Source organism: Brevundimonas faecalis (assembly GCF_040549405.1).
GTDB classification, from domain to species: Bacteria; Pseudomonadota; Alphaproteobacteria; order Caulobacterales; family Caulobacteraceae; genus Brevundimonas; species Brevundimonas faecalis.
On the sequence record NZ_JBEPTF010000001.1, the window covers coordinates 1274265 to 1597752 of the forward strand.

308 protein-coding genes, 5 tRNA genes and 2 pseudogenes (1 of these 315 running past the window's edge) are annotated in these 323488 nt (G+C 66.3%); 152 read left to right on the forward strand and 163 right to left on the reverse strand.

What is annotated here, in order from left to right; translation table 11 throughout:
* Nucleotides 1-703 carry the 5' portion of a Rieske 2Fe-2S domain-containing protein gene (locus ABIE19_RS06295; RefSeq protein WP_354088267.1) on the reverse strand. It extends 491 nt beyond the left edge of the window, so the window shows 703 of its 1194 coding nt (coding positions 1-703); its start codon is at nt 701-703; its stop codon lies off the left edge, out of view.
* A gap of 94 nt (nt 704-797) precedes the next feature.
* Between ABIE19_RS06295 and ABIE19_RS06300 the strand changes: the two genes are divergently transcribed.
* Nucleotides 798-1865: a nitrilase-related carbon-nitrogen hydrolase gene (locus ABIE19_RS06300; RefSeq protein ID WP_354088268.1), complete on the forward strand. Its 1068-nt coding sequence runs from the start codon at nt 798-800 to the stop codon at nt 1863-1865.
* 114 nt (nt 1866-1979) lie between these two features.
* Here ABIE19_RS06300 and ABIE19_RS06305 read toward each other — a convergent pair whose 3' ends face one another.
* Genes ABIE19_RS06305 through ABIE19_RS06330 form a run of 6 tightly spaced genes read right to left on the reverse strand, consistent with a single transcriptional unit; the run spans nt 1980 to nt 7684 of the window.
* Nucleotides 1980-2981, reverse strand: coding sequence for an ABC transporter ATP-binding protein (locus tag ABIE19_RS06305; protein ID WP_354088269.1), 1002 nt, complete (start codon nt 2979-2981; stop codon nt 1980-1982).
* Entirely contained in the window at nt 2978-3985 is a 1008-nt protein-coding gene (locus ABIE19_RS06310) for an ABC transporter ATP-binding protein (RefSeq protein ID WP_354088270.1), read from the reverse strand. Before ABIE19_RS06310 ends, ABIE19_RS06305 begins: the two co-directional genes overlap by 4 nt.
* Nucleotides 3960-4856, reverse strand: a complete 897-nt coding sequence (locus ABIE19_RS06315; RefSeq protein ID WP_354088271.1) for an ABC transporter permease — start codon at nt 4854-4856, stop codon at nt 3960-3962. Before ABIE19_RS06315 ends, ABIE19_RS06310 begins: the two co-directional genes overlap by 26 nt.
* A complete protein-coding gene (locus tag ABIE19_RS06320; protein ID WP_354088272.1) occupies nt 4853-5779 on the reverse strand; it encodes an ABC transporter permease in 927 nt (308 codons plus the stop codon). The genes ABIE19_RS06315 and ABIE19_RS06320 overlap by 4 nt, the downstream gene beginning before the upstream one ends.
* Before the next feature lie 38 nt (nt 5780-5817).
* Nucleotides 5818-6336, reverse strand: coding sequence for a flavin reductase family protein (locus ABIE19_RS06325; RefSeq protein ID WP_354088273.1), 519 nt, complete (start codon nt 6334-6336; stop codon nt 5818-5820).
* 55 nt (nt 6337-6391) lie between these two features.
* On the reverse strand, nt 6392-7684 hold the full coding sequence (locus ABIE19_RS06330; RefSeq protein ID WP_354088274.1) for an MFS transporter: 1293 nt from the start codon (nt 7682-7684) through the stop codon (nt 6392-6394).
* 69 nt (nt 7685-7753) lie between these two features.
* Here ABIE19_RS06330 and ABIE19_RS06335 point away from each other — a divergent pair, with 69 nt between their 5' ends.
* Nucleotides 7754-8698: an SMP-30/gluconolactonase/LRE family protein gene (locus ABIE19_RS06335; protein WP_354088275.1), complete on the forward strand. Its 945-nt coding sequence runs from the start codon at nt 7754-7756 to the stop codon at nt 8696-8698.
* An 18-nt stretch (nt 8699-8716) separates the two neighbouring features.
* Entirely contained in the window at nt 8717-10120 is a 1404-nt protein-coding gene (locus ABIE19_RS06340) for an FAD-dependent oxidoreductase (RefSeq protein ID WP_354088276.1), read from the forward strand.
* 73 nt (nt 10121-10193) lie between these two features.
* On the opposite strand, the gene ABIE19_RS06345 is transcribed toward ABIE19_RS06340, so the two are convergent.
* Entirely contained in the window at nt 10194-11828 is a 1635-nt protein-coding gene (locus ABIE19_RS06345) for a peptide ABC transporter substrate-binding protein (protein WP_354088277.1), read from the reverse strand.
* Nucleotides 11829-11988: 160 nt separating this feature from the next.
* Between ABIE19_RS06345 and ABIE19_RS06350 the strand changes: the two genes are divergently transcribed.
* Together ABIE19_RS06350 and ABIE19_RS06355 are read left to right on the forward strand one after the other, a co-directional pair.
* Entirely contained in the window at nt 11989-13164 is a 1176-nt protein-coding gene (locus tag ABIE19_RS06350) for an acyl-CoA dehydrogenase family protein (RefSeq protein WP_354088278.1), read from the forward strand.
* 9 nt (nt 13165-13173) lie between these two features.
* Nucleotides 13174-14175, forward strand: coding sequence for an acyl-CoA dehydrogenase family protein (locus ABIE19_RS06355; RefSeq protein ID WP_354088279.1), 1002 nt, complete (start codon nt 13174-13176; stop codon nt 14173-14175).
* 67 nt (nt 14176-14242) lie between these two features.
* On the opposite strand, the gene fdxA (ABIE19_RS06360) is transcribed toward ABIE19_RS06355, so the two are convergent.
* Nucleotides 14243-14584, reverse strand: a complete 342-nt coding sequence (gene fdxA, locus ABIE19_RS06360) for a ferredoxin FdxA (protein ID WP_354088280.1) — start codon at nt 14582-14584, stop codon at nt 14243-14245.
* Nucleotides 14585-14758: 174 nt separating this feature from the next.
* Between fdxA (ABIE19_RS06360) and ABIE19_RS06365 the strand changes: the two genes are divergently transcribed.
* The 6 genes from ABIE19_RS06365 to ABIE19_RS06390 all read left to right on the forward strand — a co-directional run bounded on the left by ABIE19_RS06365 (nt 14759) and on the right by ABIE19_RS06390 (nt 23271).
* Nucleotides 14759-15673 carry a hypothetical protein gene (locus ABIE19_RS06365; RefSeq protein WP_354088281.1) on the forward strand — a complete coding sequence of 305 codons (915 nt, stop codon included), beginning with the start codon at nt 14759-14761 and terminating at the stop codon, nt 15671-15673.
* A gap of 239 nt (nt 15674-15912) precedes the next feature.
* Complete coding sequence (locus tag ABIE19_RS06370; RefSeq protein WP_354088282.1) at nt 15913-18546, forward strand: TonB-dependent receptor; 2634 nt, start codon at nt 15913-15915, stop codon at nt 18544-18546.
* 199 nt (nt 18547-18745) lie between these two features.
* Nucleotides 18746-19447, forward strand: a complete 702-nt coding sequence (locus tag ABIE19_RS06375) for an ABC transporter ATP-binding protein (protein WP_354088283.1) — start codon at nt 18746-18748, stop codon at nt 19445-19447.
* Between the two features lie 11 nt (nt 19448-19458).
* Nucleotides 19459-20967 (forward strand): ABC transporter permease subunit, encoded by a 1509-nt coding sequence (locus ABIE19_RS06380; RefSeq protein ID WP_354088284.1) that lies wholly within the window; start codon nt 19459-19461, stop codon nt 20965-20967.
* A gap of 12 nt (nt 20968-20979) precedes the next feature.
* Nucleotides 20980-22455 carry an ABC transporter permease subunit gene (locus ABIE19_RS06385; protein WP_354088285.1) on the forward strand — a complete coding sequence of 492 codons (1476 nt, stop codon included), beginning with the start codon at nt 20980-20982 and terminating at the stop codon, nt 22453-22455.
* Between the two features lie 114 nt (nt 22456-22569).
* Entirely contained in the window at nt 22570-23271 is a 702-nt protein-coding gene (locus ABIE19_RS06390) for an SDR family oxidoreductase (protein WP_354088286.1), read from the forward strand.
* A 2-nt stretch (nt 23272-23273) separates the two neighbouring features.
* Here ABIE19_RS06390 and ABIE19_RS06395 read toward each other — a convergent pair whose 3' ends face one another.
* From ABIE19_RS06395 to ABIE19_RS06425, 7 genes are all read right to left on the reverse strand, one after another.
* Complete coding sequence (locus ABIE19_RS06395; RefSeq protein ID WP_354088287.1) at nt 23274-24794, reverse strand: ABC transporter substrate-binding protein; 1521 nt, start codon at nt 24792-24794, stop codon at nt 23274-23276.
* 10 nt (nt 24795-24804) lie between these two features.
* Complete coding sequence (locus ABIE19_RS06400) at nt 24805-25686, reverse strand: ABC transporter ATP-binding protein (RefSeq protein WP_354088288.1); 882 nt, start codon at nt 25684-25686, stop codon at nt 24805-24807.
* Nucleotides 25683-26480, reverse strand: a complete 798-nt coding sequence (locus ABIE19_RS06405; RefSeq protein ID WP_354088289.1) for an ABC transporter ATP-binding protein — start codon at nt 26478-26480, stop codon at nt 25683-25685. Before ABIE19_RS06405 ends, ABIE19_RS06400 begins: the two co-directional genes overlap by 4 nt.
* The gene (locus ABIE19_RS06410; RefSeq protein WP_354088290.1) at nt 26477-27289 is read right to left on the reverse strand and encodes an ABC transporter permease; all 813 of its coding nucleotides are present in this window, start codon (nt 27287-27289) and stop codon (nt 26477-26479) included. The genes ABIE19_RS06405 and ABIE19_RS06410 overlap by 4 nt, the downstream gene beginning before the upstream one ends.
* Nucleotides 27286-28221 carry an ABC transporter permease gene (locus ABIE19_RS06415; protein ID WP_354088291.1) on the reverse strand — a complete coding sequence of 312 codons (936 nt, stop codon included), beginning with the start codon at nt 28219-28221 and terminating at the stop codon, nt 27286-27288. Before ABIE19_RS06415 ends, ABIE19_RS06410 begins: the two co-directional genes overlap by 4 nt.
* Nucleotides 28222-28256: 35 nt before the next feature.
* Nucleotides 28257-28949 (reverse strand): isochorismatase family protein, encoded by a 693-nt coding sequence (locus ABIE19_RS06420; RefSeq protein ID WP_354088292.1) that lies wholly within the window; start codon nt 28947-28949, stop codon nt 28257-28259.
* A gap of 123 nt (nt 28950-29072) precedes the next feature.
* Complete coding sequence (locus ABIE19_RS06425) at nt 29073-29882, reverse strand: GntR family transcriptional regulator (protein WP_354088293.1); 810 nt, start codon at nt 29880-29882, stop codon at nt 29073-29075.
* A 123-nt stretch (nt 29883-30005) separates the two neighbouring features.
* Between ABIE19_RS06425 and ABIE19_RS06430 the strand changes: the two genes are divergently transcribed.
* The gene (locus ABIE19_RS06430) at nt 30006-30836 is read left to right on the forward strand and encodes a GntR family transcriptional regulator (RefSeq protein WP_354088294.1); all 831 of its coding nucleotides are present in this window, start codon (nt 30006-30008) and stop codon (nt 30834-30836) included.
* Between the two features lie 41 nt (nt 30837-30877).
* On the opposite strand, the gene ABIE19_RS06435 is transcribed toward ABIE19_RS06430, so the two are convergent.
* Nucleotides 30878-32371, reverse strand: a complete 1494-nt coding sequence (locus ABIE19_RS06435; protein ID WP_354088295.1) for an aldehyde dehydrogenase — start codon at nt 32369-32371, stop codon at nt 30878-30880.
* A gap of 220 nt (nt 32372-32591) precedes the next feature.
* On the opposite strand from ABIE19_RS06435, the gene ABIE19_RS06440 reads away from it, so the two are divergent.
* Complete coding sequence (locus ABIE19_RS06440) at nt 32592-33791, forward strand: FAD-dependent oxidoreductase (protein ID WP_354088296.1); 1200 nt, start codon at nt 32592-32594, stop codon at nt 33789-33791.
* A gap of 88 nt (nt 33792-33879) precedes the next feature.
* Here ABIE19_RS06440 and ABIE19_RS06445 read toward each other — a convergent pair whose 3' ends face one another.
* Both ABIE19_RS06445 and ABIE19_RS06450 read right to left on the reverse strand, forming a co-directional pair.
* Complete coding sequence (locus ABIE19_RS06445; protein ID WP_354088297.1) at nt 33880-34173, reverse strand: hypothetical protein; 294 nt, start codon at nt 34171-34173, stop codon at nt 33880-33882.
* Between the two features lie 34 nt (nt 34174-34207).
* A complete protein-coding gene (locus ABIE19_RS06450; protein WP_354088298.1) occupies nt 34208-35026 on the reverse strand; it encodes a maleate cis-trans isomerase family protein in 819 nt (272 codons plus the stop codon).
* A gap of 92 nt (nt 35027-35118) precedes the next feature.
* Here ABIE19_RS06450 and ABIE19_RS06455 point away from each other — a divergent pair, with 92 nt between their 5' ends.
* Complete coding sequence (locus tag ABIE19_RS06455) at nt 35119-36249, forward strand: class I SAM-dependent methyltransferase (RefSeq protein WP_354088299.1); 1131 nt, start codon at nt 35119-35121, stop codon at nt 36247-36249.
* A 147-nt stretch (nt 36250-36396) separates the two neighbouring features.
* On the opposite strand, the gene ABIE19_RS06460 is transcribed toward ABIE19_RS06455, so the two are convergent.
* Both ABIE19_RS06460 and ABIE19_RS06465 read right to left on the reverse strand, forming a co-directional pair.
* Nucleotides 36397-38553: a TonB-dependent receptor gene (locus ABIE19_RS06460; protein ID WP_354088300.1), complete on the reverse strand. Its 2157-nt coding sequence runs from the start codon at nt 38551-38553 to the stop codon at nt 36397-36399.
* Between the two features lie 153 nt (nt 38554-38706).
* On the reverse strand, nt 38707-39387 hold the full coding sequence (locus ABIE19_RS06465; protein ID WP_354088301.1) for an SDR family NAD(P)-dependent oxidoreductase: 681 nt from the start codon (nt 39385-39387) through the stop codon (nt 38707-38709).
* 157 nt (nt 39388-39544) lie between these two features.
* Here ABIE19_RS06465 and ABIE19_RS06470 point away from each other — a divergent pair, with 157 nt between their 5' ends.
* On the forward strand, nt 39545-40864 hold the full coding sequence (locus ABIE19_RS06470; RefSeq protein ID WP_354088302.1) for an Hsp70 family protein: 1320 nt from the start codon (nt 39545-39547) through the stop codon (nt 40862-40864).
* On the opposite strand, the gene ABIE19_RS06475 is transcribed toward ABIE19_RS06470, so the two are convergent.
* Both ABIE19_RS06475 and ABIE19_RS06480 read right to left on the reverse strand, forming a co-directional pair.
* On the reverse strand, nt 40861-41508 hold the full coding sequence (locus ABIE19_RS06475) for a glutathione S-transferase family protein (RefSeq protein WP_354088303.1): 648 nt from the start codon (nt 41506-41508) through the stop codon (nt 40861-40863). The genes ABIE19_RS06470 and ABIE19_RS06475 overlap by 4 nt on opposite strands.
* A 62-nt stretch (nt 41509-41570) precedes the next feature.
* Nucleotides 41571-41918 carry a hypothetical protein gene (locus ABIE19_RS06480; protein ID WP_354088304.1) on the reverse strand — a complete coding sequence of 116 codons (348 nt, stop codon included), beginning with the start codon at nt 41916-41918 and terminating at the stop codon, nt 41571-41573.
* 136 nt (nt 41919-42054) lie between these two features.
* On the opposite strand from ABIE19_RS06480, the gene ABIE19_RS06485 reads away from it, so the two are divergent.
* Nucleotides 42055-42408 carry an ArsC family reductase gene (locus tag ABIE19_RS06485; RefSeq protein ID WP_354088305.1) on the forward strand — a complete coding sequence of 118 codons (354 nt, stop codon included), beginning with the start codon at nt 42055-42057 and terminating at the stop codon, nt 42406-42408.
* Here the strand turns inward: ABIE19_RS06485 and ABIE19_RS06490 are convergent.
* Nucleotides 42405-42644 (reverse strand): DUF2188 domain-containing protein, encoded by a 240-nt coding sequence (locus ABIE19_RS06490; protein WP_354088306.1) that lies wholly within the window; start codon nt 42642-42644, stop codon nt 42405-42407. The two genes, ABIE19_RS06485 and ABIE19_RS06490, sit on opposite strands and share 4 nt — an antisense overlap.
* A 10-nt stretch (nt 42645-42654) precedes the next feature.
* Nucleotides 42655-43149: a DUF2306 domain-containing protein gene (locus tag ABIE19_RS06495; protein ID WP_354088307.1), complete on the reverse strand. Its 495-nt coding sequence runs from the start codon at nt 43147-43149 to the stop codon at nt 42655-42657.
* A 259-nt stretch (nt 43150-43408) separates the two neighbouring features.
* Here ABIE19_RS06495 and ABIE19_RS06500 point away from each other — a divergent pair, with 259 nt between their 5' ends.
* The 6 genes from ABIE19_RS06500 (at nt 43409) to der (ending at nt 48774) form a co-directional block, all read left to right on the forward strand.
* Complete coding sequence (locus tag ABIE19_RS06500; protein ID WP_354088308.1) at nt 43409-43783, forward strand: DUF6249 domain-containing protein; 375 nt, start codon at nt 43409-43411, stop codon at nt 43781-43783.
* 23 nt (nt 43784-43806) lie between these two features.
* Nucleotides 43807-44367 (forward strand): RNA polymerase sigma factor, encoded by a 561-nt coding sequence (locus tag ABIE19_RS06505; RefSeq protein ID WP_354088309.1) that lies wholly within the window; start codon nt 43807-43809, stop codon nt 44365-44367.
* Nucleotides 44357-44761, forward strand: a complete 405-nt coding sequence (locus ABIE19_RS06510) for a hypothetical protein (RefSeq protein WP_354088310.1) — start codon at nt 44357-44359, stop codon at nt 44759-44761. The genes ABIE19_RS06505 and ABIE19_RS06510 overlap by 11 nt, the downstream gene beginning before the upstream one ends.
* Nucleotides 44762-44904: 143 nt before the next feature.
* Nucleotides 44905-45675, forward strand: coding sequence for a tetratricopeptide repeat protein (locus tag ABIE19_RS06515; protein WP_354088311.1), 771 nt, complete (start codon nt 44905-44907; stop codon nt 45673-45675).
* A gap of 23 nt (nt 45676-45698) precedes the next feature.
* Entirely contained in the window at nt 45699-47120 is a 1422-nt protein-coding gene (locus ABIE19_RS06520; RefSeq protein ID WP_354088312.1) for a PQQ-like beta-propeller repeat protein, read from the forward strand.
* A gap of 31 nt (nt 47121-47151) precedes the next feature.
* Nucleotides 47152-48774, forward strand: coding sequence for a ribosome biogenesis GTPase Der (gene der / locus ABIE19_RS06525; protein ID WP_354088313.1), 1623 nt, complete (start codon nt 47152-47154; stop codon nt 48772-48774).
* 11 nt (nt 48775-48785) lie between these two features.
* Here the strand turns inward: der and ABIE19_RS06530 are convergent, their stop codons facing one another.
* From ABIE19_RS06530 to radA, 6 genes are all read right to left on the reverse strand, one after another.
* Nucleotides 48786-50141, reverse strand: coding sequence for an O-antigen ligase family protein (locus tag ABIE19_RS06530; protein ID WP_354088314.1), 1356 nt, complete (start codon nt 50139-50141; stop codon nt 48786-48788).
* A 7-nt stretch (nt 50142-50148) separates the two neighbouring features.
* Nucleotides 50149-50910, reverse strand: a complete 762-nt coding sequence (locus ABIE19_RS06535; protein WP_354088315.1) for an SDR family NAD(P)-dependent oxidoreductase — start codon at nt 50908-50910, stop codon at nt 50149-50151.
* A 38-nt stretch (nt 50911-50948) separates the two neighbouring features.
* Complete coding sequence (locus tag ABIE19_RS06540) at nt 50949-51290, reverse strand: VOC family protein (RefSeq protein ID WP_354088316.1); 342 nt, start codon at nt 51288-51290, stop codon at nt 50949-50951.
* 6 nt (nt 51291-51296) lie between these two features.
* A complete protein-coding gene (gene purF, locus ABIE19_RS06545; RefSeq protein WP_354088317.1) occupies nt 51297-52802 on the reverse strand; it encodes an amidophosphoribosyltransferase in 1506 nt (501 codons plus the stop codon).
* Nucleotides 52803-52883: 81 nt separating this feature from the next.
* Entirely contained in the window at nt 52884-53420 is a 537-nt protein-coding gene (locus ABIE19_RS06550) for a CvpA family protein (RefSeq protein WP_354088318.1), read from the reverse strand.
* Between the two features lie 34 nt (nt 53421-53454).
* Entirely contained in the window at nt 53455-54828 is a 1374-nt protein-coding gene (gene radA, locus ABIE19_RS06555; protein ID WP_354088319.1) for a DNA repair protein RadA, read from the reverse strand.
* A gap of 159 nt (nt 54829-54987) precedes the next feature.
* Here radA and ABIE19_RS06560 point away from each other — a divergent pair, with 159 nt between their 5' ends.
* On the forward strand, nt 54988-55629 hold the full coding sequence (locus ABIE19_RS06560) for a YIP1 family protein (RefSeq protein ID WP_354088320.1): 642 nt from the start codon (nt 54988-54990) through the stop codon (nt 55627-55629).
* Here ABIE19_RS06560 and alr read toward each other — a convergent pair.
* The 9 genes from alr to rpsF all read right to left on the reverse strand — a co-directional run bounded on the left by alr (nt 55622) and on the right by rpsF (nt 63931).
* Nucleotides 55622-56659 (reverse strand): alanine racemase, encoded by a 1038-nt coding sequence (gene alr, locus ABIE19_RS06565; protein WP_354088321.1) that lies wholly within the window; start codon nt 56657-56659, stop codon nt 55622-55624. The genes ABIE19_RS06560 and alr overlap by 8 nt on opposite strands.
* A 50-nt stretch (nt 56660-56709) precedes the next feature.
* Nucleotides 56710-58209: a replicative DNA helicase gene (locus ABIE19_RS06570; protein WP_354088322.1), complete on the reverse strand. Its 1500-nt coding sequence runs from the start codon at nt 58207-58209 to the stop codon at nt 56710-56712.
* A gap of 120 nt (nt 58210-58329) precedes the next feature.
* Nucleotides 58330-58734 carry a hypothetical protein gene (locus tag ABIE19_RS06575; protein WP_354088323.1) on the reverse strand — a complete coding sequence of 135 codons (405 nt, stop codon included), beginning with the start codon at nt 58732-58734 and terminating at the stop codon, nt 58330-58332.
* A gap of 49 nt (nt 58735-58783) precedes the next feature.
* On the reverse strand, nt 58784-59155 hold the full coding sequence (locus ABIE19_RS06580; protein ID WP_354088324.1) for a hypothetical protein: 372 nt from the start codon (nt 59153-59155) through the stop codon (nt 58784-58786).
* 68 nt (nt 59156-59223) lie between these two features.
* Complete coding sequence (locus ABIE19_RS06585; RefSeq protein ID WP_354088325.1) at nt 59224-59874, reverse strand: DOPA 4,5-dioxygenase family protein; 651 nt, start codon at nt 59872-59874, stop codon at nt 59224-59226.
* Nucleotides 59871-62315: a TonB-dependent receptor plug domain-containing protein gene (locus ABIE19_RS06590; RefSeq protein WP_354088326.1), complete on the reverse strand. Its 2445-nt coding sequence runs from the start codon at nt 62313-62315 to the stop codon at nt 59871-59873. The genes ABIE19_RS06585 and ABIE19_RS06590 overlap by 4 nt, the downstream gene beginning before the upstream one ends.
* Before the next feature lie 368 nt (nt 62316-62683).
* Entirely contained in the window at nt 62684-63268 is a 585-nt protein-coding gene (rplI, locus tag ABIE19_RS06595) for a 50S ribosomal protein L9 (protein ID WP_354088327.1), read from the reverse strand.
* Between the two features lies 1 nt (nt 63269).
* Entirely contained in the window at nt 63270-63548 is a 279-nt protein-coding gene (gene rpsR, locus ABIE19_RS06600) for a 30S ribosomal protein S18 (protein ID WP_354088328.1), read from the reverse strand.
* 11 nt (nt 63549-63559) lie between these two features.
* Nucleotides 63560-63931, reverse strand: coding sequence for a 30S ribosomal protein S6 (gene rpsF / locus ABIE19_RS06605; RefSeq protein ID WP_354088329.1), 372 nt, complete (start codon nt 63929-63931; stop codon nt 63560-63562).
* A gap of 268 nt (nt 63932-64199) precedes the next feature.
* On the opposite strand from rpsF, the gene ABIE19_RS06610 reads away from it, so the two are divergent.
* The 8 genes from ABIE19_RS06610 to gmk all read left to right on the forward strand — a co-directional run bounded on the left by ABIE19_RS06610 (nt 64200) and on the right by gmk (nt 72107).
* A complete protein-coding gene (locus ABIE19_RS06610) occupies nt 64200-65474 on the forward strand; it encodes an Nramp family divalent metal transporter (RefSeq protein WP_354088330.1) in 1275 nt (424 codons plus the stop codon).
* Between the two features lie 323 nt (nt 65475-65797).
* Nucleotides 65798-66754, forward strand: a complete 957-nt coding sequence (gene fabD / locus ABIE19_RS06615; RefSeq protein ID WP_354088331.1) for an ACP S-malonyltransferase — start codon at nt 65798-65800, stop codon at nt 66752-66754.
* Nucleotides 66755-66828: 74 nt separating this feature from the next.
* On the forward strand, nt 66829-67569 hold the full coding sequence (fabG, locus tag ABIE19_RS06620) for a 3-oxoacyl-[acyl-carrier-protein] reductase (RefSeq protein WP_297933777.1): 741 nt from the start codon (nt 66829-66831) through the stop codon (nt 67567-67569).
* A 182-nt stretch (nt 67570-67751) separates the two neighbouring features.
* Nucleotides 67752-67991 (forward strand): acyl carrier protein, encoded by a 240-nt coding sequence (locus ABIE19_RS06625; protein ID WP_105564338.1) that lies wholly within the window; start codon nt 67752-67754, stop codon nt 67989-67991.
* A 119-nt stretch (nt 67992-68110) separates the two neighbouring features.
* Nucleotides 68111-69391: a beta-ketoacyl-ACP synthase II gene (fabF, locus tag ABIE19_RS06630; RefSeq protein ID WP_354088332.1), complete on the forward strand. Its 1281-nt coding sequence runs from the start codon at nt 68111-68113 to the stop codon at nt 69389-69391.
* A gap of 1 nt (nt 69392) precedes the next feature.
* The gene (gene mltG / locus ABIE19_RS06635) at nt 69393-70595 is read left to right on the forward strand and encodes an endolytic transglycosylase MltG (protein WP_354088333.1); all 1203 of its coding nucleotides are present in this window, start codon (nt 69393-69395) and stop codon (nt 70593-70595) included.
* The gene (locus ABIE19_RS06640; RefSeq protein WP_354088334.1) at nt 70592-71476 is read left to right on the forward strand and encodes a YicC/YloC family endoribonuclease; all 885 of its coding nucleotides are present in this window, start codon (nt 70592-70594) and stop codon (nt 71474-71476) included. Before mltG ends, ABIE19_RS06640 begins: the two co-directional genes overlap by 4 nt.
* On the forward strand, nt 71466-72107 hold the full coding sequence (gene gmk / locus ABIE19_RS06645; protein WP_354088335.1) for a guanylate kinase: 642 nt from the start codon (nt 71466-71468) through the stop codon (nt 72105-72107). The genes ABIE19_RS06640 and gmk overlap by 11 nt, the downstream gene beginning before the upstream one ends.
* A 9-nt stretch (nt 72108-72116) precedes the next feature.
* On the opposite strand, the gene ABIE19_RS06650 is transcribed toward gmk, so the two are convergent.
* Entirely contained in the window at nt 72117-73511 is a 1395-nt protein-coding gene (locus tag ABIE19_RS06650) for a LytTR family DNA-binding domain-containing protein (RefSeq protein ID WP_354088336.1), read from the reverse strand.
* Between ABIE19_RS06650 and ABIE19_RS06655 the strand changes: the two genes are divergently transcribed.
* The gene (locus ABIE19_RS06655) at nt 73504-74793 is read left to right on the forward strand and encodes a serine hydrolase domain-containing protein (RefSeq protein ID WP_354088337.1); all 1290 of its coding nucleotides are present in this window, start codon (nt 73504-73506) and stop codon (nt 74791-74793) included. The two genes, ABIE19_RS06650 and ABIE19_RS06655, sit on opposite strands and share 8 nt — an antisense overlap.
* Before the next feature lie 4 nt (nt 74794-74797).
* Here ABIE19_RS06655 and ABIE19_RS06660 read toward each other — a convergent pair whose 3' ends face one another.
* From ABIE19_RS06660 to ABIE19_RS06690, 7 genes are all read right to left on the reverse strand, one after another.
* Nucleotides 74798-75934: a pyridoxal phosphate-dependent aminotransferase gene (locus ABIE19_RS06660; RefSeq protein WP_354088338.1), complete on the reverse strand. Its 1137-nt coding sequence runs from the start codon at nt 75932-75934 to the stop codon at nt 74798-74800.
* A gap of 9 nt (nt 75935-75943) precedes the next feature.
* Nucleotides 75944-76753 carry a 16S rRNA (adenine(1518)-N(6)/adenine(1519)-N(6))-dimethyltransferase RsmA gene (gene rsmA / locus ABIE19_RS06665; protein ID WP_354088339.1) on the reverse strand — a complete coding sequence of 270 codons (810 nt, stop codon included), beginning with the start codon at nt 76751-76753 and terminating at the stop codon, nt 75944-75946.
* A 9-nt stretch (nt 76754-76762) separates the two neighbouring features.
* A complete protein-coding gene (pdxA, locus tag ABIE19_RS06670; RefSeq protein ID WP_354088340.1) occupies nt 76763-77779 on the reverse strand; it encodes a 4-hydroxythreonine-4-phosphate dehydrogenase PdxA in 1017 nt (338 codons plus the stop codon).
* Nucleotides 77776-79134: a peptidylprolyl isomerase gene (locus ABIE19_RS06675; RefSeq protein ID WP_354088341.1), complete on the reverse strand. Its 1359-nt coding sequence runs from the start codon at nt 79132-79134 to the stop codon at nt 77776-77778. The genes pdxA and ABIE19_RS06675 overlap by 4 nt, the downstream gene beginning before the upstream one ends.
* Before the next feature lie 96 nt (nt 79135-79230).
* Nucleotides 79231-81696, reverse strand: coding sequence for an LPS-assembly protein LptD (locus ABIE19_RS06680; RefSeq protein ID WP_354088342.1), 2466 nt, complete (start codon nt 81694-81696; stop codon nt 79231-79233).
* A gap of 40 nt (nt 81697-81736) precedes the next feature.
* Complete coding sequence (lptG, locus tag ABIE19_RS06685; RefSeq protein ID WP_354088343.1) at nt 81737-82840, reverse strand: LPS export ABC transporter permease LptG; 1104 nt, start codon at nt 82838-82840, stop codon at nt 81737-81739.
* The gene (locus tag ABIE19_RS06690; protein ID WP_354088344.1) at nt 82837-83970 is read right to left on the reverse strand and encodes an LptF/LptG family permease; all 1134 of its coding nucleotides are present in this window, start codon (nt 83968-83970) and stop codon (nt 82837-82839) included. Before ABIE19_RS06690 ends, lptG begins: the two co-directional genes overlap by 4 nt.
* Before the next feature lie 157 nt (nt 83971-84127).
* Here ABIE19_RS06690 and ABIE19_RS06695 point away from each other — a divergent pair, with 157 nt between their 5' ends.
* The 4 genes from ABIE19_RS06695 (at nt 84128) to ABIE19_RS06710 (ending at nt 86735) form a co-directional block, all read left to right on the forward strand.
* Nucleotides 84128-85603 (forward strand): leucyl aminopeptidase, encoded by a 1476-nt coding sequence (locus tag ABIE19_RS06695; protein WP_354088345.1) that lies wholly within the window; start codon nt 84128-84130, stop codon nt 85601-85603.
* Between the two features lie 27 nt (nt 85604-85630).
* Nucleotides 85631-86092: a DNA polymerase III subunit chi gene (locus tag ABIE19_RS06700; protein WP_354088346.1), complete on the forward strand. Its 462-nt coding sequence runs from the start codon at nt 85631-85633 to the stop codon at nt 86090-86092.
* A gap of 116 nt (nt 86093-86208) precedes the next feature.
* Nucleotides 86209-86418, forward strand: a complete 210-nt coding sequence (locus ABIE19_RS06705) for a hypothetical protein (RefSeq protein ID WP_354088347.1) — start codon at nt 86209-86211, stop codon at nt 86416-86418.
* 20 nt (nt 86419-86438) lie between these two features.
* A complete protein-coding gene (locus tag ABIE19_RS06710; protein ID WP_354088348.1) occupies nt 86439-86735 on the forward strand; it encodes a hemolysin in 297 nt (98 codons plus the stop codon).
* 9 nt (nt 86736-86744) lie between these two features.
* Here ABIE19_RS06710 and ABIE19_RS06715 read toward each other — a convergent pair whose 3' ends face one another.
* Complete coding sequence (locus tag ABIE19_RS06715; protein ID WP_354088349.1) at nt 86745-86996, reverse strand: DUF2164 domain-containing protein; 252 nt, start codon at nt 86994-86996, stop codon at nt 86745-86747.
* Entirely contained in the window at nt 86993-88897 is a 1905-nt protein-coding gene (locus ABIE19_RS06720) for an ABC-F family ATP-binding cassette domain-containing protein (RefSeq protein ID WP_354088350.1), read from the reverse strand. Before ABIE19_RS06720 ends, ABIE19_RS06715 begins: the two co-directional genes overlap by 4 nt.
* Before the next feature lie 100 nt (nt 88898-88997).
* On the opposite strand from ABIE19_RS06720, the gene ndk reads away from it, so the two are divergent.
* Together ndk and ABIE19_RS06730 are read left to right on the forward strand one after the other, a co-directional pair.
* The gene (gene ndk / locus ABIE19_RS06725; protein ID WP_207826732.1) at nt 88998-89417 is read left to right on the forward strand and encodes a nucleoside-diphosphate kinase; all 420 of its coding nucleotides are present in this window, start codon (nt 88998-89000) and stop codon (nt 89415-89417) included.
* Nucleotides 89418-89606: 189 nt separating this feature from the next.
* Entirely contained in the window at nt 89607-89816 is a 210-nt protein-coding gene (locus tag ABIE19_RS06730; protein ID WP_354088351.1) for a YMGG-like glycine zipper-containing protein, read from the forward strand.
* Between the two features lie 76 nt (nt 89817-89892).
* Here ABIE19_RS06730 and ABIE19_RS06735 read toward each other — a convergent pair whose 3' ends face one another.
* Both ABIE19_RS06735 and purN read right to left on the reverse strand, forming a co-directional pair.
* Nucleotides 89893-91929, reverse strand: a complete 2037-nt coding sequence (locus tag ABIE19_RS06735; protein WP_354088352.1) for a M13 family metallopeptidase — start codon at nt 91927-91929, stop codon at nt 89893-89895.
* A gap of 106 nt (nt 91930-92035) precedes the next feature.
* Nucleotides 92036-92638, reverse strand: coding sequence for a phosphoribosylglycinamide formyltransferase (gene purN, locus ABIE19_RS06740; RefSeq protein ID WP_354088353.1), 603 nt, complete (start codon nt 92636-92638; stop codon nt 92036-92038).
* Between the two features lie 196 nt (nt 92639-92834).
* Here purN and ABIE19_RS06745 point away from each other — a divergent pair, with 196 nt between their 5' ends.
* The gene (locus ABIE19_RS06745; RefSeq protein WP_354088354.1) at nt 92835-94418 is read left to right on the forward strand and encodes a S10 family peptidase; all 1584 of its coding nucleotides are present in this window, start codon (nt 92835-92837) and stop codon (nt 94416-94418) included.
* A 75-nt stretch (nt 94419-94493) separates the two neighbouring features.
* On the opposite strand, the gene purM is transcribed toward ABIE19_RS06745, so the two are convergent.
* Nucleotides 94494-95531: a phosphoribosylformylglycinamidine cyclo-ligase gene (purM, locus tag ABIE19_RS06750; RefSeq protein WP_354088355.1), complete on the reverse strand. Its 1038-nt coding sequence runs from the start codon at nt 95529-95531 to the stop codon at nt 94494-94496.
* 81 nt (nt 95532-95612) lie between these two features.
* On the opposite strand from purM, the gene rnd reads away from it, so the two are divergent.
* On the forward strand, nt 95613-96764 hold the full coding sequence (gene rnd / locus ABIE19_RS06755; RefSeq protein WP_354088599.1) for a ribonuclease D: 1152 nt from the start codon (nt 95613-95615) through the stop codon (nt 96762-96764).
* A 6-nt stretch (nt 96765-96770) separates the two neighbouring features.
* Here rnd and ABIE19_RS06760 read toward each other — a convergent pair whose 3' ends face one another.
* The 3 genes from ABIE19_RS06760 to ABIE19_RS06770 are packed head-to-tail and all read right to left on the reverse strand — an operon-like array spanning nt 96771 to nt 100885.
* Nucleotides 96771-97139 (reverse strand): VOC family protein, encoded by a 369-nt coding sequence (locus tag ABIE19_RS06760; RefSeq protein ID WP_354088356.1) that lies wholly within the window; start codon nt 97137-97139, stop codon nt 96771-96773.
* A 12-nt stretch (nt 97140-97151) separates the two neighbouring features.
* On the reverse strand, nt 97152-98654 hold the full coding sequence (locus tag ABIE19_RS06765; protein WP_354088357.1) for a Ppx/GppA phosphatase family protein: 1503 nt from the start codon (nt 98652-98654) through the stop codon (nt 97152-97154).
* Entirely contained in the window at nt 98654-100885 is a 2232-nt protein-coding gene (locus ABIE19_RS06770) for an RNA degradosome polyphosphate kinase (RefSeq protein WP_354088358.1), read from the reverse strand. Before ABIE19_RS06770 ends, ABIE19_RS06765 begins: the two co-directional genes overlap by 1 nt.
* 103 nt (nt 100886-100988) lie before the next feature.
* Between ABIE19_RS06770 and ABIE19_RS06775 the strand changes: the two genes are divergently transcribed.
* Complete coding sequence (locus ABIE19_RS06775) at nt 100989-101309, forward strand: hypothetical protein (protein WP_354088359.1); 321 nt, start codon at nt 100989-100991, stop codon at nt 101307-101309.
* Here the strand turns inward: ABIE19_RS06775 and ABIE19_RS06780 are convergent.
* Nucleotides 101276-101947, reverse strand: a complete 672-nt coding sequence (locus ABIE19_RS06780; RefSeq protein ID WP_354088360.1) for a P-loop NTPase family protein — start codon at nt 101945-101947, stop codon at nt 101276-101278. The two genes, ABIE19_RS06775 and ABIE19_RS06780, sit on opposite strands and share 34 nt — an antisense overlap.
* Nucleotides 101948-102125: 178 nt before the next feature.
* Between ABIE19_RS06780 and aspS the strand changes: the two genes are divergently transcribed.
* The gene (aspS, locus tag ABIE19_RS06785; RefSeq protein WP_354088361.1) at nt 102126-103955 is read left to right on the forward strand and encodes an aspartate--tRNA ligase; all 1830 of its coding nucleotides are present in this window, start codon (nt 102126-102128) and stop codon (nt 103953-103955) included.
* Between the two features lie 68 nt (nt 103956-104023).
* Here aspS and ABIE19_RS06790 read toward each other — a convergent pair whose 3' ends face one another.
* The 3 genes from ABIE19_RS06790 to ABIE19_RS06800 form a co-directional block, all read right to left on the reverse strand.
* On the reverse strand, nt 104024-104944 hold the full coding sequence (locus ABIE19_RS06790; RefSeq protein WP_354088362.1) for a pentapeptide repeat-containing protein: 921 nt from the start codon (nt 104942-104944) through the stop codon (nt 104024-104026).
* Between the two features lie 65 nt (nt 104945-105009).
* Complete coding sequence (locus ABIE19_RS06795) at nt 105010-105513, reverse strand: pentapeptide repeat-containing protein (RefSeq protein ID WP_354088363.1); 504 nt, start codon at nt 105511-105513, stop codon at nt 105010-105012.
* A 55-nt stretch (nt 105514-105568) separates the two neighbouring features.
* Nucleotides 105569-108235 carry a TSCPD domain-containing protein gene (locus ABIE19_RS06800; RefSeq protein ID WP_354088364.1) on the reverse strand — a complete coding sequence of 889 codons (2667 nt, stop codon included), beginning with the start codon at nt 108233-108235 and terminating at the stop codon, nt 105569-105571.
* A gap of 207 nt (nt 108236-108442) precedes the next feature.
* Here ABIE19_RS06800 and ABIE19_RS06805 point away from each other — a divergent pair, with 207 nt between their 5' ends.
* The gene (locus tag ABIE19_RS06805; protein ID WP_354088365.1) at nt 108443-108835 is read left to right on the forward strand and encodes an NADH:ubiquinone oxidoreductase subunit NDUFA12; all 393 of its coding nucleotides are present in this window, start codon (nt 108443-108445) and stop codon (nt 108833-108835) included.
* Entirely contained in the window at nt 108832-109533 is a 702-nt protein-coding gene (locus ABIE19_RS06810) for a DUF2155 domain-containing protein (RefSeq protein WP_354088366.1), read from the forward strand. The genes ABIE19_RS06805 and ABIE19_RS06810 overlap by 4 nt, the downstream gene beginning before the upstream one ends.
* On the opposite strand, the gene aat is transcribed toward ABIE19_RS06810, so the two are convergent.
* Genes aat through aroQ form a run of 4 tightly spaced genes read right to left on the reverse strand, consistent with a single transcriptional unit; the run spans nt 109500 to nt 112544 of the window.
* On the reverse strand, nt 109500-110195 hold the full coding sequence (aat, locus tag ABIE19_RS06815) for a leucyl/phenylalanyl-tRNA--protein transferase (protein WP_354088367.1): 696 nt from the start codon (nt 110193-110195) through the stop codon (nt 109500-109502). The genes ABIE19_RS06810 and aat overlap by 34 nt on opposite strands.
* A gap of 6 nt (nt 110196-110201) precedes the next feature.
* A complete protein-coding gene (accC, locus tag ABIE19_RS06820) occupies nt 110202-111554 on the reverse strand; it encodes an acetyl-CoA carboxylase biotin carboxylase subunit (protein WP_354088368.1) in 1353 nt (450 codons plus the stop codon).
* A gap of 8 nt (nt 111555-111562) precedes the next feature.
* Complete coding sequence (accB, locus tag ABIE19_RS06825) at nt 111563-112054, reverse strand: acetyl-CoA carboxylase biotin carboxyl carrier protein (RefSeq protein WP_354088369.1); 492 nt, start codon at nt 112052-112054, stop codon at nt 111563-111565.
* A 22-nt stretch (nt 112055-112076) separates the two neighbouring features.
* Entirely contained in the window at nt 112077-112544 is a 468-nt protein-coding gene (aroQ, locus tag ABIE19_RS06830; RefSeq protein WP_354088370.1) for a type II 3-dehydroquinate dehydratase, read from the reverse strand.
* Between the two features lie 713 nt (nt 112545-113257).
* Here aroQ and thiS point away from each other — a divergent pair.
* The 3 genes from thiS (at nt 113258) to ABIE19_RS06845 (ending at nt 116074) form a co-directional block, all read left to right on the forward strand.
* Nucleotides 113258-113455, forward strand: coding sequence for a sulfur carrier protein ThiS (gene thiS, locus ABIE19_RS06835; protein WP_003168098.1), 198 nt, complete (start codon nt 113258-113260; stop codon nt 113453-113455).
* A 59-nt stretch (nt 113456-113514) separates the two neighbouring features.
* The gene (locus ABIE19_RS06840) at nt 113515-114303 is read left to right on the forward strand and encodes a thiazole synthase (protein ID WP_354088371.1); all 789 of its coding nucleotides are present in this window, start codon (nt 113515-113517) and stop codon (nt 114301-114303) included.
* Nucleotides 114304-114376: 73 nt separating this feature from the next.
* Nucleotides 114377-116074, forward strand: a complete 1698-nt coding sequence (locus ABIE19_RS06845; protein WP_354088372.1) for a tetratricopeptide repeat protein — start codon at nt 114377-114379, stop codon at nt 116072-116074.
* A 266-nt stretch (nt 116075-116340) separates the two neighbouring features.
* On the opposite strand, the gene ABIE19_RS06850 is transcribed toward ABIE19_RS06845, so the two are convergent.
* From ABIE19_RS06850 to ABIE19_RS06860, 3 genes are read right to left on the reverse strand one after another with little or no spacing between them, the layout of a single operon-like run.
* Complete coding sequence (locus ABIE19_RS06850) at nt 116341-117141, reverse strand: DsbA family protein (RefSeq protein WP_354088373.1); 801 nt, start codon at nt 117139-117141, stop codon at nt 116341-116343.
* 30 nt (nt 117142-117171) lie between these two features.
* Nucleotides 117172-118608: a M48 family metalloprotease gene (locus tag ABIE19_RS06855; RefSeq protein WP_354088374.1), complete on the reverse strand. Its 1437-nt coding sequence runs from the start codon at nt 118606-118608 to the stop codon at nt 117172-117174.
* Between the two features lie 54 nt (nt 118609-118662).
* On the reverse strand, nt 118663-121356 hold the full coding sequence (locus ABIE19_RS06860) for an Rne/Rng family ribonuclease (RefSeq protein WP_354088375.1): 2694 nt from the start codon (nt 121354-121356) through the stop codon (nt 118663-118665).
* A 456-nt stretch (nt 121357-121812) separates the two neighbouring features.
* Here ABIE19_RS06860 and ABIE19_RS06865 point away from each other — a divergent pair, with 456 nt between their 5' ends.
* Nucleotides 121813-123027 carry an N-acetylmuramoyl-L-alanine amidase family protein gene (locus ABIE19_RS06865; protein ID WP_354088376.1) on the forward strand — a complete coding sequence of 405 codons (1215 nt, stop codon included), beginning with the start codon at nt 121813-121815 and terminating at the stop codon, nt 123025-123027.
* A 7-nt stretch (nt 123028-123034) separates the two neighbouring features.
* Here ABIE19_RS06865 and ABIE19_RS06870 read toward each other — a convergent pair whose 3' ends face one another.
* Nucleotides 123035-123679, reverse strand: a complete 645-nt coding sequence (locus tag ABIE19_RS06870) for a uracil-DNA glycosylase (protein WP_354088377.1) — start codon at nt 123677-123679, stop codon at nt 123035-123037.
* Entirely contained in the window at nt 123676-124260 is a 585-nt protein-coding gene (locus tag ABIE19_RS06875; protein WP_354088378.1) for a LabA-like NYN domain-containing protein, read from the reverse strand. The genes ABIE19_RS06870 and ABIE19_RS06875 overlap by 4 nt, the downstream gene beginning before the upstream one ends.
* A 19-nt stretch (nt 124261-124279) precedes the next feature.
* On the opposite strand from ABIE19_RS06875, the gene folK reads away from it, so the two are divergent.
* The 11 genes from folK (at nt 124280) to ABIE19_RS06930 (ending at nt 134137) form a co-directional block, all read left to right on the forward strand.
* Entirely contained in the window at nt 124280-124843 is a 564-nt protein-coding gene (gene folK / locus ABIE19_RS06880) for a 2-amino-4-hydroxy-6-hydroxymethyldihydropteridine diphosphokinase (protein ID WP_354088379.1), read from the forward strand.
* 85 nt (nt 124844-124928) lie between these two features.
* Nucleotides 124929-125288, forward strand: a complete 360-nt coding sequence (gene rpoZ / locus ABIE19_RS06885) for a DNA-directed RNA polymerase subunit omega (protein ID WP_354088380.1) — start codon at nt 124929-124931, stop codon at nt 125286-125288.
* A 185-nt stretch (nt 125289-125473) separates the two neighbouring features.
* Complete coding sequence (locus tag ABIE19_RS06890) at nt 125474-127627, forward strand: RelA/SpoT family protein (RefSeq protein ID WP_354088600.1); 2154 nt, start codon at nt 125474-125476, stop codon at nt 127625-127627.
* A 34-nt stretch (nt 127628-127661) separates the two neighbouring features.
* Nucleotides 127662-128441 carry an LOG family protein gene (locus ABIE19_RS06895; RefSeq protein WP_354088381.1) on the forward strand — a complete coding sequence of 260 codons (780 nt, stop codon included), beginning with the start codon at nt 127662-127664 and terminating at the stop codon, nt 128439-128441.
* Between the two features lie 42 nt (nt 128442-128483).
* Nucleotides 128484-129068 carry an orotate phosphoribosyltransferase gene (gene pyrE, locus ABIE19_RS06900; protein WP_354088382.1) on the forward strand — a complete coding sequence of 195 codons (585 nt, stop codon included), beginning with the start codon at nt 128484-128486 and terminating at the stop codon, nt 129066-129068.
* Nucleotides 129069-129082: 14 nt separating this feature from the next.
* Nucleotides 129083-129841, forward strand: a complete 759-nt coding sequence (locus tag ABIE19_RS06905; protein ID WP_354088383.1) for a pyridoxine 5'-phosphate synthase — start codon at nt 129083-129085, stop codon at nt 129839-129841.
* Nucleotides 129838-130239, forward strand: coding sequence for a holo-ACP synthase (acpS, locus tag ABIE19_RS06910; protein ID WP_354088384.1), 402 nt, complete (start codon nt 129838-129840; stop codon nt 130237-130239). The genes ABIE19_RS06905 and acpS overlap by 4 nt, the downstream gene beginning before the upstream one ends.
* A 57-nt stretch (nt 130240-130296) precedes the next feature.
* On the forward strand, nt 130297-131211 hold the full coding sequence (gene lepB / locus ABIE19_RS06915; RefSeq protein ID WP_354088385.1) for a signal peptidase I: 915 nt from the start codon (nt 130297-130299) through the stop codon (nt 131209-131211).
* Nucleotides 131211-131924 (forward strand): ribonuclease III, encoded by a 714-nt coding sequence (gene rnc, locus ABIE19_RS06920; protein ID WP_354088386.1) that lies wholly within the window; start codon nt 131211-131213, stop codon nt 131922-131924. Before lepB ends, rnc begins: the two co-directional genes overlap by 1 nt.
* Nucleotides 131921-132874, forward strand: a complete 954-nt coding sequence (era, locus tag ABIE19_RS06925) for a GTPase Era (RefSeq protein WP_354088387.1) — start codon at nt 131921-131923, stop codon at nt 132872-132874. Before rnc ends, era begins: the two co-directional genes overlap by 4 nt.
* Nucleotides 132875-132895: 21 nt before the next feature.
* Entirely contained in the window at nt 132896-134137 is a 1242-nt protein-coding gene (locus ABIE19_RS06930) for a serine hydrolase domain-containing protein (RefSeq protein ID WP_354088388.1), read from the forward strand.
* Between the two features lie 47 nt (nt 134138-134184).
* On the opposite strand, the gene scpC is transcribed toward ABIE19_RS06930, so the two are convergent.
* Together scpC and ABIE19_RS06940 are read right to left on the reverse strand one after the other, a co-directional pair.
* A complete protein-coding gene (scpC, locus tag ABIE19_RS06935) occupies nt 134185-135693 on the reverse strand; it encodes a succinyl-CoA:acetate CoA-transferase ScpC (protein WP_354088389.1) in 1509 nt (502 codons plus the stop codon).
* Between the two features lie 130 nt (nt 135694-135823).
* Nucleotides 135824-137854, reverse strand: coding sequence for a lytic transglycosylase domain-containing protein (locus tag ABIE19_RS06940; RefSeq protein WP_354088390.1), 2031 nt, complete (start codon nt 137852-137854; stop codon nt 135824-135826).
* Between the two features lie 114 nt (nt 137855-137968).
* Here ABIE19_RS06940 and dapA point away from each other — a divergent pair, with 114 nt between their 5' ends.
* The 4 genes from dapA to prfB all read left to right on the forward strand — a co-directional run bounded on the left by dapA (nt 137969) and on the right by prfB (nt 143057).
* Complete coding sequence (dapA, locus tag ABIE19_RS06945; protein WP_354088391.1) at nt 137969-138853, forward strand: 4-hydroxy-tetrahydrodipicolinate synthase; 885 nt, start codon at nt 137969-137971, stop codon at nt 138851-138853.
* On the forward strand, nt 138853-139320 hold the full coding sequence (gene smpB / locus ABIE19_RS06950; protein ID WP_354088392.1) for an SsrA-binding protein SmpB: 468 nt from the start codon (nt 138853-138855) through the stop codon (nt 139318-139320). Before dapA ends, smpB begins: the two co-directional genes overlap by 1 nt.
* Nucleotides 139321-139418: 98 nt before the next feature.
* Nucleotides 139419-141809 (forward strand): penicillin-binding protein 1A, encoded by a 2391-nt coding sequence (locus ABIE19_RS06955; RefSeq protein ID WP_354088601.1) that lies wholly within the window; start codon nt 139419-139421, stop codon nt 141807-141809.
* A 128-nt stretch (nt 141810-141937) separates the two neighbouring features.
* Nucleotides 141938-143057, forward strand: a protein-coding gene (gene prfB, locus ABIE19_RS06960) for a peptide chain release factor 2 (protein WP_354088393.1) whose coding sequence is annotated in 2 segments (ribosomal slippage) — nt 141938-142006 and nt 142008-143057 — 1119 coding nt in all. Because the reading frame shifts where the segments join, the coding sequence is not laid out codon by codon here.
* A gap of 55 nt (nt 143058-143112) precedes the next feature.
* On the opposite strand, the gene ABIE19_RS06965 is transcribed toward prfB, so the two are convergent.
* The 3 genes from ABIE19_RS06965 to tyrS all read right to left on the reverse strand — a co-directional run bounded on the left by ABIE19_RS06965 (nt 143113) and on the right by tyrS (nt 145555).
* Nucleotides 143113-143682 (reverse strand): bactofilin family protein, encoded by a 570-nt coding sequence (locus ABIE19_RS06965; RefSeq protein ID WP_354088394.1) that lies wholly within the window; start codon nt 143680-143682, stop codon nt 143113-143115.
* A 135-nt stretch (nt 143683-143817) separates the two neighbouring features.
* On the reverse strand, nt 143818-144285 hold the full coding sequence (locus ABIE19_RS06970) for a peroxiredoxin (RefSeq protein ID WP_354088395.1): 468 nt from the start codon (nt 144283-144285) through the stop codon (nt 143818-143820).
* Nucleotides 144286-144298: 13 nt separating this feature from the next.
* Complete coding sequence (tyrS, locus tag ABIE19_RS06975; RefSeq protein WP_354088396.1) at nt 144299-145555, reverse strand: tyrosine--tRNA ligase; 1257 nt, start codon at nt 145553-145555, stop codon at nt 144299-144301.
* A gap of 182 nt (nt 145556-145737) precedes the next feature.
* Here tyrS and ABIE19_RS06980 point away from each other — a divergent pair, with 182 nt between their 5' ends.
* The 3 genes from ABIE19_RS06980 to ABIE19_RS06990 all read left to right on the forward strand — a co-directional run bounded on the left by ABIE19_RS06980 (nt 145738) and on the right by ABIE19_RS06990 (nt 148941).
* Entirely contained in the window at nt 145738-146880 is a 1143-nt protein-coding gene (locus tag ABIE19_RS06980; protein ID WP_354088397.1) for an anhydro-N-acetylmuramic acid kinase, read from the forward strand.
* Nucleotides 146881-147834, forward strand: coding sequence for a DMT family transporter (locus ABIE19_RS06985; RefSeq protein ID WP_354088398.1), 954 nt, complete (start codon nt 146881-146883; stop codon nt 147832-147834).
* A gap of 129 nt (nt 147835-147963) precedes the next feature.
* Nucleotides 147964-148941 carry a TerC family protein gene (locus tag ABIE19_RS06990; protein ID WP_354088399.1) on the forward strand — a complete coding sequence of 326 codons (978 nt, stop codon included), beginning with the start codon at nt 147964-147966 and terminating at the stop codon, nt 148939-148941.
* 8 nt (nt 148942-148949) lie between these two features.
* On the opposite strand, the gene ABIE19_RS06995 is transcribed toward ABIE19_RS06990, so the two are convergent.
* Nucleotides 148950-149600 carry an alpha/beta hydrolase gene (locus ABIE19_RS06995; RefSeq protein WP_331033667.1) on the reverse strand — a complete coding sequence of 217 codons (651 nt, stop codon included), beginning with the start codon at nt 149598-149600 and terminating at the stop codon, nt 148950-148952.
* 162 nt (nt 149601-149762) lie between these two features.
* Between ABIE19_RS06995 and ABIE19_RS07000 the strand changes: the two genes are divergently transcribed.
* The 12 genes from ABIE19_RS07000 (at nt 149763) to ABIE19_RS07055 (ending at nt 159499) form a co-directional block, all read left to right on the forward strand.
* On the forward strand, nt 149763-150233 hold the full coding sequence (locus ABIE19_RS07000) for an Rrf2 family transcriptional regulator (RefSeq protein ID WP_354088400.1): 471 nt from the start codon (nt 149763-149765) through the stop codon (nt 150231-150233).
* On the forward strand, nt 150230-151366 hold the full coding sequence (locus ABIE19_RS07005) for a cysteine desulfurase family protein (RefSeq protein WP_354088401.1): 1137 nt from the start codon (nt 150230-150232) through the stop codon (nt 151364-151366). The genes ABIE19_RS07000 and ABIE19_RS07005 overlap by 4 nt, the downstream gene beginning before the upstream one ends.
* 3 nt (nt 151367-151369) lie before the next feature.
* On the forward strand, nt 151370-152836 hold the full coding sequence (gene sufB / locus ABIE19_RS07010) for a Fe-S cluster assembly protein SufB (protein WP_354088402.1): 1467 nt from the start codon (nt 151370-151372) through the stop codon (nt 152834-152836).
* Complete coding sequence (locus ABIE19_RS07015; RefSeq protein ID WP_354088403.1) at nt 152833-153075, forward strand: hypothetical protein; 243 nt, start codon at nt 152833-152835, stop codon at nt 153073-153075. The genes sufB and ABIE19_RS07015 overlap by 4 nt, the downstream gene beginning before the upstream one ends.
* Complete coding sequence (gene sufC / locus ABIE19_RS07020; protein ID WP_354088404.1) at nt 153075-153824, forward strand: Fe-S cluster assembly ATPase SufC; 750 nt, start codon at nt 153075-153077, stop codon at nt 153822-153824. Before ABIE19_RS07015 ends, sufC begins: the two co-directional genes overlap by 1 nt.
* Before the next feature lie 119 nt (nt 153825-153943).
* On the forward strand, nt 153944-154975 hold the full coding sequence (gene sufD, locus ABIE19_RS07025) for a Fe-S cluster assembly protein SufD (RefSeq protein WP_354088405.1): 1032 nt from the start codon (nt 153944-153946) through the stop codon (nt 154973-154975).
* Complete coding sequence (locus ABIE19_RS07030) at nt 154954-156207, forward strand: aminotransferase class V-fold PLP-dependent enzyme (protein WP_354088406.1); 1254 nt, start codon at nt 154954-154956, stop codon at nt 156205-156207. Before sufD ends, ABIE19_RS07030 begins: the two co-directional genes overlap by 22 nt.
* A 5-nt stretch (nt 156208-156212) precedes the next feature.
* Nucleotides 156213-156614, forward strand: coding sequence for an SUF system Fe-S cluster assembly protein (locus ABIE19_RS07035; protein WP_354088407.1), 402 nt, complete (start codon nt 156213-156215; stop codon nt 156612-156614).
* Nucleotides 156615-156624: 10 nt separating this feature from the next.
* Nucleotides 156625-157023, forward strand: coding sequence for a HesB/IscA family protein (locus ABIE19_RS07040; protein WP_354088408.1), 399 nt, complete (start codon nt 156625-156627; stop codon nt 157021-157023).
* A 1-nt stretch (nt 157024) separates the two neighbouring features.
* The gene (locus ABIE19_RS07045; protein ID WP_354088409.1) at nt 157025-158014 is read left to right on the forward strand and encodes a methionine ABC transporter ATP-binding protein; all 990 of its coding nucleotides are present in this window, start codon (nt 157025-157027) and stop codon (nt 158012-158014) included.
* A complete protein-coding gene (locus ABIE19_RS07050) occupies nt 158014-158670 on the forward strand; it encodes a methionine ABC transporter permease (RefSeq protein ID WP_354088410.1) in 657 nt (218 codons plus the stop codon). Before ABIE19_RS07045 ends, ABIE19_RS07050 begins: the two co-directional genes overlap by 1 nt.
* 19 nt (nt 158671-158689) lie before the next feature.
* Nucleotides 158690-159499 carry a MetQ/NlpA family ABC transporter substrate-binding protein gene (locus ABIE19_RS07055; protein ID WP_354088411.1) on the forward strand — a complete coding sequence of 270 codons (810 nt, stop codon included), beginning with the start codon at nt 158690-158692 and terminating at the stop codon, nt 159497-159499.
* A 5-nt stretch (nt 159500-159504) separates the two neighbouring features.
* On the opposite strand, the gene ABIE19_RS07060 is transcribed toward ABIE19_RS07055, so the two are convergent.
* Both ABIE19_RS07060 and ABIE19_RS07065 read right to left on the reverse strand, forming a co-directional pair.
* The gene (locus ABIE19_RS07060) at nt 159505-159825 is read right to left on the reverse strand and encodes a YbjQ family protein (RefSeq protein WP_354088412.1); all 321 of its coding nucleotides are present in this window, start codon (nt 159823-159825) and stop codon (nt 159505-159507) included.
* A gap of 20 nt (nt 159826-159845) precedes the next feature.
* Nucleotides 159846-160373 (reverse strand): dihydrofolate reductase, encoded by a 528-nt coding sequence (locus ABIE19_RS07065; RefSeq protein ID WP_354088413.1) that lies wholly within the window; start codon nt 160371-160373, stop codon nt 159846-159848.
* A 54-nt stretch (nt 160374-160427) separates the two neighbouring features.
* On the opposite strand from ABIE19_RS07065, the gene ABIE19_RS07070 reads away from it, so the two are divergent.
* Nucleotides 160428-161024: a hypothetical protein gene (locus tag ABIE19_RS07070; protein ID WP_354088414.1), complete on the forward strand. Its 597-nt coding sequence runs from the start codon at nt 160428-160430 to the stop codon at nt 161022-161024.
* Here the strand turns inward: ABIE19_RS07070 and ABIE19_RS07075 are convergent, their stop codons facing one another.
* From ABIE19_RS07075 to ABIE19_RS07095, 5 genes are all read right to left on the reverse strand, one after another.
* Complete coding sequence (locus ABIE19_RS07075) at nt 161025-161696, reverse strand: aquaporin (protein WP_354088415.1); 672 nt, start codon at nt 161694-161696, stop codon at nt 161025-161027.
* A gap of 98 nt (nt 161697-161794) precedes the next feature.
* The gene (locus ABIE19_RS07080) at nt 161795-162103 is read right to left on the reverse strand and encodes a nucleoside triphosphate pyrophosphohydrolase family protein (RefSeq protein ID WP_354088416.1); all 309 of its coding nucleotides are present in this window, start codon (nt 162101-162103) and stop codon (nt 161795-161797) included.
* Nucleotides 162104-162108: 5 nt separating this feature from the next.
* Nucleotides 162109-162918 (reverse strand): thymidylate synthase, encoded by an 810-nt coding sequence (locus ABIE19_RS07085; protein WP_354088417.1) that lies wholly within the window; start codon nt 162916-162918, stop codon nt 162109-162111.
* Between the two features lie 124 nt (nt 162919-163042).
* Entirely contained in the window at nt 163043-163591 is a 549-nt protein-coding gene (locus ABIE19_RS07090; RefSeq protein ID WP_354088418.1) for a DUF924 family protein, read from the reverse strand.
* A gap of 73 nt (nt 163592-163664) precedes the next feature.
* A tRNA-Pro gene (locus ABIE19_RS07095) sits at nt 163665-163741 on the reverse strand.
* Nucleotides 163742-163954: 213 nt separating this feature from the next.
* Here ABIE19_RS07095 and ABIE19_RS07100 point away from each other — a divergent pair.
* The 4 genes from ABIE19_RS07100 to ABIE19_RS07115 all read left to right on the forward strand — a co-directional run bounded on the left by ABIE19_RS07100 (nt 163955) and on the right by ABIE19_RS07115 (nt 165218).
* Nucleotides 163955-164028: transfer RNA gene (locus tag ABIE19_RS07100), tRNA-Gln, on the forward strand.
* Between the two features lie 146 nt (nt 164029-164174).
* Nucleotides 164175-164375, forward strand: coding sequence for a hypothetical protein (locus ABIE19_RS07105; RefSeq protein ID WP_354088419.1), 201 nt, complete (start codon nt 164175-164177; stop codon nt 164373-164375).
* Between the two features lie 121 nt (nt 164376-164496).
* On the forward strand, nt 164497-164940 hold the full coding sequence (locus ABIE19_RS07110; protein ID WP_354088420.1) for a lysozyme inhibitor LprI family protein: 444 nt from the start codon (nt 164497-164499) through the stop codon (nt 164938-164940).
* 41 nt (nt 164941-164981) lie between these two features.
* Entirely contained in the window at nt 164982-165218 is a 237-nt protein-coding gene (locus tag ABIE19_RS07115; RefSeq protein ID WP_354088421.1) for a hypothetical protein, read from the forward strand.
* A 27-nt stretch (nt 165219-165245) separates the two neighbouring features.
* On the opposite strand, the gene ABIE19_RS07120 is transcribed toward ABIE19_RS07115, so the two are convergent.
* Genes ABIE19_RS07120 through cysG form a run of 10 tightly spaced genes read right to left on the reverse strand, consistent with a single transcriptional unit; the run spans nt 165246 to nt 175927 of the window.
* A complete protein-coding gene (locus ABIE19_RS07120; protein ID WP_354088422.1) occupies nt 165246-166637 on the reverse strand; it encodes an FAD/NAD(P)-binding protein in 1392 nt (463 codons plus the stop codon).
* Nucleotides 166634-167695, reverse strand: a complete 1062-nt coding sequence (locus ABIE19_RS07125; protein WP_354088423.1) for a sulfate/molybdate ABC transporter ATP-binding protein — start codon at nt 167693-167695, stop codon at nt 166634-166636. The genes ABIE19_RS07120 and ABIE19_RS07125 overlap by 4 nt, the downstream gene beginning before the upstream one ends.
* A gap of 1 nt (nt 167696) precedes the next feature.
* Nucleotides 167697-168560: a sulfate ABC transporter permease subunit CysW gene (gene cysW, locus ABIE19_RS07130; protein WP_354088425.1), complete on the reverse strand. Its 864-nt coding sequence runs from the start codon at nt 168558-168560 to the stop codon at nt 167697-167699.
* A complete protein-coding gene (gene cysT, locus ABIE19_RS07135) occupies nt 168557-169402 on the reverse strand; it encodes a sulfate ABC transporter permease subunit CysT (RefSeq protein ID WP_354088426.1) in 846 nt (281 codons plus the stop codon). Before cysT ends, cysW begins: the two co-directional genes overlap by 4 nt.
* Nucleotides 169399-170442 carry a sulfate ABC transporter substrate-binding protein gene (locus tag ABIE19_RS07140; RefSeq protein WP_354088428.1) on the reverse strand — a complete coding sequence of 348 codons (1044 nt, stop codon included), beginning with the start codon at nt 170440-170442 and terminating at the stop codon, nt 169399-169401. Before ABIE19_RS07140 ends, cysT begins: the two co-directional genes overlap by 4 nt.
* Nucleotides 170439-171458, reverse strand: coding sequence for a cysteine synthase A (locus ABIE19_RS07145; protein WP_354088430.1), 1020 nt, complete (start codon nt 171456-171458; stop codon nt 170439-170441). The genes ABIE19_RS07140 and ABIE19_RS07145 overlap by 4 nt, the downstream gene beginning before the upstream one ends.
* Nucleotides 171459-171512: 54 nt before the next feature.
* Nucleotides 171513-172586 (reverse strand): phosphoadenylyl-sulfate reductase, encoded by a 1074-nt coding sequence (locus tag ABIE19_RS07150; RefSeq protein ID WP_354088431.1) that lies wholly within the window; start codon nt 172584-172586, stop codon nt 171513-171515.
* Nucleotides 172573-174240 carry a nitrite/sulfite reductase gene (locus ABIE19_RS07155; protein ID WP_354088432.1) on the reverse strand — a complete coding sequence of 556 codons (1668 nt, stop codon included), beginning with the start codon at nt 174238-174240 and terminating at the stop codon, nt 172573-172575. Before ABIE19_RS07155 ends, ABIE19_RS07150 begins: the two co-directional genes overlap by 14 nt.
* Nucleotides 174240-174527 carry a DUF2849 domain-containing protein gene (locus ABIE19_RS07160; protein ID WP_354088433.1) on the reverse strand — a complete coding sequence of 96 codons (288 nt, stop codon included), beginning with the start codon at nt 174525-174527 and terminating at the stop codon, nt 174240-174242. Before ABIE19_RS07160 ends, ABIE19_RS07155 begins: the two co-directional genes overlap by 1 nt.
* A complete protein-coding gene (gene cysG, locus ABIE19_RS07165; RefSeq protein WP_354088434.1) occupies nt 174524-175927 on the reverse strand; it encodes a siroheme synthase CysG in 1404 nt (467 codons plus the stop codon). The genes ABIE19_RS07160 and cysG overlap by 4 nt, the downstream gene beginning before the upstream one ends.
* Nucleotides 175928-176056: 129 nt before the next feature.
* Between cysG and gcvA (ABIE19_RS07170) the strand changes: the two genes are divergently transcribed.
* The 5 genes from gcvA (ABIE19_RS07170) (at nt 176057) to fdxA (ABIE19_RS07190) (ending at nt 181202) form a co-directional block, all read left to right on the forward strand.
* The gene (gcvA, locus tag ABIE19_RS07170; protein WP_354088435.1) at nt 176057-176986 is read left to right on the forward strand and encodes a transcriptional regulator GcvA; all 930 of its coding nucleotides are present in this window, start codon (nt 176057-176059) and stop codon (nt 176984-176986) included.
* 133 nt (nt 176987-177119) lie between these two features.
* Nucleotides 177120-177923 carry a ferredoxin--NADP reductase gene (locus ABIE19_RS07175; RefSeq protein ID WP_435521138.1) on the forward strand — a complete coding sequence of 268 codons (804 nt, stop codon included), beginning with the start codon at nt 177120-177122 and terminating at the stop codon, nt 177921-177923.
* Between the two features lie 114 nt (nt 177924-178037).
* On the forward strand, nt 178038-178982 hold the full coding sequence (gene cysD, locus ABIE19_RS07180; RefSeq protein WP_354088437.1) for a sulfate adenylyltransferase subunit CysD: 945 nt from the start codon (nt 178038-178040) through the stop codon (nt 178980-178982).
* On the forward strand, nt 178982-180829 hold the full coding sequence (gene cysC / locus ABIE19_RS07185) for an adenylyl-sulfate kinase (protein ID WP_354088438.1): 1848 nt from the start codon (nt 178982-178984) through the stop codon (nt 180827-180829). Before cysD ends, cysC begins: the two co-directional genes overlap by 1 nt.
* 31 nt (nt 180830-180860) lie before the next feature.
* Nucleotides 180861-181202: a ferredoxin FdxA gene (fdxA, locus tag ABIE19_RS07190; protein WP_354088439.1), complete on the forward strand. Its 342-nt coding sequence runs from the start codon at nt 180861-180863 to the stop codon at nt 181200-181202.
* Between the two features lie 50 nt (nt 181203-181252).
* On the opposite strand, the gene ABIE19_RS07195 is transcribed toward fdxA (ABIE19_RS07190), so the two are convergent.
* Nucleotides 181253-181909 carry a hypothetical protein gene (locus ABIE19_RS07195; protein WP_354088440.1) on the reverse strand — a complete coding sequence of 219 codons (657 nt, stop codon included), beginning with the start codon at nt 181907-181909 and terminating at the stop codon, nt 181253-181255.
* Nucleotides 181910-182131: 222 nt separating this feature from the next.
* A complete protein-coding gene (locus tag ABIE19_RS07200; protein ID WP_354088441.1) occupies nt 182132-182857 on the reverse strand; it encodes an SDR family oxidoreductase in 726 nt (241 codons plus the stop codon).
* A 398-nt stretch (nt 182858-183255) separates the two neighbouring features.
* Here ABIE19_RS07200 and ABIE19_RS07205 point away from each other — a divergent pair, with 398 nt between their 5' ends.
* Nucleotides 183256-183432, forward strand: a complete 177-nt coding sequence (locus tag ABIE19_RS07205; protein ID WP_354088442.1) for a hypothetical protein — start codon at nt 183256-183258, stop codon at nt 183430-183432.
* Between the two features lie 264 nt (nt 183433-183696).
* Here ABIE19_RS07205 and ABIE19_RS07210 read toward each other — a convergent pair whose 3' ends face one another.
* Nucleotides 183697-185283 (reverse strand): hypothetical protein, encoded by a 1587-nt coding sequence (locus tag ABIE19_RS07210; RefSeq protein WP_354088443.1) that lies wholly within the window; start codon nt 185281-185283, stop codon nt 183697-183699.
* 37 nt (nt 185284-185320) lie between these two features.
* On the opposite strand from ABIE19_RS07210, the gene ABIE19_RS07215 reads away from it, so the two are divergent.
* The 3 genes from ABIE19_RS07215 (at nt 185321) to ABIE19_RS07225 (ending at nt 186631) form a co-directional block, all read left to right on the forward strand.
* Nucleotides 185321-185785 carry a hypothetical protein gene (locus tag ABIE19_RS07215; RefSeq protein ID WP_354088444.1) on the forward strand — a complete coding sequence of 155 codons (465 nt, stop codon included), beginning with the start codon at nt 185321-185323 and terminating at the stop codon, nt 185783-185785.
* Between the two features lie 83 nt (nt 185786-185868).
* Nucleotides 185869-186330, forward strand: a complete 462-nt coding sequence (locus ABIE19_RS07220) for a nuclear transport factor 2 family protein (protein ID WP_354088445.1) — start codon at nt 185869-185871, stop codon at nt 186328-186330.
* A gap of 142 nt (nt 186331-186472) precedes the next feature.
* The gene (locus tag ABIE19_RS07225) at nt 186473-186631 is read left to right on the forward strand and encodes a hypothetical protein (protein ID WP_354088446.1); all 159 of its coding nucleotides are present in this window, start codon (nt 186473-186475) and stop codon (nt 186629-186631) included.
* A gap of 326 nt (nt 186632-186957) precedes the next feature.
* On the opposite strand, the gene ABIE19_RS07230 is transcribed toward ABIE19_RS07225, so the two are convergent.
* Both ABIE19_RS07230 and ABIE19_RS07235 read right to left on the reverse strand, forming a co-directional pair.
* Nucleotides 186958-187047, reverse strand: a tRNA-Ser gene (locus tag ABIE19_RS07230).
* An 88-nt stretch (nt 187048-187135) separates the two neighbouring features.
* A complete protein-coding gene (locus ABIE19_RS07235; protein WP_354088447.1) occupies nt 187136-188077 on the reverse strand; it encodes a DMT family transporter in 942 nt (313 codons plus the stop codon).
* Between the two features lie 142 nt (nt 188078-188219).
* Between ABIE19_RS07235 and ABIE19_RS07240 the strand changes: the two genes are divergently transcribed.
* From ABIE19_RS07240 to ABIE19_RS07275, 8 genes are all read left to right on the forward strand, one after another.
* On the forward strand, nt 188220-189089 hold the full coding sequence (locus tag ABIE19_RS07240; RefSeq protein ID WP_354088448.1) for a septal ring lytic transglycosylase RlpA family protein: 870 nt from the start codon (nt 188220-188222) through the stop codon (nt 189087-189089).
* A gap of 37 nt (nt 189090-189126) precedes the next feature.
* Nucleotides 189127-189753: a dTMP kinase gene (gene tmk / locus ABIE19_RS07245; protein WP_354088449.1), complete on the forward strand. Its 627-nt coding sequence runs from the start codon at nt 189127-189129 to the stop codon at nt 189751-189753.
* Complete coding sequence (locus ABIE19_RS07250) at nt 189750-190730, forward strand: DNA polymerase III subunit delta' (RefSeq protein ID WP_354088451.1); 981 nt, start codon at nt 189750-189752, stop codon at nt 190728-190730. The genes tmk and ABIE19_RS07250 overlap by 4 nt, the downstream gene beginning before the upstream one ends.
* Nucleotides 190727-191512, forward strand: coding sequence for a TatD family hydrolase (locus tag ABIE19_RS07255; protein WP_354088452.1), 786 nt, complete (start codon nt 190727-190729; stop codon nt 191510-191512). Before ABIE19_RS07250 ends, ABIE19_RS07255 begins: the two co-directional genes overlap by 4 nt.
* Nucleotides 191509-192318 carry an MBL fold metallo-hydrolase gene (locus ABIE19_RS07260; RefSeq protein ID WP_354088453.1) on the forward strand — a complete coding sequence of 270 codons (810 nt, stop codon included), beginning with the start codon at nt 191509-191511 and terminating at the stop codon, nt 192316-192318. Before ABIE19_RS07255 ends, ABIE19_RS07260 begins: the two co-directional genes overlap by 4 nt.
* Before the next feature lie 143 nt (nt 192319-192461).
* Complete coding sequence (locus ABIE19_RS07265; protein WP_354088454.1) at nt 192462-193667, forward strand: saccharopine dehydrogenase family protein; 1206 nt, start codon at nt 192462-192464, stop codon at nt 193665-193667.
* A gap of 15 nt (nt 193668-193682) precedes the next feature.
* The gene (locus ABIE19_RS07270) at nt 193683-194855 is read left to right on the forward strand and encodes a carboxynorspermidine decarboxylase (RefSeq protein WP_354088455.1); all 1173 of its coding nucleotides are present in this window, start codon (nt 193683-193685) and stop codon (nt 194853-194855) included.
* Nucleotides 194856-194989: 134 nt separating this feature from the next.
* A complete protein-coding gene (locus ABIE19_RS07275) occupies nt 194990-196630 on the forward strand; it encodes a c-type cytochrome (protein WP_354088456.1) in 1641 nt (546 codons plus the stop codon).
* Between the two features lie 3 nt (nt 196631-196633).
* Here ABIE19_RS07275 and ABIE19_RS07280 read toward each other — a convergent pair whose 3' ends face one another.
* The 6 genes from ABIE19_RS07280 to rnhA all read right to left on the reverse strand — a co-directional run bounded on the left by ABIE19_RS07280 (nt 196634) and on the right by rnhA (nt 202271).
* Nucleotides 196634-197599, reverse strand: coding sequence for a nitroreductase family protein (locus tag ABIE19_RS07280; protein WP_354088457.1), 966 nt, complete (start codon nt 197597-197599; stop codon nt 196634-196636).
* Complete coding sequence (locus tag ABIE19_RS07285) at nt 197596-198720, reverse strand: GNAT family N-acetyltransferase (protein ID WP_354088458.1); 1125 nt, start codon at nt 198718-198720, stop codon at nt 197596-197598. Before ABIE19_RS07285 ends, ABIE19_RS07280 begins: the two co-directional genes overlap by 4 nt.
* Nucleotides 198717-199928, reverse strand: a complete 1212-nt coding sequence (locus ABIE19_RS07290; RefSeq protein WP_354088459.1) for a hypothetical protein — start codon at nt 199926-199928, stop codon at nt 198717-198719. Before ABIE19_RS07290 ends, ABIE19_RS07285 begins: the two co-directional genes overlap by 4 nt.
* The gene (locus ABIE19_RS07295) at nt 199925-200812 is read right to left on the reverse strand and encodes a HesA/MoeB/ThiF family protein (protein WP_354088461.1); all 888 of its coding nucleotides are present in this window, start codon (nt 200810-200812) and stop codon (nt 199925-199927) included. Before ABIE19_RS07295 ends, ABIE19_RS07290 begins: the two co-directional genes overlap by 4 nt.
* Nucleotides 200794-201726: a hypothetical protein gene (locus tag ABIE19_RS07300; protein WP_354088462.1), complete on the reverse strand. Its 933-nt coding sequence runs from the start codon at nt 201724-201726 to the stop codon at nt 200794-200796. Before ABIE19_RS07300 ends, ABIE19_RS07295 begins: the two co-directional genes overlap by 19 nt.
* Nucleotides 201727-201818: 92 nt before the next feature.
* Nucleotides 201819-202271: a ribonuclease HI gene (gene rnhA, locus ABIE19_RS07305; RefSeq protein WP_376853511.1), complete on the reverse strand. Its 453-nt coding sequence runs from the start codon at nt 202269-202271 to the stop codon at nt 201819-201821.
* 110 nt (nt 202272-202381) lie between these two features.
* Here rnhA and ABIE19_RS07310 point away from each other — a divergent pair, with 110 nt between their 5' ends.
* The 4 genes from ABIE19_RS07310 to ABIE19_RS07325 all read left to right on the forward strand — a co-directional run bounded on the left by ABIE19_RS07310 (nt 202382) and on the right by ABIE19_RS07325 (nt 207134).
* Nucleotides 202382-202594, forward strand: coding sequence for a twin-arginine translocase TatA/TatE family subunit (locus ABIE19_RS07310; protein WP_354088463.1), 213 nt, complete (start codon nt 202382-202384; stop codon nt 202592-202594).
* 25 nt (nt 202595-202619) lie between these two features.
* Nucleotides 202620-203138, forward strand: coding sequence for a Sec-independent protein translocase protein TatB (gene tatB / locus ABIE19_RS07315; RefSeq protein ID WP_354088464.1), 519 nt, complete (start codon nt 202620-202622; stop codon nt 203136-203138).
* Complete coding sequence (gene tatC / locus ABIE19_RS07320; RefSeq protein ID WP_354088465.1) at nt 203135-204007, forward strand: twin-arginine translocase subunit TatC; 873 nt, start codon at nt 203135-203137, stop codon at nt 204005-204007. The genes tatB and tatC overlap by 4 nt, the downstream gene beginning before the upstream one ends.
* Nucleotides 204008-204224: 217 nt before the next feature.
* Nucleotides 204225-207134, forward strand: a complete 2910-nt coding sequence (locus tag ABIE19_RS07325; protein WP_354088603.1) for a TonB-dependent receptor plug domain-containing protein — start codon at nt 204225-204227, stop codon at nt 207132-207134.
* Between the two features lie 116 nt (nt 207135-207250).
* Here the strand turns inward: ABIE19_RS07325 and ABIE19_RS07330 are convergent, their stop codons facing one another.
* A complete protein-coding gene (locus ABIE19_RS07330; RefSeq protein WP_354088466.1) occupies nt 207251-209575 on the reverse strand; it encodes a S9 family peptidase in 2325 nt (774 codons plus the stop codon).
* Between the two features lie 88 nt (nt 209576-209663).
* Between ABIE19_RS07330 and ABIE19_RS07335 the strand changes: the two genes are divergently transcribed.
* From ABIE19_RS07335 to ABIE19_RS07355, 5 genes are all read left to right on the forward strand, one after another.
* Entirely contained in the window at nt 209664-210686 is a 1023-nt protein-coding gene (locus tag ABIE19_RS07335; RefSeq protein ID WP_354088604.1) for an Ldh family oxidoreductase, read from the forward strand.
* 38 nt (nt 210687-210724) lie between these two features.
* On the forward strand, nt 210725-212164 hold the full coding sequence (locus tag ABIE19_RS07340) for an aldehyde dehydrogenase family protein (protein ID WP_354088467.1): 1440 nt from the start codon (nt 210725-210727) through the stop codon (nt 212162-212164).
* A 73-nt stretch (nt 212165-212237) separates the two neighbouring features.
* Complete coding sequence (locus ABIE19_RS07345; RefSeq protein WP_354088469.1) at nt 212238-213167, forward strand: dihydrodipicolinate synthase family protein; 930 nt, start codon at nt 212238-212240, stop codon at nt 213165-213167.
* Nucleotides 213168-213179: 12 nt separating this feature from the next.
* Entirely contained in the window at nt 213180-214178 is a 999-nt protein-coding gene (locus ABIE19_RS07350; RefSeq protein WP_354088470.1) for a 4-hydroxyproline epimerase, read from the forward strand.
* Nucleotides 214179-214261: 83 nt separating this feature from the next.
* Nucleotides 214262-214951, forward strand: coding sequence for a GntR family transcriptional regulator (locus ABIE19_RS07355; protein ID WP_354088471.1), 690 nt, complete (start codon nt 214262-214264; stop codon nt 214949-214951).
* Here ABIE19_RS07355 and ABIE19_RS07360 read toward each other — a convergent pair.
* Complete coding sequence (locus tag ABIE19_RS07360; protein ID WP_354088472.1) at nt 214948-216741, reverse strand: DUF885 domain-containing protein; 1794 nt, start codon at nt 216739-216741, stop codon at nt 214948-214950. The two genes, ABIE19_RS07355 and ABIE19_RS07360, sit on opposite strands and share 4 nt — an antisense overlap.
* A gap of 1 nt (nt 216742) precedes the next feature.
* Nucleotides 216743-217621: a sulfite exporter TauE/SafE family protein gene (locus ABIE19_RS07365; RefSeq protein WP_354088473.1), complete on the reverse strand. Its 879-nt coding sequence runs from the start codon at nt 217619-217621 to the stop codon at nt 216743-216745.
* A 159-nt stretch (nt 217622-217780) separates the two neighbouring features.
* Between ABIE19_RS07365 and ABIE19_RS07370 the strand changes: the two genes are divergently transcribed.
* Nucleotides 217781-218890 carry a M24 family metallopeptidase gene (locus tag ABIE19_RS07370; RefSeq protein ID WP_354088474.1) on the forward strand — a complete coding sequence of 370 codons (1110 nt, stop codon included), beginning with the start codon at nt 217781-217783 and terminating at the stop codon, nt 218888-218890.
* Nucleotides 218887-220140: an NAD(P)/FAD-dependent oxidoreductase gene (locus tag ABIE19_RS07375; protein ID WP_354088475.1), complete on the forward strand. Its 1254-nt coding sequence runs from the start codon at nt 218887-218889 to the stop codon at nt 220138-220140. Before ABIE19_RS07370 ends, ABIE19_RS07375 begins: the two co-directional genes overlap by 4 nt.
* Before the next feature lie 87 nt (nt 220141-220227).
* Here the strand turns inward: ABIE19_RS07375 and ABIE19_RS07380 are convergent, their stop codons facing one another.
* Nucleotides 220228-221127 carry a LysR family transcriptional regulator gene (locus ABIE19_RS07380; RefSeq protein WP_354088476.1) on the reverse strand — a complete coding sequence of 300 codons (900 nt, stop codon included), beginning with the start codon at nt 221125-221127 and terminating at the stop codon, nt 220228-220230.
* Nucleotides 221128-221260: 133 nt separating this feature from the next.
* On the opposite strand from ABIE19_RS07380, the gene ABIE19_RS07385 reads away from it, so the two are divergent.
* Nucleotides 221261-222034, forward strand: coding sequence for an SDR family oxidoreductase (locus ABIE19_RS07385; RefSeq protein ID WP_354088477.1), 774 nt, complete (start codon nt 221261-221263; stop codon nt 222032-222034).
* A 391-nt stretch (nt 222035-222425) separates the two neighbouring features.
* Here the strand turns inward: ABIE19_RS07385 and ABIE19_RS07390 are convergent, their stop codons facing one another.
* The 4 genes and pseudogenes from ABIE19_RS07390 to ABIE19_RS07405 all read right to left on the reverse strand — a co-directional run bounded on the left by ABIE19_RS07390 (nt 222426) and on the right by ABIE19_RS07405 (nt 224904).
* Nucleotides 222426-222980 carry a recombinase family protein gene (locus tag ABIE19_RS07390; protein WP_354088605.1) on the reverse strand — a complete coding sequence of 185 codons (555 nt, stop codon included), beginning with the start codon at nt 222978-222980 and terminating at the stop codon, nt 222426-222428.
* A gap of 301 nt (nt 222981-223281) precedes the next feature.
* Entirely contained in the window at nt 223282-223851 is a 570-nt protein-coding gene (locus ABIE19_RS07395) for a hypothetical protein (RefSeq protein WP_354088609.1), read from the reverse strand.
* A gap of 33 nt (nt 223852-223884) precedes the next feature.
* Nucleotides 223885-223968 (reverse strand): annotated as a pseudogene (locus ABIE19_RS07400) (nucleotidyltransferase domain-containing protein); the annotation flags it as partial.
* Nucleotides 223969-223986: 18 nt separating this feature from the next.
* Nucleotides 223987-224904, reverse strand: a complete 918-nt coding sequence (locus ABIE19_RS07405; protein ID WP_354088478.1) for a helix-turn-helix transcriptional regulator — start codon at nt 224902-224904, stop codon at nt 223987-223989.
* A gap of 269 nt (nt 224905-225173) precedes the next feature.
* Between ABIE19_RS07405 and ABIE19_RS07410 the strand changes: the two genes are divergently transcribed.
* The 6 genes from ABIE19_RS07410 to ABIE19_RS07435 all read left to right on the forward strand — a co-directional run bounded on the left by ABIE19_RS07410 (nt 225174) and on the right by ABIE19_RS07435 (nt 230303).
* On the forward strand, nt 225174-226094 hold the full coding sequence (locus tag ABIE19_RS07410) for an AAA family ATPase (RefSeq protein ID WP_354088480.1): 921 nt from the start codon (nt 225174-225176) through the stop codon (nt 226092-226094).
* On the forward strand, nt 226091-226567 hold the full coding sequence (locus tag ABIE19_RS07415) for a hypothetical protein (RefSeq protein ID WP_354088481.1): 477 nt from the start codon (nt 226091-226093) through the stop codon (nt 226565-226567). The genes ABIE19_RS07410 and ABIE19_RS07415 overlap by 4 nt, the downstream gene beginning before the upstream one ends.
* Nucleotides 226564-227067, forward strand: a complete 504-nt coding sequence (locus tag ABIE19_RS07420; RefSeq protein ID WP_354088482.1) for an HORMA domain containing protein — start codon at nt 226564-226566, stop codon at nt 227065-227067. The genes ABIE19_RS07415 and ABIE19_RS07420 overlap by 4 nt, the downstream gene beginning before the upstream one ends.
* Entirely contained in the window at nt 227064-227966 is a 903-nt protein-coding gene (locus ABIE19_RS07425) for a CBASS oligonucleotide cyclase (protein WP_354088483.1), read from the forward strand. The genes ABIE19_RS07420 and ABIE19_RS07425 overlap by 4 nt, the downstream gene beginning before the upstream one ends.
* A gap of 36 nt (nt 227967-228002) precedes the next feature.
* The gene (locus tag ABIE19_RS07430) at nt 228003-229517 is read left to right on the forward strand and encodes an SAVED domain-containing protein (RefSeq protein WP_354088484.1); all 1515 of its coding nucleotides are present in this window, start codon (nt 228003-228005) and stop codon (nt 229515-229517) included.
* Nucleotides 229518-229808: 291 nt separating this feature from the next.
* On the forward strand, nt 229809-230303 hold the full coding sequence (locus ABIE19_RS07435) for a hypothetical protein (RefSeq protein ID WP_354088485.1): 495 nt from the start codon (nt 229809-229811) through the stop codon (nt 230301-230303).
* Between the two features lie 95 nt (nt 230304-230398).
* Here the strand turns inward: ABIE19_RS07435 and ABIE19_RS07440 are convergent, their stop codons facing one another.
* Nucleotides 230399-231298 (reverse strand): LysR family transcriptional regulator ArgP, encoded by a 900-nt coding sequence (locus tag ABIE19_RS07440; RefSeq protein ID WP_354088486.1) that lies wholly within the window; start codon nt 231296-231298, stop codon nt 230399-230401.
* A gap of 68 nt (nt 231299-231366) precedes the next feature.
* Here ABIE19_RS07440 and ABIE19_RS07445 point away from each other — a divergent pair, with 68 nt between their 5' ends.
* From ABIE19_RS07445 to ABIE19_RS07470, 6 genes are all read left to right on the forward strand, one after another.
* Nucleotides 231367-231990, forward strand: coding sequence for a LysE/ArgO family amino acid transporter (locus ABIE19_RS07445; RefSeq protein WP_354088487.1), 624 nt, complete (start codon nt 231367-231369; stop codon nt 231988-231990).
* 26 nt (nt 231991-232016) lie between these two features.
* Nucleotides 232017-232697, forward strand: coding sequence for a B3/B4 domain-containing protein (locus tag ABIE19_RS07450; RefSeq protein ID WP_354088488.1), 681 nt, complete (start codon nt 232017-232019; stop codon nt 232695-232697).
* 89 nt (nt 232698-232786) lie between these two features.
* Nucleotides 232787-233662 carry a dihydrodipicolinate synthase family protein gene (locus ABIE19_RS07455; RefSeq protein ID WP_354088489.1) on the forward strand — a complete coding sequence of 292 codons (876 nt, stop codon included), beginning with the start codon at nt 232787-232789 and terminating at the stop codon, nt 233660-233662.
* Nucleotides 233663-233776: 114 nt separating this feature from the next.
* The gene (locus ABIE19_RS07460; RefSeq protein WP_354088490.1) at nt 233777-234451 is read left to right on the forward strand and encodes a cation efflux transmembrane domain-containing protein; all 675 of its coding nucleotides are present in this window, start codon (nt 233777-233779) and stop codon (nt 234449-234451) included.
* 41 nt (nt 234452-234492) lie between these two features.
* The gene (locus ABIE19_RS07465; RefSeq protein WP_354088491.1) at nt 234493-236478 is read left to right on the forward strand and encodes a TonB-dependent receptor plug domain-containing protein; all 1986 of its coding nucleotides are present in this window, start codon (nt 234493-234495) and stop codon (nt 236476-236478) included.
* Nucleotides 236479-236495: 17 nt separating this feature from the next.
* Nucleotides 236496-236900: a MerR family transcriptional regulator gene (locus tag ABIE19_RS07470; protein WP_354088492.1), complete on the forward strand. Its 405-nt coding sequence runs from the start codon at nt 236496-236498 to the stop codon at nt 236898-236900.
* 42 nt (nt 236901-236942) lie between these two features.
* Here ABIE19_RS07470 and ABIE19_RS07475 read toward each other — a convergent pair whose 3' ends face one another.
* The 3 genes from ABIE19_RS07475 to ABIE19_RS07485 are packed head-to-tail and all read right to left on the reverse strand — an operon-like array spanning nt 236943 to nt 242567.
* On the reverse strand, nt 236943-240332 hold the full coding sequence (locus ABIE19_RS07475; protein ID WP_354088493.1) for an error-prone DNA polymerase: 3390 nt from the start codon (nt 240330-240332) through the stop codon (nt 236943-236945).
* Nucleotides 240329-241888 carry a Y-family DNA polymerase gene (locus ABIE19_RS07480; RefSeq protein ID WP_354088494.1) on the reverse strand — a complete coding sequence of 520 codons (1560 nt, stop codon included), beginning with the start codon at nt 241886-241888 and terminating at the stop codon, nt 240329-240331. The genes ABIE19_RS07475 and ABIE19_RS07480 overlap by 4 nt, the downstream gene beginning before the upstream one ends.
* Nucleotides 241779-242567: an ImuA family protein gene (locus ABIE19_RS07485; RefSeq protein WP_354088495.1), complete on the reverse strand. Its 789-nt coding sequence runs from the start codon at nt 242565-242567 to the stop codon at nt 241779-241781. Before ABIE19_RS07485 ends, ABIE19_RS07480 begins: the two co-directional genes overlap by 110 nt.
* A 213-nt stretch (nt 242568-242780) precedes the next feature.
* Between ABIE19_RS07485 and ABIE19_RS07490 the strand changes: the two genes are divergently transcribed.
* From ABIE19_RS07490 to ABIE19_RS07510, 5 genes are all read left to right on the forward strand, one after another.
* On the forward strand, nt 242781-244424 hold the full coding sequence (locus ABIE19_RS07490; protein WP_354088496.1) for a TnsB C-terminal domain-containing protein: 1644 nt from the start codon (nt 242781-242783) through the stop codon (nt 244422-244424).
* Nucleotides 244421-245311, forward strand: coding sequence for a TniB family NTP-binding protein (locus ABIE19_RS07495; protein ID WP_354088497.1), 891 nt, complete (start codon nt 244421-244423; stop codon nt 245309-245311). The genes ABIE19_RS07490 and ABIE19_RS07495 overlap by 4 nt, the downstream gene beginning before the upstream one ends.
* Nucleotides 245311-245751 carry a TniQ family protein gene (locus ABIE19_RS07500; protein ID WP_354088498.1) on the forward strand — a complete coding sequence of 147 codons (441 nt, stop codon included), beginning with the start codon at nt 245311-245313 and terminating at the stop codon, nt 245749-245751. Before ABIE19_RS07495 ends, ABIE19_RS07500 begins: the two co-directional genes overlap by 1 nt.
* A gap of 189 nt (nt 245752-245940) precedes the next feature.
* On the forward strand, nt 245941-246378 hold the full coding sequence (locus ABIE19_RS07505; RefSeq protein WP_354088499.1) for a hypothetical protein: 438 nt from the start codon (nt 245941-245943) through the stop codon (nt 246376-246378).
* Nucleotides 246379-246452: 74 nt separating this feature from the next.
* Nucleotides 246453-246803 (forward strand): hypothetical protein, encoded by a 351-nt coding sequence (locus ABIE19_RS07510; protein WP_125900309.1) that lies wholly within the window; start codon nt 246453-246455, stop codon nt 246801-246803.
* Nucleotides 246804-246988: 185 nt separating this feature from the next.
* Here ABIE19_RS07510 and ABIE19_RS07515 read toward each other — a convergent pair whose 3' ends face one another.
* The 6 genes from ABIE19_RS07515 to ABIE19_RS07540 all read right to left on the reverse strand — a co-directional run bounded on the left by ABIE19_RS07515 (nt 246989) and on the right by ABIE19_RS07540 (nt 251336).
* A complete protein-coding gene (locus ABIE19_RS07515; protein ID WP_354088500.1) occupies nt 246989-247471 on the reverse strand; it encodes a hypothetical protein in 483 nt (160 codons plus the stop codon).
* Nucleotides 247472-248638 (reverse strand): hypothetical protein, encoded by a 1167-nt coding sequence (locus ABIE19_RS07520; protein ID WP_354088501.1) that lies wholly within the window; start codon nt 248636-248638, stop codon nt 247472-247474.
* Nucleotides 248639-248647: 9 nt separating this feature from the next.
* Nucleotides 248648-249322, reverse strand: coding sequence for a helix-turn-helix domain-containing protein (locus ABIE19_RS07525; protein WP_354088502.1), 675 nt, complete (start codon nt 249320-249322; stop codon nt 248648-248650).
* 71 nt (nt 249323-249393) lie between these two features.
* Complete coding sequence (locus tag ABIE19_RS07530) at nt 249394-249852, reverse strand: NfeD family protein (protein ID WP_354088503.1); 459 nt, start codon at nt 249850-249852, stop codon at nt 249394-249396.
* Nucleotides 249853-249855: 3 nt separating this feature from the next.
* The gene (locus tag ABIE19_RS07535) at nt 249856-250845 is read right to left on the reverse strand and encodes an SPFH domain-containing protein (protein ID WP_354088504.1); all 990 of its coding nucleotides are present in this window, start codon (nt 250843-250845) and stop codon (nt 249856-249858) included.
* Between the two features lie 83 nt (nt 250846-250928).
* Nucleotides 250929-251336, reverse strand: a complete 408-nt coding sequence (locus ABIE19_RS07540) for an NUDIX hydrolase (RefSeq protein ID WP_354088505.1) — start codon at nt 251334-251336, stop codon at nt 250929-250931.
* A gap of 77 nt (nt 251337-251413) precedes the next feature.
* Here ABIE19_RS07540 and ABIE19_RS07545 point away from each other — a divergent pair, with 77 nt between their 5' ends.
* The 4 genes from ABIE19_RS07545 to ABIE19_RS07560 all read left to right on the forward strand — a co-directional run bounded on the left by ABIE19_RS07545 (nt 251414) and on the right by ABIE19_RS07560 (nt 255634).
* Nucleotides 251414-252817 carry an FAD-binding oxidoreductase gene (locus ABIE19_RS07545; RefSeq protein ID WP_354088506.1) on the forward strand — a complete coding sequence of 468 codons (1404 nt, stop codon included), beginning with the start codon at nt 251414-251416 and terminating at the stop codon, nt 252815-252817.
* A 95-nt stretch (nt 252818-252912) separates the two neighbouring features.
* Nucleotides 252913-253686: a peroxide stress protein YaaA gene (gene yaaA, locus ABIE19_RS07550; protein WP_354088507.1), complete on the forward strand. Its 774-nt coding sequence runs from the start codon at nt 252913-252915 to the stop codon at nt 253684-253686.
* Nucleotides 253687-253751: 65 nt separating this feature from the next.
* Nucleotides 253752-254549 (forward strand): 3-hydroxybutyrate dehydrogenase, encoded by a 798-nt coding sequence (locus tag ABIE19_RS07555; RefSeq protein WP_354088508.1) that lies wholly within the window; start codon nt 253752-253754, stop codon nt 254547-254549.
* 50 nt (nt 254550-254599) lie between these two features.
* The gene (locus ABIE19_RS07560; protein ID WP_354088509.1) at nt 254600-255634 is read left to right on the forward strand and encodes a patatin-like phospholipase family protein; all 1035 of its coding nucleotides are present in this window, start codon (nt 254600-254602) and stop codon (nt 255632-255634) included.
* On the opposite strand, the gene ABIE19_RS07565 is transcribed toward ABIE19_RS07560, so the two are convergent.
* Nucleotides 255631-256554 (reverse strand): L-threonylcarbamoyladenylate synthase, encoded by a 924-nt coding sequence (locus ABIE19_RS07565; RefSeq protein WP_354088510.1) that lies wholly within the window; start codon nt 256552-256554, stop codon nt 255631-255633. The two genes, ABIE19_RS07560 and ABIE19_RS07565, sit on opposite strands and share 4 nt — an antisense overlap.
* Before the next feature lie 175 nt (nt 256555-256729).
* Between ABIE19_RS07565 and ABIE19_RS07570 the strand changes: the two genes are divergently transcribed.
* The 5 genes from ABIE19_RS07570 (at nt 256730) to ABIE19_RS07590 (ending at nt 261825) form a co-directional block, all read left to right on the forward strand.
* Nucleotides 256730-258514, forward strand: coding sequence for an acyl-CoA dehydrogenase (locus tag ABIE19_RS07570; protein WP_354088511.1), 1785 nt, complete (start codon nt 256730-256732; stop codon nt 258512-258514).
* A 38-nt stretch (nt 258515-258552) separates the two neighbouring features.
* On the forward strand, nt 258553-259341 hold the full coding sequence (locus ABIE19_RS07575; protein ID WP_354088512.1) for an energy transducer TonB: 789 nt from the start codon (nt 258553-258555) through the stop codon (nt 259339-259341).
* A 99-nt stretch (nt 259342-259440) separates the two neighbouring features.
* Nucleotides 259441-260226, forward strand: coding sequence for a TonB family protein (locus ABIE19_RS07580; protein ID WP_354088513.1), 786 nt, complete (start codon nt 259441-259443; stop codon nt 260224-260226).
* 105 nt (nt 260227-260331) lie between these two features.
* Nucleotides 260332-261093, forward strand: a complete 762-nt coding sequence (locus tag ABIE19_RS07585) for an energy transducer TonB (RefSeq protein WP_354088514.1) — start codon at nt 260332-260334, stop codon at nt 261091-261093.
* A 15-nt stretch (nt 261094-261108) separates the two neighbouring features.
* Nucleotides 261109-261825, forward strand: coding sequence for an energy transducer TonB (locus ABIE19_RS07590; protein WP_354088515.1), 717 nt, complete (start codon nt 261109-261111; stop codon nt 261823-261825).
* Here the strand turns inward: ABIE19_RS07590 and ABIE19_RS07595 are convergent.
* The gene (locus tag ABIE19_RS07595; protein WP_354088516.1) at nt 261780-262607 is read right to left on the reverse strand and encodes a trypsin-like serine peptidase; all 828 of its coding nucleotides are present in this window, start codon (nt 262605-262607) and stop codon (nt 261780-261782) included. The two genes, ABIE19_RS07590 and ABIE19_RS07595, sit on opposite strands and share 46 nt — an antisense overlap.
* A 69-nt stretch (nt 262608-262676) precedes the next feature.
* On the opposite strand from ABIE19_RS07595, the gene ABIE19_RS07600 reads away from it, so the two are divergent.
* The 3 genes from ABIE19_RS07600 to ABIE19_RS07610 all read left to right on the forward strand — a co-directional run bounded on the left by ABIE19_RS07600 (nt 262677) and on the right by ABIE19_RS07610 (nt 265614).
* The gene (locus ABIE19_RS07600; RefSeq protein ID WP_354088517.1) at nt 262677-264899 is read left to right on the forward strand and encodes a S9 family peptidase; all 2223 of its coding nucleotides are present in this window, start codon (nt 262677-262679) and stop codon (nt 264897-264899) included.
* Complete coding sequence (locus ABIE19_RS07605) at nt 264896-265438, forward strand: GNAT family N-acetyltransferase (protein ID WP_354088518.1); 543 nt, start codon at nt 264896-264898, stop codon at nt 265436-265438. The genes ABIE19_RS07600 and ABIE19_RS07605 overlap by 4 nt, the downstream gene beginning before the upstream one ends.
* Before the next feature lie 99 nt (nt 265439-265537).
* Nucleotides 265538-265614 (forward strand) — tRNA-Asp (locus tag ABIE19_RS07610).
* A 388-nt stretch (nt 265615-266002) separates the two neighbouring features.
* On the opposite strand, the gene ABIE19_RS07615 is transcribed toward ABIE19_RS07610, so the two are convergent.
* From ABIE19_RS07615 to lipA, 16 genes and pseudogenes are all read right to left on the reverse strand, one after another.
* A complete protein-coding gene (locus ABIE19_RS07615; protein ID WP_354088519.1) occupies nt 266003-269578 on the reverse strand; it encodes an ABC transporter permease/M1 family aminopeptidase in 3576 nt (1191 codons plus the stop codon).
* Nucleotides 269579-269588: 10 nt separating this feature from the next.
* Complete coding sequence (locus ABIE19_RS07620) at nt 269589-270479, reverse strand: ABC transporter ATP-binding protein (protein WP_354088520.1); 891 nt, start codon at nt 270477-270479, stop codon at nt 269589-269591.
* Nucleotides 270480-270576: 97 nt separating this feature from the next.
* Entirely contained in the window at nt 270577-271533 is a 957-nt protein-coding gene (gcvA, locus tag ABIE19_RS07625) for a transcriptional regulator GcvA (protein WP_354088521.1), read from the reverse strand.
* Nucleotides 271530-272537: a cysteine synthase A gene (locus ABIE19_RS07630; RefSeq protein ID WP_354088522.1), complete on the reverse strand. Its 1008-nt coding sequence runs from the start codon at nt 272535-272537 to the stop codon at nt 271530-271532. Before ABIE19_RS07630 ends, gcvA (ABIE19_RS07625) begins: the two co-directional genes overlap by 4 nt.
* Before the next feature lie 65 nt (nt 272538-272602).
* Nucleotides 272603-274009 carry a dihydrolipoyl dehydrogenase gene (gene lpdA, locus ABIE19_RS07635; RefSeq protein ID WP_354088523.1) on the reverse strand — a complete coding sequence of 469 codons (1407 nt, stop codon included), beginning with the start codon at nt 274007-274009 and terminating at the stop codon, nt 272603-272605.
* 2 nt (nt 274010-274011) lie between these two features.
* Nucleotides 274012-274490 (reverse strand): annotated as a pseudogene (locus tag ABIE19_RS07640) (glutathione peroxidase).
* 72 nt (nt 274491-274562) lie between these two features.
* Nucleotides 274563-275846, reverse strand: coding sequence for a pyruvate dehydrogenase complex dihydrolipoamide acetyltransferase (locus tag ABIE19_RS07645; protein ID WP_354088524.1), 1284 nt, complete (start codon nt 275844-275846; stop codon nt 274563-274565).
* Complete coding sequence (locus ABIE19_RS07650; RefSeq protein ID WP_354088525.1) at nt 275843-277183, reverse strand: pyruvate dehydrogenase complex E1 component subunit beta; 1341 nt, start codon at nt 277181-277183, stop codon at nt 275843-275845. Before ABIE19_RS07650 ends, ABIE19_RS07645 begins: the two co-directional genes overlap by 4 nt.
* A 3-nt stretch (nt 277184-277186) precedes the next feature.
* Nucleotides 277187-278218 (reverse strand): pyruvate dehydrogenase (acetyl-transferring) E1 component subunit alpha, encoded by a 1032-nt coding sequence (gene pdhA, locus ABIE19_RS07655; protein ID WP_354088526.1) that lies wholly within the window; start codon nt 278216-278218, stop codon nt 277187-277189.
* A gap of 114 nt (nt 278219-278332) precedes the next feature.
* Nucleotides 278333-278653: an FtsB family cell division protein gene (locus ABIE19_RS07660; RefSeq protein ID WP_354088606.1), complete on the reverse strand. Its 321-nt coding sequence runs from the start codon at nt 278651-278653 to the stop codon at nt 278333-278335.
* A gap of 150 nt (nt 278654-278803) precedes the next feature.
* Nucleotides 278804-280081, reverse strand: a complete 1278-nt coding sequence (gene eno / locus ABIE19_RS07665) for a phosphopyruvate hydratase (protein WP_354088527.1) — start codon at nt 280079-280081, stop codon at nt 278804-278806.
* A gap of 112 nt (nt 280082-280193) precedes the next feature.
* Entirely contained in the window at nt 280194-280799 is a 606-nt protein-coding gene (locus tag ABIE19_RS07670) for a hypothetical protein (protein WP_354088528.1), read from the reverse strand.
* A 112-nt stretch (nt 280800-280911) separates the two neighbouring features.
* A complete protein-coding gene (gene rpmF, locus ABIE19_RS07675; protein WP_327446456.1) occupies nt 280912-281094 on the reverse strand; it encodes a 50S ribosomal protein L32 in 183 nt (60 codons plus the stop codon).
* A 148-nt stretch (nt 281095-281242) separates the two neighbouring features.
* Nucleotides 281243-282364 (reverse strand): NAD(P)/FAD-dependent oxidoreductase, encoded by a 1122-nt coding sequence (locus tag ABIE19_RS07680; protein WP_354088529.1) that lies wholly within the window; start codon nt 282362-282364, stop codon nt 281243-281245.
* Between the two features lie 6 nt (nt 282365-282370).
* Nucleotides 282371-282823, reverse strand: coding sequence for a type II toxin-antitoxin system RatA family toxin (locus tag ABIE19_RS07685; protein ID WP_354088530.1), 453 nt, complete (start codon nt 282821-282823; stop codon nt 282371-282373).
* 4 nt (nt 282824-282827) lie between these two features.
* Complete coding sequence (gene lipA / locus ABIE19_RS07690; RefSeq protein ID WP_354088531.1) at nt 282828-283802, reverse strand: lipoyl synthase; 975 nt, start codon at nt 283800-283802, stop codon at nt 282828-282830.
* Nucleotides 283803-284004: 202 nt separating this feature from the next.
* Between lipA and ABIE19_RS07695 the strand changes: the two genes are divergently transcribed.
* From ABIE19_RS07695 to ABIE19_RS07705, 3 genes are all read left to right on the forward strand, one after another.
* Nucleotides 284005-285561, forward strand: coding sequence for an AMP-binding protein (locus ABIE19_RS07695; RefSeq protein ID WP_435521139.1), 1557 nt, complete (start codon nt 284005-284007; stop codon nt 285559-285561).
* An 89-nt stretch (nt 285562-285650) separates the two neighbouring features.
* Complete coding sequence (locus ABIE19_RS07700) at nt 285651-286061, forward strand: DoxX family protein (protein ID WP_354088533.1); 411 nt, start codon at nt 285651-285653, stop codon at nt 286059-286061.
* Nucleotides 286062-286117: 56 nt separating this feature from the next.
* Nucleotides 286118-286819 (forward strand): M23 family metallopeptidase, encoded by a 702-nt coding sequence (locus ABIE19_RS07705; protein WP_354088534.1) that lies wholly within the window; start codon nt 286118-286120, stop codon nt 286817-286819.
* Between the two features lie 9 nt (nt 286820-286828).
* Here ABIE19_RS07705 and ygiD read toward each other — a convergent pair whose 3' ends face one another.
* The 4 genes from ygiD to ABIE19_RS07725 are packed head-to-tail and all read right to left on the reverse strand — an operon-like array spanning nt 286829 to nt 289600.
* Nucleotides 286829-287584 carry a 4,5-DOPA-extradiol-dioxygenase gene (gene ygiD, locus ABIE19_RS07710; RefSeq protein WP_354088535.1) on the reverse strand — a complete coding sequence of 252 codons (756 nt, stop codon included), beginning with the start codon at nt 287582-287584 and terminating at the stop codon, nt 286829-286831.
* A 4-nt stretch (nt 287585-287588) separates the two neighbouring features.
* Nucleotides 287589-288191 carry an NAD(P)H:quinone oxidoreductase gene (gene wrbA, locus ABIE19_RS07715; RefSeq protein ID WP_354088536.1) on the reverse strand — a complete coding sequence of 201 codons (603 nt, stop codon included), beginning with the start codon at nt 288189-288191 and terminating at the stop codon, nt 287589-287591.
* Between the two features lie 52 nt (nt 288192-288243).
* The gene (locus ABIE19_RS07720) at nt 288244-288747 is read right to left on the reverse strand and encodes a hypothetical protein (RefSeq protein ID WP_354088537.1); all 504 of its coding nucleotides are present in this window, start codon (nt 288745-288747) and stop codon (nt 288244-288246) included.
* A complete protein-coding gene (locus ABIE19_RS07725) occupies nt 288722-289600 on the reverse strand; it encodes a M15 family metallopeptidase (protein ID WP_354088538.1) in 879 nt (292 codons plus the stop codon). The genes ABIE19_RS07720 and ABIE19_RS07725 overlap by 26 nt, the downstream gene beginning before the upstream one ends.
* A 119-nt stretch (nt 289601-289719) precedes the next feature.
* On the opposite strand from ABIE19_RS07725, the gene ABIE19_RS07730 reads away from it, so the two are divergent.
* Together ABIE19_RS07730 and mazG are read left to right on the forward strand one after the other, a co-directional pair.
* The gene (locus ABIE19_RS07730) at nt 289720-291081 is read left to right on the forward strand and encodes an MFS transporter (protein WP_354088539.1); all 1362 of its coding nucleotides are present in this window, start codon (nt 289720-289722) and stop codon (nt 291079-291081) included.
* On the forward strand, nt 291082-291870 hold the full coding sequence (mazG, locus tag ABIE19_RS07735) for a nucleoside triphosphate pyrophosphohydrolase (RefSeq protein WP_354088540.1): 789 nt from the start codon (nt 291082-291084) through the stop codon (nt 291868-291870).
* On the opposite strand, the gene ABIE19_RS07740 is transcribed toward mazG, so the two are convergent.
* From ABIE19_RS07740 to dusB, 7 genes are all read right to left on the reverse strand, one after another.
* A complete protein-coding gene (locus tag ABIE19_RS07740) occupies nt 291867-293495 on the reverse strand; it encodes a Na+/H+ antiporter (RefSeq protein ID WP_354088541.1) in 1629 nt (542 codons plus the stop codon). The two genes, mazG and ABIE19_RS07740, sit on opposite strands and share 4 nt — an antisense overlap.
* 3 nt (nt 293496-293498) lie before the next feature.
* Entirely contained in the window at nt 293499-294827 is a 1329-nt protein-coding gene (gene hflX, locus ABIE19_RS07745) for a GTPase HflX (RefSeq protein WP_354088542.1), read from the reverse strand.
* A complete protein-coding gene (hfq, locus tag ABIE19_RS07750; RefSeq protein WP_003164861.1) occupies nt 294828-295073 on the reverse strand; it encodes an RNA chaperone Hfq in 246 nt (81 codons plus the stop codon). It lies immediately after the preceding gene.
* 107 nt (nt 295074-295180) lie between these two features.
* The gene (locus ABIE19_RS07755; protein ID WP_354088543.1) at nt 295181-296041 is read right to left on the reverse strand and encodes a D-amino-acid transaminase; all 861 of its coding nucleotides are present in this window, start codon (nt 296039-296041) and stop codon (nt 295181-295183) included.
* Nucleotides 296041-297450 carry a nitrogen assimilation response regulator NtrX gene (gene ntrX, locus ABIE19_RS07760; RefSeq protein ID WP_354088544.1) on the reverse strand — a complete coding sequence of 470 codons (1410 nt, stop codon included), beginning with the start codon at nt 297448-297450 and terminating at the stop codon, nt 296041-296043. The genes ABIE19_RS07755 and ntrX overlap by 1 nt, the downstream gene beginning before the upstream one ends.
* A gap of 10 nt (nt 297451-297460) precedes the next feature.
* Nucleotides 297461-299713: a sensor histidine kinase NtrY-like gene (locus ABIE19_RS07765; protein ID WP_354088545.1), complete on the reverse strand. Its 2253-nt coding sequence runs from the start codon at nt 299711-299713 to the stop codon at nt 297461-297463.
* The gene (gene dusB / locus ABIE19_RS07770; protein WP_354088546.1) at nt 299713-300765 is read right to left on the reverse strand and encodes a tRNA dihydrouridine synthase DusB; all 1053 of its coding nucleotides are present in this window, start codon (nt 300763-300765) and stop codon (nt 299713-299715) included. Before dusB ends, ABIE19_RS07765 begins: the two co-directional genes overlap by 1 nt.
* A 65-nt stretch (nt 300766-300830) precedes the next feature.
* Between dusB and ABIE19_RS07775 the strand changes: the two genes are divergently transcribed.
* Nucleotides 300831-301976 carry a bifunctional 2-C-methyl-D-erythritol 4-phosphate cytidylyltransferase/2-C-methyl-D-erythritol 2,4-cyclodiphosphate synthase gene (locus ABIE19_RS07775; RefSeq protein ID WP_354088547.1) on the forward strand — a complete coding sequence of 382 codons (1146 nt, stop codon included), beginning with the start codon at nt 300831-300833 and terminating at the stop codon, nt 301974-301976.
* Here the strand turns inward: ABIE19_RS07775 and ABIE19_RS07780 are convergent.
* Entirely contained in the window at nt 301943-303277 is a 1335-nt protein-coding gene (locus ABIE19_RS07780; RefSeq protein WP_354088548.1) for a diguanylate cyclase domain-containing protein, read from the reverse strand. The two genes, ABIE19_RS07775 and ABIE19_RS07780, sit on opposite strands and share 34 nt — an antisense overlap.
* Nucleotides 303278-303551: 274 nt before the next feature.
* Here ABIE19_RS07780 and ABIE19_RS07785 point away from each other — a divergent pair, with 274 nt between their 5' ends.
* Nucleotides 303552-304382, forward strand: coding sequence for a YihY/virulence factor BrkB family protein (locus ABIE19_RS07785; RefSeq protein ID WP_354088549.1), 831 nt, complete (start codon nt 303552-303554; stop codon nt 304380-304382).
* Here ABIE19_RS07785 and ABIE19_RS07790 read toward each other — a convergent pair.
* Together ABIE19_RS07790 and ABIE19_RS07795 are read right to left on the reverse strand one after the other, a co-directional pair.
* Nucleotides 304348-304590 (reverse strand): sulfurtransferase TusA family protein, encoded by a 243-nt coding sequence (locus tag ABIE19_RS07790; RefSeq protein WP_354088550.1) that lies wholly within the window; start codon nt 304588-304590, stop codon nt 304348-304350. The two genes, ABIE19_RS07785 and ABIE19_RS07790, sit on opposite strands and share 35 nt — an antisense overlap.
* Entirely contained in the window at nt 304587-305081 is a 495-nt protein-coding gene (locus ABIE19_RS07795; RefSeq protein WP_354088551.1) for a CinA family protein, read from the reverse strand. Before ABIE19_RS07795 ends, ABIE19_RS07790 begins: the two co-directional genes overlap by 4 nt.
* Nucleotides 305082-305136: 55 nt before the next feature.
* On the opposite strand from ABIE19_RS07795, the gene ABIE19_RS07800 reads away from it, so the two are divergent.
* Nucleotides 305137-307413 carry a spermidine synthase gene (locus ABIE19_RS07800; RefSeq protein ID WP_354088552.1) on the forward strand — a complete coding sequence of 759 codons (2277 nt, stop codon included), beginning with the start codon at nt 305137-305139 and terminating at the stop codon, nt 307411-307413.
* On the opposite strand, the gene mfd is transcribed toward ABIE19_RS07800, so the two are convergent.
* Together mfd and ABIE19_RS07810 are read right to left on the reverse strand one after the other, a co-directional pair.
* Nucleotides 307410-310847, reverse strand: coding sequence for a transcription-repair coupling factor (gene mfd, locus ABIE19_RS07805; RefSeq protein WP_354088553.1), 3438 nt, complete (start codon nt 310845-310847; stop codon nt 307410-307412). The two genes, ABIE19_RS07800 and mfd, sit on opposite strands and share 4 nt — an antisense overlap.
* 11 nt (nt 310848-310858) lie before the next feature.
* Nucleotides 310859-311173, reverse strand: a complete 315-nt coding sequence (locus ABIE19_RS07810; RefSeq protein ID WP_354088554.1) for an FAD assembly factor SdhE — start codon at nt 311171-311173, stop codon at nt 310859-310861.
* 83 nt (nt 311174-311256) lie between these two features.
* On the opposite strand from ABIE19_RS07810, the gene recG reads away from it, so the two are divergent.
* Nucleotides 311257-313338: an ATP-dependent DNA helicase RecG gene (gene recG / locus ABIE19_RS07815; RefSeq protein ID WP_354088555.1), complete on the forward strand. Its 2082-nt coding sequence runs from the start codon at nt 311257-311259 to the stop codon at nt 313336-313338.
* Here the strand turns inward: recG and ABIE19_RS07820 are convergent.
* The 5 genes from ABIE19_RS07820 to kdsA are packed head-to-tail and all read right to left on the reverse strand — an operon-like array spanning nt 313335 to nt 318572.
* Nucleotides 313335-314120 (reverse strand): hypothetical protein, encoded by a 786-nt coding sequence (locus ABIE19_RS07820; RefSeq protein WP_354088556.1) that lies wholly within the window; start codon nt 314118-314120, stop codon nt 313335-313337. The genes recG and ABIE19_RS07820 overlap by 4 nt on opposite strands.
* Nucleotides 314121-314125: 5 nt before the next feature.
* Nucleotides 314126-315220: a DUF3089 domain-containing protein gene (locus tag ABIE19_RS07825; protein ID WP_354088557.1), complete on the reverse strand. Its 1095-nt coding sequence runs from the start codon at nt 315218-315220 to the stop codon at nt 314126-314128.
* Nucleotides 315217-316218 carry an ADP-glyceromanno-heptose 6-epimerase gene (rfaD, locus tag ABIE19_RS07830; protein ID WP_354088558.1) on the reverse strand — a complete coding sequence of 334 codons (1002 nt, stop codon included), beginning with the start codon at nt 316216-316218 and terminating at the stop codon, nt 315217-315219. The genes ABIE19_RS07825 and rfaD overlap by 4 nt, the downstream gene beginning before the upstream one ends.
* Nucleotides 316215-317675 carry a D-glycero-beta-D-manno-heptose 1-phosphate adenylyltransferase gene (gene rfaE2 / locus ABIE19_RS07835; protein WP_354088559.1) on the reverse strand — a complete coding sequence of 487 codons (1461 nt, stop codon included), beginning with the start codon at nt 317673-317675 and terminating at the stop codon, nt 316215-316217. The genes rfaD and rfaE2 overlap by 4 nt, the downstream gene beginning before the upstream one ends.
* 18 nt (nt 317676-317693) lie before the next feature.
* Nucleotides 317694-318572 (reverse strand): 3-deoxy-8-phosphooctulonate synthase, encoded by an 879-nt coding sequence (kdsA, locus tag ABIE19_RS07840; protein ID WP_354088560.1) that lies wholly within the window; start codon nt 318570-318572, stop codon nt 317694-317696.
* A 113-nt stretch (nt 318573-318685) separates the two neighbouring features.
* On the opposite strand from kdsA, the gene sseA reads away from it, so the two are divergent.
* The gene (gene sseA / locus ABIE19_RS07845) at nt 318686-319516 is read left to right on the forward strand and encodes a 3-mercaptopyruvate sulfurtransferase (RefSeq protein WP_354088561.1); all 831 of its coding nucleotides are present in this window, start codon (nt 318686-318688) and stop codon (nt 319514-319516) included.
* A gap of 2 nt (nt 319517-319518) precedes the next feature.
* Here sseA and ABIE19_RS07850 read toward each other — a convergent pair whose 3' ends face one another.
* Entirely contained in the window at nt 319519-320823 is a 1305-nt protein-coding gene (locus ABIE19_RS07850) for a dicarboxylate/amino acid:cation symporter (RefSeq protein ID WP_354088562.1), read from the reverse strand.
* Nucleotides 320824-320854: 31 nt separating this feature from the next.
* A complete protein-coding gene (locus ABIE19_RS07855) occupies nt 320855-321931 on the reverse strand; it encodes an amino acid ABC transporter substrate-binding protein (RefSeq protein ID WP_354088563.1) in 1077 nt (358 codons plus the stop codon).
* A 103-nt stretch (nt 321932-322034) separates the two neighbouring features.
* On the opposite strand from ABIE19_RS07855, the gene metC reads away from it, so the two are divergent.
* On the forward strand, nt 322035-323228 hold the full coding sequence (gene metC, locus ABIE19_RS07860; RefSeq protein ID WP_354088607.1) for a cystathionine beta-lyase: 1194 nt from the start codon (nt 322035-322037) through the stop codon (nt 323226-323228).
* Here the strand turns inward: metC and ABIE19_RS07865 are convergent.
* A tRNA-Arg gene (locus tag ABIE19_RS07865) sits at nt 323187-323263 on the reverse strand. The two genes, metC and ABIE19_RS07865, sit on opposite strands and share 42 nt — an antisense overlap.
* Nucleotides 323264-323488 lie beyond the last annotated feature (225 nt).

A 323488-nucleotide genomic window follows, 5' to 3' on the forward strand; every position in this document is an offset into this window, starting at 1 on the left:
TGATCCGGTGGCAGACGCCCAGGATGGAGAACTCCAGTTCGACCGAGGTCTTTTCGCGTTCCTCGGACAGCAGGGCGCCCAGGACGCCGGATTTCTGCGCCGCCTTGGGAGCGGGACGTTCGCGTTTTACGCGGGCGCCGAAGGCCGTGCGTTCCAGCGGGGCGTCCACCGCCTTGGGATTGATGCGGCTGCCGAAGGTGGCGTGGACGAAGGAGAGGTGGGCCGTGTCGAGGGAGTTCTCCTCGAACTTCTGCCAGTTGGCGTCGGCTTCGAAGACCATGCGCGTGGTGCGCCAGGCGTCGGTCTGATGATATTCCGGCAGCAGATCGGGCAGGGGCGGGCGCAACTCTTCCGGGAGGTCGCCCAGGAAGACCCAGACCAGGTCGTATTTTTCGGCCGTGGGATAGGAATCGATCTTGGCGCGGCGCGGGATCGGGGCGTCGTCGCCCATGGACGGAATCTTGGCGCAGGCGCCCTTGGGGTCGAACTGCCAGCCGTGGAAGGGGCAGGCGACCTTGCCGTCCACGCACTGGCCCCGCGACAGGGAGGCGCCCCGGTGGACGCAGACGTCCGACAGGCAGACCACGCCGCCGTCTTCCAGTCGATAAAGAACGAAGTCGAAGCCGAGCATGCGCACGCCCATCGGCTTTCCGACCTCGACGGCGTCGGAGGTGGCGGCGACGTACCAGTTGTTGATCAGCATGGAAAATCGACCCTAAGACATCATATTATTATGATGATATTGCATTAGGGCGCGCCCGGCAATATCAAGGTCCGGGATTTTAAGGGAGGGTTGAATGTCCGACGCAACGTCGTTCGTACGCCATGACGGCGGCTATGAGGTCGTGCCGCTGAGGCGCGACAAGGTGGCCATAGGCGTGGTGCAGACCCCTGTCCGCGCGGTGGACGCCGACAACCCCGAGCCGGGAATCAAGGAGAACCTGGCCTATCTGCTGAACGCCATCGACAAGGCGCAGCAGACCGGCGGCCGGTGCGACCTGCTGTGCTTCCACGAGTTTCCGCTGCACGGCTTCGCGCCCTGGGATCTGAAGCAGTATCTGCGGGTCTCGCGCCATCCGGACGGACCGGAGATCGCCGCCATCGGCGCCAAGGCCAAGCAGTACGGCTGCTATATCGCCCTGGGCTGCCAGATGCTGGACGACGACTGGCCCGGCCACACCATGAACACCCAGCTATTGATTGGGCCGGACGGGAACCTGATCGCGCGCCACTGGAAGCAGCGGAACATGCGCGGCATGGCGCCGGGCGGCGAACAGTTCACCACCACCATCTACGACGTCTACGACCGCTATGTGGAGATGTATGGCCTGGATCGGGTGATCCCGGTCGAGCGCACCGACATCGGCAACATCTCCATGTCCTCGGTCCAGTTCGAGCCCGAGCTGTTCCGCTGCATGGCGCTGAAGGGGGCGGAACTGATCCTGCGCACCGCCACGGGCGGGTGCGAATGGGACGATATGCGCCTGACGGCCTATCACAACGGCACCTTCGTCACGAGCGTGAACAACTCGATCGATGTGGAGCGCACCAACCCCTATTACTTCGTCGAGCAGGCGCCGAAGAACAACTGGGTCGGCCGGTCGTCCATCTTCGGTCCGCGCGGGGTCGTCCTGGCCGAGGCGGGCATCTTCGAGACCAAGCGGCGCGCCCTGATCGACATGGCGGAATATCGCAAGGCGCACCGCATCCCCGACGTGCACTTCTCGCTCTATCGTCATGTTTATGAAGACTATCGTGAGCGTCACGATCCCAATCTGTGGCTGGATCACGTGCCCAACACCAAGGCCGAGGCCGCGGCCTATCTGAAGGACAAGGTGCGCTGGACCAGCTACTGGCAGGGTTGAGGCGCGCTTGAGGCGAGGGCGCGTCCGTCCGGCGCATTCGGACGCGCGATCGCGAAAAGGCCGGTCCTTCGGGACCGGCCTTTTCCTTTTCTCGACGGCGATCCTGGAGAGGGATCAGTCCTCGGCCGGGACCGCGAAGTGACAGGCGGCGGCGTGGTCGCCGAAAGGCGTCTGGAGGATGCTGGTCTGGGGAATGCGGGCCCGACAGGGCGGCGCCTGGTCCGGGCAGCGGGTTCGGAAGACGCAGCCCGACGGCGGGTCGATGGGGCTGGCGATCTCGCCCGTCAGACGGATCGGAGGACGCGCCGCCTGCCGCGCCGGATCGGGAATCGGCACCGCGGCGATCAGGGCGCGCGTATAGGGATGGCGGGGCTGGTCGAAGAGGGTCTCGCGCGGGCCTATCTCCATGACGCGGCCCAGGTACATGACCATCACCCGCTCGCACAGGCGGCGCACCACGGACAGGTCGTGGCTGATGAAGATGACGGCCACGCCGAAGTCGCGCTTCAGTCTGCGGATCAGGTTGATGATCTGGGCCTGGGTCGAGACGTCCAGGGCGCTGACCGGTTCGTCGCAGACCACGATCCGGGGCTTCAGGATCATGGCGCGGGCGATGCTGACGCGCTGGCTCTGGCCGCCGGACAATTCGTGCGGATAGCGGTCGTAGAATTCGGGGTTCAGGCCGACATTGCGCATCATCTCCCGCACCGCCGCCTCGCGCTCGGTCGAGGTCAGTTCCGGTGAGAACAGTTCCAGAGGCTCGCCGATGATGCGGCCGACCGACATGCGCGGATTGTGGCTGGACAGGGGGTCCTGGAAGACGATCTGGATGTCGCGTCGCAGGGGGCGCATCTCGTTCGCCGACAGGCCCGCGATGTCGCGGCCCAACCACAGGACGCGACCTTCGCTCGGCTTGATCAGATTGACGATGGCGCGGCCCAGGCTGGACTTGCCGCAGCCGGACTCGCCGACGACGCCCAGGGCCTCGCCCGCGCGAACCTCGAAGGAGACGTCGTCGACGGCCTTCACCGTCTGGGTCGGTCCCCGCTGGAACATGCGCCTGGCGACCGGATAGGCGACCTTCAGGTTTTCGACGCGCAGCAGGACTTCGCTCATAGGACCGTCTCGGCGTGGCAGGCGCTGCGATGGGCCGGACCGGCGCGGGGGCGCAGCGGGGGCGCGGTTTCGGCGCAGACCGTCATGGACTGGCCGCAACGGGGCCGGAAGGCGCAGCCGGCGCCCAGGCGGGCCAGGTTCGGCGGCTGGCCGGGGATCACCGGCATGTCGACGTCCGGATCGGCGTCGATCGCCGGCACGGAGCGCAGCAGACCGGCGGTGTAGGGATGGGCCGGGCGATAGAAGAGGTCCTGCACCCCGCCTTCCTCGACCACCCGGCCGGCGTACATGACGGCGGCGCGGTCGCAGACGGAGGCGATGACGCCCAGGTCGTGGGTGATGATGATGATGGCCGTGTCCGTGTGCTTCTTCAGCCCGGCGAAGATGTTCAGGATTTCAGCCTGGACCGTCACGTCCAGGGCGGTGGTCGGCTCGTCCGCGATCAGCAGGGACGGCTTGCACAGCAGGGCCTGGGCGATCATCACGCGCTGACGCATTCCGCCCGACAGTTCGTGCGGATACTGGCCGATGCGGCGCTTGGCGTCGGGAATGCGGACCATCTCCAGCACTTCCAGAACCCGTTCGCGCGCGGCCTGGGCCGAGGCGCCCTGATGCTGCATCAGGCTTTCGCGCATCTGTTCGCCGATGCGCATGAAGGGGGTCAGGGCGCTCATCGGGTCCTGGAAGATCAGGGCCATCTCCGAGCCGCGGATCGTGTCCAGCGCCTTGCGCGGGGCGTTCAGGATCTCGCGTCCGTTCAGCCGGGCGCTGCCGGTCGCGTGGCCGTTCTGGGCCAGCAGACCCATGATGGACATGAAGGCCTGGCTTTTGCCGGAGCCGGATTCGCCGACGACGCCGAAGCACTCGCCGCGTTCGACGCGCAGGTTCAGGCCGTTGACGGCGGCGACCACGCCTTCGTCGGCGTGAAAGCGCACCGTTAGATCCTGGGTCTCCAGGACCGGCGCGCCGGAGCCCGGCTTAGCGATCTCTGGGGTCGAGGGCATCACGCAGTCCGTCACCGATGAAGTTGAAGGCAAACAGGGTCACAGTCAGGAAGAAGGCTGGGAAGATCAGCAACCAGGGCGCGCCGGCCAGTTCCGTGCTGCCCTGGGCGATCAGCAGGCCCCAACTGGTCAGCGGCTCCTGCACGCCCAGGCCCAGGAAGCTCAGATAGCTTTCGATCAGGATGTTCACCGGGATCAGCAGGGTGACGTAGACGATCACCGCCCCCGTCACATTGGGGATGATGTAGCGGGTCAGGATCTTCGAGCGCGGCAGGCCGATGGCCCAGGCGGATTCCACATACTCCTTGCGCTTCACCGACAGGGTCTGGCCCCGCACGATCCGCGCCATGGTCAGCCATTCGACGGCGCCGATGCACATGAAGACGAAGAAGATGTTCTTGGCCCGGAACACCGTGACCAGGATGACGATGAAGAACAGGGTCGGCAGGGCGTAGATGACGTCGCAGATGCGCATCATGACCGCATCGACCCGCCCCCCGAAGAAACCCGAAATCGAGCCGTAGACCACGCCGATGACGAAGGCGATGGCGGTGGCCAGCAGGCCGATCGCCAAGGATATCCGCCCGGCGTAGAAGGTGCGGACCATCAGGTCGCGGCCGTTCACGTCGGTGCCGAACCAGAAACCGCTGCTGAAGGACGGCGGGCTGAGGACATGGCTCCAGTTCACCTCGACGATGTCGTGAGGGCTGAGGGCCGGTACGAGGAAGGACAGGATCGCGATGATCGCGATGACCACGACCCCGCCCATGGCCATGCGGTTGCGCATGAAACGATCCAGCGCGCGGCGGCCCGGCGACTTGCCGGGCGGAACGGCGTCCAGGGCGGGGGCGTTGATGATCTGTTCGGTCATGACGCCTGCTCCGCGCGGGGATCCAGGAAGCGGTAGGCGATGTCGACCAGCAGGTTCATCAGGATGATCAGGGCGGCGTAGAGGATGGTGATGCCCATCACGACCGGATAGTCGCGGTTCACGGCGCCTTCGATGAAACTGCGGCCGATGCCGGGCAGGCCGAAGATCTGCTCGATGACGACCGAGCCGGTCATGACGGTGGCGATGGCCGGGCCCAGGTAACTGACGACCGGCATCAGGCCGGCGCGCAGGGTGTGGCGCCAGATGACGAGGCGTTCGGGCAGGCCCTTGGACCGCGCGGTGCGTACGTGATTGGCCCGCAGGACCTCCAGCATGCTGCCGCGTGTGATGCGGGCGACGATCCCCGCCTTGGGCAGGGCCAGGGCCGCGACGGGCAGGATCATGTGGCGGATGTCGCCGCCCTGCCAGCCCGCGATCGGCAGCCAGCCCAGGGTCAGGCCGAACAGCAGGACCATCAGGGGCGCGGTGACGAAGGTCGGCACGGCCACCCCGAACATGGTCAGGGACATGACGCCGTAGTCGACGGCGCTGTTCTTGCGCAGGGCGGCCATCAGGCCGAGCGCGATGCCAAGGCTGGTTCCGACCGCCACGGCGGACAGGCCGATCTGGGCGCTGACGGGGAAACCCTGGACGATGATTTCGGAAACCGTGCGGTCCCGGAAGACGAAGGACTGGCCCATGTCGCCTTGCAGCAGGCCGCTGAAATAGAGCCAGAACTGAACCAGGACCGGCTTGTCCAGATTATAGGCCGCCTCGAGGTTCGCCAGTTGCTGGGGATCGAGATCGGCCAGGCTGTCAAACGGGCTGCCCGGCGCCAGTTTGATGATCAGGAACGACACCACGATGATGACGAGTATGGTCGGCACGGCGATCAGCAATCGCCTCAGGATCATGGTCAGCATTTATCGGCTATCCCCCATTCCGAACCTGCTCATTCCGGTCATGCCGAAAGCTGACGGAAGCCGCCAGCGTGAAACGTCAGCGGGGCGGTCAGGGTGTTGAGGCGGGCGTGTTCGACGCGCCAGATGTAGAGGACATGATCCCCGGCCTCGACGCGGCTCCAGGGGCTGCATTCCAGATGGGCCAGGCTGCCGTCGATGATCGGCGCCCCGCGCGGACACGGACTGTGAGCCACGCCCGCGAACTTGTCGGGCAGGGGAGAGGCGAAGCGCAGCGCCAACTCGGCCTGTTCCTGGGACAGGATGCTGATGATCCCTGCCGTGGCCCGGTCGAAATGTTCCAGGCTGGGCGAGGTCTTCTTCAGGCTCCATGACACCAGGGGCGGGTCCAGGGAGACGCTGGTGAAGGAGTTGACCGTCAGGCCGCAGGGCTCGCCGTCGGGCGTCAGGATCGAGACGATCGTCACCCCCGTGGGAAAGGCGCTGCTGACGCGCCGCAGCACCAACGGCTCCACCCCTTGGGGCGGCGGGCTGTCATGGATGTGAACGGCGTGTGGCATGATTCAAACATAACACGTTATATGATTATAACAACATCTTCTCTTGGGTCGTTTCCTAGCGAGACGGGGCCTCCTGCTCCAGTTCCGGCGAGAGGCGCGAGAGGCGGAACCAGGCCCAGGCGGTCGCGCCCAGGCACAGGGCGACGCCGCCCAGAAAAGCCGCGTGCAGCCCCAGACGGGCCGCGCTCAGGCCGATCAGCAGGGCGCCCAGGTCCGGCCCGCCTCGGACCAGGATGAACCACAGGCTCATCACGCGGCCGCGCATGGCGTCGGGCGTGCTGGTCTGGACCAAGGTCTGGGCCGAGATGGAGAAGACGGCGGTGAAGGCGCCGGCGGCGGTCAGGATCAGGCAGCCGATCCAGAAGTTCGGCGTCAGGATGAAGGCCGCGACGCACAGGGCGTAGAGGAAGGCCGCCTTCAGGGTCGAGGCGGTCATGCCGTTCAACGGTCGCCCCGCTGTCCAGAGGCCGCCCAGCAGACTGCCCAGGGCCAGGCTGGAGGTCAGGGCGGCGACGGCCTCCACCCCGCGTCCATGAATGCGGCTGACCAGGGCCGGCAGGAAATCTGACACCGGACGCACCGTCAGCACCACCACGACCAGCATCAGGAACAGGGCCAGGGCGCCGGGGTGGGTGGCGACGTGGCGCCATCCGGCCTTCAGACGATTCGCGACGCCTTCTTCGGAGGCTGGGCGTGCTGCCGGGCGGGTCGCGTCCTTGGGCAGGCGCAACATCAGGATGGCGGCGGCCATCACCAGGAAGGTCAGGGCGTTGATGAGGAAGGCGGCGCCCGCATCCCAGACGACCAGTATGAGGCCCGCGACCGCCGGACCGATGAAGCGCGCCGTGTTGAAGGTCATGGAGGAGAAGGAGACCGCCGGCCCGATCAGGCCGGGTCCGACCAGTTGCGGAACCAGGGCCATGCGCGCCGGTTGTGACAGGGCGGTGATCCCCGCCAGCAACCCCTTGAACACCACTAGCAGCCCAATGTTCAGAGCCTCCATTCGGTAAAGGGCGAAGAGGGTGATGGTCAGAAGGAATGAGGCGCCCTGGGTCAGGAGGGTCAGCTTCAGCCGGTCCAGGCTGTCGGCCAGCACGCCCCCGGCCAGGCCCGCCAATATGGTCGGGATCAGGCCTGCGGCCGAGACCACGCCCAGCCACAGAGGCGACTCGGTCATGCTCCAGGCGGTCCAGCCGAAGGCGATGGCCTGAATCCAGGTGCCGATCAGGGAGACGGCGTTGCCCGCTGAATAGACCACATAGTCGCGTCGGCCCAGAAGGGCGCGCAGGGTGGCGATCCGCATGCCCGGGGCCTTGTGCGGTGCGGGGCGACGCTCATGTTCGCTCACATGCGATCTCCATTTGATATATTGTCATGATGTTCGTATGACTTGGCGATCGTCAAGAATGAGGCGGCCATGTCCAACCCCAATTCTCCATCCGCCGTCAGAGGCGCCGTCGGCGACCTGGATCTGCGTTCCGGCGACGTCGTCGTGGCCGTCAACGACACGGAGCAGCCGGTGGATTTCCGCGCCGGGCTGAAGGGCTGGGGCCGTCTGTGGCTGTGCGACGCCGATCTGAAGGCGAAGGGCGAATGGCGCACGGGGCGGCCCGGACTGGTCATCGGCCTGATGCTGGACCCGTCAGGGCGCTTCTTCGTCAGTTCGCCGCAGTTGCATGAGCTGGAATGTTTCGATGCGACGACGGCGGCCTGCGCCGTGCGTCTGCCGCCGAGCCGTCGATACGGCAATATGACGGCGGACGGCCGGGGCGGCGTCCTGATCGGCGTCCATTCCGGATACGGCGATGCGGAGGGCGTCGGCGCGACCGACGATCTGGGCGACGGCAAGCTGGTCCGCTTCGATCCGGAAACGGGCTTCGCCGAGTCCTTCGATGTCGAGACCGACGGGGGGCGGGGCGGCAAGCACTACGTCAGCAACCCGGCCTTGGCGCCGGACGGCCGGACCGTCTTCTACACTTCCGAGGCGGGACGCGTGGTCAAGCGATACGACATCGAGACCCGGCGCCAACTGGAGGATTTCCTGCGCGTGCCTGAAGGCGAGGGCGGCACATACGGCGTCGACGTGGCGCCCGACGGTCGGGTCCTGTTGGCCACGGGGACGGGCGCCTGGCTGCTGTCGCCGCAAGGAGAGACGATCCGTCGCTATGACAGCCCGATCGTCGGCGGCTGGACCCGCGCCGCCTTCTGCGTCGACCCGTCGGCCTTCTTCTTCAGCAACTTCGTCGAGGGAGTGCTGGAAAAGCGCTCGGTCGCGACCGGAGAGGTGCTGGCGGAGCTGAAGACCGGCCTGGGCGGCGCCCTGACCACAGCGGTCGAGTTCGCGCCGCGCGGCGGCGTCTGATTTCCCCTGGAGCGAACCATGTCAGAGCCGACCTATGATTTCGTCATCGTGGGCGCCGGCCCCGCCGGGCTGACCGCCGCCATCGCCGCCGCCGACCGGGGGGCGCGCGTCGCCCTGTTGGAAACGGCGGATCGGATCGGCGGCGCCCTGCTGATCAACCGGGGCCAGTTGAGCGGCGCGGGCACGCGCCTTCAGGCCGAGCGCGGGATCGTCGATACGCCCCAGGCGCACTTCGACGACGCCATGCGGCTCAGCCGCGGCACGACGGACCCCGATTTCCTGGACCTGGCCGTGCGCCTGCAGGGACCGTTCGTGGACTGGCTGATGGACAACGGCTTCGAGATGGAGGCCGACATGCCGCGCACCATCCATGGCAACGAGGCCTATTCCATCCCGCGCACCTACTGGGGGCGCGAGGAGGGGCTGTCGATCCTCAAGGTCCTGGCGCCCATGATCGAACGTCACGCGGCCGCCGGATTGATCGACGTCATGACGAAGACGGAGGCCGAGCGCCTCTTGACCGAAGACGGTCGGATCGTCGGGCTGGAGACCCGCGACGGGCGGCGCATCCTCGGTAACGCCGTGGTTCTGGCCTCGGGCGGATATGCGGCGAACGCGGGGCTCTTTTCCCGCCTGCACGACGGCTACACCCTGTGGTCCGGCGCCTATGAGCATTGCAGCGGCAAGGGGATCGAGATGGGCGAGGCGGTCGGCGGGGCCGTGATCCTGGCCGACACCTTCATGCCGAACTTCGGCGGCTTTCTGGATCACACCCTGGATCCGCCCCGCTATCGGGCGCCGGGAGGGCTGACGCCCCAGGATCGGCCGCCGTGGGAAATCATCGTCAATCGCCAGGGGCGTCGTTTCTATCGCGAAGACAACGACAGCGTCGATGAACGCACCGTGCGTCTGATGGAGCAGGACGGCTGTCAGGCCTGGGTGATCTATGACGAGGCGATCCGGGGCGCGGCGCCGACCCTTTTCACCTTCTTCCCCCACAACACCGAGCGTTTCTACGAGCCCGAGGGCTGCATCGTCCGGGCGGAGACTCTGGCGGACCTGGCCGAGGCGTGCGGGATCGCTCCTGGCGGCCTGACCGAGACGGTCGCGCGCTACAACGCCATGGTCGAGGCCGGCCGGGACGAGGATTTCGGGCGCACGCACATGCCGCGGGCCATCGAAGCCGGTCCCTTCTACGCCCTGCCGATCGTGGCCTATACGGTGCGGGGCTATGCGGGGTTGAAGGTCGATCTGGACTTCCGCGTGCTGGACGCCGACGACCGGCCGGTTCCTGGCCTCTACGCGGTGGGCGAGATCCTCGGCTCCCTGCTGTCGGGCAAGGGCAGCGTGGGCGGCATGAGCCTGGCGCCGGCCCTGGCCTTCGGTCGGCATCTGGGGGAGAGGGCGCCGTTGTCGCGCTGATCTGAGCGCAAGATGTCATGAAAAACCCCCGGCGGATCGCGCCGGGGGTTTGTCTTTTTGGCCTTTGAGGCCGTCAGGCCTTGAGCGACAGGTGACGCGACAGATACTGACCGCGGACATTGTCCACCCAGCCCTGGACGCGCGGATTCACCAGATAGTTCCGCACGTTGAAGTAGATCGGAATGACCGGGAAGTCGTTCATGACCTGCAGTTCCAGCGCCTCCAGCGCGCGCAGGCGTTGCGCGGGGTCGATGATGCGGTCGGCCTCGGCCAGGGCGCGGTCGTACTCCGGGTTGGAATAGTGGGACAGGTTCTCCGTCGCCCCCGTCTGCAACAGCATCAGGAAGCTGACCGGATCCTGGAAGGGGGCGTAATACTGATAGCGGATGGCCTGGAAGTCGCCCGAGCGGCTGTCGGCCACGACATTGGCGGCGCCGACGTTCTCCAGCGTGATCTTGGCGCCGATCTGCTCCCACATGGACTGAAGGGCGACGGCGATGCGGCGGTTCGATTCCTGGCCGCCGAACTTGTAGGTGATCTCCAGCGGCTTGGCCGCCGAATAGCCGGCCTCGGTCAGCAGGGCGCGAGCGCGGTCCAGGCGGGCGGCCATGGCTTCGGACGCCATCGGCACGGCCGGAGACTTGTAGTCCGGCATGGCGCTGGGGACGACCGTATAGGCGGGCACGCCCTCGTCCTTCATCAACTGGTTGGCGATCAGGTTGCGGTCCGTCGCCAGGGACAGGGCCTCGCGTACCCGGCGATCCTGGGTCGGCCCCTTGGTGTTGTTCAGCAGCACGTAGAAGACCCCGATGGCGGAGGAGGAGTGCAGCGACTGCGCGAACTCGCTGTTGCGCAGGGCCGCCAACTGGTCGGTCGGCACGCCGAAGACGATGTCCAGTTCGCCGCCGCGGAAGCGGGTGACGGCCGTCGCCTGACGCTCCACCGGATAGAAGACGACCTCCTCGATCTTCGCCGAGGCGGCGCCGTAGTGATTGGGGTTCTTCTTCAGCTGGATCGAGGTGTTCGGCACCCATTCCTTCAGGGTGTAGGCGCCGCTGACCACGATGTTCTGGGGCGTGGTCCAGCGCTGGCCGTGGGCTTCGATGGCGTGGCGCGGCACCACGGTGCTGGCGAAGGCGGCCATGGCGTCGGGCAGATAGCGGGTCGGCTTCTCGACCTCGATGATCACGGTGCGCGCGTCGGGCGCACGGACGCCCAGGCTCTCGATCGGCGCCGCGCCGCGCTGGATCGGCCGGAAATTCTTCAGCGAGGACAGGGTGCGCCCGCCCAGGGTCGGCGACTTGGGATCGACGCAGCGACGGAAGGAATAGACGAAGTCCTCGGCCGTCAGGGCCTTACCGTCCGACCAGCGCAGACCGTCCCGCAGGCGGAAGCTGTAGGTCAGCTGATCGTCCGAGACGGTGAAGGATTCGGCCAGGCCGGGGATCAGCTTGCCGGCCGCATCGACCGACATCAGGCCCTCGAACAGGTCATAGACCAGGGCGGCGCCCGCATTGCCCGGGACATAGTGGGGGTCGAGGGTGCGCGGCTCGTCCGAGGTGCCGCGTCGCAGGATGGGCGGGCCGCCGGCCCCCGCGCCCCCGCCGCCGCAGGAGGCCAGCAAGGGGCCCAAGGCCACGCCGCCCAGAATGACGGCCGAAGCCGTGAACAGCCGCCGACGCGGCATGGATACGCTGAAATCCGACATGACCCCTCCACTCCACTGAGTTGAACCTGACGCTAGGTGAAAACCGATTGTTCGGCAATCATCTCTTCCCATTATCATGTTGTCATGTTAATGGTACGTCTTAAGTGGCGTCGGGGGATTCCAAATGAGGGCGGACCGGCGCGGCATGTCAGGGCTCCAGATGAATTACGCTCCCATACGCAGCAGGCAAGGCGAACTGGTCGAGGCGGCGGAGTCCCTGGGGGACGTGCTGAAGGCGCGCGCCTGCGACGCGGAGCTGAATCGCCGTCTGTCGCCGGAGACGATGGCCGATCTCTTCGCAAACGGCCTGCTCGGTTATTTCGTGCCGGCGCGGTTCGGCGGCTCCGAACTGGACTGGGGCGCCCAGATCCATATCGGACGGGCCCTGGCGCATCACTGCGGCTCCACGGCCTGGATCGGCGGCGTGGTGGGCTCTCACGCCCTCTACATCGGCCGCATGGACCCCAGAGCCCAGGACGATGTCTGGGGGGCGGGCGCGAACGTCCTGGTTTCGACCGGCTCGGTCATGCGCGACGTGACTGTCGAGACCCTGGCGGGAGGATACCGGCTAAGCGGCCGCTGGAGCTTCTGCAGCGGCGTGGACCACGCCAGCTGGGCTCTGCTGCGCGCCTCGCCAAGCGGCGATCATCGCCAGTCCTACTTCCTGATACCGCGCGCCGACTTCGCCATAGAAGACGACTGGTTCGTCAGTTCCATGAGCGGCAGCGGATCCAAGAGCGTCCTGGTCAAGGACGTCTTCATCCCTGATTACCGCGTGCTGTCGATGGCCGATATGATGGCCCCGTCGCCGCCGGGCGCCCAGGCCAACGCCCATTACCTGTACAGCGGCTCCTTCCGCCCCTTCTCGGGCAGCAATCTGATGGGGCCGATCCTGGGCGGGGCGGAGGCCGTGCTGTTCGAGTTCGAGCGGATGATGGCGACGGGCGAGGGGGGGGTGGACGCCTCCGATGTCCAGTGGCAGCTGACTTATGCCGAAGCGGCGGCCGAGATCAGCGCGGCCGAACAACTGATCAACCTCATGATCCGAACCCAGACGCGTTACGGCTCGGTCGGCTTGCCCATACCCAAGGCGGAGCGCATCGCCGTGGTGCGGGACCGCACCTATGCCGCTCGGCTGTGCCTGAACGGCGCGACGCGGTTGGTGACGGGGCTCAGCGCCGACAGCGTCCTCAAGGACGCGCCGATCCAGCGCATGTTCCGCGACCTGCAGGGCATGATGCAGCAGATCGGGGTCAACTGGGACCGCAATATGATCAACTGCGCCAAGGCCTCGCTCGACATGAACACCGACATTCCCGAACTGAACGCGGACTAGGCGGCGCCGATGAACTGCACAGACATTCTTTCGCGCGCCCAGGCCCTGGCGGTCGAACTGAAGGCGCAGGCGCGCGCCACCGACGATGGCGGACTGTCCGCCGAGCAGGTCATGGCCCTGGCCGAGGCGGGCTTGCTGGAGCCCGCCGATCCGGCCGTGGTGATGGAGGTCGGCCGCGCCCTGGGTCAGGGATGCGGGGCTTCGGCCTGGCTGGCCACGGCCTTTGCGTCGGCGTCCGCGGCGGTCCAGCGCGACCCTGATCTGGCGACGATCGTGGGTGCGGGGCGAGTCACCCTGGGTGGTGTTCCAGACGAGCAGACGTTGAACTTGGTCGACGGGCAGATACGGCTCAGCGGCGTCTGGCCCAGCGTCGGCGGTCTGGATCACGCTGAGTGGATATTGCTGTCGGGGCTGAGCTGGGAGGGGGCGCCGGTCTGCGCCCTGGTCTCGGTCGGCGATGCGACGGCTTCGGCCTATCCCCATCGCGGCGGCTTGCGCGGCCTGGTCTGGCGCAGGGTGGCGTTGGCGGATGCGCCGGTGCATCTGCTGTCCGTCGGCGACGAAGGGCGGGGCGATCCCGGTCGGCAGGCCCTGTTGCTCGGCGCCCTGGTCGGCGTGGCCCACGGCGCCTACGCCGACTACGTCGGCTCGACCCGCGCCCGGATCAGCGGCGTGGGCGGTCAGGCCGTGGCCCAGTTCACCCAGGTACAGGCGCGTCTGGCGGAATCCCATGCGGAGTTGAAGGCAGCCGACGCTCTCTATGACGAGGTGCTCGGACATACGGCCGACGGCCAGGCGGATACCGCCGAATGCGATCGCGACCGCGCCTATATCGCCCGCAAGGCGGTCGAGGCCGTCAATCGTCTCCTCGGTCAGATGGGGGCCATGGGCCTGGCCGAGACCAATCCGGTCCAGCGCCGCTTCCGCGATCTCCGCGCCCTGGCCAGCACGCCGCGCCTGGACTGGACGGCCCAGGCGCCGGCCTTCGGTCGGCACGAACTGGGTCTGTGACTTCGACCTGCATGCCCCCAACCTCGCCCGACCGCTGCCTGGCAGTCGGGCTTTTTCTTGGCCGAAGTCAGGAGCCGTCGCCCGGGGCCTCGGAGAAGAAGCGATTGAACTTGTCGGCCTGTCCGCGATAGGCGTCGGAATCGGCCAGGGGGCGGCCCCGGACGTTGATATTCGGCCAGACGCGGGAATAGGCGGTGTTGACCTTCAGCCAGCGACCGTCGGCCTCGTCTTCGGACTGGGGCTTGATGGCGTCGACGGGACATTCGGGTTCGCAGACGCCGCAGTCGATGCATTCGTCCGGATTGATCACGAGGAAATTCTCGCCCTCGTAGAAACAATCGACCGGACAGACCTCGACACAGTCCATCAGCTTACACTTCACGCAGGGATCGGTGACGATATAGGTCATTGAATTCCTGTTGTCTTTTGATTGGACGGCAGGGCGATCAGGCTGGTTGGACCGCGCGTTCCGCTGGATCGCTAAAAGCGGTAGAAACATCGCAATGTTATGACATAATGACAATAAGAAATAAGCGCGCGGCGACCTGAGAAGGGGCTGTGAAAGCGAGCAAGGGAGAGCGGGATGAGTCAGGAAACGAGTCCGGATAAGCCGGTGTTCGCGGGATCCGAGGCGTTGATGCGTCTCTATCGCGCGCCCTTCATCGGTCTTTTCGCCTTTGTCGCCGTGCTGTTGGCCAATCCGGTGGCGCACAGCCTGGGGGTGGCGCTGAAGGAGCTGTTGCCGCCGGGACTCGGCGGGGCGGCGCACCTGCTGCTGGGCCTGATCGGCTTCGGCATGCTGCTGTACGGAACCCGACGAGAAGGGGAGGTGCAGGGCACGCTGCTGGGCTTCGCCGCCGGCCTTCTGATCTGGCTGGGCTGGGCTTCCTACCTGTTCGCCTTCAACCCCATGGACCTGCAGATGCCGGCGGTGGACGTCGGCGGACGTGACCGGCCGGCCATGTTGCTGTTCATCCAGGGATCGTTCGGCATCTGCGTGGCGACCCTGCTGTTCTTCGTCTTCAACAAGGACACCAAGTGCGACGCCTTCCGCTGGTTGCAGCGCAAATGCCGGCTCAGCCTGGGCAAGGCCGCGTCGGGACAGGGGCGCAACTTCTGCCGGATCACCTTCCTGGAGACCCTCTATGTCACCTGGTTCTGCTACGGCTTCTCGCTGTTCCTGGGGGATAACCGGTTCCTGGGCTATCACCACTGGGCGACCTACGGGATCATCGCCCTGCTGGCGATCTGGTCGATCTATCTGATCTGGAAACTGTCGAAGTTCAGCCGGGTCATGGCCGCCATCCGGTTCGCCATTCCGACCAAGGCCATCTTCTGGATTCCCTTCGGCGAGTTCGGTCCGCGTTGGGGTTTCTACGAGGACGTCTGGATCAATCCGCAGAAATATTCCCTGCAGATGTGGGGCGTCTTCCTGGTCTTCATGGTGCTGATCTGCGCCACGGCCTTCCTGCCCCAACGCAAGCCGAAGGCGCGTTAGACGGGCGCTGTTGCGAGCGGAAAGCTTCCGTTTGGTAAAAAATCGGTGTTGCGATACCGAAATCATGATGTCATAATAATATATCAAGTGAGTGCGTCGGGTGTTGGCGGCTGAGGGGCCGCCGATTTCCGCCCAGGAAGGCCGCGTCTTGTTGAGGGGCGAGGCGGCTGAATAAGGCGAGATCGGTGGTTGGGTCGCTGCTCCCGGGCTTCATGAGAATGAGCCAGGAGGGATGGGACGTGGCTGAATTCGATAATGGGATGCCGAGGTTGGGCCGTGACGAAAACCGGAAAGGCCGGCTGATCGCCACCACGGCCCTGACGGCAGCGACCCTGCTGGCGGTTTCGACCTTCGCTACTCCGGCGTTGGCGCAACAGGCGCGCCCTGGCGCGGATGAACCGAGCGTACTGGACGATGTGATCGTCACGGCGCGCAAACGGGAAGAGCGTCTGCAGGACGTGCCTCAGAGCATTCAGGCCTTCTCGTCTGAGCAGATCGAACGGATGAACCTGACGGACATGGACGATGTGGCGAGCCTGTCGCCGTCGATCATCTTCGACAAGTCGGCCAACCCGGAAGCCTCCACCATCGCCATTCGCGGCCTGTCGCCGACGCGCGGTCGCGGCAACGCCGCCATCCTGGTCGACGGCATCGACGTGACGGGCGCCGCCCTGGGTTCGGCCGGGGGCGGCATGCTGATCTCGACGCGCCTGCTGGACGTCGCGCGCATCGAGGTGGTGCGTGGCCCGCAGAGCGTGGAATACGGCCGCAGCGCCTTCGCGGGCGCCCTGCAGTACGTCACCAAGGATCCCAGCGCCGAGCCGGAGGCTTCGGCCGGCGTGGAACTCGGCAGCCATGGCCGTTACGACGCACGCTTCGCGATCAGCGGTCCGATCATCCCGGACGTCCTGGGCTTCCGCGCCACGGCCAATCGCTGGCACGAGGACGGCTATTATCGTGAGCGGGCCCGCGACACCCTGCTGGGTGGAGGCGAAGGCGTCGGCGTTTCCGGAAGCCTGCTGTACACGCCGACCTCCGCCCTGTCGTTCAAGGCGCGGGTCGAGTATTTCGACGACAAGTATGCGCCGGAAGCCCAGTTCCTGATCCGCTCCAACAGCGGGGTGCTGAACGAGAAGAACAATGCGGCGCTGGCGGCCGCCTATGCCGCCGGGGTCATCGGCGCGGGCGGCTACGCCATCTATGCGGGGGAAATCCCGGACGCGGGCGTCCTGGGGCGTCCGCGCCACAGCCCGGACCCGATCACGAACCAGCCCTTCCGCGGCGGCGACCGCCAGGTGTTCCGGGCCAGTCTGGTGTCGGCCTATGAAGCGGACTTCGGCCGCTTCACCTCCTGGACCGGCTACACCCACGGCGACGGTCGGAACCGCCAGGATCACGACCAAGATGCGATCCTGAGCGGCCCCGAAGGCAATCGGGTCGACATCGCGTCACGCAGCAACATCAACGACAGCACCTCGACGGTCGAGCAGTTCAGCCAGGAGCTCCGCTTCGCCTCCAGTTGGGACTTCCCCGTCCAGATGACGTTCGGCGGCCTGTACTGGAAGGAAAACGCGGACCGCATGTCGCGGGTCGTGACCCTGTCCTGCCCGGCGGCGGCGCCCTGCCCCCAGGGCGTGGCCGAGCGGATGCGGGCGGTCAATATCACCGTTGATCCGACCATTCGCGACACCGAGCACTGGTCCGTCTACGGCGGTCTGGAATGGGCCGTGTCCGACACCCTGAAGGTCAGCGCGGAGGGGCGCTTCTCGAAGGAGGAGGAGTCCGTCACGGGCAGCAACTGCGGCCTGGGCGTGAACCGCTACGGCGTGCGTTGCGGCGATCCCTATGCGCGGTCTCCGGCCGTGCCGCCGGTCTTCGGGCCGACCTCGGTGCTCAGCGACGGCGTCACCATGGCCTCTGTCTTCGCCGTGCCGGTGACGATCGAGACCAGCGACGAGTTCTTCACCCCGCGCTTCACCTTCGAATGGAAGCCGCGACGCGACGCCTTGCTCTATGTCACCGCCGCCAAGGGCGTGAAGCCGGGCGGCACCTCGACCCTGGCGGCCGGGGCCTGGATGGACTCGGATCTGGACGGCGACACCGACGAGCTATCCTACGGCAAGGAGACCCTGTGGTCCTATGAGGTCGGGGCCAAGTTGGACTGGTTCGACGGGGCGGTGCGCACCAATATCGCCGTCTTCCATCAGGACTACACCGACAAGCAGGTTGTTTCGACCAGCAGCACCCCCTCGGGCTATCCGATCGCCATCATCGAGAACGCCGGCGCCGCCATCGTGCGGGGCGTGGAGTTCGAAGGTCAGTGGGCGGTGACGTCCAACCTGCGCCTGGGCGTGGGCTATACCTATCTGGATACGGAATACACCGACTTCTACATCTACACCGACACCCGTTCGGGCATCATCAACGGCAAGATGTGCGAGCCGGCCGTGGTCGGCGGCAAGAAGCTGTGCGGCGTGGATCTGAGCGGATCGGAGCTAGAGAAAGCGCCCAAGCATTCGCTGGTCGGCTCGTTCAACTACACCGCGCCCGTGCCGGGCATGTCCGGCCTGGAATGGCTGATCGAGGGCGACGCCACCTATCAGTCCGAGCGCCTGGTCGATCAGTCGAACGACCGGATGTTGAAGGCCTACAGCCTGGCCAACATCCGCTTCGGCGTGACGGCCGACCGTTGGGATCTGATCGGCTATGTCGACAACATCTTCGACGACGACACGGTCCGTTCCGCGGACGTGAAGACGGGCGACGTCGACCGGGTTCTGTTCACGCCCCAACTGACGACCTCGACCCAGGCGGTTCTCGCGACCCTGCCGGACCCGCGTCGCTTCGGGGTTCGGTTCAACGTCAGGTTCTGAACCCCAGCCGGCCCAGGCCGGCCGACCCGACCGTCGCCGAGGCGGTCGGGTTCCACTTCCGAAAGGGCGCCCGCCCTGAAGAGGCGCCCAAGAGTTTCGGCGCGCCTGCGACGCGGATCGCGGCCGTGCGCCCGCCTTCCTGTGTGTCCGACTGAAACCAGTAAGCGTTCGACGACGTCACAATCTGAATGGAGGCCTTATGCTGGAGGCGATTGATCTCAGAAAGACCTACGGCGATTACGAGGCCCTCAAAGGTCTCAATCTCAAGGTCGATGCTGGGGAAATATACTGTCTGCTGGGCGCGAACGGCGCGGGCAAGACGACGACCATCAACCTGTTCCTGAACTTCATCGACCCGACTTCGGGCGTGGCCAAGGTCAATGGATTGGACACCTCCCAGGCCGGGCTGGAGACCAAGAAATACCTGGCCTACATCCCCGAGACGGTCATGCTGTACGGCGGCCTGACAGGGATCGAGAACCTCGACTATTTCGCGCGCCTGGGCGGCCACGACCGTTATACGCGGGCGGACTACCTGCGCTTCTTCAAGCGCGTGGGTCTGCAGGAGGCGGCGATCAACAAGCGGGTCGCGGGCTATTCCAAGGGCATGCGTCAGAAGGTCGGCATCGCCATCGCCCTGGCCAAGCAGGCCAAGGCCCTGTTGCTGGACGAACCCACGTCCGGCCTGGACCCCAAGGCCAGCAATGAGTTCTCCGAACTGCTGACTCAACTGCAATCGGAAGGCGCCGCCATCCTGATGGCCACGCACGACCTGTTCCGGGCCAAGGAGACGGGGACCCGGATCGGCATCATGCGCGAAGGCCGCCTGGTGCGTGAAATGTCGACGGACGAAGTGTCCCACGCCGACGTCGAGCGCATCTACCTCGAACACATGCACTAGGGGGACGCGCCATGACCGACACCACCATGGGCGGTGGATCACCCAGACGCGTCGGGGTGATCCGCACCATCGCCGTCAAGGAACTGCGAGAGATCTTCCGCGACGGGCGCTTCGCCTGGGCGGCGGCGATCGTGGCCGTTCTGCTGATCGCGGCCCTGACGACGGGCGCCGCGCGCTTCGCCGACTATCGCGCCATGCAGGAGGCGGCGCAGGCCCAGTCCAACGACCAGTTCTATACCCAGGGCGACAAGAACCCCCATTCGGGCGCCCACTACGGCAACTACGCCTTCAAGTCGCAGGGGCCGCTGTCCCTGTTCGACGGCGGAGTTGAAAACTATGCGGGCAGCTTCGTCTTCATGGAGGCGCACCGCCAGAACGCGGCCCTCGCGCCGCCGGCCGGCGACCTGAGCGCCATCTCGCGTTTCGGCGACCTGAACGGGGCCATGATCCTGCAGATCCTGATGCCCCTTCTGATCATCTTCCTGGGCTTCGCGGCCTTCGCCGGAGAGCGCGAGAAGGGCACGCTGCGTCAGCTGCTGAGCATCGGCGTCAGTCGCCAGGCCCTGTTGTGGGGCAAGGCCCTGGGCATAGGCGCGGCCGTCGCCCTGGTCCTTATCCCCTGCATCCTGGTCGGGGCGGTGGTCATCGCCGCCCTGCAGATCGCGCCTAGCGGCGACGCCTTCGGCGCGCGCCTGGGCCTGCTGGCCCTAGCCTATGCCGGATACGGCCTGATCTTCCTGTTCCTGACGCTGGCGGTGTCGGCCCTGGCGTCAAGTCCGCGCACGGCCCTGATCATCATGGTCGGCTTCTGGGCCTTCTGCGTCTTCCTGATGCCCAAGGCGGCGGGCGAGGTGTCCAAGGCCCTGCATCCGTCGCCTCCTCTGGGTGTCTTCCAGACCTCGATGCAGGAGACGCGCGTCAAGGGACTGGGCGGACCCCCGCCGCGCGCCCGACTTGAGATCTACCGCAAGCAACTGCTGAAGAAGTACGGCGTGGAGCGCACGGCGGACCTGCCCATCTATTGGGTTTCCACCATGATGCAGAAGCTGGAGGAGATGGATCACGAGGTCTTCGACCACTTCTACAACGGCCTGAGGGACGACTATCTGGCCCAGCGTCGGACCCAGGACACCCTGGGCGCCCTGGCCCCGGTCCTGCCGCTCAGCTCCATCTCCATGGGCCTGTCGGGCACGGATCTGAACCACCAGAACGCCTTCACCGCCGCGGCCGAAAAGCATCGCCGGATGATGGTCTTCAAGGTGAACAACTACCTCTCGGAAATGGCCGTCGGCTTCAACGCCAACCAGGCCCTGACCGGCAACGTGAGCCTGGAGACCAATGTCCTGGTCGCCAAGGAGGAGGTGTTCAAGATGGTGCCCCCCTTCCACTACGACCCGCCCAGCCTGGGCGACGTGATGCGCGAATACGGCTTCAGCTTCGGCGTCCTGATCGCCTGGCTGTTGGGATCGATCGTCGTCGCCGTGGTCGCCGTCGGGCGTCTGCGCCCGCAAACCCGCTGATCGGAGGCGCTCATGTTCAATCTGATCTTCCGTCATGAAACCCGCAGCCTGACGCGGACGCCCGCCTTCGTGTGGATTCTGGGGCTGCTCGCGGCCGCCATGATCTTCGGCGCCTGGGCCGCGGCCCAGTCCATCGCGCGCCAGGAGGCGGGGGCCCAGGCCGTCGTCGTCGCGGCGAGCAAGCAACGCGAAAAGATGCGCGGCGCCGTCGTCGCCTATGAAAAGAAGACGGCCGCCACCGGCCAGGCCTATGAGGTCGCCGCCTTCAACCACGCCGGCGGAGCCGTGCCCGCGGGCACCAACGCCGGCACCGTGGGCAGCACCCTGGTCTCGCCCGCCATCCTGCCGCCGACGGGTCTGGCCGCCTTCGCGGTGGGGCAGGGGGACATCCAGCTGTCCTACATCCCCGTCAACTCCAACAGCATCATCAGCGCCACGCGCGACGCCGAGATCGGCAATCCGGTCAACCTGAAGCGCGGTCCCTTCGACCTGTCCTTCGTGGTGATCTTCCTGCTGCCCATCTTCATCCTGGCCATCAGCTATGACATGCTGTCCAGCGAGAAGGAGCGGGGCACCCTGGCCATGGTCCTGTCGCACCCGGTGTCGCTGCGCAAGCTGATGCTCAGCAAGGTGGCGTCGCGGGCGATGATCATCCTGGCGGTGATCGTGATCGCGGGCTTCGGAGCTCTGCTGACGGTCGGCGGCGATCTGGGGCTCGCGGACACCTGGGCCCGGTTCGGCCTGTGGATGGTCGCGACCCTGCTCTACAGCCTGTTCTGGTTCGGCCTGGCCGTCCTGGTGAACGCGCTGAGCCAGAACTCGGCCACCAACGGGGTGGTGCTGGCGGGCGCCTGGCTGGTGCTGGTGGTGGTGGCGCCGACCCTGGTGTCGGTCCTGGCCACGACCGTCTACCCGGCGCCGTCGCGGTTCGAGTTCATCACGGCCTCGCGCGTAGTCCAGACCCAGGTCGAGAAGGACTACATGAAGGCGCTGGACAAGTACTTCTACGACCACGCCGAGTTCGCGCCCCAGGGCGCAGCGAGCGAGGCGGACTTCCTTGCCACCTCCCTGGCCAAGAACGCGGCCGTCGAGAAGGCCATGACGCCCCTGTTCAACCAGTTCCGCGGCCAGTTGGCCAAGCAGGACGACATGGTGGCTCAGGTCCAGTTCGTCTCGCCCGCCATCATGATGCAGCGGGTCCTGAACGACGCTTCCGGGGCCAGCGCGGCGCGCTATTCCGGCTTCATCGATCAGGTCGTGGCCTATCGCCAGGTGTGGACGGATCACTTCACCCGACGCTTCGTCGCGCAGACGCCGCTCCGTTCGGCGGACTACGCCGCCTTCCCCAGCTTCCAGTACCGGGAAGAGGCGGTCGGCGACCTGGCGGGACGGTCGGCGCCGTCCATCCTGGGCCTGCTGGCCCTGATGACGGCGGTCATGGTCGGCGCCTTCGCCGCCCTGCGCCGCTATCAGGTCGCCGCGCGCTGATCGGCCGACAAGGGGCGCGGTCCGGCCTGTTCCGCCAGGAACGGCTGGGCCGCGTCCTTTTGCATGCTAGACCAAGCTTCCGTCCGAGGATCGCGGTTCAAGAAAGGACCTTTCATGCCCCATGCCCTGATCACCGGCGCCAGCCGAGGCATCGGTCTGGCCCTGACCGAGGCGTTCGCCGAGCGTGGATGGAGCGTCACCGCGACCTGCCGCTCGCCCGACGCGGCGCAGGACCTGCGAGCCCTGGCGAAGACGCATGCGGGTCTGATCGAGATCGAGCCCCTGGACGTGTCGGATTTCGCGGCCGTCGGCGCCCTGGCGGACCGGACGGCGGGGCGTCCGATCGACACCCTGATCAATAATGCGGGGATCGCCTGGCGGGACACGCGCCTCGGCTCCCTGGACTATGAGGCCTGGCGCAGGGTCATGGACGTCAACCTGATGGCGCCGATGCGGATGGCGGAGGCCTTCGTTGAGCATGTCGCCGCCAGTGAGCATCGGAAGATCGTCTCCATCTCCAGCAGCCTCGGCTCGATCAAGGCCGCGACGAACGGCAACTACTTCTATCGGACCAGCAAGGCCGCCCTGAACATGGCGATGCGCAGCCTGGCCGGAGACCTGAAGGAAAGGGGGATCATCGTCTCCCTGTTGAGCCCAGGCTTTGTCGATACCGACTTCACGCGCGCCGCAGCCGGCGGTCCGCCGCGCATATCGGCGCGTGAAAGCGGTCAGGGTCTGGCCGACGCCGTCATCGCCCTGACGCCGGAAGATTCCGGGACGTTCAAGCGCTTCAATGGTCAGCCGATCGACTGGTGAAGCTATCGGAGCTTCATCTGCTCATAGACCGGGACACGGTGGCGGATCTTCACGTTCTCCACCCGCGGCGAATAGGCGAAGACGTCCTGATGCTCGATCAGGAAGACGGATGGGGCGGCTTCGCGATACAGGCGCGCCAGATCGCGATAGGCGGCTTCCCGCTCATGGTCGTCCATGATCACCCGCGCCTTCTTCAGCCGCTCGGTGATGGCCTGATCGCAGAAGAAGGGCGTCGGTCGCGTGCAGGAGAAGTCCTCCATGGCGCGGGTCACGTCGTAGTACTGGAAGCTGTTCCATGACAGGGCCAGGGCCTCGCCCGCCCAGGTGTTGGTCTGATACTTCATCAGGAAGTCAGGCATGGTCATGACCTGAAGCCGGGTGTTCACCCCGACGGCGCGCCAGTATTCGGCCACGGCCTGGGACATCATGTCGTCGCCGGGCGCCGCGTCGGTCAGGACCTCCATCGTCAGGTCGAAGCCCTTGGGATAGCCCGCCTCCGCCAGCAGTCGCCGCGCCTTGGCCGGGTCATAGGGATAGGGCGGGATGGACGGATCATGGCCGAAGACGCCCGTCGGCGCCGGTTGCCCGGAAGGCTTGGCGCCCTTGGGCAGCAGGGAGGCGATCGCGGTCTTGTCCACGGCATAGTTCAGGGCCTGCCGCACGCGCACGTCCTTCAGCGGGGAGGCCGGATCGCCGCCCACGTTGCGGAAGGAATAGGCCTTCACCTGCATCGACGGCGTGTAGACGACATGGAAGCGCTTCCGCTCCAGCCGCTCGGTCTCCTCCAGGTCGACCAGGGAGAAGTCCACGTCTCCCGACAGCAGGGCCTGGGTTCGGCTGGTCGCGCTGGGCAGTTCATAGAAGACCACGCCGTCGATGGACGAAGGGCGCCACGAAGCGGGGTTCCGCGCCAGGGTCAGGCGGCGAGAGCGCTGATCCCAGCCCGTCATGACGAAGGCGCCGGTGCCCACAGGCTTCTGGGCGTAGGCGTCCATGCCGATGCGGGCCACGGTCCTGGGCTCGATCATCATGACGGCGGCGAGGCGGCGCGGCAGGATGGGATCGGGCCGCTTGGTCCGCAGTTCCAGTTCATACGGCCCGACGGGACGAGCCTCAGCGATGTTGCGGGCTTCGGAGCCGATCGTGGTGCGCTGACCCTCGGGGGTGGCCAGGTAGGCGAAGACCTCGGCCGCCGCTTCCGCGTCGAACGGTCGACCGTTGGAATAACGCACGCCCTCGCGCAGCTTGAAGCGCCAGACATTGGGTTCCAGAGCGCGCCATTCGACGGCCAGGCCCGGCCCCAGTCGGCCTTCGTCGTTGATGGCGGTCAGGCCGTCGTAGATGGCGAGCCAAACCAGGGAGCCGGGGCGGCCGTTGCCCTTGAACGGATTGCCCAGGCTGGCCGGCAGGCTGCCCGCCGCGATCCGCAGGACCTGGTCGTCGGCTCGCCGGCCCTTGTCGTCGCATCCCGACAGCAGGGCGGCGCCGAGGCAGGCGATGGCGATAAGGCGACGAAGCGACATGCTGACAGTCCTAAACCGGCATCCGGGCGTCGGCCCGGATGATCTCCATCACCCCCGCCAGCACCTCGTCCGTGACGGCGCCGCCGGCTTCCAGAACGGCGCTCAGTCGCGCGTCGGCCAAGGCGGCGGCGGGGTTCAGGGCGGCGGCCAGCAGCAACTGGGTATAGGCGGTGCGCGGGTGGTACAGGACCTCGGCGGTCGGTCCCTGTTCGATGATCCTGCCGTTCTGGACGACGCAGACCTGATCGGCCATGCGGCGCACGCTGCGCATGTCATGGGACACGAAGAGCATGGCCAGGTTCAGCCGGGACTTCAGTTCCAGAAGCAGGGCCGAGATCTTGTCCTGATTGGCGAAGTCCAACGCCGAAAGGGCCTCGTCCGCGATCAGCAGCCTTGGCTCCATGGCCAGGGCGCGGGCGATGGCGACGCGCTGTTTCTGGCCGCCGGACAGGGCGGCGGGACGCAGGTCCAGCAGGCGGTGATCCAGATGGACCAGGTCCATCAGTTCCTCGACGCGCCGCCGCCGCGCGGGGCTGTCCAGCTTGCCGACGACGATCAGGGGTTCTTCCAGCACGGCGCGGATCGCATGGCGCGGATTCAGGCTGGCGCCGGGGTCCTGGAAGACCATCTGGATGCCGTGCAGCATGGCCTTCGACCGTTTGCCCAGGGCGGGCAGGCGCACGCCCTGGAAACTGATTTGGCCAGTCGCCGGCGTGGTCAGGCCGGCGACGGCGCGCACCAGGGTGGACTTGCCCGATCCGGACTCCCCCACGATGGCCATGACATGACCGGCTTCCAGATCGAAACCGGCGTCCTGAAGGACGAAGCGACGCGACGCCCCTTCGCCATAGGCCACGCCCAGGTCGCGGATCGACAGCAGGGGCGCGCTCATCTTTTGCTTCCCAGATGGGCCGAGGCCAGCAGGTCGCGGGTGAAGGCGTGAACCGGATCGTACAGTACCTGATCGACGGGGCCTTCCTCCACGATCTCTCCCTCCAGCATGACGGCGATGCGGTCGCAGACGGCGCCGGCCGCGGCGATGTCGTGGGTGATCATCAGGGCCGCCGCCTTTTCCGCCTGTCGACGCAACAGAGCCAGGATCTGCAACTGGATCGTCGGGTCCAGGGCCGTGGTCGGTTCGTCGGCCAGGATCAGGGCCGGATTGTTGATCAGGGCCAGGCCAATCATGGCGCGCTGGCGCTGGCCGCCCGACAGCATGTGCGGATAGGCGTCCACGGAGGCGTTCTCGCCCGGCAGGCGCATGGCCTTCAGGGTGCGGACGGCCAGATCGCGCGCGGCCTTCTTGTCCAGATTCTGATGACGTCGGGCGGATTCGATCAGGATCGAACCTATGGTCTTCACCGGGTTGAAGGAGGACAGGGGATCCTGGAACACCATCCCGATCCGTCCGCCGCGAACGGCGCGCCAGTCAGCCTCGGCCAGGTTGTCGATCCTGCGGCCTTCCAGATGGATTTCGCCCGCCGTGGCGCGAACGCCCGGCGGCGTCAGGCCCCCGACAGCGAAACAGGTCAGGGTCTTGCCCGATCCCGATTGCCCCACCAGGCCCAGGATTTCTCCGCGCCGCACGGTCAGGTTCAGGTTGGGGATCAGGACGCGGTTGTCGGCCATGGCTTCCAGCCGCAAGCCGCGCACGTCCAGGACGGTTTCGCCGGTTTGAACGCTCATCGGGCGGCGTCCCGCAACTGCTTGCCCAGGCTATGAGCGGAAACGATGATGATCACCATGGCGAAGGCCGGACCCAAGGTCAGCCAGGGCGCTTCCAGCATGAAGGCGCGGCCTTCGCTCAGCATGGCGCCCCAGGTCGCGGCGCCCAGCGGCGCGCCGATGCCCAGGAAGGACAGGGCGCCCTCGGCCACGATCATCTCGGCGAAGTGGAAGACCACCAGGACCGACAGGGTCGGGACCAGGGCGGGCAGGACATGGCGGGCGTAGAGGCGCACGACGCTCATGCCGGTCATCTCGGCGGCCTGGACGTACTCGCGCTGGAACAGGCTGCGCGCCTCGGCATAGACCACGCGAGAGAAGACCGGCCACGTCACCAGACCCAGGGTCAGGGTCACGGCCCAGAAGCCGCTGTCGCCGAGCAGGGCGATGACCGTCACCGCCATGACGAAGGAGGGGAAGGACTGGGTGAAGGTTGTCAGAAGCTTCAGCGCCGCGCCCAGGGCCGCGCCGCGATGCGCCGCCACCAGTCCAAAGCTCGTGCCGATGCAGAAGGCGATCAGGGTGGCGCAGAAGGCTGCGCCGACCGACCAGCGCAGACCGTTCAGCAGGCGGGCCAGGACGTCGCGGCCCAGTTCGTCCGTGCCGATCAGATGACCGTGCGACAGGGGGGCGGCCAAGCGCGCCGACAGGTCGATGGCGCGATGGTCGTATCCCGACAGCCGATCGCCGAAGATCATCACTGCCAGACAGGCTAGGCCGACCAGCAGGGGCAGGGCCAGGGCGGGCTTGAGCGGGAAGGGGCGGCTCACGACGCGGCCCTCCCGCCGACGCGAATGCGCGGATCCAGCAGGGCCTGGACGGCCTCGGTCACGGCGTTGCTGACGAAGACGCTGACCACCATGACGAAGACCACGGCCTGGACCACGTTGAAGTCGAGGTTCAGCGTGGACTGGACCAGCAGCCAGCCGATCCCGGGCCAGGCGAAGATGGTTTCGATCACCACCAGGCCGGTCAGCATGAAGGCCAGTTCGGCGCCGATCAGGGCGACGGCGCCCAGCAGGGCGTTGGGCAGGACGTGACGCCACAGGATCCAGCCGTCGCTCGCGCCCGTGGACCGCGCCGTGCGCACGAAGTCGGCCGCGAGCGCGGCATGGGTGTTGGCCTCGACCACCCGGATCAGCTTGGGCGCCAGGAAGGAGACGACCGAGACGACCGGCAGGATCCAGGTCGCCGGACCGCCGTATCCGATGGAAGGCAGCCACTCCAATCCGGCCGCGAACAGGTTGATCAGCAACAGGGCGACGACGAAACCGGGGAAGCCCTGCAGCACCGTCAGGGCGCCGCGCACGATCCGCCGCGGCGCGCCTTCCTGCTTCTGTCCCAGCCAGGCGCCGAGCGGCAGGGAGATCAGCAGGTTCACGGTGATGGCCATGGCGGCCAGGAAGAGCGTGGCGGGCAGGGAGGCCAGCACCTTTTCAAGGGCGGGCGTTCCATCGACCAGCGACTTGCCGAAATCTCCCTGAAGCAGCCGCAGCATGACCGAGCCGTACTGGACGATCAAACTCCGGTCGAAGCCGTACTCGACCCGAATGGCCTCGATCTGCTCCGGCCGCGCGCCTTCGCCCGCCAGCACGACGGCCGGATCGCCGGTCAGGCGCAGCAGGAAGAAGAGCACCGTCATCGTGGCGGCCAGGACGAAGGCGAAGTCCCTCAGGCCGCGCAGACTCTTTGAAATGAACATCAGGAGGATTGGTTGAGCGGCAGGGGAAAATCAGGTCAGCGGGCGGCGAGCCAGTCCAGCACCTCCTGGGCCGACACCACGTCGGCGTACTTCAACTGCAGGTCGGTCAGGTTGGCGTAGTGATAGCTCTCATGCTTGTCGGCCACGCATTCCTCCGCGACGATGGTGCGGAAGCCGTAGGACAGGCTGTCGACCGCCGTGGCGCGCACGCAGCCCGAGGTCGAGCCGCCGGTGACCAGCACCGTATCCACCTTGTGCCACCGCAGATAGGAATTCAGCGGGGTCTCGAAGAAGGCCGAGGGCATCCGCTTGGTGTAGATCAGGTCCGTCGTCTCATGGATCTCGCAGCGGGGGTCGAAGGCGTGGCGTTCGGAATCGTACTTGATGTTCTGAAGGCTGTCCGGCGTGTCGGTGCGCGTGCCCCAGACGCCGGCGTCGGCCGCATCGGCCTTGTAGGCCACGTGGCTCCAGATCACCGGCATGTCCTTGGCGCGGGCGGCCGCCGAAATGCGGTTGGTGAAGCCGATCTGGTCCGGATGGGTGACGTAGGCGGTCTTGGGGAAGAGGTCGGGTCGCGTATAGGCCTGCTGGAAGTCGACGTTCACGACGGCCAGTTTCTGACCGAAGCCGAAGCGCGCGCGTGCAGGATTGGCCTTCACCGCCTCGAACAACTCGCGGGCTGTCTTGTTCTCACGGATCATGGTGGGCTCGAAGGAGAGGTCGCTCACGGTCGCATCGCCTAAATGATCTATTGATAGACCAATATTGCCTATGTCCCGTCGCAGGGCGCAAGAGGCGATTGGTCTTCGGGGCGGATAGTTTCGTCCAATTCGCGTCCCTGGGGCCTCGGGCTACCCTTGCGCCTTCCAGTCCTGACTGTCGTCCCGGCGGCTGAGCAGGTGATAGCGGAAGCGCTCGGCGTGATAATGGGCGTTGATGAACTGAACGGCCGTGCCGTCGGCCTTGCGCATGATCCGCTCGATCCGCAGCAGGGGCGAACCCACGGCGACCTCCAGGGCCGCCGACACCGCCGGGACGGCGCCCACGGCCGACACCCACAGCTCCGCCTCGTGGGGCAGGGCGCCGGCCTGTTCCAGCAGCGACAGCATCGACTGCTCGGCGAAGGCGCTTTCCTCGCAATTGTCGGCTACCGCCGCCGGCAGCCAGGAGATCAGATAGGAGAAGGGGGCTCCGCCCAGACGACGCACGCGGACGATGCGTCGGACCGGATCGCCGAGCGCCAGCCCCAGAGCCCGCGCGACCTCCGCGCTTGCGGGCTCCATCCCGGTTTCCAGCAGTTCGACCTGGGTCTCGTGACCCATGGTCCGCAGGGAATCCATCATGGTCGAGAAGGAGCCGGTGATGACCGGAAGTTCGACCTGGGGCGTCACCATGGTGCCCCGACCGCGATGCCGCGTGACCAGGCCCGCGCCAGCCAATTCGTTCAGGGCGCGCTTCACGGTGATTCGCGAGGCGCCGAGTTGTTCCGCGATCTGATGTTCTCCGGGCAGGACCGATCCGGCCGGCAGGTCGCCGCGACGAATCCGCTCGGTCAGCAGCAGGCGAACCTGATGATACAGGGGGATCGGCAGGCGATCGTCCAGCAGGGCGGGCGTCAGGCCCAGGGCGTCGATCTCGGCCGGGGTCGAGGATGAAGACATCTGGATCTCTTCAGTGAAAGACGACGAAGGCGACCAGTGTGGCCAAGTCGCTGTCGTCTGATATTAGATGCAACTTGGACAATAGACCCGGCAGTCTAGGGTGTCGGCGTCAAGAGAGGAAGCTTGACCAGCAAGGCCAAGGACAAGACCAACGACGGCGAGATCGGCCGTCGCAGCCTGAAGGCGGACGGCGGCGCCAGCAGCCTGCCCGTCTATCATCAGCTCACCACCATCCTGCGGCAGCAGATCAAGGACAGCGTCTTTCCGAAAGAAAGCCTGATGCCTTCTGAAATGCAGCTGGCCGCCGCCTATGACGTTTCGCGCGTCACGGTGCGCCGCGCGCTGGAGCTTCTGGGGCGCGAGGGGTGGATCATTCGAAAACACGGGGTCGGCACCTTCGTGGCCCCGCGCTCGGCTGAGCCCGGAGCGGGCGAGGGGCGGGTTTCCGGCCTGGTCGAGAACCTGATCACCCTGGGGCTCGAGACGACGGCGCGCCTGTTGTCCTATGACGCGGATGCGGTCGCCCCGACCACGGTGGCCCAGGCGCTGGGACTTGATGCCGGCGCACGGGTCCTGCGGATCGAGCGCCTCAGGTTCTACAAGGACAAGCCGCTGTCGGTGACCCAGGTCTATCTGCCGGAAGACGTGGCGGGTCTTGTCCCCCAGGCGGCGATCGACGATCGGCCGATCATCCGTCTGCTGGAAGGCGGCGGCGTTCGCGCCCAGCGCGCCGAACAGACCATCAGCGCCATTCCGGCTGACGACGACGCGGCGCGCAAGCTGAACGTGGCCATCGGCATGCCGCTGCTGCGGCTGCGCCGGACCGTCTTCGATGCAGACGGCCGCCCGTTCGAGCATCAGGTCGGTCTCTACAACCCCGACCAGTACGAATACCACATGCTGCTGAGCCGGGATAACAGCTCGGCGCGGCCGCAGTGGCGACATATCGGCTGATATGAAGAAGGGCGGTCCGTGCGGCCGCCCTGTCCGCCCTATCAGACGCCGAACTTGCGCAGGGTCGTGTCGGCGATCGGGATAGTGGTGGTCTTTTCCTCGGTGAAGAAGGCCATGGAGGCGGCGGCGCCGTCGCGGCCCAGGCCCGAATCCTTGACTCCGCCGAAGGGCGCCCGCAGTTCGCGCACCATGGGGGTGTTGACCCACATCAGGCCGGTCCGCACGCCCTGGCTGACGCGCAGGGCCTTGTCGAGATTCTGCGTCCAGCAATAGCCGACCAGACCGAACTGGCTTTCGTTGGCCATGCGGATCGCGTCTTCCATGTCCCTGAACTTCACGAAGGCGGCGAAGGGGCCGAAGATTTCCTCCTGGCAGACCCGGTCGCTGTTGCTGGGGGCCAGGACGGCCGTCGGCTCAACGAAATAGCCGGGCCGGTCCAGGGCGTGGCCGCCGGTCAGCAGGCTGGCGCCCTGCGATTGGGCGACGCCGACATAGGACAGGATGTGCTCGCGGTGTCGGGCCGAGGCGATGGGGCCGATCTCGGTCGCATCGTCCAGCGGGTCGCCGACGCGAATCTTCTGCGCGCGTTCCACGAAGCGGCCGACGAAGTCGTCGAAGATGGAATCCTCGACCAGGATGCGCGACCCGGCCAGGCACTGCTGGCCGTTGTTGGAGAAGATGGAGATCAGGGCGCCGTCCAGCGCTCGCTCCTGGTCCGCGTCGGCGAAGATGATGTTGGCCGATTTGCCGCCCAACTCGACTGCTGCGGGCTTCAGGCGGCGGCCGGCCGTCTGCATGATCTGGCGGCCGGTCTCCGTGCCGCCGGTGAAGGCGATCAGGTCGATGTCGGGGTGTTCCGTCAGGGCCGCGCCGGTAACGCCGCCGCGTCCGTTGACCAGGTTCACCACGCCCGGCGGCGTGATGTCGTTGATCAGTTCGACCAGGCGGGCCAGCGACAGAGGGGTCTGTTCCGAAGGCTTCAGCACGCAGGTGTTGCCGAAGGCGATGGCCGAGGCGACCTTCATCGAGGCCAGGGCGAGCGGAGAATTCCAGGGCGCGATCAGGGCGGCGACTCCGACCGGGTGGCGCGTGACGAAGGTCAGATAGTCCTTGTTCTGCTGCCAGACCTGGCCCGGTTGCTGGCTGATCGCCTCGGCGAAGAAGCGGAAGTTGTAGGCGGCGCGCAGCACTTGCCGACCCAGGACGTCGCGCCGGACGATGCCGGCGTTCAGCGTCTCCAGCGTCGCCAGTTCAAGGGCGTTGGCCTCGATGGTCTCAGCGATACGATAGAGAATCGACTGGCGCGCCTCGACGGCCATGTCGCGCCAGGCCGGATCGTTGAAGGCGCGGCGGGCGGAGCGGACGGCGCGATCCACTTCCAGGGCGTCGGCTTCCTGAAGCTCGGAGATGATCCGGCCGTCGCCGGGATAGAAGGTCGGAATGCGATAGCCGCCGACCTCGCCGACAAAGGCGCCGTCGATGAAGCTCGACACCAGCTTGGGCGCCCAGTCGAAAGGCGAGGCGGGAGCGGACATGGCGATCATCCTGTGACTTGGCCCGGAAAGGCGATACAAGGGTGTTGTTTCTAAACTAATACGTGATAGCGGCGGATCGCAACCCGTTGCCCTGGTTCGATTTCAAGGGCTTTGGCATTTCATATTAGCTCGATGGCGTGACGATCAATGGATTTGCCCTCTTGCTGCGCTCATGAACAAATGTATTAGATCGGATACAAGTCGTGTGGGGGCTCCCAGAATGCAGCAACGAGATGCTCAGGTCATCATCGTCGGCGCCGGTCCGGTCGGGCTGAGCGCGGCCATGCGGCTGGAGAGTTTCGGCGTCTCGACCATCGTGCTCGAGGCGGAAAGCGAGCTGCCGGAAGATCTTCGCGCCTCCACCTTCCACCCGCCGACGCTGGATATGCTGGCCCAGTACGGCCTGGCCGAACCCCTCATCGCCCAAGGTCTGAAGTGCGAAGAGTGGCAGATTCGCCATCACGAAACCGGCGAGCGCGCCGTGTTCGACCTGCGCTATCTGCAGGGTGAAACCGATCATCCCTTCCGCCTGCAGTGCGAACAGTTCCGCCTGTGCCGGGTCCTGGCCGAACATCTGTCGAACGCCAGGCATGTGGACATCCGCATGGGGGCGACGGTCGTGGAGGTCGTCCAGGATGACGACGGCGTGACCGTGACCTTTGACGAAAAGGGCGAGCGGCGCAGCCTGCGATGCCTCTATCTGATCGGCGCGGACGGCGCTCGCAGCGCGGTCCGCACCCTTCTGGGATGGGAGCTTGAGGGCAAGACCTATCCCGAAACCACCATACTGGCGATCACCGACTTCCCGTTCGAGGATCACCTGCAGGGCTTGTCGAACGTCAACTATGTCTGGACGGACGGCGGCACCTTCTCCCTGCTGAAGCTCAAGGACTTCTGGCGCTGCAGCCTCTATCCGCGCGGCGAGGAGACCATCGAGGACGCCCTGACGCCCCAGAGCATCGAGAGCAAGTTGCAGGGGATCGTGGCGCGGGACGAGCCCTATCGGGTGCTGGAGATCCGTCCCTATCGCGTCCACATGCGCATCGCGCCCGACTATCGGAAGGGGCGGGTGGTCCTGGCCGGAGACGCGGCCCACATCAACAGTCCCTCCGGCGGCATGGGCATGAACGGCGGGGTGCATGACGCCTTCAACCTGACGGAGAAGCTCAAGGCCGTGCTCGACGGCGGCGACCTCGGTCTGCTGGACCTTTATACGCGTCAGCGCCGCCCGATCGCCGAGGCCGAGATCCTGGCCCAGTCCGACCGTAATCGCAGCCGGATGCAGGAGCGCGATCCGGAGCGTCGCAAGGTCATGATGGCCGAGATGCAGGCCATGCTGGCGGACCCCGTCCAGCACAAGGCCTATGTGATGCGCTCTTCGATGATCGACGGCCTGCGCAAGGCGGCGACCCTGACTTGAGGGATTTCGCCGGACCGCGAGGGGATTGCGGTGCGTGCGATGGGGCGACGGGCCGGGGCGATCACGTCCCGGCCCGTTTCAATTGGGCCTACTCCCCGGCCTGCTCGGCCAGATAATGGACCTCTTCCTGCAGCACGTAGAAGACGCGGTCGGTCAGGGCGGCGTGGCGGGCGCGGCGGGCGGCCTGTTGTTCGTCGGTCAGGACATGATGGTCCACCGCGCCGGGCGCCAGGACGCCGGCGTCGTTCAGCAGAGCCTCCAGCGTCGCGACCCGATCGGTCAGTCCGGCGAGCTCGGTGGTCAGGGCCGTGATGATGGCGGTCAGCCGATCATTGGCGGTGTCTTCAAAGAAGGTCGGGCGGGGCGGCTTGGGGGAGGACATGACGACTCCTTACGGGAAACGGACGGGTTTGGGATCAGGCGCCGAGCAGGCGGCTTCGCGCGGTGGGGAAACGACTCCATAGCCGCTCCCGCCAGGGGGCGTCGGCGGACAGCCAGTCGGCGATGGGCTGTTTCAGGGACGGATTCAAGGATCGGGTCAGGGACCAGGCCGTGGCCAGGTTGGACGACAGGATGGGTGTGTCGGTCTCCAGGCTGGCGACCGCCAGGGCGGCCAGGCTGGGGGCGCCCGTGCCCATGGCGATGACGGCTTCGGCCGGGGGCGTGGTCAAGGCCTGGCGCAGGCCCGTCAGCAGGGTGGTCGCGGTCTGGCCGTAGATGGGATGGACGGCCCCTTCGGCCAGGGGGGATTGCACCACGGCCGCGACCTCGAAGCCCATGTCGCGCCAGTGGCGGGCTGCGAGCTCCGTCAACTCGGCGGGATAGGGGCTGACCAGGACGATGCGTCGTGCGCCGAGCGACGCAAGCCCGTCCTTCAGGGCGTCGGCGGCGCAGACGACGGGGCAGGGGCCGGAGCGGCGCTGCAAGGACTGCGGGTGCCGGCGCGAGGGGCCCAGCAGATAGGTCGAACCCGTACAGGCGAAGCCGACGGCGTCCAGCGGCGCGTCTCCGAACGGAGCCAGCCAGTCGGGCAGGCGGGTCTCATAGGCGCGCAGCCGGTCGAGCATCCCGGCCGCCTGAACATGCATGCGGGCGGTCAACAGATTGACGTCCGGCGGCAAGAGGACCGACAGTTCGGCTTCCGCCGTCGGGTTCTCGGCCGGGGTCAGCAGGGCGACGATCCCGCCGGCGCCCAGGTCGGGCCTTTCGGCGGCGGAAGACGGCGTTGAAGGCATGATCGAAACCCCGGGCGGATGCTTTCGCATTAGAGGTATTTGATATAATACATCGCTGGGGCCCTAGGCCAGCCGAACCTGGAGAAGAGCGCATGATCATCGACCGAACGGCCACGCACGAGCTTCTGGCGCGTCCGCTGCACGACGAGGCGGCGCGCACCCAATACATCGTCCAGTTGAAGAACCGCCTGCGTCGTTTCGAGGAAGGCAACCGTATCGCCCTGGAGGCCCGCGCAGCGCCGGCCTACGCCGCCGCCACGGGCAAGTCGCCCGAAACGGTCGAGCAGATCACCGAGGCCATGGTCGGCGATCCCTTCTACCAGATTTGGAGCGCCTTCAGCCGCAGCGCCCAGGACGTGATGTGGAACTCGGTGGGCGAGACCATCCAGCGCGAACTGCCGCGCATGAAGGCCGTTGCGGCTCGGCTCGACAACGCCCCGGCGGGCGGCAGTTGCGAGACCAGCCCTGACTTCGCGGCGCCGGCCGACGCCTATGCGGGCCATATCCACGGCCAGCCCGGCGGCTATATGCGGGGCGAGGAATCGACCGAGGACTTCGTGGCGGGCGCCCTCTATGAGAGCGGCGGCAACGCCTACTCCCTGGGGGTCGGCATCGGCACGAAGGACTCCAAGTCCGCCGCCGTGATCGACTTCCTGGCGGAGCGGTATCCGGACTTCAAGCCGCGCCGCATCCTGGATCTGGCCTGCTCCTCCGGCGGGGCCACGGTCGGCTACGCCGCCTCCTTCCCCGAAGCCGAGGTCTATGGCGTCGACGTGGCGCCCGGGCTGCTGCGCTACGCCCACCTGCGCGCCGAGGCCATGGGTCTGAAGGCCCACTTCCGCCAGATGGACGCAGGCGACATGCCGTTCGAGGACGAGAGCTTCGATCTGGTCGTGTCGCACAACATGATGCACGAGGTTTCCCGCGAGTCCCTGGGACGCATCTTCAGTGAGGCGCGCCGAGTCCTGCGGCCCGGCGGCATCGTCGTTCACCAGGACGTGCCGATGAAGGGGGCGGACTTCAGCCCGTTCGAGAAGTTCATCTTCGCCTGGCAGACCAAGAACAACGACGAACCCTTCTGGGACGAGTTCCTGGCCACCCACGCGCCCTCGGTCATGCAGGAGGTCGGCTTCGCCCCGGACCAGATCCTGGAGACCACGGTGCGGATGCGCGACGGCCCCCGGGCCTGGTACGTCGTCCTGGGAGAAAAGCCTGCCGCCTAACGTTGCGTCCGTATTGAAACGCCGAAGCCCCGGTCCATCGGATCGGGGCTTCTTCCTTGGGCGCACATCGGACGAAAAGAAGCCCGCAATGCACGAAGCATTGCGGGCCTGGGGAAGTCGCCGCTCGGGGGCGGGTTCGGGGAATGTCTAGAAGTTGGCCTCGTAGGTCAGGCCGATCTGGCGGCCGCGCGGCAGGGAGCCGACGAAGCCGCGACGATTGGTCGTGAAGTCCGAGTAGCGGATGATGCCCACCGGATCGATGTTGTCGAAGATGTTGCGACCGAACAGGATCACGCGGTGCGGACCGCGCTCCCAGCCCAGCTGGAGATTGGCGGTGTCGCGTCCATCGACCCACGCCAGGTTGGCGACCTGATCGTATTTCTTCGAGCGGAAGGCGTAGGTGCCGTCGATGAAGAAGCGGTTCTCGCCGACGTTCCAGGCATAGTTGGTGCCGAGGGAGTACTGGATCTTGGGCGCGTTCGGGATGGCCTTGCCGCGCACGTCGCCGTCGCCGCCCGACAGGGTGGCGAAATCGGGATCCTTGGCGTTGGTGTATTCCGAGTCGGCGTAGGCGAAGGTGCCGCGCACGCTCCAGTCGGAGGTGATCTTGGTCTGGGCCTCGACCTCGACGCCCTTGACCTCGACCTCGCCCACATTGCGGATGAAGGAGACGGTCTCGGTCGCCGACAGATTGGCGACCTGGGTCATCTGCTGGTTGCTCCAGTCGATGTAGTAGCCGGCGACGTTCAGGCGAACGCGGCGGTCGAACAGGTCGCTCTTGAAGCCCAGTTCATAGTTCCATGCCGTCTCTTCGCCGTAGGAACGGTCCGCGGCCGCCAGGCGCACGTCGGTGTTGAAGCCGCCCGGCTTGTTCCCGCGCGCTACCAGGCCGTAGATCATCAGATCATCTGTGGCCTTGTAGGACAGGGTGAAGCGGGGATTGGTGGAGCGATAGGTCGCTTCATAGTTGAAGTGGGAATCGCCGCCCGTCAGGCGCAGCTTTTCCTCGGCCACGCGCACCTCGGCCGTGCCCGACAGCTTGTCGGTGAAGTCGAAGCCGACCAGGCCGAAGGCGGCCAGGTTCTCCGTTTCGACCGTGCCGTTGTTCTGAAGCGTACGGGACACGTAGCGATAGCGGCCGTCCCAACGATCGCTGTTGAAGTAATAGGCGCCGGCCAACCAGTGCAGGCGCTCGCTGCGCGGCGAGGCCAGCCGCAGTTCCTGGCTGAAGCCCTTGATGTTCACGCGATCATCGACGTGCAGCGAACCGCCCAACAGGCGCTGAGGCAGGAAGTCCAGATCGGCCTTACGATGCTCCTCGGAGTCATTGTAGGCGCTGATGGAGGTCAGGGTGTAGCCGTTGTGGTCGTATTCCGTGGTCAGGCTCAGCCGGCCGGTCTTGCGCTCGACCCCGCCGCCGCCGATCTCGTCCAGGTTCAGACCGATCATGTCGGGCGTGACCTTGATCGCGCCGCAGTAATATTGCGTCCGGGCGCTCAGATAGCAGTTGTTGGCCGTGGACCGCTGGATGGCCATGGGTTCATGACCGTCGTCGTTGTAGGCGTAGGAGCCGCGCAGCATGAAGCTGAGGTCCGGCGTCGGCGTGTAGAGCAGAGCCAGGGTCCCGCCCACGGTCTTTTCCTGGCCGATGGTCTTGCCGTTGCTCGGCGTGCCGGGGGCGTTGTTCCGGTACTCGCCGCCATAGGTATAGTAGTTGACCGAGGCCTGGGCCGACAGGACGTCGCGCACCAGCGGGCCGCTGAGGCCCATCAGGAAGTTGTACTCGTCATGCTCCGCCGCCGTGGCGCGGATCAGGCCTTCGACCTCGTTTGACGGTTTGCGGGTGGTGTAGCTGATGGCGCCGGAGAAGGTCTGGCGGCCGTACAGGGCCGACTGCGGCCCCTTGATCACCTCGACCTGGTTCACGAAGGCCATTTCGGTCGCGAACAGGCTGTCCGGAATATAGACGCCGTCGACGAAGGAGGCGGCGTTGGGGGAGCCGTAGACGTTGGCCTGGCCTCGGATTACGGGGCGTTCGAAGCGGCGACCCTGGTCCTTTTCGATGTTCAGGCCCGGTGCGACGGACGACAGGTCGGTCACCTCGCGAATGCCGCGCCGCTGCATTTCCTCGGCGTTCACAGCCGTGATGGCCAGGGGAACTTCCTGCAGACGTTCATTGGTCTTGCGGGCTGTGACGATGATGTCGTCGACCTGAACGGCGTCTTGCGCGAAAGCGCCGCCGGCCAGGACCGACAGGCTGGCGGCAAGGGCGGTTCCCCCCAAGACATAGGCGCGGTGTCTCATCCTAGCTCCCTCCATGCCTCCCCTAAGGCATGTATCTTTTTGAATACGAGATGATTGCGACACAAGCCGAATGGCCTGTCAACAAATGATCTATAATTGGATCAATTGTGCGCCGCGTCGTGTGGCTTTCCCGTTGCGTCTCTTGCCGGCGGACTAGACCCGCCCGCGCACGGGAACCAGGGCCCCGGTCACGGCGGATGCGGCGTCGCTGGCCAGGAACAGCATGACGGCCGCCAGTTCGGCCGGTCGAACCCAGGTCGCGGCGTCTGCGTCGGGCATGTCGGCGCGATTGGCTGGAGTGTCGATGATGGAGGGCAGGACGGCGTTGACCGTCAGGCCCGTTCCCTTGGTCTCTTCCGCCAGGGATTCCGTCAGCCGGTGTACGCTCGCCTTGGAGGCCGCATAGGCGCCCATGCCGGCGCGGGCCTGAACCGCGCCCCAGGCGCCGACGTTGACGATGCGGCCCTGCGAGACGCGGCTGAGGTGGGGCAGGGCGGCGCGGCAGGCGTTCAGCGCCGTCTCCAGGTTCATCCGATGCATCCGGTTCCACCCGTCCAGCGGCCCCTCGGTCATCTGCCAGACGAAGCCGCCGGCGATGTTCAGCAGGCCGTCGATCCGGCCGAAGCGCTCGGCCACAGCGTCCATGGCCGCCTGGGCCGCCGCCGGGTCCGTCAGGTCCACGCCGCCCAGGCCTATCCAGGCGGCGTCGTCCGGCCGCTCGACCGCGCCGAAATCGATCGCCGCGACCAGATCGCCCCGCGCCAGGGCCGCATCCGCGACGGCGCGTCCCAGGACGCCCGAAGCGCCGGTGATCACTGTGACTCTCTGGCTCATGAAACCCTCCCGTGGACCGGTCGTCAGCTACCGGCGCGGAAGTCGTCGGGTCAAGGCGTCGCGACGGTGTTCAGAGGCGGAAAATGCGCGCTTGGGCTTGACCTGAACGGGCAGGGGCCTAGGAACCCCGGCCGCCTTCTCCGTCAGGTCGCCGTTCATGTCCTCCGCCACGCCCGCCACCATCGGCATCGACTTCGGCACGACCAATACGGTGGTGTCCCTGACCCACGGCGACGGCCCCGCGACCCTGGTGCGGTTCGAGGCCGAGGGGCGCGACCTGTTCGCCTTTCGCTCGGCGCTGAGTTTCCAACTGCATGAGGCGCGCGACGGCGGCGCGCCCGAGCGCGTGATCGAGGCGGGCCCCTGGGCCATCGAGGCCTATGTCGAAGACCCGCTGGAGACCCGTTTCATCCAGTCGTTCAAGACCTTCGCCGCCAGCGCCGCCTTCACCGAAACCCGCATCGACAACCGCCGCTATTGTTTCGAGGACCTGCTATCGGCCTTCCTGCTGCGTTTGAAGCATCACGCGGACGGGGCGATGGACGCCCTGCCGCCGCGCATCATCGTGGGGCGGCCCGTCACCTTTGCAGGCGGCAATCCCAACGAGGCCCTGGCGCTGGGTCGGTATGAGGCGGCTTTCGCCCGCCTCGGATTCACCGACATCCGCTACGCCTACGAACCCGTCGGCGCGGCCTTCTTCTTTGCGCGCGAGCTGAAGCAGGACGCCAATGTCCTGGTCGCCGACTTCGGCGGCGGCACCAGCGACTTTTCCATCGTGCGGTTCGAGCGGAAGGACGGCGCGCTGAAGTCCACGCCGCTGGCCCGGTCGGGCGTGGGCGTGGCGGGCGACGCCTTCGACTATCGGATCATCGACCAGTTGGTCTCGCCGGAGCTGGGCAAGGGCAGCCTCTATCGCGCCTTCGACAATCGCCTGCCGATCCCGCAGCGTTACTACAGCGCCTTCGCCCGCTGGGACCAACTGGCCCTGCTGCGGGCGTCCAAGGACATGCGCGACATTCGCGGCCTAGCCTCGACGGCGCTGGAGCCCGAGAAGATCGAACGCCTGATCGAGGTGCTGGACGACAACCATGGCTACGCCCTCTATCGCGCCGTTTCGAATCTGAAAGAGGCCCTGTCGTGCGACGAGGAGGCGGTCTTCTCCTTCATCGCCGGATCGGTGCGGATCGAGAAGCCGGTCAAGCGCGTGGACTTCGAGGACTGGATCGCGCCTGAGCTTCAGGCCATGGAGGCCGCTGTCAACGAGGCCATGAGCCAGTCGGGTCTGGACGGGACGCAGATCGACCGCGTCTTCCTGACCGGCGGCACCTCCTTCGTTCCGGCTGTGCGCGACATCTTCATCCGCCGCTTCGGCGCTGACCGCATCGAGACCGGCGGCGAGTTCGAATCCATCGCCTCGGGCCTGGCCCTGATCGGGCGCGAGGCGGACCTGGACCTTTGGAGCCAGAAGGCGGCCTAATCCCGGTCGGGTGCGCCCAAGGGGAAATAGGTGCGGTAGGGTCGGGCCTCGTTTACCGCCCGCGCCATCGACGGCCGGGCCAGAAGCCGGGCGCGATAGGCTTTCAGCGTCTTGAAGCGCGTATCAATGGGATAGGTCCAGTCGGCGTAGAAGAGCGCGGGCGCGGCGGCGCAGTCGGCCAGGCTGAAACCGTGGTCGGTGGCCCATTCCCGCCCCGCCAGCCGTTCGTCCAGCCAGGCGTAGGTCGCTTCCAGCATCTGCTTGGCCTCAGCCACGCCATAGGGATCGCGGTCAGCCTCGGGACGGATCGCGTTGAAGACGACCTTCTGCTGCGGCGACGAGATATAGTTGTCGAACACTCGGTCCATCATCCGCACCTCGACAGCGGCGGCCGGATCTTCGGGGATCAGGCGCACGGGGCCGGGGTGATGGACGGCCAGATGCTCGATGATCGAAGTGGCCTCGAAGATCGTGCGGCCGTCGTCCTCCAGCACCGGAAACCGTTTCAGCGGCCACAAGGCCGCCAACTCGGCCATCGACGCCTCGTCCTCCAGTAGTTTGAACTCGAACGGCGTGTCGTTCTCATACAGCGCGATCAGCGCCTTCTGGCAGTAGGACGAGAAGGGGTGGGCGTAGAGCTTCATGCGTGGTTCCTTTAGGGCCTTGTTGGTTGCGTGCGGAAGTTCCAAGCGTCGGCAATGGGCGGTTAGCGGACATCAGGCACACGTCGCCCGAGCCTCCAGTCGGTAACGTCCTCCACCTCGAACACCTCGCCAGTGGCTTTCTGAACGGCGAACCAGCCCATATTCGTGCTGCCACAAAGGTCCTCGGAGCAGTGAGCGCGCAGAGCGGTGACGTAGTATCCGGCAGGGGTGTCCCCTTCGGAGATGTCGTCGCAGAACGCTACATGGCTGGGTTCAAGGCCTCTTTGTGCTGTCACCCGAGCCGTCGCGACAGCACAGGCCGCTTCAGCACTGCTGACTGCTTGTGTCGTAGTGCAACTTGCCGAAGGTAGGACGACCAAGGCGATAATGTTCGCGACGCGGATCAGCATGAGGCGAAGCCTACGCCCGGTAGGCGAGGTCCGCTATGGGTCGAAAGCGGATATTCGCTTCAACCCAGGCACCGGAATTTGACCCCTCCGCCTCCTGATGCCAGATCGCGGTCCTCAGCAAGCGAGGAAGCGCTCCATGACCATCACCCTGTACGGCATCAAGGCCTGCGACACGATGAAGAAGGCGCGCGTCTGGCTGGACGGGCAGGGCGTGGACTACGCCTTCCATGACTACAAGGTCGCGGGGGCGAACAAGGCCGATCTGGAGCGCTGGATCGCCGAGCATGGCTGGGAGACGGTGCTGAACCGCGCCGGGACCACTTTTCGCAAGCTGCCGGACGCGGACAAGGCCGACCTGAACGCCGACAAGGCCGTCGCCCTGATGCTGGCCCAACCGTCGATGATCAAGCGGCCGGTGCTGGACCTGGGCGACGGCCACACCCTGGTCGGCTTCAAGCCTGATCTCTACGCCCAGGCTTTCGGGGGTTAGTCCTCGACCTCGGTTTCCGGCCGGTCATGGCCGTCTGCGCGTTCCGTCACCCATTGGCCGTCGCCGGCCTCGTACTCGATCCAGGCGGTGGCGTCGGGCACCTTCTGTTCGCGTGAGACGGCGACCGCCGCCGCATGGGCGTCTTCGCGACGCCTGAAGGTCTCGGAGAAGCTGTCGCCCAACTTGTAGGCCCAGCCGCCGTCGTGGGGGACGATACGATAGGTGATGCGGGGCACGCTTTCTCCTTCAGACGAGAACCGCCGCCGACTGGCGACGGCGGCGGGACAAGAACTGCAGGGTGATGCCGAGAACCAGCAGGACCAGCAGGGACAGTTGGAAGCCTATGACCAATGAATCCTCGACGCCCGAGGCTATGGGGTCGCCAGCGGGCAGCCGTGTCAGGGTCTCGGTGATGCTGGGCAACAGCAGGGTGAAATAGGAAATGCTCAGCGCGATGGTCTCTATCGGCCAGCGATAGCGAGCCAGCGGTCTGATGTAACCCACGCTGGCGCCGACGGTCAGCGAGATCAGGCTTAGCGCCGCGATGGCGGCCCCTGGCGGGCTCTTGATGACGAAGACGGCAGAGATCGCGCCGACGAACATGAATGCCAGATAGGCCTTGCCCAGCCGTGTCGCGGGATTGATCCGCCCATGCATCAGCAACAGGATCAGACCTATGGGAACGGCCGGCAGGCTGCCGAGCGTATGAAACCAGGCCAGGGCGGACAGTTGGGGCAGCATGGCGAACCTCGGGGATAGGAGGAGACGAAAAGCCACTGCACGCGCGGATTTAGAGATACCGTGCCGCTAACCTTGACCCGCATGGAGCGGCTGTCGAGTCACGCTGTGGTGACGTCAGCGCTGCTCTCGGAGGCTGGATTTCGCACCTTACGAAGAGTTCATGCGCGAACCTGCATCTGTTCGGGCCTGCCGATGCCTCTTGTCGTCAGAAGGCCGCAGCGTCACGCTCGGCTCCAAGGTTCAAGAAGGGGCGAAACCCATGGAAGAGTTCATTCCCGTAGCGTTCTTCATCATGATCGGCGCGATCGTGCTCGTGCCGACCTGGCTGAAGAGCAAGGAACGCAAGGATATGCAGGCAACCCTGCGCTCGGCCATCGAGAGAGGGCAACCGCTGCCGCCGGAAGTCATCGACTCGTTGAGCAAGGACAACATCAAGCCGCCCGCATCGGCGTCACGCGATCTGCGAGTCGGCGTCATCCTGCTGTCGGTCAGCCTGGGCGTCGCGCTCTTCGGCTACATGGTCAGCTTCGCCGAGATGGACGCCTTCTATCCCATCGCCGGCAGCGCTGCGGTTCCGGGCATGATCGGCCTGGCCTTCATCGTTCTGAGTTTCTTCAACAAGAACAAGGGTTGAGGTCGGCCGCAGGGACAACCGTCATGGCCAAACCCTTACGCGACCTGCACGACGTCGAGCTCGCCGCCCTGTCGGCGGCGGGCGGTCGGCGCGAGTTCGGCGAGTTGGTGCGTCGACACGGCTCAGCCGTGCGGGGCCTGCTGCGCCGTATGGGCGCCCAGCCCGCTCTCGCCGACGACGTGGCTCAGGACGCCTTTCTACTGGCGTTCGAGAAGTGCGCGGAATTCCGGGGCGAGGGGACCTTCGCCGCCTGGATCAAGCGCATCGCCGCGCGCCTCTATCTGAGGCATCGCACTAAAAATGCGCGCTACATTTCTGAAGTTGAACAGAATGAAGACGAGGCGGCGCCTGCCGTCGACAGCGCAGTGCGCATGGATCTGGATGAAGCCTTGAAGGGGCTGACCGAGCCGGAGCGGCTCTGTGTCTCCCTTTGTCACGGAGCGGGGCTGTCGCATCAGGAAATCGCGAGCGCCATGAATTTGCCGCTCGGAACGGTGAAATCTCATGTCAAGCGTGGTCTGGATAAACTTCGGGCCCGGCTCGAATCGCCGGCGCCTCACAGGAGCGTCTCCCATGTCGGCTGACGAATTCGATCCGGCGATCGAACGCCTGTTCGCAGCGCCGCCCGCCTTCGCCGATTCGGCGGTGTTCGAGGCTCGCGTTGCGGGTCGGTTGAGCAAGGGCTCGCGATTCCGCGCGATCGCCCTGTCTTTCGCGGGCCTCGTCGGCGGCGTTATCGCCGTTCGTGAGGTGATGAGCGTCGACGTCAATCTTTTCCGGGCGCCGGGCGCGGTGGAGCAGAGCCTGGCCATGGCGAGTCTGGACGGCGGAACAGCCGTCCAATCCTTGCTGGAAAAGACGGGTCTGGCGGGTCTGGATGTGGCGGCGATGGGCGGAATCCAGGGGTTCTGGGTCGCGGCCGGGGTCATCGTGGCCCTGCTGGCGGCTGGAGCGGTGAAGCTGTCGCAACAGATCTGATCGCCGTTTTCCTGACCAACTCGCCCACTAGTGCTGGAAAAAGCTGGTTGCGGATCAACGCCTGCGTTGCGGGCGCGACCTCGACCCTCTAGGGTCGCGGCGGTTTAACGACCGGTCTTGGCTGCATTTTTGGGGCGACTTTCGTGGTTGATGTCTTCGAACAGGTCGAGGAGGAGCTTCGCTCCGACCGCTACAAGCGTTTTGCGCGCACCTGGCTGCCGGTCATCGGCGGCGTGCTGGTGGTCGCCCTGATCGCCGCCCTGTCGTGGTGGGGCTGGCAGAGCTGGCAGACCAGTCAGGCCGACAAGGCTTCGGCCGCCTATGACCGGGGGATGGAGGCGCTTCAGGCCAATAACCCGACCGGCGCCGACGCGGCCTTCGCCGAAGCGGCCAAGTCGGGCAACGGCGCCTATAAGGCCCTGGCCCTGATGCAGCAGGCCGGAATCGCCGTCACGGCGAACAAGACCCAGGATGCGGTCAAGCTGTTCGACGACGCCGCCAAGGCCGCCGGCGATCCGATCATCGCCGATGCGGCGGCGATCAAGGCCGTCTTCCTGCAGATGGACACCGCGCCCCTGGAAGAAATTCAGAAGCGCTTGGAGCCCCTGGCCAAGGACAAGCGTCCGCTGCACGCCTTTGCTCAGGAAGCCCAGGCCATGGCTCTGCTGCAACACGGCAAGAACGCCGATGCTCGGCAGATCTTCGTCCAGCTTCAACTGGGTCAGGACGTGCCTGATTCGATCCGCCAACGCGCTCAGGTCGCCGTCGGAGCCATCGATTCCGGCGCCGTCGCGGGTCTGGCCGACATCGTTCGCGCCGCCGCCGCCCTGCCGCCCGAAGCGGCGCAACCTCCGGCTCAGGCTGCGGCCCAGGCCGCCGTGCCGGTTGCGCAACCGGCCGCCGTCCAACCGTAATCGACGCTTTCAGGACCCACTCTATGAATCGCACGCTGAAAGTCGCCCTGCTTTGCGGCCTGGCCGTCACCGTCGCCTCGTGCGGCACCGTGCGGCGGGTCATGCCCTTCGGTCTCGGCGGCCAGAAGGAAGAAGTCGCCAAGGCGACCGAGGGCCAGCGCATCTCGATCCTGGAGTTCGAACAGCAGCTGGCGCCCTCGGCCGCGCTGTCGGGGCGCGATTTCTTCCTGCCGGGCCCTCAAGCCGCCACGGCCTGGACCCAGCCGGGCGGAACAGCCGAAAACGCCGTCGAACACGTCATCGCTGCGCCTGAGTTCACGGTCGGCTGGCGCCGGGACATCGGCGTCGGTTCGGGACGTACTCGCCAGGTCATGGCGCCGGTCGTCGCCGACGGCGGCAAGGTCTTCGTCCTGGACGGCGAGGCCGGCGTCACGGCCGTCGACGCCGGCTCGGGCGCCGTCCTGTGGAAGGCCAGCGTCAAGTCGGCTGAGACGGATCGCGGCTCGCGCTTCCTGGGCATCGGTTTCGGCGGAGGCGACGGCGGCGGTGGTTTCGGCGGCGGCGTAGCTGTCGGCGGGGGCAAGGTCTTCGTCTCGTCCGGCTACCGCTCGATGACGGCCCTGGACGCCGCGACCGGCGCGGTCGTCTGGCAGTCCAAGACGGATCTGCCGATCCATGGCGCCCCGACCGTATCGGGCCAGCGCGTCTACGTCGTGGACGTGGACAACCAGTTGATGGCCTTCAATGTCGCCACAGGGCAGCAGGACTGGTCCTATCGCGGCATCACCGAGCCGGCCCGCATCATGCGCGCCTCCAGCCCGGCGGTCAGCGGCGACACCGTGGTGGCGCCCTTCTCTTCGGGCGAGCTGGTGGCTCTGCGCGCCTCGAACGGCCAGCCGGTCTGGCAGGAAGTCCTGTCGCGCACCAGCCGCACCAGCGCCCTGTCGGAGATTCGCGACATCGCCGGTCGTCCCGTCGTCAGCCGTGGCTCCGTCTACGCCGTTAGCCAGTCGGGCGTCCTGCAATCGATGGATCTGCGCACCGGCCAGGCCAAGTGGTCTCTGCCGGTTGCGGGCGTGAACGCCCCCCTGCCGGTCGGCGACGTGATCTATGTCGTCTCCAAGGCCGGCGAACTGACGGTCGTCAATCGTGAGAACGGTCAGGTCTATTGGACCCGCGACCTGAACGAAGGCCGCGCCCGTCGCGAAGGCGGCTTCCTTGGGTTCGGCAAGCGCACGGTGCGTCCGACCTGGTCGGGGCCGATCCTGGCCTCCAACCGTCTGGTCCTGGTCAACTCCGACGGCGAGGCCGTGGCCTTCGACCCGAAGACCGGTCAACAGACGACCAGCGTCAAGCTGGGTTCGGCCGCCTATATCGCCCCGGCCGCCTATAACGGCGTCCTCTATGTCCTGACGGACGAGGGCAAGCTGGTCAGCATCCGCTGATCTTTTCCTGAATCTAGGTTAGAAGGCCGACATGGCTCTGAAGGTCGCCATCGTCGGCCGCCCCAATGTGGGCAAGTCGACACTGTTCAATCGCCTCGTCGGCAAGCGTCTCGCGCTGGTCGATGATCGCCCGGGCGTGACCCGCGACCGTCGCTACGCCGACGGCAATATCGGCGACATGGATCTGACGCTGATCGACACGGCCGGCTACGAAGACGTCACCGACGACAGCTTGGAAGCCCGGATGCGCGAGCAGACCGAGGCCGCGCTGGACGACGCCGAAGTGGTCATGTTCATGATGGACGCCCGCGAGGGCGTGACGTCGCTGGACCGCATCTTCGCCGACCGACTGCGCAAGGTGCAGAAGCCGATCATCCTTCTGGCCAACAAGTCCGAAAGCCGCGAGAGCGGCGGCGGCGTCGGCGAAGCTCACGCTCTGGGCTTCGGCGAGCCGGTCGCCATCTCGGCCGAGCATGGCGAGGGCATGGCCGATCTGTATCAGGCTCTGCTGGCGGCCTCGGCCGATATCTTCATCGAAGAGATCGACGAACCCGACAAGCCGATCCGCATCGCCATCATTGGTCGTCCCAATGCGGGCAAGTCGACCCTGATCAACCGGATGCTGGGCGAAGACCGCCTGCTGACCGGGCCCGAAGCCGGTATCACCCGCGACTCCATCTCGGTGGACTGGGAATACGAAGGCCGGGCGATCCGCTTCGTCGACACCGCCGGGATGCGCCGCAAGGCCCGCGTTCAGGAGAAGCTGGAGAAGCTGTCGGTCGCCGACACCATCCGCGCCATCACCTTCGCCGAGGTGGTTGTTCTGGTGATGGACAAGGACGACGCCTTCGACACTCAGGACCTGCAACTGGCCGACCTAGTCGAGCGCGAAGGCCGCGCCCTGGTCTATGTCGCCTCCAAGTGGGACCTGGAAGAAGAACCTCAGTCCAAGCTGGCCGAACTGAAGCGCCTGGCCGAAGACAAGCTGCCGCAACTGAAGGGCTCGCCCTTCGTGGCTCTGTCGTCGCACAACGGGCGCGGCGTGGACCGGTTGATGCCAGCCGTCATCAAGGCCTATGAAACCTGGTCGGTGAAGGTCAAGACCAAGGACCTGAACACCTGGCTGTCCATGGCCACCCAGAGGCACCCGCCGCCCGCCGTCAACGGCAAGCGCGTGAAGCCGAAATACATGGCCCAGACCAAGGCGCGCCCGCCGACGTTCGTTCTGATGGCCAGCCGCGCCTCGGACATGCCCGAACATTATCAGCGCTATCTGGTCAACAGCCTGCGCGAGAGCTTCGACCTGCCCGGCACGCCGATCCGGCTGACGGTCAAGTCAGGCTCGGCCAACCCCTATGCCGACGGCGGCGCCAAGTCCGGCCCCGAACGCTACAAGGGCGACGCCAAGACCGCGCCGCGCAAGGTGCTGAAGGCCGAAAAGGCCGAGGCCCTGTCCAATCTGCCCGGCAAGGCGCTGGAGCAGAAGAAGTCGGGCGCCAAACCCAAGGTCAAGGCCTTGGGCGGATTGAAGGCCAGCGCGGGCAAGAAGGCGGGGCAGAGCATCGCCGTCCAGAAGGGCGCGCGTGGCGGCGCCCGTCAGGTCTCCCGTTCCGGTCGCGTGCGCACCGGGCAGAAGCACGCCCCGAAGAAGTAGGAAGGCGCCTTCTATCGGCGGTCCCGTCGCCCTGAGGGAACGGCGGGACCTGGCGCCTGTCGCGTTGTGCGCAGAGCGGGGTTGATGCGAACCTTGTCGCCGAGCGCCAGCTTCAGGCTCACGGCGATGATGATGACCCAGCGCAACTCATGCCAGTTCATGGCGACGCTTTCAGTCAGCAAGGTGACGGAATAGCTGGTCAGCAGGGGCAGGGCCAACCAGCCGCCCGGACTGACATAGGCGGCCCAAAGGCCCTGTATCCAGGCTTGCAACAGCCACAGGGCGAACAGGATGACGCCGCCCAGGCCCAGGGAGATGTAGAGCTCCAGCCAGCCGCTGTGGGCGTTGGCCGGCGTGAAATTGGCCTGGAAGGAGACCCAGGCCTTGGGCCCTGAAAGGGCGGGGTCGTCCCAGACGGCGCCATAGCCGAAGCCGCGCCAGGGATGATCCGCCATCTGGTGCATGATGCCCGCCCAGATATTGGTGCGCCCCGTCAGGGTGGCGTCCTTGCCCAGCAGTTCGAAGAACAGGTCTGTCTGCGTCACCATGAAGACGCCGACGGCGACCACGCCGAAGACCGCCAGCCAGGTGGAGATCACAGCCCGCATCGGACCCGACTTGACCATGGCGACGAAGCCGATGGAGCCCAATGACAGGATCAACACGACCAGGGCGGTCTTCGAGGTGGACAGCACCACCAAGGCGATGGAGATGCAGGCGAGGGCGAACCACAGCTTGCGCCGTTCGGGCGACATGACGCCAGCAGCGATGAGGCAGGCCGTCGTCTGGACCATGATGTTGCCGAGGGAGTTCTTCTCCAGCCAGGGCCCGCGCCAGGCGCCGGGGAACAACTCCTGCATCCGCCCCATATCCGGCAGCAGCAGCCCCAAGAGCAGGGCCAGGACCGCCAGCGCCCCCAGTGAGCCCGCAAGTATCTCGGCCAGGCTGCGCCAGCTCCATCGTGATGCAAGAGCGACGCCCGCCAGGGTGGTGAAGATCAGCGCCGGGATGCGGCGAAGCGTCAGATCCGGAGCAATGGACCAGAAATAGGTCGCCGCCGTCAGCACCAGAAGACCGATCAGGAAGGGCGACTTCAGGACAGCCTTCACGGCCTGTCCCGGCCTCATGCAGACCAGCATCAGGGCCAGGGGGTAGGCCGGGTAGTAGAAGTTGCGGAGGAAGTCGGCGGACTTTTCTCCATAACCCGTGAGGGGAGAGCCCCAGAAGTCCGAATAGATCAGGATCAGGGCGACCGAAGCCGCCAGGGCGACGGCGTCGGCAAGGGGAACGGTCGGCGTGCGCGAAGGCTGGCGAGCGGCGCTCGTGGATGCAGTCGTTCCCGCCTCCATCGCCCCTCGCATGTTCATTGCACGATCAGACCAGGGCCTCGACCGACAGGCCTTGATTCCATTCCTTGAAGCTGACGCTCAGAGGCGGGGTCAGGTCGGCGCGCGCCAGTTCGACCATCAGCGGGCCGATCTCGGACGGGTGAGGCAGGGTTTCGGGATCTTCGCCGGGGAAGGCCTGGGCTCGCATCTGGGTGCGCATCCGGCCCGGATCGACCACGGCGACGCGGATCGGCGTGCTCTCCACCTCATCGGCCCAGCATTTGACCAAGGCTTCCGCGCCGGCCTTGGTCGCGGCGTACATGCCCCAGAAGGCGCGCGGCGCGGTCGCCACGCTGGTAGTCAGGTGGATGGCGCGTCCCGCGGTGGAGGCGCGCAGCAGCGGCTCCAACGAGCGGATCAGGCGATAGACGCCGGTGAAGTTGATCTTCTCGACCTTGGCGAACTCGCGCGGCTCGGCGTGAGCGACCGGGGTCAGGCCCGAAGGCCCCATGGTGGCGGCGGCCTGGACCCAGATGTCGAGCCTGCCGAAACGCTCGAACAGGGCGCCGCCCAGGCGATCGACGGCGCCGCCGTCCACCAGGTCGAACGGAACCAGGGTGGCGTGTTGCCCCGTGGCGGCGAAGATCGCGTCGTCCAGTTCCTCCAGTCCTCCCTGGGTGCGGGCGGTCGCCACGACGTGGGCGCCGGCCTTGGCCAGGGCCAGGGCGGCCTCGTAGCCGATGCCGCGCGAGGCGCCGACGACCAAGGCGATTCGGCCGGAAAGGGGGAGTGAAGCGTATTCGGACATAGGCCGCTGATAGCGCGGCGCGGAGCCGGGCGAAAGGCTCAGTAGCCGGTTGCGGGCTGCCACAGACCGAAGGTCACGCCCTGATCATCGCTGACCAGGACCGACAGGCCCGACGCGCTCTCGGCCGGAATGGCGGCGTGGCCGCCCAGGGCGTTCACGCGCTCGCAGGCGGCGTGGATATTCTCCACGCGGAAATAGAGGTTGCCGTAGGCCTTCTGCTCGCCGCGCACGATGCCGAAGGCGGGGTCCGACCCCGCCACGTGCAAATAAGTCGAGAGGGAGCCTGCTTCGTCGAAGGTCCAGCCGAACAGACCCGCATAGAAGACGCGGGCCTTGGCGATGTCGGGCGTGTCGATGGTGACGTAGCCGAGTCGGGTCATGCCGACTTAAGCGTTCACCAGCAGGGAAAGTTGCCCGCCCTTGGAATCGCGTCCGCCTTCCTCGATCTCACGGTCCAGCAGCCGGGTCGGATAGTCGCCGGTGAAGTAGTGGTCCGTGAACTGGGGCTGGGCCGCGTTGCGCGGTCCGGCGCCCAGGGCGTCATAGAGGCCGTCGATCGACAGGAAGCCCAGGGAGTCGACCTCCAGGATGGCGCGCATCTCGTCCATGGTGTGGGTGGCGGCCATCAACTGCGACCGTTCCGGCATGTCGATGCCGTAGAAGTCGGGGAAGAGGATCTGCGGGCTGGCTGAGCGCAGGTGCACCTCTTTGGCGCCCGCCGCGCGTACGGCGCGGACGAGCTTCAGCGAGGTGGTGCCGCGCACGATGGAATCGTCGATCAGGACGACGCGCTTGCCTTCCAGGGCGGCGCGGTTGGGGCTGTGCTTCATCCGCACGCCCTTCTGACGGGCGCCCTGGCTGGGCTGGATGAAGGTGCGGCCCAGATAGTGGCTGCGGATGATGCCCACTTCGTAGGGCAGGCCGCTTTCCTGGGCATAGCCAAGGGCCGCGGGCACGCCCGAGTCCGGCACCGGCACGATGATGTCAGCGTCGACCTGGAACTCGCGGGCCAGGCGGCGGCCCATTTCCTTGCGGACGTTATAGACGGAACGGCCGTTCACCACGCTGTCGGGGCGGGCGAAATAGACATATTCGAACAGGCAGGGGCGGGCGGCGCGGGCGGGGAAGGGCTTGATCGAGGTCAGGCCTTCCTCGTCGATGACGACGACTTCGCCGTGCTCGATGTCGCGGATGAAGGTGGCGCCGATAGTGTCCAGGGCGCAGGTCTCGGACGCCAGCACCCAGGCCTCGCCGACCTTGCCCAGCACCAGAGGTCGGATGCCCAGCGGATCGCGCGCGCCGATCATCTTGAAGCGCGTCTGGGCCACCAGGGCGTAGCCGCCTTCGATCCGCCCCAGGGCGTCGATGAAGCGCTCGACGATCTTGGCCTTACGGCTGCGGGCGATCAGGTGAAGAATGGCCTCGGAATCCGAGGTGGACTGGAAGATCGCGCCTTCCGAGACCAGCTGCGCGTGCAAGTATTTGAAATTCGTCAGGTTGCCGTTGTGGGCGATGGCGATTCCGCCCTGGTCCAGATCGGCGAACATCGGCTGGATGTTGCGCAGGAAGCTGCCGCCGGCGGTGGAGTAGCGGGTGTGGCCGACCGCGGCGCCGCCGGGCAGGCGGGTGGTCAGTTCGGCGTTGCCGAAGGCCTCGCCGACGAGGCCCTGATGGCGCTCGGTGTAGAAGCGTTCGGCGCTGACGCTGGCGATGCCGCAGGCTTCCTGGCCGCGATGCTGCAGGGCGTGCAGGCCGAGCGCGACGATGGATGAGGCCTCGTTCTCGGGCGCGCCCCAGACGCCGCAGACGCCGCATTCCAGCCGAAGCTGGTCGTCCTCCGGCTCGCGCCAGTGTTCGCGGTGAACGAGGGGGTCGGCGATATGGTGGCGCATCGTCAGGCTCCGATGACCGGGACAGGATAACTCAGGCGGCGGCGCCGCGCACGTAGTCCGCCATTGCGTCGAGGGCAAGGCTCATTGATCGGAAAACCCTTCGCGGACGGAAGAACCGACCACGGGGGTCAGGGCGTCCGCGCCCTTGCCCAGGGTCGGCAGGACGGTCTGGATGGCCTTGGCCGCGCCCTCGCTGACAGGGGCCAGGGCAGCCTGGGTCAGCCAGCGCGGGGGATTGTCGGGCATGACCCCCATCAGGATCAGATGCACGGCCCCGATCAGGGCCAGGGCGCGCACCAGGCCAAGGGCCAGGCCGAACGTCTGGTCCACCACGCCCAGGGCGTTTCCTCGCGCGCCCTTGGAAATGGCCGAGCCGATGAACCGCATGCCGAAATACAGAATCAGGAAGGTCAGGCCGACCGCCAGAACCGAACCCGCCCAGTCGGGATTGACCAGCGATCGTCCAAAGGGCGCGGTCCAGGGCAGGGTGATCAGGGCCAGCAGGCCCGCCAAGAAGAAGCTGAGCAGGGCCGTCAGTTCGCGCATGCCGCCCCGGAACCAGCCAGCGGCGCCGGAGGCCAGAAGTACAAGGATGACGAAGACGTCGTAGCCGGTCACGCGCGCTGCAATCGCTGGAGAAGAAGAGGTCGCCTCAATAGCGGTTTTGGGAGATTCGCTCGACCACCTCGGTCAGCAAGCCGGTGGCGGTGACGGTGACGTCGCCCTTCTTGACCTTGTCCTTGGCCTGAGACGGCGCCAGGGCGCGGTCGAAGCCGAGTTTCTTCGCTTCCCTCAATCGGGCCTCGGCGCGATTGACGGCGCGGATCTCGCCCGACAGGCCGATCTCGCCGAAGACGACGCAGCCCTGCGGCAAAGGCATGTCCAGGGCGGAACTGATCAGGGCGGCGGCGGCTGCCAGGTCGGCGGCGGGTTCGTTGATCCGCAGTCCCCCGGCCACGTTCAGATAGACGTCCTTGTCTCCGAAGCCGAGGCCGCAGCGCGCCTCCAGCACGGCCAGCAGCATGGCCAGGCGTCCGTTGTCCCAACCCACGACCGCGCGCCTTGGCGTGCCGTATGCGGAAGGCGCAACAAGTGCTTGAATCTCCACCAGAACGGGGCGAGATCCCTCGATGCCCGCGAAGACGGCCGCGCCCGGCGCCCGGTCCTTGCCTTCGCCGAGGAAGAGGGCGGACGGGTTGGTCACTTCGCGCAGACCAGCGTCGCCCATTTCGAAGACGCCGATCTCGTCCGTCGCCCCGAAGCGGTTCTTGCCTGCGCGCAGGATGCGGAAGGGATAGCCGCGCTCGCCCTCGAAGCTGAGGACGGCGTCGACCATGTGTTCGACCACGCGCGGCCCTGCGATCTGACCGTCCTTGGTGACATGGCCGACCAGGACGATGGCCGGGCCGCCGTCCTTGGCCAGTCGCACCAGTTCGGCGGCGCAGGCGCGGACCTGGGTGACGGAGCCGGGCCCGGCCTCGTGCGCGTCGGACCACAGGGTCTGGATGGAGTCGATGATGACGATGTCGAACTTGTCGCGCTTCAGCGTCGTCAGGATTTCGCGCAGGGCCGTGGCCGAAGCGAGAGAGACGGCGGCGTCGGCCACCCCCATACGCTTGGCCCGCGCGCGGATCTGCTCGATGGCTTCTTCGCCCGAGATATAGGCTACGCGGGCGCCGTTGCGCGCCGCCTTGGCCGTGACCTCCAGCAGCAGGGTCGACTTGCCCACGCCGGGGTCGCCGCCCAGCAGGATGGCTGAGCCGGGCACCACGCCGCCGCCGCAGACGCGGTCGAACTCGGTCACGCCGGTGACGATGCGCGGCGGTTCGGGCGTATCGGACTGCAGGGTTTCGAACTGCAGACCGCGTCCGCGCGCGGTCGAGGCGGGCTTCATCGCGCCGGGCGGCGCTGCCTTGGATTCCTCGGCCAGACAGTTCCACTCGCCGCAGGCCGAGCATTGGCCCGCCCATTTGGAATGAACCGCCCCGCAGGACTGACAGACATAGAGAAGGGTGTCGCGCGCCATGATCCTGACCTAGCAGGAATCGGCGTCTTGGCGAGGGGCGGGAAGCTTGTCTACGTCCGTTATTGACGTAGATTTAAGGCTCAGGTTGCGCTTCGCCTCATATGGTCGTCATCCTGCCGTGTTATCGCCCCGTTTCGATTCCCCCAACCGAGGCCTCTTATGACCGCTGAAAACTCCTCCGCCATCAATCCCGGCCTTGTGGCCCGGGTGAAGAACATCCTGCTCCAGCCCAAGCTGGAATGGCCGGTGATCGACGCCGAAGCCGCCACGACCCGCAGCCTGTTCGCCCGCTACGCCATGATCCTGGCGGCCATCGGGCCGCTGGCGGGCCTGATCGGCGGCCAGCTGTTCCCGATCCATATCTTCGGCACGGTCATGCGGACGCCCCTGGTCGGCGGCCTGCTGGGCGCCATCATCACCTGGGGCCTGTCGCTTCTGTCGGTCTTCGTCCTCGCGTTGATCATCGACGCCCTGGCGCCGACCTTCAACGGAACCAAGGATCAACTGAAGGCGATGAAGGTCGCCGTCTATTCCTCGACCGCGGCCTGGGTCGGCGGCGTCTTCAGCCTCTTCCCGGTCCTGGCCTGGGTCGGCGGTCTGATCGGCCTGTACGGCCTCTATCTGCTGTATCTCGGCCTGCCGAGCCTGATGAAGGCGCCGCAGGACAAGGCCCTGGGCTACACCGTCGTGGTCATCCTGGCCGCCATCGTCCTGTGGGTCGTGGTCAGCATGATCGCGGCCTCCGTGGTCGCGATGTTCGTTGCGGGCGCCGTGGGCGCGGCGTCCCTGGCCGTCAACTGACGTAGAGGCGCGGCACGCGCGGCGTGATCGAGGTCAGCATCTCGTAGCTGATGGTTCCCGCCGCCGTCGCCGCGTCGTCCACCAGGCGGTTGGCGCCGAAGATCTCGACCGTGTCGCCGGCCGCCACATCCAGGCCGGTGACGTCCACCGCCAGGACGTCCATCGAGACGCGGCCGAGGACAGGGCGAAGCTCGCCCGCCACCCAGACCTGTCCACGCGGGCTGTTGCTGCGCATGACCCCGTCGGCGTAGCCGGTCCCGCAGGTCGCGACGCGGATCGGCGCCTCGGCGCGATAGCCTTGCGAATAGCCGACCGTTTCACCGGCCGGAACGTCACGCACCTGCATGATCTGGGCGTTCAGCGTGGCCACTGGGGCGATGCGGCTGTCCGGCTTGCCTTCGGGGCCGCCGCCGTAGAGGCAGATCCCGGGTCGGGCCACGTCGAAGGCGAAGTCCGGTCCCAGGAAGCAGCCGCCCGAATTGGCGAAGGACCGCGTCACGCCGGGATAGCGGGTCACGGCCGCCGCATAGGCGTCGCGCTGGGCGCGGTTCAGCGGATTCGACGGCTCATCGGCGCAGGCGAGGTGGGTCATGACGAGTTCCAGACCCTCGAACGGCTCGGGCGCGTCCTCGACGCGGAAGCCCAGGCGGTTCATGCCGGTGTCGATCTGCAGGCCGCAGGCGCCGCCGCCCGCCGCCGTCCAGGCCTCGATCTGGCCCGGCTGGTTCAGGACGGGGCGCAGGTTCGCCGCCTTGATCATGGCCGCCGACGACCCGTGGCAGCCGTCCAGCACATAGATGACGGGCTCAGGCCCGATCGCCTCGCGCAGCAGCACGCCCTCGGCCGCCCTCGCCACGAAGAAGGTTCGCGCCCCCTCGGCCATCAGCCGCCTAGCGACGGCGGCGGCGCCCAGGCCGTAGCCGTCGGCCTTGACGACCGGGTTGACCGGCACGCCGATCAGGCCCTGAAGGGTGTGGAAATTGCGCGCAAGGGCGCTGAGATCGACAGTGAGGGAGCCGGGGAGGGACATGAAGGCCTTATGCCGCAAGTTTCGTGCGGCGCCACGGCCTTTGGGTCGAATTACTCGGGAATATCCGCATAGGCGCCGCCGTAGCGGCCGTCGTGCGCCAGGTTGCCGAAGCGGACGGTGTCGGCGTCGAAGGCCAGCTTGACGATGCCGATGGGGCCGTGACGCTGCTTGCCGATGACGACCTCGGCCTGGCCCTGCAGACGGTCCATGTCCTGCTGCCATTGCAGGTGTTCCTCAGTGCCTTCGCGCGGCTCGGCCCGACCCAGGTAGTAGCTTTCGCGATAGACGAACATGACGCAGTCGGCGTCCTGCTCGATCGAGCCGGATTCACGCAAGTCGGACAACTGGGGCCGTTTGTCCTCGCGTTGCTCCACCTGACGCGACAACTGCGACAGGGCGATGATGGGAACGTTCAGTTCCTTGGCCAGGGCCTTCAGGCCGCCGGTGATCTCGGACACTTCCTGCACCCGGTTCTTCTGGCCGCCGCCTTCGCCCACGGTCACCAGCTGCAGGTAGTCGACGATGATCAGGTCCAGGCCGTGCTCCATCCGCTTCAGACGCCGTGCGCGCGCCGCCAGCTTGGAGATGGAGATGCCGCCGGTGGCGTCGATATAGAGGGGGCTTTCGCCGATCTCGACCGCCGCGTCGCGCAGCTTGCCGAAGTCGCTGGCGTCGATCTCGCCCTTGCGCAGCTTGTCCGAAGACACGCCGGAAGCGTCGGCCAGGATACGCATGGCCAACTGCTCGGCGCTCATTTCCAGCGAGTAGAAGGCGACGACCCCGCCGTTGACCGTCTTGCGGCCCTCGGGCGTCGGCTCCCATTGATAGCCGCGGGCCACGTTGAAGGCCATGTTGGTGGCGAGCGCCGTCTTGCCCATCGACGGACGACCGGCGAGGATCAGAAGGTCGGACGGGTGCAGGCCGCCCAGCTTGCGATCCAGGTCGACCAGACCGGTGGCCAGACCCGCCAGCTTGCCCTCGCGCTGATAGGCCTCGCCCGCCATTTCGACGGCGCCGGCCAGGGCGTGGGAGAAGCTGACGAAGCCGGACGACGGCTTGCCCGTCTCGGCCAGGGAGTAGAGGGTCTGTTCCGCCTGTTCGATCTGCTCGTCGGCCGGCGTCTCGGGATTGGGCGCCTCCTTGATCATCTCCCCGCCGATGCGGATCAGGTCGCGGCGGAGAGCCAGGTCGTAGATGACGCGGGCGTAGTCGGGCGCATTGGCTGCCGGCGGCGCGCGGTCGACCAGGTCGGCGAGGTAGCGCAGGCCGCCGAATTCCTGAAACGCCGGGTCCTGTTTGAAGCGCTCCATCAGGATGGTCGGTTCGGCCAGCAGTCCCTGGCGGATATGGTCCTCGATGGCGTCGAACAGTCGCTGATGGAAGGGCTCGTACATGTGCGAGCCGCGCAGTCGGTCCGACAGGCGCTCGAACACGGCGTTGTCGAACATCAGCGAACCCAGCAGCGCCTGCTCCGCCTCCAGGTTGTGGGGCATGGACTGGACGGAGACCTGGTCGGGGCTTCCGAAGGGCATGGGAGCGAGGGCGTTCATTGGACTAGCCATAGCCGTAAGCGACGCCTGCGTCAGACGCGGGCGTCGCTCTGGTGGTGGAACATCTGTCGGCGGCTGTGGAGCGTCCCGAAAACCGCTGTCGGATCAGTGGACGGCGGATCAGTTCCGGCAGGGATAGCGCTCGGCCATCCATTCGCGAACCGCTTGGGTCACGGTGATGCGGCGGCGCGCCTCAGGCATGGTCTCGAAGCGGGCGACCAGGGCTTCCGGCGTGATGCCCGTGCCAGAGGGCGGGATGCAGTGCGCCGGTCGCCGTCCGGCCGATAGGGCCGAGGCCTGCTCGGCCTTCACCGTGCTGACCGCGCCTGTGACCTCGCGGATCAGGCGACGAGTTTCGGGGCGCAGCATGGCGGCGGCGCGGTTGCGCGGAATGTTGGAGCCCGAGGCCAGGAACTGTTGCACCGTCATGCCCGAGGACTGGGCGGCGGCGGGGGGCGGCGCACCCAGCAGAAGCAAGGCGCCGAGGCTTAAAACCAGGAGGGTAAGCGGACGAAACTGCGACATGCGGGGCTAGATGCGCCCCGCTGTCCCATGACGCAAGTCCGTGAAGGGGTCAGGCGGGGCAAGGATGTTCGGCCGCCATCCATTCCCGCACCGCCTGGGTCACGCTGATGTTGCGGCGAGCGGGCGGGATCGCGTTGAAGCGGGCCATGATCATGTCAGGCGACAGGCTGATCCTGGCGCCTTCAGGCACGCATGTGGCGGGTCGGCGGCCCGCCGCCTGGGCCGTCTTCTGCTCGTCTCCGACCGTCTTGAAGGCCGTCTTCATCTCGTTCATCAGCCGCCGCGTGTCCGACCGCAGCAGGGCGGTCGGATTACGGGGGATGCGGTTGGCGGCGGTCAGGAATTCCTGCACCGTCATGGCGCTGGCGCTTGTCGCCCAAAGGCTGGCGGCGACGGCGAGAAAGAGCGCAGCCTTCTTCATGCGGACCCCTCCGATGGAACGACCCAGCTTAGGCGGATGCACTTGCCTGAACAACGCCGACGAAGACGTCAGGTCTCCAGCGAGACAGTCGGCAGGGTGTTGGGATAGATTCTTTCGATGTCCCCGCCAGCCGCCGTCGCCGAACGGGCCATGCGGAAGGCGTTCACCGGCTGGGTGTCTCCGATCCACAAGGCGTTGATCAGATGGTCGGCGTATGGATCGTCGGTGTTGGGGTGGATCAGGATCTTCAGCCCCAGGTGGTTCAGCATCAGCCAGGGCACGACGGTCGGAACCTGCTCCGTGGCGAACCCGAAGTAGAAGGACGGCGTGGTGTGCGGTCCGCGCGGTCCCTCGTTCCAATCGCCCAGTTCGACCCGGAAACGGTCGATCACCCAGTCCCGCAGACGCGCCGCCCGATAGGCGGTGTCCTCGTTGAAGTAGATGTGGGCGTGGTAGCTGCTGATCTCCGTATAGGGCCTGGGCGCGCCGGGCAGATCCGTTCCGCGCGGCAGGGGCTGGGGCGGCCCCTTGGGGTTGGCGCCCCAGGGGCTGAGCGTGCTTTCGTCGCCCAGCTCGACAGCGGCCGCCCGGGCCGGTTGGGGCGCGACGGCGGCGGCGCTCGCCGCCGCAGCCGCCACGCCCCCGCCCAGCAGCAGGGCTCGGCGCGCAGAAGAGGGGAGGGTCTCCTCTTGCGCCGCGGCCTCCGCCGGTTCGTTCACCACTTCACCGCCAGTCGCCCGTAAACGAAGCGGCCGTTGAAGCCGTAGGGCGAGAAGTTGGAGAAGGGGAAGGCCCCCGTAGTGTTGTTCTCGCGCAGGCTCTGGCGCGGGTACTGATCCAGCAGGTTGTCCGCGCCGACAGACAGGGTCACGCGATCGGAGAAGCGGTAGCGAGCCTCGACGTCGGCCACCAGGGCGTCGCCCAGTTGCAGATCCGTCGCCTCCGACGCGCCGGCCGCCAGAACGTCGCCGTAGCCGGTCAGGCGGAAGGTTCCGCCCAGACGTTGCGCTTCCCAGTCCGTCTGGAAGACGACCTTCCACGGCGGGGAGCCTTCTTCGAAGCGATAGACGGCCTGGCGCCCGAACAGCGAGGTAGGCACGGGCAGGATTCCGCTCTGGGTGGTCGGCGTCTTGGTCACCTTGAAGTCGTTGACGTTGCCGGCCAGGGTGAAGTCCAGTCGATGGCCTGCCGCCGTTTCCGTCCTGTAGCGGGCGACCACGTCCAGGCCCGTCGTCTCGGTGTCCACGCCGTTGATGAAGAAGCGTGCGGCCGACGCCCCATAGGGCGCCAGCAGATCGAAGATGGTCCGGGCATTGGTCCCGACCGCCGCCGTATTGCTGCCGGTCAGGGTCTCGGAAAGGATGATCCGGTCGTCGACGTCGATGCGATAGGCGTCGGCCGTCAGTTCGAACGGTCCGTTCCGCACGACGAAGCCCAGCGAATAGTTGAGCGCTGTTTCCGCCTTCAGCGCCGTGCCGCCCAGAGCCAGGCCGACCTTGCTGATCGACGGATAGGTGCCGGTCTCATAGGGGATGTTGTTGATGTAGAGGACGGCCGTCTGCGTGTAATACTGCTGCTGCAGGCTGGGCGCGCGGAAGCCGGACGAGATCGCGCCCCGGACGGCGAAGTGCGGGTTGAAGTCATAGCGCGCCGCGAACTTGCCGGAGACGTTGTCGCCGAAGTCCGAATAGTTCTCATAGCGGACGGCGCCCGACAGGGTCAGGTTCTCGATGACCTCGCCTTCCAGGTCCAGGTAGACGCCGACGTTGTTGCGATCCTCGTCCACCTCGTTGCTCGGGGTGAAGCCGGTGAAGCCGCGCGAGCCCCAGGTCAGGGTGTTGCCGCCTGCGGTCAGGACAGTCCCGCGCGCGTATGAAGCGACCTCGCCCGCGCCGATCTCATAGGTTTCACGCCGGGCTTCCAGGCCAAGGGCGACGTTCAGCGGTCCGGCCCAGCCCAGGTCGTATTCGCGAGAGGCGTCGATCCCGAACACCAGTTGACCGTACTCGAGCGAGCCCGCGTCGAAGGAGGTCGGGCCGTTGAGGCCATAGGTCGGGTTCATGGTGTTCTCGACGCCGAACTCGATCCGGTTCGTGCCGTAGCCGAGGTTCACGTCCAGGTTCCAGGCGCCGAACTGTCCACGCACGCCGCCCACCGCCGTCCAGTCGGTCGTATCGGTCAGGATGTAGGGCAGGTAGCCGTTCGGATACTTGCGGCCCGAGCCGTAGTCGGGGTTCTGGGTGGCGTCGGTCGGGGTGCGATAGAAGGCGGCGGCCGAGGCGTCGCGCTGCTGATAGCCGGCCCAGCCATAGGCCTCCCAGCCGCCGCCAAGGGGCAGACCCGCATTCAGATAGACTGACAGGTCCTCGGTCTGGGCGTCGCCCTGGCCGCCGGTGATGCGGCCCAGGGCCGGATTGATGTCCGAGCGATTCGTGCGTTCGCGATCGCGGTACTCGACCGACGCGGTCAGGAAGCCTTCGGCGCCCAGGCCGAAGCCCTGCCAGGCCGCGACGGTGGTGGTGTCGCCGTCGCGGATATCGCCCTTGCGGCCGTAGAAGCCCGTGTAGTCGGTGACATAGGAGCCGTAGGTCACGGTCGCTCCGCCGCCGCTCCGGGCTTCGCGCAGGCGCAGGTTCACGACGCCGGCGATGGCGTCGGAGCCGTACTGGGCCGCGGCTCCGTCTCTCAGGACTTCGATCCGATCGACGGCGGACGACGGGATGGCGTTCAGATCCACGGCCGAGGAGCCGCGCCCGACCGAGCCGTTCAGGTTGACCAGAGCTGTCTGGTGGCGACGGACGCCGTTGACCAGAACCAGGGTCTGGTCAGGCCCCTGGCCGCGCAGCGTGGCCGGACGGATGGAATCCGTGCCGTCCGTCGCCGAAGGGCGAGGGAAGTTCAGGGCCGGAACCGTCGCCGCCAACTGGGCGGCCAGTTCGGTCGAGCCGCGTTGCTCGAGGGTTTCGGCGGTGACGACGTCGACGGGCGCGACGGTGTCCAGACGGGAACGGTTGGCGACGCGGGTTCCGGTCACGACGATGTCGTCGACGGAAGTCGCCTGGCCGGGGGCTTCCTGGGCCAGGGCCGCGCCGGCGACCAGAAGGGCGGCGCTGGAGGAGGCCAGGAACAGGGCGGAACGGGTTACGGAGGGTCGGGTCATCTCGAGAGGTCTGCTTTTCTGATTGGACGCAAGGAATCGCGCCGCGCCGTTGAGCAGCGACGGTCCATGAGCGCGTCGATAACTGTGGTCGTCAAGGTCGGCGGCGGACCGACCTGCAAGGGGTCAGCGGCAAGCCGGACATCGCGGCGGTCGGGCGACCGGGCGATGGATCTCGACATAGAAGCGCATTCGCATCGTCATCTCCCGCCCATCGAGGGAGGATGAGCTGTGGCGATATTGCGGTGCGAAAACGGCGCGGAATATCGAGATTATTTGATGGATTGATTAGAAAAGCTAACGCTTTCGACCAAGAAAAAGGGGCGCGTCCCGAAGAACGCGCCCCTTGATCGATACCGTCGTCAGACAGATCAGGCTTCGTCGCCGAAGCCTTCCTGTTGACCGGCGCCGCCTTCGATCAGCTCCTGGGCGGCCTGTTCGGCGGCCTGGCGCTCGTCGTCGAACTGGCTGCGAATGACGTCTTCGCCGCGAGCCTGACGTTCGGCTTCTTCAGCCGAGCGAGCGATGTTGATCTTGATCGTGGCCGTGACCTCGGCGTGCAGGCGAACCGGCACTTCGTGGACGCCCAGCGCCTTGATGGCGGTGTTCAGAACGACCTGCGAACGCTCGACCTTGCCGCCTTCGGCCTGAACGGCCTCGGCGACGTCGCGGGCGGCGACCGAACCGTACAGGTGACCGGTTTCACCGGCCTGACGGATCATGACGTAGGTCTGACCGTCGATCTTGTCGGCGATCTTCTGAGCCTCGGCCTTGTTCTTCTCGTTGCGGGCCTCGATGGCGACGCGGTCGAGTTCGAAAGCCTTGAGGTTGGCGGCCGTGGCGCGACGAGCCTTGTCGCGCGGCAGCAGGAAGTTACGAGCGAAGCCGTCCTTGACAGTGACGACGTCGCCGATGGCGCCGAGGTTCTCGACGCGTTCCAGCAGAACGACCTTCATCTTACTTCACCACGTACGGCAGGAGGGCCAGGTAGCGAGCGCGCTTGATGGCCTTGGCCAGTTCACGCTGCTTCTTGGCGGAAACGGCGGTGATGCGCGAAGGCACGATCTTGCCGCGTTCGGAAACGTAACGCTGCAGCAGCTTCACGTCCTTGTAGTCGATCTTCGGCGCATTGGCGCCCGAGAACGGGCAGACCTTGCGGCGACGATAGAAGGGGCGACGGCCAGCCGAGCCGGAGCCGGCCGGGGCGCCCGGGATGGGAGCGATGGTGTCGGTCATGATCCGGTTCCTTATTCCGAGGCCGCAGCTTCGTCGCCGCGGTTGCGGTCACGCTCGCGTTCGCGGCGGGCCAGCAGGGGCGACAGCTCCAGGTCCAGCTCTTCGACGCGGACGGTCAGCCAACGCAGAACGTCTTCGTTGATCGACAGCTGGCGCTCGACTTCGGCCACGGCCGCGGCCGGGGCGTCGATGGCGAGCAGGGAATAGTGAGCCTTGCGGTTCTTCTTGACCCGGTAGGTCAGGTTGCGCAGACCCCAGTACTCGATCTTGGCGACGCTGCCGCCGCCTTCTTCGATCAGAGCCTTGATGGTGTCGTTCAGCGCTTCGGCCTGTTGCGCCGAGATATCTTGGCGCGTCATGACCGTGTGCTCGTAAAGAGCCATGCGGCAGTCTCCCTTGGCGGACATCGGCGCGGGCGAACCGGGTAGTTCGTCCACGATGGCTCCTGCAGCGGCGGCCGGGTGTCTCCCGTCCCTTTGACATTCCGCAACAGGACCGAAGCCCTGGAAAGGGCGCGCCTATAAGCGAAAAGACGCGTCAGGGCAAGGGTTGAGCGCCGATCGTCAGGCGACCGGCCGGGCATGGCGGGCAGGCTTGGCGAGACGGGCGAACCGCGTCAGGCTCCTGCGGCACGCAGTCGGAGCCATCATCATGACCCAAGCCGCGACGCCGAGGAACCGTTGGTCCCTGATCGGGCCCGGCATAGTGGTGGCGGCGACGGGCGTCGGGGCGGGCGATCTGGTGGCGACTCTCATCGCCGGATCGCGTTTCGGCTACGCCCTGCTGTGGGCGGCCGTCGTGGGAACCTTGCTGAAGATCGCCCTGGCCGAGGCCGTGGGGCGCTGGACCCTGGCGAGCGAGAGGACGATCTTCGATGGCTGGTCCAGCCTGGGTCGAGGGCTGCTGCCCGGCGCGGTCGGCGGGCGGCTGAACTGGGCGGGATTGTATTTCGGCCTCTATGTCGTCGTCTGGGGCTTCGTCTACGGCGCGGCGGCCATGACGGCGACGGCCTTGCCCCTGGCGGCGCTGTTCCCGGTCCTGGACCTGAAGGCCTGGGGGATGCTGAGCGGGGTCGCCGGGCTGATCTTCGTCTGGTTCGGGGGCTATGGCCTGTTCGAGAAGGTGATGACGGCCTGCGTCGGGGTGATGTTCGTCACCGTCGTCGGTCTGGCCGTGATCGTGACGCCGGATCTTCCGGCCCTGCTGACCGGCCTGTGGCCGAGCCTGCCGCAGGGGTCGGTCTTCTATACCCTGGGTCTGATCGGCGGGGTGGGCGGCACCATCACCATGGCGGCCTATGGATACTGGCTGAACGCCAAGGGCTGGAAGGGGCCGGGCTGGATGTCGATCATGCGGTTGGACAACCGCGTGGCCTACCTGGTCACCGGGGTCTTCGTGGTGGCCATGCTGATCGTGGGCGCCGAACTGCTGCACGCGGCGGGCATCGCGCTTCAGAGCGGCGACCGGGGTCTGCTGGACCTGGATCAGGTGTTGAGGGAGCGGTTCGGCCGGCCGGTTTCCATCCTGTTCCTGGTTGGTTTCTGGGCCACCAGCTTCTCGAGCCTGCTGGGCGTCTGGCAGGGCGTCAGCCTGATGTTTGCGGACTTCACCGCCCATGTAAGGGGCAGGGCGGACGATGAGGCGGTGCGGGGCGACAGGAGCAGGGCGTTCCGGGGCTACGCCCTGTGGTTGACCTTCCCGCCCATGGCCCTGCTGTTCATCGATCGGCCGTTCGGTCTGATCGTGGCCTATGGCGTATTGGGCAGCCTGTTCATGCCCTTCCTGGCGGGGACCTTGTTGTGGTTGCTGAACAGCGACCGCGTGCCCAGGGAATGGCGCAGCCACGGCCTGTCCAACGCCTTGCTGGCGGCGGCGGCCATCCTGTTCGCCGTGCTGGCGGGCAAGGAGTTGATCGGGCTGTTCTGAGCCAGGGCCGGCGCCCGGCGATTGCACTGCAAGGCGAGAAAAACAGTGCAATTGGTGCAATGGGCGCCATCGGCGGGCTGCGATCCTTCCTTTCGAAGCGGGGGAGGAGTCCAGGAGGGCGGCGGGTCATGAGGTTATTGTCGCACAGGTTTGAGCGGACGCAGGTCGATTGATGAAAGAGTTGTTCAATCCCTGAAATTCCTTGGGATTGGCGCGTTCGGTTTTGCACAAGGTGTCGGCGTGAGAGGGCGACTTCTTGCCGTAAGGTCGGGTTTCGCCTACGCCTCGGCGCCTTGAATCAACGGACCACGGAACGTTCCTCTATGACCCTCGCGCTTCTCTTCCCCGGTCAGGGCAGCCAGAGCGTCGGCATGGGCGCAGCCCTGGCCGAGGCCTTCGCCAGCGCACGCGACGTCTTCGCCGAGGTCGACGATGCGCTGAACCAGAAGCTGTTCGACCTGATGCGCGAAGGCCCGGAAGACCAGTTGACCCTGACCGAGAACGCCCAGCCGGCCCTGATGGCCGTTTCGGCGGCGGCTGCAAGGGTGCTGAAGGTCGAATTCGGCGTGGACGTGACCAAGGCCGGCTTCGTCGCCGGTCACTCGCTGGGCGAATACTCGGCCCTGGCGGCGGTCGGGGCGATCAGCCTGTCGGACACGGCCCGCCTGCTGAAGCTGCGCGGTCAGGCCATGCAGCGCGCCGTGCCGGTGGGCAAGGGGGCGATGGCCTCGCTGATCGGCCCGAAGACCGACCTGGCCCTGGCGGAAGAAGCGGCCAAGGCCGGTTCGGAAGTCGGCGTCTGCGTCGTCGCCAACGACAACAACAACGGCAACGTCGTCATCTCGGGCGACAAGGCCGCCGTGGACCGCGCCATCGAGAAGGCCAAGGAACTGGGCGCGCGCGCCATTCCGCTGAACGTCTCGGCGCCCTTCCACTGCCCGCTGATGCAGCCCGCCGCCGATGAAATGGCCGCCGCCCTGGCGGACGCTAAGATCGTCGCACCGTCGGTCGCCGTGGTGGCCAACGTCACCGCCCGCCCGGAAACGGACGCCGAGGTCATCCGCCGCCTGCTGGTCGAGCAGGTCACGGGCCGCGTGCGCTGGCGCGAGAGCATGGAGTGGATGGCCACGGAAGGCGGCGTCACCCGCTTCGCCGAGATCGGCTCGGGCAAGGTCCTGACCGGTATGGCCAAGCGCATCGCGCCGGACGCCGAGAGCCTGGCGCTGAATACGCCGGAAGACCTGGAAGCGTTCGCGAAGGCCGTGACGAGTGGCGAGTGACGAGACGTTCGCCTCTTCGCTTTGCTTTTCCTCGCCACTCGCCACTAATCACTCGCCACTACGGAGAGACTTAAATGTTCAATCTTTCGGGAAAGATCGCCCTGGTGACCGGCGCGACCGGCGGCATCGGCGGGGCCATCGCGCGCTCGCTGCACGCCCAGGGCGCGACCGTGGTGCTGTCGGGCACGCGTGAAGCGGTTCTGGCCGATCTGGCCAAGGAACTGGGTGAGCGCGCCTTCTTCGCCGCCGCCAACCTGTCGGACGCGGAATCGGTCGACGGCCTGGTCGCGCGCGCTGAGGAAGCCGCCGGCGGTCCGCTGGACATTCTGGTCGCCAACGCCGGCATCACCAAGGACGGTCTGCTGATGCGGATGAAGGACGAGGACTTCCAGTCCGTCGTCCAGATCAACCTGGAAAGCTATTTCCGCCTGACCCGCGCGGCGGTGAAGGGCATGATGAAGCGCCGTTCGGGCCGCATCATCGGCGTGACCTCGGTGGTCGGCGTGACCGGCAATCCCGGCCAAACCAACTATTCGGCGTCCAAGGCCGGCATGATCGGCTTCTCCAAGTCGCTGGCCCAGGAAGTCGGTTCGCGCGGGATCACGGTGAACTGCATCGCGCCGGGCTTCATCGCCTCGCCGATGACCGACGTGCTGAACGACCAGCAGCGCGAGGCCATCCTGACCAAGATTCCGTCGGGCCGTCTGGGCACGGGCGACGAAATCGCCGCCGCGGCCGTCTATCTGTCGTCGGACGAAGCCGCCTATGTGACGGGCCAGACCCTGCACGTGAACGGCGGCATGGCGATGATTTAAGGCGTTGCGCGTCGCGATCACGACGCGCAACACTCTATTTCCCGCCCCGAAGGCTGTGCTAAAGGGCGGGAACGCCTCGCGGCGGTGAGTCCTTTAGAGACTTGCTTCCTCGGAGCTGCCGTGACACGGCGAACACTGAGACCCCGCCTTCACGGCGACAAACAACAGGCAGAGAGACACTCATGTCCGACACCCTCGAACGCGTCCGCAAGATCGTTATCGACCACCTGGACGCCGATCCGGACAAGGTCACGGAAAAGGCTTCCTTCATCGACGACCTGGGCGCCGACTCGCTCGACAACGTCGAACTGGTCATGGCCTTTGAAGAAGAATTCGACGTCGAGATCCCGGATGACGCCGCCGAGCACATCCAGACCGTCGGCGACGCTGTGAAGTTCATCGACGAGAAGCTGGCCGGCTGATCCGGCTGCGATTCGTCGCACTGACAGCCTGATGGCCGCCGTGACGGGCCCCTAGCGGGACCGTCCGGCGGCCATTAATGTTTTCGGCTAAGATTCTGTCCAAGCAAGGAGCGCGAACCATGCGCCGCGTCGTCATCACGGGCCTCGGCCTTGTCACTCCGCTCGGCACGGGCGTGGAACACGTCTGGAAGGGCATCGTCGAGGGTCGCTCGGGCATCGGTCCGATCACCGCCTTCGATACCGAAGGCTATGGCTGCACCATCGCAGGCGAGGTGCCGTCGGTGGACGGTCGCGGGCGCGGCGCGCCGGACCAGCCGGGCGTCTTCGATCCCGACCAGGTGATGTCGGCCAAGGACCGCAAGCGCGTCGACGACTTCATCCTGTACGCTATCGCCGCCGCCGACGAGGCTCTGGCCGACGCGAACTGGAAGCCGGAAACCGAGGACGACAAGGAAGCCACCGGCGTCATGGTCGGCTCCGGCATCGGCGGCCTCGGCCCCATCGCCGACACGGCCATCACCCTGAAGGAACAGGGCGTGCGCCGGGTCAGCCCCTTCTTCATTCCTTCGGCCCTGATCAACCTGGCCTCGGGCCAGATCTCGATCCGTCACGGCCTGAAGGGACCGAACCACTCGGTCGTCACCGCCTGCGCCACCGGCGCCCACGCCATCGGCGACGCGGCCCGCATGATCGCCCTGGGCGACGCCGAGGTCATGGTGGCGGGCGGGGCCGAAAGCTCGGTCGTGCCGATCGGCATCGCCGGCTTCCTGGCCTGCAAGGCCCTGTGCACCGCCTATAACGACACGCCCGAGAAGGCCTCGCGCCCCTATGATCGCGGCCACGCCGGCTTCATCATGGGCGAGGGCGCCGGCGTCATGGTGCTGGAAGAGTACGAACACGCCAAGGCGCGCGGCGCCAAGATCTACGCCGAGGTCGTCGGCTACGGCATGAGCGGCGACGCCTATCACATCACCGCCCCGTCGGAAGACGGCGACGGCGGTCTGCGGGCCATGAAGGCGGCGCTGAAGCGCGCGGGCCTGCAACCCTCGGACCTCGACTACGTCAACGCCCACGGCACCTCGACCATGGCCGACTGGATCGAACTGAAGGCCATCGAGCGTCTGGTCGGCGATCACGCCAAGGACGTCGCGGTCTCCTCGACCAAGTCGATGACGGGCCACCTGCTGGGCGCCGCGGGCGCCATCGAGAGCATCTTCTCCGTCCTGGCCATTCGCGACCAGATCGCGCCGCCGACCATCAACCTGGACGACCCGGAGATGGAGACGCCGATCGACCTGGTTCCGCACAAGGGCAAGTCGATGAAGATCGACGTCGCCATGTCGAACAGCTTCGGCTTCGGCGGCACCAATGCGGCCGTGATCTTCAAGAAGGTCGACTGACTTGGCCAAGGCTCCGTCCCGCACCCCCAAGGTTCGCATCCCCAAGTCGCGCGTTCCGAAAAAGGGCGGCGGCGGAGCGTCTGGATCCAGTCTCGGCGTCGGCCTGATCACCGCCGCCGGGACCCTGGGCCTGTTCCTGGTCGCGGCCCTGATCGCCCTGTGGGCTGTCTATTGGGGGCCGGGGCCCAAGGCGGCCGAGGGGGATGCGACGGTCGTCGCCCTGCCGTCCGGCGCCGGGGTTCCGGCCATCGCCGCTACCTTGAAATCATCGGGCGTGATCCGCTCGACCGACCTGTTCCGCGCCGCCGTCAGCCTGACCGGCGCCGATCGCAAGATCCGGGCGGGCGAGTACGAGGTGCCGTCGGGGGCCTCGCTGGCGACCGTGGTCGGCCTGCTGGTCGACGGCAAGGCGGTGCGCCACTACGTGACCCTGCCGGAAGGCTGGTCCAGCGCCCAGGCGGTCGACATCCTGATGAAGCAGCCGGTCCTGACCGGCGAGGTCGAGGTCCCCGCCGAAGGCAGTCTGTGGCCCGACACCTATGAGGTGTCGCGCGGAGAATCCCGCGCCTCGGTCGTCGCGCGGATGCAGCGCGCGGCCACGAGCAAGCTGGCGACCCTGTGGGCCGCCCGGTCGCCCAACACCATCGTGACCACGCCCGAAGAAGCCATGGTCCTGGCCTCCATCGTCGAGAAGGAGACTGGACTGGCCTCGGAACGGCCCCAGGTGGCCGCGGTCTTCACCAACCGTCTGCGGCTGGGGATGCGGCTGGAGAGCGACCCGACCATCGTCTACGGCGTGACCAAGGGCCGTCCGCTGGGCCGGGGCATCCGCGCCTCGGAGCTGCGCGCCCAGACGCCGTGGAACACCTATCTGATCGACGGCCTGCCGCCGACGCCCATCGCCAACCCGGGCGAGGAGGCGCTGAAGGCTGTGCTGAACCCGCCGCGTTCGGAGTACGTCTTCTTCGTCGCCGACGGCACCGGCGGCCACGTCTTCGCCCGCACCTATCCCGAACACCTGCTGAACGTGGCGCGCTGGCGCGAGATCGAGCGGCGCAAGGCGGGCCTGCCGCCCGGCCAGGTCGCCCCCGTCGCGGGGGCCGCGCCGACGCCGATGGGGGAGGGGGAGGCCGCCTCGCCGCCGCCGGTCGCCATTCCGCCGGGCGCCAAGGTCATCACCGTGCCGACGGCGACGCCGCAATGAGCGCGATCTCGGGCATGACCGGCTTCGGCCGGGCGGACGGCGGCCTGGACGGCTGGACCTGGACGGTCGAGGCGCGCTCGGTCAACGGGCGGGCGCTGGAGACGCGCTATCGCGGACCGCACGGCTTCGACAGCCTGGAGCGTCTGACCAAGGCGGCGGCCCAGGTTCGCCTGAACCGGGGCCAGGTGACGGTCGGGGTGCAGGCCAAGCGGGCCGAGGGCTCAGAGCCCGCGCCGCGCGTCAACGAGGCCGTGCTGGCGACCTATCTGCGGCTGGCCAACCAGTTGGCGGAGGAGGGGGCGACCCCGCCTTCGGCCGACGGTCTGTTGTCCCTGCGCGGCGTCATCGAGGTCGCCGAAGAGGATGAGGACGCGGAGGGCCGCGCCGCCGTGGAGGCCGCGATGGCCGTCACGGTCGAACAGGCGCTAGATGCGCTCAAGCTGTCGCGTCAGCGCGAGGGCGAGCAACTGACGCCGGTCATCCACGACTTCGTCGGGACCATCGAAGCCCTGGTCGTGCGCGCCGAACTGGAGGCCTCGGCCCAGGTGGAGGCGATCCGGGAGCGATTCACGCGTCGGATCAACGAGCTGGCGCCCGATGCGCCGGGTCTGGACGAACGCATCTTCCTGGAAGCCGCCGCTCTCGCCACCAAGGCGGACGTGCGCGAGGAACTGGATCGCCTGACCGCCCACGTCGCCTCGGCCCGCACACTGTTGCAGCAACCCCCCGCCGGACGAAAACTCGACTTCCTGATGCAGGAATTCATGCGCGAGGCGAACACCCTCTGCTCGAAATCGGCTACCACGCCGCTCACCGGAATCGGCCTCGAACTGAAGGCCGTCATCGAGCAGCTTCGAGAACAAGTTCAGAATGTCGAATAACCGTACTCCCCGCCGTGGCGTCCTGCTGATCGTGGCCAGTCCGTCGGGGGCCGGAAAGACCTCGTTGTGCCGTCGTCTGATGGCCGATCACAAGGCGCTGGAGCTGTCGGTGTCCATGACCACGCGCGGCATTCGCCCGGGCGAGGTGGACGGCCGCGACTATCACTTCGTCACCCACGAGGAGTTCCAGCGTCTGATCGACGCCGACGCCTTCCTGGAATGGGCCGACGTGCACGGCAATCGCTACGGCAGCCCGGCCGCTCCGGTCGAGCGGGCCCTGGCCGAGGGACGCGACGTCCTGTTCGACATCGACTGGCAGGGCGCCCGCGACGTGGCCGCCAAATGCCCCGGCGACGCCGCTCGGGTCTTCATCCTGCCGCCTAGCCTCGAGGAACTGCGTCGCCGTCTGGTGACGCGTTCGCAGGACGCCGAGGACGTGATCGAACGCCGCGTCGCCAACGCCAAGGGCGAGATCGAGCACTGCGACGACTTCGACTATGTCCTGGTCAACGAGGATTTCGACCGTTCCTACGCCGAACTGGCACACATCTACCACGCCGAGCGCAGCCGCCGTCACCGCAACCTGTGGGTCGACGCCTACAAGCAGGCCCTGCTGAAGGAAGTGGTCTGAACCTTCGGTTCAGATCGAGCTGAACTTCGTCCAATAGGTGCGGCCGACGGGAATGCGGCCGCCGCCCTGCATCTCCATGGTTCGGTCGGAGCGATGGACGGCGGTGACGCGCGCCGGATTGACGGCATGGCTGCGGTGGATGCGCTGAAGACAGGTCGGCGCCAGATCAATCAGGGATGACAGGTTGATCGTCGCCAGAAGCTCTCGCCCGTCTGTGAGGGTGACGAGGCTGTAGTCGTCAGCGGCGCGCGCGGACAGGATGTCGTCGGCGGCGATCAGATGCCTGGAGGTGCCGTTCGGGACGGATATGACCTTCTGCTGCAGACGCGGCGCTTCGGCGGTCTGAGAAGCGGGCTGCCTGACGGCGCGAAGACCGAGGCCGCAGAATAGAAGCAGGTAGAAGGCGTAATAGAGGTGATCCAGGAAGCCTGGCAGCCATGAGAGCGCCAGCCAGAGGATGCAGCCGACCTGAACCCCATAGAGATGTCTGGCGTCGCTTCGCGTACCCAGGGCGGCGGCGAGCCAGACGGTCGTGAGGCCGGCGCGGAAACACCAGAGGGCCTTGGCGTCCCACCAGGGCGGCGTCGCCAGGGCGACGACGAGAGCCAGGGCCAGGCCGACCGTCAGCCAGATGCGCGACGAGCGGCGGGATAGCCGTCCTATCGCCAGGCGCCCCAGCAGGAAGGCGGCGAGCGCCGTCAGACCCGCGATCGCCATGAGACGGGCCAGTTGCCATGGATAGGCGTAGGTCAGCGCCAGCTTCGAAGCTTCGACGGCGGCCTGAGCCAGAACGGCGCCGCTCATGAAGGCGAGGATCGCGGCCTGGGGACGCTGCCTGACGATCCACAGTCCGGCGGCGGCGATGAAGGCGAAGGCCAGAAGGCCGCTCAGCGCCAGAATGGGCAGGTAGTGGCTCAAGGTCCGTCGTAGAGGGTCCGCGTAGGGCTCGACGGACAGACGATGAATGGGCCGAACCACGGGCGCCCAGAGGTGATGGGCGGACAGGCGCACCTCGACGAGATTGAGGCCAGGCCGCACATGGCCTTGAGGAACGGGGATGACGGCGCTGAAGCTGCCGGGAACCTCGTGGGCCCGATCGGCGCCGACGCGGCCGTTGGCGCCGATCGGCGCGCCGTTCCAGAAGACATCGGCGCTGGCGGTGGCGACCACATGGACGGCAAGCGGCGTCACGCTGGAGGCGCCGTCGGCCCTGTAGGCGGCGCGCAGCGTCGTTGTCGGCGCATCAAGCCGCAGATTCGAGACATCGACGGGACGACACCCCCTCGTGTCGCACAGGCTCCAGGCCATCCTGTCCGGGGCTAGAGCCTGGGGGGACAGCATGGCGAGGACCTGCGGGCCGAACAGGGCGGCCAGGCCCAGGACGGCCGAGACGACAGTGATCAAGAGCGATGGAAGGCGTTCACCGACGCTCATCGTCATTCACCGAAATCCTGTTGGCGCGGTCGCGGCGTTCGCTCGAAACCGGCGCGGCGACGAAGGGGCGGACGCAGGACCGACGGTCGTCTCGCTTCGTCAGAGCCTGCATGGTCGAGTGTTAAGGACGGATCGCATGAACGACAAACCTATTTCGGGACCGAGCCGAAGGATGATGCTGTCCGCCGTGGCGGGGGCAGGGTTCGTGGGCCTGTCGTCCGGGAGTGTTCGAGCCCTAGGCCGGCATGAGGCTGTCGGGGCCGTCATCGACGGCATGGTGCGGGATCACGGATTCCAGGGCGTGGCGGCGGTGGGACGCGACGGCCGGATCGAGCATGTGCGCTCCGCAGGCCTTTGGAATATCGCGCAAAACATGCCGATGGAGCCCGACCGCCAGATGGGCGTGGCCTCGATCTCCAAACGCTTGACGGCGACGGCGGTCATGAGACTGGTTGATCAGGGCCTGCTGTTCTTGGATGAACCCATCACGCGATGGTTGCCGGATTATCGAGCCGATACAGGCTCTCGCCTGACCTTGCGCCGGCTTCTTTCCAACTGCAGCGGCCTGGCCGACGCCTTCATGCCGGCGGTGCGGGCCGCCCCCGGTTTGCTGGCCGAGCCCTGGATCAGCACGGGGGAGGCGATACGGCTGTTTGCAAGCGGCGACCTGATCTTCGAACCCGGCGCGCGTTTCGACTATGTCCTAGTGAACTGGGTCATCGTGCAGGGCGTGATCGAGGCGGCGACCGGTCGCCCCTATGCCGGGGCCATGCGAAGCCTTGTGCTTGAACCGCTTGGAATGCGGCATACGACGCCCATCAAGCCGGACGATGCAGCCTCCTATCGGACCGTCTCTCCACCGGTTGAATGGACCAATCCAAGACCCCCGTTCCTGGTCGCAGGCGGCGGTTATTACAGCACGGCCGCCGACCTGATGCGGTTCGCGCACCGGGTTTATGACACGGATTTCCTGAGCCGGATGTCGCGTGATCAGCTGACCGCTATCGAAGTTAAGTCAGACAACTATGCGTTGGGCGGCCGCATGCGAAAGGTTGCGATCCAGGGCGTTGAAGTGGAGGCCGCCTGGGACACAGGCAGCAGTTCCGGCTTCCGTTCGGTCCTGGGCCACCGCCTGGATCGGCAAGGGACCGTGGTCATCCTGAACAACACCGCCATCTCCCAGCGTGTCATGGACGGCTTCGCCGAAGCTTTGTTGAGAGCCCACGCCGCGGATCACGCCGCGGCGGCTTGAGGGGTCAGGCTGCGTTGCGTTCAGCGAAGAAGGGCTTGATGCGGGCCAGGGCGTCCTCGACCTGCGCCGTCGAGACGGCGAAGCTGAAGCGGATGAAGCGGTGGCCGTTGATCGGGTCGAAGTCGACGCCGGGCGCCGTGGCCACGCCGGTTTCGCGTAGCAGGAGCTCACAGAAGCCGATGCTGTCGTCGGTCAGGTGGCCGATGTCGGCGTAGATGTAGAAGGCGCCGTCGGGCGGGGCGATGGAGCGCAGGCCCATGGCCGGCAGGGCGTCGAGCATCAGGGTGCGGTTGGCGCGATAGACGTCGATATTGGCTTCCAGTTCCTCTTCCTCGTCCATGGCGATCAGGCCGGCGTGCTGGCTGAGCGTGGCGGGGGTCAGGAACATGTTGCCGACGCGGGCGCGGGCCTGCGGCACCTCGGCCTCGGGCAGGATCAGCCAGCCCAGACGCCAGCCCGCCATGCTCCAGTATTTGGAGAAGCTGTTGACGATCAGGGCGTTCGGCTCGAACTGCAGCATGGACGGGGTCGGGCCGGTGTAGGACAGGCCGTGGTAGATCTCGTCCGAGATGACCGAGATGTTCCGCTCGCGGCAGATCTCGGCGATGGCCTTCAGCTCGGCCTCGGGGATGATCGTGCCGGTCGGGTTGGCGGGGCTGGCGATGATGACGCCCGCAGGGGCCGGGTCCAGAGTACGCAGGGCCTCGGCGGTCAGCTGGAAGCGAACCTCGGCGCCGCAGTCGATCTCGACCGGCTCCATGTGCAAGGCCTTCAGCGTGTTGCGATAGGCGACATAGCCGGGGCGGGCGATGGCGACCTGGTCTCCGGGCTGAAAGCGCATCATTAGCGCCAGCACCAGGGCGGGCGAGGCGCCCGCCGTCATGACCACCCGCTCGGGATCGACGGTCACGCCGTAGCGGTCGTCATACAGTTTGGCGATGCGGGCGCGCAGGGCTGGGCTTTCCCAGTAACCGCCGGGCTCGCTGTCGAGGATGCGGTGGGCCTGGGCGATGGCGGCGGCCGGCGCGCCGGTCGAGGGCTGGCCGAACTCCATGTGAATGATGGAGCGGCCCTGGGCCTTCAGTTCATGGGCCAGACGGCTGACGCTGATGGCGCGGAAGGGGTCGATTTCAACAGTCATGTCAGGCGGTCACTTCAGGGCGTCGGCCAGGCGGAGGAAGCCGGCGATGTCGATGACCTCGGCGCGGGCGTCGGGTTCGATGCCGGCGGCTTCGCACAGGGCGGCGCCGCCGAGCTGTTTCAGGCTGGAGCGCAGCATCTTGCGGCGCTGGCCGAAGGCGGCGGCGGTGACGCGCTCCAGCTTCTTGAGCCGCTCGGGCGAGGGGCGCTCGGCGCGCGGGACCACATGGACGACCGCCGAGGCCACCTTGGGCGGCGGGGTGAAGGCGGCGGCAGGCAGGTGCATGACGATGCGGGCGTCAGCCACGGCCTGGGTGATGACGGCCAGACGGCCATAGGCGTCGTCGCCGGGCGCGGCCACCACGCGCTCGGCCACCTCCTTCTGGAACATCAGGGTGAGGGCGCAGGGTTGCCAGGGGCCGGTCAGCCACTTGATCAGCAGGGGGGTGCCGACGTTGTAGGGCAGGTTGGAGACCAGATGGGCGGGGCCTTCAACCAGTTCGGCCTCACGCACCTTGAGCGCATCGCCCTCGACGATGGCCAGGCGGCCGGAGCCGTCGTCCAGTTCGCTGAGCAGGGGGATGAAGCGCGGGTCCTTCTCGACCAGCACCACCTTGCCCGCGTCGCTTTCCAGGATGGCGCGGGTCAGGCCGCCGGGGCCGGGGCCGACCTCGATCACGGCGCGGCCCTCGAACGGCCCGGCGTAGCGGACGATCTTTCGCGTCACGTTCAGGTCCAGCAGGAAGTGCTGACCGAAGCTCTTCTTGGCCAGCAGGCCGTGGGCGTCGAGCGTTTCGCGAAGGGAGGGAAGGTCCGTCATACGGACGCCTTAGCGCGTGGCGCGCGCCGCCGCCATCTCTGAAGCCAGGCGTACGGCGGCGATGAAGCTGTCGGCGCGGGCGATTCCCTTGCCGGCGATGTCGAAGCCGGTGCCGTGGTCGGGCGAGGTGCGGACGATGGGCAGGCCGAGGGTGGCGTTCACCCCGCCCCAGAAGTCCAGCGTCTTGACCGGGATCAGGGCCTGATCGTGATAGAGGCAGACGGTGGCGTCGTAATGAGCTCTGGCCTCATCGTGGAACAGGGTGTCGGCAGGTAGAGGGTCGGTGATGTTCAGCCCCTCGGCGCGCAGGGCGGCGGCGGCGGGACGCAAGACCTCGATTTCCTGAAGGCCGATGGCGCCGCCTTCGCCCGCGTGGGGGTTCAGGGCGGCCATGGCGAGGCGAGGGGCGGCTATGCCGAAGTCGCGCTTCATCGATTCATGGACGACACGGGCGACGCGCATGATCCGGTCGGCCGTGACGAGCTCGGGCAGTTGGTCGATGGGGACATGGATGGTGACGAGGCAGGCGCGCAGGTCCTTGGCCGTCAGCATCATGACCGGGCCGCGCGTGCCTGAAAAAGGAGCATCGGCGGTCAGTTCGGCGATGAACTCGGTATGACCGGGGAAGCGGAAACCCGAGGCGTACATGGGCGCCTTGGCGATGGGGGCCGTTACGATCCCGCAGGCCTCGCCTGAAAGCGTCAGGTCGACCGCGCGTTCGATCCAGTCGGCTACGGCGGGGGCGTTGCGCGGGTCCGGCTGTCCGGCGATCACGGCGGCGGGCGCGGGTTGGTGCAGGACGGGGACGGCGCGGGCGAAGACGCCGGCAGCTTCCGATGGGCTGAGGATCGGCTGAACCGGCGCCCCTTGCGCCGCCATCACGTCCGCGTCGCCGACGACGGCGAAGGGAACGACGGGGGCCAGGGGGCCGGGCGACTGCGCCAGGATGGGCCATGCCTTGGCGATGATCTCCGGCCCCACGCCGGCGGGGTCGCCCATCGTGACGATGAGCGGCCTCATCGTCATTGCTGCTTGATTTCGATCAGGGCGTCGGCCCGCAGGTCGCGCAGGTAGCGGCGGCCCAGCATGGCGTAGTTCTGATTCTGAAGGCGCGACTCGACCTGCTGAGGCGAAGGCGCCTCGGGGCCGCCCAGACGACGGCCGCAGACGGCCAGCAGATGGACGCCCAGCGGACTGCGGACCACGCTGCTGACCGAACCGATCTCGGCCGAACGGGCGACCTGCTGGAACTGCGGCAGGAGGTCGGCCACGTCGCTTTCGCCCAGATCGGCGCCCAGCAGACCCTGTTCCGAACGGGCGCGTTCCAGGATGTTGTCGCAGGTCAGGCCTGCGCGGATCGATTCCAGACGACGGGTCGCGGCGGCGACATCGGCTTCCGAAGCGGTTTCAGGCAGTTCGGCCATGACCTGCTTCATCTGGACCAGGCTGGTGGCCGCGCCCGAGCGCTTGTCGCGCATGTAGAGAATGTAGACGCCGCCATCGACGGGAATGGGGTTGGACAACTGGCCGACTTCAAGAGCCTCCATCGCTGTCTGAAGCGCAGGTTGGACCGTGCCCTGGACCACCCAGCCGGCGTCGCCGCCGCGCGCGGCGGACGGCGCGGACGAGAACTGGCGGGCCACAGCCATGAAGGGCGCGCCCTGCACCATCTGCTGAACCAACTGGCGGGCGCCGTTCATGGCCTCCTGCATGCCGCCGACCCGAGCGGCTTCAAGGTAGATTTCGCCGACCAGGTACTGGGGCTTGGTCGCGGACTCGGTGACTTGGCGCACGGCCTGGTCGACCTGGGCGCGCGTGACCTTGGCGCGGTCGCGGAAGCGGCCCCCGACCAGTTCGCGCCAGCCGATTTCGGTGCGGAGGAACTCACGGAAGGGTTCGGGACGGATGCCGCCCTGCTGGAGGAAGGCCATATAGGCTTCAGGCGAGGCGCCCGCCTCACGAGCCATGCCCGCGATTTCGCGGTTCACTTCGTCGTCGCTGATCTTCAGTTGTTCGAACTTGGCGATTTCAGCGGCCTGGAGGCGTTGCTCGATAAGATCGTTCAGCGCCTGTTGCTGGATGGCGCCGATGTTCTCCTCGGTCGGCTGGACCTGGGTCATGGCGAGCAGGACCAGCATCCGTTGACGCAGATCGAAGCCGGTGATGATCCGGTCGTTGACCGTGGCGACGATGCCGTCGGACAGGCGGAACTGGGGTTGCGCAGCCGCGGCGGCGCGCGGCGCTTCTTCCGCAGCGGGGTTCAGCGTGCCGGCGGCGGGGCCTTGCTGCGCGGGCGCGGTCTGGGCCACGGACTGTCCGACACTCGTGCAGGCCATCAGCGCGGCCATTGCAACGCCGGTCGTGTAACGCATCAAACGCATCGTCAGTCCTGGTTCCCTAAAGCGGTCTCGACCCGACCCCGGCGTCGCGAAGGAACGGTCCGGGATACGGTGGGCGCGCGCCCCTGCGCGCCATGCTTACCGCATGTCGTCGCGATCATAGCCTGAACCTCCAAAAGTGGCGAGGTTAAGTCGGATATATATGCCCTCGGACGGACCGGTGGGGCGCACTTCGGTGTTGTCGCGGCGCCAGCCGATCTCGAAACGGAAGCAGTCGTCGTCGAACAGGAGGCCGACTTCCGAGCGGGTGATCACGTCCCGCTGCAGGTCCGCCACGCCGCTGACGGTGAATCCCCAGGAGCCGCGGACGAACTGCTGACCGGAAAGCTGGACGAACTCATAATTGCGGTTCAGCGGGCCTTCGAGCGGATTGGAGCGGTCGATGATGTAGCTGAGGTTGGCCAGGTTGCGGCGGCCCCAGCGGCCGTTGACCGTGGTTTCGGCGCGGCGGACGTCGCCGTTGCCGTCGATGGTCGCGTGCGCCCAGCCCTGGATGCGGTCGGACGGAGCGAAGGTCGCCTGAACCACCCAGTCCGAGGTGCGCGACGCCAGGCCCGAGGGGTCGTACAGGCGCATGGCGTCGTCGGGGACGGGGGTCAGAAACTCGTTCTGGTCGTCGGCCCGCATGCTGCGGCCGACGAAGAGGCTGGCCGAACGCTTGTCGTCCCAGCGGATGGTGGCGCGAGCCCCGGCGGTGAAGCGCAGGCCGCCTTCCATCAGATCATAGCCGGGGAAGCGGTCCATCCGGAACAGGGCGGCTTCGTCCAGTTCCAGCGTCTGGCTGTCTTCGTTCGGAAGGCGCGAATCGTATTTGGCGTCGTTCGAGATCGAGATTTGAGCCATGGGCTCCAGCACCAGATCGGCGGCGGCGCTCAGGCGACGATACAGAGGGTAGGACAGGTCGAGGCCGGCGCTGGCGCGGCCGCGTGTGACTGCGTCGTTCTCGACGCCCAGCATCGGCGGCAGATCGTCGACGGAGTAGACGTCGGCTCTCAGGTCCACGAAGGGTTCCCACCGCAAGCCGATGGGAGAGATCATGGTGCGACGCCAGTCGACTTGGCCGGTGATCCGACGGCTGTCGACGCCGGGCAGGCCGTCCGTCGGTCCCGAGGGAATCAGCCCCGGGGACAGGGTCGGGAAGCCGACATAGGCGTCGCGCGTCAGGGCCACGGCGGAACCGCGCAGACGCAGGCGGCCGCCGAGGACGGGGCCCTGCGGTTCCCATCGCGCATCGATGATGGGGGCGACCAGGGGCAGGGTGTTCTCACGTTCGAACACCTTGAACCCCGCCGCATCGCGGAAGTCGTTGTCGGCGAAGCGAGGGTCCAGGCGCAGGCTCTGGATCGAGAAGGCCGCGACCGACAGATAGGAGCGCTGAGTCTGGCGCTCGGCGTAGATCTGGCTGATTAGGCGGCGACGGTCGCCGTAGTAGAGGCCGTTGTCCTGATAGGGATTGGCCACGTCGTAGCGGTCGAACAGGGTCTTGTCCGACACTCGTTCGGCCGTGAAACCGAAGCGCCAGGGACCAGCCGGATCGAACTTTCCGTGACCCAGCAGGTAGCTGCGATGGGTGCGGTCGCCGAAGCGGACATTGCTTTCCGTATGGCCGTCGCCGTCCAGATCGAACTCGCCGAAGTTGCGGCTGTAGGTGTAGCCGCCGCGCGCAACGATGCTTCCCTCATTGAAGCGACGACGCCACTGGGCGTTCAGCAGAGGGGCGACCTTGGTGTTGAACTGGGGGCTGATCAGCCAGTCTTCGGACGGCGAGACGACGAACAGATAGGGAATTTCGACCGAGCCGCCGCGGCCCTTGTCGTAGTCGACGCGAGGCACCAGGAAGCCCGAGGCGCGGTCCACCGAAGGGTCGGGATGGGCGAAGGCGGGCAGGTAGAAGACCGGCACGCCGCCCACGCGGAAGACGACGTCGCGATAAAGGATGGCGCGAAGGTCTTCATCCTGGACCGCCTTGTCGGCGGAGATGGAGATGCTGGGTTCCTTGGGGCCGTCCACGTCGCAGATCGGGCAGGGGGTGAAGATCACCCGGTTCAGCTCGCTGACCTTTTCCGAGCGCCGCACGGCGGTGGCGGCCATCAGGCTGGCGCCGCTGGACAGACGGGTGGCCAGATCGACGGCGACGCCGGCCTTGAGGTCCGAATCGAGTTCGATGCGGCTGGCGTGGACGACCGTGCCGTCCGGCGCGGTCAGTTCGGCCTGACCCGTCGCCGTCGCAACGCCCGACTGCATGTCATATGTCACTTCGCGGGCGCGCAGGTTGTGCTGCTGGAAGCGGGCCAGGACACGGTCCTGTTCGGAGCCCTCGGCCGTGATCACCTCGCCCTGACGCTGGGCGGCGTCGGCGTCGATGTAGACGGCTTCGGGCGTCAGGCCGTCCGGCCCGGGCGTCGTCGGGGCTGTCGCGGATGCAGTCTGCGGCGGTGCGGTTTGCGCCAGAGCAGGCAAGCCGGGGACGCAGGCGATCAAGGCCGCTCCGGCCAGGAGCCGGACACGCAGGGCTCCCTCTCGGGGAATGCGGCGATCACTCATGCGGAATCCACTCATTGCCGGACGGCCGGAAACGTCCCGATTAGCCGTCTTCGGTATAGAACAGCAAGGTAAAGGCCGCGAGCGCCGTCAATACAGGGGGCAGCCAGGCGGCGAGGAAGGGCGGCACGACCTCGGCGGAGCCCATGGCCGAGGAAAACTGATTCACGAAGAAGAAGGCGAAGCCGAGCACCACGGCCGCCACCGTCATCTTGGCCAGATCGCCCAGACGCATGAGGCGCAGGGAGAAGGCCGCCGCCAGGATGGACATGGCGGCGTAGAGCAGTGGCGTGGCCAGCAACTGCTGCAGGCGCAGGCGATAGGCGGTCGAGGCGAATCCGGCGTCCTCGATGCGCTGGATCTGGTTCGGCAAGGACCAGAAGGGCGTCGACTGAGGACGGGCGAAGCGTTGGAAGGCTTCTTTGTCCGCCAGGTTGGACGGCAGGTCGAGCGTGGCGTAGCGGACCGCGCGCTGACCCGTCTGGGCGCCCGTGGCCTCGGTCAGGCGCCAGCGACCGGCGGTCAGGGTGGCCGTGGCGGCGTCGATGCGTTCCGTGAAGGCGCGGCGACCGTCGGCCGTGGTGGCGTAGATGAAGAAGCTGGCGTCCAGCAGACGGCCGCTGGCCGGATCCTGACGTCCGCCGCGAATGATCATCTGTCGCGCGGCGTCGCCTTCGCGCAGCCAGACGGCCTGTCCGGCCTCTGCGCCCGGGGCTGAGCCGGAAATCCGGCCGCGCTCGCGCTGCCACAGGCCGTCGCCCGCCGCCGCCATGGGACCGAAGACGGTGACGCTGAGCACGCCCAGGACCAGGGCCGCGCCCGCAGCGGGCAGGACGAAGCGCCAGGCCGAAACGCCCGCCGCCCGCATGGCGATCAGTTCGCTGCGTCGGTTCAGGCCGACGAAGGCGGCCAGGGTGCCGAACAGGAAGACGAAGGGCAGGAGTTGGATGATGACCGAGGGCGACTTGACCAGAACCAGGCCCAGGATGCGCCCGCCCGACAATTCCCCGGACGAGTTCAACCCGCGCGAGACCTCGACGAAGTCGATCAGCATGACCAGGGCCGAGATGACGGCCAGGGCCACGCCCAGGGCGCGAAGCTGCTGGATCAGGACATAGCGTTCGATGCGGCCGAGACGGAGCTTCATGCGAACCTCGCCTTGAGGCGTTCATAGGGCGCCCAGACGCGTCGGCGATGCGGCTTGAGCGACCGGAACAGCAGACGCAGGGCAATGAAGATCACGCCGATGGGCAGCAGGTATTGCAGGATGTTCAGGGCTCCGTTCCAGGCGCTGGCCGCGACCAGGCCGTAGCCGATCACACGAACGACCAGGAAGACGCCGGCCGCCTTGGCGATTCGCGCGCTGTAGCCGGCGCGGCTGAAGGCGCCGCCCAGGATGGCGGTCAAAGCCAGGGCCATGGCGACGACGGCGTAGAGCGGCGACGACAACCGGGAATGCCCCTCGGCCGCCAGTTCGCCGCGCGATCCCGCGATCTCCAGCAGGGCCGGCGTGGGGTTGAACAACTCGGTCAGCCACAGGTCGGAAGGCTTGAAGCGAATCCGATCGCTGGTCTTGGCGTAGGGCGACAGGTCGAACACCTGTTGGTCGAAGGAAAGCTGGTTCAGCACCTGGCGCGACGAATAGCGCTGCATGGAGCCGTTCTGCATGGTCAGCACGGGGATGCCGTCGACGCGGCCGAAGCGGGCCGTCTCGGCGTCCCAGGTCGTGACGGTCTTGCCGTTGTCCAGATAGACGAAGAGGTTCTTGAGCAGGCCGTTCTGCTCGATCTGCTGGACGTAGACGGTCAGGCCCTCCGGCCCCTGCACGAAACGGCCTTCCTCGACCAGCAGGGCGGCCAGGTCGGTCCGAATCGCAAAGGCCTGGCGTCGACCTTCGCGCTGGGCCCAGGGCTGCATGAAGACATTGGTGATCAGGCTGAGCACGGCGACGATCAGGGCGATGCGAAGCGCGGGCCGGATCAGCGACCAGCGGCTGACGCCGGCGGCGTAGGCGGCGGTCAGTTCCTGTTCGCGCTGCAGGCGCGTCAGGGCGATCAGGGCGCCGACGAACAGGCCGATGGGCAGGATGACTGCGATCAGTTGGGGCAGGGCCAGCAGGGTCAGCTTGACCATGACCCAGACGCTCTGTCCGCGTTCGACGATGACTTCGAGCTGATCCAGGCTTTGGCTCAGCAGGCCGATTCCGGCCAGGGCGGCGCAGGCCGCCACGACGGGCAGGCCGATCTGGCGGAAAAGATAGCCCTGAATCAGCTTCATGGTCGGGAAAGGCGGTGTTTCAGTTGGCGACTGAGTTGCAGGCGCGGACGATGCGGGCCATGTAATACACATCCGGACGCGACGGCGAAACTGCTGGCGCGTCCATGTCCGATTCAAGCACGACCGGGGCATGGAACCCTGGCCTGGAGTAGGTTTCATGAAAATCGAGTTCGTCGCTTCGGCAGGCGCTGCTGAAATTCTTGCCGTCCTTGCACACGAGGGCCGCGTCCTGGCCGGGACGGGCGGCGCGCTGGACGGGGCGGCTTCGGGCGCTCTGACCAAGGCCATGGCGAACAGCCGATTCACCGGCGCCGCCGGCAGCACCCTGAACGTCGCCGCTCCGGCCGGGATCGAGGCGAACGCCGTCCTGCTGGTCGGCGCAGGCGCGGCGGACAAGCTGGACGATCTGGCGATCGAAACGGCGGCGGGCGCCGCCTATCAGGCGGCCAAGCTGTCGGGCGCCGAGGTCCTGACCATCGACGCCGCCCATCTGTCGCCGGAACTGGCGGCGCGCGCCGGTTTCGCCGTGCGCCTGGCCGCCTATCGTTTCGCCAAATATCTGACCAAGCAGAAGGCCGACAAGATTCCGTCGGTGACGACGGTCCGCGTCGTCACCTCCGACGTCGCCGCCGCCCAGGCCGCCTTCGGCCCGCTGTCGGCCGTAGCCGACGCCGTCCTGTTCTCGCGCGATCTGGTCGCCGAGCCGGCGAACGTCCTCTATCCGGCCGAGTTCGCGCGCCGCGTGAAGGAACTGGAAGCCCTGGGCGCCAAGGTCGAGATCCTGGGCGAGGCCGAGATGGAGAAGCTGGGGATGAACACCCTGCTGGCCGTCGGCATGGGTTCGGAACGTGAAAGCCAGCTGGCCGTCATCCAGTGGAACGGCGGCAAGGCGGGCGAGGCTCCCATCGCCTTCGTCGGCAAGGGCGTCTGCTTCGACACCGGCGGCATCAGCCTGAAGCCGGCCGACGGCATGGAAGAGATGAAGTGGGACATGGGCGGCGCCGCCGCCGTGGCCGGTCTGATGCACGCTCTGGCGGGCCGCAAGGCCAAGGTCAACGCCGTCGGCGTACTGGGCCTGGTCGAGAACATGCCCGATGGCCGCGCCCAGCGCCCGGGCGACGTGGTCGTCTCCATGTCGGGCCAGACGGTCGAGGTGCTGAACACCGACGCCGAAGGCCGCCTCGTGCTGGCTGACGCCCTCTGGTACACGCAGGAACGCTTCAAGCCCAAGTTCATGATCGACCTGGCCACTCTGACCGGCGCCATGATCATCTCCTTGGGCCTGGAATACGCAGGCGTCTTCTCGAACAGCGACGAGGTCGCCGACAATATCGCCGCCGCCGGTCCCAAGGTGGGCGAGAAGACCTGGCGCATGCCGATCCCGGCCGAGTACGAGCGTCACATCGACAGCCCGATCGCCGATGTGAAGAACATGGGCAACGGCCGCGCCGGCGGTTCGATCACCGCCGCCCTGTTCCTGCAGCGCTTCACCAACGGCGTGCCGTGGGCCCACATCGACATCGCTCCGACCGCCTGGGTCAAGGATTCCAAGAACCCGACCGTGCCGGACGGCGCTGTGGGCTGGGGCGTGCGCCTGCTGGACCGCATGGTCGCCGACGCCTACGAAGGCTGAAACACGCCTTCGAAAGGGTAGAGCCGGGTGTCTGACGCCAAGCCGGAAATCTGGTTCTACCACCTGGAGCGGTCGACGCTGGATCAGGTGCTGCCGGGCCTGCTGGAGAAGACTCTCCAGCGGGGCTGGCGCGCCCTGGTGCGCGGCGCGGCGGCGCACCGTCTCGACGACATCGACGCGCGTCTGTGGACCTATCGCGACGAGAGCTTCCTGCCGCATGGCCGGGCGTCGGACGCCCACACGGGGCGTCAGCCCATACTTCTGAGCGAATCGGGCGACAACCTTAACGGCGCTCAGGCTCTGTTCATCATCGATGAGTCAGACCTCGGAACCGTGGAGGCGTACGAACGGTGCTTCATTATTTTCGACGGTCGGAACGAACAGGCGTTGCAGCACGCACGCGAGCGGTGGCGGACGCTGAAGGCGGCCGACGCCAACCTGGCCTATTGGCGGCAGACGGACGAAGGGCGCTGGGAAAAGGCGGCCTGATCCTGATCGGCGCGCTGGCTGCGGCCGGCTGTTCTTCCTCACCGCCCAGACCCGCCCACGCCACGGCGCCCGCCGTGGTGGAGCAGGCGCGTCAGAACCAACCCGTGGGGACCCGCATGCCCCAGACGGACGCCGACATGTGCAAGGCCGGCGAACTTCAGTGGCTGGTCGGGAAACGGAGATCGGAGATTCCCGTTCCGGTAGACGTAGTGAACCGTCGCGTCGCCTGCACCACCTGTCCCGTCACTGAAGATTATTCGCCTTACCGGTTGAATATCTTCTATAATCAACAAACCGGCCTGATCGAGCGCGTGAGCTGCGGCTAGGTCGGAAGGAGATACAAACGATGAAAATCACCCTGATGCTGGCCGTCTTCGGCGCCGCCCTGGCCCTGTCGGCCTGTGCTCCCACCCAGGAAGCAGCACCCGCGCCCGGCGGCGAGGCGACGCCCGTGGCGTGCAAGGCCAGCGACTATCAGGAATATGTCGGCCGCAACCGCTCGACCATTCCGACCGCTCCGGCAGGCCGCATCTTCCGCGTCCTGTGCAGCAGCTGCGGCGCGACCATGGACTATCGCGATAACCGCGTGAACTTCACCTATGACGACAGCACCAATCTGGTGACGCGCGTCAGCTGCGGCTGATCCGGCGCCTTAGCGTTCCAGACCGTAGAGGGCGTCGGCGACGTCCTCTACCTTCTGGCGGACCACGGTTTCGGCGTCCCGTAGACCCCGATTGTAGAACAGCCGCCCGATGTCGCGCTCGATGAACTCGACCAGCATTTCGGCCGGCAACTGCCCGACCTCCATGTCCATTTCATCGCGCAGATAGGCGCGCAGCCGATTGGCCGCGTCCTGCAGCTCTTCGCGCGTCAGGGCGGAGGCGGGTTGAGCCTTCCGGGTCATGCGACCTCCGCCAGGGCTTCCTCGGCCGCCAGCCAGTCGGCCTCGGCCTGATCCAGGTCGGCCTGGGTCTTGGCGCGGGCGCGGGTCAGACCTTCCAGTTTTTTCGGATCGCTGACGGCGGCGTTGGCCAGGTCGTCGTCAAGGCGAGCCAGATCGGCGGTCAGCTGGGCCATTTTCTCCTCGGCCTTCTTCACCGCATGACGCAGGGTCGAAGGCGAGGGGCCTTTCTTGGCGCTCTTATCGCTCGTGGCGCGGGCGCTCGCTGCCTGAGGAGCGGAGGCGGATGAGGCGGCGGCTTCCTCGTGCTTGACCTGGCTGGGCTTCATTCCGGCCTGCTTGGCGCGGTCGAGGACGAATTTGGCGTAGTCGTCCATGTCGCCGTCATAGGGCTTCACCGTGCCGTCGGCGGCGAGCCACAGGCGGTCGGCCACCAGCTCCATCAGCGAGCGGTCGTGGGTGATCAGGATGACCGCCCCCGTATATTCGTTCAGCGCGTCCAGCAGGGCGCGGCGGCTGTCGATGTCCAGGTGGTTGGTCGGTTCGTCCAGGATCAGGATGTGCGGCGCATCCATGGCCACCAGGTTCAGCAGCAGGCGGGCCCGCTCGCCGCCCGACAGGGAGCCGACGGTGGTTTCCTGTTTCTGGAAGGGCAGGCCGAACTGGGCCAGCTTGGAGCGGCGGCTGCTTTCCGAGGCCTCGGGCATGGCGCGGCGGATGATTTCCAGCGGCGTGTCCGTCGGATCCATGGCCTCGATCTGATGCTGGTGGAACCAGCCCACGCGCATCTTGCCGTCACGATGGAACTCGCCCGTCTCGATGGTCAGGGCCTTGGCGATCAGCTTGGCGAAGGTCGACTTGCCGGCGCCGTTGACGCCCAGAAGGCCGATGCGGTCGTCCAGGTCCATCCGCAGGTTCAAGTTCCGCAGGATCGGCTTGCCCTGCTCATAGCCGACATAGGCCTTCTCCAGCCGGATCAGGGGCGGGGGCAGGGGACGTTCGGGCGAGGGCAGGACGAAGGGCGCGACGCGTTCCTCAGGCGGCAGTTCGATGCGCTGCATCTTCTCCAGCCGCTTGACGCGCGACTGGGCCTGGGCGGCCTTGGAGGCCTTGGCCTTGAAGCGATCGACGAACTTCTGAAGGTGGGCGCGCTCGGCGTCCTGCTTGACCTTGTTGGCCTCCATCAGCCGCAGCTTTTCGGCGCGGGTCTTTTCGAAGGTGTCGTAGTTGCCGGTGTAGAGGTCCAGCTTGCGGTTCGACAGGTGCAGGATGTGAGTGCAGACTCCGTTCAGCAGCTCCCGGTCGTGGCTGATGATCAGGGCGGTGTAGGGGTATTTCTTGAGCCGCTGCTCCAGCCACAGGGCGCCTTCCAGATCCAGGTAGTTGGTCGGTTCGTCCAGCAGCAGCATGTCCGGCTCGGCGAACAGGGCGGCGGCCAGGGCCACCCGCATGCGCCATCCGCCCGAGAACTCGGCCATCGGGCGGTGCAGGTCTTCCTGACTGAAGCCCAGGCCGACCAGGATTTCAGAGGCGCGGGCCGGGGCGCTGTCGGCGTCGATCTCGATCAGGCGGCCCCAGATCTCGCCCATCTCTTCCGGCTCGGCGGTTTCCAGCCGGGTCAGCAGGGTGTGGCGCTCGACGTCGGCTTCCAGAATGGTGTCCAGGACGCTGACGGGGGTGGCGGGGTGTTCCTGATCCACCGAACCCACGCGGGCGTTCTTGGGCAGGGAGACCTCGTCGCCGTTGGCGGCCAGTTCGCCCAGAATCAGCTTGAACAGGGTCGACTTGCCGATGCCGTTGCGACCGACCAGACCGACCTTGGCCCCCGGCGGCAGGCTGGCGGAGGCGTCGTCGAGGAACTCGCGGCCCCAGGCGTTGTAGGTCAGGTTGGAAATCTGAAGCATGAGAAAGCGTCTACGGCCTTTTGCATGGGCGTATTGGAAAGCGGACGGGCGCTCGCTATAAGCCCGCGACCCTCAAACTCCCAAACAAGAAGTCACTCCCATGACCGAACGCACCTTCTCGATCATCAAGCCCGACGCCACCCGCCGCAACCTGACGGGCGCCATCAACGCCGTGATCGAAGGCGCCGGCCTGCGCATCGTCGGCCAACGCCGCGTCAAGCTGACGGAAGCCCAAGCCAAGAAGTTCTACGAAGTGCACGCCGAGCGTCCCTTCTACGGCGAACTGGTGTCGCAGATGATCGCCGAGCCGGTCGTCGTCCAGGTTCTGGAAGCCGAAGGCGCCGTCGCCAAGTACCGCGAAGTCATGGGCGCCACCAACCCGAACGACGCCGCCGAAGGCACCATCCGCAAGCTGTTCGCCCTGTCGATCGGCGAGAACTCGGTCCACGGTTCGGACTCGCTGGAAAACGCCGGCATCGAAATCGCCCAGTTCTTCACCGACGCCGACATCGTCGGCTAAGGACTTTTTTTGTTGGGCTGCGGTCAAAAGGCTCCGCCTTTTCGACCCGTCGCAGCCTAGCGCTCAAGTCGCGAGCAACTGCGTTGCGAGCTTAGCGCAAGCATGACGACGGCCCGTTTCCGGAACCGGAGGCGGGCCGTTTTCGTTTTCAAGGTCCTGTTTCCGATCAGCCATCGAAGGAAGACCGCCATGAAGACGATCCTCAAACTGGCTCCTGTCGTCGGCGTCGTGGGCCTGTTGGCCGCCTGCGGCACGACCACGGAACAACGGGCCGCTACAGGCGCCATCGGCGGGGCTGTCGCCGGTCAGGCGATCGGCGGCAACACCGGCGCCACCGTGGCCGGAGCCGCCATCGGCGCGGTCGCGGGCGCGGCCACCACGCCGAAGAAGCCCCACTAGGACTTCATCGCCAGGCATAAAAAAGGGCGTCGGCCGCGAAGCCGACGCCCTTTCGCTTGTCCGTCGCCAGACGCCCTTACCAGATGCGCGCGCGGCTTTCCGGGGCGATGTACTGGGCCTGACCCGGCGTGACGCCGAAGGCCGCGTACCAGGCGTCGATGTTGCGCGGCGGGGTCGAGGCGCGTGCGGCGCCCGGCGAGTGCGGGTCCGTGGTCAGTTGCTCCTTCAGCGCCGCCTCACGCGACTTCTCGCGCCAGACCTGGGCCCAGCCGAGGAAGACGCGCTGGTCGCCCGTCAGGCCGTCGATGACCGGCGCAGGACGGCCGTTCAGGCTGCGGTGATAGGCGTCCAGCGCCATCAGCAGGCCGCCCAGGTCGGCGATGTTCTCGCCCATGGTCAGCTCGCCGTTGATGTGCATGCCGGGCACGGGCTCCTGAGCGTCGTAGATGGCGCCCAGGACCTTGGCGCGTTCCTCGAAGCGGGCGGCGTCTTCCGGCGTCCACCAGTCGCGCAGGACGCCGTTGGCGTCCGACTTGCGGCCCTGGTCGTCGAAGCCGTGGGTGATCTCGTGGCCGATCACGGCGCCGATGCCGCCGTAGTTGACCGCTGGATCGGCGTTCGGATCGAAGAAGGGCGGCTGCAGGATGGCGGCCGGGAAGACGATCTCGTTGCGCGGCGGGTTGTAGTAGGCGTTCACCGTCTGGGGCGTCATGCCCCATTCCAGCGGATCGACCGGCTGGCCGATCTTGCCGCGCTTCCAGGCCCAGTCGAAGGCCGAGGCGCGTTCGACGTTGCCGTAGAGGTCGTCGGCGCGCAGGTCCAGGCCGTCATAGCTGCGCCACTTGTCCGCATAGCCGATCTTCACGCCGAACTTGGACATCTTGAGCAGGGCCTGCTCGCGCGTGGCCTCGCTCATCCAGTCGAGGTTTTTCAGGCGCTCGGTCATGGCGGCGCTGAGGTTGGCGACCAGGGCCTCCATCTGGGTCTTGGACGAGGCGGGGAAGTGCAGGCGGACGTATTCCTGGCCCAGCACCTCGCCCAACTGGCCGTCGACCAGGGCGACGCCGCGGTTCCAGCGCGGACGGTTCTCGGGCTGGCCGCGCAGGGTCTTGCCGCGGAATTCGAAGCGCGAGTTCACGAAGGCGTCGGACAGGTAGGGGCCAGCCTGATCGACGATCTGGAAGGCCTCCCACGCCTTCAGCGTGTCCAGGGAGGTGTCGGCGAAGACCTGGGCGATGCCGGGGATGGCGGTGTTTTCCATCAGGACGATGGTCGGCACATTGGCGATCTGGGCGCCTTGCAGGAAGGCGGCCCAGTCAAAGCCGGGCGCCAGGCGGGCCAGGTCGGCGGTCGCGGCCGGGTTGTAGATCTTGTCGATCTGGCGGCGCTCGACCGTGGTCCAGTGCTTTTCCGCCACCTTGGTCTCGAAGGCCAGGATGTCGGCGGCGGCCTGGGCGGGATTGGACCAGCCTGCGGCGGTCAGGGCGCGGGTCACATAGGCGACATAGGCTTCACGCTGAGGCGCGAAGTCGGCTTTCAGGTAGTAGTCGCGATCAGGCAGGCCGAGACCGCCCTGGCCCAGGTAGGCCGAGTTGAGGTCGGGGTTCTGCAGGTCTTCGAACACGTCGACGCCGAATAGGGAGCCGCCGAAACCGGCGTGGCTTTCACCCATCAGGCGGGCCATGCCGCTGTGGTTCGTCACGGCGCGAACGGCGGCCAGGTCGGCGGCCAGGGGCTGGGCGCCCAGCTGGTTGACGCGGGCCTCGTCCATGAAGCTGGCGTAGAGGGCGCCGACCTTTTGCGCATTGGCGTTGGTCGGGTTGGCGGCGCTGGCCTCGATGATGGCCTTCAACTGGCTCTGGGCGTTCTCGTACAGGACGTCGAACGGACCGAAACGGGCCTTGTCCGAAGGGATCTCGGTGTTCCGCAGATAGGTCCCGTTGGCGTAGGCGTTGAAGTCGTCGCCCGGCTTCACCGCCAGATCGCGACCGTTCAGGTCAAAGCCCCAGGGATGGATCTGCGGGGCCGAGGCGTTCTGAGCAGAGGCGGCTTGGGCGGAAAGCGTCAGGGCGAGCGCGAGGCCGGCGGCGCCCATCAGACGGGTCTTGATCATAGGGTCTTCCCATATGGATTCTGGCAGGCGGACGCGTCTGAAAGCCGGTCCGCCGGATCGCGGGGAAACTGCTCCCCCCTGCGACCGCCTGTCGCATTAAAAATCGTTAAGAATGTAATCTTCCGACAAAGTCGGACAGGGTGCGGGGGTACAGGATATGTTCCGCCGCCTTGACCCGTTCGGCCAGGACGTCAGGCGTGTCGCCCGGCAGGATCGGCACGCGGGCCTGGCCCAGGACGGGGCCTTCATCCACGCCTTCGGTGACGATGTGGACGGTGCATCCGGCCTCCGCGTCGCCGGCTTCCAGGGCGCGAGCGTGGGTGTTCAGGCCAGGATAGAGGGGCAGCAGGGACGGGTGGATGTTCAGCATCCGGCCCTCCCATTCGCGCACCAGCCAGGGAGTCAGCAGCCGCATGTAGCCGGCCAGGGCGATGACTTCGACCTCGTGTTCGACCAGCAGGGCGTCCAGGGCCCGCTCATGCGCCTCTCGATCCTTGCCGAAGGGGCGATGTTCGATGACAGCGGTCTCGACGCCTGCCGCGCGAGCCTTTTCCAGCCCGGCGGCCATGGCGATGTTGCTCACCACCAGGACGACTTCATAGGGCGAATCCGGCGACCGCCCCTCCGCGATCAGGCTGACCATATTGGTGCCCGAACCGGAGATCAGGACGGCGACGCGGGTCTTCCGGGCAGTCGGTGCGGCGGGCATGGAGGCTCTGGGACGGCGGATGAGCGAAGGCGGGAGCCATGCGGCGGTTGCGTCCGCTTGGCAAGCGGCGGCCTGCAACCGCGATAAGACCGTGAACGATTGTCGCTGGAATGTCGCGAACTCCGTTGCTTCTTCGGAGACCTTGGCGATAGCGTCCCTGCCGTCGGGGCATCCGGCTCCGGGGGGAGTAATATTCATGCGTCATCTGCTTTCCGCCGCCTGCGCCGCGGCCCTTCTGGCCGCGCCGGTCGTTTCTTCGGCTCAGGAAGCCTCGAGCGGCGGCTCGGGCCCGGTGCGGTCGGCTGCGGATCGGCTGCGTAACTCGACGGCGGAGCAGATCGAGAAGAATTGGGCCCGCGCCGTCGCTGACGAGCAGGAGGTCACGACCAGCCATTCGATCACCGCTCACGGTCGCGCCATGCGCTACAAGGCGACGGCCGGCACGCTGACGGTGCGCAATGACGCGGGCATGCCCACGGCCAGCCTCTTCTACGTGGCCTATACGCTGGACGGTCAGCCGGTCGGACAGCGGCCGGTCACCTATATGTTCAACGGCGGCCCTGGGTCGCCGACGATCTGGCTGCACATGGGCGCCTTCGGCCCGATGCGGGTCCAGACCGACCAGCCGGTGGTGGAGCGTCCGGCGCCCTTCAACCTGGCGCCCAACGACATGACCTTGTTGGACAAGACCGACCTGGTCTTCATCGACATGGTCGGCGCCGGCTATTCGCGTCCGCTGGGCGAGACCCCCGGCTCGACCTTCTGGGGCGTGGACCAGGACGCGGACACCTTCGCCCGCGCCATCATGCGCTACACGACCAAGTTCAATCGCTGGGCCAGCCCGAAATATGTTCTGGGCGAAAGCTACGGCACCCTGCGCGCCGGCGCCCTGGTGCATCAGTTGGAGGACCGGGGCATGTCGCTGAACGGCGTCGTCCTGCTGTCGTCCATCCTGAACTACGGCGTGCGCCAGCCGGGCTATCCGCAGAATTTCATCAGCCTGCTGCCGACCTATGCGGCGACGGCCTGGTATCACGGCAAGATCGCGAACAAGCCCAGCCTGGAGGCGCACGTCCAGCGCGCCCGCGAGTTCGCCATCGGTCCCTACGCGGCGGCCCTGTCGAAGGGGCACCTGATCTCGGACGCCGAGCGCACCCAGATCGCCCAGCATATGAGCGCACTGATCGGCATCTCGCCCGAGGTGATCGACCAGGCCAATCTTCGTCTGGAGCTCAGCCCCTTCCGCAAGGAGCTGTTGCGCGACCGGCGCCAGACCGTGGGTCGTCTGGACATGCGCTACACCGGTTATGACGCCGACGCCGTGGGCGGCTCGCCGGAGGAGGACCCGTCGAGCAGCGCCGTCACCGGGGCCTATTTCGGCATCTTCCGGGACTATGTGGCCAATACGCTGAACTATCGGACCGACATGGACTATCGCCAGTCGGCGCGGGGCCTGCCGGGCTTCGACTGGGACTGGCGTCACCGTCCGCCGGTCGGAGGGGCGCAGACCACGCCGAACACGGCGATCGACCTGGCCACGGCCATGCGGCGCAATCCGCATCTGAAGGTCCTGTCGCTGAACGGCTATTACGACGCCGCCACGCCCTTCTTCAGCACGGAATATGATCTGGCGCAGATGATGCTGGAGCCGCACCTGAGGGGCAACCTGACCTTCACCTACTATGAAGGCGGGCACATGATGTACACCAGCCGCCCGGCGCTGGAGCAGCTCTATACCGACATGGCGCGCTTCTACGACGGCTCGCAGAGCGGTCGCTGATCGGTTGACGCTTCAGGCATGAAAAAAGGCCCCGGTCGCGAGACCGGGGCCTTTGTCGTTTCAGGCGCTGAAAGCTCAGGCGGCTTCCAACTGGCCGCAGATGAAGGCGGTCTCGCCGGCGTTCAGCAGGGCGGCCAGGACCGGCTCGGCGTTCTCGGGCGAGACGATCAGGATGAAGCCGACGCCGCAGTTGAAGGTGCGGCGCAGTTCATGGTCGGAGACGCCGCCGACCTGACCCAGCCACTCGAAGACCGGAGGCAGGGCCCAGGCGTTCCAGTCGAACGCGGCCTGCAGGCCCTCGGCGATGCAGCGCGGCGGGTTTTCGATCAGGCCGCCGCCCGTGATGTGGGCCGCACCCTTGACCAGACCGGCCTTCATCAGGGGGAGGACCGGCTTCACATAGATGCGGGTCGGCTCCATCAGGGCCTGGGCCAGGGTGCAGTCCTTGGCGAAGGGAGCGTCGTCGCCCCAGGCCAGGCCGGATTTCTCGACCACCTTGCGGATCAGGGAATAGCCGTTGGAGTGCGGACCCGAGGAGGCCAGGCCGATGATGATGTCGCCGGCCTTCTGCTGGTCCAGATAGGGCAGGACCTGGCCGCGCTCGACCGCGCCGACCGAGAAGCCGGCCAGGTCGTAGTCGCCGCCGGAATACATGCCCGGCATTTCGGCCGTCTCGCCGCCGACCAGGGCGCTGCCCGACTGGCGGCAGCCCTCGGCGATGCCGGCGACGACGCGGCGCGCGGCGTCCACGTCCAGCTTGCCGGTCGCGTAGTAGTCCAGGAACATCAGGGGCTCGGCGCCCTGGGCCAGCAGGTCGTTGACGCACATGGCGACTAGGTCGATCCCCACGCCGTCGTGACGGCCGGTCTCGATGGCGATCTTCAGCTTGGTGCCGACGCCGTCCGTGGTGGTGACGATCAGCGGGTCCTCGAAGCCGGCGGCCTTGAGGTCGAACAGGGCGCCGAATCCGCCCAGCGAGGCCTCCGCGCCCGGGCGGCGAGTCGACTTGGCCAGGGGCTTGATCGCGTCGACCAGCATTTCCCCGGCGTCGATGTCCACGCCTGCGTCGGCGTAGGTCAGGCCGTTTTTCAGGGGCTCAGGGGTGTCGCTCATCGGTCACGGCTCGAAATCGGGGGCGAAAATATGTCGCAGCGCTCTTGCCACGACGGCGTCGCGCGGGGCTATAGCATCGGAATGACGCCAATCACCACAACTGACGCGCTGATCGAGTTCTGCGAACGCTTGGCCAAGGCCCCGTTCATCACGGTCGACACCGAATTCATGCGCGAGACGACCTACTGGCCCAAGCTGTGCCTGATCCAGGCGGCTTCCGCGACGGATGCGGCGATCATCGATCCGCTGGCGGAAGATATGGACCTCGAGCCCTTCCTCGACCTGCTGCGCGACGAATCGATCATCAAGGTCTTCCACGCCGCCCGTCAGGACGTCGAAATCTTCAACCGCCTGGGCGCCATGCCCAAGCCCATGTTCGACACCCAGGTCGCCGCCATGGCCGCCGGCTTCGGCGATCAGGTCAGCTATGAAGCCCTGGTCCGCCAGATGCTGCGTCAGGAACTGGACAAGGGCAGCCGCTTCACCGACTGGGCGCGCCGTCCGCTGTCGGATGCGCAACTGACCTATGCGCTCGGCGACGTCACCCACCTGGCCGCCCTCTATCCCAAGCTGCGCGACCGGCTGCAGAAGGAAGGCCGCCTGGACTGGGTCATGTCCGAAATGGGCGCCCTGACCGATCCGGCCCTCTATGACACCACGCCCGAGAATGCGTGGAAGCGTCTGAAGCCCAAGAAGTTCAGCGCCAAATACCTGGCCGCCTTCGTCGCCGTCGCCGTCTGGCGCGAGCGCGCGGCCCAGGAACGCGACCAGCCGCGCGGCCGTATCCTGAAGGACGAGGGCATCGACGAGATCGCGGTCCAGGCCCCGACTGACCCTGACGCCTTCAACCGCCTGCGCTCCGTACCCAAGGGTTTCGGCGGTTCGCGCCTGGGCCTGGAGCTGGCCGCTGAACTGAAGCGCGTTCTGGCCGACCCGGAAGCCCATGCGCCCAAGCTGGAGCGCCCGGCGCACAGCCAGCCGGCCCCGCCCTCGGTGGTCGAACTGCTGAAGGTGCTGCTGAAGGCCAAGAGCGACAACGCCGGCGTGGCGACCAAGCTGATCGCCAACGTCGCCGATCTGGAGAAGATCGCCATCGACGACAATGCGGACGTCGAGGCCATGAAGGGCTGGCGCCGACAGCTGTTCGGCGAGGACGCCCTGAAGCTCAAGAAGGGCGAGATCGCACTGGTGCTGAACGGTTCGCGCGTCGAAGTCGTCGAAATCGAAGGCTAGTCGGGATTAAGCCGGCGGCGACGCCGGCTCCCACAGCTCGATCGGATTGCCCTCGGGGTCATGGATGCGCGCGAAGCGTCCGATCTCCGGGGTCGCATCCCATTCCGCCTTGGTTACGACCTCGATCCCGGCCGCCTTCAGCGAGGCGATCAGGTCGTCCAGACCCTCGATCCGCAGGTTCAGCATCCAGCGACGGTCGGCGGCGAAATAGTCGCTGTCTTCCTTGAACGGGGCGAAGACGGTCGGTCCCGCCTGCTGATTCCAGACCCAGAGATTTTCCGGCGCGCCGACGCCGAGGTGGGTCAGGTACCAGTCGGCCAGGGCCTTGGCGTCCTTTGAGCGGAAGAATAAGCCGCCGATTCCGGTTACGGGCATGGGATCATTCCTCTAGATTTTCAGCGCCACTCCCATGGCTTCGGCCAGGGCCTTGGCGCGGCGCTTGGTTTGTTCGCCCAGCAGCATGTCGGCGTAGCCTTCGGCGGCCGTGATCCGCAGCGAACCCTTCTCCACTGTGGCGGCGGCGTTGGCCAGGAGCTGCGGCGAGCGGCCCGACAGGTCGCAGGCCAGGCGCATGGCCAGGCCCAGGGCGCGGGCGCGGCGTTGAGCGCGTTCCGGCAGCAGGCGCGCGACGGTGTCGGGCGCCGGCGTCCTGGCCTCGCCGCCGTATCGGGCGTTCATCGCCACGGCCATGAAGGCGCGCTCGGCATGGGTCTGGCCGGGAATGGGCGAGCGCAGGACCTGATCGAAGACCAGCTCGACACGGTGGTCGGGATGCAGTCGGGCGCCCAGGTCGGCCAGGCGGCAGACGGAGGCGGTCAGCATGGCGTCGCGCTCCTCGCCGAAGGCTTCGGGCATGGCCGAGACGACCGGCTGCAGCCAGCCGTCCAGGGCGCGGGGCAGGGCCGGATCCACGCCCTGACGGCCGCCCCAGGCGGAGCAGCCGGCCAGCAAGGGATCGACGGCCGCCATCTCGGGCGACAGGCCGGCGTAGAGCAGGCCCTCGCGCACGCCCCAGGCGGAGAAGGTCACGGACTTCAGGTTCAGGGCGTCGATCAGGCCGTCCAGCACCAGGGCGGCGTAGGGCAGGGTTTCAGCCCGGCGTTTGGACACGCCCGGCAGTTTTTCCAACGAGGCCTTGGACTGACGCGCGACCAGGCGAGACAGGTCGCGCACATCGGCGGCGTTCATCGCATACTCGTGGACGATCCGCAGCGGATGATGGGTCATGGCCATATGCATCTGGGCCAGGCTGCGCCAGGCGCCGCCGACCGCATGCAGTTCGTCGGCCGCGAAGGCCGTCGCGACCGGGGCCAGGCGCTTGGCGATCCGGCCGCGCAGCCGGTCGGCGTCGAACCCCTTGGCGTCGGCCAGGGCGAAGGGCCCCAGGGGCAGGGTCACGCCCTTGTCCAGATGCCGCTGCGAGCCGCCGTTGCTGAGCCGTGTCAGCTCCAGACTGGCGCCCCCCATGTCGGCGGCCACGCCGTGCGAGCGCGGGGCGCCGGCCAGGACGCCGAGGGCGGAATAGCGGGCTTCTTCCTCTCCGCTCAGGACGCGGACCTGAAGCCCGGTCTCGGCGGCGATGCGGGCGCAGAAGTCGGGGCCGTCCTCGGCCTCGCGCACGGCGGCGGTGGCGGCGACGATGGTCTGGTCCGGCTGGACGCCCTCGATCACGGCGGCGAAGCGGCGCAGGGCCGTCATGGCCGAGACCACGCCCGGGACCGACAGGCGTCGGGTGGCCGCCAGGTCGCGGCCCAGGCCGGCCAGGACCTTTTCATTGAACATGGTCCAGACCGCGCGACCCTCCAGCCGGTACAGCACCAGGCGCACGGAGTTGGAGCCGATGTCGATGACGGCGATCTGACGCGACGGATACTCGGCCTCGACGCCCATCAGCGGCGCTTCCGCGACTTGAGACCCGGGTAGGACAGGGCGCCCGGCAGGGTCTTCACCTTGCGGCCGCGTCCGGAGAGGCTGGGGTTGGTCATGAAGTATTTGTGCGCCGAGAAGGGTCGTTCAGGACCAGAGGGGACGACGCGGCGATAGGTTCCATCAGGTTCCAGCGTCCAGCTCTGGGCGTCGTCCTTCAGGTTGGCGACCATGATCTGATCCAGCACCTGATCATGCACCGTCGGGTTCAGGATGGGGGTCATCAACTCGACCCGGCGGTTCAGGTTGCGCGGCATCCAGTCGGCGGAGGAGATGAACAGCCTGGCCTTGTTGCTGGGCAGGTCGTGGCCGTTGGCGAAGGCGACGATGCGGCTGTGTTCCAGGAAGCGGCCGACGATCGACTTGACCCGGATATTCTCCGAAAGGCCCTGGACGCCGGGGCGCAGGCAGCAGATGCCGCGGATGACCAGTTCGATGCGCACGCCTTGCTGGCTGGCGCGGTAGAGGGCGTCGATGATTTCCGGGTCCACCAGGGCGTTCATCTTGGCCCAGATGGCGGCGGGCCTGCCCTTGGCGACGGCGGACATCTCCTTCTCGATCAGCTGGAGCAGGGTCGTCTTCATGTTCAGGGGCGAGACGACCAAGGCTTCGAGTTCGTCCGGGGCGGCGTAGCCGGTGATGTAGTTGAACACGCGCGTGGCGTCGCGTCCCAGGGCCGGATCGCAGGTGAAGAGGCTGAGGTCCGTATAGATCTTGGCCGTCGTCGGGTGATAGTTGCCGGTCCCGAAGTGGCAGTAGGTGCGCAGGGCCTCGCTCTCGCGGCGGACCACCACGCTGAGCTTGGCGTGGGTTTTCCATTCCACGAAGCCGAAGACAACATGGACGCCGGCCCGTTCCATCTGGCGCGCCCAGCGCAGGTTGGCCTCTTCGTCGAAGCGCGCCTTCAGTTCGATCAGGGCGGTGACGTTCTTGCCGTTTTCGGCCGCCTCGATCAGGGCGGCGACGATGGGGCTGTCCTTGGAGGTGCGGTACAGGGTCTGCTTGATGGCGATGACATTGGGGTCGCGCGCCGCCTGACGCAGGAACTGCACCACCACGTCGAAGCTCTCGAACGGGTGGTGGATCAGCATGTCCTTTTCACGCACGGCGGCGAAGATGTCGCCGCCGTTGTCGCGGACCCGCTCCGGATAGCGGGGCTCATAACCCTTGAACTTCAGATCGGGGTGGCCGCCGGGGATCAGTTCGGCCAGCTGCGCCAGCCCCAGCATGCCCTCGACCAGCACCACGTCCTGGGGCAGGGCGTGCAACTCGCCGATGATGAAGTCGCGCAGGTCGTCGGGCATGTCGGCCTGGATCTTGATCCGCACGACCGAGCCCATGCGGCGCTGCTTCAGCGCCTCTTCGAACTCCATGACCAGGTCCTCGGCCTCTTCCTCGATCTCGATGTCCGAGTCGCGGATCAGGCGGAACAAGCCCTTTTCCAGGATTTCGCAGCCTGGGAAGAGGTGGTCGATGAAGAGCAGCAGCAGGCTTTCCAGCGAGACATAGCGGGTGCGGCCGGGCGTCGAGCGGCCGTCGGTGGGCAGGGCCCAGAAACGGCGCACCTGGGTCGGCACCGGGACCAGGGCGTAGAGGACGCGATTGTCGCTGTTGCGCCGCAGCTTCAGCGCCAGGGAGAAGCCGAGGTTCGGCAGGAAGGGAAAGGGGTGGGCCGGGTCGATGGCCATGGGCGTCAACACGGCGAACAGCTGGTTCAGGAACTCCGGCTCCAGGCGTTCCCGCTCGGTGCGGGTGATCTTGGACCCGTCGACGACCTCGATCCCGGCGGCGGCCATTTCGCGGCGCAGAACGCGCCAGCGGCGCTGCTGTTCGGCCATCAGGCCCCCGGCGGCGGCGTTGACGCGCTCCAACTGCTCGGCCGGCGTCAGGCCGTCGGGCGAGACGACGCGAACGCGCTCGCGCACCTGACCCTTCAGGCCCGCAACCCGGGTCATGAAGAACTCGTCCAGGTTATTGGCCGAGATGGACAGGAACCGCACCCGCTCCAGCAGGGGGTGGCTTTCGTTCGCCGCCTCTTCCAGCACCCGACCGTTGAAGGCCAGCCACGACAGTTCGCGGTTGATGTAGCGTTCGGGCGAGGCCATCAGCGCCTCGGACAGCTCCAGCTGGGGGGCGCGGGACGAGGGGACTTCCTCGCCGGTGTTGTCGACGGCGATAGGCGCGATGTCAGTCATGCGGCTGTTGTCGCGCGGCCCTGTGACAGCTGCAACCGCGATGTGCGTCCCAACGGCCGATTGCCGCAGGGACCGGACGAAATCCCTGAGCTAACAGGGCCGCATGAAGATCGAGATTCGCCCTGGGGCCTGCCCATCCTGTCGTCGCCGCATCCCGGTCATGCGCGCCCTGTCCCAGCTGAAGCCCCGGCCCTTCGACTGCCGCGGGTGCGGCGAGCGCATTGTTCGGGCGTCAGGCATGGGTTGGTTGTGCGTCGGTCTGTTCGTCGTGCTGTGGACGGCCAAGACCTTTCTGGGGCTGTCGGGCGTTCCGTTCGCGGCGGCCATGGCCGTGGCGGTCCTGCTGATCCTGCTGGTTCCGATCTTCCTGACGCCGGTGGCGAAGGCGGATCAGGCCGGGGCGTCGTCGCCGTCCAGGACCTGACGGGCCAGGACGCGCGTCACCGGGCGGTGCTGGGCGTCCAGGCGGTCCACGATGCGGTCCGCCGCGTCCGCCGAACGGTCGATGCGTCGAACCAGATAGTCGATGACGTCTTCTGCGGGCGTGATGTTCCGGCTGGCGAAGGCGCGACGCAGCATGGCGGCGAAGACCAGATCGTCCGGCGCCTCGACGCCTACGGTGCGGATGGCGTTCAGGCGCGACCGCAGGTCAGGCAGGGCCGTCTCCCAGGCCGCGGGCGGATCACGCGACACCAGCAGCAGGGCGCCGCCGCCCGACTGGGTCAGGTTGATCAGGTGAAACAGGCTCTCGTCGTCCGCATCCTGGGCTCGGTCCAGCAGGACGGCGCGGCCTTCCAGTTCCAGCGGGTCGATCAGGGCGGCCTCCGCGCCGTGCAGGGCGACGGCGCCGGTGCGCTCCACCCAGGCTGCGGCCAGATGGCTCTTGCCGCAGCCGGGCGGGCCGAAGACGGCCAGAACCGCGCCAGGGGCTTCGGGCCAGGTCGCCAGGGCGGCGACGGCGGCTGCATTGGACGGCGAAACGGCAAGGTCGATCGCGCGCTGGGGCGCGTCCTGCGTCAACGGCAGGCGAAGTTGAGGATTGTCGGGCGCCGGGGCGTTCATGAGCCGGACCCTAGCCGCAGGGTTTCGATTTTGCCTCCCGTCCTGGGGCGGGATCACGGGGACAACCGTGCGAGGCCTGTGGATTCACCGCTCAGCCTTGACTTTCGGGGGCGATGATGGGCCTTTCCCCGCTCCTAATTCACGCTGTTCGCCAGCCGTTTTCAGACGAAATCCGATCATGCACGCCTATCGCTCCCATACCTGCGGCGCCCTCCGTTCGACGGATGCGGGCGCGAATGTTCGTCTGTCGGGCTGGGTTCACCGCAAGCGCGACCACGGCGGCCTGCTGTTCATCGACCTGCGCGACCACTACGGCCTGACCCAGCTGGTCCTGCACCCGGAAACCCCGGGCTTTGACGTTGTGGAGCGCCTGCGCGCCGAAAGCGTCATCCGGATCGACGGCGAAGTGGTTCTGCGCGAAGGCTCGACCATCAACGCCAACCTGCCCACCGGCGAGATCGAAGTCCGCGTCCAGTCGGTGGAAGTCCTGTCGGAAGCCGCCGAACTGCCGCTGCCGGTCTTCGGCGAGCCGGAATACCCGGAAGAGATTCGCCTGAAGAACCGCTTCCTGGACCTGCGTCGCGAGACCCTGCACAAGAACATCGTCCTGCGTTCGCGCGTGATCCAGTCGATCCGCAACCGCATGGTCGCCCAGGGCTTCCTTGAATATCAGACGCCGATCCTGACGGCCTCGTCGCCGGAAGGCGCGCGCGACTTCCTGGTGCCGTCGCGCATGCATCCGGGCAAGTTCTACGCCCTGCCGCAGGCCCCGCAGCAGTTCAAGCAACTGCTGATGGTCTCGGGCTTCGACCGCTATTTCCAGATCGCGCCCTGCTTCCGGGACGAAGACCTGCGCGCCGACCGCTCGCTGGAATTCTATCAGCTCGACGTCGAGATGAGCTTCGTCACCCAGGAAGACGTCTTCCAGGCGATCGAGCCGCTGATGCACGGCCTGTTCACCGAGTTCGGCGAGGGCAAGCCGGTGTCGCCGATCGACGGCGTGCAAACCTTCACCAACGACTTCGGTCAGACGATGGAGCACAAGGGCTTCGAGCGCCTGACGTTCGAGCAGTCGATGAAGTGGTACGGATCCGACAAGCCGGACCTGCGCAACCCGATCAAGATGCAGGACGTGTCCGAGCATTTCCGCGACGGCGGTTTCGGCCTGTTCGCCAAGATCCTGGGCGCCGACGAGAAGAACGCTGTCTGGGCCATTCCGGCCCCGACCGGCGGCTCGCGCGCCTTCTGCGACCGCATGAACTCCTGGGCGCAGGGCGAGGGCCAGCCGGGCCTTGGCTATATCTTCTGGTCGGACGATCAGCAGTCGTGGGGCGGCCCCATCGCCAAGAACCTGGGTCAGGAGCCGACCGAGGCCCTGATGACCGCCCTGGGTCTGGGCAAGGGCGACGCCGCCTTCTTCACCGCCGGTCTGCCGTCGGTCTTCGCCAAGTTCGCCGGCCTGGCCCGCACCCGCGTCGGCACGGAGCTGAAGCTGGTCGACGAAGAGCAGTTCAAGTTCTGCTGGATCGTCGACTTCCCGATGTTCGAATGGTCGGAAGAAGAGAAGAAGGTCGACTTCAGCCACAACCCCTTCTCGATGCCGCAGGGCGGTATGGAGGCCCTGGAGACCCAGGACCCGCTGACCATCCGCGCCTATCAGTACGACATCGTCTGCAACGGCTATGAGCTGTGCTCGGGCGCGATCCGGAACCACAAGGCCGAGATCATGCTGAAGGCCTTCGAGATCGCCGGCTACGACGCCTCGGTGGTCGAGGAGCAGTTCGGCGGCATGCTGAACGCCTTCCGCTACGGCGCCCCGCCGCACGGCGGTCTGGCCCCCGGCATCGACCGCATCGTCATGCTGTTGGCCAATCAGGTCGCCATCCGCGAAGTCATCGCCTTCCCGCTGAACCAGCAGGGCCAGGACCTGTTGATGAGCGCGCCGGCCGAGGCCGCCGACAAGCAACTGAAGGAACTGTCGATCCGCACGGCCCTGCCGCTCAAATAGGCGGCGAACCGACAGGTCTTGAATATGAAAAGGGGCGGTCCCGGCGGGCCGCCCCTTCTTCTTTGGTGTCAGTCGCCGGAGGCGATGACCAGATTGCGTTGCCGCGGCGGGATCGGGGGCGCAGGCGGTACGGGCGGCGCAGGCGGGGTGCGGATCACGCGAATACGGCTGCTGCTGCTTCCCGAGCAGCTATGGACGGTGAGTCCTCCTGGCAGACGGGTGGCCGAGTCGCCGCAGGCTTCCTCCACCTGATCCTGGTTCAGGCCGCGGGCGGAGGACAGATCGACACCGCGAATATCGGTGCGTCGCATGGAGGCGCCAGAGAAGTTGGCGCGGTTGAAGCTGCCGCCGGAGAGGCGCGCGCTGTCCAGCGAGGCGTTGTTGAACTTGGCGTTGTCGAACACGCCGTTGCTCAGGTTGGAGGCGTCGATCTCGGCGTTGGAGAAGTCGGCGCCGACAGCGCTGACATTGGCCAGGGTCGAGCCGAACATTTCGCTGTTGCTGAGATTGGCGCGGGTCAGGACGGCGCGATTGAAATTGGCGCCGTTCAACTCGGCCGAGGACAGGTTGGCGCTCTGGAAATTCGCACCGACCAGATTCGCGCCTGTGGCCTCGGCGCCCGTCATATTGGCGCTGGTGAAGACCGCGCTGGTGAAGTTGGCGCCGACCATTTCGACGCCGCGCATGTCGGCGCGGCTGAAGTCGGCGCCGGCGAAGTTCGAACCGATCAGCTCGGCGCCGCGCAGGGTGGCGCCGACAAGGGTGGCGTTGGTGAAGCTGGCGCCGGTGAAGGTGGCGCCCGACAGATCACGTCCTGACAACTCGCAACGGTTGCAACTGCCGCCCAGGGAAACCATGCGGGCGACGTCGCGATCCTGCATCTGGGTCGAGACCGTCACGCCTGCCAGGGCGGGCGCGGCGAGCATGATCCCGGGCAGGGCTGCGGCCAGCGGGGCCAGGCGACGGAGAAGGGCGAATGAGCGTTTCATCACCCTTACTCAATGCTCCCAATGCCCGAAAAACCCTACTTAAATCGCGGTAACGAAGGGGGCGCTCAGCAGGCCGGAATGCGCAGGCCCGAGGGCAGGGCCGTGGCGGCGTCGCCGCAGGCCTGGTTGAGTTGGCCCTGGGTCAGGCCGGTGGCGCGCGACAACTGGGCGCCCGACAGATTGGTTCCGCTCAGCTTGGCGCCGGCGAAGGCCGAACCGTCCAGATAGGCGCCGACGAAGCTGGCGTTGGTCAGGTCCGCCCCGGCGAAGTTGGAGCCGGAAAAGACGCCGCCGTAGGCTTCGACATCGCGCAGGTCGGCGCGGCTGAAGCGGGTGCGGTTCATGACGGTCAGGCTGAGGTCCGCCTGACGCAGGCGCGCGCCCGACAGGTTCAGGCCGCGCACCTCCATGCCGGAAAAGTCGCCCTGGAACAGGTTGCAGCCGGGGCAGGAGGCGCCGCCGCGCACGCGACCGATCTGGGACGCGTTCTGGGCCGCTGCGGGCAGGGCCGAGACGGCGATCAGGGCCGAGACGAGGGCGGGGGCGAGTGCCAATGCGAGACGGTTCATGCAGGATCTCCGGTCTTTGCCGGTTCAAAGCAAGAAGCGGGCCGATCCGTTCGTCTCAACCCTGCATCTGCGGTGCGGCCCCGCAGGTGTCGCAGGTCCAGCCGCCGCCCCGGTTCTGCAGGCTGAAGTCGCCGCAGGCGGGGCAGGCCACGGCCTCGGTCGCCGCAGGACCTGACGTCGGCGCGTCCGGTTTGCGACCGAAAGGCACGACCACGAGGTTGTCGGGCGCCGCGCCGCGCGCGAAGCCCTTGGAGATGAAGCGGGCCGCGGGCACCGGCTCGGCGTCGTCCGCCGCTCCGCCCAGGCCGTCCGGGTTCAGGCCCTCGGGCTCGGCGTTCGCCAGTTCGTGGCGGTCCAGATAGGAGACGCCCAGTTCGCGGAAGATGTAGTCGAGGATCGAACTGGCGGAGCGGATGGAATCATTGCCCGTGACGCGCCCGGCGGGCTCGAAGCGGGTGAAGACGAAGGCGTCGACGAACTCGTCCAGCGGCACGCCGTATTGCAGGCCGATGGAGATGGCGATGGCGAAGTTGTTCATCAGGCTGCGGAAGGCGGCGCCTTCCTTGTGCATGTCGATGAAGATCTCGCCCAGTTCGCCGTCTTCGTATTCGCCGGTGTGGATGTAGACCTTGTGCCCGCCGACAGCCGCCTTCTGGATATAGCCCTTTCGGCGGTCCGGCAGCTTGCGCCGCGTGCGGTCGCGTTCGATCACCTTCTCGATGACCCGTTCGACGGGCTTGGATTCGAGGCGGACGTCCGGTTCGGGCCGTCGTTGGAAGGGCGTTTCGGCTTCAGGCAGGTCCAGACGGAAATCAGCCGGCGGCGCGGCGCGTTTCAAGACGACAGCGCGTCGACCTTCACGTGCGGCCTGGCCCAGGATACGGGCCGCCTGCAGCGCGCCGGAGCGCCAGTCGATCATCTCCGGCGTCACGTCAGGCGCGTCGCTATAGGCCTCAAGTCCGCGACGCAGTTCGGCGTCAAGCGCGGCCGGCGCGTGCGACAACAGGCCGTGCAGAGCGGCCGGAGCGTCGTTCCAATCCGACAGGTCGGCGTGACCGAAGGCATAGGTCTGGGCGGCGGTGATCATGGCGTCGCTGAAGCCGAGGCGCGGCAGAAGCGCCGAGCCCTCTTCGACCGACAGGCCCAGGACATCGGTGACGAAGCCAGCGTCCAGTACAGGAGGGGCGAAGGCGGACGCCAGGTCGTTGACCTGGCTGAGCGCCGTCTCGACGCCCTCGAACTCCACATCCGTGAAACCCAGGTCGCGTAGGGCGGCATGATCGATATAGGGGGCGTCGACCAGGGTGCGGCGCCCGAACAGGCGGCGCTCGGCGGCTTCGACATCGCCGCCTGCGCGAGCCATGGCTCGCGTCAGGGATGGACGAAGGCGGCGCTCCATCTCGCCGTCATCCGTCTGGAACAGGTCGTGGTGAGCGAAGGGGGAGGCGCCCAGCCGCAGGTCCAACTCAGCGTCGCGCACGAAAAGGTTGATGGCGGCGTGGCGGCGACCATGGCGCGCCAGGGCCTCGGCGTCGGCCGGGGAGACGCGCTCCAGAACATCGTCGCGGACGGCGTCCCATTCAGAGCAGGGGCCGAGACGACCAGCGATTTCCATGGAGGCCGCGTTCGCCGCAGCGCCTAGACGAGATCCGACCCAGGCGGTCGAGGCGACGGGATCAGCGTCGCGAGCCACGGCCCAGTCCGTCAGGCCGACGAGGCCCAGGGCGATGGGACGGGCGGCCTTCCTGCGTCGAGCCGATGAGGCATCGGCTGAGAGGCCGCAGCCGATCTCGATCTCCAGCGCCAGGACCAGCAGGCGGGTCAGGTGGTCCAGGGCGTCTTCAAAGTCGGCCTTGGCCAGGGCCGCCAGGGCGGGCAGGCAGATGGCCGCGCGGGCTTCCAGGGCGGCGTCGGCCAGGACTTCGGCGTCGCGCGGCGAGAAGACCAGGGCCAGGTCTAGCTCCAGCCCGGTTTCGGCGGCCGTGAGCGCTTCCGGGCCGCCCGAGGCGACGGTGTCGCGACGCGCCAGGACTGGCAAGAGCGGGTGGCCGGGGCGAGCGGAAGGCGACGCTTCCGAGTTTTCGCCCTCGGCGGCGCGCAGGATGTCGGCGTCGGTCGCGCCGCAGCGGCGAGCGGCCAGGGCGGCGCGCGCCAGGGCGGGATTGGCGGCCGGATCGGCGCAGGCCTCGCGCGGTCCTTCGCAGCGATCCACGGCGTCGGCGACGCCTTTCAGCGAGTCGGCAAGGGCTTGGACAGCGCGCTCGGCGAGGCGCTCGCTGCGTCTCGCCACGGCCAGATCGGCCAGATGTTGCGCCGCGCCCGGTTCGCCCAGGTCCAGAGCCGACGCGGCGCGCACGCCGTCGGCTTGAACCTGGCCGGGCGCCGCCAGGCCCAGGATCACGGCGGCCGTCAATTCGTCGGCGAATGTCTGGGCGTCCGCAGGCCGAGAGAACAGGCCCTGGGCATGGCCCCAGGCGGCGAGACGGTGCGCCCATCTGGCGATCGAAGCGGCGGGTCCTGCGGATTCGGGGTCCGAAGCGGCGACGGCGTCGTGAGGAAGGTCCGACGGCAGGTCGTCGGCCCAGTCCAGCCAGGCCTCGACGCGGACGTCGGTCCAATCGGCGGGCGCGCTCACCGTCGCGACCGTGTCGGGCCGTTCGATCCGTCTGGGCTCCATCGCCACGGCCTCGGCGAGGGGGGCGAAACGGGGCTTGATGCGCATCAGAGGTCTCCGCGCGTGTCCTGGCGACGACAGTAACGGTGTATGTTGGAGGGGTTCAATAAATCTTGGGGGCCTGATCAGGGTTACCCCCAAGATGTTGATTGCATCCTGTGACGCTCCGTGCTGGACGCGGGCGGCTGCGGTTTCTATGATCGTCCCGCGTCGCCGGACCTCCCCGCGCGACGGGATTCGAGTAGGTTCGACGACGTGCTGAGCAAGATCTTCACCTGGTGGAACGGCGCCACGATCGGCACCCTGTTCACCGTCGGCAAACGCGGCCAACTGGTCGGCACGGACGAGTTCGGCAACCGCTATTACCAGTCGCGCGACACGGTCAGCTATGACGGCCGCAAGCGCCGTTGGGTCATCTATGACGGCTATGCCGAGGCGTCGAAGGTTCCGCCGGAATGGCAGGGCTGGCTGCGTTACACCTATGACGAGACCCCGGTCGAGAAGCCGTTGCCGCGTCGCGCCTGGGAAAAGGATCACCTGCCGAACCTGACAGGCACGCCCATGGCGTGGCGCCCGCAGGGCTCGCTGGCCAACGAGGGCAAGCGCCCGGCCGCGACCGGCGACTATCAGGCCTGGAGCCCGGAATGAACCGTAACCGCCTCCTGCTTGTCGGCGTGGCCGTGGCGGGACTGGCGGTCGCCGGCGTCGGCGTGACCGGCGCCCTGATGGACTTGCCGCAGGACGCCGTTCCGGTTCAGGACCCGGTGGGCGAGAAGCTGCGCGACACGACGCGCTCGCCCTTGCAGGCGCCCAATCCTCAGCCGACGCAACCGTCGTCTCCGTCTGGGCAGACGCCGCCGGCTCCGGCTCAACCCGCTGCGCCGAATGCAGCACCCGGCACGCCGGTCGTCGTGACGACTCCCGAGGCGGAGATCGCGGCCGTACAGGAAGACGTTCCGCCGGAAGCCGAGGCCGAGGAAGCCCCCAAGGGGCCGACCGAACCCGCGCCGGTCCCCGGCCGTCGTCAACGCCGCCCGATCGCTGTCATCCAGGCCATCGACAAGGTCACGGCCGAATCCATGCGGTTCGAGGTCGAGGTCGGCGGTCGTCCAGTCCGCTTCAACAAGACCCTGATCTTCAGCGCTCGAGCCTGCGAGGTCTCGGCTTCGGACGAACAGACCGAGGACGCCATCGCCTATCTGGAAGTCGGGGTTCAGCCGCGCGGCGTCGCCGTGCCGACCGAGGCGCGCCAGATCTTCAAGGGCTGGATGTTCGCCTCATCGCCGGGCGTCAGCGGGCTGCAACACCCGATCTACGACGCCTGGGTGGTCGGCTGTAAGGCGTAGTCCACGGCTTCTGCGCCCGTCATGGGCGCGGTCAGGACGCCTGTGTCGGGCGTCAGGCGCAAGGCGGGCTTCAGCATCCTGAGATAGGCCGCCTGGGGGGTTTCCACGGCGCCGAACTGGCTGAGATGTTCGGTCAGGAACTGGGCGTCCAGCAGGCTCCAACCGCCCTTTCTCAAGCGCGCCGCCAGATGAACCAGGGCGACCTTGGACGCATCGCGGGCCCGGTTGAACATGCTCTCGCCGAAGAAGGCGCCGCCCAGGGTTACGCCGTACAGGCCGCCGACCAGAACCTCGTCCCGCCAGCATTCCAGGCTGTGGGCGTGGCCGCGCGCGTGGAGTTCGATATAGAGACGGCGGATCGGGTCGTTGATCCAGGTGTCTTCGCGCCCTGGAGCCGAGGCGGCGCAGGCGTCGAGGACCGCAGCAAAGGCGGTGTCGACCCGAACCTGGAAAGGTTCGCCGCGCACGGTACGACGTAGGCGCGACGGAATGTGGAAGCGTTCCAGCGGAACGACGCCGCGCTGATCCGGCTCGATCAGATAGACGCGCGGATCATCGCGCGCGTCCGCCATGGGAAAGACGCCCCGGGCGTAGCAGGCCAGCAGCTCTTCCGGTCCGAAGACGCCGAAAGGGCCGCTGGCGCTGAACTCGGGTTCGTCCAAGAGGGGTTAGGCCTTGGCCTTCTGGGCTGCCGCCCACTTCTCCAGCCAGTGGATGTCGTAGTCGCCCGACAGGATGTCCGGCTCCTGCAGCAGCTTCTGGAACAGGGGGATGGTGGTGTCGATGCCGCCGATAACCATCTCGTTCAGGCTGCGCTTGAGGCGAGCCAGGGCTTCCTCGCGGTCGCGGCCGTGGACGATCAGCTTGCCGATCAGGCTGTCGTAGTAGGGCGGGATCGAATAGCCGGCGTAGATGGCGCTATCCAGGCGCACGCCCAGCCCGCCCGGGGCGTGGAAGTCCGTGATCGTGCCTGGCGACGGGGTGAAGGTTTCCGAGTTCTCGGCGTTCACCCGCACCTCGATGGCGTGGCCTTCGAAGTGGATGTCTTCCTGGGTGAAGGACAGCGGCAGGCCCGCGGCGATGCGGATCTGTTCGCGGACCAGATCGACGCCCGTGATCATCTCCGTGACCGGGTGTTCGACCTGCAGACGGGTGTTCATTTCGATGAAGAAGAACTCGCCGTCTTCCCACAGGAACTCGATGGTGCCGGCGCCCAGATAGCCGATGGCGGCGATGGCCTTGTTGACCGTCTCGCCGATCTTCTTGCGACCCTCGGCCGACAGGGCGGGCGAGGGGGCCTCTTCCAGCACCTTCTGGTGGCGACGCTGCAGCGAACAGTCGCGTTCGCCCAGGTGGACGACGTTGCCGTGGCTGTCGGCGATCACCTGGATCTCGATGTGGCGCGGCTTCTGGAGATAGCGCTCCATGTAGACGGCGCCGTTGCCGAAGGCGGCCTTGGCCTCGGTCTGGGCGGTCTGGACGGCCTCGACCAGGTCGTCTGCCGTCATGGCCACCTTCATGCCGCGACCGCCGCCGCCTGCGGCGGCCTTGACGATCAGGGGGAAGCCGATGGACTTGGACGCCTCGATGGCGGCCTCGACGGTCTCGACCTCGCCGTCAGAGCCGGGGACGACGGGGATGCCCGCGTCCTTGACCGTCTGCTTGGCGGTGATCTTGTCGCCCATGACGCGGATGTGGTCGGGCTTGGGACCGATGAAGGTCAGGCCGTGGGCCTCGATGATCTCGGCGAAGCGGGCGTTCTCCGATAGGAAGCCGTAACCCGGGTGGATCGCCTGTGCGCCGGTGATTTCCGCCGCCGCGATGATCTGCGGGATGTTCAGATAGGACTTGGCCGCCGGGGCTGGGCCGATGCAGACGCTTTCGTCGGCCAGGCGCACCCACATGGCGCCGCGGTCGGCTTCGGAGTGCACGGCGACGGTAGAGATGCCCATCTCCTTGCACGCCCGGTGGATGCGCAGGGCGATTTCGCCGCGGTTGGCGATCAGGACCTTGGTGAACATATCCGGTCTCAGGCTTCCAGCAGGACCAGGGCTTCGCCGAACTCGACCGGCTGGGCGTCGCCGACCAGGATTTCCGAGACGACGCCGTCACGCGGGGCCTGGATCGGGTTCATGGTCTTCATGGCCTCGACGATCAGCAGGGTCTGGCCCTTCTTGACCTTGTCGCCCGGCTTGACGAAGGCCGGAGCCTCCGGCGAGGGCTGCAGGTAGGCGGTGCCGACCATCGGCGACTTCACCTCTTCGCCCTTGCGGGAAACGATGGTGGCCGGGTCCGACGGCATGGCGGTCGGAACTGCGGCGACGGGCGCGGCGGCGTGAGCGACCGGGGCCGGGGCGGCGGCGTATTGGATCGGGGCGGCGGCGACGGTGACTTCGCGCTTCACCTTGATCTTCAGGTCGCCACGCTCGACCTCGATCTCGGTCAGATCGGTGTCGTTCAGAATGTCGGCCAGGCTGCGGACCAGGTCGGCGTCGATGTTCTTGTTCTTGTCGTCGGACATTGGGGGACTCTTCTTTGAAATCTTAGGACGAACGGGCCGCGGCCTCGGCGCGCTTGCGCGCCTCGCCCAGGGCGGCCTTCACGGCCAATTCGTAGCTGCGGGCGCCGAAGCCGGCGATGACGCCGGTCGCGGCCAGGGAGACATAGGAGTGATGCCGGAACGCCTCGCGCGCGGCGGGGTTCGACAGATGGCACTCGACCACGGGGATGCTGAGCGCCTTGAGCGCGTCCAGCAGGGCCACGGAGGTGTGGGTGAAGGCCGCCGGGTTGATCACAAGCGCGTCAGCCTCGGTCCGGGCCTCCTGAATCCAGTCGACCAACTGGCCTTCGTGATTCGATTGGCGGAAGACGACCCGGGCGCCCTCGGCCGCCGCTTCGCACAGGGCCTGAACGTCGGCCAGGGTCTCATGGCCATAGATGTCCGGCTCCCGAACGCCGAGAAGGTTCAGGTTGGGGCCATTCAGGACGTAGAGGATGAAGGTTTCGGGCATTCGCTCGCAAAACAGGCGCGCCGTGTCCGCGCGGAATCGAGCGGCGTTGTAGCTCAGGTGAGACGCGCCGCAAAGCGGGTGGTTGAAAAGGTTGACGTTGGGGGAGGCTGGCGCCTGCGAGCGGGCCTTTTTGGAAGTCCGTCAAGAGTGGTTAGCGGACTACCGAACTCGACGCACAGTGAACCTACCTCCGCCACCGTAAGCGATCTCACAGTCACCCATCGTCGTGATGCGATCAACCCATGTACGGGCGCATATGCTTCTGAACTCCGCCATCTGTGTAGGCGTCACGGAATACGTCTTGCCTGCCTCTATGACCTCCATCCTCTCGAAATCCTCGACGTAATGAGCTCTGGCAAGCAGTATGGATTCACCCGTCGGAACGGTTCTCCATGCTGACCATTCGGCGTGATCCTCATGGTGCCAGCGGAACTGGATGGGGGCATTCGCACGATCCACGACAGTTGTCGGCCATGCGTCGCATGCGGATAGACTCAGCCACATCGGGATCAAGATGCCCACGCGGCTGATCTTTGATGGAACCATGGCAGCCATTCTCTCACAGTGCCTTCCCCTTATCACCCACGCAACGTCCACAACGGGTCGATAGCAGGCTTAGACCGTGGATTTGATGTCCTGCGCTGGAATCCCCATTATCTAACGTCTCCGAAAGAGGCGTCGCCTCTCCACCCGCACCCTCTGGAGCGAACAGCTTGCGTATCGAAGTCAACGGTGAGGCCCGGGACACCGCCGCCACGACCATTCTGGGCCTGGTTCAGGAACTGTCGCTGGATCCGAAGAAGGTGGCGGTCGAGCGCAATCTGGAAATCGTGCCGCGCTCGCTGCACGGAGAGACGGCGCTGGCCGAGGGCGACAGGATCGAACTGGTGCAGTTCGTGGGCGGGGGCTGAGGCGATCAAATCCCGCAACGCGGCTTTCCCCGGGCGGCGGGCGGCGCTAGGTCAGGGACATGACTGACACCGCTCCCCGTATCGACAGCTGGACCGTCGCCGGCCGCACCTTCAACTCGCGCCTGATCGTGGGCACCGGCAAGTACCGGGACTACGCCCAGAACGCGGCGGCAGCCGAGGCTTCGGGCGCCGAGATCGTCACCGTGGCGGTGCGCCGGGTGAACCTGACCGATCCGAACCAGCCGGTTCTGACGGACTTCATCGATCCGAAGAAGTACACCTATCTGCCCAATACGGCGGGCTGCTTCACGGGCGAGGACGCGGTGCGGACCCTGCGTCTGGCACGCGAGGCGGGCGGCTGGACCCTGGTCAAGCTGGAGGTCCTGTCGGATCCCAAGACCCTGTTCCCGGACATGGAAGAAACCCTGCGGGCGCTGAAGCTGCTGACCGCCGAGGGCTTCGAGGTCATGGTCTATTGCACCGACGACCCGGTCTATGCGCGCAAGCTGGAGGACGCGGGCGCCGTGGCCGTCATGCCGTTGGGCGCGCCGATCGGCTCGGGCCTGGGGGTGCAGAACCCGATCAACATCCGCCTGATCATCGAGCAATCCAAGGTTCCGGTCCTGGTCGATGCGGGCGTGGGCACGGCGTCCGATGCGGCCATCGCCATGGAACTGGGCTGCGACGGGGTGCTGATGAACACCGCCATCGCCGAGGCGCGCGATCCCATCCTGATGGCCAGCGCCATGAAGCACGCGGTCATCGCCGGGCGAGAATCCTATCTGGCGGGCCGCATGAAGAAGCGTTTCTACGCCGACCCGTCGTCGCCGCTGGCGGGCCTGATCTAGGGCGCGACCTCGGGGCGGCTTGTCGGGCCGACATCGGCGGCGCACTCTCGTCTCAGTTCTGGGGAGAGGGATGATGCGTTTCGGATGGATGGCCTGCACCGCCTTGGCGGCCTGCATGATCGGGCCGATGGCGGTGGCGGATGCGACGGCGGACAAGGCCGTGCGCGATCTGCTGGATCAGCCGCAGGTCTGTGGTCCGGGCGGCTCGGCCATCGAAGACGCCCCGTCGGTGGACGGCATCGTCATGGTCGAAGGCTTCGGTACGGGCGGCTTCAAGGTCGATACGGTCAACCCCGAAGCCCAGGCCTGGTTCGACCATGGCGTGCGGCTGCGCTGGGCGTTCGAGCATACGGAATCCGTGCGGGCCTTCCGCAAGGCGCGGGCGCTGGACCCGAGCTGCGGCATGTGCGCCTGGGGCGAGGCCTGGGCCATAGGGCCCAACCTGAACGGCGGCGGTCAGGACAAGGCTTCCATCGACGCCGCCCGCCAGGCCGCCCGCGACGCGCGCCGTCTGGCCCGTGACGCGACGCCGGTGCAGCGCCAGATGATCGACGCCCTGATCCAGCGCTATTCCGGCGGGGAGAAGAGCCGTGCGGACCGTTTCGCCCGGAGGATGGACCGGATCGCGCGCCAGAACCCGGACGACGGGGCCATCGCCAATATCACCGCCGACGCCTGGCTTCTGGCCGCCGACGACTGGTGGGACGACGAGGGCAAGGCGGCCGATCCGGCTATTCCCCGCGCCATGGGCCTGCTGGAACACGCGTTGGCGAAAGACCCGGACGATCCCGGCGCGATCCACCTCTATATCCACCTGACCGAGTGGTCGGACGATCCGCACAAGGCCATCCCCTATGGCGAGCGGCTGGCCTTGCTGGCTCCGGGGGCCAGCCACCTGGTGCATATGCCCTCGCACACCTACTACCGCGTCGGGCGCTATCGCGACGCGATGGAGAGCAACGTCAACGCCGTGGCTCTGGACCGGCGCTATGACGCCCTGGCCAAGCCGCCGGGCGGGGTGCCGGTGATGCGGCTGCACGCGCACAACATCCACTTCGGCATGGGCGGCGCCCTGATGGCCGGGGGCGGCGAGGCGGGGCTGAAGCTGGCGGACTGGTTCCTGACCACCTATCCAGACATCGGCGCCCAGGACTATTGGCGGCAGATCGTCGCCAATAACGCCTACGCCGTCTACGGCCGGTTCGGCTCGCCGGAGCAGGTGGCGGCGCTGAAGGAGCCGCCGGCCACCCATCCCTTGCTGCGCATCAGTTGGCGATATGCGCGGGGCGAGGCCGCGGCGAGGGCGGGCGACGCTGCGGCTGTCCGCGCCGAGGCGGAGGCGATCAAGGCTCTGCGCGAAGCGACGCCCTTCACCGGGCCGATGGCCGAGCAGAGGGCGGTCTTCACCGAGCTGTCTCAGCGTGTCCTGGAAGGTCGGGCGGCCATGATCGAGGGCAATGCGAGCGCCGCCGTCGCCGCCTTCACCCGCGCGGCCCAGATCCAGGCCATGGACGACGAGGGCGGGGACCCTCCGATCATCTGGTATCCGACGCGGCGCAGTCTGGCGGCGGCCCTGCTGGCCGGCGGCGACGCGGCCGGGGCCAAGGCCAAGATCGAGGAACTGCTGAAGGACTGGCCCGGCGATCCCTTCAGCTATTTCGTCCTGGCCGAGGCCGAGCGGAGGCTGGGCAATGTCCAGGCGGCCGAAGCGGCGATGCGGCGGGCCGACGTGGAATGGGTAGGCGGCGAGCGGACCCTGGCGGCTGCATAGCCGCTATTGGTCCTGTTCTCATTCAGTCCGCGAAACAGGGTCTGAATCGTCTGAAACGTCCGAAATCCAGGGCGTGAACAGGAGGGCGGGGCGCAGATGAAAACAGGGTCTGAATCGTCTGAAACCGACGAGACCCGCCCCGCCGTTTGCGCCGCTTGGGCATTATAAGGCCGTGGGAGGGTCTGCTAGGTCGATTGGGCTGAATTTCTGAAAAGCCCAGAAAATTCAAATAGCCTTCTGGGACAATTAGGATGGCGAGGCGCCGGTTAGCGCTTCGCCGCCTCGATCAGGGCGCCGACTTCGCGCGGGTCGATGCCGGGGCTGGCCTTGCCGTTGATGAAGAAGGTTGGCGTGCCCTGCAGGCCCAGGGTCGCGGCCGTGGTGTGGATGTCGGCGACATGGCGCGTCATGTCCGGCGAGGCCATGGCCGCCTGGGCCTTGGCCAGGTCGACGCCGCTTTCGACCAGGATGCGGTCGATGGCTTCGCGGTCCAGGGCGCGTGCGTTCATCAGGGCGTCGTAGACGGCCAGATACTTGCCCTGCTGGTGCGCGGCCAGGGCGGCGCGAGCGGCGTACTGCGAGGTCACGTCGTCGCCCCGGTCCAGGATGGGCCAGTCCTTGAAGACGAAGCGCACCTCCGGATGGGCGGCCATCAGGGCGCGGTACTCGTGGGCCACGGCCTTGCAGCCGGGGCAGCGGAAGTCGAAGAACTCGATCACCGTCACCTTGGCGTCGGCGGGGCCGAAGCTGGGATCGCGGGCGTCGACCGCCAGCAGGGAGGGGTTGGCCTTGGCGGCGGCGTCGATCGCGGCGACCCGGTTCTGGTTCTCGTGCGCCTCGCGCGCGGCCAGGACTTCGTCCAGCACCTGGGGGTTCTGAACCAGGTAGGCGCGCACGCGCTCGCCGAAGCCGCCCGTGACATAGGGAGCGGCCGAAAGGCCCAGGGCGACGAGCGACACGGCCAGGGCCGCGCCGCCGAGCGCCTTGCCGTTCAGCCAGGAGGGCGAGGGCTTGGAGGGCGCGGGGGACGGCGTCGGGGCGGCGTCGGGGCGGGCGTCGTCGGTCATCAGGTCTGGAACTCTGTCGGAAGGCGGGTGTCAGTTGTTGGGCAGAATGACGCCGCGGTTGCTGCGCTGTTCGTTGCGGCGTTCGGCGTCGTCGATGTCGCGCTGGGTGGCGCCCGAGGCGAAGACGATGTCGGTCGCGCGGCGCCATTCGATGGAGTTGCGATCCAGCATGTCGCGGGCGCGCATGGCGAACTGGTTCGCCTGTTCCGTGCGGCCCAGGGCGAACCAGTATTCGGCGGAGGCCAGGCGAGCCTCGCCCTCCTTGCCTTGGCTGGCGTAGGCCTGGCCCAGCAGACGCCAGGCCAGGGTGTTGTCCTTCTCAAGCGCGATGGCGCGCTTCAGTTGATCGACCGCCGCGTCCAGCTTTGTCGGGTCGGCGGTTTCGATCAGGGCGTGGGCCAGGTTGATCTTCAGCAGGGGCGCGTCGGGCTTCAGCTCGACCGCGCGTTGATGGGCGGTGATGGCGTCGCCGGGGCGGCCTTCCTCGAACAGGATCTGACCCTTTAGCTCCCAGAAGTAGGGGTTCTCGGGCTGTTCGGCCAACAGGGCGTCGACGGCGGTCAGCGACTTGTCCGTCTGGCCGTCGCGGAACCAGGCGATGGTGCGCGCATAGCGGGCGGGCAGGGAGGTGTTGGATGAAGGATAGTCCCGCAGGGTCGCGTTCGGCGCCTCCATGAAGGAGCGGATCTTGGCGACCACGAGGGCGTGCTGCGCCATGCGCTCGGGACTGTCCTGGTGGTTGTAGTGGGCGGCGGCCTCGACCGGACGGCGCAGGGATTCGATGCGCTGCGACGACAGGGGGTGGCTGCGGAAATAGGGGTAGCGGCGCTGGTCGGAGAAGACTTCCTGCGCGCGGAAGTTCTCGAAGAACTCCACCATGCCCTTGCCGGACTCTCCGGCCCGTTCCAGGGCGCGGGCGCCGGTGATGTCGGCCTCGCCTTCCTGGCTCTGCATGTAGCGCAGGGCGCCGAGCGTGCCGAAATACTGGCTGGAGGCCAGCAGGGCCGCGCCCGCGTCCGGGGCGCCGGCGATCGCGGCCAGGGCGCCCAGGGCCATGGTCATGATCATCGGCTGCATGCCGGCGTTCTGGGCCCCGTCGCGCAGGGTGTGGCGGTTCTTGATGTGGCCGGCTTCGTGGGCGATCACGCCCAGGAGCTGGTTCGGGGTTTTGGTCTGAAGGATCAGGCCGGTGTTCAGGCCCATGATCCGCCCGCGCGTGGCGAAGGCGTTCAATTCCTGGTCATTGACCAGCAGGATCTCGATCTCGGACGGCTCCAGCCCCATGGCGTCCAGGACCGGCTCGGACCACTCATGGATGATGCCCTCGATCTCCGTGTCGCGGATCAGGCTCTGGGCCGAGGCCGCGTTGGCGCTCGCCAGGACCGCCGCGATCGCGACGGCCGAAACGAGGAGGCGGGATGCGGCGCGTGTTACGGCGCTTGTTGCGACACGGGGAAGCCTGGTCATGGCGTACTCCAGAGCGACAGTCTCCCCCGTGTCATCAAGTCTAATCGTGTCCGATCAACGGCGCCACCAGCCGCGCTTCGGCTTTTCGGGCGGTGCGACGATCTGGTTCGGGTCGTCGGCGATGATGGCGGCGACGTCGACTTCCGGCGCCGGTGCGACGACAGGTTCGGCGACGGCGACCGGCTCGGGCTCGACCGGAGCTTCGAGCGCCTGTTCGATAGCGGCCTCGATCTTGGCGGCGACGACGGGTTCGACATCCAGATGAGCTGGAATGGGAGCCGGTTCAGCTTCGGCTTCGACCTCGACTTCGGCGGCCGTCGCGGTCTCCGCCTCGGCAGGCGCTTCGATCACGGCCTCGGCGGCGACGTCGGAGGCGGCCTTGCGGCGCACGCGGCGGCGCTTGGGCTGCTCGGCGACGACGACCGGAGCCGAGGCGTCCTCGGCCGCATCCTCAGCGGGGATGACGGTGGCGATGGGCGTGTCCGGCGAACCGACGGGGGGCAGGCCCTCGTTGACGGCGCGATCCTCGACCTTGGCCTCGTGGGTCAGGCCGTCCTGGCCCCGATCACGGCCACGGCCCCGACCGCGACGGCGGCGCGAACGACCGCCTTCACGCTCGCCGCGCCCGCCTTCCGAACGCTCGGCGACGACATCGTCGGACGCGCGATCCTCAGAGGGGGCGGCGCGTTCAGCGCGCGGTTCCGGATTGATCGGATCGAACCAGACGTAGGGATCGTCCAGCGACGGGGTGCGGCCGCGAACCCAGGTGAAGGCGTCGCGATCGCCGTCCTCGCGCATGCGGCGACCGCCGCGACGGCCGCGACGACGGCGACGGCCGGCCTCGCTGTCGTCGTCCTCGTCTTCGGCGGCGACCGCGTCGGTCGATCCTTCGTCGGAGCCTTCCTCATCGCGGCGTCCGCCGCGACGACGGCGGCGGCGGCCACGGCCGCGGCCTTCGCCGTCATGCTGTTCGGCGCGCTCGCGCGGTTCGTCGTCGTCGTTGTCTTCACGGTCGAGGTCGGCGTCGTCCTCGTCGTCGCCTTCGATGACCTCGTCGTCCTCGTCTTCGTCCTCATGGTCGAAGGCGTTGTCGTCATAGCCGTCGTCCAACTCGGCGGCCGAGATATGGGTGACGACCGGCACGAAGTCTTCGTTGGTCGAGGTGCGCTCGATGGCGTGCTCGCCCTGGGCCAGGCTGTCGTCGATCTGGATGACGACGTTCAGGCCGCGCTGGCCGAGCAGGCGCTGCAGATAGCTGCGCTTGTGGTTCAGGATGTAGAGGGCGACGGCCGTCGAGACGCGAAGGTTCACCGACCCGGCGCCGTTCTTGCCGGCCTCGATGTCGACGGCGCGCAGGGTCATCAGGGCGGCGCTTTCGGCCGAACGGATGCGGCCCGCGCCCTGGCAGCAGGCGCAGACCTCGGTCGCGCCTTCGATCACGCCCAGGCGGCGACGCTGGCGGCTGATCTCCATCAGGCCGAAGCCCGAGATGCGGCCCATCTGGATGCGGGCGCGGTCCTTGGCCAGGGCGTCCTTCAGGGCCTTCTCAACCGCGCGGTTGTTCTTGCCCTCGTCCATGTCGATGAAGTCGATGACGATCAGGCCGGCCAAGTCGCGCAGACGCAATTGGCGGGCGGCCTCGACGGCGGCTTCCATATTGGTCTTGGTGGCCGTGGCCTCGACGTTGCGCTCCTTGGTGGAGCGGCCCGAGTTGACGTCGATGGCGACCAGGGCCTCGGTCTGGTTGATCACCAGATAACCGCCGGACTTCAGCGGCACGACCGGCTGGTGAATCTGGGTCAGGACCTCTTCGATGCCGTTTGCGGCGAACAGGGGCTTAGAGCCCTGATAGAGGTGGATCTTCTTGGCCTGCGACGGCATCAGCACGCGCATGAAGTCGCGGGCTTCCTTGAAGCCTTCCAGGCCCTCGACCTGAATGCCGTCGAAGTCCTTGTCGTACATGTCGCGGACGGCGCGACGGACCAGGTTTTCCTCTTCGTAGATCTGGGCCGGGGCGTTCGACTTCAGGGTCGTCTCGCGAATCGTCTCCCACAGGCGCAGCAGGTATTCGTAGTCGCGCTTGATCTCGGCCCGAGTGCGCTTGGCGCCGGCCGTGCGGATGATCAGGCCCATGCCCTGCGGCACCTTCAGCGCGGCGGCGGCGGACTTCAGCCGGCGACGGTCCGAGGTGTTGGTGATCTTGCGCGAAATGCCGCCGCCCTTGCCGGTGTTGGGCATCAGGACGCAGTAGCGGCCGGCCAGCGACAACCAGGTGGTCAGGGCCGCGCCCTTGGCGCCGCGTTCATCCTTGACGACCTGCACCAGCAGGATCTGGCGGCGCTTGATGACGTCCTGGATCTTGTAGCGGCGCATCAGGCGGCGCTTCAGCCGCTCCTCGTCGGCCAGACCGCCTTCGGACTCGTCGTCGCCCTCGCGGCCGAGGTCGTCGTGGTCGTCGTCGTCCGAGTGGGTCTCGGCCATGATGGCTTCACGGTCGGCCACCGGGATCTGGTAATAGTCCGGGTGGATTTCGTTGAAGGCCAGGAAGCCGTGGCGGTTGCCGCCGTACTCGACGAAGGCTGCCTGAAGGCTGGGCTCTACGCGGGTGACCTTGGCGAGGTAGATGTTGCCGCGAAGCTGGCGGCGGGCCGTGGATTCGAAGTCGAATTCCTCAACCTGACGTCCGTCCACGATGGCGACGCGGGTTTCTTCCGCGTGCGCCGCATCGATCAGCATAGTCTTTGACATGAAGGGTCTCTCTGAGGCGCGCCAGGCCGGGCCCTGCGAAGGTCTTCGCGGACAAGGGGGCGGCTCGCCGAATGAAAATGGGGGCCAGGGCGCGCGTCATCCCCTCGCGGATTGCGAGCGCGGCAGGAAACTGCCGGTCAGGAGCGCAGGCGGGTCGGCCCATTTGGTTCTGTCGGTCCTGGGTCCGAACGGGCCGGTCAAGGCCCCGCTTCGGACCCGTTCGTCGGATCGTCGGTCAGGCCGGGCGATCCTCGGAATGAGGTGAAAGCAGCGTTGCGAGGAGGGCGCGCCGAGCTCCGCATAACAGCAGCGAAGGGCGCGATCGTTCGCGAACGGATCACACAATAGGCATAACCGGCGGAAAATAAAAGAAGCGGCGTCGTTACAAGTCTTAACGAAATACTCAGCAGCTCCCGGCGATAAGCGCCTTCTGAACCAGAAGGGTGAAGTCCGACCATGTTCGGCCGGTGGCGTATCAACCTGTCCCAATGGGGCGTTCGCGAGTGGGCGATGACGGGCCTGGCCTTCATCGTCATTTGCGCCGTCGTGCTGGCGGCTGGTCGCGGCGTGGCCTTTGGAACCGACGGACAGATCACCGCCGTTCGCTTCGGCGGGGACGCCCAGCGCACCCGCGTCGTCCTGGACATGGGCAAGGCCGTCCGCGGCCAGGTCATCGAGGACGGCAAGACGGGGCGCGTGGTCGTCTCCCTGTCGGACATCGCGCCTGGACGCGGCCTAGACGGCGGCGGATCGGGCCTGGTGCGCGGCTATGAGATCAGCGGTTCGGGCGGGGCCTCGCGGGTTCGACTGGATCTGGCGCGCGGGGCCGAGATCGAGCGGCGCTTTCTCCTGCCGCCGGGCGACGGGGTTCGCCATTATCGCTATGTCATCGATCTGAAGGCCACGGGAGCGGCTGCGACTGTCGCTTCGTCGGCGCCGCCGCGTCGCGAGACGTCGCGCAACGAAAAGCCGCTGATCGTCATCGACGCCGGGCACGGCGGGCGCGATCCCGGCGCTCACGGCGTTCATGCTCAGGAAAAGGCCGTCACCCTGGCTGCGGCGCGCGATCTCAAGGCCGCATTGGAGCGGACCGGTCGTTACCGCGTCCGCCTGACGCGCGACAGCGACGTCTATGTCATTCACGGCCGCCGCGTGCAGATCGCGCGCGATGCAGGCGCGGACCTGTTCATTTCCCTGCACGCCGACGCCGGGAGCGATCCGGCCCTGCGGGGCGCCAGCGTCTACACCCTGTCGGAGCAGGGGGCGGGGCGCGCCGTGCGCGAATATACGCGCGGCGACGACTGGCAGCGGGAGCTGCGCCTGCCGGGGCGCGATCCGTCGGTCGACCGCATCCTGCTGGACATGACCCAGCGCGCCACCCAGAACCGCTCGGCCCAGTTCGCGCGCGTGCTGCTGACTCACCTGGAAGGCGACAGCCATCCGCTGCTGCGTCGCAGCCATCGCGACGCGGGCCTGGCCGTCCTGCTGGCCCCCGACGTGCCGGCGATCCTGCTGGAGATGGGCTTCATCACCAATCCGGAAGACGAACGCGTTCTGACCGACGAACGGTCGCGCCGCCGCCTGATGCGCTCGGTGGCCGAAGGGATCGACCGCTATTTCCGCGAACCGGCCGCGCCCGTCATGGTCGCGGGCGAAGTGGCCGGCGGCTGAGGCCTCTCTAGGCTTCCAGCGCCGCGCGGGCGCGGCGGAAGATGTCCTCGAACATTTCGGCGGTCAGGCGACCTGTGTTCGTGTTCAATCGCGAGCAGTGATAGCTGTTGATGATGGTGTAGCCGCCGACCTTGCCTTCCATGCCATGCCCCGGTGGGATAGCCGAGGCAGGCTTGCCCAGGGTGCGCAGGATGCTGCGGCGGGACACGTCGCCCAGGGTCACAATCACCTTCAGCCGGGGCAGGGCGGTCAGGCGGTCGATCAGGAAGGGGCGGCAGGTGTTTTCCTCATCCGTCGTCGGCTTGTTCTGCGGCGGGGCGCAGCGAACGGCGTTGGTGATCATGCAATCGACCAGGCGCAGATCGTCGTCTCCGTTGGGATCATAGTCGCCCTGGGCGAAGCCCATCTTGCGCAAGGTGGCGTAGAGCAGCCAGCCGGCGTGGTCGCCCGTGAAGGGGCGGCCGGTGCGATTGGCCCCCGTTCGCCCGGGCGCCAGGCCGGCGACGAGAAGGCGTGCGTTCGGATCGCCGAAGGATGGCGCGGGGCCGTTCCACCAGTCTGGATTCTGGCGCGCGTTCTCGGCGCGATAGGCGACGAGGCGAGGGCAGAGCGGGCAGTCGCGGGCGGGCTCGGGGTTGAGCGCGCGGCTCACGACGGGCGCTCGGTCCGTTCCAGGGTGCGGGCCAGGCCGTCCTTCATCGGGGCCTTGGGCTTGCTGAAGTGGGTCATGACGTCGTTCAGATCGATGAAGGCGTCAGCCTGACGGCGCAGTTCATCGGCGATCTGGGGCGGCTGGCTCTTGACCGTGGAGACGACGCTGACGCGGACGCCCTTGGACTGGACGGCTTGGATCAGGCGACGGAAGTCGCCGTCGCCGGAGAAGAGGTAGATCTGGTCCAGGTGCGGGGCGAGTTCGAGCATGTCGACTGCGATCTCGACATCCATATTGCCCTTGGTGCGGGTGTGGCCTTGAGCGTCGACGTAGCGCTTGACCGGCTTGGTCGTGACCGTGAAGCCGTTGTAGTCGAGCCAGTCGACCAGGGGGCGGATCGGCGAGAATTCCTCGCCCTCGACCATGGCGGTGTAATAATAGGCGCGAACGAGGCGGCCTTTCTGGCTGAACCAGTCGGACAGCTTGCGGAAGTCGAGGTCCACGTTGAGCGCGCGGGCGGCGGAGTAGAGGTTGGCGCCGTCGATGAACAGGGCGATACGGTCGCCGGAGTGATCGGTCATGGGTAATGAGCCTGCGGAAATGGCTGAAAGTATGAAGTTCCCGACCGTGATTCCCGAAGGGGATCCCGATCCGGACAATGCAGTCATCGTCGCCTTGGGTTGCAATGACAAGGGGGCATGGGCGTCTTGTGCGGAATCCCTGGAGGCCGCTCTGGCTCGGTTTCGCGCCGAGGGGATCGATGTTCTGGCGCGATCCTCCTGGTGGTCGTCCCTGGCCTGGCCCGATCCGACCGATCCGCCCTTCCTGAATGGCGTTGCGGTCGTGCGGACCGATCATGACCCCAAGGCCCTGATGCAACGCCTGGCGCGAATCGAGGATGTGTTCGGTCGCCGCCGCGGAGCGCGCAATGCTCCGCGGACCCTGGATCTGGACCTGATCGCCTATGGCCGGTTGAGTGGTGATCTGGACGGCCTGATTCTGCCGCATCCGCGCGCAGCCGAGCGGTTGTTCGTCATGGGGCCGACGGCCGAGATCATGCCGGACTGGAGGCATCCGATGGTCGGGGACACGGCTTCGACCCTTGCCGCGACCTGCTCCGTCGGGCTAGACGCACGCCCTGTCCCGGCTGCAGCGCGCCCGTAAGGTCTCAATTCCGGCCTTCGCGGCGTTGCACAATCGCGCCTAACCCTATATTTTGTGCGGTTCTCCCTGCCGCCAGAGGAAATTCATGGCCCGCGTCACTGTCGAAGATTGCATCGAGAAGGTGCCGAACCGTTTCGGTCTGGTTCTGCTGGCCGGTCACCGCGCCCGCAACATCGCTAACGGCGCGCCGCTGACCCTGGATCGCGACAACGACAAGAACCCTGTCGTCGCCCTGCGTGAACTGGCCGACGAGACGGTCATGCCGGACGATCTGCGCGAAAACATCATCACCACCCTGCAACGCGTCGACGAGCGCACCGAGGCCGAAGACGAGGCCGAAGTGGTCGCCCTGCTGGCCGAGCCGCAGCACATGAACATGGCTGAGGCCGAGCTGATCCGCGCGCTGCAAAGCGACCGCGACGGCGGTCAGGAGGAACGCTACTGACGGCTGAGCCTGTCACCGGCGTCACCATTCTCCCGGCGCGGCCCTCGGCGGACACGTCGACGGATAAAGCTGGGAATCAAAAAGACCAATCGGCGTCGTCCCCGACCGGGGCGGCGCCGAAGTCGTCTGTAGGCTCCAATTCGTCTGAAGCGTCCCCTGTGTCCGATACCAAACGCGCCCCGATCATGCGTCAGTTCGAACTGATCGAGGCGGTCAAGGCCTATGATCCCACGGCCGACGAGGCGTTGCTGAACCGCGCCTATGTCTATGCGATGAAGATGCACGGCTCGCAGTTGCGGGCCTCGGGCGATCCCTATTTCGCCCATCCGATCCAGGTCGCGGGCATCCTGACGGACTACCGACTGGACACGGCCACCATCGTCACGGCCCTGTTGCACGACGTTGTGGAGGACACCTCGGCGACGCGCGACGACATCGCCGCCATGTTCGGCGAGGAGATCGCCGTCCTGGTCGAGGGCGTGACCAAGCTGTCGCGGTTGGAGCTTCAGGCCGAGCACACGCGCCAGGCCGAGAACCTGCGCAAGTTCATCCTGGCCATTTCCAAGGACGTGCGGGTCCTGTTGGTCAAGCTGGCCGACCGTCTGCACAACATGCGCACGCTGCATTTCGTGAAGCCGGAGAAGCGCGAGCGCATCAGTCGCGAGACCCTGGAGGTCTATGCGCCCCTGGGTCGATCGATCGGTATCCACTCCATCGCCGCCGAACTGGAGGAGCTGGCGTTCGAGCACCTGAACGCCACGGCGCGCGTCGCCATCCAGCGCCGGCTGGAGGCTCTGAAGCTGGAAAACGGCAGCGCCATCGAGGCCGTCTCGCCTGAGGTCGAGCGTGTCCTGGCCGAGGCGGGAGTGCGGGCGCGGGTCAAGGGACGCGAGAAGACGCCCTATTCCATCTGGCGCAAGTTGCAGCGGAAGACGGTCGGCTTTTCCTCCCTGTCGGACATCTACGGTTTCCGCGTCATCGTCGAGAGCGAGGACGACTGCTATCGCGCCCTGGGCGTCATTCATCGGGCTTGGCCCATGGTGCCGGAGCGGTTCAAGGACTTCATCTCGACGCCCAAGTCGAACAACTATCGATCCCTGCACACCACAGTCGTCGGGCCGGGCGGCCTGCGCATCGAGATGCAGATTCGCACCGAGGTCATGGACAGGGTCGCCGAGGACGGGGTGGCGGCGCACTGGCGCTACAAGAACCAGTCCTATGGCTTCGACCGCGAGGCGATGGAGGCCGACGGCGGCCGCGACCCCCTGCTGAACCTGCGCCACCTGGTTCAGGTGATCGAACACGGGGAGGGGGGCGAGGACTGGGTCGAGCACGCCAAGCTCGAAATGTACCTGGACCAGGTCTTCGTCTTCACGCCCAAGGGGACGCTGATCACCCTGCCGCGCGGGGGGATGCCGCTGGACTTCGCCTATGCGGTCCACACCGAGGTCGGCGATACGGCTGTCGGGGTGAAGATCAACGGCGAGTTGAAGCCCATGCGCACGGCGCTTCAGAACGGGGACGTGGTCGAGATTATCCGCGGGACCAAGCGGGAGGTGCCGACCGACTGGCGCAGCCTGACGGTCACAGGGCGGGCGCGTTCGGCCATTCGCCGCCATATCCGCACCTCCGAGCGCGAGGAGTTCGTGCGTCTGGGCAAGGCGACGCTGGAGCAGACCCTGGAGCGAGCCGGAAAATCCCTGGCCGAGGTCAAGCTGACCGAGGCGCTGATGACCCTGGCCGTGCCGACGGAAGAGGACCTGTTCGACGCCGTCGGGCGGGGACGCCTGACCGCCGCCAAGGTGGCCGAGACCCTGTTCCCGGCGCTGAAGGGCCAGCTCAAGGCCGGACCGGAGCGGAAGCGGATCGGCGAGGAGTCGCCGCGTCTGTTCGTGCGCGGCAGCGGCCTGACGCCCGGGGTCAGCATTCACTTCGGCCGCTGTTGTTCGCCTGTGCCGGGCGACCGGATCGTCGGCATCCTGGAGGCGGACAAGGGCCTGACGGTGCATACGATCGACTGCCAGACCCTGGCCGATTTCGCCGACGACGATTCCGTCTGGCAGGATCTGCAATGGACGCCTCAGGCGGAACGCAGCGCGGTCGGGTCGGTCAAGATGCACGCCACGCTCAAGAACGCTCGCGGCGTGCTGGGCCAGGTGGCCTCCATCATCGGCGAGGCGGGGGGCAATATCCTGAACCTGTCGATGGCGCACCGGCAGCACGACTTCTATGACGTCGACATCGACGTGGAGGTCGAGGACGCTCGCCACGCCACCATGATCATCGCGGCTCTTCGGGCCAATCCCTACGTCGATACGGTCGATCGCGCACGAGGCTGAGCCTCGCGCCGTCGGCATGGCAGCAAAGGCCGAAATGTCTCCTGAACAACAGAAGCTCGCCAACGAGGCCCAGTTGGCTTCGCCCTCCTATCGCCTGGCCGCCTTGGACCGGGATTTCCTGCTGGGCGAGTCGATGCGCGGCGTGCGCTTCCTGATGGAGTATGAGAAGGCCGAGCAGGCGCTGAAGGCCTGGGGCGTGCGATCGACCATCGTCGTCTTCGGCAGCGCGCGCGTCGGCGCCGACGGCGGCGGACGTCACGCCTATTGGTACGAACAGGCGCGCCAGTTCGGACGCATCGCCTCTGAGCGTGGCGGAGCCTTTCGAGGCGAGCCGGGCGAGGTGCGCGACAACGTCATCGCCACCGGCGGCGGGCCGGGTATCATGCAGGCCGCCAACCAGGGCGCGCATGAGGCCGGGGCGCCGTCCATCGGCTTCAACGTCACCCTGCCGCACGAGCAGGTTCCCAATCCCTGGTCGACGCCGGAACTGACCTTCCAGTTCCACTACTTCGCCATGCGCAAGATGCATCTGGCCATGCGGGCCAACGCCCTGGTGGTCTTCCCCGGCGGCTTCGGCACCCTGGACGAGTTGTTCGAGATCCTGACACTGCGCCAGACGGACAAGGCGCCGCCGATTCCCATCGTCCTGTTCGACGAGGCCTACTGGCGATCGGTCGTCAATTTCGACGCCCTGATCGAGCACGGCATGGTCAAGGCCTCGGACATGGACCTGTTCGCCTTCGCCGACGACGCCGAAACCGTCTGGGCGAAGCTGCTGGCAGGCGGGCTGAAGCCGAACTGCGACATCAAATAGGGCGGTTGAGGGCGGCCGCCCCAGGGTCTAAGGACGGCTTTCATGAACACTGAAGACGTCCTCAACGAATTCCGCGACGCCGGCGCCCTGCGCGAAGGCCATTTCGTCCTTTCTTCCGGCCTGCACAGCCCGGTCTTCCTGCAGAAGAACCTGGTCTTCATGGACGGCGCGCGCTGCGAGCGCCTATGCAAGGCCCTGGCTGAGAAGATCACGGCCACGGTTGGCACGGTCGATGCGGCGATCTCGCCCGCCGTCGGCGGCATCATCCCCGGCTACGAGACGGCCAAGCACCTGAACGTCCGCTCCATGTACGTCGAGCGCGAAGGCGGCGAGTTCAAGTTGCGCCGCGGCTTCTCGGTCGAGCCGGGCGAGAAGATCGTCATGGTCGAGGACATCGTCACCACGGGCCTGTCCTCGCGCGAATGCATCGCCGCCATCCAGAAGGCGGGCGGCGATGTCGTGGCCGCCGCCTGCATTGTCGACCGTTCGGGCGGCAAGGTCGATGTGGGCGTGCCGCTGATCGCCCTGGCCTCGATGGAGGTGCCGGCCTATCCGGCCGACGCCCTGCCGCCGGAACTGGCCGCCCTGCCGGTCGAGGACCCAGGCAGCCGTCGGCTGTCCAAGTAGGGAGCGGGAAAGCGATGAAGCGCGAGCGGGTTCGTCTGGGCGTCAACATCGACCATGTCGCCACGGTTCGTAACGCGCGGGGCGGGTTCCATCCTGATCCGGCCCGGGCCGCCGAGGCGGCGCTGGCGGCGGGAGCGGACGGGATCACCGCCCACCTGCGCGAGGATCGGCGCCACATCACCGACGCCGACATCGACGTGTTGACGGCCCTGTGCCGTCGCGCGGGCAAGCCGCTGAACCTGGAGATGGCGGTGACGGAGGAGATGCTGGCCATCGCCCTTCGCCACCGGCCGCACGCGGCCTGTCTGGTGCCCGAGCGACGCGAGGAGGTGACGACCGAGGGCGGCCTGGCCGTCGCGGGGCATGAGGCGCGCATCGCTCCGGTGGTGAAGGCCCTCGCGGACGCCGGGATTCGCGTCAGCCTGTTCATCGAGCCCTCTGAGGATCAGGTTGAAGCCGCCGCCGCCGTGGGCGCTCAGGTGGTGGAGTTCCACACCGGCCGCTATTGCCATCTGACCGATCCCGCCGAACGCGCGGTCGAGTTCGATCGTCTGGCCGCCGCGGCGGCTCAGGCCGATATCCTGGGGCTGGAGGTCCATGCGGGCCATGGCCTGGACTACGCTACGGCCGGGGCCGTCCTGGCGATCCGGGAGATCAAGGAATTGAACATCGGCCACTTCCTGATCGGGGAAGCGGTCTTCGTCGGCCTGGACGCCGCCATCCGTCGGATGCGCGCGGCCATGGACGAGGCCGTTTCGGGAGCTGTGTCGTGATCATCGGCGTCGGCGCCGACCTGTCGGACATCCGGCGCATCCAGGCGTCGCTGGACCGCTTCGGCGACCGCTTCAAGCAGCGCGTCTTCACCGAACTGGAACGCACCCGTTCGGACCGGAAAGCCGATCCGGCCTGGAGCTACGCCAAGCGGTTCGCGGCCAAGGAGGCATGCGCCAAGGCCTTGGGCACGGGGATGCGCTCCGACGTCTACTGGCGCGACATGGGAGTGGTGAATCTGCCGTCCGGCCAGCCGACCCTGGCCCTGACGGGGCACGCCGCAGAGCACCTGGCGCGCCTGACCCCGCCGGGTCATGAGGCGCGCATCCACCTGACCCTCAGCGATGAGCACCCCTATGCTCTCGCTTTCGTGGTGATCGAAGCCTTGCCCGTGGCGTAATCAGCCTATAGGCGTCAGGCATCCAACCCCGCGTTCTGCGGGGGATTCGAGCAGACCATGAGCGACGACCTGAAGTCGAACGACGGCGCCGAAGAAGCGCCCGCGCCGCGTCCGATCTGGAGCGACGACGGGGACGCCCCTTTCGACATGGGGGACGACCCTGAAGCGCTCGACAGCGACAAGCCGATCTACGCCACGCCGCGTCCGAAGAAAGCCAAACGTGTGAAAAAAGAGAAGTCCGCGAGCAACGAAACGGTCGAGATCATCAAGACCGTCGTCTTCGCCCTGCTGATCGCCTTCGTGCTGCGGGTGCTGCTGTTCCAGCCCTTCACCATCCCGTCGGCCTCGATGGAGCCCAACCTCTATGAGGGCGACTACATCGTGGTGTCGAAGTGGTCCTACGGCTATTCGAAGCATTCGATCCCGTGGAGCCCGCCGCTGTTCGACGGCCGCGTCCTGGGCAAGGATCCGACGCGCGGCGACATCGTGGTGTTCAAGCTGCCCCGCGACGACAAGACCGACTACATCAAGCGCGTGATCGGTCTGCCGGGCGACAAGGTGCAGATGATCGCCAACAAGCTCTACATCAACGGCGCTCCGGTGAAGGACGTCGTCGTCAGCCGCGCCGAGATGGCCGACATGTTCGGCCCGCGTCCGGTGACGCAGGTGCGCGAGACCCTGCCGAACGGCAAGAGCTTCATGACCCAGGACTTCGGTCCCGGCGGCGACCTGGACGACACCCCGGTCTATGAGGTGCCGGCCGGTCACTTCTTCATGATGGGCGACAACCGCGACAACTCCATCGACAGCCGCGTCGAGATGTCGGCGGGCGTGGGCATGGTTCCGGCCGAGAACCTGGTCGGCAAGGCGGAGATCATTCTCTTCTCCTGGTCGCCGGGAGCCTCGCTGTTCAATCCCGTGAGCTGGTTCGCCAACCTGCGTCCCAGCCGGTTCTTCAAGATCCTGGACTGATGGCGAACGTGCGGGCCGAGGCCGTCGCCGCGCTCCGGCGTCGGCTCGGCCATGAGTTTTCCGACCCGTCCTTGTTGGAACGGGCCCTGACCCACGCCAGCGTAGGCGAGGGCGGGGGACAGGCCGACGGCCGCCGTCCCGCCGACAACGAACGACTGGAGTTCCTGGGCGACCGGGTGTTGGGCCTGCTGGTCGCCGACCGCCTGACGCGGGAGTTTCCCGCGGCGGATGAAGGCCAACTGTCGGCGCGTCTGCACGCCTTGGTGGACAAGGCCGCCTGCGCCCGTGTGGGCGAAAGGCTGGGAATCGGTCCGGCCCTGCGCCTCTCGGCGGGCGAGACCAAGACGGGCGGCCGCAGAAAGGCCGGAGTCATCGCCGATGCTGTCGAGGCTGTTCTGGCGGCCGTCTATCGCGACGGGGGCCTGACGGCGGCCAAGGCCATGTTCGACATCGCCTGGGCCGAGGAGTTCGCGTCGCCGCCGACGCCGGCTCTGACCAATCCCAAGTCCGCTCTGCAGGAGTGGGCGCAGGCTCAAGGGCGTCCGCTGCCGACTTACCGGGTGGTGGAACGCACCGGATCAGATCATGCTCCGACCTTCGTGGTCGAGGCGACGGTGGTCGGCTTCGACCCCGTGAAACAAACAGGACGTTCGCGTCAGGAGGCGGAGAAAGCCGCCGCCACGGCGCTGTTGAAACGAGAAGGCGTAATTTGACCGAGACCCTCAACCCCAACCAGCACGCGGGCTTCGCCGCCATCATCGGCGCGCCCAACGCCGGCAAGTCGACGCTGGTGAACCGGCTGACGGGCTCCAAGGTCTCGATCGTCACCCAGAAGGTCCAGACCACGCGCTTCCCCGTACGCGGCATCGCCATTGAGGGCGACGCCCAGATCGTTCTGGTGGACACGCCCGGCATCTTTACGCCGCGCCGCCGTCTGGACCGGGCCATGGTCGCCTCGGCCTGGGGCGGGGCGCAGGACGCCGACGTGGTGCTGCACCTGATCGACGCGCCGTCGCATATCGCCTCTGAAGGCCGTGACGGAACCGCCGCCGACCGCAAGTCGGCCGAGGACACAGAAACCATCATCGCCAACCTGAAGGCGACGGGGACCAAGGTCATCCTGGGCCTGAACAAGATCGACGGCATGCGCCGCGACACGCTTCTGGCCCTCTCGCACCGCCTGTTCGAAACCGGCGTCTATGAAGAGGTCTATATGATCTCGGCCCTCAGCGGCGACGGCGTGGACGATCTGAAGCAGCGTCTGGCGCGCTCCATGCCCGCCGGCCCGTGGCTCTATCCGGAGGACCAGTCGGCCGACGTGCCGGTGCGCGTCCTGGCCGCCGAGATCACGCGCGAGAAGGTCTATCTGCGCGTCCACGAGGAACTGCCCTATTCGGCGGCGGTCGAGACGACGGCCTTCGAGGAGAAGGCCGACGGTTCAGCCCGTATCGAGCAGACCATCTATGTCGAGCGCGAGAGCCAGCGCCCCATCGTTCTGGGCAAGGGCGGCCAGACCCTGAAATGGATCGGCCAGAAGTCGCGCGAGGAGCTGATTGAGCTGCTCGACCGTCCCGTCCACCTGTTCCTGACCGTCAAGGTCGATCCGAAATGGCAGGACAGCCGCGCCCTTTACGCCCAGTTCGGGCTGGAGTTCGACGTTTAACACCGAGCGTTCAGTAGTATCGTGTTCATCGTTCCGAAGACCGCAGGCGGTCGACCCTGGTTTCTGGGTTCGCTCGTCGCCATAGCTCTCGTATCGGCCGGCGCCGGCGCCTGGATCGTCCATGCGGTCGCGCCTGAAACCCAGGCCGCCACGGCGTTGAAGGACGATCTGCCCGAACGGCCCCCGGTCGAGGTGGTCGAGGCCTTGCCGCAGTTGAAGGCGCGGCTGGACTATCTGAACGAGAACAAGCAGTTCATGGGCGCGATCCTGGTGGCCAAGGGCGACCAGGTTCTGTTCCGTCAGGTCTACGGCAAGGCGAACTACGAGACGGGGCAGCCCCTGGCTCTGGACACGCGATTCCGCCTGGCCTCGGTGTCCAAGCAGTTCACGGCCGCCGCGGTTCTGAAGCTTCAGGACGAAGGCAGGCTGTCGGTGGATGATCCGGTGTGCAAATGGATCGAACCCTGCCCGGACGCGTGGAAGCCGATCCGCATCAGCCACCTGCTGTCGCACACCTCGGGCATACCGGACCTGATGGCCCAAGCGGAGTGGGGGCGCATCCGCATTACGCCGCGCACGCCGCAGGAACTGACCGAGACCTCGGCCCGCTATGGCCTGCAGTTCGAGCCGGGGACCAAGATCCGCTACGACAACGCGGCCTATAATCTGGCGGCGGACATCGTGGCCAAGGCCAGCGGCAAGCCGTTCGAGACCTATCTGGAAGAGGCGGTGCTGAAGCCGCTGGGGCTCAAGGATACGGGATCGGACGCCCATGCGGACGCCAAGGGCCTGGCCATGGGTTACGCCAATTTCCCCGGCGGCCTGGCGGCGCAGCCGATCGCCAACGTCAGCGTCGTCTTCGGGGCGGGCGCGCTTTATTCGACGCTGGACGACATGCTGGCCTGGAACCGCGCCCTGCACGGCGGCCAGGTGCTGAGCGAGGACGCCTACGCCCAGATGGTGGCGGATCATGCGCCGGCGGACACGCCGAAGGAGCGCGGACGGCCGCACAGGGCCTATGGCTACGGCCTCTACGTCAACAACCTGGGGCGGCAGGTGACGCCGGCCTTCGACGACAGGCAGATCTATCATACCGGCAGCTGGGCGGGTTTCCGCAACCTGGTCCTCTACCAGCCTGACGCCGATGTGACGGTCGTGGTCCTGTCCCACAACTATCACCAGCGCGACCTAGTCTTCATGCTGAGCCAGCAGGCCATGGCCGAGGCGCTGGGGCGGGAATTCCCGACGGGGCTGAACCGCTAGAACAACTGCGCTGATCTCCTCCCCACAAAGTGGGGAGGAAAGAGGGCCTAAGCCTTCATCGATCCCGTCTCGATGTATCGCTGGTGCCACGACAGGGCTTCGGTCAGGAGGTGCGGGGTCTGGAGGCCATAGGAGCCCTTCAGCGCGCGGTCATGATAGTCCTTGAGCGCGTCGCGATAGTCGGGGTGGGCGCAGTTGGCGATGATGACCTGGGCGCGCTGCTTGGGCGACAGGCCGCGCAGGTCGGCTAGACCCTGTTCCGTGACGATGACCTGAACGTCCTGGGTGATGTGGTCGACGTGGCTGGCCATGGGGACGATGGCCGAGATCTTGCCGCCCTTGGCCGTCGACGGCGTGACGAAGCAGGAGATGTAGGCGTTGCGGGCGAAGTCGCCCGAGCCGCCGATGCCGTTCTGGATGCGCGAACCCATGACGTGGGTCGAGTTGACGGCGCCGTAGATGTCGGCCTCGATCAGGCCGTTCATGGCGATGCAGCCCAGGCGGCGGATGATCTCCGGGTGATTGCTGATCTCCTGCGGACGCAGGATGATCTTGCCGCGGAACTGCTCCATGCGGCTGTTCAGGTCGGCCGCGGCCTCGGGGCTGAGCGAGAAGGCGGTGGCCGAGGCGACGGTCAGCTTGCCGCTGTCGAGCAGGTCGAGCATCCCGTCCTGCAGCACCTCCGTATAGGCGGTCAGGTTCTCGAACGGACTGTCGGCCAGGCCCGCCAGCACGGCGTTGGCGACATTGCCGACGCCTGATTGCAGCGGCAGCAGATGGGCGGGTAGACGGCCCAGCTTCACCTCGTGCTGCAGAAACTCGATCAGGTGCCCGGCGATGGCCGTGGCGTTGGCGTCGGGCGCGGCGAAGGGCAGGTTGCGGTCGGGACTGTCGGTCTCGACGATGGCGGCGATCTTGGACGGATCGACGCGGAAGACCGTCTCGCCGATTAGGTCGGTCGGCCTGGTCAGGGGGATCGGCACGCGTGCGGGCGGCAAGGCCGTGCCGTAGTAGATGTCGTGCATTCCCTCCAGCGCCGCATTTTGCCAACTGTTGACCTCCAGGATGATCCGGTCGGCGCGGTCCAGCCAGGTCTTGTTGTTGCCGATGGAGGACGAGGGGATCAGTGAGCCGTCCTCGCGGATGCCCGAGACCTCGACCACCGCCGTTTCCAGCGGGCCGAGGAAGCCCTGCCAGGCAACGGGCGCCACCTGTGACAGGTGCATGTCCAGGTATTCCATCTCGCCCTTGTTGATCTTCTCGCGGGCGATGGGGTCGGAGTTGTAGGGCAGGCGGAACTCGACGCCGTCAGCCTTGGCCAGGGCGCCGTCCAGTTCCGGGCCGGTCGAGGCGCCGGTCCAGACCTTCAGGCGGAACGGATCACCCGCCGCGTGGGCGGCTTCGATCCGGTCGGCCAGGGCCATGGGCACCACCTTGGGGTAGCCAGAGCCGGTGAAGCCGCTCATGCCTACGGTCGAGTTGGCCGGGATCAGGGCGGCGGCGTCCTGGGCGGACATGATCCTGGATTTCAGGGCGGCGTTGCGGACGCGGGACATCTTCAACCTGACGGCGGCTGCCCAGCGGCGGGCAAGGAGGAACGAGGGGCAGATAGGCCCCTCATCATTCTGATTCCAATGCGCCTTTGGTCGTAACGACGCCGCATCACGACCTTGTCAGAGGCCGCGATCAGGGCTGATAGGCGCGCGGACCGGAGTTGGGCGGCGTGCCGCGCGCCAGGTCCGCGGAGGGCGTCAGGGGCGCCGAGCCGCCGTTCAGGCGGGCGCGATAGACCTGCATGTTCTCCATGACCCGCATCATGTAGTTGCGCGTTTCGGTGAAGGGGGCGCACTCGATGAAGTCTATGGGGTCGACCTGGGCGCTGCGCGGATCGCCGCAGCGGGCTACCCATTGCGGTGGCCGCGCCGGGCCGGCGTTGTAGCCGACGGCGGCCAGTAGGGGCGAACCCCCGAAATTGTTCAGCAGTTCGCCCAGGTGATAGCTGCCCAGGCGCATGTTGGCGTCCGGGTCCCAGAGCTGTTCGGCGGAGAAGCCTATGCCCATGCGGCGCGCCACGCCCTGGCCCGTGGCGGGCAGGAGCTGCATCATGCCGCGCGCGTCGGCGTGCGAACGCGCCATGGGGTCGAAGCTGGATTCCTGACGGGTGATGGCCAGGGTGAATTCCAGCGGCGCGGCGCCCGCCGTCTGGGGCGGGGTGCGGACGGGATACATGCGTTCGGGCATGACGAAGCCGCGCTGGCTGGCGGCCCGGCCGACCATCATGGCCCCGAACTGATCGCCGTTGGCCAGCATCAGGTCGAACAACTGGCTGAGGTCGTAGGGCGAGGGCAGGGTGTCGTCGAGGTGGTAGGCGAAGACCCGCATCAGGGTCTTTTCGCCTGCCGCGCCCAGGATGCGCGTGGCGCGAACGACCTCGTTCCCCTCGAAGCGGTTGACGTCCTCGGGCGAGGGGGCGGGTTCGCCCGGCAGGGTCAGGGTCCGAATCCCGGCCTTTTCGGCGGCCAACTGGCCGTAGAAGGTCTGCCAGTGCTCGGCGCCCGCCTGATACCAGCGCAGGGCGCCGTCGCGGTCGCCGCGCGCTTCCGCGGCGCGACCCAACCAGTAGAGGGCCCGGCCCTGAGTGATCGGGGTGGCGGAACTGGTGCGCAGGACCTCGAAATGCTGGGCCGCGCGGGCCGGGTCGTTCAGCTTGGTCAGGGCGACCCAGCCGGCGAAGAACTCGGCGTCGACCTTGCGCTCTCCGGCCGGGAAGCCGTGGCCGTTCATGGCGTCATAGGCGGCGCGCGGATTTCCTTGCTGCAAGGCGTCGAGGAAGTAGTTGCGACGCTCGCTCCACAGGGTGTCCTGGCCTTCCTTGTGCGAAGGAGCGGGCGGCAGGGCGGACAGAAGGGGGAAGGCCTCGGACTGGCGTCCGGCCGAGCGCAGCAAGCGCACGCGCTCCAGCACCACGGCCGGATCGTTGACCACGGCCGGAGACAGGCCGGCGACCAGGGCGTCCGGCGAATAGGCGGTGCGCAGGGACATGACGGCGTTGGCGACGGCCTGGCGGTCCGCCGGGACCATCATGGCCATGGCGCGGGTGGCTGGGCCGTGCGGGCCGAGCAGCAGCATGTTCAGACGGGCGACATGGTCGTCGGTCGTCAGCCAGCCGCTCCAGCGGGAGGCGATGCGGGATTGTTGCGCCTCTTCGAAGGAGCGGGTGCGCCACCAGTCGCGGATCAGGTCGCGGGCCTGATCGCGGCGCCCAGACTGCTCCAGCGCTCCGGCCAGGGCGATCGCCCCTTCGGCCGTGGTCGGCGCTGATCCGTTGAAGAAGGCCAGAACCGTATCCGGCGAGGCGTTGGCCAGGTCCAGTGCGCGTTCGCCGGCCGCGCGGCGCGAATCACCTCGCGGCCAATTGGCCAGGTCGCTCTGGGCGCGGAGCAGTTCGCTGTACGAAAGTTGACGGTCGGAGGTGTCGACCAGGGCCCACTCGACCAGCTTGCGCGCCGTCGGGTCCGAAATGCGGTTCATGACGGACTGCGTGCCGGTCACGTCGCGGGCGCGGGCGGCGGCCAGGCCCTGTTGGAACAGGGCCATGTCCTGGCCGCTGAGGATGCCGTTCTGGCTGGCGGCGTAGGGCGCGGGGGCGCTGTTCAGGACATCCTGGGCTGGCGGAGTCAGAATCGCCAGGGCGGCGGCCACGGTCGTCGCGATCATCAGATGTCCGATCCTCATTCTTCTTTGGTTGCGGCCGAGCGGCGAGCAACCTACGCTCCCTGCCTCTTCAAAAGGGCGGCGCGCCGCCCGAACTCCGCGCAGGTATCTTTCCCAATGACCGCCCCCTTGTTCAAGGGCGTGATCACCGCCTTGATCACACCTCTTCGTGACGGAAACATGGACGAAGAGGCATTCCAACGCCTTCTGGAACGCCAAATCGCGGCCGGGGTTCATGGGGTCGTCCCGGTCGGGACGACGGGAGAGAGCGCCACTCTGTCCATGGACGAGCACAAGCGCGTCATCGAACAGTGCGTGACCATCGCCGCCGGCCGCGTCCGTGTGATCGCCGGCGCCGGGTCGAACGCCACGCATGAGGCGATCGAGCTGTCGGCCTTCGCCAAGCAGGTCGGCGCCGACGCGACCCTGGTGGTGACGCCCTATTACAACCGCCCGTCGCAGGACGGCATGGTCGCCCACTATGAGGCCGTCGCCGACGCCGTGCAGATTCCCATGCTGCTGTACAATGTGCCGAGCCGCTCGAGCGTCGATCTGTCGAACGAGGCGGTCGCCCGCCTGGCCGCGCACCCGAACATCGTCGGCATCAAGGACGCGACCGGCGACATGTCCCGCGTCAGCTGGATGCGCAGCCACATCGACGGACCCTTCGACTTGATCAGCGGCGACGACGCCAGTTGGCTGGGCTACGCCGCCGGCGGCGGGACGGGCGTGATCTCGGTCACGTCCAATATCGCCCCGGAAGCCATGGTCGCCATGTACGACGCGGTCGCCGCAGGGGACTTCGCCACGGCCCGGACGTGGCAGGACCGCCTGATCGATCTGCACAAGGCGCTGTTCCTGGACAACTCGCCGTCGCCGGCCAAGTACGCCCTGGCCAAGCTGGGTCTGTGCGACGAGGAGGTTCGCCTGCCGCTGTCGCCGACCCGCGACGCCGTCAAGCCGCTGATCGATCAGGCCATGGCGGAAGCCGGGGTCGCCTGATGGCTGACGCGCCCAAACAGAAGACGATCGCCGAGAACCGACGGGCGCGCTTCGACTACTTCCTCGAGGATTATATCGAGGCGGGCATCCAGTTGCTGGGGACGGAGATCAAGGCCCTGCGCGACGGGCGGGCCAATATCGCAGAAAGTTATGTCTCGCCGGAAGGGCGGGAACTGGTCCTGATCAACGCCGACATCCCGCCCTACAAGCAGGCCAATCGCTTCAACCACGAGCCGCGCCGACAACGGAAACTGCTGCTGCACCGCAAGCAGATCGACCGGATGATCGGCGCCGTGCAGCGCGACGGACGGACCATCATCCCCGTGCGCCTCTATCTGAACGAGGCGGGCAAGGCGAAGCTGGAGATCGCCCTGGCCAAGGGCAAGAAGCTCCATGACAAGCGCGAGGCTTCGGCCGAACGCGACTGGCAAAGGGACAAGGCGCGCCTGCTGCGCGACAAGGGCTGACGGTTCCGCTTTGCGCCGGGACCGACGCGCGATAAACGACGAGAAATGAGACGCGTCTTGCGGAGTTCACGGTGAAGATAGCCGAACGCTGGTTCGTGATGGCGGGCGTGGCCTTGCTGGGCGCCATCGCCGTGGCCGGGCTGGTGGTGGCGATCTACGCCGCCTGGGTCCTGCACGACATGCCGGATGCGTCGGAGCTGGCGGATTACCGCCCGGCGACGGCGACGCGCGTCTTCGCCGGCGACGGGACCCTGATCGGGGAATTCTCGGACCAGCGCCGCATCTACGTCACCTATGACCAGGTGCCGGAACAGGTAATTCACGCCTTCCTGGCGGCCGAGGACAGCCAGTTCTTCAAGCACGGCGGCATCGACGTGTCCGGCGTGGGCCGGGCCATGTTCAAGAACGTCTTCAACGTCCTGTCGGGACGGCGGCTGGAGGGCGGCTCGACCATCACCCAGCAGGTGGCGAAGAACGTCCTGTTGACCAACGAATCCAGCCTGAACCGCAAGCTTAAAGAGGCCATCCTCTCCACCCGCCTGGAAGCGACCCTGACGAAGGAACAGATTCTCGAGCTGTACCTGAACGAGATCTACCTGGGTTATCGTTCCTACGGCGTGGCTTCGGCGGCCTATAACTACTTCGGCAAGTCGCTGAACCAACTGACGCCGGACGAGGCCGCTTTCCTGGCCGCCTTGCCCAAGGGGCCGACCAACTATCATCCGAAGCGCCACCCCGAGGCGGCCAAGGGCCGTCGTGACTGGGTCCTGGGCGAGATGGCCGACAACAAGTGGCTGTCGCAGGAAGAGCTTCAGGCCGCCCTGGCGCGCCCGCTGACGACGCGCGCCGCGCCGCGCCGCGCCGAATACGCCGACGCCGACTTCTTCGTGGAGGAGGCCCGCCGTCGCGCCATCGCCCTGTTTGGCCAGGAAGAGGTCAACCGCGGCGGCTACTACATGCGCACGACCCTGGACCCCGCGCTTCAGACGGCGGCGCGCCAGGCCCTGATGAAGGGGCTGGAGAACTATGACCGCCGCCACGGCTGGCGCGGCGCCTGGGGCACGACCGATTTCGCACCGGGTTGGCAGGAAGCGGCCCTGAGGAGGGCGACCCCGCCGGAGCGTCGCACCTGGCAGGCGGCCGCCGTTGAGAGCGTCAGCGGCAATACGGTGCGGGTGCGCACGGCCAAGGACGACCGGACGGGGACCCTGCTGGCCTCCGACGCCGCCTGGGCCAACGCCAACCGGCCGCTGAAGCGCGGCGACCTTGTCTTCGTCGAGCCGCAGGGCGGGCAGTTCGCCCTGAAACAGGTTCCGGCGGTGAACGGCGCCCTGGTGGCCATCGAGCCGCAGTCGGGCCGTGTGCTGGCCATGGTGGGCGGCTATTCCTATGGCCTGTCCAGCTTCAACCGCGCGACCCAGGCGCGTCGTCAGCCGGGTTCGGCCTTTAAGCCCTTCGTCTATGCGGCGGCGCTGGAAGGCGACTTCAACCCGACCTCGATCGTGCTGGACGCGCCGATCAGCTTCCCGGGCGGACCGGGCGGACGGGCGTGGACGCCGCAGAACTACAGCCGCCAGTACTATGGGCCGCAGACCCTGAGGCGCGGTTTGGAGTTGTCGCGCAACGTCATGACCGTGCGGCTGGCCCAGGCCGTAGGCATGAAGAATGTGGTGGACTTGTCCAAGCGGATGGGCGTGGTGGACGACATGTCGCCGAACCTGGCCATGTCCCTGGGCTCGGGCGAGACGACGCCCTATCGTATCACCGCCGCCTACGCCGCCTTCGTCAACGGCGGGCGCAAGGTCGATCCCTATCTGATCGAGATGGTCCAGGACCGGAACGGCCAGACCATCCATCGGGCCGATCGTCGCCAGTGCCGTGAATGCGGTCGCGGTTTCAGCGGCCAGGAGTCGCCGCGTCTGCAGGACCGCGGAACCCAGGTCATCGATCCGATCACCGCCTATCAGATCAGCTCCATGCTGGAAGGCGTGATCCAGCGCGGCACCGGCGCCAGCGCGCGGGGTCTGGGCCGTTGGGTTGGCGGCAAGACCGGCACGACCAATGAATACCGCTCGGCCTGGTTCGTCGGCTTCTCCAGCGACATCGTGGTCGGCGTCTTCGTTGGCTTCGACGACAACCGCTCGCTGGGCGGCGGCGAGGCCGGGGCGGCGACCGCCGTGCCGATCTTCAGCGACTTCATGCAGGTGGCCCTGCGCGAACGTCCGGCCCGTCCCTTCGTCCGGCCCAAGAATGCGATCTTCCGCACGGTTAACGGGATCGAGGAAGCCTTCCGCCCCGGAACGGAGCGTCAGGTGCGCGAGGACGCGCCGCGTCCGACCCAGCCGGAAGGGCCCCAGAACTACTATGACGTGGTCCGTCGCGAGCAGGAGGCGGTCAAGGGGCCGGCCCCGTCCACGGCCGCGCCGCCGCCTGCTGCGCCGCCTCCGCCCAAGAAGGAGCCGGCTGAGGACTTGAGCGACCTGTATTGAGTCTCTAGTTAGGCCCATCGAACCGGCGCGCCTGTCCGCAGGCGCGCCGTTTTCTTCTTGCTTTCCCGATCGGTCCGCACGCGGTGCGGCCCTGCTTCTGGGAGGGCGTTGTTTCGCAGGAGTTTGCGATGAGACCGGATGTCGAGGCCATGAAGGCCGACATCGAGCAGAGCGTCGCTCTGCTCAGGAGGCGACTTTGACTGGGATGTCGCTTTAAGAAAGCTCGATGAGCTGAACGCGCGGGTCGAGGATCCGACCCTGTGGGACAACCCGGAACAGGCCCAGGCCGTCAGCCGCGACCGTTCGCGCCTGGAAGCTCAGGTCGGCGCCGTGAAGGCCATGGAGCGTGATCTCGAAGACGGGATCATGCTGGCTGAAATGGCCGACGAGGAAGGCGACGAGGCGACCCTGGAGGAAGCCCGCGAGCAGTTGAAGTCCATCAAGGACCGCGCCGCCCGCGCCGAGCTTGAAGCCCTGCTGTCCGGCGAGGCCGACGGCAACGACGCCTATCTGGAAGTGAACTCCGGCGCCGGCGGCACCGAGTCCAACGACTGGGCCGGCATGCTGTTGCGCATGTACACGCGCTGGGCCAAGGCGCACGGCTATGAGACCACGATTGAGGCCATGGAAGAGGGCGAGCAGGCGGGCGTGAAGTCGGCCACGGTCCTGATCACCGGCCCCAACGCCTATGGCTGGCTGAAGTCGGAATCGGGCGTGCACCGCCTGGTGCGCATCAGCCCCTATGACGCGGCGGCCAAGCGCCACACCAGCTTCGCCTCCATCGGGGTGTCGCCGGTCGTGGACGATACGATCGAGATCGACATCAATCCGTCCGACGTGCGGACCGACACCTATCGCGCATCGGGCGCTGGCGGTCAGCACATCAACAAGACCGACTCGGCCGTTCGTCTGACTCACGTTCCGACCAATACGGTCGTGGCTTGCCAGACGGGCCGTTCGCAGCACCAGAACCGCGAACAGGCGTGGAAGATGCTGCGCGCGCGCCTGTACGAACTGGAACTGCAGAAGCGAGAGGCTGCGGCCCAGGCCCTGGCCGACGCCAAGACCGACATCGGCTGGGGACACCAGATCCGCTCCTACGTCCTGCAGCCGTATCAGATGGTCAAGGATCTGCGCACCGAGGTCGAGACCTCGGATACGCAAGGGGTCCTGGACGGCGACCTGGACGCCTTCATGGGCGCCGCCCTGGCGGCCCGGGTCGGCGAAACCCGAGACGCCAAGAACTAAAAAAGGGCGGCCCGCCGGGGCCGCCCTTTCCAATTCCGGCTTGCGCGACGGCGCGTCAGGCGGCGGGCTTGGCCTCGGCCGGCTTGTCCGTCTTGGCTTCGGACTTCGCCGGGGCCGCGATGGCGGGCTTTTCCGGGGCTTCCAGCATGTTGGCGCCGGGCGTGTCGCGCTTGGCTTGGGTGCAGCGGCCCTGGAACCAGGCGCCCTGTTCGATCGACAACTGTTCCTGGGTGATGTCGCCCTCGACGCGCGAGGTGGCGAACAGCTTGACCTGTTTGGCGACGATGGCGCCCGAGACGCGGCCGCGCACCTCTAGGATGTCGGCGTGGACGGTGCCTTCGACCGCGCCGCCTTCGCCGATGACGACGCGGACGACGCGGATGTCGCCTTTCAGCGAGCCGTCGACCTGAAGCTCGCCGGCGCCGGAGATATTGCCTTCGTACTTCACCCCGGCCGACAGGGTCGACAGGCTGGACGAACGGGCGGCGGCCGGACGGGCCGGTTCGGGCGCCCGCGCGGCGGCGGGGGCCGGAGCCGGCGGCGCTGCCGGAGCCGGTTCCGGCGAGGGCGGAATGGCCAGACCGCCGGAGGCGTTGTTGTCGAAGGGTTTGCTCTTGTTGAACATCGATGCTCTCCGCGATCACGCCGTTTGGACGGCGCATGCCCTGTAATCAGCCCCTCATGGGATCAGTCCCCGGCGGCAGTTAGGGGCGGAGGAGGCGAAGAGGTCAAGCGAGGTGTTGCGAACCCCGCTCGACGATCAGAGGCTTTCGGCGGCCTGCAGCGCCTCTTCGGCGTGCCCCTTGACCTTGACGCTGCGCCAGGCGCGGCGAACCACGCCCGTCCCGTCGATCAGGAAGGTGGCGCGTTCGACGCCCATGTATTCGCGGCCATAGAGCTTCTTCAGAACCCAGACGCCCCAGGCCTCTGTCACGGCGCCCTCTTCATCGGAGCCCAGGATGACCTTGAGGTCGTACTTGGCCTTGAAACGGTCCAGCTTCTTCACCCCGTCGCGAGAAACGCCGATCACCACGGCGTTGGCGGCCGTGAAGCGGTCGGCCAGGGCGGAGAAATCCTGCCCCTCGGTCGTGCAGCCGGGCGTGTCGGCCTTGGGATAGAAATACAGGACGACCGTCTTGCCCTTCAGTCCGTCCAGGGTGATGCGGCCGCCGCCGTCGGTCGGCATGTCGAAGGCGGGGGCTTGGGCCCCCTCGGCGATATCCGTCATGTCACAGGTCCTTTCAGACGGGGCGCACCAACACCAGCTTCTTCTTGCCGGCGCCGAGCTTCAGCACGCCGTCGGCGTTGAGGTCGGCGTCTTCGATCAGGCGCGCGCCGTCGTTGATCACCGCATCGTTCAGGCGAAGGCCGCCGCCCTGGGCCAGGCGGCGCGCCTCGCCGTTGGAGGCGGACAGGCCGGCCTTGGTCGCCACGGCGGCGATCATGGCGCCGATCACCTCGTCACGCGGCAGTTCGACGGTGGGCAGGTCGGCGGAAAGCTGGCCCTTCTCGAAGGCGGCTTCTGCGGCGGCGCGGGCGGCCTGGGCGGCTTCGGCGCCGTGCAGCATGGCGGTCGCGGCGTCGGCCAGGGCCTTCTTGGCCTCATTGATCCCGGCGCCCTCCATAGCCTCGAACAGGGCGATCTGGTCCAGCGGCAGGTCGGTGAACAAGCGCATGAAGCGGCCGACGTCGGCGTCCTCGGCGTTGCGCCAGAACTGCCAGTAGTCATAGGGGCTGAGCTGTTCGGCGTTCAGCCAGACGGCTCCTTGCGCCGTCTTGCCCATCTTGCCGCCCGATGCCGTGGTCAGCAGCGGCGTGGTCAGGCCGAAGGCGGCTTTCTGGTCCACGCGGCGCACCAGGTCGACGCCCGAGGTGATGTTGCCCCACTGGTCCGAGCCGCCCATCTGCAGCGTCACGTTCAGCGCGCGGTTCAGTTCCAGGAAGTCCACCGACTGCATCAGCATGTAGTTGAACTCGAGGAAGGTCATCGGCTGCTCGCGCTCGAGACGCAGCTTGACCGAGTCGAAGCTCAGCATCCGGTTGACGGTGAAATGCGTGCCGAAGTCGCGCAGGAATTGGATGTAGCCGAACTGGGACAGCCAGGCGTCGTTATCGACCATGACGGCGTCGGACGGCCCGTCGCCGAAGGTCAGGAACTTCTCGAACACGGTCTTGATCGAGGCGATGTTGGCCTGGATCGTCTCGTCGGTCAGTTGCGGGCGCGAGGCGTCCTTGCCGGTTGGGTCGCCGACCTTGGTCGTGCCGCCGCCCATCAGGACGACGGGCTTGTGCCCGGCCTGCTGCAGGCGGCGCAGCATCATGATCTGGATCAGACTGCCGACGTGCAGGCTGGGGGCCGTGGCGTCGAAGCCGATGTAGGCCGTGACGATCCCGTTCGAGGCGGCGTCGTCCAGTTCCGCCGGGTGGGTCACCTGATGGATGTAGCCGCGCGATTGCAGGGTCTTGAGAAAGTCGGACTTGAAGGCTTGGTCGGTCATGGACGGCTCCGTAGCAGGGATGCCGGCGGCCGTCTTCCTTGTCGGAAGTCGCGCCGCCAGCGAAGGCGGCACGAGATCGCGGCCGCTCGCTAGCTCAGCGAACGGTAATACAGGCCGGAAATGGCGCGGGCGGCGATCATGGGCGCTAGCTACGGCGTGCGCGACGTGGCAGTCAAGCCGCCATGACGACCTCCTCCTCGACAAAGACCCTTCGCGTGCTCGGTTTCATGACCGGCACCTCGCTCGACGCCGTGGACATGGCGGTGATCGAAACCGACGGCGAGAACATCATCAGCTTCGGTCCCGCCGGCGAGATGAAACTGGACGCCGAGACGCGCGCCGTCGTCGAGGACGCCATCGAGGACGCCCTGGACTGGGAGCGCGACGAGGAAGAGCCTGAGAGTTTCGAGGACGCCAGGATGGCGGTGGCCGACGCTCATCTGGCGGCGGCGCTGGGTTTCATGGCCGTGAACGGGGTCAAGGCCGGCGAACTGGATCTGGTCGGCGTGCATGGCCAGACCGTGCTGCATGAGGCGCCGACGCCGGAATGGCCGGGCCGCACGGTGCAACTGATCGACGCCTTGAGCGTGGCCGAGGGGCTGGGCGTACGCACCGCCCATGATTTCCGCAGCGCCGACGTGGCGGCAGGCGGGCAGGGGGCGCCTTTGGCGCCGGTCTATCACGCCGCCCTGGTGAGGAAGGCGGGCCTGAGCGGGCCGGTCGCCGTTCTGAACCTGGGCGGGGTGGGAAATATCACCCTGATCCGCGCCGATGGCGGGCTGGAGGCTTTCGACACCGGCCCGGCCAACGGCATGGTCGATCTGCTGGTCCAGTCGCGCGGCAAGAAGCGGATGGACGAGGGCGGCAGGCTGGCGGCGGCGGGAACGGTCGATCAGGCCGTCTTGGCCGCCTATCTGGCTCATCCCTATTTCGCGGCGACGGGGCCGAAGTCGTTGGATCGGTTCGATTTCTCGCTGGAACCGGTGGCGAGTCTGTCGCTGGAGGACGCAGCCGCGACCCTGACGGCCTTTGCCGCCGAGGCCGTGGCCCTGGGCGTGGCGCGATGCTCCGAGAAGCCGACCAAGGTCGTGGCCTGCGGCGGCGGGCGGCACAACCCGTTCCTGTTGGCGGCGATCCGCGAGCGCACGGCCGTGCCGGTGACGACGGCCGAGGACGAGGGCTGGCGCGGCGATTCCATCGAGGCCGAGGCTTTCGCCTTCCTGGCGGCGCGCTGCCTGCTGGGCCTGCCGATCAGCTTCCCCGGCACGACCGGCGTGGCCGAGCCCATGACCGGCGGCCGGATCGTCGAGCCCGGGGCGGTCTAGATGGCGGCGTCATCGCGTTTCTGGGGCGTCGCCAGCGGCATGGCGGCGGGCGCCCTGTGGGGGCTGGTCTTCCTGGCGCCGAAGGTCGCGCCCGAGGCCTCGCCCATGATGCTGACGGCCGGGCGATACCTGGCCTATGGGCTGATCGCAGCCCTGTTGATCGCGCCGCGTTGGCGGCGGGTGGTTGCGGCCCTGGACTGGAAGGCCTGGCGGGCCTTGATCTGGCTGAGCCTGGCAGGGAACATCGTCTATTTCGTCTTCCTGGTGGTCGGCGTCCATTTCGCGGGCGTCGGGGCCTCGGCCCTGATCGTCGGCATGGTGCCGGTCGTGGTGGCCCTCTGGGGTTTGAAGGATAAGGATTCGCCGCCTCTGACGCGCGTGGCGCCGCCGATCGTGGTCGCGGCCCTGGCGGTCGGCCTGATCGGGTGGGAATCCCTGAGCCAGGGCTCCGGCGGCGAGCATGGCGGGGTACAGACCCTGATCGGCCTGGCGTGCGCCCTGGCGGCGCTGCTGTCCTGGTCGGCCTTCGCCGTTGGAAACAGTCGCTGGATGGTCCGTCTGCCGGCCGTCACGCCGCACGAATGGTCGCTGCTGACCGGCGTGGTCACGGGGGGATTGGCGCTGCTGCTGGCTGTGCCCGCGGTCCTGACCATGGGCCCGTCGTCGGGCGAAGCCTGGATGCGGTTGATCGGCGTCAGCCTGGGCGTCGCCGTCTTCGCCTCCATCATCGGCAACGCCTTCTGGAACCAGGCCAGCCGTCTGCTGCCGCTGACCATGCTGGGCCAGATGATCGTGTCCGAGACCCTGTTCGCCTTCCTCTACGGCTTCCTGTGGGAAGGGCGGGGGCCGACGGTGATCGAGGTGATCGCCATGATCCTGATGGTCGTCAGCGTGATCTGGTGCGTGCGGGCGCATCGCCCCGCCGCGCTGGCGGCGGCCGAAGGCGATCACTGAAGGCCTGCGACATCCTGGCGTCGAACATAGGCGTGGCCGGGGCGTTTCACCCGCAGCGGACCGGGCCCCTCTGGCGAGCGTGACGCCTCGCGATGTCGGACGCGACCTTCAACGGCGCGCGAGGCGGTCATGGAATGGCTTCTGCTGGACTGGATGGGCAAGCCCGCCTGGATGTGGGCGGGGTTTCTGGCGCTCGTGGTCGGCCTGCTGGCGCTGGACCTCGGTGTCTTCAACCGGCGTGATCATGAGATCGGGGTGCGGGAAAGCCTGGCGCTTTCAGCCTTCTATGTCGCCATCGCTCTGATCTTCGGGGCAGGCGTCTGGGCCTGGCTGGGGGCGGACAGCGCGATCGAATATCTGACCGCCTATGCGGTGGAGAAGAGCCTGGCGATGGACAATGTCTTCGTTATCGCCCTGATATTCGCCGCCTTCTCCATCCCGCGCCGCTATCAGCACAGGGTCCTGTTCTGGGGCGTCCTGGGCGTGATCGTGCTGAGGGCGGTCATGATCGGCGGCGGCGCGGCCCTGGTCGAGCGCTATGACTGGGTGCTCTATGTTTTCGCAGGTTTCCTGATCCTGACGGGGATCAGGATGTTCTTCGTCCGGGATGAGGAAACGGACATCGCCGACAATCGTCTGCTGCTGTGGTTGAGGCGACGGATGCGAGTCACGCCGGAACTGCACGGTCACGCCTTCGTGGTGAGGGCGGCGGGGAGGTCCGGACGTGTCCGGCTTCACGCCACGCCCCTGTTGCTGGCCCTGGTGGCGATCGAGTTCGCGGACGTGATCTTCGCCGTGGATTCCGTCCCGGCGGTCTTCGCCATCACGACGGACCCCTATGTCGTCTACACGTCCAACATCTTCGCCATATTGGGGCTCAGGGCCCTGTACTTCGCCCTGGCGGCGGTGATCCACCGCTTCGCCTATCTGAAGCAGGCCCTGGCGGTTCTGCTGGTCTTTATCGGGGGAAAGGTGTTCGCCGCGCCTCTGCTGGGGCTGGAGAAGATCCCGCCCGTCGTCTCCCTGACGGCGACGGCGGCGATCCTGGGGGCGGGAATCCTGTGGTCCTTGTGGCGGACGCGCGCGGAGGCCGGGCCTCCGCGCTGAGACGCGGATCAGGCCGGGTTTTCGGCCAGTCGCTTGTCCAGATAGGCGCCGACGCGACGCTCGACCGCGCCGATGTGGTCCTGCCAGAAGTGGCTCGCGCCTTCTTCCAGTTCGTAGTCGATGACGATGCCCTTCTGGGTGCGCAGCTTGTTGACCACGCGCTCGACCTCGACCGGCGGCACGACGGTGTCGGCCGTGCCGTGCAGGAACAGGCCCGAGGCCGGGCAGGGGGCCAGGAAGCTGAAGTCGTACATGTTCGAGGGCGGCGACACCGAGATGAAGCCGTCCGTTTCCGGCCGGCGCATCAGAAGCTGCATGCCGATGTAGGCGCCGAACTGATAGCCGGCGACCCAGGTCTGGGTGGCGGCGGGGTTGTTGGCCTGCAGCCAGTCCAGGGCCGTGGCCGCGTCGGCCAGTTCGCCGATGCCGCTGTCGAACTCGCCCTGGGACTTGCCGACGCCGCGCGAGTTGTAGCGCAGGGTGGCGAAGCCGCGCTGGACGAACAACTGGTGCAGCGTCACCGCCACCGGGTTGTTCATGTGCCCGCCCGCCTTGGGGTGAGGGTGCAGGATCAGGGCGATCGGCGCATTGGGGCGCTTGCCGGGCGAATAGCGGCCTTCGATGCGGCCCGAGGCGCCGGGAAGAATGACTTCAGGCATGGATCAGCGGAATCCTGTCTTCAACTGTCGTTTCGCGGTCGGACAATACTTGACCAATGCAGTAGGACTTTCTAAGTCGTCCCGGCGTGGCGCGCATTGTCGGCGAGGGCGCGGGTTCTACCACATGGCCCCCGAAAAGCGCGCAATTTTTGAGGGCATCCTATGCGTCTGTCGACAAAAGGACGATACGCCGTGATGGCGATGGCTGATCTGGCCCGCAACGGCGAGGATCGCGCGGTGTCCCTGGCCGAGATCGCGCTGCGTCAGGAAATCTCCCTGTCCTATCTCGAGCAGTTGTTCGCCCGTCTGCGCAAAAGCGGTCTGGTCAAGAGCGTGCGCGGCCCCGGGGGCGGCTATCGCCTGGCGCGCGGCGCGCATGAGACGGTCGTGGCTGAGATCGTCCTGGCGGTCGACGAGCCTATCCGCGCCACACGCTGCGTCGGCGCCGGCTCGCCTCGCGGCTGCATGATCAAGGGAGAGCGCTGCATCACGCACCATCTCTGGGAAGACCTGGGGCAGGAGATCCATCGCTATCTCGCCAGCGTCAGTCTGGAAGACGTGATCCACAACCGCACGGGTCAGGCGCGCATGGGGGCGACCTCGGCTGCCGCAGGTATGGAGGCGGCGGCGTGAGCGTCTATCTGGATTACAACGCCTCGGGCCTGGTTCGTCCGGAAGTTCAGGAAGTCATGGCCAAGGCCTTGGCGGATAACGGCAATCCGTCCGCCGTACACGCTGCTGGACGCCGCGCTCGCGCCCGTATCGAGACGGCGCGCGCCCAGGTGGCGGACCTGGTCGGCGCCGACCCGACAGCGATCGTCTTTTCCTCGGGCGGCACGGAATCCAACGCCCAGGCCGTTGTCAGCGCTCTGGCGGCCGGGTGCGAGCGGCTGATCGTCGGCGCGACCGAGCATCCTTGCGTGGCCGAGGCTGCGACGGCGTCGGGCGCGCCTGTAGAAGTTCTGCCGGTCGATGCGAACGGCGTGGTCGATCTGGCCTGGCTGACCGAGGCGCTGGCGCGCCCGGGCCGGGCCGTCGTGGCTATTCATCATGCCAATAATGAAAGCGGCGTGATCCAGCCGATCGCCGAGGCGGCGGCTCTGGTCCGCGCAGCGGGGGCTTGGCTGCACGTCGACGCCATCCAGTCGGCGGGTAAGATTCCGGTCGATATGCACGCGCTGGACGCGGACAGCCTGACCCTGTCGGCGCACAAGCTGGGCGGGCCGCAGGGCGTGGGCGCCCTGGTTCTTAAGGAAGGCGTCGCCGCCGTGCGCATCCTGCACGGCGCGGGACAGGAGCGCGGCCTGCGCGCCGGGACCGAGAACGTGCCGGGCATCGCCGGGTTTGGAGCCGCCGCCGATTGCGCCGCTCGCGATCTGGAGGCGGCCATGGCCCATGTCGCATGGCGCGACGCGGCGGCGGACAAGGTCCGGGCGGCGGGCGCGACCATCATCGGCGGCGATGTCGAACGCCTGCCCAACACCCTGTTCATGGCTGTCGAGGGCTGGGACAGCCCGCAGCAACTGATCACCCTGGATCTGGTCGGGGTCATGGTCTCGGCCGGCTCGGCCTGTTCGTCGGGCAAGGTCAAGCCGTCCAAGGCCATCAGCGCCATGGGGCTGGATCATCTGGCGACCGGGGGCGTGCGCGTCTCCGGCGGCTGGGGAACGACCGAGGACGACTGGAACCGGTTCGCCGAGGCCTGGGTCACGGCCTGGAACAAGCATAAGGCGCGCCTGTCAGAGCGCGTGAAGGAAGTCGCGTAAGTTATGGCTGCTGTTAAGGAAACTGTCGAAGCCGTCGCCGCGCTGGAGAAGTATGCGCACGGCTTTACCTCGGACATCGAGCAGGAGTTCGCGCCCAAGGGCCTGAACGCCGACATCGTCCGCTTCATCTCCGAGAAGAAGGGCGAGCCGGAATGGATGCTGGAATGGCGTCTGGCCGCCTATGAGCGTTGGCTGGCGATGGAGGAGCCGACCTGGGCGGCGGTGAAATACGAGCCCGTCGATTACCAGGACCTCTACTACTACGCCGCGCCGAAGCAGAAGGAGGGGCCGAAGTCGCTGGACGAGGTCGATCCCGAGATTCTGGAAGTCTACAAGAAGCTGGGCATCCCGCTGAAGGAACAGGAGGTCCTGGCCGGCGTGCAGGGCGCGCCCAAGGTGGCTGTGGACGCCGTCTTCGACAGCGTCAGCGTTGTGACCACCTTCAAGGAGGAACTGGCCAAGGTCGGTGTGATTTTCATGCCGATTTCCGAGGCCTTGCGCGAATATCCTGATCTGGTTCGGCAATATCTCGGCTCGGTTGTGCCAGTGTCTGACAACTATTTCGCGGCCCTGAACAGCGCGGTCTTTTCCGACGGATCCTTCGTCTATATCCCGCCGGGCGTGCGCTGCCCGATGGAGCTGTCGACCTATTTCCGCATCAACGCCAGTCAGACGGGCCAGTTCGAGCGCACCCTGATCATCGCCGACAAGGGCAGCTATGTTTCCTATCTGGAAGGCTGCACCGCGCCGATGCGCGATGAGAACCAGCTGCATGCGGCGGTCGTGGAGATTGTGGCCCTGGACGACGCCGAGGTGAAATACTCGACGGTCCAGAACTGGTATCCCGGCGACGCCGAGGGCAAGGGCGGCATCTACAACTTCGTCACCAAGCGGGCGGACTGCCGCGGCGACCGCTCGAAGGTGTCGTGGACCCAGGTCGAGACCGGCTCGGCCGTCACCTGGAAATACCCGTCCTGCATCCTGAAGGGCGAGGAAAGCTCGGGCGAGTTCTACTCCATCGCCATCACCAATGGGCATCAGCAGGCCGACACCGGCACCAAGATGATCCACCTAGGCAAGAACTCGAAGAGCCGGATCATCGCCAAGGCGGTGTCGGCGGGCAGGTCGGACTCGACCTATCGCGGCCTGGTCTCGGTGCACCCCAAGGCGACGGGCGTGCGCAACTTCACCCAGTGCGACAGCCTGCTGATCGGCAAGGAGTGCGGCTCGCACACCATCCCCTATATCGAGGCCCGCAACGGCTCGGCCCAGCTGGAGCACGAGGCGACGACGACCCGCCTGTCGGAAGACCAACTCTTCTACGCGCAGCAGCGCGGCCTGTCGGAGGAAGAGGCGGTCGCCCTGCTGGTCAACGGCTTCGTCCGCGACGTCCTGCAGGAACTGCCGATGGAATTCGCCGTCGAGGCGCAGAAGCTTGTGGCGATCAGCCTTGAGGGGAGCGTGGGGTGAGTGAGGCAAAGATCGAGTTGCTCATCGCTTCTCCGCCAGACCGCGACTTCCTGACTTGCGAGCTATCTGTCGGCAATGAAGTCATAGCTGAGGTTCGAATTGAGCCGCCAGGCCTCGCAGTTGAAATCTACCCCAAGTCAGGCAACCAAGCTTGGGACATCCCTTACGACGAACTGATGGATGCGCTCGTCAAAGCCAAGACGATCCTTTCGGAAGTCGATACCAGCGTGAAATACTGATGCTTAAGATCAACAACCTCCACGTCTCGGTCGCTGACAAGCCGATCCTCAAGGGCCTGACGCTCGAAGTGCCGGCGGGCGAAGTCCATGCCGTCATGGGGCCGAACGGGGCCGGCAAGTCGACGCTGGGTTACAGCCTGTCGGGTCGCCCCGGCTATGAGGTCACTGACGGTTCTGCATCGTGGAACGGTCAGGACTTGCTGGACCTGGACCCGGCCGAGCGCGCGGCGGCGGGCGTCTTCCTGTCCTTCCAGTATCCGATGGAGATCCCCGGCGTGCCGGCCATGACCTTCATCCGCACGGCGCTGAACGCCCAGAAGCGCGCCCGGGGCGAGGAAGAGGTCTCGGCCCCCGCCTTCCTGAAGCTGGTCAAGGCGGCGTCTCAGGCGCTGAAGATGGACTTCGATATGCTGAAGCGGCCGCTGAACGTTGGCTTCTCCGGCGGCGAGAAGAAGCGGATGGAGATTCTGCAGATGGCCCTGCTGGAGCCGTCGCTGCTGATCCTGGACGAGACGGATTCCGGTCTGGACATCGACGCCCTGCGCATCGTGTCGGAAGGCGTGAACGCCCTGCGATCGCCCGAGCGGTCCATGCTGGTCATCACCCACTATCAACGCCTGCTGGACTACATCAAACCGGACAAGGTGCACGTCCTGGCCGCCGGCCGCATCGTCGCCTCGGGCGGACCCGAACTGGCGTTGGAGCTGGAGGCGGAAGGGTACGACAAGTTCCTGCCGACCGCGGCATGAGCGCCCCGGTTCGTATTGATCTGAAGGCTGTCGAGACCATTCCGTCGCGGCGCACGGAAGCCTGGAAGTATTCCGACCTGCGTCGCTGGGTTCGTGATGAACCGCCACTGTCCCCGGCCTTGCCCGAAGGCGAGCCGAACGACGGGCCGTTCAAGGCGCTGACCACCAATGAGGTGCTGATCGCCAACGGTCGCCTGAATTGGTGGTCGGACGACGATCTGGAAGAAGGTATTGAGGTCGCGCATCACGCTGGCCCCGACGCGCCTCGGATGGCTGACGAGATGCCGATGGGCGCCCTGGCCGCCGCCAAGGCGCTGGAAGGCGTCTATATCATTTCCTTCAAGGCTGGCGCGCCACGCGCTCTTGCCCTGCGCCTGCTGAGCGACGCGGTTAAGACCGGTCACCATGCCCGTATCGGCGTGGTGGTCGAAGCCGGCGCCCACGCCACGCTTCTGGAAAGCCATGAAGGTTGGGGCGAGGCCTATCTGTCGAACACACTGATCGAATTCATCGTTGATGAAGGCGCGACGCTTGAACGTGTCATCCTGATCGAAGAGCCGCATGATGCCGTTTCGGTGACGTCTGCCGAGGTGCGTCTCTCGAAAAACGCCGCCTATCGTCAAACTATCGCAGCGACCGGCGCGCGGTTGCAGCGACTGGAAACCCGTATTGCTCATGCTGGAGAAGGCGCGACCGTTCGCATGGATGGTCTATACGTCCTGAAAGGCGACCGGCACGCTGATCTGACCAGCGTCGTTGATCATTTGGGACCGGACGGCCAGACGTCTCAGCTGATCAAGGGCGTCGTCCACGACACGGCGCGCGGCGTGTTCCAGGGCAAGATCATCGTCGAGCGCGGGGCCGACGGCACCGACGCCCGCATGGCCCACAACGCCCTGATCGCATCCGAGCGTGGCGAGATCGACGCCAAGCCCGAGCTGATCATCTATGCCGACGACGTGCAGTGCGCCCACGGCAATACGGTCGGCACGCTGGACGAAAGCGCGCTCTTCTACATGCAGCAACGCGGTATTCCGGCCGACGAGGCCCGCGCCCTGCTGGTCCAGGCCTTTCTGTTCGAGGTCGTCGACCGCATCGAGGACGAGGCGGCCAGGGAGGTGGTGAGCGCATGGCTGACGGCCAGACTCTGAAGGGCGTGTCTGTGAAGGCCTTTGATCCCTACGCCGTTCGGGTGCAGTTCCCGATCCTGTCGCGACAGGTGAACGGCAAGCCTCTGGTCTATCTGGACAACGCCGCCTCGGCGCAGAAGCCGCGCGCGGTGATCGACGCCCTGGTCGCGACGATGGAGGGCGGCTACGCCAACGTCCACCGCGGTCTGCACACCCTGTCGAACGAGGCCACCGAGGCCTATGAGGCTGCGCGAGAGATCGTCGCCCGTTTCCTGAACGCACCGTCGCCCGAGACCATCGTCTGGACCAAGGGCGGAACCGAGGCGATCAATCTGGTCGCCAACGGCGTCGGCCTGAGCATCGAACCGGGCGATGAGATCATCGTCACCGAGATGGAGCACCACTCCAACATCGTGCCCTGGCACCTGCTGCGCGAGCGCAGGGGCGCGGTGCTGAAATGGGCGCCGATCCGGGACGACGGCTCGCTGGACATGGAGGCCTTCGCCGCCCTGCTGGGGCCGAAGACGAAGCTGGTCGCCGTCACACACATGTCGAACGTCCTGGGGACCATCAATCCGGTCGCCGAGATCACGCGTCTGGCTCATGCCGCAGGCGCGCGGGTGCTGATCGACGGATGCCAGGGCGCGGTTCACGCGGCGCCGGATGTTCAGGCGATCGGCTGCGACTATTACGTCCTGACGGGGCACAAGCTGTTCGGGCCGACGGGCATCGGCGTCCTGTACGGCACGGCCGAGGCGCTGGAGGCCCTGCCGCCCTATCAAGGCGGCGGCGAGATGATCGAGACGGTCGAGAAGGAGAGTGTGACCTACGCCCGTCCGCCACACCGTTTCGAGGCAGGCACCCCGCCGATCCTGGAAGCCATCGGCCTGGGCGCGGCGCTGGAATGGCTGAGCCAGTATGATCCGGCGGCGGTTCAGGCGCATGAGCAGTCCCTGTATCGGCATGCCGTGGACCGTCTGCAGGGCCATGACTGGCTGCGCATCCTGGGCGAGGCCGAAGGGAAGGGCGCGCTGCTGACCTTCTCCGTCGAGGGCGCGCACGCCCATGACGTGGCCCAGATCATGGACCGATACGGCGTGGCCGTGCGGGCCGGTCTGCACTGCGCCGAACCCCTGGCGAAAAGACTGGGCGTGACTTCGAGCACGCGCGCCTCCTTCGCCCTATATAACACCATGGAGGATACAGACGCCTTCGTGGATGCGCTGATCAAGGCGCGGAACTTCTTCGTGTGACGAGTATGGACGACGCCAAGACCGAAACCGCGATCAGCGACAGCGACGCCTTCGCCGCCAGCTGGAACGAGCCGCAGAAGAGCGCCCTGTCGCAGGCCGAGCTGGACAGGCTGACGGACGACCTGATCGAGGCGCTGAAGACGGTGTACGACCCGGAAATCCCGGTCGACATCTATGAGTTGGGCCTGATCTACAAGGTGGACGTGTCCGACGATCGCGACGTCCTGGTCGAGATGACGCTGACGGCGCCGGGCTGTCCCGTGGCCGGCGAGATGCCGGGCTGGGTCGAGGCGGCGGTGATGAAGGTCGAGGGCGTGAAGTCCGCGCGGGCCAATCTGGTGTTCGACCCGCCGTGGGATTCCTCCAAGATGAGCGACGAGGCCAAGCTGGCCCTGAACATGTTCTGAGGAGGCGCCGATGACCGAGCTTCAGACCGCAACGACCCGACCGCGCCGCCCCCGGCCCAAGGCCGTGACTCTGACGGACGCCGCCGCCGCGCGCGTGCGCGAGATCATGGACAACGCCGAGAAGGACTATGTCGGCCTGCGTGTCGGGGTGAAGAACGGCGGTTGCGCCGGTCAGGAATACACCTTCGCCTATGCCGAAGAGGTTCAGCCGCTGGACGAGGTGGTCGAGGACAAGGGCGTCGTCATTCTGATCGAACCCAAGGCGGTCCTGTTCCTGATCGGAACCGAGATCGACTATGAGACCACGAAGCTGGCGTCCAAGTTCGTGTTCCGCAATCCGAACGAGACGGACGCCTGCGGTTGCGGCGAGAGCGTCACCATCATTCCCGCCGCTTCGCGAGACGACTGACATGATCCGACTGGAGGGGGTGACGCGCCGTTACCGCAGCGCGGCGGGCGAGCGCACGGCGCTGGACGCCGTCGATCTGCATGTCGCGCGCGGCGAGGTGTTCGGCGTGGTCGGGCGTTCCGGCGCGGGCAAGTCAACCCTGATCCGGGCCATCAACCGGCTGGAGACGCCCGACGCGGGCAAGGTCTTCGTGGGCGGACAAGAGATCACGGCCCTGAATCCCGCCGAACTGCGCGCCGCGCGCCGCCGGATCGGCATGATTTTCCAGCACTTCAATCTGCTGAACGCCAAGACCATCGAGGACAATGTCGCCTTCCCCCTGCGGCTGGAGGGGCGGCCTGAGGCCGAGGTGAAGGCGCGGGTGAAGGAACTGCTGGCCCAACTGGGCCTGGCGGAACACGCGAAGAAACACCCGGCCCAGCTGTCGGGCGGCCAGAAGCAGCGCGTCGGCATCGCCCGCGCCCTGGCTTGCGGCCCCAGCGTCCTGCTGTGCGACGAGGCGACCAGCGCCCTGGATCCGGAGACGACCGAAGACATCCTGACCCTGCTGGACGGGCTGAACCGCGACCTCGGCCTGACCATTGTCCTGATCACCCACCAAATGGAGGTGGTGCGCCGCGTCTGCGACCGGGTGGCGGTTCTGAAGGACGGAAAGATCGTGGAGGAGGGGGCGACGGCCGACGTCTTCCTGCACCCGCAGCACGCCGTGACCCGCGCCATGCTGGCCGAGGGCGAGGAGGCGGTCGACGCCTCGGTCGCGCCTGTTGGAGCGCGGATGGTCCGCCTGACCTTCCGTGGTCCCTCGACCTATGAGCCGGAACTGAGCCGCGTCGCGCGGGTGGTCGGCGTCGACTATTCGATCCTGTCGGGACGAATTAGCCGCATCCGGGGCGAGCCCTACGGCCAGATGACGGTGGCCTTTACCGGCGGCGACGCCGAGGCGGCTCTGGCGCAACTGACGGCGCGCGGCGTCGCGGTGGAGGCGGTCTGATGTTCGCCAATGTAGATTGGGCCGATATCGGCAAGGCGACGATCGACACCCTGTTGATGCTGGGCGGGTCGTTGGTGCTGACGGTGATCCTGGGCGTGCCCTTGGGCGTGCTGCTCTACCTGTCGGGCAAGGGGCGGCTGGCGGCCAATCCGGTGCTGAACGCCCTGCTGTCGCTGATCGTCAACGTGTTGCGCTCGGTGCCCTTCATCATCCTGCTGATCGTCATGCTGCCGGTGACGGTGCTGCTGGTCGGCACCTCGCTGGGCGTGGCCGGAGCCATTCCGCCGTTGGTCGTGGGGGCTGCGCCCTTCTATGCGCGACTGGTCGAGACGGCTCTGCGCGAGGTGGACAAGGGCGTGGTCGAGGCGACCCAGGCCATGGGCGGCTCGACCTTCCAGATCGTGACGCGGGCCCTGCTGCCCGAGGCCCTCCCGGGGATCATCGCCGGCGCGACCGTCACCGCCATCGCCCTGATCAGCTATACCGCCATGGCGGGCGTGGTGGGGGCGGGCGGTCTGGGCGACCTGGCTATCCGCTTCGGCTATCAGCGCTTCCAGACCGACGTCATGGCCGTGACCGTAGTTCTGCTGCTGATCCTCGTACAAATTCTGCAGATGATCGGCGACCGTCTGGTCGCTAAGGTCTCGCACCGCTGATTTTTCGAAAGCCTGCCCCATGATCCGCCGTTCGCTGCTGCTGTCCGCCGTCGCCGCTCTGACGCTCGCCGCCTGCGGTCAGGGTGCGGACAAGAAGGCCGGGGCCGAGGGTGCGCCTCTGCTGGTCGGGGCCACCGCCGTGCCGCACGCCGAAATCCTGGAGCAGGTGAAGCCGATCCTGGCCGCCGAGGGCGTGCCGATCGAGATCAAGGTCTTCAACGACTACGTACAGCCGAACGTGCAACTGTCTGAAAAACGGTTGGATGTGAACTATTTCCAGACCAAACCCTATCTGGACGAGTTCAATACGGCGCGCGGCACGACCCTGGTCACGGTGGCGGGCGTCCACGTCGAGCCGCTGGGTCTCTATTCGCGTAAGCACAAGGCTTTGGCGGACCTGCCGAACGGCGCCCAGGTGATCCTGCCCAACGACGCCTCCAACACCGGCCGCGCCCTATTGCTGCTTCAGGCGGCGGGCCTGATCACGTTGAAGGATCCGCAGAACCCGTTGCAGACGGTTCGCGACATCGCGACCAATCCCAAAGCTCTGGTGTTCCGCGAGGTCGAGGCGGCCACCATTCCGCGTATCCTGCCCCAGGTCGATGCGGCGGTGATCAACACCAACTACGCCCTGGACGCCGGACTGAAGCCCAAGGCTGACGCCCTGTCGCTGGAAGGCGCCGACAGCCCCTATGTGAACTACCTCGTCGCGCGCCCGGACAACCAGAACGACCCGCGCATCCAGGCCCTGGCGACCGCGCTGCGCAGCCAGGCGATCAAGGACTTCATCGCCAAGAAGTACGACGGCGCGGTCATCCCCGCCGCCTGAGGGCGTCAGGCGGGTTCGACCACCACGGCCGTGCCGTAGGCCAGGACTTCCGTCACGCCGGGCATGATCTCATTGGCGTCGTAGCGCATGGCCAGGATGGCGTTGGCGCCCTGCTCGCGGGCATGGACGATCAGGTCGTCGAAGGCTTCCTGGCGGGCGGCTTCGGCCAGTTTGACATAGGCGCCGACCTTGCCGCCGATCATCGACTGAACGCCGCCGATGGCGTCGGAGATGACGTTGCGCGAACGGACGGTGATGCCGCGCGCCACGCCTAGGTGACGGACGATGCGATAGCCGGGCAGATCATTGGTGGTGGCGACGATCATGGGCGTTTCCTTTTCAAGGGTCAGCGACGTTCCAGGGTGCGGAAGGTGAAGGCGTGGTCGTCCTTTTCGCCTGCCGAGTGGGCTTCCGACGCGATTTCCACGAAATCGGCCTCGTCAAAGGCGGGGAAGAAGGCGTCGCCCTCGGGCTCCGCCTCGACCTCGGTGACATAGAGCCGCTTGGCGCGAGGCAGGACAGCCTCGAACAGGGCAGAGCCGCCGATGACGCAGACCTCGTCCACGCCGTCCTCGACGGCGGTCTCGCGGGCGATGGACAGGGCGTCGCTCAGATTCGAGCAGACCAGCGCCCCCTTGGCCATGCCCTCGGTCTCATAGGAGCCGTCCTTGGTCAGGACGATATTCAGCCGACCGGGCAGGGGTTTGAGCGGCAGGCTTTCCCAGGTCTTGCGGCCCATGATGCAGGGCTTGCCGACAGTCACAGCCTTGAACCGTTGCAGGTCCGAGCGCAGTCGCCACGGCAGATCGCCGTCCCGACCGATGACGCCGTTGCGGGCGCGGGCGACGACGAAGACGATGGAGGGAACGCTCAAGCTCATAATTCCGTTGGCGAAGAAACAGTCCGCAGTCTGGCGGGGGAGCCCTGAATGAACAAGTACGCCAAGCCTCTGATCGTCGGCTTTATCGTCCTGGTGGTCGTGTCCTTCCTGATCGGCCTTCTGGGCGGGGCCGCGGGGGTCGATCTGGGCCTGCTGCCCATGCTGACGGGTTTGTTCGCCGGGGTTTTCACCGCCTACATCATGGCCAATCTGGCAGGGAACAGGGCGGGCGTTCAGGCCGGGGATGAGGATCGCGCGCAGGCGGCGTCCCTGATCCCGCCGCCGGGCAAGGCGCTGGCGGTCGTCTATCGCGAAGGATTCGTGGCCATGGCGGCGGGCATGAACCTGGCGTTGGACGGACGCGAGTTCGCCCAGATCAAGGGCGGCAGGTTCACCGCCGTCGCCGTCGAGCCTGGCGAGCATTGGCTGACGGCAGGATTCGGCGGCCTGGCGGGCCCGCAAAACAATGCGGCGACAGCCCATCTGGTCCTGAGGGCCGGCGACGCGGTCGTCTATCGCGCCACGGTCTCCCTGGGCGCGGTCAAGAACACCGTGGTGCTCGAGCCCGCGCCCGGAAGCCGCGACGATCTCAGCGCGAAGCTGCGGCGCATGTCGATGACGGCGCCGGATGTCGCCTCGCTCTGATCAGGCGTCGGGTTCCAGCAGGTTCAGGCGGAACAGAAGCCCGCCGATGACCGCGCCGATCGCCGGGGCGACGAAGAAGACCCAGACCTGGCTCAAGGCCTGACCGCCGGCCAGAAGCGCCGGGCCGAAGCTGCGCGCCGGGTTGACGGAGACGCCCGTCACCTGGATGCCGACGATGTGGATGACGGCCAGGGTGATGCCGATGGCGACGCCGGCGAAAGCGCCGTGCCCCTTGGCCCCGGTCACGCCCAGGATGGCGACCAGGAAGATGGCGGTGGCGACGACTTCAAAGATCAGGGCCGCGTGCAGGCCGTATCCGCCGGGCGATCCGGCGTCGAAGCCGTTCTGGCCCAGGTTGGCGAAGCCGGTCTTGGCGATCATGCCCAGGATGGCCGCGCCGACGACGGCGCCGATGAACTGGGCGATCCAGTAGACCACCATGTCCTTGGCGTTCATCCGTCCAGCAATGAAGGCGCCCAGGCTGACCGCCGGATTGACGTGGCAGCCCGACACCGGACCGATGCCGTAGGCCATGGCCACGATGGCGAAGCCGAAGGCCAGGGCGATGCCCAACTGCCCGACATGATCGAAGCCGCCCAATACGGCCGCCCCGCAACCGAACAGCACCAGAACCATGGTGCCGATCAGTTCGGCGATGAACTTCTTCAACATCACAACCCTCCCGTTTCATGCATCCGCCTGTGCGCGGAAAGAAAGGAGGGTGCGCCGAGTCCCGACGCTTCGCCAGACGGGGTTACGGGAGTTTACGCTTAGGCCTTTTGGATTTCAGGCTTGAGCCACTTCAGCCATTTGCGCTGCATGGCGGCTTCCAGATCGACGCCGGCGCGATCGCAGTAGATCAGCAGCATGCCCAGGACGTCGGCCGCCTCATCGCCCAAGGCCTGGGCATCGGGCGCTCCTCGCGCACGTCCGGTGAGGTTCAGGTGCTCCTTGGTCAGCTCACCCAGCTCTTCCTGCAACTTCAGCAGGGCCCAGTCGCGGTCGCGGTCGATGGCGTGTTCACGCGCATAGATGTCGGAGATGCGCAGGACGTCGGCCTGCAGGTCGGCGATCTTCATGGGAATCAGACCGCCACGGCCGCCTTGATGTGGGGCCAGGACTGGTAGTCGTTCAGAACGAAGTCCGACAGCTCATAGGCGAAGAGATCGGATTTCGGCGTCACGGTCAGGGTCGGCAGGGGCAGGGGCTGGCGGGTCAGCTGCAGCTCGGCCTGCTCCAGATGGTTCAGATAGAGGTGCGCGTCGCCGAAGGTATGGACGAACTCGCCCGGCTCCAGTCCGGCCACATGGGCGACCATGATGGTCAGCAGGGCGTAGGAGGCGATGTTGAAGGGCACGCCCAGGAAGACGTCGGCCGAACGCTGATATAGCTGGCAGCTCAGCCTTCCATCCGCGACGAAGAACTGGAACAGGCAGTGGCAGGGCGGCAGGGCCATGTCGTCCACGTCGGCCGGGTTCCAGGCGCTGACGATGTGGCGGCGGCTGTTGGGATTGGTCTTCAGGCCGTGCACCAGCTTCTGGATCTGGTCGATGCTCTGGCCGTTCGGCGCGGCCCAGGAGCGCCACTGCTTGCCGTAGACGGGGCCAAGGTCGCCGTTCGCGTCGGCCCATTCGTCCCAGATGCTGACGCCGTTGTCCTTCAGCCAGGCGATGTTGGTTTCGCCGCGCAGGAACCACAGCAGTTCGACGAAGATGGAGCGGGTATGCAGCTTCTTGGTCGTCAGAAGGGGAAAGCCCTTGGACAGGTCGAAGCGAATCTGGCGACCGAAGACGCCCAGGGTTCCTGTGCCGGTGCGGTCGTCGCGACGCACGCCGTTGTCCAGGATGTCGCGCAGCAGGTTCAGATACTGCCACTCTGGGTGGTCAACCGACATAGCCTGCGTCGCAGCTTGAAGATCTTGGATCTGTGCCAGGGCGTTCATGCGGCGAGCATGGCTCGCGAATCACCCTTCCGCCAATCGCTGACCGCCATTGCGGCGATCACGATTGTGGATCGAATCAGCCCTTGAAGCCGTCGCCGGACAGGAAGACGGCTTCTTCCGCCGTGGTTGTACGGCCGAGGCAGGCGTTGCGATGCGGGAAGCGGCTAAAGCGGGCGATGATGTCGCGGTGGATGATCGCGAACTTCAGGGTATCGGGCGACTCGGCCTCGTCGAGCAGGGCGATCAGGGCGTCCTGATCCTCAAGCGCTTCGGAGTGCATCAGCGGCATGAGCACGAAGGGCCGCATTTCGGGCGACACCTGGCGATCATGGCCACGCGCCACAGCCTCTTTTGAAGCCTTTAGCGCCAGCGGGTCGGTGGCGAACATGTGGGCGGTGTCGCGGAAGGCGTTTCGCGGCAATTGGTCCAGCAGGATGATCAGGGCCAGGGCGCCGTCCGGCGTGTCGGCCCAGTGATCCAGTTCGCGGCGGGCGGCCGCGAAATGCGTGGCCTGACAGGTCTCCGTAAAGGCGACGTCGAAGGCCGCGTCCTTGGCGAACCATTTGGCGGGACCGGCCTGGGTCCAGAAGGCGATGACTTCGGCGGGGGACAGCAAGTTGCTCATGCACCCAGACTTAGTGGTCCGACGCGCAAATGCACGGCCCCATGAGGGGAGATGCTTCATATTGTAAGAAAAATGGTCGGAGTGAGAGGATTCGAACCTCCGACCCCTGCGTCCCGAACGCAGTGCTCTACCAGACTGAGCCACACTCCGACTTTTCGCCTCGACGCGGGCCGAAGGCCGTCGTTGCGTCGAGGAGGGGGCTTATACCCATGGCTTTCGGCCCTCGCAAGGGCGGATTCAGCCGGTTTGAAAAAAGTCGCGGCTCGATGAAAATTCTTCTGTTTTCAGGTGTTGCATCCCCGAAAGGCTTGGCGTATCTCACCGCTCCTCGCGGCGACGAACCGCGGGGCGCACTGGTCCTGCTGGGGAATGGTGTAATGGTAACACTACGGTTTTTGGTACCGTCATTCTAGGTTCGAGTCCTAGTTCCCCAGCCATTGCTTTCGTTGAAGAAAGCGCCCGTTAAGGGCTCTCCGGACAACACGAGTTTACAGGCTCGTTTACAGCTTTCGTTTTCGTCCTGTTCTTGAACTCCAGCTTCGTAAGCATGCCTTCCGCGATGGCGTCGGCTGAGGCGTAGATCTTGGCGAGCTCGTGGACGCGCTCGACCTTCCAGCCCATCAAGTCGGAAAAGATCACCCATAGCGGCGAAGGCTTGAAGGCCGCCTCGCACAAGAAGGCGAGTCAAAGCATCGCGGTTCAGAAGAACGCGTGCGGCGGCGCCCGCGAGGTCTCGCGTTCGGGCCGTATCCACACTGATCAGAAGAGCGGCCCGAAGTGGTAAGCTTCGAGCGCCGGAGAAAGACACCAGGGCGATTCGTCGGCGGGTCGCCCTGTTTCTCGACTGGTCATCATCCGCTGCAGATGCCAGCGTTGGGCGCGTGGTACATTTAAGGGAGATCGCGATGGCGGCGTTGTTAGCCTTGTTCGGTGCGCTTTCGATCAACTCGGCGACGGTTCAGGACGACATGTCCGATGTCGACTGCGCCAATGCGGGCTCGACGATGGAGCAGAACATCTGCGCGGGGCGTGATGTCAGGGCCCTGGAGGAGAACCTGCGCCTGTACACGGACACCGCCTACGCGGTCCTGCGCGAGAACGACGAAAGAGATTCCGAGGCCTTGATCGCGGAAATCCGTGAGGGCGAACGGCTGTGGCGGGCCTATGTGGAGACGGCTTGCGGTGCGGTGGACACCTATTGGAAGCCGGGCACGATCCGTACGGTCATGGCCGCCAGTTGCGAGATGGAGCTGGTCCGAGAACGCACGCACTACGTCTGGCGCGAATATCTGACGCCGATGGAAGGGCTGCCTCGCCTGGCCGAGCCGCCGCGCAGCGGTTTCGATTGAGGCTGCGGAGCTTGTTGTTTCGCTTGAGATAGGGAGCCGTGATGAAAACCTATGCTGTCATTCTGATCCTGGTCAGTATTCCAGTTGGGATTTTCGGGCTGGCCAACATCGTCAAGCCATTGGGTTGGATTGCGCTGAGGCGACGCCGCCATGCCGTCGGCGTTTTTTGCGGGGCGCTGGCTGCGTTGTGGCTCGGCGTCTATCTGGGCGCCTTTACTCCGGCGGGCGAATTGAGCCCGGCGCAGAAAGCCGGGTTGATCCGACCCCATTTCAGGTAGACGCCGCATGCTCTGGCGGGTTTTGCGTCAAAGATATGCTGAGGCGTCGTGATCTTGCAGAAGCGGCGCCCAGTGCGGCTTTGCGTCGGACAGGCTTGAAACGAGGGCGCCGGCGAGTTCCACGGCATGCTCACGCAGATCGGGCACGGCGGTGGCTTCCCAGAAGAGGCCGCGGGTCAGGGGACCGATCGCGAACAGGCGCGGATGGGCTTGATCTTGGGCGTTGATGAGACGCGCCTGGGAATCGACGGCCAGACCGAGCCCGAGCGGCGCTGGGACGGCCAGCCCCTGAGCTAGCAGGTCCTGTAGCAGGGGATCGCGACAGTTGGCGACGTCGCCGGTCGGACCGGTGCAGTTGATCACGGCGTCGAAGCGGCGGGCGTGACGCTCGGATTCGCCGCGCCCTTTCAGTTGGACTTCGATTCCGCCCTCAGCGGGGACGAGAGCGTGGATTCGGGCGGCGACGACCTGAAGCTCCTCATCCGCCAGCATGGCCGTGATTTCCCGCGCGACGCCGGGCGCCAGGCGGTGGCGATGATTGTCCCAGAGCGCGCGCAGATGGCGCAGGAATCGGCTTCGCTGCTTCAGGGACCATGAGGTCCAGAGTGAGCGGGCGGAATGACGGATGTCGTCGATCACGGCGCGCCAATCACCTTCGGCCGCAGCGCTTCGGGCTTGGCGAAGAACGGCTTGAGGGCCGCCGACGTAGGTTCGCCTTTGTGGCGACATGCTTGCGGCGCTGTGGCTGCGCGGCAGTAGGCCGTGTCGCGAGACGGCCGTGAAGCGCCGCCCTGAACGACGCAGGGCGACGGCGACGTCCACCATGGTCAGGCCGGAGCCGATCAGCAGGATGTCGTCCGCGTCGGGCGGCAAGGCGTCCAGGGCCGCCCAGGGATCGTTCAGATAGCGGTTCGATCCGACCAGTTCCGGCGCCAGGCCGGCCGGGGGCGTCGGATTGAGGTTGCCCTGAGCCAGGACCACGGCATCGGCCCGGACCGTTCGACGCTCACCCAGGGCGATCTCCCATGCGTCGCCGTCGGGCCGAACGGCGGTGACGGCGCCTCGGATCAGAGACAGGCGTTCGCCAGCATGGTCCGCCTTCAGGGCCTCATCCAGAAGGCTGGACAGATAGCGGCCGTAGTCTCCACGCGTGATGAAGTCGTCGCGAGCGAACCAGTGAGGCTGGACCGCCATCCAGTCCGCCAGATGATGGGGCCGGTCTGGAAAGGCGCTCATGTTGGAAAGGCGCACGTTCAGGACATGCTTGGGATTGCCTGTGGCGTAGGCCGGACCCAGGCCGAAGACGCCGCGTCGTTCGATCAACTGGACCGAGATGTCCGGGGACATGCGCAGGATGTTCAGGGTGGTCAGCAGGCCGCTGAAGCCCGCGCCGACGACGGCGACCGTGGGCGATGTCATCCGGTCTTCTCCAGAAACTGCGACCTGTCCGACGACAGCAGATGGAACCGGCGAGGGACCAGTCGCACCGGCGCGCCGGGTTGCAGCCCCGCCAGAGGGTCTGCCGCGCATCGGTCCAGTTCCAGCCGTCGACCGTGAAGCGAGACCGCCACCCGGGTCCGGTCCCCGCGGCGCTGATTGGACATGACGACGCCGACCAGGCCGCCGTCGCCGGCCTCCAGATCCTCGGGCCTGATGCACAGCAGAGCGTCGCCGGCGGGGGCGTCGGCGGGGGCGGCGCCGCGCCAGTCCTGGGACACGACCTCGCCGCGATCCACCACCGCCCGCAGTTGCAATCCTTCGCCCAGGAAGTCGTGGACGAAGGCGGAGGCGGGGTGTTCATACAGCGCCTGTGGCGCGTCGATCTGCTCGATGCGGCCGTCCTTCAGGATGGCGACGCGGTCGGCCAGTTCCAGGGCCTCTTCCTGATCATGGGTGACCAGGACGGTGGTGACGCCGGTCTGTTCATGCACATCTCGCAGCCAGCGGCGCAGGTCGCGGCGGACGCGGGCGTCCAGGGCGCCGAAGGGCTCGTCCAGCAGCAGAAGGCGGGGTTCGATCGCCAGGGCGCGGGCTAGGGCGACACGCTGGCGCTGCCCGCCGGACAACTGACTGGGGAAGCGAGAGCCGTAGCCTTCCAATTGAATCAGCCGCAGCAGGTCGTCGACGCGCCGGGCGATGTCGGCTCGGGAGGGGCGGGAACCGCGAGGTCTCACTTTCAGGCCGAAGGCGATGTTGTCGGCGACCGTCATGTGACGGAACAGGGCGTAGCTCTGAAACACCATGCCCACGCGGCGTTCACGCGGGGACAGGGCCAGGAAGTCCTCGCCGTTGAAACTGACCTGGCCCCGTGTCGGGCGGTCCAGGCCGGCCATGATCCGCAACAGGGTGGTCTTGCCGGAACCGGACGGGCCGAGCAGGGCCAGGAACTCGCCCTCTCGGACCGTCAGATTGACGTCGTCCAGGGCGGGCGATCCGCCGTCATAGGCGCGGGTGATGGATCGGATGTCGAGGGTCATGTCAGCGCCGCCCCCTCGCGGCGAGGTCGTCGGCGTGGCGGTGCTCGAGCAAGGACTTCAGCAGCAGGGTCACGAGCGCGAGAGTCGCCAGCAGGGCGGCGGTCGCGAAGGCTCCAACGAAGTCGTACTCATTATAAAGAATCTCGACGTGCAGCGGCAGGGTGTTGGTCAGGCCGCGGATATGGCCGGAGACTACGGAGACCGCGCCGAACTCGCCCATCGCCCGGGCGTTGGCCAGGAGCACGCCGTACAGCAGGGCCCAACGGACATTGGGCAGGGTGATCATGAAGAAGACGGCGAACGGGCGGGCGCCCAGGGTCAGGGCGGCCAGTTCCTCGTCCGATCCTTGCTGCTGCATCAGCGGGATCAGTTCACGCGCCACATAGGGCAGGGTGACCAGGATCGTGGCCAGGACGATGGCGACCGGGGTGAACATGATCTGCAGCCCCCAGGCGTTCAGCCAGGGCGCGAACCAGCCCGAGGCGCCGAACAACAGGACCCAGACCAGGCCGGAAATGACCGGCGACACCGACAGCGGCAGGTCGATCAGAGCCATCAGCAAGGTCTTGCCCCTGAACTGAAAGCGGGTGACGCACCAGGCGGCGGCCAGGCCGAAGACCGCGTTCAGCGGCGTAGCGATCGCCGTCGTCAGCAGGGTCAGGCGAGCGGCGGCCCAGACGTCCGGCTCCGAGAAGGCGCCGAAGACGCCTTCCGCGCCACGTCGCAACGCCTCCACCAGGATGACGGCCAGGGGGGCGAGCACGATCAGCGCCAACCATGTCAGGGCCAACCCGATCAACAGACGTTGTCGGACGGAAGGCGCGGCGGTGCGGACTGGCGTGACGGTCAGGGTGTCGCTGGTCATGCGCCGCGCCTCGCTGCCAGGGCTTGCAGGCCGTTGAAGCCCAGCAGGATGAGGAAGGAGAGGACCAGCATGGCCAAGCCGATGGCTGCCGCGCCCGCATAGTTGAACTGCTCCAACTGGGTGACGATCAGCAGGGGCGCGATTTCCGACTTCATCGGCATGTTGCCGGCGATGAAGATGACCGAGCCGTATTCGCCCACGCCGCGCGCGAAGGCCAGGCCGACGCCGGACAGCAGGGCGGGCAGGATCGCGGGGAAGACGACCTGGCTGGCTCTCTGCCAGGCCGAGGCGCCCAGGGTTTCCGCGGCGGCCTCCACCTCTTGATCCAGATCCTCGAGCACGGGCTGGATCGAGCGGACGACGAAGGGCAGGCCGACGAAGACCATGGCGATCACCACCCCGATCGGAGTGTAGGCGATGCGGATGTCCAACGGCGCCAGCAACCCGCCGATGGGGCCGTTCGGCGCATAGAGGGCGGTCAGGGCGATCCCGGCCACGGCCGTCGGCAAGGCGAAGGGCAGGTCGATGATCGCATCGGCGATGCGCTTGCCCGGAAAGTCGTAACGCGCCAGCACCCAGGCCAGCAGGCCTCCCGTCACGGCATTGATGAGGGCCGCCGCAGCAGCGGCGACGAAGCTGAGGCCCAGGGCCGCCTGGGCGCGAGGAGAGACGACGGCTTCGATCGCTCCGCTCCATCCGTTCTCCCATGGCCGGATCGCCAGGGCGGTCAGGGGGATCAGGACGAAGAGGGACAGATAGGCGAGCGTGAACCCCAGCGAGAGGGAAAAGCCGGGCAGGGCGCTGGGCGTCTTCCAGAAGGTGCGTCCGGCCTTGGCGGTCATGATCGTCGGCCGGGCTGATAGATCTGGTCGAACACGCCGCCGTCGGCGAAGTGCCGCTTTTGAGCCGCTGTCCAACCGCCGAAGGCGGAGATGTCGGTCAGTTCCAGATGCGGGAACCTGTCGGCGAAGCGGGCGGCGACGGCCGGATCGCGCGGACGATAATAGTGTTCAGCCGCCAGGACCTGCGCCGGTTCGTCATAGAGTTGCGTCAGATAGGCCTGAGCCCGCTCGCGCGAACCCTTCTTGTCCACCACGCCGTCGACCACCGACACGGGCGGTTCGGCCAGGATGGAGAAGGGCGGGGCGACGATGTCGACCTGATCGGGTCCCAGTTCTTTCGTCGCCAGGAAGGCTTCGTTCTCCCAGGCCAGCAGGACGTCGCCGATGCCGCGCTGGACGAAGGTGGTGGTCGAGCCGCGCGCGCCCGTGTCGAGCACCGGCACCCGCCGGTAAAGTTCGGCGACGAAGGCCTGGGCCGTCTGCTCGCTGGCGCCCGGACGGCGCAGGGCGTCCGCCCAGGCCGCCAGATAGTTCCAGCGTGCGCCGCCGGACGTCTTTGGGTTCGGGGTGATGACCTCCACCCCCGGTTTCAGCAGGTCGGGCCAGTCGCGGACGCCCTTGGGATTTCCCTTTCGCACCAGGAAGACGATGGTCGAGGTATAGGGGGCGGCGTTGTTCGGCAGGCGGGTTTGCCAGTCGGGCTTGATCAGGCCGCGCGCCGCGATCTCATCGATGTCCGAAGCCAGGGCCAGGGTGACGACGTCGCCGGGCAGGCCGTCGATGACCGCTCGGGCCTGCTTGCCTGAGCCGCCGTGGGACTGTTCGATGGCGAAGGACGCGCCGCCTTTTTCACGCCAGCGGGTCAGGAAGGCCTCGTTGTAGGCGCGGTAGAACTCGCGCGTCGGATCATAGGAGACGTTCAACAGGGCGGATTGGCCCTCTGGCGAACGGCCGCACCCGGCAAGGGCGCCGCTCAGGCCCAGGGCGCCGACGCCGATCAGCAGGTTGCGACGGCCGGGTTGGAACAGGGCGTCGGTCATGCGACCTCCCGAATGTCTTCTTCGACCCATTGCGGCGTCGGCAGGCCCTTGCCGCGCAGGAAGGCGGGGTTGAACAGGCGCGAGGCGTAACGGGCGCCGGGATCGCACAGGACGGTGACGATGGTCTTGCCCGGCCCGATCTCGCGCGCCAGACGCACGGCGCCGGCCAGGTTGACGCCGGATGATCCGCCCAGCGACAGGCCTTCATGGGCCACGAGATCGAACAGAATGGGCAGAAATTCAGTATCTTCGACGCGGTAGGCGAAGTCAGGCGTGAAGTCTTCCAGGTTGCCGGTGATGCGTCCGACGCCGATGCCCTCGGTGATGGAGCTGCCCTCGGCGCTCATCTGGCCCTTGGTGAACCAGTTGAACAGGGAGGCGCCTGCGGGGTCGGCCAGGGCGATCTTCACCGCGGGGTTCCGCTCGCGCAGATAGGCGGCCACGCCCGCCAGGGTGCCGCCGCTGCCCACGGCGCTGACGAAGGCGTCGACCTTGCCATCCGTCTGGCTCCAGATCTCGGCGGCGGTGCCTTCATAGTGGGCGGCGCGGTTGGCGACATTGTCGAACTGATTGGCCCAGAAGGCGCCATGCCGCTCGGTCGCGTCCAGCTTGCGCGCGACCTCGGCCGAATAGTGGACGAAGTGGTTGGGGCTGGAGAAGGGGGCCGCGTCCACTTCGATCAGCCGAGCGCCGAGGGCGCGGATGGCCAGCTTCTTCTCCTCCGACTGGGTGCGCGGCATGACGATGACCACGCGATGGCCCAGGGCGGCGCCGACCAGGGCCAGGCCGATACCGGTGTTCCCGGCCGTGCCCTCGACGATCACGCCGCCGGGACGGAGGGCGCCGGAGGCCTTGGCCTTGCGGACGATGGAAAGGGCGGCGCGGTCCTTGATCGACTGGCCGGGATTGAGGAACTCCGCCTTGCCCAAGATTTCACACCCCGTCGCATCGGACAGGCGGTTCAGGCGTAGAAGCGGCGTATTGCCGATGAGGTCGACGATGCTGTCTTTGGACAAGGGACGGCTCGAAAAAGGCGATGTCTGGGATGGGGTTGAACGGCTGAAGAGGCTTCAACAGACGGGGGAGAGGATGCGGCCGTGGATGCCGCACTCGGTCTTCTCCTGCCCGGCCCAGCGCCCGTCGCGAGCGCCTTCGCCGGCTTCGACCGCGCGGGTGCAGGGCCAGCAGCCGATGGAAGGAAAGCCTTGCTCCACCAGGGGGTGGCGCGGCAGTTGGTGTTCAGTCAGCCAGGTTTCGATCTGGTCCGGCGACCAACGGGCGAGCGGATTGACCACTAGGACGTCGCCGTCGACCTCGAACAGCGGCAGGGCTGCGCGCTGATCGTTCTGAAACCTCTTGCGGCCGGTGATGCGGGTGTCGAACCCGGCCAGGGCGCGCTGTTGGGGTTGGACCTTGCGAACGGCGCAGCAGTCGTCCGGCCGGGAGCGCCACAGGTCGCCCCGAGAATCGATGCGCGACAGGTCGGTCGGATCGGGCGCGACATCGCGCACGTCCGTCAGGCCCAGTCGGTCCGTCAGTTCCCGTCGATAGGCCAGGGTCTGGAAGAAGTGCTGGCCGGTTTCGAGAAAGACGACGGGCAGGTCGCGGCGCACCCGGGATATCTGATGCAGCAGGACGGCGGCCTCGGCCCCGAAGGAGGAGACGGCGGCGGCCTTGCGGCCTAAGGCCGGGTCCAGGACGGTCGCAAGAATGACTTCAGGATCGGCGTCGGCCAGTTCCGCATTCAGCCGAGCCGCCAGAACGGCGACGCCTTCAGGGGGCGCTGCGCGACGCCGGCGCCAGATCAGGGGATCGTCGCCCAGGGCGGATTGATAGGCGGCGCTGAAGATCTGGTCCATGCGTCGCCAGGCGGCGGCGTCGGCGCCCGGCGCCAGTTCGACCGCGTCGAAGCCGCTGCGGCGCAGGTGGCGCGCCTGATCCGGCAAAACCTTGCCGGCCGCGATCAGTCGACCCTTGTAGCCCTGGCCGCGCAGCAAGGCGGCCAGGGAGAAGCCGCGCCCGTCGCGAAAGGCGTCGAACTCCAGGATCAGGACCTCGGCCGTGTCGGCGACGGCGCGCACCTCGGCCTCGGGCGTGACGACGCTGAGGCGGACGCCGTCCTGGGCTTGCTCAAGCAACTGCATCGATCGGCTCGTAGATGGCGGTGCGGAAGGGATCGGCGCCCAGGCGACGCACCGTGTCGATGAAGGTCTCGCCGTCCAGGCGCACTTCCAGGTAGCGGTCCAGGGCGCGGGCGACGGCCGGCGCCACCTCTTCGGACGGCAGGCTGCGGCCGACGATTTCGCCCAGGGCGGCCTGTTCGTCGGGCGAGCCGCCGACCGTGATCTGATAATATTCCTCGCCCTTTCGATCGACGCCCAGGACGCCGATGTGGCCGACATGGTGATGGCCGCAGGCGTTGATGCAGCCGCTGATGTTGATCCGCAGCGGCCCCAGCCTTTCCTGAAGGTCCAGGTCGGCGAACTGACGTGATAGGGCCTGGGCCACGGGGATGGAGCGGGCGTTGGCCAGGCTGCAGTAGTCCAGACCGGGGCAGGCGATGATGTCGGTCGCCAGATCGGCGTTGGGCGTGGCCAATCCCGCTTCGCGCAGGCGCGTCCAGACGGCGTGCAGGTCGTCCAGGCGGACATGGGGCAGGATCAGGTTCTGCTCGTATGAGGCGCGGACCTCGTCGAAGGACCAGCGCCGGGCCAGGTCGGCCACGACCTCCATCTGGTCCGCGGTGATGTCGCCGGGCACGCCGTCCGTCGGCTTCAATGAGATGACGACGGCCGCATAGCCGGGTTGGCGATGCTTGCGAACATTGATGCGGACGAAACGGGCGAACTCGGGGTTCAGGCGGCGTGCGGCGTCATGGGTCACGCTCTGCGCCGAAAGATCGGCGAAGGAAGGCGGGGTGAAATAGGTCTGGATCCGGGCCAGTTCCTCATCCGGGACGCGCAGGTCTTCCTGACTCAACACGGCGAACTGGCGTTCGACCTCCTCTCGGAAGGCGTCCAGTCCGACGGCGGCGACCAGGATCTTGATCCGCGCCTTGTGGATGTTGTCTCGCCGTCCCAGCAGATTATAGGCGCGCAGGATGGCGGTCAGATAGGCCAGCAGCGATCGGCCCGGCACCTCCGAGGCGATCTCCTGGGCGATATGGGGCAGGCGACCCTGGCCGCCGCCGACGAAGACACGGAAGGCGGCCTGTCCGTCCCGGCCGCGCACGATCTGGAGGCCCACGTCGTGGGTGCGGATTGCGGCCCGGTCCTTTTCCGCCCCGATCACCGCGATCTTGAACTTGCGCGGCAGGAAGGAGAACTCGGGATGGATGGTCGACCACTGACGGATGATCTCGCACCAGGGACGCGGATCCTCGATCTCGTCGTCGGCGACGCCTGCGAAGACGTCGGTCGTGACGTTGCGGACGCAGTTGCCGGAGGTCTGGATGGCGTGCATCTCGACATCGGCCAAGTCGCTGAGGATGGCGGGCAGATCTTGAAGCGCGGGCCAGTTGAACTGGATGTTCGTCCGCGTCGTGAAGTGGCCGTAGCCCTTGTCGTAGGTGCGGGCGACATAGGCCAGGCGTCGCATCTGTCGGCTGTTCATCACGCCATAGGGCACGGCGATCCGCAGCATATAGGCGTGGAGTTGCAGGTAGACGCCGTTCATCAGCCGCAGGGGCTTGAACTCATCCTCCGTCAGCGCGCCTTCCGTGCGGCGAACGACCTGGTCGCTGAACTCGGCGATGCGTTCGCGCACCAGGGCCGCGTCGAATTCGTCGTAGCGGTACATCAGGCGAACTCCGACCGCGAGGCGGCCTTCAGGCTGTGGCCGACAGTTGGGCCGGCGGAGCGGATGCGCTCCTTCAGCCGGTCGCGCCCCGAAGGCGCGCGGCCTTCGACCTCGATCAGGTAGGGGTTTACGAACAGGGCCGGGCGGGCCAGGGCCGACGCCAGGGCTGTTTCGGCGGCTTCGGCGTCCAGAACGCGCGCGGCCTCGATGGCGTCCACCGGCGCATCGGCCTCGCCCAGGTAGACGACGCGGCCGTCGTTCAGTCGATTTGCGGTCAGCAGCTTCATGCCGCAACCTCCGACAGGGCGGGCTGGTCGTCGGAAACGGCCAGGGCGGCGGTTTCTCCAATGAACAGGAGCGCGGGTCCGGTCAGGTCCAGTCGCGCAACCAGGGCGCCGAGGCGATCCAGGCGTCCCTTGACGACGCGTTGATCCGGACGGCTGCCGTTCTCGATCACGACGACCGGGGTGGCGCCGTCGCGCCCGGCCGCCAGCAGGTCGGCGGCGATGCGTTCGGCCTGGCCCGCGCCCATGTAGACGGCCAGGGTATGGTTCGGCGCGGCCAGGCGGCTCCAGTCGGCGTCGACGCCGCCGGGCTTGGGCTGTCCAGTGACGAAGGTCACAGCCTGGGCATGATCGCGATGGGTCAAGGGTAGACCGGTCGAAGCGGCGCAGGCCAGGGCCGCGGTTACGCCCGGCACGACGATGGTTTCGATCCCGGCCGCGCGCATGGCTTCCAGTTCTTCGCCGCCTCGACCGAAGACGAAGGGATCGCCGCCTTTCAGACGCACGACCCGGTGTCCGGCGCGCGCTTCCTCGATCATCAGGCGTTCGATCTCGTCCTGAGGCACGGAATGGTCGCCGCGCGACTTGCCGACATAGATGCGGCGGGCGTCGCGCCGGGCGCGGTCAAGGATCTCGGAAGAAACCAGACGGTCATGGATGATGACGTCGGCGTCTTGGAGCGCGCGCAGGGCCTTCAAGGTCAGAAGCTCGGGGTCGCCGGGGCCGGCGCCGACGATATGGACCAGGCCTTGGGGCGGCGTTTCATGGGGCGCGGCGGCGGCGTTCAGCAGGCGGACCATCTCGCGGCGGGCCTCGGCCATTCGACCTTCGGCGGCCAGATCGGCGGCGGGACCACGAAACGCCTTTTCCCAGAACCGGCGGCGCGCCATGAAATCGGGCACGGACTCCTTGACCGTCCGGCGCAGATCGCCCGCGAGGCGTGCGACCGAGGCCACGCCTTGCGGCAGGACGCCTTCGATCCTGGAACGCAGGTCGCGGGCCAGGATGGGGGCGGATCCACCGGTCGCCACGGCCACGACCACCTCGTCGCGATCGATCAGGGCCGGGGTGTGGAAGTCGCTGGAATCCGGCTGATCGACGATGTTGACCTGGGCGCCGAGCGCACGGGCCGTCTTCGCCACGGCGTGAGCCTTCACGATGTCGTTCACGGCGATGAAGACCAGTCGCGCGTCGATCAGGTCGGCGAAATCGGGGCGCCGCGTGACAGGCGCCGGCGCTCCGGCAGGAATCTCGAGCGGCGAAGGCAGGCCGTCAGGCGCGAACCAGAGAAGCTCCGCAGGGCTGTCCAGGAACAGCCGCAGCTTGGCCAGGGCGGGTTCGCCGGAGCCGACCACCACGACGCGGGCCCCGTCCAGGGGAATGGATGCAAGAAAGACGCGCAACGGGCTGTTCCATGGTTTGCAGTCTTCCGCCAACGACGTTGCGTGACGGCTCGACATTGACCATCGACCGTGCACGATCCATCCACAAACCAGATTGTCTTCGCCGCCCTGATAGGTTTTCTACAAGCTATGGCTCGCCCGCTTTTGCCCCTTAACGCTCTCCGCGCTTTTGAAAGCGCGTCGCGGCATCTGAACTTCTCGCGGACGGCGGACGAGCTGTCGGTGACGCCTGGAGCCGTCAGCCAGCAGATTCGCCTGCTGGAGGAGATCATCGGCTCGCCCCTGTTCACGCGGGAAGCCAGGGGGCTGCAACTGACCGAACTGGGGCGGGCGGCCATGCCTCTGCTGCGCGAAGGGTTCGAGCGGCTGATGGACGCCTCGGCGATTCTGCGCGAGCCGCCGCTGAACCGCACCGTGGCGCTCAGCGTGGCTCCGTCCTTTGCGTCGAAGTGGTTGATGCCGCGCATGGACGACTTCCACGCCGCCCATCCGGACATCGAGGTCTGGATTTCGGCGGACATGGAGCCGGTGACAGTGGGCAAGGGGAAGGTCGATCTGGCCATCCGTTACGGACCCGGCGAATATCCCGGCCATCTGGTCGAGAAGCTGCTGACCGAGACGGTGATTCCGGTCTGCGCGCCCTCCTTGACGGCCGACCCGCACCCCATCCGCACGGCCGCCGACCTGTCACGTCACAATCTGCTGCACGACATGTCGGAGGACGGCGACGCCTCCCGTCCGGACTGGGCCATGTGGCTGAAGGCCCGCCACGCCAGTCACGCCGACGCCCGGCGTGGCTCGCGCTTCGACCAGTCCGGCATGTTGATCGAGGCCGCTGCCGCCGGGCGGGGCGTCGCTTTGGCCAAGCGCACCCTGGCCCAGGCGGACCTAGACAGCGGCCGTCTGGTTGCGCCCTTCCCGGACGGCAGTCAGGTGGTCGGTTTCGCCTACTACATCGTCCTGCCGCGGGATCGTCCCGTCTCGCCTGGAACTCAGGCTTTCGTCGCCTGGCTGAAGAAGCAGGCGATCGACTACGACAACAACCTGGATCAGCTCTGATCGCCCGGTTTTCGGCGGCCTGCAGATTTTCTGCACGTTGGCGGAAGGATTGATCGTTTCCATAGAGCGCTGGTCCAGCCCTATTTCGAAAGCCTTCTGAAACAGGAGGCTGATCGTGAGCGAAGTCGCAAGTCTGGAGCGTCCCCGTCCCGCCGTTGCCGCGCCCTGGACTACGCAACGCGTGCGATGGGTCCGGCACTGGACCGAGCACCTGTTCAGCTTCGCCATCGACCGGCCTGAGGATTTTCGATTCCGCTCCGGCGAGTTCGTCATGATCGGCCTGCCTGCCACGGAGGGCGGCAAGCCGACCCTGAGGGCCTATTCCATCGCTAGTCCGTCCTGGGCTGAGGAGCTGGAGTTCTTCTCCATCCGGGTCGAGGACGGACCGCTGACGTCCCGCCTTGTCCATATCCAGCCTGGCGACGAGGTCCTGCTGGGCAGGAAGCCGACCGGCACCCTGGTGCTGGATGCGCTGAAGCCGGGTCGCCGACTGTTCCTGATCGGGACCGGAACGGGCCTGGCGCCCTGGCTCAGCGTGGCGCGCGACCCGGAAACCTACGCACGGTTCGAACGGGTGGTGACGACCCATACGGTGCGGCAGGTCGCGGACCTGGCCTATCGCGACTTCTTCACTCGGGACCTGTTCGAGGATCCCCTGATCGGAGAAGAGGCGAGAGGACAACTGACCTACTATCCCACCGTCACGCGCGACGCCTTTGAGCGTCCGGGCCGGATCACCGACCGCATCGCGGACGGACGCTTCTTCGCCGACCTGGGCCTGGGTCCAGGCTTCGATCCTGATGTCGATCGCGTCATGCTGTGCGGATCGACCGCGATGATCCGGGAGACGGCCGCCCTGTTGGAAAGCCACGGTCTGGTCGAGGGCTCCAACGCCGAACCGGGCGACTATGTGCTGGAACGGGCCTTCGTCGGATAGGGCGCAGAAAATCTATCGGCTGACGGCAGATCATATCGTTCGACGCCGACCAGCCCCCGACGCATCAACCCCTTACAGTTTCTTTTCCCCATGATGATCGAGGATCGCGGCCCCATGCAGGCGACCGTTGAAAAGCCGAAGCAGACGCCGTCGCGTCACAGCCTGTCGCCGCATCTGCGCCGGCTGGAGGCCGAGGCGATAGAAATCCTGCGTGAGGTCGCCGCCACCGCGCGTAACCCCGTCATGCTCTATTCGATCGGCAAGGATTCCGGCGCTCTGCTGCACCTGGCGGCCAAGGCCTTCTATCCGGCGTCGCCGCCCTTTCCCCTGCTGCATGTCGATACGACATGGAAGTTCCGGGACATGATCACTCATAGGGACTACGTCACGGGCCTCTATGGCGCGCGGCTGCTGGTCCACACCAATCACGACGCCCTGGCGCGCGGCGTCAGCCCGATTACTTCGGGGTCTTCAGTTCACACCCAGGCGATGAAGACGGATGCGCTGAAGCAGGCGCTGGATCTGCATGGTTTCGACGTCGCCATCGGCGGCGCTCGCCGCGACGAGGAAAAGTCGCGAGCCAAGGAGCGTATCTTCTCCTTCCGCGGCGCCGATCACAGCTGGGACCCACGTCGCCAGCGGCCGGAGCTGTGGCGGTTGTGGAACTCGAACCTGGGGCCGGGCGAGAGCCTGCGCGTCTTCCCCTTGTCCAACTGGACCGAGTTGGACGTCTGGGAATATACGCGCGCCGAGGGAATCCCGGTCGTACCGCTCTACTTCTCGGCCTTGCGTCCCGTCGTCGAGCGTGACGGCGCTCTGATCGTCCGCGACGACGACCGTCTTCCGTTGAAGGAGGGAGAGACGCCCCGGATGCGCCGGGTTCGTTTCCGCTCCCTCGGCTGCTATCCGTTGAGCGCTGCCGTGGAGTCCGAGGCCGACGACCTTGACGCAGTCATTCGTGAACTGCGCCAAAGCCGACAGTCGGAACGCCAGGGACGACTTATCGACGCCGATGAGACGGCTTCGATGGAGCGCAAGAAGCGCGAAGGCTATTTCTGATGGACGGAGCCGTGACGGTCGGGGCTGCCCCGATACAGGCCGCTGAACGGGATTTGCTGCGTTTCCTGACCTGCGGATCGGTGGACGACGGAAAGTCGACCCTGATCGGTCGTCTGCTGTTCGAGACGGGGCAGGTGCCGGAGGATCAACTGGCGGCCCTGGAACGGGACTCGCGGCGTTTCGGCACGGACGGCGCCAATCTGGACTACGCCCTCCTGTTGGACGGGCTGGAAGCCGAGCGTGAGCAGGGCATCACCATCGACGTGGCCTATCGCTACATGTCGACGGCGAGGCGCAGCTTCATCGTCGCCGACACGCCGGGACACGAACAATATACGCGCAACATGGCCACGGGCGCCTCGACCTGCGACGCCGCCGTGGTGCTGGTGGACGCGACCAAGGGGCTGACGGCCCAGACGGCGCGGCACAGCCGAATCGTTTCCCTGTTTGGCATCCGTCATGTCGTCCTGGCGGTGAACAAGATCGACCTGGTCGCTGACGATCCGTCCGTCTTCGCGCGAATTCGCGACGCCTACGACGCACTGGCGGCCGATCTGGACTTCCTGACGGTGACGGCCATCCCGGTCAGCGCGCGTCGAGGGGACAACCTGACCCGGCGCTCGCCTGCGACGCCCTGGTATGAAGGCCCCAGCCTGATCGAGGCCCTGGAAAGCACGCCGGTCGCGAGCGGCGCCGATCGCCGACCCTTCCGCCTTCCGGTTCAGTATGTGAACCGACCCCATGCTGAATTCCGTGGCTACGCCGGGACGATCTCTTCCGGACAGGTGAGAACCGGGGACCTGCTGGCCGTCTGCCCCGGCGGCCAGACGGCTCGTTTGGCTCGCATCCTGCGCGGCGACGAGGAGGTGGCGGTCGCACAGGCGGGCGACGCTGTGACCCTGGAACTGGTTGAGGAGGTGGATGTCGCGCGCGGCGATGTCCTGGCTCTGGCTTCCGACCGGCCGTCAGCCGCGGACCAGTTGGACGTGCGTCTGCTGTGGATGGGGGAAGGGGCGTTCGATCCGGATGGGCGTTACCTGGTCAAGCTGGGTGCGCGTACCTCTCCGGCGAGGCTGACCCTGGCGGACGACATCGCCCTGGCGCCCAATGAGGTCGCGAACGGTCGGTTGAGCCTGCCGTCGCCGGTTGCTGTCGATGCATTTCGCGACGATCCGGCACAGGGCGCCTTCATCCTGATCGAACGAGGCAGCGGCGTGACCGTCGCCGCCGGCGTGATCATCGGCGCTCCCGACCAGGCGGCCCATATTCATCACAGTCCGGCGGCGGTGGGACGAGAGGCGCATGAGCTTCTGAACGGCCATCGCGGCGGCGCAGTCTGGCTGACTGGTCTGTCCGGCGCCGGCAAGTCCACTGTGGCGCAAGCCCTGCAGCGCGTCCTGCATGCGCGGGGATGCCGGACGGCCTTGCTGGACGGCGACAACCTGCGCCACGGCTTGAACCGCGACCTGGGCTTCTCCGATGAAGATCGGGCCGAGAACGTCCGTCGGACGGGGGAAGCCGCACGCCTGTTCGCCGACACGGGCGTGATCGCCATCTGCGCCCTGATATCCCCGCGCCAGCGGGATCGGGACGCTGTCCGCGCTCGTTTCGATGAAGAGAGCTTCCTTGAAGTCCACGTGAACGCTTCGCTCGACAGTTGCCGCGCTCGCGATCCCAAGGGCCTCTACGCCCGTGCTGATGCAGGTCTCATCACCGATCTGACCGGGGTCGCCGCGCCCTATGAGCCGCCGACGCGGCCTGACCTGATCATCACGACGGATCAACTGTCTCCATCCCAGGCGGTGGATGCGATCCGTCGTCTTCTGGAAGAACGCGGCTGGCTCTAGGCCGCCGCTCCCCTAGCTCGGAAAGCCTGCCGTGACCTACATCGTCACCGACGCCTGCGTGAAATGTAAGTTCATGGACTGCGTGGAGGTGTGCCCGGTCGATTGCTTCTACGAGGGCGAGAACTTCCTGGCGATCGCGCCGGACGAGTGCATCGACTGCGGGGTGTGCGAGCCGGAATGCCCGGTGGACGCCATCGTGCCGGACACCGAGGACGAACCGGACGGCAAGTGGCTGCAGATCAACGCCCAGTACGCCAAGGTCTGGCCCAACATCACGGTCAAGGGCACGCCGCCCGCCGACCGCGAACAGTACGAACGCGAAACCGGCAAGTTTGAGAAATACTTCAGCGAAAAGCCCGGCAAGGGCGACTGATCAAGCCGAACTTCGACGACGTGCGCGTGCGGTTGCCCCCTAGGTGGCGACTAGGGTTCGAGATCGACCGATCTCATGTCGCAGGTGGTCTCCTGGGCGTCGCAGACGCCCCGGAACCAGGCGCGGCGCTGCAGGCGATCCTGAACCGGAATATCGATCAGGCGGTCGTCGCCGTCGCGCCTTCTTTCCTGCACGAAATCGATCAGGACCCAATCCTGACGGCAATCGAGAACCTTCTCGATCCGGCCCATTTCCGTGGCCCAGTTGTCGTCGAGATCCACGACCCGATCTGATCTTGCGTCCGGCGCTGCGAAACCGCGTCCGGACTGGATGCCGAAACGGACAGCGTCGGCCTCTATCCACCCTTGGCCGGAATAGACAGGCCGCGCACGATCGGCGTCATCGTCGCTTGCGTCCTGAATCTTCAACCATCCGCTGTTGGAGGCGGTGATGGAGATGTGAATGCTGAGACGATCATCATCCGGTCCAGTGTGCGGCAAGGTTCCGATGACTTGCGCATCGACGTGAGGATTTGCGCGCACTTCCACATCTCGTCCGGGGATGTCGTTGATCCATGCCTGCAAGGCGCAAGCCTGATCTCCCATAGGCGTCATTTGAGTCGGTTCACGGGCGGCTGCCGGTGTTCCATTCGCCATCAGAAGTCCGGCCAAGGCAGCCGTGATGCTGGGACGTCGCGTGGAAATCATCTTGCGTCTTCCTCCGTTTCAAGAACTCACAGGTGGAGTGGGGCGAAGCCTATGGGCGATGGAGGCGCCGTTGCAACCTCTGACCCTGCCAACACCAAGGGTTGCCGCAAACGACAGTCTCGATTGCCAAGATGGATGGCGGGCCGTCCGAGATGAAGGCGAGCGCCAGGTGTCGGAAGTCGCTTTCTGGCGCAACGACTGCGGTCGCTTTGACTCGGACAGTCAACCGGCGTCGGCGAACCTTCCCCCGTCGTCGGCATCGACCAGAATGGACAGGGAGACATGGCGAGGGCGCGTGAGTGCGAAGATGACGGCATCAGCAATATCCCTGCTGGTCGCGCGCTCGCCCTTGGCGCGTTCCGGCGAAAGACGCCAGGCGTCGGATCCCGGTTCAGCGTCATCGAGGTAGGGAGGATGGACGATAAGCGAGCGAACCGGCGTGCCCTTGAGCACCTGGGCGAAACCGTCCGCTAGGCCGGCCTGAGCGCGCTTTGCCGCATAGAAGGGCACGGCCGCCGTTTGAAGGGCGGCGTTGGGCAGGCCGCTGATCGATCCTATTGTCAGGATGTCAGGGCGCGCCGACCTCTCCAAAAGCGGCAGGAGACCCTGGGTCAGCAGGTAGGTTCCGGACACGGCGGCGTTGATTACGCCGAGTACGTCGGAAGGGGCATGGGGTTCAGCGGCGCCTTCGAGCCACTGGGCGCCGTTGTTGATCAGGATGTCGATCGCATCATGGCCGGCGTGGATGGCGCCTGCGGCCCGGGCGACGCTGTCTGCGTCCGAGAGATCCAGTTCGACGAGCATCGCATCGACCCCGCTTCGCTCCAGGACGGCCGCGGCGGTTTCGGCAAGGGCGCCAAGGTTGCGTCCGCAGAGCACCAGGCGACATCCAGCCTCGGCGAGCGTTACAGCCAGGGCAGCGCCCAGCCCGCGCCCCGCGCCGGTCACGACAGCTGTGGTGTTTTTCAGGAGGGGCATGGAAGGCTTTCTGGAAGGGGCGGACGACGAAGTGCGACGCGAACGCTGCACCGAGACTGGCTGCATTAAAGCCAAGACGTGGGAGACCCAAGTCGACTAAGGGTGAGGCTTCTGTGTATTTGAATGCAGGCAAAGGGGATCGTAGCTGGACCCTATTGGTCTCGACCCGAAGGGCGAAAAGCCGCGCGTGGCGGCCGTCCGAGATGAAAGCGGGCACTACCAGTTAGAGATCGTTTTCTAATGTAGCAGTTTTCGACACATTGGTGATTAGGACGAATAGTCGAAGTGAGAACTGAGTGATCAGTCCATGTCGATTGATCCGATCGCGGTCGCAAACGCCGTAGACCGACCCAACCGAGATCGGGATCATGGGCTTGTCCGCTGGCGGCTATCTCGTCGCGCAGGCCGGCAACATCTTCGAGCCAAACTATACGTCTGTTGACGAGATCGATCGGGTCAGCAGTTGGCCCGACTTCACCATCGCCTTCTTCCCTGCTCATATCTACCGTCGAGGCGCCATTTTTGATCCAGGACTATTAAGGTGACCGATCGAGCCCTGCGACACCCTATACGCCCACGCGTTGGATCAGGCAGGCGTTCCAGTCGAGGTGCATCTGTTTTCCACTGGCGGCCATGCCCTCGGCCTCCGACGTGATCACAGCCCAGACACGGTCTGGCCCGAGCTGCTGGAGACGCGGTTGAAGGAACGGGGCGTTCTGCCAGGCTAGGTTCAGGATCTTTAGATAGAAGAGACGGGCAGCAGCTCAGAATCTATGGTGGAGCCTGGGTGATGTCGGCACGACATCGCCTCATCGCCGGGCGAGCCTAATGGCTTTCAGGTCGGCTTCGTCGCGCACCACTCTCGCAGCGACGATCTCCTGGTTCGGAGAAACGGCCAGGCTGTGTTGCTGGCCGAACATGCCCAGGGACTGCACGTCGCGGCTTCCGCCGGACCAGGCGGTTAGACGCAGGACGGTTTCACCGCCGGGAACGCCCGCCAGCCGATAGACGCCGCCGGGAGTCGGCGCCCAGGCTGTGTCATGGCTGACGCGGATGAGAGGCGATGTAAGAACGGCGCCTGTCGGCTCCAGACGCCAGAGGCGGTCGTCGTCCTGCTTTACGGCGTAGAGTCCCCGGGCCCCCGCGCTCTTGATGGTGAGAACCCCCGCGCTGTTTGGAACCACGGTGCTGCGTCCGCGAGGGTCGATGCGTTCGACCTGCCAGCCGGTTTTCCTCAGGGTGGGAACGAGGAGGTCGCCGCTGTTGTCCCAGGCCAGTTCGTCGCGCGCCGCCCCGTCCGATGTGACCTTCCGAAGACCGGAGCCATCGGCGTTGATCAGATAGACATCAGTGTGGCGGTCGCGCGCGGCGATGAAGGCGATGCTGCGGCCGTCGGGCGACCAGCGTGGCGAGAAGACGGTGTTGGCCTTCAGATCGGTCAGTCGCGTCGGCGCGCCTTCGCCGCGTTGGACCCAGATATCCGATCCCCCGTTCTGATTGGAGATGAAGGTCAGTTGGCCCGTCGTGGAAAGGTCCGGATCCCAGTCGTTGGTGTTGCCGTTGGTGAGCGCGACGGGGGCGGCGCCGGGGCGCCAGGCGAACAGGTTTGATCCATAGTCGCTGGCCTCGGCCACAAGCAGGCCATGCTGATCGGAGGACAGGTGACCGAACGCGAGCAGGCCCAGGCTCAAACGAACGGGCTTGGCCGGACGCTCCACGTCCACCGACCACAGACCGGAATCGCCGTTGCGATTGCTGGAGAAGACCAGGCTTCGGTCATCCACAGCGAAGGCGTAGCCTAGAGCTTTCCAGCCGTTGCGGGTGAGGGGTCGTTGTCCTGCGCCGGAAACCTTGGCTGTGTAGAGGTCGCCGACGCCGTAGGAGAAGAAGCGCCGAAAAGCCACGCGATCGCCGCGGTGGGTGACGATTGGATCGCTGTCGCCCAGGCTATTGGGGGGCGGCGAACTGACCTCTCGCATCCGGCCGGTGTCAGGGTTCAGGGCGCGGATACGGCGCACAGAGTTGCGTGTCGGTCGGTCGGACAGCAGCAGTTCGCCCTCGCGGGTCCAGGCCAGGCGCGTGGTGGAATCGACGGAGCAACGCCCGACCACGCGCGCCTCGCCCTGGGGGATCGGCGCGACCAGAATTTCGCAAGGAGCGTTCGCGGTGCTGCGGACGAAAGCGATGTTCTGACCGTCTGGCGACCAGGCGGGCGCCATCTCGTCCTCAGGCGTGTTGGTGAGACGGATTGGCGTGCCGCCAGCGACGCCGCGCAGAAAGATGTCTCTCTGTGCGCCGTACCCGCCGCCGCCGCCGGCGGCGTAGGCGATCAGGCGCCCATCCGACGAAAGAGCAGGGTGGGTCTCGACGCCGAGCTCGGAAGTCAGGGGCTGCACAGTCTCGGCGGCAAGCGCGCCGGGTGGCCGCATTACGATGAGTGAGACGGCGCCCAGTGCGGCGCCGTTGGACCGGTTCGGATTCAGCGGCGGTCGGATCAGCGCTGTGAATACGTGGAACAGCTCCAAGGTCACCGACCCGGCCACGGGCAAGACCCGTCCGATCTCCGAACTGCGCAGGAGCAATGCGACCATCGCCCTGTCGCAGGACATCAAGTCCTGGAACCTGCAGTGGAACTTTGCCTGGAGCCCGCTCATCGGCGAGACCAACTACGATCCGAACCTGCGCTTCTCGTGGCGCGGCCACGACTACATCGAGGCCTGGGTTGAGTACAAACCGACGCCGACCCTGTCGCTGCGCGCTCACGTCAATATCTGGGACGACTTCCATCAGACGCGCATCGCCTACGCTGATCCTCGAACCCAGGCGATCAACTATATCGAGACCCGCAACGTCGATCCGCGAACCTACTACTCGCTGCGCCTTCGCAAGACTTTCTGAGGGGGAGCTCCTGATCGCGGGACAGCGCGTTCGCGGTCCCGCGACATCCCCGAAGTTTCAAAACGCATACAGAGGATGAACCCATGCTGTTCAAAGCCGCCGTTTTCGCCGCCGTCCTGATGGCCGGTCCCGTTGCCGCCCAAGAGGCCTGGGTTGCGCACAAGCCGGAGGTCGCCGCCGTCGATGCGGCCGTTCGAGCCCCGTTGGAGGCCTATCTGCGAGGGCACGCTACCGGCGATCCGGTGCAGTTCCGCCGGGCCTTCCACGATGACGCCCAGTTGTGGGGGATGCGCGGCGGGAGCTTGATCCGCATGACCGACGACGAATATCTGGCGCGAGCGGGAAGCGGTCAGGCCGCCGCCGATGAAGCCCAGCGACGGCGCTGGATCGAGGCGATCGACGTCACCGGCGACACGGCGATCGCCAAGATCATCCTGGATTATCCCGCCGCAAGATTCACCGACTACATGCAACTCATGCGGGTCGATGGGCGCTGGCAGATCGTCAACAAGATGTACCTGGCCGAGCCCAAGGCGCCGAGCTGACGTTCAACACCCATGCCCCGGCCCTTCCCGAAATCGGGAAGGGCCGGCCGGGCCGTGAACGCACCATGACCGCCTCACTTGAGGCGGTCGTCTGCGGCTCGCCGTCAAACATCGTGAAATCATCAAGAGGCAAACCATACGAATGTTGTTGGCCCTTGTTTCGGTGCTGCTCGTCAATCCGGTGATGGCGCAAGATTCGGTGACTTCGGCGCAGCTCGACAGCCATGTCGCGTGCGTTGCGGCTTTCGACGAAGTCGTGTGGCACGTCAACGCGTCGAGTGAGCCAATCAACCTCTGCTGATAGATTTCGGTCTTGAGGGGACACGGTGTGGAGTTCGCATATCGATATTGGCGCTGCCGCTACCTCGCTCGGTCGAGGCTTAGGCAACGCTGTTGACGCGACTTCGGCTCCCGAGGGCTTGTCGCATGACTTTCTCGAAATGCCGGATGTCCGGCGCCGGTGGCTCACGGCTGGTTGGCGCGCTAGGACAATTATTTTTTCACGCGCGGTCATCTCATCACCAAACCGCCCCCCGGGCCTAAGAATCTAGGCCTTTGAGGTATTGATGGATGGGTTGATGGGTGAGATAGATTTCTTGGATTAAATATCTGATTTTAAACAGATAATGGCGGACAGGGTGGGATTCGAACCCACGGTAGGCTTCCACCTACGGCGGTTTTCAAGACCGCTGCCTTAAACCACTCGGCCACCTGTCCAGCGCGAGTCGCAGACGGCGCGCGCGGAGTGAATAGCGGCAACGGGTCCTTAGCCCAAGCACAATCCGTCGTCGCACGATGTGATGATTCAGGCCACGTCCTGGATATCAGGGCGAGAGCCAGGGCGCGTCACCAGCCAGATGCCGATGCAGACCAGGAGCAGGGCGACCAGATAGCTCCACCGCAACAGGGATTCGCCGAGGAACAGGGCGGACAGGGCGACGCCGAAGATGGGGATCAGGAAGTTGAAGGCCGCGATCAGGCCGACGGAGTTATGCTTCAGCAACAGGCTCCATATCGCGAAGGCGATCGACGACAGCAGGGCCATGTAGAGCAGCAGGCCGCCTGAGCGCATGTCCAGCCCCTCCATATGGCCGTCGCCCGCTGCACCGAGGCCGGTCAGGATCAGGCCGCCGATCAAAAGCTGCCATCCGGTCATGACCATGGGGTCCATGTCGCGCGACACCTGCTTGCCGTAGATGGAGGAGGCGGCCAGGACGAAGGCGGCGATGATCAGGAAGCCTTCGCCCATCGGACTGAAATCAAAGCCCAGAGCCCCGTCGCCCAGGTTGACGACGACCACGCCCAGGAAGCCGATCAGACACCCAAGGGCCTTGCGCCCGGTCAAGCGATCGTCGGCATAGATGAAATGGGCCAGGACCACGCTGAAGAAGACGCCCGTGGCGTTCATGATGGAGGCCTTGACCCCGCTGGCGTGGGCCAGGCCGACGTAGAAGAAGACGTACTGGATCGCCGTCTGCGTCAGGCCGAGAACGGCCAGTTTACGGATACGAGCGGCGCTCAGGTCCAGGACGGGTTTGCGCATGGCCGCCGCCGTCAGCAGCAGGATGATCCCCGCCAGGGCGAAACGCCAACCGGCGAACAGCATTTGGCTGCCGATATCCGACGGCGCGATGTGCAACAGGGCGTAGCCGGTCTTGATCGCCGGATAGGCGCTGCCCCACAGCAGGCAGCACAGGGTCGCCAAGGCGAAGACGCCGGAACGAGTCTGATAGATGGAGGGCTTCACGGCGCTGACTTCATATCCGCCTGGCGAGAAGGGGAGGTCCCGCCGCGACGGGACGACGCATAGCCGCAAAGACTGCGTTAACCAAAGCGGAAACCCTCTCGGTCATGATCACGCCATGTCACAGACGTGCGTGAGCGAGGCCATGAAGGCGAAGATGACGGCGAGATTGCTGAAGGGCGTCCTGGTCGTCGCCGCTTTTTCCCTGCTGGCGGCCTGCGCCAGTTTCGGCGGCGGGCGCGACGGAGGCTTGAAGCCGCCCGTCGTTACGGACCCTGCGCCCATCGTTTCGGGAACCATGCGGCCCTATCAGATCCGCGGGCGTTGGTACCGTCCGGCGGAGCAGCCGAACTATGACGAAGTCGGCATGGCCTCCTGGTACGGGGCCCAGCACAATGGCCGCCCGACCTCGACCGGGGAGCGTTTCGACATGAACGCCCTGACGGCGGCCCATAAGACCTTGCCCTTGCCGAGCCTGGTCGAGGTGACGAACCGGGCGAACGGTCGGCGCGTCATTTTGCGCATCAATGATCGCGGGCCCTTCGTCGATGGACGGATCATCGACCTGTCGCGCGCTGCGGCTGAAGAGTTGGGACTGTTGTCGCAGGGCGTGGGCGAGGTGCGGGTGCGCTATGTCGGGCGTGCGCCGCGTCAAGGCGGGGGAACGCCGATGCGACGGGCGGAAGTTGCGGCTCCGGCTCAACCCATCTCTCAGCCTACGCCCTATCTGGCCGTGCCGGCGCCGGTCCAGGCGACGGTCGTCGCCGCTGCGCCTGCGGCCGTTCCACCTGCTGCGGCCTATTGGGTGCAGGCGGGCGCCTATGCGGATCAGGCGTCGGCTCAGCGAATCGCTGACCGGTTGGGACGGAAGGCGTGGGTTCAGAACATGCCGGGGAACGGACAGGGATTTCGTGTCGTGGTCGGTCCCTGGCCTGACGCGAGCGCCGCCGAGCAGGCCCGCCAGGCCGTTGCAGCGCGGGGCTTTGGCGACGCCCTGTTGATATCGGGCGGTTAAGGCTTGCCTGTCGCGCCGCACTCGCCATTGTGCGCGGGTGCAGCGCGGAAAATTCATCACGTTCGAGGGCGGCGAAGGCGCCGGCAAGACCACACAGGCGCGCCTGTTGGCTGAGCGCCTGCGTGCGCGGGGTCTGGAAGTCATCCAGACACGGGAGCCGGGCGGATCGCCCGGCGCGGAGGTCATCCGCAACATCGTGGTGGCCGGCGACGCCGAACGCTGGTCGTCCCGCACCGAGACCCTGCTGATGTACGCAGCTCGCTCCGATCATCTGGAACGAACCATCAAGCCGGCCCTGGACGCTGGGCGTTGGGTCGTCTGCGACCGTTTCGCTGATTCCAGCCGGGCCTATCAGGGGGCGGGCGGCGGAACGCCCGAGACCTTGATCGAGGCGTTGGATGTCGCCGTGGTCGGCGATGATCAGCCGGATTTGACGCTGGTATTCGATCTGCCGGTCGAGGTCGGGTTGGAGCGCGCCTTTGGGCGTGGCCTGTTCGAGACGCGGTTTGAATCCAAGGGGCTGGTTTTCCACCAAAAGCTCCGCGAGGGCTTTCTGGATGTGGCGCGTCGCCACCCCGATCGCTGCGTGGTGATCGACGCGACGGGCGAGGTCGAGGCGGTGTCCGAACGTCTTTGGCGGGCGGTGCAGGAGCGGTTGCTGTGACCGATCATCCGCGCGACCGGTTCGATCTGATCCCGGACGCGGCGGCTGAAGAAGCCTTCCTGGACGCCCTGAACCGGGGGCGGTTGCATCACGCCTGGCTGCTGTGCGGAGTTGAGGGATCGGGCAAGGCGACCTTCGCTTATCGTGCCGCGCGACGCCTATTGGGCGCCGCGGCGGACACGACGCGCGGCCCCTTGGGCTCGGCGCCCCATGATCCGATCAGCCGACTGGTGTCGGCCCAGGCTCATCCGGACCTGCTGGTGCTGGAGCGGGCGGTCGAGAACGGCAAGCAGAAGAAGGCCATCTCGGTCGATCAGGCGCGCGAGCTGCCGGAATTCTTCGCCAAGAGCCCGTCCCAGGCGCGGCACAGGGTGGCGATCATCGATGCGGCCGATGATCTGAATATCAACGCGGCCAACGCCTTGCTGAAGGTTTTGGAGGAGCCGCCTGAATCGGGCGTGCTGTTCCTGGTCACCCATGCTCCGGGGCGTCTGCTGGCCACCATTCGCTCGCGCTGTCGCCGCCTGAGCTTTCCGATCTGGGCGCCGAACCGACTTGAGACCCTGGTGCGCAATCGCACGGGCGCCGATCCGGAGGATGCGCGTCTGGCCGCGGACATGGCCGGCGGTTCGCCCGGTGCGGCCCTGGACCTGGCGTCGGGCGCGATGCGCGAGGTCGATGCTCTGGCGCGGAGCTGGGTCGAAGGACCGGCGGTGGATCGGGCCGAACAACTGGCGATCGCAGACGGTTTCAGAGGGGCGGAGGGACAGGCGCGGTTCGAAGCCCTGATGGATCGGTTGATCGCCGCCGTGAAGGCTCGAGCCTTGAGCGCGCCGGGCGGGCAGGGGGCGCGTTGGGCCGAACTGTGGACGCGCCTGTCCGACCTGCCTGACCGGACTGCAGCCATCAACCTCGACCGTGGCGACGTTCTGGCCGGCGCACTGGCCGACATCGCGCGCACAAAGGCCCTCGGATGATCATCGACAGTCACGTCAACCTTCACGCCCCTCAGTTCGACGAGGATCGCGACGCTGTCATCGCGCGCGCTCGTGCGGCCGGGGTGAGGCTGATGGTCGAAATCTCCGACCGTCTGTCGACGTTCGAGGCGACGCACGGTCTGGCCATGGCCCATGACGACATCTGGTGCACGGTCGGCGTCCACCCGCACGAGGCCAAGGACTACGCCGATCTGACGGCTGAAGATCTGATCGCCCTGACGCAGCGGCCACGCGTGATCGGCATCGGCGAGTGCGGTCTGGACTTCCACTATGATCTCAGTCCGCGAGAGTTGCAGGCTGGCGTCTTTCGTCAGCATGTGGAGGCGGCGCGACGCACCGGACTGCCCCTGGTGATCCATACGCGTGAGGCGGATCAGGTCATGATCGACATCCTGCGTGAGGAGCATGCCAAGGCGCCTTTCAAGCTGTTAATGCACTGCTATACAAGCGGCCTGGAGTTGGCTGAATTCGCAGCCGAACTTGGAGCTTGGTTCTCTGTTTCCGGCATCGCCACCTTCAAGGCGGCGGAGGACGTGCGGGAGGTCATCCGCCGCATGCCGGAGGATCGCATCATCGTCGAGACCGACTGCCCCTATCTGGCGCCTGTTCCTCATCGCGGTCGGCGCAACGAACCGGCCTATGTCGGTCTGGTGCTGAAAAAGCTGGCGGAAATCCGCGGCTGGTCGGTGGAAGAAGCGGACCGGCGCACGACGGACGCCTTCTTCGCCTTGTTTGATCGCATTCCAAGGCCTGCGGAATGAGCGAGCCGGACGCCCTGGAAATCGTCATCCTGGGCTGCGGCTCGTCCGGCGGCGTGCCGCGCGGCGACGGCGACTGGGGCGTTTGCGACCCCGCTGATCCGCGCAACCGGCGCAGCCGCTGCTCCATGCTGGCGAGGCGTCATGGGCCGCAGGGGGCGACGAGCGTCCTGATCGACACCTCGCCGGATTTGCGCACCCAGGCCCTGATGGCCGGGATCACCCACGTCGACGCCGTACTCTATACTCACGACCATGCCGATCAGACCCACGGCATCGACGACCTGAGGGTCTTCGCCATCCACACGCGACGGCGCATTCAGGCCTGGATGGACCCGGCCACGCACCAGGCCCTGACCCGTCGCTTCGACTATATTTTCGAGAGCCAGCACGGCTATCCCGCCATTCTGGAAGCGAATCGGCTGCCACCCCATGGCGAGGCGTGGAGCGTGGACGGGGCGGGCGGCGCCGTGCCTGTCGTCACCTTTGACCAGGTTCACGGCCCGATCCGATCGGTCGGCTATCGACTGGGCGGCATGGCCTATTCCAGCGACGTGTCCGATCTGGATCAGGCGGCGCTGGAGGCCGTTCACGGGGCGGATCTGTGGATCATCGACGCCCTGCGCTACACGCCCCATCCGACCCACGCCCATGTAGACAAGGCTTTGGAGTGGATCGCCCAGGCCCAGGTCGGTCGTGCGGTTCTGACCAACCTGCATATCGATCTGGACTACGCCGCCCTGTCGGCGCGCCTTCCGGAGCATGTGGAGGTCGCCTTCGATGGCTGGTCTTGCCGACTGCCGTTGTGATCGCCACATGGGTCGCTGTCGTTTTTCACGACAAGGGTCGCTCTGCCGATTAGCGGTCCTGTCATCATCGTGTTAAGAGCGCCGCCCTTTATAGCGGCGGCCTTGAGCCGTTCAGAGCATTTCAGACTTCAGGAGAAGCACACATGAGCAGGGTGCTGGTTATCGGGGCTGGCGGCGTCAGCTCGGTCGCCGTCCACAAGATGGCGATGAATACGGACGTGTTCTCGCATATCACCCTGGCGAGCCGGACGAAGTCGAAGTGCGACGCCATCGCGGAATCGGTGAAGCAGCGCTTTGGCGTGACCATCGACACGGCGGCCATCGACGCCGACGACGTCGCCGCGACCACGGCCCTGATCAATCAGGTCAAGCCGGCCCTCGTGGTCAACCTGGCCCTGCCGTACCAGGACCTGGCCATCATGGACGCCTGCCTGGCCGCTGGCGTGAACTACCTCGACACGGCTAACTACGAGCCGCGCGACGAAGCCAAGTTCGAATACAAGTGGCAGTGGGCCTATCAGGAGCGCTTCAAGGAAGCCGGCCTGATGGCGCTGCTGGGTTCGGGCTTCGACCCCGGCGTGACCTCGGTCTTCGCCACCTACACCAAGAAGCACCTGCTGGACCGGATCGACACGCTCGACATCCTGGATTGCAACGGCGGCGACACGGGCCTGCCCTTCGCCACCAACTTCAACCCCGAAATCAACCTGCGCGAAGTGACCGCCAACTCGCGTCACTGGGAAAACGGCCAGTGGGTCGAGGGCCCGGCCCTGTCGCACAAGCAGGCCTTCGACTTCGAGGGCGTGGGTCAGAAGAACATGTACCTCATGTATCATGAGGAACTGGAGTCGCTGGCCAAGTTCTACCCGGAGATCAAGCGTATCCGCTTCTGGATGACCTTCGGCGACAGCTACCTGAAGCACTTGGAAGTGCTGGAAAACGTCGGCATGACCTCGATCGAGCCGATGATGTTCCAGGGCCGCGAGATCATCCCGATCGAGTTCCTAAAGGCGCTTCTGCCGGAGCCGGCCTCGCTGGGTCCGATCACCAAGGGCAAGACGAACATCGGCACCATCGCCACCGGCGAGAAGGACGGCGTTCAGAAGACGGTCTACGTCAAGAACATCTGCGACCACGAAGAAGCCTATGCCGAAACCGGCAACCAGGCCGTCAGCTACACTACGGGCGTTCCGGCCATGATCGGTGCGGCCATGATGCTGACCGGCAAGTGGTCGGGCGCGGGCGTCTTCAACATGGAGCAGCTGGACCCTGATCCCTTCATGGACATGTTGAACAAGCACGGCCTGCCGTGGACGGTCGAGGAGCTGGACGCTCCGCTGGCCTTCTGACCGGACGAACGCGGAATGGAAACCCAGGCCGGAGATCCCGGCGCGTTCGCGCATTTCGACCTGAACCGCGTCGCTTCGCCCGCCTTCGTGGTGGACGAGGCGGCGATCAGGCGCAATCTCGCCGTGCTCAAGGATGTGCGGGACCGGGCGGATGCCCGGGTCCTGCTGGCGCTCAAGGCGTTCTCGATGTGGTCGCTGGCCGATGTGGTCGGCGAGTACCTCGACGGCGTCTGCGCCTCCGGCCGGTGGGAGGCCCGGCTGGCCCGGGAATTCTACAAGGGCGAACTGACCACCTATTCGCCCGCCTATCGTCGTGAGGATCTGCCTGAGATCCTGCGACTGTCCGACCATGTGATCTTCAACTCGCCCTATCAGGTGGCGCGGTTCGCCGACGTCATCGCCGAGGCGCGGGCCCAGGGCGAGGTCTTCGAGATCGGTCTGCGCCTGAACCCCGAGCATTCCGAGGGCGAGGTCGCCAAGTATGATCCGGCCCAGCCGTGCTCGCGTCTGGGCTTCCCGGTGTCGCAACTGCGGCCCGAACACATGGAAGGCGTGGACGGTCTGCATATCCACGCCCTGTGCGAGCAGGCCTTCCAGCCCCTGGCCCGTATCTGGGCGGCGGTGGAGCCCAGGCTGGCGCCTCTGCTGGGCGGCGTGAAGTGGCTGAATCTCGGCGGAGGACACCATGTGACCCGCGCCGACTATGAGAAGGACGATCTGGTCGCCTTCATCCGTCGCCTGTCGGAAACGCACGGCGTTCAGGTCTATCTGGAGCCGGGCGAAGCCGTGGCCTTGGACGCCGGCATCCTGGTCGGCGAGGTGTTGGAGGTCTTCGACAATGGCATGCCCATCGGCATCACCGACATCTCGGCGACCTGCCACATGCCGGATGTGATCGAGGCGCCCTATCGCCCGGCCATGCTGAAAGAGGCCTCGGACGGCGTGGCCGTTCGCCTGGGCGGCCCATCCTGCCTGGCCGGGGATATCATCGGCGACTACGTCTTCGCTGAACGGCCGACGCCGGGAACCCGCATCGCCTTCCTGGATCAGGCCCATTATTCGATGGTGAAGACCAACACCTTCAACGGCGTGCCCCTGCCGTCCATCGTGCTCTGGAACAGCGAGACGGATGATCTGAAGGTCGTCAGGAACTTCCAGTACGACGATTTCCGCGACCGTCTGTCCTGATCAGGCGGCAAGGAATCTGAAATGCAGGGCGGTCGATCTCATGTCGGCCGCCCTGTTTCGTTCTGGGCGACGGGATTGCCGTTCCCGCCGCCATGGGTCATGGCTGGAGAGTGATCCAGTCTGCGCTCATCCGAATGAAGGCGATGCGAGGCCTGTTGCTGGTCCTGGTGCTGGACGGTTGCGGCGCGACCCAGGGGGCCTGGAACTTTGCTCGCGGCCATATCGGAGCCACCGCCACGGCGCTGGACGAGCAGCGCCTGACCGACGGCGTGGAGGCGCGGGGCGCCATGCTGTTCGCCTTTGGCGACTATGGCGGCCTGGACAGCGACGCGATGAACACCGTCGCCGTTCCCTGGCGATTGACCTCCGCCGCCCTGGTGCTGGATCAGTCGCCGGATGACCTGTCGCAGGCGGCCTTGGGGCGCATCCTGGCCCAGTACGGTTTTCTGAGCCCCGCGCGCATCGTCAATTGGCCGGAGGGCGCGGCGCCCCCGCCCAGAGCGGAAGCGGTCCTGGGCGTCACCCTGGGCATGGGAAGGCGCAGCCTTCCGCCGCTGGAGCTGCAGATCGGCAATATCGGCTGCGCGGCCTGCCATTCCGCCCCGACCTATGATGCGCAGGGCCTGCCGCAGACGGATCAGGTCTGGTTGGGCGCGCCCAGCCCTTCGTTGAACCTTGAGGCCTATACCCAGGGCCTCTATCGCGCCTTGCAGAACGGCGTGGAGCGTCCCGACAGGCTGTTGGCCGCGGCGCGTGCGCTCTATCCCGAAATGACGGCGCGAGAGGCGGCGACGCTGGAGCGTTTCGTCATGCCGCGGCTGCGCAAGAGGATGGCGGCGATCGAGGCGACAGGGCAGGGCGTCCTGCCCTTTTCCAACGGCCTGCCCGGCGCAACCAACGGCGTGGCGGCGCTGAAACTGCAGCACGGTCTGCTGGCCGGCGACCCGAATGTCCGGGAGCGGGAGGTCGGCTTCACTTCCATTCCGCATCTGGCGGATCGAGCCTGGCGCAGCGCTCTCTTGTGGGACGGCGCCTATGCGCCGCCGGGCGAGACGAGGTTCCGGCCGATGACCGCCGTCGACCTGACGCCGGAACATCGCGACCGACTGGCGGACATCACCGCCTATTTCACCGTGCCGAGCATGGGGGTGTCGGGAGAACAGGCGCGACGGATTGCGCCGGAGGTGCGAACGGCCTGGGTCTTCCTGCAGACGCTTCGCCCCCAGGCCTTTCCCGGACGTATCGATGCGGCCAGGGCGGCCGAAGGCGGCGGCATATTCCACCGCGCCTGCGCGACCTGTCACGGAACCTATGAGGAGACGCCCCAGGGGCCGCGGCTGACGCGCTTTCCCAACTGGGCCGGCGACATGGGAACCGACAGGGCGCGGATCGAGGCTCTGGACGATGAGCTGGCCGCGCGGATCAACGCCTCGCCCGTGCGACGGTCGATCGCCGCGGTTCGAACCGGGGTCTATGCCGCGCCGCCCCTGACAGGAGTCTGGCAGAGCGCGCCCTATCTGCACAACGGCTCCGTACCCAGCCTGGCGGCTCTGATGGGGCTGGAGCCGCGGCCGGAACGGTTTCAACTGGGCGGCCACGCCATGGATCTGGACCGCGTCGGCGTCGCCTGGCCGGAAGGCTACTCGCCCTATTCCCGACCGGAATGGGTGGATACGCGTCGCCCCGGGTTGAGCGCCAAGGGACACGAGGCGCCCTTCGCAGGGCTAAGCCGGGAGGAGCGCCTGTCCCTGCTTGAGTATCTGAAGCTCCTGTAGCGCCTAGATGATCACGTCCTTCAGCGGACGACGCACGGGCGGAGGCAGGCTGCTGTCAGGCGCGCGGCCCAGACGGAAGACGGTGATCAACCGTCGATCGGGTGGCAGGTTGAAGCGAACTGAGAGGTCTGCGGCGGCGTCTGTGTCGTCAGCCAGGACGGTCATGGGGGCGGCGGCCAGGCCCAGGCGGGTCATCTCGAGCCAGGCGCGATGCCAGGCGCGACCGGTTTCAAAGGGCGCCTCATCGGCTGGTCGGTGCAGGAGCGCGACGGCGGCGGCGCTGTTCACTACCGCGGCTTCACCTGTCAGGACGGGACCCAGGCCCAGGCCGTCAAGGATTTCGAACACGCCGGGCCGTAAGGCGACGCCCGCGCCCATGGCTTCCAGGCTCGACATCTCCATGGCGCGAGCATTGAGCCCGTCCTTCGACCATCGCGGATGACGCGGAGACAGGCGCATCCATGATAGAAGTTCAGCGCGGAAGGCCTTGTTTCTAAAGCCTCTCAGACTCGCGGCGTCATTCAGGCGGGCGACATGGTCGATGTCTTCGGTCCTGGTCAGCAGCATCAGATCGGGGGCTGCGACAGCCAGATCGGTCAGGGCCGCCTGCATCCGATCCGTCGTGAATCTGCCGCGATAGGTGCGGCGCCGGGTCAGGAAAGGAGCCAGGAGATCGGGCGTCGCCGCGCCGTCGACCAACAACCTGCCGACCTCGCCTTCATGCGCAAGCGCGGGCCTGACGGCGAAGCCCCGAAGGCTTGCGGCGAGGATGAAGCCCTCGGCCGCGGCGCCGTGGCTGGCGGCCACGTCCCGTCCCGTGGGGTCGCCGTGGGGCAGGGTGCGGTCGGGGGCCTCCAGCAAGGCTATGGTTCGGGTGTCGATGCGTCGCCACAGGGTCGGCTGGGTGTTGTGGACGTTGGGCGACAGGGCCGCATCCGCGACGACGGCCTCGAAGTCGTCGGGCGTCATGCCTCGACCTCGGTCAGGGTCTTGCGGAACAGATGGGTGCGATGGAGGCGTTCACCGCCGATCCGTTCAAGCTGGCGCAGGCTGGCGCCGTTGACGTCGGCGATCCAGGTGCCCCCACAATCGACATAGCCACGTTGCTGCAGGGCGCCGACCACGCGCCACAGCATGGCCGGGTTCACGCCCTGGCCCTGGGCTTCCGGCAGGACGGAATAGAGGATGATCACGGCCCGCTTGGGCCGGTTCCGCATCTTCAGCCATGACCACAGGGCGCGGGGTCCATAGGTCGCGCCAGCGCCCTTCACGAAGGGGTTGAGGTCGGGAATGCAGATGACCACGCCCATGGGGCGTCCCTTGTAATGAATGACGGACGACAGGGCGGGGTCCAGAACCCACATCATCTCGCCGGCCTGGAATTCGAACTCCTCGGCGCTCAGGGGAACGAACATGGGGTTGGCGTCGAAACCGGCGTTCAGACACAGGCGCGCCTCCTCCATCCGCACCTTGAAGCGCTTGCGGTCGATGGGGGCGAAGGTCCAGTCGTCGGATTCCAGGATGGCCTTGGCGCCGGGCGACAGAAGCCGGTTTCGGTCCACGTCCGCTGGGCTGAAATGGAAGGTCGACATGGGGAATTCGGCCGAATAGCCCAGCTCTTCCAGTCGCGTGGGCAGCCAGGGCGGGGACCAGACCATGTCGGTGAAAGGCGCGTGCTCGAAGCCTTCGGTGACGAGGCCGACCTGTTGCATGGCGGTGAGGTTGAACGGCCCCATCACCTCCGTGTCGCCATGGCGACGGGCGAAGGTCTCCACTTCGCGGAACAGCAGCGACAGGGCTTCAGGGTCGTCGGCGGCGTCCAGAAAACCGAAGTAGCTGCGCGACAAGCCATGGCGAGCGTTCGACGCAGGATGGCGGTGGGCCGTCGCGCGCGCGACAGGGCGGCCGTCACGCAGAACGGTCAGGGCCTCCAATGCGCCGCCGGCCTTGAGCAGGGGATTCTTGCGCGGATCCAGATAGCGCTTCAGGTCCGACCGCATGGGCGAGACATAGGGCGTATCGCGCGGATAGACAGCGAAGGGGGTCCGGAAGAAGGCCTCGAAATCGTTGCGGAGCAGGGTCAGGCTCACGGCGTTTCTCCGGCTTGCGAACGGGCGACGACCAGGGACGCCATCTTCTGGAACAGGGCCATGGCGCGTTCATCCTCTTCCGGCCGTGCGGAACCGCCGAGGGCGGCCAGGCCAAGGCGCAGGGGGGCGTCGCTGATGCGGATGGCGTGGCTGGAAGCGTGACGGGTCAGAAGGTCCCGCAACTGCTCGCGGGCGTCCGGCGCATTTTCTCTCAAATGGAGGTCGGCGATCGAGATGACGGGGTTGTCGTTGAACAGTCCGGCCAGAAGCGCCGGATCATAACCGTCCAGGTCTGCGCCTTCGATCAGGACAAGACCTTGCAGCGGGGCCGCCAGAGATGTGGACTGGACGAACTGTTCCAGACTGTCGGTTTCCGCTGTCGCCAGGGTCTGCTCGAACTGACGCCTCTGTTGGTCGCCGCCGCCTGATTGAAGACGCAGCAGGACCGACAGGGCCAACAGGGCGGCGGCCGCGACGGCCAGTACTCCGGCGGCTTCGAGCCACGAGGTCGGCGGGCGCAAGTAGAGCAGGGCGCCGGTCAAAAGCACTGCTGTCGCCGCCGCCAAGGCCAGTTCCTTGACCGCATCAATCCAGCGACGCGGCGCCGAAGCGCCCGAAGCTGCGGCGTAGGCCAGGCCCAGGACGCCCAGGGCGCTGAGGCCGAAAGGGGCGATCAAGCCGAAGTCCGTGAGGCTGAGCAGGCCTGTGACGAACAAGGCGCGACCATAGGAATCGAGGGCGGCGTTCTCCATCGGCGCCAGTGTGGATCGCCGCCGGAACATCACGAGAAGGAAAACCAGCGCCAGGGCCGCCGGGACATAGAGGGCCAGGTTGAACGCCCGTTGCATGCCGGCGCCGGCCAGAGCGGCGGCGATCAGGCCCAGTAGAGTTCCGCCTCCGATCAACAGCTTGATCGGCAAGGGCGCGTGCCGTCGCAATAGGTTCTCGGCCAGCAAAAGCGCACCCAACGGCAGGGCACAGGCCAGGATCAGGCTGGCTAGGCCGAAGCCTTCGATCCCTGTCGCTACGGCCAGGGCGCGGCAGGCATAGAAGAAACCCGCCAGGCCGAACACCAGCATCAGCACGTTCTGAACGGTCGTCCGCGACCGACGCCCGACCAGGACCACGGCGACCGACAGGGCGCCGAGCGCGCCGAAGACGTCGATCAGCATCCTGACTTCATGCGTCCCGGTGAGGGATGGGGTCATGCCAGCAACCGCTTCATCATCCGGCGCACGACCCAGCCCTTGATCCAGGCGAGGGGGACGGGCAGGGGGCGTTCGACACACGCGTCGCGCACGTTCAGGAACCATCCGCGGCAATCGGTGCGGGTGCGCCGTCCCATGATCAGCGACAGGGCCTCGCCCGCCATCAAGGCGCCGGCCGTGACGACCATTGGGGCGAAGCTCATCCGCTTGCGCTTGCCGGCAGCCATTTCAGCCGCCGCCTGCAGATCGACATGGGCATGAGAGGAGGAATGGGTCAGAACCCACTCGATTTCCTTCAGAAAAGCGTCTCCCGCCTGATCCGCCGAGATGTCGCGCCAAGGCGTGCTGCGTGTCGGATAGCCCAGCCTTTCTTCAGGCCTGGGATCGCCTGGCCGCACCAGGATGACGGAGGGCAGGGGCGAAGCATAGGCGTCGATGACGGCGGCGCCGCACCGCTGGGCCGCGCGATAGAGCTCCACCGTCGCCGCCACGTCGTCGCAGCCGTTGACGATGATGGGATAGTCCCGCGCCAACTCGTCCAGGCGATCCGTCCACTCGGCGCCCAGAACGGTCAGGTCCAACTGGGGATTGATCCGTCGCAACCCCTCGGCCGTGACCTCCGCCTTGGGCCGGTCAATGGTGTCATTGAAAGCGAAGATTTGTCGATTAAGATTTGAAATTTCGAATGTATCTATATCGGCGATGGCGATCTTGCCGACGCCGGCGCGAACCAGCATCTGAACACAGGCGCCGCCCATGCCCCCGACCCCGGCGACGAAGACGGCGGCGCGACGCAACCGTTCCTGTTCCTCGGGACTGACGAAACCCAGGTTGCGGGTCGTCATCTCGGCATAGAAGTCCGGGTTCAATTCGCTTCCTTCCATGGACGCAGAACGCCCCAGGGGCGGTTGGCCGACAGCCAGTACAGCACGGGCAGGACCGCCATGCGCGCGGCCATGATGACGACCAGTCCGCCCAGGCCCATGGCCGTGGTCGGCGGCGCCACCTTGCGCAGATAGCGCCCGGCTGCGGCCATATCGATGCGGCCGATCTGGATCACGTCGTCGCCGCGATCATAATTCAGCCGTTCGCGACAGAAGGCGTTGTAGACCTCCATCCGATGCGGCGACGCTTGCTCGAACGTCTTCTTCAGCGCGTCGGACCCGCCCGTATAGGCGTCGGTGATGACGAAGGCGGCTTCGTCGAATCCGGCGTCCGGGCCGACGCCGAAGGCGGCGCGATGCCGCCCCATGATCTGGCGCGCCAGGGTCAGGTGATCGAAGCTGCGTCGCGCCTCGGGACGCGGCGAGGGGAAGACGTCGGAAAAGGTTTCCGCGACCATGCCGACCACGGCGGGCACCTGGCTGACATTGGAAACCCAAAGGGGGCGGCCCTGGCCGGCCAGGAACATCAGCACGCAGGTCAGGCCGTACAGGGTGGCGGACAGACCACGCCCTCGAAACGACGGATCGACCATGACGAGGCCCAGATGCATGACCTGGGTCGGGCGCCCCGCCAGTTCGACATCCAGCAGCGACAGGACGTTGAAGGCGACCGGGCATGGAGCGACGCCCTTGCCCCGGCCTTGATAGACGATGGTCACGACGCAATTCTTCAATCGCTCGACATCGCCGCCCAGCACGCCGTAGGCCAGATCCTCGTTCTTCAAGGTCAAGGCCGCGACGGTGCGCAGATCGGCTGTCAGCGCCTGAAGCTCTTCAGCCGACAGGGCCAGCCCCGGCCGCTCGACGATGCGCGTGGTCAGGTTTCGACCGGATCGCCAGAGCAGATTGATCATGCGGCCGCCGGGAACTGCGCTTCAGGAAGCATCACTGTTTTCAGTGAACCGGCGCCGACCGCATCGTCAAGGCGTAGCCCGAGCCATATGTGTCAGCGGGCGCGGCCCATTTCCTCGACGCCGCGATTCGCCAGGGCGTCGGCGCGCTCGTTCAGGGCGTGACCGGCGTGGCCCTTGACCCAATGCCATTTGACCTCATGCCGGCTGCGAGCCTCGTCCAGACGACGCCACAGGTCGTCGTTCTTGACCGGCTTCTTGTCCGCGGTTTTCCAACCGCGCGCCTTCCAGCCGCGAATCCACTCGGTGATGCCTTGCATGACGTACTTGCTGTCGGTGTGCAGATCGACGCGGCAAGGGCGCTTCAGCGCCTCCAACGCGGCGATGGCGGCCATCAACTCCATGCGGTTGTTGGTCGTGTTCGGCTCGCCGCCCCACAGCTCCTTTTCATGGCCGCGGGACTGCAATATCGCGCCCCAGCCGCCGGGGCCGGGGTTGCCCTTGCAGGCGCCGTCGGTATGGATGATGACGTGATCAAGCAGACTCATGGCGCGATGCCTACAGCCTCCCTTGGCGCATCGCCATCAGTCAGCCTATATGGCGCACAACAATCAGTCGGATGGGACCGCTTCGATGGTCCCCTTGAGGAGGTATCGCCATGGGCTCGATGAGCATCTGGCACTGGGCCATCGTCATCGTCGTCGTCGCCCTGCTGTTCGGCGGTCGCGGCAAGCTGTCCAGCATCATGGGCGATGCGGCCAAGGGCATCCGCGCCTTCAAGGACGGCATGAAGGACGAGGGCGAGGTCAAAAAGGATGGCGTCGGCTCGTTGCCGCGCACCGAATCCGAAAAAGAAGAAGCAAACCGCTAAGCCTTTCGCGGAAAGACGCTGAATCATGGGTGGTCTTGGCCCCGGAATCGGCGGGTTCGAAATCCTTGTCATCGGTCTGGTGGCCCTGCTTGTAGTGGGGCCCAAGGACTTGCCTATGCTGATGCGCAAGGTCGGTCAGTTCGTCGCCAAGGCGCGCGGCATGGCCAACGAATTCCGCGCCAACTTCGACGAAATGGCGCGCCAGTCAGAGCTGGACGACCTGCGCAAGGAGGTTGAAGCTCTGAGAAGTGGGCAGGGCATGTATCCGCTCGGCGCCGAAGCCGAGGCGGCCTTCAAGGATATCCGTAAGGATCTGGAGGCGCCGCTGGACGCGTCCCCGGCGGTCGATTCCGCCGCCGATCCTGTGGCGACGGGCGTGGATGAATGGCCGGACGCTGCTGTTCCATCGTCTACGACGGAGCCGGTCGCCAAACCCGCGCCTAAACCCCGGAAGCCTCGCGCCAAGTCCGCCCCTGTCGACACCGTGCTCAAGCCGCCTGCGTCGAAGGGCAAGGTCGCACGGACGAAGAAGATCGAACTATGAATTCGCTCGACCGCGACGAAGCGGAGATCGAGGCTTCGCGCGCGCCTCTGATGGACCATCTGATCGAGCTGCGATCTCGGCTGCTGGTCTGCGTGGTGGCCTTCGTCGTCGCCTTCATCGCCTGTTTCGCCTTCTCGGCGAAGCTCTACCTCTTCCTGGTCGAGCCCTATGTGGTGTCGGCGGCCTTCCATCAGACGGTCGGGCCGCACGGCCATGTCTCTCCCTTCGACCTGATCCTGGGCACGGCGGGCCTCATTCCCGTGCCGGACATCGATCACCAGAGCGTCAAACTGATCTATACCGCGCCCCTGGAGATCCTCTTCACCAAGATGAAGCTGGCCGGCCTGGGCGCTGTCATCCTGGCCTTCCCCGTTCTGGCCTGGCAGCTGTACCGCTTTGTCGCGCCGGGTCTTTACCGGAACGAACGCGGCGCCTTCCTGCCGTTCCTGGTGGCTGCGCCGTTGCTGTTCATGCTGGGAGCGGCGCTGGTCTATTATGTCATGCTGCCTTTCGTGATGTGGTTCTCGCTCAGTCAGGCCATCATCGGCGACGGCGTGGCGGCGGAACTGCTGCCCAAGGTGTCCGACTATCTGAACCTGGTGACCGCGCTGATCCTGGCCTTCGGCCTGTGCTTCCAGTTGCCGGTCGTCATGACTCTGCTCGGCCTGGCAGGCCTGATCTCATCCAGCGTCATGGCCAAGGGGCGTCGCTACGCGATCGTGGCCGTGGTCGTGGTCGCCGCTGTTGTGACGCCGCCGGACCCTATCAGCCAGTTGATGCTCGCTGTGCCGATGGTGCTGCTTTACGAGGTGTCCATCTGGTGCGTCCGGATCATCGAACTGCGTCGCGGAAAAGAGGCGGCGGCGTGATCCTCTGATCGCGGACATATGCGGGCCGCATCGGCTGTGTTCCGATGCCGCGCCTGGCGCTCATTTCCAGTTCTGTTTGCGCCCCGCAGGTTCGTCCTGCGGGGCGTTTCTTTGTCGTATCGGGTGGGCTCACGCCGAGGTGTCTAGACTCATTTAGTATATCGTATACCTTATATCGCATTCAAATAACCTCAGGGGAGGGATCATAGTGAATGCGATGAACGAGAAGCGCGATGCGCGAGCGTGGCGGAAGAGGGCGCTGATCGCCGGGGTCAGCCTGGGGGCTCTGGGGGCGCCGATGGCGGCCTATGCCCAGACCACGCCGACGACTGGAGAAGAGCCGTCTCAGGTCGAGGAGGTGATTGTCACCGGGTCGCGCCTGCAACGCAGCGGTCTGAATGCCCCGACGCCGACCATGGCGCTGACCGCCGAGACCATTGAGGCCAAGGGCATCACCAATATTGCGGAACTGCTGACCGAGATGCCGCAGGTGGCGACCGGTCTATCCAACGCCAACACCAGCTACAGCTTCGGCAACATCGGTCTGAACCAGGCCAATCTGCGTAATCTGGGCGTTCGTCGGACCTTGACCATGGTGGACGGGCGGCGTCGGGCAGGGACGCCGGACGATTCAAACTTCCTGGCTTTCGATCTCGGCAATATCCCCGCAAGCCTCGTGCAGCGCGTGGAGGTGCAGACGGGCGGCACCTCGGCGGTCTATGGCGCGGACGCCGTGGCCGGCGTGGTCAACCTGATCCTCAAGGACGACTTCGACGGCTTTGAAGCCAATGTTCAATATGGTTCGGACGAGGGCGGAAGCTACGACACCCTGACCTACGGCCTGACCGCCGGGGTCAACTATGATCGCGGCAACGCCGTCCTGCACGTCAGCCGGACTGAAAGCGGGGGCTTGACGCGCGGAGATCGCGGTCTGGGAACGCGTTGGGGCTTTGTCTCCAACCCGGCCAATAAAGGCCCCAATGACGGCATTCCCGCCCGCATCCCGATGCGCGACATGCGCTATGCCTATTTCGCGATGGGGACGCCTACCGGCTACCTGCCTTTCGGCACGGGCGGAGCCTGGACAGACGTCATCTTCGATTCCGCCACCCAGACCTTCCGTCCCTTGAAGGCGGGGGATCGCGGCGTGATCGACGGATCCTATTCGACGGACGAGGGCGGAAACCAGAACGCTGACACCTTGGTAGCGCCTCTGGAGCGCACCAACGTCTACGCCAAGGCGGACTATCGGCTGGCGGATAATCTGAAGGTTTTCAGCGAAGTCGTGTTCGCCGACATCACTGCGCGCGACCGCATCAGCGCCGTGTTTGATTCCTGGAGCACAAGCGTCTCGATCGACAACCCCTACATGCCCAAGGCGGTGCGTGACGGGCTGATCGCGGCGGGTGAGAACTCCATGTACTATGCGCGCTCGCATGACGAGTTCGGCATGCGCGGCACCGACATGAACCGGAAATATTACAGCATCGCCACGGGGCTGGAAGGTGATTTCGGCAATACCTGGAAGTGGTCGGCTGTCTTCGAGTACGGCAAGTCGCAGACTTCCAACCGCAACCTGAACGACCGTATCGACGAGCGCTGGTTCGAGGCTTCGGACGCGATCCGCGACCCGCTGTCGGGTAATGCCGTCTGCCGCAGCGTGGAGGCGCGAGCGCGGGGCTGCGTGCCGGTGAACATTTTCGGCCAGGGCACGATCTCGGCCGAGGCGGTGGACTATATCCGCGCGGATCACACCTCGACGACCGATACGAGCCAGACCCTGCTTCAAGGACTGATCTCCGGGGACCTGTTCCAGTTGCCGGCGGGGGCTGTGAAGATTTCGGCGGGCGCGGAATACCGCAAGGACGCGATCGACTTCCGCCCTTCCTATGTCTGGGAAAAGGCCTTGGGCTTCTTCGCCAGCCAGTTTTCGCCGGTCAACGAGAGCAACGAGGTTAGAGAGGCCTTCGCGGAAGTCCTGGTTCCCCTCGTAAAGGACAAGCCCTTCATCCATTCGCTGGAGGTCGAGGGCGCCTATCGCATATCGGATTATGAACGGGCGGGGAGCGTCGATTCCTGGAAATTGGCGGGCTCCTGGGCGCCGATCCCGGATATTCGCTTCCGTGTCACCAAGGCTACGGCCGTGCGCGCGCCGTCGCTGGGGGAAATGTTCAATCCCGGCAGCCGCGGCGCGGCTGGATTGAGCGATCCATGCGACCCGAACCTACTGGACAGCGGCACCGAGCACCGCAAGAAGAACTGTCTGGCCTTGGGCTTCGATCCGGTGACCTGGGATCCGAACACGCGCCGGATGACCACCCTGGTCTTCAGCACCGGCAATCCGGACCTGGGCGTGGAAGAAGCCGACACCATGACCATCGGCGCCGTCGTGAGGCCCCGTTTCCTGCCGGGCTTCGCCTTCTCGGCGGACTATTACACGATCAAGCTGGATGGCGGCATCGCCCGGATCGGCGCCCAGCAGACGGTCGACAACTGCGTCGACCTGCCGACGCTGGACAACCAGTTCTGCGGCATGCTGACCCGGCGCGCCGACGGCAACCTCTATGAAGTGCGCGACAGCTATATCAACGTCTCGTCCTTCGAAGTGGAAGGCGTTGATTTCGAGGCGAGCTATCACGCCGATGTTTCGGACCTCCTACGGCGTGACGGCGATCTGGGCCGTATCAGCGTGCAGGGCATGGCTTCCTATCTGAAGCACAATATCTTCGTGGACCGGGACATGGCGACGGGAGAGGAGACCGCCTTCGATTCCGCCGGTGAAGCCGCCAATCCCAAGTGGCGGGGGATGTTGAACGCCACCTATTATCGTGGTCCGATCCAGGTGAACTGGTCCAGTCGCTACGTCCATGACACGGTGACGAACAACGCCTTGCTGAACCCGGCGGAGGATATCGGCGCCTACTACAACATTCCCTCGGTCTGGTATCACGACCTGTCCGTGGCGGTGGATACGCCGATGAACGTCCGCTTCACGGCCGGCATTCGCAACCTGTTCAACGAGGGTCCGCGCGATCACCCCTCGACCGCGCGCGGCAACCTGGGAATGGATGATCTGATCGGTCGGTTCTTCTTCCTGGGCGCCAAGTGGCGTTTCGGCGGAGAATAGACGCCTCAAAGGAAAGGGGCGGCCGACCGGCCGCCCCTTTTTTCGGCCCTTACGGGCCGGCGCATGAAAAAGGCGGGCCACGCGGCCCGCCTTTCTCTTTTTCGGTTCTAGTCGACCTAGTCGAAGGCTCGCATCTGATAGGCTTCCGGCGGCGCGACGTGCAGCAGTTCTCGCACGAAGAAGTCCCAGCGTCGGCGCTGGTAGTAGGGGACAGCGTCCAGATAGTGATCGGCGTTCGGCACCATCAGGAAGTCGAAGTCCTTGTTCGACTTGATCAGGGCGTCGACCAGCCTCAGGGATGCGGCGGGGGGCACGTTTTCGTCGAGTTCCCCGTGAGCGACGAACAGGCGGCCCTCCAGCTTCGGCGCCCAGGTGATGTTGGAGTTCTCGTCATAGAGCGGCCCTAACTCCGAGCCCATCCATTGTTCGTTCCAGATGGCCTTGTCGAGACGGTTGTCGTGGTTGCCCGAAGCCGTGACGCCGACCTTGTAGAATTCCGGGTGGCGGGTCATGGCGCGGACCACGTCATAGCCACCGGCGGAGAAGCCGTAGATCCCGACGCGCTTGGGATCCATCCAGGCGTTGCGGGCGGCGACGGCGCGGATGCCCGCGATATGATCTTCCAGGCCGACGGCGTGCAGGTTCTTGTAGGCGACCTGCTGGAAGGCGCGCGACCGACCCCAGGTGCCGCGTCCGTCGATGGTCACTGCAATGACCCCCAACTGGGCGATGGAGTTGGCGTTGCGCGACATCATCGCCGCCTCGAACGACTTGGGCGTCATCACATGGTGGGGCCCGGTGTAGATGTCCTCGATGATCGGATAGCGCTTCGTCGGGTCGAAGTCGGCGGGCTTGAACAGGGCGCCGTAGATGGGGGTGACGCCGTCCGCTGCCAAGGTCTGGAACGGCTCCGGCATGCGATAGCCGGCCGCCAGGTAGGCGGCGACGTCGGCGCGACCCAGTTCCATGAGAATGCGGCCGTCGCTGGAGCGGCGCAGGACCGATCGGGTCGGTTGGTCGATGGTCGACATGTTGTCGACGAAGAAGCGGCCGTCCGGCGAAACCGAGACATCGTGATCCATTGCCTCGGGCGTCAGAAGGCGCGTCTGTCCGCCGGTCGCCGACACGGAATAGAGGTGACGCAGATAGGGGTCACGTCCAGCTTCCTTGCCCGAGCCCACGATCAGAAGGCGTCTGGCCCGGTGATCAGCGCCCGCCACCGTGCGCGCCCGCCAGTCGCCCGAGGTGATCTGGCGCCGTACGCCCGTCTTGGCGTCGACGGCGTAGACATGGGCGTAGCCGTCAGGGTCTGCGGTCCAATAATGGGTGTCGGTCTCGTCGTCGTAGGACCAGAAGTGACCATAGTAGTCGACATAGGTGTCGGACCGATCCTCGGTCAGCAGTCGCGCCTCGCCTGTCGCGGCTTCGATGCGATGCAGTTGCAGGGCGCCGTAGCCCCGCGTCGGGGCACGCTCGAACACGGCTCGGCTGTCGGCGCTCCATTCGTAGTAAGGACCGCCATAATAGAGGACCGGCCGAGCCGGGCTCGCCATGGGAATGCGCCGCCCGCTCTCGACTTCGAAGAAGACGCCCTCGACCATCGGCGTCTCCGTGTCGCCGGTCAGCGGGTAGAGGTAATCTAGCGCTCGCGGCGGACCGCCGTCCTTGGGCGTGGACTGCACCAGCGACAGGCGTCGGGCATGGTCGCGATTGATACGGTAGGTGGCGATGTAGCGGGAGTCAGGCGACCAACGGATCGCGGGCCGCACCGACGGCTCCGACGTGCCTTGGGCCACCATGTCATTGAGATTGATCAGCGGCGTGGCGTAGGGCGACGCGCCTCCATCCTGCGTCAGTCGCCGTTCAGAGCTGTCCGCGATGGAAATGACGACCAGGTCGCCGTCACGCACTTCTGCACGCCAGCGCCCGTCCGGCGACGTCGCGCCTTTTGACGCCTCGGCTGCGGCCTCGACTGACCCGCTTGCGGGGTCAAAACGCCAGTTGCGGCCGTCGTGGGAAAACTCCAACCGTCGCGTTTCAGCATCGACCTTCAGGCCCTTGAGCTGCAGGTCCTTGCGGGCCAAGGGCTTGCCTGAAGCGACGGCGAGCCGCTCAGTCAGAAGGTCATGGTCGAACAGGGGACGGGTCTGACCTGACGTAGGGTCGACCAGCACATAATCACGGCCTGGAGGCGTCTTGCGCTCGAACCAGAATTCGGCGTTGTCGCCGATCCACTGAGGCCGGACGCTGAGGCCGAAGATCAGCTCATCGACGTGCTGGGGCAGCACGGCCTCGGCTCGAGCATAGACTGAGGCCGGCAGGCGAACGCCTGCTTCAGCTTCCACGGCGATCGCCGCCGTGGGTGTGACGAGAGCGGTCCCAAGGGCCAGCGGAGCGGCGCTGCTCATCAGCAGGACAGCCAGGGCGGATAGGCGCTTCATGAAGTTTCCCCCTTAAAATCGGATACATTATTCGATAATGAAGTGGTGAAGCTGATCGTCGCCGGCGTCAAGGGAGAGCGGATTGAGCGTGTTCGAAACCGAGAAGATGGTCGATCTGACGGTCGATGAGGTTTTCGCTCTGTCACGCCGCGTGCTGAGCGGGGCAGGGTTGTCGGCGCCTCATGCTGAGGCGGTGGCGCGCGTCATCACGGCGGGAGAGCGGGACGAATGCGCCTCGCACGGCCTCTATCGGCTGCCCGGCTGCGTGGCGACCATCCAATCGGGAAAGCTGTCCCTGGATGCCGAGCCGGCGATCCGGGACGTCTCGCCGGCCTTGGTGAGAGCCGACGCTCGGCATGCCTACTCGCTGCTGGCGTTCGAACGCGCGGCGCCCCTGCTGGTCGAGAAGGCCAGGGCGGTCGGCGTTGCGGCCCTGGTCATCAACAACTGCTTCCACTTCTCGGCCCTGTGGCCGGAGATCGAACGCCTGACCGAGATGGGCGTCGCCGCCATGGCCATGACGCCCAGCCACGCCTGGGTGGCGCCGGCCGGCGGGACCAAGGGTCTGCTGGGCACTAATCCTATCGCCTTTGGTTGGCCTCGCCCGGGCGGACATCCCTATGTCTTTGACTTCGCGACCAGCGCCGTGGCGCGGGGCGACATGTCGCTGCATGACATCGCGGGAAAGCCCATCCCAGAGGGTTGGGGGTTGGATGAGGCAGGGCTGCCCACGACTGACGCTCGTGCGGCCCTGGACGGCGCCATGCTGACCTTCGGCGGGCACAAGGGGTCAGCGCTGTCGACCATGATCGAGTTGATGGCGGGGCCGTTGATCGGCGACCTGACCAGTCGCGAATCCATGGCCTTCGACGACGGCGCCAAGGCGGCGCCCATGCACGGCGAACTGATCCTGGCCTTTGATCCTGTGGTCATGGGGGGCGAAGATGTGAACGTGAACGCAGCCCGAGCTGAGGCCCTGTTTGCTGCTTTCGGCGAGCAGGGCGCGCGTCTGCCGTCGCAGCGCCGTTATGAAGCACGCACCCGCAGCTTGGAACGCGGCATGCGCACGCCCAAGGTGCTCTACGACCAAATCATCGCCTTGGGCTTCTAAGCTCGGCTGCTCTCTTTTTGCGTATGAAAGACAAACCCATGACCGCACCCATCAAGCTTTCGCACTGGATCAACGGAGAGCGCCGCTCCGGCGGAGATGTCGAGAGCCTGAATCCGTCCGACACGCGCGAAGTGGTGGCGTTGGCACCATCGGGCGGCGCGGCCGAGGTGGACGAGGCGGTGGCTGCGGCGGCAGCCGCCTTCGACGGCTGGGCCGACGCCTCGCCCGAGGTTCGCTCCGACGTGCTGGATCGCGCCGGAAATCTGTTGATGGAGCGCCGTGAGGCTGTCGGCGAACTGCTGTCGCGTGAAGAGGGCAAGACCCTGCCGGAAGGCGTAGGCGAGACCATGCGTGCGGCTCGCATCCTCAAGTATTTCGCCGGAGAGGCGCTGCGCCTGCATGGTCAGAACCTGGCCTCGACCCGGCCCGGCGTGGAGGTTCAGACCTATCGCCAGCCGGTCGGCGTCTTCGGCCTGATCACGCCCTGGAACTTCCCCATCGCCATTCCGGCCTGGAAGGCGGCGCCGGCCCTGGCTTTCGGCAATACGGTCGTGATCAAGCCGGCCAGCCATACGCCTGCGACGGCTGAGGCCCTGGTCGCCATCCTGCATGAGGCAGGGCTGCCCAAAGGCGTGCTGAACCTGGTGATCGGCGGCGGTCGTGTGGGCCAGGCCCTGGTGGACCACAAGGACGTGGCGGGCGTCAGCTTTACCGGCTCGCAAGGCGTCGGGGCAGGGGTCGCCGCCGGGGCCGCCGCGCGTCAAGCGCGGGTTCAGTTGGAGATGGGCGGCAAGAATCCCCTGATCGTGCTGGACGACGCCGATCTGGATCGCGCCGTCGCCATCGCCCTGGACGGCAGCTTCTTCGCCACCGGCCAGCGTTGCACCGCCTCCAGCCGCCTGATCGTTCAGGACGGCATCCACGATCGCTTCGTCGCCGCCCTGGCGGAGAAGGTGGCCGCCCTGCGCATCGGTCACGCCCTGGATCCGAACACCCAGGTCGGCCCGGCGGTCAGCGAAGACCAGCGCGAAACCTCCTATCGCTATATCGATATCGCCGCTTCGGAAGGCGGTCGGGTCGTCGTGGGCGGTGAGCGGATGACCCGCGACACGCCCGGCTGGTATGTCCAACCCACCCTGATCGCCGACACCGACCCGGGAATGCGGATCAACACTGAAGAAGTCTTCGGCCCCGTGGCCTCGACCATCCGGGTCAAGACGTATGAGGAGGCCCTGGCCGTCGCCAACGGAACGGAGTTCGGCCTGTCGGCAGGTCTCGTCACCCAGTCGTTGAAACACGCGCGAGACTTCCAGCGCCGCGCCAGGGCGGGGATGACCATGGTCAATCTGCCGACGGCGGGCGTCGACTATCATGTGCCGTTCGGTGGAACCAAGGCTTCGTCCTACGGCCCGCGTGAGCAGGGCTTTGCGGCGGCCGACTTCTTCACCCTGACCAAGACCAGCTACAGCGCGGGATAGGTCCGAAGAGTGGTTGACTTCGTATACGATTATATATCGTATACGAAATAGCTTTGATTTGGAGATGATGCTGATGGCTGGGGTAAAGTTGGATTGGACCGGGGTGATCCCGGCGGCCACCACCCAATTCGACGAGGGACTGGCGGTCGATCTGGACGCTACCCAGAAGGTCCTGGACGGCCTGATCCGCGACGGCGTCGATGGCATTATCGTCATGGGCACTGTCGGCGAGAACAACTCGCTGGAGCCGGAAGAAAAGCGCGTGGTGCTGAAGGCGGCTGTCGAAGTCGCCGACGGTCGCGTGCCGATCATTACGGGCGTCAGTGAACTGACCACGGCGCGCGCCGAACGCTACGCCAAGGACGCCGAGGATATCGGCGTGGACGCCCTGATGGTCCTGCCGGCCATGGTCTACATGCCGTCGGCCGAGGAGCTTGAGGCTCACTTCCGCGCCGTGGCGGCGGCCAGCGGCCTGCCCAACATGCTCTACAACAATCCGACCATGTATCGGATCGCCCTGACCAACGCCGACCTGAAGCGTCTGTCGGATGTGCCGAACATTGTGGCCCTGAAGGAAAGCGCGCCCGACTCGCGACGCATCACCGACATCCTCAACGAACTGGGCGACCGCTACTCCGTCATGGTGGGCCTGGACGATGTGGCGCTGGAAGGTCTGGTCCTGGGCGCCAAGGGCTGGGTTTCTGGCCTGACCAACGCCTTCCCCGAAGAATCCGTGGCCCTGGTCAAGGCGGTCAAGGACGGCGACATGGCCCGCGCGCTTGAAATCTATCGCTGGTTCATGCCGCTGCTGCACCTCGACGCCGTGTCGGACCTGGTGCAGTCGATCAAGCTGTCCGAGGCCATCATGGGGCGCGGAACAGAGCGGGTCCGGATGCCGCGCATGCCCTTGACCGGCGCACGTCGGGCCGAGGTCATCGCCATGGTCGAGAAGGCTGCGGCGACGCGACCCATCGGTTCTGGCAAGGCCCTAAAGATCGCCTGATCGGAGCACGGAATGCGCGACGTCTTTTTCTGCATCGACGGTCACACGGCCGGCAACCCGGTTCGCCTGGTCGCCGGCGGCACCCCCCTGTTGTCAGGGGCCAGCATGGCCGAGCGGCGGCTCGACTTCCTGAGCCGCTACGACTGGATCCGGACGTCGCTGTGTTTCGAGCCGCGCGGTCACGACATGATGAGCGGCGGGTTCCTGTACCCGCCGACCCTGCCTGACGCGGATGCGGGCATCCTCTTCATCGAGACCAGCGGCTGCCTGCCCATGTGCGGGCACGGAACCATCGGCATGATCACCTTCGGCCTGGAGCACGGCCTGATCCGGCCGCGCACGCCCGGGCGACTGAAAATCGAGGTCCCGGCGGGTGTTCTGGATATCGCCTATGAGACCGAAGGCGATCGCGTGACTTCGGTGCGCATCCGCAATGTTCCCGCCTATCTGGCGGCGGAAGGGATCGAGATCGAGGTTCCCGGCCTCGGCCCGTTGACGGTCGATGTCTCCTACGGCGGCAACTACTACGCTATCGTGGAGCCGCAGGGCGCCTACACTGGGCTGGACGACCTGGGCGCGAGCCGCATCGTCGAACTGAGCAGCCTGGTGCGCGAGCGCGTACGGGCGGCCTTTCACCCTGTCCATCCGGACGAGCCGTCGATCAACGGCGTCAGTCATGTCCTGTGGGCTGACACGCCGAAAGGCGAGGGGGCCGACGGCCGTAACGCTGTCTTCTATGGCGACAAGGCCATCGATCGCAGTCCCTGCGGCACCGGCACCTCGGCGCGCCTGGCGCACCTGCACGCCAAGGGTCGGTTGAAGGTCGGCGACGCCTTCGTCCACCAAAGCTATATCTGCAGCCGTTTTATCGGACGGGTCGAAGCGGAGACGACCGTCGGCGACTACAAGGCGATCATTCCTTCCATCGAGGGTTCGGCGATCGCCACGGGGTTCAACACGATCTGGGTGGATCGGCGCGATCCCTTCTGGGCCGGCTTCCAGGTGGTCTGATGTATTCCGCGTCGTAATTGTGGTCATCGCGCGCTATGGCTGGTGTCGGGCGTCCGGCCCAGCCTCTCGACTTGATGAACCTCATGGCCGCATCCCCGCTTGAAGTCCGCACCCTGTCCGACCGCCTCATGGAGGTGGTGCGGGACATGATCCTGTCCGGCGTCATCGAGCCGGATGTGCCGATCCGTCAGGACGCTCTGGCCGGCGAGTTGAAGGTTTCGAAGATCCCTCTGCGCGAAGCTCTGGTCCGGTTGGAGCAGGACGGCCTGGTGGTGTCCCATGCCAATCGCGGCTTCTTCGTGCGCGGCATGAGCGCCGGTGAGGCCGAGGAAGTCTATGATTTGCGCTTGAAGCTGGAACCCGACGCGGCGGCCCAGGCCTGTCTGGCGGCCGATGATGCGGAGCGCGAAGCGGCGCGGCGCATCCTGGCGGAACTGGACGCCGCCGCCGCCGCCGGCCTGCCCAGCGTTGGCCCGCTGAACCGCGCCTTCCACATGTCCCTGACCCAACCCGGCGGTCGGGTGCTGACGGCCGAGATCACGGCGCGCCTGCATGTCATGGCCGACCGCTACGTGCGCAAGCATCTGGAGCACAAAGGGCGTCATCTGACAGCCGAAACCGAGCACCACGACATCCTTCAGGCCTGGCTGGATCGTGATCCCAAGGCTGTACGTAAGCTGGTGGCCGCGCATCTTGAGCACACGCTGCGCGATCTGCGCGAGGAACTGAGCTTGACGGCGGAAAAGCCGGCTGGACGCCGTCGCGCCTCCTAACGGGTCGAACGCTGGGCGATATAGGCGTCCACTTGATCTTCCAGAACCTTCAGCGTCACGCCGCCGTGACGCAGGGCGGTGTCGTGAAATTCGCGCACGTCGAAACGGTCGCCCAACGCGGCCTCGGCGCGATGACGCAGCTCCCATATTTTCAGCTCGCCCCACTTGTAGGCCAGGGCCTGACCCGGCCATGAGATATATCGGTCGACCTCGGTATTGATCTCATGCGCGGTCATGGCGGTGTTGGCCGTCAGGTAGTCGCGCGCCTGTTGCCGACTCCAGCCCATGGAATGGATTCCGGTATCCACGACCAGGCGCGCAGCGCGCCAGGCCTCGTAGGAGAGGCGGCCGAAATCCTCGTAGGGCGTATGATAGACGCCCATCTCGACCCCCAGTTTCTCGGCGTACAGTCCCCAACCTTCGCCATAGGCGTGCGGGTAGAAGTTGAGGCGGAAAGCCGGAACCTTTTCCAACTCTCGACTCAGAGCGCCTTGGGTGTGATGGCCCGGCGCAGCTTCATGCAGGGTCAGGGCGGGGAGGGCGTACAGGGGGCGCGTATTCAGGGCGTAGGTGTTGACCCAATATTCTCCCGCCGCGCCGACCGGGCCCGGATTGTAGCGGCCTGCCGTATAGGTAGGAGCCAGGTGCGTCGGCACAGGCTTGATGGTGAAGGGCGTGCGCGGCAGACGGCCGAAGTAGTCGGGCAGCTTGGCGTCGATCTCCTTGGCGATCCATGACGCCTCGCGCAGCAATTGTTCCGGCGTCGTTGGATAGAAACGCGGATCGGTGCGCAGGAAGGCCTGAAACTGGGCGAACGAGCCTGTGAATCCCGCCTGGCCCATGACGGTCGTCATCTCGGCGCGAATGCGGGCGATTTCTTCCAGCCCTTTCTGATGAATCTGCTCCGGCGTGACATCGGGCAGGGTGGTGAAATAGCGCGCCAGGTCACGATAATAGGCCGCTCCATCAGGCAGGCTGGAAGCGCCCAGGGCCTTCGTCGCGCCCGGTCGATACTCGGTCTCGAAGAAGCGTGCGAAATCGGCGTAGGCCGTGCGTACCGGTCCATTCAGGGCGGCGACGCCGGCGGCCTTCAATCGGGTCTGTTCTGCAGCCGGCATGCTCTCCGGGAAGCGGGCGAAGGGGGCGTAGAGCGGCGAATCCTCCGCCCGCTCATAGACGGCGGCCGCGATCACGGGTGAGACCTCTCCTAGGATCTCCGCGGGTTGAGTGAAACCGTCGGCCAGGCCCTGACGCATGTTCGCAGTCTGCTCGGCGACATAGCGCGGGACGTCGTTCAGCAGGGCGATATAGGCTTCGTATCCTACGACATCTCTGGGCTTGGCCATGTCGGGCAGGAACAGGAGTTCGCCGTAAAAGCCGCTGTCGTTGTTGAATGGGCGTCGCCATTCTCCGTAGCGGGCCAGAAGGACGCGCTGCTCGACCATGAAGCGGAACAGGTCATAGCTGACACGCTCGTCTTCGCTCAACGCCTGGCGATCCATGCGTTCCAGCCGTGCCAGGAAGGCGCGATCCTCCGACAGCCGCCGGGCCTGTTCTTCTGGTGCGACAGTACCTAGCCAGACACGGTCCGGCGCAAGCCCGTCGTTCATGGCCTCCATCGGTCGCGACCGATAATAGGCGGCGCGTTCATCCTCGAAGAGCTGCTTCAGTGCGGTGGAGGCGGAGGGCGTTGTCGCCTGCACGAGTGGAGCGGTGATGTCAGCCGCTAGAGCCGCGGGGGCGACTGAAAGCGTCAGCGACAGGGCGATGATGCAGCGTGCGGCGAACATGTCAGGTCTCCGAGGATGGGGCGACGGGCGAAGCGGCTTTGAAAGCTGTGATCAGGAGGTTGGCCGCAGCATAGAGGACCACCGCCACCACGCCCCAGCGTAGAATCGTCAGGGGCAGGGAGGTGATGACGAAGGCGGCCAGCAGGACGGCGGGAATCCCGCCCAGCGCCATTCCCAGCACAAGGCGAAGATCAATACGCTCGCTCCTGATGAACCTCAGGCTGGAGACCGGCATGAGGAAGGCGCAGGCGCCCATCATGATGGGAAATGCGGCCGTTGGGTTCATGCCCATCAGGCTGAGCATGATCAAGGACGGCGCATAGAGGCCGATGCCGAAGCTCATCAAGGCGCCCATGAGGACATGGGCGACCACGGCGAGAATGAACAGGTTTCCGTTCAGAGAAACCGCCTCGCCTCCGGCCGGCATCAGGTTCAGATTGGTCATGGCGTAGAGCGCCGCTGCGATCAGCAAGGCGACGCCGACCACCATTTGTACGGCGCGCACAGGAAGACGCAGGACGATGGGGGCGCCGATCAGCGCCCCGACGACGGAAGCGGCGATGCAGGCGAGCAGAAGAACCGGATCCACCTGGATCAGCTTCATGAAGACCAAGCCCTGCATGACGGTGGGCAGGCAGTGGCCGGCGTTCAGTACGGCAGGCAGGAAGCTGTCGGGCGTCACTTTTCTGAACCTTAGCCAGGCCGTCGTCGGCGCGAATGACCCGATGCCCAAGGCGTCGAAGAAGTTGGCGACGGCGCCGATGGCCACGCCCTCCATCCTTGGCTTAAGCTCGCCGCGCATGCGCGCTGTGCGGACAAGCTGTATGGCGTAGAAGACGGCCAGAAGGGCCAGAACCGTCAGCAGAACGGCGATGATCATGATTTCCTCCCCCCGAGGTCGCGTCGCCCTTGCCGGACGATCGGAGACGTGAAAGAAACATGATCGTAAATCGGATACAATATACGTAATCGCATGACCTTTACGCCTCCCGCCGCGCTTCCCATCACAGCAGACGAGCGTCGCGCTCGAATTCGAGCCATGGCCGCAGATCTTCAGGCGAGGGGGGTAGCGGGCCTGCTGCTGGGCCCTACAGCTTCCTTGCGGTACTTTACGGGCCTGGACTGGCATGCGTCTGAACGTCTGACCGGAGCCCTGATTCATGCTGATGGGCGTGTGGAATACGTCTGCCCAGGCTTTGAGCGGGGCAAGGTGGCGGGTTTGACCTCGGCGCCGAACGCCGTCGCGGCGGACATTCTGACCTGGGAAGAGGATGAGAGCCCCTACGCCCTTGTCGCTGGCCGCCTGGCCGCAGGCGGGGCGCTGGCTGTCGATGATCAGGCTGCGGCCTTCATCTGGCTGGGGCTAAGCCGCCAACTGGGGTCGGAACGCATGGTCGACGGCGGCCCCATGATCGTCGCTCTGCGCAGCCGTAAATCGCAGGCCGAGATCGCCCTGCTGACCCGCGCCAAGGCGATCACCCTGGAGGTGCAGCGTCGCGCCCGTCATTGGCTGAAGGCGGGCGTCCTGACCTCGGAGGTCAAGGCCTTCATCGATGCGGAGCACCGCGCTCTGGGCGGAGAGGGCGGTTCCTGGTTCTGCCTGGTCTCATTCGGCGACGACACCTGCCTGCCGCATGGCGGGGAAGGGGATCGCGCCCTGCAGGTCGACGACGTCGTGCTGATCGATACGGGAACCTTGGTCGACGGCTATCACTCCGACATCACCCGTACCTACGTCTTCGGGACCCCGACCGATGAGGTTCGGCAGGTGTGGGAACATGAAAAACAAGCCCAGGCCCTGGCCTTCGAAGCTGCGCGGATCGGCGTCGCATGCGAGAGCCTCGACGCCGCTGCACGCGATTATCTGACCGGGGTCGGCTATGGTCCCGACTATCGCCTGCCGGGCCTGCCGCATCGTACGGGCCATGGCATCGGCCTGGATATCCATGAAGCGCCCAATCTGGTGCGCGGCGACGCCACCCCTCTGCAACCCGGCATGTGTTTCTCCAACGAGCCCATGCTGGTCATCCCCGGCCGGTTCGGCGTTCGTCTGGAAGACCACTTCTACATGACGGATCAGGGGCCGGTCTGGTTCACCCAGCCGTCGCATAGTCTGGACGACCCCTTCGGCGAGGGCGTCGACGCGTGAAGGTCGCGCAACGGTGGACGGTCGTCGGCGGCGGCCTGGTCGGAACGGCCGTCGCGCTCCGACTCCAGGCGGCCGGGTTCGAAGTGGTCCTGATCGACAGGGGAGACCCGCGACGCGGGGCCTCGTTCGGCAATATCGGCCATATCGCCGCCGAGCAGTGCGAACCCATGCCGTCGCCCGCCGCCTTGCAGAGCGCCTTCGGGCGGTTGTTCGCTTTTGGCGGCCCCTTGGATTTCCGTGTTCAGGATATCGGGCTGTGGGCGCCCTGGGCGCTTCGGTTCTTGGCCGCATCCCGGCGTGCGGCCAACACTGCGGGGGCCGCCGTTCTGGCGCATCTGCTGAACGATCCGCTCGGCGCCTGGTCGCGTATGTTGGAATTGGCCCAAGCGCCGGCCGACCTCGTGAGACCGATCGGCCACGCCGTCGTCTGGTCGACGCCAGAAGCCGCGCGTCGCGGATTGGAAGCCTGGCGCGGCGCTCGCACCGGCAGCGCGCGGTTTCGGCCAATGGAGGTTGAGGAACTCGCCGCCTATGACAGTGTGTTGAGGGCTCGACCGGCCGGAGGCATCCGCTTCACGGGCACAGGTCAGGTCAGCGAACCTCAGGCCTTGCGCGGTGCGCTCTTGGCGGCGCTGACCGAACGCGGCGGGACCGTGGTCTCCAATGAAGCGGTTGCGATCAGACCGGCTGCCGACGGTGCTGAAATCCGCCTGGCCGACGGCGGCGTCGTCGATTCTGATCGCGTGGTTGTCGCAGCGGGGGCCTGGTCCGCGTCGCTGCTCGCCCCGCTCGGCGTTCGGGCGCCATTGGTGGGGGAAAGGGGCTATTCGATCCAGTTCGCCGAGCATGACTGGCCGCTAGATCTGCCTCTGACCGTGTTCGAGGACCGTTCCATCGTGATCGCGCGCTTCAGCAGCGGCCTGCGCGCTTCAAGTCATGTCGAGTTCGGGAATCCTTCAGCGCCGCCGGATGCGCGCAAGTGGCGACATATCGAGCGTCATCTCGGCGCGCTGGGCGTCGGTGTTTCAAGTGTTCCTGATCGCTGGTGCGGCCCGCGCCCGACGCTGGCGGACTATCTCCCGGCTATAGGGCGTTTGAAATCGGCGCCGGCTGTCTACTACGCCTTCGGCCATCAGCATCTGGGTCTGACGCTTGCGGCCACGACATCGGAACTGATGGAGACGCTCGCGCTCGGAGAGGTTGCGCCGGCGTGGCTTGATGCGCTGGCGATCGAACGTTTCAACGGCTGAGAACGACATGCCTGCATGATTTTCATGCGGAGGTTCGGCCAGGGAGACAAGTACGGCCAGGGACTGGCCTGGAATTCCAGGCGGTGTTCAGAGCAGTTCAGTTCGGAGCACCGCCTCCAGCCAGTCGGCGAAGACCTGCAGCCTACGCGAGAGATGCTGTCGGTGCGGATAAAGCAATGTCATCGGCATGGCCTGGGCGCGATGCGTCGCCATGACCTCGATCAACTCGCCGGCATCAAGATGGCGTCGGACGTCATAGGCGGGAATCTGGATCAGCCCCAGACCAGCCAAGCAGCAGGCTATATAGGCCTCTGCGCTGTTGACTGTGACGCGGCCGCGCATTGGCAGGCTTCGTACAGCGCCGTCATCGACCCATTCCCATGGCTCAATCCGGCCGTTGGAAGGCGACGCATAGTTCACGGCGTGATGGTCTGTGAGATCGGCAGGCGACTTTGGCGTGCCGCATCGCTGCAGATAAGCCGGGCTCGCGACATTGATCAGCGGCAATTCGCCGATGTGACGCGCGATCAGGGAGGAGTCGCTCAGCGGACCGACCCGAAGCACGCAGTCGATGCTGTCTTCAACCAGATTCACTGCGCGGTCGGTTACGCCGAGGTCGACCTCGATGTCAGGATAGAGATCGAGAAAGTCGGGCAGGGCGGGGGCGATGACCAATCGCCCGATCCGGCCTGGAACATCGATGCGGAGCCTGCCGGACGGTTGGGCTGCGTTCTGACGGAAGAGGTTCTCCGTTTCCTCGACATCGGCGATCACCCGCTGGCAGCGCTCATAGAAGGCGACGCCGTCCTGGGTCGGCGCCACCTTGCGCGTGGTGCGATGGAGCAGGCGCGCGCCGACACGCTCTTCTAGCTCCTGCACGGCCGCCGAGACGGAAGAGCGAGGAACGCCCAGCGTATCGGCCGCCCGCGTGAAACTGGAGCATTCCACCACGCGCGAGAAGATGCGGAACAGATCGATGCGGTCCAATACCTGAGCATCCCAATTGGGCTGAAAATCTGACAAGTGATGTCAGAGTGGTCGGCTTTATCGATCAATCCTAGGCGATAACGTCTGCATTCGGAAGCGGCCTGAACGGGCGCGCAGGCAAGGGAGCCGAGCCATGACTGATCACAGCATCAAGGGCAAAACCGTCATCATCGCCGGCGGCGCCAAGAATCTCGGCGGATTGATCGCTCGTGATCTCGCCCAGCAAGGCGCGAAGGCGGTGGCGATCCATTACAATAGCGAAACGGCCAGAGCCGAAGCGGATGCGACCGTCGCGGCGGTGAAGGCGGCGGGCGCGGAAGCCGTCGCCTTACAGGCCGACCTCACTACCGCTGATGCGATGCAAAAGCTCTTCGCTGACGCCGTCGCCGCTGTCGGCCGGCCCGACATCGCCATCAACACTGTCGGCAAGGTGTTGAAGAAACCGATCCTGGAGATTTCGGAAGCTGAGTACGACGAGATGAGCGCCGTCAACGCCAAGTCGGCCTTCTTCTTCCTGAAAGAGGCTGGCAAGCACCTCAACGACCACGGCAAGATCTGTACGCTCGTCACCTCGCTGCTCGGCGCCTATACCCCATTCTATGCCGCGTACGCGGGTACGAAGGCGCCGGTCGAACATTTCACTCGTGCAGCGTCCAAGGAATTCGGCGAGCGCGGAATCTCGGTGACGGCCATTGGGCCGGGCCCTATGGACACGCCTTTCTTCTACCCTGCGGAGGGTGAAGACGCGGTCGCGTATCACAAGACCGCGGCGGCTCTGTCGAACTTCTCGAAGAAGGGGCTGACCGACATTGAGGACATCGTTCCCTACATCCGCTTCCTGGTCAGCGATGGGTGGTGGATGACCGGGCAGACCATCCTCGTCAACGGCGGCTACACAACCAAGTGAGCCGTTGGACGGCCTGTCAGAAACGGCAGGCCGTTTTTTGTGTAAGCGCTCCTGAATCGTAAGACTCCAACTTCTTGAATTCCATAGAACTGCAGGTTCCTGGTTCATTGGAATCCAACCGGCAGGGCTTTTGGTTAGCGGTCTCGCTCTGCCAGAAGTCGCTGCCGCTGCTTCTCGGAGAGAGACATGGTTGCCCGCACCTCCAGCGTTCCTAGTCCTAGGACGGGGATGTTCAGGGTGCGTTTCACATCGCCAGTGTTCGACAGGAGCCAGGGATTGGCTCGCGCCAAGCGCCGCAAAACCCATAAGGGCAACCAGATCTGCATGATTAAGCCTCGCTTGTGGTAGGAACGACCTTAGCCGTTACAGACGACAAAATCGGTCATAGACCTCAGGGCTTAGAGCGGAGAGCCCGATACAACGTGCTGCGGGATACGCCCAAGGTCGCTGCGATCTCAGCCATCGGCTGATCGGGATGCTGCATCAGATGTCGCGCTTGCGTCAGTTGTCTCTGCGATAGGGCAGGGGGCCGCCCGCCCTTCCGGCCTCGGGCACGGGCAGCGGCTAAGCCGGCCATTGTCCGTTCCCGAGTCAGATCGCGTTCCATCTCAACAAGGGCCGCCATCATGTGGAAGAAGAACCTTCCAGCGGGGGTGGTCGTGTCGATGCCGTCGGTCAGGCTTCGAAACTCAATGCCGTCCTGGTTCAGCTTGGCGACGAACTCGACGAGCTGACGCACCGTTCGTCCGAGGCGATCGAGCTTCCATACGACCAGTGTATCTCCTGAACGAAGATGAGATAGAGCGGCGGCCAACCCAGGACGGTCCAGCCTGCTGCCGCTCAGCTTGTCGGAGAATATACGATCGCAGCCGGCCGCGCTTAACGCATCCGCTTGGAGCTCCAAATTCTGCTCATCGGTTGAGACTCTCGCGTAACCCAAGAGCATTTGCGTCAAAACCCATTATAGCGGCGTCGGCTGAGACGCTGAATTCGCTACAGGCTACTGCAACACGAGCGCCGTAGAAATCCTGCAGAATACACAGGCACCAGCTGTCGCGTGTCAAAAACGGTCCTTTATGACGCAGATGATTAGGTCTGTTTCTGACTCAACTCGGTCCTTTGCGACGTCTGCTTTCAGGCAAGATGTCGGTCAGCTGCCAAATGTGCATGTCTGACCCTTAGTCGACGTTGAGAACGGCACCGGTCGAAGACCAAAGTCCTGCGGCGGTAAGTCGAGGCCGTAGCCTCTAACCGTAGCCGAGCCAGTCCTCGTGCGAATGGCTTAGCAAATGCAATCCGACGGAGTTGCCCGACGCGATGAAAAGCGGATCGAAGTCAATCTCTACTCTTGCGTCCGGCACAGGGTCCGCCAGATCGCACCATTCAAGAAAGTGGCGCAAATCCTTGGCTGCGGAGCGGCCGAAGACATGAGTGTTCTTCAGCTGCATCAACCGCGGCGTCTCGTCGATCGGCGCCAGGGTTTCAAGCTCATGGGCCGAGAATTTGGGCGATCCGTATTCTGCTGATCGAGCAATCAAGATCGTTCGAACAGCCCATGTTGCGCGCCTAGCCGCCAAGGCGGCGTTGGGCATGGTTCGCCCGAACCGAACCAGAAGCCAGGCCAAGGCCGCTCCATGCCCTATCTCAAGCTCATAGGAAGATCGAAGGCGAAACCGGGCGCGAAGACCGTCGAACACGTGTTCCGGATCGTGGATCGCTCGCCCCTCGAACAAGCAATGCCAAACGAACAGGTCGCCGTTCTCGGCCTTCTCGGTCAGATCGTTGATGCTGTAGGTGGACAGGGAGACCGGCCCCATACTGGTGTGCAGAGGCTGCCCCGGTTGGGTCGAGACGAGTAGCAGGTCCGTGTCCGAGTCAGGGGATTGGTCGCCTCGCGCCCGACTGCCAAAAAGAGCGACTGCGGCTATCGTCATTGGTATGCCTGCTCATGCTCACGTTTCAGCGCCGCGAGCGGCGAGCGCCCGAACGGACATCTTTCTTGCGACGCCACGCTGAGCTTCTATCTCAGGGCCGTTCGTCAGAACGAGCTGAGTCTTCTCCGGCTTGTTGGTTTCCGGATCGAGGTCGAGGTTCAGGTGGGCGATCAGGTAAAAGCTCATGCTCAATCTTACAGGCATGGTCAGGGCACCTTCGACCATTTCGAATTCCTCGATCAGCGCTTCCTGCTGCTCAGGCTTGAGTCTCGGGTTGGGAACAAGGGACAGGTCTATGAAGTGGCTCCACTCATAGTCCAGGCTGTTGTCGATTCCGGCAGGCCCATCCCCTGCCACATCGCGTATGCGGTTCAGAAGGTAGTCCCTGAAATCGTTGTGCTCGGCTGACCACGCTCGAACATACCAGCGCCCGAACGCGTGAGCGATCGAGTGTGGGGCGATTGTGCGCCAGCTCGGCGGGGATCCGGTCAGTGAGCGATAGTCGATCCTCAACCGTTGCTGATCCTTAATGGCGTCCAGGACGGCCATCAAATGCTCAGGGTTGGTCGCTCGGCGTCCCACGGAAACCACCTCGACCGGAGGCAGGGGGGCTTGGAACCACGTCGCTTCCGGGTCGAGCCACCCGCTCTTCAAACCGACCAGTTGCAGAAGATACCGATCGACACCCTTGGCCGCCCACTGAGCCTGGTACGCTCCAGCGCGCCGGTATGTCTTGGCGCTGCCGTCGTAGATCAGGTTCCCGGGGGCGGCGTCGCTATAGGTCGCAATATCGGCCGAAGCCTGTTGGGCCGACATGCCGAAGGCCTCCGCCATGTCGGCTCGGTTGAGCACGCGATCCCAGAAAAGCCTGAAGTCTATATATTCCAGTCTCTTAAGGACGGCCCACTTAGGCTTGTCGGCTGGCGTGTCGTTCATGATCGATACAATTGTCAGTTATCCACATCCAAAATGCGTCTAATAAATAGACGCATCGATATGGTTGTCCTATATTAACTTCGAAGGCGGCGTCGAGATCGGTCTATTGCTGGTGCGGCTTTCGTTGCGGTTGTGGGCGGTTCTTGGAACCTTCCGCCGTGTCTATGGGCACAGGCCGCTGCCAATTGCCAGTTGGCGGGGAATGAAAATTCCGTGCCGGACACCCAACCCCTCGCGCCGCAGACGTTGCCGGCGACGGAGAACGATCAATGAGCGCTGCGATCCATCCGATGTTCGGAACCGACTTGCCCAAGGGCATCAGCAGGGCCCGCGCTCTGCCCGACGCGGCGCTCGGAGCGGTGTGGGACTCGATTTTCATCGATGAGGGACTGAAGAAGCAGTTGCTCTCTCAGGCGATGCTGAATTTCTCGGTCCGGGGTAAAGTCGATCGAACAATCATTCCCCTGCACGGCGTAATCTTGCTTACGGGGGAGCCGGGTACTGGAAAGACATCGCTCGCTCGGGGGCTTGCGCACCGAACTGCGGCGTCTTTCTCCGGCGGGAGGTTCAAGCTCCTTGAAGTTGAACCGCACTCGTTGACCAGCTCTGCGATGGGCAAAACCCAGCGCGCGGTATCCGATCTTTTCTCCCAATCCATCGCTGAGGCCGCCAGCAGCGGGCCCACGATCGTGCTTCTGGACGAGGTGGAGACGCTCGCGGCTGATCGGTCCAAGATGAGCCTTGAAGCCAACCCCATCGACATCCACCGGGCGACCGACGCGGTTCTGGTTCAGCTCGATGCGCTGGCCGAGCGCTTCCCTCAGCTTCTCTTCGTTGCGACAAGCAATTTTCCCGATGCCGTCGATAGCGCCTTCACGTCGCGCTGCGATCTCGTTCTGCGAGTTCCTCTGCCAGACCGGGCTGCGTGTGCGCATATCCTGCGCGACTGCCTGATCGGGCTCGGCAAAACCTACGCTTCGATCTCCGCGCTAATTTCCCAGCCCGGGTTCGACCGTTGTGCAGGGGAGTGCGTCGGCCTGGATGGGCGTGCGATCCGTAAGATGGTGGCGAACGCTCTGGCCAGTCGGCCGGAGGTGGCGATGGACCCGAGCAAGGTGACCCTCGACGACATCTATCGAGCGGCGCAGCAGGCGAAGTTGAATCGCAGCTTGGGGGTGAAGACGAAATGACCACCGTCGTCCGGCGCACCTTCAGCAGTACGCCTCACCGCGACGCGGGAGAGACTTGGCGCGCGATTGTCGACCTGCTGACGCAGGGCAAAACCGGAGCCAAGCGTGACGAACTGCTGTCCGTTCATGGCATCGCGTCCAGCATCATCGCGGACAAGGCTCCAAAGGACGCAGCCATTGTCGTGACATGCGACGGTCCCCGTACTCGTATCTACTGTGTCTACGACGAAGACGCGACGGATGGCTCCGACGCGAACGAAGACGCGTTGGGGTTTGACCCGCTCGATGGCGACTGGCGCGTCTCGCTTCCCTGCGAGACGGATGACCTCGCCTGGGTTCAGGGCGCGCTCAAGGGGCACAGCGAGCGCATCACCGCCCGCGACAAGTCGGAAGCGACAAAGGCGGAAGCCGCCAAAAGCTCTGCGGGGCCGGCAGCGCTGGTCTTTGATCCGAAAGGATTTCTCAGCTCATGACCACCGTCAGCGTCAACACCTATACCCATTCGGTGACCTACGTCGCCGACAACATGCTCAAGAGCCTGAAGGATATTATCCGGCTGAGCGGTCTCGATCCGACCAACTTCATCGAGGACTGGGACATCAACATGCGCGGTATCAAGCGCTGGTTGGAGACCGAGGACCTGCAGCGTGTAGATCTGGAAATCTACGATCCAAAGACCGATTCGCTTCTGTTCCGCTGGGACATGGACGTTGTCTACGGATGGAGCTCTGGCGACGGGAACTTCTGGGTCGATACCGAGCAGCTCAGGTACGCGATCCGAAAGGCGGGATTAGTGCCCAGCCAGGCGAAGTACCGTTTGTTGGTTCGCACCAAGCCCGGCCGTCCTGATGTCGACGGCTGGAGTAAAGCCACAGCCCGATCGACATCCGGCTTCACCCGGCAATCGCTGGGGACGACCATCGACCATAGCGGCTTGGGCGCAAACACTTCTTACTGGAGACAAGCCGGATGATTACCGTCGACGAAGCGTTTCGGAAGTTTAAGAGCCGTCTCGAACTGAACGAGAAGGAGCAGAAGAACGCGTCCGATCGCCAGAACGAGGTGCGGGACTATCTGGTCACGAAGTTCGCGATCGACCGGAGCTTCCTGACCGGATCCTATAAGCGACACACCAAGACGAAGCCGCTCAAGGACATCGATATCTTCCTCGTCCTCAAGGACACAGAGAAGGGCAAATATCACGACAAGCCGCCGTCGGTCGTGATCGGCGACTTTTACGATGCGTTGGTCGAGAAATACGGCTCCAAGGCGGTTCGGAAACAGGGGCGATCGGTCAACGTCGATTTCGGGGTGGTCGTCGATTCAGACGACAACACCGACTATCGTGTCCTCAGTGTGGACGTGGTGCCTGCCTTCGCATCGGCGTCGGACTACGAGATTCCCGACACCGAAAAGGGCAAGTGGATCAAGACCAACCCCGAGACCCATGCGGCAAAGGCGACGGCAGCGCATCAAGCCTACTCCAGTGAGTGGAAAGGCTTGGTCCGCATGGTGAAGTACTGGAACAACCAGCCCCGCCACGGAGAAAAGCCGGTCAAACCGTCGTTCCTTATCGAGGTGATGGCGCTGGAGTGCCTGTATGGCGGCTGGCAGGGTAGCTTCACCTACGAGTTCCAATCCTTCTTCGCCACGCTGGCAGATCGTATCCTGGATACGTGGCCCGACCCGGCGGGCCTGGGGCCAGCGGTAAGTGACGGGATGGATGCTGCGCGCAAGGAGCGTGCGCGCTCGCTTCTGATGGCGGCGAGCCGTGAAGCGAGCCTTGCGATCAATCTCGCCAGACAGGGCAAGAACGGAGAGGCTTTGAAGGCATGGCGGGCGCTGTTCGGCCCGAAGTTCCCGCTCTCATGAAACGCAAGACGAACTCCACGTCTAAACGGGTGCACAATGGCTGACGCCGTCAACGCGCGCTGGAATGGCGACAGATATCAGGCGCGGGTTTTCTGGCAGAACGCGCTGAGCATGCTCGCGCATGACTCGGTCGTAGTGGAAGTGACCTTCGAAGCCGATGCGCCGAAGTCATTCGACGACGTTGTCGTGCGTTATGATCCGCCTATCCCGGGAAGTGGGTCAGAACGAGTTTCAGCTGCCTATCAGCAGGTGAAGTGGCACGTCGATACGGGAGGGCGGTTCGGCTACGAGGATTTCGTCGATCCCGAGTTTATCGGGGCGACGAGGGTGTCGCTACTTCAGCGCCTGCGCGACGCCAAGAAGAACGCACCGTTGGGCGCGCGGTTTGATTTCATCACGACGTATCGCATCAAGGACGATGACCCGCTGGGCTATGTTCAATCGGGCGCCGACAAGTCCATTCTTTTGGAACGCCTGTTCAATGGCACGAAGGACGGCAGCCGTATGGGCAGGGTCCGCAAGCTATGGCGCGAACATCTTGAGCTAGCGTCTGATGACGAACTCAAGGAGGTTGTGACGGGCTTCCGGATTATGGATGGCGAGCGCTCGCTGGAACAGCTACGCGAGGACATCAACGTGCGGGCCCAGATTGTAGGCGCGCTGACCTGTTCCACCGAAACCGACTTCCGATATGACGGGCTTGCTCAAGCGCTGAAATCGCGGAAGCTGAATAGCTTCACGCGAGAGGCTTTGCGGCAGGTTCTCCGGGAGGAGGGCGTTCTCACCGATAAGGCGCCAGCCCTTCCTTCTGGGCTGACGATCGCGATCCGGACGTTCCAGGGCGTAGCGGCTGATCTGGGTGGGACGTCGCCGGAGAACACACTCTCGCTGACCGATAGCTTCAATCAGCGCTATCTCCTGGACGACCGGTCTTGGCAGGGCGACATTCTTCCTCGGGTCGAGACGTTCCTGAGAGAGGCTGTAAAACGCTCGGGTGTGCTGAGGATCATTCTCGATGCGCACGCCTCCATTGCATTCCTCGCAGGCGCCGTCCTCGATCTGAAATCAGGGGTCGACAGCTCGTTGGTCCAGAAAGGTCGGGTAGGTTCGAGAACCTGGCGCGCGGACGACGGTACCGAAAAGGAAACGGCTCGATTGACCAGCGCGACGATCAGTATCGATTCCGGGCCCGATATCGCCTTGGCAATCGGTATTTCACAAAGCGTCGATGCTCACGCCCGGGCCTATGTCGGCAAAGAGCTGTCGACTGTCGGGACGTTGATTTCGTTTGTCCCTCCGGCCGGCCCTGGACAGCAAACGATTGTCGGCGGTGGACATGCCGCCGCCTTGGCAGAACAGATCGCCAATGAAGTGCGTGCTCTGAAGGTGGATGACCCTGATTGCACGGTCCACATCTTCGCCGCCTGCCCAAATAGTTTGCTCTTCTATCTGGGGCAGCAGCATCGCGGGATCGCTCCCTGCATCGTCTACGAGTTCGATTTCGATCGAGCTGGAAACAAGAGTTATCAGCCGTCGTTCGTGATCGATTAGCGATAGGTTGGCCGGGTTGATCAAGCGTTGGGCGAGATGGCCCGCCCATCGGACTGGATAGGTCTGCAGCAAACGGAATTGTCCGTGGCTGCGCGCAAGCAGCTATCGCGATGCTCGATCTTGATGCGAACCGCTGGCGGGCACCAATTACACTCAAACGTCCGCTACGGCTCGAAAGCGGACTTCGATGACCGACGTGCTCAACCTCCGATTTCGGGACTGGTGCCAAAGTCTGCTCATGGCGCTCAACGGCTCGTAGCGGCAAGCTGTGGCGCATTGTGGAGACTGACCATGTACGAGGAGTGGTTGCGCGCGAGGGTGCCTGGGTACCAAGAACTTCGAGTGGTGGACCGCGAAGCCGTCACAGGCTTCCTTCATTTCTGGGCACTCTTCGAAGGACGTCTTCTCGATGAGCGCGCTGGTCCGGGCAAGATCTGCGATCTCGCTGCTCGTTGGCGCGAGGACGGCTTGGCGCGCTCAGCACCCGTTCGGTCAGCGCTGACTTATTGGCGAAGGCGATACTTCGCGAACGGGGCACCTAACGGACGATTTGAGAGCCTGCTGTTCAGACCAAACGACCGTGGGGAGTTAGTAGAAGCGGTCATGGCCGACGGGCGAGATGATGCCGAAAGCGTTGTGGCGGCAGTTCTTCTCATCATCTACCGTCTTCGGAACAACCTCTTTCACGGCCTCAAGTGGCAGTATGGACTAGCGGACCAGGAGGGAAATTTCCGACACGCCAACGAAGTGCTGATGGAAGTTCTCGAACGTTACGGCGAACTCTAAATCTTTGCACGAGTGGGTTTCGGCGTCTGCCTCCGGCGCTGGATCAATGTCCACTTCTCGGCGGGGTCCAAGCTTCCGCTAGTGGCGCGTTGCCGTCAGACGGGATGTAGCCAGTCAGCCGCCTCAGCACGAACCGCACAAGTCAGGTCTTCGATCAGGCGGGTGGTGATACGCAGGTGCTGCCAGAAGAGCGGCACATCCACGATGACGCCCGGCGCGAGATCGACCAGGCGGCCTGACGCGATCAGCGGAGCGGCGAGGCGCTCTGGCGTCAGGGACCAGGCGACGCCGGCTAAGGTGAAGTCGAGAAATCCCTGGGTGGACGGCACCCAATGGGTCGGGCCTTCGATCGGGCGTCCGACGACCTTTTCTGTCCACTGGAGTTGCAGTCGGTCGCGCGAACTGAACCGGAGCACCGGCGCCTCCGCCAGCCGCGCCGCCGTCACGCCGTCCGGGAAATGATGATCGCGAAAGTCCGGCGTCGCGGCGGCCACGTAGCGAAGCGAACCCAGCGGCATGGTGCGGCATCCGGCGACGGCCTTTCCCGCCGTGGTCACAGCGGCGATCACCTCGCCCGAACGCAGGCGCTCGGCGGTGTCGGCCTCGTCGTCGAGCACCAGGGACAGGGTGTTCGGCTGGGCGGCGGCGAAGCGGGCGGCCGCGCCAGGGAACCAGGTGCCGAGGCTGTCGGCGTTGAGGGCGATCTTCAATGTCGGGCGCGCGCCGCCGAACGCGGCGGCCCAGACGGGATCGCCCGCCATCATGTCGTGCTCCAGCAGGGCCACCTGATCGAGGTGGGCCGCCAGCCGCGCCCCTGCCTCGGTCGGTCGGCAGGGCGTCGCGCGAATGACCAGGGGCAGACCCAGGCGCTCCTCCAGTCCCTTCACACGCTGGGACACGGCCGATGGCGTGACCGACAGGGCTTCGGCGGCCGCATCGAATGATCCGGTGCGGATAACGGCGGCCAGGGCGGCGAGGGCGGGATAGTCGAGCATTAGGGCAGCTAATCTAGCCTAAGTAGGATTAGTTCGGCTACGGCCTCACGCCATGCGATTAGCCCCCCATGATCGTTTCCATTCTTCCGCCCCTGGCGAAGGGTTTCGCCCTGTCAGCCAGCCTAATCGTCTCCATCGGCGCTCAGAACATGTTCGTGCTACGGCAGGGGCTGCGACGCGAGCATGTCCTGCCGGTCGTTCTGTTCTGCGCCGTGGCGGATTCCGTCCTCGTCATCGCCGGTGTGAACGGTCTGGGCCAACTGCTGGCGGCCGTTCCCGGTCTGTCGATGGCGTTGAGCCTGGGCGGCGCCGCCTTCCTGACCTGGTACGCCGTAGGGGCCTTTCGGCGGGCAATGCGCTCGGAGGCCCTGGTCGTTCAGGACGGCGCAGGTCTGTCGCTCGGGGCGGCGCTGGCGGCCACCGCCGCCTTTACCCTTCTGAACCCGCATGTCTACATCGACACCGTCATGCTGATGGGAGCTGTCGGGTCGAGCCTGCCCGAGGGCCAGAGGCTGTTCTTCATCATCGGAGCCTCGACCTTCGCCGCCCTCTGGTTCGCGGCCATCGGTTTCGGCGCGCGCTTTCTGGCGCCGCTCTTCGCCCGTCCGGTCGCCTGGCGCGTGCTGGATATCGTCACCGGCCTGATGATGACCGTCATCGCCGTGGTCCTGGTGCGCGACGTCTTCGCCTGACGCCATTTCAGAACATCGAGGTCCCCATGAACCCGCCCGTCATCACCCCGGGAATCTACGCCCTGCGTCCGGACTTCGCGGCGCTCAGCATCCTTGTCACTGGTGCGCGCAATGGGCCGAGCGATCCGTATGGCGCGGAACAGTTGCGTCTGGCGTGTGAGGCGCAGGAGCCTGAGTGGGCTGAAGTGCATCTGGAGGCCTGGCGGGACGCGTACCGCGCCTTCGGCGCCAAGCCGCAGCGGACGCCATGCTCCGTCGAGGCCCTGCGCAAGCGGGCGCAGCGAGACGGGGCCTTGCCGCCGGTGAACGCTGTCGTCGATCTCTACAATGCGATCAGCCTCCGTTACGCCCTTCCGATCGGCGGCGAGGATGCGGACGCCTACGCCGGGACGCCCAGGCTGGTCGTCGCCCAGGGCGGCGAGGCCTTTGACACGGCCCAGAGCGGCGAACCGAAGATCGAAACGGTCGATCCGGGCGAGGTCATCTGGCGCGATGATCGCGGCGCGACCTGCCGGCGATGGAACTGGCGACAGGGGTTGCGGACGCGGATCACCGACGACAGCACCGCCATGTGGTTCATCCTCGAGCGCCTGGCCCCCATGCCGATACCGGCCCTGCTGCAGGCGGGTGACGATCTGATCGCCGGGTTGAAGCGTCTCAGTCCGTCACTGCAGGCGAGCAGTCTTCTGCTTCAGCGCCCTGACTGATCGGCTGGATCGACACAAATTGAAGCCAAGCCTGATTTGAGCCGATCGCTGCGTCGGGCCTCACTGGGGCGACATTCTGGAGCAGAAGCATGGCGCTGTTTTCGGGCCTTTCGGCCTTTCCCATCACCCCGATGACGTCCGAAGGCGAGGTCATTGCGCCTGACCTGCAGCGGCTGGTCCAACGCATCGAAGCGGGCGGCGCCGATTCCATCGGCCTGTTCGGCAGCACCGGGACCTATATGTTCCTGAGCCGCGACCAGCGGCGACGCGCCGTGGCGGCGGCCGTTGAAGCCGTCGCCTCGATCCCGATCATTGTCGGCGTGGGCGCCATACGGACCGACGAAGTTCAGGCCTTGGCGCGGGATGCGGCGGCAGAGGGCGCGTCCGGCCTGCTCCTGGCGCCGGTCAGCTATACGCCGCTGACGGAGGAGGAGGTCTTTCAGCACTTCCTCGCCGTGGCCTCGGCCACGGACTTGCCGCTGTGCATCTACAGCAACCCCGGCACGACCAACTTCACCTTCAGGCCGGAACTGGTCGCCCGTCTGGCGGTGATCCCGACCGTGGCCGCCATCAAGCTGCCGCTGCCGGCCTCCGGCGACATCGCCTCCGACCTGGCGGCTTTTCGGCAGGCGGCGCCGAGCCTGTCCATCGGCTACAGCGGCGACTGGGGCTGCAAGGCCGCGCTGCTGGCGGGCGCCGACTGCTGGTATAGCGTGGCCGCCGGCCTGTTTCCTGAACAGGCCGCTGCGCTCGCGGCGGCGGCCATTCGGGGCGATTACGAAGAAGCGAACCGATGCGAAGCCGCCTTCGCCGGCCTCTGGGACCTGTTCCGCGCCCACGGCAGCCTTCGGCTGATATATGCGGTGGCGAACATGCTGGGCTTGACCGAAGCGTCGCCGCCGAAACCGCTTCTGGGACCCGACGAGGGGCTGACGGCCAGTCTCCGAAAGGCTTTGCCGCTCTGAGACACAGATGGTGCCCAGTGTCGGGTTTCGGTCATGAAGCCAAGGACCGCTATTGGCGCGGTCCAGACATGAGCCTCTTGACCCTATAGCCACTACAGGGTGCATGACGCGCACATGGCGAATTGCTGCGGCGACACCTTGTACAAGACGGACCGGCCCCCGGAGGAGCGCTGGCGGCTGGCGCTTTGGCTGGCGCTGGCGATCAACGCCGGGATGTTCGCGGTCGAGGGCGGGGCGGGTCTTTTGTCGGGATCGGCGTCGCTTCAGGCTGATGCGCTCGACTTCCTCGGCGACGCCGCCAACTACGGCATCAGCCTGGGCGTCGTGGGTCTGGTCCTCGTTTGGCGGGCGCGTGCGGCGCTGGTGAAAGGCGCGACCATGCTGGTCTTCGGCGGCTGGGTGGCGGGCGTCACTTTATGGGGTGTCTGGCTCGGCGAGACGCCAACGGCCGAGGTCATGGGTATCATCGGTCTGGCGGCCCTGATCGCCAACGTCGTGACCGCCGTCATGCTGTTCGGCTTCCGCAAGGGCGACGCCAACATGCGCTCGGTGTGGATTTGCTCGCGCAACGACGCCATCGGCAATCTGGCCGTCATGCTGGCGGCGTGGGGCGTCTTCGGCACCGGCACGCGCTGGCCGGACCTGCTGGTCGCCGCCGTCATGGCGGGGCTGGCCCTGCAAGGCGGCTGGCAGGTGATCCGTCACGCCGGTGCCGAACTGAAGACTGTGCCTGCGGTGCCCGCGCCCCGTCCCTTCAAGGTCGAAACCCGGCACAAGCCGATCGCCTGATCCTCATTCCCTTCCTGCTTCCTGATCGCTTCGGAGCCTGCGTGTCCTCTTCCTTCGTCTCACTTCGTGACCGTCACCGGATTCTTGCGGCGGTCGCCGCCATTCTGTCTGGCGCCGCCTCTCCGGTTCTGGCGCAGGAGGCCCACGATGACGACCATCATGATGAGGCTACCGAGGTCGAAGACGTCATCGTCCAGGCTACCCGCTCGGGCCGCCGCATCCAGGACGAGCCGATCCGCGTCGAGGTCATCGGCCGCGAGGAGATCGAGGAAAAGCTGCTGATGACGCCCGGCAACATCGCCATGCTGGTGAACGAGACCGGCGGGGTGCGGGTGCAGACGACCTCGCCGGCCCTGGGCGCCGCCAACATCCGCATGCAGGGGATGAGCGGGCGCTACACCCAGCTTCTGGCAGACGGGCTGCCCCTCTACGGCGGACAGGCGTCATCGCTGGGCGTATTGCAGATTCCGCCGACCGACCTGGGTCAGGTCGAGGTCATCAAGGGGGCGGCCTCGGCCCTCTATGGTCCCTCGGCGCTGGGCGGGGTCATCAACCTGGTGTCGCGCCGTCCGGGCGACGAGGCCGAGACGGAAATCCTGGCCAACATCACCAGCCGCAACGGGCAGGACCTGACCGCCTACGCCTCTGCGCCGTTCAGGGGCGCATGGGGCCAGTCGTTGGTCGGCGGCTATCACCGCCAGAGCCGTCAGGACCTCGACGGCGACGGCTGGAGCGACATCGCCGCCTATGAGCGTTGGTCCCTGCGTCCGCGCCTGTTCTGGCAGGGCGAGAACGGCGGCGAGGCCTTTGTCACCGTCGGCGCCATGACCGAAACCCGCAGCGGCGGCACCGAACCGGGCCGCGTCGCCCCCGACGGCCGCCCCTTCGTCCAAGCCCAGGACACCGACCGGTTCGACGCGGGTCTGGTCGCCAGTCTGCCGATGGGGGCCGGCACGGTTCACCTGCGCGCCTCGGCAATGACCCAAGCACACGATCATCAATTCGGCGACGTCTTCGAGAAGGATCGCCACGACACCGGCTTCCTGGAAGCGGCCTATGGGTCCGAGATCGGAACCACGACGTGGCTGGCCGGGGCAGCGGTTCAGGTCGATGGTTACGACAGCAAGACCTTTCCGGGCTTCGACTACACCTACACGGTCCCCGGCGTCTTCGCTCAGGTGGAGCATGAGTTCAGCCCCGAACTGACCCTGGCGGGCAGCGCCCGGTTTGATCAACACAGCGAATACGGCGGCCAGTTCAGCCCGCGTCTGTCCGTCCTCTATCGCCCCGGCCGCTGGACCGTGCGCGCTTCGGCGGGGCAGGGCTTCTTCGCCCCCACGCCCTTCGTCGACGTGACCGAGGCGACCGGCCTGTCGCGCCTGCGCCCGCTGGAGGGCCTGAAGGAGGAGGTCGCCCGCACCGCCTCGCTGGACGTCGGCTATCGCCAAGGGCGGATCGAGGCCAACCTGACCCTGTTCGGTTCCGATCTGAACGACGCCGTGCGCGCGGTGGACGACGGACCGGAGCGCATCCGCCTGATCAATGTCGAAGGCGTGACCCGCACGCGCGGCCTGGAGGCTCTGCTGCGCTATCGCCGTGCGCCCTTCACCCTGACCGGCAGCTATGTCTTCGTCGATGCGACCGAGCCGGAAGACGACGGCCTGACGCGCCGCGACACCTTCGTCACCCCGCGCCACACGGCCGGCCTCGTCGCCATGTGGGAAGAGCATGATCGGGGACGTCTGGGGCTGGAGGTCTATTACACCGGCAAGCAGGCGCTGGAGGACAATCCGTATCGCAGCGAGAGCCCCTCCTATCTGGAAGTCGGGTTGCTGGGTGAGATCATCCTGGGGCGGTACAGCCTGTTCCTGAACGCCGAGAACCTGTTGAACGAGCGCGTGACGAAGCATCATCCGCTGCTGCTGCCCCAGCGCGCCAATGACGGCCGCTGGACGACCGAGGCCTGGGGACCCACAGACGGTTTCACCGTCAACGGCGGGGTGCGCATCCGCTTCGGCGGCCACTGACAGAACCGGAGGCAGGCGTGACGCTGAGCATAGGCGAACTGGGGCGGCGGACCGGGACCAAGGTCGAGACCATCCGCTACTATGAACGCATCGGGCTTTTGATCGCGCCCGCCCGCACCGAAGGCAATTACCGCGCCTATGGCGAGGCGGAACTGAACCGCCTCTCCTTCGTCCGCCGCGCCCGCGACCTGGGCTTCTCCATCGAGCAGGTGTGCGACCTGCTGGCCCTGTCGGACCGCCGCGATCAGTCCTGCGCCGAAGTCGACGAACTTGCAGGGGCGCATCTGGCTGAGGTCGAGCGCAAGATCGCCGACCTGGAGGCCCTGCGCCGCGAACTGTCCGCCCTGCTGTCGCAGTGTCGGAAGGGGACGATCTCGACCTGTCTGATCATCGATGCCCTGGGGCCAGCGCAGGCCGAATAGATGTTGGCTTTCAGGAGAGGCACCAATGTCCGCTCATGACGCTTAGTGGAAATCCCGCGACCCCGGCAAAATCCGCACGTCGCGCGGGTGCCGATGCGGCGGCTGACGCGGCGGTTGCGGGTGGGCGATGATGTCGGCGCGGGCCAGTTGGATTTCGGTTTCGTGGTCTTCTGACAGGCGGGACAGTTCGGCGCTGTGGTCGATGACGCGACGAGCGACGACGTGAACGACGCCCTCGGGGCTTTTCTCGACCAGGCCTTCGATCTGCATCAGGCGAGCGCCCATGATCTCGCGCCGGAACTGGTCCAGCATCCGCGCCCACAGGACCACGTTGGTGATGCCGGTCTCGTCCTCCAGGGTGACGAAGACGGCGTTGCCCTTGCCGGGCCTTTGACGCACCAGCACCACGCCTGCGACCTGCACCAGGGAGCCGCCGCGCTTCGCTTCGGTGGCGGCGCAGGTCAGCACGCGGTCAGCGGCGAAGACAGGGCGTAGGATGGCCATGGGGTGGGCCTTCAACGACAGGCGGGCGGTCTGGTAGTCGGCGGCGACGTGTTCGCCCAAGGGCATCAGGGGTAGATGAACGTCGGGCTCCGCGCCCAGTTCGCGGGCCCCGCGCTCGCGCGCCTCGGCGGCGGCGAATAGGGGCAGAGGATCGTCGCCAGGGAGACGGCGCACAGCCCACAGGGCCTGTCGGCGGTCCTGGCCCAGGGAGCGGAAGGCGTCGGCGTCGGCCAGCTTGCGCATGGCGGCGGCGGGCAGTTCGGCGCGTCGAGCCAGGGTTTCGATATCGATGAAGGGCGCCTCGGCCCGCGCCGCCGACAGGGCCTTGGCCCACTCCTCCTTGAAGCCGTCGATCTGGCGCAGGCCCAGACGCAGGATGGGCGCTTTCTCAGGCCCCTCCAGGCTGTTGTCCCAGTCGCTGTGCGAGACGTCGATGGGGCGCACCTCGACCCCGCCGACCTCCTGCGCCTCGCGCACGATCTGAGCCGGGGCGTAGAAGCCCATGGGCTGGCTGTTCAACAGGGCGCAGGCGAAGGCCGCCGGGTGGCGATGCTTGATCCAGGAAGAGACATAGACCAGCCGGGCGAAGCTGGCGGCGTGGCTTTCAGGGAAGCCGTAGGAGCCGAAGCCCTTGATCTGTTCGAAGCAGCGCCGCGCGAAGTCTGGATCATAGCCGCGCGCGATCATCCGCCCGACCATGCGGTCTTCGTAGGTGTGCAGGGTCCCGTCGCCGCGAAACGTGCCCATGGCCTTGCGCAGGCCGTTGGCCTCGGCGTCGGTGAAGCGGGCGGCGACCATGGCGACCTTCATGGCCTGTTCCTGGAACAGGGGAACGCCCAGGGTCCGGTCCAATACCTGCTCCAGCTCGTCAGGCGGACCGTAGAGGCGGCCGGGCGGAGGATAGTGAACCTCCTCCACGCGGTTGCGGCGACGCAGGTAGGGATGGACCATGTCGCCCTGGATCGGACCGGGACGCACAATGGCGACCTGGATCACCAGATCGTAGAACTCTCGCGGCCTTAGCCGCGGCAGCATGTTGATCTGGGCGCGGCTCTCGACCTGGAAGACGCCGATGGACTGGCCCCGGCACAGCATGTCGTAGACCTCAGGTTCCTCCGGCGGGACGGAGGCCAGGTCGTGCTCGACGCCCGAATGGGCCTTCATCAGGTCGAGCGCTTTTCGGATGCAGGTCAGCATCCCCAGGGCCAGGACGTCGACCTTCATCAGGCCCAGGGCGTCGATGTCGTCCTTGTCCCATTCGATGAAGGTGCGGTCCGGCATGGCGGCGTTGCCTATGGGGACGGTTTCGTCCAATCGCCCCTGGGTCAGGACGAAGCCGCCGACGTGCTGGGACAGGTGGCGCGGAAAACCGAGCAGGCGCGTCGCCATGCGCACGGCGCGATCAACCATGGGATTGGCGGCGTCCAGACCGGCCTGTTCGATCTGGCGCCCGCTGATCTCCGATCCCCAACTGCCCCACTGGGTCGAGGCCAGGCGGGCGGTGACGTCCTCGGTCAGGCCCAGAACCTTGCCGACCTCGCGGATGGCGCTGCGTGGACGATAGCGGATGACGGTGGCGGCGATGCCGGCGCGATGACGGCCGTAGCGCTCATAGACGTACTGGATGACCTCCTCGCGTCGCTCGTGCTCGAAGTCCACGTCGATGTCGGGCGGCTCGTCACGGTTGGAGGACAGGAACCGCTCGAACAACAGGTCGTGGCGGGCGGGATCGACGCTGGTGATCCCCAGGACGTAGCAGACCGCCGAGTTGGCCGCCGATCCGCGCCCCTGGCACAGGATGCCCTTGTTCTCGGCCGTGCGAACGATGTCGTGGATGGTCAGGAAGTAGGGGGCCAGGCTGCGCTCGGCGATGAACTCCAACTCTCGCTTGAGCAAGGCTGCAACCTTAGGTGGTGCGTCGTTGGGATAGCGGACGAGGGTGCGGCGTCGGACCAGCTCTTCCAGCCAGCTCTGGGGCTCCCATCCCGGCGGCACGGGCTCCTCAGGGTATTCATACTTCAGGTTGCCAAGATCGAAGGTCGCGCGTGACAGGAAGGCGGTCGTCTCGGCCACCGCCTCAGGCGCGTCTTTGAACAGCCTCGCCATTTCATCCGCCGGCTTCAGCCAGCGTTCGGCGTTGGCTTCCAGCCGACGGCCGGCGGTTTCGATGGTCACGCCTTCGCGGATGCAGGTCAGGACGTCCTGCAGGTCGCGGTCGTCGGGGGCGGTATAGAGGACGTCGTTGAGCGCCAGCAGGGGAACCTCTACCCGCTCCGCCATGGCCTTGAGCCGGGCCAGCCGTCGCCGGTCATCGCCGCGTCTATGCAGGGCGGTGCCCAGCCAGACTGCGCCCGGCGCCGTCTCGTTCATGCGGGCCAGCACCTCTTCCAGCCCCGTCAGCCGGTCCGGCGGGACGAGGATCAGCAGCAAGTCTTCAGGATCGACCAGCAGGTCGCGCAGGCCGATCTCGCACTCCCCCTTCTTCGCCCGGCGATTGCCCAGGGTCAGCAGGCGCGTCAGCCGACCCCAACCCGATCGTGTCTCCGGATAGGCGATGACGTCCGGCGTCCCGTCGTTGAAGACCAGCCGCGTCCCGGTCAGCAGGCGAAAGTCCGCCGCGCGGCGCTTCACTTCTTCGGACAGGGCCGGATCGTTCAGCGGGTCCTCGATGAAGGCGATCTCGCCGGGACTGCCGCCGTCGCGCATCCTGTCCGGCGGGGCCAGGCCCTCGACGCGAATCTCCTTCAGCGCGCTCCAGGCCCGCACCACGCCCGCCACGGTGTTGCGATCGGCCAGTCCCAGTCCAGCATGGCCGCGCAGGATCGCCGTCAGCACCAGGTCCTTGGGATGCGAGGCGCCGCGCAGGAAGGAGAAGTTGCTGGCCGTCGTCAGCTCGGCGTAGGCACCGCAAGGGTCGAGCCTCTTCATGCGAACAGGCCGTGGATGAACCAGCGCGGCTCGGGCGTTTCGCCATAGAGGCCCTGGCGGAACAGCCAGAAGCGACGGCCGTCCCGGTCCTCGACCCGGTAATAGTCGCGGGTGCGCTGGTTCGGGGCGCGCCACCATTCGCCGCTGATCCGCTCGGGCCCTTCGGCGCGCGTCACCTCGTGCAGGACACGCCGCCAGCGGAACTTCAGAGGATAGCCGTCGGGGACCTCGGCCAGGGTTTCGACCGGTTGGGGCGGGTCGAACATCTGCAGCGGCCGCAAGGGCGGATTGTCAGGATCGAGATCGGGCCAGGTCTCGTCGCCATGACGGGCGGCGGCCGGGACCAGTCGCGCCGCGCGTTCGGGGATGTGCGAGGCGAAAGGCTCGAAGCGCAGCACCGCCTCCGGCCCCAGACGCGCGGTCAACCGATCGACCAGGCGGCTGAAGGCCTCTTCGCCGGGTGTCTCGCGCTCCAGCCCCTGCTGGGTCGGCGCCAAAGCCTGGGTCCAGGGTACGGACATTCGCATCTGATCGAAGCCGAAGCCGGGGTCCAGCGGGGCGGCCAGGGCCGCCATCCGCTCGCGGAACAGCCGCAGGGTCGCAGGGGCGTCGCGGGTCGGGCGGCCGGTGCGGACGACGATGCGGCGCGTTTCGCCGTCCACGCGATAGAAGCCGGCCTCGAAGGCGCGGCCGCCCAGGCCGGTCTGATCCAGCCGGTCCATGGTCTCGACCAGCAGGTCGGACAGGACCCGTTCGATGTTCTCGGGCGCCGAGATCGGCTCGAAGAAGACGCGGTCGACCACGACGGAGGCGGGCGGGCGATGCGGGGTGATGCGCATGTCCTCGTCGCCCAGAATCCGCGCCAGTCGGGTCGGGAAGTCGGCGCCGAAGCGGGCGGCCAGGGGCGCGCGGGGCCGGTCGTCCAGATCGCCCAGCCGCTTCAGGCCTAGGCGACGCAGGGCCTCGTCCTCCTTGTCCGAAAGCTCCAGGGCGGCGACCGGCAGGCGACGCGCGGCGGCGCGGCCCTGGCCGGGCTCGAACCGGCCGCCGGGCCCGAAGCGTGCCAGGGCGCGAGCGACCTGGGGGGTGCCGGCCAGGGCGCATCGTATCTGAAGTCCGGCGCGTTCGGCCCGCGTCTGGACCGTCCGCATCAGGCCTGCTTCGCCGCCGAACAGGTGAGCGCAGCCGGTCACGTCCAGCATCAGACCGTGCGGCGGGTCCAGCGCGATCATGGGGGTGAAGCGACCGAAATCCTCCAGCACCCGCGCCAGCAGGGCGTCGTCGAGGTCCGGTTGATGGGCGACGACGCGCAGGACGGGGGTCCGCGCCCGCGCGTCGGCCAGGGCCAGGCCCGGCGTCAGTCCCGCCCGGGCCGCCGCCGGATCGACGGCCGCCAGCCGCAGCGCGCCCTTGATCTTCTCGGCCAGGACGACGGGCGGCGCATCCTTAGGCGGCGCGCCGTCCCGCTGTTCCTGACGCCTTAGCCGGTCGCTGGGCAGCCAGGGGAACCAGACCGCCAGATAGCGGCGCGGGCGGGCGGAAGGTTCGCTGTTCACGATCCCACTCCATGATCCAGGTTCCGGTCGCCCCGCTGCCGCGCCGCCGCAGCAGGGTTGCGGAAAAAGACGGCCGCCCCGGCGCCCCGCCTTCCAGAGGTTCCGAAGCGCAGGACGCCACCGACCAGCGGGTCTCGGCCGCGCTGGGGCAGGGCAGGGCGCCCGCCCGCGCCAGGAACAGCGTCGCGCCTCCGGTTTCGGCCGCCAGCACCAAGCGCCGGCTGGCCGTCAGGCTGAAGGCCTTGGCCTCGCCCCAGGCGCTCAACAGCACGGCGCCCACGGCGGGACTGCGCAGGGCTTCTTCGCCGACGACCAGCAGGGTCTGCACGTCGCGCGTCCGCACCAGCAGCAGATCGCGCGGCGACAGGCCCATCTCATGCAGGCCGGGCCCGTGCGGCCGCCCCGCCTCCTGGGCCATCATCTCATGCAGGCCCCAGACGATCGGCCGCCCTGCCGCCGCCCGCAGCGCCATGCCCAGCCCGAAAGCGTTGACCGCCACCGCGTCGGCAGGGGCGGCGGCGTAGAGGTCATGCAGAACACCCGTGGCCAACGGCGCAAAGACATCGTCGCTTCCCGCGCGCACGCCCGCGCCGACGCGACGACCGCCGGCCCGATCCAGGGCCTCCAGGCGCGTCTTCAGCGCCGCCAACGCGTCAGGCTGAGAATAAATGTTCCTCATTTGTTCTATATGCGCTCTTGTCCCTGGGGGGGCAAGCGGAGCTTCGTAAGGGGGGAGAAAATCAGGTCTTTTTGCGAAGGGTTTGAGTGCCGCCTTTATGGCAGAGCGGCAATGACCACATCTGGCGCGCAGCGGTCGCTAGCCGTCGGAGGTTGACATCACAGCAATAGAAAATGCTAATATCCACATATCTAATTATTTGCGAATTTCTTCATGGCTCAGCGGATTGGCAGCGCCAACGCATCGAACGCCGAATGGGAAAAGGTCGTCCGACAAGCGGAGATTCTCGCTCCCTTGGCGCAACGAGATAGAAAGAAGCGCGCGGATGTAGACCGGGCGGCGCAGGTTCTCGGCATTTCGACATCCAATGCCTACCGGCTGATCCGGTTACTTGCAGCAGATCCACGCCCAACGGCGCTCTTGCCTCATGCGCCAGGACCTGATGCTGGAAAGAGCCTGCTGAATCCACGCACTGAGGCGGTGATCTCAGAGGTGCTGGAACGATCGTACTGCTCGTCTCAGAAGCCGAAGGAATCGGCAGTGGTCACCGAGATACGGGGGAAGTGTCGGGCGCAGGGGCTAATTCCGCCGGGCCGTAAAGCCATTCACACGCGGATAGAAGCGATTGATCTATTCACGCGTTTGCGCAGTAGGGAGGGGGATAATGTTGCTGAACGAGCCGCGCCTCGTCCCGGAGGTATGGAGGCCACGGCCCCCAACCAGGTCTGGCTCATTGATCACACCTTGGCCGATCTGATCCTCGTAGACAGGCGTTATCGGTTGCCGATGGGGCGGCCCACGATCACGTTGATCATCGATGCTTACACGCGCATGTGCGTCGGCTGCTACGTGAGCCTGGGAGCGCCATCGATCATCCAGACGGCAATGGCGCTCCTGAGGGCGTTCATGCCCAAAGGCGCCCTTCTTGAGGAGATTGGTCACGATTGGCCTTGGCCCTGCCACGGCTTCCCTGAGATCCTTCACTCCGACAATGGCATGGACTTCAAGTCGCTGGCGATCCGCCGCGGTTTGGATACCTACGATGTGGCCCACTACTTCCGTCCTGTCCGCCAGCCGCGGTACGGAGCGCTGATTGAACGTTTCATCGGCACTATGATGGGCGAGTTGCATCTCGTACCCGGAACCACCTTCTCTAACGTTGAACGGCGCGGTGATTACGACAGTGATCGTCGGGCGGTCATGACGCTCGATGCATTTGAGACGTGGGTACTACTCCAGATCAGCCGTTATCATCGGTCCCCACACCGCGGTATCGATGGCTTCACACCCCAATCTCGCTGGGACGAAGCAGTCGATAATGGCTTCAAACCGCGAGCTGTTCCCCCGAGCTATGCAGAGGACGTACTGCTGGCCTTCCTACCCAGTGCGAAGCGACAGGTCAGCCGCACGGGCATCCATTTCAAGGTGCTGCGCTACTGGGCTCCCTGGCTCGGGCCGCTAATCCGCAAAGGGGCTGGATCGGTCGAACTTCGTTTCGATCCGCGCGACATGTCCTACATCTGGGTCTTGAGTCCGACTGGATGGGAGAGGGTCCACCTGTATCGCAGGAGGCCCCCATTTACGCTGAGGGAACACGAGTTGGCCCGCGCCGAACTTCGGGCAAAAGCGGCGGCCACCTTCAACGAAGACGACATCCATTCTCTACGGGAACAGGCGCAGGAGCTCATTGAGGCAGAGGCAAAAGCTACGCGTCGCGCGAGGCGCCGAAGCGAAAGTAACCAACGCGCGATTGAAGCCAAGACATCCATCTTTCTCCCCGTTGAGACGGCCACTTTGGCACTCGACTTCACCTCGAGACCGCTTCCATCACAAGCGCGCGAGGTCGAGGAGTGGTGACCGATATTCCAGTCCTTCATGACGATCCCTGGTCCCGGGTTACTCTCATTCTGAAAGACCGATGGGCGTCAAATCCGGTGAGCGACGAAGCCTTCACCCGTGCTCGCCTCGCCGCAGCCACTGCCGGTCGCTTACGGCCGAAGGCCTTACTGTTCTGGGGTGTCCCAAACGCTGGCAAGACGGCGCTTAAGTTGAAGCTGCTGCGGGAGATTTCTCAAAGAACATTTCTTCCTGGCTCCCCGAAGCCACTGGTGGTCCTGATGGTTGAGGCCCCGGTCGAGGCAGACGAAGCTCGTTTATACGAAGCCATACTGCAAGCAGGACACCAGTATGTGCCTAGCGGCAATGTTCGTACTCTGTTGAGAGCGGTTTCTGCGTATCTCGATGAGCTTCGTCCAGACGTTTTGATCTTGGATGAGGCGGGCAACCTGAACGCCTATGTCGGCGCTAGAGGCAACGTGTGTCTCAATGCCATCCGCAGGCTTTGTAATGTTCACCGAATGGCTTTGTTGGGCTTCGGGACAGCGGCAGCGATGACGGCTCTGCAAGGTGATGAGCAGCTCGAAAACCGGTTTGAGACATTTGAACTCAGGCCGCTCGCCCCGCCGGAGTTCCGCGAGTTTGTGGAACTACTAACCAGAGCGATGCCGCTACGGCACCCGACGTCTTGGTCAGTTAGCATGCTGGAGCATGCTTATGAGTTGACCAACGGATATGTCGGGCGAGCCGCGTATCTGGTTCAGGAGGCATGCGCCCAAGCGGTGCTTTCAGGCTCCGAACAAATCACGGAGGCTATCCTCAAATCTGGCGAGCTCAGCAATAGCCTCGCCGTCTTGAGGCATGCAGGAGCCCGAGCGGGAAGACGAACCCGACGGTCCGCGATCTGATGACCCTTTCTTATCCTGACGAAGCTCTTGGGTCGGTTGTCCTCAGGTGGTCAGTAAGAGGCCAATTAGACCCGTTGTTAGCCGTGCAAGCGATCCGGGATGGCGAGGTCGATCTTTCGCGGGACATCCTCAACGCCATGCAGAGGGCAGGGGCTTCCTTGGTCCAGTTGGACAAGCTGGCGTCCCTTTGGACGAGCGAATGGCCCAAGGTCGCTGTCGGCGATCTACACATCCCGCCAGAAGGGGAAGCAGGAATCGGTAAGGGGTGCGAGGTGTGTCTCGCTGATGACGCATCCGCGGGCCGTGACCACTACCTGCGGAACGAATGGCGCCTTGCTTGGCGCGTTACCTGCCAGAGACACTACATCGCGTTAGTCGAGTTCGCCGCGGCGGAGTTGATGCCGGTCATGATCGCTGGTCGCCGGGAGTACCGGGTCTGATTTATTCGCAACGTCGATCAGGTCGCAGATCCATTCCGACGTGCCTCCCAACGGCGGGGAGGGCGCAAAGGGTCGCCCTCCGCACTCGGCCTCTGTCTAGAAACTGACATCTGCTCGGCACTGCAAGGATCAGCGTTCCCTGACTGTTGGTGTGTCGGTCCTAGCTGGTCCGCCGCGCGCATTGTGCTGATGGACCTCACCGACATGCTTCTTACGCAAGCTCGTGGCAGCCGCGAGCGTCTGATCCATCGGTTCGCCGACGGGGATTGGGTACCACAGGAGCAGACCGCAAATTTTAGAAAAGGCAGCTTTCCGTTGATCGGCGCCTTCTGGCAGCATCGACTTCTAGAAAGCTGCGCACGCCTCCTGATCGACCCGTCCCGATTTGAGCATCTAGAGGACGGCTATCGACTAAATGTACACTCCGAACTGGCTTATGGCCGGATTGGTCAACAGCGAGCGCGGAGCGCGCTCGGCCAGCTTGCAACATCCGACCTTTTCAGCCTGCTGTTCGCCTATGTCGAAGAGCGCCATCTAACTGAGATGGAGCAGCGGATCAGAAGATGGCCAAGTCCATTGATCAACCGCGTTGCTGCAGCTGCTGCGGTCGCGCTTTATATCCAATAGGATATAATCTGACGCTCTAGACGACAGAGTCCGGGTTTGCGAATCTAGCCGGATGAATTGCCTAAGGAGCGAAAGTGAATATCTCCGACGACGCCCAATCCGCCGAGGAAAGCGGCCATCGTTCGATGAGTCTTCGTCTGCCCAGGCCGATGCACGAAGCCATGAAGGCGTTGGCGGCCCGTCGTGGGTTGAAAGCCGCAGACTTCTACGTCGAGACCGTGGAGACCTTTATCCGAGATCACATGGCGGGATATCGCCATCTTTTCGCAATCGAGAACGACGCTGTGCACATCAGCGTCAACGTGCCGGTCCGGTTTGCTCACACCGTTCGGGATGCGGCGCTTGGTCGACGGGTGACGCCGAATGAGCTAGTTTTCACCGCTGTCAGCCATGTGCTGGAGAGCGCGAATGCGGAAGCCGCTTAGCGCCTGAGTCCGACGAACTTGGAACCAGAGTCCAACGAACCCGGAACCAAACCGCCGCTCAGGCCGGGAGTCTCAGGAACCTGGAACACTGACATTTGTGTTTGCATCCTGCGGTGGAATATATTTCGCATAATATATCTTAGGCGATAATTCGGTGTGGCCGCTCCACCCCATGCTTCCCCCCCTCACTTCTCTTCGTATGGCGACTCGCCTCCAAGGCTGGCGTCGGTGTGTTCGATCAGAGCCGCACAAAGACATGCCTCGTCGGTGCAGGCGTCTCGACGCTTTAGGAAGCTACGGTCGTGTGGCGGGTTATGGTGGTCGACTTCCTGCTTGGTGGCATTCTCATAGGCGTAGACCCAGGCCAGGTCGTCGAGCCGTCCCATGCGCCACAGCGACGAACCCTGTTCGAACGATGATGCGCACATCAGTTCATGGGCTCGCAACGTCGGCGCATCGCAACTGATGTCCGACAACACTTCTCCGTAGCTGATCTCAAGCCGTGCGATCGCTTGTTCGATGCTTTGCAGATCAACTGCGCACGACTGAGCCTGGGCGATAGCCGGGGCCGCCAGGCAAAGCAGCGTGGAGATGGTTAACGACCGAATTTGCATGTTCCCTGTTTCAATCTTCGATGACTGAGCGCCAAGCGACCGAGCACGTTCCACCTACCGTGCTTCTTCCAGCGGCCACAACCGATCAACGGGTCTTTCCAGAACCCTTGAGGCGACCGAATGCAGAACCGACGGGGCTAGCCGCCCTGCCTGTGTCGCGACGGTGAGCCAGTTTTCGATGGATCCGCCCTGCTCCACCCACCTGTCTTGGCGCAGCAGGCCGTAAAGGCCGGCAGCCAGGACGTGCATGCCGTCATCCGCCTTACGCCAGCGGTCGGCCGGATTGCGCCCGATCCCCAGAGCCTCGCTGATCAACTGATCAAGCGCCTGGACGAGGTCTTCGTTCAGCATCCCCTCAAGCGTCGTATATCCCCACTGAGGGTCATGCTCCGTCACGATCTTCATGATCAGGGCGTCGCGCCTGAGAACTTCCAACGCCGCCTGGGCCGCCGGGCCCTTCTCATCGAAAGGCGGATGCAGCATCTCATGCGCGGCGATCCGCACGGTCGTCGGGGTGTCGTAATCCGCCGACTGCAGGAAGGTCTGCCCCTGGACCTTGATGCCGTGCGGTTTGGCGAAGTGCAGCAGGACGACTTCGATCACCGGGTCGAAGCGGCGCCCCGTCAACTTCTCCTGCCAGGTGATGACGTCGAAGCGACTGAGGTCCCGTTGGATCTCAGCGACTCGGGCCTGGAGATGAGCGGTGCGTTCGGAGCGAAAACCTGTGAAATCGGCAACTTCCATTGCCGCGAATATCTGATCCAGCTGTGACGCATTCTGGCTGAACCAGGCCCAGTCGCTTTCGCTCCAATAGTTGCTCTGTCGGTATCGCGGCAGGATCGCCTGTTCTCGATTCTGCAGGGCGATCCGTAAGGCCCCTATATCGGCGTCGTTTCCATCGGTTGAGAACAGCACCTGGAGATTGGGGCCGAGAAGACCGAAGCCCTGGGCCGTTGCGCGGGTCCACAGGTCGGCGATGGATGTTCGAATTTCCGGCGACAGCCGCGCGGCGAAGGCCGTGGCGTCTTCGCCATAGAAGCGCGTGTAAAGAGCGCCGCCTGCGAGCGGACCCAGGAAGGCTATGGCGTCGGCGCCGATCGAGGATCGCACCTTCCACTGTGTTGCGCCCTGGGCTTGCGTTGTCGCCAGTGCGCGCCTGTTCGGGAAGGACGACAGAGCGAGGGCGGCTGCGCCGCCAAGAAGGAGGTGTCTGCGTTGCATCCCTGTCTTCTAGCGCTCCTCCGATCCTGCTTCTTGAACGGAATGCACACGGAGGCTTCCTGGCGTGCGGCCGCTCAGACGTCGAACCAGTCGGGTCATGTGCGCCTGGTCCGCAAAGCCCAGTTCCGCTGCGAGCTCGGCCATGGATGTCGCCGATGTGCTCAGCATTCTGACGGCGCGCAGGGCGCGATGTTCGGCGCGAAAGGCCTTGGGCGACACGCCGTAGGCGATGCGGAAGCCTCGTGACACTGACTGGGGAGCCAGACCCATGGTTTCCGCCCAGTCAGAGAGGCTGAAGACCATATCCTGCTTCAACGCCTCGGCTAGCAGGTCCGGCCAGTCGTTGAGCATTCCAGTCTCTGGGATCAGTTCAGCTTGCAGCAACTGTGAGGCCGCGTGCAGATCGCGTTCGGCGGTCCGGATCAGAAGGTCGGGTTCTGACGCGCGATACAGGCCTGCGGCGACAGCGCTTTCGGCCAAGGGCAGGTTCAGAACCCTGGCGCCTGTGGGGTGAAAGCGGTCCTGATGGGCTTCGTGGGCTTCATGAATGACGATGTGGCCGGGCTCTACATGAAAGCGCCCCGCATCGCCCGCCTCAAGATAGCCGCCGCTGACGACAAGCGCCGCATAGGCGTAGTCGTGTCGATGCCGTTCGATCTGGTCGCCGCGACCATAGGCGGCCATTCCCGCCCAGAAAGGGAGGGTCTCGATGTTCGCTCCCCTCCCCGTCTTTCCCACGGCGATATGTTGGTCGTTCAGGCGGTGCGGACGTGGAGGAGCGCTCCATCCACGGACTCGACCACCACCGTCTCGCCGGCCAGGGGAGCGGAACCCTCGATCTCGGCCGGCCACTCGGCGCCCGAGACGAAGACGCGGCCGCGCCCGTTGATGAAGGCCTCCACCACCTTGGCTTTCTGGCCGACCAGGCGGACGTCGCGTGCATTGATGTCCGGCTGCTGATCCGGATTCACGCGCTTGATCAGGCGTCGCGACAGGATGATGGAGACGACCGTCAGGGCCGCGAAAATCCCGACCTGGATCGGAAAGCCGGTCCCGGGGAGCAAGGCCGAGATCAGGGCGACCAGGCCGGCGGAAACCGCCGGCCACAACAGCCACTCGGTGGACGCCATCGCCTCAATGGCCAGAAGGACCACGCCGATGGCCAGCCACAGCCAGAAGGGCTGGGCGGCGTAGAGGTTCATGACCCCTTCCATGGCCTACTCCGTTGCAGGAACGGCGCCGCCGGAGCGGCGCGGGGCGGGACGTGCGGGCGGCGTGGGCGCGCGGGTCGCCTGCTGCTCCCGAGCCAGGCCGACCAGTTCGCCGACCCCGGCGATGGTCCCGACCAGGGCGCCCATTTCGGCCGGGACGATGACCGTCTTCTGTTGCGGGCTGCGCGCCAGCTCGGCGAAGGCGTCCACGTATCTTTGGGCCACGAAGTAGTTGATGGCGTTGACGTCGCCGCGCGCGATGGCTTCCGACACCATGGCGGTCGCCTTGGCCTCGGCCTCGGCCTCGCGTTCCCGGGCTTCGGCGTCGCGGAAGGCGGCTTCACGGCGGCCTTCGGCCTCCAGGATCGCGGCCTGCTTGGCGCCCTCTGCGCGGGCGATGGCGGCCTGCTTCTCGCCGTCGGCCTCGGTGATGACGGCGCGGCGTTCGCGTTCCGCCTTCATCTGACGGGCCATGGCGTTGGTGATGTCGGTGGGCGGCGTCAGGTCCTTGATCTCGATCCGGCTGGCCTTCACGCCCCACGGCTCAGTGGCCGAATCGATGACGTGCAGCAGGCGGGTGTTGATGGCGTCGCGCTGCGACAGGACCTCGTCCAGTTCCATGGAGCCGACCACGGTCCGCAGGTTGGTCATGCAGAGCTGGGCGATGGCGTAAGGCAGATCGTCGACGCGATAGGCCGCGCGGGCCGCGTCCATCACCTGGATGAAGACGATGCCGTCGACCTTCACCATGGCGTTGTCCTTGGTGATGACCTCCTGGGTCGGCACTTCCAGCACCTGCTCCATCATGTTCATCCGCTTGCCGATGCGCTCGACGAAGGGGGTCAGGATGTGGATGCCCGGCGTCAGGGTCTTGGTGTACTTGCCGAACCGTTCCACCGTGAATTCACGGCCTTGCGGTACGATCTTGATGACGCTGACCAGGAAGATGATCGCGAAGGCCGCGAACACCAAAAAGAAGATGAGCGAGAAATCCATAAAGCCCTCCGGTTGAGTTCAGACCTTAACGGCCGCCCCGTCTTCGCGCCATAGAATCCGGTTCGGCGCCGATGACAACCGCGTCAGGCGACGGCGCGGGCCATGTCGCAGGCGGCGCGGATGATCCGTCTGGTTTCGGACCAGTCGACCCGACGCAAGGCTTCCTCGACGGGCAGAAAGACCGCCTCGGCCGCGTCATCGCCCGCCCGAGGCTCGCCTGCGGTCCAGACGGCGGCGTAGTCGATCAGGACATAGTGGCGGCCCGCATCCGGGAACAGGCCGTCGACCACGTCGATCAGACCGATCAGCCGCGCTTCGATCCCCGTTTCCTCCTGCAGTTCGCGCAGGGCGGCGTCAGCCAGGCGTTCTCCGGGTTCGATCCGGCCGCCGGGCAGGCTCCACTCCCCTTCCCTCGGCGGCGTGCCGCGTCGGATCAGCAGTACGGCGTCGTCTTTGAGGCAGACCACCCCCACGGCAGGCGTCGGAATCATGTTTTCTCCCCAAAATGGGCGGTTGAAGACAGGGTTTTGCGCTTCCACCACGGCTCGGCTTTTGCCACAAGGCGGATATGACCCTCCCCACGTCCGCCGCCATCGAAGACCTGAAATCCGCCCTGCCCGGCGCCTGGACCCAGGACGCTGTCGAAATGGCGCCCTGGTTGACCGAATGGCGCGGACGCTGGACGGGCGAGACGCCCATCCTGCTGCAGCCGCGCACGACCGAAGAGGTCTCTCGCGCGATCGAGATTTGCGCTCGGCATGGCGTTTCCATCGTGACCCAGGGCGGCGGCACTGGCCTGGTCGGCGGCCAGATCCCCCATGGCGAAGTCCTGCTGTCCACGCGCAAGCTGCGGACCGTGCGCGACGTCACGCCTCTGGACGACGCCATGACCCTTGAGGCCGGCGTGACCCTGCTGGAGGCTCAGGAACTGGCCAGGGCCAAGGACCGCTTCTTCCCGCTCAGTCTGGCAGCCGAAGGCTCGGCCACCATCGGGGGCGTCATCTCGACCAATGCCGGGGGCACGGCCGTCCTGCGCTACGGCATGATGCGCGACCTGGTGCTGGGCGTCGAGGCGGTCATGCCGGATGGTCAGGTGTTCAACGGCCTGAAGCGTCTGCGCAAGGACAACACCGGCTATGACCTGAAGCAGTTGTTCATCGGCGCCGAGGGCACTCTGGGCGTGATCACGGCCGCGACGTTGAAGCTGTTCCCGATCATGCGCAGCCGCGCCACGGCCATCGTCGGCCTGGACAGCCATCACGCCGCCGTGGCCCTGTTGGCCCAAGCCAAGGCCGAGACCGGCGGCGGAGTCGAGGCCTTCGAACTGATGAAGCGCCTGGGCATGGCCCTGGTGCTCAAGAACATCCCCGACACGCGTGAGCCGCTGGAGACCACGCCGCCCTGGTATGTCCTGATCGAACTGACCTCGGGCGAGCCCGGCGGGGCCGATTCGGCCATGGAGCGTCTGTTGACCCGCGCCTTCGAGGAGGGCCTGATCACTGACGCCGCCATCGCCCAGAACGATGTTCAGAAGGCCGCCTTCTGGCGCCTGCGCGAGGAGCATTCCGCCGGTCTCAAGCCCGAGGGCGGTGGCTGGAAACACGATGTCTCGGTCCCGGTGTCGCAGATCGCGGACTTCATCGACGAAGCCACTGCGGCGGTCGAGGCCTTCCATCCAGGCTGCCGCGTCTCGGTCTTCGGCCATGTCGGCGACGGCAACCTTCACTATGACGTGATCCCCGGCGTCGGCGAAGACGTGCCCGCCTTCATCGCGCGCTGGATGGAGGGCTCCGAGGTCGTTCACGATACCGTGGCGCGTTACAATGGCTCCATTTCCGCCGAACATGGCCTTGGACGGCTGAAAACCGATGAAGCGCGTCGTTACAAGTCGCGGCTGGAGATCGCGACCATGCAGGCGATCCGTCAGGCCATCGACCCGCAGCGGATCATGAACCCGGCGGTTCTCTTCTAGGGGCGTTTGACCCTATGTGACGCTGCGGACGGTTCAAATCGTCATGGAACCGGCCTATGAGGCCCGCTTCCCGATGTTTCGGAGCCTGTGTCGCCTTGCTGATCGTCCTGTCCCCGGCCAAACGGCTGGACTTCACGCCGTCCGCCCTCGACGTTGCTTCGACCTCGCGTCGCTGCGCGGCCGAGACGGCGGAACTGGCCAAGATCACGAAGAAGCTCAGCCGCGCCGACCTGCGCCGGCTGATGTCGATCTCGGACGCCCTGGCCGACCTGAACTACGAGCGGTTCCAGTCCTTTGACAACGAGGCGGCCGAGGGCGCGCTCCAGGCCGTCTTCGCCTTCGCCGGCGACGTCTATGACGGTCTCAGCGCCCGCACTCTCAATCCAGACGATCTGGCCTGGGCCCAGGATCACCTGCGCATCCTGTCGGGGTTCTATGGCCTGTTGCGACCGTTGGACGCCATTCATCCCTATCGACTGGAGATGGGCGTGCGGCTGAAGACGCCGCGCGGCGCCACCCTCTACGACTTCTGGGGCGAGCGCATCTCCCTGCGGCTGAACGAGGACGCGCAGGGCCTGCCCGAACGCACTCTGGTCAACCTGGCCAGCCAGGAATACTTCGGCGCTGTGGACGCCCGCGCCCTGAAACTGCCGATCGTCACGCCCCACTTCAAGGAGCGCAAGGACGGCGAGGCCCGCATCATCTCCTTCTTCGCCAAGAAGGCGCGCGGCGCCATGGCCCGCTACGCCATCGAGAACAGGCTGGAGAAGGTCGAGGAACTGAAGGCCTTCGACCGTGACGGCTATCGCTTTGATAAAAGTCTGTCGACCGAGGCAGATTGGATATTCATCAGGGAAGGAAATTCCTGATCGCCAGATTGAACGACTGCGGTTAGGCTGCGTTGCAGCAATTCCCTCTAACGGAACTACACCGCATGTTCGCCATGAACGATCTCAAGGGCCAGGTCGCCGTCGTCTCGGGCTCGACCTCCGGCATTGGCCTGGCTCTGGCGCGCGCTGTCGCCCAATGCGGCGGCGACGTGGTGTTGAACGGTCTGGGCGATCCGGCGGTCATTGAGCGGACCCGCGCCGATCTGGCCACCGAGACGGGCGTCCGCGTCCTCTATCACCCAGCCGACATGACCCAGCCGGACCAGATCGCCGACATGATCGCCACGGCCCATCGCGAGCTTGGTCGCCTCGACATCCTGGTCAACAACGCCGGCATCCAGCACGTCGAGGCCGTCGAGAACTTCCCCGCCGACGCATGGGAGAAGATCATCTCGATCAACCTCTCTTCGGCCTTCTACGCCACAAAGGCGGCGATCCCGATCATGAAGGCCCAGGGACGCGGCCGCATCGTCAACATCGCCTCGGCCCATGGCCTGGTCGCCAGCCCGTTCAAGTCGGCCTATGTCGCCGCCAAGCACGGCGTGATCGGCTTCACCAAGACGGTGGCGCTGGAACTGGCCCAGAATAACATCACCTGCAACGCCATCTGCCCCGGTTTCGTGGAGACGCCCATCGTCACAAAGCAGATCGAGGACCAGGCCCGCACGCGCGGCATGACGCCCGAGGACGTGATGAAGAACGTCATCCTCGGCTCGCAACCGACCAAGCGCTTTGTCACTACGGACGAACTGGCGGGCGTATTCCTCTATCTGGTGTCGGACCTGGGCGCCTCGGCCAACGGCGCCCACTTCTCGATCGACGGCGGCTGGACCGCTCAATAGGGTCAAGTCGGGGCGTGGAACCCTAGGGCGGATAGGACAAGGCGGTGGGAATGGCGCGCTCGAAACGTCCGGTCTGCCTGGCCCTCCAGGGCGGCGGCTCCCATGGCGCCTTCCAGTGGGGCGTGCTGGATCGCCTGCTTGAGGCGGACATCCTGGACATCCGCGCCGTCACGGCGGCTTCGGCCGGGGCGATGAACGCCGCAGCCCTGGTCACGGGACTGGCGCGCGACGGGGCCGAGGGCGGACGCGCTGCCCTGGATCTGCTGTGGCGAGAAGTGAACCAGTCCTGCGGGCGCAATGTCTTCGGCGACAGCGCCATCTGGTCCAAGGCGCTGACGCCTGACTGGCTGAAGGACACGCCTTTCTGGAAGGCGGGCGAAACCCTGGCCATGTCCATGAGCCCATACGCCTTCAATCCCTTCAACCTGAACCCATTGCGTCGTGTTCTGGAAACCGCGGTGGACTTTGATGCGGTCCGCGCGTCCGACATCCAGATGTTCGTCTCGACCACGGCTGTCCGCGCGGGACGGTCCCGCGTCTTTCGCTCGCCGGAGATCACAGCGGACGTCCTGCTGGCCTCGGCCTGTCTGCCGCACCTGTTTCAGGCCGTGGAGATCGAGGGCGAGCCCTATTGGGACGGCGGCTATCTGGCCAATCCCGCGCTCTGGCCCCTGTTCTACGCGGATACCCCCGACGACATCCTGCTTCTGCCGCTCAATCCTTTCGTGCGGGAGGAGGCGCCGCGCGAGGCCGGGGAGATCATGGATCGGTTGAACGAAATCCTCTTCAACGCGCCCCTGGTCGCGGAATTACGAGCCGTCGCCTTCGTTCAGGACCTGATCGCCGAAGGCAAGCTCAGCATCCATCAGGACCACTATCGCGAAATCCGCATGCACGCGGTCGAGGCCGACGACTGGCTAGGCTCCCTGTCCCTGTCGACCAAGTTCGATACGGAGTGGAGCTTCCTGAACGACCTGAAGTCGCGCGGTCGTCAGGCGGCGGATCAGTGGCTGGAGACCTGCGCGTCCAAGCTGGGCAAGGCCGCCAGCGTTGATCTAAAGGCGCGCTTCCTCCACCCCTTCTAGCCGACGAAGCCCGCCGCACGTTTCAGGCGGTCGTTGATGGCCTCGCCCAATCCTGTTCGCGGGATGGGAGAGACCGCGATGCCCTTCGGCTGGGTGCGGTCGGCTTCGCGTAGCAGGCGGAACAGATTGGCCGCCGCCTCGCGCAGGTCGCCGGAAGCGCTCAGGCTCCAGCGCGCCTCTCCGACGCCGGGACCGAAGCCCAGAAGGATTTCGCCGTCGTTCGCCGCCTCGGCCTCGATCCGCACAGGGGCGTCGGGCGCATAGTGCAGGGCCAGCCGGCCGGGAGAGCGATGCCCCTGCCCCGCCGCTTCGGCCAAGGGGCCGACGACGGCCTCCAGTTCCTCGCGTGTCACTGAGCCGGGGCGCAACAGGGCCACCTGACCGTCCAGCACCGACACCACCGTGCTTTCCACCCCCACGGCGCAAGGTCCGCCGTCCACGGCGGCGCCGACGGCCTGACCGGTCTCTTCCAGGGCGTCGTCAAAGGTCGTGGGACTGGGGCGGCCGGACCGATTGGCCGAGGGCGCCACCACCGCTCCGCCGAAGGCTGCAATCACCGCTCTCGCCTTCAGATGCCCCGGCACGCGCACGGCGACGCTGTCCAGCCCCGCCCTGGCTAGATCGCAGACCTGATCCCTGTCCCGCACGGGCGCGACGATGGTCAGGGGCCCCGGCCAGAAGGCTTCGGCCAGGGCGCGGGCCGAGGCGTCGAAGACCGCCACGGTTTCCGCATCCACGGCGTTGGCGACGTGAGCGATCAAGGGGTTGAAGCGTGGTCTTCCCTTGGCCTCGAAGATCCGCGCCACCGCTTGCGGATTCGAGGCGTCGGCCGCCAGGCCATAGACCGTCTCGGTCGGCAGCATGACCAGGCGCCCTGTTTTCAGGGCCTCGGCCGCGATCTCCGGCGAATCCCCCTTCACGGCCGTTGCCGCCCGCTTGAAGGATGCGAATGGGGGGATCGAAGCTCGGCCAAGGTCTTTCCTTCCGCGACGGCACTGGGGCAGAGATTGGCGCGAACCGCGACCAAAGTCCAAGCGCCCTTGCATCACCGACCATCGGGGCGTCAGAAGCATGTTGAAGATTCTGGAGACCGCCATGAGCTACCGCGCCCCCGTCCGTGACCTCGCCTTCGCCCTGGAGGCTGTCGCCGGCATCGACCAGGTCGCCGCCACCGGCGCCTTCCCCGACTACGACGCCGACGTCATGGGCGCGGTGCTGGAGGCTGCGGGCCAGTTTTCCGAACAGGTGCTGGCCCCGCTGAACCGGCCGGGCGACCTAGCCGGCGCCAAATACGCCGACGGCGCCGTGACCGCCGCCCCGGGCTTCGCTGACGCCTATCGCCAGTTCGCGGAAGGCGGCTGGACCGGCCTGACCGCTTCGACCGAAGCCGGCGGGCAGGCCCTGCCCAAGGCGCTGGAACTGGCGGCCTATGAGACCGTCCATGCGGCCAACATGGCCTTCGGTCTGTGTCCCATGCTGTCGCTCGCCTCCATCGAGGCGCTGGAGCAGGTCGGGAACGAGCATCAGAAGGCCGTCTATCTACCCAAGCTGGTCTCGGGCGAGTGGACCGGCGCCATGGTGCTGACCGAGCCGCACGCCGGTTCGGACCTCGGCGCCCTGACCACCACCGCCACGCCGAACGGCGACGGCACCTATGCCCTGAACGGCCAGAAGATCTTCATCACCTGGGGCGACCACGACGCCACGGACAACATCATCCATCTGGTGCTGGCCCGCCTGCCCGACGCCCCGGCTGGACCGAAGGGCATCAGCCTGTTCCTGACGCCCAAGTTCGCGGTCAACGCCGACGGCTCGCTGGGCGAGCGCAACGCCTTCCACCCGGTCGGCGTCGAGCACAAGCTGGGCATCCACGCCTCACCGACCTGCGTCATGGCCTATGAAGGCGCCCGCGCCGAGCTGGTCGGCCGCCCGAACGAAGGCCTGGCCCATATGTTCGTGATGATGAACGCTGCGCGCCTGGCCGTCGGCGTCGAGGGAGTCGGCGTGGCCGAGCGCGCCTATCAGCACGCCCTGGCCTATGCCCTGGAGCGTCGTCAGGGCCGCAGCGTCTGGACCGGCGAGAAGAGCGCCCCGATCTTCGATCACCCGGACGTGCGTCGCACCCTGGGCGTCATGAAGGCCAAGATCGCCGCCGCCCGCGCCATCTGCCTGTCCACCGGCGTCGCCGCCGACCTGGCTAGCCACGCCGCGACCGAGGCCGAGCGCAAGCTGTGGAAGGGCCGTGAGGACCTGTTCACCCCCATCGCCAAGGCCTGGTCCACCGATGTCGGCTGCGAGGTCGCCTCCCTGGGCGTCCAGGTTCACGGCGGCATGGGCTTCATCGAGGAAACCGGCGCGGCCCAATACTATCGCGACGCCCGCATCACCCCGATCTACGAAGGCACCAACGGCATCCAGGCCATGGATCTGGTCGGCCGCAAGCTGTCGATGGATGGCGGCGACTCGGCCAAGGCCCTGATCGAGGAGATGAAGGTCACGCTCGGCCAGATCGACCGTCTCTATGCGGGCAAGCCCGTCGAGCGCTTCGCCACGGCCATCGAGGCCGTCGAAGACGCCACCCTATGGTTGCTGGACGCTAAGGCCGACCCTGCCCGCGCGGCCGACGTCCTGGCCGGCGCCGACGCCTATCTGAAGCTGATGGGCGATGTAGTCGGCGGCTGGATGCTGGCCAAGGGCGCCCTGGCCGCCAAGGCGCGCCTGGACGCCGGAAATGGCGATCCTGTCTGGCTGCAGGGCAAGTTGGACCTCTATGAACTCTACGCCGCCAACGTGCTGGGTCATGTCTCCAGCCGGCTGGCCGCCGTGGGTCAGGGCGGGGAGTTGCTGCAAGGGCTGACGGTCGAGGCGCTGGCGGGCTAAGCTCGGCCATTCACTATCCTGAATCGGGGGATCAGGACATGTCCATCGGCGCTCTTCTCAGTGCGGCTCTTCTCATCGTCGGTGATCCGTCCGCTACGCAAGCGGATGGGTCCAAAGCGCCGACCGTCATCGTCAATCCGTCGTGGCGGACGCCGCCTGTCGCGACAGGAGACGATTATCCCGCCTTCGCCTGGGCCATCGGGATTCAGGCACGTGTCGAGGTGGAATGCGTCACCACGACCCTCGGCTTGGTCAAGGATTGCAAGGCGGTGCGTGAAACGCCGGCTGGTCTGGGATTCGGACCTGCTGCGGTCGCAATCGCCATGCGGGGACGCGTCTCGCCTCGCCGCGTTGACGGCGTTGCAACCGACAGCAGGATCATGACCCGTATCCCGTTCAGCACGGACCCTCTGGTCCGGGTCCAGCCGAAGCCCTGGCATGGCGAAGAACCGACGCCGGCTCATTTGGCGGCTGCCGAAGCCTTCCTGTCTTTCATGGGGAAAATGCCTGAAGAGGATTTCGACGCCCTGCTGGTCGCCTTGCCCGAAGCACGGCGCGCCGTCGTACGCTCCTGGATCGAGGAACTCTTCCCCAATCGAGAACGGACGGAGGCGATGTTCATCCGCAGCCTGGCGCGCACCATTCCTCAACGGACGCTCGAGCGATGGGCCGGCGGGGAGTGGTCCGAGAAGGATCTTACCGAGTTCGAGGATGTGACCGCGCTGGGTGTCGCCATGGAAGATCAGTTCGACAGCAACGCAGCCTTCCTGGAACTCCGGCGTCGTTACTGTGAGCGGTATGATTGCAGCACGGTGAGGCCCAGGTAGCTCGTTGAAGGTTAGATCGACGAACGGGCCGAGACGCTGGTGGGCTGGGCCAGCTTGTCATGCAAGTCCCTCTTGTGTCATCTGGATGTAGGAGGAACTATGAATTATCGATCAATTTCAATGGCGGTCTTGGCGACTATAGTGTCGCTTTGGCCAGTCGCGACGGCGTGTTCGCAATCTTCTCAAGAAGAAAACGTTGGTGTTGTCGAGAACCCGTCATGGCGTGAGCCGCCCCGCAGTTCTTCAACTGATCATCCGATTTTCGCGCACAATTTGAACATCAGTGGGTCAGCCCTAGTCCACTGCACGGTTTCGGATGGCGGCATTGCTACGAACTGCCAGATTCTCGAAGAAGCGCCGTCTGGATTGGGCTTCGGAACAGCCGCGATCAATGTCGTTCAACGAGCACGCCTCAATCCTCGCCGTGTCGATGGCATGGCGATACAGGCATCGATTGAAACTCGTGTGAATTTCAAAACCCCGCCAGCGCTACAAGGTGAAAGCGTCCCCGTCTGGACGGGTCCGGAACCGACGGCAGATCAAATTGCCGCTGCTCTTGAGCGCACTAAAATCGTCGGCGTGAAGCCGTCATTCCATCAACTGGGCGTAGACGACTTACCTGAAGACAGGCGTGAAATCGTCCGGGCCTGGGTGGAGGAGCTCTTCCCCAATCAGGACGCGGTTGAGCAATATACGGCGCTTGCTATGGCGCGCCTTCAAGCGAAACAGACCTCTCTGGGTGCAACTGGCTATAGACCCAGCCCTGAGGATTTCTTGTTGGCGATAGGTCGTCCTGAGGTGGCTGTGGCCAAAGCAGAATTAAAGCGTCGGTATTGCGCAGCTTATGACTGTGGAGTGGAAACACCCGACGTCGCGACTCTCTGAACCTTGTCCAAAAGCGCGATCGCCTCGCGCACGTACTGGGCGTGGGCGGCGTCGCGACCGACAGCAGCATCAACCTAGACGCGGGACGCGCTTCTTATGAGAGCAGTGATCAGGACCGTAAGCCTTATCCCTATCGTCCTTTTCGGCAGCGCTTCACAGGCCGCTGAGGATGCGCCGGTCGCGTGGGCGGTTCGTCCCATTCCGACGCCAGATGATTTTCCTCCGTTCGCCGCCGCTTTGGGCGTCAACGGCTGGGCTGAAGTGAATTGCCGGGTGACAAACAATGGGTTGCCGAACGCCTGCACAGCGGTGCGTGCACGACCGGACGGATTGGGTTTCGCCGAAGCAGCGGTGCGCGTGATCGAGAGGGCTCGGCTGTCGTCCGCCGACACCTCGGCCGACGGGCGCGAGTTTACGGTGCGGGTGCCGTTCCAGATTTCGCCTCTCAGCGAAGAAGCCACGCCTCCTTGGACTGGTCCGACGCCCAATGCTTTGCAACTGGAAAGCGGTCGACGTTATGCGAGACGCGGCGTCGAGCCGATCGTTCGTTTGAGGCGGCAGTGGCGACTGAACCAGATGCCGCCGGAAATGCGCCGAACGACCGAGGGCTGGATCAGCGAATTGTTCGGGAATGTCGAAACTGACCGCCAGAGGCGAGGCCTGAACATGGCGCGCGTTCTGGCCGCTCGCGGGCTGGACGTCATGCCGCCTAAACAGCCGGATGACTGGACTGAATCCTGGGTGCCCCAGTTGAACCAGGCCAGTCGCGATCTCCATCCTCGCGAACCGATGAACGAACTGCGTCGCCGCTTTTGCGCGCGTTACGATTGCGGGCCAACGGCTGAAACCGTCGCCACCCCTGAATAGTCCGGAGTTCCACGCATGATTACGCTTCTGGCGACCTTGGCTCTGATGGTCGAACCCGCACATTGGGAGACTCCGCCGGATGTGAAACGTTCCGACTACCCAACCCTGGCCAGAGACTTGCGGATCAACGGGACCGTCACGCTCGAGTGCGTCAACAATGAAGACGGCGCCCTGTCCAGGTGCGCGGCCGTGTCGGCAAAGCCGGCCGATGCGGGCTTTCAGCAGGCCGCCCTGGCGGTCGTGTTTCGAGGGCGCGTCGCTCAGCCTGCGGGCGTCCCCTTCATCATCGAAGTGCCCTTCGACATCCTGACCGAAGGCGACGAACCGCTGCGCCAACCGTGGGAGGGTCCCGAACCCGGCCCAGAACATATCCAGGCCGCCCAAGCCTTTACCGACAGCTTCTATGGCGGCAGTCGCTCTGCGGCCGAGCGCTCGATCCGTGATTGGAAGGTCAATGAGATGCAGCCCGAAAAGGCGGCGCTTCTGCGCGGCTGGATGGCCGAGCTATACCCCGACCTAGAAGCTGAGAAAGCCTGGCACGCCGCAGGGGTCGCTCGCGTCCTGGCGCTGCACGGCCTGGACTATCTGCCGACCCGGAAACCGATTGGCTGGGACGCCTGGTATGCTCAGGTCACCCAGGCCAGCCCAGAAGACCCTGCCCCGATCAGAAACGAAATGCGCCGTCGTTACTGCGCGGCGTTCGACTGCGTTTCGGGCGCAGCGGTCGACTGATCCAGCAAGGCGATCGCCTCGCGCACATACTGAGCGTGGGCGACGACGCCCAGTTCCAGGCCTTCGCCGCCGCCCTGGACTTCCTGGACCAGGACGCCGGCGATGTAGGGATGATCGGCCGCCGGCGCGCCGGGCAGGCGGTCGACGGCGGGGGTCCAGAAGACTGGGCCGCCCGAGTTTCCCTGCGACACGGCGAAATCCAGCAGGAAGGTCGGGAAGTGCCGGATCGGCGTCAGGGGCCATGAACTGATCCGGCCCAGGCGCAGGATCGGGAAGCCCGCCTTGTTGGACGACAAGCCGTGCGGATAGCCCAGGGCCATCAACTCGTCGCCGGGCCCCACCCGCCAGCGGTCGAAGGTGTTCTCATCCGCCAGCCAGCCGACGGGAATGGCCGCCTGGGCGAAGGCGGCGGGCGCGGTGATCTCCATCACGGCCACGTCCCGCTCCGGATGCTGGGTCCACAACGGCGCGCCGTCGGCGTCGCGGATGACCAGGACGCCGGGGGTGAATTTCCAGGCGCCGTCCGCTTCGGGAGAGCGCCAGCCGATGCGGGCTTCGCCGCCGGGCATGACCGCCAGAACGTGGGCCGCCGTCACCAGCACTACGCGGGGGGCGCCGTCAGGCCTGGGCGCGGAGATCAGGAAGCCGGTCCCGACTTTGCGCTGGGTGTCGTTCAACCTCTGGTCCAACTGGACCGTGGCGTTGATCAGGCCGACGGTCATGTCCCAGGGAACGGGGGCGACGGCGGCGGGCGGGGGAACGGGCGCGTCCTGAATGAGCATGTCGTCATTTGACGCCGTGCGCGGAGCGGCACAAGGTCCGCTCCGTTCAGAAGGGGAGCTATAATATCCATGAACCGCCGCGAACTGATCGCCTCGACCGCCGCTGTCGGCCTCGCCGCCGCCTCCCCCGCCCTTGCCCGCTCGACTTCCGGAGCCTCGATGTCCCTGCCCCAACCGCCTGTCGCCAAGAAGGTCCCTGTCCGCATCGAACAACTGGGCCGCGTCCGCGTCGACGACTATCAGTGGATGAAGGACGACAACTGGCAGGCCGTGCTGCGCGACCCGTCGCTGATCAAGGCAGACGTCAAGGAACACCTGACCGCCGAGAACGCCTATCGCGAGGCCATGATGGCCTCCACCCTGCCCCTGCAGGCCCAGATGTTCGAAGAGATGAAGGGCCGCATCAAGGAGGAGGACAGCTCCGTCCCCGCCGCCGACGGTCCGTGGGAGTATTTCACGGAGTACCGCACCGGCGAGCAGCACCCGCGCTATATGCGGGTCGAACGTCAGGGGATCTGGATCGTCGACGGCCAGCCCGTGACCAAAAACTTCATCAAGGCCCCGACGCCCCAACTCCTGCTCGACTGCAACGCCCTGGCCGAAGGCAAGGCCTATTCGGAAGTCTCCGCGACCGGGCACAGCCCCGATCACGCCCTGTTCGCCTATGCAGAGGACGCCCAAGGGTCCGAGGTCTTCAAGATCTACATCAAGGATCTGGCGACGGGCGAGGTCCTGCCCAATCCCATCGAATCGGCGACCGATAACTTCACCTTCTCGCCGGACAGCCAGTGGATCTTCTGGACCAACCGCGACGACAACGGCCGTCCTGACAAGATCTTCCGCCGTCCCGCGCGCGGCGGCGAGGCCGTCCTGGTCAACCAGGAAGACGACGAGGGCATGTTCCAGAGCATCGGCCGGACGTCGGACGACGCCTTTCTGATCATCAGCATCGCCAACCAGGAGACGTCCGAAAGCCGCATCATTCCCGGCGCGAGCCCGACGGCGACGCCCGTGGTGGTCGAGCCGCGCCACGTCGGCCGGCTGTATGACCTGGATCACTGGGGCGACCGCTGGGTGATCCGCACCAATGCCGACGACGCCATCGATTTCAAGGTGGTCGAGGCGCCGACCGCCGCTCCGGCAAAGGCGAACTGGAAGGACCTGATCCCCCACACGCCCGGCCGCTTCATCGAGGGCGTGGCCCTGGTCAAGGACTTCATCGGCCGTCAGGAACGCGCCGACGCCAACACCAAGATCGTCATCCGCGACCGCGCCGGGGCCGAGCATGAGATCGCCGTGGACGAGCCCGCCTACGCCCTGTCGCTGGGCGGGGCGTCGGAGTTCGACACCACGCTCATGCGCTATGGCTACAACTCGCCGTCCACGCCGACCTCGACCTATGACTATGACCTGAAGACGCGCGAGCGGGCTTTGCGCAAGGTTCAGGAAGTCCCCTCGGGCCACAATCCGGCGGACTATGTGGTCGAACGGCTGAACGCCCCGGCGTCCGACGGCGAGCTGGTGCCGGTGACGGTTCTGCGCCGCAAGGACACGCCGGTCGACGGCTCGGCGCCCCTGCTGCTCTACGGCTACGGCTCCTACGGCATCCCGATGGCGGCCAGCTTCTCGACCAACCGGCTGTCGCTGGTGGATCGCGGCTTCATCTACGCCATCGCCCATATCCGCGGCGGCTCGGACAAGGGTTGGAACTGGTTCCTGACGGCCCGGCGAATGACCAAGAAGAACACCTTCACCGACTTCGTCGCCTGCGCCGAACACCTGATCGATCGCAAATACGCAACGGCAGGCAAGATCGTGGCCCAGGGCGGGTCGGCGGGCGGCCTGCTGATGGGCGCCGTCACCAACATGCGGCCTGACCTGTGGGCGGGGGTGATCGGCAGCGTGCCCTTCGTCGACGTCATCAACACCATGAGCGACACGAGCCTGCCGCTGACCCCGCCGGAATGGCCCGAATGGGGCAACCCGATCGAGGACGCCGCCGCCTACGACTACATGTACAGCTACAGCCCTTACGACCAGATCGCGGCCAAGCCCTATCCGGCGGTGTTGGCGACCGGCGGCCTGTCCGATCCGCGCGTCACCTACTGGGAGCCGGAAAAGTGGGTGGCCAAGCTGCGGCCCGCGACCACCTCGGGCAATCCGGTCCTGTTGAAGATCAACATGACCGCCGGCCACTTCAGCTCGTCGGGCCGCTTCGACTATCTGAAGGACGTGGCCCACGACTACGCCTTCGCCGTCTGGGCGGTCGAGAAGGGCTGGGAAAAGGCGTGATCGTCCGGCCGTTCACGGAAGCCGACCTGGCGGCCGTCGCGGCCATCTACGCCGACAGCGTGCTGAACGGCACGGGGACGTTCGAACTGGACGTCCCCACTGCCGAGGAGATGCGGGCGCGCCTGGCCGCGCCCGCCGCCCTGGGCCTGCCCGTTCTGGTCGCAGAGATCGGGGATCAGGTCGCAGGCTACGCCTATGCCGGGCCCTATCGGCTGCGGGCCGCCTATCGCTACATGGTCGAGGACTCGATCTATGTCGCCGAGGCGTTTCGCGGGCGCGGGGTCGGCAAGGCTCTTCTGGACGCCTTGTTGAACGCCTGCGAAGCCATGGGGCTGCGTCAGATGGTGGCGGTGATCGGCGACAGCGCCAATGCAGGCTCCATCGCCCTGCACGCCGCGGCGGGTTTCGAGCCGGTCGGGGTCTTTCACGCCGCCGGTTGGAAGTTCGACGGCTGGCGCGACGTGGTCTTCATGCAGAAGGCCCTGGGGCCGGGGGCGACCGCGGCGCCGGATACGCCGGGCCTGGACTGCGGGCGCTAGAAGCTGAATTCGCAGCTAATTTCGCGCGTCCTTCACATTGCGCTTGACCGGGTCGTGAGTCGCCCTTAATCCGCGCTTCTCCTCCTCGCGGAGGGAAACGCGGGTGTAGCTCAGTTGGTTAGAGTGCCGGCCTGTCACGCCGGAGGTCGCGGGTTCGAGCCCCGTCACTCGCGCCATTCTCTTCAGCGAAGGGAATGGCGCACACCGCTCCCGATCATCGCCTCCCTAGACAATCGACAAGCTTGAACCGCTGACGCAGGTCGTCTGCGGGTTTCGTCGTTTGTCTGGCCTTCCTCGAAATGTGCACTCAAAAAAACAGGGTGCACATAGTGCACATTCGCCCCGGTTCTCCTCTCTTCGCCCCTTGCCGCAAAGGCGACGCCCATGAGCGCCACCAGCATGACACGGGTCCGGGATCAGGCTGGCGAAACCGTCGAAGAAAGTTCCAATCCCTGAAATTCGTTGGGATTGGCGCGCACAAGTCCGCTGGCGAGAGGGGGCGGGCCTCGCATTCTGAAAAGAAGAAAGGGGAGGAAGGCGTCCAGCCTCCCTCCCCTTTTCCGATCAATCGACCGACTTCACATTGTCGTCCGAGTTACGGTCGATCCAGCGATTGTAAGGATCGACGCCGGCGAAGGACGGCTTCTTGTCCGTGACGAAGCGGAAGACCTGGGTCCCGCTACGGACGGGACGACGCTCCATCAGGATGACCGACTTGCGGTCGAACGCGCCCTTGCCGGGTTCGGCCGAGAACAGGCCGATCTCGAAGGTTTCCTTCAACGGGGCCTCGGTCTCCTCACCCTTGCCGTCGGCGTAGAGCTTGCGGGCCTCGACCGTCAGGGCGACGTCCCACTTGCCGTCGGCGCGGCGGGTCGCCGTGACCGACTTGGTCTTCACGTCATACAGGGTGATCTTTTCGAATAGGTCGGTGATCAGAGCCTGTTTGTCGGCCGGGGCTTCGGCGCGGATCGCAGCCAGCAGGTCCAGCGAGCGCGGATAGGGCGCCGGCTTGAAGGCGTACTGGGCCAGGACGCGACGCAGGGCGCGGTTCACCGCCTCCTCGCCGATCTGATCGCGCAGCAGATACATGACCAGGCCGCCCTTCTGGTAGTGGATGTACTGCTGGTTCTCGATCCGCAGCAGCGGAGTCTCTTCCAGTCGTTCCATGCCGCGCGAACGCAGGTAGCGGTCCAACTCATACTTGAGGAAGCGACGGATCTTGTCCGGCCCGTAGAGCTTCTCCATCACCATCAGGGCCGAGTATTGGGCCAGGGATTCCGACAGCAGGGTCGAGCCCTGCTGGTTCGAGCCGATCACCTGGTGGGCCCACCACTGGTGCCCGACTTCGTGGGCGGTGATGTAGGTGACGTAGTCGATCTTCTCCTCGTCGGTCAGGTCGGCGATGAAGCCGAGGCCTTCCGAGTAGGGCATGGTGTTGGCGAAGGCCTGGGCGAAGCTGGCGTAGGCCGGGAACTCGATGATCCGAGCCTGGCGGAACTGATACGGGCTGAAAGCCGTACCGTAGTAGTCCAGCGAGGTCTTCATGGCCGTCAGCATGCGCGGCACGTTCCGTTCGTGACCCTGGTGATAATAGACCGCCAGTTCGATCGGGCCGTGCTGCTCCTTGGCCACCTGGTAGTCGGCGGACTGAACCGAGAAGAAGTTCAGAACGGGCGCCTCGGTGACGAAGCGGGCCGTGCGGCGGCCGTTCTTCGTCACGTCGGACACCTTGTAGCCCGGGGCGATCGGCGTCTGATCGGCCACTGTGGTCACGGTGATGTCGGCGTTGACCCAGCCGGAACCGATGTAGTTGTGGTTCAGGGCGCTGACGTCCTCCAGCTTGGCCATGCGTAGCTCGGCAGGCAGGCCGTGCTTGCGGCGCTTGGCACGGTCGGACAGCAGGCCGTCGCGGCCCATGCCGATGGTCAGGCCGAACTCGCCGTTGTTGACGAAGGTGCCGTTGTCGACCACGCGGGTGGTGTCGCCGCTGTTCTTGAAGCCGCGCTGCTCCAGCACCGTCTCGAAGGCGATGGTGCGCTTCTCGCCCGGCTGCATCGGCGTGGCGAAACGATAGATGCGGTACTCGAACTGCGGCCACTCCTTGGCCACTGTGGCGCCCTGAACCTCGAGTTTCGCGATCTTCAGGCCGTGGTTCCAGCGCAGGTGCACCTCATTCAGCGGCGCGCCCGTGCGGTTCTCGATGACGTAGGTTCCCTTGGTCGTCAGGCGCGGCTGGTGCGGATAGAGGTCCAGGTCCAGCTTGACGTCGGTGATCTCGGGTTGCGGCGTCTTCTCGTACTTCAGCAGGGTCTTTTCGTAGTCCGCCATCAGTTGCTCCTGCTGATCGCGGCTGCGGTATTCGTTCCAGACATTGGTGTTGATGAAGACGTAGACGCCCAGGGCCACGAAGGCGGTCAGGGCCAGGCCACCGACGGCTCCGGCCGGTCCCATCAGACGACGCGGCAGGCGCTTGAGGCGCGGCAGGAAGCGGGTCTCGGCGCCCCGACGCCACAGGCCGTAGGCGATGACCAGCAGAACGATGGCGAAGGAGGCCCAGTAGGCCTGCATCCAGGCGGCGCGGATGGCGAACTTGCCCGTGCCGTTCATGTCCGACAGGGGCATGCCCGTTCCGGAGGCGTAGCGGTACAGGATGTGATCGAAGCCGAGGTTCGACAGGACGATGGTCGAGATCAGGTAGACCACCATGACGGCCCAGCCGACGAACTTGTTCGGCGACAGGGACTGGATGAAGACGGCCAGGATGGCCAGCAAGGCGTAGCTGACCACCTCGGGAGCGACATACCAGGCCAGGTATTTGCCGATCTCGTAGTCGGTGTAACCCTTGAAGGTCTGGACCAGGATGCCCGCGACGGCGGCCGCGACCAGGGTCGACGCCAGGACCAGGATCAGGGCTAGGGTCTTGGGCAGCAGGAAGGTCCAGTCGGGCGTGGAGGTGGCGTCGATGATTTCGTGGGTGCGTCGTTCACGGTCACGCCAGACCAGTTCGCCAGAATAGTAGATGGCGATGATCATGGCGACGAGACCGAAGGAACCGCCCAGGGTTTCGATCACCACGCGGGTCACGGGCAGGATCGGCGCGCCGTAGATCTCGCCCGCGAACAACAGGACGGCGATGCTGAAGGCGAAGCCCAGGGCCAGCATGATGAAATAGGCGGGGCTCTTGAACACCGCCTTCATCTCGAATCCGGTGCGGGAGATGAGTTGCGTCAGGCTGGCCTTGAAGCCGTAGGAAGGCGCGGCGAGCGGCGCGGTCGGGGCGACGGTTTCGGGCGCGGCGTCGGCCAGGGCGCGCAACTTCTCCTGCTTGCGCAGCTTGGCTCCGCGCGGCGACGGCCGGTACAGCGGATAGGCGACGGCCAGGAAGAAGGCGCTGACCCCCAGCCACAGCAGCTTGTTGCCCAGCAGGACGCCGGTCAGCGGGGCGTTGATCGTGTTCCGCTCCGCGGCGGTCCAGTACTTGGTCGCCAGGCCGTAGGCCCCTGCCCCAAAGGGCTCCAACCAGGCCACGAGGGTTTCAAGCTCGGGCTTGGAGCCGAAGACCGATGTGGTGGTCATGTAGAGAATGAAGACCGCGACGACGCCGACATAGGTGGCCATCATCGAGCGGGTGACGGTGGCCAGCATGAAGAAGACCGCCGAGCTGAAGAAGACGCCCGGCAGCCCCATGACGACATAGCCGTAGAGGTAGTCGAGCGGACGGAAGGCGCCGATCGTCTCCTTGTCCACCCAGGGCATCAGCGTGCCGATCAGCATCCCTAGGGCGACCGACAGGAAGGCCAGGGCCACGACGCCGAAAGCGCCGAGGAACCGACCGTAGAGATAGTCGAACTTCGACAGTCGGCTGGACTGGATCATGGGGCCGAAGCCGCTTGTCACGTCGCGGACCACGACATTGGCGACGATGGCCGTGGTGGCCAGCATGAAGAAGAGGGTGAAGGACAGATGGGCCTGGGCGATGGCGAAGGGCGCGTTCTTCAGGACGTTGCCGCCTGTGCCCAGGCTGACGTTCGGGCTGGCGACGCTGCCGAAGCTCAGCAGGAAGAAGAGGATGGATATGACCCAGAAGGCGGGCTGGCGAAGCTGATAGCGGAACTCAAAGGCCGCGACTTTTCCAAACATGGCGCTGGCCTCAGGCGGCTTGAGCGGCCGGGCGGCGCGAGGCGGCCAGGGTCGAGAAGTAGACGTCCTCCAGGCCGCCGGAAGCGGACTCGAAGCCCTCGCCCGGCTTGGCGTCGGCCAGGACGTGGATCACGGTTTGCCCTGCGAACAGGCGCGTCGAGATGACCTCGTAACGGGCGCGATGTTCCGGCAGGGCCTCCTTGGCGATGGTCTTGCGCCAGACACGGCCGGACATCTGCTTCATCAGTTCGAGCGGAGCGCCTTCCAGCTGGATCTTGCCGCCCGCCAGCACCGCCATGCGGGGGCACAGGTCGGCCACGTCCTCGACGATGTGGGTCGAGAGGATGACCACCACGTTCTCGCCGATCTCGGCCAGGAGGTTGAGGAAGCGGTTGCGTTCTTCCGGATCCAGGCCGGCGGTGGGTTCGTCGACGATGATCAGGCGCGGATTGCCGATCAGGGCCTGGGCGATGCCGAAACGCTGGCGCATGCCGCCGGAGAAGCCCGCCAGGGCCTTGCGCCGGACGCTCCACAGATTGACCTGGTTCAGCAGGGCCTCGACGGTCTGCTTGCGCTCCTTGCCGTCGGCGATCCCCTTCAGCACCGCCATGTGGTCCAGCATGTCGTAGGCCGAGACGCGCGGATAGACGCCGAAGTCCTGGGGCAGATAGCCGAGGGTGCGGCGCAGCTGTTCCGGCTGACGGATCACGTCGATGTCGCCGAAACGAATCTCGCCCGAAGTCGGGCTCTGCAGGGTGGCGATGGTGCGCATCAGGGTCGACTTGCCCGCGCCGTTCGGGCCCAGAAGGCCGAACATGCCGGTCGGGATCGTCAGATTGACGTCGTCCAGGGCCCGTGTCCCGTTGCCGTAGACGTGGACCAGATTGTTGATCGTCAGCATGAAGCGCCCCCTCGCTGTGTAAAAGACACTTCACACTGACGGCATCACGGCGGGGGCATCAAGTTACAGATCGGACAGAATTGGACGATCGGCGGCGTCAGAGGTCGTCGACACGGTGTTCCGCCGCCTGAGCTTCGGCCTTCATCCAGCGCACGAAGGCGCGGGCCGGCTCGGACACGCCGCTGCGCCGGGTCAGGACATGGTAAGCGAGATCCGTCGCCAGGGCGCCGTCCGCGAAGGGGGACACGAGACGCCCCGACGCCAGGTCGTCGGCGACGAAGGCATAGGGCGCCAGGGCGACCCCCTGACCGTGGGCGGCGGCCTCGATGGCCAGGGCGGTCTGGTCGAAGCGCGGTCCGGAGGCGGCGTCCACGTCGTCCAGGCCCCGGGTCTGCAGCCATTCGGCCCAGTCGGGACGAGGCTCCTCCAACTCGCTGGGACGCAGGTGGATCAGGACATGACGCGCCAGATCGGCAGGACGTTTCAGGGCGTCGGGGCCGATGGTCAGGGCCGGACTGCACACGGGGATTACGTCGGCCGACAGCAGGCGTTCGGAGCGGACGCCTGAATAGTCGCCCCGGCCGTAGCGCACGGCCACGTCCACCCGGCCGCCGCCGACATCGACCAGACGCATGTCCGCCGACATCCAGAGCTCGACCTCGGGATGGGCCGCGGCGAAGCGCGCCATGCGGGGCGCCAGCCACTTGGCCGCGAAGGACGGAGGGGCGCTGACGGCCAGGGCGTGACGGCGGTCCGGCCGGTACAGCAGGTCCCCTGCCCGCTTCAGGTAGTCGAAGCCGTCATGCAGCAGCGGATAGAGTTCGGCGCCCAGGTCGGTCAGGGCGATCTGGCGGCCTTCACGATGGAACAGGGGGGCGCCGGCGTGTTCCTCCAGGATGCGGATCTGCTGGCTGATGGCGCCGGGCGTGACCGACAGCTCCTCGGCCGCGCGGGTGATGTTCAGGCGGCGCGCGGCGGCTTCGAAGGCCTTCAGGGCGTTCAGGGGCGGGATGCGGCTGTCGAGAGGCGCGCTTTTCTTGCCGGTCTTGCTCATCGTCCGGTCATCCAGTCGGGCGTGGGCAGGTCGCGGGCGGTCAGGAAGGCGGGATCATAGACCTTGCTGGCGTAGCGCTGGCCAGCGTCGCACAGGACGGTGACGATGGTCTTGCCCGGCCCCAGGTCGCGGGCCATGCGGACGGCGCCGGCGATGTTCACGCCGCTGGACGGACCCAGGGACAGGCCTTCATGCTTTACCATGTCGAACAGGATGGGCAGGAACTCCGCATCCTCGATCCGATAGGGATGATCGACCGCCAGGCCTTCCAGGTTGCCGGTGATGCGGTTGACGCCGATGCCTTCGGTGATCGAACTGCCCTCGCCCTTCAGCACGCCGTCCGTGAACCAGCTGTAGAGGGCGGCGCCCGGCACGTCGGCCAGGCCGATGCGGACCTCGGGATTGCGTTCACGCAGGTAGGCGGCGCAGCCCGCTAGGGTTCCGCCCGATCCAGCGGCGCAGATGAAGCCGTCCACCCGTCCGTCCGTCTGCTTCCAGATTTCGGGCGCCGTGCCTTCGTAGTGGGCCTCGCGGTTGGCGGGATTGTCGAACTGATCGGCGTAGAAGGCGCCGTTCGGCTCGCTCTCGTTCAGTTCCTCGGCCAGGCGGCGGGAATAGTGGACGAAATGGTTGGGGCTGGCGAAGGGCGCCGGATCGACCTCGATCAGACGGGCGCCGTGGAGGCGGACGGCGCGCTTCTTCTCGTCCGTCTGGCTGCGCGGCATGACGATGACGACGGGATGGCCCAGGGCGGCGCCCACCAGGGCCAGGCCCACGCCGGTATTGCCCGCGGTGCCTTCGACGATTGTCCCGCCGGGCTTCAGCGCGCCCGACGCCCGGGCCTTGCGAATGATGCTGAGCGCCGCGCGATCCTTGATCGAGCCGCCGACGTTCATGAACTCGGCCTTGCCCAGGATTTCACAGCCGGTCAGCTCCGACGCGCGCTTCAGGCGCACCAGGGGCGTATTGCCGATCAGGCCGAGGACGTCAGGGGCGACGATCATGGAGAATCCGAACCGTGGAGAGGAGCGAACCTCTTAGCCACAGTTCAGATTTTCTAACAACCGCCCTAGATGTGGATCACGCGGCCGTAAGCATCCAGGGCGGCCTCGTGCATGGCCTCGGACATGGTCGGGTGCGGGTAGACGATGCCGTGGATGTCTTCCTCGGTCGCCTCCATGGTGATGGCGGTAACGTAGCCCTGGATCATCTCGGTGACGTCGGCGCCGATCATGTGGGCGCCGATCAGGGCGCCGGTCTTGGCGTCGAAGATGACCTTGACGAAGCCGTCGGTCTCGCCCGCCGCGATGGCCTTGCCGTTCACCTTGAAGGGGAAGCGGCCGATCTTGACCTCGCGGCCCTCGGCCTTGGCGCCCTGCTCCGTCACCCCGACTGAGGCGACCTGCGGCTGGGCGTAGGTGCAGCCGGCGATCGGCGAATGGACGTTCGGCGTCTTGTAGCCGGCGATGTGTTCGGCGGCGTGTATGCCTTCGTGCGAAGCCTTGTGCGCCAGCCAGGGCGCGCCGGCGCAGTCGCCGATGGCATAGAGGCCCTTCACATTGGTCTGGCAGTGGCTGTCGGTCTTGATGTGGCCGCGGTCCAGTTCGACGCCCAAGGCCTCCAGGCCGATGCCGTCGGTGTTGGCGGTAATGCCGACGGCCGAGATGCAGACCTCGGCCTCCAGGCTTTCGGCCTTGCCGTTGACTTCAAGATCGACCTTCACACCCTTGGAATCCTTGAAGACCTTCGTCACCTTGGCGCCGAGCTTGAACTTGATGCCGCGCTTCTCGAAGCCCTTCTGGGCGGCCTTGGAGACCTCTTCGTCCTCGACCGGCATGACGCGATCGACGGCTTCGACGACCGTCACCTCGGCGCCGAGGGCGCGATAGAAGCTGGCGAACTCGATGCCGATGGCGCCCGAACCGATGACCACGAAGGTCTTGGGCAATTTCTTCGGCGCCAGGGCGTCGCGATAGGCCCAGATCTTGTCGCCATCGGCCTCGAGCCCGATCTGCGGCAGGGCGCGTGCGCGGGCGCCGACGGCCAGCATGACGGTCTTGGCCTCAATGGCGCGCGAGCCGCCGGCCTTCAGGGCCACGACGACCTTGGGCGCTGCGGCGCCCTTCTCCAGCTTGGCCGAACCTTCGATGACCTCGATCTTGTTTTTCTTCATCAGGAAGCCGACGCCCTGATTCAGTTGCTTGGCCACGCCGCGCGACCGCTGGATGATGGCGTCGAAGTCGAACGACGCGCCCGAGGCGGACAGGCCGTAGTCCTTCAGGTGCGACAGGCTCTCGAACTTCTCGCCCGACTTCAGCAGGGCCTTGGTCGGGATACAGCCCCAGTTCAGGCAGATGCCGCCCAGGTTCTCACGCTCGACGATGGCGACCTTCTGGCCCAGTTGGCTGGCGCGGATGGCCGCGACGTAACCGCCGGGGCCTGAGCCGATGACGACGAGATCGAATTCAGCAGCCATGATCAGATCAACTTCTCGATGTCGGCCTTGATGGCCTCGGGTTCAGTCTGGGGCGAATAGCGCGCGACGACGCGGCCTTCGCGGTCGGTCAGGAACTTGGTGAAGTTCCACTTGATGGCCTGGGAGCCCATGAAACCGCGCTTCTGACGGGTCAGCAGGCATAGAGCGGATGCCGGTTCGGCCCGTTGACCTCGATCTTGTCGAACAAGGGAAAGGTCACGTCGAAGCTGGTGGCGCAGAAGGCGGCGATTTCCGCCGCCCTGCCCGGCTCCTGCCCGCCGAACTGGTTGCAGGGAAAGCCCAGGACCTCGAAGGGCGCGTCGGCGAAGTCGCGGTGCAACTTCTCCAGCCCGTCATACTGACCGGTGAAGCCGCACTTGGACGCCGTGTTGACGATCAGCAGCGCCTGACCGCGAAAGCGGTCCAGCGACACGTCCGCGCCGTCGATGGCCCGGGCGGAGAAGTCATAGACCGAGGTCATGACCCCTCTCCTCCCACTTTTTCAGCACATGATCTCATCCGAAAACCGCTGACATTTTTCGGGATCATGTGACTAGGCCAGCATCGCCACGGGATCTTCGATCAGCGGCTTGAACGCCTGCAGGAAGCGGGCGCCCGTCGCGCCGTCGACCACGCGGTGATCGCAGGTCAGGGTCACGGTCATGACGGTGGCCGGAACGATCTGGCCGTCCTTGACGACCGGGCGTTGTTCGCCGGCGCCCACGCTCATGATGCAGCCCTGCGGCTCATTGATGATCGAGCTGAATTGCTTGATGCCGAACATGCCCAGGTTGGACACCGAGAAGGTGCCGCCCTGGAACTCTTCCGGCTTCAGCTTGCGTTCGCGCGCGCGCTTGGCCAGGTCCTTGGACTCGGTCGCGATCTGGGCCAGGCCTTTGGTCTCGGCCTTCCTGATGATCGGGGTGATCAGGCCGCCGTCGATGGCCACCGCCATGGAGACGTCGGCGTTGTGGTGCATGGCGATGCCTTCCGGCGTGTAGGAGGCGTTCGCCTCCGGCACCATCTTCAGGGCCAAGGCGGCGGCCTTGATGACGAAGTCGTTGACCGAGACCTTGATCCCTTGCGGCTCCAGCATCTTGTTCACCTTGGCGCGGACGGCCATCAGCTGGTCGATCTCGCAGTCGATGAAGAGCGGGAAGTGCGGCACGTTCTGGATGCTGTCGACCATGCGACGCGCCACGGCCTTCTTCATGCCGTCCAGCGGGATCAGGTCGTAGCTGCCGTCCGGGATGCCCATCTGGGCCAGCGACGGCGCCTGACGCGGAGCGATGCCCGTGGTCGCGGCGGCGGTCGCCGTCGAAGCGGCGGGCTGAGCCGCTCCCTTCGGGGCGCCTTCGACGTCGCGCTTGACGATGCGGCCGTGGGGGCCGGTGCCCTTGATCGACTTCAGATCGACGCCGTTCTGGGCGGCGATGCGACGGGCCAGGGGCGAGGCGAAGATGCGTTCGCCGACTGCCGACTTCGGCGCGGCCGGAGCCGAGGCGACAGGCGCTGCAGCCTCGGGCGCTTCAACCGGAGCGGCCGCAGCCTTCGGGGCCTCCTCCGCCTTGGCGGCGGGCTTGGGCGCCGCCGCACCGCCCTCGTCCTTCAGGCGGGCGATCGGGGTGTTGACCTTCACGCCTTCAGTACCTTCGGCGACCAGGATGTCGGTGACCTCGCCCTCGTCGACGGCCTCGACCTCCATCGTGGCCTTGTCGGTCTCGATCTCGGCGATGACGTCGCCGGCGGAGACGACGTCCCCGACCTTAACGTGCCACTTGGCCAGAACGCCCTCTTCCATGGTCGGCGACAGGGCGGGCATCAGGATGTCGGTCATGCCATCACCTGCTTAACGGCGGCGATGATCTTGTCCACGCCCGGCAGCGACAGGGCTTCCAGGTTGGCGGCATAGGGCAGAGGCACGTCTTCCTGGTGCACCCGCAGCGGCGGGGCGTCCAGATAGTCGAAGGCATGCTCGATCACACGGGCCACGACCTCGGCGCCGACGCCCATCGGGCCCCAACCTTCCTCGGCCGAGACCAGGCGGTTGGTCTTCTTGACGCTTTCGACGATGGTTTCGTGGTCCAGCGGACGCAGGGTGCGCAGGTCGACAACCTCGGCCGAGATGCCTTCTTCAGCCAACTTTTCAGCGGCCTGCAGGGCGAAGCCGACCATGCGGCTGTGGGCCGTGATGGTGACGTGCGTGCCTTCACGGCGGACCTTGGCCTTGCCGATCGGCACGACGTAGTCCTCGACCTCCGGCACGTCGAACTCGAGGCCGTACATCATCTCGTGCTCGAGGAAGACGACGGGGTTCGGATCGCGGATGGCGGCTTTCAGCAGGCCCTTGGCGTCAGCCGCGTCATAGGGCGCGATGACCTTCAGACCCGGAACCTGGGCGTACCAGGCCGAATAGTCCTGACTGTGCTGGGCGCCGACGCGGCTGGCGGCGCCGTTGGGGCCGCGGAAGACGATGTCGGCGCGAATCTGACCGCCCGACATGTAGAGGGTCTTGGCGGCGGAGTTGATCACGTGGTCGATCGCCTGCATGCCGAAGTTCCACGTCATGAACTCGACGATGGGCTTCAGGCCCGCCATGGCGGCGCCGACGCCGAGGCCGGCGAAGCCGTGCTCGGTGATCGGGGTATCGACGACGCGGCGGTCGCCGAACTCCTGCAGCAGGTCGCGGCTGACCTTGTAGGCGCCCTGGTACTGGGCGACTTCCTCGCCCATCAGGAAGACGCGGTCGTCACGGCGCATTTCCTCGGCCATGGCGTCGCGCAGGGCGTCGCGGATGGTCGTCTTGACCAGCTTGGCGTCGGCGGGGATTTCCGGGTCGCGCAGTTCCGTCTTCGGTGCAGCGGGAGCGGCGGCTGCGGCAGCCGGAGCGGCGGCGGGCGCGGCTTCGGCCTTGGCCGCGGGGGCCGGAGCGGCGTCTTCGCCAGCCAGACGGGCGATCGGCGTGTTGACCTTCACGTTCTCGGAGCCTTCCGGCACCAGGATCTCCAGCACTTCGCCTTCATCGACGGCTTCGACTTCCATCGTCGCCTTGTCGGTTTCGATCTCGGCGATCACCTGGCCGGCCGACACGGTGTCGCCCGCCTTGATGTGCCACTTGGTCAGCGTGCCCTCTTCCATCGTGGGGGACAGCGCCGGCATCAGAATGTCGGTCACGGATCAGGCCTCCACGTAGACGTCAGTATAGAGCTCGGACGGATCCGGCTCAGGGCTTTCCTGTGCGAATTGCACGGCTTCGGCGACGATGGCCTTCACCTCGTTGTCGATGGCCTTCAGCTCTTCCTCGGTCGCCTTGGCGGCGGCGAGCAGCATCTTCAGGTGGTCGATGGGGTCGCGGGTCTTCTTGACCTCGTCGACCTCTTCCTTGGTGCGGTACTTGGCCGGGTCCGACATGGAGTGGCCGCGATAGCGGTAGGTCTTCACCTCGAGGATGTAGGGACCTTCGCCTGCGCGGGCGCGGGCCACGGCGCGGGCGGTAGCGTCGCGCACGGCCAGGACGTCCATGCCGTCGACCTGTTCGCCCGGAATGCCGAAGCTGGCGCCGCGCATGAACAGTTCAGTCGTGGACGACGAGCGCTCGATGCTCGTGCCCATGGCGTACTGGTTGTTCTCGATGATGTAGATGGCCGGCAGCTTCCACAGCTGGGCCATGTTGAAGCTCTCGTAGACCTGCCCCTGGTTCGAGGCGCCGTCGCCGAAGTAGACGAAGGCGACCGAGTCGTCGCCGCGGTACTTGCCGGCGAAGGCCAGACCGGTGCCCAGGGCCACCTGGGCGCCGACGATGCCGTGACCGCCGTAGAAGCCGGTCGGCACATCGAACATGTGCATCGAACCGCCCTTGCCCTTGGATGAGCCGCCGATGCGGCCGGTCAGCTCGGCCATGACGGCGTTCGGATCCATGCCGGCGGCCAGCATGTGGCCGTGGTCGCGGTAGCCGGTGATGATCTTGTCATAGCCCTGCTTGACGCTCTCCTGAACGCCCACCGCCACGGCTTCCTGACCGATGTAGAGGTGGCAGAAGCCGCCGATCAGGCCCATGCCGTAAAGCTGGCCCGCGCGCTCTTCGAAGCGGCGGATGAGGACCATCTCGCGGTAGAAGCGCAGCAGGTCTTCCTTTGAAGCCTGAGGCGTGTTCGGAATCTTGGTGTCGCCCGCGCTGGGCGAGGTTTTCTGAGCGGCGGCTTTCGCCATCCGGCATCTCCCGGCTGCGCCCCTGCTTTCAGGGACTCTTATCGTTACGGAAAGGGGCTTTAGCAGCCTTCGTTCCCGAAACGCAAAGCGAGCCGATCAGGCTGTAACAATAGTTCAGGAGATGCTGGCCTGGGCCGAAGCCGATGCGGCGGGGGCGTTGACGCGCACCACATAGTCACGGGGATCGGCGAAACCGAGCACCGCCCTCGCCCGCTCTTCCAGGAGATCCTTGGACAAGCTCTCGGTGCGCAGGTAGCGGACCCGGACTTCGAGGTCGCGTCTCTGTTCGGTCAGATGGGCCAGTTGCGCCTCGCGCTTGGTCAGCAGGGCGTCCCGTTCCGCGCCGCTCAACAGACCCCGCTGCCCGGTCAGGGCCTGAACGCCGAGGTAGACGATCAAGAACAACAGGAACACTGACGGCAGGTAGGGCTTCATCTGCTCGGGCACGACTGACGCTCCTTCTGAGCGTAAACACGGTTTCCTTATCCTGACCGAAAATGCCTAACGAACCGTAGCTTGGCCGTAATTGCGAACGCCGCCCCCGAGGTTCGGGGACGGCGTCGCGGCGTCGGATGGACGGTCGGCTTATTTCAGCAGCATGCCGTCGCCGAAATAGGCGGCCTGGTCGCCCAGCATCTCTTCGATGCGCAGCAGCTGGTTGTACTTGGCCGTGCGGTCCGAACGGGCCAGCGAGCCGGTCTTGATCTGTCCGCAGTTGGTGGCGACGGCCAGGTCGGCGATGGTCGAGTCCTCGGTCTCGCCCGAGCGGTGGCTCATGACCGAGGTGTAGCCGGCGCGGTGGGCCATATCGACGGCGTCAAGGGTTTCAGACAGGGTGCCGATCTGGTTGACCTTGATCAGGATGGAGTTGGCCAGGCCCTCGCCGATGCCGGCGGCCAGGCGACGCGGGTTGGTCACGAACAAGTCATCGCCGACCAGCTGAACGCGGTCGCCCAGACGGTCCGTCAGCAGCTTCCAGCCGTCGAAGTCGTCCTCGGCGCAGCCGTCCTCGATCGAGACGATGGGGAAGCGCTCGACCAGATCGGCCAGGTAGCCGACCATGCCTTCGGCGTCGAAGGACTTGCCCTCGCCCGTCAGGTTGTACTTGCCGTTCTTGAAGAACTCGGTCGAGGCGACGTCCAGGCCCAGGTGGAAGTCCTCGCCCGCCAGATAGCCGGCCGACTGGCCCGCCTTGGTGATGAAGGCCAGGGCTTCTTCGGCCGAGGCGAGGTTCGGGGCGAAGCCGCCCTCGTCGCCGACGTTGGTGTTGTGGCCGGCGTCCTTCAGAGCCTTCTTCAGGGCATGGAAGATCTCGGCGCCCATGCGCAGGGCGTCCGAGAAGCTGTCGGCGCCGGTCGGCAGGATCATGAACTCCTGGATGTCGATCGGATTGTCGGCGTGGGCGCCGCCGTTGATGATGTTCATCATCGGGGTCGGCAGGATGCGGGCCGAGACGCCGCCGATGTAACGGTGCAGCGGCAGGTTGGCCGAGATGGCGCTGGCCTTGGCCACGGCCAGGGAGACGCCCAGGATGGCGTTGGCGCCCAGGCGGGCCTTGTTCTCCGTGCCGTCCAGTTCGATCAGGGCCTCGTCGATGCGGCGCTGGTCCTCGGCGTCCATGCCGGACAGGGCGTCGAAGATTTCGCCGTTGACGGCGTCGACGGCCTTCTGGACGCCCTTGCCGCCCCAGACCTCCTTGTCGCCGTCGCGCAGTTCGACGGCTTCGTGCGCGCCGGTCGAGGCGCCCGAAGGCACGGCGGCGCGGCCGAAGCTGCCGTCTTCCAGGGTGACGTCGACCTCAACCGTCGGATTGCCCCGGCTGTCGAGAATCTGGCGGGCGACGATGTCGGCGATATCGGTCATGGAGACGCTCTAGTCTGTAAGGGAAGTGGTCTGACGAAGGCGTTTAGCCCGCCCCCGCCGAATCGCCAACCTGCGAAGCCCCTTCCCCGCTTCTCATCGCGGCATGGACGGGTCAGGAGCAGCCTTCCACGAGCTGGATGCTGGGACCGCCGGCGCGGATCGCGGCGACCTTGCCGTCCTGTCCGATCTCGAACACCAGACCGCGAGCGGCGGGGTCGGAGACGTAGGTGTTCAGCAGATGATCCGCGCCCGGCCACAGGGTGACATAGGCGGCGGGCGCCTCCTGATACTTGTGGGGAGTGACGCCGGCGGACGCGCCGTAGCGGGTCTTCAACTGCTCGCCGTCGGAACCGAGACCGACGCCGTCGGCCGTCTTGATCGCGGAATCCCTTACGGCGGTCAGGCGGGTCAGAACCCCCTTCTCCATCATGACCAACAGGCCTTGGGGCGCGCGCGGCGCCTGATATTGTCGGCATTCCGAGGGTTCGGCTTCGGCGACGTTCGCGGGCGGCGGCCCCACGGCGGCGTCGACCTGGGCTTGGGTCATGCCGATCTTCAAGGGGCCGTAGCCCTGAGGCGTCAGGACATCCGCAGCGGCGGGAGAAGCTGAGGCTACGGCTTCAGGCGGCTTGGCTTCTGGCGTTTTCGGCGTGTCGGGGGCGTTGCAGGCGGCCAGGGTCAACAGGGCGACGGAGCCAAGGGCGGCGTTACGGATCATGCGGCGTTCTCCGGATCGGGTTCGCCGCCCATAACGCACGAAAACGGCGCGCGATGACATCGCGCGCCGCCAAAAACTTCGTCCGGTCGAGACCGGCGTCGTCGGAAAAGACTTAGTCTTCCTTCGGCGTCAGAACCTGACGGCCGCGGTACATGCCGGTCTTCAGGTCGACGTGGTGCGGACGACGCAGCTCGCCGGTGTCCTTGTCTTCGACATAGGTGTTGGCGCCCAGGGCGTCGTGAGCACGACGCATGTTGCGACGCGAGGGGGATACTTTGCGCTTCGGAACGGCCATGTCCGTCTCAATCTCTAAGTCGGTGCGCCGGTGAAGACGCGAAAACAACAGCGGCGGCCCCAGAATGAGAGCCGCCACGCGAGGGCGAGCTTATGCATGAAGCCGCAACCGATTTCAAGGCCTTCCGGTCGCGCGGGCGGAAAGCCGGTCAGTTCGGCCCAGCAAGCCTTTGCGCCACGGCCTCGCCGATCGCCAGGGAACTGGTCAGGCCAGGGCTTTCGATGCCGAACAGGGCCATCAGACCTTCGAGGCGGTGATTCGCGACGCCGTGCAGTTGGAAGTCCGGCTGGGTCTCTCCCTGGCCATGCAGCTTGGGGCGAATGCCGGCGTAGTCGGGCGTCAGTCGTTCCGCCTTCACGCCGGGCCAGAAGCGGCGGATGTAGCGGGCGAATTCTTCCGCCTTGCCCGGATCGACCGAATAGTCCTCGGTCTCGACATAGGCCAGATCGGGACCGAACACCCCCTGTCCGCCCAGGTCCTTGCGATAGTGGGTGCCCAGGGCGCCGGGAATGGGCGGCGGGTAGATCAGACGATTGAAGGGCGCAGGTCCGGTCAGCCGGAAGTAGATTCCCTTGCCCAGATGGCGCGCCGGGATGTCGGCGGCCGGATAGCCTTCGATCCGCGCGGCGACATCCTGCGCCGACAGGCCCGACGCCGTGACCAGCAGGCGCGTGGTCAGGACCGCCCCGCCCTCGCCGCCGGCCGTGACGCGGAAGCCGCCGCCGGGCAGAGGCTCGGCCCGTTCGAACGGGGTGGAAACGACGACGGAGCCGCCCGCGTCCTCGATCTCGCCCTGTAGGGCCAGCATGTAGTCGTGGCTGGCGAAGACGCCGCTCTCGGGCGACAGGATGGCGGCATGGGCGTTGAGTTCCGGCTCCAGCGCCCGGGCCTGGGCGCCGGTCAGATGCTCCAGACCCTCCACGCCATTGGTCGTCGCCTGCTGGAATATGGCCTCGATGCGCTCGACCTCGGCCTCCTCGGTCGCCACGACCAGCTTGCCGCACTTCCAGTGGTCGATCTTGTGGCTGTCGAGAAAGTCGTAGAGCGCGCGACGGCCCTCGACGCAGAACTTCGCCTTCAGCGACCCGGTCGGATAATAGAGGCCGCCGTGGATGACCTCGGAATTGCGCGAGGACACGCCCTGGCCGATGTGCGGCTCCTTTTCTAGGACCAGCACGGTCAGGCCGCGTTTGGCCAAGGCCCGACCGCAGGCCAGCCCTACGGCTCCCGCGCCCACGACCGTCGCATCGAAGTCGAAAGGCGCGCTCATCGGTCTCTACCTCCTGCCGTATAGGGCCTGGGCCCGGCCCTCGAAGCACTGGATCAGCTTTTCGACCGCCCGGTCGAAGTTCGCCTGCAGCATCATGTCCAGCATGCGCGACTTGAAGGCGAAGTCGATGAAGAATTCCAGTCGCGCGCCCTGGGGGTGGGGATGAAACTCCCAGCGGTTCTTCAGATGCTTGAAGGGGCCGCGGATCAGGCCGACCTCGACCTTGGGCGCATGGATGTCGTGGCGCACCCAGGTCGAGAACCGCTCGGACAGGAAGGCGAAGCCGACGCCCGCTTCGGCGTCCAGCAAGCGCACGCCCGGCGCCTCGTCCCGTTCGTTCCAGACGCGCATCGACGTGATCCAGGGCACGAAGTCGGGATAGGCGCGCACGTCCGCCACCAGGGCGGCGAGTTGTTCAGGCGCATAGGGCAGGATGCGCGTTACCCGATGGACGGCCAAGGGGTCAGCGGCCGTTCCGGGTCGACAACTGGGCCTCGCGGGCCGCGCGCAGCCGGGCGAAGTCGTCGCCCGCGTGGTGCGACGAGCGCGTCAGCGGCGAGGACGACACCATCAGGAAGCCCTTGGCCCGGGCGATCGCCTCATAGGCCTTGAACTCTTCCGGAGTGACGAAGCGGTCGATGGCGGCGTGCTTGCGCGTCGGCTGCAGGTACTGGCCGATGGTGATGAAGTCGACGCCGGCGGAACGCATGTCGTCCATCACCTGCATGACCTCTTCCTTGGTCTCGCCCAGGCCGACCATGATGCCGGACTTGGTGAACTGGTTCGGGTCGCGCTCCTTGACCATCTGCAGCAGGCGCAGGGAGTGGAAGTAGCGGGCGCCGGGCCGGATCTTCAGATAGAGGCGCGGAACCGTCTCGAGGTTGTGATTGAAGACGTCGGGCCTGGCGTCGATCATCACCTCGGCCGCGCCGTCCTTGCGAAGGAAGTCGGGGGTCAGGATTTCAATGGTGGTGTTCGGCGCCTGAAGACGAATCTGGCGCACCACCTCGGCGAAGTGGGCGGCGCCGCCATCGGACACGTCGTCGCGGTCCACAGAGGTGATGACGACGTGGTTCAGGCCCATCTGCTGGACGGCCAGACCGACCTTGGCCGGCTCTTCCGGGTCCAGCGGTTGCGGCAGGCCGGTCTTGACGTTGCAGAAGGCGCAGGCCCGCGTGCAGGTGTCGCCCATGATCATGAGCGTGGCGTGCTTCTGGCTCCAGCACTCGCCGATGTTCGGGCAGGCGGCCTCCTCACAGACGGTGTGCAGACCCTTGGAGCGCACGATGTCCTTGGTGGCGTTGTACTGGCCCGAACCGGGCGCCTTCACCCGCAGCCAGTCGGGCTTCTTCAGCACGACTGAATCCGGCCGGTTCTGCTTTTCCGGGTGACGAAGCTCGGACGGCTTCTTCTGCAGGGTGTCGATCAGCGTGACCATCGCCGGCGGTCTGGCTCCTGTTTTCAAGGCCGCTATGTCGGACTTCCGCGCTTCAAAGGCAAGGCACACTCGGTTTCAGTCCGCGAACGGAAGGGCATCACGCGACGTTACGCATCTTTTCAAGGCGACCTTACGTCACTAGGTTCCGGCCTCTTGTAACCGAGAGGGCCGCGCCAGAGCTCTCCGAAGGAGGACGTGCTTGCTGCGGGCAGCCCTGGACCCCAAGGTCTACGACGAAACCCTGTTCGACGCGCTGGTCGATGCGCGCGCCCGCTACGGCGACAAGGAGATCCTGGAGGACCAGGATCGCCACCCCCTGACCTACACCGGCCTGATCAGGGCCGCCTTCGTCCTGGGGCGCAAGATCGCCAAGCTGACCCAGCCGGGCGAGCGCGTGGGCGTTCTGCTGCCGTCCAGCGCGGGCGTGGTCGTGACCTTCTTCGCCCTGCACGCCTTCGGTCGCGTGCCGGTCATGCTGAACTTCACCTCGGGCGAGGCCAATCTGAAGGCGGCGCTGAAGACGGCGGGCGTGAAGAAGATCCTGTCGGCCAAGCGCTTCGTCACCCAAGCCAAGCTGGACGACCTGATGGAGGCCCTGGCCGAGGCGGCGGAGATCGTCTGGCTGGACGACATCCGCAAGACCATCGGCGTGGCCGACAAGCTCTACGGCCTGAGCGCCGGCATGGCGCCCAAGCGGTTCCGCGTGAAGACCGATCCGGATTCGGCGGGCGTGGTCCTGTTCACCTCCGGCAGCTTCGGCGCGCCCAAGGGCGTGGTGCTGAGCCAGAAGAACCTGGTCGCCAATGCGCGGCAGGTGGCCGCCCATATCGAACTGGACCCGGACTGGGTCATGTTCAACCCGCTGCCGACCTTCCACTGCTTCGGCCTGACCGGCGGGGTCATCCTGCCGCTGTTGCAGGGCCTGAAGGCGTTCGAATATCCCTCGCCCCTGCACGCCAAGCAGATCACCGACCTGCTGCCCCAGGTGAAGGCGTCGATCCTGTTCGCCACCGACACCTTCCTGAACCAGTACGCGCGTGTGGCCGAGCCGGGCGATTTCGCCACCCTGCAGTTCGCGGTGGCGGGTGCGGAAAAGGTGCGCGACGAGACGCGCCAGATGTTCAACACCAAGTTCGGCGGCGTCGAACTGCTGGAAGGCTACGGCGCGACCGAGGCGGCGCCCGTGGTGGCCGTGAACCATCCCGACCGCAACCGACCGGGCACGGTGGGCCAGATCTTGCCGGGCATGGAATACCGGATCGAGCCGGTCGAGGGCATCGCGGTCGGCGGCCGCCTGTACCTGCGCGGGCCGAACGTGATGGAAGGCTATATCTCGCCGAACGATCCCGACAATCTGGAGCCCCTGGCCGACGGTTGGCACGACACGGGCGACATCGTCGACATCGACACCGAGGGCTATATCACCATCCTGGGCCGGGTGAAGCGGTTCGCCAAGATCGGCGGCGAGATGGTGTCCCTGACGGCGGTCGAGGGCATGGCCGGCGCCGTCTGGCCCGATGGCCATCATGCGGTCGTGGCCGTGCCGGATTCCAAGAAGGGCGAGCGGCTGGTTCTGGTCACGGACGTCGCGACGGCGGAAGCTGCGCGCCTGTCGGAATGGGCGCGTGACAACGGCGCGCCGGAACTGGCCGTGCCGAAGAAGATCATCAAGATCGACGCCATCCCCGTCCTGGGCACCGGCAAGACCGACTATGTCGCCATCCAGAAGATGGTCGAAAAGGAACTGAAGGGCGGCTGATCCCGAGGCTTGCCGTTCCGTGCGCTTCCCATAAGCTCGACCTTGTCAGCCCCCGCACAGACGGGGCGCAAGAAGGCTGAGGAGACGCCATGGCCCGTTCGAATTCCCTCTCCCGCTGGGAGCCGCATGTTCTGAGCCTGCTGCGCATCGTGGCGGGGCTGCTGCTGCTCCAGCACGGATGCCAGAAGATACTGGGCTTCCCGCCGGGCGGGCATGGCGGAGGAATCGACCTGTCGACCCTGGCGGGCTGGTCCGGGCCGATTGAACTGGTCGGCGGCGTCCTGATCGTGCTGGGCCTGTTCAGCCGGCCGACCGCCTTCGTCCTGTCGGGCTTCACCGCCGTGGCCTATTGGATGGTCCATGCGCCGCAGAGCCTCTACCCCATCAACAACGGCGGAGAACTGGCGGCCCTCTACTGCTTCGTCTTCCTGTTCCTGGTCTTCGCCGGTCCGGGACCGATCGCCCTGGACAACATGCTGCGCGGCGGCCGTCGCCGCTGACGCATGTGGCGCGGCGTCCGGTCAGTCGGTCCGGACGCCCGTCATGAAGATCAGCCTTGGGGGACGCCGCCGTGACTAGTGAGTTGATCGTCCAATTTCCTTTGCAGGGAGAATGGTTCGTCGGCGCGGACGGCACCGAGGCCGGTCACGAGCTGGCGTTCGATTTCATACGTCTGGACAGGAAACTTCGTGCGACCCGGAAGTCGTCCCTGCATGAACTTCTGACCGCCGTGCCCCTAGATCAGTATCTGGGCTGGGGGCAGCCCATAGTCAGCCCGTTCGAAGGGCGTGTCGTAACCGCTGTCGACGGTCATTCGGAAAGGTCGCAGAGCTTCATCACGGCCATGTTTGAAAGCCTGTCGGCGACGGTTTCACCAAGCCAACGCAAGCGACTTGAAACCCTGCAAGCGACGGGCGGCGACATCGGCGCGTTCGCGGGGAACCACCTGGTCATCGAATCCGCAGACTCTGAAGGCGTGTTTGCCTTCATGGCCCACGCCAGGACGGGTTCGATCATCCCGCGCATCGGCGATCCTGTCTGCGTCAATCAGCAGGTGGCCGAGGTCGGCAACTCTGGTCAGTCCGTCGCCCCTCACCTGCACTTCCACCTGATGAGCGATCCGTCGCCGAACAGCGTCCAGGTCATTCCGTTCAAGTTCGCGCGCTATGAAGTCTACCTGAAGGGCGAGTGGCGCCTTCAGGAACATGCCCTGCCCAAGAAGCGGCAGCGTATCCGCAGCGTGCCGGCTCCAGCCTGATCGAAGCCGTCAGCCGATCCGGACGCCCGTCATGGAGATGGAGCCGCCCTCGATCACGTCGTTGAAGAAGCGCACCGGTTCGTCCTGCGCCTGTTGGGCGGCGACGTAGAGCAGCGGCAGATAGTGTTCGTCCGTCGGCACGCTGAGTTGGGCCTGTTCGGCCAGATGGACCCAGTCGATCAGCGCCTCATGGTCGCCGGCCAGGAAGGCGCGCTTCACCGCCTCGTTGAAGTCGACGGCCCAGTCATAAGGTTCGCCGCCCGCGCGCTTCCATGTCCGTAGGTTGTGCACGAAGTCGCCTGAGCCGGCGATCACGATCCCCTCGTCCCGCAGCGGACGCAGCCTTTTCGCCAGTTCATAGTGGGCGCGCGCGTCGAGGGTGCGATCCAGCGACAGTTGCACCACAGGCACGTCGGCCTCGGGCCAGGCGTGGGCCAGGACCGACCAGGTCCCGTGATCCAGACCCCACTGGGTCGTCTGGACGGTGCCGGTCAGTTCCGCCACCCGGTTCGCCAGCGAGGGCGAGCCGGGCGCGGGATATTGCACGGCGTGAAGTTCGGGCGGGAAGCCACCGAAATCATGGATGGTTTCGGGTTGTTCTTGCGCCGTCACGCCCAGCCCGCGCGTCTCCCAGTGGGCCGAGACCATGACGACGCCTTTCGGCTTGCCGATCTCCTCTCCCAGTTCGCGCCAGGCGTCCGCGTAGGGACCGCCGAGGGCGTTCATGGGAGAGCCGTGACCAAAGAAGACGGCGGGCTGGCGCATGATCTTAACCGTGCAGCTTCTTCGCGATTTCCGCGATGTGTCTGCCCTGGAAGCGCGCGCCGTCCAGTTCGGTTTCGCTGGGCATGCGCGATCCGTCGGCGCCCGTGATGGTGGTTGCGCCATAGGGCGAGCCGCCGGTGATCTCGTCCAGGCGCATCTGGCCGCCGAAGGCGTAGGGCAGGCCCGCGACCACCATGCCGTGGTGCAGGAAGTAGTTGTGGAAGCCAGCGAAGGTGGTTTCCTGGCCGCCGTGCTGGGTGGCCGTGGCGGTGAAGGCGCCGCCGACCTTGCCCAGCAGCGTCCCTTGGGCCCACAAGCCGCCGGTCTGATCCAGGAAGGCGCGCATCTGCGAGGCGGCCGTGCCGAACCGCGTGCCGGCGCCCAGGATGATGGCGTCATAGGCGGCCAGGTCGGACACCTCGGCGACCGGGGCCGCCTGATCCAGCTTGTAGCCGGAACTGCGGGCCAGCTCTTCCGGAACGGTTTCCGGCACGCGCTTGATGTCCACGACGGCGCCTTCGACGCCGCGCGCGCCCTCGGCGACGGCCTGGGCCATCTGTTCGATATGGCCGTAGGTCGAGTGGTAGAGGACGAGAATCTTGGGCATCGAGGGCTCCGCTAAATCAAACGGCACATAAGCAACTGTGCCAGTCGCTGATTTAACTGGATGTTGCGTCGCCGCAAGCCCCCTTCGTCAAATTTCCATCCGCCCGGCCTAGAGGACAGACGCGATCATAGAAGGCTTGGTTCGCAGGCGCCCGCCCGCCGCGCGACAGTAGGAAGCGATGCTCGACCACCATGGCCTGCTGCTCGATGTTCAGGCCGTCCCATTCGCACAGGTCGTCCAGAGGATAGGCGTAGGCCCCTGGACCGTCCCCCGCGCGCAACTTGGCGGTCAACAGATTGGTGCCGTTCTGGGCCTGCCAGACGTGGACCATCTCGTGGATGAAAACAGCCTGGGTGCGTAGCGGTGCGCGCGACAGGTCGGGCGCCAGCGTCTTCTTCGGCCAGACGATCCAGTCGCGGCCGAACCAGCTTCCGGGCACGAAGGCGCGGTCGAAGGGCCATGGCGAACCCAGGAAACGGATGTCGTCCAGTCTCAGCGCGCGGCCGAAGACCTCGCGCGCCAGGGCCGCTTCACCGTCCGCCAGAGGCCTGATCATCGCCGGTTCCTGTCCATTCCCAATGCCAGGGCTCGAAGACGTAGGGGGTGAAGCCGAAGCGGGCGGCGTTGGCCACCAGCCAACGATAGGTCGGCCCCTGGGCCATGTGGCGACGGCTGGTCGGGTCGGTCGAGTCCACGCCCATGCCGGGCACGTGGCCGACGTGGATGTCCACCGCCGTTCCGGTCCTGTGCGGCGAACAGGCCGCGCGGCGCACCCCGTCGCAATTGCCCTGCGCCGCGCATCGAGCCGCGTCGGCTTCGGGGTCGCGGAAGCCGGAGAATATCTGCATCAACTCCGGATCGGCGGCGATGGCGGGAACCTCGGCGCGGGCGGCTGCGGCCATGCGGCGATAGGCGTCCAGCACGTCGCGGCGCAACAGGCGCGTCATCCGCTGGGCGTGCTCCTCGTTCGGGTCGAGGTAGGCCAGCATGTTGATCGGCGGCGGATCGGGGCATTCTCCCCTCACCCGCGCCATGACGAAGGGGCGGCGTTCCTGCCATAGGCCGCGAAACACCTGGAAGGTCGCCTGGTCGAACTGTCCCGTAGCGGGCAGGGAATGGCGGGACTGAAAGGCGGCCAGGGCCTCCGCGAAACCGGGCGAAGCCGGGTCGCACGGAGAGCCAACCTCGCGCTGAATAAGGGGAATGTAGGTCTCCCACCCCCATTCGGACGAACCGAACGGAGCCCATTCCAGGGTGTAGAGCGAAACCGCATTGCCCTGGGCGACGCTGTCCCAGGCTGTGGTGAGGCGGTCGCAGATCTGGGCCTCGCCCGCGTTCGTCGCGGCGTGAGCCATGCCCGAGGCGCCGAACAGGGAGAGAAGGGCCGCAGCCAGGACTGCAATTCGCACGGTCATGCGCCCAGCAGGCCCCAGCTTGCGCCGGATCGCAAGACCGTCTTCGCCTGATCGCGGAAAACCGGCATGGTGAAGGTCGGCCGACTCAAGGCCGGTTGCATATCGGACGCCTGATGACATCCGCCGCCGTCGACGCCCCGCGCCGTTCCAACGCCGTCTTGGCCGCCTTTTCCGGTCCCTGCCTGCCGCTGGCGGCCTTCGGGGTCGCCCTGCCCGTCACCCTGCCGGAGTTCTACGCCACCCACGTCGGGCTGGAACTGGGCGTCGTGGCGGCCGTCTTCATGGCCGTGCGGCTGATCGACATCGTCTTCGACCCCTTCATCGGCTGGGGCATGGACAAGACCAAGACGGCCTTCGGTCGCTATCGGCCGTGGATGCTGGTCTCGACGCCGATCCTGATGCTGTCGGCCCTGATGATGTTCGTGGTCGTTCAGCCGGGCGCCGGTCCCGCCTATCTGTTCGCCTGGCTGCTGGTTCTCTACCTGGGCTTCTCGATCGGCACCCTGGGGCAACTCGGCTGGGCGGCGGTGCTGGCGCCCCAGTACGACCAGCGCAGCCGCGTCTACGGCTGGTGGCAGGTGTTCAACATCATCGGCGTCATCCTGATCCTGATCCTGCCGACCATCGTCGTGAAGACGGGCATAGGCGACTACGCCGACGGCGTGCGGATCATGGGGTGGGCCATCCTGATCGCCCTGCCTGTCACCATCGGTCTGGCCATGATCGCCGTGCCTGAGCCGGTCAACGTCGGCGCGCCGCCGCACGGCGGGCCGAGCGCCTACCTGGCCCTGTTCAAGATGAAGACGGTGCGCAAGCTGCTGATCGCCGATCTGCTGCTGGGCGTGGCGCCGGGCATCACGGGGTCGCTGCTGTTCTTCTTCTTCGGCCAGATCAAGGGCTATGACCACACCCAGGCGTCGCTGTTCATGCTCTTCTACTTCGTGGCGGGACTGGTCGGCGCGCCGATCTGGGCCTGGCTGGCGACAAAGATCGGCAAGGACCGGGCCCTGGCCGTCGCCAGCCTGATCTTCGCCGGCCTCTATATCGCCGCCACCCTGGTTCCCGGCGGCAATTTCGTCGTGACCGCGGCCGTCATGTTCATCGCCGGCCTGCCCTACGCCGCCGGTCTGTTCCTGCTGCGAGCCATGATGGCGGATGCGGGCGACGAGGTCCGGCTGGAGACGGGCGTGGACCGGACGGGCCTGATGTTCTCCATCCTGTCGGCGACGACCAAGATCGGTCACGTGGTGGCGTTGATCCCCTATCTGATCCTGCAATGGGTCGGCTTCAAAGCCTTGCCGGGACCGGAGGGGAACAGCGAATTCTCCCTGCTAATGCTGCAGATCCTGTTCATCGCCGTGCCGGGCCTGCTACTGGCGGGCGCCGCCTGGGTGCTGAAGGGCTATCCCCTGACGCCGCAGCGGCATGATGAAATCCGCGAGGCGCTCATCGCCCGCGACGCCGGGACCGCCTGAATGACCCACTCCGTCGACCGCCTGAAAGAGATCATGGTTCGCCTGCGCGATCCGAACGGCGGTTGTCCCTGGGATGTCGAACAGACCTTCGCGACCATCGCCCCCTATACGATCGAGGAGGCCTACGAGGTCGCAGACGCCATCGAGCGCGCCGACATGGAGGAGTTGAAGGTCGAACTGGGCGACCTGCTGTTCCAGGTCGTCTTCCACGCCCGCATGGCGGAGGAAGCCGGGCATTTCGCCTTCGACGACGTGGCCGAGGCCATGGCGGACAAGCTGATCCGCCGCCATCCGCACGTCTTCGGCGACGAGGCGGCCAAGGCCAGCGGCCCGGCCCAGAAGGCGCGCTGGGAAGACATCAAGGCCGCCGAGCGCAAGGCCAAGGCGCAGCACGGCGTTCTGGACGACGTGCCCATCGGCCTGCCCGCCCTGACCCGCGCGGCCAAGCTGACCAAGCGGGCGGGTCGCGTCGGCTTCGACTGGCCCTCGACCGACGAGGTCTTCGACAAGCTGGCGGAAGAGGTTCAGGAACTGCGCGTGGAGATCGCCGCCGGCGACAGGGACAGGGCGCGCGAGGAACTGGGCGACCTGCTGTTCGTCGTCGCCAACCTAGCCCGCAAGCTGGAGGTCGAGCCCGAAGACGCCCTGCGCGCCGCCAACGCCAAGTTCGTGCGTCGCTTCGGCTTCATCGAGGCCGAACTGGCCAAGGACGGCCGCACGCCGGAACAGTCCGACCTGGCGGAAATGGACGCCCTGTGGGACGCCGCCAAGGCGGCCGAGAAGGCCTAGACGTAGCGTAGCTCCTGCAGGTCCACTTCGCGGATCAGCTTGCGGGCCGTTTCCTCGTCCACCAGCCGCATCCGGCCCAACCGAACCAGTTCGGCGCGTTCGGCGGCGAGGCCTGCGAGGCGCAGGCAGCGTTCGATTTCGTCTGATTGACGGGCCAGCACCACGTCGTCGCCCTCGACATGGGTGCGGGTCTCGATGCGGTGGCGATAGATCTCCATCAGCCGCGCCGCTGTCTCGGCGTAGAGGTCGGGATTGCTCTTGCCCTCGGCCATGGCGTGCTGGGTGTCCTCGATGGCGCGCATGGCGGCCGAGGCGGCGGCGACGCGTGAGCGGTCCTCTTCTTCGAGATGCGAAGGTTCAGGCGGCAGTTCTATGCCCTTCAGCAGGCGCGGCAGGGCCACGCTCGCCAGCACCAGCGAAACCACGATGACCCCGGCGGCCAGGAAGATGGCGAGGTTGCGCGCCGGCATGGGCGTGCCGTCGCCCAACACGAAGGGCAGGGTCAGGATGCCGGCCAGGGTGATGGCGCCGCGCACCCCCGCCAGGGACATGACCGCGACCAGCCGCAGGCCGACCTTGGGCGGCGCGCTCTTGCCGCGCCGGCGGAACAGGGTGAACTTCAGCGAGGTCCACACCCAGACGAAACGCAGGGCGGCCAGGGCCGCGACAATGGCGAACACATAGACCGCCAGCCACCAGACCTCCTTGTGCTGGGTCGACTGAATGACCTCGGCCGCGCGCGCCATGATCGAGGGCATCTGTTCGCCCAGGATGACGAAGATCAGGCCATTGGCTACGAACTGCACCGTGTCCCAGACGACCGCGCGGCGGATGCGCGTCGCCGCCATGGCCGAGCCCTGTCGTTCGGTGAAGCTCATGGTCACGCCCGCGGCGACGGCCGCCAGGATGCCGGAGGCGTGGACGACTTCGGCGGCCAGATAGGCGGCGAAGGGGATCAGCAGGCTGATCAGGATCTGTCCGCCGACGTCCTCGCCCCAGCGCCGGCTGATCCAGGCCTTCAGCAGGCCGATGGCCAGGGTCACGGCGACGCCGACGGCGATCCCCGCCAGGGCCAGCCAGGCGAAGGTTCCGACCGCACTGGTCAGGGAGAAGGCGCCGGTCGTCGCGGCGATGACGGCGATGCGCATGCAGGTCAGGCCCGTCGCGTCGTTCAACAGCGACTCGCCCTCCAGGATGTGCATCAGCCGCTTGGGGATCGGCGCGCGCGACGCGATGGCGGATACGGCGATCGGATCGGTCGGCGACAGGATGGCCGCCAATGCGAAGGCCACGGCCAGGGGCATGGCCGGAATCATCCAGTGGATCAGGAAGCCCAGCCCGACCACGGTGAAGACCACCAGGCCGAGCGCCAGCTCCAGGATCACGACCCGGTCGCGGAACAGGGCCTCCTTCGGAATGCGCCAGCCGTCCACGAACAGCAGCGGCGGCAGGAACAGCAGGAAGAAGATGTCGGGTTTCAGATCGACGGCTTCGCCGGTGATCATCACCACGCCCGCCCCCAGAGCGATCTGCACCAGAGGCAGGGCGATCCGCGTGATCCGCGCGACCCAACCCGAAACCACCACGGCCAACAGGAGGAAGAGGATGGTCTCGATCAGGTGCATGGATCAGTCGATGACGCCGGGAAACAGTCGCTCAACTCGCCCCAGGGCGGAAGGATGCAGTCTCACCGTCAGGCGGATCATGCCCTCGTCATCGCTTTCGCGCGCCGTGACGCGGCCGTTCTCATAGAGCCAGGCTAGGGCTTCTCCCTGATGCGGCGCCAGGGTGACATGGGTTTCGGGGTCGTCGTCGATCAAGCCGGCGATGATCTCGCGCAGGCTCTCAATCCCCTCGCCTGTCCAGGCGGAAACCGCCACGGCCTTGCCTTCGTGGGAAAGACGTTCGGCCTGGCCCGTGACCGCGTCGCGGACATCGGCGTCCAGCAGATCGATCTTGTTCCAGACCTCCAGAATGCGGCGCGTCTTCTTTTCACCGTTTGGGCCTTCCGGCGTTGGAATCTGTTCCAGCACCGCCTCGACGTCCTTGGCCTGGGCGTCGCTGTCGGGCGAGGCGATGTCGCGGACGTGCAGGATCAGGTCGGCCTCGCCCACCTCCTCCAGCGTGGCGCGGAAGCTCTCGACCAGTTCGTGCGGCAGGTCGGAGATGAAGCCCACGGTGTCGGCGATGATGGCCGGACGGCCCTGCGGCAGGCGGATGGTGCGCTGGGTCGTGTCGAGCGTCGCGAACAACAGGTCCTTGGCGAAGACCTCGGAGCCCGTCAGCCGGTTGAACAGGGTCGACTTGCCCGCATTGGTGTAGCCGACCAGGGCAACCGAAGGGAAAGGAACCTTCTTGCGCGCCTTGCGGTGCAGGCCGCGTGTGCGGCGCACCTCTTCCAGCTCGGTCTTCAGGCGCACGATGCGGTCGGCGATCAGGCGCCGGTCCAGCTCGATCTGGGTTTCGCCCGGACCGCCGGTCGAACCGGTTCCGCCGCGCTGGCGCTCCAGGTGAGTCCAAGTGCGGACCAGGCGCGAGCGTTCGTAGTCCAGTCGGGCCAGTTCGACCTGCAGCCGGCCTTCCTTGGTCCGGGCGCGGCGGCCGAAGATTTCCAGAATCAGGCCGGTGCGGTCGATGACCTTCACCTCCCAGGCCTTTTCCAGGTTGCGCTGCTGGACCGGGGTCAGATCATCGTCGATGACCACGGCCTCTGCGTCGGCGGCGCGGATCAGGGCGGCCAGTTCGTCGACCTTGCCCGACCCGAACAGGGTCGCGGGCGTGGTGGAGCGCAGGCGCACGATCTCTTCGGCGCGCACGTCGAGGTCCAGCGCGCGGGCCAGGCCCACGGCCTCTTCGAGCCGTTCCGACGCCAGCCGGGGGCTGTCGGAACGACGGTCAGGGTGAATGACGGCCGCCCGAATGAGCGGGACGGCGTGGTCGATAAGTTTGGAGGTCAATCAGTCTTCTTCGGCGTCAGGCTCGTACAGTTGCACGGGCGCGGACGGCATGATGGTCGAGATGGCGTGCTTGTAGACGAGCTGCGACTGGCCATCGCGACGCAGCAGCACACAGAAGTTGTCGAACCAGGTCACGATGCCCTGCAGCTTGACGCCGTTGACCAGGAAGATGGTCAGCGGGGTCTTGGTCTTGCGGACGCTGTTGAGGAAGGTGTCCTGGAGGTTCTGGCGTTTGTCTTGCGACATGGCAGGTTGGTCCTGTTCTTGATTTTTCTGGTCTCGACCGAGGCGGTCGGTGCGGACTCAGGGTCCGTCGCCGACCTTAAACGCCCCCTCGCACGGGCGGCAACGCCCTAAATGGCCTCGCGGCGCGCCTGTTCAAGATAAACTTCACGCAAACGGGTCGCGATCGGGCCGGGTTTGCCGTCGCCGATACGCGTTCCGTCGAGAGAGACGATCGGCATGACGAAGGAGCTGGCGGCCGTGACGAAGACCTCGCGCGCGCGTTTGGCTTCCTCGACGCTGAAGGCTCGTTCGTCCAGTTCGATGCCCTCGGCCTCGACCAGTTTCAGGATGGCGGCGCGGGTGATGCCGCGCAGGATGTTGGCCTGGGTGTCGCGGGTGCGCAGGCGTCCGTTCTCGTCCACGATCCAGGCGTTGGTCGAGGAGCCCTCCGTCACCATGCCCATTTCGTCGAACAGGATGGCTTCGTATGCGCCGCGCTCACGGGCTGCCTGCTTGGCCAGGGCGTTGGGCAGGAGGCCGACGGTCTTGATGTCGCAACGGCCCCAGCGGATGTCGGGATGGGTGACGCCGGCCGCGCCCTTCGCCGCCAGAGCCTCGCCCTTGCGCAGATCCAGGGACTTGGCGGTTACGACGACACTGGGCGGCGTGTCCTGGGGGAAGGCGTGGTCGCGGGGCGCCGTGCCGCGCGTGACCTGCAGATAGACGATGCCGTTCCGCACGCGGTTGCGACGGATGGTTTCCTTCAGGACCTGACCCAAGGCCTGGGCCGTCATGGGAATGGGTATCCGAAGCTCGGTCAGGCTGCGCGCCAGACGGCTCAGGTGCCCCTCGAAATCGGCCAGCTTGCCGTCGAAGACCGACCAGACCTCATAGACGCCGTCGGCGAACTGAAAGCCCCGATCCTCGATGTGGACGGTCGCATTGTTGTGGGGCTGATAGGTCCCGTTGACGTAGGCGATCCTGGACATCAGTCGCCCTCTCCTTCTTCGTCTTCTCCGCCGCGTGAGGGCGAGACGCCCAGCGACTTCAGTTTGCGGTGCAGTGCGGATCTTTCCATGCCGATGAAGGCGGCCGTGCGCGAGATGTTTCCGCCGAAGCGCATGATCTGGGCGGCCAGATACTCACGCTCGAACACCTCGCGCGCCTCGCGCAGCGGAAGCGCGATCACCCGGTCGGCGCCGAGCGAGGCTGAGGAGCCGGACGAGGCCACCTCCTGCGGCAGCATGTCGGAGGTGATCGGCTCTTCTGGATCGCCGGTGGCGAGGATCAGCAGGCGCTCGACGTTGTTCCGCAACTGGCGGACGTTGCCGGGCCAAGGATGAACCTGAAGCACGGCCAGGGCGTCCTCGGCGATGCGGCGACGCGGCAGGCCCTGCGACGCCGACAGGCTGTCCACGAAATATTCGACCAGTTCGCCGATGTCCTCGCGGCGTTCCGCAAGCGGCGGCACGCGAATGGGCACGACGTTCAGGCGATGGAACAGATCCTCGCGGAAGCGGCCTTCGCCGATCTCGACCTTCAGGTCCCGGGCGGTCGAGGTGATGACGCGCACATCGACCTGGACGTCCTGTTCGCCGCCGACGCGACGGAAGCGTTGCTCGACCAGGACGCGCAGGATGCGGCTCTGGCTTTCGCGCGGCATGTCGCCGACGTCGTCCAGATAGAGGGTGCCGTTGTGGGCGCGCTCGAACACGCCGATCTTGCGCGGACGGCCGTCGCCGCCTTCCTCGCCGAACAGTTCGACGTCCAGGCGTTCGGGCGTCATGCCGGCGGCGGAAATGGCGACGAACTCGCCCTTGGCGCGGGGACTGGCGTCATGGATCTGACGCGCGACCAGTTCCTTGCCGGAGCCGGGCGGACCCGAGATCAGGACACGGCTGTTGGCCGGCGCCACCTTGGAGATGGTGCTGCGCAGCAGCTGAGCCGCCGCCGACTTTCCGATCAGGCCGGTGGGCGCCATGGTCTGAGCGCGCAGGCGACGGTTCTCGCGCTTCAGCGCCGCCGCCTCCAGGGCGCGTTCGACCACCACGACAAGGCGATCGGACTTGAACGGCTTCTCGATGAAGTCATAGGCCCCGCGCTTCAGCGCGCTGACGGCCGTTTCGATATTGCCGTGGCCGGAGATCATGACGACGGGCAGGTCTTCGTCCAGGCCCTTGACCACGTCCAGCAGTTCTAGTCCGTCCAGGCCGCCGCCCTGCATCCAGATGTCGAGCACGGCCAAGGACGGCTTGCGCGCGCGAACGGCCGCCAGGGCCTCGTCCGAATTGGCGGCCGTACGGACGGAGTGGCCTTCGTCCTCCAGCAGGCCGGAGACCAGTTCACGGATGTCCGCCTCGTCGTCCACGACCAGAATATCGGCGCCGGTGTTTCGCATGAAGCCTCTCTTACTCCGCCGCTCGCGCCGTGTTGGTCACGCGGTGAACGGCCTTGCTGTCTTGGGCCAGGGGGAAGATCAGGCACACGCGGGCGCCCGACAGAGTTTCCGCGTCGGCGAGCTTCAGCTCTCCGCCGTGGTCCTCGCAAATGCGTTTGACGATGGCCAGGCCCAGGCCCGTCCCCTTCTCGCGCGTGGTGACATAGGGTTCGGTCAGCCGGTCGCGGTCCTTGGCCGGAAGGCCCACGCCGTCGTCCTCTATGGTGAAGGTCGCCAGGCCGTTCTCGACGTCCAGTCTGGCGCGAATGCCGGTCGTTCCAGCGACGACGGGATGATCGGCGCGGCGCGCGGCGACGGATTCGCCGGCGTTCTTCAGGATGTTGGCCAGGGCCTGCCCCACCATGCGGCCGTCGCATTGCAGGACGACCGACGGCAGGGGCTCGACCAGGTCCACGCCGATGTCGGCGGCGGCCACGCGCTGAGCGAAAACGGCTTCTCGCAGCAGTTCGGCGGGATTCTCCTGGGCGAAGCGCGGCGCGGGCATGCGGGCGAAGGACGAGAACTCGTCCACCATGCGGCCGATGTCGCCGACCTGACGAATGATGGTCTCGGTGCAGCGGTCGAAGACCTCTACATCCTCGCCGACCTGAGACCGGTATTTGCGGCGCAGGCGTTCGGCTGACAGCTGGATCGGCGTCAGCGGGTTCTTGATTTCGTGGGCGATGCGGCGCGCCACGTCGCGCCAGGCGGCGTTGCGCTGGGCCGTGACCAGCCGGGTGATGTCGTCGAAGGTCAGGACCATCTCCCCGCCCTGCCCGCCTTCGATGCGGACGCGCAGGCGACGCGTGTCGCCGTCGCGGCTGACGTCGATGTCTTCCTCGATATGGGCCTCGACCCGCTCGGAAAGCTCGGCCAGTTCCGGCGCGACATCGGCCAGCATCCGGCCCTGCACGTCCGCTTCCGTGATGGCCAGCAACTGGCTGGCGCTGTCGTTGATGGCCGAGATGCGGCCCATGCGGTCCAGGCCGATCACGCCGGCGCTGACGCCCGACAGAACGGTTTCAATGAAGCGGCTGCGGCCCTGAGCCTCGTCGCTGGCCGTTTTCAAGGCCGCCTGCTGGCTCTTGATGTCGCCGGTCATACGGTTGAAGGCTTCCGACAGGACGATCAGTTCGGACGGCGCGCCGGTGTTGTCGACGCGGGCGTTCAGATCCCCGCCCGCCACCTGGTCCGCCGCTTTCACCAGACGGCCGATCGGCGCCGAGATCGAACTGGCCGCCGACATGGCCAGCCAGACGGCTCCGACCAAAACCAGCAGGGCCGTCTCGAGATAACTGAGAGCGAAGGCCGCCTGGATGCGCGCGCGGCTTTCCTCCGCCGCGCGATAGGCGGCGATGGATTCCTCGCCGTTGCGCATGCGCTGGATCAGGCCCGGCGCCAATGGACGGACGACATAGAGGTAGGCGTCGCCGTAGTCAGGCAAGGGATAAAGGGCCCGCACCATGTCGGGATCTTCGGTCACGGTCGTCGGCGCCACCTGGCCGCCGGCCACGGTTTCGAAGGCGTCGCGCGGCGGCGCGACATAGGGCGGCGCGTTGGGCTGTTCCCCGCTGGCCAGGACCTGACCTTGACGGTCGAGGATATAGACCGCCGGATAGCCGAAGAAGTCGCCGATCTGGGTCAGGGCGCGCGTGAACTGGATTCGGTTGTCGAACAGGCTGCGCACACCGCCCAGTTCGGTCGACATGGTCTCTAGATCGACTTCCAGTCCCGCGCCCACGTCGGCCACATAGGCGCGGCCGATCTCGGCGCCGTTCTCGACGGCGGAGCGGACATTGGTGCTGAACCACTGGTCCACGCCCCGGTTCACCAGGACGCCGAACACCAGAGCGACCAGGACGGCCGGCGCCACGGCCACCAGGGAAAACAGGGTGACGAAACGCAGGTGCAGGCGCGCGCCCGGATCGGTCCGGTTGCGCGTCAGGCGCAACACCCTGATCCCGATAACGGTCGCCAGGATGCTGATCAGGACCAGATTGGCCAGAAGGATGAAGAGCACCGCCTGGCTGGCCGCCGTCCGCGCATCCCCGCCCGCCGTCGCGCCCGGGGCGATGGCCACCAGCCAGATGGCGGCGGCCGTGATCAGGAAGGCCACGACATAGGCGGTGACGAACAAGGCCCGGGCGCGGCCGTCAGCCAGACGTCCCCAGAGCGATCGCTCTGGGCCGTGGCCTTCGGTCTGCGCGGCGGGGAGGTCCGTCATCACCTCGCAGCTTCAACCAGCTGTGGCCGATTTTCAACACCGGAGTTGCTGAAATGATGCGTGTTCGGCAACCAAAGGTCGGTTAGAGCGCGTTCGACCTCCTCCGGCGTGTCGAGGCGACAGAGGCGCGCCTTGGCGGATCGTCTTTCCAGCGGGTCGGCGGGCCAGGGCGCCTGTTCGACGTACCAGCCCAGATGCTTGCGGAACATCTTGAGGCCCAGCGGCATGCCGTAGAAGGCGATGGAGGCCCGCAGATGCTCGACCACTATGGCCAGGCGTTCCTCCTGTTCCGGTTCCTGCAAGCGCGTTCCGTCGATCAGGGCGCGTTCCAGATGGGCCGCCAGCCAGGGGCGGCCATAGACCCCGCGTCCCAGCATCAGGGCGTCGGCGCCCGAACAGTCCAGCGCCTCGCGCGCCTGTTCCGCGGTGATGATGTCGCCGTTGACGATGACGGGGATGGCGACCGCCTGCTTCACATCGGCCACGGCGTCCCAGTCGGCGACGCCCGTGTAGAACTGCTTTCGCGTGCGGCCATGCACGGTGACGGCAGCCACGCCAAGGCCTTCGGCCCGGCGCGCCATATCGGCGGCGTTCAGGCTGTTCTCGTCCCAGCCCAGGCGCATCTTGACCGTGACCGGACGGCTGACCGCCTGAACCACGGCCTCCATGATGGCGGCGGCCTGTTCCGGCGTCCGCATCAGGGCCGATCCGCAGGCGGCGCCCGTGACCTCCTTGGCGGGGCAGCCGAAATTCAGGTCGATGATGTCGGCGCCCGCCTGTTCGGCCATGCGCGCGCCTTCGGCCATGGCATGGGGGTTTCCGCCGACCAGCTGGATGACGGTCAAGGGCAGGCCGCCGCCGACGGCCGCCCGTCGCACCACGTCGGGCCGACCGCGCGCCAGTTCAGCCGAGGCCACCATCTCGGTCGCGACATAGGCCGCGCCCAGCCTGGAAGCGAGCAGGCGGAACGGCAGGTCGGTGATCCCGGTCATGGGCGCCATCAGCACCCTTCCCGCGATCCGCACGTCTCCGATCTGCAATCCTGTGGTCATGGGGGCCCTTAGCGCCGACTAACCCGCCTCTCGTCAAGCGGAACTGGGGCGCTTAGAAGGCCGTCATGGGATTCTCAGCGATCGTGGTGGCCGCCGGTTCGGGTTCACGGGCAGGCGGCGACAAGCAATGGCGGACCGTGGCGGGCAAGCCCATGGTCCGATGGTCGGTCGAGGCCCTGCTGCGCGCCGGAGCGAACCCGGTCGTGGTGGTCACGGCGCCGGACGCCGAGAGCCGCGCGGCCGGAGCCTTGGTCGGCCTGGACGGCTGGGTCACGACTCCCGGAGGCGCGACCCGAGCCGAATCCGTTCGCGCAGGCCTGGCGGCGCTGTCAGGTCCGGATGAAACGCCGGTGCTGATTCACGATGCGGCGCGCCCCTTCCTGGAGGAAGCCGTCATCCGGCGCCTGCTGGACGCCCTGGAGGATGCGGACGGTGCCCTGCCCGCCTTGCCGGTCGCCGACAGCCTGCGTCGTGGGCTGGACGGCCTGGTGGTCGGCGGCGTGGATCGCGACGCCCTGTGGCGCGCCCAGACGCCGCAAGCTTTTCGCCTGAGAACCGTCCGCGACGCCTACGCCGCATGGCGTGAAGCCGAGACGCCGACCGATGAGGCCGCCGTCGTCGAGCGCGCCGGGGGCCGTGTGCGCCTGGTCGAGGGCGACGCCCGTTTGATGAAACTGACCTATCCCGAGGATTTCGCCATGGCCGAGGCCCTGTCACCCGTCGCCCGCACCGTCACCCGGATGGGCCAGGGATACGACGTCCATCGTTGGGGGCCGGGAACCTCGGTCTGGCTGTGCGGCGTGGAGATCCCGCACGACCAGACCCTGATCGGACATTCGGATGCGGATGCGGGCCTGCACGCCCTGACCGACGCTATCCTGGGCGCGATCGCCGACGGCGACATCGGCGACCACTTCCCGCCCAGCGATCCGCAGTGGAAGGGCGCCTCCTCCGATCGTTTTCTGGTCTACGCCGCCCAGCGCGTTGCGGCCCGCGGCGGACGGATTGTCAATGTGGACGTCACCCTGATCTGCGAGCAGCCGAAGGTGAAGCCGCATCGCCTGACCATGCGTGAACGCCTGGCCGAACTGCTGGAACTGCCCCTGGACGCCGTCAGCGTGAAGGCGACCACGAGCGAAGGTCTGGGCTTCACCGGACGTGGCGAAGGATTGGCCGCTCAGGCCGTGGCGGCGGTCGAACTTCCGGCCTGACCCAGGCCAAGGTCGGCCGAGGCGCGTTCGAGCACCGCAGCGGGCGATTCGCCCTCGCGCATTTCGGCCACGCCGACGTCGAACTCGACCACGAAGGGCGAGCGGTCCTTGCCCGCGTCGAAGGCGGTGCAGGCGATGACCGCCGCGATTCGTTCGGCCGCCAGTCGCGCCTCCGCCTGGGCCGTGGCGGGCAAGACCAGGGCGAAGACCTCGGGACCCAGGCGCGCGGCGGTGTCTTCAACCCGCACCAGACGGGAAACCATGGCGCCGATCTGCGGCACGGCGCGTTCCAGCCAGCCGCCGGTCCGGGCGTGAGCGAGCGCCTCGCGATCCGCCACCTTCAGCACGCAGACCGACAGGGCCCGGTTTCGCGCCCGTGCGCCCTCGGCCAGACGCGCGAGATGGGCGGCGAAGAGGTCGCGGGTGAAGAGCCCCGTCGTCGGGTCCATGAGGTCGGAACCCCGCACGGCGTCCAGGGCGCGGCGGATGGCCTGGCGGCGACGATGGTTGCGGGCCAGGGCCAGGACGCGTTCCGCCGTTTCATCTTCCGGAGTGTCGGCGGCGGCCACATCCGCGAAGCCCTTGCCGAAGAGCTCGTCCAGTTCGACCTCGGCCGTCTCGCGCAGATAGAGGGTCAGGGGGATGTGGTAGAGGCGGGTGTTTCGCTTCATGCCCGAAGCAATGGACAGGGCCGGCGCATGATCCTGTCCGCCCCAGAGCACGGCGGCGTCGAACGCCCGCTCATGCAGATAGTCGAAGGCCGTATAGGGCGTGGGCGCCGCCACCACTTCCGCGCCGGCCGCCGACAGGGCGTTGGCCATGGCCAGGAAGCGTCGATCTGCCGCGCCGGCGGTCAGAATCTGCAGCGGCGTCTCGCCCGTGTCCGGCGCGCGCAGCACCACGCCATGATCCGCGAAGGTCGCCTGGCGCAGGGCGAATTCCTCTTCGGCTATGCCCGCGCGCATGAGTTGATCCAGCCGAAGCGCCGCCTGGGCGGGATGGGGCGGCGTGGACATGGCCAGGTCGACGCCGTCGCGGTCGACCGGCGACAGGGCGCCGATTCCTACGATGGACAGGTATCGCGGCGCGGCGGCCTGCCTCAGGCGTTCGGCGAAACCGGACGGGACCGATCGGGCGTCGACCACGGCCGCGTCCGGCGCCAGGTCGTTCAATACATGCAGGGCCGCATCCAGATCGCGCGCCGTCACCGTCAAGCGACCCAGGCGGTCCAAGCCTTCGCTCAGCGGCCCCGCCAAGGCGTCGTCCATGGCGACGATCAATACGCGCGGATCGGAATCCAAACCGTTTTCTCCATGAGCCTGGGCGGCTCGCCCCCGAACCGACGTCCCAGACCCCGTGATGATAATGAGCCGTTCCTTAAGGAGGCAATGACGCCGCCGCAAAAACCGCATCGGACGGCGAAGGCTTTCCCCTTGCGTCGAATGAGGTTAATCGGTCGCTTTGACGACTGATCGGGGTCACGGTTTGGACCAAATACAGCGTTTGACGGCCCAGCCGGCTTTCTGGGGAAGGCTGGCGGTTCGTGCCTTTACCCGTAGTTGGGGTCGCGACGTCATGCTCTATACGGGCGGCGTTTCCTTCTTCGCCCTGCTGGCCGTGTTTCCGGCCATCGCCATCCTGATCGGCTTCTACAAGGCGGTCCTGAACATCGGTCAGGTCAGCGAGCAGGCGGCGGCCCTGGCCGATGTCGTGCCCCACGCCGCCCGCAGCATCTTCCTCAACGAGATCGACCGCCTGGCCAACGCCTCGGCGCGGACGATTTCGGCGCAAAGCGCGCTTGCTCTCATCATCGGCGCCTATGCAGCGCACAGAGGTTTCAAGGCCTTGCTGGCAGGTCTCAACCTGATCCATGACGAGACGGAGCCGCACGGCTTCTTCAAGTTCAACATGCTGGCCTTCCTGGTGGCCCTGGCCGCCTTCGTCCTGTTCACCGTGGTGTCCGGCGCCGTCGTGACCTCGCGCATCATGGAGCACACCCATGCAGGCGATCCGGTGGGGACGCTGGTGCTGCCGCTGGACGGTCTGTGGCCGGCGCTGGGGCTGTGGCTGGGTCTGGCCATGCTGTACCGCTACGCCATGTCCCATGCGACGCGCGTGGCGTGGAAGCCGGCGATCATCGGCGGCCTGATCGCCACCATCATGTCCAGCTTCTTTTCCTGGTTGTGCGCCATCTATGTGGAGCAGATCGCCCAGCTCGGCGCCACATACGGCTCGGTCGGCGCCGTGGTGGTGCTGCTGATCTGGCTGTCGTGGAACGTCAACGCCGTCTTCTACGGCGGGGCCTTCGCCACGGAACTGGAGATCGCCTGGAAGCCGGCCAAGGTCGAGGACGAACCCAGCGCCTCCGTGGTCAATCTGTCGGAGCGGCGCCGGTCTCGACAGTGATGGCGAGGACGCCGTTCGTCTCCTCGACATCGACGACCGCCCCGCCCAGGTCCTTCATCAGATAGGGCACGTCGATCCGGGCCATGGGGTCGGTGGCCAGCAAGGTCAGACGGGCGCCCGGCGTCAGCCCATGCATCGCCTTTTGCAGGCGCAGAGAGGGCACGGGGCAAAGATGACCGCGCGCATCGACCAGGATCGGATCGCTCATGCCCGAACCGCGTCGAGCAGAAGCGCCAGGGCGACCCGCACGCTTTCCTGTCGCACGGCGTCCCGGCCGATGTCGCCGAAGCGACGCTCCTGGTGAACCGCATGACCGTTCGGGCCGACCGCCGCGAAGTGCACCAGGCCGACCGGCTTTTCCGTCGAGCCGCCGCCGGGTCCGGCGACGCCGGTGACCGAGACGGCGGCCATGGCGCGGGATTGTTCGACCGCGCCCGAGGCCATGGCGCGGGCGACGGGTTCGGACACGGCGCCGAAGCGGGCCAGCATGTCGTCCGGCACGCCCAGCATCTGCTGCTTGGCCTCGTTGCTGTAGGTGACGAAGCCGCGGTCGAGCGCCGCTGAGGATCCAGCGACGGAGGTCAGGGCGGCGGAAACCAGCCCGCCGGTGCAGCTTTCCGCCGTGGCGACCATGATTCCGGCCGTCCTGGCCGCCTCGATCACGGCGGCGGCCAAGGCCTGAATGTCTTGCGGCGACATGACGATGCGCATCCTCTCTGATTCGGACTAACCTGTCGGACATAGGGGGCCGTAAATGACCGACACCACCATGCCTGCGTCCGCTCCTCGGGGCGATGCGATAACACCGGCGCTGTTCGCCGTCGCCATATTCACATCGGCCTCGCTGGTTTTCACCGTCCAGCCCATGGCGGCCAAGCTGATCCTGCCCATGCTGGGCGGGTCGCCGTCGGTCTGGAACGCCTCCATGGTCTTCTTCCAGACAGCGCTGCTGGTCGGATACGCCTACGCCCATCTGATGCAGCGCATCCGGTCGCTGAAGGCGCAGGCGGCGATCCATCTGGTCCTGTTGCTGGGTGCGGCTCTTTTCCTGCCTCTGCATGTCAGCGGCGCCCTGGGCGAACCCGATCCGGCGAGGCCGACCATCTGGCTGCTGACCACCCTGGCCCTGTCGATCGGCGCGCCTTTCGCGATCCTGTCGGCCACCGCCCCCCTACTCCAGGCCTGGTATGCTCGCGTCCGGGCGGGACATGCGGACGGCCAGAATCCCTATGTTCTCTACGCCGCCTCCAATCTGGGCAGCTTCCTGGCCCTGCTGGCCTACCCCGCCCTGATCGAGCCTCTGACGACGCTCAGCGGGCAGAGACTGGGCTGGAGCAGCGGCTACGGCCTGTTCGTCCTGATGATCCTGGCCCTGGCTGTCATGGTCTGGCGACGGCGCATCCAGAACCAGCCGGAGCCTGCGCCGCTAGCCGTCAGCCCGCCCATTCCCTGGCGCGAGAAAGGGATTCTGGTCCTTCTGGCCGCCGCTCCATCCAGCCTGATGCTGGGGGTGACGGCCCATCTTTCGACGGATGTGGCCTCAGCCCCCTTCCTGTGGGTCGCGCCCCTGGCGCTCTATCTGCTGACCTTCGTCATCGCCTTCCAGAACCGGCCCTGGCTGTCTCTGCCGACCACCCTGCTCCTTCAGGCCGCATTTGGCGTTCTCGTCGTCAGCCTGGTGGGCCTGAATACCGGCGAGTGGCTGTTCCTGCTTCTGGCCCATCTGACCGCCTTCTTCTTCACGGCCCTGATGTGTCACCAGCGACTGGCGGCGCGACGGCCGGCGCCGGATCGCCTGACCGAGTTCTTCCTGCTGCTGTCCCTGGGCGGCGTGGTCGGCGGGGCGTTCAACGCCCTGCTCGCCCCGACCCTCTTCAACGGCGTGTGGGAATACCCCCTCGTCGTGGTCCTGGTCGGTCTCGCCCGTCCCTGGGGCGAAGGCACGTTGTCGCGGCGGGACATCCTGATCCTGGTCATCGGCATGGCCGTCGCCGCCGCTCCGCCGATCATCCTGGAGTTCATGCGCTATAATCCGGGCTTCCGCGACATGGTCGGCGAGCAGAGCCGGTTGATGATGGTGCAGTTGATCCTGGGCGGCGCGGCGATCTGCGCCTTCCTGGTTCGCGATCGGGCCGTGCTGTTCACCATCATCATCGCCGTCATCACCCTGTCGGCTCATCATGTCGGGCGCGGCTATGACTGGAGCCTGACGGAGCGCAGCTTCTTCGGCGTCATGCGAGTGGCGGTCACGCGGGACGACGGCATGGGCGGCGATGTCCATGTGCTGATGCACGGCACCACTCTGCACGGCGCTCAGGCCCGCGCGCCGGGCTTCGCCTGCGGGCCGACCATGTACTATGCGCCCAGCACGCCCCTGGGACAGGCGGCCATGCGTATCCAGAACCGCGGCCCCTCGGCCAAGATCGGCGTGGTGGGCCAGGGATCCGGCGCCATGGCCGCCTATAAGCGGGCCGAGGATCAGATGACCTTCTTCGAGATCGACCCCATGGTCGACCGGGTCTCACGCGATCCCAAATGGTTCACCTACATTTCGAACTGCGCTGACGGGCCGGTTCGCACGGTTCTAGGCGACGCGCGCCTGACCATGGCGAAGGAGACGCCGGGGACCTATGACCTGCTGATCATCGACGCCTTCTCGTCCGACGCCGTGCCGACCCATCTGCTCACGGTGGAGGCGATCCAGGGCTATCTGCGCCTGTTGAAACCGACCGGCGTGGTGGTGCTGCACCTGTCGAACCGCAACCTGGAGATCACCCTGCCCTCCGTCGCCGCCGCGCGACGCCTGGGCGCGGCCGACCTGCATCAGATCTACATCGAACAGCCCAATGCGCCGGAAATGGCCGAAGCCTCGACCGAGGCCCTGGCCATATCCCCCACGGCCGAGGGGCTGGCTGACTTCAAGGCGGACGGACGCTGGCGCAAGCTGGCACCGACCGAGGTGCGGCCCTGGACCGACGACTACGTCAACCTGTTCGGCGCCCTGGTGCGCAGCATGCGCGGCGGGGCCTAGGCCGCCGCCGCCACACGCGCCAGATCGGCGGTGATCCGCTCGGCGACCTTCAGACGGTCGTCGGGCGTGGGCCATTCGCCCTTCACCACGATCTTCTGGTCCGGCCTGATCTTCCAGAAGGCCTGGTTCTTCTGGATCAGACCGACCAGCCCCATTGGATTGGGGAAGCTGTTGTTGCGCAGGGTCAGCACCGCGCCCTTGGGCCCGATGTCGATCTTCTCGATGCTGGCCGCGCGGCAGTTGGCCTTGATTCCGACGATCCGCAGAAGCTGTTGCGCCTCGTCCGGCAGGGGGCCGAAGCGGTCGATCAGTTCCGCCGCCATGGCTTCCCGATCTTCCATCTTCTCGGCGTCCGACAGGCGGCGATACAGGCTCAGGCGGACGTTGAGGTCCGGGACGTAATCCTCTGGAATCAATACAGCCGCGCCGACGTTGATCGACGGCGACCAGCCGCGATCCGCGACCTCCTCGCCCCGCTCGCGCAGTTCCGCGACGGCGTCTTCCAGCATCTGCTGATAGAGCTCGACCCCGACCTCGCGGATGTGGCCCGACTGCTCGTCGCCCAACAGGTTGCCGCCGCCGCGCTGATCAAGGTCGTGGCTGGCCAGTTGGAAACCGGCGCCCAGGTTGTCCAGCGACTGCAGCACCTGCAAGCGCCGCTCGGCCGACAGGCTCAAGGGACGCTTGGGATCGGTCGTCAGATAGGCGAAGGCCCGAGCCTTGGACCGGCCGATACGGCCCCGGATCTGGTGTAGTTGGGCCAGGCCGAACATGTCCGCGCGGTGGACGATCAAGGTGTTGGCCGTCGGAATGTCGATTCCGCTCTCGACGATGGTGGTCGAGACCAGGACGTCATATTCCCCGTCGTAGAAGGCGCTCATCACCTCCTCGAGTTGGGTCGGGCTCATCTGGCCGTGGCCGACGACGAACTTCACCTCGGGAACCTGTTCACGCAGGAACTTCTCGATGTCCGGCAAGTCCTTCAGGCGCGGCGCGACGTAATAGGCCTGACCGCCGCGATACTTTTCGCGCAGCAGGGCCTCGCGCACCAGCACCGGATCCCACGGCGTGACATAGGTCCGCACCGCCAGACGGTCGACCGGCGGCGTGGCGATGATCGACATCTCGCGGATGCCCGACAGCGCCATCTGCAGGGTGCGGGGGATCGGCGTGGCCGTCAGGGTCAGCAGGTGAACATCGGCCCGCAGGGACTTCAGCTTCTCCTTGTGCTTGACGCCGAAGTGCTGCTCCTCGTCGACGATCACCAGGCCCAGGTCCTTGAACCCGACCTGCTCGGCCAGGACGGCATGGGTGCCGACGACGATCTCGAAGGTTCCGTCCTTCAGGCCCGCGCGCGTTTCGTTGGCGTCCTTGGCCGTGACCATGCGCGACAGGTGGCGCACCGTGATCGGCCAGCCGGCGAAGCGCTCGGAGAAGGTCTTGAAGTGCTGGCGCGCCAGCAGGGTCGTCGGGCAGACGATGGCCACCTGTTGCCCGGTCATGGCCACGACGAAGGCGGCGCGCAGGGCCACCTCGGTCTTGCCGAAGCCCACGTCGCCGCAGATCAAGCGATCCATCGGCGTGCCCTTGCCCAGGTCCTCCAGCACATCGCCGATGGCGTTGAGTTGATCGTCCGTCTCTTCGTAGGGGAAGCGAGCGCAGAACTCGTCGAACAGGCCGGACGGCGGAGTGATGGCGTCGGACACGCGCAGCGCACGCTTGGCGGCCAGGGCGATCAGACCCTCGGCCATGGCGCGCAGCCGCTCCTTGGCCTTGGCCTTGCGGGCCTGCCAGCCGGCGCCGCCCAGACGGTCCAGTTGAACTCCGTCGGCGTCCGTGCCGTAACGGGTCAGAAGATCAATATTTTCAACCGGTAGATAGAGTTTGCTCTCACCGGCGTAGAGCAGCTCCAGGCAGTCGTGCGGCGCTTCCTGAATTTCCAGCGTCCGCAGGCCCTCATATCGACCGATGCCATGATCGAGGTGGACGACAAGGTCGCCCGCCGTCAGGGCAGAGGCCTCGGCCAGGAAGTTGGAAGCCCGACGCTTGCGCTTGGGCCGCGCCAGACGGTCGCCCAGGATATCGGTCTCGGAAATGACGGCCAGGTCGTCGGTGACGAAGCCGTGCTCCACCGGCAGGACAGCACGCAGATAGATCCCTTCAGGCGCCGCCTGAACGTCGTCCCAATCGCGCACGGCCACCACATGGGTCAGGCCGTGGTCGCCCAGCATGGCCGCCAGGCGTTCGGCCGAGCCTTCGGACCAGGAGGCGAACAGGACGCGCCTGCCCTGCCCCTTCAGCGTCTCGGCGTGCTGGGCCACGGCGGCGAACAGGTTGACGCTGTCCTGCGAGCGTTCGGCGGCGAAGCTGCGGCCCAGGCGGCCGCCGGCGTCCTCGCCCGATCCGTCCGCCAGCGGCGACAGACGGCGCACGGCGCGCCCGGCCAGGGCGCTGTTCCAGTCGCCTTCGTCCAGATAGAGGCTCTGCGGCGTCGGGGCGCGATAGGCGGCCCCGCCCTTGCCCTTGGCGGCTTCCTTGCGCGCTTCATAGGCGTCGGAAGTCAGGTTCCAGCGCTCGGCGCGGGCCTGCTCCACCTGGCTGTCCAGGAAGACCGGAGCTGTGTCCGGCAGGAAGTCGAGCAGGGTGTCGAGCCGGTCGTAGAAGAGCGGCAGCCAGTGCTCCAGCCCCTGGCGGCGGGCGCCTTCGCTGACGGCGGCGTACATGGGTTCGTCGCCCGCCGCGCCGAACAGGTTCAGATAGCCGCTGCGGAAACGGGAAATGCTCTCGGAGTCCAGCAGGACTTCCGACACCGGCAACAAGGCGACCTGCTTCAGTTGCTTGGTCGAGCGTTGGGTCTCCGGGTCGAAGGCCCGGATGGATTCCAGTTCGCTGCCGAACAGGTCCAGGCGCACGGGCTCGTCGAAGCCTGGCGGGAAGACGTCGATGACCCCGCCGCGAATTGCGTACTCGCCGCGTTCCGACACGGTCGAGGCGCGCATATAGCCATTGGCCGCGACGTAGCGTTCCAGCGCCGCCGTATCCAGATCACGGCCGACCTTGGCCTCGAAGCCGGCTCCCGTGACGGCCTGACGCGGCGGCGTGCGCTGGGTGACGGCGGCCACCGTGGCGATGACCAGTAGCGGCCTGGCGTCCGACGGATCACGCTGTGCCAACCGGGTCAGGGTCGCCATGCGCTGGGCCGCGACCGAAGCGGTCGGGCTCAGCCGGTCGTAAGGCAGGCAGTCCCACGCCGGATATTCAAGAACTTCAATATCCTTGGCGAAAAAGCTAAGCGCCTGAACGAAATTGCCGGAGCGCTGGTAATCCCGCGCCACCAGCAGGCCGACGCCGCCCTGGGCCTTCAGCCGCTCGGCGACGATCAGAGCGTCCAACCCCTCGGGCGCGCCGCCCAGTTCGACGTCACGCCGCGCCATCGCCTCGCTCATCAACCGATACCCTTGGCCACTTCCGCCGCGACGTGTTCACGCATGAAGGCCCGAATACGCGTCAGCATCGGCCCGTCGAACTCCGGCGGGGTCGGCTCCTTCTCGATGATCCAGGCGTAGAGATACTGGTCCTCCTCGTTCAGGAGATGCTCCAGTTCGTCCAGTTCCGCATCCTCCATCGACGGGCCGACCTGGTCGACGAACGGCCCCAGCACCATGTCGGCTTCACGGAAGCCGCGCCGCCAGGCGCGATAGGCGATCCGGCCGAGTCTTTGTTTCCGGGCGTCCTCCGGACGTGCATCAATATCGGCCACGCGGTTCCTTGCCCGGTCCGTTCATGTGAAGAGTTGGATCAGATAGCGTTCCCGTTCCGTTTTCGCCAGCTATGCTGAGGCTAATGCGGCCTGAGATTCTCTTTCCCCTGTTCGCGGACGTCTCCACCCTGAAGGGCGTGGGGCCCAGAAGCGCGCCCCTGGTGCAGAAGGTGGCGGGACCGTTGGTGCGCGACGTCCTGTTCCTGTCGCCGTCCGGGATCATCCAGCGCCGCCGTACGACCGCCGCCGCCGCCGTCGAGGGCGAGATCGGCGTCTTCGACGTGCTGATCGACCGTCTGATCCCGCCGCACAAGATCGGCGCGCCGCTGAAGATGCGCACCTCCGACGAGACCGGCTTCGTCCACCTGATCTGGTTCGCCGGCTCGCCACGCCATATCGAAAGCCTGGCTCCGCGCGGCGAGCGAAGGCTGGTGACGGGCAAGGTCGAGCGCTTCAACAACGAGGTGCAGATCGCACACCCCGACTACATCCTGCCGCTGGACAAGGCGGACGAGATCCCCCTGTCGGAACCTGTTTATCCTGCGACCCAAGGCCTGACCTCACGGGTGATGCGCAAGCTGGCGCAGGGCGCATTGGCGGCAGCCCCGGAGCTGGCCGAATGGCAGGACGCCGCCTGGCTGGCGGCGCGGCGCTGGCCCGGTTGGCGTGCGGCGTTGGAAGTCCTTCATGCTCCGACCTCAGAGGCCGACCTGACCCCCGAGGCGCCGGTGCGGCAACGTCTGGCCTATGACGAGTTGTTCGCTCATCAACTGGCCCTGGCTCGTCGTCGCCGAACCCGCCACGCCACGCCTGCGCCGCGGATCACGCCGGGCGAGGCCTCGGCGCGGGTGCTGGCCGCCCTGCCCTTCACTCTGACGGGCGCCCAAGCCCAAGCGATCGAGGAAATCCGCCGCGACCTGGTCTCCGGCGAACAGATGGGGCGACTGCTGCAGGGCGACGTGGGCTCGGGCAAGACCGCCGTCGCGGCGCTTGCCTTGGCCGACGCGGCTTCCAGCGGCTTCCAGTCCGCCCTTATGGCCCCGACCGAAATCCTGGCGCGCCAGCACTATCAACGCCTGGCGCCGATGCTGAAGGAGGCCGGCGTCTCGACCATCCTGCTGACAGGCCGCGACACTCAAGGCGAGCGCCGCCAGCGGCTGGCTGCCCTGGCCTCCGGCGAGGCGCAGGTCGCCATCGGCACCCACGCCCTGTTCCAGGACGCGGTCCAGTTCCATCGCCTGGCCCTGGCCGTCATCGACGAACAACACCGCTTCGGCGTCAACGAGCGTCAGCGGCTGCAGGCCAAGGGCGAAGGCGGCGTCCATCTGCTGACCATGTCGGCCACGCCCATCCCGCGCACACTGGAACTGACCCAGTACGGCGAGCTGGAAGTCAGCCGCCTGATGGAGAAACCGCCAGGCCGTACACCCGTCGCCACCGCCGTTCTGCCCCTGGTCCGGATCGGCGAGGTGGCCAAGCGGCTGAAGGCTGCAATCGACAGCGGGGCTCAGGCCTACTGGATCTGTCCTCTGGTGGCCGAGTCCGAAGCCATCGACCTGGCCGCCGCCGAGGAACGCGCCGACGACCTGCGCCGCATCCTTCAGGTCGAGGTCGGCCTGGCCCACGGTCAGATGCCCGGCGCAGAGCGTGAAGCCGTGATGACCGAGTTCGCGAAGGGACGCATTCCCCTCCTGGTCGCCACCACGGTCGTCGAGGTCGGGGTGGACGTGCCCAACGCCTCCATCATGGTCATCGAACACGCCGACCGTTTCGGCCTGGCCCAGCTTCACCAACTGCGCGGCCGCGTCGGACGCGGGGCCAAGTCGAGCGCCTGCATCCTGCTGTACGGCGGTCAGGACGGCGCCCTGGGCGAGATCGCCCGCGAGCGCCTCGAAACCCTGCGTCGGACGGAAGACGGGTTCGAGATCGCAGAGGAAGATTTCCGTCTGCGCGGCGGCGGCGACCCTCTGGGCCTGAAGCAGAGCGGCTTCCCCGCCTATCGCTTCGCGGACCCGATCAAGCATCGTGCGCTGATGCTGGCGGCGTCCGACGACGCCCGCCTGATCCTGGGTCGCGACCCTGAGCTGAACAGTCCGCGCGGTCAGGCCGTGCGGGTGCTGGAAGCCCTGTTCGACTGGCGCAACGACCGACAGAACGTGGACTAGAACCCGATCAGTCGCTTTACGGCGGCGCGTATCCGATCGCCCGTGATCTCCACCAGGCGCTGGATCTCAAAGACCATGCGGGATGAGGCTGCGCCTTGGCTCGGCGTGATGCTGGCGTGATCCGACGCTCTCCATCCCTGGGTGATGTCGGACGTCCCCTCGCGCTGCAGGGCCAGGGCCGGCATCGACATCATCACCGTGAACCGACGGCCGATTTCCCGGCGATACCAACGGTCGACAGCCCTTTCACGCGCCAGCCAGGACCAGAGGTCGGTTTCGTCCGGCATGTGGGCGATCAACCAGTCACGCAGGCGTCCCGATACGGCATAGGCATGGGCGTCCAACGCGCCATGGATGCGCATGACGCCGTCGCCAGCGCTGCGGAACGGTCCCAGCGGCTCATGACCGCCCAGATAGAACAGATCCCAGTCGCCGCGGCCGAGCTTCGCCTTGAGCTCTTCAATCGACGTCAGATTCGTGGGAACCGCGTCGTCCTCCATGATCAGGACGCGATCCCACCCCCGCAGTCTAGCATGACGCAGGGCCCTGGCGTGCGACAGGGCGCAGCCGCCTCGTCCCGCCCAGGTCCGGTCGCGCTTCCTTCCTCTGAACCAGGTCTTGGCGTCATCAGCCAAGGCTGCGCCCTCCGTGGCGGACAGGCGTTCGACGCAATCCCAGGGCAGGAGGTCGCGCCAGGCGTCCTGAAACATCTCCCACCGGTCAGCGCGTCGATCCAGGTTGATGACGATCACGCCGTCGATGCCCGACGAGGGCGAATTCATCTCGTTCATCCCCGCTCCCAGGCGGTCAGGCGGGCCAGGACGTCCGTCTCGATATCCGCGTAGAACAGATTATAGGGCGGGGTCTTTCTCTGATCGGCCCAAGTTCCCTTCCGTCGGAAGGATTCTGAATCCGGGCGCTGGTATCTCAGCAATCCGTCTCGGCACTCCGCCGCGACGGCGCGGCTTTGCAGCGGCGGACGCACGCCCCACTCCAGATTGGTGGCGTTGGTGGCGCCGCGGCTTTCACGTGCGGCGGCCTTCGGCTGCTCGGCGGAGCCCGTGATCGGGTTGACGCAGGCGGTCGGCGCACGATCCACATTGACCAGTTGGCCCCGTGCATTCCAGGTCAGGGCGCGTCGTTCGCGGCGGCTGAGTTCCGCCTCATCGCCCTCCTCGACTGCGCCCCATGCGACAACACAGTTCGCCTGGTCACGACTGCGGCACAGCGGGAAATCCTTGAAGCGTTCGAGAGGCGACAGGGCGTCCATCAGGTAGACGACCACCACGCGTCGGCGCAGGGCGGGATCCGGAATGATCCGTTCGTGCAGCAGACGATCGACCAGTTCCGCGCCCTGCTCCGCTCCGGCCAGAACAATGGGACCGTCAGGATGTTCAAGCAGCCAGCGCTCGAACGCCGCCTTGACGTCGCCATAGGCGAAGGCGCGTGCCTCACGAGCGTCTTCTCTCAAGGTCAGGCGCGTGTAGAGACTGGCCTGGCGATAACGGGGGGCGCTGATGGCGCCTGCGCGGGCGAAGGGCCCCGCGTAGTTCGGGATCACCACGCGCTTCAGATAGGCGTCGGCCCTGCGGTCGTCGATCGCTCCGTTCCACTCGGCGCCGCCGTCATAGGTGGTCGAGTGAACGAAGAAGACGGAGGCCTTTCCGGCATCTGCCGCGCGGGCGTCCTGCAAGGCCCAGGCGTCCGCCTCGGCGTAGTCGGGGGCCTTGGGCGGTTCATAGGTCTGGAAAGGCACCTGAGGATCCAGGCCCGCTCTCAGGATGTCGCCGCGCCAGACCATGACGGCGGCGACCAGGATGAACACCACGGCGAAGCCCGCGTAGCCGACCCATTGGCGCAAGGTCAGGCTGGGCATCTTCATCGATAGGAATCCGGCTGGCTCAGGAAGTCCTGGACGTAGCGGCGCACGCCCTCCTCCAGCGGCGTCGACTGACCGCCGTAGCCGAGGGCGCGGATGCGATCCATGCTGGCCTCAGTGAAGTACTGATACCGGTCGCGGATCGACTCAGGCATGTCGATATAGGCGATCGAGGGTTCCTTGCCCGCCGCCGCGAAGGTCGCGCGCGCCAGGTCGGCGAAGGAACGCGCCTGGCCCGATCCAGCGTTGAACACGCCCGAGATGTCTTCACGTTCCAGCAGCCAGATGATGATGTTGACCACGTCGTCGACGAAGACGAAATCGCGCAGTTGGCCGCCGTCGGGATAGTTCGGGTTATGCGAACGGAACAGGCTGACCGTCTCGCCCGCCTGCACCTTGGGCCAGATCTGCGCCACGACCGACTTCATTCCGCCCTTGTGGCCTTCATTGGGGCCATAGACGTTGAAGAATTTCAGCCCGGCCCACTGAGGCGGCGCCTCGTCACGGTCAGCCTGTCGCACCGCATATTGGTCGAACAGGTATTTCGAATAGCCATAGGCATTTAGCGGGCGCAGCGCATTCAGGCTCTCAGGATCGTCTCGGTCCTCGAACCCGGCCTCGCCGTCGCCGTAGGTGGCCGCCGAGGAGGCGTAGATCATTCGCACATTGCGCACCGCGCACCAGTCCCAGATGTCGCGCGACAGGCTGAAGTTGGTGCGCAGGATCAGGTCGGCGTCCGGCTCCGTCGTCGAGGAGATGGCGCCCATGTGGATCACCGCCTCGATGCGATCCGCGTGGCGCTCCAGCTGCTCGAACAGTTCTTCCGGCGCCCACAGGTCGGCGACGGGGTGTTTGGCGATGTTCTTCCACTTGGCGAGGTTGGCCGTTTCCAGCCGGTCGCAGACAACCACGTCCCAGGCGCCGCCCTCGCACAGGCGGGCCACGATGTTAGAGCCGATGAAGCCCGCGCCGCCCGTAACGACAATCATACGGGGGATCATTCGGAAGCTCCGGTCATCTTTTCGATGGTCCTGGTCGTCGAATAACCGTCGGCGAAGTCGGCCAAACGGACCACGCCGCCCCAGCTTTCGACCTCGGCGGCGCCGACGACCTTGTCCTTGGTGTAGTCCGAGCCCTTGATCAGCACGTCGGGCTTCAGGCGTTCGATCAGGGCGATGGGCGTCGGGTCGTCGAAGGCGGTGACGCGGTCGACGCTGGCCAGGCCGCCGATGACGGCGGCGCGGCTGTCCAGATCATTGACCGGACGGCCCTCGCCCTTCAGGCGGCGCACCGAGGCGTCGGTGTTCAGCGCCACGACCAGCCGGTCGCACCAGCCGCGCGCCTGCGCCAGATAGGCCACGTGGCCGCGGTGCAGGATGTCGAAGCAGCCGTTGGTGAAGCCGACCTTCAGGCCCTGGCGCTTCCACGCCTCAACCTGATCGGCCAGTTCATCCAGCGGGGTGACCTTGGACTGGGCCAGGGCCGCATGCTGGCTCATCTCGGCCTCGATCAGTTCGGCGGGCGTGACGACGGCGGTGCCGCTCTTACCCACCACGACGCCCGAGGCGAGGATGGCGAACTGCACAGCCTGCTCCAGCGTCGCGCCGGCGCCCAGCGCCAGTCCGAGGGCGGCGAGACAGGTATCGCCTGCGCCCGACACATCGAAGACCTCGCGCGCCCGGCCAGGGAAATGGGTCACGCCGCCTCCCCTCCGCGCCAGGGTCATGCCCTTGCCCGCGCGAGTGACGATGACGGCCTTGGCCGTGGTGGCGTCCAACAGGGTCGCCAGGGCCGCCTCGACCTGTTCGTCCGTTTCGGTCGGCAGGCCGACAGCGCCGGCCAGTTCGCTGGCGTTCGGCTTGATGACGTCGACCGCGCCATAGCGGGCGAAGTTGCGGCCCTTGGGATCGACGATGACCGGCACGCCGTATTCGGCCCCGGCCCACAGCGCCGTCTGAACGGCGCCGTCGTCCACCACGCCCTTGGCGTAGTCGGACAGCAGGATGGCGTCCGCGCCCTGGAACACCGCCTTGTCGGCATAGCCGGAATGAGGCGCGGTCTCGTCATCCAGACGCAGAAGCTGCTGGCCGGCGGCGACGAAGCGCGTCTTGACGATGGTGGCGGCGCCTTCGGGCCGGATCAGGGCGTCCTCGATCCGGTCCTCGGCGGCGATCAGATCGGCCAGTTCGGCGCCTGCCGCGTCGTTTCCTGCCACGGCGCCCAGACGTACCTGCCCCCCCAGGGCCGCGACGTTGCGCGCCACATTGCCCACGCCGCCGGGCATGGCCACGGTGCGACGCGCGCGCAGGACAGGGATCGGCGCCTCGGGCGAGATCCGGCTGACCTCGCCATAGACATAGCGATCCAGCATCAGATCGCCGACGCAGGCGACCTTCAGGTCGCGCACGCGCTCCAGCAGGGACTGCAGGGCGCCGAGATCAAGGGAAGGTTCAGCCATGACGCCGAACTAGCGGATTCACGCCGCCTTCGCCATCGGCCCCTTATGACCGAGCTTGATGGCCAGGTCGTCGAAGGCGATCAGTTCGGCCGCCAGGGCCTCGAACTGGCTCAACGGCACCATGTTCGGGCCGTCCGACGGGGCGTTGTCCGGGTCCTGGTGCGTCTCCATGAAGACGGCGTCGACGCCGACCGAGACGGCGGCGCGGGCCAGGACCGGCACGAACTCGCGCTGCCCGCCCGAGGACGTGCCCTGCCCGCCCGGCTGCTGGACGCTGTGGGTCGCGTCGAAGACGACCGGGCAGCCGATCTCGCGCAGGATCGGCAGGGCGCGCATGTCGCTGACCAGGGTGTTGTAGCCGAAGCTGGCGCCGCGCTCGCAGGCCATGACATTGGGGTTGCCGGCGCCGACGACCTTGGCGATGACGTTCTTCATGTCCCAGGGGGCCAGGAACTGCCCCTTCTTGATGTTGATCGCCTTGCCCGTCGCGGCTGCGGCCAACAGCAGGTCGGTCTGGCGGGACAGGAAGGCCGGGATCTGCAGCACGTCCACGACCTCGCCCACGGGGCCGCACTGGGCCTCGGAGTGGACGTCGGTCAGGGTCGGCAGGCCGGTGATTTCACGGATTTCAGCGAAGATCGGCAGGGCGTCCTTCAGGCCGATGCCGCGCGCGGCGCTGGCGCTGGTGCGGTTCGCCTTGTCGAAGCTGGTCTTGTAGATGATGCCGAGGTTCAGCCGCTCGCCGATCTCCTTCAGCTGATGGGCAGTCTCCAGCGCGTGCTGGCGGCTTTCCATCTGGCAGGGGCCGGCGATGAAGACGATGCGGGCGCCGCCGCCGATGACGACGGGATTCGCAAGGCCTTCGGACAGGGTGATGACGGCGTTGGGAGAAGTCACGGCGGCGCTTTCGGTTGTTGGCGGGCTTGCGGCGTGTCCTTTGCCGCGTCTATGCGGCGATCAGGTGGCGTCGCACGCTGTTCGGCGCAAGCTCTAGCACGGAGGTTCGAGTCGTGACCAATCCGCTGATCGACACGGCCAAGCTGGCCGAAGACCTGAATAATCCGAACCTGCGCCTCATAGACGGCAGCTGGCACCTGGACGGACGCGACGGCCGACCGGACTTCGAGGCGGCCCGCCTGCCGGGCGCCCGCTTCTTCGACCTGGAGGCCAGTTCCGAACAGGACAGCCCCCTGCCTCACATGATGCCGTCCGCCCAGGCTTTCGCCGCGCGGATGAGCGCCCTGGGCCTCGGTAAAGATGATCACATCGTGGTCTACGACACGGTCGGCATACGCTCAGCGCCGCGTGTATGGTGGATGCTCCGGGCCATGGGCGCGACGCAGGTTCAGGTTCTGGACGGCGGGCTGCCGAAGTGGCGCGCCGAAGGACGGCCCATGGAGCATGGCCCCTCTACGCCGCCGCAACCCTCGCGCTTTGAGGCCCAGCTTCTCGATGACGCCGTGGTCGATCTGGATCAGGTGCGTCAGGCGCTCGACGGGCCGATCCAGGTGCTGGACGCCCGCGCAGCGCCGCGTTTCTGTGGAGAGGCCGTCGAGCCGCGCCCCGGCCTGCGTTCCGGCCACATGCCCGGGGCGTTGAACCTGCCTTTTCCGGTCCTGCTGAACGCCGACGGGACCATGAAACAGGGAGGCGCCCTGGAAGCGGCCTTCCGCGAGGCCGGCGTCGATCTGGATCGGCCGGTCGTCACCAGCTGCGGCTCGGGCGTGACGGCGGCTATCCTGACCCTGGGCCTGGCCGTGCTGGAGCGGCCGTCACGGCTCTATGACGGATCCTGGGCCGAGTGGGGCGCGCGGGCTGACACGCCGGTCGAAACCGGATGAACTCAGGCCTTGGCGGCTTCGGCGGTTTCTTCCTCGCCGCGGGCCACGACGGTCGCCACGACCAGGTCTCCGGTGACGTTCAGCGTCGTTCGGCACATGTCCAGGAAGCGGTCGACGCCCAGGATCAGGCCTATGCCTTCCGGCGGGACCCCGACCATGGCCAGGATCATGGCGATGACCGGCAGCGACCCCGCCGGTACCCCGGCCGTGCCGACGCCGCCGAGAATGCAGACCAGCATGACCACGAACTGCTGCCCCAGGCTAAGCTCCACGCCGAAGAACTGGGCCAGGAACAGGACGGTCACGCCCTCGAACAGGGCCGTGCCGTTCTGATTGGCCGTGGCGCCGACCGTCAGAACAAAGCGGGCGATCTTGCGCGGCAGCCCCAGGTTCTGCTCCGCCACCCGCAGCGACACCGGCAGGCTGGCGTTGGACGAGGCGGTCGAGAATGACACCACCATGGCCTCGCGGATGGAGCGGAAGAAGCGCAGGGGCGACATGCCGCCCAGGGTCGCCACGCAGATGGGATAGACCACGAACATGTGGATCGCCATGGCGCCCACGGCCACGCCGACGAAGGCCGCCAGGCGCAGCAGCAGGTCCCACCCGAACAGGGCCGCCAGATTGAACATCAGGCAGGCGATGGCGATGGGCGCCAGTTTGATGACCAGGTTGATCAGGGTCATCATGACCTCGAACAATCCCTCGATCGTCTGTTGCAGGCGTTCCGTCGCCGGACTGCGCGTCAGGACCAGGCCGACGCCGAACAGCAGGGCGAAGACCATGACCGGCAGGATTTCGTTCTGGGCGGCCGAACTGAAGACATTGGACGGCACAAGTTCCAGGAAGAAGTCGCCCGCCTGGACGCCCTGCGGCGCCCCCCCGATGATGGCCGCCGCGCCGCGCCGTCCCTGATCCAGCAGTTGCTGGGCCAGGGCCGGATCGACGCCGTCGCCCGGCCTGAAGATGTTCACCATGGCCAGGCCGATGATCACCGCCACGGCCGAGATGAAGACCGTGAAGGCCAGGCTCTTGGCCCCCGCCCGTCCCAGGGCCTTCAGATCGCCCATCTCCGCCACCCCGACCACCAGGGCGGAAAACAGCAGGGGCAGCACCAGCATGAACAGAAGGCGCAGGAAGATCTGTCCGGCGGGTCCGGTCACATTGGCCGTGACCCACTGCACCCAGGGCGTGTCGCTGCCGATGACCAGATTGACGAGCAGGCCCGCCGTCAAACCGACCAGGAAGCCGATCAGCATCAGGCCGTGAAGGGGAATGCGGCGGCGTCCAGCGGTCGTCGGGTCCATGGGGTCTCCGTGGCCACCCCCGCCGCGAGACCTAGCGGATCGGCAGGGCGTAGATCAGTCCGCCGGGCCGCGCGCTCCACTGGGCGTTCAACCCCCTCGCCAGATTCAGCGCGGATTGCTGGCCCAGGTTCCGTTCAAAGATCTCGCCATAGTTGCCGCCGGCCGCCACGGCGTCCCGCGCCCAGGTGCGCGGCAGCCCGACCGAAGGGCCGAAATCGCCTTCGTCGCCCAGCAGGCGTCGGACGCGTGAATCCTGGCTGTCGCGCGCCAGGGCCTCCACGTTCGCCTTGGTCACCCCCAGCTCTTCGGCCAGGATCAGGGCGTTCAGGGTCCAGCGGATGACCGCCGTCCATTGCTCGTCCCCTTGCCGCACGACGGGTCCCAGCGGCTCCTTGGAAATGACGTCCGGCAGGATGGCGTGCTGTTGCGGATTGGCCAGGGTCGTGCGCGCCGCCGCCAGGGCCGATATGTCGGCGGTGAAGGCGTCGCAGCCTTCCTGAGCATAGGTCTGGCGGGCCTCTTCCTCGGTTTTCACCACCACGGGGCGGTACTCGATGCCGCGCGTGCGGAAATAGTCCTCGACATTCAGTTCGGTCGTCGATCCCGCCTGGACGCAGATGCGGGCGCCGTTCAGTTCGACCGCGCTGTTCAGGTTCAACGCGCGTCGAACCAGGAAGCCCTGACCGTCGTAGTAGTTGATCCCCGCGAAGCTCAGCTCTCCTCCCGTATCCCGGCTCATGGTCCAGGAGGTGTTGCGCCACAGGACATCGACCCGGCCGTCTCTCAGGGCTTCGAATCTCTGCTCGGCCGTCAAGGGCACGAAGCGCACGGCGTCGGGGTCGCCGAAGATTGCGGCGGCCGTGGCCCGGCAGAAGTCGACGTCGAACCCTCTCCAGGCGCCGCGATTGTCGGTGAAGGCGAAGCCGACCAGGCCCTGATGGACCCCGCAATTCAACCGCCCGCGCTGCTTGATCGCCGCCAGGGTCGGGCTGTCGCGTTCCGTCGGCTGAACCGCCGCGCCGGGTCGAACCGTGTCGGGCGCGTCCGTCTGGCTTGTCCGCTCCTGCCGCCCGCAACCGGCGGCGGCCACGGCCAGAGCCAACGACATTCCCGCAAAGAGCTTCGCCGTTCTCATTCGTCTCCTCGCCCGCTTGCGCCCCAGGACACTTTAGAGCCCTGTAGGCGCGCAACCGCAACCCGCCGGACACGACATGCCTCCCCTTTCCGACCGAACGCGCCTGATCGCCTCCGCCACGCGCCGTGGATCGGGCCGACGCCCGGTCAATCCGCCGATCGAACGCGCCTCGACCATGTTGAGCGACGATCCAGCCCTGATGCAGGATTCGCGTCCCGGTCCTGTCTATGGCCTGGACGGCGGTTCCGCCGCGCGAGAACTGCGCGCCGCCCTGGCGGATCTGGAGGGGGCGTCGGAGACCTTCCTGGTCCCGTCAGGCCTGGCCGCCGTCACGGTTCCTCTGTCCGCCCTCTTGCGGCCGGGCGACGAGATCGTCGCCACCGACGCTCTCTACGGTCCCAGTCGGCGTTTCCTGACCCGCCACATGGCCGAGCGCGGCGTCGTCACGCGTTTCCATCCGGCCCAGGCTTCCACCGCTGACATCATGGCCCTGTGCAATGAGCGCACGCGGGTCCTGCTGATGGAATCCCCGGCTTCGCTGACGTTCGAGATGGCGGATGTTCCGGCCATGGTTCAGGAATGCCGGACGAGAGGCGTTCTGACCGTTCTCGATAACACCTGGGCAGCCGGCCTCGCCTTTCGTCCCCTGGCGCACGGCGTGGACGTCAGCGTCCAGGCCGTGACCAAGTATGTCGCGGGCCATTCCGACATTCTGATGGGCTCCATCGCCGTCAACGCCCCCGCAATCGGTCGAGCGATCCAGGACACCATCGAAGACATGGGCTGGCACGTCTCGCCGGACGACGCCTGGCTGGCGCTTAGGGGGCTACGCACCATGCCCCTGCGCCTGGAGGCCCAGTTCGGTTCCGCCCTGCGGATCGCCGAGTGGCTGCAGGGCCGGCCGGAGGTCGAGCGGGTTCTCTTTCCGCCCCTGCCCGGCTCGGTCGGCCATGATCTGTGGCGTCGGGACTTCGAAGGCGGCGCAGCCCTGATGGGCGTCGTCATGAAGGGCGGAGATCGGTCGGCGGCTCACGCCCTGATGCGGACTCTCAGCCTGTTCGGCATGGGCTATTCCTGGGGCGGGTTCGAAAGCCTGATCACCTATGAGACGCCCCAGTTGAGCCGTCGCCTGCATGCCCCGGGCTTGCCGGGCCAACTGCTGCGCCTGCACATCGGCCTGGAAGACCCCGTCGATCTGATCGCCGACCTGGAAAAAGGGCTGGAAGCCTGGCGCGCCCAGCAGGACTCGAACCTGCAACCCCCTGCTTAGAAGGCAGGTGCTCTATCCGGTTGAGCTATGGGCGCCGCTCAGGGGCGTTCTGCCTATGGGCGTGGGGGGGGGGGGGGGGGGGGGGGGGGGGGGGGGGGGGGGGGGCGGGCGGGGGGGGGGGGGGGGGGGGGGGGGGGGGGGGCCGCGCGGGGGGGGGGGACGACGGGGGGGGCGTAGGCGGGCGGAGGCGGGGCGGCGCGTTCGCGCACCGGGGCCGGGATCGGCGCGTCCCTGTAGACCTCGCGCGGCGGCGCGGGCGG

Coding starts and splice junctions, on each gene's coding strand:
- ABIE19_RS06300 (WP_354088268.1), top strand. CDS start 798: ATGTCCGACGCAACGTCGTTCGTACGCCATGACGGCGGCTATGAGGTC.
- ABIE19_RS06305 (WP_354088269.1), bottom strand. CDS start 2,981: ATGAGCGAAGTCCTGCTGCGCGTCGAAAACCTGAAGGTCGCCTATCCG.
- ABIE19_RS06310 (WP_354088270.1), bottom strand. CDS start 3,985: ATGCCCTCGACCCCAGAGATCGCTAAGCCGGGCTCCGGCGCGCCGGTC.
- ABIE19_RS06315 (WP_354088271.1), bottom strand. CDS start 4,856: ATGACCGAACAGATCATCAACGCCCCCGCCCTGGACGCCGTTCCGCCC.
- ABIE19_RS06320 (WP_354088272.1), bottom strand. CDS start 5,779: ATGCTGACCATGATCCTGAGGCGATTGCTGATCGCCGTGCCGACCATA.
- ABIE19_RS06325 (WP_354088273.1), bottom strand. CDS start 6,336: ATGCCACACGCCGTTCACATCCATGACAGCCCGCCGCCCCAAGGGGTG.
- ABIE19_RS06335 (WP_354088275.1), top strand. CDS start 7,754: ATGTCCAACCCCAATTCTCCATCCGCCGTCAGAGGCGCCGTCGGCGAC.
- ABIE19_RS06340 (WP_354088276.1), top strand. CDS start 8,717: ATGTCAGAGCCGACCTATGATTTCGTCATCGTGGGCGCCGGCCCCGCC.
- ABIE19_RS06345 (WP_354088277.1), bottom strand. CDS start 11,828: ATGTCGGATTTCAGCGTATCCATGCCGCGTCGGCGGCTGTTCACGGCT.
- ABIE19_RS06350 (WP_354088278.1), top strand. CDS start 11,989: ATGAATTACGCTCCCATACGCAGCAGGCAAGGCGAACTGGTCGAGGCG.
- ABIE19_RS06355 (WP_354088279.1), top strand. CDS start 13,174: ATGAACTGCACAGACATTCTTTCGCGCGCCCAGGCCCTGGCGGTCGAA.
- fdxA (WP_354088280.1), bottom strand. CDS start 14,584: ATGACCTATATCGTCACCGATCCCTGCGTGAAGTGTAAGCTGATGGAC.
- ABIE19_RS06365 (WP_354088281.1), top strand. CDS start 14,759: ATGAGTCAGGAAACGAGTCCGGATAAGCCGGTGTTCGCGGGATCCGAG.
- ABIE19_RS06375 (WP_354088283.1), top strand. CDS start 18,746: ATGCTGGAGGCGATTGATCTCAGAAAGACCTACGGCGATTACGAGGCC.
- ABIE19_RS06380 (WP_354088284.1), top strand. CDS start 19,459: ATGACCGACACCACCATGGGCGGTGGATCACCCAGACGCGTCGGGGTG.
- ABIE19_RS06385 (WP_354088285.1), top strand. CDS start 20,980: ATGTTCAATCTGATCTTCCGTCATGAAACCCGCAGCCTGACGCGGACG.
- ABIE19_RS06390 (WP_354088286.1), top strand. CDS start 22,570: ATGCCCCATGCCCTGATCACCGGCGCCAGCCGAGGCATCGGTCTGGCC.
- ABIE19_RS06395 (WP_354088287.1), bottom strand. CDS start 24,794: ATGTCGCTTCGTCGCCTTATCGCCATCGCCTGCCTCGGCGCCGCCCTG.
- ABIE19_RS06400 (WP_354088288.1), bottom strand. CDS start 25,686: ATGAGCGCGCCCCTGCTGTCGATCCGCGACCTGGGCGTGGCCTATGGC.
- ABIE19_RS06405 (WP_354088289.1), bottom strand. CDS start 26,480: ATGAGCGTTCAAACCGGCGAAACCGTCCTGGACGTGCGCGGCTTGCGG.
- ABIE19_RS06415 (WP_354088291.1), bottom strand. CDS start 28,221: ATGTTCATTTCAAAGAGTCTGCGCGGCCTGAGGGACTTCGCCTTCGTC.
- ABIE19_RS06425 (WP_354088293.1), bottom strand. CDS start 29,882: ATGTCTTCATCCTCGACCCCGGCCGAGATCGACGCCCTGGGCCTGACG.
- ABIE19_RS06435 (WP_354088295.1), bottom strand. CDS start 32,371: ATGTCCGCTCCCGCCTCGCCTTTCGACTGGGCGCCCAAGCTGGTGTCG.
- ABIE19_RS06440 (WP_354088296.1), top strand. CDS start 32,592: ATGCAGCAACGAGATGCTCAGGTCATCATCGTCGGCGCCGGTCCGGTC.
- ABIE19_RS06445 (WP_354088297.1), bottom strand. CDS start 34,173: ATGTCCTCCCCCAAGCCGCCCCGCCCGACCTTCTTTGAAGACACCGCC.
- ABIE19_RS06450 (WP_354088298.1), bottom strand. CDS start 35,026: ATGCCTTCAACGCCGTCTTCCGCCGCCGAAAGGCCCGACCTGGGCGCC.
- ABIE19_RS06455 (WP_354088299.1), top strand. CDS start 35,119: ATGATCATCGACCGAACGGCCACGCACGAGCTTCTGGCGCGTCCGCTG.
- ABIE19_RS06460 (WP_354088300.1), bottom strand. CDS start 38,553: ATGAGACACCGCGCCTATGTCTTGGGGGGAACCGCCCTTGCCGCCAGC.
- ABIE19_RS06465 (WP_354088301.1), bottom strand. CDS start 39,387: ATGAGCCAGAGAGTCACAGTGATCACCGGCGCTTCGGGCGTCCTGGGA.
- ABIE19_RS06470 (WP_354088302.1), top strand. CDS start 39,545: ATGTCCTCCGCCACGCCCGCCACCATCGGCATCGACTTCGGCACGACC.
- ABIE19_RS06475 (WP_354088303.1), bottom strand. CDS start 41,508: ATGAAGCTCTACGCCCACCCCTTCTCGTCCTACTGCCAGAAGGCGCTG.
- ABIE19_RS06480 (WP_354088304.1), bottom strand. CDS start 41,918: ATGCTGATCCGCGTCGCGAACATTATCGCCTTGGTCGTCCTACCTTCG.
- ABIE19_RS06485 (WP_354088305.1), top strand. CDS start 42,055: ATGACCATCACCCTGTACGGCATCAAGGCCTGCGACACGATGAAGAAG.
- ABIE19_RS06495 (WP_354088307.1), bottom strand. CDS start 43,149: ATGCTGCCCCAACTGTCCGCCCTGGCCTGGTTTCATACGCTCGGCAGC.
- ABIE19_RS06500 (WP_354088308.1), top strand. CDS start 43,409: ATGGAAGAGTTCATTCCCGTAGCGTTCTTCATCATGATCGGCGCGATC.
- ABIE19_RS06505 (WP_354088309.1), top strand. CDS start 43,807: ATGGCCAAACCCTTACGCGACCTGCACGACGTCGAGCTCGCCGCCCTG.
- ABIE19_RS06510 (WP_354088310.1), top strand. CDS start 44,357: ATGTCGGCTGACGAATTCGATCCGGCGATCGAACGCCTGTTCGCAGCG.
- ABIE19_RS06520 (WP_354088312.1), top strand. CDS start 45,699: ATGAATCGCACGCTGAAAGTCGCCCTGCTTTGCGGCCTGGCCGTCACC.
- der (WP_354088313.1), top strand. CDS start 47,152: ATGGCTCTGAAGGTCGCCATCGTCGGCCGCCCCAATGTGGGCAAGTCG.
- ABIE19_RS06530 (WP_354088314.1), bottom strand. CDS start 50,141: ATGAACATGCGAGGGGCGATGGAGGCGGGAACGACTGCATCCACGAGC.
- ABIE19_RS06535 (WP_354088315.1), bottom strand. CDS start 50,910: ATGTCCGAATACGCTTCACTCCCCCTTTCCGGCCGAATCGCCTTGGTC.
- ABIE19_RS06540 (WP_354088316.1), bottom strand. CDS start 51,290: ATGACCCGACTCGGCTACGTCACCATCGACACGCCCGACATCGCCAAG.
- purF (WP_354088317.1), bottom strand. CDS start 52,802: ATGCGCCACCATATCGCCGACCCCCTCGTTCACCGCGAACACTGGCGC.
- radA (WP_354088319.1), bottom strand. CDS start 54,828: ATGGCGCGCGACACCCTTCTCTATGTCTGTCAGTCCTGCGGGGCGGTT.
- ABIE19_RS06560 (WP_354088320.1), top strand. CDS start 54,988: ATGACCGCTGAAAACTCCTCCGCCATCAATCCCGGCCTTGTGGCCCGG.
- alr (WP_354088321.1), bottom strand. CDS start 56,659: ATGTCCCTCCCCGGCTCCCTCACTGTCGATCTCAGCGCCCTTGCGCGC.
- ABIE19_RS06570 (WP_354088322.1), bottom strand. CDS start 58,209: ATGAACGCCCTCGCTCCCATGCCCTTCGGAAGCCCCGACCAGGTCTCC.
- ABIE19_RS06575 (WP_354088323.1), bottom strand. CDS start 58,734: ATGTCGCAGTTTCGTCCGCTTACCCTCCTGGTTTTAAGCCTCGGCGCC.
- ABIE19_RS06580 (WP_354088324.1), bottom strand. CDS start 59,155: ATGAAGAAGGCTGCGCTCTTTCTCGCCGTCGCCGCCAGCCTTTGGGCG.
- ABIE19_RS06590 (WP_354088326.1), bottom strand. CDS start 62,315: ATGACCCGACCCTCCGTAACCCGTTCCGCCCTGTTCCTGGCCTCCTCC.
- rplI (WP_354088327.1), bottom strand. CDS start 63,268: ATGAAGGTCGTTCTGCTGGAACGCGTCGAGAACCTCGGCGCCATCGGC.
- rpsR (WP_354088328.1), bottom strand. CDS start 63,548: ATGACCGACACCATCGCTCCCATCCCGGGCGCCCCGGCCGGCTCCGGC.
- rpsF (WP_354088329.1), bottom strand. CDS start 63,931: ATGGCTCTTTACGAGCACACGGTCATGACGCGCCAAGATATCTCGGCG.
- ABIE19_RS06610 (WP_354088330.1), top strand. CDS start 64,200: ATGACCCAAGCCGCGACGCCGAGGAACCGTTGGTCCCTGATCGGGCCC.
- fabD (WP_354088331.1), top strand. CDS start 65,798: ATGACCCTCGCGCTTCTCTTCCCCGGTCAGGGCAGCCAGAGCGTCGGC.
- fabG (WP_297933777.1), top strand. CDS start 66,829: ATGTTCAATCTTTCGGGAAAGATCGCCCTGGTGACCGGCGCGACCGGC.
- ABIE19_RS06625 (WP_105564338.1), top strand. CDS start 67,752: ATGTCCGACACCCTCGAACGCGTCCGCAAGATCGTTATCGACCACCTG.
- fabF (WP_354088332.1), top strand. CDS start 68,111: ATGCGCCGCGTCGTCATCACGGGCCTCGGCCTTGTCACTCCGCTCGGC.
- ABIE19_RS06640 (WP_354088334.1), top strand. CDS start 70,592: ATGAGCGCGATCTCGGGCATGACCGGCTTCGGCCGGGCGGACGGCGGC.
- gmk (WP_354088335.1), top strand. CDS start 71,466: ATGTCGAATAACCGTACTCCCCGCCGTGGCGTCCTGCTGATCGTGGCC.
- ABIE19_RS06660 (WP_354088338.1), bottom strand. CDS start 75,934: ATGACTGTTGAAATCGACCCCTTCCGCGCCATCAGCGTCAGCCGTCTG.
- rsmA (WP_354088339.1), bottom strand. CDS start 76,753: ATGACGGACCTTCCCTCCCTTCGCGAAACGCTCGACGCCCACGGCCTG.
- pdxA (WP_354088340.1), bottom strand. CDS start 77,779: ATGACGATGAGGCCGCTCATCGTCACGATGGGCGACCCCGCCGGCGTG.
- ABIE19_RS06675 (WP_354088341.1), bottom strand. CDS start 79,134: ATGCGTTTGATGCGTTACACGACCGGCGTTGCAATGGCCGCGCTGATG.
- ABIE19_RS06680 (WP_354088342.1), bottom strand. CDS start 81,696: ATGAGTGATCGCCGCATTCCCCGAGAGGGAGCCCTGCGTGTCCGGCTC.
- lptG (WP_354088343.1), bottom strand. CDS start 82,840: ATGAAGCTCCGTCTCGGCCGCATCGAACGCTATGTCCTGATCCAGCAG.
- ABIE19_RS06690 (WP_354088344.1), bottom strand. CDS start 83,970: ATGAAGCTGATTCAGGGCTATCTTTTCCGCCAGATCGGCCTGCCCGTC.
- ABIE19_RS06695 (WP_354088345.1), top strand. CDS start 84,128: ATGAAAATCGAGTTCGTCGCTTCGGCAGGCGCTGCTGAAATTCTTGCC.
- ABIE19_RS06705 (WP_354088347.1), top strand. CDS start 86,209: ATGCCCCAGACGGACGCCGACATGTGCAAGGCCGGCGAACTTCAGTGG.
- ABIE19_RS06710 (WP_354088348.1), top strand. CDS start 86,439: ATGAAAATCACCCTGATGCTGGCCGTCTTCGGCGCCGCCCTGGCCCTG.
- ABIE19_RS06715 (WP_354088349.1), bottom strand. CDS start 86,996: ATGACCCGGAAGGCTCAACCCGCCTCCGCCCTGACGCGCGAAGAGCTG.
- ABIE19_RS06720 (WP_354088350.1), bottom strand. CDS start 88,897: ATGCTTCAGATTTCCAACCTGACCTACAACGCCTGGGGCCGCGAGTTC.
- ndk (WP_207826732.1), top strand. CDS start 88,998: ATGACCGAACGCACCTTCTCGATCATCAAGCCCGACGCCACCCGCCGC.
- ABIE19_RS06730 (WP_354088351.1), top strand. CDS start 89,607: ATGAAGACGATCCTCAAACTGGCTCCTGTCGTCGGCGTCGTGGGCCTG.
- ABIE19_RS06735 (WP_354088352.1), bottom strand. CDS start 91,929: ATGATCAAGACCCGTCTGATGGGCGCCGCCGGCCTCGCGCTCGCCCTG.
- purN (WP_354088353.1), bottom strand. CDS start 92,638: ATGCCCGCCGCACCGACTGCCCGGAAGACCCGCGTCGCCGTCCTGATC.
- ABIE19_RS06745 (WP_354088354.1), top strand. CDS start 92,835: ATGCGTCATCTGCTTTCCGCCGCCTGCGCCGCGGCCCTTCTGGCCGCG.
- purM (WP_354088355.1), bottom strand. CDS start 95,531: ATGAGCGACACCCCTGAGCCCCTGAAAAACGGCCTGACCTACGCCGAC.
- rnd (WP_354088599.1), top strand. CDS start 95,613: ATGACGCCAATCACCACAACTGACGCGCTGATCGAGTTCTGCGAACGC.
- ABIE19_RS06760 (WP_354088356.1), bottom strand. CDS start 97,139: ATGCCCGTAACCGGAATCGGCGGCTTATTCTTCCGCTCAAAGGACGCC.
- ABIE19_RS06765 (WP_354088357.1), bottom strand. CDS start 98,654: ATGGGCGTCGAGGCCGAGTATCCGTCGCGTCAGATCGCCGTCATCGAC.
- ABIE19_RS06770 (WP_354088358.1), bottom strand. CDS start 100,885: ATGACTGACATCGCGCCTATCGCCGTCGACAACACCGGCGAGGAAGTC.
- ABIE19_RS06775 (WP_354088359.1), top strand. CDS start 100,989: ATGAAGATCGAGATTCGCCCTGGGGCCTGCCCATCCTGTCGTCGCCGC.
- ABIE19_RS06780 (WP_354088360.1), bottom strand. CDS start 101,947: ATGAACGCCCCGGCGCCCGACAATCCTCAACTTCGCCTGCCGTTGACG.
- aspS (WP_354088361.1), top strand. CDS start 102,126: ATGCACGCCTATCGCTCCCATACCTGCGGCGCCCTCCGTTCGACGGAT.
- ABIE19_RS06790 (WP_354088362.1), bottom strand. CDS start 104,944: ATGAAACGCTCATTCGCCCTTCTCCGTCGCCTGGCCCCGCTGGCCGCA.
- ABIE19_RS06795 (WP_354088363.1), bottom strand. CDS start 105,513: ATGAACCGTCTCGCATTGGCACTCGCCCCCGCCCTCGTCTCGGCCCTG.
- ABIE19_RS06800 (WP_354088364.1), bottom strand. CDS start 108,235: ATGCGCATCAAGCCCCGTTTCGCCCCCCTCGCCGAGGCCGTGGCGATG.
- ABIE19_RS06810 (WP_354088366.1), top strand. CDS start 108,832: ATGAACCGTAACCGCCTCCTGCTTGTCGGCGTGGCCGTGGCGGGACTG.
- accC (WP_354088368.1), bottom strand. CDS start 111,554: ATGTTCACCAAGGTCCTGATCGCCAACCGCGGCGAAATCGCCCTGCGC.
- accB (WP_354088369.1), bottom strand. CDS start 112,054: ATGTCCGACGACAAGAACAAGAACATCGACGCCGACCTGGTCCGCAGC.
- aroQ (WP_354088370.1), bottom strand. CDS start 112,544: ATGCCCGAAACCTTCATCCTCTACGTCCTGAATGGCCCCAACCTGAAC.
- ABIE19_RS06840 (WP_354088371.1), top strand. CDS start 113,515: ATGACTGACACCGCTCCCCGTATCGACAGCTGGACCGTCGCCGGCCGC.
- ABIE19_RS06845 (WP_354088372.1), top strand. CDS start 114,377: ATGCGTTTCGGATGGATGGCCTGCACCGCCTTGGCGGCCTGCATGATC.
- ABIE19_RS06850 (WP_354088373.1), bottom strand. CDS start 117,141: ATGACCGACGACGCCCGCCCCGACGCCGCCCCGACGCCGTCCCCCGCG.
- ABIE19_RS06855 (WP_354088374.1), bottom strand. CDS start 118,608: ATGACCAGGCTTCCCCGTGTCGCAACAAGCGCCGTAACACGCGCCGCA.
- ABIE19_RS06860 (WP_354088375.1), bottom strand. CDS start 121,356: ATGTCAAAGACTATGCTGATCGATGCGGCGCACGCGGAAGAAACCCGC.
- ABIE19_RS06865 (WP_354088376.1), top strand. CDS start 121,813: ATGTTCGGCCGGTGGCGTATCAACCTGTCCCAATGGGGCGTTCGCGAG.
- ABIE19_RS06875 (WP_354088378.1), bottom strand. CDS start 124,260: ATGACCGATCACTCCGGCGACCGTATCGCCCTGTTCATCGACGGCGCC.
- folK (WP_354088379.1), top strand. CDS start 124,280: ATGGCTGAAAGTATGAAGTTCCCGACCGTGATTCCCGAAGGGGATCCC.
- rpoZ (WP_354088380.1), top strand. CDS start 124,929: ATGGCCCGCGTCACTGTCGAAGATTGCATCGAGAAGGTGCCGAACCGT.
- ABIE19_RS06890 (WP_354088600.1), top strand. CDS start 125,474: ATGCGTCAGTTCGAACTGATCGAGGCGGTCAAGGCCTATGATCCCACG.
- ABIE19_RS06895 (WP_354088381.1), top strand. CDS start 127,662: ATGTCTCCTGAACAACAGAAGCTCGCCAACGAGGCCCAGTTGGCTTCG.
- pyrE (WP_354088382.1), top strand. CDS start 128,484: ATGAACACTGAAGACGTCCTCAACGAATTCCGCGACGCCGGCGCCCTG.
- ABIE19_RS06905 (WP_354088383.1), top strand. CDS start 129,083: ATGAAGCGCGAGCGGGTTCGTCTGGGCGTCAACATCGACCATGTCGCC.
- lepB (WP_354088385.1), top strand. CDS start 130,297: ATGAGCGACGACCTGAAGTCGAACGACGGCGCCGAAGAAGCGCCCGCG.
- rnc (WP_354088386.1), top strand. CDS start 131,211: ATGGCGAACGTGCGGGCCGAGGCCGTCGCCGCGCTCCGGCGTCGGCTC.
- scpC (WP_354088389.1), bottom strand. CDS start 135,693: ATGTCCCGCGTCCGCAACGCCGCCCTGAAATCCAGGATCATGTCCGCC.
- ABIE19_RS06940 (WP_354088390.1), bottom strand. CDS start 137,854: ATGATCGCGACGACCGTGGCCGCCGCCCTGGCGATTCTGACTCCGCCA.
- dapA (WP_354088391.1), top strand. CDS start 137,969: ATGACCGCCCCCTTGTTCAAGGGCGTGATCACCGCCTTGATCACACCT.
- smpB (WP_354088392.1), top strand. CDS start 138,853: ATGGCTGACGCGCCCAAACAGAAGACGATCGCCGAGAACCGACGGGCG.
- ABIE19_RS06955 (WP_354088601.1), top strand. CDS start 139,419: ATGGCGGGCGTGGCCTTGCTGGGCGCCATCGCCGTGGCCGGGCTGGTG.
- ABIE19_RS06965 (WP_354088394.1), bottom strand. CDS start 143,682: ATGTTCAACAAGAGCAAACCCTTCGACAACAACGCCTCCGGCGGTCTG.
- ABIE19_RS06970 (WP_354088395.1), bottom strand. CDS start 144,285: ATGACGGATATCGCCGAGGGGGCCCAAGCCCCCGCCTTCGACATGCCG.
- tyrS (WP_354088396.1), bottom strand. CDS start 145,555: ATGACCGACCAAGCCTTCAAGTCCGACTTTCTCAAGACCCTGCAATCG.
- ABIE19_RS06980 (WP_354088397.1), top strand. CDS start 145,738: ATGACGACCTCCTCCTCGACAAAGACCCTTCGCGTGCTCGGTTTCATG.
- ABIE19_RS06985 (WP_354088398.1), top strand. CDS start 146,881: ATGGCGGCGTCATCGCGTTTCTGGGGCGTCGCCAGCGGCATGGCGGCG.
- ABIE19_RS06990 (WP_354088399.1), top strand. CDS start 147,964: ATGGAATGGCTTCTGCTGGACTGGATGGGCAAGCCCGCCTGGATGTGG.
- ABIE19_RS06995 (WP_331033667.1), bottom strand. CDS start 149,600: ATGCCTGAAGTCATTCTTCCCGGCGCCTCGGGCCGCATCGAAGGCCGC.
- ABIE19_RS07000 (WP_354088400.1), top strand. CDS start 149,763: ATGCGTCTGTCGACAAAAGGACGATACGCCGTGATGGCGATGGCTGAT.
- sufB (WP_354088402.1), top strand. CDS start 151,370: ATGGCTGCTGTTAAGGAAACTGTCGAAGCCGTCGCCGCGCTGGAGAAG.
- sufC (WP_354088404.1), top strand. CDS start 153,075: ATGCTTAAGATCAACAACCTCCACGTCTCGGTCGCTGACAAGCCGATC.
- ABIE19_RS07030 (WP_354088406.1), top strand. CDS start 154,954: ATGGCTGACGGCCAGACTCTGAAGGGCGTGTCTGTGAAGGCCTTTGAT.
- ABIE19_RS07035 (WP_354088407.1), top strand. CDS start 156,213: ATGGACGACGCCAAGACCGAAACCGCGATCAGCGACAGCGACGCCTTC.
- ABIE19_RS07040 (WP_354088408.1), top strand. CDS start 156,625: ATGACCGAGCTTCAGACCGCAACGACCCGACCGCGCCGCCCCCGGCCC.
- ABIE19_RS07045 (WP_354088409.1), top strand. CDS start 157,025: ATGATCCGACTGGAGGGGGTGACGCGCCGTTACCGCAGCGCGGCGGGC.
- ABIE19_RS07050 (WP_354088410.1), top strand. CDS start 158,014: ATGTTCGCCAATGTAGATTGGGCCGATATCGGCAAGGCGACGATCGAC.
- ABIE19_RS07055 (WP_354088411.1), top strand. CDS start 158,690: ATGATCCGCCGTTCGCTGCTGCTGTCCGCCGTCGCCGCTCTGACGCTC.
- ABIE19_RS07060 (WP_354088412.1), bottom strand. CDS start 159,825: ATGATCGTCGCCACCACCAATGATCTGCCCGGCTATCGCATCGTCCGT.
- ABIE19_RS07070 (WP_354088414.1), top strand. CDS start 160,428: ATGAACAAGTACGCCAAGCCTCTGATCGTCGGCTTTATCGTCCTGGTG.
- ABIE19_RS07075 (WP_354088415.1), bottom strand. CDS start 161,696: ATGTTGAAGAAGTTCATCGCCGAACTGATCGGCACCATGGTTCTGGTG.
- ABIE19_RS07080 (WP_354088416.1), bottom strand. CDS start 162,103: ATGAAGATCGCCGACCTGCAGGCCGACGTCCTGCGCATCTCCGACATC.
- ABIE19_RS07085 (WP_354088417.1), bottom strand. CDS start 162,918: ATGTCGGTTGACCACCCAGAGTGGCAGTATCTGAACCTGCTGCGCGAC.
- ABIE19_RS07090 (WP_354088418.1), bottom strand. CDS start 163,591: ATGAGCAACTTGCTGTCCCCCGCCGAAGTCATCGCCTTCTGGACCCAG.
- ABIE19_RS07110 (WP_354088420.1), top strand. CDS start 164,497: ATGGCGGCGTTGTTAGCCTTGTTCGGTGCGCTTTCGATCAACTCGGCG.
- ABIE19_RS07115 (WP_354088421.1), top strand. CDS start 164,982: ATGAAAACCTATGCTGTCATTCTGATCCTGGTCAGTATTCCAGTTGGG.
- ABIE19_RS07120 (WP_354088422.1), bottom strand. CDS start 166,637: ATGACATCGCCCACGGTCGCCGTCGTCGGCGCGGGCTTCAGCGGCCTG.
- ABIE19_RS07125 (WP_354088423.1), bottom strand. CDS start 167,695: ATGACCCTCGACATCCGATCCATCACCCGCGCCTATGACGGCGGATCG.
- cysW (WP_354088425.1), bottom strand. CDS start 168,560: ATGACCAGCGACACCCTGACCGTCACGCCAGTCCGCACCGCCGCGCCT.
- cysT (WP_354088426.1), bottom strand. CDS start 169,402: ATGACCGCCAAGGCCGGACGCACCTTCTGGAAGACGCCCAGCGCCCTG.
- ABIE19_RS07140 (WP_354088428.1), bottom strand. CDS start 170,442: ATGACCGACGCCCTGTTCCAACCCGGCCGTCGCAACCTGCTGATCGGC.
- ABIE19_RS07150 (WP_354088431.1), bottom strand. CDS start 172,586: ATGCAGTTGCTTGAGCAAGCCCAGGACGGCGTCCGCCTCAGCGTCGTC.
- ABIE19_RS07155 (WP_354088432.1), bottom strand. CDS start 174,240: ATGTACCGCTACGACGAATTCGACGCGGCCCTGGTGCGCGAACGCATC.
- ABIE19_RS07160 (WP_354088433.1), bottom strand. CDS start 174,527: ATGAAGCTGCTGACCGCAAATCGACTGAACGACGGCCGCGTCGTCTAC.
- gcvA (WP_354088435.1), top strand. CDS start 176,057: ATGGCTCGCCCGCTTTTGCCCCTTAACGCTCTCCGCGCTTTTGAAAGC.
- cysD (WP_354088437.1), top strand. CDS start 178,038: ATGCAGGCGACCGTTGAAAAGCCGAAGCAGACGCCGTCGCGTCACAGC.
- cysC (WP_354088438.1), top strand. CDS start 178,982: ATGGACGGAGCCGTGACGGTCGGGGCTGCCCCGATACAGGCCGCTGAA.
- ABIE19_RS07195 (WP_354088440.1), bottom strand. CDS start 181,909: ATGATTTCCACGCGACGTCCCAGCATCACGGCTGCCTTGGCCGGACTT.
- ABIE19_RS07205 (WP_354088442.1), top strand. CDS start 183,256: ATGGGCTTGTCCGCTGGCGGCTATCTCGTCGCGCAGGCCGGCAACATC.
- ABIE19_RS07215 (WP_354088444.1), top strand. CDS start 185,321: ATGAGTGAGACGGCGCCCAGTGCGGCGCCGTTGGACCGGTTCGGATTC.
- ABIE19_RS07220 (WP_354088445.1), top strand. CDS start 185,869: ATGCTGTTCAAAGCCGCCGTTTTCGCCGCCGTCCTGATGGCCGGTCCC.
- ABIE19_RS07225 (WP_354088446.1), top strand. CDS start 186,473: ATGTTGTTGGCCCTTGTTTCGGTGCTGCTCGTCAATCCGGTGATGGCG.
- ABIE19_RS07240 (WP_354088448.1), top strand. CDS start 188,220: ATGAAGGCGAAGATGACGGCGAGATTGCTGAAGGGCGTCCTGGTCGTC.
- ABIE19_RS07255 (WP_354088452.1), top strand. CDS start 190,727: ATGATCATCGACAGTCACGTCAACCTTCACGCCCCTCAGTTCGACGAG.
- ABIE19_RS07260 (WP_354088453.1), top strand. CDS start 191,509: ATGAGCGAGCCGGACGCCCTGGAAATCGTCATCCTGGGCTGCGGCTCG.
- ABIE19_RS07265 (WP_354088454.1), top strand. CDS start 192,462: ATGAGCAGGGTGCTGGTTATCGGGGCTGGCGGCGTCAGCTCGGTCGCC.
- ABIE19_RS07270 (WP_354088455.1), top strand. CDS start 193,683: ATGGAAACCCAGGCCGGAGATCCCGGCGCGTTCGCGCATTTCGACCTG.
- ABIE19_RS07275 (WP_354088456.1), top strand. CDS start 194,990: ATGAAGGCGATGCGAGGCCTGTTGCTGGTCCTGGTGCTGGACGGTTGC.
- ABIE19_RS07280 (WP_354088457.1), bottom strand. CDS start 197,599: ATGACGCCCGACGACTTCGAGGCCGTCGTCGCGGATGCGGCCCTGTCG.
- ABIE19_RS07290 (WP_354088459.1), bottom strand. CDS start 199,928: ATGACCCCATCCCTCACCGGGACGCATGAAGTCAGGATGCTGATCGAC.
- ABIE19_RS07295 (WP_354088461.1), bottom strand. CDS start 200,812: ATGGAAGGAAGCGAATTGAACCCGGACTTCTATGCCGAGATGACGACC.
- ABIE19_RS07300 (WP_354088462.1), bottom strand. CDS start 201,726: ATGATCAATCTGCTCTGGCGATCCGGTCGAAACCTGACCACGCGCATC.
- rnhA (WP_376853511.1), bottom strand. CDS start 202,271: ATGAGTCTGCTTGATCACGTCATCATCCATACCGACGGCGCCTGCAAG.
- ABIE19_RS07310 (WP_354088463.1), top strand. CDS start 202,382: ATGGGCTCGATGAGCATCTGGCACTGGGCCATCGTCATCGTCGTCGTC.
- tatB (WP_354088464.1), top strand. CDS start 202,620: ATGGGTGGTCTTGGCCCCGGAATCGGCGGGTTCGAAATCCTTGTCATC.
- tatC (WP_354088465.1), top strand. CDS start 203,135: ATGAATTCGCTCGACCGCGACGAAGCGGAGATCGAGGCTTCGCGCGCG.
- ABIE19_RS07325 (WP_354088603.1), top strand. CDS start 204,225: ATGAACGAGAAGCGCGATGCGCGAGCGTGGCGGAAGAGGGCGCTGATC.
- ABIE19_RS07330 (WP_354088466.1), bottom strand. CDS start 209,575: ATGAAGCGCCTATCCGCCCTGGCTGTCCTGCTGATGAGCAGCGCCGCT.
- ABIE19_RS07340 (WP_354088467.1), top strand. CDS start 210,725: ATGACCGCACCCATCAAGCTTTCGCACTGGATCAACGGAGAGCGCCGC.
- ABIE19_RS07345 (WP_354088469.1), top strand. CDS start 212,238: ATGGCTGGGGTAAAGTTGGATTGGACCGGGGTGATCCCGGCGGCCACC.
- ABIE19_RS07350 (WP_354088470.1), top strand. CDS start 213,180: ATGCGCGACGTCTTTTTCTGCATCGACGGTCACACGGCCGGCAACCCG.
- ABIE19_RS07355 (WP_354088471.1), top strand. CDS start 214,262: ATGGCCGCATCCCCGCTTGAAGTCCGCACCCTGTCCGACCGCCTCATG.
- ABIE19_RS07360 (WP_354088472.1), bottom strand. CDS start 216,741: ATGTTCGCCGCACGCTGCATCATCGCCCTGTCGCTGACGCTTTCAGTC.
- ABIE19_RS07365 (WP_354088473.1), bottom strand. CDS start 217,621: ATGATCATCGCCGTTCTGCTGACGGTTCTGGCCCTTCTGGCCGTCTTC.
- ABIE19_RS07370 (WP_354088474.1), top strand. CDS start 217,781: ATGGCCGCAGATCTTCAGGCGAGGGGGGTAGCGGGCCTGCTGCTGGGC.
- ABIE19_RS07385 (WP_354088477.1), top strand. CDS start 221,261: ATGACTGATCACAGCATCAAGGGCAAAACCGTCATCATCGCCGGCGGC.
- ABIE19_RS07390 (WP_354088605.1), bottom strand. CDS start 222,980: ATGCTCTTGGGTTACGCGAGAGTCTCAACCGATGAGCAGAATTTGGAG.
- ABIE19_RS07395 (WP_354088609.1), bottom strand. CDS start 223,851: ATGGGGCCGGTCTCCCTGTCCACCTACAGCATCAACGATCTGACCGAG.
- ABIE19_RS07405 (WP_354088478.1), bottom strand. CDS start 224,904: ATGAACGACACGCCAGCCGACAAGCCTAAGTGGGCCGTCCTTAAGAGA.
- ABIE19_RS07410 (WP_354088480.1), top strand. CDS start 225,174: ATGAGCGCTGCGATCCATCCGATGTTCGGAACCGACTTGCCCAAGGGC.
- ABIE19_RS07415 (WP_354088481.1), top strand. CDS start 226,091: ATGACCACCGTCGTCCGGCGCACCTTCAGCAGTACGCCTCACCGCGAC.
- ABIE19_RS07420 (WP_354088482.1), top strand. CDS start 226,564: ATGACCACCGTCAGCGTCAACACCTATACCCATTCGGTGACCTACGTC.
- ABIE19_RS07425 (WP_354088483.1), top strand. CDS start 227,064: ATGATTACCGTCGACGAAGCGTTTCGGAAGTTTAAGAGCCGTCTCGAA.
- ABIE19_RS07430 (WP_354088484.1), top strand. CDS start 228,003: ATGGCTGACGCCGTCAACGCGCGCTGGAATGGCGACAGATATCAGGCG.
- ABIE19_RS07435 (WP_354088485.1), top strand. CDS start 229,809: ATGTACGAGGAGTGGTTGCGCGCGAGGGTGCCTGGGTACCAAGAACTT.
- ABIE19_RS07440 (WP_354088486.1), bottom strand. CDS start 231,298: ATGCTCGACTATCCCGCCCTCGCCGCCCTGGCCGCCGTTATCCGCACC.
- ABIE19_RS07445 (WP_354088487.1), top strand. CDS start 231,367: ATGATCGTTTCCATTCTTCCGCCCCTGGCGAAGGGTTTCGCCCTGTCA.
- ABIE19_RS07450 (WP_354088488.1), top strand. CDS start 232,017: ATGAACCCGCCCGTCATCACCCCGGGAATCTACGCCCTGCGTCCGGAC.
- ABIE19_RS07455 (WP_354088489.1), top strand. CDS start 232,787: ATGGCGCTGTTTTCGGGCCTTTCGGCCTTTCCCATCACCCCGATGACG.
- ABIE19_RS07460 (WP_354088490.1), top strand. CDS start 233,777: ATGGCGAATTGCTGCGGCGACACCTTGTACAAGACGGACCGGCCCCCG.
- ABIE19_RS07475 (WP_354088493.1), bottom strand. CDS start 240,332: ATGAAGAGGCTCGACCCTTGCGGTGCCTACGCCGAGCTGACGACGGCC.
- ABIE19_RS07485 (WP_354088495.1), bottom strand. CDS start 242,567: ATGAGGAACATTTATTCTCAGCCTGACGCGTTGGCGGCGCTGAAGACG.
- ABIE19_RS07490 (WP_354088496.1), top strand. CDS start 242,781: ATGGCTCAGCGGATTGGCAGCGCCAACGCATCGAACGCCGAATGGGAA.
- ABIE19_RS07500 (WP_354088498.1), top strand. CDS start 245,311: ATGACCCTTTCTTATCCTGACGAAGCTCTTGGGTCGGTTGTCCTCAGG.
- ABIE19_RS07505 (WP_354088499.1), top strand. CDS start 245,941: ATGGACCTCACCGACATGCTTCTTACGCAAGCTCGTGGCAGCCGCGAG.
- ABIE19_RS07520 (WP_354088501.1), bottom strand. CDS start 248,638: ATGCAACGCAGACACCTCCTTCTTGGCGGCGCAGCCGCCCTCGCTCTG.
- ABIE19_RS07525 (WP_354088502.1), bottom strand. CDS start 249,322: ATGGCCGCCTATGGTCGCGGCGACCAGATCGAACGGCATCGACACGAC.
- ABIE19_RS07530 (WP_354088503.1), bottom strand. CDS start 249,852: ATGGAAGGGGTCATGAACCTCTACGCCGCCCAGCCCTTCTGGCTGTGG.
- ABIE19_RS07535 (WP_354088504.1), bottom strand. CDS start 250,845: ATGGATTTCTCGCTCATCTTCTTTTTGGTGTTCGCGGCCTTCGCGATC.
- ABIE19_RS07540 (WP_354088505.1), bottom strand. CDS start 251,336: ATGATTCCGACGCCTGCCGTGGGGGTGGTCTGCCTCAAAGACGACGCC.
- ABIE19_RS07545 (WP_354088506.1), top strand. CDS start 251,414: ATGACCCTCCCCACGTCCGCCGCCATCGAAGACCTGAAATCCGCCCTG.
- ABIE19_RS07555 (WP_354088508.1), top strand. CDS start 253,752: ATGTTCGCCATGAACGATCTCAAGGGCCAGGTCGCCGTCGTCTCGGGC.
- ABIE19_RS07560 (WP_354088509.1), top strand. CDS start 254,600: ATGGCGCGCTCGAAACGTCCGGTCTGCCTGGCCCTCCAGGGCGGCGGC.
- ABIE19_RS07570 (WP_354088511.1), top strand. CDS start 256,730: ATGAGCTACCGCGCCCCCGTCCGTGACCTCGCCTTCGCCCTGGAGGCT.
- ABIE19_RS07575 (WP_354088512.1), top strand. CDS start 258,553: ATGTCCATCGGCGCTCTTCTCAGTGCGGCTCTTCTCATCGTCGGTGAT.
- ABIE19_RS07580 (WP_354088513.1), top strand. CDS start 259,441: ATGAATTATCGATCAATTTCAATGGCGGTCTTGGCGACTATAGTGTCG.
- ABIE19_RS07590 (WP_354088515.1), top strand. CDS start 261,109: ATGATTACGCTTCTGGCGACCTTGGCTCTGATGGTCGAACCCGCACAT.
- ABIE19_RS07595 (WP_354088516.1), bottom strand. CDS start 262,607: ATGCTCATTCAGGACGCGCCCGTTCCCCCGCCCGCCGCCGTCGCCCCC.
- ABIE19_RS07600 (WP_354088517.1), top strand. CDS start 262,677: ATGAACCGCCGCGAACTGATCGCCTCGACCGCCGCTGTCGGCCTCGCC.
- ABIE19_RS07615 (WP_354088519.1), bottom strand. CDS start 269,578: ATGTTTGGAAAAGTCGCGGCCTTTGAGTTCCGCTATCAGCTTCGCCAG.
- ABIE19_RS07620 (WP_354088520.1), bottom strand. CDS start 270,479: ATGCTGACGATCAACAATCTGGTCCACGTCTACGGCAACGGGACACGG.
- gcvA (WP_354088521.1), bottom strand. CDS start 271,533: ATGAGCAAGACCGGCAAGAAAAGCGCGCCTCTCGACAGCCGCATCCCG.
- ABIE19_RS07630 (WP_354088522.1), bottom strand. CDS start 272,537: ATGATCGTCGCCCCTGACGTCCTCGGCCTGATCGGCAATACGCCCCTG.
- lpdA (WP_354088523.1), bottom strand. CDS start 274,009: ATGGCTGCTGAATTCGATCTCGTCGTCATCGGCTCAGGCCCCGGCGGT.
- ABIE19_RS07645 (WP_354088524.1), bottom strand. CDS start 275,846: ATGACCGACATCCTGATGCCCGCCCTGTCGCCGACCATGGAAGAGGGC.
- pdhA (WP_354088526.1), bottom strand. CDS start 278,218: ATGGCGAAAGCCGCCGCTCAGAAAACCTCGCCCAGCGCGGGCGACACC.
- ABIE19_RS07660 (WP_354088606.1), bottom strand. CDS start 278,653: ATGAAGCCCTACCTGCCGTCAGTGTTCCTGTTGTTCTTGATCGTCTAC.
- eno (WP_354088527.1), bottom strand. CDS start 280,081: ATGACCGATATCGCCGACATCGTCGCCCGCCAGATTCTCGACAGCCGG.
- ABIE19_RS07670 (WP_354088528.1), bottom strand. CDS start 280,799: ATGATCCGTAACGCCGCCCTTGGCTCCGTCGCCCTGTTGACCCTGGCC.
- rpmF (WP_327446456.1), bottom strand. CDS start 281,094: ATGGCCGTTCCGAAGCGCAAAGTATCCCCCTCGCGTCGCAACATGCGT.
- ABIE19_RS07680 (WP_354088529.1), bottom strand. CDS start 282,364: ATGAGCGCGCCTTTCGACTTCGATGCGACGGTCGTGGGCGCGGGAGCC.
- lipA (WP_354088531.1), bottom strand. CDS start 283,802: ATGGTCACGCTGATCGACACCCTGCAGAAGAAGCCGTCCGAGCTTCGT.
- ABIE19_RS07700 (WP_354088533.1), top strand. CDS start 285,651: ATGGCCCGTTCGAATTCCCTCTCCCGCTGGGAGCCGCATGTTCTGAGC.
- ygiD (WP_354088535.1), bottom strand. CDS start 287,584: ATGCGCCAGCCCGCCGTCTTCTTTGGTCACGGCTCTCCCATGAACGCC.
- wrbA (WP_354088536.1), bottom strand. CDS start 288,191: ATGCCCAAGATTCTCGTCCTCTACCACTCGACCTACGGCCATATCGAA.
- ABIE19_RS07720 (WP_354088537.1), bottom strand. CDS start 288,747: ATGATCAGGCCTCTGGCGGACGGTGAAGCGGCCCTGGCGCGCGAGGTC.
- ABIE19_RS07730 (WP_354088539.1), top strand. CDS start 289,720: ATGACATCCGCCGCCGTCGACGCCCCGCGCCGTTCCAACGCCGTCTTG.
- mazG (WP_354088540.1), top strand. CDS start 291,082: ATGACCCACTCCGTCGACCGCCTGAAAGAGATCATGGTTCGCCTGCGC.
- ABIE19_RS07740 (WP_354088541.1), bottom strand. CDS start 293,495: ATGCACCTGATCGAGACCATCCTCTTCCTCCTGTTGGCCGTGGTGGTT.
- hfq (WP_003164861.1), bottom strand. CDS start 295,073: ATGTCGCAAGACAAACGCCAGAACCTCCAGGACACCTTCCTCAACAGC.
- ABIE19_RS07755 (WP_354088543.1), bottom strand. CDS start 296,041: ATGTCCAGGATCGCCTACGTCAACGGGACCTATCAGCCCCACAACAAT.
- ntrX (WP_354088544.1), bottom strand. CDS start 297,450: ATGCGAAACACCGGCGCCGATATTCTGGTCGTGGACGACGAGGCGGAC.
- ABIE19_RS07765 (WP_354088545.1), bottom strand. CDS start 299,713: ATGACGGACCTCCCCGCCGCGCAGACCGAAGGCCACGGCCCAGAGCGA.
- dusB (WP_354088546.1), bottom strand. CDS start 300,765: ATGACCACAGGATTGCAGATCGGAGACGTGCGGATCGCGGGAAGGGTG.
- ABIE19_RS07775 (WP_354088547.1), top strand. CDS start 300,831: ATGGGATTCTCAGCGATCGTGGTGGCCGCCGGTTCGGGTTCACGGGCA.
- ABIE19_RS07785 (WP_354088549.1), top strand. CDS start 303,552: ATGCTCTATACGGGCGGCGTTTCCTTCTTCGCCCTGCTGGCCGTGTTT.
- ABIE19_RS07790 (WP_354088550.1), bottom strand. CDS start 304,590: ATGAGCGATCCGATCCTGGTCGATGCGCGCGGTCATCTTTGCCCCGTG.
- ABIE19_RS07795 (WP_354088551.1), bottom strand. CDS start 305,081: ATGTCGCCGCAAGACATTCAGGCCTTGGCCGCCGCCGTGATCGAGGCG.
- ABIE19_RS07800 (WP_354088552.1), top strand. CDS start 305,137: ATGACCGACACCACCATGCCTGCGTCCGCTCCTCGGGGCGATGCGATA.
- mfd (WP_354088553.1), bottom strand. CDS start 310,847: ATGGCGCGGCGTGACGTCGAACTGGGCGGCGCGCCCGAGGGGTTGGAC.
- recG (WP_354088555.1), top strand. CDS start 311,257: ATGCGGCCTGAGATTCTCTTTCCCCTGTTCGCGGACGTCTCCACCCTG.
- ABIE19_RS07820 (WP_354088556.1), bottom strand. CDS start 314,120: ATGAATTCGCCCTCGTCGGGCATCGACGGCGTGATCGTCATCAACCTG.
- ABIE19_RS07825 (WP_354088557.1), bottom strand. CDS start 315,220: ATGAAGATGCCCAGCCTGACCTTGCGCCAATGGGTCGGCTACGCGGGC.
- rfaD (WP_354088558.1), bottom strand. CDS start 316,218: ATGATCCCCCGTATGATTGTCGTTACGGGCGGCGCGGGCTTCATCGGC.
- rfaE2 (WP_354088559.1), bottom strand. CDS start 317,675: ATGGCTGAACCTTCCCTTGATCTCGGCGCCCTGCAGTCCCTGCTGGAG.
- ABIE19_RS07850 (WP_354088562.1), bottom strand. CDS start 320,823: ATGGACCCGACGACCGCTGGACGCCGCCGCATTCCCCTTCACGGCCTG.
- ABIE19_RS07855 (WP_354088563.1), bottom strand. CDS start 321,931: ATGTCGTTGGCTCTGGCCGTGGCCGCCGCCGGTTGCGGGCGGCAGGAG.
- metC (WP_354088607.1), top strand. CDS start 322,035: ATGCCTCCCCTTTCCGACCGAACGCGCCTGATCGCCTCCGCCACGCGC.